The 368,127-nt window shown below is 68.3% G+C and carries 339 protein-coding genes, 6 tRNA genes, 1 pseudogene and 1 riboswitch (1 of these 347 only partly in view); of the genes and pseudogenes, 130 read left to right on the forward strand and 216 right to left on the reverse strand.

Annotation, left to right across the window (positions count from 1 at the left end; genetic code table 11):
- From ACFXHE_RS13725 to ACFXHE_RS13735, 3 genes are all read left to right on the forward strand, one after another.
- Positions 1 to 243, forward strand: partial view of a citrate synthase gene (locus tag ACFXHE_RS13725; protein ID WP_379382936.1) — the 3' end only. The gene continues 1,071 nt to the left of window position 1, outside the view; 243 of the gene's 1,314 nt are visible here — the last part of the coding sequence; the start codon falls outside the window, past its left edge; the stop codon is at positions 241 to 243.
- A gap of 234 nt (positions 244 to 477) precedes the next feature.
- Positions 478 to 1,683 (forward strand): GNAT family N-acetyltransferase, encoded by a 1,206-nt coding sequence (locus ACFXHE_RS13730; protein WP_379382937.1) that lies wholly within the window; start codon positions 478 to 480, stop codon positions 1,681 to 1,683.
- 270 nt (positions 1,684 to 1,953) lie between these two features.
- The gene (locus ACFXHE_RS13735) at positions 1,954 to 2,343 is read left to right on the forward strand and encodes a YccF domain-containing protein (RefSeq protein ID WP_379383430.1); all 390 of its coding nucleotides are present in this window, start codon (positions 1,954 to 1,956) and stop codon (positions 2,341 to 2,343) included.
- A gap of 1 nt (position 2,344) precedes the next feature.
- Here the strand turns inward: ACFXHE_RS13735 and ACFXHE_RS13740 are convergent, their stop codons facing one another.
- The gene (locus ACFXHE_RS13740) at positions 2,345 to 2,782 is read right to left on the reverse strand and encodes a MarR family transcriptional regulator (protein WP_354830859.1); all 438 of its coding nucleotides are present in this window, start codon (positions 2,780 to 2,782) and stop codon (positions 2,345 to 2,347) included.
- A 110-nt stretch (positions 2,783 to 2,892) separates the two neighbouring features.
- On the opposite strand from ACFXHE_RS13740, the gene ACFXHE_RS13745 reads away from it, so the two are divergent.
- A complete protein-coding gene (locus ACFXHE_RS13745) occupies positions 2,893 to 3,135 on the forward strand; it encodes a DUF2530 domain-containing protein (protein ID WP_379382940.1) in 243 nt (80 codons plus the stop codon).
- Positions 3,136 to 3,269: 134 nt separating this feature from the next.
- Positions 3,270 to 3,884, forward strand: coding sequence for a TetR family transcriptional regulator (locus ACFXHE_RS13750; protein WP_354830864.1), 615 nt, complete (start codon positions 3,270 to 3,272; stop codon positions 3,882 to 3,884).
- A 128-nt stretch (positions 3,885 to 4,012) separates the two neighbouring features.
- On the opposite strand, the gene ACFXHE_RS13755 is transcribed toward ACFXHE_RS13750, so the two are convergent.
- Positions 4,013 to 7,138 (reverse strand): sacsin N-terminal ATP-binding-like domain-containing protein, encoded by a 3,126-nt coding sequence (locus tag ACFXHE_RS13755; protein ID WP_379383432.1) that lies wholly within the window; start codon positions 7,136 to 7,138, stop codon positions 4,013 to 4,015.
- Positions 7,139 to 7,334: 196 nt separating this feature from the next.
- Positions 7,335 to 8,762, reverse strand: coding sequence for a DUF3027 domain-containing protein (locus ACFXHE_RS13760; RefSeq protein WP_379382941.1), 1,428 nt, complete (start codon positions 8,760 to 8,762; stop codon positions 7,335 to 7,337).
- A 17-nt stretch (positions 8,763 to 8,779) separates the two neighbouring features.
- Here ACFXHE_RS13760 and ACFXHE_RS13765 point away from each other — a divergent pair, with 17 nt between their 5' ends.
- The 3 genes from ACFXHE_RS13765 to ACFXHE_RS13775 all read left to right on the forward strand — a co-directional run bounded on the left by ACFXHE_RS13765 (position 8,780) and on the right by ACFXHE_RS13775 (position 12,311).
- A complete protein-coding gene (locus tag ACFXHE_RS13765) occupies positions 8,780 to 9,574 on the forward strand; it encodes a glutaminyl-peptide cyclotransferase (protein WP_379382943.1) in 795 nt (264 codons plus the stop codon).
- A gap of 153 nt (positions 9,575 to 9,727) precedes the next feature.
- Entirely contained in the window at positions 9,728 to 11,701 is a 1,974-nt protein-coding gene (locus tag ACFXHE_RS13770; RefSeq protein WP_379382945.1) for an MFS transporter, read from the forward strand.
- A 16-nt stretch (positions 11,702 to 11,717) separates the two neighbouring features.
- Positions 11,718 to 12,311, forward strand: a complete 594-nt coding sequence (locus tag ACFXHE_RS13775) for a DUF2771 family protein (protein WP_379382946.1) — start codon at positions 11,718 to 11,720, stop codon at positions 12,309 to 12,311.
- 74 nt (positions 12,312 to 12,385) lie between these two features.
- Here the strand turns inward: ACFXHE_RS13775 and ACFXHE_RS13780 are convergent, their stop codons facing one another.
- A complete protein-coding gene (locus ACFXHE_RS13780) occupies positions 12,386 to 12,829 on the reverse strand; it encodes a cold-shock protein (RefSeq protein ID WP_364606729.1) in 444 nt (147 codons plus the stop codon).
- A gap of 182 nt (positions 12,830 to 13,011) precedes the next feature.
- Between ACFXHE_RS13780 and ACFXHE_RS13785 the strand changes: the two genes are divergently transcribed.
- The 4 genes from ACFXHE_RS13785 (at position 13,012) to ACFXHE_RS13800 (ending at position 17,222) form a co-directional block, all read left to right on the forward strand.
- A complete protein-coding gene (locus ACFXHE_RS13785) occupies positions 13,012 to 13,242 on the forward strand; it encodes a hypothetical protein (RefSeq protein ID WP_354830880.1) in 231 nt (76 codons plus the stop codon).
- Between the two features lie 443 nt (positions 13,243 to 13,685).
- Positions 13,686 to 14,318 (forward strand): transglycosylase family protein, encoded by a 633-nt coding sequence (locus tag ACFXHE_RS13790; RefSeq protein WP_379382948.1) that lies wholly within the window; start codon positions 13,686 to 13,688, stop codon positions 14,316 to 14,318.
- Positions 14,319 to 14,463: 145 nt separating this feature from the next.
- Positions 14,464 to 14,652 (forward strand): hypothetical protein, encoded by a 189-nt coding sequence (locus ACFXHE_RS13795; protein WP_356999003.1) that lies wholly within the window; start codon positions 14,464 to 14,466, stop codon positions 14,650 to 14,652.
- 296 nt (positions 14,653 to 14,948) lie between these two features.
- Positions 14,949 to 17,222, forward strand: coding sequence for a helicase-associated domain-containing protein (locus ACFXHE_RS13800; protein WP_379383434.1), 2,274 nt, complete (start codon positions 14,949 to 14,951; stop codon positions 17,220 to 17,222).
- Positions 17,223 to 17,315: 93 nt separating this feature from the next.
- Here the strand turns inward: ACFXHE_RS13800 and ACFXHE_RS13805 are convergent, their stop codons facing one another.
- Together ACFXHE_RS13805 and ACFXHE_RS13810 are read right to left on the reverse strand one after the other, a co-directional pair.
- Positions 17,316 to 17,846, reverse strand: a complete 531-nt coding sequence (locus ACFXHE_RS13805; RefSeq protein ID WP_379382950.1) for a hypothetical protein — start codon at positions 17,844 to 17,846, stop codon at positions 17,316 to 17,318.
- Positions 17,847 to 18,168: 322 nt separating this feature from the next.
- A complete protein-coding gene (locus ACFXHE_RS13810) occupies positions 18,169 to 19,785 on the reverse strand; it encodes a cellulase family glycosylhydrolase (RefSeq protein WP_379382952.1) in 1,617 nt (538 codons plus the stop codon).
- 228 nt (positions 19,786 to 20,013) lie between these two features.
- On the opposite strand from ACFXHE_RS13810, the gene ACFXHE_RS13815 reads away from it, so the two are divergent.
- From ACFXHE_RS13815 to ACFXHE_RS13830, 4 genes are all read left to right on the forward strand, one after another.
- Positions 20,014 to 21,672, forward strand: a complete 1,659-nt coding sequence (locus ACFXHE_RS13815; RefSeq protein WP_379382954.1) for a DNA repair helicase XPB — start codon at positions 20,014 to 20,016, stop codon at positions 21,670 to 21,672.
- Positions 21,673 to 21,709: 37 nt separating this feature from the next.
- Complete coding sequence (locus ACFXHE_RS13820; RefSeq protein WP_379382956.1) at positions 21,710 to 22,378, forward strand: DUF3239 domain-containing protein; 669 nt, start codon at positions 21,710 to 21,712, stop codon at positions 22,376 to 22,378.
- Between the two features lie 63 nt (positions 22,379 to 22,441).
- Positions 22,442 to 23,080 (forward strand): LysE family translocator, encoded by a 639-nt coding sequence (locus ACFXHE_RS13825; RefSeq protein WP_379382958.1) that lies wholly within the window; start codon positions 22,442 to 22,444, stop codon positions 23,078 to 23,080.
- A 63-nt stretch (positions 23,081 to 23,143) separates the two neighbouring features.
- Positions 23,144 to 24,547, forward strand: a complete 1,404-nt coding sequence (locus ACFXHE_RS13830) for a M1 family metallopeptidase (RefSeq protein ID WP_379382960.1) — start codon at positions 23,144 to 23,146, stop codon at positions 24,545 to 24,547.
- Between the two features lie 57 nt (positions 24,548 to 24,604).
- Here the strand turns inward: ACFXHE_RS13830 and ACFXHE_RS13835 are convergent, their stop codons facing one another.
- The 3 genes from ACFXHE_RS13835 to sigJ all read right to left on the reverse strand — a co-directional run bounded on the left by ACFXHE_RS13835 (position 24,605) and on the right by sigJ (position 27,656).
- Positions 24,605 to 25,249, reverse strand: coding sequence for a LysE family translocator (locus ACFXHE_RS13835; protein ID WP_379382962.1), 645 nt, complete (start codon positions 25,247 to 25,249; stop codon positions 24,605 to 24,607).
- Positions 25,250 to 25,472: 223 nt separating this feature from the next.
- On the reverse strand, positions 25,473 to 26,657 hold the full coding sequence (locus ACFXHE_RS13840) for a pyridoxal phosphate-dependent aminotransferase (protein ID WP_379382964.1): 1,185 nt from the start codon (positions 26,655 to 26,657) through the stop codon (positions 25,473 to 25,475).
- Positions 26,658 to 26,726: 69 nt separating this feature from the next.
- Positions 26,727 to 27,656, reverse strand: a complete 930-nt coding sequence (gene sigJ, locus ACFXHE_RS13845) for an RNA polymerase sigma factor SigJ (protein WP_379382966.1) — start codon at positions 27,654 to 27,656, stop codon at positions 26,727 to 26,729.
- A gap of 96 nt (positions 27,657 to 27,752) precedes the next feature.
- On the opposite strand from sigJ, the gene ACFXHE_RS13850 reads away from it, so the two are divergent.
- Entirely contained in the window at positions 27,753 to 28,334 is a 582-nt protein-coding gene (locus ACFXHE_RS13850; RefSeq protein ID WP_379382968.1) for a GNAT family N-acetyltransferase, read from the forward strand.
- Between the two features lie 128 nt (positions 28,335 to 28,462).
- On the opposite strand, the gene ACFXHE_RS13855 is transcribed toward ACFXHE_RS13850, so the two are convergent.
- The 4 genes from ACFXHE_RS13855 to ACFXHE_RS13870 all read right to left on the reverse strand — a co-directional run bounded on the left by ACFXHE_RS13855 (position 28,463) and on the right by ACFXHE_RS13870 (position 34,933).
- Complete coding sequence (locus ACFXHE_RS13855) at positions 28,463 to 29,557, reverse strand: 3-deoxy-7-phosphoheptulonate synthase (RefSeq protein ID WP_379382970.1); 1,095 nt, start codon at positions 29,555 to 29,557, stop codon at positions 28,463 to 28,465.
- Positions 29,558 to 29,807: 250 nt separating this feature from the next.
- Positions 29,808 to 30,170, reverse strand: a complete 363-nt coding sequence (locus tag ACFXHE_RS13860; RefSeq protein WP_354830917.1) for a PH domain-containing protein — start codon at positions 30,168 to 30,170, stop codon at positions 29,808 to 29,810.
- Between the two features lie 19 nt (positions 30,171 to 30,189).
- On the reverse strand, positions 30,190 to 31,071 hold the full coding sequence (locus tag ACFXHE_RS13865; protein WP_379382972.1) for an oxidoreductase: 882 nt from the start codon (positions 31,069 to 31,071) through the stop codon (positions 30,190 to 30,192).
- Between the two features lie 331 nt (positions 31,072 to 31,402).
- A complete protein-coding gene (locus ACFXHE_RS13870; RefSeq protein ID WP_379382974.1) occupies positions 31,403 to 34,933 on the reverse strand; it encodes an amino acid adenylation domain-containing protein in 3,531 nt (1,176 codons plus the stop codon).
- Positions 34,934 to 35,074: 141 nt separating this feature from the next.
- On the opposite strand from ACFXHE_RS13870, the gene ACFXHE_RS13875 reads away from it, so the two are divergent.
- Both ACFXHE_RS13875 and ACFXHE_RS13880 read left to right on the forward strand, forming a co-directional pair.
- Positions 35,075 to 36,712, forward strand: coding sequence for a (2,3-dihydroxybenzoyl)adenylate synthase (locus ACFXHE_RS13875; RefSeq protein WP_379382975.1), 1,638 nt, complete (start codon positions 35,075 to 35,077; stop codon positions 36,710 to 36,712).
- A 23-nt stretch (positions 36,713 to 36,735) separates the two neighbouring features.
- Positions 36,736 to 37,605 carry an oxidoreductase gene (locus tag ACFXHE_RS13880; RefSeq protein ID WP_379382977.1) on the forward strand — a complete coding sequence of 290 codons (870 nt, stop codon included), beginning with the start codon at positions 36,736 to 36,738 and terminating at the stop codon, positions 37,603 to 37,605.
- A 3-nt stretch (positions 37,606 to 37,608) separates the two neighbouring features.
- On the opposite strand, the gene ACFXHE_RS13885 is transcribed toward ACFXHE_RS13880, so the two are convergent.
- Positions 37,609 to 38,991 carry a salicylate synthase gene (locus ACFXHE_RS13885; protein WP_379382979.1) on the reverse strand — a complete coding sequence of 461 codons (1,383 nt, stop codon included), beginning with the start codon at positions 38,989 to 38,991 and terminating at the stop codon, positions 37,609 to 37,611.
- Between the two features lie 160 nt (positions 38,992 to 39,151).
- Here ACFXHE_RS13885 and ACFXHE_RS13890 point away from each other — a divergent pair, with 160 nt between their 5' ends.
- Complete coding sequence (locus tag ACFXHE_RS13890) at positions 39,152 to 41,521, forward strand: glycerol-3-phosphate 1-O-acyltransferase (RefSeq protein ID WP_379382980.1); 2,370 nt, start codon at positions 39,152 to 39,154, stop codon at positions 41,519 to 41,521.
- Positions 41,518 to 43,047 carry an HAD-IB family hydrolase gene (locus ACFXHE_RS13895; protein WP_379382982.1) on the forward strand — a complete coding sequence of 510 codons (1,530 nt, stop codon included), beginning with the start codon at positions 41,518 to 41,520 and terminating at the stop codon, positions 43,045 to 43,047. Before ACFXHE_RS13890 ends, ACFXHE_RS13895 begins: the two co-directional genes overlap by 4 nt.
- On the opposite strand, the gene ACFXHE_RS13900 is transcribed toward ACFXHE_RS13895, so the two are convergent.
- From ACFXHE_RS13900 to ACFXHE_RS13925, 6 genes are all read right to left on the reverse strand, one after another.
- Positions 43,048 to 43,749 carry a polyprenol monophosphomannose synthase gene (locus tag ACFXHE_RS13900; protein WP_379383436.1) on the reverse strand — a complete coding sequence of 234 codons (702 nt, stop codon included), beginning with the start codon at positions 43,747 to 43,749 and terminating at the stop codon, positions 43,048 to 43,050. It lies immediately after the preceding gene.
- 123 nt (positions 43,750 to 43,872) lie between these two features.
- Positions 43,873 to 44,043: a hypothetical protein gene (locus ACFXHE_RS13905; RefSeq protein ID WP_354830937.1), complete on the reverse strand. Its 171-nt coding sequence runs from the start codon at positions 44,041 to 44,043 to the stop codon at positions 43,873 to 43,875.
- A 105-nt stretch (positions 44,044 to 44,148) separates the two neighbouring features.
- A tRNA-Phe gene (locus tag ACFXHE_RS13910) sits at positions 44,149 to 44,222 on the reverse strand.
- 57 nt (positions 44,223 to 44,279) lie between these two features.
- Positions 44,280 to 44,353, reverse strand: a tRNA-Asp gene (locus ACFXHE_RS13915).
- Between the two features lie 35 nt (positions 44,354 to 44,388).
- Positions 44,389 to 44,461 (reverse strand) — tRNA-Glu (locus ACFXHE_RS13920).
- A 92-nt stretch (positions 44,462 to 44,553) separates the two neighbouring features.
- Positions 44,554 to 45,219, reverse strand: a complete 666-nt coding sequence (locus tag ACFXHE_RS13925; RefSeq protein WP_354830940.1) for a TetR/AcrR family transcriptional regulator — start codon at positions 45,217 to 45,219, stop codon at positions 44,554 to 44,556.
- A 1,117-nt stretch (positions 45,220 to 46,336) separates the two neighbouring features.
- Here ACFXHE_RS13925 and ACFXHE_RS13930 point away from each other — a divergent pair.
- From ACFXHE_RS13930 to phoU, 8 genes are all read left to right on the forward strand, one after another.
- A tRNA-Lys gene (locus tag ACFXHE_RS13930) sits at positions 46,337 to 46,409 on the forward strand.
- 135 nt (positions 46,410 to 46,544) lie between these two features.
- Positions 46,545 to 47,129 (forward strand): DUF937 domain-containing protein, encoded by a 585-nt coding sequence (locus tag ACFXHE_RS13935; RefSeq protein ID WP_379382984.1) that lies wholly within the window; start codon positions 46,545 to 46,547, stop codon positions 47,127 to 47,129.
- 210 nt (positions 47,130 to 47,339) lie between these two features.
- Positions 47,340 to 48,326: an acyl-ACP desaturase gene (locus ACFXHE_RS13940; RefSeq protein ID WP_354830944.1), complete on the forward strand. Its 987-nt coding sequence runs from the start codon at positions 47,340 to 47,342 to the stop codon at positions 48,324 to 48,326.
- A gap of 137 nt (positions 48,327 to 48,463) precedes the next feature.
- Positions 48,464 to 49,237: an alpha/beta fold hydrolase gene (locus ACFXHE_RS13945; protein WP_379382986.1), complete on the forward strand. Its 774-nt coding sequence runs from the start codon at positions 48,464 to 48,466 to the stop codon at positions 49,235 to 49,237.
- Between the two features lie 4 nt (positions 49,238 to 49,241).
- Positions 49,242 to 50,063 carry a hypothetical protein gene (locus ACFXHE_RS13950; RefSeq protein ID WP_379382987.1) on the forward strand — a complete coding sequence of 274 codons (822 nt, stop codon included), beginning with the start codon at positions 49,242 to 49,244 and terminating at the stop codon, positions 50,061 to 50,063.
- Between the two features lie 72 nt (positions 50,064 to 50,135).
- Complete coding sequence (gene dusB, locus ACFXHE_RS13955) at positions 50,136 to 51,284, forward strand: tRNA dihydrouridine synthase DusB (RefSeq protein WP_379382989.1); 1,149 nt, start codon at positions 50,136 to 50,138, stop codon at positions 51,282 to 51,284.
- 243 nt (positions 51,285 to 51,527) lie between these two features.
- Positions 51,528 to 53,681: an LCP family protein gene (locus tag ACFXHE_RS13960; protein WP_379382991.1), complete on the forward strand. Its 2,154-nt coding sequence runs from the start codon at positions 51,528 to 51,530 to the stop codon at positions 53,679 to 53,681.
- A gap of 108 nt (positions 53,682 to 53,789) precedes the next feature.
- Positions 53,790 to 54,461, forward strand: a complete 672-nt coding sequence (phoU, locus tag ACFXHE_RS13965; protein WP_354830957.1) for a phosphate signaling complex protein PhoU — start codon at positions 53,790 to 53,792, stop codon at positions 54,459 to 54,461.
- 57 nt (positions 54,462 to 54,518) lie between these two features.
- Here phoU and ACFXHE_RS13970 read toward each other — a convergent pair whose 3' ends face one another.
- The 7 genes from ACFXHE_RS13970 to ACFXHE_RS14000 form a co-directional block, all read right to left on the reverse strand.
- Positions 54,519 to 56,135 carry an MFS transporter gene (locus ACFXHE_RS13970; RefSeq protein ID WP_379382994.1) on the reverse strand — a complete coding sequence of 539 codons (1,617 nt, stop codon included), beginning with the start codon at positions 56,133 to 56,135 and terminating at the stop codon, positions 54,519 to 54,521.
- A 186-nt stretch (positions 56,136 to 56,321) separates the two neighbouring features.
- Positions 56,322 to 57,098 carry a phosphate ABC transporter ATP-binding protein PstB gene (gene pstB / locus ACFXHE_RS13975; protein ID WP_040854892.1) on the reverse strand — a complete coding sequence of 259 codons (777 nt, stop codon included), beginning with the start codon at positions 57,096 to 57,098 and terminating at the stop codon, positions 56,322 to 56,324.
- 12 nt (positions 57,099 to 57,110) lie between these two features.
- Positions 57,111 to 58,010 (reverse strand): phosphate ABC transporter permease PstA, encoded by a 900-nt coding sequence (gene pstA / locus ACFXHE_RS13980; RefSeq protein WP_354830962.1) that lies wholly within the window; start codon positions 58,008 to 58,010, stop codon positions 57,111 to 57,113.
- Entirely contained in the window at positions 58,007 to 58,978 is a 972-nt protein-coding gene (gene pstC, locus ACFXHE_RS13985; RefSeq protein WP_379382997.1) for a phosphate ABC transporter permease subunit PstC, read from the reverse strand. Before pstC ends, pstA begins: the two co-directional genes overlap by 4 nt.
- 114 nt (positions 58,979 to 59,092) lie before the next feature.
- Positions 59,093 to 60,211: a phosphate ABC transporter substrate-binding protein PstS gene (gene pstS / locus ACFXHE_RS13990; protein ID WP_379382999.1), complete on the reverse strand. Its 1,119-nt coding sequence runs from the start codon at positions 60,209 to 60,211 to the stop codon at positions 59,093 to 59,095.
- A gap of 229 nt (positions 60,212 to 60,440) precedes the next feature.
- Entirely contained in the window at positions 60,441 to 61,337 is an 897-nt protein-coding gene (gene mshD, locus ACFXHE_RS13995; protein WP_379383000.1) for a mycothiol synthase, read from the reverse strand.
- Positions 61,337 to 62,092 carry a response regulator transcription factor gene (locus tag ACFXHE_RS14000; protein WP_040854884.1) on the reverse strand — a complete coding sequence of 252 codons (756 nt, stop codon included), beginning with the start codon at positions 62,090 to 62,092 and terminating at the stop codon, positions 61,337 to 61,339. The genes mshD and ACFXHE_RS14000 overlap by 1 nt, the downstream gene beginning before the upstream one ends.
- A gap of 246 nt (positions 62,093 to 62,338) precedes the next feature.
- Here ACFXHE_RS14000 and ACFXHE_RS14005 point away from each other — a divergent pair, with 246 nt between their 5' ends.
- The 6 genes from ACFXHE_RS14005 (at position 62,339) to ACFXHE_RS14030 (ending at position 66,614) form a co-directional block, all read left to right on the forward strand.
- Positions 62,339 to 63,214 carry an LmeA family phospholipid-binding protein gene (locus tag ACFXHE_RS14005; protein WP_379383003.1) on the forward strand — a complete coding sequence of 292 codons (876 nt, stop codon included), beginning with the start codon at positions 62,339 to 62,341 and terminating at the stop codon, positions 63,212 to 63,214.
- Positions 63,211 to 63,669 carry a thioredoxin family protein gene (locus tag ACFXHE_RS14010; RefSeq protein ID WP_379383005.1) on the forward strand — a complete coding sequence of 153 codons (459 nt, stop codon included), beginning with the start codon at positions 63,211 to 63,213 and terminating at the stop codon, positions 63,667 to 63,669. The genes ACFXHE_RS14005 and ACFXHE_RS14010 overlap by 4 nt, the downstream gene beginning before the upstream one ends.
- A gap of 255 nt (positions 63,670 to 63,924) precedes the next feature.
- Positions 63,925 to 64,455, forward strand: a complete 531-nt coding sequence (locus tag ACFXHE_RS14015) for a DUF4395 domain-containing protein (RefSeq protein WP_379383007.1) — start codon at positions 63,925 to 63,927, stop codon at positions 64,453 to 64,455.
- A gap of 70 nt (positions 64,456 to 64,525) precedes the next feature.
- Entirely contained in the window at positions 64,526 to 65,359 is an 834-nt protein-coding gene (locus ACFXHE_RS14020; protein WP_364606039.1) for a sulfurtransferase, read from the forward strand.
- Positions 65,360 to 65,365: 6 nt separating this feature from the next.
- A complete protein-coding gene (locus tag ACFXHE_RS14025) occupies positions 65,366 to 65,671 on the forward strand; it encodes a DUF1416 domain-containing protein (RefSeq protein ID WP_354830981.1) in 306 nt (101 codons plus the stop codon).
- A 274-nt stretch (positions 65,672 to 65,945) separates the two neighbouring features.
- A complete protein-coding gene (locus ACFXHE_RS14030) occupies positions 65,946 to 66,614 on the forward strand; it encodes an FABP family protein (protein ID WP_379383438.1) in 669 nt (222 codons plus the stop codon).
- Between the two features lie 328 nt (positions 66,615 to 66,942).
- Here ACFXHE_RS14030 and ACFXHE_RS14035 read toward each other — a convergent pair whose 3' ends face one another.
- The 5 genes and pseudogenes from ACFXHE_RS14035 to ACFXHE_RS14055 all read right to left on the reverse strand — a co-directional run bounded on the left by ACFXHE_RS14035 (position 66,943) and on the right by ACFXHE_RS14055 (position 74,386).
- A complete protein-coding gene (locus ACFXHE_RS14035) occupies positions 66,943 to 68,619 on the reverse strand; it encodes an ATP-binding cassette domain-containing protein (protein WP_379383009.1) in 1,677 nt (558 codons plus the stop codon).
- Positions 68,620 to 68,954: 335 nt separating this feature from the next.
- Positions 68,955 to 70,679 (reverse strand): annotated as a pseudogene (cydD, locus tag ACFXHE_RS14040) (thiol reductant ABC exporter subunit CydD); the annotation flags it as partial.
- A gap of 66 nt (positions 70,680 to 70,745) precedes the next feature.
- Complete coding sequence (cydB, locus tag ACFXHE_RS14045) at positions 70,746 to 71,795, reverse strand: cytochrome d ubiquinol oxidase subunit II (RefSeq protein WP_379383011.1); 1,050 nt, start codon at positions 71,793 to 71,795, stop codon at positions 70,746 to 70,748.
- Positions 71,796 to 71,804: 9 nt separating this feature from the next.
- Positions 71,805 to 73,280, reverse strand: coding sequence for a cytochrome ubiquinol oxidase subunit I (locus tag ACFXHE_RS14050; RefSeq protein WP_379383013.1), 1,476 nt, complete (start codon positions 73,278 to 73,280; stop codon positions 71,805 to 71,807).
- Between the two features lie 179 nt (positions 73,281 to 73,459).
- A complete protein-coding gene (locus ACFXHE_RS14055) occupies positions 73,460 to 74,386 on the reverse strand; it encodes an aminodeoxychorismate lyase (protein ID WP_379383015.1) in 927 nt (308 codons plus the stop codon).
- 319 nt (positions 74,387 to 74,705) lie between these two features.
- On the opposite strand from ACFXHE_RS14055, the gene ACFXHE_RS14060 reads away from it, so the two are divergent.
- The 4 genes from ACFXHE_RS14060 to ACFXHE_RS14075 all read left to right on the forward strand — a co-directional run bounded on the left by ACFXHE_RS14060 (position 74,706) and on the right by ACFXHE_RS14075 (position 77,878).
- Positions 74,706 to 75,821, forward strand: a complete 1,116-nt coding sequence (locus tag ACFXHE_RS14060) for a YgfZ/GcvT domain-containing protein (protein WP_379383017.1) — start codon at positions 74,706 to 74,708, stop codon at positions 75,819 to 75,821.
- A complete protein-coding gene (locus ACFXHE_RS14065; protein ID WP_379383019.1) occupies positions 75,818 to 76,489 on the forward strand; it encodes an MOSC domain-containing protein in 672 nt (223 codons plus the stop codon). Before ACFXHE_RS14060 ends, ACFXHE_RS14065 begins: the two co-directional genes overlap by 4 nt.
- A 26-nt stretch (positions 76,490 to 76,515) precedes the next feature.
- Complete coding sequence (locus ACFXHE_RS14070; RefSeq protein WP_379383021.1) at positions 76,516 to 77,478, forward strand: asparaginase; 963 nt, start codon at positions 76,516 to 76,518, stop codon at positions 77,476 to 77,478.
- 187 nt (positions 77,479 to 77,665) lie between these two features.
- Positions 77,666 to 77,878: a DUF3073 domain-containing protein gene (locus ACFXHE_RS14075; RefSeq protein WP_071811571.1), complete on the forward strand. Its 213-nt coding sequence runs from the start codon at positions 77,666 to 77,668 to the stop codon at positions 77,876 to 77,878.
- A 345-nt stretch (positions 77,879 to 78,223) separates the two neighbouring features.
- On the opposite strand, the gene purM is transcribed toward ACFXHE_RS14075, so the two are convergent.
- From purM to purF, 6 genes are all read right to left on the reverse strand, one after another.
- Complete coding sequence (purM, locus tag ACFXHE_RS14080) at positions 78,224 to 79,303, reverse strand: phosphoribosylformylglycinamidine cyclo-ligase (protein WP_356998884.1); 1,080 nt, start codon at positions 79,301 to 79,303, stop codon at positions 78,224 to 78,226.
- Positions 79,304 to 79,485: 182 nt separating this feature from the next.
- Complete coding sequence (locus ACFXHE_RS14085; protein ID WP_379383023.1) at positions 79,486 to 81,222, reverse strand: ABC transporter ATP-binding protein; 1,737 nt, start codon at positions 81,220 to 81,222, stop codon at positions 79,486 to 79,488.
- Entirely contained in the window at positions 81,215 to 82,237 is a 1,023-nt protein-coding gene (locus tag ACFXHE_RS14090; RefSeq protein WP_379383025.1) for an ABC transporter permease, read from the reverse strand. Before ACFXHE_RS14090 ends, ACFXHE_RS14085 begins: the two co-directional genes overlap by 8 nt.
- Positions 82,237 to 83,247: an ABC transporter permease gene (locus ACFXHE_RS14095; RefSeq protein ID WP_379383440.1), complete on the reverse strand. Its 1,011-nt coding sequence runs from the start codon at positions 83,245 to 83,247 to the stop codon at positions 82,237 to 82,239. The genes ACFXHE_RS14090 and ACFXHE_RS14095 overlap by 1 nt, the downstream gene beginning before the upstream one ends.
- A 118-nt stretch (positions 83,248 to 83,365) precedes the next feature.
- Positions 83,366 to 84,952: an ABC transporter substrate-binding protein gene (locus ACFXHE_RS14100; protein WP_379383027.1), complete on the reverse strand. Its 1,587-nt coding sequence runs from the start codon at positions 84,950 to 84,952 to the stop codon at positions 83,366 to 83,368.
- A 278-nt stretch (positions 84,953 to 85,230) separates the two neighbouring features.
- Positions 85,231 to 86,796, reverse strand: a complete 1,566-nt coding sequence (gene purF, locus ACFXHE_RS14105; protein ID WP_379383029.1) for an amidophosphoribosyltransferase — start codon at positions 86,794 to 86,796, stop codon at positions 85,231 to 85,233.
- 113 nt (positions 86,797 to 86,909) lie between these two features.
- Between purF and ACFXHE_RS14110 the strand changes: the two genes are divergently transcribed.
- Positions 86,910 to 88,268, forward strand: a complete 1,359-nt coding sequence (locus ACFXHE_RS14110) for a YhgE/Pip domain-containing protein (protein WP_379383031.1) — start codon at positions 86,910 to 86,912, stop codon at positions 88,266 to 88,268.
- A 10-nt stretch (positions 88,269 to 88,278) separates the two neighbouring features.
- Here the strand turns inward: ACFXHE_RS14110 and ACFXHE_RS14115 are convergent, their stop codons facing one another.
- Genes ACFXHE_RS14115 through ACFXHE_RS14125 form a run of 3 tightly spaced genes read right to left on the reverse strand, consistent with a single transcriptional unit; the run spans position 88,279 to position 91,117 of the window.
- Positions 88,279 to 88,665 (reverse strand): sterol carrier family protein, encoded by a 387-nt coding sequence (locus ACFXHE_RS14115; RefSeq protein WP_379383033.1) that lies wholly within the window; start codon positions 88,663 to 88,665, stop codon positions 88,279 to 88,281.
- 44 nt (positions 88,666 to 88,709) lie between these two features.
- On the reverse strand, positions 88,710 to 89,360 hold the full coding sequence (locus tag ACFXHE_RS14120) for a type II CAAX prenyl endopeptidase Rce1 family protein (protein WP_379383035.1): 651 nt from the start codon (positions 89,358 to 89,360) through the stop codon (positions 88,710 to 88,712).
- Between the two features lie 2 nt (positions 89,361 to 89,362).
- The gene (locus tag ACFXHE_RS14125) at positions 89,363 to 91,117 is read right to left on the reverse strand and encodes an alpha/beta hydrolase (RefSeq protein WP_379383037.1); all 1,755 of its coding nucleotides are present in this window, start codon (positions 91,115 to 91,117) and stop codon (positions 89,363 to 89,365) included.
- A 151-nt stretch (positions 91,118 to 91,268) separates the two neighbouring features.
- On the opposite strand from ACFXHE_RS14125, the gene ACFXHE_RS14130 reads away from it, so the two are divergent.
- Positions 91,269 to 91,556, forward strand: coding sequence for a YiaA/YiaB family inner membrane protein (locus tag ACFXHE_RS14130; protein WP_354831026.1), 288 nt, complete (start codon positions 91,269 to 91,271; stop codon positions 91,554 to 91,556).
- Between the two features lie 93 nt (positions 91,557 to 91,649).
- Here ACFXHE_RS14130 and purL read toward each other — a convergent pair whose 3' ends face one another.
- Positions 91,650 to 93,944 (reverse strand): phosphoribosylformylglycinamidine synthase subunit PurL, encoded by a 2,295-nt coding sequence (purL, locus tag ACFXHE_RS14135; RefSeq protein WP_379383039.1) that lies wholly within the window; start codon positions 93,942 to 93,944, stop codon positions 91,650 to 91,652.
- A 190-nt stretch (positions 93,945 to 94,134) separates the two neighbouring features.
- Between purL and ACFXHE_RS14140 the strand changes: the two genes are divergently transcribed.
- Positions 94,135 to 95,391 carry a glycosyltransferase 87 family protein gene (locus ACFXHE_RS14140; RefSeq protein WP_379383041.1) on the forward strand — a complete coding sequence of 419 codons (1,257 nt, stop codon included), beginning with the start codon at positions 94,135 to 94,137 and terminating at the stop codon, positions 95,389 to 95,391.
- Here the strand turns inward: ACFXHE_RS14140 and ACFXHE_RS14145 are convergent.
- Both ACFXHE_RS14145 and ACFXHE_RS14150 read right to left on the reverse strand, forming a co-directional pair.
- On the reverse strand, positions 95,381 to 96,688 hold the full coding sequence (locus ACFXHE_RS14145; protein ID WP_379383043.1) for a M18 family aminopeptidase: 1,308 nt from the start codon (positions 96,686 to 96,688) through the stop codon (positions 95,381 to 95,383). The two genes, ACFXHE_RS14140 and ACFXHE_RS14145, sit on opposite strands and share 11 nt — an antisense overlap.
- 35 nt (positions 96,689 to 96,723) lie before the next feature.
- Positions 96,724 to 97,161, reverse strand: a complete 438-nt coding sequence (locus tag ACFXHE_RS14150) for a MarR family transcriptional regulator (RefSeq protein WP_356998850.1) — start codon at positions 97,159 to 97,161, stop codon at positions 96,724 to 96,726.
- 47 nt (positions 97,162 to 97,208) lie between these two features.
- Here ACFXHE_RS14150 and ACFXHE_RS14155 point away from each other — a divergent pair, with 47 nt between their 5' ends.
- Complete coding sequence (locus ACFXHE_RS14155; RefSeq protein WP_379383045.1) at positions 97,209 to 98,276, forward strand: substrate-binding domain-containing protein; 1,068 nt, start codon at positions 97,209 to 97,211, stop codon at positions 98,274 to 98,276.
- Between the two features lie 17 nt (positions 98,277 to 98,293).
- Here ACFXHE_RS14155 and purQ read toward each other — a convergent pair whose 3' ends face one another.
- Positions 98,294 to 98,971: a phosphoribosylformylglycinamidine synthase subunit PurQ gene (gene purQ / locus ACFXHE_RS14160; RefSeq protein ID WP_364606110.1), complete on the reverse strand. Its 678-nt coding sequence runs from the start codon at positions 98,969 to 98,971 to the stop codon at positions 98,294 to 98,296.
- Complete coding sequence (gene purS, locus ACFXHE_RS14165) at positions 98,968 to 99,201, reverse strand: phosphoribosylformylglycinamidine synthase subunit PurS (RefSeq protein ID WP_040803258.1); 234 nt, start codon at positions 99,199 to 99,201, stop codon at positions 98,968 to 98,970. The genes purQ and purS overlap by 4 nt, the downstream gene beginning before the upstream one ends.
- A gap of 153 nt (positions 99,202 to 99,354) precedes the next feature.
- On the opposite strand from purS, the gene ACFXHE_RS14170 reads away from it, so the two are divergent.
- Positions 99,355 to 99,999, forward strand: coding sequence for an MBL fold metallo-hydrolase (locus ACFXHE_RS14170; protein WP_379383048.1), 645 nt, complete (start codon positions 99,355 to 99,357; stop codon positions 99,997 to 99,999).
- A 100-nt stretch (positions 100,000 to 100,099) separates the two neighbouring features.
- Here the strand turns inward: ACFXHE_RS14170 and ACFXHE_RS14175 are convergent, their stop codons facing one another.
- A complete protein-coding gene (locus ACFXHE_RS14175) occupies positions 100,100 to 101,482 on the reverse strand; it encodes a dipeptidase (protein ID WP_379383050.1) in 1,383 nt (460 codons plus the stop codon).
- A 99-nt stretch (positions 101,483 to 101,581) separates the two neighbouring features.
- Positions 101,582 to 101,704 (reverse strand): hypothetical protein, encoded by a 123-nt coding sequence (locus ACFXHE_RS14180; RefSeq protein WP_379383052.1) that lies wholly within the window; start codon positions 101,702 to 101,704, stop codon positions 101,582 to 101,584.
- A 131-nt stretch (positions 101,705 to 101,835) separates the two neighbouring features.
- Here ACFXHE_RS14180 and ACFXHE_RS14185 point away from each other — a divergent pair, with 131 nt between their 5' ends.
- Complete coding sequence (locus ACFXHE_RS14185) at positions 101,836 to 103,344, forward strand: glutamate decarboxylase (protein WP_379383054.1); 1,509 nt, start codon at positions 101,836 to 101,838, stop codon at positions 103,342 to 103,344.
- A gap of 104 nt (positions 103,345 to 103,448) precedes the next feature.
- On the opposite strand, the gene ACFXHE_RS14190 is transcribed toward ACFXHE_RS14185, so the two are convergent.
- Positions 103,449 to 105,605 carry a S9 family peptidase gene (locus tag ACFXHE_RS14190; protein WP_379383056.1) on the reverse strand — a complete coding sequence of 719 codons (2,157 nt, stop codon included), beginning with the start codon at positions 105,603 to 105,605 and terminating at the stop codon, positions 103,449 to 103,451.
- Between the two features lie 384 nt (positions 105,606 to 105,989).
- On the opposite strand from ACFXHE_RS14190, the gene ACFXHE_RS14195 reads away from it, so the two are divergent.
- Positions 105,990 to 106,262 carry a DUF397 domain-containing protein gene (locus ACFXHE_RS14195; protein WP_083868551.1) on the forward strand — a complete coding sequence of 91 codons (273 nt, stop codon included), beginning with the start codon at positions 105,990 to 105,992 and terminating at the stop codon, positions 106,260 to 106,262.
- A gap of 42 nt (positions 106,263 to 106,304) precedes the next feature.
- On the opposite strand, the gene ACFXHE_RS14200 is transcribed toward ACFXHE_RS14195, so the two are convergent.
- The 5 genes from ACFXHE_RS14200 to ACFXHE_RS14220 all read right to left on the reverse strand — a co-directional run bounded on the left by ACFXHE_RS14200 (position 106,305) and on the right by ACFXHE_RS14220 (position 111,339).
- The gene (locus tag ACFXHE_RS14200; protein WP_379383058.1) at positions 106,305 to 107,264 is read right to left on the reverse strand and encodes an alpha/beta hydrolase; all 960 of its coding nucleotides are present in this window, start codon (positions 107,262 to 107,264) and stop codon (positions 106,305 to 106,307) included.
- 132 nt (positions 107,265 to 107,396) lie between these two features.
- Positions 107,397 to 107,831: an HIT family protein gene (locus ACFXHE_RS14205; protein WP_379383060.1), complete on the reverse strand. Its 435-nt coding sequence runs from the start codon at positions 107,829 to 107,831 to the stop codon at positions 107,397 to 107,399.
- A gap of 146 nt (positions 107,832 to 107,977) precedes the next feature.
- A complete protein-coding gene (purB, locus tag ACFXHE_RS14210; RefSeq protein WP_379383062.1) occupies positions 107,978 to 109,399 on the reverse strand; it encodes an adenylosuccinate lyase in 1,422 nt (473 codons plus the stop codon).
- A 107-nt stretch (positions 109,400 to 109,506) separates the two neighbouring features.
- Positions 109,507 to 110,112: a TetR family transcriptional regulator gene (locus ACFXHE_RS14215; protein ID WP_356998822.1), complete on the reverse strand. Its 606-nt coding sequence runs from the start codon at positions 110,110 to 110,112 to the stop codon at positions 109,507 to 109,509.
- Positions 110,113 to 110,181: 69 nt separating this feature from the next.
- Entirely contained in the window at positions 110,182 to 111,339 is a 1,158-nt protein-coding gene (locus tag ACFXHE_RS14220) for a pyridoxal phosphate-dependent aminotransferase (protein WP_379383064.1), read from the reverse strand.
- A gap of 179 nt (positions 111,340 to 111,518) precedes the next feature.
- On the opposite strand from ACFXHE_RS14220, the gene ACFXHE_RS14225 reads away from it, so the two are divergent.
- The gene (locus ACFXHE_RS14225) at positions 111,519 to 112,508 is read left to right on the forward strand and encodes a M23 family metallopeptidase (protein WP_379383066.1); all 990 of its coding nucleotides are present in this window, start codon (positions 111,519 to 111,521) and stop codon (positions 112,506 to 112,508) included.
- A gap of 62 nt (positions 112,509 to 112,570) precedes the next feature.
- On the opposite strand, the gene purD is transcribed toward ACFXHE_RS14225, so the two are convergent.
- Positions 112,571 to 113,854 carry a phosphoribosylamine--glycine ligase gene (purD, locus tag ACFXHE_RS14230; protein WP_379383068.1) on the reverse strand — a complete coding sequence of 428 codons (1,284 nt, stop codon included), beginning with the start codon at positions 113,852 to 113,854 and terminating at the stop codon, positions 112,571 to 112,573.
- A gap of 92 nt (positions 113,855 to 113,946) precedes the next feature.
- On the opposite strand from purD, the gene ACFXHE_RS14235 reads away from it, so the two are divergent.
- Positions 113,947 to 114,372, forward strand: a complete 426-nt coding sequence (locus tag ACFXHE_RS14235; RefSeq protein WP_354831079.1) for an HIT family protein — start codon at positions 113,947 to 113,949, stop codon at positions 114,370 to 114,372.
- 35 nt (positions 114,373 to 114,407) lie between these two features.
- On the opposite strand, the gene ACFXHE_RS14240 is transcribed toward ACFXHE_RS14235, so the two are convergent.
- From ACFXHE_RS14240 to ACFXHE_RS14250, 3 genes are all read right to left on the reverse strand, one after another.
- Complete coding sequence (locus tag ACFXHE_RS14240; RefSeq protein ID WP_379383442.1) at positions 114,408 to 115,811, reverse strand: sensor histidine kinase; 1,404 nt, start codon at positions 115,809 to 115,811, stop codon at positions 114,408 to 114,410.
- A gap of 74 nt (positions 115,812 to 115,885) precedes the next feature.
- Positions 115,886 to 116,623, reverse strand: coding sequence for a response regulator transcription factor (locus ACFXHE_RS14245; RefSeq protein WP_354831085.1), 738 nt, complete (start codon positions 116,621 to 116,623; stop codon positions 115,886 to 115,888).
- A complete protein-coding gene (locus ACFXHE_RS14250; RefSeq protein WP_379383070.1) occupies positions 116,620 to 117,183 on the reverse strand; it encodes a hypothetical protein in 564 nt (187 codons plus the stop codon). Before ACFXHE_RS14250 ends, ACFXHE_RS14245 begins: the two co-directional genes overlap by 4 nt.
- A gap of 278 nt (positions 117,184 to 117,461) precedes the next feature.
- Between ACFXHE_RS14250 and ACFXHE_RS14255 the strand changes: the two genes are divergently transcribed.
- Positions 117,462 to 118,418: an AraC family transcriptional regulator gene (locus ACFXHE_RS14255; RefSeq protein ID WP_379383072.1), complete on the forward strand. Its 957-nt coding sequence runs from the start codon at positions 117,462 to 117,464 to the stop codon at positions 118,416 to 118,418.
- A gap of 305 nt (positions 118,419 to 118,723) precedes the next feature.
- Here ACFXHE_RS14255 and ACFXHE_RS14260 read toward each other — a convergent pair.
- From ACFXHE_RS14260 to ACFXHE_RS14270, 3 genes are all read right to left on the reverse strand, one after another.
- A tRNA-Thr gene (locus ACFXHE_RS14260) sits at positions 118,724 to 118,795 on the reverse strand.
- Positions 118,796 to 118,960: 165 nt separating this feature from the next.
- Entirely contained in the window at positions 118,961 to 119,203 is a 243-nt protein-coding gene (locus tag ACFXHE_RS14265; RefSeq protein ID WP_019931522.1) for an MbtH family protein, read from the reverse strand.
- Between the two features lie 138 nt (positions 119,204 to 119,341).
- Positions 119,342 to 120,175 (reverse strand): alpha/beta fold hydrolase, encoded by an 834-nt coding sequence (locus ACFXHE_RS14270; protein ID WP_379383074.1) that lies wholly within the window; start codon positions 120,173 to 120,175, stop codon positions 119,342 to 119,344.
- A 229-nt stretch (positions 120,176 to 120,404) separates the two neighbouring features.
- Between ACFXHE_RS14270 and ACFXHE_RS14275 the strand changes: the two genes are divergently transcribed.
- Both ACFXHE_RS14275 and ACFXHE_RS14280 read left to right on the forward strand, forming a co-directional pair.
- Complete coding sequence (locus tag ACFXHE_RS14275; protein ID WP_162958162.1) at positions 120,405 to 120,572, forward strand: hypothetical protein; 168 nt, start codon at positions 120,405 to 120,407, stop codon at positions 120,570 to 120,572.
- A 3-nt stretch (positions 120,573 to 120,575) separates the two neighbouring features.
- Entirely contained in the window at positions 120,576 to 122,057 is a 1,482-nt protein-coding gene (locus ACFXHE_RS14280; protein ID WP_379383076.1) for a trehalose-6-phosphate synthase, read from the forward strand.
- Positions 122,058 to 122,114: 57 nt separating this feature from the next.
- Here ACFXHE_RS14280 and ACFXHE_RS14285 read toward each other — a convergent pair whose 3' ends face one another.
- The 6 genes from ACFXHE_RS14285 to ACFXHE_RS14310 all read right to left on the reverse strand — a co-directional run bounded on the left by ACFXHE_RS14285 (position 122,115) and on the right by ACFXHE_RS14310 (position 127,267).
- On the reverse strand, positions 122,115 to 123,086 hold the full coding sequence (locus tag ACFXHE_RS14285; protein WP_379383443.1) for an oxidoreductase: 972 nt from the start codon (positions 123,084 to 123,086) through the stop codon (positions 122,115 to 122,117).
- 79 nt (positions 123,087 to 123,165) lie between these two features.
- Positions 123,166 to 123,978 (reverse strand): class I SAM-dependent methyltransferase, encoded by an 813-nt coding sequence (locus tag ACFXHE_RS14290; protein ID WP_379383078.1) that lies wholly within the window; start codon positions 123,976 to 123,978, stop codon positions 123,166 to 123,168.
- Positions 123,975 to 124,445, reverse strand: a complete 471-nt coding sequence (locus ACFXHE_RS14295; RefSeq protein ID WP_379383080.1) for a nitroreductase/quinone reductase family protein — start codon at positions 124,443 to 124,445, stop codon at positions 123,975 to 123,977. The genes ACFXHE_RS14290 and ACFXHE_RS14295 overlap by 4 nt, the downstream gene beginning before the upstream one ends.
- Positions 124,436 to 125,173 (reverse strand): SDR family NAD(P)-dependent oxidoreductase, encoded by a 738-nt coding sequence (locus ACFXHE_RS14300; RefSeq protein ID WP_379383082.1) that lies wholly within the window; start codon positions 125,171 to 125,173, stop codon positions 124,436 to 124,438. The genes ACFXHE_RS14295 and ACFXHE_RS14300 overlap by 10 nt, the downstream gene beginning before the upstream one ends.
- Before the next feature lie 25 nt (positions 125,174 to 125,198).
- Positions 125,199 to 126,140 (reverse strand): 3-oxoacyl-ACP synthase III family protein, encoded by a 942-nt coding sequence (locus ACFXHE_RS14305; RefSeq protein ID WP_379383084.1) that lies wholly within the window; start codon positions 126,138 to 126,140, stop codon positions 125,199 to 125,201.
- Positions 126,140 to 127,267 carry a cytochrome P450 gene (locus ACFXHE_RS14310; protein WP_379383086.1) on the reverse strand — a complete coding sequence of 376 codons (1,128 nt, stop codon included), beginning with the start codon at positions 127,265 to 127,267 and terminating at the stop codon, positions 126,140 to 126,142. The genes ACFXHE_RS14305 and ACFXHE_RS14310 overlap by 1 nt, the downstream gene beginning before the upstream one ends.
- Positions 127,268 to 127,609: 342 nt before the next feature.
- Between ACFXHE_RS14310 and ACFXHE_RS14315 the strand changes: the two genes are divergently transcribed.
- Positions 127,610 to 129,508, forward strand: coding sequence for an alpha/beta fold hydrolase (locus ACFXHE_RS14315; protein WP_379383088.1), 1,899 nt, complete (start codon positions 127,610 to 127,612; stop codon positions 129,506 to 129,508).
- Positions 129,509 to 129,568: 60 nt separating this feature from the next.
- On the opposite strand, the gene ACFXHE_RS14320 is transcribed toward ACFXHE_RS14315, so the two are convergent.
- The 20 genes from ACFXHE_RS14320 to ACFXHE_RS14415 form a co-directional block, all read right to left on the reverse strand.
- Positions 129,569 to 130,693: an acyl-CoA dehydrogenase family protein gene (locus ACFXHE_RS14320; RefSeq protein WP_379383090.1), complete on the reverse strand. Its 1,125-nt coding sequence runs from the start codon at positions 130,691 to 130,693 to the stop codon at positions 129,569 to 129,571.
- Positions 130,694 to 130,719: 26 nt separating this feature from the next.
- Complete coding sequence (locus ACFXHE_RS14325; RefSeq protein WP_379383092.1) at positions 130,720 to 131,913, reverse strand: acyl-CoA dehydrogenase family protein; 1,194 nt, start codon at positions 131,911 to 131,913, stop codon at positions 130,720 to 130,722.
- 19 nt (positions 131,914 to 131,932) lie between these two features.
- Complete coding sequence (locus ACFXHE_RS14330) at positions 131,933 to 132,745, reverse strand: acyl-CoA thioesterase domain-containing protein (protein ID WP_379383093.1); 813 nt, start codon at positions 132,743 to 132,745, stop codon at positions 131,933 to 131,935.
- Between the two features lie 49 nt (positions 132,746 to 132,794).
- The gene (locus tag ACFXHE_RS14335) at positions 132,795 to 134,255 is read right to left on the reverse strand and encodes a polyketide synthase (protein WP_379383095.1); all 1,461 of its coding nucleotides are present in this window, start codon (positions 134,253 to 134,255) and stop codon (positions 132,795 to 132,797) included.
- 19 nt (positions 134,256 to 134,274) lie between these two features.
- Positions 134,275 to 140,535, reverse strand: coding sequence for an SDR family NAD(P)-dependent oxidoreductase (locus ACFXHE_RS14340; protein ID WP_379383097.1), 6,261 nt, complete (start codon positions 140,533 to 140,535; stop codon positions 134,275 to 134,277).
- The gene (locus tag ACFXHE_RS14345) at positions 140,532 to 145,532 is read right to left on the reverse strand and encodes a type I polyketide synthase (protein ID WP_379383099.1); all 5,001 of its coding nucleotides are present in this window, start codon (positions 145,530 to 145,532) and stop codon (positions 140,532 to 140,534) included. Before ACFXHE_RS14345 ends, ACFXHE_RS14340 begins: the two co-directional genes overlap by 4 nt.
- Positions 145,529 to 146,755 carry a crotonyl-CoA carboxylase/reductase gene (gene ccrA, locus ACFXHE_RS14350; protein WP_379383101.1) on the reverse strand — a complete coding sequence of 409 codons (1,227 nt, stop codon included), beginning with the start codon at positions 146,753 to 146,755 and terminating at the stop codon, positions 145,529 to 145,531. The genes ACFXHE_RS14345 and ccrA overlap by 4 nt, the downstream gene beginning before the upstream one ends.
- Before the next feature lie 3 nt (positions 146,756 to 146,758).
- Positions 146,759 to 147,682 carry an acyltransferase domain-containing protein gene (locus ACFXHE_RS14355; protein ID WP_379383103.1) on the reverse strand — a complete coding sequence of 308 codons (924 nt, stop codon included), beginning with the start codon at positions 147,680 to 147,682 and terminating at the stop codon, positions 146,759 to 146,761.
- 397 nt (positions 147,683 to 148,079) lie between these two features.
- Entirely contained in the window at positions 148,080 to 148,568 is a 489-nt protein-coding gene (locus ACFXHE_RS14360; protein ID WP_364606205.1) for a h domain protein, read from the reverse strand.
- The gene (locus ACFXHE_RS14365) at positions 148,565 to 149,473 is read right to left on the reverse strand and encodes a hypothetical protein (RefSeq protein WP_379383105.1); all 909 of its coding nucleotides are present in this window, start codon (positions 149,471 to 149,473) and stop codon (positions 148,565 to 148,567) included. The genes ACFXHE_RS14360 and ACFXHE_RS14365 overlap by 4 nt, the downstream gene beginning before the upstream one ends.
- Positions 149,470 to 150,879 (reverse strand): MCE family protein, encoded by a 1,410-nt coding sequence (locus tag ACFXHE_RS14370; protein WP_379383107.1) that lies wholly within the window; start codon positions 150,877 to 150,879, stop codon positions 149,470 to 149,472. The genes ACFXHE_RS14365 and ACFXHE_RS14370 overlap by 4 nt, the downstream gene beginning before the upstream one ends.
- The gene (locus tag ACFXHE_RS14375) at positions 150,876 to 152,117 is read right to left on the reverse strand and encodes an MCE family protein (protein ID WP_379383109.1); all 1,242 of its coding nucleotides are present in this window, start codon (positions 152,115 to 152,117) and stop codon (positions 150,876 to 150,878) included. Before ACFXHE_RS14375 ends, ACFXHE_RS14370 begins: the two co-directional genes overlap by 4 nt.
- Complete coding sequence (locus ACFXHE_RS14380) at positions 152,114 to 153,364, reverse strand: MCE family protein (protein ID WP_379383110.1); 1,251 nt, start codon at positions 153,362 to 153,364, stop codon at positions 152,114 to 152,116. The genes ACFXHE_RS14375 and ACFXHE_RS14380 overlap by 4 nt, the downstream gene beginning before the upstream one ends.
- Positions 153,361 to 154,428, reverse strand: coding sequence for an MCE family protein (locus ACFXHE_RS14385; RefSeq protein WP_379383112.1), 1,068 nt, complete (start codon positions 154,426 to 154,428; stop codon positions 153,361 to 153,363). Before ACFXHE_RS14385 ends, ACFXHE_RS14380 begins: the two co-directional genes overlap by 4 nt.
- Positions 154,425 to 155,459, reverse strand: coding sequence for an MCE family protein (locus ACFXHE_RS14390; RefSeq protein ID WP_379383114.1), 1,035 nt, complete (start codon positions 155,457 to 155,459; stop codon positions 154,425 to 154,427). Before ACFXHE_RS14390 ends, ACFXHE_RS14385 begins: the two co-directional genes overlap by 4 nt.
- Positions 155,456 to 156,682 (reverse strand): MCE family protein, encoded by a 1,227-nt coding sequence (locus ACFXHE_RS14395; RefSeq protein ID WP_379383115.1) that lies wholly within the window; start codon positions 156,680 to 156,682, stop codon positions 155,456 to 155,458. The genes ACFXHE_RS14390 and ACFXHE_RS14395 overlap by 4 nt, the downstream gene beginning before the upstream one ends.
- A 37-nt stretch (positions 156,683 to 156,719) precedes the next feature.
- A complete protein-coding gene (locus ACFXHE_RS14400) occupies positions 156,720 to 157,571 on the reverse strand; it encodes an ABC transporter permease (protein WP_364606226.1) in 852 nt (283 codons plus the stop codon).
- Positions 157,572 to 157,575: 4 nt separating this feature from the next.
- Positions 157,576 to 158,340 carry an ABC transporter permease gene (locus ACFXHE_RS14405; RefSeq protein ID WP_040854757.1) on the reverse strand — a complete coding sequence of 255 codons (765 nt, stop codon included), beginning with the start codon at positions 158,338 to 158,340 and terminating at the stop codon, positions 157,576 to 157,578.
- Positions 158,341 to 158,664: 324 nt separating this feature from the next.
- The gene (locus ACFXHE_RS14410; protein WP_364606228.1) at positions 158,665 to 159,567 is read right to left on the reverse strand and encodes a 3-oxoacyl-ACP reductase; all 903 of its coding nucleotides are present in this window, start codon (positions 159,565 to 159,567) and stop codon (positions 158,665 to 158,667) included.
- 44 nt (positions 159,568 to 159,611) lie between these two features.
- A complete protein-coding gene (locus ACFXHE_RS14415) occupies positions 159,612 to 159,800 on the reverse strand; it encodes a ferredoxin (protein WP_040854753.1) in 189 nt (62 codons plus the stop codon).
- A gap of 153 nt (positions 159,801 to 159,953) precedes the next feature.
- On the opposite strand from ACFXHE_RS14415, the gene ACFXHE_RS14420 reads away from it, so the two are divergent.
- Together ACFXHE_RS14420 and ACFXHE_RS14425 are read left to right on the forward strand one after the other, a co-directional pair.
- Positions 159,954 to 161,147 (forward strand): acyl-CoA dehydrogenase family protein, encoded by a 1,194-nt coding sequence (locus ACFXHE_RS14420; RefSeq protein WP_379383118.1) that lies wholly within the window; start codon positions 159,954 to 159,956, stop codon positions 161,145 to 161,147.
- A gap of 20 nt (positions 161,148 to 161,167) precedes the next feature.
- A complete protein-coding gene (locus tag ACFXHE_RS14425) occupies positions 161,168 to 162,295 on the forward strand; it encodes an acyl-CoA dehydrogenase family protein (RefSeq protein WP_379383120.1) in 1,128 nt (375 codons plus the stop codon).
- Between the two features lie 123 nt (positions 162,296 to 162,418).
- On the opposite strand, the gene ACFXHE_RS14430 is transcribed toward ACFXHE_RS14425, so the two are convergent.
- Together ACFXHE_RS14430 and ACFXHE_RS14435 are read right to left on the reverse strand one after the other, a co-directional pair.
- Entirely contained in the window at positions 162,419 to 163,114 is a 696-nt protein-coding gene (locus ACFXHE_RS14430) for a maleylpyruvate isomerase family mycothiol-dependent enzyme (protein WP_379383121.1), read from the reverse strand.
- A gap of 75 nt (positions 163,115 to 163,189) precedes the next feature.
- Positions 163,190 to 164,386, reverse strand: coding sequence for a glycosyltransferase (locus ACFXHE_RS14435; RefSeq protein WP_379383123.1), 1,197 nt, complete (start codon positions 164,384 to 164,386; stop codon positions 163,190 to 163,192).
- 94 nt (positions 164,387 to 164,480) lie between these two features.
- Between ACFXHE_RS14435 and ACFXHE_RS14440 the strand changes: the two genes are divergently transcribed.
- Together ACFXHE_RS14440 and ACFXHE_RS14445 are read left to right on the forward strand one after the other, a co-directional pair.
- Positions 164,481 to 164,894: a VOC family protein gene (locus ACFXHE_RS14440; RefSeq protein ID WP_379383125.1), complete on the forward strand. Its 414-nt coding sequence runs from the start codon at positions 164,481 to 164,483 to the stop codon at positions 164,892 to 164,894.
- A 69-nt stretch (positions 164,895 to 164,963) separates the two neighbouring features.
- A complete protein-coding gene (locus ACFXHE_RS14445) occupies positions 164,964 to 166,550 on the forward strand; it encodes an acyl-CoA synthetase (protein ID WP_379383127.1) in 1,587 nt (528 codons plus the stop codon).
- Between the two features lie 12 nt (positions 166,551 to 166,562).
- Here ACFXHE_RS14445 and ACFXHE_RS14450 read toward each other — a convergent pair whose 3' ends face one another.
- The 4 genes from ACFXHE_RS14450 to ACFXHE_RS14465 form a co-directional block, all read right to left on the reverse strand.
- Entirely contained in the window at positions 166,563 to 167,204 is a 642-nt protein-coding gene (locus ACFXHE_RS14450; RefSeq protein ID WP_379383129.1) for a hypothetical protein, read from the reverse strand.
- Positions 167,205 to 167,586: 382 nt separating this feature from the next.
- Positions 167,587 to 168,582 carry a sigma-70 family RNA polymerase sigma factor gene (locus ACFXHE_RS14455; protein WP_379383133.1) on the reverse strand — a complete coding sequence of 332 codons (996 nt, stop codon included), beginning with the start codon at positions 168,580 to 168,582 and terminating at the stop codon, positions 167,587 to 167,589.
- A gap of 105 nt (positions 168,583 to 168,687) precedes the next feature.
- Positions 168,688 to 170,337 (reverse strand): acyl-CoA synthetase, encoded by a 1,650-nt coding sequence (locus ACFXHE_RS14460; RefSeq protein WP_379383135.1) that lies wholly within the window; start codon positions 170,335 to 170,337, stop codon positions 168,688 to 168,690.
- 234 nt (positions 170,338 to 170,571) lie between these two features.
- Positions 170,572 to 171,618: an LLM class F420-dependent oxidoreductase gene (locus tag ACFXHE_RS14465; RefSeq protein WP_379383137.1), complete on the reverse strand. Its 1,047-nt coding sequence runs from the start codon at positions 171,616 to 171,618 to the stop codon at positions 170,572 to 170,574.
- A 92-nt stretch (positions 171,619 to 171,710) separates the two neighbouring features.
- Between ACFXHE_RS14465 and ACFXHE_RS14470 the strand changes: the two genes are divergently transcribed.
- Genes ACFXHE_RS14470 through ACFXHE_RS14485 form a run of 4 tightly spaced genes read left to right on the forward strand, consistent with a single transcriptional unit; the run spans position 171,711 to position 175,303 of the window.
- A complete protein-coding gene (locus ACFXHE_RS14470; protein ID WP_379383139.1) occupies positions 171,711 to 172,676 on the forward strand; it encodes a Zn-ribbon domain-containing OB-fold protein in 966 nt (321 codons plus the stop codon).
- 16 nt (positions 172,677 to 172,692) lie between these two features.
- Positions 172,693 to 173,727: a thiolase domain-containing protein gene (locus ACFXHE_RS14475; protein ID WP_364606261.1), complete on the forward strand. Its 1,035-nt coding sequence runs from the start codon at positions 172,693 to 172,695 to the stop codon at positions 173,725 to 173,727.
- Positions 173,724 to 174,890, forward strand: coding sequence for a thiolase domain-containing protein (locus ACFXHE_RS14480; RefSeq protein ID WP_379383141.1), 1,167 nt, complete (start codon positions 173,724 to 173,726; stop codon positions 174,888 to 174,890). The genes ACFXHE_RS14475 and ACFXHE_RS14480 overlap by 4 nt, the downstream gene beginning before the upstream one ends.
- The gene (locus tag ACFXHE_RS14485; RefSeq protein ID WP_379383142.1) at positions 174,887 to 175,303 is read left to right on the forward strand and encodes a nuclear transport factor 2 family protein; all 417 of its coding nucleotides are present in this window, start codon (positions 174,887 to 174,889) and stop codon (positions 175,301 to 175,303) included. Before ACFXHE_RS14480 ends, ACFXHE_RS14485 begins: the two co-directional genes overlap by 4 nt.
- Positions 175,304 to 175,421: 118 nt before the next feature.
- Here ACFXHE_RS14485 and ACFXHE_RS14490 read toward each other — a convergent pair whose 3' ends face one another.
- On the reverse strand, positions 175,422 to 176,618 hold the full coding sequence (locus ACFXHE_RS14490) for a cytochrome P450 (RefSeq protein ID WP_379383445.1): 1,197 nt from the start codon (positions 176,616 to 176,618) through the stop codon (positions 175,422 to 175,424).
- A 206-nt stretch (positions 176,619 to 176,824) separates the two neighbouring features.
- Between ACFXHE_RS14490 and ACFXHE_RS14495 the strand changes: the two genes are divergently transcribed.
- Both ACFXHE_RS14495 and ACFXHE_RS14500 read left to right on the forward strand, forming a co-directional pair.
- The gene (locus ACFXHE_RS14495) at positions 176,825 to 177,991 is read left to right on the forward strand and encodes a steroid 3-ketoacyl-CoA thiolase (RefSeq protein WP_379383143.1); all 1,167 of its coding nucleotides are present in this window, start codon (positions 176,825 to 176,827) and stop codon (positions 177,989 to 177,991) included.
- A 358-nt stretch (positions 177,992 to 178,349) separates the two neighbouring features.
- Complete coding sequence (locus tag ACFXHE_RS14500; RefSeq protein ID WP_011207048.1) at positions 178,350 to 178,766, forward strand: helix-turn-helix domain-containing protein; 417 nt, start codon at positions 178,350 to 178,352, stop codon at positions 178,764 to 178,766.
- 587 nt (positions 178,767 to 179,353) lie between these two features.
- Here the strand turns inward: ACFXHE_RS14500 and ACFXHE_RS14505 are convergent.
- The 7 genes from ACFXHE_RS14505 to ACFXHE_RS14535 all read right to left on the reverse strand — a co-directional run bounded on the left by ACFXHE_RS14505 (position 179,354) and on the right by ACFXHE_RS14535 (position 186,353).
- The gene (locus tag ACFXHE_RS14505; RefSeq protein WP_379383144.1) at positions 179,354 to 180,385 is read right to left on the reverse strand and encodes a hypothetical protein; all 1,032 of its coding nucleotides are present in this window, start codon (positions 180,383 to 180,385) and stop codon (positions 179,354 to 179,356) included.
- 19 nt (positions 180,386 to 180,404) lie between these two features.
- Positions 180,405 to 180,917, reverse strand: a complete 513-nt coding sequence (locus ACFXHE_RS14510; RefSeq protein WP_354831205.1) for an ImmA/IrrE family metallo-endopeptidase — start codon at positions 180,915 to 180,917, stop codon at positions 180,405 to 180,407.
- A 10-nt stretch (positions 180,918 to 180,927) separates the two neighbouring features.
- The gene (locus ACFXHE_RS14515; protein WP_379383145.1) at positions 180,928 to 182,235 is read right to left on the reverse strand and encodes a hypothetical protein; all 1,308 of its coding nucleotides are present in this window, start codon (positions 182,233 to 182,235) and stop codon (positions 180,928 to 180,930) included.
- 574 nt (positions 182,236 to 182,809) lie between these two features.
- On the reverse strand, positions 182,810 to 183,889 hold the full coding sequence (locus ACFXHE_RS14520; protein ID WP_364606279.1) for a nitronate monooxygenase: 1,080 nt from the start codon (positions 183,887 to 183,889) through the stop codon (positions 182,810 to 182,812).
- Positions 183,886 to 184,698: a CoA-transferase subunit beta gene (locus tag ACFXHE_RS14525; RefSeq protein ID WP_379383146.1), complete on the reverse strand. Its 813-nt coding sequence runs from the start codon at positions 184,696 to 184,698 to the stop codon at positions 183,886 to 183,888. The genes ACFXHE_RS14520 and ACFXHE_RS14525 overlap by 4 nt, the downstream gene beginning before the upstream one ends.
- Positions 184,695 to 185,573, reverse strand: a complete 879-nt coding sequence (locus tag ACFXHE_RS14530) for a CoA transferase subunit A (RefSeq protein ID WP_379383147.1) — start codon at positions 185,571 to 185,573, stop codon at positions 184,695 to 184,697. The genes ACFXHE_RS14525 and ACFXHE_RS14530 overlap by 4 nt, the downstream gene beginning before the upstream one ends.
- A 15-nt stretch (positions 185,574 to 185,588) precedes the next feature.
- Positions 185,589 to 186,353 (reverse strand): enoyl-CoA hydratase family protein, encoded by a 765-nt coding sequence (locus ACFXHE_RS14535; protein ID WP_379383148.1) that lies wholly within the window; start codon positions 186,351 to 186,353, stop codon positions 185,589 to 185,591.
- Positions 186,354 to 186,403: 50 nt separating this feature from the next.
- On the opposite strand from ACFXHE_RS14535, the gene ACFXHE_RS14540 reads away from it, so the two are divergent.
- Positions 186,404 to 187,198: an SDR family oxidoreductase gene (locus tag ACFXHE_RS14540; RefSeq protein WP_379383149.1), complete on the forward strand. Its 795-nt coding sequence runs from the start codon at positions 186,404 to 186,406 to the stop codon at positions 187,196 to 187,198.
- A gap of 28 nt (positions 187,199 to 187,226) precedes the next feature.
- On the forward strand, positions 187,227 to 188,138 hold the full coding sequence (locus ACFXHE_RS14545) for an SDR family oxidoreductase (protein WP_379383150.1): 912 nt from the start codon (positions 187,227 to 187,229) through the stop codon (positions 188,136 to 188,138).
- A 119-nt stretch (positions 188,139 to 188,257) separates the two neighbouring features.
- On the opposite strand, the gene ACFXHE_RS14550 is transcribed toward ACFXHE_RS14545, so the two are convergent.
- On the reverse strand, positions 188,258 to 189,091 hold the full coding sequence (locus ACFXHE_RS14550) for an SDR family oxidoreductase (RefSeq protein WP_379383151.1): 834 nt from the start codon (positions 189,089 to 189,091) through the stop codon (positions 188,258 to 188,260).
- 85 nt (positions 189,092 to 189,176) lie between these two features.
- Here ACFXHE_RS14550 and ACFXHE_RS14555 point away from each other — a divergent pair, with 85 nt between their 5' ends.
- Positions 189,177 to 190,055 carry a metallophosphoesterase gene (locus ACFXHE_RS14555; RefSeq protein WP_379383152.1) on the forward strand — a complete coding sequence of 293 codons (879 nt, stop codon included), beginning with the start codon at positions 189,177 to 189,179 and terminating at the stop codon, positions 190,053 to 190,055.
- Here the strand turns inward: ACFXHE_RS14555 and ACFXHE_RS14560 are convergent.
- The 8 genes from ACFXHE_RS14560 to ACFXHE_RS14595 form a co-directional block, all read right to left on the reverse strand.
- Positions 190,044 to 191,423: a uracil-xanthine permease family protein gene (locus ACFXHE_RS14560; RefSeq protein WP_379383153.1), complete on the reverse strand. Its 1,380-nt coding sequence runs from the start codon at positions 191,421 to 191,423 to the stop codon at positions 190,044 to 190,046. The two genes, ACFXHE_RS14555 and ACFXHE_RS14560, sit on opposite strands and share 12 nt — an antisense overlap.
- Before the next feature lie 204 nt (positions 191,424 to 191,627).
- Entirely contained in the window at positions 191,628 to 192,035 is a 408-nt protein-coding gene (locus ACFXHE_RS14565; RefSeq protein WP_379383154.1) for a hypothetical protein, read from the reverse strand.
- Positions 192,036 to 192,102: 67 nt separating this feature from the next.
- Positions 192,103 to 193,944 (reverse strand): multicopper oxidase family protein, encoded by a 1,842-nt coding sequence (locus ACFXHE_RS14570; protein WP_379383155.1) that lies wholly within the window; start codon positions 193,942 to 193,944, stop codon positions 192,103 to 192,105.
- A 137-nt stretch (positions 193,945 to 194,081) separates the two neighbouring features.
- Positions 194,082 to 195,233, reverse strand: coding sequence for an acetyl-CoA C-acetyltransferase (locus ACFXHE_RS14575; RefSeq protein WP_379383447.1), 1,152 nt, complete (start codon positions 195,231 to 195,233; stop codon positions 194,082 to 194,084).
- 83 nt (positions 195,234 to 195,316) lie between these two features.
- Positions 195,317 to 195,925 carry a TetR/AcrR family transcriptional regulator gene (locus tag ACFXHE_RS14580; protein WP_379383156.1) on the reverse strand — a complete coding sequence of 203 codons (609 nt, stop codon included), beginning with the start codon at positions 195,923 to 195,925 and terminating at the stop codon, positions 195,317 to 195,319.
- 47 nt (positions 195,926 to 195,972) lie between these two features.
- Positions 195,973 to 196,725: a hypothetical protein gene (locus tag ACFXHE_RS14585; RefSeq protein ID WP_379383158.1), complete on the reverse strand. Its 753-nt coding sequence runs from the start codon at positions 196,723 to 196,725 to the stop codon at positions 195,973 to 195,975.
- A gap of 209 nt (positions 196,726 to 196,934) precedes the next feature.
- Positions 196,935 to 197,729, reverse strand: coding sequence for an SDR family oxidoreductase (locus tag ACFXHE_RS14590; protein WP_354831237.1), 795 nt, complete (start codon positions 197,727 to 197,729; stop codon positions 196,935 to 196,937).
- The gene (locus ACFXHE_RS14595; protein ID WP_364606757.1) at positions 197,726 to 198,946 is read right to left on the reverse strand and encodes an acyl-CoA dehydrogenase family protein; all 1,221 of its coding nucleotides are present in this window, start codon (positions 198,944 to 198,946) and stop codon (positions 197,726 to 197,728) included. Before ACFXHE_RS14595 ends, ACFXHE_RS14590 begins: the two co-directional genes overlap by 4 nt.
- A gap of 71 nt (positions 198,947 to 199,017) precedes the next feature.
- On the opposite strand from ACFXHE_RS14595, the gene ACFXHE_RS14600 reads away from it, so the two are divergent.
- The 11 genes from ACFXHE_RS14600 to ACFXHE_RS14650 all read left to right on the forward strand — a co-directional run bounded on the left by ACFXHE_RS14600 (position 199,018) and on the right by ACFXHE_RS14650 (position 210,368).
- On the forward strand, positions 199,018 to 200,565 hold the full coding sequence (locus tag ACFXHE_RS14600; protein ID WP_379383160.1) for a FadD3 family acyl-CoA ligase: 1,548 nt from the start codon (positions 199,018 to 199,020) through the stop codon (positions 200,563 to 200,565).
- A 71-nt stretch (positions 200,566 to 200,636) separates the two neighbouring features.
- Complete coding sequence (locus tag ACFXHE_RS14605) at positions 200,637 to 201,554, forward strand: enoyl-CoA hydratase (protein ID WP_354831242.1); 918 nt, start codon at positions 200,637 to 200,639, stop codon at positions 201,552 to 201,554.
- Positions 201,555 to 202,685, forward strand: a complete 1,131-nt coding sequence (locus ACFXHE_RS14610) for an acyl-CoA dehydrogenase family protein (protein WP_379383162.1) — start codon at positions 201,555 to 201,557, stop codon at positions 202,683 to 202,685.
- A 16-nt stretch (positions 202,686 to 202,701) separates the two neighbouring features.
- The gene (locus ACFXHE_RS14615) at positions 202,702 to 203,745 is read left to right on the forward strand and encodes an acyl-CoA dehydrogenase family protein (protein ID WP_379383163.1); all 1,044 of its coding nucleotides are present in this window, start codon (positions 202,702 to 202,704) and stop codon (positions 203,743 to 203,745) included.
- An 82-nt stretch (positions 203,746 to 203,827) separates the two neighbouring features.
- The gene (locus ACFXHE_RS14620; protein WP_379383164.1) at positions 203,828 to 204,871 is read left to right on the forward strand and encodes an acyl-CoA dehydrogenase family protein; all 1,044 of its coding nucleotides are present in this window, start codon (positions 203,828 to 203,830) and stop codon (positions 204,869 to 204,871) included.
- Positions 204,872 to 205,003: 132 nt separating this feature from the next.
- Positions 205,004 to 205,462 (forward strand): MarR family winged helix-turn-helix transcriptional regulator, encoded by a 459-nt coding sequence (locus ACFXHE_RS14625; protein WP_379383165.1) that lies wholly within the window; start codon positions 205,004 to 205,006, stop codon positions 205,460 to 205,462.
- A 131-nt stretch (positions 205,463 to 205,593) separates the two neighbouring features.
- Positions 205,594 to 206,823, forward strand: a complete 1,230-nt coding sequence (locus tag ACFXHE_RS14630) for an MFS transporter (RefSeq protein WP_379383449.1) — start codon at positions 205,594 to 205,596, stop codon at positions 206,821 to 206,823.
- A gap of 132 nt (positions 206,824 to 206,955) precedes the next feature.
- Complete coding sequence (locus ACFXHE_RS14635) at positions 206,956 to 207,924, forward strand: RNA polymerase subunit sigma-70 (protein ID WP_379383166.1); 969 nt, start codon at positions 206,956 to 206,958, stop codon at positions 207,922 to 207,924.
- Between the two features lie 68 nt (positions 207,925 to 207,992).
- Positions 207,993 to 208,937, forward strand: coding sequence for an LLM class F420-dependent oxidoreductase (locus ACFXHE_RS14640; RefSeq protein WP_379383168.1), 945 nt, complete (start codon positions 207,993 to 207,995; stop codon positions 208,935 to 208,937).
- Between the two features lie 9 nt (positions 208,938 to 208,946).
- Entirely contained in the window at positions 208,947 to 209,825 is an 879-nt protein-coding gene (locus ACFXHE_RS14645; protein WP_379383170.1) for an NAD(P)H-binding protein, read from the forward strand.
- Positions 209,826 to 209,900: 75 nt separating this feature from the next.
- A complete protein-coding gene (locus ACFXHE_RS14650) occupies positions 209,901 to 210,368 on the forward strand; it encodes a YbjQ family protein (protein ID WP_379383172.1) in 468 nt (155 codons plus the stop codon).
- 103 nt (positions 210,369 to 210,471) lie between these two features.
- Here ACFXHE_RS14650 and ACFXHE_RS14655 read toward each other — a convergent pair whose 3' ends face one another.
- Positions 210,472 to 211,962: an amino acid permease gene (locus tag ACFXHE_RS14655; RefSeq protein ID WP_379383173.1), complete on the reverse strand. Its 1,491-nt coding sequence runs from the start codon at positions 211,960 to 211,962 to the stop codon at positions 210,472 to 210,474.
- A 163-nt stretch (positions 211,963 to 212,125) separates the two neighbouring features.
- Between ACFXHE_RS14655 and ACFXHE_RS14660 the strand changes: the two genes are divergently transcribed.
- The gene (locus ACFXHE_RS14660; RefSeq protein ID WP_379383175.1) at positions 212,126 to 212,878 is read left to right on the forward strand and encodes a DUF427 domain-containing protein; all 753 of its coding nucleotides are present in this window, start codon (positions 212,126 to 212,128) and stop codon (positions 212,876 to 212,878) included.
- A 5-nt stretch (positions 212,879 to 212,883) separates the two neighbouring features.
- On the opposite strand, the gene ACFXHE_RS14665 is transcribed toward ACFXHE_RS14660, so the two are convergent.
- Together ACFXHE_RS14665 and ACFXHE_RS14670 are read right to left on the reverse strand one after the other, a co-directional pair.
- Positions 212,884 to 213,621 carry an NAD-dependent deacetylase gene (locus tag ACFXHE_RS14665; protein WP_379383176.1) on the reverse strand — a complete coding sequence of 246 codons (738 nt, stop codon included), beginning with the start codon at positions 213,619 to 213,621 and terminating at the stop codon, positions 212,884 to 212,886.
- A gap of 75 nt (positions 213,622 to 213,696) precedes the next feature.
- Positions 213,697 to 214,611: an AraC family transcriptional regulator gene (locus ACFXHE_RS14670; RefSeq protein WP_379383177.1), complete on the reverse strand. Its 915-nt coding sequence runs from the start codon at positions 214,609 to 214,611 to the stop codon at positions 213,697 to 213,699.
- 96 nt (positions 214,612 to 214,707) lie between these two features.
- Between ACFXHE_RS14670 and ACFXHE_RS14675 the strand changes: the two genes are divergently transcribed.
- Both ACFXHE_RS14675 and ACFXHE_RS14680 read left to right on the forward strand, forming a co-directional pair.
- A complete protein-coding gene (locus ACFXHE_RS14675; RefSeq protein WP_379383179.1) occupies positions 214,708 to 215,766 on the forward strand; it encodes a saccharopine dehydrogenase NADP-binding domain-containing protein in 1,059 nt (352 codons plus the stop codon).
- Between the two features lie 78 nt (positions 215,767 to 215,844).
- The gene (locus ACFXHE_RS14680; protein ID WP_354831265.1) at positions 215,845 to 216,255 is read left to right on the forward strand and encodes a cupin domain-containing protein; all 411 of its coding nucleotides are present in this window, start codon (positions 215,845 to 215,847) and stop codon (positions 216,253 to 216,255) included.
- 84 nt (positions 216,256 to 216,339) lie between these two features.
- On the opposite strand, the gene ACFXHE_RS14685 is transcribed toward ACFXHE_RS14680, so the two are convergent.
- Positions 216,340 to 216,669 (reverse strand): hypothetical protein, encoded by a 330-nt coding sequence (locus ACFXHE_RS14685; protein WP_040854414.1) that lies wholly within the window; start codon positions 216,667 to 216,669, stop codon positions 216,340 to 216,342.
- Positions 216,669 to 217,874 carry a Rieske 2Fe-2S domain-containing protein gene (locus ACFXHE_RS14690; RefSeq protein WP_379383181.1) on the reverse strand — a complete coding sequence of 402 codons (1,206 nt, stop codon included), beginning with the start codon at positions 217,872 to 217,874 and terminating at the stop codon, positions 216,669 to 216,671. Before ACFXHE_RS14690 ends, ACFXHE_RS14685 begins: the two co-directional genes overlap by 1 nt.
- 196 nt (positions 217,875 to 218,070) lie before the next feature.
- Between ACFXHE_RS14690 and hsaA the strand changes: the two genes are divergently transcribed.
- From hsaA to hsaB, 4 genes are read left to right on the forward strand one after another with little or no spacing between them, the layout of a single operon-like run.
- The gene (gene hsaA, locus ACFXHE_RS14695) at positions 218,071 to 219,240 is read left to right on the forward strand and encodes a 3-hydroxy-9,10-secoandrosta-1,3,5(10)-triene-9,17-dione monooxygenase oxygenase subunit (protein ID WP_354831271.1); all 1,170 of its coding nucleotides are present in this window, start codon (positions 218,071 to 218,073) and stop codon (positions 219,238 to 219,240) included.
- 5 nt (positions 219,241 to 219,245) lie between these two features.
- Positions 219,246 to 220,124 carry a 4,5:9,10-diseco-3-hydroxy-5,9,17-trioxoandrosta-1(10),2-diene-4-oate hydrolase gene (hsaD, locus tag ACFXHE_RS14700; RefSeq protein WP_364606347.1) on the forward strand — a complete coding sequence of 293 codons (879 nt, stop codon included), beginning with the start codon at positions 219,246 to 219,248 and terminating at the stop codon, positions 220,122 to 220,124.
- A gap of 2 nt (positions 220,125 to 220,126) precedes the next feature.
- On the forward strand, positions 220,127 to 221,026 hold the full coding sequence (hsaC, locus tag ACFXHE_RS14705; protein WP_354831276.1) for an iron-dependent extradiol dioxygenase HsaC: 900 nt from the start codon (positions 220,127 to 220,129) through the stop codon (positions 221,024 to 221,026).
- Between the two features lie 21 nt (positions 221,027 to 221,047).
- Positions 221,048 to 221,632, forward strand: coding sequence for a 3-hydroxy-9,10-secoandrosta-1,3,5(10)-triene-9,17-dione monooxygenase reductase subunit (gene hsaB / locus ACFXHE_RS14710; RefSeq protein WP_379383185.1), 585 nt, complete (start codon positions 221,048 to 221,050; stop codon positions 221,630 to 221,632).
- A gap of 91 nt (positions 221,633 to 221,723) precedes the next feature.
- On the opposite strand, the gene ACFXHE_RS14715 is transcribed toward hsaB, so the two are convergent.
- Positions 221,724 to 222,656 (reverse strand): cupin domain-containing protein, encoded by a 933-nt coding sequence (locus ACFXHE_RS14715; protein WP_379383187.1) that lies wholly within the window; start codon positions 222,654 to 222,656, stop codon positions 221,724 to 221,726.
- Positions 222,657 to 222,725: 69 nt separating this feature from the next.
- Positions 222,726 to 223,652 carry an NADP-dependent oxidoreductase gene (locus ACFXHE_RS14720; RefSeq protein ID WP_379383189.1) on the reverse strand — a complete coding sequence of 309 codons (927 nt, stop codon included), beginning with the start codon at positions 223,650 to 223,652 and terminating at the stop codon, positions 222,726 to 222,728.
- Between the two features lie 199 nt (positions 223,653 to 223,851).
- Between ACFXHE_RS14720 and ACFXHE_RS14725 the strand changes: the two genes are divergently transcribed.
- Positions 223,852 to 224,058 (forward strand): DUF433 domain-containing protein, encoded by a 207-nt coding sequence (locus tag ACFXHE_RS14725; protein ID WP_379383191.1) that lies wholly within the window; start codon positions 223,852 to 223,854, stop codon positions 224,056 to 224,058.
- A gap of 16 nt (positions 224,059 to 224,074) precedes the next feature.
- Here the strand turns inward: ACFXHE_RS14725 and ACFXHE_RS14730 are convergent, their stop codons facing one another.
- The 5 genes from ACFXHE_RS14730 to ACFXHE_RS14750 all read right to left on the reverse strand — a co-directional run bounded on the left by ACFXHE_RS14730 (position 224,075) and on the right by ACFXHE_RS14750 (position 227,700).
- A complete protein-coding gene (locus ACFXHE_RS14730; RefSeq protein ID WP_379383193.1) occupies positions 224,075 to 224,488 on the reverse strand; it encodes a PIN domain nuclease in 414 nt (137 codons plus the stop codon).
- Positions 224,485 to 224,700, reverse strand: a complete 216-nt coding sequence (locus ACFXHE_RS14735; RefSeq protein WP_040854392.1) for a type II toxin-antitoxin system VapB family antitoxin — start codon at positions 224,698 to 224,700, stop codon at positions 224,485 to 224,487. The genes ACFXHE_RS14730 and ACFXHE_RS14735 overlap by 4 nt, the downstream gene beginning before the upstream one ends.
- A 170-nt stretch (positions 224,701 to 224,870) precedes the next feature.
- Entirely contained in the window at positions 224,871 to 225,935 is a 1,065-nt protein-coding gene (gene dmpG, locus ACFXHE_RS14740) for a 4-hydroxy-2-oxovalerate aldolase (protein WP_379383195.1), read from the reverse strand.
- Positions 225,936 to 225,947: 12 nt separating this feature from the next.
- Positions 225,948 to 226,856 (reverse strand): acetaldehyde dehydrogenase (acetylating), encoded by a 909-nt coding sequence (locus tag ACFXHE_RS14745; protein ID WP_379383196.1) that lies wholly within the window; start codon positions 226,854 to 226,856, stop codon positions 225,948 to 225,950.
- 58 nt (positions 226,857 to 226,914) lie between these two features.
- Positions 226,915 to 227,700, reverse strand: a complete 786-nt coding sequence (locus ACFXHE_RS14750; protein ID WP_354831291.1) for a 2-keto-4-pentenoate hydratase — start codon at positions 227,698 to 227,700, stop codon at positions 226,915 to 226,917.
- Between the two features lie 152 nt (positions 227,701 to 227,852).
- Between ACFXHE_RS14750 and kstD the strand changes: the two genes are divergently transcribed.
- From kstD to ACFXHE_RS14765, 3 genes are all read left to right on the forward strand, one after another.
- Entirely contained in the window at positions 227,853 to 229,571 is a 1,719-nt protein-coding gene (gene kstD / locus ACFXHE_RS14755; protein ID WP_379383198.1) for a 3-oxosteroid 1-dehydrogenase, read from the forward strand.
- Positions 229,572 to 229,836: 265 nt separating this feature from the next.
- Positions 229,837 to 230,697 carry a MaoC/PaaZ C-terminal domain-containing protein gene (locus tag ACFXHE_RS14760; protein WP_379383199.1) on the forward strand — a complete coding sequence of 287 codons (861 nt, stop codon included), beginning with the start codon at positions 229,837 to 229,839 and terminating at the stop codon, positions 230,695 to 230,697.
- A gap of 342 nt (positions 230,698 to 231,039) precedes the next feature.
- Positions 231,040 to 231,387: a hypothetical protein gene (locus tag ACFXHE_RS14765; RefSeq protein WP_379383201.1), complete on the forward strand. Its 348-nt coding sequence runs from the start codon at positions 231,040 to 231,042 to the stop codon at positions 231,385 to 231,387.
- A gap of 21 nt (positions 231,388 to 231,408) precedes the next feature.
- Here ACFXHE_RS14765 and ACFXHE_RS14770 read toward each other — a convergent pair whose 3' ends face one another.
- The 9 genes from ACFXHE_RS14770 to zapE form a co-directional block, all read right to left on the reverse strand.
- On the reverse strand, positions 231,409 to 231,954 hold the full coding sequence (locus ACFXHE_RS14770; protein ID WP_379383203.1) for an RNA 2'-phosphotransferase: 546 nt from the start codon (positions 231,952 to 231,954) through the stop codon (positions 231,409 to 231,411).
- Positions 231,955 to 232,001: 47 nt separating this feature from the next.
- The gene (locus ACFXHE_RS14775; RefSeq protein WP_379383205.1) at positions 232,002 to 232,457 is read right to left on the reverse strand and encodes a hypothetical protein; all 456 of its coding nucleotides are present in this window, start codon (positions 232,455 to 232,457) and stop codon (positions 232,002 to 232,004) included.
- On the reverse strand, positions 232,454 to 233,728 hold the full coding sequence (locus ACFXHE_RS14780) for a DUF58 domain-containing protein (protein WP_379383207.1): 1,275 nt from the start codon (positions 233,726 to 233,728) through the stop codon (positions 232,454 to 232,456). Before ACFXHE_RS14780 ends, ACFXHE_RS14775 begins: the two co-directional genes overlap by 4 nt.
- A gap of 7 nt (positions 233,729 to 233,735) precedes the next feature.
- The gene (locus ACFXHE_RS14785; protein WP_364606372.1) at positions 233,736 to 234,698 is read right to left on the reverse strand and encodes a MoxR family ATPase; all 963 of its coding nucleotides are present in this window, start codon (positions 234,696 to 234,698) and stop codon (positions 233,736 to 233,738) included.
- Positions 234,699 to 234,718: 20 nt separating this feature from the next.
- Entirely contained in the window at positions 234,719 to 235,222 is a 504-nt protein-coding gene (locus ACFXHE_RS14790; RefSeq protein WP_379383209.1) for a hypothetical protein, read from the reverse strand.
- A gap of 49 nt (positions 235,223 to 235,271) precedes the next feature.
- Complete coding sequence (locus ACFXHE_RS14795) at positions 235,272 to 236,213, reverse strand: DUF4129 domain-containing protein (protein WP_379383211.1); 942 nt, start codon at positions 236,211 to 236,213, stop codon at positions 235,272 to 235,274.
- A 399-nt stretch (positions 236,214 to 236,612) separates the two neighbouring features.
- Positions 236,613 to 238,079 (reverse strand): UDP-glucose dehydrogenase family protein, encoded by a 1,467-nt coding sequence (locus tag ACFXHE_RS14800; protein ID WP_379383213.1) that lies wholly within the window; start codon positions 238,077 to 238,079, stop codon positions 236,613 to 236,615.
- The gene (locus ACFXHE_RS14805) at positions 238,079 to 239,245 is read right to left on the reverse strand and encodes a glycosyltransferase family 4 protein (RefSeq protein WP_379383451.1); all 1,167 of its coding nucleotides are present in this window, start codon (positions 239,243 to 239,245) and stop codon (positions 238,079 to 238,081) included. The genes ACFXHE_RS14800 and ACFXHE_RS14805 overlap by 1 nt, the downstream gene beginning before the upstream one ends.
- Before the next feature lie 221 nt (positions 239,246 to 239,466).
- The gene (gene zapE, locus ACFXHE_RS14810; RefSeq protein ID WP_379383215.1) at positions 239,467 to 240,438 is read right to left on the reverse strand and encodes a cell division protein ZapE; all 972 of its coding nucleotides are present in this window, start codon (positions 240,436 to 240,438) and stop codon (positions 239,467 to 239,469) included.
- A 79-nt stretch (positions 240,439 to 240,517) separates the two neighbouring features.
- Between zapE and ACFXHE_RS14815 the strand changes: the two genes are divergently transcribed.
- Positions 240,518 to 241,135 (forward strand): TetR/AcrR family transcriptional regulator, encoded by a 618-nt coding sequence (locus ACFXHE_RS14815; RefSeq protein ID WP_379383217.1) that lies wholly within the window; start codon positions 240,518 to 240,520, stop codon positions 241,133 to 241,135.
- On the opposite strand, the gene ACFXHE_RS14820 is transcribed toward ACFXHE_RS14815, so the two are convergent.
- Positions 241,128 to 241,445 carry a hypothetical protein gene (locus tag ACFXHE_RS14820; protein ID WP_379383219.1) on the reverse strand — a complete coding sequence of 106 codons (318 nt, stop codon included), beginning with the start codon at positions 241,443 to 241,445 and terminating at the stop codon, positions 241,128 to 241,130. The two genes, ACFXHE_RS14815 and ACFXHE_RS14820, sit on opposite strands and share 8 nt — an antisense overlap.
- 231 nt (positions 241,446 to 241,676) lie before the next feature.
- On the opposite strand from ACFXHE_RS14820, the gene ACFXHE_RS14825 reads away from it, so the two are divergent.
- On the forward strand, positions 241,677 to 241,895 hold the full coding sequence (locus ACFXHE_RS14825; RefSeq protein ID WP_379383220.1) for a type II toxin-antitoxin system VapB family antitoxin: 219 nt from the start codon (positions 241,677 to 241,679) through the stop codon (positions 241,893 to 241,895).
- Entirely contained in the window at positions 241,892 to 242,326 is a 435-nt protein-coding gene (locus ACFXHE_RS14830) for a PIN domain nuclease (protein WP_379383222.1), read from the forward strand. Before ACFXHE_RS14825 ends, ACFXHE_RS14830 begins: the two co-directional genes overlap by 4 nt.
- Positions 242,327 to 242,347: 21 nt before the next feature.
- On the opposite strand, the gene ACFXHE_RS14835 is transcribed toward ACFXHE_RS14830, so the two are convergent.
- From ACFXHE_RS14835 to ACFXHE_RS14865, 7 genes are all read right to left on the reverse strand, one after another.
- On the reverse strand, positions 242,348 to 243,196 hold the full coding sequence (locus ACFXHE_RS14835; protein ID WP_379383224.1) for a helix-turn-helix transcriptional regulator: 849 nt from the start codon (positions 243,194 to 243,196) through the stop codon (positions 242,348 to 242,350).
- An 82-nt stretch (positions 243,197 to 243,278) separates the two neighbouring features.
- Positions 243,279 to 244,454: a lipid-transfer protein gene (locus ACFXHE_RS14840; protein ID WP_379383226.1), complete on the reverse strand. Its 1,176-nt coding sequence runs from the start codon at positions 244,452 to 244,454 to the stop codon at positions 243,279 to 243,281.
- Positions 244,451 to 244,849 carry a MaoC family dehydratase gene (locus ACFXHE_RS14845; RefSeq protein ID WP_379383453.1) on the reverse strand — a complete coding sequence of 133 codons (399 nt, stop codon included), beginning with the start codon at positions 244,847 to 244,849 and terminating at the stop codon, positions 244,451 to 244,453. The genes ACFXHE_RS14840 and ACFXHE_RS14845 overlap by 4 nt, the downstream gene beginning before the upstream one ends.
- Before the next feature lie 62 nt (positions 244,850 to 244,911).
- Positions 244,912 to 245,877, reverse strand: coding sequence for a bifunctional MaoC family dehydratase N-terminal/OB-fold nucleic acid binding domain-containing protein (locus ACFXHE_RS14850; RefSeq protein ID WP_379383228.1), 966 nt, complete (start codon positions 245,875 to 245,877; stop codon positions 244,912 to 244,914).
- Positions 245,878 to 245,997: 120 nt separating this feature from the next.
- Positions 245,998 to 247,167, reverse strand: a complete 1,170-nt coding sequence (locus ACFXHE_RS14855) for an acyl-CoA dehydrogenase family protein (RefSeq protein WP_379383230.1) — start codon at positions 247,165 to 247,167, stop codon at positions 245,998 to 246,000.
- Positions 247,152 to 248,219, reverse strand: a complete 1,068-nt coding sequence (locus tag ACFXHE_RS14860; protein WP_379383232.1) for an acyl-CoA dehydrogenase family protein — start codon at positions 248,217 to 248,219, stop codon at positions 247,152 to 247,154. Before ACFXHE_RS14860 ends, ACFXHE_RS14855 begins: the two co-directional genes overlap by 16 nt.
- Before the next feature lie 26 nt (positions 248,220 to 248,245).
- Entirely contained in the window at positions 248,246 to 250,426 is a 2,181-nt protein-coding gene (locus ACFXHE_RS14865) for an acyl-CoA dehydrogenase family protein (RefSeq protein WP_379383233.1), read from the reverse strand.
- A gap of 162 nt (positions 250,427 to 250,588) precedes the next feature.
- Between ACFXHE_RS14865 and kstR the strand changes: the two genes are divergently transcribed.
- The 5 genes from kstR to ACFXHE_RS14890 all read left to right on the forward strand — a co-directional run bounded on the left by kstR (position 250,589) and on the right by ACFXHE_RS14890 (position 257,237).
- Positions 250,589 to 251,239 carry a cholesterol catabolism transcriptional regulator KstR gene (gene kstR / locus ACFXHE_RS14870; protein ID WP_040854337.1) on the forward strand — a complete coding sequence of 217 codons (651 nt, stop codon included), beginning with the start codon at positions 250,589 to 250,591 and terminating at the stop codon, positions 251,237 to 251,239.
- Positions 251,240 to 251,506: 267 nt separating this feature from the next.
- Positions 251,507 to 254,077 carry a trehalose-phosphatase gene (otsB, locus tag ACFXHE_RS14875; protein ID WP_379383236.1) on the forward strand — a complete coding sequence of 857 codons (2,571 nt, stop codon included), beginning with the start codon at positions 251,507 to 251,509 and terminating at the stop codon, positions 254,075 to 254,077.
- Positions 254,078 to 254,277: 200 nt separating this feature from the next.
- Complete coding sequence (locus ACFXHE_RS14880; RefSeq protein ID WP_379383237.1) at positions 254,278 to 255,225, forward strand: metal ABC transporter solute-binding protein, Zn/Mn family; 948 nt, start codon at positions 254,278 to 254,280, stop codon at positions 255,223 to 255,225.
- A 291-nt stretch (positions 255,226 to 255,516) separates the two neighbouring features.
- Positions 255,517 to 256,362: a metal ABC transporter ATP-binding protein gene (locus tag ACFXHE_RS14885; protein ID WP_379383455.1), complete on the forward strand. Its 846-nt coding sequence runs from the start codon at positions 255,517 to 255,519 to the stop codon at positions 256,360 to 256,362.
- The gene (locus ACFXHE_RS14890) at positions 256,359 to 257,237 is read left to right on the forward strand and encodes a metal ABC transporter permease (RefSeq protein WP_354831350.1); all 879 of its coding nucleotides are present in this window, start codon (positions 256,359 to 256,361) and stop codon (positions 257,235 to 257,237) included. The genes ACFXHE_RS14885 and ACFXHE_RS14890 overlap by 4 nt, the downstream gene beginning before the upstream one ends.
- A gap of 33 nt (positions 257,238 to 257,270) precedes the next feature.
- Here the strand turns inward: ACFXHE_RS14890 and ACFXHE_RS14895 are convergent, their stop codons facing one another.
- Positions 257,271 to 258,137: an A/G-specific adenine glycosylase gene (locus tag ACFXHE_RS14895; protein ID WP_379383240.1), complete on the reverse strand. Its 867-nt coding sequence runs from the start codon at positions 258,135 to 258,137 to the stop codon at positions 257,271 to 257,273.
- A gap of 194 nt (positions 258,138 to 258,331) precedes the next feature.
- On the opposite strand from ACFXHE_RS14895, the gene ACFXHE_RS14900 reads away from it, so the two are divergent.
- A complete protein-coding gene (locus ACFXHE_RS14900; protein WP_379383241.1) occupies positions 258,332 to 258,955 on the forward strand; it encodes a carbonic anhydrase in 624 nt (207 codons plus the stop codon).
- A 150-nt stretch (positions 258,956 to 259,105) separates the two neighbouring features.
- Positions 259,106 to 259,768: a hypothetical protein gene (locus ACFXHE_RS14905; protein WP_379383243.1), complete on the forward strand. Its 663-nt coding sequence runs from the start codon at positions 259,106 to 259,108 to the stop codon at positions 259,766 to 259,768.
- A gap of 138 nt (positions 259,769 to 259,906) precedes the next feature.
- On the opposite strand, the gene radA is transcribed toward ACFXHE_RS14905, so the two are convergent.
- The gene (radA, locus tag ACFXHE_RS14910) at positions 259,907 to 261,307 is read right to left on the reverse strand and encodes a DNA repair protein RadA (RefSeq protein ID WP_379383245.1); all 1,401 of its coding nucleotides are present in this window, start codon (positions 261,305 to 261,307) and stop codon (positions 259,907 to 259,909) included.
- A 134-nt stretch (positions 261,308 to 261,441) separates the two neighbouring features.
- Entirely contained in the window at positions 261,442 to 262,080 is a 639-nt protein-coding gene (locus tag ACFXHE_RS14915; protein ID WP_379383247.1) for a hypothetical protein, read from the reverse strand.
- Positions 262,081 to 262,520: 440 nt separating this feature from the next.
- On the opposite strand from ACFXHE_RS14915, the gene carD reads away from it, so the two are divergent.
- From carD to ACFXHE_RS14945, 6 genes are all read left to right on the forward strand, one after another.
- Positions 262,521 to 263,009: an RNA polymerase-binding transcription factor CarD gene (gene carD / locus ACFXHE_RS14920; protein WP_025346809.1), complete on the forward strand. Its 489-nt coding sequence runs from the start codon at positions 262,521 to 262,523 to the stop codon at positions 263,007 to 263,009.
- A 2-nt stretch (positions 263,010 to 263,011) separates the two neighbouring features.
- Positions 263,012 to 263,758 carry a 2-C-methyl-D-erythritol 4-phosphate cytidylyltransferase gene (gene ispD / locus ACFXHE_RS14925; protein ID WP_379383249.1) on the forward strand — a complete coding sequence of 249 codons (747 nt, stop codon included), beginning with the start codon at positions 263,012 to 263,014 and terminating at the stop codon, positions 263,756 to 263,758.
- A 14-nt stretch (positions 263,759 to 263,772) separates the two neighbouring features.
- The gene (gene ispF, locus ACFXHE_RS14930) at positions 263,773 to 264,240 is read left to right on the forward strand and encodes a 2-C-methyl-D-erythritol 2,4-cyclodiphosphate synthase (protein WP_379383457.1); all 468 of its coding nucleotides are present in this window, start codon (positions 263,773 to 263,775) and stop codon (positions 264,238 to 264,240) included.
- A gap of 45 nt (positions 264,241 to 264,285) precedes the next feature.
- The gene (gene cysS, locus ACFXHE_RS14935) at positions 264,286 to 265,686 is read left to right on the forward strand and encodes a cysteine--tRNA ligase (RefSeq protein ID WP_379383251.1); all 1,401 of its coding nucleotides are present in this window, start codon (positions 264,286 to 264,288) and stop codon (positions 265,684 to 265,686) included.
- Positions 265,687 to 266,014: 328 nt separating this feature from the next.
- Positions 266,015 to 266,998 carry a 23S rRNA (guanosine(2251)-2'-O)-methyltransferase RlmB gene (gene rlmB / locus ACFXHE_RS14940; protein WP_379383253.1) on the forward strand — a complete coding sequence of 328 codons (984 nt, stop codon included), beginning with the start codon at positions 266,015 to 266,017 and terminating at the stop codon, positions 266,996 to 266,998.
- 115 nt (positions 266,999 to 267,113) lie between these two features.
- Positions 267,114 to 267,392, forward strand: coding sequence for a DUF4190 domain-containing protein (locus ACFXHE_RS14945; protein ID WP_379383255.1), 279 nt, complete (start codon positions 267,114 to 267,116; stop codon positions 267,390 to 267,392).
- A gap of 23 nt (positions 267,393 to 267,415) precedes the next feature.
- On the opposite strand, the gene ACFXHE_RS14950 is transcribed toward ACFXHE_RS14945, so the two are convergent.
- The 3 genes from ACFXHE_RS14950 to ACFXHE_RS14960 form a co-directional block, all read right to left on the reverse strand.
- Positions 267,416 to 268,228 (reverse strand): enoyl-CoA hydratase/isomerase family protein, encoded by an 813-nt coding sequence (locus ACFXHE_RS14950; RefSeq protein WP_379383257.1) that lies wholly within the window; start codon positions 268,226 to 268,228, stop codon positions 267,416 to 267,418.
- Positions 268,229 to 268,324: 96 nt separating this feature from the next.
- Positions 268,325 to 269,497, reverse strand: coding sequence for an acyl-CoA dehydrogenase family protein (locus ACFXHE_RS14955; protein WP_379383259.1), 1,173 nt, complete (start codon positions 269,495 to 269,497; stop codon positions 268,325 to 268,327).
- Positions 269,498 to 269,575: 78 nt separating this feature from the next.
- Positions 269,576 to 270,319, reverse strand: a complete 744-nt coding sequence (locus ACFXHE_RS14960) for an alpha/beta fold hydrolase (protein WP_379383261.1) — start codon at positions 270,317 to 270,319, stop codon at positions 269,576 to 269,578.
- Positions 270,320 to 270,392: 73 nt separating this feature from the next.
- Between ACFXHE_RS14960 and mhuD the strand changes: the two genes are divergently transcribed.
- Positions 270,393 to 270,704: a mycobilin-forming heme oxygenase MhuD gene (mhuD, locus tag ACFXHE_RS14965; RefSeq protein ID WP_364606466.1), complete on the forward strand. Its 312-nt coding sequence runs from the start codon at positions 270,393 to 270,395 to the stop codon at positions 270,702 to 270,704.
- Positions 270,705 to 270,776: 72 nt separating this feature from the next.
- Here mhuD and ACFXHE_RS14970 read toward each other — a convergent pair whose 3' ends face one another.
- The 4 genes from ACFXHE_RS14970 to ACFXHE_RS14985 form a co-directional block, all read right to left on the reverse strand.
- Positions 270,777 to 271,220, reverse strand: a complete 444-nt coding sequence (locus tag ACFXHE_RS14970; protein ID WP_379383263.1) for an OsmC family peroxiredoxin — start codon at positions 271,218 to 271,220, stop codon at positions 270,777 to 270,779.
- 86 nt (positions 271,221 to 271,306) lie between these two features.
- Positions 271,307 to 271,747, reverse strand: coding sequence for an SRPBCC domain-containing protein (locus tag ACFXHE_RS14975; protein ID WP_379383265.1), 441 nt, complete (start codon positions 271,745 to 271,747; stop codon positions 271,307 to 271,309).
- Positions 271,748 to 271,777: 30 nt separating this feature from the next.
- The gene (locus ACFXHE_RS14980; protein ID WP_379383267.1) at positions 271,778 to 272,098 is read right to left on the reverse strand and encodes a DMT family transporter; all 321 of its coding nucleotides are present in this window, start codon (positions 272,096 to 272,098) and stop codon (positions 271,778 to 271,780) included.
- A 1-nt stretch (position 272,099) separates the two neighbouring features.
- Positions 272,100 to 272,762 carry an FMN-dependent NADH-azoreductase gene (locus ACFXHE_RS14985; RefSeq protein WP_379383269.1) on the reverse strand — a complete coding sequence of 221 codons (663 nt, stop codon included), beginning with the start codon at positions 272,760 to 272,762 and terminating at the stop codon, positions 272,100 to 272,102.
- Positions 272,763 to 272,852: 90 nt separating this feature from the next.
- Here ACFXHE_RS14985 and ACFXHE_RS14990 point away from each other — a divergent pair, with 90 nt between their 5' ends.
- Entirely contained in the window at positions 272,853 to 273,455 is a 603-nt protein-coding gene (locus ACFXHE_RS14990) for a TetR/AcrR family transcriptional regulator (protein ID WP_379383271.1), read from the forward strand.
- Positions 273,456 to 273,516: 61 nt separating this feature from the next.
- On the opposite strand, the gene ACFXHE_RS14995 is transcribed toward ACFXHE_RS14990, so the two are convergent.
- A complete protein-coding gene (locus tag ACFXHE_RS14995; protein ID WP_379383273.1) occupies positions 273,517 to 274,365 on the reverse strand; it encodes an ABC transporter permease in 849 nt (282 codons plus the stop codon).
- A complete protein-coding gene (locus tag ACFXHE_RS15000; protein WP_379383275.1) occupies positions 274,362 to 275,258 on the reverse strand; it encodes an ABC transporter ATP-binding protein in 897 nt (298 codons plus the stop codon). Before ACFXHE_RS15000 ends, ACFXHE_RS14995 begins: the two co-directional genes overlap by 4 nt.
- A 125-nt stretch (positions 275,259 to 275,383) precedes the next feature.
- On the opposite strand from ACFXHE_RS15000, the gene ACFXHE_RS15005 reads away from it, so the two are divergent.
- Complete coding sequence (locus ACFXHE_RS15005; protein WP_379383277.1) at positions 275,384 to 276,610, forward strand: sensor histidine kinase; 1,227 nt, start codon at positions 275,384 to 275,386, stop codon at positions 276,608 to 276,610.
- Between the two features lie 22 nt (positions 276,611 to 276,632).
- A complete protein-coding gene (locus tag ACFXHE_RS15010) occupies positions 276,633 to 277,295 on the forward strand; it encodes a response regulator (protein ID WP_379383279.1) in 663 nt (220 codons plus the stop codon).
- On the opposite strand, the gene ACFXHE_RS15015 is transcribed toward ACFXHE_RS15010, so the two are convergent.
- The 21 genes from ACFXHE_RS15015 to ftsH all read right to left on the reverse strand — a co-directional run bounded on the left by ACFXHE_RS15015 (position 277,276) and on the right by ftsH (position 298,113).
- Positions 277,276 to 278,199: an LLM class flavin-dependent oxidoreductase gene (locus tag ACFXHE_RS15015; RefSeq protein WP_379383281.1), complete on the reverse strand. Its 924-nt coding sequence runs from the start codon at positions 278,197 to 278,199 to the stop codon at positions 277,276 to 277,278. The genes ACFXHE_RS15010 and ACFXHE_RS15015 overlap by 20 nt on opposite strands.
- 75 nt (positions 278,200 to 278,274) lie before the next feature.
- Positions 278,275 to 279,063, reverse strand: a complete 789-nt coding sequence (locus ACFXHE_RS15020; protein ID WP_379383283.1) for a phytanoyl-CoA dioxygenase family protein — start codon at positions 279,061 to 279,063, stop codon at positions 278,275 to 278,277.
- Positions 279,064 to 279,233: 170 nt separating this feature from the next.
- On the reverse strand, positions 279,234 to 281,792 hold the full coding sequence (locus ACFXHE_RS15025; protein ID WP_379383285.1) for an ATP-dependent Clp protease ATP-binding subunit: 2,559 nt from the start codon (positions 281,790 to 281,792) through the stop codon (positions 279,234 to 279,236).
- Between the two features lie 258 nt (positions 281,793 to 282,050).
- On the reverse strand, positions 282,051 to 282,968 hold the full coding sequence (locus ACFXHE_RS15030) for an esterase/lipase family protein (protein ID WP_379383287.1): 918 nt from the start codon (positions 282,966 to 282,968) through the stop codon (positions 282,051 to 282,053).
- 225 nt (positions 282,969 to 283,193) lie between these two features.
- Positions 283,194 to 283,847 (reverse strand): DUF1772 domain-containing protein, encoded by a 654-nt coding sequence (locus ACFXHE_RS15035; protein WP_379383289.1) that lies wholly within the window; start codon positions 283,845 to 283,847, stop codon positions 283,194 to 283,196.
- Positions 283,848 to 283,998: 151 nt separating this feature from the next.
- Positions 283,999 to 284,622, reverse strand: coding sequence for an FHA domain-containing protein (locus ACFXHE_RS15040; RefSeq protein WP_040854285.1), 624 nt, complete (start codon positions 284,620 to 284,622; stop codon positions 283,999 to 284,001).
- 191 nt (positions 284,623 to 284,813) lie between these two features.
- The gene (locus ACFXHE_RS15045; RefSeq protein ID WP_354831422.1) at positions 284,814 to 285,176 is read right to left on the reverse strand and encodes an Lsr2 family protein; all 363 of its coding nucleotides are present in this window, start codon (positions 285,174 to 285,176) and stop codon (positions 284,814 to 284,816) included.
- Positions 285,177 to 285,292: 116 nt separating this feature from the next.
- A complete protein-coding gene (lysS, locus tag ACFXHE_RS15050) occupies positions 285,293 to 286,759 on the reverse strand; it encodes a lysine--tRNA ligase (protein WP_364606782.1) in 1,467 nt (488 codons plus the stop codon).
- A gap of 159 nt (positions 286,760 to 286,918) precedes the next feature.
- Positions 286,919 to 287,341, reverse strand: a complete 423-nt coding sequence (locus tag ACFXHE_RS15055) for a rhodanese-like domain-containing protein (RefSeq protein WP_364606785.1) — start codon at positions 287,339 to 287,341, stop codon at positions 286,919 to 286,921.
- A gap of 5 nt (positions 287,342 to 287,346) precedes the next feature.
- A complete protein-coding gene (locus ACFXHE_RS15060; RefSeq protein ID WP_364606507.1) occupies positions 287,347 to 287,958 on the reverse strand; it encodes a cysteine dioxygenase family protein in 612 nt (203 codons plus the stop codon).
- 192 nt (positions 287,959 to 288,150) lie between these two features.
- Positions 288,151 to 288,966: a type III pantothenate kinase gene (locus tag ACFXHE_RS15065; protein ID WP_379383292.1), complete on the reverse strand. Its 816-nt coding sequence runs from the start codon at positions 288,964 to 288,966 to the stop codon at positions 288,151 to 288,153.
- 10 nt (positions 288,967 to 288,976) lie between these two features.
- On the reverse strand, positions 288,977 to 289,396 hold the full coding sequence (gene panD / locus ACFXHE_RS15070) for an aspartate 1-decarboxylase (protein WP_379383294.1): 420 nt from the start codon (positions 289,394 to 289,396) through the stop codon (positions 288,977 to 288,979).
- A 13-nt stretch (positions 289,397 to 289,409) separates the two neighbouring features.
- On the reverse strand, positions 289,410 to 290,336 hold the full coding sequence (gene panC / locus ACFXHE_RS15075; protein ID WP_379383296.1) for a pantoate--beta-alanine ligase: 927 nt from the start codon (positions 290,334 to 290,336) through the stop codon (positions 289,410 to 289,412).
- A gap of 5 nt (positions 290,337 to 290,341) precedes the next feature.
- Entirely contained in the window at positions 290,342 to 291,274 is a 933-nt protein-coding gene (locus tag ACFXHE_RS15080; RefSeq protein ID WP_354831433.1) for a DUF2520 domain-containing protein, read from the reverse strand.
- A 189-nt stretch (positions 291,275 to 291,463) separates the two neighbouring features.
- Positions 291,464 to 292,525 carry a DUF6779 domain-containing protein gene (locus tag ACFXHE_RS15085; protein ID WP_379383298.1) on the reverse strand — a complete coding sequence of 354 codons (1,062 nt, stop codon included), beginning with the start codon at positions 292,523 to 292,525 and terminating at the stop codon, positions 291,464 to 291,466.
- Positions 292,526 to 292,594: 69 nt separating this feature from the next.
- Positions 292,595 to 293,065, reverse strand: coding sequence for a DUF3180 domain-containing protein (locus ACFXHE_RS15090; RefSeq protein ID WP_354831436.1), 471 nt, complete (start codon positions 293,063 to 293,065; stop codon positions 292,595 to 292,597).
- Between the two features lie 16 nt (positions 293,066 to 293,081).
- Complete coding sequence (gene folK / locus ACFXHE_RS15095; protein ID WP_379383300.1) at positions 293,082 to 293,615, reverse strand: 2-amino-4-hydroxy-6-hydroxymethyldihydropteridine diphosphokinase; 534 nt, start codon at positions 293,613 to 293,615, stop codon at positions 293,082 to 293,084.
- Between the two features lie 4 nt (positions 293,616 to 293,619).
- Positions 293,620 to 294,036 (reverse strand): dihydroneopterin aldolase, encoded by a 417-nt coding sequence (folB, locus tag ACFXHE_RS15100; RefSeq protein ID WP_379383302.1) that lies wholly within the window; start codon positions 294,034 to 294,036, stop codon positions 293,620 to 293,622.
- Entirely contained in the window at positions 294,033 to 294,962 is a 930-nt protein-coding gene (gene folP, locus ACFXHE_RS15105; RefSeq protein ID WP_364606788.1) for a dihydropteroate synthase, read from the reverse strand. Before folP ends, folB begins: the two co-directional genes overlap by 4 nt.
- An 11-nt stretch (positions 294,963 to 294,973) precedes the next feature.
- Positions 294,974 to 295,573, reverse strand: a complete 600-nt coding sequence (folE, locus tag ACFXHE_RS15110) for a GTP cyclohydrolase I FolE (protein ID WP_379383303.1) — start codon at positions 295,571 to 295,573, stop codon at positions 294,974 to 294,976.
- Between the two features lie 176 nt (positions 295,574 to 295,749).
- The gene (ftsH, locus tag ACFXHE_RS15115) at positions 295,750 to 298,113 is read right to left on the reverse strand and encodes an ATP-dependent zinc metalloprotease FtsH (RefSeq protein WP_379383305.1); all 2,364 of its coding nucleotides are present in this window, start codon (positions 298,111 to 298,113) and stop codon (positions 295,750 to 295,752) included.
- A gap of 368 nt (positions 298,114 to 298,481) precedes the next feature.
- Between ftsH and ACFXHE_RS15120 the strand changes: the two genes are divergently transcribed.
- Entirely contained in the window at positions 298,482 to 299,348 is an 867-nt protein-coding gene (locus tag ACFXHE_RS15120; protein WP_379383306.1) for a hypothetical protein, read from the forward strand.
- A gap of 51 nt (positions 299,349 to 299,399) precedes the next feature.
- On the opposite strand, the gene ACFXHE_RS15125 is transcribed toward ACFXHE_RS15120, so the two are convergent.
- Positions 299,400 to 300,224, reverse strand: coding sequence for a DUF1266 domain-containing protein (locus tag ACFXHE_RS15125; protein WP_379383308.1), 825 nt, complete (start codon positions 300,222 to 300,224; stop codon positions 299,400 to 299,402).
- Between the two features lie 216 nt (positions 300,225 to 300,440).
- Here ACFXHE_RS15125 and ACFXHE_RS15130 point away from each other — a divergent pair, with 216 nt between their 5' ends.
- Positions 300,441 to 300,710, forward strand: a complete 270-nt coding sequence (locus ACFXHE_RS15130; RefSeq protein WP_379383310.1) for a DUF2277 family protein — start codon at positions 300,441 to 300,443, stop codon at positions 300,708 to 300,710.
- Positions 300,711 to 300,721: 11 nt separating this feature from the next.
- On the opposite strand, the gene ACFXHE_RS15135 is transcribed toward ACFXHE_RS15130, so the two are convergent.
- A complete protein-coding gene (locus ACFXHE_RS15135) occupies positions 300,722 to 301,969 on the reverse strand; it encodes a PucR family transcriptional regulator (protein ID WP_379383312.1) in 1,248 nt (415 codons plus the stop codon).
- 158 nt (positions 301,970 to 302,127) lie between these two features.
- Between ACFXHE_RS15135 and ACFXHE_RS15140 the strand changes: the two genes are divergently transcribed.
- From ACFXHE_RS15140 to ACFXHE_RS15150, 3 genes are read left to right on the forward strand one after another with little or no spacing between them, the layout of a single operon-like run.
- On the forward strand, positions 302,128 to 303,765 hold the full coding sequence (locus ACFXHE_RS15140) for an aldehyde dehydrogenase family protein (protein WP_379383314.1): 1,638 nt from the start codon (positions 302,128 to 302,130) through the stop codon (positions 303,763 to 303,765).
- Complete coding sequence (locus ACFXHE_RS15145; RefSeq protein ID WP_379383316.1) at positions 303,765 to 304,595, forward strand: SDR family oxidoreductase; 831 nt, start codon at positions 303,765 to 303,767, stop codon at positions 304,593 to 304,595. The genes ACFXHE_RS15140 and ACFXHE_RS15145 overlap by 1 nt, the downstream gene beginning before the upstream one ends.
- 20 nt (positions 304,596 to 304,615) lie before the next feature.
- Positions 304,616 to 305,506: a PfkB family carbohydrate kinase gene (locus tag ACFXHE_RS15150; RefSeq protein WP_379383318.1), complete on the forward strand. Its 891-nt coding sequence runs from the start codon at positions 304,616 to 304,618 to the stop codon at positions 305,504 to 305,506.
- 8 nt (positions 305,507 to 305,514) lie between these two features.
- On the opposite strand, the gene ACFXHE_RS15155 is transcribed toward ACFXHE_RS15150, so the two are convergent.
- Genes ACFXHE_RS15155 through ACFXHE_RS15165 form a run of 3 tightly spaced genes read right to left on the reverse strand, consistent with a single transcriptional unit; the run spans position 305,515 to position 310,948 of the window.
- Positions 305,515 to 306,201, reverse strand: coding sequence for a nucleoside/nucleotide kinase family protein (locus tag ACFXHE_RS15155; protein WP_379383320.1), 687 nt, complete (start codon positions 306,199 to 306,201; stop codon positions 305,515 to 305,517).
- Positions 306,202 to 306,221: 20 nt separating this feature from the next.
- Positions 306,222 to 308,423 carry a protein kinase gene (locus ACFXHE_RS15160; protein ID WP_379383322.1) on the reverse strand — a complete coding sequence of 734 codons (2,202 nt, stop codon included), beginning with the start codon at positions 308,421 to 308,423 and terminating at the stop codon, positions 306,222 to 306,224.
- The gene (locus tag ACFXHE_RS15165; protein WP_379383324.1) at positions 308,420 to 310,948 is read right to left on the reverse strand and encodes a serine/threonine-protein kinase; all 2,529 of its coding nucleotides are present in this window, start codon (positions 310,946 to 310,948) and stop codon (positions 308,420 to 308,422) included. Before ACFXHE_RS15165 ends, ACFXHE_RS15160 begins: the two co-directional genes overlap by 4 nt.
- A gap of 259 nt (positions 310,949 to 311,207) precedes the next feature.
- On the opposite strand from ACFXHE_RS15165, the gene ACFXHE_RS15170 reads away from it, so the two are divergent.
- Positions 311,208 to 312,593 (forward strand): amidase, encoded by a 1,386-nt coding sequence (locus ACFXHE_RS15170; protein ID WP_379383326.1) that lies wholly within the window; start codon positions 311,208 to 311,210, stop codon positions 312,591 to 312,593.
- A 148-nt stretch (positions 312,594 to 312,741) separates the two neighbouring features.
- Here ACFXHE_RS15170 and ACFXHE_RS15175 read toward each other — a convergent pair whose 3' ends face one another.
- The 5 genes from ACFXHE_RS15175 to dacB form a co-directional block, all read right to left on the reverse strand.
- The gene (locus tag ACFXHE_RS15175; protein WP_354831474.1) at positions 312,742 to 313,629 is read right to left on the reverse strand and encodes a LysR family transcriptional regulator; all 888 of its coding nucleotides are present in this window, start codon (positions 313,627 to 313,629) and stop codon (positions 312,742 to 312,744) included.
- Between the two features lie 376 nt (positions 313,630 to 314,005).
- Positions 314,006 to 314,563 carry a hypoxanthine phosphoribosyltransferase gene (gene hpt / locus ACFXHE_RS15180; RefSeq protein ID WP_354831477.1) on the reverse strand — a complete coding sequence of 186 codons (558 nt, stop codon included), beginning with the start codon at positions 314,561 to 314,563 and terminating at the stop codon, positions 314,006 to 314,008.
- A 42-nt stretch (positions 314,564 to 314,605) separates the two neighbouring features.
- A complete protein-coding gene (gene tilS / locus ACFXHE_RS15185; RefSeq protein WP_379383460.1) occupies positions 314,606 to 315,538 on the reverse strand; it encodes a tRNA lysidine(34) synthetase TilS in 933 nt (310 codons plus the stop codon).
- 94 nt (positions 315,539 to 315,632) lie between these two features.
- Positions 315,633 to 316,706, reverse strand: coding sequence for a zinc-dependent metalloprotease (locus ACFXHE_RS15190; RefSeq protein WP_379383329.1), 1,074 nt, complete (start codon positions 316,704 to 316,706; stop codon positions 315,633 to 315,635).
- Between the two features lie 13 nt (positions 316,707 to 316,719).
- The gene (gene dacB / locus ACFXHE_RS15195; protein ID WP_379383331.1) at positions 316,720 to 318,180 is read right to left on the reverse strand and encodes a D-alanyl-D-alanine carboxypeptidase/D-alanyl-D-alanine-endopeptidase; all 1,461 of its coding nucleotides are present in this window, start codon (positions 318,178 to 318,180) and stop codon (positions 316,720 to 316,722) included.
- Positions 318,181 to 318,313: 133 nt separating this feature from the next.
- Here dacB and ppa point away from each other — a divergent pair, with 133 nt between their 5' ends.
- Positions 318,314 to 318,805 carry an inorganic diphosphatase gene (gene ppa, locus ACFXHE_RS15200; RefSeq protein WP_379383333.1) on the forward strand — a complete coding sequence of 164 codons (492 nt, stop codon included), beginning with the start codon at positions 318,314 to 318,316 and terminating at the stop codon, positions 318,803 to 318,805.
- A gap of 65 nt (positions 318,806 to 318,870) precedes the next feature.
- Here ppa and ACFXHE_RS15205 read toward each other — a convergent pair whose 3' ends face one another.
- Both ACFXHE_RS15205 and ACFXHE_RS15210 read right to left on the reverse strand, forming a co-directional pair.
- Positions 318,871 to 320,526, reverse strand: coding sequence for an MDR family MFS transporter (locus ACFXHE_RS15205; protein ID WP_379383335.1), 1,656 nt, complete (start codon positions 320,524 to 320,526; stop codon positions 318,871 to 318,873).
- A gap of 85 nt (positions 320,527 to 320,611) precedes the next feature.
- A complete protein-coding gene (locus tag ACFXHE_RS15210; protein ID WP_379383337.1) occupies positions 320,612 to 321,433 on the reverse strand; it encodes a crotonase/enoyl-CoA hydratase family protein in 822 nt (273 codons plus the stop codon).
- A 152-nt stretch (positions 321,434 to 321,585) separates the two neighbouring features.
- Between ACFXHE_RS15210 and ACFXHE_RS15215 the strand changes: the two genes are divergently transcribed.
- The 3 genes from ACFXHE_RS15215 to ACFXHE_RS15225 all read left to right on the forward strand — a co-directional run bounded on the left by ACFXHE_RS15215 (position 321,586) and on the right by ACFXHE_RS15225 (position 323,040).
- Positions 321,586 to 321,900: a 2-oxo-4-hydroxy-4-carboxy-5-ureidoimidazoline decarboxylase gene (locus ACFXHE_RS15215; RefSeq protein ID WP_379383339.1), complete on the forward strand. Its 315-nt coding sequence runs from the start codon at positions 321,586 to 321,588 to the stop codon at positions 321,898 to 321,900.
- 40 nt (positions 321,901 to 321,940) lie between these two features.
- A complete protein-coding gene (locus tag ACFXHE_RS15220; protein ID WP_354831494.1) occupies positions 321,941 to 322,414 on the forward strand; it encodes a YbaK/EbsC family protein in 474 nt (157 codons plus the stop codon).
- Between the two features lie 77 nt (positions 322,415 to 322,491).
- Entirely contained in the window at positions 322,492 to 323,040 is a 549-nt protein-coding gene (locus ACFXHE_RS15225) for a flavin reductase family protein (RefSeq protein WP_379383341.1), read from the forward strand.
- 13 nt (positions 323,041 to 323,053) lie between these two features.
- Here ACFXHE_RS15225 and ACFXHE_RS15230 read toward each other — a convergent pair whose 3' ends face one another.
- Complete coding sequence (locus ACFXHE_RS15230) at positions 323,054 to 323,692, reverse strand: LysE family translocator (protein WP_379383343.1); 639 nt, start codon at positions 323,690 to 323,692, stop codon at positions 323,054 to 323,056.
- Between the two features lie 153 nt (positions 323,693 to 323,845).
- Complete coding sequence (locus ACFXHE_RS15235) at positions 323,846 to 324,505, reverse strand: heme oxygenase (biliverdin-producing) (protein WP_379383345.1); 660 nt, start codon at positions 324,503 to 324,505, stop codon at positions 323,846 to 323,848.
- Between the two features lie 551 nt (positions 324,506 to 325,056).
- Positions 325,057 to 325,170, forward strand: a riboswitch (SAM riboswitch).
- A 56-nt stretch (positions 325,171 to 325,226) separates the two neighbouring features.
- On the opposite strand from ACFXHE_RS15235, the gene ACFXHE_RS15240 reads away from it, so the two are divergent.
- The gene (locus ACFXHE_RS15240) at positions 325,227 to 326,540 is read left to right on the forward strand and encodes an aminotransferase class V-fold PLP-dependent enzyme (RefSeq protein WP_379383347.1); all 1,314 of its coding nucleotides are present in this window, start codon (positions 325,227 to 325,229) and stop codon (positions 326,538 to 326,540) included.
- A gap of 16 nt (positions 326,541 to 326,556) precedes the next feature.
- On the opposite strand, the gene ACFXHE_RS15245 is transcribed toward ACFXHE_RS15240, so the two are convergent.
- Together ACFXHE_RS15245 and ACFXHE_RS15250 are read right to left on the reverse strand one after the other, a co-directional pair.
- Positions 326,557 to 326,745, reverse strand: a complete 189-nt coding sequence (locus ACFXHE_RS15245; protein ID WP_379383349.1) for a hypothetical protein — start codon at positions 326,743 to 326,745, stop codon at positions 326,557 to 326,559.
- A gap of 18 nt (positions 326,746 to 326,763) precedes the next feature.
- Entirely contained in the window at positions 326,764 to 327,216 is a 453-nt protein-coding gene (locus ACFXHE_RS15250; protein WP_379383351.1) for a DUF2752 domain-containing protein, read from the reverse strand.
- 127 nt (positions 327,217 to 327,343) lie between these two features.
- Here ACFXHE_RS15250 and ACFXHE_RS15255 point away from each other — a divergent pair, with 127 nt between their 5' ends.
- Positions 327,344 to 327,886, forward strand: coding sequence for a hypothetical protein (locus ACFXHE_RS15255; protein WP_379383353.1), 543 nt, complete (start codon positions 327,344 to 327,346; stop codon positions 327,884 to 327,886).
- Positions 327,887 to 327,955: 69 nt separating this feature from the next.
- Here the strand turns inward: ACFXHE_RS15255 and ACFXHE_RS15260 are convergent, their stop codons facing one another.
- Positions 327,956 to 328,585, reverse strand: coding sequence for a TetR family transcriptional regulator (locus ACFXHE_RS15260; protein WP_354831515.1), 630 nt, complete (start codon positions 328,583 to 328,585; stop codon positions 327,956 to 327,958).
- A gap of 148 nt (positions 328,586 to 328,733) precedes the next feature.
- Here ACFXHE_RS15260 and ACFXHE_RS15265 point away from each other — a divergent pair, with 148 nt between their 5' ends.
- Complete coding sequence (locus ACFXHE_RS15265) at positions 328,734 to 329,522, forward strand: SDR family oxidoreductase (RefSeq protein ID WP_379383355.1); 789 nt, start codon at positions 328,734 to 328,736, stop codon at positions 329,520 to 329,522.
- A 25-nt stretch (positions 329,523 to 329,547) separates the two neighbouring features.
- On the forward strand, positions 329,548 to 330,612 hold the full coding sequence (locus tag ACFXHE_RS15270) for a diacylglycerol kinase (RefSeq protein WP_379383357.1): 1,065 nt from the start codon (positions 329,548 to 329,550) through the stop codon (positions 330,610 to 330,612).
- A 75-nt stretch (positions 330,613 to 330,687) separates the two neighbouring features.
- On the opposite strand, the gene ACFXHE_RS15275 is transcribed toward ACFXHE_RS15270, so the two are convergent.
- The 10 genes from ACFXHE_RS15275 to ACFXHE_RS15320 form a co-directional block, all read right to left on the reverse strand.
- Positions 330,688 to 331,185, reverse strand: a complete 498-nt coding sequence (locus tag ACFXHE_RS15275) for a nucleoside deaminase (RefSeq protein ID WP_379383359.1) — start codon at positions 331,183 to 331,185, stop codon at positions 330,688 to 330,690.
- A complete protein-coding gene (locus ACFXHE_RS15280; protein ID WP_379383361.1) occupies positions 331,185 to 332,270 on the reverse strand; it encodes a hypothetical protein in 1,086 nt (361 codons plus the stop codon). The genes ACFXHE_RS15275 and ACFXHE_RS15280 overlap by 1 nt, the downstream gene beginning before the upstream one ends.
- A gap of 18 nt (positions 332,271 to 332,288) precedes the next feature.
- A complete protein-coding gene (locus tag ACFXHE_RS15285; RefSeq protein WP_379383362.1) occupies positions 332,289 to 333,260 on the reverse strand; it encodes an antibiotic biosynthesis monooxygenase in 972 nt (323 codons plus the stop codon).
- 15 nt (positions 333,261 to 333,275) lie between these two features.
- Complete coding sequence (locus ACFXHE_RS15290; RefSeq protein ID WP_379383364.1) at positions 333,276 to 335,993, reverse strand: molybdopterin-dependent oxidoreductase; 2,718 nt, start codon at positions 335,991 to 335,993, stop codon at positions 333,276 to 333,278.
- A gap of 16 nt (positions 335,994 to 336,009) precedes the next feature.
- Positions 336,010 to 336,831 (reverse strand): FAD binding domain-containing protein, encoded by an 822-nt coding sequence (locus ACFXHE_RS15295; RefSeq protein WP_379383366.1) that lies wholly within the window; start codon positions 336,829 to 336,831, stop codon positions 336,010 to 336,012.
- A gap of 478 nt (positions 336,832 to 337,309) precedes the next feature.
- Positions 337,310 to 337,385 (reverse strand) — tRNA-Thr (locus tag ACFXHE_RS15300).
- Between the two features lie 82 nt (positions 337,386 to 337,467).
- Positions 337,468 to 338,682 (reverse strand): DNA polymerase III subunit delta', encoded by a 1,215-nt coding sequence (locus ACFXHE_RS15305; RefSeq protein ID WP_379383368.1) that lies wholly within the window; start codon positions 338,680 to 338,682, stop codon positions 337,468 to 337,470.
- 42 nt (positions 338,683 to 338,724) lie between these two features.
- Positions 338,725 to 339,231 carry a DinB family protein gene (locus ACFXHE_RS15310; protein WP_354831537.1) on the reverse strand — a complete coding sequence of 169 codons (507 nt, stop codon included), beginning with the start codon at positions 339,229 to 339,231 and terminating at the stop codon, positions 338,725 to 338,727.
- 113 nt (positions 339,232 to 339,344) lie between these two features.
- Positions 339,345 to 342,227 (reverse strand): type I DNA topoisomerase, encoded by a 2,883-nt coding sequence (gene topA, locus ACFXHE_RS15315; RefSeq protein ID WP_379383462.1) that lies wholly within the window; start codon positions 342,225 to 342,227, stop codon positions 339,345 to 339,347.
- Between the two features lie 315 nt (positions 342,228 to 342,542).
- Complete coding sequence (locus ACFXHE_RS15320; RefSeq protein WP_011206895.1) at positions 342,543 to 342,749, reverse strand: cold-shock protein; 207 nt, start codon at positions 342,747 to 342,749, stop codon at positions 342,543 to 342,545.
- Positions 342,750 to 343,184: 435 nt separating this feature from the next.
- Between ACFXHE_RS15320 and ACFXHE_RS15325 the strand changes: the two genes are divergently transcribed.
- Complete coding sequence (locus ACFXHE_RS15325; RefSeq protein ID WP_379383370.1) at positions 343,185 to 345,581, forward strand: DEAD/DEAH box helicase; 2,397 nt, start codon at positions 343,185 to 343,187, stop codon at positions 345,579 to 345,581.
- Positions 345,582 to 345,934: 353 nt separating this feature from the next.
- On the opposite strand, the gene ACFXHE_RS15330 is transcribed toward ACFXHE_RS15325, so the two are convergent.
- From ACFXHE_RS15330 to ACFXHE_RS15340, 3 genes are read right to left on the reverse strand one after another with little or no spacing between them, the layout of a single operon-like run.
- Positions 345,935 to 346,312 carry an Rv3654c family TadE-like protein gene (locus ACFXHE_RS15330; protein ID WP_379383372.1) on the reverse strand — a complete coding sequence of 126 codons (378 nt, stop codon included), beginning with the start codon at positions 346,310 to 346,312 and terminating at the stop codon, positions 345,935 to 345,937.
- The gene (locus ACFXHE_RS15335; protein WP_379383464.1) at positions 346,309 to 346,623 is read right to left on the reverse strand and encodes a TadE family type IV pilus minor pilin; all 315 of its coding nucleotides are present in this window, start codon (positions 346,621 to 346,623) and stop codon (positions 346,309 to 346,311) included. The genes ACFXHE_RS15330 and ACFXHE_RS15335 overlap by 4 nt, the downstream gene beginning before the upstream one ends.
- Positions 346,624 to 346,658: 35 nt before the next feature.
- Positions 346,659 to 346,820: a DUF4244 domain-containing protein gene (locus tag ACFXHE_RS15340; RefSeq protein ID WP_379383374.1), complete on the reverse strand. Its 162-nt coding sequence runs from the start codon at positions 346,818 to 346,820 to the stop codon at positions 346,659 to 346,661.
- Between the two features lie 76 nt (positions 346,821 to 346,896).
- Between ACFXHE_RS15340 and ACFXHE_RS15345 the strand changes: the two genes are divergently transcribed.
- From ACFXHE_RS15345 to ACFXHE_RS15360, 4 genes are read left to right on the forward strand one after another with little or no spacing between them, the layout of a single operon-like run.
- On the forward strand, positions 346,897 to 348,333 hold the full coding sequence (locus tag ACFXHE_RS15345) for a tyrosine-type recombinase/integrase (RefSeq protein WP_379383376.1): 1,437 nt from the start codon (positions 346,897 to 346,899) through the stop codon (positions 348,331 to 348,333).
- The gene (locus ACFXHE_RS15350; RefSeq protein ID WP_379383378.1) at positions 348,333 to 350,081 is read left to right on the forward strand and encodes a hypothetical protein; all 1,749 of its coding nucleotides are present in this window, start codon (positions 348,333 to 348,335) and stop codon (positions 350,079 to 350,081) included. The genes ACFXHE_RS15345 and ACFXHE_RS15350 overlap by 1 nt, the downstream gene beginning before the upstream one ends.
- Positions 350,078 to 352,258, forward strand: coding sequence for a hypothetical protein (locus ACFXHE_RS15355; RefSeq protein WP_379383380.1), 2,181 nt, complete (start codon positions 350,078 to 350,080; stop codon positions 352,256 to 352,258). The genes ACFXHE_RS15350 and ACFXHE_RS15355 overlap by 4 nt, the downstream gene beginning before the upstream one ends.
- A 2-nt stretch (positions 352,259 to 352,260) precedes the next feature.
- Positions 352,261 to 352,764 carry a hypothetical protein gene (locus ACFXHE_RS15360; protein WP_379383382.1) on the forward strand — a complete coding sequence of 168 codons (504 nt, stop codon included), beginning with the start codon at positions 352,261 to 352,263 and terminating at the stop codon, positions 352,762 to 352,764.
- Positions 352,765 to 352,864: 100 nt separating this feature from the next.
- On the opposite strand, the gene ACFXHE_RS15365 is transcribed toward ACFXHE_RS15360, so the two are convergent.
- Together ACFXHE_RS15365 and ACFXHE_RS15370 are read right to left on the reverse strand one after the other, a co-directional pair.
- Positions 352,865 to 353,125: a hypothetical protein gene (locus tag ACFXHE_RS15365; RefSeq protein WP_379383384.1), complete on the reverse strand. Its 261-nt coding sequence runs from the start codon at positions 353,123 to 353,125 to the stop codon at positions 352,865 to 352,867.
- 264 nt (positions 353,126 to 353,389) lie between these two features.
- Positions 353,390 to 353,626 carry a helix-turn-helix domain-containing protein gene (locus tag ACFXHE_RS15370; protein ID WP_379383386.1) on the reverse strand — a complete coding sequence of 79 codons (237 nt, stop codon included), beginning with the start codon at positions 353,624 to 353,626 and terminating at the stop codon, positions 353,390 to 353,392.
- A gap of 390 nt (positions 353,627 to 354,016) precedes the next feature.
- Here ACFXHE_RS15370 and ACFXHE_RS15375 point away from each other — a divergent pair, with 390 nt between their 5' ends.
- The gene (locus tag ACFXHE_RS15375; protein ID WP_379383388.1) at positions 354,017 to 354,961 is read left to right on the forward strand and encodes a hypothetical protein; all 945 of its coding nucleotides are present in this window, start codon (positions 354,017 to 354,019) and stop codon (positions 354,959 to 354,961) included.
- Positions 354,962 to 355,218: 257 nt separating this feature from the next.
- Complete coding sequence (locus tag ACFXHE_RS15380; RefSeq protein ID WP_379383390.1) at positions 355,219 to 355,674, forward strand: hypothetical protein; 456 nt, start codon at positions 355,219 to 355,221, stop codon at positions 355,672 to 355,674.
- Between the two features lie 370 nt (positions 355,675 to 356,044).
- Here ACFXHE_RS15380 and ACFXHE_RS15385 read toward each other — a convergent pair whose 3' ends face one another.
- The 9 genes from ACFXHE_RS15385 to ACFXHE_RS15425 all read right to left on the reverse strand — a co-directional run bounded on the left by ACFXHE_RS15385 (position 356,045) and on the right by ACFXHE_RS15425 (position 363,471).
- Complete coding sequence (locus tag ACFXHE_RS15385) at positions 356,045 to 356,755, reverse strand: hypothetical protein (protein WP_379383392.1); 711 nt, start codon at positions 356,753 to 356,755, stop codon at positions 356,045 to 356,047.
- Between the two features lie 663 nt (positions 356,756 to 357,418).
- Positions 357,419 to 357,802: a hypothetical protein gene (locus tag ACFXHE_RS15390; protein WP_379383394.1), complete on the reverse strand. Its 384-nt coding sequence runs from the start codon at positions 357,800 to 357,802 to the stop codon at positions 357,419 to 357,421.
- 42 nt (positions 357,803 to 357,844) lie between these two features.
- Entirely contained in the window at positions 357,845 to 358,384 is a 540-nt protein-coding gene (locus ACFXHE_RS15395; RefSeq protein WP_379383396.1) for an LppA family lipoprotein, read from the reverse strand.
- Positions 358,385 to 358,461: 77 nt separating this feature from the next.
- Positions 358,462 to 360,150, reverse strand: coding sequence for an alpha/beta hydrolase (locus tag ACFXHE_RS15400; RefSeq protein ID WP_379383398.1), 1,689 nt, complete (start codon positions 360,148 to 360,150; stop codon positions 358,462 to 358,464).
- Complete coding sequence (locus tag ACFXHE_RS15405; RefSeq protein ID WP_379383400.1) at positions 360,147 to 360,446, reverse strand: hypothetical protein; 300 nt, start codon at positions 360,444 to 360,446, stop codon at positions 360,147 to 360,149. The genes ACFXHE_RS15400 and ACFXHE_RS15405 overlap by 4 nt, the downstream gene beginning before the upstream one ends.
- 100 nt (positions 360,447 to 360,546) lie before the next feature.
- Positions 360,547 to 360,945 (reverse strand): hypothetical protein, encoded by a 399-nt coding sequence (locus ACFXHE_RS15410; protein WP_379383402.1) that lies wholly within the window; start codon positions 360,943 to 360,945, stop codon positions 360,547 to 360,549.
- A 279-nt stretch (positions 360,946 to 361,224) separates the two neighbouring features.
- A complete protein-coding gene (locus tag ACFXHE_RS15415) occupies positions 361,225 to 361,608 on the reverse strand; it encodes a hypothetical protein (protein WP_379383404.1) in 384 nt (127 codons plus the stop codon).
- Positions 361,609 to 361,670: 62 nt separating this feature from the next.
- Entirely contained in the window at positions 361,671 to 362,078 is a 408-nt protein-coding gene (locus ACFXHE_RS15420; RefSeq protein ID WP_379383406.1) for a hypothetical protein, read from the reverse strand.
- Between the two features lie 40 nt (positions 362,079 to 362,118).
- Positions 362,119 to 363,471, reverse strand: a complete 1,353-nt coding sequence (locus ACFXHE_RS15425) for a hypothetical protein (protein ID WP_379383408.1) — start codon at positions 363,469 to 363,471, stop codon at positions 362,119 to 362,121.
- Between the two features lie 648 nt (positions 363,472 to 364,119).
- Here ACFXHE_RS15425 and ACFXHE_RS15430 point away from each other — a divergent pair.
- On the forward strand, positions 364,120 to 364,680 hold the full coding sequence (locus tag ACFXHE_RS15430; RefSeq protein WP_379383410.1) for a hypothetical protein: 561 nt from the start codon (positions 364,120 to 364,122) through the stop codon (positions 364,678 to 364,680).
- 133 nt (positions 364,681 to 364,813) lie between these two features.
- Here the strand turns inward: ACFXHE_RS15430 and ACFXHE_RS15435 are convergent, their stop codons facing one another.
- Together ACFXHE_RS15435 and ACFXHE_RS15440 are read right to left on the reverse strand one after the other, a co-directional pair.
- Positions 364,814 to 364,990 carry a hypothetical protein gene (locus ACFXHE_RS15435; RefSeq protein ID WP_379383412.1) on the reverse strand — a complete coding sequence of 59 codons (177 nt, stop codon included), beginning with the start codon at positions 364,988 to 364,990 and terminating at the stop codon, positions 364,814 to 364,816.
- A gap of 96 nt (positions 364,991 to 365,086) precedes the next feature.
- Positions 365,087 to 366,040, reverse strand: coding sequence for a GlxA family transcriptional regulator (locus ACFXHE_RS15440; RefSeq protein ID WP_379383414.1), 954 nt, complete (start codon positions 366,038 to 366,040; stop codon positions 365,087 to 365,089).
- A 100-nt stretch (positions 366,041 to 366,140) separates the two neighbouring features.
- On the opposite strand from ACFXHE_RS15440, the gene ACFXHE_RS15445 reads away from it, so the two are divergent.
- Positions 366,141 to 366,833 (forward strand): HD domain-containing protein, encoded by a 693-nt coding sequence (locus ACFXHE_RS15445; protein WP_379383416.1) that lies wholly within the window; start codon positions 366,141 to 366,143, stop codon positions 366,831 to 366,833.
- A 459-nt stretch (positions 366,834 to 367,292) separates the two neighbouring features.
- Here the strand turns inward: ACFXHE_RS15445 and ACFXHE_RS15450 are convergent, their stop codons facing one another.
- Positions 367,293 to 367,913, reverse strand: coding sequence for a recombinase family protein (locus tag ACFXHE_RS15450; protein ID WP_379383418.1), 621 nt, complete (start codon positions 367,911 to 367,913; stop codon positions 367,293 to 367,295).
- Positions 367,914 to 368,127: the final 214 nt, after the last annotated feature.

Genomic DNA, 368,127 nt, shown 5'->3' on the forward strand with positions numbered 1-368,127 from the left:
CTCACCGATGAGTACTTCATCGAGCGTCGCCTGTACCCGAACGTCGACTTCTACACCGGCGTCATCTACCGGGCCATGGGCTTCCCGACCCGCATGTTCACCGTGCTCTTCGCCATGGGCCGCCTGCCGGGCTGGATCGCCCACTGGCGCGAAATGCACCGCGAGCCGCTGAAGATCGGCCGTCCGCGCCAGATCTACACCGGCTACGGCGAGCGCGACTACCTGCAGATCAACGGTCGCTGACCCCGACGGGCCTGTGCCCGAAGGGTTTTCGACGAACCCCGCCGCAACGCATCGTTGCGGCGGGGTTTTTCGTTCACAAGGTCTTGTTAAGAATCTCGCTGGGGTGCGGCGGCAATCTTGTTCGCGCGAGATGGAAACGATCTCAGCTCCGGTGTCACCTGCCGCGGCGGGGGCGGCAGGTGGCGCCGGAGAAAATCGGGTGCGAGGCCCGGTAATACGTGGGATGTTCGGGGTATGGCATCGACGAATGGCATCACCGTGCGTTCGGCGCGAGCGGACGAGCGGGCGGAGATCATCCGGCTCTCGGAGATCTGCTTCGGGATGCGGGTCGGCCCGGCCGATCTGGAATACGGCGGCGACGTCTTTCCGACCGAGCGGGCCCTGGTGGCCGTGGACGGCGATCGCATCGTCGGGCACACCAACGACCGCACCATGACCGTCACCGTGCCCGGCGCGCGCACCGTGCAGGCCTGCGGCGTCAGCAGCGTCGTGGTCGCGCCCACCCATAGGCGGCGGGGCATTCTGCGGGTGCTCTACACCGAGCAGCATCGGCGCACCGAGGCCGAGGGCATACCGCTCACCATCTTCACCGCCAGCGAGGGCACCATCTACGGCCGCTTCGGCTACGGCCCGTCCATTGTCGAGAACGAGATCTCCGTGCGCGGGCGCACCGCCGAATTCCGTTCCACCACAACGGATCCCGGAGGGGTGCAGGTCGCCGACCTGGAAGCGGCGAAGCTCCGGCTGCCCGAGATCTACGACCGCTGGCGGCGGCTGGTCCCGGGTGCGCAGGCGCGGCCCGCAGCCCGCTGGCAGCAGCGGTTCTTCGCCGACGCGGTGCAGAGCGAGGAGAGCTCGCCGCAGTTCTTCCTGATCCATCCGGACGGCTACGCCATCCTGCGGCGCGCCTGGCACAAGGACAAGAACACGGCCACGGTCCGCGAATTGCGGGCTGTCACAGCGGAAGCCCATGTCGCGCTGTGGCGGGTGCTGCTGAGCCTGGATCTGGTGGACACGGTCGAGGCCACGCTGAGTGATAGCGATCCACTCCCCTACCTGGTCACGAATCCGCGTCTGGTGCGCGTCACCGGCCGCCACGACGCGCTGTGGACCCGGGTCATGGACGTCCCCGCCGCTCTCACCGCCCGCACCTACCAGCGGGATCTGGATATCGTGCTGTCCGTGGACGATCCGTTCCGCGACGCGGGCGGCAGCTTCGCGCTGCGGGTGCGCGACGGCATCGCCGAGTGCGCGCCCACCGGCCGCACCCCGGATCTGGAACTCGGCATCGATGTACTCGGCAGCCTCTACTTCGGCGCGTACCGGGCCCGGGTCTTCGCCGCCGCCAGCCGGATCCAGGCCAAGGACGCCGCTGTGCTGCGCGCATTCGACGAGGCGTTCGCCGCCGAACGCGACGCCGAACTCGGCTGGTTCTTCTGAGTCGGCAGACGAAAACGGCTGCCGGGTCCGGCGCAGAGTTGGAACCGGAGTATTTCTTTGCTAGAAATGCGCTCCTGATTCTTTCCTTGCCAGAAAGAATGGATAGAGCCGTATGAGCCGAGATAGCGAGACATTAACCACAAGTCAATGCTTCAACCCACCTTTCGGGGCATTTCACCCGATTTGGGCGATGGCCACCCCTGGCGAGTTCAGGGTTTTCCCGGTGGTGGGTGAGCACCGGACGCTGGCATGCTGGGATACGTGAAACCCATCCAGTTGATACTCAACGTCCTGTGGCTCGTGCTGGTCGGATTCTGGATGGCCATCGGCTATGTCATCGCCGGGCTGATCTGCTGTGTGCTGATCGTGACCATCCCGTGGGGCGTCGCGTCCTTCCGCATCGCCAACTTCGTGCTCTGGCCCTTCGGCCGGGAAGCGGTGGAGAAGCCGAGCGCGGGCGTGGGCTCGATGCTCGGCAACATCATCTGGATCGTCGTGGCGGGCTGGTGGCTGGCGCTGGGTCACCTGATGACCAGCATCGCCCTCGCCGTCACCATCATCGGGATCCCGTTCGCCTGGGCCAATCTCAAGCTGATCCCGATCTCCCTGTTCCCCCTGGGCCGCGAAATCGTGGACAGCGACCGGCGTTTCGGCTACTGAATCACTCGGATTCGTCGACGATCTGCTTCATGATCCCGACCGCCTCGGCGAGCACGCCGACCTGGGCGGGGGAAAGCCGGGACAGCTGATCGGTCATCCAGGCCTCACGGGCCTGGTTCTCGTCGGCGATCAGGGCCCGCCCGGCGTCGGACAGCGACACGATGATCTGCCGCCCGTCGGTGGGGTGCGGATTGCGTTCCACCAGATCCATTTCCGACAGTGAGGCGATGACCCGGGTCATCGACGGCGGCTGCACCCGCTCCTTGGCGGCCAGCGTGCCCGGCGTCATGGCGCCCTCCCGATTCAGCGTGGCGAGCGCGGACAGCTGGGTCAGCGAAATCTGGGCATCGGCCCGCCGGCCTCGCAGATGCCGAGTCAAGCGCACCACCGCCAGCGAAAGTTCACCGGCGAGCGCTCGAATGTCGGAAGGCGTTGTCACAGAGGCAAACGATACGGGACCGCCCGCGCGGGAGTCGGCTGTTCCGGTGCGTGGGGGCCGGGCGCCCCGGCGCGCCACCCGAACCGGACCCTGCCCTCTAGTCTGGTGGGGTGACCACGCCGCCCGTTCCGGAGATTCCCCCGCGCTTCACCGATCCGCGCCCGGTACTGGCCGTGGGCAGCATCGGTTTCCTGATCGCGACGGTGGCGGTGTGGGCGAACGACGCGTGGGCGACCGCGCGTCCGGTCTGCCTGATGGGTCTGGCGGTGGGTCTGCTCGGCTACACGATCTTCACGATTCAGCGCCGGAGCGCGCGGCGCGGGGACAAAGGCGCACAACTCGGCCTGGATTAGCGGCCCCCGGGGGCCGGATTAGCACAAGAAGCGACTGGTCGGCCGTCCAGCGGGGTCTGACAAAACGAACTTGCGGACCGTGCGAATTGACTGCACGCGCCTCGGAGGCTTAACTCCCTGGAGTGTCCTCCCGATTGAGCGTCGAAGAACGACGGGCCCACCTTATCGAGGCAGCCATCGGCCTTGCCGAAAAAAAGGGCGTGGCAGGAGTTACCACGCGCGATGTTGCCCAGGCAGCCGGTGTTTCCCTCGGTGTGGTGCATTACTGTTTCGAAAACAAAGATCAGCTGATGACCGAGCTGGTCAAGGCACTCTCGATGGAATTGCGCGATTCCGTCGATGCCAACGAAACGGTATGGCAGGACGTCGGAACCGGAAAAGAAGCGCTGCAACAATTGGTGCGCGCCGGTCTGGAACTCATGTGGCTCAACATCGAAGCCACTCCGGAGCGCCAACTACTCACCTACGAAACCACCACCTACGCCCTACGCGAAGGCGAACAAACGCCCGCGAAACTCGCCATCGCACGCGAGCAGTACACCTTCAACGACTCCACGGTCGCCGACGTCATCGAACACGCGCGCGAAGCCACCGGCACCTCCTGGACCGTTTCCGTCGACACGCTGTCCCGTTTCATACTGGCGGCCATCGACGGCATCGTGCTGCGCTGGCTGGTCGACAACGACAGCGCCGCTGTCCGTCAGCAATTGGACGTCCTCGCCACCACCGTGGCAGCCCACGCGGCCTGACCCGGGCCTCCCCCGCTCCGGCGCGGGCACTGTGCAGCATCGCCCGCGCCGGACCCGAATTCGCCTGCCCGCCTGTGTATCTCATCCAGGCCGGGCCCGCGCACGGCCATTCGGGCCGACGCGCATCCTCAGCGGCGCGAGAAGTTCTGCGGCTGCGCCTGCACGTGGGTGATATCGCCCTCCCGCCACCACGCGACCGTCACCGTGGCCTCGAACGCACCCGTCAGCCGGACCCGGAGTTCGTCGTGCACCACGAGATCGCCTGCGGGCAGCGGCAAGTCGAACTGCAGGCGCAGCAGCACGCCCAGCGGCTCGGCGGTCCAGCTGGTCTCCCGGCCGGTGCTCACCACCTCCGCCGTCACCGCCTCGGAGGCCAGCGGCAGATCCAGCAGCGTGGCCAGCGGGCGCGCCGACACCAGGTCACCCACGACCAGCCGGTCGGCGGGCAGCGCCGGGCCCAGCCACGGGCGATCCAGCACCAGGGCGTCCGCGGCCGGGATCACCTCGCCGGTGAGGGCGCGCACCTGACCCGGCAGCACCAGATCCTCGGTATCCAGGCGGCCCGCGTCGAGCGCCTCGGCCAGATACCGGTACGTCTGTGAAATCGATTCCGGGGTGGGCATTCTCGCCGGATCGGCGAGGGCGTCGAGGAGTTCCTCGGCCAGCGCGGGGGTGAGCACCTCCGGGTCGGCGAGCACGCCGCGCAGCACCGTCAGATCGTTCGCGTCGAAGCCGGGCAGCTGCGGGAGCAGACCCGCGAACAGGGTGTCGTCCGGGTGGCGCAGCAGGCCCAGCGGAATGCCGTCGATGTGGGCGTGATGGCGCAGCCACCAGGCGGTGTAGCCGTCGCGGTCCGCGAGCAGCCGGCGGGTCGTCTCATCGGACAGCAACAGCCGCAGCGCCTCCGGCCATTCGGCGTCGTCCACCAGGTCCAGGTCGCGGACCGCCACCAGTTCGGCCGGATCCTCGACCAGACCCTCCCACCAGGTCTCCTCGTCGTCGAGGTGGTGGTCCGGGCCGGTCGGATCCGACTCGGCGACCAGGGTGAAGCTCCAGCCGACGCCGATGGCGCGCAGGGCCTCCGGGCCGTAGCGCTCGAGCACGCCGGCGTCCACCGTGGTGAAGGGCGAATCCTCGACGAGCACGCGGGCCAGCGGCGCATCGGGCAGCAGCAGTTCGTCGGCCGGCGTCGATTCTCCGTCGACATCGGGCAATTCGACCAGGCCCAGCCAGGACGGGAGGACCCCCGGTGCGGCCAGGGTGGTGGCCGCCAGCTTCAGCACCGCGTCGACGGTGTCCGGATCGCTCGGATCGTCCTCCAGCACCGCCTGCAGCCCGGCGTCATTGAGCAGATCCTCCGGCGTGGCCGGGCGCGTACCCAGCCGGCCCAGCAGCTCGTGCGCCGCCTCCGGGTGCACCAGACGCGCCCAGTGCACCGGAATCGCCTGTTCCAGACGGTCATCCAGCACCACCGTGCGCGGCCCGGTCACCAGGCGGCCGTCGGTCAGCGGCACCGCCAGCGCGCCCAGTTCCTCCACCGCCAGCGGATCCACCGCGAACGGCTCCAGGGCGTCGTAGAGCGAATACCACCACTGCGGTTCACGTTCCAGGCTGCTCGACAGCTCGGCGATCCGCGCCAGGCCGATCCGGTGCACATCCAGCACGGCGAGGGCATCGGCGTACATGCGGCCGGACAGCTCCGGAATCACCAGCGGGCCGACCATGTCCGCCAGCAGATCGGCCAATTCCACGGTCGCACCGGTGAATACGGTGGCCCGGCGCGGCGAGGCGACATTCGCCCGCGAATCCGCGCCCGGGGTTTCGGTGATCGCCGATTCATCCACAGCCATCCCCAGGTCCCCGGGGGATGGTTCCTCGAACTCGGTCGAGTCGAAGGTCGCGACCACATCGTGCGGTCCGATGGCGTCGTGGGGTTCGACCGTGTCGCCGGGCGCTTCGTCCTGGGCCGGAAGATCCCACAGTGGCAGGGTTTCCTGCTCCCATGCCGCGCTCGCCTTGGCGGTCGGCGCGGCGGCCGAATCGACGTCCGGCGCGGCGGCCAGTTCGAGCGCGGCCGCGGTATCGGGATCGCCCGATGCCCGCACCTCATCGGCCTCGGTACCACCGCCGGCTGCCGTCTCGCCGAATGCGGCGTCGAATTCTTCGGGTGCCGGGGCATATTCGGCAGCGCGTTCCGGACGGCCGGTGAGGACCGGAAGCCACTCGTTGTCGCGGAGCTCGGCGATCAGGGCCTCGCGGAGCAGGCCGTCCGCCTCGCTGCGGGCGAAGCCGGGAGTGGGGACCAGCACCAGGCGGTCGCGCGGCGGCAGGGCGCGCGCGAACGCGGCGTAACCGGCGGCCAGCGCGGTCAGGTGCGCGCCGGGGAGCAGGCGGCGGCGGTCCGGCTGCATGGGGATGTCGGCGATGAGCAGCGCCGGAATGGACAGCTCCTCATCGGAGCGGGTGGGTGCGCGCAGCACATCGGGGCGGGTGGCGATCGGGCGGCCGTCGCGCACGGGCAGCAGCCAGCGGGCGCGCTCGGTGCGGTACTGCCACCACACGCGCTCATCGGAATTCGGGCCGGTGACCCGCAGTTCCGTGAGGCCGTCACCGAGTTCCCGTTCGGCACTGGCGATCTCGTCGTCACCGATCCGGATGGCGTGCAGCGCGGGCAGTTCCAGCAGCAGATCGGCCGCCTCCGACCGCATCTCCGTGAGCAGGGCGACGGTGTCCACGCTCTCGCGCAACCGCAGCACGATCTCACTGTCGAAGCCGTTCACGGGCTGCTCCGCGGTGGCCCAGGCCAATCGCAGCGCAGGCGGCTCGAAATCGTCCGGCGTCTGCGGGATCTCGATGCCCTGAGCGCCGAGCAGCGCCCAGGTCTCGGCCCGTGAGAACCGCACCGAGCCGCCGGTCGAACGGAACTCCACCTCGTCCGACACCGTCAGCACGGCGGTGAATCCCACGCCGAACTGCCCGACGGCCGCTGCGTCCGTCTTCCCCGAGGCCCGCAGTGCGGTGAGCGCGTGCACGCCCGAAACATCCAGCGGCGCACCGGTATTGGCCACATGCAGGGTGCGGCCGTCCAGCCACACCGCGATCCGCCCGGCGACGCCGGCCTTGGTGGCCGCGTCGGCGGCGTTCTGCGCCAGCTCGGTCAGCAACCGGTCCCGATATCCGGCCCGGACCAGGTCCGCCTCCGTGGCGGCGTCCTCCCGCAACCGGGTGGGCGAACCGCGCCAGGCGGCCACCACCCCGGCCCGCAGTTCCGCCGTCCCGAACGGATCCCCCGCATCGGTCGCGACCACGCCCTACACCCCTTCCGCACAACCGTTGATGGCACGCCAGAGCCAAGCATCCGGGTATCTCACAGAACTCCGGCGCGATCCATCGAAAACCGCACCCGCCGCCGGGAATCCGGCGGCGCTACAACCTATCCGGGCGAGCGCCTCAGCGCGACTCGGCCGAACCGGTCTCGGGCTCCACCCGCACCGCATTCACGGCCCACGCATCGTCGTACACCGCATCCGGATCGCCCACCTCGAACAACCCGGCCGCGCCGGAATCGTCCGCGGCCACCGACTTCTCGGACGCTTCCGCAGCCGCGCCGGAATCGTCCGCGGCCACCGACTTCTCGGACGCTTCCGCAGCCTCGCCGTTCTCGGACGGTCCTGCGGTCTCGCCACTCTCGGGCGCCACCGACACAGCGGCGACCTCGGCGTCCGGATCGACCACCCCCGCCTGCACATCCGCGGCATCAGCCAGGCCCGTCGCCGAATCGGCGTCAGCCGCAACGCTCGTGTCCGCGGCGACGGTGTCGGTCTCCGCAGTCCGAGCCGCGCCAGATTCGTCCGCCTCGCCCGATTCCGCCTCGGCCACGTTGGCAAGTTCGGCTTCCGCGGCCTCGGTCGTCGCGGCAGCGTCAGCAGTCGCGGCAGGCTCAGCGGCGGCGTCGGCGTCGGACGTCGCGGCAGCGGTGGTGGCGGCATCGGCGGTCGCGTCGGCGTCCGTCAGGGTGGGCGTCGAATCAGCGTCGCTCGCAGGCGCTTCCGCACCCCCGACCGTGCCGGATCCGTCTACTTCGCCGTTCTTGGCGGATTCCGCTTCCAGCGCACCGGTTTCGATGCGGAGGTCGGTGGTGGGGAACAGGTCCACGGCGGCGTCGTCGTAGGCCTCGTAGAGGGGAGAGCCGCTGCCGGTGGGGAGTTCGACGTCGGAGTGGGCGCCGCAGCCGTAGGCGACGTGGACCACATGGCCGTCGGCGCCCATGGCATTGGCGCAGACGCCGAAGGCAGCGCCCAGGGCGCCGGCCATGGGAACGAAGAAGGCGCAGCGGCCGCAGGTGGACGGGGCGGCGCGGGCCATGTCGGTGTCGGGGCCGTATTCGGAGAACCAGCGGTAGGCGGCCTCCTCGCGACCCTCGCGGGAGAGCACCTGGGTGCGGCCGAGCCCGATCTCGAGGGCGACCTCGTCGACGGCCGGGTCACCGGTGGCGACATAGCCGGGCACCAGGCGCGGGTCGCCGAGCGGCGGGGCCAGCAGATCGCCGGGCGCGAGATCGCCGGGGCGGATGCGCTGATCCCACGGGATGAAGTCGGGCGCCACCAGTGCGTCCGGCCCGGGCAGCAGGGCCGACTCGCTCACCGTGGCGGTGGTCGCCCCCGGCGGCGCGGCCACCACGACCGCCCACTGCCAGCCGCGATAGCCGGGCAGCGTCGCCTCGAAGTGATGGGTGGCCGAGGATTCGTCCTCGCCGGTCACGCCCAGATGCGCGCCCACCCCGACCGGTTCCAGGTCCAGGAGCGCACGGCGGGCCAGCTCGACCGCCTCCGCCAGGATCGGCCGCATACCGGACTCCGAAACTCCAACCGCGCTCACGCCCTACATTTTGCCGTATGGAGCGCAAACGCCGTGCACCGGTAGCGGCCGCCACGATCACGCTGTCCACGGCCCTTGCCCTGGCCGCGACCGCGACCGGCTGCACCAGCAGCGACAACACGCCGAAGCTGCGGGTCGAGGTGGTCGCCACCCGGCCGCACGACCCGGGCGCGTTCACTGAGGGCTTGGAGGTCGACGGGTCGGTTCTCTACGAGGGCACCGGACTCGCCGGCAATTCCTCGATCCGGGCCACGGACCTGAACACCGGCGCCGAACTCGCCCGCGCCGACCTGCCCGCGCCCCTGTTCGGCGAGGGCATCACCCGGGCCGGCGACGTGCTGTGGCAGCTCACCTACAAGAACGGCGTGGCCATCGCCCGCGACCCGGGCACCCTCGCGGAACTGCGCACGACGCATTTCGACGGCGAGGGCTGGGGCCTGTGCACCCGGGACGATCGCGTGCTCATGAGCAATGGCAGCTCGACCCTCATCTTCCGCGATCCACAGACCTTCGCGGTCACCGGGAGCGTGGCGCTGACCAGCCACAAGGACGCCGAGCTCAACGAACTGGATTGCGCCCCCGACGGTTCCGTCTACGCCAACACCTGGCCGACGAACACCATCCTGCGCATCGATCCGGGCACCGGCGAGGTCCTCGCCGCGATCGACGCCTCCGGCCTGCTCCCCCGCAGCGCGCGCACCCCCGACACCGATGTCCTCAACGGCATCGCCCACCTCCCCGGCACCGACCACTTCCTCCTCACCGGCAAGAAGTGGCCGACGTCCTATGAAGTGCGTTTCGTCCCCGCCTGATCTGGTCAATCGCGACCGGTCGCTACGAACTTGTGGCGGCCCACACCGGCCGTAGTGCAGCCACCGGCCGACGGCACTGCAAGAATTGGGTGCGTGACTCCTCCCCGTGACCCCGGTGCCGACCCAGGTCGCTGGGGCGACGAGGACTCTCCGATGATCGAACGGCACCCGGGGTACGACCGCTATCCGCCCGCCAACCGCGCGGGCCGCCGACCCGTCCCGCCGGGCGACGAGAGCGAAGTGCCGGAATTCCTGGCCCGGCGTATGTCCGCGCGTCCCACCGACCCGCCATCGAGGTCGCGTGGCGAATCTCCGCGCAGCTCAGGCGGCGAACCGGAGGGCCGTACGTCGCGCTGGGCGCGCCGCCGCCACGACAAGGCCGAAACGCATGACAGGGCCAAGGACAACCCGCCGACCCGGCCGTACGAGACCCAGCCGCCCAAGGGAACTGCGAGCGAGCCGGAGACGTGGCAGCAGCCGCACGACTTCGGCACCACGCGGCGGGTGCGCTACGACCCGGAATCCGCATCCCGATCGCACGAGCCGGAATCCGCGCCGCCCGTACACCGCGATCAGGGTTATCCGACTCGCCCCGACCACACGCGGCACGCGCACACCGAACCGCCGCACCCGGAAACGGCTCGCACGCAATCGTTTTCGCCCGAAGCCGACCCGGATGCCCAGGACAGCGGCGGGCTGCACAAGCCGCCCCGCAAACTGACCGTCACCCGGGTCGCGGCACGCCGCAGCATCGAGCTGACGCAGAGCGGTTTCGCGACCTTCCAGCGCGCCGCCAAGGCCGACGGGGCGGAGGAGTCGGGTCTCACCGCGCTCATCTACGCCACCATGGCCAACTTCGCCACCGACGCCGCGATCGCGGTGGCCCTGGCCAACACCCTGTTCTTCGCGAGCGCCACGGCGGAGTCCAAAACCAAAGTGGCGCTGTACCTCTTGATCACGATCGCCCCGTTCGCGGTGATCGCACCGGTCATCGGCCCCATGCTGGACCGGCTGCAACGCGGTCGCCGGGTCGCGCTGGCGGGCTCGTTCGCGCTGCGCGTGTTCATCGCCGGGCTGCTCATCTTCAATATCGACAACTGGGCGCTGTACCCGCTCGCCCTGTGCATGATGATCCTCAGCAAGTCGTTCTCGGTGCTGAAGTCCGCGGTCACCCCGCGTGTGCTGCCACCGGGAATCGACCTGGTGCGCACCAACTCCCGGCTCACCGTGTTCGGCCTCGTCGGCGGCACCATGGGCGCCGGCGCGGTGGCCGCCCTGTGCGCCAAGATCGCGGGCTCCACGGGTGCGCTGCTGTTCGCCGCGGCGCTGGCGGCGGCGGGAATGATCCTGAGTCTGCGCATCCCATCCTGGGTGGAGGTCACCGAGGGCGAGGTCCCGGCCACCCTCGGCTACCACGGCAACGACGCCCGCACCGAGGTGCTGGACCCGAGCCGGGCCGACACGGTACAGCCGAGCAAACGCCGTCAGCCCCTGGGCCGTTCGGTGGTGACCGGGCTGTGGGGCAACAGCACCGTACGAATCCTGACCGGCTTCCTCACCTTCTACGGCGCCTTCGTCGCCAAGTCGACCGAGCATCGGGCCGTGCAACAGGTGGCTATGCTGGGCGTCATCGTCGTGGCCGCGGGTGTCGGCAATTTCGCGGGCAATGCCTCCGGCGCGCGCATGAAACTCGGTCGCCCGCAATTGATCGTGGTCAGTTGCACCGCCGCGTGCGTCGGCGTCGCGGTCGTGGCGGCGGTGATGGGCAACCTGATGGGCGCCGCGATCGCCACCCTGATCGCCTCGGGCGCCAGCGCCCTGGCCAAGGTCTCGCTCGACGCCTCCATCCAGGACGATCTCCCGCCCGAATCCATCGCCTCCGGTTTCGGCCGCTCCGAGACCGTGCTGCAGCTGTCCTGGGTGATCGGCGGTGCGATGGGCGTGATGCTGCCGCCGACCTGGTGGATCGGTTTCACCGTGGTCGCGTCGGTGATGGCGCTGGGCTTGATCCAAACCGTGGTCAGCTACCGTGGTCATTCGCTGCTGCCCGGTTTGGGCGGTAACCGACCTCAGCACGCCAAGCAGGAGATCCCCGCCGCGCACGGCGCGGGGGAACCCACCCAGTGATGGACAGGAAGCCCCGGTGAACCAACCCAAAGCCCGCACGATCATCGCTCTGCTGGCGGTTCTAGTCGTGGTGGCAGTGGCCTATTTCGCCGCGATCGTGGTCATCGCCCGCCACACCACCAAGCCGGATCCGCAGATCACCGCGTACGCGCACGGCAAGTCGGTGTCGGTGAATCCGTTCCTGTACTGCGACCTCGAGGTGTCGAAGGACCGGCTGGCGATCGGCAAGTGCAATTCCACCCAGTCCGTCTCCGATCTCGATGTGCCCCCGGGCTCGACGGTGCAGATCTCGCTGCCCAAGGAGGTCGCCGACGCGCCGTGGGAGATGCTGATCGGCTACCGCCTGCCGAACAACAAGGCCGACGCGGACGTCCTGACCTACAAGCAGCCCTGGCGGCTGTCGGGCAAGCCGGAGCGGGATAAGGATCCCAAATACGACAAGCCGCTCACCCTGACCATCAAGACCCCGCCGACCGAGCACGTGCGCCTGGCCATCATGGAACTGCACCTGCCGATACCCGCCCGTGACGAGAACGGTAACGAGGGTGTCATCTCCCGCGGGATCTGGGCGCTGCACACCCCCGCGTTCGATCCCGTGCTCTTCAGCTGAGATCCCGCCTGCCGCAACATCGGAACGGGCCCCGGTGACGGAATCACCGGGGCCCGTTGGCTTCTCGTCGCGACCTAGTGGTCGAGCTCCCGCGCCACGCCGCGCACCACTTCGGCGATGCGCTGGGCGGTCTTGCGGTCGGGGTACTTGCCGCGGCGCAGATCCGGCTGCACCTTGGTCTCCAGCAGCGTGATCATGTCCTCGATGAGGCCGTGCAGCTCGTCGGGGCTCTTGCGATTGATGGGGGCGTCATTGCGCCCGCCGCCGCGACGGTCGCCGCGCTCGCCACGGCCGCCGCGCTCCTCGCGCAGGGACGGGGTCTCCAGCAGCTTCAGCGAAAGCGCCTGCGGGCCACGGCGACCCGCCGCCATTCCGAATTCGACGCGCTGGCCCGGTTTGAGGGCCTCCACGCCATCGGGCAGCGCCGACGATCGAACATAGACGTCCTCGCCCTCATCCTGGGAAAGGAAGCCGAAGCCCTTTTCGACGTCGTACCACTTCACCTTGCCGGTCGGCACTGCGCTCACCCGTTCGTCATTCAAGCCCGGGCAGCCGGGCACATTCGTGGTCGCCGGACGCATGCGCCGGCGACCTTTCCGTTTGCGAAAAGAACGCGCCCCACACAGCTATGCAGGACGCGACTGACACCGAGTCTACCCCGGTGCGAATAGCGCAAGCACATCAGTTTTACGGTTCAGAGGTGTCCGACACTTCTTCCAAGCAGGCCCCTCGCGGTTCCGCGAGCTGGCTGCTGTATATCGCCTTGGGCCTGTTCGCGATTGGATTGCTGGCGGTGTTCGCGATCTTCGGCGTGCATCTGCTGACCGATGCGAAGCCGGGTCTGTGGCTGTATCTGCTCGCCATGTGCGCGCCGCTGGGTTTCCTGCTCTCGGTGGTCTATGCGCTCTGGTCGGGCCGCCGGTCCCGCTGACCGTCCGGGTCAGGATCGGGACTCTGCCGACACGCGGGCGACGACACGGAGATTGCCCAGTTCGTTACCCGCGCATGCGTGTGATCTTCGTCACATAACGAGAAGGTCACAGAGCGGTGACAGACCCCTATCGGCGAGGACTCGCCGTGACCACCTGCGCAGAAGCCATCCGGAACCCCTTGCGCCGGTTAGCGACCCGGACAGACACGTCGGTTACCAAATGGTGATTTTTGGCGGCGGTCGTCGTAGTGTCTTCCTCGCCGGGTCAGCCCGGCGCCACCGGCCCGCCGCACCGAACTTCGCCCCGCGGGTACCGGACCCCCAACTGGAGAAAAGGGGCGAAGACGAGGAGCAGCGCACATCCAGTGCGCCGGGCCGGACGACCTCTCAGTTCGACCCCGGTAGTCGGCCTCGCAGGCGCGTACGAGAGGAAAGACCCGAAAATGAGTGGACGCCATCGCAAGCCGACCAACACCGGCCGCACTGTCGCCAAGGTTGCCCTGACGGGCATCGCTCTCGGCGGCGCCGGAGTGGCCATGGCGGGTAACGCCAGCGCGGCACCCGACTCCGACTGGGATCGCCTCGCACAGTGCGAAGCCGGCGGCAACTGGGGCATCAACACCGGCAACGGATTCCAGGGTGGGCTGCAGTTCTCGCCCGGCACCTGGAACGCAGCGGGCGGCGGCGAATACGCCCCCACCGCCAACCAGGCCAGCCGCGAGCAGCAGATCGCGGTCGCCGAGAAGGTGCTCGCCACGCAGGGCTGGGGCGCCTGGCCCTCCTGCTCCTCGAGCCTCGGCCTGACCAGCGGATCCACGCCGCGGACCGCCCCCGCGCCCGCGACCTCGGACACCCCGCAGTGGAACCCGCAGCAGGCGGGCCCCGGCGCCGGCAGCGACGGCACCCAGGAAGTCTTCCAGGCCGTGGACCGCGCCATCGCGGTCGCCCAGTCGCAGGGCGTCCAGATCCCGCAGCCCGCACTGGATTTCCTCAATGCCACCAAGGCCAACGGCACCAAGCTGGATCCCAGCATCGTGAACTTCTTCGAGGCGAACAAGGGCCTGCTGCCGCAGTAGCACCCGTTCCCTCTTCGGAATGCCCCGCATCAATGCCGATGCGGGGCATTCGCGATTTCCGGGTTGCCGGCGGAACGCCGTGGCGGGGGCAAACTTCGGGGTGCCGGAGGGGGCGGTCCCGATGGCCGCATGCCAGAATGAGCGCGTGGTGAACAAATCGAACAAACCCTATGTCGACAATGGCTGGCCGGACATGGCCAATGGCGATCACGCGGTCACCGAACTCTCCTCGACCCGCTCCGGTGGCCTGTCCCCGTACGGTGAGGACACCGAGTTCCCGCTGCCGGCCGATCAGCTGCCCTACGTGCACCCGCACACCATCGTCAACCGCTGATCCGACGTACGACCGACAACCATGCGGTTAACGGCGCTCGTTCCCGGGCGGCCGCCGCGCATACGACCCCAGGCCCGCGGGGCGGGCACCGTGCCAACAGCCCCACCTACCGCCTGGTCGCCGCGGCGGCCGCTGAACCGCGTCCGCACCGTGCCCGATGAACCGCGCCCGCGCATTGCCCGACATGCCGGCTGCCCGATGGATCGGGTGAAGTGACCGACCTCCCCACCTCAGCCACGACCGCCGACGCGGCCGCCGGTCCCGCCAAGTCCGCGAAATCCGCCGCCCGCGCGGATATGACTCTGGCCGAATGGCTTTCCAAGCGCAGCGACGCGGATCTCGTGACGCTGCTGCAGTTGCGGCCCGATCTGGCCGTCCCCCTGCCCGGTTCGATGGCCGTGCTGGCCGCGCGGACCGAACAGCGCGCCTCGGTGCTGCGCGCGGGCGACGAGCTGGACACCCTCGATTTCGCCGTCATCGAAACCCTGGTGGTGCAAGGGGCCGGAGACGGCGGCCGCGCCGTGCCGCTGCCCGCCAAGACCCTGCGCAAGCTGCTGTCGGACCGGGTTCCGGCGGCCACCGTCAATGCCGCGCTGCAGAAGCTGCGCGCCCGCGCCCTCGTCTGGGGCCCGGATACCGCCCTGCGCGTGACACCCGCCGCCCAGGAGGCGCTGCCGTGGCCGTTGGGCAGCACCACCGAACTGCCGGACGCGCTCACCGAACCCGAGATCACCGCGGCCCTGGCCGCGTCCACCCCGCAGGAGCGGGCCCTGCTGGAGAAGCTGGCCGGCACCGGCCCGCGCGGGCGCACCCGCGATGCCGCGCCGGGCACCCCCTCCGAGCGCCCGGTGCAGCGGCTGCTGGCGCACCGGCTGCTGAACTGGATCGACGAGGAGACCGTGGAGCTGCCGGTCTCGGTCGGGCAGGTGCTGCGCAACGAGCCGGTCAGTGATCCGCATGCGCTGGTGCCGCCACACCCGGATTCGACCAAGCACGCCCCCGCCGACATCAATGCGGTGGCCGCGGGCGAGGCGGGAGAACTGCTGCGGCACAGCGCGGCCGTGCTGGACGCGCTGGGTGGGTCACCTGCCCCGGTGCTGCGCTCCGGCGGCCTCGGCGTCCGGGAGCTGCGCCGCGTCGCCAAGCAGACCGGCATCGACGAGAACCGGGTCGGTCTGCTGGCCGAGGTCCTCACCGCGGCCCGGCTGATCGACAAGGGCAGTCCCGAGCCGGCGCCCGACGGCGACGGCGCCGAGGACTACTGGGCGCCCACCACCACCGCCGACGCCTGGCTCGCGGTGGTGCCGCCGCGGCGCTGGACGGTGCTGGCGCAGGCCTGGCTGGACCTGGACCGCTTCCCGTGGATGATCGGCCTGCGCGACGCCAATGACAAGCCCCTGGCCGCGCTGTCGGCGGAGCTGCGGTATGTGCACGCCGTCCGCGACCGGCACGCTGTGCTGGGCGCGCTGGCCGAATTCCCGCCCGGCACCGAGGTCTCCGCCGCCGACCTGGGCCGGATCCTGGCCTGGCGGCAACCGCGCCGGCGACGGCACTACCGGCTGGAGGCCGTGGCGAACACGCTGGCCGAGGCCGAGGCGCTCGGGCTGGTGGCGCGCGGGGCCCTCAGCTCGGCGGGCCGGGCCCTGCTGCACGGCAGTCCCGAGGACGCCGAATCGGAGATGGCAATCGCGCTGCCGGAGCCGGTGGACCACGTCCTGGTGCAGGCGGATCTGACGGTCATCGCGCCCGGTCCGCTCACCCCGGAACTCCAGGACCGGGTCGCTATGGTCGCCGATGTCGAATCCGCTGGCGCCGCAACGGTTTACCGCATCAGCGAGACCTCGGTGCGCCGGGCGCTGGACGCGGGCGCGACGGCCGCGGAACTGCACAACCTGTTCACCACGCACTCCCGCACCCCGGTCCCCCAGTCGCTGACCTATCTCATCGACGATGTGGCCCGCCGCCACGGACGCCTGCGCGCGGGCGTGGCGCAGAGCTTCGTGCGCAGTGAGGACCCGACGCTGCTGGCGGAGGTGCTGGCCGCACCCGTGGCCGGCGAACTCGCGCTGCGCGCCGTGGCCCCGACCGTGGCCATCTCGCAGGCGCCGCTGGGCGAGGTGCTGGAGCGGCTGCGCGCCGCCGGTTTCAGCCCGGCGGGCGAGGATTCGTCCGGCGCCATCGTCGACCTGCGACCCCGCGGGGCCCGCCTGTCCACGCGAGGCCAGCAGCGCCCGAACTGGCGGCCCAACCCGCCGAGCACCGAACAGCTCGAATCCCTGGTCGCCGAACTCCGCGCGGGCGAACGCGCCGCCAATGTCCGCCCCGGCCAGGCGGTGCGCTCCGACGGCTCCCGCACCAGCACCGCCGCCACCCTCAACCTGCTGCAGCTGGCCGCCCGCACCCGCCGCCCCGTCCACATCGGTTACGTGGACGCCCAGGGCGTCGCCACCCAGCGCGTGGTCGAACCTCTCAAGGTCGGCGGCGGCCAGCTCGACGCCCGGGATCCGGTCACCGGCGCGGTCCGCCACTTCACGCTGCACCGCATCGCGTCGGTCGCCCTGGTCGAATAGCGGCCTCGGTCGCCCTGGAACAGGAAAAGCCCGGTACCCGAACGACATTCGTCATGTCGTCCGTGTACCGGGCCGCAAGTCCCGAGCGCCGGGCTACCCCTTCGGGTTACCTAGGCAGAACGTGGTCTTCGGGTCGTGAACGATGCGGAAGCTGGTGGCGGTGTTGGCGTCACAGGCGAATTCGTCGTCCTGGCCTTCGATCCGCTTGAGCACCTTGAAGGACGCCTCGGGAGCCGTACACGCCACGTACTTGTAGCCGGTGGACGGGCTCTCGTTGTAGCAGGCGCCCTCCTTGAAGTTCGGGCTCAGGCACAGGAACGCGGTGGTGCCGCCATTGAGGGTCTCCTCGTAGGAGGTCTCCTCCTCCTTGCAGTCGGTCTTCTTGTCGTAGACCGCCGCGACCTTGTACACCGCCTTCTGGTCGGAGCAGTCGACCGGCGCCGTCTTCGAGTCGGTGGCCGAGCCTTCGATGACGTTGATGCAGTCACCCACCTTGGACTTGGCGGTGTCGGACTTACTGGCGTCCTTGAGCATCGAACAGCCGGAAACGGCCAGTACGGCCACGGCCACCGCCACGAGGGCGAGTACGAGGCGCACCAGCGTCCTCGTTCCTGCGAACTTCACTAGCGAAAACCTTTCTCACCGAACAATTCACGGCTGTGAACGCGGTGAGAATACCTGTGTGCGGCCCGCACGCGCATCCGACATGGGGGTTATATCAGAACCGCATGAGTTTCTCAGTGCAGCATGGACAGCCCGCGCATGCCCAGCCACGAGAGATTCACGAGGATGGTGGGGAGGGCACTGAGCAATTGCAGGCTGAAGGCGTTCACGGTCTATACCTCTCGATCGGATCAAACTGGGCGCAGGTCCAACGTTGTCCCTGCGCCCTGTGTCGCTCCCCACCCTCGACTCGTTACATAAGCACATCAACGGATTTCGCGCATCAGCGCGCCGAACCGGTCCCCGATCCGGTGCCCGCCGAGCCACTGGCCGAACCACTGTCGGCCGAGCCGCTGTCCGCCGAGCCACTCGCCGAACCGCTGTCCGCCGAACCCGTCCCGATCGGACCACTGGGCACGGTCGCACCCTTCGACCCCGGCCGGTTGACATAGACGGTCACCGGCGTCGAAGCGTCCGCCTCCACCGTCACCACCCGGGCACCCGCCGCGGAGGTGACATGGCCGCCGTCGACCCGTACCGCGTACCCGTCCGGATAGTGCACGTCCGACACATAGATCTCGGTCGGCCCACTCGCCGGGCGCGGGGTGTACCGGTAGGCGAAGTCACCGGTGTCGGGATCGAAGATCATCCGCCCCGGCGTGCCGGCGGTGGCCTGCGGATAGGTCCGCACCAGCTGCTTGCCGACATCCCCGAGGAAAGGGTCCGGCTTCGGCCCGCCCGCGCCGAACCGCGAGGTGTAGGTCCAGTACTGCCAGCTGACGAAGCGCTCGTCGGCGCGGCTGAGGGTATTGCTCAGCACGGACGCGTCGCCGTCACCGAATTCGGTGACCAGGGTGGGCAACTGGGTGCGGGCGGTGAAGGCGTCGATATTGCTCCAGGTCTTGGCCTGCTGCACCGGGCACAGACCGCGCAGGAAGGTGGGCAGCCCCGAATAGATGGCGAGCTGACTCGGGATGCAGTAGTCGTGTGGCGCGAAGGCGATGTCGGGCGCGCTGATCGGCGGATTCTTGCCCAGATTGGTGGGCATTGTCTCGTTCCAGGTGACATTGGGTTCCCACAGCACCATGAGGTCGCCGTTGCGGCCGCGCACGGCATCGGTCAGCTTCTGCATGGCCGCCTGGTATTTGACGTCGAAGCCCGGACAGCCGTTCGGGAAACAGGACAGGAAGGCCGAACCCGGCCACGGCTCGTTCAGCAATTCGATGCCGAGCGCGCCAGGGTGTCCGCTCACCCGCGCCGCGAGCGCCCCGAGCGCGTCACCCAGGTAGTCGAGCACTCCGTAGGTGTTGTTCCAGACCTCGTCCCAGCCGGAGTTCATGCTGGGCATCAGGTAGTAGAACGGGAAGCCGACATTGGGCTCCAGGCCGCTGGGCCGCGCGTGGATGGCCCATTCGGGAAAGCCGTTGCCGCCCCAGATGTTCGAGAGCCCGTCCTGGTGGTTGTCGAGCAGGGTGTGAATCCCGTACTGCGCCAAGGTGTCCACTACGCCGGCAACGCAATCGAGGTAGGCGGTGTCGACCACGCCCCTGGTCGGCATGAGCGCGTCGAAGGAGACGCCGAGGCGCACGGTGTTGAAGCCGTGCCGCGCGAGCAGCGCCGCATCGTCGGCGGTGACGGTGAGGCCGTCGCCGGGTTCGAGGAAGGGCGGCTCCTTGTCGACATTGTTGACGCCGTGCAGCAGGACGACGCGGCCGCTGTCGTCGACGAACCGCACGCCGTCGGTGTGGAGCCGCGCGAGCGCGGAGCCCGCGGGCGCGGCCTGGGCGACGGCGGCGGGCGCGATCAGCGCACCCGCCAGTGCCGCGGTGAGCAGTCCGCGGATCCAGCGTCCGGCGCGCCCGCGCCCGATCCGGGCCGTGGTGGTCCTGTGTATCGGCATCGCTGTTCAGTTCTTTCAGGTCAATCGTCCAAATGGACATTCGTCCAAGTTTGGAGTGATCGTAGCCACCGAAACTTGGGTCTTGACCGTTTTCGCGAGATCGATCGGCCGCTTCCCGGCCGGTCAGGTGCGCCATAAGCGAAAAGGACGCAGGTCACGTGGCATTGTCGGTGGCTTCCTGGAGAATGGACCAGGCCCATTCGGGCTCGGACAAAGCCAGGAGGTGTCGTGACCGACGGTCCACTCATCGTGCAGAGCGACAAGACGCTGCTGCTGGAGGTCGACCACGAGTCGGCCGATGCGGCGCGGCAGGCCATCGCGCCGTTCGCGGAACTGGAGCGCGCGCCCGAGCATGTGCACACCTATCGGGTGACACCGCTCGCGCTGTGGAACGCCCGCGCGGCCGGGCACGACGCCGAACAGGTGGTGGACGCGCTGGTCAGCCACAGCCGGTACGCGGTGCCGCAGCCGCTGCTGGTGGACATCGTCGACACCATGGCCCGCTACGGGCGGCTGCAGCTGGTCAAGCATCCCGCGCACGGGCTGGTGCTGGTCAGCCTGGATCGCGCGGTGCTGGAAGAAGTGCTGCGGCACAAGAAGATTCAGCCCATGCTGGGCGCGCGCCTCGACGACGACACGGTGGTCGTGCATCCCTCCGAGCGTGGGCGCATCAAGCAGATGCTGCTCAAGATCGGCTGGCCCGCCGAGGATCTCGCCGGATACGTGGACGGCGAGGCCCATGAGATCAACCTGGACTACGAGTCCAGCGACTGGCATCTGCGCGACTACCAGGAAATGGCCGCGGACTCCTTCTGGGCGGGCGGTTCCGGTGTGGTGGTACTGCCCTGCGGCGCGGGCAAGACCATGGTGGGCGCGGCGGCCATGGCCAAGGCCAAGGCCACCACGCTGATCCTGGTCACCAATACCGTGGCCGGGCGGCAGTGGCGGCGCGAGTTGCTGGCCCGCACCTCGCTGACCGAGGACGAGATCGGCGAATACTCCGGTGAGCGCAAGGAGATCCGCCCGGTCACCATTGCCACGTACCAGGTCATCACCCGCAAGACCAAGGGCGAGTACAGGCATCTCGAGCTCTTCGACAGCCGGGACTGGGGCCTGGTCATCTACGACGAGGTGCATCTACTGCCCGCCCCCGTCTTCCGCATGACCGCCGACCTGCAGTCGCGCCGCCGGCTCGGGCTGACCGCCACCCTGGTCCGCGAGGACGGCCGCGAGGGCGATGTGTTCTCGCTGATCGGCCCCAAGCGCTACGACGCGCCGTGGAAGGACATCGAATCGCAGGGCTGGATCGCGCCCGCGGACTGCATCGAGGTGCGGGTCACCCTGACCGACGCCGAGCGCATGGCCTACGCGACCGCCGAGCCGGAGGAGCGCTACAAGCTGTGCTCCACCGCGCGCACGAAACTGCCTGTGGTGGAATCGATTCTGGCCCAGCACCAGGACGCGCCGAGCCTGGTGATCGGGGCCTACCTGGATCAGCTGGACGAGCTGGGCGAGCATCTGAACGCCCCGGTCATCCAGGGTTCCACCCGCAACAAGGAGCGCGAGGAGCTCTTCGACGCCTTCCGCCGCGGCGAGATCCCGGTGCTGGTGGTGTCGAAGGTGGCCAATTTCTCCATCGACCTACCGGAAGCCTCGGTGGCGGTGCAGGTTTCGGGCACGTTCGGGTCGCGGCAGGAGGAGGCGCAGCGGCTCGGACGGCTGTTGCGCCCCAAACACGATGGCGGCCAAGCTCACTTCTATTCCGTGGTCGCACGTGACACGCTGGACGCCGAGTATGCCGCGCACCGGCAGCGTTTCCTGGCGGAGCAGGGGTATGCCTATCGCATCACCGATGCGGACGACCTGCTGGGGCCGACGATAGGATAAGTGGAGGAAGAGCCTCCATAAGGCGGGAGGGACGCACGTGCGGCGCTTCGAATTCGCGGTGGATCGCGACCATGCCCGGGCGGTCAACGAGGTCGTCGCGTACCTGCGGCGGCTTCGCATCTGGGCGTACAGCGCGGCCGTCGGGCTGGGACTGGGCACGGCATTCCTGATCTGGGTGAACCACCCCTGGTCCTGGCTGCTGGCGGTGGCGTTCCTGCTCGCCGCGGTGACCGCGCTGTTCATCGGGTACTGGACGCCGCATCGGGGCCGGGTGGACAAGCTGTACGCCGCCGGCGATCTGGTGCCCGCGGTGGTGTCGGAGACCCACGGGAACGGGGCCACCCTGCTGGCCCTGGTCGATCTGGCCAAGCCGAATACCGCGGGTCCGCGCTACGCGCTGGTGACCCGCACGGTCCGCTCACTACCCGGGCATCGGGCCCGGGCCGGGGAGCGCGTGCCCGCGGTGACCGTGCGGGTGGACCGCGCGCCCGGCCCGGTCGGAGATCTGTGGCAGTCGGTGAGCGCCATGCCCATTGCCTGGGGCACCCGGGATCTGAACATCATCGAGCGCGCCCGCGGGGCCATCAACGAGGTGGAGTGGAAGCTGCTCACCGACAATCTGGACCTGGCCACCAAGGTGCGCGGCGCGGACGCCAAGCGCCTGCTGCTGGACCCGCAGCAGCTGCCGGAAGAACTGCGCGGCTGAACAATCCGGGCGACAGGCAACAATAAGGGCGACAGGCGCGGCCGCCGAAAATAGAATGATCGGATGATTCCCGCCGCGAACGTGCTGGCGTTTCTCGTCGCATCCATTGTCATTGTCATAATCCCCGGTCCCGGTGTGCTTTTCGTGATCGGCCGGGCGCTGACCTACGGGCGGCGCGCGGCACTGCTGTCGGTGCTGGGCCATTCGGCCGGCGTCATGGTGGTCCTGGGGCTGGTGGCCGCCGGGCTCGGCGCCATTCTCGCCGCCTCGGCCATCGCGCTCTCGATCGTGAAGCTGGCCGGCGCGCTGTACCTGATCTACCTGGGCATCCAGGCCGTCCGGGAACGGCGTTCGCTGCGCGAGGCCTTCGAGGCGAAGGTCGAGCCCATGGAGAACGGCCGGGTACTGCGCCAGGCGGTGCTGGTCGGGCTGACCAATCCGAAGGCCATCATCTTCTTCTCCGCGGTGCTGCCGCAGTTCGTGGCGCCGAAGGCGGGCGCGGTCCCGGTGCAGATGCTGATCCTGGGCGGGCTGTTCCTGGTGGTCGCGCTGATCTCGGACTCGGTCTACGCCCTGCTGGCGGGTACCGCGCGGAACTGGTTCGCCCGGTCACCCAAGCGGCTGGAGGTGGTCGGCGGCGCGGGCGGCGTGATGATCATCGGACTGGGCGCGAGCGTCGCCGTGTCGGGCACCGGTAACTGAGGGGTGCGCCGATTAGCATCGGGCTGGTCGGCGGTCGATCACGGAAAGGGGTCGGTGCAGCGCATGAGGCGGAACTGGCGGTACCTGGCGGTGGGGGCGGTACTGCTGGCGGGCGCGAATGCGGCTCCCGCGCAGGCGGATTCGGGTGACCCGCTCGCCGGCTCGCCCGGGCTGGGCGATCCCTACTACCCGATGGACGGCAATGGCGGCTATCACGCCGACCATTACGACGTCACCATCTCCTACGATCCGCCGTCCCATCAGCTGACCGGGTCGACCCGGATCGACGCGGTGGCCACGCAGGCGCTGCGCACGTTCAACCTGGATTACAGCGGGCCGGCGATCTCCAAGGTGACGGTCAACGGGCTGCCGGCCTGGTTCGACCGCACCGATGAGCACGAACTGGTCGTCACGCCCCTGATCCCGCTCCTGCCCGGCCTGCCGTTCACCGCGCAGGTGCAGTATGCGGGCGCGGCCACCGGCACCGATGGCGACGGGTGGTGGTTCTCGCCCAGTGGCGGGGCTTTCGTTGCGGGCGAACCGCATTCGGCGAGCGCCTGGTACCCGCTCAACGACACGCCCTTGGACAAGGCGACTTTCACGCTGCACGCCACCGTGCCGCAGGAGTGGGAGGTGATGTCCAACGGCGACAAGGTGTCCGACACCGTGCAGGGCGCGGACCGCACCGTCTCCTGGGAGATGCGCCAGCCGGTGGTCGGCTACCTGACCACCATCGCCATCGACCGGTTCCAGTTCCTGGAACAGCGGCGCGCCAATGGCACTCCACTGCTGAGCGCGTTCGCGCCGGACGCGTCGAAGGCCAGGGAGGTGGAGTCGCGGCTGCCGGAGATCCTGGACTTCCAGGAGCAGCTGTACGGGCCGTACCCGTTCGACACCGGGGGCGGCATCTACGTCGACACCGATCTGCAGTTCTCGCTGGAGACCCAGACCCGGCCCATCTACGCGCCCTGGACCGATCTGGACACCGTGGTGCACGAGATCACCCATCAGTGGTGGGGCGACTCCGTGTCGGTGAAGCAGTGGTCGGACGTCTGCCTGAACGAGTGCTTCGCCAGCTACACCGCCGACTACCTGTGGCCGGAACGCAAGGACGGCAAGGACGTCGACGCCGAGTACCGGGGGACCGTCGCGAAATACCATGACGATCCGAAGTTCTGGGAGATCCCGCTCCAGAACCCCGGCAAGGGCAGCGAATTCACCTCGGTCTACTACCGCGGCCCGCTGTTCCTGCACGCGCTGCGCCGCACCATGGGCGAGGACGCCTTCTTCCCGGCGGTCCGCGACTTCGTCATGGGGCACAAGTACGGCAATGCCTCCATGCCCGAGTTCCGCGCGTTCATGCAGACCCGCACACCCCGCGATCTGAATGGCTTCTTCACCGCCTGGCTCGACCGCACCGACCGTCCCGCCGACGAGTTCCTCTACCCCGGCAGCCTGCGCGCGTGAGACGTTGCCCGCCGCGGGAATTCGCGGCGGGCCACCGCAACGGCGACCGTGCTCCGGTCAGGCCGGAAGCGGGCGGGTGCGGTCCGACAGCACCAGCGCGGCCATGGCGCCGAGCACCGAGCCGGTGACGAACCGCTGCGCCCGCAGCCAGAGCGGCCGCCGCGCCAGGAAGGTCGAGATGGCGCCCGCGCTGAGCACGATCAACCCGTTCACGGTGATGGCGATGCTGATCTGCACCGCGCCCAGGCAGAGGCTCTGCAGCCACACCCGCCCGTGCGCGGGCACCACGAACTGCGGAATGAGCGCCATGTACAGGATGGCGATCTTCGGATTCAGCAGATTGGTGACGAGACCCATGGTGAACAGCCGCCGTGTCGGATCCGCGGGCAGCTCCGTCGGCGTGAACAGTGAAACCCCGCCGGGCCGGAACGTCTTCCACGCCAGATGGAGCAGGTACACCGCGCCCGCCACCTTCAGCGTCAGATACAGCGCGGGCACCATGGCGAACACCGCGGTGATCCCCGCGGTCGCGGCCGCCAGATACACCCCGAACCCGACCGCCACCCCCGCCAGCGACACCAGCCCTGCCCGCCGCCCCTGCGACACGGTCCGCGACACCAGATACATCATGTTCGGCCCCGGCGTGAGCACCAGCCCCAGCGCCGCCGCGGCCACCCCCAGCACCGCACTCGTCTCGATCACCCGGCCAATTCTCCGAGCCCCACCCACCCGTTGTCGCGGTCCACTCACCACCATCTGGACCCCGAACCCGGAAATCACGCACAGCCGGATCGGCGCCGTCAGTTCAAGTCGTCGAAGCGGAGTTCGGCGGCGCCGCCGAGGTTGCCGTACCAGGCGAGGTGGCCGCCGGGGCCGACAACGCCTCACAACCGTACGGCGCGCTGCCGCATTCCGAAGTCCGGCGTCAGCGGATAACGTCGGCGGTGTGGCCCGCGCGCAGGCGGCGGACACCCTCGGCGATGGTCTCCTCCTTCTTGCAGAAGGTGAAGCGCACCAGGTGGTTCCAGGCGGCCTTGTCGTCGGCGAAGACGCTCACCGGCACCGCGGCCACGCCGAGGCGTTCGGGCAGCTCCTTGCAGAAGGCGTAGGCGTCGGTCGCGCCCAGCGGCGTGATGTCGGCGCACACGAAATAGGTGCCGTCACTGCGCTTCACGCCGAACCCGGCGTCGGCGAGCGCGGCCGAGAGCCGAAGTCGCTTCTCCGACAGCGTGTCCCGCAGCGCGGCCACCCACCGCTGCTCGGTGTTCAGCGCGTGCGCGACCGCGGGCTGGAACGGCCCGCCGCCGACGAAGGTGAGGAACTGCTTGGCGGCGAGCACCGCGTCCAGCAGCGGCGCGGGCGCGCAGGCCCAGCCGATCTTCCAGCCGGTGACGCTGAATGTCTTGGCGGCGCTGGAGATCACGATGGTGCGCTCGAACATGCCGGGCAGGGTGGACAGGCTGATGTGCTCGTGCCCGTCGTAGTAGAGGTGCTCGTACGCCTCGTCCGACATGACGTACAGGTCGTGTTCGATGGCGATGTCCGCGATGGCGGTGAGGTCGGCACGCGAGAGCACGGTCCCGGTCGGGTTGTGCGGCGAATTCAGCAGCAGCAGCCGGGTTTTCGGGGTGATGGCGGCGCGCAGGCTGTCCAGGTCGAGGGCGAAGCCGTCGCCGTCGGGCACCAGCCGCGCGGTGCGGCGCCGCGCCCCGGCCAGCGCGATGGCGGCGGCGTAGGAGTCGTAGTAGGGCTCGATGAGCACCACGTCCTCGCCGGGTTCGACCAGTCCGAGGACGGTGGCCGCGATGGCCTCGGTGGCGCCGACGGTGACCAGCACCTGGGTGTCCGGGTCGTAGTGGGTGCCGTAGCGGCGGGCCCGGTCGGCGGCGATGGCCTGCCGCAGGACGAGCACGCCGCGGCCGGGCGGGTACTGGTTGAACCCGTCGGCGATGGCCTGCCGCGCCACCTCGAGCATGCCCGCGGGGCCGTCGCTGTCCGGGAAACCCTGACCGAGGTTGACCGCGCCGTGGCGCACGGCGAGCTCGGTCATCTCGGCGAAGATCGTCGACGCGAAGGGCTGCAGTCGGGCGACGGTGGGAATGCGCGGCATGTCCGGAGCCTAATCCATCGGCGAAAACGGCCCGCGACGGTGAATTACCTCACAGCGACGGGCCGCGGTTCACTGCGGCAGCCGGATACCCGTCAGCTTGGCGGGGTTCACCACGTCGTAGACGCCCCACACCCGGCCCTCGCGCACGGTGAAGGCGTACACGCGCTGTGGGTTCCCGGCGGACCCGTTCTCGGCCGGGATCGCGTGCGCGAGGATTCCCCACTGCCCGTTGACCAGCACCGGTTCGAGCTGCCGGGCGGGTCCGATGTGCTCGGCGTCGAAGAGCCCGAATCGGCGCCACAGGCCCAGCCAGAGGCGGACGTTCTTGTCCACGCCCGCAACCACATTGATGGCGGTGGACACGGCGCCACCGCCGTCGCCCACGGTACGCACGTCCGGGTGCAGCGCGGCCACGATGGCGTCGACGTCGCCGCTGCCCAGCGCGGCGAGCAGTCGCTGCACCGCGGCATTGTGCTCGTCGTCGGTGACCGGGGCGGGCGCGGCCGCCACCGCCTTGCGGGCCCGGGTGGCCAGCTGTCGCGCGGAGTCCACGGAAATGCCCAGGATGTCGGCGATTTCGCTGAACGGCACCGAGAAGCCGTCGTGCAGAACGAATGCCACGCGCTGCGGCGGGGTCAGCGTGTCCAGCACCACGAGGGCGGCGAAGCGGAATTCCTGTTTGCGCACCACGGCCGCCAGCGGGTCGGGGGTGCTGGAGGGCGTCACCGCGCTGACGACCGGCTCCGGGAGCCATTGCCCCACATACTTTTCCCGCCGGACCGCGGCGCTGCGCAACCGGTCCAGGCAGATGCGGCCGACCACCGTGGTGAGCCAGGCGCGCAGATCCTCGATCTCGGATTGGCGGGCCACCGCGAGCCGCAGCCAGCTCTCCTGTACCGCGTCCTCGGCGTCGCTGACGCTGCCGGTGAGCCGGTAGGCCACCGAGAGCAGATGCGGCCGATGCGTTTCGAACAAGTCGGCAAGGAGAGCGGCAACCATCGGATCGATCCTACGGCCGGGCTCCGACAGCCTCCGCACCGCCCCGGTGGCCAGAACCCGCTGTGCCCGCGCACGTTTCCGTGACAGCATGACCGCATGGACGCGGAATTCCTCTCCGACGGCGTGGTCCGGCTGTCGCCGCCCGCAGTTTCCGACATCGACGCCATCACGGCCCTGTGTCAGGAACCGTCCATCGGCGCCTGGACCACCATGCCGGTCCCCTATCACCGCGCCGACGCCGAGAAGTTCATCTACGACATCGTGGGCCCGGGCTGGGCCACCCGCAGCCCCACCTGGGCGCTGCGCCGCGCCGCGGACGGGCCGGTGGTCGGCATGATCGGCCTGACCGTGCCCAATCGCCGCCGGGACGAGGACACCGCCGAGATCGGCTTCTGGCTCACCCCCGCCGCCCGCGGCGAGGGCCTGATGACCCGGGCCGCGCTCCTGGTCACCGCGGCGGGTCTGGATCCTGCCGGGCTGGCCTTCGAGCGGCTGGAGTGGCGCGCCTTCGTCGGCAATCACGCCTCCGCGGCGGTGGCCCGCCGCGCCGGCTACCACTACGAGGGACTGCTGCGCGGCGGCTCGCTCCAGCGCGGCGTCCGCCGCGACACCTGGGTGGCGGGCCGCCTGCGCGACGACCCCGCGACGCCCAGCCCGCACTGGCCCGCGGGTGTCTGACACACCCGGAAACAGGTTCGGCGCACACCCGCCGGACTGGGTGTGCGCCGAACACAGTGTGCACGCCGGACTCGTTCCGTGCGAGGTGAACTCGCAACGAGCGGGTGCTGGTCAGATGGCCGGGCCGGTTAGCCGCGGGCCTCGCGGCGGCGGGTGACGGCGTCGGCGAGCCGGTCGAGCTGGGCCGCGGTGGTGTCCCAGTCGATGCAGGCGTCGGTGATGGACTGCCCGTAGGTGAGCGCCTCCGGGTGGCCGAGGGTGAGGTCCTGGCGGCCCGCCACGATGAAGGACTCCATCATGAGACCGACCACGGTGTGCTCGCCCGCCGCGATGCGCTCGGCGAGATCGGTGACGACATCGATCTGCTTGTTGTGGTCCTTGTTGGAGTTGCCGTGCGAGGCGTCCACGACCAGCCGCTGCGGCAGCGACGACTTCTCCAGGCGCAGCAGGGCTTCCGCGCAGGAGGCGGCGTCGAAGTTGGGGCCGTTGCTGCCGCCACGCAGGATGACGTGGCAGTCCGGGTTGCCCGCGGTGCGGATGAGCGCGGAACGCCCGTCCAGGTCGGTGCCGGGGAAGACGTGCGAGGCGGCCGCGGCGCGCACGCCGTCCACCGCGACCTGCACGTCGCCGTCGGTGCCGTTCTTGATGCCGACCGGCATGGACAGCGCCGAGGACAGCTGCCGGTGCACCTGGCTGGCCGCGGTCCGCGCGCCGATCGCGCCGTAGGCGACCAGGTCCGCGATGTACTGCGGGGTGATCGGGTCCAGGAACTCGCACGCCACCGGCAGCCCCAGCGCGGTGATGTCGACCAGCAGGCGACGGCCCAGGTCCAGGCCGGTGTTGATGTCGAAGCTGCCGTCCAGGTGCGGGTCGTTGATGAGACCCTTCCAGCCCAGCGTGGTGCGCGGCTTCTCGAAGTAGACGCGCATCACCACGTGCAGCCGGTCGTCCAGCTCGGCGGCCTTGGCGGCGAGCCGGCGGGCGTAGTCCATGGCGGCGTCGGGATCGTGCACCGAGCACGGGCCGACGATCACCATCAGGCGGTCGTCGGAGCCGTTGAGCACGTCGACGGTGGCCTTGCGGCCGGCGCGCACGGTGTCGGCGAGGGTGTCGTCGATCGGGTGGGCGGCACGGATCTCACGGGGCGACCGCAGCGGGCTCACGCTGAGCGTGCGCTGATCGTCCAGATCGGCATGCCGTTCGAGATCGGCGGTGGTAGTCATGGGTTGGTTTCCTGTCCCAGGCCGACCCACGGAGAGTTGTTCGAAACCCCTTCGAGCCGGTCTGTTCTCGTCCGGCTCGGGGTGGAGGATGTCAGCGCAGGTTCACGCCGCGCGACCCACCCGGGGCCGGCTGGCTAAACCAGAAATACACACGCTGCATGCACCGGACTGTACCAGAGATCCCGAATCGCGCCTGTGGCGTGGAACACCATCGATGGGACCAACATCCCAAATACTGGGACGAACCAGGTCAGCGCAGGATGTAGTGCAGGATCACATCGTGCACGTGGCGGGTCTTCTCGTCGCCCCGGAACTCCACCTCGTAGGTGTGGTGCCCGGTGCTGATGGCGATGTGCCCGGAGGAGAAGAACTGTCCCGCGAACGACTTGTTGGTCAGGATGCTGACGCTGGAGATCCGCGCGTACGGGATGCTCGTGATGGCGATCTTCTTCCCGACGAACGAGTTGTCCTGGATGACGACCCGCCGGTCGGTGATCCCCAGGAAGCCGGTGCCCACCCCGATGGCGTCGTACACGGCCAGGATCTGTTCACCCGGCAGCAGTCCCTGCTGGATCTTGTCGAGCTGATCCCGCCGGTCGAATGGAATGCTCATCAGTTCTCCGGCCTCCGGGTCAGCGGCGAACGAACGGATAGGTGACCTTGGTCAGTTGCTCGGACAGCTCCCACAGCCGCCGCGCCATCACCTCGTCCTTGGAGGCGGCGGTGGAGGTGCTGGGCCCGGGGTAGCCGCGCATGCCGCGCAGCCCGGTCGGGCCGTAGAAGCCACCCGGCTCGACCTCCGAGGTGGCGGCGAACAGCGTTGGCAGTGCGCCCATTTCGGCGCTCTGCGCGAACAGCCGGTTGCCGATGGACATGAGCGTGTCGTACAGGGATTCGGTGTGCCCCTGCAGCTCGGTGGCGGCGTAGCCGGGATGCGCGGCCACCGACACCTTGGTGGATCCGGCGGCCGTCAGACGGCGCTGCAGTTCCCGCGCGAACATGAGATTGGCCAGCTTGGACTGCCCGTAGGCGGCCCAGCGCTGATAGGAGCGCCGCTCCCAGTTGAGATCCTCGAGGTCGATGCGGCCGATGGCGTGCATGCCGCTGGAGAGCGTGACCACCCGGTCGCGAATCTTGTCCAGCAGCAGCCCGGTCAGCGCGAAATGACCGAGATGGTTTGTGCCGATCTGCATTTCGAAGCCCTCGGCGGTGCGCTTGAACGGCACCGCCATCACGCCCGCATTGTTGATCAGCACGTCGGCGCCGTCGACGGAGTCGGCGAACTCGTGGATCGAGGTCAGGTCGGCCAGATCCAGCCGGCGCACCTGGGCATTGGGGCCGATCTCGTCGGCGACGGCCCGCGCCTTGACCTCATTGCGGCACGCCATGATCACGCGCGCCCCGGCGCCGGCGAGCGCACGCGCGGTGACCGCGCCCAGCCCGCTGTTGGCGCCGGTCACGATGACCGTCCGGCCCGCCTGATCGGGGATGTCGGAGATGTCCCAACCACTCACGAGGTCGAGTCTAGGGGCGCGGGGGCGTGCTCGTCTGATCTCGGCGCGAACCGCTCCCGGATTCGGAATTTGCCGACGCCTACCTCGGGCGCTCCGGCGCGGCGTGTCCGCCTCGCCGTCGAACCTTCGACCTGCCCGAGCGGTAGCTTCCGCGACCATGGACACCCTGATACTCCCGGGTTTGCTGGGCGTTCTGTGCTGATCCGACGTTCTGGTGCTGATCCGACGTTCTGGTGCTGATCTGACATTGCGACCGCCGCGGACACCGAGGCCACCGTCACCGAGAGCGGCGGTGACGGATTCCCGGGTCGGATCCAGTACCGGCCGGCGGTCAGGACAGGGCGAGGACCTCGTCGTCGGACATGGCGGCCACCTCCAGGTAGAGGCGGGCCACCTCGTCCAGCCGGCCGGCCGCGCCGGCGCGCTCCTCGCGATCCAGCAGGCGGCGGGCCAGTCCCGCGACCGTGCGGGCCGCGAAGAAGTCGGCGACCACGGTGTCCGGGGAATCCAGCCAATCCCGCACGCGGGCGACGACCGCGGTCGCCAGCACCGAATCGCCGCCGAGGGCGAAGAAGTCGTCGGTCACGCCGACCCGCTCGCGGCCCAGCACCGTGGCGACGATGTCGGCCACCGCGCGCTCGATATCGGTTCGGGGAGCGACGAATTCGCCGTCCCGCTCATCCGCGGCCAGCAGGGTCGCGATGGCCTTGCGGTCCGGCTTGCCGTTCGAGGTGAAGGGCAGCTCGCCCAGCAGGTCGACCCGGGACGGAATCATGTAGGCGGGCAGCAGGTCCGCGGCGGCCGCCAGCAGGGCCGGGACCTCGAGGGTGACGCCCTCGCCCGCCACCACGACCGCCGCGAGTTTCGGTGCGGCCGCGCCGATCACCGCCGCGATGGCGTGCCGTACGCCCGGCAGGGCGCGCAGAGCGCTCTCCACCTCGCCGAGTTCCACGCGATACCCGCGGATCTTGACCTGATGGTCGGCGCGGCCCAGGAACTCCAGGCAGCCGTCCGGCAGGTACCGCGCCAGATCGCCGGTGCGGTACCAGTTCAGGCCCTCGTGGGTGACGAACCGGTCGGCGGTCCGCTCGGGGTCGCCACGGTATCCGGCGGCCACGCCCGCCCCGCCGATCCACAGCTCGCCGGTGACCCAGTCCGGGCAGTCCTGCCCCGAGGGCCCGACCACCCGGCAGCGCACATTGCGGAGCGGAGTGCCGTACGGGACGGCCGACCACTCCTGCGGCACTTCGGCATTCACCACTTCACAGATGGTGGAGTGGATCGCGGTCTCGGTGGCCCCGCCCAATCCGGCGAACCGGCAGTCCGGGGCCACCGCGGCCAGCCGTCCGGGCAGCGCCACATCCACCCAGTCGCCGCCGAGAATGACCATGCGCACACTGTCCACAGGCTTCCCGGCCGCCGCCTCGAGCAGCATGTCCAGCAGGCTGGGGACACAGTTGACCACCGAAACCCGATGCCGCCGAATCATTTCGGCCCACCGCCCCGGCTCGCCGCGCTGTCCCTCATCCAGCGCGACGACCGCACCCCCGGCACTCAGCAGGCCGAAGATGTCGTAGACGGACATGTCGAACTCCAGCGCCGACAGGGCGAGCGCCCGATCGTCAGCGCCGATCCCGAACCGCTCATTGAGGTCGTCGATGGTGTTCATCGCCGCCCGATGCGGCACCTCCACGCCCTTCGGCTGCCCCGTCGACCCCGACGTGAACAGCACATACGCGATGGCCTCCGGATCCGGAATCACGGCCTCGGCCAACGGTTCCGGATACCGCCGCGCCTCGGTCAGCGCCAGCGTCGGCACCCCGGTGACCTCCGCCCCGGCCGTCACCGCTGCCACCACGGCACCGATCCGCACGATCTCGTCCCGGCGCGCCGCGGGCTGATCGAACCCGATCGGCACATACACGCCGCCGGCCGCGAGCACACCCGCGCTGGCCAGGATCTGATCGGGCCCCTTCGGCAACTGCACCGCGACCGCATCACCCGGCCGCACCCCCGCCGCACGCAACGCACCCGCCACCGCGAGCGCCTGCCCGGCCAGCTCGCCATAGGTCAGCACCCGTGCTGCGGAGGCGGACGTGTCCACGAGGTCGTCCTCCCAGACGACCGCGGGCGCATCCGGATTCGCGGCGGCGAACTCGAACAGCCCACTGTGCAGCGCCCGCCCGCTCACCGGACCATCAGTGGCATTCACCCGGGCGCGAACCACCGCCTGCTCCACCGGAATTCGCACCGCCGCCTCGGCATCCCACCCCGCGTCGCGGACCTCCACGTCCGGCTCGTCACTGCCCGCAAGGCGCAGGACGGCGTCGATGTAGCGGGTGAACATGGTCTCGACCATGGCGGGCGGGAAGGCGTCCGCGCGGACGTCCCAGTTCAGCAGGAGGCCACCGCGGACCTCGGTGACCTGGGCATCGAGCAGTACCTGCGGGCCCTGGGAGATGATCCAGACCGGCTCGCCGAAGGTCGCGGTGACCTGGTCGGCGAAGAGTTCGCCGAGATTGATGGCGCTGGTGTAGACGATCGGGGCCAGCACCGGTTCGCCGCGCAGCCGGCCCAGGTCGCGCAGCACCTCGAGGCCGGTGTAGCCGGAATGCGCTCCGGCGGCATGCAATTCACGCTGCAGGGCGCGGGCCCGGTCGGTGACGGTAGCCGGCTCGGTCACATCGACCTTCAGCAACACCGAGGAGGTGAAGTCGCCCACCACCCCGTCCACCTGCGGATGCACCGGTTCCCGATGGAACAGCGGCAGATTCAGCAGGAACCGCCGCTGCGCCGACCACCCGCCGATGGTCTCGGCGAACACCGACGCCAACGCCATCGCGGGGGTGACCCCCCGCGCATGCGCCGCCGCGAACATCCGCGCCTTGGCCTCCGGCGACAGCCACCGATGCAGCCGCACGGTGTGCGCCTGCTCCTGGACCTCGGAGGCGCCCGACAGTTCCGGCGCACCCGGCAGATCCGCGAGCCGCTGCTGCCACCACTCGCGATCGGCGGCGTGTTCCGGTGCGGGACCGGCATGTTCGGCCAGGTACTGCCGGAACGTGTAGTGCTGTGGCGGCAGCTGCTCGCCGTGATAGAGCCGCGCCAGGTCGGCCACCAGGATCCGGTAGCTCATGGCGTCGGCCGCGAGCATGTCCACATCCAGGTGCAGCCGGGTGCGCCCGTCCGGCAGCAGGGTCAGCGCGATATCGACGACCTGGCCGTCCTCCACCGCCATCAGCTGATGAGTCCGGCGCTCCCGCAACGCCTCCAGCGTCCGCTCCACCGATTCGGCGTCGGCCGCGCGCAGATCGGTGACACTCCAGACATCCCGGCCCGGCCGCTCCAGCGTCTGCTGGGTCCCGTCGGGCAGGAACCGCGTCCGCAACATCGGATGCCGCCGCACCAGCCCCTCGACCGCCGCCCGGAGCCGCTCCGGGTCCACCCCGGCCCCGTCGAACTCGACATAGAGATGCGCCGCGACCGCCCCGAGCTCCTGCCCCTCGCCCCGCCCGACCCAGTACGCGTGCTGCATCGGTGCCAGCCCGAACGGACTTCCGTCATCCGGCTTCTCGCTCGCGGCCGCAAGCACATCGTCCGCCGGGTCATTCGATTCCGCCCCGCCGAGGAGGCGGTGCCAGGCGGCGACCGTGGGTTCGGCGGCGAGTTGGGCGAAGTTGACGGCCAGGCCGCGTTTGCGCCAGGAACCCGCGAGTTTCATGGTGCGGATGGAGTCGAGGCCGAGCTCGATGAGGTCGGCGTGGTCGGGGACGGCGACCGGGTCGAGGCCGAGGTGGCCGGCGACGGCGGTGCGGATCTCGTCCCGGGCGATGCTCGCCGCTGGCCCCTGGGGTGACTCCATTTCCGCTGGTACTCCTTGTTCGAGGGGAGGGATGGCGGCTGCCGATCCGGAATTCGGATGTCGTTCGACAGCAGCGTAACCCATTGAGATAGGGTTGCCTAACCTATGCAAGGCCACCCTTACTAGCCAGAGGTCAGAGCTGTGACATCGACCGCATCCGCGGAGACATCGACCGCAAAGCCCGCCACGGACCACCGCGACGGCTTCGTCCCGTTCCCCGACGACCTGGCCGAGCAGTACCGGCGGGCCGGATATTGGGCGGGCCGGCCGCTGGGCGAACTCCTGCGCGACGCGGCCCGGCAGTGGCCCGGCCGACCGGCGCTGCTGGGCGACACCGAGACCTCCTACGCGGCGCTCGATCTGGCGGCCGACCGGATGGCGCACGGCTTCCTCACCCTGGGCATCCGGCCGGGCGACCGGGTCGTGCTGCAGCTGCCCAATGTCCCCGAGTTCGTTCCGGTGCTGTTCGGCCTGCTGCGCGCCGGGATCATCCCCGTGCTCACCCTGCCCGCCCACCGGCGCGCCGAGATCGAGCATCTGACAAGGCTTTCCGGCGCGGTCGGCTACGTGACGGCGGACCGGCTCGCCGACTTCGACTACCGCACCCTCGCCGCCGAGGTGAGCGCGCACGTCCCGGCCCTGCGGCACGTCCTGGTGCTCGGCGACCCCGGCCCGTTCACCGACCTGAATTCCATTCCCGCCGACGGCGATTCGCTGCCGGAGGTCGACGCCTCCGATATCGCGCTCATGCTGGTCTCCGGCGGCACCACCGGCCTGCCCAAGCTCATCGCCCGCACCCACGACGACTACGTCTACAACGCGAAGGCCAGCGCCGAGGTCTGCGAGCTCGGCCCGGACGACGTCTATCTCGCGACCCTCCCGGTCGCCCACAACTTCCCGCTGGCCTGCCCCGGCGTGCTCGGCACGGTGGCCACCGGCGGCGCCATGGCCTTCGTCACCGACCCCAGCCCGGAGAGCGCCTTCGCCGCCATCGAACGCCACCGCGTGACCGTCACCGCGGTGGTGCCGCCGCTGGCCCAGCTCTGGTGCGCGGCAGTGGAGTGGGAGGACGCCGACCTGTCCTCGCTGCGCCTGCTCCAGGTCGGCGGCGCGAAGCTGGCCGAGGTCAACGCCCGCGATGTCGTCCCCGCCCTGGGCGTGCGGCTGCAACAGGTGTTCGGCATGGCGGAGGGCCTGCTCAACTACACCCGCGCCGAGGACTCCGACGAACTGGTCTGCACCACCCAGGGCCGCCCCCTCTCTTCCGCCGACGAGGTCCGCGTGGTGGACGAGCGGGGCGACGACGTCGAAGACGGCGAGGAGGGCGAGCTGCTCACCCGCGGCCCCTACACCCTGCGCGGCTACTACCGTGCCCCCGAACACAATTCGCGCGCCTTCACCCCGGACGGCTACTACCGCAGCGGCGATCTGGTGCGCCGCCTGCCCAGCGGCCACCTGATCGTGTCGGGCCGCATCAAGGACGTCATCAATCGCGGCGGCGAGAACATCTCCTGTGACGAGCTCGAGGAACACCTGCTCGCCTATCCGGGCGTCCGGCACGCGGCCGCCGTGGGCCTGCCCGATCCGGCGCTCGGCGAGAAGGTCTGCGTGGTCCTGGTGACCGCGGGCGACCTGCCGTCACTGGCCGCCGTCAAGGCCTTCCTGACCGAGCGCGGCCTGGCCACCTACAAGCTCCCGGATGTATTGCGGCAGGCCGACGTCCTGCCGGTCACCGCGGTCGGCAAAATCGACAAGAAGGCCCTCGCCGCGCGCTACTGAGCCACACGCCCTAGGGTTCAGCCATGGGCGGGTGGAACACATCGGATATTCCTGACCAGACCGGTCGGATCGTGATCGTCACCGGCGCGACCAGCGGCCTGGGCGAGGCCACCACGCGGGCCCTGGCCGCCGCCGGCGCCCAGGTGATCATGGCCTGTCGCAATGAGATCAAGGCGCAGGCCGTGGCCCGGACCATGCCCGGGACCGTGCAGATCCGCCAGCTCGACCTGGCCGACCTGGCCTCGGTGCGCGCCTTCGCCGCGGGTGTCGAGCGCGCCGATGTCCTCATCAACAACGCCGGGGTGATGGCGGTGCCGAAACAGCGCACCACCGATGGCTTCGAATTGCAGATCGGCACCAACTATCTGGGCCACTTCGCGCTGACCGGCATACTGCTGGACCGGATTTCGGAGCGGGTGGTGAACACCTCCAGCATCACCCACTTCATCGGCCGTATCGATCTGGAGGACCTGAACTGGGAGCGGCGCGCCTACTCCCGCTTCGGCGCGTACGCGCAGTCCAAGCTGGCGCTGCTGCTGTTCACCTACGAGCTGCAGCGGCGGCTGACGCTCACCGGCTCGCCCACGCTGTCGGTGGCCGCGCACCCGGGCTATGCCGCCACCGAGATCAGCTCGGAGACCCAGAACCTGCTGGAGCAGATCGTCGGGCTCGGCAATCGGCTGGTGGCGCAGAGCGCCGAGATGGGCGCTCTCCCAACGCTGTACGCCGCCACCGCCGCGGTCGAACCGGGCGGCTACTACGGGCCGGACCGGTTCAACTGGCGCGGCCACCCCGCCAAGGTCGGCTCCAATGCCGCCTCCCACGACGAGAAGACCGCACGGCAGCTCTGGGAGCTGTCCGAGCGGTTGACCGGGGTCGAGTTCGGCGTCTGACGCTCAAGCGCGCACCACGTACGGCGCGACGCTCCCGAGTTTCTCGCAGGTCTCCTCGAATTCGCGTTCGGGCCGGGACTGCCCGACCACGCCCGCGCCCGCGCGCAGCCACGCGCCCGCGCCGGTCTGGTAGACCGCGCGCAGCACCAGCGTCGCCTCCAGCGCACCGTCGGGTGAAACCGTCACCACCGCACCGGAATACAGGCCGCGCGGATCGTGGTCGAGGCGGAACACCGCATCGACGCCCGCGGCCTTGGGAATCCCGGAGGCGGTGACCGACGGGAACAGCATCTCCAGCGCGTCCCACGGGCTGCGGTCGGCCGCGAGCCGCCCGCGCACCGTGGAGGCCAGGTGCTGCACGCTGCCGCGCTCACGCACGGCCATGAAGTCCGAGACCGCGGTGGTGTCCGGCTCCGCCACGGCCGCGATCTCGGCGAACGAGGTCTGCACCGAAATGGCGTGCTCCACAATCTCTTTCGGATCCCGCACCAGGTCGGCGCGGGCGGCCAGATCGACCTCGCCGCCGCGCCCGAAGGCCCGGGTCCCGGCCAGCGGCTCGGTGGTGACCACCCGGTCCCCGTCCACGGCCGCGACGAGTTCCGGGCTGAAGCCCGCGGCCTCCAGCCCGCCCAGCCGCAACAGGAACGAGCGCGCCGGGGTGTTGTGCACGCGGCCCAGCCGGTAGGTGGCCGGAATGTTCACCGCGAAGGGCAGTTCCACCTTCCGCGACAGAATCACCTTCTGGTACTTGCCGTCCCGGATCTCGGCGACGCCGGTGGCCACCCGGTCCCGGTAGCCCGTGGGATCCACGGTGACGTCGACAGGGTGCGCGACCGGCAGCGGCGTGTCCTGCGCGGCCGCGATCAGCGCGTGGATGTCGCCGGTCTCGGACGGCGTCGCACCCGACACCCGTACCCCCGAGGCGTCGACGCGTACCTCGATGCGCGGAATCATCAGGTGCGCCAGCGTCGCTCGCGGGTGCACGTGCGCGGTCGCGCCCAGCGACCAGGCGCAGAACTCGAATCCGATCCACCCGAACGCATTCCGGCCGTCCAGCGGCAGTGCGGCCAGCGCGCCGTCGACGGCCTGCGCCGGATTCCCCGTCCACGGCCCGGCGGTGGTGCGCCCGTCCCAGCTCACCCGCAGTTCGTTCGCGTCCAGCTCGACGCCGCCCAGCGGGTCAGCCGCGAACACCCATTCGCCGGGCCGCTCGTACACCACGTATTCACCGAAGCGATCCGCCGCCGCGAGCGCGGTGACCGCCGCGACCGGATCGGTGACGTGTTCGCCCCACCGCTGCTCCCCCTCGAGCCGTACCCGTTCGTCAGCGACCGACACCAGACCTCCAAGGTTATGCTTACCTAACTTGAAGAGTGAGGTTAGCATTACCTTTCCCAGAGTGGGGAGGGGTCGATCGCGACCTGCGTCACGACGCCCCGCGCCGCCCCGAAACCCACGTCCCGACCGGGGAATTGCCCGACCTACCGACCGACGCCGCACGTTTGGGCTTCAATGGATCGCAGCGGCTCATGCGGAGGTAACCAGAATGCTCGATCATGACAGCCGGCTCCCCGAAGCCGCGCTCACCGCTCCGCAGTCCGTGGTCGCCCTGGTCGACGCCGCCTCCCCGGTGGAGCGCGCCCTCGTCGGACACTGGCTGGCCGAGGGCGGCATCACCCAGGAGTTCGGCACCGCCGCCCCCGTCACCCAGCTCGACCTCGACCCCGCGGCCGTCACCGCCCGGCTGGTCGGGCGCAGCGACGATCCGCTGGTGGTGCCGGTCCGGGTGCTGTGGCTGCCGCCCGAGCGAGACGGCGTGCGCCGCACCACCTTCAGCGATCTGCTCACCCTCACCAACCCGCGCAAACCCAACCGGCTCATGCAGCGGCGGCTACTCAGCAAGGCCCCCGACCGGCACCTGGTGCTGACCGGGCAACCCGCCCGGCTCAGCGAGCTGCGCGCCAACAATCCCGGATCCGCCGGTGCGCCCGACGCTTTCGGGCGGGCCATCGTGCGCGCCGGCATCGTCGCCCTGGAACGCGCCGAACGCGCCGTCATCGGCGACCGGTACAAGGTGCCGCGGCTGGTGGTCGAGGAAATCCTGGACTCGCCCGAATTCCTGCGGCGGCTCGACGCCATCGCCGAGGAGACCGGTGTGCCCGCGCGCGAGGTGTACCGGCGGGCCGAGAAGGGCCTGCGCGAACTCGTCGCGGCACAGAGCCGGCTGGTGTCGGACCTGTTCACCCAGGCCATGCGGCCCGTGCACGCCTCCACCTGGAAGGTCGATGCCGACGAGTCCGGGCTGGACCGGCTGCGCTCGCTCAACCGGCGCTACCCGCTGGTCTTCCTGCCCTCGCACCGGTCCTACGTGGACGCCTTCGTGCTCGGGGACATCCTGGCGCGCAACGACTTTCCGCCCAACCACGTGGTCGGCGGAGCCAACCTCAAGTTCTGGCCGATCGGGCCCATCGCGCGGCGCACCGGAACCGTGTTCATCCGCCGCAGTTTCGGCGACGACGAGGTGTACAAGGCGGTCGTCGAGGAGTACTTCGCCTACCTGCTCACCAAACGCTTCAACCTGGAGTGGTACTTCGAGGGCGGGCGCACCCGCACCGGCAAACTCCGGCCGCCCCGCTACGGACTGCTGAATTACCTTGCGGCCGCGCTGCGTTCGAAACGCATCGACGACGTCATGCTGGTGCCGGTATCCATCACCTACGAGCGGCTCAACGAGATCGGGGCCATCGCCCTCGAACAGACCGGCGGCCGTAAACAACCCGAGGGCCTGACCTGGCTGGCCCGCTACGTGCGCAACCAGCAGCACTCGGCCGGGCGCGTGTACGTGCGCTTCGGAACCCCGCTCTCGGCCCGCGACCGGCTGGCCGTGAACGGCGATCCGCTGACGGTCCACCCGAATCCGCCTCCCGAGCGGAGCCTCGAACTCGAGCACCTGGCCGTGCAGCGGCTGGCCTTCGAGGTCGCCGTCGGCATCAACGACGTCACCCCGATCACCGTCAACGCCCTCACCACCCTGGTGCTGCTGGGCGTGCACGAGCGCGCCCTCACCCGCGGCGAACTGCGCGCCGCCATCGCGCCCGTGCTCGGCTACATCCAGCGCCGGAACCTGCCCAGCGGCGAACTCGACGCGCTGCGCGACGATCACGGGCTGGCCGTGGTGCTCGAACAGCTGACCGTCGCCACTGTGGTCACCGTGTACCGCGGCGGGCTGGAACCGGTGTACGCCATCAATGCCGGGGCACACCTGGAGGCCGCGTTCTATCGCAACAGCGCCGTGCACTGGTTCGTCAACCGCGCCATCCTCGAACTGTCCATCCTCACCGCCGTCGAGGCGCCCGAGGGCGATCAGCTCCGGGTCGGCTGGGAGGCCGCCTTCCGGCTGCGCGACCTGCTCAAGTTCGAATTCTTCTTCCCGGAGCGGGCCGAATTCACCAGCCAGCTCACCGCGGAAATGCTGCTGATGGACCACGACTGGCATCAGCGCACCGCCGCGGGCACCGTCGGCTCCGACATCCTGGCCCGGCTGGCCGAATCCGGGTTCATGATGGCGCACCGGGTGCTGCGCTCCTTCTTCGACGCGCAACTGGTGGTGGCCGAACGGCTGGCCGCCCGCGACCCGGTCGCCGAGGTCGACAAGAAGGCCCTCATCGACGAATGCCTGCAGGTCGGCAAACAGATGCTGCTGCAACAGCGGCTGCACAGCCCCGAATCGGTGTCCTCCGAATTGTTCGGCAGCGCGATCAAACTCGCCGACAACCACGGCCTGCTCACCCCCTCCGACGATCCCGCCGATCTGGCCGCCCGCCGCAGCAGCTTCGCCGCCGAACTGCGCGCCATCGGCCAGCGCATCTCCCGGGCCGCCACCCTCGACCCCTCCAACCGCCTGGAAGCGCTATGACACACCGGGTCCGGGGGATCGGCGCGGGCCGGCCCGCACTGCCGCTCCGGCCCGGCGTCGGCGTCACCCAGCGCCCGGTCGGCGCACAGGATCTCGGCGCGGCCCTCGAAGCCGTGCGCACCGGACCGCAAGGACCGCGCGTCGCAGCGATTTTCGACTTCGGCGGCACCGTCGTGCACGGATTCAACCCGCCGCCGCTGCCCCGGCGACTGCTGCGGCGCAGCAGCACCCAGGGCGCGCTCACCGCCACCCTGCTCGGCAGCATTCGCGGGGCGCGCAGCGAGGGCGAGTACGAGCGCTTCCTGCAATCGGTGATGCACAGCTGGGCCGGGACAGCCGAGGACGAGCTGGCCCAACTCGGGCGACAGGCGTTCGCGCGCAGCGTGTACGGGCACATCTATCCGGAGGCCTGGCGGCTGGTGCGCGAACACGAGGCGGCCGGGCACACGCTGGTGCTGATCAGCTCGGTCACCTGCTACCAGGTGCGGCCGGTGGCCGAGGAACTCGGCGTCCCGCACGTCCTGTGCACCGCCATGGCCGTCCAGGACGGCGTGCTCACCGGGCACGTGGAGGGAAAGCCGCTGTGGCGCAACGGCAAAGCCGACGCCGTGCGCCGCTTCGCCATCACCCACGACATCGACCTCACCCAGAGCTGGGCCTACGCCGACAGCGCCGCCGACCTGCCGCTACTGCAGACCGCCGGGCACCCGGTGGCGGTGAACCCGGATCCGCGCGTCGTGCTGGAGGCGGCCGAAAAGGATTGGCCGGTGCTGCATTTCCGGCCCCGGCAAGCGCCCGGGGCCACCGACTACGCCCGTACCCTGGCCGGATTCACCGGTCTGCTGGGCGGGGCCCTGTTCGGCGTGGCCGCCAAGGCGCACACGAAACAGCGCCGCCAGATGGCGGATTCGATGATGACCTACGCCGCGGACACCACCCTGCGCGGCACCGGAGTGAAGGTCCGTGTGGTGGGCGCCGGGAACGCCCGCGCCCCACGCCCGGCCGTGTTCATCTTCAACCACCAGAGCCAGTTCGACATCGTGGTGCTGGCCGAGGTGCTGGGCACCGGATTCACCGGCATCGCGAAGCGGGAGATCACCAAGAACCCGATCTTCGGTCCCCTCATGCGCTTCGTCGAGGTGACCTTCATCGACCGCGCCGACACCGCGGCCGCCAAGGCCGCGCTGGAACCCGTCGTCGACACCCTGCGCGGCGGACTGTCGGTCGTGATCGCGCCCGAGGGCACCCGATCCCTGACCCCGCGCATAGGGCCGTTCAAGAAGGGCGCGTTCCACATTGCCCGGCAGGCGGGCGTGCCGGTGATTCCGGTGGTGATCCGGAATGCCGGCGAAATAACGTGGCGCAATTCGGCCGTGGTGCGCAAAGGCGTCGTGGACGTGGCCGTCCTACCGCCGATCGATGTCAGCGGCTGGGATCCGGCCGATATGGACGCCGAGGTGGAGCAGGTCCGGCAACTGTTCGTGGACACGCTGCTCCACTGGCCCGAAAGCCGCCCCGGCAGTTAGTCAGACAGCGCGACCGAACAGCAGTTTCCACGGCATGGCCGCGGACTCCAGCTGCACCTTCAGGCTCATCTTGGACGCGCCCTTGGTGCGCTCCTCGAAACGGATCGGCACCTCGGCGATCGAAATGCCTTTCTTGACCGTCCGGTAGTTCATCTCGACCTGGAACGAATAGCCGTTGGACTTGATCGAGGCCACATCGATGGCGCGCAGCGTGTCCGCCTTCCACGCCTTGAAACCGGCGGTCGCGTCCTTCACGCCCAGGCGCAGAATCATATTCACGTAGAAGTTGGCCCAGGCCGACAGCGCCTTGCGATACCACTTCCACTCCGCCGCGGTGGAACCCCCGGGAACATAACGGGATCCGAGCACCACGCCGGCATCGGTGGACTCCAGCTTGTCCAGCATGGCCGGGATGACCTCGGCCGGGTGCGACAGGTCGGCGTCCATCTGAATGACCACGTCGGCGCCCTCGTCCAGCGCCCTGGTGATGCCGGCGATGTACGCCCGGCCCAGACCGTCCTTCTCGGTGCGGTGCAGCACGCCCACCACGCTCGGCAGGTCGGCGGCCAGCTTGTCGGCCACCTCACCCGTACCGTCGGGCGAATTGTCGTCCACCACCAGCACATGCAGGTCGGCCACCGGTAGCGCGGTCAGCCGCTCCACCGCCACCGGCAGGTTCTCCCGCTCGTTGTAGGTCGGCACCACCACGGTGACCTTCAAGGTTTACCCTCCCGCTTGGTCGTTTTCTGGCTACGAAACCGTACCTGGTCAACCTGAGTGCCTCGTGAGCGCACCGAACAGCGCGTCACCCCCGTCACTCCGGCGTCAGTCGTCCTCTTGGTCCGCGCGCCGATTTCGTTCCCGCACAATATCCAACGCCCGCTCCGCTGTCGCCTTATCCGGATAGGGCCCGATCCGATCGCCGACCCAGCAGGTCTTCCCCTGCTCCGCCTTCTGATGGGAGATGCAGTAATACCACTGGTTGTCCTCAGCCATGCGGTCCAGCATTCCACCAAGATCAGACCCACAGGTCGAAAAACACGCGGAGAACCCGGGAACGCAGAAAGACCCCGTCCGAAGGACGGGGTCTTCCAGATCCGGTGGCCAAGGCCGGGATCGAACCGGCGACCTTCCGCTTTTCAGGCGGACGCTCGTACCAACTGAGCTACCTGGCCGTAGGCACCCGATTCGAATGCCACGCTGTACCACTTCTTGCCATGCAAGGAGTCTTGCGACCCTGACGGGACTCGAACCCGCGACCTCCGCCGTGACAGGGCGGCGCGCTAACCAACTGCGCCACAGGGCCTTGCTCTTGCTCCTACAACGATGTTGCCATCGTTGTACCCCCTACGGGATTCGAACCCGCGCTACCGCCTTGAAAGGGCGGCGTCCTAGGCCGCTAGACGAAGGGGGCCCGCCGGATTTCTCCGGACCGTTTGCTCAACGGCTTCCGTTGGGAGCGGAGATAGCTTATGACAGGCTCCGCGTGATTCCCAAATCAGCTGGTCAGAGTCCCAAGTTGAGATCTTCGAGCCGGGCGGACACCCGCCAGCCGGTGCGGCGGAACTCCTCGGTCCACTCCGGTGTCGCGGTGGCTTCCACGATCACCTCGAGCGCCTCGGCGAACCGGGCCCGCAGATCCACCGGCCCCGCCAGCACATCGGAGATATAGCGCTGGCCCGCCAGCGCCGCCGCCAAGGTGCGGGTGAACCGGTCCGGATCCGAATCCGGGCGCAGTTGTTTGTGCTCGGTCGCCTTCACCGCGAGCTGCCGGATCGCGCGCCCGAGGATGCGGCCGCCGCCGGCCTGGATGTCGCGGTAGAACTCCGGCTCGATGATGAGCCGGAACTCCGCCTGGATGATGATGTCGTTCTCCAGCCGCAGCGCGATCTCGTCGATCATGCCGTGCAGCACATCCAGCGGACCGAGATCGGTTCTGGCGAGCCACCTTTCGGTCGATGCCCGATAGCGGTCGACCGCCGCCTCCAGCACCGCACGAGCCAGGTCCTCCTTGGAGTCGAAGTGAAAGTACATGGCCCCCTTGGTCGCCCGGGAACCTTCCAATATGCGGTTGAGCGAAGCAGCGGCATAGCCGCTCTTCCCGAACTCAACGGCGGCGGACCTGATGATCGCCGCGCGTGTCCGGCGGGCCCGCTCTTGCTGCCGTGCCATGCTCGAAACGCCTCCGAAGCTAGCTAACCGTCGCCGACCGCCGCGCGGCCTCGACGCAAAGTTATGTGTCTTTCAAATACTTCAAAACGGGCTTCGCCCGGAATTACCAAACTTTTGGTACGAAAAAGCGCGAAAAACTTGAAACACACCAACAGGTATAGTTTTTCCCGCCCGGGTACACCACAGGGGGTGCGCACCCGGGCGCTCACGTCGTCCTGGTCCGCCTCCCCGCAGCTTCATCGTATTGGAGCCGCGATCGGCCAGACCGGTCGCGACACGTTCGGGCACATCAACGATAAGCCGAATCCCGTGCCGCCGGGGCAATCCCGGTTTCTCGGGAATTCACCAGTCGGTCACCGTACCCGGAAAGCGCACCCAGCGTGAGGTGTACCGGAGAGTCAGTTAGCCAGCACACCCCCTATCGAATGCCGCAATTCCACAGCAATCGTAAGGACGATTGGTTCGAATCGACGAATTCGCCCATATCCCACCGATGTTCGGCCGGCCGATCGCCGCCGCGCGCGCTGTCCACACCGACACCGCATCGCCGCCGAGCCGCCGCCCCCACGCCCGCGCCGACTCCGACCGGTTTCCCCCCCAGCTCCAAATAGCTTGCCACACATCACCATTGGATGATATTCACACTCGAGCGCAACGAAACAAACTGAGTGGCAAGGCGATTGCCGGACCCCTCGGTACCGGCAATCAGCGCCCGCTTACCGGGCCGTCCGGAACCCATCGGGCAATGGACACGGCGAAACCACACCGCCACCCCACCCCGCCCACACTCCGCGCCGACCCCAGCCCACCCCCGGGTCCACCTTCTCGCGGTGCCGCACCGACCGGTCCGCACCCTCACAGGGCCACATCGTCCCCCCAACCGACCGCTGCGGCTCCCCGAGCCCCGCCGATCGGCACGGCCCGTCACCCCAACGGCACATCGCGTCATTCCCCACCCGAACGCTACCGATCCCCGCGCTTCCCCGCCGCGCGCCCGCGCCGCACCGGCCCGGACCCCGACCGCGCTTCGTGACCTGCGCAAATACCGTCTGCCAGAGCGCAATCGGATACTCGTTTAACACTTATGGGGTCGGCCCATTAAACTGACGTCCCGCACGCCCCTATAGCTCAGTTGGTAGAGCTACGGACTTTTAATCCGCAGGTCCCAGGTTCGAGCCCTGGTGGGGGCACTCCCATACGAGGGGCCCGGAACGATACCTCCGGGCCCCTCGCCACATCCGCGAATCTGTAGCAATCCGTCCGGACTTCACCTACCGTGGCCGGAGCAGAGCTTTTCCCGGGAACCATCACCACAGGCGGAGTTCATGACTTCCTTCGATGACCTGCTCTCCAATGTCCCGGTCGCCCAGATCGCCGAACGGCTCGGCGTCGACGAGGCGACCGCGAAGACGGCGATCGATGCGGCCGTCCCCGTGCTACTCGGCGGCTTCCAGGCACAGGCCGGCAACCCCGAGGTCGGACTGAATCTGGAGAACGAAGTCGCCGGCCAGCCGCACGGCCTGCTCGACGGCGGTGTCGACATGAGTCAGGTGGACATCTCCAACGGCAGCCAGATCGTCGATCAGACCTTCGGCGCCGAGAAGAACACGGTGATCAGCGCTCTCGGTAATGTCGGCGGCAACAACATCAGCCAGGACCTGATGAGCAAGCTGCTCCCCATGCTCGCGCCGATCGTGCTGGCCTACCTCGGCAAGAAGGCCCTGGGCGGGGGCGACGGCGCGGCCGGCCAGTCCGGCGGCGGGATCGGCGATCTGCTGGGCAGTCTGCTCGGCGGCGCCACCGGTGGAAACAGTGGCGGCGGTCTGGGCGACATACTCGGCAAGGCGGTCGGCCAGAACGCGGGCAGTGTGCTCGGCAACGTGCTGGGCGGGTTACTGGGTAAGAAGTAATCGGGCATCTCGACCGGATGCGCGGCTAACGAACCACGGCCCACGGCGATACACCCGTCGCTGCGGGCCGCTTGTCATATGACATCTCTCACCTACGCCGCAATGGCGCACATGTGAGTTTCACATCACCCTACGGTCACGTAAGGTATGGGCGCGGCGGCAGGCCGGCGAGGGTACGACAGCACTACGCACGACACGAAGGGCACACGTATGGCAAAGGATCTGACTCAACTCGAGCTGCTGACGGAGTTGGAGCCGGTTGCCGAGGAGAACGTCAATCGCCACCTCTCCCTGGCCAAGGAATGGCACCCGCACGACTACGTGCCGTGGGACGAAGGTCGAAACTTCGCCGCCATGGGTGGTGTCGACTGGGATCCGGAGCAGTCGAAACTGAGCGAGGTCGCCAAGGCGGCCATGATCACCAACCTGCTCACCGAGGACAATCTGCCGTCCTACCACCGTGAGATCGCCGAGAACTTCTCGCAGGACGGGGCCTGGGGCACCTGGGTCGGTCGTTGGACCGCCGAGGAGAACCGGCACGGCATCGTCATGCGCGACTACCTGGTCGTGACCCGCGGCGTCGACCCGGTCGCCCTCGAGCAGGCCCGCATGATCCACATGACCAATGGGTTCGCCTCGCCCACCGAGGAACTCGAGCAGCTGTCGAACAATGCCGGCTTCCTCTACTCGGTCGCGTACGTGACCTTCCAGGAGCTGGCCACGCGTGTCTCGCACCGCAACACCGGCCGCGTCTGCGACGACCCGATCGCCGACCGCATGCTGCAGCGCATCGCCGCCGACGAGAACCTGCACATGATCTTCTACCGCAACATGTGCGGTGCTGCCCTCGACCTGTCGCCCGACCAGACCCTCGAGGCCATCACCCTCATCCTGGAGAACTTCCAGATGCCCGGCGCCGGTATGCCCAACTTCCGCCGCAACGGCGTGCTGATGGCCAAGCACGGCATCTACGACCTGCGCCAGCACCTCGAAGAGGTGGTGAACCCGGTGCTCAAGAAGTGGCGGATCTTCGAGCGCGACGACTTCACCGCGCGCGGCGAGGAGATCCGGGAGCGTCTGGGCACCTTCCTCGAGAAGCTGGGCAAGGACGTCGTGAAGTTCGAGGAGCAGCGCGACCGCATGCTGGCCCGTGAGGCCGCCAAGCGCGAGAAGGAGCTGGCCGCCACCGGCAGCTAGCGACTGGGGGCTGCGAATAAGCCACGGCCCCTCCGGATTTCGATCCGGAGGGGCCGTTTCGTGCCCTGCGCGCGACTCACAGCAAGCTCACCGGGATTCCGCAGCCGATCCGGGCCCGCGGGCCCGATCATGACTGCATGAGCCTCGACACCCGGGTCCGCACGGCGAATGTGGTGCTGCTGCACGGGCAACCGGGCGATCGGTCCGACTGGGACGCGGTGACCGCCCGGCTGCCCGGATCGCTCACCGCGCTGGCCCTGGACCGCCCCGGATATGGTGACAATCCGGAACCGGCGGGATCCATCGAGGACAATGCCCGCTGGCTGCTCGACCGGCTCGACCACGAGGGCATCGACAGTGCCGTCCTGGCCGGACATTCGTACGGCGGAGCGGTCGCGCTGGCGGCCGCGACGCTCGCGCCGCACCGGGTGCGCGGACTGGTACTGGTCTCCAGCGTGGGGCCCGGCTGCCTGACCGCCTGGGACGAACTGCTCGCCGCGCCGTACGCCGGCACCGCACTGGCACTGACCGCGTGGTCGGTGCTGCCGTGGCTGGCGCGCAAGGGCCTCGACCACAGCCCGGCCGGGACCGCCGCCGGGACCGCGCTCGCGCTGCTCGCCGGCGTGCACCACCGGCACGGTCCGGTGTGGCGCAGTTTCCTGACCGAACAGCGGGAAATGTTCGACACGCTGGACCGGTGGACGGCGGGGCTCGCCGACATCCGCGTGCCGGCCTTGATCCTCGCCGACCCCGCCGATAGGGTCGTGCCGATCTCCACCTCCCACGCACTGTGCGAGCAGTTGCCCTGTGCCCGAATCGATCTGATCAGTGGGGGTGGCCACCATCTGCCACGACGGCTGCCCGGCGCCGTGGCCGCCCGGATAGGCGACTTTGTCGACTCGTTGGACTGAACCGATGCGCGGCACCCTGCTGACCGTGCGGGAACGCGCGCTCGCCCAGTTCCACACCGAGCGCCGGCATCCCGCCCCCAGCCCGATCGAGCCCGGACAGCGGCTGTGGCGGCAGGTCGCGGGCGAGGTGCGCTGGTCGTTCACCCCGCCCGCGCTGTGGCTCGAGGGCGTCGGCGCGAATGTCGTGCTGTCCGGGCTCTTTCTGCTGATCTCGCCCCTCACCCTGCACAAGCACGGCTGGGTGGTACTGGTCGGCGTCTACTTCGCGACCTTCGTGCTCGCCGACGTCACCACCACGAATGTGCTCGGCGTGGACGCCGACCGGACCCGGCTGAGCCTGGCCGCCGGGGTGCCGGTGCAACGCATCCTGGTGGTCAAGAACTTCGCGCTGCTGACCATCGTGGGACTGCCGACGCTGCTGGCGACGGCGGTGCTCACCGCCAAGACCAGCGCGCATCCGATGCAGCGGGCCGGGGTTTCGGTCGCCGATGTGGCGCTGCCGATTCTGGCCTGGCTCGGGGTGGGCAATAGCGTGTCGGCGCTGCTCGCGGTGCCGCCCCGCGCGCTCGGGCAGCGCTGGGCCGCGCGCCGGGACTGGCGCAGCACGCTGCCCTGGCTGACCCACCTGGTCCTGCCGTACGGGCTCTACTACTTCGTCGCGCCGATCGACGGCGAGCAGCGCGCCATCCTCGGCTACCACCTGGGCCGCTCGATGCCGGGCGATCTGCGCAGTGCGATCCACCTCGGGGTTGGGGTCGCGGTGTGGCTGGCCGGCACGGTGCTCGCGGTCGCCGTGGTGCGCCGCCGCGGCCTGCGCATGTGGTGACCCGTGTGACCGGGGGCACTGCGGGCGGTACGCGGCTCTGGCCGCGAGCACGCGGATGAGAGACTGGACGATGTGACTGCCTCGCTCGAAGCCCCCAAGACCGAGCTGCGGATCGGGCCCTACCCGCTCGATCCGCCGGTCGTGCTGGCCCCGATGGCGGGCATCACCAATGTCGCCTTCCGCACCCTGTGCCGTGAATTCGGCAGCGCCACTTCGCTGTACGTGTGCGAGATGATCACCGCCCGCGCCATCGTGGAGCGCAATGAGAAGACGCTGAACATGATGGCCTTCGGGCCGGACGAGTCGCCGCGGTCCATGCAGCTCTACGGTGTCGACCCCAAGACCCTGGGCGAGGCGGTGCGCATCGTCGTCGGCGAAGGCTGGGCCGACCACATCGACATGAACCTGGGCTGCCCGGTGCGCAAGGTCACCCGCCTCGGCGGCGGGTCGGCGCTGCCCTACAAGCGGCGGCTGTTCCGCGAGATCGTGCGCGAAATGGTCGCGGCCGCAGGCGATGTGCCGGTCACCTTCAAGTTCCGCGTCGGCATCGACGACGAGCACCACACCTACCTCGACACCGGCCGGATCGCCGAAGCCGAAGGCGCCGCGGCGGTTTCGCTGCATGCCCGCACGGCCGCGCAGCTGTACTCCGGGCAGGCGGACTGGTCCGCCATCGCCCGGCTCAAGGAGACCGTGACCAGCATCCCGGTGCTGGGCAACGGCGATATCTTCACCGCCGACGACGCCCTGCGCATGATGGCCGAGACCGGCTGCGACGGCGTAGTCGTGGGCCGCGGCTGCCTGGGCCGGCCCTGGCTGTTCGCGGAGCTGAGCGCCGCCCTGCGCGGCGAGCCGATTCCGGAGGGCCCGACCCTCGGCAAGGTCGGCGAGATCCTCTACCGGCACGCCGCGCTGCTCGTCGAGCACGACGGCGAGGACAAGGCCATGCGCGACATCCGCAAGCACATGGCCTGGTACCTGATGGGCTTCCCGGTGGGGTCGGCGCTGCGCCGGCAGTTCGCCACCGTGACCAGCCTGGCGCAGATCGCGGATCTGGTCGGGCAGCTGGAGCCGGACGTGCCGTTCCCGGCCGACGCGCTCGGCCCGCGAGGACGCCAGGGTTCCCCGCAGACCAAGGTGGCCCTCCCCGACGGCTGGCTCGACGATCCCGAGGACGCGACCGTGCCCACCGCGGCCGACGTCATGCACAGCGGCGGCTGAGTCATCGACAGCGGCGGCTGATCGCTCCCAGTTTCGAGTTCGATCCGATCACCGCCCGGCGCAGCTCCCGGGCGTTGTGGCGACGCCCTGGCACACTTTGCGAAGCGTGTCCACCCGGGTGTGCGACATACCCGACAAAGCGGAAAAACCGTCCCCACCTGCGATGGACATACGTTCGAGTGGTCCGTCGTGGCGAAATCGTTATCATGGCCCTCGGCATCAGAAGCAAAGTGAGGTTCGTTGGTGGGTGACGATCGGTACGGGCGTACGCCACGACCCGGAGGTCGCGCCCCCTGGGAGCGCTACCCCGCGGACGGGGACGATCCGGCGCGCACCGGCCGCCGCTCCCGGCACACCGACGACGCCGAACCCGCTGCCGCCGCACCCATTTCGGTCCAGGACCTGGTCGAGCGCGTGGACAGCGAACGCCAGACCCGCCGCCGGCGCCGGGCCGAACCGGAGACTCCGAACGAACCCGCGGCCGAGGCGAGCCGCGAAACCCCCGGGCCGAACGGCTCGGCACCCGTGCCGCCGCAACCGGCAGCCCCACCGGCTCCCGTGCCCGCCACCGGATCACAGCCGGCGGCCTCGACCGGCGCGCAGCCCGCGGCGAACACCGGGTCCCAGCGCACTGTGCGCGACACCAGCCACCTGCGCCGGGTCGCGAACGCTCCCGGCAATCGCGGCGCGCGCCCGGCCGACCCGACCGCGGATCCGGTCACCGTGGAACTACCCCCGGTCACCGATACCGCGCCGCCGCCGGCCGCCACCGGCGCGGCCGCCCGCACCCGGGCGCTGCTCGCGCGAAAGATCAAGTCGCCCGCCGACTATCCGACCACGGCGCTCCCGGCGGCCGTGGGACCCGCACCGGCCAAATGGGTTTCGAGCACGCGCCGCCGCCGCAGCCGGCGGCTGCAGCTGGCCGGCCGCACCACGCTCGCCCTCGTCGCCGTCATCGCGCTCATCGTGACCGGCACCGGCTGGAGCTACCTGCGCGCCAAGGACAACAATTTCCAGCAGGTTTCCGCACTCGACGACAACTCACCCGACGTCGTCGACGCCGACGGCCAGACCGGTGACGAGAACTTCCTCATCGTCGGCACCGACACCCGCGCGGGCGCCAACGGTAGCCTCGGCGCTGGCAGCGTGGACGACGCCGAGGGCGCGCGCTCCGACACCGTCATGCTGGTCAACATCCCGGCCAACCGGTCTCGCGTGGTCGCCGTCTCGTTCCCCCGCGACCTGGACGTCTCCCGCCCGGTCTGCGAGGGCTGGGACAACGACAAGGCCGCCTACAGCAGCGAGAAGTTCCCCGCAGCCGACGGCGACAAGCTCAATGCCACCTACGCCCTCGGCGGGCCCAAGTGCCTGACCAAGGTGATCACCAAACTGTCCGGCCTGAAGATCAACCACTTCGTCGGCATCGACTTCTCCGGCTTCGAATCCATGGTCAACGTGGTCGGCGGCGTCGAGGTGTGCACCACCAAGCCGCTGGTCGACGAGATCCTGGGCACCGTGCTCACCACGCCGGGCAAGCAGGTCGTGAACGGCTCCACCGCACTGGACTACGTGCGCGCCCGGCACGTGTACGGCGAGGAGCGCAGCGACTACGACCGCATCAACCGGCAGCAGCGGTTCCTGTCGTCGCTGCTGCGCAGTGCGCTGTCGAGCAAGGTGCTCTTCGATCCGGGCAAGCTCAACGGCTTCATCGATGCCTTCGCCAAGCACTCCTTCATGGACAACGTCACCACCAAAGACCTGCTGACACTGGGCCGTTCGATGCAGAAGATGCAGGCCGGGGCCATCACCTTCCTGACCGTCCCCACCGCGGGCACCACCTCCTACGGCAACGAGATCCCGCGCGAATCGGATATCAAGGCCATCTTCCGCGCCGTCATCGACGACCAGCCGCTACCCGGCGAGAAGAAGACCGACCCGCCGCCCAGCGCCAGTGCCGCGCCCGTGGCCAAGCCCAAGCTGGCTGCGGTGGATCCGAGCACCTTCTCGGTGCAGGTGTCCAACGGCTCCGGCCAGGCGGGCATCGCGAGCACCACGGCGACCAAGCTGGCCGCGCAGGGCTTCCAGATCTACAGCACCGGCAACTACGCCGACGGCACCTCGCCCAGGACCAAGGTCCGCTACTCCAGCGGCCACGAGGCCGAGGCCGGGACGGTGGCCAGCGCCATTCCGGGCGCCATCCTGGAACCGGCGAGCGGGCTGGGCAGCATTGTCGAAGTGGTCGCCGGTTCCGATTTCACCGGTACCGTGAAGGCGCCCACCGCCTTCGGGCAGCCGCTGCCCGACACGCCGAGCGATTCCGGCGGACCCAGTGCGGCTCCGGTCACACTTCCGTCCGATCTCGAGCACGTCAACGCCGCCGACGACCTGTGTAAGTGACCGCGCGTCCCACTGGCCGGAACTGCGGCATCGGCGCTGGACCGCCGGCACCGACGGTTAACCCACAGTTGGTGACTTGGTCAGCGGTCCGCACTAATGTCTTGAGTCATGCGTGTCATCTACAACGAACAAATGGCCGAGCTCGCCGATCTGCTCGGCGGCATGGCCGGGCTCGCCGGATCGGCGATGGAGCGGGCCACCCAGTCCCTGCTCACCGCCGATCTCGAGCTCGCGGAGCAGGTGATCACCGAATACGACCGCATCGCCGAGATGATCCAGCTGGCCGAGGAGAAGGCCTTCGCGCTGCTGGCCCTACAGGCCCCCGTCGCCGGTGATCTGCGGCAGGTGGTCAGTGCGATTCAGATCGTCGCCGATGTGAACCGGATGGGCGTGCTGGCGCTGCACGTGGCCAAGATGACCCGGCGGCGCTTCCCGGCGCACGCCGTGCCGGAGGCCGTCAACAGCTACTTCGCCGAGATGGGCCGGGTCGCGGTCAAGATGGGCGCCACCGCCAAGGAGGTGCTGGAGTCCCGCGATCCCGAGCGGGCCGCCAAGCTCACCGACGACGACGAGGCGATGGACGACCTGCGCAAGCACCTGTTCACGCTGATCATGGACCGCGACTGGCAGTTCGGCGTGGCGGCGGCCGTGGACGTGGCGCTGCTGGGCCGCTACTACGAGCGCTTCGCCGACCACGCCGTCGAGATCGGGCGTCGCGTGGTGTTCCTGGTCACCGGCGTGCTGCCGCCCGACCCGGATTCCGAGAAGGAAAGCATCTAGGACGACGAGCGAGGGAGTTCCGGGGCGCACCCCGGAACTCCCTCGATTCGGTGCGGGTCAGTCCTCGCCGGACTCGCGCCAGCCCATCAGGATCGATCGGCCCCGTTCGGGGCGCCACGGGAGCGTCGCGGCCACGATGACTGCGCACACCACCAGGGTGCCGACCGCGACATAGGACGCGGCCTCGGCGCCCTGCATGGCCGCGACCTTCATGGCGTGGATCAGCTCCGCCTTCGCCTGCGCCAGCAGCGGATTCACCGGCGCCTTCACGATCCCGATGATGCTGATGGGCGTATTGCCCGCCAGTTCCTTCTGCTGCGCGTTCATGATCTGCGCGGGAATCGCGTCGATCCGGCCGCCGATCTTCCCGGCGTAGACCGAGGTCATGATCGAGCCCAGCAGGGCCACCCCGAGCGCGCCGCCCACCTCACGCGTGGTGTCGTTGACCGCCGAGCCCGCCCCCGCCTCTTCGACCGGCACCGCGCCCATGATGGATTCGGTCGCCGGCCCCTGCACCACCGCGAAGCCCAGGCCCATCAGGATCATGGACACCACAACCGGTCCCAGATAAGGGGTTTCGACGGTGGTCCGGCCCGCGATGTACATGGCCACCGCCAGGATCAGTAGCCCGGACACCAGCATGGCCGTGGTGCCCACCCGCTGCGCCAGCATGGTCGCGATGGGTGCGCCGAAGCCCACCGCCACCGCGAAAGGCAGCGAGTGGATGCCGAATTCGAGCGGCGAGAGCTCCTTCACGCCCTGGAAGTACTGGGTGATCAGGAACAGAAAGCCGAACGCCGAGAAGTAGGACACCGTGATGGCCAGCGACGGCAGCGCGAAGCGTCGATTACGGAACAGCCGCATGTTCAGCACCGGTGCGGGCACCCGCAGCTCCCAGCCCACGAACGCGGCCAGCAGGGCGATCGAAAGCAGGTAGCCCGCAAGGCTTTCGGTCGCGAACCAGCCGTGCTTGGGGGCCTCGATGATGGACCACACCAGCGCGGTCACCCCGGCCAGGGACAGCAGGATGCCGATGCGGTCGAGCCGATCCACCTGGTCGGCACGGGATTCCGGCACGGTGGCCAGCACCGCCCCGATACCCACCAGCGCCACGGGGACATTGATCCAGAACACCGAGTGCCAGGAGAAGTACTCGAGCAGCCAGCCGCCGACGGTCGGGCCGATGGCGACGGCGATGCCGGCCATGGCCGTCCACAGCGCGATGGCGGCGGCGCGTTCGCGGGCCGCGGTGAAGATATTGGTGATGAGCGCCAGCGTGGCCGGGAAGACCACGGCCGCGAACACGCCCATGCCGGCGCGCGCCGCGATGACCTGTCCGAGGCCGGAGGAGAGCGCGCCGGCGGCGGACATGACCGCGACGCCACTCAGTCCGATGATCATGAACAGCCGTCGCCCGAACCGGTCGCCGAGGTGTCCCATGGCGAGCAGCAGGCCGGAGAAGGCCAGGGTGAACGCGTCCACGATCCATTGCAGGCCGCTCATGTCGGCCTGCAGCTGTACGGCCATGGACGGCAGGGCCACATTGACCAGCGTGTTGTCCAGGACCACCAGCAATTCCGCGAGACAGATGGCGATCAGGGCCGCCACTTTGGCCCGCTGCGGCAGTTCCGCCGCGGCCTGTCCGGATCCCGGGCTCGCCGTTGAGACGGTCATCCGACACCTCCTTACTAAACCGATCGGTTTACCAACGGGGTCAGACTAACTGTTACGGACGGTTGCACACAATCACCCACGGGCCATATGACCGACGCCACACAGCGGCCGCTTACACATCCCCACCTGCACAAACGGAACGGCCCCTGCCAGATGGCAGGGGCCGTGAACGCCGGAAGGTCTGTTTTAGCCGAAGCGACCCGAGATGTAGTCCTCGGTCTGCTTCTGCGACGGGTTGGAGAAGATCTTCTCCGTCTCGTCGATCTCGATGAGCTTGCCCGGCTTGCCCTGCGCCTCCAGATTGAAGAACGCGGTCTGGTCACTCACACGCGCGGCCTGCTGCATGTTGTGGGTGACGATGACGATGGTGAACTCCTTCTTCAGCTCGGTGATCAGATCCTCGATCGCGAGCGTGGAGATGGGGTCCAGCGCCGAACACGGCTCGTCCATGAGCAGCACGTCCGGCGACACCGCGATGGCGCGGGCGATGCACAGACGCTGCTGCTGACCACCGGACAGGCCGCCGCCCGGCTTGTCCAGGCGGTCCTTGACCTCGTTCCAGAGGTTGGCGCCGCGCAGCGACTGCTCGGCCACCTCGTCCAGCTGGGACTTGTTGCGAATGCCCTGCAACTTCAGGCCCGCCACCACATTGTCGCGAATCGACATGGTGGGGAACGGGTTCGGCCGCTGGAACACCATGCCGATAGTGCGGCGGACGCCGACCGGATCGACCTGGGCGCCGTAGATGTCCTCGCCGTCGAGCAGCACCGCGCCCTCGACGCGGGCCTCCGGGGTCACCTCGTGCATGCGGTTGAGCGCGCGCAGCACGGTCGACTTGCCACAACCGGACGGACCGATGAACGCGGTCACGCTGCGCGGCAGCACCGTCAGCCCGACATTGGCGACCGCATGGAACTTGCCGTAGTAGATATTGAGGTCTTTGACGTCAATTCGCTTGGCCATCAGTCTTTCCTTCTATCGGTTCCGCGTCAGCAGCTTGTTGACCGCCGCGGCGGCGAGGTACAGCAGCGCGATGATCAGGATCAGGGTCAGCGCCGCACCCCAGATGCGCTCGCGGCCGGCGGGCTCCGGATTCGACAGCTCCTGGTACATCAGCAGCGGAAGCGAGGCCATATTGCCGTTGAAGACATCGAAGTTGATGGCCTTCGAGTAACCCACCAGCACCAGCACCGGCGCGGTCTCACCCATGACGCGGGCGACGGCCAGCAGCATGCCCGAGATCATGCCCGGCGCGGCGGTCGGAATCACGATCCGCACAATGGTTTTCCACTTCGGAATGCCGAGAGCGTAAGAGGCTTCCCGCAATTCGTCCGGAACCAGCTTGAGCATCTCCTCGGTGCTGCGCACCACCACCGGCAGCATGAGCAGCACCAGGGCCAGCGACACCGCGAAGGCGCTCTGCGGGTTGCCGAAGGTGGCGATCCACAGCGCGAAGATGAACAGCGCGGCCACGATCGAGGGCACACCGGCCAGGATGTCCACCATGAAGGTGGTGGTCTTGGCCAGCCAGCCCCGGCCGTACTCGACCAGGAAGACGGCGGCCATGATGCCGAGCGGCACCGCGATGATCGCGGCGATGCCCGACTGCACGATGGTGCCGTAGATGGCGTGGTAGACACCGCCGGCGTGCTGATCGGGCAGCACGCCGTTCTGCGACTTGGTCCACCAGTCGATATTGGCGACCGCCTTCGCGCCCTTCTGGATCACCACGTACAGCACCCAGAGCAGCGGCACCAGGGCCAGGCCGAAGCACAGCCAGACCAGGCCGGTGGCGACGTTGTTCTTGAGCCGGCGGGCGACGCTGACATGCCGGAAGGTCGGCGCCTTGATCGGCTTGTCGAGTGTGGTGGTCATCCGTTGACCTTCCCGCCGGCCGCCAGCCGAGCCAGTGCGTTGACGACGAACGTCAGAGCGAACAACACGAAACCGGCGGCGATGTAGGCGCCGGTCGGCAGCTTCGAGCTGAATTCCGAAGCGGCCGAGGCGATCTTGGAGGCGAAGGTGTAGCCGCCGTCGAACAGCGACCAGTGGCCGGCCTTGGCCGAGGTGCGCAGCACGATCAGGACCGCGATGGTCTCACCGAGCGCGCGACCCAGGCCGAGCATGGAACCGGCGATCACGCCCGAGCGGCCGAACGGCAGCACGGTCAGGCGCACCACTTCCCACTTGGTGGCGCCGAGCGCCTGCGCCGCCTCGATCTGCGAGCGCGGGGTGAGGCCGAAGACCTCACGGCTGACGGAGGTGATGATCGGCAGGATCATCACCGCCAGCACCACACCGGCGGTGAAGATGGTGCCGCCACCGGCGATGCTGACATTGCCGTCGGAGAACAGGAACAACCAGTTCAGATTCTTGTTCAGGAAGTCCTGGAAGGGCCCCAGCTTGGGGGCCACGACCAGGAGACCCCAGAGACCGAACACGATCGACGGCACGGCCGCCAGCAGATCCACGATGATCGAGAACGGCCGTGCGAGCGCCTTCGGCGAATACTGCGTCAGGAACAGCGCGATGCCCACACCGATCGGCACGGCGATCGCCAGCGCGAACACCGAGCTCAGCACCGTGACCATGAACAGGTCCTTGATGCCGAAGCGCAGGTTGTTCTCGTCCTTGACGTTGAACTCGGTGGTGGTGAAGAAGTTCGCCTTGTTCGCCATGATCGAAGGCCACGCCCGGATCAGCAGGAACAGTGCGATCAGGGCGATGGCGGCGACGATGATCCCGCCGGCGGCCGTGGCCGCCGAGCGGAAGGCGAACTCCGCGCCGAACTTCGTGGGTGCGCCGCGCCCCGCGGCCGGTTTGGTGCTGGGTTCGGTCGGCATCAGCGCAGTATCCCCCGGCAGTTGGGCACGGTCATCCCTCGGGTCGGTCGAAACGGACAGAACCGAGGATGCAGCTTCGTCGTGCACGGTCATCGTGGTTTTTCGATCAGGCGATCACTGAATGGCGTTGATCGCGGTCGTCAGCTTGGTCTTGAACGCGTCCGGCAGCGGCACGTAGCCGGCGTCGGCGAGACCGGTCTGGCCGTTGCCGACCGCCGAGGTCAGGAACGCCTTGACGGCCTTGGCGGTGTCGGCGTCGCTGTACTTCGAGCAGACGATCTCGTAGGTGGCCAGCATGATCGGGTACGCGCCCGCGGTGGTGGGCTTGTAGATCGAGCTGTTGTCCAGCACCAGGTCGTTGCCCTGACCGGCGACCTTGGCGGCGTCGACGGCCTTGCCCGCGGACTCGGCGGTCAGCTCGACCGGCTTCGGGTCGTTGGAGGTGGCGGTGGTCAGCATGCGCACGGTGGACAGCTTCTGCGCCTTGGCGAAGGACCACTCGGTGTAGGTGATGGTGAACTTGGTGTTCGCGACCGCGCCCGAGGTGCCGTCCGAACCCTTGGCGCCCTCACCGACGCCACCGTTGAAGGCCTTGCCCGCGCCCTTGGTGTAGCCACCGGCGGCGGTCAGGTACTTCTGGAAGTTGTCGGTGGTGCCCGACTCGTCGGAGCGGAAGATCACGCCGATCTTGTCCGACGGCAGCTTGTCGGCCTTGTTGGTGTTCAGGGCCTTGATCTGCGGGTCGTTCCAGGTGGTGATGTCACCGGAGAAGATCTTGGCGAGGGTAGGCGGGTCCAGAACCAGGTCGTCCATGCCGGGGATGTTGTAGGCGACGGCGATCGGGCCGAAGACGGCCGGCAGGTTCCAGGCCGGGCTGCCGCAGCGGGCGGCGGCCTTGTCGGTCTCGCCCTTGTCGGCGGACAGCGGCGAGTCCGAACCGGCGAAATCGGTCTGGTTGCCGATGAATTCGTTCACGCCGGCGCCGGAGCCCGAGCCGGTGTAGTCCAGCTTGGCGCCGCTGCAGTTCGCCTGGTAGGCGGCAACGAAGCGGTCCATCGCGTTCTTCTGGGCGGTCGAGCCGCTGGCCTTCAGCGACGACTTGCCGCCACACGCGACGTCGATCTTGGCGGCGCCGTTGGTGGTGCTGTTGTTGTCACTGCCACAGGCGGACAGAGTCAGGGCACCGGCCGCGGCCAACACACCGAGCAGGGCGCTGCTGCGCTTGAGATTCACCTATTCCTCCGGGAATCACGATTGCACGTCCAACCCCTCAACGGTCGGACGGGCGCGATTGGCGGCTGTTCGCTGCGAACTAGCGCACCGGGCAGCGGTCTGCGGCCCACTTGCAACGTAAGGGCGCCTGGTTGACAGTTGGACCAGCACAGGTGAACGAGAGATGAACAACCCACCCTGATTGCGGCACACCGGATGTGACATTAACCGCACTGTTGCCGAAGGGATTTCAGGACCCGCTCGAGTAGGCGACGTCGATGTGGAATCGGGTGAAACCGAGCCGGGTGTAGGTGTGGACGGCCGCGGTGTTGTCGCCCTCGGTGTAGAGCAGCACCGCGCCGAGACCGCGGTCCCGCAGATAGTGCAGACCCGCCAGGGTCAGCAGCCGGCCGAGGCCGCGTCCCTGCGCATCGGGGTCGATGCCGACCACGTAGACCTCACCGATCGGTGGAGTCTCGTCGGAATGCACCTTGGTCCAGTGGAATCCGAGGACGCGCTCCGGCCGCACCGGATCCACGGCGATGAACAGGCCCTTGGGATCGAACCAGGATTCGGCGCGGCGGGCGTCGATATCGCGCTCGGTCCAGCCGCCCTGTTCGGGATGCCAGGAGAAGGCCGCGCTGTTCACACGCAGCAGTTCGGCATCGTCGGAAGGCCCTGTGTAGGTGCGCAGTTCGAGTCCGTCGGACACCGTCAATTCCGGTAGCTCCGAATTAGCCAATTCTCTTCGCATTTGCCACAATTCACGCGAAACGGACAAGCCCAACCGGGCCGCCACCGCCCGCGCCGGCGGCAGGTCACCGTGCGCCCAGACCCGCGCTCCCGGCCCGCCCGCGGCCAGTGCGGCGGCCACCAGACCTGCGCCGATCCCGTTCCCGCGGGCCGCCGGATCCACGGCGACCTCCGCCATGGCCGGATGCTCGTCATGGGCCGGAACCAGATTCGCGTATCCGGCGACCGCGCCATCGCGGATGTCCACCAGATGTCGTGCGGGCGAATCATTTCCGAGCGAGAGCACCGCTTGTTCGGATACCGGCGCCACACCGTCCGCGGCGGTGGCGCGCTCCAGGACCCCCCGCACCTGCGCGGCGGTCTCGGCGGGCAGGCGGTCGGTCCAGGAGGCCATCAGAGAGCGCCGTTCGCCGTGGTCAATTCGGAGTCGTCGGTGCCGTCGGAGTCCGGGAAGGTGACCGCGTCGCCCTTGCCCGCCGTGCGCGCCGGGCGCACCGCCTTGTAGCCGACATTGCGGACCGTACCGATCAGCGACTCGTATTCACTGCCCAGCTTGGCGCGCAGGCGTCGCACGTGCACGTCCACGGTGCGGGTGCCGCCGAAGAAGTCGTAGCCCCAGACCTCCTGCAGCAGCTGGGCACGGGTGAACACCCGGCCGGCGTGCTGCGCCAGGTATTTGAGGAGTTCGAACTCCTTGTAGGTCAGGTCGAGCGGGCGGCCGCGCAGCCGGGCGGTGTAGGTGCCCTCGTCGATCACCAGCTCGCCGAGGGTGATCTTGCCGGTGTTCTCCGGGCTGGCGACCCCGCCGTTGCGGGCCACCAGCAGGCGCAGCCGGGCGTCGAGTTCGGCGGGCCCGGTGCCGGGCAGCAGGATGTCGTCGAGCCCCCAGTCCGCGTTCACCGCGACCAGACCGCCCTCGGTCAGCACGGCCACCACCGGCACCGACGATCCGGTGCTGCCCAGCAAACGGCACAGTCCGCGCGCGGCGGCCAGATCGGTGCGGGCATCGACCAGCGCCACATCGGCGGAACCCGCCTCGAGCAGCGATGCCACCTCGGTCGGCGCGGGTCGCACGTGGTGCGGCAGCAACGCCAGCGACGGCAACACCGACTCGGGGTTGGGGTCGGAGGTCAGCAGGAGCAGCTCCATGGGGGCCCTCCATCCCATCTGGCATGTGTGTGGCTACCGCACTGTCCGCCACTACCTCATGCAGGTCATCACAGGTAATCGCTGCCTACATTAGCGTGTCTCGGCCGACACCCTCGTATTCCGGCCAGCCGTCGCAACCGTTCGGTCCGGTCCGGTTCCGATTCACCTGTCATTCACCGGGCCGCGACCGGCCCGAGTCGGACGTCGGCGGGTGGTAACGACACACCTCCCTACTAGGGTGCAGCTATGCGTTTCCGGAGGCTGCTCATCGGACTGCTCTGCCTGGCAGGGCTGGCCGTCCTACTCGATTTCGGGGTAGCGGCGTATTCCGAGTACCGGGTCTCGCGACTCCTGCGGACCGGTTCGGACCTGAGCGCCGATCCGGAGATCACCATCCACGAGTCGCTGCGGCACCCGTTCGTCGCCCAGGCGCTGGACGGGCAGTACGGAAACATCGATGTCCGCGCCCGCGCCATGCGCCCGGACATTCCCGGCCGGATCACGGTCGAGGCCAATCTGACCGGCGTGCACCTGTCGATGCGCAATCTCATCGACGGCAATGTGGGCCAGGTCCCGGTGGACGAGGTGCAGGCCCGCATGCGCATCGAGCCGACCGAGCTGGGCCGGCTGTTCAAGATTCCGGACCTGCAGGTCTTCGGCCCGCCCACCGACAAGTCCGACGGCTCCGGTGGTTCCGGCAGTGTCCCCGCGACCAATGGGGGCACCATCATCCTGGAGGGCACCGTGCCGGTCGGCCCGGACGCCGACACCGTGGCGGTCACCGACCCGCGCGGCGACGGCGGCGAGAAGGTGACGAAGAAGAAGGTGCACGTGCTGGCCGATCTGCGGCTGGTGGGCGACGAGGTGCGGATCACCGCCACCGCCATCTCGGGCCGGGATCTGCAGGCCGACACCGATTCGGTGTTGCCCGACCAGGACCGGATCGTCATCCCCGAGCAGGACCGGCCCGCGGTGCTGGCCCGCTTCACCCGTACCCTCGACACCAAGAACATGCCGTTCGGCATCGTCCCGACCCGGGTCCAGGCCAGCGGCGGGCAGATCGTGGTGGAGGGCGCCGGCCGCAATGCGATCGTCGACCTGGACAGGTTGCAGAAACAATGATCGCGATCGAGATCCTGGTGGTCATGCTGGTCCTGGCGACCGGCGTGGGAATCCTGGTGCGCCGCAACGAGGGTCGCGTGCGCGCCGTCGCCGAGGCGAATCCGCCTGAGCCCGAATCGAATCGGGCCGCGCGGCTGGCCGCGGCCGGCGTGATCCCGGGACAGCCCACCGTGCTGCACTTCTCGGCCGACTGGTGCGGTCCGTGCGCGGCGGTGCGCCGGGTGGTCGCGTCGGTGGTCGGCGAGCTGGAGTCGGCCGAGCTGCCGCCACTGGATCTCGAGGTCGACATCGACGCGTATCCGGAGCTGGCGCGCGAGCTGAACGTGCTCTCGCTGCCCACCACTTTCGGATTGGATTCTCGAGGATTGGAACGCTTCCGTATCTCCGGCGTTCCGAAGGCGGCGGATCTGCGCACGTCATTGGCCCCTTTAACGGTCGCCGGCTCCGCTGAGTGATCAGCATTACGGACCCCGGGTCCAATTTCCCCCGAAAATTGGGTAAACTCCCTCTCGTGCAATCCAACCGCGAGCTGATGCTCACCCGACGCCGCACGGTAGACCTGTGCCGGCTCGGTGGTTGTTGCTGCCTGTGCCGCTAGCCGGTCGGCCTTTCGTATTCCTCTGTCGCCGACCGGATTTGTCCCGCTGTCGAGAGATCGTTTCGATCCTCCGGCGATCTGGCCAATACACCTTCAGCGCAGGAGTACTCCCATGCCGAACCCTCATCCGAGCACATCACCCGCAGGGCGAAGCACATCACCCGCCGGGCAGGTGGATGTTCGCGGCCCCCGCTTCGCCGCCTGGATCACCACCGCGGTGCTCGCCCTCGTTCTGATCCTCGCCGCCGTCTCGGTTCCCGCCGCCACCGTGCTGCTGGCGTTGCAGGCCATCGTGTTCGGCCTGGGCGCGGCCCACGGTCCGCGCCGGAGCCCGTACGGCCGGCTCTACGCCGCGGCGGTCGCCCCGCGCATCGGTGCCCCGACCGAGCTGGAACCCGTTGCGCCGCTGCGCTTCGCGCAGCTGGTGGGCCTGGCCTTCGCGGTGCTGGGCGTGCTGGGTTTCGCGGCCGGCAGCCCCGTGGCGGGCGCTATCTTCACCGGATTCGCGCTGTTCGCAGCCTTCCTCAACGCGGCCTTCGGAATCTGCCTGGGCTGCAAGATCTATCCGCTGGTCGCGCGGTTCCGCTCGGCCCCGGGCAGCACCGTCCCGACCTCGACCAGCTCCGTGAACTCCTCTGTCTGACCCCCGAACCGTCCATCCCTCAACCACACGAACGCAACGCCTGTACCGGCACCGCATCGAAAGGAACAACATGGCTCGCTCCGATGTCCTGGTCTCCGCAGACTGGGTCGAAGAGAACCTCAACACCCCGGGCGTCGTCCTCGTCGAGGTCGACGAAGACACCTCGGCCTACGACCTGGGACACATCGAGGGCGCCGTGCGTCTCGACTGGAAGAAGGACCTGCAGGACCAGGTTCGCCGCGACTTCGTGAACCAGGAGCAGTTCTCTGCCCTGCTGTCCGAGCGTGGCATCGCCAACGACGACACCGTGGTGCTGTACGGCGGCAACAACAACTGGTTCGCGGCCTACGCCTACTGGTACTTCAAGCTGTACGGCCACCAGGACGTCAAGCTGCTCGACGGCGGCCGCAAGAAGTGGGAGCTGGACGGCCGTGAGCTGACCAAGGAGATCAAGGACCGCGCTGCCACCGAGTACAAGGCCGCCGCGCAGGACCTGTCCATCCGCGCCTTCCGCGACGAGGTCATCGAGGCCATCGGCGCCAAGAACCTGGTCGATGTGCGCTCCCCCGACGAGTTCTCGGGCAAGATCCTGGCTCCCGCGCACCTGCCGCAGGAGCAGTCGCAGCGTCCGGGCCACATCCCGACCGCCATCAACGTGCCGTGGTCCAAGGCCGCGAACGAGGACGGCACCTTCAAGAGCGACGCCGAGCTGGCGGAGATCTACAAGGAGGCCGGGCTGGACGGCGACAAGCTGACCATCGCCTACTGCCGCATCGGTGAGCGTTCCTCGCACACCTGGTTCGTGCTGCAGGAGCTGCTGGGCCACCAGAACGTCAAGAACTACGACGGGTCCTGGACCGAGTACGGGTCCCTCGTCGGTGCACCGATCGAGTTGGGAGCGTAATTACCTATGTGTGCAGCACCTACCCAGGGCCAGGCCCTGCCCGCCAACGTCGACGTCGAGAAGGAGACGGTCATCACCGGCCGCGTCCTGACCGCTGACGGCCAGACCGTCGGTGGCGCGTTCGTCCGCCTGCTGGACGGCAACGGCGACTTCACCGCCGAGGTCGTGGCCTCGGGCACCGGCGACTTCCGCTTCTTCGCGGCGCCGGGCACGTGGACCCTGCGCGCGCTGTCCGCGTCCGGCAACGGCACCGTCGAGGTGTCGCCGGAGGGCGCCGGCATCCACAACGTGGACGTCAGCGTCGCCAAGTAGGCGAAACATCAAGAACGGCCCCGGGATTCGTGATCCCGGGGCCGTTCTCGTGCGTGCCGGAGTTTTTCCCGGGGTCGTTTTCACGTGATCCCGGCGGTGCGATTAGACTCCCAGCCGTGGTGCTTACCTTCGAGATTCTGCTGGTTCTCGTCTCCGTGCTGATCGCCTGGTTCGGTCTGTACGTCCTCTACCGGCTGTTCACCGAGTCGTGACAGATCCGGCCCACGAGAACATCGAAAACGGAGTGGCCAACGGTTCGTCGTCGTCGACGCCGATCGTTCGCCACGACGAGGGCGCGAAGCCCGCTGATGCTGCCGCCCCCCGGCGCAGCGGCGACCAGGCGGTCGCGGACGCGGCCGAGCGTGCCAAGTCGACCGGGGCGCTGAACGTTCCGACGCTCCCCGATCTGCCGTTGCCCGTCGATACCGCGAACCTGCGGCTGGGCCCGGATCTGAGTTCCTCCATGCTCGCGCTGCTGCCGCTGGTCGGCGTGTGGCGCGGTGAGGGCGAGGGCAATGATTTCGAGACCGGCGACTACCGCTTCGGTCAGCAGATCATCGTCTCGCACGACGGCGGCGACTACCTGACCTGGGAGGCGCGCTCCTGGAAGCTGGACGCCCAGGGCGAGTACGCGGGCCCGGATCTGCGGGAGAGCGGTTTCTGGCGGGTCGGCATCGACGGTGACGACGAGGTGCTGGAGCTGCTGCTCACCCACTCCACCGGCATTGTCGAGCTGTTCTACGGCCAGGCGCTCACCCAGTCCTCCTGGGAGCTGGCCACCGACGTGGTGATCCGCAGCCAGTCCGGCATCGTGGTGGGCGGCGCGAAGCGGCTCTACGGCATTGTCGAGGGCGGCGACCTGGGCTACGTCGAGGAGCGCATCGCCGCCGACGGCGCACTGGAGCCGCGGCTCTCGGCGCGGTTGCAGCGGTACATCGGCTAGCAGATTCAGCGAAGCCTCGTCCGGCCGGACGGGGCTTTTTCATGCGTGGATGTGCTGAAAAGGGTACGGCCCCCGAGTCATACCAGCGGAAGATGCAACATTTTCACGCTGATCCGGTCGGACGGACCGTAACTCGGGGGCCGGGTGACTGCCTTGGATTCGCGAGGGCTCGCGCGATCGGAATCCGATTGCAGCGGTAGCGCCTAGCTGGCAGCCACCTCACGCGTCCTAGAAATCATTCTCGAACCACCTCCTTCCTGTGTACCGACGAAATTAGTCGGGTGAGACAGCGGCGGCAACGTATTTTCTCGGATCGCGAAATCGCAGGTCAGGTCGGCGTTGTGGGAATAGATCGAGCGATGGCGACGGTGCCGCCCGGCTCGACGCGAACGATGGTGTCCGCCTTCGTGTCCGGCGGCAGCTGGTGGGTGACGACGACCACGGTGCGGTCGCGCTCCACCAGGCCACTGGATTCGTCGAGCAGGCGGCGCAGCAGCTCGGCCCCGGCTTCGGCCTCCAGGTGCTCGGTGGGTTCGTCGAGCAGCAGTACGCGGGCCGGGGCGAGCAGGGCGCGGGCCAGCAGGAGGCGCCGGCGCTGACCGCCCGAGACCGCGGCCGCGCCGCCGACCAGATCGGTCTCGACGCCGCCGGGGAGGGAGTCCAGCCAGTCGCCGGCTCCGACCGCGCGCAGAGCGGATTCGGCCTCGCCCGGGGTGATGTCGCCGCGGGCCACGCGCAGGTTCTCCAGCACCGTGGTGCCGAACAGGTGCGCGTCCTCGGCGAAGAAGGTGACGCCCGGGCGCGGCGTCTCGAAGAGCCCGGCCCAGGACATCAGCAGCGTGGTCTTGCCCGCGCCGCTGGGGCCGACCACGGCGATCCGGCGGCCCGGCGGCAGCGCGGGGAGATTCGGTGCGGGAGCCGCGGATTCGCCGTGCTCGAGCCGATCCAGGCGGTGCAGGGCGGCGCGGCCGGTGGTGAGGGCCTGCGCGGCGGCCGGGAGCACCGCCACGGCCTCGAAGGCGGACAGCGGGACCAGGACCAGCACCGTGAACGCCATCGGGGTGATGCCGCCCGGCGGGATGGTCTGGAAGCCCGCGGTCGGGATGGGAGAACCGCTGCCGTACAGCACGATTCCGATGAGCAGCGCGCCCAGCACGCTCGCCCCGATGGACAGTGGCAGCACCGCCGCGGCCCACGCGCTGCGCGCCGCCGCCCGATCCTCCGCCGCGACCGCCCGCTGCCCCGCCGCGGCGGCCGCGCCGACCGCCTCGGAAAGCCGCCCCGCCACCCGCAATTCGGGCGCGTGGTCCAGCACGGTCAGCGCCTCGGCGGTGAACTCGGTGCGATCGGTCCGCACCGCGAGCTCCGCCTCCCGGGCCGCGCGCGCCGACAGCCACGGCGCGATGATGCCCGAAACGGCCAGCGCCACTGCCAGAATCACCGCCGCGAGCAGCGAGATACTCGTCAGCAGTCCGACGGCCAGCAGCGACAGGATCAGCGCAACCGCGATCGGGACGAACGCGCGCACCACCACGGCACCGAGATCGTCGATATCGCTCATGACCCGGCCGAGCAGCTCACCGCGCCGCAGATTCGTCGGATCCCCCTGCCGGGCTTCGTCTTCCGCGTCCGCCGGTCCGGCGGCATCGCCGTACACCGGCCCGGTCCGCCGCAACCGCCAGATGTCCGCACCCGCCAGCGTCCGATAGGTCGTGGTCCGCGCGGTGCTCATGGACCGCAACGCCACATCGTGAGTGGCCAGCCGCTCCAGATACCGGCACAGCCCCCGCGAAATACCCAGCGCCCGAACGGTCACCACGGCAATGCTCAGATCCAGCACCGGCGGCATCTGCCACGCCCGCGCAATCAGCCACGCCGCCAACGCCGCCAGCCCGAGCCCGCTCCCGAGCGCCAGCACCCCCCACCCCACCGACAGCGCCATCCGTCCCCGCGACAGCTCGAGCAGCTCCCGAATCCGCCGAAAATCGGCCAGTACCGCCCTCATCGCGCCGACACCTCCATCGAGCTCACCGCACCCGCGCTCCCGGTCGCGCCGCTCCCGGCTCGGCCGAGTGCGCCCCCGTCCGCTCGACGGGGACCGGGATCCGCTCGCGGACCCGATATCGACTCGGCGGCAGCGGTTTCCGGCGCGGGTCCGCAGGCGCCCGGATCCGGAGCGGTCGCTGACCCGTCGATCCCGGTTCCGGCGGATGCGCCGGAAGACCCTGGCGCGGCGTCGCCGCTGAGCTCGGCAGCCGAGTTCGTCGCCGCCTGTGATTGCTGTGGGGCAGCGGCCGTCGTATCCGACTGTGGTTCATGCTCGGACTGCGCCGTGGTGGTGGCCGGAACTTCGACCACGTGGTCGGCGATGGCGAGAACGGACGAACGGTGGGCGACCACGACGACGGTGGCTCCGGCGCGGGCGCGGGCGGTCAGGGCCGCGAGAACCGTTGTCTCGGAGGCATCGTCGAGGTGGGCGGTGGGTTCGTCCAGGAGCAGGATCGAGCGTGGGGCGGCGAGGGTGCGGGTGAGGGCGAGGCGCTGGCGCTGACCAAGGGAGAGGCCGATGCCGCCGGCGCCGAGCACGGTGTCCCAGCGGGATGGGAGGGTGGCCAGGACGGCGTCGAAACCGGTTGCAGCGCAGGCGGCGTCGACCTGGTCGGGGCCGGATGGGGGGCCCAGGAGTTCGAGGTTGGCGCGGAGGGTGCCGGGGACGAGGACGGGGCGCTGGGGGAGCCAGGCGATGTGGGACCACCAGTGGTCGGGGTCCAGGTCGGAGACGGGTATGCCGTCGACGAGAACGCTTCCGGCGTCCGGGGTGACCAGGCCCAGGATGGCTTGCAGCGCAGTCGATTTGCCGCAGCCGTTCGGGCCGGTCAGGACGGTGACCGTGCCCGGCCGGAGGGCCGCGGACAGCCCTTCGGGTGCGTATCCGTCGCGGGACCGCACGGTGAGATCACGGATGTCGATGTGGCCGTCCAGGTTCCGATGCTGGGGTCCGGCCGGCACGGGCGTAGGCGCGGCGGATGCCGCATCGGTGTTCGCGTCGGCGGCCGGCGCGGTGTCCGGCTCGAGGATGGCGAAAGCCTTGTCGGCGGCGGCCATTCCGTCCTGGGCGGCGTGGAAGCGTTCACCGACGGCGCGCAGCGGGAGGTACACCTCGGGGGCGAGGATGAGGGCGAGCAGGCCCGCGTACAGGCCCATGTGGCCGAACACCAGGCGCATGCCGATGGAGACCGCGACCAGGGCCACGCACAGGGTGGCGAGCATTTCCAGGACCATCGAGGACAGGAACGCCAGGCGCAGCGCCGACATGGTCCGGCGGTGCAGCACATCGCCGAGCTCGCGGACCCGGCCCGCCATGCTGCGAGGCGAATCACCGTCTCCCCCAGCGCTGTCCGCGCGTCCCGTCTCGCGGCCGAGCGCGCGCAGGGTCGGCATGCCCGCGAAGAGGTCGAGGAGCTGGTCGGAGAGCCGGGTGGTGGCGGCCAGGGTGCCGGCGGATTTCCCCTGGGTGAGCAGGCCGATGAGGATCATGAAGATCGGGATCAGCGGCAGGGTGACGAAGATGATCAGGCCGGAGACCCAGTCGTGCACCGCGATCACGGCCAGCACCACCGGTGGGACGAGCATCGCCAGCAGCAGGGCGGGCAGGTAGCCCGCGAGGTAGGCGCGCAGCCCGCCCAATCCGGAGCCGACCACGACCGCGAGTTCGGTGCGGCGGCTCTCCAATTCCCGCGGCGGGAGCTGGGCCCCGGCTGCCAGTGCGGCGGTCTCGAGCTCGGCGACCACCTGCGCCCCGGCCCGGTGCGCGAGCCGCGACTGCCACCAGGTGGCGGCCGCCCGGCACCCGACCGCGACCGCGAAGATCACCAGTTCGGCGGTCCAGGAGCCGATGCGGCGCTGATCCGGTTCGGTGATGACCCCCGCGAGCACCCGCGCCAGCGCGAGCGCCGCGACCACGATGCACCCCGTGGTGACCAGCGACAGCCCCACGCTCAGCCCGAGATACCTGCGGGCGGAGCGAGCGTGCCGCCACAGTCGCGGGTCCACCGGTCGTGCCATGGTCGATCTCCTCTGCGAACGGGCGCGCCGGGCCCGTGGACATCACGTCCGGCGCGCCCGCTCCGTTCAGCTCTTCGCGGATTCCATGGGCAGCCCGATCGAGGCCGGGATCTGCTCCACGGTGAGCCGCTTGCGGAACACCCAGTACGTCCAAGCCTGGTAGATCAGCACGATCGGGACCAGGGCCACCGCGACCCAGCTCATCACCACCAGTGTGTAGTGGGTCGAGGACGCCGCCACGGTGCCGCCGCGGCCGTCGACGGTGAGGCTGTACGCGTCATTGATGGTGGACGGCAGCACATTCGGGAACAGCGACCCGAACAGCAGCACGGTGGCCGCCGCGATGGTGACCGCGGTGCCGGTGAAGGCCCAGCCGTCCCGGCCCCGGATGGCGGCGAGACCCGCCACCACCAGCCCGACCACGGCCAGCACCAGCGGAATCCAGGTCCAGCCCTTGCCGTGGGCGAGCTGGGTCCAGATGCCGAAGGACGCCACCACCACCGCGGTGGGCGCGAAGATCAGCCGGATGATGCGGTGGGCGTCGTCGCGCACCTCGCTGCCGGTCTTCAGGGCGATGAACACCGCGCCGTGCAGCAGGAACAGCAGCAGCGTGGCCAGCCCGCCGAGAATGCCGTACGGGTTGAGCAGGTCGAGCAGCGTGCCCTGGATGTGCTTGTGCTCGTTGAGCTGCACACCGCGCACGATGTTCGCGAAGGCCAGGCCCCAGGCCAGCGCCGGAATCCACGACCCGAGCGCGATGCCCACGTCACACCAGGTGCGCCAGCGCGGATCGTTGATCTTGCCGCGCCACTCGATGGCGCAGGCCCGCGCGATCAGCCCGACCAGGATGAGCAGCAGCGCCAGGTAGAACCCGGAGAACAGGCTGGCGTACCACTCCGGGAAGGCGGCGAACATGGCGCCGCCGCCGGTGAGCAGCCACACCTCGTTGCCGTCCCACACCGGGCCGATGGTGTTGAGCACGGTCCGCTTCTTCTGCTCGTTGCCGCGACCGATGATCGGCATCAGCATGCCGACGCCGAAGTCGAAGCCCTCCAGCACGAAATAGCCGGTGAACAGCACCGCGATCAGGAGAAACCAGAATTCTGGGAGACTCATCCTCGGCTCCTAGTAGGCGAAGGAAAGCTTCTCGACGGGCTCCCCGGTCATCTTCGGGGTGCCCGCACCGGTGGATGCCTTCTCGGGTCCGGCGTTCACGTAGCGGCGCATCAGGTAGAACCACGCGATGGCCAGCAGTCCGTAGAGCGCCGTGAAGACGATCAGCGAGGTGAGCACGGTGCCCGCCGATATCCCGGAGACGCCCTGCTGCACCGTCATCCGGATGTGCTGGTCGCCGGTCGGGTTGGGTGCGACCACCCAGGGCTGACGGCCCATCTCGGTGAACACCCAGCCGGAGATATTGCCCAGGTAGGGGGTCGCGATGGCGAGCAGCGAAAGCCACTTGTACCAGGTCTGATCCGGTACCCGGCCGCGGCGGGTGACCCAGAATCCGGCCAGCGCCAACAGGATCGGGCCGGCCATGAAGCCGATCATGGCGCGGAAGGACCAGTAGGTCACGAACAGGTTGGGCCGGTAGTCGCCGACGCCGTACTTCTGGTTGTACTCGACCTGCAGGTCCTTGACGCCCTTCAGGGTGACGCCGGTGAAGTCGCCGCTGGCCAGCCACGGCAGCACGTAGGGCACCTCGATGAGGTGGTCGACGCTGTCGCAGTTGTTGTGGGTGCCGACCGTCAGGACCGAGAAGTCTGGGTCGGTCTCGGTGTGGCACAGCGATTCGGCCGAGGCCATCTTCATGGGCTGCTGCTTGAACATGAGCTTGCCCTGGATGTCACCGGTGAAGATGAGGGCGACCGAGGCGACCAGGATCACGTACAGGCCCAGGCGCGCGCTCGGCCGCCACATGGTGCGGGCCTCCTCGATCGGCGCGTCGCTGCTCTCGGCCTTGCCCTTGCGCGCATTGCGCACCATCCACCATCCGGCGATGCCCGCGACGAAAGTGCCTGCGGTGAGGAAGGATCCGGCCACCACGTGCGGGAAGGCGGCGAGCGTGGTGTTGTTGGTCAGCACCTCCCAGATGCTGTGCAGCTCGGCGCGGCCGGTCTCCGGGTTGTACTTCGCGCCGACCGGGTGCTGCATGAACGAGTTGGCCGCGATGATGAAGTACGCGGAGGCGTTGGTGCCGATGGCGACCAGCCAGATGCAGGCCAGGTGCACTTTCTGCGGCAGGCGGGTCCAGCCGAAGATCCACAGGCCCAGGAAGGTCGATTCCATGAAGAAGGCGACCAGCGCCTCCATGGCCAGCGGGGCGCCGAACACGTCGCCGACGAAGCGGGAGTATTCGCTCCAGCCCATGCCGAACTGGAATTCCTGCACGATGCCGGTGGCGACGCCGAGGGCGAAGTTGATCAGGAACAGCTTGCCGAAAAACTTTGTGAGCCTGAGCCAATGCTCCTTACCGGTGATCACCCAGGCGGTCTGCATGCCCGCGACGAGCGGAGCGAGGCCGATGGTGAGCGGCACCAGGATGAAGTGATAAACGGTGGTAATTCCGAATTGCCAGCGCGCCAGATCTACGACGCTCATCCGACCTCCCTGCCGATCTACGACATGACGTAGTACCAGACATTACGCCCATGGGAGCTCAGATCAACGTATGCCTCACCACAGCGTGCCAGATATTTGCCGGAATGTGATGGACACGCCGCGGCGAATCCCACCGGTCACCGCCGGAACCTGGTGACCGTCAGGGAAACCCGGGCCGATCACCAGTCGGCGAGGCTCCCGGGCAGTGCGATGCCGCGATTGACCATCTCGACGATCTCGTCCGCGTTCTCCGGCGCCGACATGCGCAGTCCGTCCAGGGAATTGACCCGCGCGGCCAGGGTGATCGAGGACAGCATCCAGATCGCGTCGGCGGTGATCAGGTCGGCGGTGAACAGCGGCTCGTACAGGCACTCCCAGCCCGCCTTCTCCGCCTGCGCGAACAATGCGCGCTGAGTGGTGCCGGGCAGCACGCCATTGCGCGCGGGCGGGGTGAGGAGCTTGTTGTCGCGCTGCACAACGACTGTCGAGCGCGGACCCTCCAGCACCCGATGCTCGGTGCTGGTGAAGATGACGTCGTCGGCGCCCATCCGCTGGGCGAACCGCAGCGCGGACATATTGGTCGCGTAGGACAGGCTTTTCGCACCCAGCAGCAGCCACGGCGCGTTCTGCGCCAGGTCGATGGAGATGCCCTTCGAGAGCGTGATCACCGAAACACCTTCGGTGCGAGCCTTTTCCACGCGGTCCGGGACCGGCACCACGAAAACGTAACCGGTGGTTGCCGGTTCGGCGCCGGCCAGGTCCCCGCCCTTGTTCGCCATTCGTTCGCCGGCGGCTCCGTGATCGCTGTCACGCCCCCGGGTGAGCACCATGCGCAACGTCCCCTCACGCTCGCTCCCCCACTGCTCGGCGGCCAGCTCCACCGCGAACCGCCACGCCTCCAGATCCGGCGCGGGCAAATCGAGCGCCTCCGCCGAGCGGCGTAGCCGGGCCAGATGCAACTCCAGTGCACAGGGCACGCCCCCGCGCACCAGCACCGTCTCGAAGATGCCGTCCCCCCGCAGCACCCCGATGTCGTCCGCATACAACAACGGCGCGTCCGGATCCCGGATCGCGCCGTCGAGTGTCACCAAAACCCGTTCCACCATGGACTCGACCCTATGACAGATGGCGCACCCCGGCGGCCATACCGCGCCACCCGCCCCGTCAACCCGCCTGCCACCACGCCGTAAACCTCTGCCCGCGGCCCATTCGCGACATCGTTCCGGACGCGACAAACCCACCCATGACCTGATCACGCCACCCGGTCTCGTCTCCCAACGCGACAACTGATCGCGCACCGATCCGGGTAACTCACCGGATACGTCCACAATCGGTTCGGCTCCCGGCCGCCGGCACGCGTGCCCAACCGGCCACGGCTCTCGAGCCGTGCGCTGAAGGCGCGGAGAGGCGGGTTAGTGTGGGTGTGTGTCCTCATCGGTTGCACCCAGTCCGATTCTGCAGGTTCCAGGGGCTGTCGCGGGGCTGCCGGAGTCACCGGATGCCGCGGTCGCGTGGCATCACGGCGATCCCTTCGGCGAGCAGCGTGCGGCGGTACAGGGGGTCGCGGTGGTCGATCGCTCCCACCGATTCGTGCTGTCGATCACGGGCAAGGAACGGCTGAGCTGGCTGCACACCATCTCCAGTCAGGCGGTCGCCGATCTGGGCGACGGGGAATCCGCCGAGAATCTGGACCTGGATCTGAACGGCCGGGTGCTCAACCACTTCGTGCTCACCGACCTGGACGGCACGGTGTGGATCGACACCGAGGGCGCGCGCGGCCCCGAGCTGCTGAGCTTCCTGCAGAAGATGGTGTTCTGGGCCGACGCGAAACCCGTCGACGCGAACGACCATGCGGTGCTGAGCCTGCTGGGCCCGGATGTGGCCGAGCTCACCGAAACCCTCGGCGTCCCAGCCCTTCCCGGCACCTATCGCGCGGTTCCCCTGCCCGGCGGCGGTTTCCTGCGCCGCATGCCCTGGCCCACCGCCGACTCCTTCGACCTGATCGTCCCGCGCGACCAGCTGGCCACGTGGTGGACGCGGCTACGCGACGCGGGTGCGGCGGCCGCGGGCCTGTGGGCGTTCGAGGCGCTGCGGGTGGCCGCGCTGCGCCCGCGCCTGGGCGTCGACACCGACGACCGCACCATCCCGCACGAGGTGAACTGGATCGGCGGCCCCGCCGAACACGGTGCGGTGCATCTGAACAAGGGCTGCTACCGCGGCCAGGAGACGGTGGCCCGGGTGCACAACCTCGGCAAGCCGCCCCGGCACCTGGTGCTGCTGCACCTGGACGGTTCCGCGGATTCCCGCCCCGCGACCGGCGACCCGGTGACCGCGGGCGGCCGGGCCGTCGGCGTCCTGGGCACCGTGATCGATCACTACGAACTCGGCCCGATCGCCCTCGCCCTGATCAAACGCACCATCCCAGCCGACACCGCGCTGGTGGCGGGCCCGTGTGCGGCGGCCATCGACCCGGATTCGATACCCGCCCACGACGAGCCGCAGGCCGGCCGGCTCGCCGTCGAGAAGCTGCGCGGCCGGTGAACGCCGTCGTTCCGGCCGGCCGGGTGCTGGCCGTCTGCGTCGTGCACGCCGAGCTGGAGGTGCCCGCCCGGTCCTCCAAGGTGGGTCGCACCGCCATCGACAAACGCCCGGTGCCGCACCGGGTTCCGGTCCGGGCGCTGGGACTGGACGGCGACCACGTGTGCGACACCAGACATCACGGCGGCGTGGACCAGGCCGTCTACGCCTATGCGGAGGAGGACGCGCGCCGCTGGGCCACCGAGCTCGGCCGAGACCTCGACGCGGGCTGGTTCGGCGAGAACCTGCGCCTGACCGGCCTGCCCGTGAGCGATGCGGTCATCGGCGAACGCTGGACCATCGGCGACACCCTGCTCGAGGTGTCCGCTCCGCGCGTCCCGTGTTCCACCTTCCAGTGGCACTCCGGCGAACCGCAGTGGGTGAAACGCTTCACCGCACAGGCGAATACCGGCGCCTATCTGCGGGTGCTCACCGAGGGCACGATCGGCGCGGCCGACGAGGTGCGGGTGGTGTACGTGCCCGAGCACCGGATCACCGTCCGCGACCTGTTCACCGGCGCCGACCCGGCCCGCCTGGAACTGCTGGCCGAGGCCGAGCCCACCATCTCCGACGACGTCCGCATGCAGATCGATCGTCACCGCCGCCGTCACGCCGGGGTGGCCGCCCGATGACACCGACTTCCGAGGGGAGCCCTGCCATGAGCGTCGATCTGGTCGAGGTGGTGCGGTCCGGGTTCCGGGAGTGCGTGCACCGAGGCTCGGCGGTGGTGCTGCGCCCGGACGGCGAGCCGCTGGTCGCCGTGGGCGCGGTGCACGGCCCGATCTTCCCGCGCTCCACCAACAAGCCGATGCAGGCACTCACCCTGCTGCGCAACGGTTTCGAGCCGGTGGACGACGCCGAGCTGGCCATCGCCACCGCCTCGCACTTCGGCGAGGCCGATCATGTGGAGCTGGTACAGCGTTTGCTGGACCGCTTCGGCTTCACCGAGGACGATCTCGAGTGCCCGCCCGATCTGCCGTTCGAGGAGCACGCCCGGGCCCAGGCGCTGGCCGGGCGCGACCGCGCGAAGGCGTCCCGTCGCGTCTACATGAACTGCTCCGGCAAGCATGCCGCCATGCTCGCGACCTGCCGGATCAACGACTGGCCCACCCGCGGCTATCTCGAGGTCGGGCACCCGCTGCAGCGGGCCGTGCTGGAGACGGTCGCCGACCTGACCGGTGAACCGGAGACCGATCTGGGCATCGACGGCTGCGGCCTGCCGATCGTACCGGTGTCGCTGGTGAATCTGGCGCGCGCCTACGCGACCTTCGCCACCGCGCCCGAGGACAGCCCGGAACGCCGTGTCGCCGACGCGATTCGCACGCATCCGCGAGTGATTTCCGGCACGGACGGTCCCGATTTCCGGGTGATGACCGCGACCCCCGGCCTGGTGTGCAAGATCGGCGCGGACGGGGTGCACGCCGGCGCGCTGCCGGACGGTTCGGCCTTCGCCTACAAGATCGATGACGGCGCCGATCGCGCGCGACTTCCCCTGACGCTGGCCATTCTCCAGCGTATGGGGGTGCCGTGGACCGACGAGCACGCTGAGCTGGCGGCCCCCGCGGTGCTCGGCGGCGGAACCCGGGTGGGCATCGTCCGAGCGATTCCCGGGGCGCTGTAGCCCCCGGTCGGCAACCTCTTCGCACGGGCCCGGAGATCGCCGGGCCCGGCCCCGGGACGTTTATCCCCCACTCCTGGAAGCGCGACCGCCGGACACACGCTAAAGTGTTCGTCAGGAAGAGTATTAATTCGAACGGGGCCGCCAAACCCACCCCAGGCCGCCCCGCAGTGACGCGAGGGGGTCAGCCATGGGCCGTGGCCGGGCTAAGGCAAAGCAGACCAAGGTTGCACGGGAGCTCAAGTACAGCTCGCCGTCGACCGACTTCTCGAGCCTTCAGCGAGAGCTGTCGGGGAGTCCCTCCGACACACAGCGGAGTGGTGTGCTTTCCGAAGAGCATGACGCGAGCGAATCGCGGTCGAGCTGGGAAGAAGAAGACAGCTACGACGACTGGCGTCGCTGACTCGGATATTTCGACGCACTGCAGGGGGAGGCCGATGGGCTTCCCCCTTTAGCACGTCGTTTTGAGCCGAGAAGCACGCCGCGCTGAAGGTTTGCCAGCAGCACTAGCGGCTCCCCCGCCTCCCCGCGCCTCTGGCGCACGGCTGGGGAGCCGTAGCTGATTCTGCACGCGTGCCGCCCGTTGCGTGCCGACCCGATTCTGGACGTACCCGACGAGTTGCTCTCACCGGAACGAAATCAGTTGTCGCGTTGGGAGATGGGCGATTTGGCTTGCCGCCGGACATAGCGAAGGGCCCCGGCCACTCTCCAGAGTGGCCCGGGCCCTTCGTTCGTTGCTGTCCGGCGCTCAGAAGCGCGGGTGGTCTCCCACCAGGACGGCGCGGGCGGCGTCGGCGTCCTTGGCCTTCTTCACCGTGCCGAGGGTCCAGCAGTCGATGTGGCGAGCGGTGAGGACGGCGAGGGCGCGGTCGGCGTCCTCGGGGGCGACGACGGCGACCATGCCGACGCCCATGTTGAAGGTCTTCTCCATCTCGGCACGCTCGACGCGGCCGCGCTGGGCGATCATCTTGAAGACCGGGGCCGGGTTCCAGGTGCCGCGATCCAGCTCGGCGACCAGGCCGGCGGGGAGCACGCGGGCCAGGTTGGCGGCCAGGCCGCCACCCGTCACGTGGCAGAAGGTGCGGACGTCGGTCTCGGCGATCAGGGCCAGGCAGTCCTTGGCGTAGATCTTGGTCGGCTCGAGCAGTTCCTCGCCGAGGGTGCGGCCGAATTCCTCCACGTGCCCGGTGAGGGACATGCGGTCGATGTCGAGCAGCACCTTGCGGGCCAGCGAGTAGCCGTTGGAGTGCAGGCCGGAGGCGCCCATACCGATCACCACGTCGCCGGGGCGGACGCGGTCCGGGCCGAGCACGGCGTCGGCCTCGACCACGCCGACGCCGGTGGCCGACAGGTCGTAGTCGTCGACGCCCATCAGGCCCGGGTGCTCGGCGGTCTCGCCGCCCAGCAGGGCGCAGCCGGCGATGACGCAGCCCTCGGCGATGCCGGAGACGATCTGCGCGACGCGTTCCGGGACCACCTTGCCGACGGCGATGTAGTCCTGCAGGAACAGCGGTTCGGCGCCGCAGACCACCAGGTCGTCGACGACCATGGCGACCAGGTCGAGGCCGACGGTGTCGTGCTTGTCGAGGGCCTGGGCGACCGCGATCTTGGTGCCGACGCCGTCGGTGGAGGCGGCGAGCAGGGGCTCCTTGTAGCCGCCCTTCAGTGCGAACAGTCCTGCGAAGCCGCCGAGTCCGCCCTGTACTTCGGGGCGGCTGGCCTTCTTGGCCAGGGGAGCGAACAGCTCGACTGCACGGTCACCGGCTTCGATGTCGACGCCGGCCGCCGCGTACGAGGCACCGGCACCGCTGGGGATCTGTTCAGTCATTGTCGGAGAGAGCTCCAAGCCGAATCGATGGATAGATGCCTGCTCACGCTAGCTCACCCGCCTCCCCGACAACTCATCGGGCGGCATAGAGCCGTAGGACTCCAGCACCCGTGTCGGCGGTCAGGTGCCACATCTATTTTGGACGTACCGGCGAGTTACCCATAGCGCCACGAGATCAGTTGTCACGTTTCGTAACGATGCCGACGCCGTTGCTCTACCGGGTCGGGGACGGGGACGGCGGCGACCAGTCGGCGGGTGTACTCCTCGCGTGGGTTGCGCAGGATGTCGTCGTTGCTGCCCTGTTCGATGACGGTCCCGTTGCGGAGCACCACGATCCGGTCGGCCAGCTGATCCACCACGGCGAGGTCGTGGCTGATGAACAGGCAGGCCCAGCCGAACTCGCGCTGGAGGCCCGCGAACAGTTCGAGCACCCGGGCCTGGACGGAGACGTCCAGGGCGCTGGTGGGTTCGTCGGCGACCAGCAGGTCGGGATTGAGCACCAGGGCCCGGGCCAGGCTGACCCGCTGGCGCTGGCCGCCGGAAAGTTCGTGCGGGTAGCGCTTTTCCACCCCGGCCGGGAGTTGCACGTCGTCGAGGAGGCGGCGGACGCGATCGCGGGCGGCCGCACCCTTGGCCTGTTTGTGCACCAGCAGGGGTTCGGCCACGCAGTCGCCGATGGTGAGGCGCGGGTTGAGGGAGGTGGCGGGGTCCTGGAAGACGAAGCCGAAGCGGCGGCGGATGGGCCGCAGCCGGCGTTCGGAGAGCCCCGCGATATCGGTGCCGAGCACCCGGACGCTGCCCGCGGTGGGCCGCTGCAGACCGGCCACGCAGCGGCCGATGGTGGACTTGCCGGAGCCGGATTCGCCGACCAGGCCGAGGGTTTCGCCGCGGCGCAGGGTGAGGCCGACCTCGTTCACGGCCCGGAAGGACGGGCGGCCGAGCGGGGCCGGGAACTCCACCACCAGGCCGGAGACCTCCAGCACGGTGGCGGCGTCGGCCGGGATGGGTTCGCGGACAATCGTTCTCGCCAGTGCCGCTCCGGCCACGGGCGCGGAGTCGGTTCGGGCCTCGACCACAGCGGCCGGTGTACTGTCACCGGGATACTCCGCGGCTTCCCAGTTATCGGGCAGCACATGTAGTTTCGGCACCGCGGCCAGGAGGGCACGGGTGTATTCGTGCTCGGGTTCGGCGAAGAGCTTTTCCACCGGTGCCTCTTCGACGATGCGCCCCTCGCGCATCACCACGACGCGGTCGGCGAGGTCGGCCACGACGCCCATATTGTGGGTGATGAGCACGATGGCCGCGCCGATGCGGTCGCGCAGATCCCGGAGTAGTGCCAGGATTTCGGCCTGCACGGTGACGTCGAGGGCGGTGGTCGGTTCGTCGGCGATGATCACCCGGGGTTCGCAGGCGATGGCGATGGCGATCACCACGCGCTGTTTCTGGCCGCCGGAGAGCTGGTGCGGGTAGTAGTCCACCCGTGCCTCGGGGTCGGGCAGCCCGACGGCGCGCAGCAGTTCGATGGCCTTGGCGCGGGCCGGTTTCCGCTTCATGCCCGAGTGCGCCCGCAGTGCCTCGCCGATCTGGAAGCCGACGGTGAACAGCGGGTCCAGGGCCGCGCCGGGCTCCTGGAAGATCATGGAGACGGCTCCGCCGCGCACCGCGGTGAGTTCCTTCTCGCTCATCCTGGTGATCGCTTTCGCGCCCAGCAGGACGTGCCCGCGGACGCCCGCGGTCGGCGGCAGCAGTCCCATGGCGGTGCGCGAGCTGACTGATTTGCCGGAGCCGGATTCGCCGACCACGGCCAGTACCTCGCCCGGATACACCTGGTAGGACACGTTTTTCACGGCCGTGACGGCCCCGGCGTCGGTGGCGAAGGTGACGGTGAGGGAGTCGAAGGACAGGACGGGTTCAGGCATCGGCCGCCTCCTGCGCGGGTTCGGGTTCGGTGGCCGCGGGCTCGGTGTCGGTGGCCGCCGCGGTGGCGGCGCGGCGGGTGCGCAGCAGCGGGTTGAGCACCTCGTTGAGGCTCTCGCCGACCAGGGTCATGCCGAGCACCACGATCACGATGGCGGCGCCGGGGAATACGCCGGTCCACCAGATGCCGTTGGAGACGTCGGCCAGCGCCTTGTTGAGGTCGTAGCCCCATTCCGCGGCCTGGGTGGGTTCGATGCCGAAGCCGAGGAAGCCCAGCCCGGCCAGCGTGAGGATGGCCTCCGCGCCATTGAGGGTGATGAGTACCGGCAGCGACTGGGTGACATTGGCGAGGATGTGCCGGAACAGGATTCGCAGCGTGGACGCGCCGGTGACGCGCGCGGCGTCCACGTACGGTTCCTGTTTCACCGAGATGGTGGCGTTGCGCACCACCCGGAAGTACTGCGGCACGAAGATGACGGTGATGGCGATGGCCGCCGACAGGATGCCGCCGAAGCTGCTGGACTGCCCGCCGGACACCACGATCGACACCACGATGGCCAGCAGCAGCGACGGGAACGCGTACATGGCGTCCATGAACAGCACCAGCACGCGGTCCACCCAGCGGCCGAGGTAGCCGGACGCCAGGCCGAGCGGCACGCCGACGATGAGCGACAGCACCAGCGACACCGCGATCACCGACAGCGCGGTGCGCGCCCCGAAGAGGACGCGGGAGAGCACGTCCTCCCCGCGCACCGAGGTGCCGAACCAGTGCGCGGCCGACGGCGCCTGCTGCCGCGCGAAATCGACGCCGCCGGAGGCGTTCTGCGCGAATCCGTAGGGCGCCAGCAGGGGCGCGAAGACGGCCACCAGGATGAACCCCGCGACCAGGGCGAGCCCGAGCAGCAGCGTGGCCCGCTGCAACCCGGAGGTCATGCGCACCAGGGCCGTTCCGGGGATCCGCAGCCGGGAGCGGGTCGGCGGGACCGGCGCCCGCACGCCGGTTTCGATGACGGTCATCAGAACCTCACCCTCGGGTCGATCAGCGCCACGATCAGGTCCACCAGGAAGCTCATGACGGCCACCACGATGGCGATGAACGCGACGATGCCCTGCACCGCCACGAAGTCGCGCGCCTGCAGGTAGGTGGCGAGCTGGTAGCCCAATCCCTTCCATTCGAAGGTGGTTTCGGTGAGCACCGCGCCGCCGAGCATCATGGCGATCTGCATGCCCATGACGGTGACCACCGGGATGAGGGCATTGCGGAAGGCGTGCCGCCCGGTGACGACGCGGTCGGACAGGCCGCGGGCCCGGGCGGCCTCCACGTAGCCCGAGCGCAGGGTCTGGATCAGGTTGATCCGCACCAGTCGCAGGAACACGCCTGCGGTGAGCAGGCCCAGCGCGACCGCCGGCAGCACAGCGTGTTTCAGCACGTCGACGATGTTCCCGGTGTCGCCGTAGAGGATCGCGTCGACGATCATGATGTTGGTCTTGGGCGACACGTGCTGCAGCTGCAGCTCCACGGTCGTGCTCGCCCGCCCGGCCACGGGCAGCCAGCCCAGCTTGACCGCGAAGATCAGCTTCAACAGCAGGCCCACGAAGAACACCGGGGCCGCGTACACCAGGATCGCGAACAACCGCAGGCTCACGTCGGCGGCCGAATCCCGTTTGGTGGCGGCATATCTGCCAAGCGGCACCCCGACCGCGAAGGCCACGAGGAGCGCCCAGAACACCAGTTCCAGCGTGGCCGCGCCGTAGGTGACGATGACGTCGCTGATGGCCCGATTGTCCTGGGAGCGGCCGAAATCCCCGCGCAGCAGACCGGACAGGTAGTCCCGGTACTGGGTGAGGATGGGCCGGGTGAGTCCGGCGGCCTCCTTGCGCCGCTGCAACTCCTCGGGGGTGAGCCGCCCGCCCTGCGCGGCGGTGATGGGATCGCCGATCACCCGCATCAGGAAGAAGACCAGGGTCACCAGGATCCAGGTGGTGGGGATGATGAGCAGGGCTCGTACCCCGAGGTACCGCGCCAGCGCGCCGTAGCGGGTGTCGCCGCGGCGGGCCGGGAAGAACCTGCGGTGCGTTCGTATACCCGCCGGGCGGGCCGGGATCGCCGGCCCGCCCTCGGGTTCGGTGGTCGTCACCATCCGACTACTTGCTCAGTACGCCGAAGCGGAACTTGGAGGAGGGGTCCAGGGTGTTGTCCACGCCCTGGATGTTCTTGCCCGCCACCGCGATCTGGTTGCCGGTGAGCAGCGGCACGATGGGCAGGAAGTCGGCCATCAGGTCGTGCTGCACGGTGGCGAGCGCGGCGGTCCGCTTGGCCGGATCCGGTTCGGTCAGTTCGGCGTTCAGCTCCGCCGTGATCTTCGGATCGCCGAAGTGGTTGCGCAGGAAGTTGTCCTCGGTGAAGAAGGGGCGCAGGTAGTCGTCGGCGTCCGGGTAGTCCGGGAACCAGCCGAACTGGAATACCGGGTAGCCGTCGGTGGAGCGGGCCTTCTGGTAGGCGACCCATTCGGTGGACTGCAGATTCACCTTGAACAGCCCGGTGGCCTCGAGCTGGCTCTTGATCGCGGCGTACTCCTCGGAGCTGACGGTCCCGTAGTGCTCGGTGGTGTACTGCAGGTTCAGTTCGACCGGCGTGGCCACGCCCGCGTCGGCGAGGAACTTGGCGGCCGCGTCCTTGTTCGGCAGCGCGCCGTAGATGTCCTTCAGGGCCTCGGTGCCGCCCGGAACACCCTTGGGCACCGGCGAATACAGCGGGGCCCAGGTGCCCTTGAACACGCTGTTGGCCAGGGCCTCGCGGTCGACGGAGACGGCGACGGCCTTGCGCACGGCCAGCTTCTGGGCGGGATTGCCGCCGGGCTGGGTGTTGAGGTTGAACACGATGTAGCGGGTGTCGCCGCCGGGCGACTGGTGCACGGTCACCTTGTCGCTGGTCTTCAGCGAGTCCAGGTCGGTCGGGGTGAGGGTGTGCCAGGCGACGTCGATATTGCCCTGCTGCACATCGAGTTTCAGGTTGGCGGCCTCGGCGTAGTACTTCACCGTTACCGCGTCGGTCTTGGGTTTGCCGAACAGGCCGTTGTAGTCCGGGTTGGACTTGTACTCGACCAGCTTGTTCTTGTCGTAGCTGGTGATGGTGTACGGACCGGAGAACGGCTTGGCCTTCACGATGTCCTCGTCGGCGAGCACCTTGTCGGCCGGGAAGACCTTCTCGTCCACGATGGCCGCCGCCTGGGTGGGCAGGATGGCCGGGAAGGTCTGGTCGTTGCCCTTCTTGAGGGTGAAGGCGACGGTCTTGTCGTCGGGGGCATCGGTGTGATCGAGGTTGTCCAGCAGCGCCTTCGGGCCCTGCGGGTCGTCGATCTTCACCATGCGGTCGAAGGAGAACTTCACACTCTGCGCGGTGAGGGGATCACCGTTGGCGAATTTCAATCCGGGTTTGAGCGTGCAGGTGTAGACGGTCGGCGAGGTGAACTCGCACTTGTCGGCGGCGTCGGGTTTCGGCACCGCCTCGCCCGCCGGGAAATTCATCAGGAACTGGTAGACCTGGGTTTCCGCCAGCAGCGAGCCGTTGTCGTAGGCCCGGGCCGGATCCAGTGAGGTGACCTTGTCGGTGGTGCCGACCAGGATTCCCGCTCCTCCACCACTGTCCGATGTCTTTCCCGAACCGCAGCCGGCGACCGCCAGCACCGCTAGTCCCGCAAAACCTACTGCCGCAACTCTGCTCGCGCGCATACTGCCCTGCTCTCGAAGCGCAGCGCAGCGGCCGGGTCACGGTCCCGCCGCGCCGCGGTGGACATCCTTTGGCTGGGCACAGTATCGACCGGTTATAACCGGCGTGTTGCGTTTCGGAACAATCGGTACACAAATCGAGCCATCCGCCCCGAGACGCCCATGTCGCAACTGCGCCACCGAATTTCCCTGTTCGGAGCGGGAAAAGCACGGTGCCCGTTCGCGATTACGCGAACGGGCACCGTGAATGCTTGGACTTACCGGCGACTCAGGGCTTGTGCTTATGGGCGACTCAGCGCCGAGGCATTGACATTGTCCGCCAGCAGCTCGGTCTCGGTCGCACCGGACAGCATGCCCTCGAGCACGTTCTTGCCGATGGCGTTCTCCGCCGGCAGCGCGATCGGGTAGTCGCCGTCGAAGCAGGCGCAGCACAGCCGCGAGCGCGGCTGCTCGGTGGCGGCGACCATGCCCTCGAGCGAGATGTAGCCGAGGCTGTCCGCGCCGATGGAGCGGCGCACGCCCTCCACCATGTCGTCGAGGCTCTCGCCCTCGATGCCCTCGGGGCCCGCGCCATTGGCGATCAGCTCCGCGCGCGAGGCGAAGTCGATGCCGTAGAAGCAGGGCCACTTGACCGGCGGGGAGGCGATGCGCACGTGGATCTCCAACGCGCCCGCCTCGCGGAGCATGCGGATCAGCGCCCGCTGGGTGTTGCCGCGCACGATGGAGTCGTCCACCACGATGAGCCGCTTACCGCGGATCACCTCGCGTAGTGGATTGAGCTTCAACCGGATGCCGAGCTGGCGGATGGTCTGGCTGGGCTGGATGAACGTGCGGCCCACGTAGGCGTTCTTCATCAGGCCCTGGCCGTAGGGCACACCGGAGCCCTGCGCGTAGCCGACGGCGGCCGGGGTGCCGGACTCCGGCACCGGGATGACCAGGTCGGCCTCGATGGGGTGCTCGGCGGCCAGTCGGCGGCCGATGTCCACCCGGGTGGCGTGCACCGAACGGCCGGAGATGGTGGAGTCGGGCCGGGCCAGGTACACGAATTCGAAGACGCAGCCCTTGGGCGTCGGATTGGCGAAGCGCAGCGAGCGAACACCGTCGGCGTCGATGGCGAGCAGCTCGCCCGGCTCGATCTCGCGCACGAAGGACGCGCCGACGATGTCGAGGGCGGCGGTCTCACTGGCAACGACCCAGCCACGGTCCAGCCGGCCCAGGCACAGCGGACGCACCCCGTGCGGGTCGCGGGCGGCGTAGAGGGTGTGCTCGTCCATGAAGGTCAGGCAGAAGGCGCCCTGCAGCGTCGGCAGCAACTCCATGGCGGCCTGCTCGATGCTCTTGTCGGCGGCCGCGTGCGCCAGCAGCGCGGTCATCACATCGGAGTCGGAGGTGGCTGCCACGGTGCCCGCCAGCCGGCCGGTGACCAGCCCGAGTTCCCGTGCCCGCGTACTCAATTCGGCGGTGTTGACCAGATTTCCATTGTGGCCCAGCGCGATTCCGGTACCGACCGCGGTGGTACGGAAGATGGGCTGCGCGTTCTCCCAGGTGGTGGAACCCGTGGTGGAGTAACGACAGTGGCCGACGGCCACGTGGCCGGGCATGGCGGCCAGGGTCTGTTCGTCGAAGACCTGGCTGACCAGGCCGAGATCCTTGAAAACCAGCACCTGCGAGCCGTCGGCGACGGCGATGCCCGCCGCCTCCTGACCGCGGTGCTGCAATGCGTAAAGTCCGTAATACGTGAGCTTTGCCACATCTTCGCCCGGTGCCCAGACGCCGAACACACCGCACTCTTCGCGCGGTTCGTTCTCGTCCTGGTCGGAGGTGGTGGCGGCGGAGGGGAGAGTCACCGTTTGCTCCCTGTTCGGCGGGCTGGGGGCGTTCGCCATTCTACGGGTAACCGCAAGGCAACCCACCGTTGGGATAACCGGGATGGCAAGCGGTTTGCTGTTAGCGTTCGACCGTGGCGAGCACCGAAAGCACCGGCAGTACGGAAACCGCTCCACGACCCAGGCATCTGAGCCTGTTCAGGTGGGTGTTTCCCATTGTGGTGGTCACCCTGCTCGCCTCGCTGCTGGGCGTCATGTACCTCGATTACGTGGTCGATCCGGAGAAGAATCTGCACGACTTTCCGATCGCCCTGGTGAATCAGGATGTCGGCGACGATATCGGCGGCAAGCACGTCAACTTCGGCGATCAGATCTCCGACGGTTTGCAGCAGGCGGTGCCGTCGGACCAGATCGATCTGCGGGTGCTCGGCATCAACGAGGCGCAGCTGCAGATGCAGTCCGCTCGGGTGTACGGCACGATCATCATTCCGTCCGACTTCTCCAAGCGGCTCGGCATTCTGGGCGTCGGCAGTGTGGTGCCCGGCGACATCACCAAGCCGATCATCACGCTGCAGACCAATCCGCGTGCCGGCGCGTTCGCCACCGCCGTGGTGCAGAAATTCGGTGAGCGAGCTCTCACCCAGGTGAACGCTCAGGTCGGGCAGCAGCTGACCGACCAGGTGAAGGCGCAGCTGACGCCGGCCCCGGGCGCACCCCCGACGGAACTCACCGCGGCCACCCGGCTGGTGCTGGCGCAGCCCCTGAATATCGTGGTCGACCAATTCTGGCCGCTGCCCGGCGGTTCCGGCGAAGGTCTGACCGCGTTCTTCTACAGCCTGCTGCTCCTGCTGGTCGGCATGGTCGGGGCGATGATCATCCATCAGCTCATCGATTCGGCCCTCGGGTTCCTGCCGACCGAGTGGGGGCCGTGGTACGTGCACTATCCACGCGCATCGATCTCGCGGGTGAAGACGCTGCTCATCAAATGGTCGGCGGTGGTGGTGATGGCGCTGGCGGTCTCGGGTGCGCTGATGGGCATCGCGGCCGCGCTCGGCATGCCGATCGACAGACCGCTGCTGCTGTTCATCTACGGCACCCTGGTGATCGTCGCGGTCGGCTTCACCTGCACCTCGATGCTGGCCGCGGTCGGCACCGCGGGCCTCATCATCAACCTGATCATCTTCATCATCCTGGGCCTGCCCTCCTCCGGCGGCACCATTCCGATCGAGGCGACACCCAAGTACTTCGGCTGGCTGGCCAAGTTCGAGCCCATGCACCAGGTCTTCCTGGGCACCCGCTCGATCCTGTACTTCTACGGCAACGGCCGGGCCGGGCTCACCCGCGGCGTGTGGATGGCGGTGCTCGGCCTGATCATCGGCGTCGTCGGCGGTCTGTTCATCACCCGCGTCTACGATCGAAAGGGCTTGGAGCGCAGGCCCGTCGAGACCCCGGACACCGGCGGCGGCAAGCACGCCAAGTCCGCCGGCGCCTAGCGCCGCAGCGTCAGACCTGCACCACCGGCAGCCACCGCGCGACCTCGCCCGCCCGGCTGCCGGAGGCGGACAGTGCACCGGATTCGCGCGCCACGTCGAAGCCCAGCAGCCCGGTGGCCAGCAGCAGCCAGGTACGGGGGTCGGTTTCGACCACATTCGGCGGCGTCCCCCGGGTGTGCCTGGGGCCCTCGATGCACTGCACCGCCACGAAGGGCGGTACTCGCACCTCCACCGAATGCCCGGGCGCGTCCGCCGCCAATGCCCGCGCGGTCCCGCGCACGGCGGCCGCGACCTCGGTGCGCGAGGGCGGCACCGTGGTCTCGTCGCGCAGCCACTCCCGCACCGCCGCTACCGCCGCCCGCACCTCCGCCGGATCCACCGCACCTCGTCGCGCCATGCCGCCGAGGCTACTGCGGCGCGCCGACATCCCTCTTTCGCGGGCTAACCCTCACCTCGGGCAAGGCGACGGGCGACCCGTGGGGCCAGGGCTCCGCCGGCATTGAGGGCCAGGTGCAGCAGGGCCGGGGCGGTGGCGCTGCCGGTGTGGCGGCGCAACCCGTCGAAGAGCAGACCCGCGGCGGTGGTGAGGGCCACCGTTGCGCGGACCGGATCGGCTGCGGCGCGCGCAGGTTGGATGTGGGACAGACCGAAGACGAACGCGCCCAACGCGTTTCCCGGACACCCGGCGGCCCGATCCAGCAGGGGCGTCAGCGTCGAGCGGTAGACGAGCTCTTCGGTGAGGACGGTGCCGCCGGGGATGTGTAGGGCGGTCCATTCGACGGTGGAGACGCCCGGGCCGCGATCGGCGAGTCCGGCGAGGTGACGGCGGGTGGGCGGCAGGGCCAGGGCGACAGCGTAACCGGAGAGCACCATCCCGGCCGCCGCAGCGCCGGTGCGCAGCCCATGCGGTGACAACCAGTTCGGTGTGCCTCGGAAGAGCAGGGTGTACGCGGCGGCGAAGGCTGTGCTGACGGCGGTGCGGCCGCGCACGTCCAGGTCCAGTGCGGGCAGTATGCGATTGCTCCACAGCAGCGGGAGCACCGCCGCGGCAAGGGGTTTCGGGCGCAGCAGGGCGCGGGCCGCGGCGAGCACGGCTATTTCACCGCCCGCTCGTACGCCTCCGCGAGTTCGATCTGGGTGCGGATGCGTTCACCGAGGTCCTGGTCCCAGTCGGGCGGGGCGGCGATGGCGGCCCAGCCGTCCAGCACCAGGGAGCCGTAGTTGTGGCCGTGACCGTCGCTCACCCCCTGGGCATTGGTGAGGTCGGCGACGACCTGCCAGAAGGTGACGAGGGGCCACCAGCGCATCTGCGGCGAGACATCCGCGCCGCGCGGCTCCGAGAGCCAATCCGGTTGGGAGAAGATGAGATCCGAGGACCACCAGACGATGGGGTCGGAGGGGTGCTGGAGATAGGCGATGCGCGGCTTGCGCCAGTCCGCCGAGGGTTTGCCCAGATCGGCTGCGGTGGCGGCGAATCGGACCACCAGGCCGTCGGCGTAGATGGGTTCCACCTCGCGGGTGCCCGGATCGCGGCGCTGAACGAACTGCTGCCACAGGCGATTCGAGTTGGGCGGGCCCACCCACAGTGCGCCGTCCACCTTGGAGCGCAGGTCGGCCAGGCCGTCGAAGGCGGATTCGGAGCCCTGCGAGCCGAGGCTCTCCCCGTACACCAGCAGCTTGGGCCGATGCTCGGGCGGTCGCTGCGACCAGCGCTGGTACACCGCGTCGAACATCTTCCGCCCGTTGATCGCGACCTTCTGCCGGTCCGCCAGGAACGACAGCACGCTCGGCAGATACGAGTACTGCGAGGCCACGATGGCGGTGTCGCCGCCCCACATGTACTCGATGGCGGCCGCGGCCTCCCCGTTCACCCAGCCGGTGCCGGTGGTGGTGGCCAGCACCAGCACCTTGCGGTCGAAGGCCCCGGTGCGCTCGAGTTCGGCGACCGCCAGGTCTTCCTCGGTGGTGTCCTTGCCCGCCGACTGCAGCCCGACGTACACCCGGATCGGTTCGCGCGCGGGCTTTCCCGTGACGGCGCTGATCAGCATGGGGTCGGGTCCGTGCGAGACGAACCAGCGGCCCTCCGACCCCAGCGTCTCCCACTTGGCCAGCGAGGCCGGACTGCCCGAACGCTCCGGCTTGTCCGGCTGCACCGCGTATTCGGTCACCTTGTCGTTGCGGACACTGAACGCCGAGTTGGCGACCGCGAAGAAGGCGCGGGTGGCGACGCCGTTGAACAGCGTCACGATGAGCACGGTGAGCAGCAGCGCGCCGGTGGCGGGCGCGAGCGCGGGCGGCACCCGCACCCAGCGGCTGAGCAGCCGCGCCAGGAACCGCACGATCTCGCGCAGCGTGCGGTACACCGCCACCACCAGCGCGCCGACCGCGAAACTCAGCCCGCCCGTACGCAGATACGCGGCCCGGGTGGTGCCCTCCATACCCATGAGGGTGGTGATCTCGCGCTGCCAGTCGGCGGACAGCACCAGCATGTAGCCCGCCACCAGAATGCAGACGACCACCACGGCGACCTTGATCACGTAGCGCGCCCACTCGGGCGGAGTCGCGATCGTGATCCGCGCCCGAATCCACTTGCGGAACAACCACTGCAGCACACAACCCACGCCGTAACCGATGGCGGCATTGAGGCCGGAGATCAAACCCTGGAACAGCCAGTCGCGCGGCACCAGCGACGGCGTCACCGACCACGCGAAGAAGACGGTCGCCACCACCAGTCCGGTGTGGTTGAGGTCGATGACGTCCTCGACCTTCCGCGCCACCACCGTGCCACGCCGATACACCATCGCGCCACGTGTGCGCAGCCGGTTCAGGGCGTCGGCGGAGTCCAGCACCCGTCAAGTATGGACGCAACCGGCCGGAATCCGTGGACCGCAGCATGTGAGAGGGACCATCCCACCGGCGTGTCGCCCGCGGCCTCTACTCGGTGCACTCGAGTAGATGTACTCGGTCGATTCGGCGGCGGGGCCGCCAGACTCACCAACCATGAGCACTCCGAGCGCACACACCAAGAGCACCACGGCGTTTCTGGCTCAGGCCACGATCGCCTTCGGAATCAGCTTCTGCGCCTTGATCATCGGCATCGTCTACCTCCCGCTGGACATCTGGCAGCGCGGATTCCTGCTGATGGCAATGCTGTTCCTGGTGAGCAGCAGTTTCACCCTCGCGAAAGTGATTCGCGATCAACACGAATCCTCGAAGGTGCATCACCGCATCGACGAGGCCCGGATGGAGAAGCTGATGGCCGAGCACGACCCGTTCAAGATCAATTGAGCTGTCCCGCACCGCAGGAATGGCGAGAGCCCGCCGGATCGAGGGGGAACCGGCGGGCTCTCGGAATGTCCACGGCCCTCGGGCCGGGTCGGTTCAGTGGTCGGAGGTGCCGAACAGCGCGGGGAGGGTGCCCTCGTGGGCGGCGCGCAGATCGTCGAGCTTCACGCTGAACTGACCCTGGACCTCGACCGAGTCCGAGCCGTCGTCGACCACGCCGATGCGGGCCCACGGCAGGCCGCGGGCGTCGCACATCTTGGTGAAGCGGGTCTCCTCCGAGCGCGGCACGGCCACCAGGACGCGGCCCGCGGACTCGGAGAAGAGGGTGACGAACGGGTCGGCGCCCTCGGGAATGATGATGCGGCAGGCGGTTTCGCCGGCCAGCGCGGCCTCCACCACGGTCTGGATCAGGCCGCCCTCGGAGACATCGTGGGCGGCGGAGACCATGCCGTCGCGGGACCCCGAGACCAGGATCTCGGAGATCAGCTGCTCGCGGGCCAGGTCGACCTGGGGCGGCAGACCGCCGAGGTGGTCGTGCTCGACCTGCGCCCAGATCGAGCCGTCCAGCTCGTCGCGGGTCTCGCCGAGCAGGATGAGGGTCTCACCCGGCTCGGTGCCCAGGCCGGTCGGGATGCGGCGGTGCACGTCGTCGATGACGCCGAGCACGCCCACCACCGGGGTCGGCAGGATGGCGGTCTGGCCGGTCTGGTTGTAGAAGGACACATTGCCGCCGGTGACCGGAATGCCCAGGGCCGCACAGCCGTCCGCGAGGCCGCGCACGGCCTGCTGGAACTGCCACATGACACCCGGGTCCTCCGGGGAGCCGAAGTTGAGGCAGTTGGTGACGGCCTTCGGGGTGGCGCCGGTGACGGCGACATTGCGGAAGGCCTCGGCCAGCGCCAGCTGCGCGCCGGTGTACGGGTCCAGCTTGGTGTAGCGGCCCGAGGCGTCGGTGGCCAGCGCGATGCCGCGACCGGTCTCCTCGTCGATGCGGATGACACCGGCGTCGGCGTGCTCGGCGAGCACGGTGTTGCCGCGCACGTAGCGGTCGTACTGCTCGGTGATCCACTTGCGCGAGCACAGCTGCGGGCTGGCCAGCATCTTCAGCAGGGTGTCGCGCAGCTCGTCGCCGGTCTTGGGCCGGTTCAGGCGCGCGGCCGAATCCGCGTTCAGCGCATCCTGATCCGCGGGACGCTCGACCGGGCGCTCGTAGACCGGGCCCTGGTGGGCGACGGTGCGCGGCGGCACGTCCACCACGGTCTCGCCGTGCCAGGTGATGATCAGGCGCTCGCCGTCGGTGACCTCACCGATGGCGGTGGCGGTGACGTCCCACCTCTTGCAGACGGCCATGAAGGCGTCCACGTTCTCGGGGGTGACGACCGCGCACATGCGCTCCTGCGACTCGCTCGAAAGGATCTCGGCGGGAGTCATATTGGCGGCGCGCAGCGGCACCTGGTCCAGTTCGATGTGCATGCCGCCGTCGCCGGCCGCCGCGAGTTCCGAGGTGGCACAGGACAGTCCGGCGCCGCCGAGGTCCTGGATGCCGACCACCAGTCCGGCGTGGTACAGCTCGAGACAGCACTCGATGAGGACCTTCTCGGCGAACGGGTCGCCGACCTGGACGCTCGGGAGCTTCTTACGGCCGGAACCGGATTCGTCGCCGGAGAAGGTGTCCGAGGCCAGCACGGACACGCCGCCGATGCCGTCGAGACCGGTCCGCGCGCCGAACAGGATGATCTTGTTGCCCTGGCCGGAGGCGAAGGCCAGGTGCAGGTCCTCGACCCGCATAACGCCCGCGCACAGCGCGTTCACCAGCGGATTGCCCTGGTACGACGAGTCGAATACGGTCTCGCCGCCCACATTCGGCAGGCCCAGCGAGTTGCCGTAGCCGCCGACGCCGCGCACCACGCCGTCGACCACGCGCCGGGTGTCCGGGTGATCGGCCGCACCGAAGCGCAGCTGGTCCATCACCGCGATCGGGCGGGCGCCCATGGCCATGATGTCGCGCACGATGCCGCCGACGCCGGTGGCCGCGCCCTGATAGGGCTCCACATACGAGGGGTGGTTGTGCGACTCGACCTTGAAGGTCACCGCCCAGCCGTCGCCGATGTCCACCACACCCGCGTTCTCGCCGATGCCCGCGAGCATCGACTTCTTCATCTCCTCGGTGGTGGTCTCACCGAAGTAGCGCAGGTGCACCTTGGATGACTTGTAGGAGCAGTGCTCCGACCACATCACCGAGTACATGGCGAGTTCGGCGTCGGTGGGACGCCGGCCCAGGATCTCCTTGATCCGGGCGTATTCGTCGTCCTTGAGGCCGAGTTCCTTGTAGGGCTGCGGGTGGTCCGAGGTGGCCGCGGCGTTGCTGACGGTATCGACGTGGCTGGTCACGGGAATACCAGAGTCCTTTCGGCCGGGCAGGTCGGAAGCGAAAGCCGGCGTTGCTGGATGTCGGCGAGATACAGGCCGAGTCTAATTGCCTGGAAATCTCACACTTGCGCCGCCTGTCGCTGTGTTCGGGAGCACACCCCGGCAACAGCCGAGAACCGAAGTCGCGACCGCTGCCCGCTACTCTGTCCGGGTGAACGATCGATCCGGGGTCGCGGATCCGACCGAGAAACCCGTGACCACGCCTGGAGGGCTGACACGGCGGCAGGGGCAACTGCTCGCGATCGCGGTCGCGCTCTTCGCGATATCCGCGGTGATCAGTTTCGCGACCCTCTGGCACGGGTACATCGACCTGCAGGTGTATCGGAACGGCGCGCGGGCCTGGCTCGACGGCAAGGATCTCTACGGGCCGATGCCGGCGGTGTACGGGATCGGGTTGCCGTTCACGTATCCCCCGCTGGCCGCGCTGTTCTTCGCGCCGCTGGCCATCATGCCGCTGGCCGTCGCTGAGTGGGCGGTGCTCGCGGTCTCCATCACCTCGCTGGGTGTGACGCTGTGGGTGGTGCTGGACCGGATCCGGCCGAGCCTGGCGTGGCAGACCCGGCTGGCCGTCGTCATCGGCGCGGTCGGGTTGCTGCAGCTGCTGGAGCCGATCCGCGAGACCTACGGGTTCGGTCAGATCAACCTGGTACTGATGGCCGCGGTGACGCTGGATTGCCTGGTGCGCAAGCCCTTCTGGCCGCGCGGCATGCTGATCGGCATCGCGGTGTCGGTGAAGCTGACCCCGGGCGGCTATCTCCTCTACTTCCTGCTGCGCAAGGACTGGAAGGGCGCGATCACCCTGGTGCTGTCCGCCATCGGCGCGATTGCGGTGGGATTCGTGCTGTTCCCGAAGGATTCGCCCCAGTATTGGTTCCACACCCTGTCCGATACCGGCCGCATCGGCCCGCCCTGGTACGCGGGCAACCAGTCGATCAAGGGCTTCGTGTTCCGGCTCGGCTACTCGACCTCGATCTCGACGCTGATCTGGCTGGTGCTGTCGGTGGCCGCGGTGGCGCTGGCCGCCCTGTGGATGAAGCGCCTGCTCGACGCCGGCGCGACGATCGCGGCCCTGATGGTGAATGCCGCTGCGGTGCTGCTGGTTTCCCCGGTCTCCTGGTCGCACCACTGGGTGTGGATCGCGCCCGCGCTGATCGTGGCCGCCGATGCCGTCGCCCGCGGCCGCCGCAACCGGTGGTTCCTCGGCGCGGCCGGCCTGGCGGTGGTCATGTTCGCCATCGGGCCGATGTGGCTGCTCCCCCACAACCACGACCGCGAACTCACCTGGAACTGGTGGCAGCAGATCGTCGGCAACAGCTACGTCGTCTTCACCTTCGCCGTCTTCGTCGTGGCGGCCCTGAGCTATCGCCCGAACCCGGACCCGGAAAGGGCCGCGCTGCTCACGGCGTAGGGGTCAAGAAGGCCGCGAGGGCCGCCGCGTAGGCGGGAACGTCTGCGGCGCCCATCATTTCGCGTGCCGAGTGCATGGCCAGCTGGGCCGCGCCGACATCCACGGTGGACATGCCGGTGCGGGCCGCGGTCATCGGCCCGATGGTGGAGCCGCAGGGCAGATCCGCCCGGTGCACGTAGCGCTGCAACGGGACGTTCGCCTGCGCGCAGGCCAGGGCGAAGGCGCCCGCGCCGGTGGCGTCGGTGGCGTAGCGCAGGTTCTGATTGACCTTGAGCACCGGACCGCCGTTCACCTCGATGCGGTGCGAGGGCTCGTGCCGGTCCGGATAGTTGGGGTGTGTCGCGTGCGCCATGTCGCCGGAGGCGCATACCGAATCGGCCAGGGCCGCCAGGTATTCCGCGCGTCCGCCGCCGCGGGCGAGCACGATGCGCTCCAGCACCGTGGGCAGCAGCCCGGATTGGGCGCCGCGGTCGGACTGGCTGCCGACCTCCTCGTGGTCGAACATGGCCAGCACCGGCGTCGCCGCGCCGGGTTCGGCGATGGCGGCCAGGAAGGCACGCAGCCCGGCGTAGCAGGTGCCCTGATTGTCCAGCCGGGGCGCGCTGATCAGATCCAGGTCGCGCCCGATCAGCCTGGAGGGCACCAGATCATGGGTCATCAGCTCCCAGCCCAGCACCGCGCCCGGGTCGATGCCGGAGCGTTCGGCGACGAACGCCAGGAATGAGCGCGGCTCGCCGCCGATCCCCCACACCGCGTTCACGTGCCGTTGCGGATCAAGCTGCACGCCGCGCCGGTCGTCGGAGAGGTGGATGGCCAGCTGCGGCACCCGCAGAATCGGTTCGTCGATGCGAATCAGCTGCTCCCGCACCGTATTTCCGTCACGTACCGACAGTCGCCCGGAGATGCCGAGATCGCGGTCCAGCCACGAGTTCAGCCAGGCGCCGCCGTAGGGCTCCAGCCCGACCATCTGCCAGCCCGCCACGGCGGTGTCCGGATGCTGCTTGACCCGCAGATTGGGGCTGTCGGTGTGGGCGCCGACCACCCGGAAGGGGCCGGCCTGCCCGGCGCCGGTGGCCGCGTCCGGGCCGCCGTCGGCCCAGGCCACCAGGGAACCGGCGCGCACCACGTAGTAGCGGCCCGCGCCACCCGCGGGCCAGGGCGCCGATTCGGACAGCCGGGTGAAGCCGTGCTCGTCGAGTTCGGCTGCGACAGTTCGGCAGACGTGGAACGGCGACGGGGAGGCATCGATGAATGCGCACAGGCCTGCGGCGGTCGCGGTGGTCTCGGCAACTGGCATGAGCTCGATCCTAGGCAACCATGATCAGCGCCGTGCTAGTCCGGTAGCGGCGCCTCGGCGACGCGGCCCAGCAGCCGCACCAGCTCCAGATAGTCGTCACTTCCGAGACTGCGGCGCATTTCGGCCTCGGCGCGCGCCTCCTCGGCGCGGACCTCCTCGACCAATTCCTCACCGCGGCGGCTCAGTCCGATCAGAATGCGCCGGCGGTCGTCGGCCGCCGCGACCCGGAAGATGAGCCCGCGCTCGGCGAGATGGTCGGCATGCCGGGTGGCCGAGGACGGCGGTAGCTGTGCCCGCGAGGCCAGCTCACTCATGGTGATGCCGATGTCAGCGGACAGATTGGTGAGCATGCACCACTGGTCGGCGGTGAGCCGCCTGGCACACAATGCGGCGTCCAGGTGACGAAGCCAACTCCGCTCGGCCGCTCGGAGGGCTCCATGCAAGGTGGAAAATCCACCTAGAATTGTCGCCATATTTCCCGCCCGTCAGAAAACCGCTTGAACGAGGGGAAGGGTAGCCCATGTCCCCGTTCGGCGGGAATCCCGAGAACGTCATCGAGATCATCAACATAGTTCCGCAGCAGGGACCCGGCGGTATCTTCGCGCCATCCTGTGAGGCGGCTATTTCTCTCGCGTTGGAAGAAATCAACTCCGGTTCCGGAATTCTGGGAAGGGAATTGCGCGTCACCCACATTGACGGCGGGCGCGAACCCCACCTGGTGGCCGGAGAGGTGGCGGCGCTGCTGGCCACCGGCATGGTGCACGCGGTCACCGGCTGGCACACCTCGGCGGTGCGCCGCGCGGTGGAGCGGGTGACAGCCGGTCGGGTGCCGTATCTGTTCGCCACCGATCACGAGGGTGTGGAGTCGGTTCCGGACGGGCTGTTCATGATCGGGGCGGATCCCGAACACCAGATCGTGCCCGCGCTGGACTGGCTGCGGCGCTCCTTCGAGGCCCGGCGCTGGGCGATCATCGGCAACGACTACGTGTGGCCGCGGCGCACCGCGCAGGCCGTGCGCGCGGCACTGCGGGATCCGGAGCTGATTCCGCTGGAGCTGTTCGTGCCCATGCGCACCCGGGATTTCGGCCGGTTCCTCGGCGATCCCCGGCTCGACCTGGCCGACGGGATCATCGTGCTGCTGGTGGGCGCCGATGTCGCCCGCTTCAACCTGCAGTTCTCCCGGACCGGGCGGTCCGTTCAGCAGGTGCGGGTGAGCCCGGCCGTGGACGAGAACGTGCTGCTGGCCGCGGGCGGCGGCGCGAACCACAATCTGTTCGTGCCGTCGGGCTTCTTCGTGAACGGACCGCAGGATCGGGAGCGGCTGGACCGCTATCACCGGCTGCACGGCTGGTTCGCGCCGACGCTCACCAATTTCAGCAATACCAGCTACGAGGCCATCCACACCCTGCACGGCATGGCCGAGCTGGCCGGATCGCTCGAGGTGCGGCGCATCCAGGCCGCGGTGGCTGACCGGCGGGTCGTCGAAACCCCGTGGGGCGAGGTCGGTTTCGAGGGGGTACAAGCCGTCCGCCCGACCTGGCTGGCCAGGGCGGGCGGAGTCGACTTCGAGATTCTGGACGGAATCTAGTTCCGCCGCACGTGGGGCTACGCCTTGACGAGGCTGTCCAGCACCGAGAGGAACAGGCCCAGGCCGTCGTCGCTGGGGCCGGTGAGCGGCTCGGTGGCGTGCTCGGGGTGCGGCATCAGGCCGACGACCCGGCGATTGGCCGAGGTGATGCCGGCGATGTCGCGCTGCGAGCCGTTGGGGTTGCCGCCCGCGTAGCGGAACACCACGCGGCCCTCGCCCTCCAGCTGGTCGAGCACGGCGGTGGACGCCTGGTAGCGGCCCTCGGCGTTCTTGACCGGGATGAGGATCTGGGCGCCCGGCTCGTAGCGGGTGGTCCAGGCGGTGTCGGTCTGCTCGACGGTCAGCCACTGGTCGCGGCAGACGAAGTGCAGGCCCTCGTTGCGGGTCAGCGCACCCGGCAGCAGGCCCGCCTCGCAGAGGATCTGGAAGCCGTTGCAGATGCCCAGGATCGGCATGCCCTGCTCGGCGGCCTTGATGACCTCGCCCATGACCGGGGCCATGGAGGCGATGGCGCCGGCGCGCAGGTAGTCGCCGTAGGAGAAACCGCCGGGGACGACGACCGCGTCGACCTGCTTGAGGTCGGCATCGGCGTGCCACAGCGAAACGGGCTCGGAACCGGCCAGTTTCACCGCCCGGGCGGCGTCGACGTCGTCGAGCGTGCCCGGGAAGGTGATGACACCGATGCGGGCGCTCACAGCCGGACGACCTTCCAGTCCTCGATCACGACATTGGCCAGCAGCGATTCGGCGATCTGCTCCAGGTCGGCGTCGGTGACATTGTCATCGACATCGAGTTCGAATCGCTTGCCCTGCCGCACATCCGAGATGCCGGGGTGCCCGAGACGCCCCAGCGCGCCGACAATGGCTTGTCCCTGCGGATCCAGGATCTCGGCCTTCGGCATCACCTCGACCACGACACGTGCCACGCGTTGCTCCTCAGCTGGTGGGGCGGCGCCCGGCATGCATGCCTGCCGGGCGGGGGGTATCGCTGATCAGCGTAGTTGGCGGGGGCGGCGGACATACCGCCGGGTCGTGCCGTCCGTGGTCTACACCACAGCCCCGCGGGCTACCGTTGAATCATGCACATAGCCCATTTCGGACATTCCTGCATTCTCGTGGAGCTCAACGGCAGCAAGATCCTGTTCGATCCGGGCAATTTCTCGCACGGATTCGAAGGCCTCACCGGATTGGATGCCATTGCGGTGACGCATCAGCATCCCGATCACATCTGCCCACACCGGATCGAGGCGCTGATCGAGGCGAATCCGCAGGCCAGGCTACTGTCCGATCCGCAGACCGCGCTGCTGCGGGGCGAGCCGTGGGAGCCGGTACACGCCGGAAATATTCTCGAAGTCGGTGATGTCCAAATTACCGGCGGCGGTGGCCGGCACGCGGTCATCCATCCGGAGATCCCCGTTATCGACAACACCGTGTTCCAACTCGGTACTCCGGACGATCCCGCACAACTCGTCCATCCCGGTGATTCGCTCTGGGTTCCGCCGACTCCGGTCGGCGTTCTCGCCATTCCCGCGGTCGCCCCGTGGATGCGCATCAGTGAGGCCGTGGATTACCTGCGTGCGGTAAATCCGCGGGTCGCGTTCCCCATCCACTACGGCATCATCGCCCCCGAAGCACAGGGCATCTATTTCGGCCGGCTGAATGAAATGAGTCCGGCCAATACCGAATTCAAGATCATCGAACCCGAGGATCACGCGGAATTCTGATGTCGCACCGCCGGGCGGGAGCGGCCACCGCCCGGCGGCGCGAGCTGTGTAACCCACTGCGGCCGAGGCGGATTCGTGGCGAATCCGCCTCGCCCCGGGGTCAGCGGTAGGAGGCCAGGAACAGCGCCTCGGCCAGGGCCATGTGCTCGATCTCCGTCGGATCGACGCTCTCATTGGGCGCGTGGATCAGGCACTTCGGTTCCTCCACGCCCATGAGCATGATCTCCGCCTGCGGATAGGTGTCGGCGAAGACATTGCACAGCGGGATCGACCCGCCCTGCCCCTCGGTGGTGGCGGGACGCCCGTAGGCCGCCTCCATGGCCGCGGACATGGCCCGCCGCGCCGGGCCGTCCGTGCTGCCGACGAACGGCGAGCCGGTGGCCTCGGTCTCGACCGTCACCTTCGCGTGCCACGGCGCGTGCGACTTCAGGTGCGCGGTCAGGGCTTTCAGCGCGTCCTCCGGATCGATGCCCGGCGGGATGCGCAGGTTGAGGCGGGCCCGGGTCCTGGGCTGGATGGCCGCCGAGGAGCCGACCACGGGCGGGACGTCCATACCGAGCACCGTGAGCGCCGGACGGACCCAGAGCATGTCGGCGACCTCGCCGTTGCCCAGCAGATGGACGCCGTCGAGAACGCCCGCGTCAGAACGGAATCGGTCCACCGGATACTCATGACCCTGCCAGACCTGGTCATTGCGCAGCCCGTCGATGGTGGTGTTGCCGTCGACGTCGCGCAGGGTACCGAGCAGGTGGATCATGGCGGCCAGCGCGTCGGGCGCGGGACCGCCGAACATGCCGGAATGCAAGGGGCCGGAGAGGGTTTCGACGGTGACGACCACATTCACGGTGCCGCGCAGGGTCTGGGTGAAGGTGGGCACGCCGACCGCGAAATTGCCGCAGTCGCCGATGAGCAGGGTGTCGGCGCGCAGCAGGTCGGCATTGCCGGGCACGAACTCCTCCAGGCCGCCGGTGCCCTGCTCCTCGGAGCCCTCCGAGACCAGCACCAGCCCGACCGGATACTCGTCGCCGTAAACCTTGCGCAGCGCCCGCAGCGCGGTCAGATGCATGACGATATTGCCTTTGCAGTCGGCCGCGCCGCGCCCGTACCAGCGGCCATCCTTCTCGGTGAGCTGCCAGACCGGCGTCTGCCACGCGGCGTCGTCGAGCGGCGGCTGCACGTCGTAGTGGCAGTAGAGCATGATGGTCGGCGCGCCCTGCGGCCCCCGGCTGCGGGCCACGACGGCATTGCTGCCGTCCGGGGTCTCGTGCAGCCCCACCTCGGTGAGCCCCTCCGCCTCGAACGCATCGGCCACCCACTGCGCGGCCTTCTCGCACTCCTCGATCGGGAACTGCCGGGCGTCGTACACCGATTTGAACGAGACGAGCTGCGCGAGATCGCTTTTCGCACGCGGCATGAGTTCCTTGACGGCCGTGCGCAGTGCGGCCACCTTCGAATCCTCCTGCACCCCTGCGGTCGTGGTCATGACATCCTCCTGATCACTTGGCGGTATCGGGTTTCACGGTCTCACCCTTCTTCAGGTGACCGATTGTTTCCAGAGTGCGCAGGTTTCCGAAGCTCGACATCAGATAGGAGAGGCGCGATTGCGGTCGACGGTGTCGGTCAGCAGCTGATCGGCTACCGCACCCGCCCCGAGGTGCGGCTGCGTGGCGGACATCGCCTGCGCTATGACATGCTGATAGCCCATAGTGCTGAATAGTAACCGTTCAGCAACTTTCTCTTGATTACGAAACGGTAGCTGGCCGAACCAGTTTCGATCATGGCCCGCTGGCTACCATCATCTCGGCAAACCCAAGCCGAATCTCGATCGGAGGCCATATGACCGGCACCACGGAACCCGACGACGTCTACGCGATGCCCGGCATCAGACGCGCGGCTCCGCACCGCGGCTTCCCGGAGCACGAGATCTTCCCGCAGGTCGCCTACCAGATCGTCCACGACGAACTGATGCTCGACGGCGTCTCCCGGATGAACCTGGCCACCTTCTGCACCACCTGGGTCGACGACCAGGCCCGGCGGCTGATGAACGAATGCCTCGACAAGAACATCGTCGACAAGGACGAGTACCCGCAGACCGCCGAACTCGAGCAGCGCGGCGTGCACATGCTCGCCGACCTGTGGAACTCCCCCGATCCGCGGGGCACGCTGGGCACCTCCACCACCGGATCCAGCGAGGCCGCCATGCTGGGCGGCCTGGCCGCCAAATTCCGCTGGCGCAAGCGCGGCGGCACCGGCACCCCCAACTTCGTGTGCGGCCCGGTCCAGGTGTGCTGGGAGAAGTTCGCGCGCTACTTCGACGTGGAGATCCGCCAGATCCCGCTGCGCGGCGAGCGCTACACCATGCACCCCGACGACATCGCCGCCTACTGCGACGAGAACACCATCATGGTGGTGCCCACCTTCGGCCAGACCTTCACCGGCCTGTTCGAGGATGTCGAGGGCATCAGCAAGGCGCTCGACGCGCTGCAGGCCGCGACCGGACTCGACATCCCCATCCACGTCGACGCGGCCAGCGGCGGCTTCCTCGCCCCGTTCTGCGCACCCGAAATCTGTTGGGATTTCCGGCTTCCGCGGGTCAAGTCCATCAACGCCTCCGGCCACAAGACCGGTCTCGCACCGCTCGGCGCGGGCTGGGCCATCTGGCGGACCAAGGAGGATCTGCCCGAAGAGCTCATCTTCAATGTCGACTACCTGGGCGGCAATATGCCCACCTTCAACCTGAACTTCTCTCGGCCCGGCGGGCAGGCCGTCACCCAGTACTACGAGTTCATCCGGCTGGGCCGCACCGGCTACCGCAATGTGCAGACCGCCATCTACACCGCAAGCCAGCACCTGGCCAAGGGCATTGCCGAGGCCGGGCCGTTCGAGCTCATCCACGATGCCGATCCGCGCCGCGGCATCACCGCCGTCTCGTGGAAACTGGCCGACGGCGCCGACTACAACCTCTACGACCTGTCCGATCGGCTGCGCACCCGCGGCTGGCTCATCGCCGCCTACCCGCTGCCCGCCGACCGCGAGGACGAGATCATCATGCGCGCGGTGCTGCGCCACGGCTTCACCATCGACATGGCCGACCTGCTGCTCGCCGACCTGCACCGCAGCCTGCAGGTGCTCGACAAGCACCCGATGACGACCTCGCTCACTCGCGAGGAGGCGGGCGGCTTCCCGCACAACGCACGCGCGGTCGTCCCGACCCCCAAGGCGAAACCGGTGCGGTCCAAGGCCGATGGCAAGGCCACGATCAACGGCAAGAAGACCGCCGAGACCCCGGCCGAAACCAAGCACGCCAAGACCAAGCACGCCAAATCCAAGGCCGGCAAGAAGTGAGCGCGGCCGGGAGTTCGGCCGCCACCGGATAACCACGGCGGCAACCGAATACGGCGAAGCGGCGGCGGGAATCCCGCCGCCGCTTCATGTTCCGGACTCGGAGCCTAGGCGCCGGCCAGGCCCACGGTGTCGAGGAGCCAGGCGAGCTCGAAGGCCGCTTCCTTCCACTTCTCGTAGCGGCCGCTCACACCGCCGTGGCCCGCGCTCATCTCCGTCTTGAGCAGCAGCTGCGCATCGCCGGTCTTGGTGGCGCGGAGTTTGGCCACCCACTTGGCCGGCTCCACGTACAGCACGCGGGTGTCGTTGAGCCCGGTGATGGCCAGGATCGCCGGATAGTCCTTCGCCTCGACGTTCTCGTAGGGCGCGTAGGACTTCATGTACTCGTAGACTTCCTTGTCCGCCAGGGGATTACCCCACTCGTCCCACTCGGTGACGGTCAGCGGCAACGACTCGTCCAGGATGGACGTCAGCGGGTCCACGAAGGGCACATTGGTCAGGATGCCCGCGAACAGCTCGGGCGCGAGGTTCGCCACCGCGCCCATCAGCAGCCCGCCCGCGCTGCCGCCCTCGGCGAGCATGCGGTCCGGCGCGGTGACACCGGAATCCACCAGATGCCGTGCGCAGGCGACGAAGTCGGTGAAGGTGTTCTTCTTCTCGAGCTTCTTGCCCTCCTCGTACCAGCGCCGGCCCATCTCGCCGCCACCGCGGACATGCGCGACCGCGTAGACCATGCCGCGATCCAGCAGCGACAACCGCCCCACCGAGAAGTACGGATCCATCGGCGCCTCGTAGGAGCCATAGCCGTAGAGCAGCAACGGCTTCGGACCGGCCGGGGCATCCTTGCGCATGACCACCGAGATCGGCACCCGGGTGCCGTCCGCGGCCACCGCCCAATCCCGGTGCTGCACATAGTCGTCGGGGTTGTAGTCGCCGAGCACCACCTGCTCCTTGCGCAGCAGCAGCTCGTCGGTGTCGGGCACGTAGTCGAAGATCTTCATCGGGGTGATGTAGGAGGTGACCCCGACCCGCAGCATCGGCTGCTCCCACTCCGGGTTGGCGCCGAACCCGGAGTCGAACAGCTCGAGACCGAAATCGATCTCGTGCAGTTCGCCGTACCCGGTGTCGGTCAGCGGCCAGACCGCGGCCCGCTGCATCGCGTCGCGCCGATAGCTGACCGCCAGCTTGTCGGAGAAGGACTCCAGGCCGTTGAGGCGGACATCGTCGCGGTGCGGAATCAGGATGGTCTGGTTGGCCGGATCGTGCAGCGGCGCCTCGGCGAGCACGAAGTTCTCGGCCTTGACCCCGTCGACCACGTCGTTGTGCAGGATGAGCAGTTTGTCCTCGCCGCCCACCACCGCGTGATCGACCGAGTACTCGACGCCCTCGCGCCGGGGCATGATGAGCCGGAATTCGCCCTCGGGGTTGTCCGCCTCCAGGATCCAGTTCTCGGTGGTGATCTTGGATTCGACGTAGAGCAGCAGGTACTTCTCCGAATTGGTCGCCGTCACGCCCACCGAGTAGTGGGCATCCGGCTCATGGAGAACCTGGACATCGGCCGACATCGGCGTGCCCAGCTTGTGCCGCCACACGGTGTCGGACCGCCACGCGTCGTCATAGGTCGAGTAGAAGACGTACGCGCCGTCGAGCGACCAGGTCGCGCCCTGGGTGACGCCGGTGATCTCGTCGGGCAGCAGCTCACCGGTGGTCAGGTTCTTGAAGCGCAGGACGTAGCGCTCGTCACCGGAGGTGTCCTCCGAGTAGGCCAGCATGTCACCGGCGTGGCTGATGGAGAACGCGCCGAGCGCGAAATAGTCGTGGCCCTCGGCCAGCTCATTGGAGTCCAGCAGGACCACCTCGCCGGGCATGGTGGCCGACGCCTCCAGCTTGGGCGGGGTCCAGTCGTCCGGACCGGCGATCGGGCAGCGGCAGTGCACGCCGTGCTGTTTGCCCTCGAAGGTGCGCGAGAAGTACCAGAACTCGCCCATCCGGGTCGGGAGCGACAGATCGGTCTCCTGGATCCGCGACTTGATCTCCTCGAAGATCTTTTCCCGCAGCGGGCCCAGCTTCGCGGTCTGCGCGTCGGTATAGGCGTTCTCCGCCTCCAGATACGCGATGACCTCGGGATCCGTCTTCTCCCGCAGCCACTCGTACTCGTCGATGAAGACATCCCCGTGGTGCACGCGCTCCTTCGGAGCCCGCTTGGCGATCGGCGCCACCACCGCGCCGTCTACTGAGATCGCGCTACCACTGTCCAAAGCCATGGGCACCACGTTAGTAGCGATCCCCCGCAGCGGGCCCCCGACCCGGCGGTACCGGGCGTAGTGCGGCTCCCGCGCCGGTCGAGCGCGGGAGCCGCACGGTATCCGTCACCGTATCCGTCGCTGCCGCGTCCCGTTGGCGTGCTGATGCTGCTCGTAGAGGTAGAAGACGGCGGCCTTGCGACGAGCACATTGGTCGGTCGGGCAACTTCGGTGGATCCGAAGAATGCTGTGGGCCAATTCCGCTGTGAAGCGCTCGGGAACCACCGCACAGCTGTCGGAGACCGGGGCGGCTCGTTGCGGGGACCATGGCGTGCGCACCACATACCTCCTTCCACTGACAGAAGATGGAATATCCGATCCGAAGCCCTCACAAACCCTGGCATTATGAGTGCGATCTACATCACCGACCAGTACTGCTGGTGCGCACAGGGGAGGCCGACAGTGGAAGCGAAGAACCGCGTCATCGAGGCCGATGCGGTGTGGCGGCGCGGAGACGACACCGCCGACGGCGTCGAGATCGCCTTTCTGGCCAGTGGAAACATCGGATTACGGGACTCCCGCAATCCGGACGGGCCAGTACTGATCTTCACCCCCGGCGAATGGGAAGCCTTCGTGGCCGGGGCCAAAGACGGCGAATTCAACCGGCCCGGAGCCTGATTCGGGTGTGCCCGGCTCGAAACGAGCCGGGCACAACACTGTTCAGGCCCCTATCGCCGCGCCGATGGTCGGCCACGACTCGTGCAGGGTGTCCTGCCAGTACGACCACGAGTGCGTGCCCACCGGCGAGTGCTCCACCCGCGCAGGAATGTTCATGGCACGCAACCGCTGCTCGAACGCGGTGACACACGCGTCCACCCCGAATTCGATGGGGCCGCCGAAGAAGATGTTCTCCGGCAGCTGCGGCTTGATCTCCAGCTCGTGCGGGCCGGGCAGGCCGGTGCCGGTGGACAGGAAGATGGTCTTGCCACGCAGCGCCTCGGCCAGCACCGCCGGATTGTGCTCCGTCCACGCCGGACTACCCGGCGCACCCCACATATTGAGCGGATTGCCACCGCGATTGGCCACCGAGAACATCATCGCGGCCTGCGCGATCGTGGTGTCCGGGCAGGCGCTGTAGCCCGCCACCGCCCGATACAGCTCCGGATGCCGCACCGCCAGCACGAAGGCCGCGATGCCGCCCATCGACAGACCACCGATGGCGTTCACCCCGCTACCGGCGAAGTATCCGTCGATGATGGGCGGAAGCTCTTGTGTCAGAAAGGTTTCCCACCTGTAGCGGCCGAAGCGCGGGTCGTCGGACACCCAGTCGGTGTAGTAGCTGGCCTGGCCGCCCATGGGCAGCACCACGTTCACGTCCTTGCCCTGGAAGAAGGGTTCGGCATCGGTGGCATTGGTCCAGGTGCTCTGCGTCGCACCGGGATCCAGGCCGTCGAGCAGGTAGTAGGTGGGGCGGTCACCGCCGCCGGCCGGATGCAGCACCTGCACCTGGATGGTGCGGCCCATGGCCGCGGAGTCGATGAAGATCGCCGAGCGGGTGGCGCTCAGCTGGTCGACGCGGACGACCTGGCCCGCGTGCGCGATGGCCGACGGGGCGGCCACCGGATAAAGCAAACCTGCAGCGATCGCCAAAACAGCTGCGGCAACGGCTCTTCGACGCATGTCCCCACCTTCATCAGCCCACCACAATCACCATCAAACGTAACTCGAGTGGCTATTGCGACGCGCGGGAATGGGGTTATGGCGTGTCGTTGGCTAACCACGCGGTCCGGATATGGTAATGCGCGTCGGCTATCAGTCGGCGGCAATTCGGGACAATGCGCCCCTAATGGATCCCGCCAGGTAATCCAGGTCCGCACGCGCCGGACTGGTCGGCCGCGCCCGCAGCCCGAATCCGTCGCCCGGAGTGCGGGGAATCACGTGTAGATGCACGTGGAACACCTCCTGCCCCGCCGTGACCCCGTCGGCCAGGAAGAAATTCACTCCGTCACAGTGCACCTCGGACTCCCGCAGGCCCGCCGCGATGCGCTGCCCCACCTGAAACAGCTTGCCGCCCAACGCCGGATCCAGCTCCGCCAGGCTCCGGGCGGGCGTCTTCGGAATCACCAGCACATGTCCGGGCGTCACCGGCCGAATATCCATGAACGCCAGGCAATCCTCGTCCTCGTACACCTTGGACGACGGTGCCCGCCCGGCAACGATGTCGGAGAAGATCGTGTAAGGGTTCATGCCCGCAGAGCCTAGAGCCCCCTACCCCACACCCGCCCGGCTCGACCCAGTTGCCGGGCGAGCGACCCCGCAATACTTCGCCTGCAACTCGTTCGCCCCCTGCTCCGTTCGGGAGCCGGGGGCGAGATTCGAGAGTCGTTGTATCCCTAGAGGATCGGCGACGGCGTGTAGCGGGCGGCCTCCGGATTCGCGTCGACCAGCTTCTGGACCTGGGCGATCACATCGGCGGTCTGCGCCTCGGCCGCGCCGATGAAGGCGGAACGGTCCGCCAGGGCCGCATCCAGGGCGGCCCGGTCCAGCGGCATGCGGTCGTCGGCGGCCAGGCGGTCCAGCAGATCGGGTTCGCGGCCCTGCTCACGCATGGCCAGCGCCACCGCCACCGCGTGCTCCTTGATGACCTCGTGGGCGGTCTCGCGGCCCACGCCCGCGCGCACCGCCGCCATCAGGATGCGGGTGGTGGCCAGGAACGGCAGGTAGCGGTTGAGCTCGCGGTCGACCACGGCCGGGTACGCGCCGAATTCGGCCAGCACGGTCAGGAAGGTCTCCATCATGCCGTCGATGGCGAAGAAAGCGTCCGGCAGCGCGACCCGGCGCACCACCGAGCAGAACACGTCGCCCTCGTTCCACTGCGCGCCCGCCAGCTCGGCCGCCATCGAGCCGTAGCCGCGCAGCACCACCTGCAGGCCGTTGACGCGCTCACACGAGCGGGTGTTCATCTTGTGCGGCATGGCCGAGGAGCCCACCTGGCCGGGCTGGAAGCCCTCGGTGACCAGCTCGTGGCCCGCCATCAGGCGAATGGTGTGCGCGAACGAGGACGGACCCGCGCCCACCTGCACCAGCGCGGAGAGCACATCGTGGTCCAGCGAGCGCGGGTAGATCTGGCCCACGCTGGTGAACACGTTCGCGAAACCCAGGTGGCCGGCCACCTTCTGCTCCAGCTGCGCCAGCTTGGCCGCGTCGCCGCCGAGCAGATCCAGCATGTCCTGCGCGGTGCCCATCGGACCCTTGATGCCGCGCAACGGGTATCGGTCGATCAGCTCCCGCAGCCGGGTCAGCGCGATGAGCAATTCGTCTGCGGCGGAAGCGAATCGCTTGCCGAGGGTGGTGGCCTGCGCCGCCACATTGTGCGAACGGCCCGCCATCACCAGCGTCTGATACTGGGCGGCCCGCTCCGCCAGCCGGGCCGCGATGGCCACGCCGTGGCCGTACACGTGCTCGAGCGACAGCCGGATCTGCAGCTGCTCCACGTTCTCGGTGAGATCCCGCGAGGTCATGCCCTTGTGCACGTGCTCGTGCCCCGCGAGCGCGTTGAACTCCTCGATCCGGGCCTTCACATCGTGCCGGGTGACCCGCTCGCGTTCCGCGATCGACCGCAGATCCACCCGATCGATGACCCGCTCGTAGTCCGCGACGACCCCCGCCGGAACATCCACCCCCAACTCGGCCTGGGCCCGCAACACCTCCAGCCACAACCGCCGCTCGAGCACGATCTTGTTCTCGGGCGACCACAGATGAACCAGCTCGGGGCTGGCGTAGCGGGTGGCAAGGACGTTCGACACAAGACTCACGTTGTCCCAGTTTACCGGTGGGTTTCCCACCGGTTTGCCCCACCATCACCGCGGCGGAAATTCGCCCCGGCCGGAGCTTCCCGAAGGTTCCCGGGAGTAGGGCCGAGTTATGCCGGTGGGGCGACGATGTCGATGATCTCGAGCAGCGCGCCCCGCGCCATGCGCCGGGGCTGCGGGTCGAGTTCACCGAGCGCGGTCACCACCGCCCCATCGACGACCGCCACCAGGCGGCGGGTCTGTTCGGTGCGCACCACGCGGTCGGAGCGGCGCAGCACGTCGGTCAGCAGCTCGTCCAGCTGGGCGCGTAGTCGCAGCTGGACCTCTCGTAGTTCCGGGTGCCGGGCGGACGCGACCGAGCGCTCGTAGCGGGCGATCAGCTGGCCCCGCGCGTCCAGGTCCTGAATCTCCGGACCCACCAACAGGTCCAGCACCAATTCCACGGTGGCCTCCGCCCCGCGCCGGCGGTGCGTCACCTCGCCGACGCGGCGGCGCATGGCCTCCAGTTCGGCATTGCCGGAGAACTCGACCGCGCGCGCGATCAGATCCTCGAGCGATTCGAAGTAGTAGGTGGTCGACGCGAGCGGCAGATCCGCTCGGGTTGCCACCGAGCGGTGCCGGACCGCTTCGAAGCCACCTTCGAGCAGGAGCTCGGCGGCGGCACAAACCAGCGCTTGGCGACGCCGTTCGCCTTTCGGAGTCGTCGCAGTGGTCACGGTGCAATCGTGCCAGTCATCACCGGCGCTGTGTTCATTTTGCCCACTGCGCTCAATCTCCTTGGCAGATCAGGCCAAATACCGTTCCAACCGGTCCAGTGCCGCTTCGATGTCGGCGCCGGCTCCGGCGAACGAGAAGCGAACCGTGTGATGGCCGTTGCGGGTGTCGAAGTCGATGCCGGGAGCCAGCGCCACACCGGTGGCGTCGAGCACCTCGGTGCACCAGCGCATCGAATCATCGGTCAGGTGAGCGATATCCGCGTAGGCATAGAACGCACCGTCGGCGGGGGCGAGGTCGGTGATGCCGAGCTTGGGCAGACCCGACAGCAGCAGCTGGCGATTCGCCGCATAGCGCCGCACATGACCGTCCAGTTCGGCTTTGGCCTCCGCGCCGAACGCGTGCACCGCCGCGAACTGAGAAATAGCCGGAGGGCACACCGTCATGTTGGACGCCAGTCGCTGCAGCGCCGGGCGCAGCGATTCCGGCACCAGCATCCAGCCCAGCCGCCAGCCGGTCATGGAGAAGTATTTGGACACCGAGCCGATGACCACCGACTCCCGAGAGGTCTCCCAGGCCGAGGAGGTCGGCTCGGTGCCGGCGTAGACGATGCCGTGGTAGATCTCGTCGGAGATGAGCAGCGTCCCGTGCTCGTCGCACCAGCGGGCCAGCGCCGCCAGCTCCTCCGGCGCGATCATGGTCCCGGTCGGATTGGCCGGGCTCGCCACGATCAGGCCCGCGGGCGGCTCCGGCAGCGCCTCCAGCATGGCCACGGTCGGCTGGAACCGGGTCTCCGGCCCGCAGTCCAGTTCGACCACATCGCAGCCCAGCGCGGTCAGCGTGTTCCGGTAGGCCGGATAGCCCGGCCGGGCCACCACGACGGTGTCGCCGGGATCGAAGGCCGCCAGGAAGATGAGGGTGAACGCGCCGGAGGAACCGGTGGTCACCACGACATCGTCCGCGTCCACGCGCACCCCGTAGGTGCTGCGATGATGCTCCGCGATGGCCTCCCGCAGCGCCAGGGTCCCGAATGTCTCGGTATAGCCCAGCAATTCGGAATCCAGGGCCGCCTTGGTGGCGCGCAGAACCGCCGCCGGAGCGGGCGTGGACGGCTGCCCCGCGGCCAGCACCAGCACATCTCCGCGTGTCCGGGCCCGTTCAGCTGCTGCTTTCCAGACGTCCATCACGTAAAAAGGTGGAATGGTCGACCGGCGAGATTCGATACGCACTCGACAGACGGTAGAGCACCGACTCCCCCGCCTGTCCGGGAACTGCCACCCGAATGCCTGAGGAGGCGGCTGTACAGGGGGGACCAGCAACCACCGGGACCACCCCGGAGGCCGACCCGCACCCACCCGAATCCACGCCACCGCGGACAGCTGCCGCGACGGACAGCTATACGCCGGGTGTGCGGTCGCAGCTGGCATTCCAGGACGAGCCCTCGCGAGGTCAGGAGGCGCTGGAACGGGTCTGGCGGTCGGTGGTCCGGCTCGCGGGGCAGGCGATCGCCTGGCTGCGGCTGTACGCGCCGATCGCGCGGGAACGCGCGATCGAGCGGTGGGCCCGGCGGCCGCGCTCGTGGGCCGAGACCGTCGAGCTGGTGCGGCGGGGCCGGGCCGAAGCGCGGCGGCAGTGGCCGGTGGTGCGCGCGTGGGGCATTCGGCACCGGGTGCTGATCGGCGGCGTGATCGCGGTGCTGGTGTTCGCGAGCGCGGACGGCGCGCTGGGCCTGCTGCCCACCGACGCCGAGGTGGGTCCCGGTGTGGCGCTGCGGGTTCCGGTGCAGTATCCGCTGCAGGTGCAGGCCTCCCCGGAGACGTCGAAACGGTATCTGGACGCCATCAACAACGGTGAGCATCTGCGCGAGCAGGCGGTGGTCTCGGCGGCCGCGGCGGCCACGCTGGAGCGGGCCAAGGCGGAGGCCGCGGCGGCCGTCGCCGGGCAGCCGCAGCCGTGGATGACGCCGTCACCGGACAGTTCGCTGCCGCCCGGCTTCGTGAATCCCGGCGCAGGCGGGTTCGCGCTGCCCGCGAAGGGCGTGTTCACCTCCGGGTTCGGGGCGCGCTGGGGCACCTTCCACGCGGGCATCGACATCGCCGCGCCGCTCGGCTCACCGATCTACGCGGTGGCCGCGGGCACCGTCATCGACGCGGGCCCGGCCCAGGGCTTCGGCCTGTGGGTGCGCATCCGCCACGACGACGGCACCATCTCCGTCTACGGGCACATGTACGACTTCTCGGTGTCGGTCGGCGAGCGCGTCCCGGCGGGCCTGCAGATCGCGCGCATCGGCAACCGCGGCGACTCGACGGGACCGCACCTGCACTTCGAGATCATCATCAACGGCCAGCACGTGGACCCGCAGCCCTGGCTGGCCCAGCACGGCATCATCGTGGGCTGAGCCGCGATATGGCAGTGCCCGCCCGAACTCGGTTCGGGCGGGCACTGTTTCGTCTCGTGAACTCAGACCGCGGTCGGGACCGTGATGCGACCCTCGGTGGCGGCCAGGGCGATGTCGGTGCGGAAGTGGCCGCCCGGCAGCTTGATTCCGGCCAGCCGGTCGTAGGCGTTCTTGCGGGCCTCGGCGAGATCCGCGCCCTGGCCGACGATGGCGAGCACGCGGCCGCCGGCGGAGACCAGCGCGCCGTCCTCACGCTGCGCGGTGCCGGCGTGCAGCACCTCGGATTCGGTTCCGGTACCGGTGGATTCGGCCCCGGTGATGACATCGCCGCTGCGCGGGCGGGCCGGGTAGTTCTCGGCGGCCAGCACCACGGTGACGGCGGCGCCGTCCTTCCAGCGCGGCGCGGGCACCTGGTCCAGGGTGCCGGTCGCGGTGGCGTACAGCAGCTCGCCCAGCGGGCTGTCCAGCATGGCCAGCACGGCCTGGGTCTCGGGATCGCCGAAGCGGCAGTTGAATTCGATCACGGCCGGCCCGGCCTGCCCGACGGCGAGACCGGCGTACAGCAGGCCGCTGAACGGCACGCCGCGGCGAACCATCTCGGCCGCAACGGGTTTCACCACATCGTCGACAATGGCCTGCAGGGTCTGGTCCGGCAGCCACGGCAGCGGCGTGTACGCGCCCATGCCGCCGGTGTTCGGCCCGGTGTCGCCGTCGCCGACCCGCTTGTGGTCCTGGGCGGGCAGCAGCGGCACCACGGTCTCGCCGTCGACCAGGCAGAACAGCGACACCTCGGGGCCGTCGAGGAAGGACTCCAGCAGCACCGGGTGGCCCTGCTCGAGCAGTTCGGCGCCGTGCTCACGGGCTACCGACCGGTCCGGGGTCACCACGACGCCCTTGCCGGCGGCCAGGCCGTCGTCCTTGACCACCCAGGTCGGCCCGAAACGATCCAGCGCCGCATCCAATTCGCCCGGATGATCGACGATCTCGCTGTGCGCGGTGCGCACCCCGGCCGCGTTCATGACGTCCTTGGCGAAGGCCTTCGAGCCCTCGATCCGCGCGGCGGCGGCGGACGGGCCGAACGCCGGGATCCTGGCGGCCCGCACCGCATCGGCCACGCCGAGTACCAGCGGCACCTCGGGTCCGACCACGACCAGATCGACGCCCAGCTCCTGGGCGAGCGCGGTCACCTCCGCCCCGGAGGTGGCCTCCACCGCACGCACCTCGGCGTGCTGGGCGATGCCGGCATTGCCGGGCGCCGCATACACGGCGGACACCGCCGGGTCCTTGCGCAGTGCCAGGACGAGGGCATGTTCACGGGCTCCGGAACCAATGACGAGTACGCGCACGGCAGACAGCTTAAAGGGCTGGGCAGACGCAATCGGTAGCGGTCCGTTGTGCGTTCGCGCGGGGGTGTTCTTCCCCGCGTAAGGTCCGGGGCATGGCTTCTGTTTTCTCCGCAATCATCGACGGTCAGCTGCCGGGCCGGTTCGTCTGGGAGGACGACGAATTCGTCGGCTTCCTCACGATCGCCCCGGTGACGCAGGGGCACACGCTGGTCGTGCCGCGCAAGGAGATCGACCAGTGGCAGGACGTCGATCCGGGCACCTTCGCGCGCCTGACCGCGGTCGCCCAGAAGATCGGCCAGGCCGTGCGGGCCGCCTGGGACGCCCCGCGGGCGGGCCTGCTCATCGCGGGTCTCGAGGTGCCGCACCTGCACATGCACGTCTTCCCGGCCTTCCACCTGGGTGACTTCGACATCAGCGGGGCGGACCCGGAACCCAGCAAGGAATCCCTCGACGAGGCGCAGGCCATGATCAAGCAGGCCCTGCGCGACCTCGGCTACGGCGCGAACGTCCCCGCGTAGTGAACCCGGGTGCCCGCGTCCCGCGCGGGCACCGCTCAGCGCGGTTCGCGCGGCAGCCGGACGGTGAACGTGGTGCCCTCCCCCGGCTCACTGGTCACCGACACCTTGCCGCCGTGCGCATCGACCAGCGCATGCACGATCGACAGTCCCAGTCCCGTACCGCCGCTGTCCCGGCTGCGGGACGCATCGGTGCGATAGAAGCGTTCGAAGACCCGCTCGGCCTGTTCGGCCTCCAGTCCCGGCCCGGTGTCGGCGACCTCGATGAGCACCTCGTCGACGGCCGGGGTGAGCCGCACCGTCACCTCCGCCTCGGGCGGGGTGTGCACCAGCGCGTTGTTGATCAGATTGGCCAGCACCTGCCGCAGTCGCGTCTCGTCGCCGAGCATCTCCAGAGTGCCGGGCCCGGGCCGGATTTCGAGGTCGATCTTGCGGTCCGGACCCTCCGGGCGCTGTGCCGCCGCCAGGGCGCGCGCACTGTGCACGGCATCGCTGGCCATCATGAGCAGGTCCAGCGGCCGCCGCTCGATCGGCCGCTGCGCGTCCAGCCGGGCCAGCATGAGCAGGTCCTCGATCAGCAGCCCCATCCGCTTGGACTCGCGTTCGATGCGGTCCATCAGCATGTCGGGATCGGTGATCGCGCCCTGCCGGTACAGCTCGGAGAAGCCCTTGATGGTGGTGAGCGGGGTGCGCAGTTCGTGGCTGGCGTCGGCGACGAAGCGCCGCATCTTGGCCTCGGAGCGCCGCGCCGCCTCCTCGGAGGCCTCGGTGGCGGCGAAGGCCTGCTGGATCTGGGTCAGCATGGTGTTCAGCGACTGTGAGAGGTGATCGACCTCGGTGTCGGTGCCGCGCACCGGAACTCGCTGATGCAGGTCACCGCCCGCAATGGCGGCCGCGGTGCGCTCGACCTCCCGCAGCGGCCGCAGACTGCGCCGGATCACGATGCGTGCCACCGCCGCCAGCGCCGCCAGCACCAGCGCGCCGATCACCAGTTGCAGCACGATCAGCTTGTCCAGCAGCGAGTTCGTCTCGTCCATGCGCAGCGCGATGGTGCTGGTGCCGTACTCGTTGACGGTCCGCAGCACCCGCCACTCCTCGGTGGACGCGCCCACCGATCCGACGGTCTCCGGTCGATTGCCCAGGTCCGCGGGCACCTCGGGCTGCTGCACGCCCGCCGACAGGCTCAGCGTGACCTGGCCCGTCGCATCCTGCACCTGCACCCAGTACAGGTGCGGCGGCCGTTCCCGCCCGCGCACGGTGGGCAGCGGTTCCGGGCGTTGCGCGCCGGGCGCGGCCCAGCTGTGAGCGGCGTCGTAGAGCTGCCGGTCGATGCGTTCGACCAGCACATTGCGCATCAGCGAGGTGACCGCGATACCCGAGACCAGCAGCCCGAATCCGACCAGGGACACCAGCGCGAGCACCAGGGTGGTGCGCAGCGGCACCGCGGCGAGCCCGTCGGCGAGCTTGCCCCGGAGACTGCGAGCCGTGCCTGTGCCATCGACCGGCGGGGCAGCGTTCACGCGTTGGCCGTCTTGCCGCGCGGCTCCCGCATGACGTAGCCGACCCCGCGCAGGGTGTGGATGAGCCGATCCGGTCCGGTGTCGACCTTCTTGCGCAGGTAGGACACATAGGTTTCGACCACGCCGACCTCGCCGCCGAAGTCGTAGCGCCACACGTGGTCCAGGATCCGCGGCTTGCTCAGCACGGTGCCGGCATTGACCAGGAAGTACCGCAGCAGCGTGAACTCGGTGGGCGACAGGGCAACCGGTTCGCCCGCCTTCCACACCTCGTGGGTGTCGTCGTCGAGTTCGATATCGGCGAACCGCAGCCGCGACGTCTTGGTCTCCGGCGCCGAGCGCCCGGACCGCCGCAGAATCACCCGGAGCCGCGCGACCACCTCTTCGAGGCTGAACGGCTTGGTGACGTAGTCGTCGGCCCCGAGCGTCAGTCCGGTGATCTTGTCGTCCACGTCGTCGCGCGCGGTCAGGAACAGCACCGGTGCGTCGATCCCGTCGGCCCGGAGCCGCCGCAACAGCCCGAAGCCGTCCATCCCGGGCATCATCACATCGATGATCAGTGCATCCGGCCGGAAGGTCTTGGCCTTGTCCAGCCCCTCGGTGCCGCTCGCTGCACTCGCGACCTCGAACCCTTGATATCGCAGGCTCACCGACAGTAGCTCGACGATCATGGGCTCGTCGTCAACGACGAGCACCCTCGCCTCGGGTTCGCGCGGCTGAACGGGCACACCTGTCATAAGGCCATATTCTGCGCTTCCCCCGCGAAGAACCTGACCCTTCCCTGGGAGTTTCCTGCGAGGAGCGCACCAACCCCCGGCTGCCGGATCTTTTCGATGACAGGGACGATCCCAACTCTTCCTCGGGGCTCGTCTCCCGGGTCCTGGCCGCTGGAGACCCGACGGTCGAGGAACTGCCTGGGTGGATTGACCGTCACGGGGAATGAATTGATGGTCGCAAGGACGGGTCCCGGGTTGTCTATGTCCTCGAGGTCGAGCGGCTCTACAAGTGCATAGACATCGTTCTGTGGGGGAAAGTTGGTGACATTGGAGTACCTGAGAATGCGCGGCTTCAGCGTGTCGGTTTTGATGACTCTCACCGAGGAGATGGTGTCGTCCATCGAATCGCCGACGTAGGCGATGTCGCCGGTGTAGATCATCTCCGCGCCCTTGCAGTCGCCGTCCTTATAGGAAACAGCCGAGTAGCCTGGAGCCACTGTCAGCGAGGACACAACGTCGTTGCCGACGTGCCCTGTGCCGTCGCCGAGGTTCCAGCGCGGTCGGGGACCATCCGGCGACACCGGTGCGGCACAACAGTTCCGGGACTTCCTCGCCCTCGACCCATTGGCCGAGGCTGACCGCGTGCACGGCCGGATCGCCGAAGGTGTTGCTGATCTACCCCCTTCGTAGGTCAGCAACATCGACAACGGTGCGGGTCAGCCCTGTTCGCGTTCGATTTCGTCGAGCAGCGTGGCGAGCGACTCACTTAGTCAAAGGTTAAGTGCGCGTATAGATTCGGGTCGACCGGATTTGCGACGAACCTTTTCCGGGATTGCGACAACGCCGAAGAGGGACGCAGGTGTCTGAGCTGGAATTGTCAAGCGACACCACATCCGAGGTGCCGAAGGACGACAGACCGGCGTACTGGCGCGAGCAGGTTTCCACCAATCAGGGCGGAGCGCGGGTCGACTTCAGCGATTGGCCGAACTTCGATGGCGCGCTGCGGGTTCAGCGCCTGGCGGGCTATCAGTTGGGCGACTTCCAGAATGTGCAGTTCGAATCCACCGAGATTTCCTACGAACGCACGCTGGCCGAGGTCGAGGCGGACGGCGACCGCAGCACCCGATTGCTGATCCCGCGCAGCGGAACCGTCGGCATCGAGCAACACGGCACACGAGTGCTGCTGCGGCCTGGTCAGATGGGCGTCGTCGATTGGGGCCAGCGCATGGTGCTCTCCCACGGCGACCATGTGCGGAGCTGGATTCTGAACGTTCCTGCCGACACACTGCGCTTGTCTCCCGATGGGCCGCCGCATCTGGCATTGGACGCCCACGACCCGCTGCTCGGGTCCGTGCTTGCGCTCACCGAACAGCTCGACCGCCATGGCGACACGATGACGGCGACCCAATTCTTGAAGATCAGCATGCACTGGACCGGGCTGCTGGCCAGCGCTCTGGACGAACGCTGGGCCCCGGAGAACACGAAACTGGCCGCGATATCCCGACATGCGCGCCTGCACATCCGCAGATGCTCCGATGACCCGCGGGTCACTGTGGAAACCGTCGCCGAAGATCTCGGCATCACGCGCCGCCAGCTCGAACGCGCCATGCGACTTTCGGGCACTACTCCCCATAGCTACCTGCTCACCGCCCGTCTCGAACGGGCGGTGGCACGCCTGTCCGATCCCCAGAATCAACGCCGAACCATCGCCGATATCGCCTACGACAGCGGTTTTTCGGCTCTGTCGGTCTTCAACAAGGCCTGCCGGGACAGATACCACGCTTCTCCTGGCCAGCTACGGCAACGAAGCCTCTAGCCAGATGAACCAGCATCCGACATGTGCGAACGAGGACCCGGTGTTGGTTGTTGGCGTAGCTGTCGGCGTAGCGCTCGAGCAGCCACACCATCCACGAGTTCACATCGTCGGCCCCACCTGGGACCAATCAGTGTGATTGGTCTCACACCGCAGGTGCGCCCCACGAACCACTGACCGCTTCGACGTAGGTCATCACCGTCTTGGGCGGCTTGCCCACAGCGTTCAGGTGCCGCCTGAACGACCGAATTTCCGTCGCTCAAAAGGAAGCAGGCTCCGACCTGCTTTCGCTGGTCAGAGCCTTTTTGAGCCCCCTGTCAGGATTGAACTGACGACCTTTCGCTTACAAGGCGAGTGCTCTACCACTGAGCTAAGGAGGCGGAAAGCGGTGCCATCATAACCGGGGTGGCCGGCTGCGCGGAAAAGCCGGCGTCCCAGTCGGAACGATGCTGCGTGGAAGACCGGAGCGCGGCCGGGCGACGCTCGTGGCATCGACCGGCCGCGTTCGGAAGCCGTTCGCGCAGTATCGGACTAACCGCAGGGTGTCAGGACTGAGCCGCCTGACGAGCCGCGTCGTCCGCCGCCATGGCGTCTCGCAGGCTCTTCGGACGCATGTCGGTCCAGTTCTTCTCGACGTACTCGACGCACGCGGCACGGCTGTCCTCGCCGAAGACGACTCGCCAACCCGCCGGAACCTCGGCGAAGGCGGGCCACAGGGAGTGCTGTTCCTCATCGTTGACCAGGACGAAGAACCGGCCGTCTTCGTCATCGAAGGGGTTGGTGCTCATTTCACCTCACTGGATACTGGCGCTGTGTACGGGAACGTAGACGGATCGTCCAGCCACCGCAGTGATGGAACGAGCCCCCGACGTTGATTCGACCCTAGCAAGGCAGGCGTTACCGCTGGGCGGTTACCTGCACTTCGTTCAGGCCGCGAAGAATTCGAGCAGGATCTTGTTGACGGCCTCCGGTTGTTCCAGGTAGCCGAAGTGCCCGGCGTCGGGAACCTCCTGGTAACGGGCTCCCGGAATAATATCGGCGACTTCGCGGGAAAGGTAGGGCGGGATCATCCGGTCGTCCGCGAAGCCCATGGACAGGCAGGGCACGGTGATGGCCCGGTAGGCATGGGTGCGGTCGAAGTCGTGGTCCATGCGCCGCTGGGCGCGCACGCCGGGCGCGGCCGGGCCGCCGGTGAATTCGAACAGGTCGAGCCAGTCACGAGCGGCGTGCGGGTCGGCCATGGTGGCCGGCGAGAGGTTCATGATGGCGGTCATGGCGGCCTCGTATTTGGCGGGCAGCCGCGTGCCGGAGGCGTCGAGTTCGTGCTCGCCGAACGAGAGCGTCTTCTGGAACTGGTCGAGCCGGGCGTGTCCGGCCATGAAGATGGCCTTGCGGACCAGGTCGGGCCGGGCCAGCGCGAGTTCCTGCGCGACCCGCGCGCCCATGGACTGACCGACCACCAGGGCCGGTCCCTCGTCGAGGAATTCGATGAGGGCGGCGGTGTCGCGCACCAGGTCCTCGATGGTGATCCCGGCGGGCGATTCGAAGGACGGTGCGATGCCGCGGTTGTCGAAGGTGCAGACCCGGAATCCGGCGGCGACCAGCGCGGGCACCTGGTGCAGTTCCCACACCCGGCCGCCGCTACCGGTGCCCATGATCATGACGACCAGCGGCGCGGACCCCTTGACGTCGGTGCCCTTGGACCGGTCTCCCTTGACCTGGTAGTTCAGCGAGATTCCGTTCACCGTCGCCAACGGCATGCTTCAGACCCCTTCGCCACGTTTCCGATTTCCACGTTTCGTAGACCGTATAGGCATCGGGGCCTGGAACGTTTCGCCCGGTGCCGCCGACCGTGCGGTCTGGTCGGCAGGTCTGGTCAGCACGACCATTGCGGTTAGGGCTCGCAATGTACGCAGCGCACGGTCCCGACTTTCCTGGCAGATACGATGGACTCCTCGCACCGAGCAGACTTTCCCGAGAGGACATGAGATGGCCGCGAAGACCGGCGCAAACGACATCGCGGACGACGATCTGGAACCGCTCGCCGACGAAACCGCTCGACAGGCCCAGCGTGTGGTGGCCGCCTACGCCACCGATGCCGACGAGTGCCGCATGCTGCTGTCCATGCTGGGCATCGGTCCGACGCGAGGCGAATGACCCGTGCACCCGGATAGCTCCGGCTCCGGTTTCGTCGTCGTCGCCAACCGGCTTCCGGTCGACCTGGAGCGACTACCCGATGGAACCACTCGCTGGAAGCGCAGCCCCGGCGGCCTGGTGACCGCGCTGGAACCAGTACTGCGCAACAACAAGGGCGCCTGGGTCGGCTGGGCCGGCGTCCCGGATGTGGATCTGGATCCGATCGTCGAGGACGGTCTGGAACTGCATCCGGTGCCACTGTCGGGCGACGAGGTCGCCGATTACTACGAGGGCTTCTCCAACGCGACGCTGTGGCCGCTGTATCACGACGTGATCGTGCGGCCGGTCTACGACCGCCAGTGGTGGCAGGCGTACGTCCAGGTGAACCGCCGTTTCGCCGAGTACACCGCCAAGGTGGCCGCCGAGGGCGCGACGGTGTGGGTACAGGACTACCAGCTGCAGCTGGTGCCGAAGATGCTGCGCATGCTGCGGCCCGATCTGACCATCGGCTTCTTCCTGCACATTCCGTTCCCACCGGTGGAACTGTTCATGCAGATGCCGTGGCGCACCGAGATCGTCGAGGGCCTGCTCGGCGCCGACCTGATCGGCTTCCATCTGCCGGGCGGCGCGCAGAACTTCCTGTATCTGGCCAGAAGGCTGGCCGGCCAGCCGACGTCGCGCGGCAATGTGGGCGTGCGTTCGAAACTCGGTGTGGTGCAGGTGGGTTTCCGCACCGTGCGGGTGGGCGCGTTCCCGATCTCCATCACCTCCACCGAGCTGGACGAGTATTCGCGCCGCCGCGGAGTGCGGGAGCGGGCCGCGAAAATCCGTGCGGAGCTGGGCAATCCGAAGACGATCCTGCTGGGCGTGGACCGCCTGGACTACACCAAGGGCATCGACATCCGGCTCGCCGCGCTCGAGGAGCTGCTGCACGACGGGCGCATCGACCCTGCGGACACGGTGATGGTGCAGCTGGCCACGCCGAGCCGCGAACGCGTCGAGTCCTACATCCAGATGCGCGGCGACATCGAGCGCCAGGTGGGGCGGATCAACGGCGAGTTCGCCCGGGTGGGTTATCCGGTGGTGCACTACCTGCACCGCCCCATCCCGCGCGAGGAGCTGATCGCGTTCTTCGTGGCCGCCGACGTCATGGTGGTGACGCCGTTGCGCGACGGCATGAATCTGGTTGCCAAGGAGTACGTGGCGTGTCAGGGCAGTCTGAACGGTGCGCTGGTGCTGAGCGAATTCACCGGTGCGGCAGCGGAATTGCGGCAGGCCTACCTGTGCAATCCGCACGATCTCGACAGCGTCAAGGACGCCCTGATCGGCGCGATCGACGACGACCGCGACACCCGTCGCCGCCGGATGCGTTCGATGCGGCGCCAGGTCCTCACCCATGACGTCGACCGGTGGGCGCGCGCCTTCTTGGACGCCCTGGCCGCCGATCGGGTCGCCGGCAGCGCGCTGCTGTCCGATGACGATGTGGACCCGGATCTGAGCCGCTGACCCGGTCGTAAGGTGAACGCCCCCTGAGGATTTCAGGGGGCGTTCGGCGTGTCGGGCCTAGTCGGCCTCGCCGTCGAGTTGGTCGAACCGGTAGGTGACTCCGGTGAGCCGTTCGGATTCGGCCCACAGCTGGGCCGCCAGCTCGGGATCGCGGGTGCGTTCCCCGGCTGCGTTCGGCACCGGGTAGCCCTTGGTCGAGCCGGTGGGGCCGTAGAAGTCACCGCCGCGCACGCCGGGGTCGGTGGCGGCGCGCAGGCTCGGCAGCGCACCCATCTCGACGGTCTGCATGACGATCCGGAACACCCAGCGCAGCGAGGGCCGGGACAGGAAGGCGACTGCGGGACCGAAGTTCTGGGCGAAGTCGGATTCGGCGGCGCCCGGGTGGGCCAGCACCGAGATCAGCCGGCTGCCGGTGCCGTTGAGCTGCCGCTGCAGTTCGAATGCGAAGCTGGCGTTGGCCTGCTTGGACTGCGCGTAGGCGGGGTAGGCCTTGTAGGTGCGCCGCTCGTAGGTGAGGTCGTCGAGGTCGAGCCAGGTGCCCTTCTGCGCGGGGACCCCGCTGGTCACCGTGACGACGCGGGCCTGTGGCGCCGAGTGCAGCAGATCGAGCAGGAGTCCGGTGAATGCGAACGGGCCCAGATGGTTTGTGCCGAAGGTGGTTTCGAACCCGTCCTCGGTGACGGTCCGCTCCCGGCTCAGCGTGCCCGCATTGTTCACCAGCAGGTCGATCTGCCCGAAGTCGTCGTGCAGCCGTGCCGCGGCCCGGTGGACCGACTTCAGCGACGTCAGATCCAGTTCCACGAACGGCAAGTCGGCGTCCGGCGCGGTCCGGCGGATGGTTTCCGCCGCGGCCGCGGCCTTGTCGGCATTGCGGCAGGCGAGGACCACCCGGGCGCCGTGTTCGGCGAGCCGCAGCGCGGTCTCCAACCCCAGCCCGGCACTTGCCCCCGTCACAATGGCGGTGCGCCCCTGCAGATTCGGGATGTCGGCGGCGGTCCACGGTGCCTTCTTGTTCTCCACGTGCTGCATCCTGACCGGTCGGGTTTCACTCAACTCTGTGACCTTAACCCGGTCACCGGTGGGCCGCAGCCGCGCCGAGCCGCGGCCCCTACGCGAAGGTCAGCCGCGCGATCAGATGGCGGTGGTTCCGGACCAGCGGCAGCCTGCGCTGCAGGCCGAGCATCACCGGTGAACACCAGCCGCGTCCGGGGAGCATCGGAAGCTCCTGGTAGCCGGAGACTCCTGGGATCTGCTGCGGCAGCGCCCGGGTCTGGGCGACGGTCAGGCCGAAGGGCATGGGCGGCAATACATAGTCCGATCCGCGGGCCAACTTGGTCCCGTTCAGCGTGCGCTCGGTCAGGCCGGGCGGCAGGACGTCGAAGATGACGCTCGCGCCCGGAAACCGCTGTGCCATATCGCCGATCAGCGCGTACACCTCGTCCGGCTGCAGGTACATGAACAGGCCCTCGGCCGTGATGAGCACGTCCCCGGCGCCGACCAGGTCGAACCAGGACCGGTCCAGCGCCGACGCGGCGACCGTGCGGACCCGTGTCTCCTCCGGCAGCAGCTGCTCACGCAGGGCGATCATCTCCGGCAGGTCCACCGAGATCCAGTTCAGGTCCGGTGTGCCGAGCCGCCAGTAGGTCGTCTGCAGTCCCTCGCCGAGGGCGACCACGGTGCCGCCGGGCGAGTTCCGGTGGAAGCGTTCGATTTCCGCGTCGATGGTGCGGGCGCGCAGCACCTGGGTCTGGGCGGGCCTGCCGAAGCTCCGGTAGTCGAAGTGGATCGACCGGCACAGTTCCTCGGCACGGAAATCGCAGAAGTCCGAATCGGTCCGGGCGGATTCGGACGCCCGGCTCCACAGCGTCCACAGCGCGGTCACCGGAACGCCCTGCAGCGCCGCCGCATTCGCCTCGCTCACAGTTCGCGCAATCGGACCAGCGGTATCCGACGTTCGGTCCGGGACTGATAGTCGCGGTAGAACTCGCGGTCGGTCGTCAAGGCGTCCCAAACCTCCTGATACTCGGGATCTTCGATGATCTGGGGACGCGCCCGGAGCTCGGCCGCGCGCAGCTTCACCCGCACCTCGGCATTGGCCGCGGTGTCGGTGAGGTTCCAGTACCAGGCCGGATGCCGCGGCGCCCCGATGAAGGAGGCGACGACGATGCGGTGTCCCGCCGCGTCGACCCAGAACGGCAGCGCCACCTTGTGGGTCTTCCCGCTCCGCCGCCCGACGGTCTGCAGCAGCAGATGCTCCATGCCCGAGCTGATCCAGACCTCCTCGGCGTCGGTGTATTCCATGCCCATCACATGCTTGCGCCCGAGCTCCACCAGCTCGGCCTGCTCGGGTTCGCTGAACGGATTGTTGCGCTGGTCGGTCAGGCCCACATCAAACCTCCGTTGACATCGAGAATCGCCCCGTTGACGTAGGAGGCGTCGTCGGAGGCGAGGAACACGGCCGCCTGCGCGGCCTCCTCGACCCGCCCGGCCCGGCCCAGGGCGAACCGCTTGCGGTAGGCGGCCCAGACCCGATCGTTGCCGGCCAGCCGGCCGCCCATGCCGGCGTCGAGAATGCCGGGTGAGAGGGCGTTGACCCGGATTCCGTACTGCCCCAGTTCGATTGCGCTGGTCCGGGTGAACATTTCGATGGCGGCCTTGGTGGCGCTGTAGCCGGCCGCGCCGACCGCTATCCGGCTCGCCATGGACGAGGACATATTGATGATCACGCCGCCGCGTTCCCGCAGGTGCGGCACGGCCGCACGGGTGCACAGGAAGGTGCCGGTCAGGTTGGTGGCGACCATGGCGTCCCAGTCGTGCGGGGCGAGCTGTTCGATCCGCCCGTCCCGGCTCACCCCGGCATTGGCCACCACCACGTCCAGTCCGGACAGCGATTCCGCGGCCGCGGCCATCAGCTGCTCGACCGCCGCCGGATCGGCGACATCGGCCGGATGGAACAGGCAGCGGTCCGGGTATTCCTCCTTGAGGAGCTGGTAGTCCCCGGCCGTGCGCGCCGAGCACATGACCGACGCGCCTTCCGCGAGAAACGCTTTCGCGATCGCGAAGCCGAGCCCCCGGGTGCCGCCGGTGACGACGGCGGCCTTTCCTTCGAGCCGCATCAGGAGTCCTCCGATTTCGTTCGGGTCAATACCACGTCAGGACCGCCGCCCCGGCGCTCATGCCGCCGCCGACGCCGGCCAGCAGAATGCGCTCACCGCGTTGCAGCGGACGCTCGAGATGGGTGCTGTGCAGGGTGATGGGAATGGAGGCCGCGCCGGTGTTCCCGTAGCGGGGAGCGGTCAGCGGCACCCGGCCGGGATCCACGCCGAGTTCCCGGATACAGGTCTCCAGCAGCCGGGTGTTGGCCTGGTGCAGGATGATCCGGTCCATCTCGGCGAGCGTGTAGCCGGATTCCGCCAGCGCCTCCGCGATGAGTTTGGGCAGCATGGTCAGCACGTAGTCGCGGACCGCGCGGCCGTCCATCCGGAACAGCCGCTCCCCCGCGGGAACCTCGACGAGACAACGCAGTTCGCCATTGGTGACCAGGCGGCTCGCGTGCAGCCCGTAACCCGGCGGCACCGGTCCGACCAGGGTCGCGCCCGCACCGTCACCGAACAGGCTCACGGTCTTGCGATCGGCGCGGTTCATGATCCGGGAGTAGATGTCGGCCCCGACCACCAGCGCCGGGTCCGCCCCCTCTCCCTCGCGTTCCAGCAGTCCGGCGGCGACGGTGAGGGCGAAGAGGTAGCCGACGCACACCGAGTTCAGATCGAAGGCGGGTATGCCGCTGAGCCCCAATTTGTGTTGCAGCGCAGCGGCTGTCGCGGGCTGCGGCTGATCCCCGGTCGAGGTGGCGACGATGACGCTGCCGATCCGCGGCCAGGTCTCCCGGGGCCCGAGCAGATCGAGGGCGGCCCGGTGGGCCAGATCGGAGGTGGCCGTCTCCGGGCCGGCGTAGCGGCGGGTGTCGATGCCGGTGCGTTCGCCCACCCACTCCGGTGTGGTGTCCGCCCAGGCCGCGATGGTGGCATTGCCGATCTCGGCGGGCGGCACGTAGGCGCCGGTGCGCAGGATTCCGACCGCCATCACAGGCACACCGGTAGTTCGGCCAGTTGCCAGACCGCCGACCCGCTGTGCCAGCGCACCTGCTCGGGTGCGACCGCGAGCCGGGCGCCGGGGTAGTCCCGCAGCAGCGTGCCGATGCCGACCTCGAGTTCCATGCGGGCGATCTGGGAGCCCAGGCAGTAGCGGGTGCCGTAACCGAAGGCCAGGTGGGGCTTGGCCGATCGTGCCGGGTCGATGTGTTCGGGATCGGTGTAGACGGCCGGGTCCAGATTGGCGGCGCCGATGGCCGGGACGACGTAGTCGCCGGGCACCAGGTCCACCCCGCCGAGCCGAATGGGCTCGCGGACCCGCCAGGGCAGTCCTTCACCACCGGCCAGGGCGATGGTGCGGAGCAGCTCGTCGACCGCACCCGGGATCCGGGCCGGATGCGCCCGCAGCTCGGCACACAGGTCCGGGCTGAGCAGCAGGCGCAGCACGAGCTTGCTCAGCATGTGGGCCGAGGATTCGTAGCCGCCCACGATGAGGGCGAAGACGACGGTCACCAGCTCCCATTTCGCCAGATCGTCGCCGTGGCGGACCAGATCGGAGACGAAATCCCCGGTGGGCGCGGCTTTCCGGTCGGCGATGAGGCGCAGCACGTATTTGCCGAGATCCTGCAGCGCGGCGTCCGCGCCGCGCGCGCCGGCGGCGGCCACGGAGGCGTCGGTGAGCAGCGCGCTCACCCAGTCGGCGACCTCGGGTTGCTCGGCTTCGGGAATGCCGACCAGCTCACCGAGCACCTTCAGCGAAAACGGTTTGGCGACAGCGGATACGTAGTCGGCGGCCGCCGACCGCTCGAGCTCGGCCAGCCGCCGCGTCATGAGGGCCTCGGCGGTGGCGCGCAGCGCGGTCATCCGCCCAGCGGTCAGTTCCCGCCCGATGACGCGGCGCAGTTTGGTGTGGATGCTGTCGTCGAGACTGCCGATGCCGCCCTGCAGCAGCAGTCCGGCGGTGAGCCGCGGCGCGGTGTCCTGGGACATTCCGGTGCGGCTGAACGCCTTCTGCGAATAGACGGTTCGCACATCCTCGTAGCCGGTGACCAGCCAGGCCGCATCGCCGTACGGGTACTGCACCCGCGCGATGCCGCCGGATCCGCGGACCTCGTCCATGACCGGGTCCAGGCCCAGTGATCTCGTTGTCTCCGACGGGTATCTGTGTACGGGACACCGCAGCATATCCATAGAACCCCTCCCAACGGCGGAGCGTATGACTGTGCTTCTCCGCCAATCTGTTTCACGGCCGAACCGTTTTCGATTGCCGCGCGACCATGCGCAGATCTATTGCGTCTCAGTGACTTTCAACGTCCATGAACCCACCCCATCGACTCCTTCGCACTGTAACTTGTTCTAGAACTCGTTGCAGGGCTTCAGTCGGCAAATCCGCTGTGACCAAACACATATGGACTCACGGCGAGTTTTTGACTAGGGCACGTTTCATTTCTGGGGAGTGCAATGGAATTCGTCGGGAGTGCACCCGATCCCGTCACCAGCCCGTTCGCCATGGTCGAAGGCCGGCCCATGTACCGGTTGCGGCGCTACTTTCCGGAGCAAACGGCGGCGGGCCCGGCCGCCCTGCTGGTACCTCCGCTCATGATGACCGCCGAGGTCTTCGACCTGGACACCGAGACCGGAGCGGTGACGCTGCTGCATCGGGCCGGAATCGATCCGTGGGTCCTCGACTTCGGTTCTCCGGCAACGGAAGAGAACGGCTGGGAACGGACCCTGGACGATCACGTCCTGGCGGTGGCCGCCGCCGTCGACACCATGCGTGACCACACCGGCGACGCGGTGCACCTGGTCGGCTACTGCCAGGGCGGTATGTTCGGCTACCTGGCCGCGGCACACCGGCGCGGCGAGGGGATCGCGAGCATGGTCGGGATCGGCAGCATGGTGGACTGGACCGCCGCCGGGCTCCCGTTCGGCCCGCGCATCGCGAACTTCCTGGCCGAAACGGTGCGCGAGGGCAGCAATATCACCGACTCCATCCTGAAGACCTGGTGGGATCTGGTCGATCCGGTGAACGCGGTGCGCAATCGCGTGCATACCCTGCGCCACCGCTCCGCACCGCGCCTGTCCCCCGCCGAGGAACGCCGTCGGCGGTTCATGGCGGGTGAGGGCCGCATCGGCTACCCGGGTCCGGCGGCCTCGGATCTGCTGCGGCAGTTCGCGATCGGAAACCGCCTGCACTCCGGCGGATTCGTGGTCGGCGAGCGGGTGCACAGCCTGGGCGAGCTGACCTGCCCGATTCTCGGGATCGTCGGGTCGAAGGATCAGCTCGCGCCCGCCGCCTCGGTGCGCGGCATCCGGCACGCGGCGCGCAGTGCGCCGGTGTACGAGGTCGGTGTCGACGCCGGGCACTACAAGATGGTCGCGGGCGGCGTCGCGGTACGGACGACCTGGCCCGCCATCGCGGACTGGCTGCACTGGCACGGCGGTGACGGGCCGCGCCCCGAGCAGATCGTCGACATGCCCGAGGCGACACCGAGGCCGCCCCGGCCGCGGAGCCGGGCCCAGCGGGCGCTGTTCGCCCCGCCCCGGCCCGCGCGCCCCGGAAAGCTGCTGCCGGGCAACAGGATTTCGCCGGGATCGGCCTGGGGTGCGCGCACCTCCTCGCGCGACTGCCTGCTCTATGCGGGCCGGATGCGCACCGAGGCCGCGGTGAACGCCCGTATCGACGCGGTGGTGCGGGCCCTCATCGCGGTGGGTGTGGAGCCCGCCGATCAGGTGGGCGTGGTGATGGGGATGCGACCGGGTGCCCTGATCGCGACGGCGGCCCTGTCGCGGCTCGGCGCGGTGGCGGTGCTGCTGCCCGCAGACGAGAATCTGGAGGCGGCCGTAGCGGCCACCGGTATCGGCACCATCATCGCCGGCCGGCCGGACATCGACCGCGTCGGGGAGCACGACCATCGACTACTGGTGCTCGGCGATGACAGCGTGCGCGGCAGCCGGAAAGCCCTGGCGGACAATGCAACCGATCTGGACGCCATCGACCTCCGGACCGTGCGACTACCCGACTGGTACACCCCGAATCCCGGGACCGCCGACGACCTCGCCTTCCTCGCGGTCGACGTCGCGACGCCCACGCCGACGGTCGAGCGGATCACCAATCGGCAGTGGGCCCTCAGCGCATACGGCACGGTGCCCGCCATCGGAATCGACTATCGGGACACGCTGTATTGCGTTGGTGCACTGTCGGATCCGCAGGTATTCGCCGCGGCGGGCGCGGCGCTGGTGAGCGGGGCCCGAATCGCACTGGCCCGCTCGGCGACTCCCCGCCAGATCGAGAACGAGACCCGGCGCTACGGTGCGAGCATCATCGCGCGAACCGGCACTCCGGCTGTGCGACAGTGACATCGGCGGCGAACGGACCGGCGTGATCACGGAGTTCCGGGATCACGCCGGTCCCTCCCGCTAGAGGGCGGCCGCCATCGCCGCACCCAGTGCGCGCAGGTGGTCGGTCGCGCCGCCGAGCGCGAATTCGTTGTGTTTGGCGGCGGTGAAGTACTGGTTCACGATGTGGTCGCGGTCGATGCCGACGCCGCCGTGCACGTGTACCACGGTGTGGGCGACGCGGTGACCCGCCTCGGCGGCCCAGAACTTGGCGGTGTGGACCTCGGCCGCGGCGGGCAGGCCCTCGGCCAGCCGCCAGGCCGCCTGCGTCACCGCGAGCCGCACGCCCTGGACGTCGATGTAGGCGTCGGCCAGGCGCTGGGCCACGGCCTGGAAGCTGCCGATCTTGCGATTGAACTGCTCACGCTCGCGGGCATACGCCGCCACCAGCTCCAGCCCCTGTTCGAGAGTGCCCAGCTGCTGCGCGGCCAGCCCCAGCCAGGCCCGGTCCAGCAGCCGGTGCAGGATCTCGGCGCCGCCCGCCACCGTGCCCACCGGTTCGGCCGGTGCGGAATCGAATTCGACCGCGTATTCGGGACTGCGATCGGTGGTGATCTGCTCGGTGACCGTGACGCCGGCCGCCGACGGATCGACCAGGAACAGGGCGACCGTCCCAGATACGCTGGCGGGCACCAGGATACGATCGGCCTGGCGCGCGAACGGCACGGTGGTCTTGGCGCCGTTCAGCGTCCAGCCCGCGTCCTCGGCCGCCCCGGTGACCGGTGCGGTGGGCTCCCAGTTCCGGGCTTCGCTGAGGGCCACGGTCAGGATGATCTCGCCGGTGGCTGCCCGCGCGGCGAGGTCCCGCTGGGTCGCGGTACCGAATTCGGCGAGGGCGGCCGCGCTCAGCACGATGGACCACAGGTAGGGCACGGGGGCCAGGGCCTTGCCCAGCTCGCGCAGGACGGCGGTCTGTTCCAGGACGCCGAAGTCGCTGCCACCCACGGACTCCGGCAGCGCGGCGGCCAGCACACCGGTCTCGGCGAGTGCGTTCCACAGCTGCCGGTCGAAACGCACCGTGCGGTCACCGGCGGCGTCGAGGTGCTTGTCGAGCTCGCGCAGCCGGTCGGGGGTGACCAGCTTCGCGCAGACCTCACCGGTCAGGCGGGCGAGATCCCGCTGGGCCTCGGTAGGAGTGAAATCCATGATGATTACCGGCCTTTCGGGTGTGGTCAGCGGGTGGCGGGCGGCAGTCGCAGGGCGAACATGGCGATGATGTCGCGCTGGATCTCATTGGTGCCGCCGCCGAAGGTCATGATGAGGCTGGCGCGATGCAGCCGTTCGAGCACACCGAACAGCTCCACCCCCGCCGAGTCCTGGCAGAGGTGCGCGTTGGGGCCGAGCACCTCCATGAGCAGCCGGTAGGCCTCGGTGGCGAACTCGGTGCCGTACACCTTCAGGCCGGAGGCGTCCCACGGGCGCGGCGCGGCGTCACCGCCGGCGTCGGCGCGCGAGGCGATCTCGAGGTTCAGCAGCTTCATGTACTCGACCTTGGCGTGCACCCGCGCCAGGTTCAGCTGCACCCATTCGTGGTCGATGACACGAATACCATTGGCCGCCTTGGTGTTCTTCGCCCACTCGATGGTTTCGCGGAGCGCCATCATCAGGTGCCCGGCCCCGCTCAGCGCGACGCGCTCGTGGTTGAGCTGGTTGGTGATCAGCCCCCAGCCGCCGTTCTCCGGGCCCACCATCGCCGACTGCCCGACTCGGACGTCCTGGTAGTAGGTGGCGCTGGTGTCGGGCCCGGCCATGGTGTGCACCGGCGTCCACGAGAAGCCCTCTGCCGTGGTCGGCACGATGAACATCGACATGCCGCTGTGCTTCTCGGCGTCCGGGTCGGTGCGCGCCGCCAGCCAGACGTAGTCGGCGTAGCTGATCAGGGAGGTCCACATCTTCTGCCCGTTGATCACCCAGTCGTCGCCGTCGCGGACCGCGGAGGTGCGCAGCGAGGCCAGGTCGGTGCCCGCGCCGGGCTCGGAATAGCCGATGGAGAAGTGCAATTCACCGGCGGCGATCCTGGGCAGGAAGAACTGCTTCTGCTCGTCGGTGCCGTAGTACATGATGGTCGGCGCGACCGTATTGATGGTCAGGAACGGCACCGGGACGGTGGCCACAGCGGCCTCGTCGGTGAAGATCAGCTGATCCATGACCGAGCCGCCCCGGCCGCCGTACTCCTCCGGCCAGCCCAGCGCGAGCCACCCGTCGCGGCCCATCTCCGCGATGACCTCACGGTAGACGTCGCCCTCGCCGTACTCGCCGGTCGGCGCGGCCAGCGCGGTGCGCCGCTCGTCGGTCATCAGGCGGGCGAAGTAGTCCCGCAGCTCGGCACGTAGTTCCTCTTGTTGCGGCGTGTACGCGATCCGCATGACGGTTCCTCCCCGGGGTTCACTGTGGGTGCGGCGCCGAGAATGCCTCGGCCGCGAAGGCGGCCGGATCCACCGCCCGGCGCACGTTCGAGATGGTGGTGGCGACGGAGACGCCCAGCGGGCCGGTCCGGTCGTAGAGGGTGGCCGCGGCGATCGCGACACCGTCGCCGGTGACCTGGTCCTGCGCCTGCAATCCCACCTCGGGCCCCACGGGCAGGCGCGAGAGTGCCAGGGTCACATCGCAATTGATGTAGCCGATGCCCGCGGTGCCCCAGTTGCACACCATATTGGTGGTGTCGGCGACATAGGCGGCCAGCTGGAACGGCGAATTGGGCTCGCCCTCGACCAGCGGCGCCATGTCGTGCCACATGCATTTGCGCTCGCTGTTCTGCCCGGTGAGGAAGTCGCCGGTCCAGTCGAGCGCACCCGATTTGAACCGCAGCGGCTGCCACTCGGCGCTCGGCTCGGGTACCGGTAACTGCCGCACCGGTTGCCAGACCACCCCCGGCGCCGGTTCTCCGGCGGCCAGATATATGAGCGTCGCGCGCACCCGCACCTGGTCCTGCTGCACGGCCGAGACGTCGACCACCCGCACGCGACGGCCGTCGCGGACCACCTCGCTGCGCAGTTCGATCGGTTCGGCGAGGACGGGCCGGAACATATCCACGGTGAACCGCCCGGGCAGGAATGCGCCGCCGGGACTGTGTGTTTCGGCCTCGCGCGCCAGGAGGCCGGACACCGCGGTCCCGCTCACCTGGTTCGGCGCCCACGGGCTGACCGCGATCTCGGTCGGGGCGTAGCGCCCGCCGACCATGTCGAAGAATGCCACCACTGTGCATTACCCCCAAAGAGTGTCGAATTATGGTGAGTAGAACCGTGTTTCAGCTCCGGGCAGGTGGGGCCGCACCGAGGAACGCCGGGACGCAGGGTCCGCGGTTCCACGCGGGCCGGGGGATGTCGCCGCCGGGCGGGACCGCGGCCGTGGTCTCCGGCGCGGGTCCCACGACCGCGTGCGCATTGGTGCCGATGGCGCCGAACGAACTCACCCCGGCGAGCGGGCCGGACTCCGCGAGCGCCCAGCCGGCGCTGTGGCCCGAGATCCGGACGTCGGTGCCCTCCAGGTCGATTCGCGGATTCAAGGTCTGAAAGTGGACCAGTGACGGCACCGTGCGCTCACGAATGCACAGCAGCGCCTTGACGAGCCCGACCACACCGGCGGCGGCCTCCAGGTGACCGACATTGGTCTTCGCCGAGCCGACGTGCAGCGGTTTGCCGCCATTGCGGGAACCCAGCGCGGCGACAATGGCGCTGACCTCGATGGGATCGCCGAGTGAGGTGCCGGTGCCGTGTGCTTCGACCAACCCGATCTCCTCGGGTTTGCACCCGGCGTCGGCCAGGGCCGCCTCGATCACGCGCCGCTGGGCGACCGCGTTGGGTGCGGTGAAACCGGAGGAGCGGCCGTCCTGGTTGACTGCGGTGCCGTGGATGACCCCGAGCACCCGGTCATTGTCGCGTTCCGCGTCGGCCAGGCGCTTCAGCACGAGCATGGCGCAGCCTTCGCCTCGCACATAGCCGTTGGCGCGGGCGTCGAAGGTCTTGCACAGCCCGTCGGGTGCGAGGGCTCCGGTCTGCTGGATGACCGCGGTGGACCCGGGGGCCAGCATCAGGCTCACCCCGCCCGCCAGCGCGATCTCGGATTCGCCGCGCCGCAGGGCGGCGACCGCGTGATGGACGGCGACCAGCGAAGAGGAGCACGCGCTGTCGAAACCTGTTGCGGCACCGGTGAATCCGAAGTGATAGGCGATGCGTCCCGCCGCGAAGCCGTGGCCGATGCCCAGCGCCCAGTGCGGATCGACCTGCGGCGGCTCCCAGGCGGCGTAGTCCTGGCGACCGGCGATGCCCACGAAGGTGCCCACCGACTCCGGCAGCTCCCGGTCGGGCCGCAGTCCGGCGTGCGCCAGGGCTTCCCAGGTCACCTCCAGCAGCATGCGGTGCTGCGGGTCCATGGCCTGGGCCGTGCGCGGGCTGAGCCCGAAGAAGGCGGGATCGAAGTCGAGGGCGTCGTCGATGAAACTGCCTCGCGTGGGCAGGAAGTCCCATTCGTCCTCGAAGGGCCAGCGCCGATGCGCGGGCATCTCGGTGATCAGGCTGCGCCCTTCCCGCAGCGCCGCCCAGTAGCCGTCGAGATCGGCGATGCCGCCGGCCAGCCGCAGGCCCACGCCGACGACCGCGATGGGCCCGCCGGGGCTCTGCCCCGCCGATTGCTCGCGCAGCTGCTTGATGGTCCGGGTGGCACGGCGCAGGGCCGCGGTCAGGGCCTCGCTCGAATTCGGATTGTCCATGGGAGTGCCTCCTGAGGGGTCAGCCGGTGGTCACGCCGGCCGCGGACAGCGAGGCGGCGAGCCGTTCGCCGATCGCGCCCGCCAGGGTCTCGGCGGTGCCGTAGGTCCACAGCAGTGTGGGTGAAAGCCGTAGCGCGAATGCGGATTCCAGCCGGTTCCGCATTTCCAGGCTCATGAGCGAGTCGAGTCCGAGCGCCTTGAAGGGTGTCCGGGCGTCGAGGTCGGCCGGTTGCATGCGGAGCACGCGCGCGGCCACCTCGGTGATCTTGTCCCGCACCAGCACGTGCCGGTCCGCGGGAGCCGAATCCGCCAGCGCGGTGTGGAATTCACCGGCGGCCCGCCCCGCCGACTCGACGGCGGCGCGCTGCCGCAGCAGTTGCCAGCTGGGCTGGGCGGCGGCATCGGGGTACGCGTCGAACCACTGCCGTTGATCGAAGGTCATGTAGCCCACGACGGTGCGTTCCTCGGTGAGGAAGGCGGCCATGGCGGTCCACGCCTCATCGGTGGGGTAGCTGCTGATGCCGTGTTCGGTGAGCCGGGCGTGGCGATTGTGTGCTGCCGCGGCGAGACCGACCTCCGCGAAGTATCCCCACTCGATGCTCAGTCCGGGCCGTCCCGTATACCGGCGGGCCGCGGCCAGCGCGTCGAGATAGGCATTGGCCGCCGCGTACGCGCACTGCCCGGGGTTGCCGATCAGCGCGGCGGCCGAGGAGAACAGCACGAACAGATCCAGGGGGTCGTCGGCGGTGAGCGCGTCCAGGTGCCGGGCGCCGTCGATCTTCGGCCGCAGCACCCGCTCCATCCGGTCCGCGTCGACACCGAGGATGGTGGCGTCGTCGAGGACGCCCGCGGCGTGGAAGACCCCGCGCAGCGGCGGCAGCTCGGCCCGGATCGAATCCAGCACGGCGGCGAGGGCTTCCGCGTCAGCGACATCGGCCCGATAGCTGCGCACCGATGCCGTGTCCATCGTGTCCGGCGCACTGCGGCCGACCAGGGCCACCGCGCCGGCACCGTTCGCGAGCAGATGGTCGGCCAGGCTGCGCCCCAGGGCGCCGCGGCCACCGGTGATGAGATAGGTGCCGTTTGCGCGGAAACGTCCCTCCGGCAATGGCTCCGGCACGATGTCGATCACCGTGTCCGGGCTCGCGAGCACCAGCTTGCCGATGTGCTCGCCCCGGGTCAGGTCCCGCAGCACGATGGCGGCGTCGGCGAAGTCGTGCACGGTGACGGGTCCCGGAACGACCCGGCCCGTGCCGATCTGCTCCCACGTCTCGGCCAGCGCGGCGGCGAAGCGCTCGGGACGGCGCGCCATCAATCCGGTGAGATCGACGGCCGCGAAGCTGATTCCCTTCGCGAACGGCCGCAGTCCGACCCGGCGATCGGCGTGGATGTCCCGCTTGCCGACCTCGATGAACCGGCCGTCCTCGGCGAGCACGTCGATGCCGAGATCGATCGCGCGGCCGGAGAGCGAGTTGAGCACCACGTCGACGCCGTGCCCGCCGGTCGCCGCCCGCACCTCGTCCACCCAGCCCAGCGTCCGGGAATCGAAGATGTGCTCGAGCCCGTGTGCGCGGCGCAGGTATTCCCGCCGCTCCGCGCTGCCCGCGGTGGCGATGATCCGCGCCCCGAGACCACGGGCGACGCCGATGGCGGCCAGTCCCAGTCCGCCTGCGGCGGAATGGATCAGCACGGTCTCCCCCGGCGCGAGCCGGGCCAGAGTGACGAGCGCGTACCAGGCCGTGGTGGACACCATGGGCAGGGCCGCCGCGGTGGTGGCGGGCAGGGCATCCGGTATCGGTTGCGTGTGATCGGCGCGCACCGTCAGATGCGAGGCCAGCGCACCGAATCCACAGCCCACCACGCGATCGCCCACGGCCCGTCCGGTCACCTCGGGGCCGACCGCGCGAACCACGCCCGCGCATTCGAGGCCGAGCAGGTCGTGGCCCGCCGAGTCGTCGGGATAGGCGCCCGCCGCCTTCAGCGCGTCGATGAAATTCAGTGCGGCCGCCTCGATTTCGATCAGCACCTCACCCGGCCCGGGTGGGCGGGTTTCCAGGGGCCGGTAGCGCAGACCCTCCCAGGAGCGGCCGGGAGTCACCGTGAGCCGGAAGGGCTGTGCCGGGGTTCGCCAGGGCCGCACTGCCGCAGTGCTTTCCGCTTGCTCGCCCTGTTCGATGCGTCCGGCGTAGCGCCGCCCGGGGCGCAGGGCGAGCTGGTCCTCACCGGTGCGGGCCAGGAGTTCGGCGGCGCAGTCGTCGAACAGCTCCCCGCGCTCGGTGTCGGGCGGTGCGGCGAGATCGATGATCTCGGCGGACAATTCGGGGTGTTCGCGACGCAGGACGCGGACGAATCCCCAGTACAGCGCGGCGCCCGGATCAGGACGCTGATCGGTCCCGACCGCCTGGGCGGTCGTCGTCACCACGACCAGACGCGGTGTCGCCGAAGTCGATCGGACACACGAGCCGACGAGTTCGGCGAGCTCGAGCAGGCCCCGGCGCTGTGCGTCCAGGCCGTCCCGGGCCGCGGGCGCGGCGAATACCACCGTCGTGGCCCGATCGGCGGCGACGCCAACCTCGGCGCCCCGCCGCAGCAGGGCCTCCGTCAGCGCGCTGGCCGCTCCGGTGGCCCCGGTGACGGCGAATGATTCCGGGGCCCTGGTCGTTTCGCCGCGCGCGACCGCGTGCCAGGTGAAGGCAAGCTCCCGATCGTAGGGCCTGGCGTCGGCACGGTCGTCGTCGATCGAGAGGAGCTCGAGGCCCAGGATGCGGGCCAGTGGCGCGCGCTGCTCGTCGTAGAGGTGGATGTCGGCGGTGGTGTCCGAGCGCCGGATGGCGTACGCCCAGGCGGCGTCGACATATCCGGCCGGTTCGGCGTCCAGGATCAGTTCTTCGATACCGCCGGGCAGGATGGTGTTCTCGCCGTCGAACAGGGCCAGTCCGGTCTGCATGGCACAGTCCACGAGCGTGGCGTGCAGCGCGCCGGGATGCGACATCGCCCGGGCGTGTTCGCTCAGGGCGATCCTGGCCAGTGCGAACGAGGCCGTGCCGTCCTGCCAGCGCCGGAGTTCCCGCACGCCTTGGAAGTCCGGGCCGAGCTCGACCCCGCGGCGGGCGCAGGCCGTGTAGAAATCGGCGACCGGGATCGGCTCGCCGATTGTCGGCTCGCCGGGACCGAAGGGGAACGGCAGCGGCGCGGTCGCGGGCTCGAGCGTGTGCAGGGCGCAGCCCCGCGCGTGCACCGTCCAGCTGTGCGTGCCGGCGTTCAGCGCCGCGATCTCGAAGCTGATCCCGGCCGGGACGTCCTCGCGCAGGGTGACCTCGACCCGGACCGGAGCGTCACCGACGGTGAGCATTTCGACGAACCGCAATCCCGACAGGCCCGCCGGGCCGGTGCCCAGGTGGGTGCGAGTGACCGCCATGGCCAGCACCGCCAGCATGGCCCCCGGCACCACCACCGCGTCGCCGACCACGTGATCGGCCAGCCACGGCAGCGTTTCCAGATCGATCGGAACGGTCGCCTGCCAGGCCCCGGGCTCGAGCCGGCTGGGGTACACCGGAACTCGCAGCGTGCCGGCTGCCGTGTCACTCGGAGCACCCGGACCGGCGTCCGGCAGCCAATGCGATTGCGGCCGCAGCGGATACGGTGGCAGCGCGATCGCCGGCACGGCGGCCGCCACGAAGGGCCGCAGTCCGGCGACGAAGGCGCGGGCACGGCTGCGGTGCAGCTCGCTGCGGGGATCGCAGTCCCGGTAGAACGACGGCAGCACCATCGGCGGGTCGGTGCGCTCGGCGGCCAGTTGCTCCACGGCGGGCAGCAGCACCGGGTGCGGGCTGATCTCGATCACGTGCGTGACGCCGTCGTCGAACACCGCGGTCATCGCCTCGGCGAAAAGTACCGGACTGCACAGGTTTTCCACCCAGTAGTCGCCGATGAGGTCGGTGGCGGTCACGGCCTTCAGCCGGACCGTCGACATCATCTCCGCGGCATCCGGCAGCGCCGCCGTGCCGTCGAGCGGTGACTCCGTGCCGCCTGGTAGCGATGCGACCCCGCCGAGCGCGGCCTGCAGCGGTACCCGCACCCCGGCCATCTGCGGGCTGTGCGAGGCGTAGTCGACATTCACCATCCGGCAGAACACGCCGTCTGCCGCAAGGATCTCATCGAGCGCCTCGATGGCGTCGGTATCGCCGGAGAGCACGCACGAGGTCGGCCCGTTGTGCACGGCCAGTGCCACCAGGTCCTCGAATCCGGCGATGGCAGCGGGAATCTCGGCCACGGGCAGCTCGACGGCCAGCATGCGGCCGGTGCCCGCGACCGAGCGCAGCAGCGCGCTGCGCCGGGACACGATGAGCGCCGCGTCGTCCAGGCTGAGCAGCCCCGCAACGGTGGCCGCCGCGATTTCGCCCTGGCTGTGGCCGATGACGACATCGGGCACGATGCCCGCCCGCCGCCACCCGGCCGCGATACCCAGCGACAGCGCCCACAGCACCGGCTGCACCTGATCGACGTGGTCGAGCCAGCCCGGTCCGGCGGCGCCGGACAGCACCGCGACCGGATCCCAGTCGACATACGGCCGCAGTGCCGCGGCGCATGCGTCGATCGTCTCGGTGAAGGCCGGATCCTGTCCGTAGAGTGCGGCACTCAGCCCGTGCCATTGGCTGCCCTGGCCGGGGAAGACGAAGGCGGTGCGGCCGACCTCGTGAGCCCGGCCGGTCAGCACGGACGGGAGCTCAGCGGCCGGGTCATCGGCATGGTGGCGCAGAACCGCCGCCACTTCCGATGGCGATGCGCCCAGCACCGCGCTCCGCAGCGGCAGGACCGGTGCCCGCCCGGCCAGCGCCGCGGTGATCGCGTCCAGCCGGTCGGGTTCGGCGTCCACCAGATCCGCGATATCGCGGCAACGCTGCTGCAGCGCGGCGATGGTGTGCGCGGACACCGGCACGAAACCCATTGGCTCGGATTCGGTTTCGCGTGCTACCTCGGTGATCACCCGCGCGGCCGATGCCGCGCCACGCAGCACCACATGCGCATTGGTGCCGCCCCATCCGAACGAGTTCACGCCGATGTGGACATCGGTGTGCGCCGGAAGCACCGTGCGCTCCCGCACTATTCGCAGGTTCAGCTCGTCGAAGGCGATATCCGGGTTCGGCACCTCGGAGTGCAGACTCGGCGGCACCGTGCCGTGTTCGAGACACAGCACGGCCTTGACCAGTCCCGCGATGCCCGCGGCCGCCTCCAGGTGACCGATATTGGTCTTGACCGACCCGATCAGCAGCGGTCCGCTGCCGGCACTGCGCGCGGTCCCCAGAATCTCCCCGAGCGCCTCCGCTTCGATGGGATCGCCTCGCCGCGTTCCGGTTCCGTGTGCCTCCACATAGGCGAGCCGATCGATGTCCAGGTCATGGTCCAGGTACACGCGCCGCAGCAGGTCGCGTTGGCCCGCGCCGCTGGGCGTCACCAGACTCTCGCCGCCACCGTCGTTGTTCACGACGGACGCCACGATGACGGCCCGCACCCGGTCGCCGTCCCGCACCGCGTCCCGCAACGGTTTGAGGTACAGCGCGGCCACGCCCTCACCGCGGACGAATCCGTTCGCGCCGGCGCCGAAGGCCGCGCACCGCCCGTCCTCGGACAGGCCGCCGAAGTGGGTGAGCCCGATCGAGACGTCCGGTGCGAGCATCAGATTCACGCCGCCGACCAGCGCCGCGTCGATGTCTCCCGAGCGGATGGCCCGGACCGCCAGGTCGAGTCCGACGAGCGCGGAGGAACACCCGGTCTCGACGGTCATGCTGGGCCCGGTCAGGCCCAGGGTGTAGGAGACCCGCGAGGCGATCACATCCAGGGCATTGCCGACCCCACTGTGCTGGCTCGCACCGACACCCCGCTGCCTGCGCAGGATCTCGTAGTCGTGCCAGGACGCCCCGACATACACTCCGGTGCGCGTGCCGCGCAGCGCCTCCGGTGGTACTCGACCGTCTTCCACAGCGCGCCAGGCCATTTCGATCATGAGGCGCTGCTGCGGGTCGATATCGGCGGCCTCGCGCGGGGAGACGCCGAAGAACGCCGCGTCGAAACCGTCGACGCCGTCGACGAATCCGCCGACCGCCTGGATCCGCTTCTCGCGGTCCAGCGGTGCGCTCGCGTCCCAGCGCTGCGCGGGTACCGGGCGAATGGCGTCACCACCCGCGTCGAGCAGCTCCCACAGTGCGTCGATGTCCGCGGCGCCGGGAAAGCGGCCCGCCATGCCGATGATGGCGACGGGCTCGCCGGAAGCGATGGTCATGCGGGTGTCCTCATCGACTGGGCGTCGATCACGCCGGTCAGGCGGGCCATGAGCGCGTCGGGTATCGGACCGCCGTCGTAGATCTCGGACAGGCGCTCGAGCAGCATCTCGACCTCGGCGACGATCGGGGCCGCGAGTTCGGCGGCCCGAGGGGTGACCTGGTCCAGCACGTGCTTGGCCAGCAGCCTGACCGTCGGGTGCTGATAGATCACCGCATTGCCCAGCTTCACGCCGGTCATCGCCCGCAGCCGGGCCCCGAGTTCGATCGAGCTGAGCGAGTCCAGTCCCATCTCGGCGAACGGCCGATCCGGTTGCACCGCATCGGGTGTGGCGTAGCCGAGCACGATGGACACTGGCGTCTTGAGCAGGTCGGTCATCGCCTGGTGCCGCTCGGCGGGGCCGAGCCCCGCCATGCGCGCGGCCAGTTCCGTCGAATCACCCACCTGCTGGGCGGCCTGCGGCCGGGCGGGCGCCAGCGCCCGGAAGAGCGGGGCGGGTTCGCCGGTCGGGTCGGCCGCGGTCAGCCGCGTCAGGTCGAGCCCGATCGGCAGCACGTACGGCTGTCCGGTGCGCAGGGCGGCATCGAAAAGGTCCATGGCCGCGGCGGGCGGCATCGGAGTGAGGCCCATGCGGCCGAGCCGCGCCCGGCCCTTGTCGTCGAGCCCACCGGTATTGGAGGTGTCCTCGGCCCACCAGCCCCACGCCATGGCGGTGGCGGGCAGCCCGCGGCGATGCCGGTACCGGGCGAGGCTGTCGAGGAAGACATTGGCCGCCGTGTAGTTGGCCTGGCCGGCCCAGCCGAAAGCGCCTGCGGACGACGAGAACAGCACGAACATCGACAGATCGAGATGCTGGGTGAGCTCGTGCAGGTGCCAGGCGCCATTGGCCTTGGCGGGCAGCACGGCATCGAGCTGTGGCTCGGTGAGGGCAGCGAAGGTCGCGTCGGCCAGCGTGGCCGCCAGATGGACGACCGCTCCGACCGGATGCGCGGCCGGGAGGCCGTCGATCGCCTCGGCCAGCGCGTCGCGGTCGCCCGCGTCGCAGACCGCGACGGTCACCTCGGCGCCCTGCGCACCCAATTCCGCTGTCAGTTCGGCGATTCCGTCGGCATTGCCGCCGCTGCGACTGGTGAGCAGCAGGTGCCGGGCGCCGTAGGCGGAGACCAGGTGCCGGGCGACGATGCCGCCGATCTTGCCGGTGCCACCGGTGATCAGCACGGTGCGGCCGGGATCGAAGGCGGACGGCCCGGATCCGGCGAACCCGGGATCAGGGGTGGCCACCGGGTCGACGCCGGAGCGCAGTCGCCGGGCGAGGAATTCGCCGCTCCGCAGCGCCAGTTCGGGCTCGTCGAGGCGCAGCACGGTCGCGATCTGATCCAGGCTGATGCCGGCCTCGTCGAGATCGACCTGCACGATGCGGTGCGGATGCTCCCACTGCGCGGTGCGCACCAGCGCCCACACGCTCGCGCCCACCAGATCCGAGACGTCCTCGTCGGCCTCGGCCGCCTGCACGCCCCGGGTGAGGATGACCAGCTTGCTGTCGGCGAATCGCGGTGCGGCCAGCCAGGTTTGGAGCTGACGCAGCATCAGCGCGAGTTCGTCGCGCAGTGCCCGGGCCTGATTCGTCCCCGGTTCGACGACAGCGGCGGAGACCACCCGCGACCACACCACGACCGACGGCGTCTCGGCTCCGGAATCCACTGCGGTGTAGAGGGCTTCGAGATCGGTATAGCGAGCCGGACCGGCCTCGCCGCGCACCCCGAGCGGCGCCTTTCCGACGATGGCCCACTCGCCCTGGCGGGTGGCGTAACGCCCCCGCCACGCCTGCACAGTCAGCCAGTCGACGCTGTAGAGCGCATTCTGCCGCGCAGATCCCCCGGCGGCGCGCTCGGTCGGTGCGACGACACCCATTCCCACGATGCCCTCGGCAATGATCCGGCCGGTGCCGTCGCCGAGCGCCCAGCGAAAACGGTCCGTCCCCGCTGAGGTCAGCCGCACCCGGAGCGTCTTCGCGCCCACTGCGTGCAGTTCCACGTCTTCCCACACCACGGGGAGCCGGATCCCGTCCGCCTGCAAGGGCGTAGCGGCCGCGAAGACCGGTTGCAGGGCGGCGTCCAGTAGTGCCGGATGCAGTCCGTAGTTATCCGCGTCGGCCACGGCTTCGGGCAGGGCGACCTCGGCGAAAATAGCGTCGCCCCGGTGCCAGATGCGCCGCACGCCTCGGAAAGCCGGGCCGTACCGGTAGCCGAGCGCGGTGAGGGTCTCGTATACCGGACCGGGCTCCAACCCTGACGTCGCGCCGACCGGGGGCCAGACGGTCAGCCCGTGGGTATCGGTATCCGCGGTCCTGGAGGCCGAAGTGAGCACGCCGTCCGCGTGCCGGGTCCAATGGCGCTGTCCGAGTGGGGCATCCGCATCCTCTGGGCTGGAGAAGACGGCCACCGTGCGCTGACCGGATTCCCCCAGTTCGCCGACCACGACCTGCAGATCCACTGCGCCCGCGGTGGGAAGTGTGAACGGTTCGTACATGGTCAGCTGCCGGACCCGCGGGACGCCGAGCCGGCCGCCCACGTGAAAAGCCAGCTCCACCAGCGCCGCAGCGGGCAGCGCCGCGGTGCCGCGCAGGGCGTGATCGGCGATCCAGCCCCGGGTTGCCCGGGATACGCGGGTGACGAAATGGAAGCGGTCCGCACCGGGAACCTCGGCCACCGCGCCGAGCAGCGGGTGCCCGGCCGCGGCCAGACCGAGGTCGCCGGGCTCTCCGCCGCCCGTCTCCGCCACGCCGGCCGTCGAGTACGTCCGGTGTTGGAAGGCATAGGTGGGCAACTGAATCGGTGGTGCGGAGCCGACCGGGTAGATGGTCGACCACTGCGGCGACACCCCTCCGACATGGGCCTCGGACACGGAGGCCAGCAGGCGCCGGATACCGGCGTCGTCGCGCCGGAGCGAGCCGGTGACGAGACAGGAATCGGCTGCGGCGCCGAGGGATTCGTGCATGGCGGCGGTCAGCACCGGGTTCGCGCTCATCTCGAGGAAGGCGTTGTATCCGGAATCGGCCGCGGCCTGGAAGCCTGCCTCGAAACTCACCGCCGCGCGCAGGTTGCGGAACCAGTAGTCCGGGCCCAGCTGTTCGCCGCCCAGCACCCCGCCGGTGACGGTGGAGAAGAAGGTGATGCCGGTGGCTCGCGCGGTGATCGGGGCCACGGCGGCGTCGAGCCGCTCCCGCAGGACATCGACATGAGCGGTGTGCCCGGCGCAGTCGGCCGGAATCCGCCGCGCCCGCACGGCTGCTCGCTCACAGACCTCGAGCATGCGGGCCACGCCGTCCACCCCGCCCGCCACGACGGTGGCGGTCGGAGAGTTGACGGCGGCGATGTGCAGATCGTCGATGCCCGCCATGAGTTCGCGCACCCGCGCCACCGGGGCATTGACCGACGCCATACCGCCGGTGCCGTCCAATTCGCGCAGCAGTCTGCTGCGCAGCGCCACGATCCGGGCGGCGTCGGACAGCGACAGCGCGCCCGCCACATACGCGGCCGCCACCTCGCCCTGCGAGTGCCCGAGCACCGCGGCGGGCTCGATGCCGAACGAACGCCACAGTGCCGCAAGCGAAACCATCGTCGCGAACAGCGCGGGCTGCACGACGTCGACATGCTCGAGCGACGGCGCGCCCTCGGCCTCGGTGAGCACATCGGTCAGCGACCAGTCGACGAACTCCGACAGCGCCGCCTCGCACGCGGCGATCTCGGCGGCGAAAACCGGGGACTCGGCCAGCAACTGGGCCGCCATGCCCTGGTACTGCTGGCCCTGCCCGGGGAAGACGAAGAGCACCCGGCGATCGGCGGCCCGCCCGCGAATCGGCCCGACCGGCTTACCGTCCGCGATGGCCGCCAGCCCGGCCAGCAGGTCGATACGGTTGCGGCCCAGTACCACCGCGCGATGGTCGAACACGGTGCGGGTCGTGGTCAGGGCGTGACCGACCTCGCGGGCAGTGAATTCCGGATGCGCCCGGACGTGGTCGGCCAGGCGCGCGGCCTGCTCGGCCAGCGCCTCCGGAGTCCGGGCGGAGAACGGCCACACAGTCAGGGGCACCCGCCGGGTGGGATCGACCGGCATGAGCGGGGGCTCGGGCGGGGCCTGCTCGAGGATGACACGGGCATCGGTGCCGCTCGCCCCGAACGCCGACACCGCCGCCCGACGCGGGCGATCGTGTTCCGGCCACGGGACGGCCGGGGCGGCAGCCACGGTGGGTGGCACGAGCCCGTGCCGGATAGCCTGAATCATCGTGAGTACGCCCGCGAGTCCTGCTGCCGCAGCGCCGGTTTCGGGTTCCCCGGCGACATCGATGTCGGCGGCCGCGAGTTCAGCGTCGGCCAGGGCGGCCCGGATCAAACCCTCCTGCGCGCCGGGCCCGGCGGCACCCTCCTGACTGACCACCGCAGAGCCGCGCAGCACGGCGAGCACCCGGTAACCACGGCGGTGGGCCTCGGACAACCGCGCCAGGACCAGGACCGCCACACCCTCCTGCGGACCGCCGGCCCCGCCGACCAGGGCGAGCGAACAGTCGCCCGCCGCGATCGCCCGCGCCGCGAGATGTACGGCGGCCAGTGCGGCCGAGCCCGCCGTGTCGATGCTCAGCGCGGGGCCACGGAAGCCCAGGATGGTGGCGACGCGGCCGTAGTCGCCACCCGGGGCGCCGACGTAGACGCCGGTGTCGCTGTCCCGCAGCGTTGCCGGGTCGATCCCGGCGTACTCCAGTGCCTGCCAGCTCGTTTCGAGCGCCAACCGCAGGCGCGGGTCCATGGCCTCGGCGTCGGGCAGGCTGATGTCGAAGAACTCCGGATCGAATCCGCCCGGTTCGCCGACGACCTCTGCGGCGGTCTCTCCTGTTTCGATCAGACAGCGCCACAACGATTCCGGCGAATCGATGCCGCCGGGCAGTCGGCACGCCATTCCGACCACGGCGATCGAGTCTTCGGCAAGAACATGATCTGTCACGATGGCCCCCCGTTGACCAGCACCGCCATGTTTCCGGGCGGCTGCTCGTTGTCACACATCAACTGATGCATCTTTCCGATGTCGGCGAACGCGCCGACCTGCGACAGGCACGGATCGATATCGCCGGTCGACACCAGCTCGGTGATGGCCCGGCACTGCTGCAGGTTCGCGAAATGCGATCCCTGCAAACGCTTCTGGCGCATCCACAGGTATCTCAGGTCGATATCCGCGTTGTATCCGGTGGTCCCGCCGCAGATGACGACCATGCCCGCGTTGTCGCACAGGTAGATCGACGTCGGAATGGTGTCCTGCCCCGAATGCTCGAGGACTATCCGTGGTGCGCGCTTCGCACCGAGCGCTTCCCAATACCTGGCGCCGAAGCGCCGCACCTCCGCGAACCAGGCCGCCATCGCGGTCTCGTCGCCGATGTCGGGAAGCCGTCCCCAATGCGAGAATTCGCGTCGGTCGACCGCACCGACGGCCCCCAGTTTCGCGCAGTACTTCGCACGCTCCACGCTGGAGACCACCGCGACCGGCCGCCCGCCGTAGGCCCGGGCAATCTGGATGGCCATGGAACCGAGCCCGCCCGCGCCGCCCCAGATCAGGACCGGATCGCCGGGCCGCACCACATTCGGATGCCACCCCAGCAACTGGCGATACGCGGTCGCGCCCGTCAATATGAAGGCCGCGGCTTCGGCCCAGGACAACCGCGCCGGTTTGGGATGGCACTGATAGTCCTGCACCACCGTGAATTGGGCGAAGGAACCGAAATTCTCCTCGTATCCCCAGACACTTTGACTCGACGATGTCATCGGGTCCGCGCCCATCCGGATATCGTGTGCCGATTCGTCCCAGAGGCACGAGGACAGGACGACCGAATCACCGACGGCGACATGGTCCACCCGGTCGCCGACCGCCCAGACGATTCCGGAGCCTTCCGAACCACCGATGTGGAAATCCTCGGCCGCACCGCGCTTCCGCCGTGCCGCAATCACATCGAGCGGTTTACCCCGGGCCGCCCAGACATTGTTGAAATTGATCCCGGCGGCCATGACGTAGACGAGCACCTCGTTCGGCCCGATCCCCGGGACGTCGACGATTTCCTCGCGAAAGGCGTCGATCGGTTCGCCGTAGCGATCGGGGCGGATGACCGAGGCCAGCATCTTCCGCGGGACGTACCCGACCGGTGGCAGCTCGCCGAGCTCGTACAGCGACTTCTTCACCGGTCACCTCAGCGCTTCCGCGGCCTCATCCAGTTCGCCGGGCGTGAGAATCAGTGTCATCGTCAGCGGCTCCACCACGAGACTCTGCGGCAGCCCCGGCCCGAGCCCGACCACCGCGGTGGTGCCGATCCGCTCGACCTCGGTCATCAGCGGTTTGACGCCCACCGGCCGGACATGGTTGTACAGGAAGAAGTCTCGAACCTCGTCGGCCGTGGTCACCGCGCCGGCGACGTGCGGCGAGAACAGGGTGATCTTCGGATCCCGGAATGTCATCCCGGCGATGTGCGGCGCCATGAAGTCGGTCGCGTACTGTGCGAGCGGACTGTGGAAGGCTCCGGGATACTCGTCCAGCATCTGCATCCGGCGCGGGTGCTGGGCCACCAGCTCCTCGAGCGCGTCGACGTACCCCGACAGCACGATGACGTGCACATCCCCGCCGTAGGCGGCGTCGTAGTCCGCGGCCAGGTACACCCCGGGCCGCCGCTCGCCGTAGTAGTCCTCGGGGTCGTCGCCGAATCGCAAGGCGGCCACGGCCATTCCCTGCGCCGGGATGCCGGCCGGCTGCGGCGGGACCAGCCGGTGATAGTGCAGCATCTCGAAGAGCTCACGCCGATCGACGGCGCCCGCCAGGCAGGCACTGAGCAGTCCGCCCAGGCTGATCCCGCCGACCGCGTCCGGGTGGACTCCGCGCGCCGCCAGCACATCATGCAGCCCCAGGACCAGCGCCGCCTGACGCAATCCATCGAAGGCGTGCAGTAATTCGCGTTCGGTGTGCCGGCCGCCCTCCAGCAGTTCCGGGACGGAAACCCCGGTCCACTCGGCGGTCTCCTCGTACGAGCGGCGAATTTCCGGGTACCGGTCATAGAATTCCCGGACCGAGGAATCGGTCAGTGGGATATGTCCCCCGAGCAGATAAGAAGTAGTCACACCGCGGACCCTTTCCAGCCGACGAAGGGTCGCGAAATCCCCCCCTTTGTCAACCGTAGAAATTCGGTTGCGTAACAGTTCCCGCCCATGCGCGCGAGCTTCTCGAAGGAAGCAGCAACGAAAAGAACACGAAAGAAATATCTTTCGTGATTCCTACCGTGAAACCCCCGATACCCCATTGCGCATCAGCGCTGTGCCGCGCCCCGCCCGTGTGGGACGCACTTCCAAATCTAGAACCGGTTCCAGAAGGTGTCAAGGCGAAGAATTCCGAAAGTTGCTGTCACTCAACGCACTTCGAGACGCTGCCCCGTACACACTGCCGAAAAAAGCGTGCAGCCCCGGGCAATACCCGGGGCTGCACGCCCGATATCGACTCGGCTCGGTTCGAGCCGGTGACCTAGATCGGCTTGACGTCCGAAATGAGCCAGTGTCCGCTCTGCTTGGTGAGCTCCACCTGCAGCCGATCGCTCATGAGTGTGTCCTGCGGAGTATCAGCGCTCGAGAACCGCTGATCCGCGATGACGAGGACGGTGGCGCGGTCACGGGTGGTCGTGATCACGCCGGTCGCCTGAACCGTGGTCTGGACGGAGAGCTTCTTCTCCTTGGCCGCCGGAATGGCCTGCTCGTGGATCACCTTCAGGTAGGAGTCCCGGTAGTCGCTGGTCAGTTTGTCGGCAACGGCCGGCAGGTCCTTCTCGGCGGAATCGTAGTTGTAGGTGAACAGCGACTCCACCGTGTCCGCCGCGAAAGCGGTTGCGGAGGAACGGTTCTGCTCAGCCTGCCGCTCGGACCAGAATCGGTCCCCGACCAGCGAGCCGACGACGACGGCTGCCACGAGCAGGATGCCGGCGGCGGCAATGACGATCGAACGCACGGTGAGCTTCACGGCACCAACTCCATCGACGAGGCGGTCACGGAGTCGCCCTTCCGGGTGACGGTCACCCGGAAGCGGTAGTCCTTCTGCATGGGCCCGTTGGACGCGACATTGGAGACCGTCTGCTGGGCGAGCAACAGGACGATGGCCGAGTCCTTGTCATCGCGTTCGATCGCCGCGGAGATGACCTTGCCGGAGGACTGCACCTTCAACTGCTCGAAGAGCTTCTTGTACTCGTCCTTGTTGGTCGCGTACTCGTCCTTCAGACCGCCGCCGGCGACCGAGAGCAAACGGTCGATGTCCTGATCGGCGGTGTCGCTCTTGACGGTGACCATGTCCAGGTACGCCTGCTTGGCCACCTGCACGTATTCGGCGCGCCGGTCGCGCAGCGCGTCGGCGCGGTGCTGGTGGTAGAAGAACAGGCCACCCGAACCGATCAGCACGAGCGCGGACACCAGGGCCACCACCGCGGCCACCGAACCCAGCCGCCCGAGCGAGACGTAGATCCTGTGCAGCCGCGAGTCCGGCTCGCCGTCCTCGGATTCCGTCGCATCCTCGACGGGCTCGTCCTCGGCCACCCCGGACCCGACCACGATTTCCGGCTCCGCGTCGGCGGATTCGGCGTCGATCGGGTCAGCGGCCTTCGCGGGCTTCGGCTCTGCGGTCTCCGCAGGCTTCGGCACCGCAGCCTCCGCCGGCGTCGACTTCCCGGTCTGCACCGGCTTCGACACGGCGGTCTCGGCCGGCGCCCCAGCATCGGCAAGCGCACTCGGCTCAGCGGCAGTTGTTTCCGGGCTCACGGCGCCGAGGGGCGCCTCCCGGACCTCGATGCCGGTGCGCTCGTCCTCGACGGGCGGGCCCGCCTGCCGGACGACACGCCGCCGAGTGCGGTTTCGATTTGCTGGGTTATCGCTCATCGCGGTGGCTCCTGAAGCAGCTGTTGCCAACTCGACGGGACTTTGGTTGAACCATCGGCATTGACGTCCCCCTGACGGTACACGTGACCGTCGGGTCCGACGAAGGTGCCGGTATTCGGGTCGGAATGCCCGATGAATGGTGCCTTCTGGTTACCGAGCAGCTTATCGAGCGGCTGACCGTTGTTGTCCACCGGCTTGGGAGCGCCGAACGGCGGGTTGTCGCCTTCGGGCACATAGCCGTTCGGGTCGTGGCACAGATCCGGAGTCGGAGCCCGCTTGCCCGGCACATCGACACACGGTGTGTTGCGGATGCCGCGCACGGCTTCCTTCGCGTTCTGCGGCACCTTGCAGTACAGGTTGTCGGGCGTTTCGATCGGGCTGAGATCGGCCGGCGAACGCCGCTCGCTGGGCGGCAGGAAGCCGGTGGTGCAACCCGGCGGGTCCTCGAAGCCCAGCATGAAGTCGACCATGGCACCGTTCTGGACCGGCCCGCGGATGGCGGTGAGCAGCGATGCAAGCAGCGGCGGGTAGACGACCAGGATCTGCTCGAGCCCAGCGTGATACTTGAGCGAGACCTGTCCGACGCTGAGCAGGTTGGCGAGCATGATCGGCAGGGTCGGCTTCAGATCCTGGAAGGTCTTGTTCACCTTCTGCACCGTGGACGGCGTCTGCTGCAGCACGGCGCGCAGCGACGGATCATGCTGGCGCAGTTGGTCGGTGAGTGTGGCGAGGTCCTTGGTCCAGCCGCGGATGGAGTCGGCGGACTGGTTCTGGGTGTCGAGCAGCGGACCGATCTTGTCCAGCAGATCCTTGGTCTGATCGGTGTTGTTCTTGGCCTCCTGCACCAGCAGGGACGCAGAGTCGATGAATCGCTGCAGATCCGGCCCGGCACCGTTGAAGGCGACGAAGGCGTCGTTGATGACCTCTTGCAGCTTGGTGTCGGCGACCGTGGACAGCAGCCGGTCGGCCTGGTCGAGCATGTCGCCGACGTCCTGCGGCAGCTTGGTGCGCTCCACCGGGATCACCGAGCCGTCGTGCAGATTGCCACTCGTGGGGGCATCCGGCGGGACCAGATCGACATACTGCTCACCGACCGCCGAGACGCTCTTCACGTAGGCCTGCACATCGGCGGGGATCTTGTAGTCGCTGTCGATGGACAGCTTGGCGTCCACCCCCGCCGGGGTGAGCCGGACCTCCTCGACCTTGCCGACATTGGTGCCGCGGTAGGCCACGTTGGCGGTCTGGTACAGGCCGCCGGTAGCGTCCAATTGCACTGTGACGCCGTATCTTCCGATGCCGAACATGGCCGGCACCTTCACATAGTTGCCGCCCATGACGGTCAGGCCGATCACGGTCAGCACCGTGAAGATGGCCAGCTGAACCTTGACGAACTTGGTCAGTTTCACTTTCCGTCAGCCCCTTGCTGCGCGGGCACGGTGAGTCCCGGAATGGCCGGCAGGCCCGGAATCGGCGGCAGCCCAGCGATACTCGGCGTCGGAGCCGGCGTGGGATTCTGGGCCGACGGCTTCAGCGGATCCGTCAGCGGATCGCCCTTACCCTGCGGCGGAGCGGGATGCGTCCCCTCGCCGAGGGTGGCCTGGGCGCCGCCGAACGCGCCGCCCAGCGGAGTACCGGTCAGGAAGTTCGAATCCAGCCGGGCGGCAGTGAGATCGACCGTCATGAACAGGTTCATGTAGTCGCCCTTGATGACCTTGTCGATGTTCTTGATCGGGAACGGGAAGGTCAGCAGCCACTGCAGCGAGTCGGCGAGCTTGCCGCCGGTGGCGGCCAGCGACTGCAGCGCCGGCTCCAGGTTGGCCAGGTCGGCCTTGAGGTTGCCGCCGCCCTGGTCGATGATCTGCTGCACGGTATCGCTCAGACCGCCCAGTGCCGTCAAGGTTTTGGTGATGTTCTCGCGGCGATCGGCCAGCACCGTCAACGCCGGGTGGATCTTGGTCACGGCGTCGGCGACGTCGTCCTTCTGCTGCGACAGCACCCCGGCGAACCGGTCCAGACCGCTCATGGCCGCGATGATGTCGTTCGTCTGCTTGTCCAGCGTGCCGGTCAGCTGATTCAGCTGCGGCAGCAGGTCGCGGATGGCGTCGGTGCGGCCCTTGAAGGTCGCGTCGAGTTCCTTGGTGATGGTCTCCACCTGGGAGATGCCACCGCCGTTGAGCACCACCGAAAGTGAGGACAGCGTCTGCTCGGTCGTCGGGTAGGCCCCGGCGCGCTCGAGCGGGATCACGTCCCCGGCCTTCAGCCGGCCCTGCGCAGGTTCATTCGTCGGCGCGGACAACTCCACGTGGTTGCTGCCCAGCAGACTGGTCTGCCCGATACGCGCGATGGCATTGGCGGGCAATGCGATTCCCTTCTCGAGGGAAACGGTGACCAGCGCGTGCCAGTTCTCGACCTTGATGCCGGTGACAGTGCCCACCGGCACGTCGTTCACCATGACCGGCGAATTACGGGTCAGGGTAGTCACATTCGGCATCTGGATATCGACCTGCCAGGAGCCCTCGCCGGTGCCGACCGCACCGGGCATGGGCACCGAGTTCAGCCCGTCCCATTCGCAGCCGCTCACCCCGAGCACCGCGACGAGGCTGATCGCCGCGCCCGCGAGGCGAATCCGTCGGCGGCTCATCATCGTCCACCTCCAGGAATGAGCAGATCGGTCAGGGACTTGGGCGACGCCACCGGCGCGGCGTCCGGCGCGGGAACCTGGTTGGCCAGATCGGGCGGGCTGTAGGTGAGCTGGTTGGGGAACACGTTCTGCTGAGTCGCCGGATTCAGGATCACCGGTGGGTAGTTCATCATCAGCGATTGGACGATCGGCGCCAGATACTGCTTGCACAGATCCGCACTGTGCTGGGAATCATTGGTCGCGCTGGCTTCGACTGCGCCGCACAGGAAGGCGAACGGATTGGCGAAGTTCGGCGCGGCGAGGGCGCCTGCGATCGTTCCCTGCGCCGGCTTGTAGAGCTGATAGAAGTTCACCAGCGCGGTCGGCGCGGAGTGCATGATCCGCTCCAGTTCGGGCCTCTTGTCCGCGAGTACCTGAGTGGCGTCGGCCAGTCGCTGCACGCTTTCGGTCAGTGCCCCGCCGCGCTCGTCGAGGAACCGCTTCACATCGGCGACCGCGGAATCGAGATTGTCCAGCCCCGAACCGAGATCGGTGGACACCCCGGCGAGCACCGAGGAGACCGAGGCCAGCCGGCCGCCGAACTGCACGATCTGATCATTGGACTTGGACAGCACATCGACGAACTGCTGCAGATTGCGGATGGTGCCGAACAGGTCGGTGCGGCCGTCGGAGAGCGTATTCAGCGTGCTGGACAGCTCTTTCAGGGTGTCGCGGAAGGCCTGGGCATTGCCATTGCCGAGGTTGTCGGCGGCGGTATTGATGACCCGGCCGAAGGAGCCCTGCTTGTCCTCGCCGATCGGGCCGAGCGCGGTGGACAGCTTGGTCAGTTCGGCCTTGATGTCATCCCATTCCACCGGAACGGCGGTGTGCTCCACCGGAATCGACGCGCCATCGGCCATCTTCTGTCCGCCGGTATAGGCGGGCGCGAGCTGGATGAAGCGCGCCGACACCAGCGACGGCGAAATGATCACGGCCTTGGCGTCGGCGGGCAGATCGATGCCGCGGTCGACGGTCATCTTCACCGTCACCCGGTCCTTGCCCGGATCGATGGAGTCGATCTTGCCGACCTTCACACCGAGCACGCGGATCTCGTCACCGGCGTACAGGCCGTTGGTCGAGGGGAAGTACGCGGTGATGTGCTTTTTGCCGATGTCGGAGACCAGCCCGTAGACCAGCCACCCGGCCAGCGCGACCACCAGGGCCGCCGCCGCGATCCGGGTCCACCGGGGCAGTTTGCGAATTGCGTTCAACGCTCCGGCTCCTTCGGGATGATCGAGGTCGTGAGGGCCCCGTTGTCGGTGAGTTCCTTCTGGAGCGAGTCGGGCAGATGCTGCGGCCAGACCATGGCGTCGACCAGCACCTGCAGGGCCGGACTCGATCCATTGGACAGGTACGCCTGGAAGTACGGCCCACTGCCGACCTGCTCGCCGAGCGCGGCCTCGAACGGCCCGAGTTCGTCGACCGCCTTGCCGAGGTTGTCCCTGTTGTCCTGCAACAGCTTCAACACCGAATTCAGCTTGTCCAGCGTCGGCTTCAGCTGTGCCTCGTTGTCATTGACGAAGCCGGTGAGCTGCTGTGCGAGACCATTGATGTACACGATCAGCTGACTCAGCGCCGCGCGGCGGGCATCCAGCTCGCCGAGCAGGCTGTTGCCGTCGACCAGCAGCGAATTGATCTGCGCCGCACGATCACCCAGCACCTTGGTGACGTTCTGGGCGTGGGAGAGCAGCTCGGTCAGCGCCTTGTCGCGGTTGTTCAGGCTGCGCGAGAGCTGGGTGACGCCGTCGAGCGCCGACCGCAGCGGTCCCGGGGTATCGGTGAACGCGTCCGACAGGGTGTCCAGGGTCTTGTTGACCTGGTCGGTGTCGAGGCCCTTCACTGTGGTGGCCAGATCGCTGAGGGCGTCGGTGAGCGAGTACGGAGACGTGGTGCGCTCCAACGGGATCGGCTGATCCTGCCGCAGTGCGCCGTCACCGGTCGGCACCACCTCGAGCGACTTGCGGCCCAGCACCGTATTGGTCTTGATGGCCGCGGTGGTCTTGGTGCCCAGCACGATCGCCTCGTCGAGGGTGAACCGCACCTTGACCTTGGCGCCGTCCAGCGCGACATTCTCGACCCGGCCGGACTTCACGCCGGCCACCTGCACCTGGTCGCCGGGCAGCAGCCCGCCGGCGTCGGCGAAGTAGGCCGTGAACTCCGCGCCCGAGCGGATGAAGGGCAAACGGTCGAACTGCAGGGCGGTGAGACAGATCGTCACCGCCAGCACGATGCCCGTGACCCCGATATCGATCAGGGGTGAGCGCTGTTGATTCATTTGTCCGAGCACCTTCCGGTGGACTGACCGCCGGGCGCGACGAGGCGCGTCTGATGCTGGCCGTCAGGTCCGTCGACGATGACGGCCGTACCGCAGACGTACATGTTCATGAACGAGCCGTAGGAGCCGATGCGGATCAGCTTCTTGTAGGTGTCCGGCAGCAGGTCCAGCACGTACTGCACGTCGCTCTTGCGGTCGTCCAGGTTCTGCGACAGCTTGCCGAGCTGTTCGACGTTCGCCTTCAGATCCGGGCGGACCTGCTGCAGGAGACTGGTGAGATCGCCGGTGGCCCCGGCCAATCGGGGCAGTGCGTCGCCGATCGGATCCTTGTCGGCCGCCAGACCGCTGACCAGGCGCTGCAATTCGTTCAGGGTGGTCCCGAAGTCCGCGTTGCGCTGGTCGATGGTGCCCAGCACCGTCTTCAGATTCTCGATCACGCTGCCGATCAAGGCATCCCGGTCGGCCAGGGTCTTGGTGAACGAGCCGCCGCTGTTCAGCAGCGCGACCAGCGTGCCGCCCTGTCCCTGGAACACCTGCAGCAGCGCCCCGGTCAGATCGTTCACCTGCTGCGGGTTGAGGCCGCGCAGCAGCGGCTTGAACCCGCCGAGCAGCAGATCCAGATCGAGCGCCGGCTTGGTCTTGTCGGTGCCGATCGTGGCGCCCTTACGTAATGGCTGCGCTGTGCCCGGACCGTCCATCAGCTCCAGATAGCGGTCGCCGACGAGGTTTTCGTAGCGGACGGCCGCCTGGGTGCCGGAGTACACGCGGTACTGGTTGTCGATGTCGAAGTCGACATGGGCCAGATGGTCCTTGCCGACATAGACCCGGCTCACCGAGCCCACCGGCACACCCGCGATGCGCACCTTCGAGCCGGGCAGCATCCCGGCCGCACTGGTGAAGATCGCGTGGTAGCCGGTCGAACGGGCGAAGCGCATCTGACTGAAGACGATGCCCAGCGCGGCCAGGACCAGCACCATGATCAGGGTGAAGATCCCCAATTTCACGCTGCTCGAATGCACTTTGAGCCTCATGGGTTCGGCACCCCCGGAAGTCCGGCGAACAGAATCTGGAACACCCTGGGGCCGTTGAGGTGGGTATCCATCGCCGGCGTCCACACCTCACCCTCGGAGGTGTCGGTGACGAGGTAGTTGGAGTGGCTGCCCGGCACTCGGTCGAGGATGTTCTCGCAGTGCGGGCCACCGGTGGCGTTCACCTTCGGCAGATCCTTCGGGTACGAGTAAGGGGTGCCGCCGCCCATGAAGCCGGCGTTCAGGGTGACCCACGGCCCGTCGCCACCGAAGATGCGGTTGCCGTCCGGCAGCGCATTGGCCGCACCGACGACCAGGCAGTACAGGGCCGGGTTGTACTCGTTGAGCAGTTCGGTGGTCGGGCGCAGCACACCGAGGGTGTCGACCAGCGCCTTCTGGTTGTCCGAGAGCACGCCGCCGGTGTCGTTGGCCAGGCCGACCAGGTTCAGCAGCACCTTGTCGAAGTTGTCCTTCTCATCGACGATGGTGCCGCCGGTGACCGTCATATTCCCGGTGGTGCGCAACAGATCCGGCGCGGTGTCGGCGTAGAGGTTGGTCACGCCGACCGAGGTCTGCAGATCACGCTGCAGGTCGGGCAGGCTCGGGTTGATGTCCTTGAGGAGCTGATCGCTGTCGACCATGAGCTGGCCCAGCTTGTCGCCACGACCCTGCAGCGCGGTGCCCAGCGCGGTCAGCGTCGCATTGAGCTTCTCCGGCTGCACCTTCGCCAGCAGATCGTTCAAATGCTGGAAGAGCGTGTTGAATTCGACCGTCACCGCGCCGGCCTGCACCACCGAGCCCGGCTTCAGCGAGTCGGAGTCGGGGTGCTGCGGTTCGATGAAGTTGATGTACTTCGCGCCGAACACCGTGGTCGAGTTGATGTCCACGGTGGCATTGGCGGGCACCATCTTCAGCATGTCCGGGTCCATCGCCAGTTCGATGCGCGCACCGTCGGCGCTGTCGGTGATGTTGGTGACCCGCCCGATCTCGACCCCGCGGATCTTGACCTTGGCGTCCTTGTCCATGACCAGGCCGGCCCGCGGCGCGGCGACCGTGACCTTGACCTTGTCTTCGAACCCGCCCGCGAACATCACCAGGCAGACCGCGACGGCAGCGGCCAGGCCGAGCACCATGCCCGCGCCGGCCAGCCGAATGACCCACCCCTGTTCGAGATAGCGTTTCGGCTTCGGTTTCTCGACGAACGGCGAGCCGATCGGGCTCGCCATTCCGCGCTCTTGTTGGACCATGTGTGTCGTCCCGCCCCTACCCGGAGAGATGGAAATTGCCGGAGGTGCCGTAGATGGCCAGCGACATCAGCAGCGTCACCATGACGACCGCGATCAGCGAGGCCCGCACCGCATTACCTACCGCCACGCCGACGCCGACCGGTCCGCCTGCGGCGTGATAGCCGTAGTAGGTGTGGATCAGCATGACCGCCATGGCCATGAAGATCGCCTGCGCGAAGGACCAGAGGATGTCGCTGGGGATCAGGAACGTCGAGAAGTAGTGGTCGTACACACCGGCCGACTGGCCGTAGATCACCACGGTCGCGAAGCGCGAGGCGATGAACGAGGCGATGACCGCCAGTGAGTACAACGGGATGATGGCGATGATGCCCGCCAGCATGCGAGTGCCCACCAGGAAGGGGACCGGCCGGATGGCCATCACCTCGAGGGCGTCGATCTCTTCGGAGACGCGCATGGCGCCCAATTGTGCCGTGGTACCGGCGCCCAGCGTCGCCGCCAGGCCGATACCCGAAATGACCGGGGCCGCAATGCGAACGTTGATGAACGCGGCGAAGAAGCCAGTCAGGGCTTCGACACCGATGTTGCCGAGCGAGCTGTAACCCTGCACGGCGATGGTGCCACCGGCGGCCAGGGTCAGGAACCCGACGATCACGACGGTGCCGCCGATGACGGCCAAAGCGCCTGTGCCCATCGAGATCTCGGCGATCAGCCGGATGGTCTCGGTGCGGTAGTGCACCAGTGCCTTGGGCACCGAGCCGATCGACCGCGCATAGAACACCGCGTGCTTGCCGACCGAATCGAGGGCCTCGGTGAAGCGCTGAAAACGCTTGGTCACCTTGGGAAAACGAGACTGGATCACGAACGCCATCTGATCACCGCGCCGTGAACTTGATGCCAACGGCGGTTACCACGACGTTGATGACGAACAGCGCCATGAAGGCGAAGACGACGGTCTGGTTGACGGCGTCGCCGACGCTCTTGGGCCCGCCCTTCACGTTCAGGCCCAGATAACAGGCGACCAGTCCGGCGACGAGTCCGAACAGCATGGCCTTCACCTCGGAGATGACGAGCTCCGGCAGGTGGGTCAGCAGGGTGAGGCCGTTGACGAAGGCGCCGGGGTTCACACCCTGCAGGTAGACCGAGAACAGGAACCCGCCCAGGATGCCGATGGTGGACACCAGGCCATTGAGCAGGAAGGCCACGAACATCGAGGCGAGCACGCGCGGAACCACCAGGCGCTGAATCGGATCGATGCCGAGCACCTTCATGGCGTCGATCTCTTCGCGAATGGTGCGCGCGCCCAGGTCCGCGCAGATGGCGGTCGCGCCCGCGCCGGCCACGATGAGCACCGTGACCATCGGGCCGATCTGGGTGATGGTGCCGAAAGCGGCGCCCGCGCCGGAGAGGTCGGCCGCGCCGATCTCCCGCAGCAGGATGTTGAGGGTGAAGCTCACCAGCACGGTGAACGGAATTGCCACCATCAGGGTGGGGAAGATGGATACCCGGGCTATGAACCAGGACTGATCGATGAATTCCCGTCGCTGGAACGGGGGCCGTACCGCGGCGCGAGCGACCGCACCGGCGAGTTCGAAGAACCCTCCGACCGCCCGCAGCGGTACGGCAAGGACTTCATTCATTCCCGCTATTCCTCCTGCCCCTGCCTAGCTATAGCAACTGAGATCTGAATGTGATCTCGGTCCCGCTCGAAGATTAGAACACGTTCTCATACGGTTCGGGAAGGTTTCGACGGTTTTGAACAGGTCTTCTTTCTGAACTGGCGTCCAGTTTTGAGAACAGGTTCACGTCAGCCTAACCACCACAGGTATGCCGCATTGTGAGGCGACACACATAGTTGTCCCTTTTCTTACCAACGATCGATCTCGTGATCAACCGCAGGCGCCGGGGGCCGGGCCGTGTCTTCAGGAACCCACGACCCCCGGACGGGGACACCGAGGCCAGTCTCAGCCCAGATCCTTCAGCGAGGAGGCGGAAAACGTAGCGTCCGAACCGCGTTCGGAGAAATAGCCGCCCAGGGTCGCGGCCAGCCCCTCGCGGGTCCACTCGCCCTCGGCGTCGAAGCGCTGCTCCACCACCGGAGCCGCCATCAGGGCCACCATCGGGCCGTAGACGACGAACAGCTGGCCGCTGATCGCCTCGGCCGCCGGCGAGGCCAGGTAGGCCACCAGCCGCGCGACGTGATCGGGCGATAGCGGGTCCGGACCCTGGTCGGGAGCCGCGGAGAAGACCTTCTCGGTCATGGCCGTCCGCGCCCGCGGCGCGATGGCGTTGGCGCGCACGCCGACCGATTCCAGCGCCCGCGCGGCCGACAGCGTCAGCGCGGTGATGCCGGCCTTGGCCGCACCGTAATTCGCCTGCCCGGCGGGGCCGAGCAGACCGGCCTCCGAGGAGGTGTTGATGATGCGCCCATAAACGGGAGCACCCGTCTCCTTGTACTTGCCACGCCAGAAGGCGGCCGCATTGCGGGTCAAAAGGAAATGCCCGCGCAGGTGGACCGCGACGACCGCGTCGAAATCCTCGTCGGACATGTTGAACAACATCTTGTCCCGGGTGATCCCGGCATTGTTCACCACGATGTCCAGCCCGCCGAAGGTCTCCTCGGCGGTGCGGATCAATGCGTCGGCCGTCGCGCGCTCGGCGATACTGCCGCCCACGAACTCCGCCTTGACGCCCAGCGCCCGGATGTCGGCGAGGGTTGCGCTCACCGCGTCGTTCTCGGCAAGGTCGTTGACGATGACCGACGCGCCGGCCCGGGCCAGCTCGAGGGCTTCGGCCCGGCCCAGCCCGGCGCCCGCGCCGGTGACGATGGCAACCCGGCCCGAAAGACTTACATCAGAATCGCTCACCGGCCGACTCTAGAACGTGTTCCACCCGCCGGGCAAGCGTCCGCTCAGACCAGCTTCAATGCCGCCTTGGGGCACTGGGCCACGGCGGACTCGATATCGCGACGGTTGGCCTCGGTGACCTCGGCCTCGTTGACGTGCAGGTTGTCGTCGTCATCGAGATCGAAGACGTCAGGGGCGATTCCGACACAGATTCCGTTCGCTTCGCACTGATCGAAATCGACGATCACCTTCATAGTTCTCTCCTTAACCACAGGTTCTTCCCGAGCCTAACAAGCGGACCCGTGGTCAGAACAGCAAAGTAGCCCTAACCGGAACGAATACTGGAACATGTTTCACTTGCGTGCGATGATCGGCTGAACCGAGAAACGAAGGCTAGAGGTACTGCTATGCGTATCGCCTACACGCCGCAACAGGAACAGCTGCGTGCCGAGCTGCGTGACTATTTCACCCGCCTCATCACTCCCGAACGGCGGCAAGCGCTTTCGGCGCAGACCGGAGAGTACGGCGAGGGCAATGTCTACCGCGAGGTGGTCGAGGAGATGGGCCGCGACGGCTGGCTCGCCCTCGGCTGGCCCAAGGAGTACGGCGGCCAGGACCGCTCCACCATGGATCAGCTGATCTTCACCGACGAGGCCGCCATCGCCGGCGCCCCGGTGCCGTTCCTGACCATCAACTCGGTGGCGCCGACCATCATGCACTACGGCACCGAGGAGCAGAAGAAGTTCTTCCTGCCCAAGATCGCCGCCGGCCGGCTGCACTTCGCCATCGGCTACTCCGAGCCGGGCGCCGGCACCGACCTGGCCTCGCTGCGCACCTCCGCGGTCCGCGACGGCGACGACTGGATCATCAACGGCCAGAAGATGTGGACCTCCCTCATCGCCTACGCCGACTACGTGTGGCTCGCCGCCCGCACCGACCCGAACGCCAAGAAGCACAAGGGCATCTCGATGTTCATCATGCCGACCACGGCAGAGGGCTTCTCCTGGACGCCGGTGCACACCATGGCCGGGCCCGACACCAGCGCCACCTACTACCAGGACGTGCGGGTCAAGCACTCCGACATGGTGGGCCCGGAGAACGGCGGCTGGGCGCTGGTCACCAACCAGCTCAACCACGAGCGGGTCGCGCTGACCTCGTCCGCGCCGCTGGCCCTGGCCGTCGCGCAGGTGACCGAGTGGGCGCGCAACACCAAGACCGCCAATGGCGCCCGGGTCATCGACCAGGAATGGGTGCAGATCAGCCTGGCCCGCATCCACGCCAAGGTCGAGTACCTGAAGCTGACCAACTGGGAGATCGCCTCGCGCGCCGACGCCGGCGGCGACGCCGCCCCGCGCCCGTGGGACGCCTCCGCCACCAAGGTGTACGGCACCGAGCTGGCCACCGAGTCCTACCGCGCGCTGATGGAGATCCTCGGCCCGCAGGCCTACCTGCGCCAGGACTCGGCGGGCTCGCAGCTGCGGGGTCGCCTGGAGCGCATGCACCGCGCCTGCCTGATCCTGACCTTCGGCGGCGGCACCAACGAGGTGCAGCGCGACATCATCGCCATGACCGCCCTCAAGCAGCCCGCCGCCGCGCGCTAATCGAAACCAAGGTAACCATCATGGATTTCACCCTCACCGAGGCGCAGCAGGATCTGGCCCGCCTCACCGCCGAGGTCACCGGCAAGCTGGTCACCGCCGACCGGCTGCGTGAGCTCGACCGCAACACCGACGCGTCGGGCAACCCGACCGTGCGCTTCGACGAATCGCTGTGGAGCTCGCTCGCCGAAACCGGCGTCCTGGCCGCGGCCCTGCCGGAGACGGTGGGCGGCAGCGACTTCGGCGTGCTGGAGCAGACCGCCATCCTGCGCGAGATCGGCAAGTCCGTCGCGCCCGTGCCGTACCTGTGGTCGATCGTGCTCGGCGCCGGCGCGCTCGCGCAGTTCGGCTCCACGGCCCAGCGCGAGCTGGCCGCCCAGGCCGCGCGGGGCGAGGTCATCCTCACCGCCGCGCTGAGCGAGGAGCGCAACTGGGAGCTCACCAGCCCGGTCACCACCGCAATGGCGGGCGACGGCTGGCAGCTGACCGGTCTCAAGACCACGGTGCCCTTCGCCCGCCAGGCGGCGCGAATCCTGGTGTCCGCCAGCGTCGACGGCTCCCCCGCGGTCTTCCTGGTCGACCCGTCGCACGCCTCGGTGCGCGTCGAGGACCAGATCGTCACCGACCGCTCCCCCGAGGCCGAGGTCGAATTCGCCGGCACCCCCGCCGAACTGGTCGGCACCGTCGACCAGGGCGCCGAGATCCTGACCTGGCTGCTGGAGCGTGCCTGGCTCGGCCTGGCCGCCACCCAGCTCGGCGTGATCGAGAAGGGCCTGGAACTGGTCGCCGACTACGCCCGCGAGCGTGAGCAGTTCAATCGCAAGATCGGCAGCTTCCAGGCCGTGGCCCAGCGCCTGGCCGACGCCTACATCGACGTCCAGGGCGTGCGGCTCGCGGTGACGCAGGCGGCCTGGCGGCTCGCGGAGGGCCTGCCGGCCGCGGCCGAGGTCCACACCGCCAAGTTCTGGGCCGCCGAGGCGGGTCACCGCGTCGCCCACACCGTGGTACACGTGCACGGCGGCGTCGGCATCGACCGCGACCACATCGTGAACCAGTACTTCACCGCCGCCAAACACAACGAATTCGCGCTCGGCGGCGCGACCGACCACCTGCGCGCACTCGGGTCGCTGCTGACCGACGCTGCGCAGTAACGACTCTCGGAGACTCGGTACCAACTCCCGGAGACTCGGCCGAACCCTGCACTGCGGCCGACGGCGAGGCGGTGGCTCCCATACCGGCCACCACCTCGCCGTTTTTCTTTGTCCGGGAACGGTTTACGGCACCAGCGGACCGGCGAGCACCCGCTCCCCCGCCGCCCAGTTGCCCTGCCAGGTAAGCGCCGCATCCTTGGCGGGCTTGCGCTGCCACAGCGCCAGCAGCAGATCCGAAGCGGTGCCGGAGATTTCGGCGACCGGGGTGCCCGGGCCGTAGGTCCAGCTCTCACCGGTATCGGTGGCGCGGACCCTGATCGCCACCTCGGGCTCGCTCGCCAGCCCACGCTGAATCATGCGCGGCGCGAACAGTTCGAAGACCTCCGCGATGCCGTCGGCGGCCTGCGCCGGATCGAATTCCTCCGCGATGCCGAGCGCGTTCTTGCCGTCCCACACGTGCATGAGGGTCTCCTGGGCGCGGCGGCGCTGCCAGAACCCGACCGTGCGCGGCAGCAGCTTGGTGAAGGTCCAGGCCGGGGTCTCCGGGGCGACCGCCACCGCCTCGAGCAGGGCCTGCGCGGTCTCGTCGTACCAGGCCCGCAGCTCGACGGGATCCTTCGGAGCGGGTTCGCCCTGGTAGTCGCCGCGGCCCTCCCGGATACCGGTGATCACCCACAGATTGCCCTGGCCGACATGGTCGACCAGGTCGTAGAAGGTCCAATCCCCGCAGCTGGGAACCGGTGCGGCCAGATCGACCCCCGGCGTGATCAGCTCTCCGAGCTCGCTCAATTTCTCGCGCAAAATGGCCACGAAATCCATGCGGCCCACGCTAACCAGCGAAAACCCGGCCTGCCAGCCATATGCGGCCGGTCGAACGCGAAATCCGGCCAAACATCAGGATTCGAATTCACGGACGGAGGCGATGCGCTCACCCACCGGGTCGTGATGATCCGTCGACGGTTCCAGTTCGTACAGCAGGGCCTCGCCGCGCGCGTCGTGGCGGATGGCGCGGCCCAGTTCGGCCGCGGCCCGGTAGTGGGCCGGGGTGCGCAGGACGTGGCGGATCCCGCGGGCGATGCGCTGCGGGGTCGCGGTGCGCGGCAACGTGATTCCGGCACGGTGGGCGCGGACGCGCGCGGCATTGTCGGCATTGTCCCGGCCGTGCGGCAGGACCACGACCGGGAGGTCGGCGGCGAAGGACTTCATCAGGGTGCCGTGGCCGCCGTGGGTGACGACCAGGCTGGCATGCCGCATGATTTCGCGGTGCCCGGCGGCGCGCAGGACCATCACGTTCGGCGGGGCGCGCAGCTCGTCCGGGTCGACAGCGGGGCCGGTGGTGATGACGCCACGCACCGGGAGCTGGCCCAGGGCGTCGGAAATGCGCTGCAGGCAATCGGTTTGGCGTTGAAAGGTGGTGGACAGCGCGACCAGGACCAGCGGGTCGCCGCCGTCGGTCTGCGTCCACGCGGCGCCCTCGACCCAATCCGGCTCGTCGAGGATCGGGCCGACCCAGCGCACCCCATCCGGCCCCTGCCCCGGGAAGTCGAACGCCGCACTGGACAGCACCAGCTGCCGGCGCGCCAGCTGCGCCTGATCCTGAAAGTGGGCCAGCCGCTCCAGCCCGAAATCCGCGCGCAGGACATTGAGCTTCGGGAGCAATTCCTCGTCCCAGCGCCGCCGCACCAGCGAGCCCACCACCCGGTCGCGTAATCGGCCCAGTGGCCCGTGCGCCTTGCCGAAGCCGGAACCCGGCGGCGGGCCGCCCTCCACCGGCAGCGGGTAGATGCCGGGGATGAGCACCGAGAAGGGCACCTCACAGGCCTGCGCCGCGACCATGGCCCCGAAGGCGAAGAAGGAGGCCAGCACCAGATCGGGTCGTTCGGCATCGATTTCGTCGGCGGTGTCGCGGGCGAATCCGGCCCCCGCGCGCGGGCGCAGCCGCGCGCCCGCGGCCGTCACCGGGCCGGTCAGGGATTCCTCCGCGAGCACGGTCACCCGATGGCCACGCCGCACCAGACGCCGCACCACACCCAGCTCCGGTGGAACCGTTCCGCCGCTTCCGGTGAGGGCGACCAGGTAGCTGTGAGTCATCGGGCACCTCCCCCAATCACTCTTCCACGACCGATGAGTTTTCCGCACCTGCTTCGTCCCCATCAGTACATCGAATGAGAGGGGTCGAACCACCATGCCGAGCAAGATGATCTTCATCAATCTGCCGGTCGCCGACCTGGACCGGTCCAAGCGCTTCTACGAGGCCGTGGGCTGGAAGGTGAACCAGGACTTCACCGACGGTAATGCCGCCTGCATCGTGGTCGACGACAACATCTGCGTCATGCTGCTGACCCACGACTTCTTCACCACCTTCGGCACCCGCCCCCTCGGCGACACCCTGGGCACCGTCAACGGCGTCTACGCCCTGGCCCTGTCCAGCCCCCACGAAGTGGACACCCTCGTCGAAGCGGCCCTCCGAGCCGGCGGCACCGAGGAACTCAACCCCGACCGCCGCGCCCAGGAAGCCGAGGTGGGCATGTACAGCCGCACCTTCCTCGACCTCGACGGCCACCAGTGGGAGCCCTTCCACATGGCCTACCCCGCCTGACCGCCGATCGGCAGCTTCCTGCCATCCGATGAAGTGTCGGTTCACCCGGGTGCGAACCAGGGTGAACCCATGGCTTTCAACGTTGCAGACCTGTTCGAGCACGCCGTCGACGCGGTCCCGGAGCGGATCGCCCTGATCTGCGCCGACCGGCAATTCACCTATCGCGAACTGGACGAGCGGGCCAACCGGCTCGCCCATCACCTGGCCGCCCGCGGCATCGGCGCGGGCGATCACGTCGGCGTGTACTCACGCAATTCCGCCGAGGCGCTGGAAACGATGCTCGCGACCTACAAACTGCGGGCGGTGTCGGTGTGCGTGAACTATCGCTATATGGCCGACGAGGTGCGCTACATCGTCGAAAACGCCGATCTGAAGGCCCTTGTCCACGAGGCGCAGTACGGTGCCATCGTCGCCGAGGTCCAGGCTGCGGTGCCGTCCGTGACCGAGGTGCTCGCGATCGGACCCGACTACGACGCGGCGCTGGCCGCGCAGTCCCCGGACCGCGATTTCGGTCCGCGCAGCGGCGACGACCTGTACATCCTCTACACCGGCGGCACCACCGGCATGCCCAAGGGCGTGATGTGGCGGCACGAGGACGTCTGGCGCGTGCTCGGCGGCGGCATCAATTACGTGACCGGCGAGTATGTTTCGGACGAATGGGAATTGGCCGCCTCCGCGAAGTCCGCGCCGACCGGAATCGTCATGGCCCCGCTCTCGCCGCTCATCCACGGCGCCGCGCAGTGGGCGGCATTCATCGCCCTGAACTCCGGTGGCACCGTGGTTTTCGTGCCACAGTTCGATGCGCACGAGGTGTGGCGGGTGGTGGAGCGGCACGGGGTCAATGTGCTCACCGTGGTCGGGGACGCCATGGCAAAACCGCTGCTGGAGGCGTATCACGAAGGGCACTACGAGGTTTCGTCCCTGTGGGCGTTCAGCAGCCACGCCGCGCTGTTCTCGCACTCGCTCAAACAGCAGTACCTCGGTACCTTCCCGAACCTGTTCATCACCGACGTGATCGGCTCCTCGGAGAGTGGTAGCACCGGATTGTCCGTGGTCACCAAGGATTCCGACCATACGCAGGGCCCGCGGGTGAAGTTCAGCGCGCAGGCCGTCCTGCTCGACGACGACGGCAACCTGGTCGAACCCCGGCCGGGCGCGGTAGGCCGGATGGCACGGACCGGGCACGTGCCGCTCGGGTATTACAAGGATCCCGAGAAGACGAGGTCGATCTTCGCCGAGGTGGACGGCAAACGCTATGTGGCGCCGGGCGATTACGCGCGCTACGAGGCCGATGGCACCGTCACCCTGCTCGGGCGCGGCTCGGAGTGCATCAACACCGGCGGCGAGAAGGTGTTCCCGGAAGAGGTCGAGACCGCCCTCAAATCCCATCCGGAGGTCTTCGACGCCCTGGTGATCGGCATTCCGCACGACCGCTTCGGACAGGCCGTGGCAGCGGTGGTGCAGCCGCGGCCGAGAGCCGCGCTCGCGCTCGGTGAGCTCGACGCGCACCTGCGCACCAGGATCGCGGGATACAAAGTGCCCCGGGGGTATTGGCTGGTCGACCAGGTCATGCGGCAGCCCAGCGGCAAGGCGAACTATCCCGCCGCCAAGCGGTACGCGGCCGAGCACGCCGAGGGGATGCGCGCTCCCCGCTGACCGGTTGTGCGGTCAGCTCAACAGCCCGAGGTCACGCACCCGCACCCCGAGCTGGAATCGGGTGCTGACCTCGAAACGGACCATCAGCTGCGCGACATAGCGGCGATAGGTGCGCAGCGACACGCCCAGCGCCCGCGCCGCCGTCTCGTCCTTCGCCCCGGCGTGCAGCTGCTCGACCACCGCGAGTGCCACCGCGTCCAGCCCGCGCTCCCCCAGCTCCAGATGATCGCGGAGCTGACGCGCGGAATGCCAGGTGCGGACGGCGAATTGGTGCACCACGCCCAGCAGCGCCGGTTCGGCCACCAGCAGACCGCGCGGTTGCTGCCCGGGCGCGGCCGACCACAGCGCCGCCCGCTCGCGATCGACGATCAGCACATTGCAGAAGTCGGTGTCGGTGACCCGGATCCGCGAGCCGACCGCGAACTGCCGCAGCACCGACTGCCGTCCACGCGCGCCCACATAGGCGGCCGACAACAGCAGCCGGACCTTCTTGCCGGCGGCGTGCAGCTGCCGGAAAACCGTGTCCTCGGAACCGTATTCGGTCTCCGGGCGGACGGGGCGGGCGATGGCCATGACGGCCTCGTGGCGCACCCCCACCAGCATGCGGCGCAGATTCTCCGCCCACAGCTCGTCCGCGTGCAGCTCAACCGTCATCACGCACCTCTCGTGAACACCTGTGGGAGAGCATATTTCGATTCCCGGCCAGCGGGTTCAGCGAACACACCGCCGTGGTCCGCGACCCGGGCACCGGCGAGATATCAGTGTTCCGGATGGACTGCATGCGCTGGGTGTCACCCAAAACGGGTGAGTCGCCGATCTTGACCGGTGGTGGCGGCGACCGTGAGGGTAGGGGAACCGGCTAGTTCGTGCGGAGCCTCCGATCAACGGCGATCAGCGACGGCCACCGATGTCCTCCGTCTTTCGACGGAGGTTGCGCGCCAAGCCGGTCCGCGGGCCGGAGTCCACCGTCGTCCGAGATGTGGACGGAGGGGGACCGGCCCGCGGAACACCAACGGAGCGCGGCGACGGGCCCGACCTAGTTCGAGCCCAGCTCCATGGGCAGGCCGAACAGCGGGAAGAGCTTCTCGGTGTCGAGGAAGAAGGTCAGACCGGAGATGCGGTCACCGTCGAGTTCGAGAGTGGTGATGGACCACGGGATCCAGCGGCCGGGCTCGTCACCCGGCTTGTAGTGGCCGAAGGCGGGTAGCCCGTTGGCGCCGGCCAGCGGGACCAGGCGGGAGTCGCGGCACGCGTGGCCGGTACCGAGCATGAAGGCGGCCACGTTCTCGGGGCCGGAAATCCACAGCGAGAACGGCGGCATGGACAGGGCCACATCGGCTTTCAGCAGGTCGGTGAGGGCGTCCATGTCGTAGGCCTCGAAGGCCTTGACGAAATCGTCGACAAGTTTGCGCTGCTGCTCGTTGTTCTCGTCGAAGGGGTCCGACACCGTGGCCGTCTCCTGCACCTTCGACATGGTGGCGCGGGCCCGCTGCAGAGCGCTGTTCACCGAGGCCGGGGAGACATTGAGCATGTCGGCGGTTTCGCCCGCCGAGAAACGCAGCACCTCGCGCATGATCAGGATCGCGCGCTGGCTGGCCGGCAGATGCTGTACCGCCGCGACGAAGGCCAGGCGCAGCGTGTCCTTCGCGCTGGCGGCCTCGGCCGGATCGGCGCCGAAGGCGAGGGCGTTCGGAATCGGTTCCACCCACACGTAATCCGGCTCCGGCGGGGGCAGCTGTGAATCGGGGGTCGAGGGACCGTTGAGATCCATGGGTCTGGCGCGGCGCTGCGGACCGTCCACCATGTCCAGACAAACATTGGTGGTGATCTTGTACAGCCAGGACCGCAGACTGGAGCGGCCTTCGAAGGAGTCGTAGGACTTCCACGCCCGCGTGAAGGTCTCCTGCACCGCGTCCTCTGCTTCGAACGAGGACCCGAGCATTCGATACGCGTAGGCGCACAGCTCTCGCCGATGCCCCTCGAAAGACCGCAGTACATCGTCGGAAACGGTGCCGCCCACCTTCTCGCTCATGCCAGACAGCGTCGCACAGCCCACCGACAAGAAACACCCGCGAAAAGCTTGATGCCCGCCTGCGATCGCAGACGGGCACCGGCACACATCACGAGCTGAGCCGCGTTACTTGGTGTTCGAGGCCTCGGCGTGGTTGTCGGCCTCGCGGGCCTCGGTCTGCGCCTTGGCCCACTTGTAGTCCGGCTTGCCCGCGGGCGAGCGCTTGATCTCGTCCACGAACCACAGGCTGCGCGGCATCTTGTAGGAGGAGATCTCCTTGACGAGGGTCGGGCGCAGTTCCTCCAGCGTCGGGCGGGCGCCGCCGCGGCACTGCACGACCGCGACCACCCGCTGGCCCCAGCGCTCGTCCGGCACGCCGACCACGAGCGCGTCGAAGATCTCCGGGTGCGCCTTGAGCGCGCCCTCGACCTCTTCGGGGTAGATCTTCTCGCCACCGGAGTTGATCGACACCGAGCCGCGACCCAGCATGGTGACGGTGCCGTCCTCCTCCACGCGGGCGAAGTCGCCGGGGATGGAGTAGCGAACGCCGTTGAACACCTTGAAGGTTTCGGCGGTCTTGACCGGGTCGTTGTAGTAGCCGACCGGGATGTTGCCGGTCCGCGCCAGCATGCCGACCTGACCGGAGCCGGGCGCGACCTCGTTGCCCTCCTCGTCGATCACCTTGGTGGAGCCGTCGATCTTCACCCGCGGGCCGCCGGTGTGCGTGGCGCCCTTGGCCGCCACGGCCAGACCGCCGAAGCCGGTCTCCGAGGAACCGATGGAGTCGGTGATGAGCGCGTTCGGGAAGTTCTCGATGAACTGATCCTTCAGCGCGGGCGAGAACAGCGCCGCGCTGCTGGCCAGCACCCACAGGCTCGAATGCTGGTACGCCTCACCGGTTTCCGCATTGCCCTCGGCCAGCGCGTCCAGCATCGGACGGGCCATGGCATCGCCGGTAATGAAGATCATGTTGACGCCGTGCCGCTGAATCGCCTGCCACACACCGTGTCCGCTGAACTCCGGCAGCATGACGGCCTTGCCGCCGTCGAACAGGCTGTGCAGGGTCGCGGTGAACGCGCCGCCGTGGATCAGCGGCGGAATCGGGTAGCGCACCATCGGCGAGTTGCCGCTCGCGCCGCCCTTGGACTGCTCCCACTCGTCCTGGATGAATTCACCGGTGTAGAAGTTGATGCCGCCGCCGAGGACGCGCCACCAGTCCTCCTGCCGCCACATGACGCCCTTGGGCATGCCGGTGGTGCCGCCGGTGTAGATCATCATGATGTCGTCGGAGGAGCGCTCGCCGAAATCGCGCTCGCCACGCGAGCCGGCCAGCGCCGCTTCGTATTCCACCGCGGTCGGGGGCAGCGGCAGGTCGGTGCCGTCCTCGACGGTGACGACCGCCTTGATCCTCGGCACGTTCGGCAGCACATTGGCCACCTTGTCGCTGTACCGCCGCTCATGAATGAGCGCGACCATATCCGAGTTCTCGAAGATGTACTGCAACTCGTTCTCGACGTAGCGGTAGTTCACGTTGATCATGACTGCCCGCGCCTTGAAGATGGCCACCATGGCCTCCACGGCCTCAATGGTGTTGCGCGAGTACACGCCGACCTTGTCACCCGGCTGCACACCCTGATCCTGCAGGTAGTGCGCCAGCCGGTTGGCTCGGTCCTCGAGCTCGGCGTAGGTCACCGAACGAGCGTCGTCAACCAGCGCGACACGTTCCGGCATGAGGTCGATGGTGTGCTCGACAAGGTCCGCAATGTTGTAGCTCACTGCTTCAAAATAGAACGTGTTCTTGTGTGTGACAAGCCACAGATTCGGCTTTGGCCCAGTGACCGGATGTGCCCCGTGTCACACCCTACGGCGACTTACGCTGAATTGGAACAGATGCGAAAGGGCGCGACCCACTCACCGGGGCGCGCCCTTTCCAACCGGCCGCGAAGCGCCTCTTCGAGGCCGGATTTCTGGAACTAGTTCTACGAACGACTCAGTGCCCCTGCGACCGACTCAGTGCCCCTGCGACTCGATCAGCGGACGCAGCGCCTCGAACTGCGCCACGTCGCGGACACCCACGAGCATCATGGTGACGCCGGCCTGCTCCCACACCTTCAGTTGCTCACGCACCTGCGCCTCATTGCCGATGATGGTGGTGTCGAGGATCAGCTCGTCGGGCACGACCGCCGCGGCCTCCTCCTTGCGGCCGGTGCGGAACAGCCGGGTGATCTCGTCCACCTGCTCGCCATAGCCCATGCGCCGGTACACCTCGGCGTGGAAGTTGAGTTCCTCGGCGCCCATGCCGCCGATGTAGAGCGCCATGAACGGGCGCAGCCGATCCAGTTCGGCCTTGGGGTCGTCGGTCAGGATCACCTGTGCGGTGGCGGCGATCTCGAAGTCCTCGCGCGAGCGCCGCGCGCCCGGGCGCGAGAAGCCCTCGTCGAGCCACTCGTTGTACATGTCGGCCAGCCGCGGCGTGTAGTAGATGGCCAGCCAGCCGTCCGCGATCTCCGCGGTCAGCGCCACGTTCTTGGGGCCCTCCGCGCCGAGCCAGATCGGCAGGTCCGCGCGCAGCGGGTGGGTGATGGGCTTGAGCGGCTTGCCGAATCCCGTTGCGCCCGATCCGGAGTAGGGCAGCGGGTAGTGCGGGCCCGCACTGGTCACCTTGCCCTCGCGGGCCAGCACCTGCCGCACGATCGAGACGTACTCGCGGGTGCGGGCCAGCGGCTTGGCGAAGGGCTGCCCGTACCAGCCCTCCACCACCTGCGGACCGGAGACGCCGAGCCCGAGGATGTGCCGGCCGCCGCTGAGGTGGTCGAGGGTCAGCGCGGCCATGGCGGTGGCGGTCGGCGTGCGCGCCGACATCTGCACGACGGAGGTGCCCAGCCGGACCCGGCTGGTGTCCGAGCCGTACCACGCCAGGGGCGTGAAGGCGTCCGATCCCCAGGACTCCGCGGTGAAGATGGCGTCGAAGCCGGCCTCCTCCGCGGCCAGCACCAGTTCCCGGTGATTGGCGGGCGGCTGCGCACCCCAATATCCCAGTTGCAATCCAAAGCGCATTTCCATGTCCTTCCTAGAACATCCGGGGCTGGTCGTCAGGGCCGCAGCCCGTACTCTTGCCACCGTCACTAGAACCTGTTCTACTCGATCTCGTGACTCTGGGGAACACCGAAATACTGTCCGCACCGCTGCGGATGCAATTCGACTACACCCGCTCCACCGGTCCGATCATCGGTCGCTTCCTCACGGAACTGCGATCCGGCAAGGTCGTCGGGGTGCGGGGTTCCGATGGGCGCGTGATCGTGCCGCCCGCGGAATTCGATCCGGCCACCGGCGAGGCGCTGTCGGAGTTCGTCGGCGTGTCCGACGTCGGCACCGTTCAGACCTGGTCGTGGGTGGCCGAGCCGCTGCCCGGCCAGCCCTTCGACCGACCCTTCGCGTACGCGCTGATCAAGCTGGACGGCGCGGACACCGCTATCCTGCACGCGGTGGATGTGGCCTCCCCGGCCGACATCGCCACCGGGATGCGGGTGCGGGCGCGCTGGGCCGCCGAGCGCACCGGCGACATCCACGACATCGCGGCCTTCGAACCGGGTGAGACCTCCACGGCCCCGGCCGATTCCGCGAGTGACCTGGAACCGGTGACCGGCATCGTGACCCCGGTCGACTTCTCCATCAAGCACACCGCCGCCCCGCAGGAGGCCGTCTTCCTGAAGGCGCTCATGGAGGGCCGCCTGCTGGGCGCCCGCGCCCGGATGGACGGCAAGGTGTACTTCCCGCCGCGCGGCGCCGACCCGCGCGACGGCTCGCCGACCGACGACTACGTCGAGGTGTCCGACAAGGGCATCGTGACCACCTTCTGCATCGTGAACGTGCCGTTCATGGGCCAGCGCCTCAAGCCCCCGTACGTGGCGGCCTACGTGCTGCTCGACGGCGCCGACATCCCCTTCCTGCACCTGGTGCTCGGCGTCGAGGCGAGCGAGGTCCGGATGGGTATGCGAGTGGAGGCGGTGTGGAAGCCGCGCGAGGAGTGGGGCCTGTCCATGGCCAATATCGACCACTTCCGGCCCACCGGCGAACCCGACGCCGACTACGACAGCTTCGCGCACCACCTGTAGAGAGGCGCTGAACACCTTGAACCACAAGGCAACTGACATCGCGGTCGTGGGCTTCGCGCACGCGCCGCACGTGCCGGAGACCTTCGGCACCACCAATGGCGTCGAGATGCTCGCGCCCTGCTTCCAGGAGCTCTACGCCAAGCTCGGCATCGGGGTCTCCGACATCGGCTTCTGGTGCTCCGGTTCCTCGGATTACCTTGCCGGACGCGCCTTCTCGTTCATCTCGGCCATCGACTCCATCGGCGCGGTGCCGCCGATCAACGAGTCGCACGTGGAGATGGACGCGGCCTGGGCGCTGTACGAGGCGTGGGTGAAACTGCGCTCCGGACAGGCCGAGACGGCCCTGGTGTACGGCTTCGGCAAGGCCTCGGCCGGTACCCTGCGCCAGATCCTCACCCTGCAGACCGACCCGTACCTGGTCGCGCCGCTGTGGCCGGACTCGGTGTCCATCGCCGGCCTGCAGGCCCGCGCGGGCCTGGACGCGGGCCGCTGGACCGAGGCGGACATGGCCGCGGTGGCCGCGCGCAGCACCGGCTCCGACGCCGAAAAGCTGCTGGCCGCACCGAAGGTCGCCGATCCTTTCCGCGCCCATGACATCGCGCCCATCACCGACGGCGCGGCCGCCATCGTGCTGGCCGTGGGCGATCGCGCCCGCGAGCTGTGCGAGCGTCCGGCCTGGCTGACCGGAATGGCCCACTACATCGACACCCCGGTGCTGGGTGCGCGCGACCTGACGGTCTCGGCCTCGGCCAAGAAGGCGGCCGACGCCCTCACCGGCGGCGACGCGAGCGGCTTCGACATCGCCGAGCTGCACGCGCAGTTCAGCCACGAGGAGCTGATCCTGAAGCAGGCCATCGGCCTGAACGGCACCACCCGGATCAATCCGTCCGGCGGTCCGCTGTCGGGCAATCCGATGTTCGCCGCGGGCCTCGAGCGCATCGGCTTCGCCGCCACCGAAATCATCAACGGCACCGCGAATCGCGCACTGGCCCACGCCAGTTCGGGCCCCGCGCTGCAGCAGAACCTGGTTGCCACCCTGGAGGCACGATGACACTCCCCGCCGCGGTGCTCGGCACCGGACAGACCCATCACGTGACCAAACGGTCGGATGTATCCATGGGGGGCATGGTCCGCGAGGCCATCGACCGCGCCCTGGTGGACTCCGGCCTGACCATGGCCGATATCGACGCCGTGGTGGTCGGCAAGGCCCCCGACTTCTTCGAGGGCTCCATGATGCCGGAGCTGTTCCTCGCGGATGCCCTGGGCGCCACCGGAAAACCGCTGCTCCGGGTGCACACCGCCGGTTCGGTGGGCGGCTCGACCGCGATCGTCGCGGCCAACCAGGTGCAGGCCGGCGTGTACGGCAAGGTGCTGGCCATCGCATGGGAGAAGCAGTCGGAGTCCAACGCCATGTGGGCGCTGTCGAATCCGGTGCCGTTCACCATGCCGGTCGGCGCGGGCGCGGGCGGCTACTTCGCCCCGCACGTGCGCGCCTACATCCGCCGCTCCAATGCCCCGCTGCACGTGGGCGCCATGGTCGCGGTGAAAGACCGCCGCAACGGCGCGCGCAATCCGCTCGCGCACCTGCACCAGCCCGACATCACCCTGGAATCGGTGATGTCCTCCCAAATGCTGTGGGACCCCATTCGTTTCGACGAGACCTGCCCGTCCTCGGACGGCGCCTGCGCCATCGTGATCGGTGACGAGGCGTCCGGCAAGGCCGTGGAGGCACAGGGCAAGAAGGTGGCCTGGGTGCACGGCACCGCCATGCGCACCGAGCCGCTCGCCTACGCCGGCCGCGACCAGGTCAACCCCAAGGCCGGCCAGGAAGCCGCCAAGGCGCTGTGGAAGCAGGCCGGGATCACCAACCCGCTCGAGGAGATCGACGCGGCCGAGATCTATGTCCCCTTCTCGTGGTTCGAGCCCATGTGGCTGGAGAACCTGGGCTTCATGCCCGAGGGCGAGGGCTGGAAGCTCACCGACGCCGGGGAGACCGCCATCGGCGGGAAGCTGCCGGTCAACCCCTCCGGCGGCGTACTCTCCTCCAACCCGATCGGCGCCTCCGGCATGATCCGCTTCGCGGAGGCCGCCAAGCAGGTCATGGGCCGGGCCGGCGACTACCAGGTGGAGAATGCCCGCAAGGCCTACGGCCACGCGTACGGCGGTGGCTCGCAGTACTTCTCGATGTGGGTCGTCGGGAGTGAGCAGCCGTGACCACCACGACCGAACACCCGGCCCGGGTAGCGGGCACGGCGTCGCAGGCCGCGGTGCGGGCGAAGAACAAGGAGGCCTGGGTGGCGCTGTTCGCCGCCGACGGGATCGTGGAGGACCCCATCGGGCCGTCCTTCTTCGATCCCCAGGGTGTCGGGCACCGCGGCGCGGAGGCCATCGCGGCCTTCTGGGACAAGGCGATTGCCCCCACCGAGTCCATCGAGTTCCTCTTCGACGACTCCTTCGCCTGCGGTCGTGAGGTGGCCTACACGGGCCGCATCCGCACCACCATGAGCGGTCATATCGTCCACGCGGAAGGCGTCTTCACCTACAAGGTCGACGAGGACGGGAAAATCCTTGCCCTGCGCGCCTTTTGGGAGACCGAACGCGCCATGTCGACGATGAAGAAGGCCTAGGCCCTCGACCGGCATACGAAAGACGAAGCGGGCGACTGGATGAATCCAGTCGCCCGCTTCCTTTTTCTCCGCCCCGAGGAGTGAGAGGGGGAACGGGGCGGATCAAATCACCTGCGGCTCAGTGCTTCACGGGGCAGGTCTTGTAGTCGACCTGGAATTCCTTGATGCCGTTGAGCCAGCCGGACTGCAGCCGTCGCGGATCTCCGAGCTTGGAGATGTCGGGCATGTGGTCGGCGATGGCATTGAAGATGATCTCGATCTCGAGCCGGGCCAGGTTCGCGCCGATGCAGAAGTGCGCGCCGGTGCCGCCGAAGGACAGGTGCGGGTTCGGATCACGCAGGATATTGAAGGTGTACGGATCCTCGAACACCTCCTCGTCGAAGTTGGCCGAGCGGTAGGACAGCACCACCCGCTGGCCCTTCTTGATCTGCACGCCACTGACTTCCACGTCCTCGAGCGCGGTGCGCTGGAACGAGCTGACCGGGGTGGCCCAGCGGATGATCTCGTCGGCGGCGGTCTTGGGCCGCTCCTTCTTGAAGAGCTCCCACTGGTCCGGGTTCTCCATGAACGCGATCATGCCGTGCGTGGTGGCATTGCGGGTGGTCTCGTTGCCCGCGACGGCCAGCATCATGACGAAGAAGCCGAATTCCTCCGGCAGCAGCGCCTCGCCGTCCATGTCGGCATTGATGAGCTGGGTGACGATGTCGTCGGCCGGGCAGGCCCGGCGGGCCTCGGCCATTTGGTACGAGTAGCCGAGGATCTCGGTGGAGGCGATGACCGGGTCGGCGTCGCTGTCCGGATCGTCGTAGCTGGTCATGTCGTTGGACCACTTGAACAGCTTCATGCGGTCTTCCTGCGGCACACCGATCAGTTCGGCGATGGCCTGCAGCGGCAGCTCGGCGGCCACCTGCTCCACGAAGTCACCGGTGCCGGAGTCGGCGGCGGCCTTCACGATGGCCTCGGCCCGGGCGGTCAGCTCGGCCCGCAGGCCGTTGATGACGCGCGGGGTGAAACCCTTGGAGATGATCTTGCGAAGCTTGGTGTGCTCCGGGGCGTCCTTGTTCAGCAGGACGAAGCGCTGCAGATCGATCTGCTCGCGGGTGATGTCGTCCTGGAACCGCGGGATGGCGGTGTTCTCATAGGTGGAGAACACGTCGTCGCGCCGCGAGACGGTCTTGACGTCGGCGTGCTTGCTGAGCACCCAGAAGCCGTCGTCGGTGAAGCCACCGACCTCCGGCGACTTGGGGTTCCACCAGATGGGGGCGCTGCGGCGCAGTTCGGCGAGTTCTTCGACCGGGACCCGGTGCGCCCACATTTCCGGGTCGGTGACATCGAATCCATCCGGCACATCGGGCCGGGCTGCAGTGTCGACCACCAGCAGTCTCCTTTGACCAACTGAAACACGTTCTACCGCTATTGAAGCACAGGAGGTAAAACAAGAGAAGGGACTAGGTATTGGTCCGGAACAGGCTTACGTTACTGGTTGTGAACTCGTTGCAGTTCTAATCCGGAAGGAAAGACATGGGTACTCCCGTCATCGTCGAGGCCGCCCGCACGCCCATCGGCAAGCGCAATGGCTGGCTGGCCGGCCTGCACGCCGCCGAGCTGCTGGGCGCGGCACAGCAGGGCGTGCTCGAGCGCGCGGAACTGAATCCGGCGCTGGTCGAACAGGTCGTCGGCGGCTGCGTCATGCAGGTCGGCGAGCAGGGCAACAACGTCACCCGCACCGCCTGGCTGCACGCCGGGCTGCCGTGGCAGACCGGTGCGGTCACCATCGACAATCAGTGCGGTTCGGCGCAGCAGGCCGCGGGCCTCGTGGCCGGGCTCATCTCCACCGGCGCCATCGAGGTCGGCATGGCCTGCGGCATCGAGTCCATGAGCCATGTTCCGTTGGGCGCCAACGTCGGAACGCACGCCGGCCCGCGCCGGCCCGCGTCCTGGAACATCGACATGCCCAACCAGTTCGAGGCCGCTGAGCGAATCGCCAAGCGGCGCGGCATCACTCGCGACGATGTCGAGGAGCTGGGCGAGCGCTCGCAGCGACTGGCCGCGCAGGCGTGGGCGGAGGGCCGCTTCGATCGCGAGGTGCTGACCATCAAGAACGCGCCGCAGGTCGACAAGGAGGGCAACCTCACCGGCGAGTTCGCCGACATCAGCCGCGACCAGGGTCTGCGCGAGACCACCCGCGAGGGCCTGGCGAAGCTGAAGCCGGTGCTGGAGGGCGGAATTCACACCGCCGGCACCTCCTCGCAGATCTCCGACGGCGCGGCCGCGGTGCTGCTCATGGACGAAAAGGCCGCGCAGCGTGAGGGATTGCGCCCGCGCGCCCGCATCGTGGCGCAGTGCCTGGTGGGCGGCGAGCCCGAATTCCACCTGGATGGTCCGGTGCAGGCGTGCGAGCGACTGCTCGAGCGCAGCGGCATGAGCATCTCCGACATCGACTTGTTCGAGATCAACGAGGCTTTCGCGTCCGTGGTGCTGTCGTGGGCCTCGGTGCACAAGCCGGATTTCGATCGCGTCAACGTCAATGGCGGCGCCATCGCGCTCGGCCACCCGGTCGGCAGCACCGGATCCCGCTTGATCACAACGGCTTTGCACGAGCTGGAGCGCTCGGACAAGACCACCGCCATGGTCCTGATGTGCTGCGGCGGCGCCCTCGCGACGGGCACGATCATCGAACGGATCTAGTCCCTCAATGATTTTCGGCCAGGTTGAACGTTCATCCTGCTGGCCGCAAAACGTGGCGTACGCCACATGATCAGCGGCACAGGCGGGAAGATGAGACGTCAGCTATCTTATGGCTACCCGTGGCCCGTCCGGGAAGAGCCTCGCGACGGGCCAGAACCGGGACTCTTAAGCCCTCAGCAAGAACCGTAGGGTTAGCCCGCAAACGCCCAAGCCACAGCGGGTGAAGCGGATGACCGCCTAGAAGCTTCAAGGAAATCGCGAATCAGGCGTAGGTTTTCAGTTACTGAGCCGCTAATATCAATGATACGTATCCGAGATAACGACTGTTAGTACAGCGAAGGGAATTGGGCGGCTCACAATGGCTGATTTCGCGGCGCGGCTGAACAAGCTGTTCGAAACCGTGCATCCCCCGGGGCGTAAGCCGCACACGAACGCAGAGGTGGCGGCAGCCTTGACGGCATCCGGCCATCCGATCTCGAAACCGTATCTGTCGCAGTTGCGGTCGGGACAGCGCACGAACCCGTCGGATGAGACGGTGGCAGCGTTGGCAAAGTTCTTCAAGGTCAAGCCGGACTACTTCTTCAACGACATCTACGCGGCGAAGATCGATCACGATCTCGAGCTGCTGTCCCAGCTGCAGGGCTATGGACTCCGTCGTCTGTCGAGTAGGGCGTTCGACCTGTCCGAAGAATCTCAGAATCTCCTCACCTCTATGGCGGAGAAGTTGCGGGCAAGCGAAGGACTGCCCGAAATTCCTCCGGACGGCACGGAATAGGCACTGCCACAGAGCAACACAGTGCGGCTAGCTCGGAGGCCGCACTGTGTTGGTTTGTTACAGGGCTTGCTCCGGACTGGACATGGACGGGTCACCGGCACTGCTTGCAGGGCAGTGCCGGTGGCCCGCCGGACCATTCGGTTCGGGTGAAGGATGTTGCACCGGTCTCAGCGTGCTGAGGCCATGTGGCGCATACCCCTGCGCTGGTGCAGTATGCACAAACCTGGCATAACACCAACTGGGCGAGTCCGGTCGGTCTAATGAGTTGTTTTGTGCACTATGTCGTTTTGTGCACTGTGGATGTTTCGACCCCCATTGCATCATCCGCGACAAGCAAGAGTGACAACATCTACTGACAAGCAAAGTCCCGTACTGCGCACGACGGGTTCGATGAGACGAAACCTCGGATACGAAGTCTCATCGTGCAGGGCCCGCCGGAATGCCACGCCCTTGGCAATCGCGCGCGGTACGGGGCTTGCGCATTTGCGACAAGATCGCAATTGAGTCGTTGATCTCCGCGTGATCAAGTTCGGAGCCCACCGAGGGGTAATGCGCGGATCAGCCGAATAGTAATGGAAAAGTAATGACTACCGTTGCGCGGAGCCCTGAATCGTGCTCGGCGACGCGGCCGCCGTCGCGTCGTAGGCGCGGGCGATGGCCTGCACCCAGCCACGCGGACTGACCCCCGCCGGCGGCGAGATCCAGCGACCGTCGATCATCACCTCGCCGAACGGATTCCGCGACCACTCGGCCACCCGCTGCGCGCGCTCGGCCACCGAGACCGGCGGCACCCCCGCCGCGGCCAGCTCCACCCCGCCACCGGACTGCAGGTAGAGCGCGTCCATGATCTGCGCGACCTGATCGGAAGCCTTGAGCTGGGTGCCCGATCCGGTCTGCTCGTGCGCCACCACCTCCGGGAAGCGCGCGATCAGCACCCGGTGCAGGGTGTGAATCTGCTTGAGCAGCACCCGGGCTCGCCACCACAGCTCGATCACGATCCACACCGCGCCGATGGCGATGAGCATGGCCGCGATCTGCCACACCGGCCAGAACCAGCCCTCGTCGCCGGGCTTCGGCATCGGCTCGTCGCGCACCTCGCGGCGAATCGACATCGCCGCCAGCACACCGACCACTCCGGTACCGGTGGTGTAGAGCGCGATGCCGCGGCCCAGCGTGGTCCAATCCAGGTTGCGCACACCGGTAATCACGATGAACGCGCACTCCAGCAGCACGATCACCCAGCCGAAGGTCAGCGACCAGAGCAGCGTGAGAATCATGGCGATCGCGCCGCCGGCGTAGATCATCATGCCGATCTGACGCAGATTGCGACGCGACACCACCGGCCACGCCGCGGCCGCCACCACCGAGGTGGCGGTGGCGAACATGATCCACGCCGCGGTGACCACCCGGTCGCCCAGCCACTGGCCGTGCACGCCACCCGGCGCCAAATGGTCAACGGCCAGAGCGATTTCCGGCACGCCGACGGTCACCGCCAGCGCCACCGCGGCCACCGCGATCACGATCGCGACCCGCGCGGTGGTCGCCGGTTTCACCAGTACACGCCCGACGCGTGCACCCGAGGCCATCCACACCAGCATGGCCGTCACCCAGAAGGTCATGCCGCATCCCCTGACTCGGTCATCCCAACGCCTCATCGAATCGAAGGACCGAGACGCCCGCGCCCCGGCTGTTGAACACGCGCAGGCGGGTCATGAGCATGCTCGCGAAAGTTTCCGCCTCCCACTCGCATTGCTCGTCGTCGCCCAGATCGATGGCCTTCTGATGCGCGCGCTGGCTGAGCATGTAGGCGATGAGATCGTCGCTGGCCTCCAGCACCACCTCGGTCGCCGCCTCGCCCGGATGGTCGAAGACGATGTGCCCCAGCTCGTGCGCCAGGGTGTGCTCACGACTGGGCAGCGACTGCGCCAGCACGATCACATCCCGGTCCGGATAGCTGCGGCGCTGGCCACACACGCCCGGACCCAGTTGGGCACTGGCGATCTCGATGATCCGCCGCCGCTCCGCCGAGATGGCGAGCACCACCTCGTCCAGGTCGGTGGCGTCGAAATCGGCGGCCACCGCGCACACCGCGTCCACCGCGGCGGCCACCCGGCGGTAGGACCCGATGCTATGAGCCTTGCTCCCGGTCATCGCGGTCCCCTCATACCCTCGGTCCGAAGAAAGCAGCGCGCGCGGCATCGACCCGCGCCTGGGCCGCGGACGCGCTCTGGAAGCTCACCGTGCCCGAGCCGGTGCCCACCAGCGCCATGGCGATCAGCCCGCCGAGCACCGACAGTGGCTTCCACGGCGGCAGCGGGGTGTTGTTCGAGGTCGGCTTCACATCCGGATTCGGCTGGGCCAGAACGGGAGCGGGCGCCGACGCGGGCGGCGGCGGCGCGACAGGTGCGACCTCCGGCTCGGGCAGCGCGGCCGCCGGGGCCACCACGGCGGGCAACTGCGGCACGGCCGGGGGCTGCGGAATCTCCAGCGGCACCGGCGGCACCGCGGGTGCGGCGGGCGGCGGGATCAGCAACAGCAGCAGTGGCGAGGCGCAGACCGCGGCGGAACCGAGCCCCGCCGAGCCGAGCCCCGCCGAACCCACCGCGGCCGAACCGAGATCGGCCGAACCCGCGGCGGAACCCGCCCCGGCCGAACCGACACCCGAGCCCGTCGCGGCCGAACCCGCACCGGAGCCGGCCGAGCCCAGACCGGTGAGCGCACCGACTGCGGAACCCACACCGGCGGAACCGATTCCGGCGGAACCGATTCCGGCGGAACCGACTGCGGCCGAACCGGTGCACAGCGCGGCCAGCCCGGCCGAACCTGTTGCGGCCGAGCCCACCGCGGCCGAACCCGTTGCGGCCGAACCCGTGCCGAGCAGCAGGCCCAGCAGCGCGGAACCGGTGCCCACGCCGGCGGAGCCGACGCCCGCCGAACCCAGGCCGAGCACGCCCGCGGTCCCGAGGCCGGCGGAACCGACTGCGGCGGAACCTGTTCCGAGTGCGGCCGAACCGGTGGCCGCCCCGGCCGAGCCGGTACCGGCGACGGCCGAACCCAATCCCGCACCGGTGGAACCGGTTACGGCAGACCCGGTGCCCAGGGCCGCGGAGCCGGTACCGCCCAGCACGGTGCCCAGTCCGGCCGAACCGACCGCGGCCGAGCCGACACCGGCGGAACCGACACCGGCCGAGCGGGTTCCGAGTGCGAACAGCATGGACAGCAGATCCTGCGGCCCGGCCACCGGGGTGACGGGCTGCGGACGAGTGGCATCGATTGCCTGAGGTTGCGAGACGGAGGGCGGCTGAGCTTGCGTGACGGCGGGCGCAGGCAGGGTCGGATCCTGGCCCGCGGGTACGGGATCGAGCGGGATGCCCCCCGGCTGCGCATCGGCAACCGCGGGCGCGAGCAGCACCGAGCCGGTGACAGCTGCGATCACTGCCACCAGGCGCATTGCACGATCGACGATCATGCGACAGCCATCCCCTCATCAGATACCGCGCGCTTGGCTTCCTCCGCACCAGAGGTACGGAATCCCGATCCGCACCAGGCAGATCGGGACAGGTCTCGAGCTCACACTGTCGCCCCGATTGCCGGACCGTTGCGGAACGCGGCCATCGTACCGGTCACGATGGCAATCCGCGCAAGTCCCCGATTGCATTAGGGGGGCTCACAAACCGTACGCCTGCGCGACACCCCATGTACCCAATATCACCGGCGGCCCAGGCCAATTGGCCCGGGCCAGGCCCTTCGGGCCGGACCTCACCGTCGAAACAGAACGACGGTGAGGTCTGAGACCCCGCACGAAAGCTGACAAATCAGGCAAAAGGCAGCTAACTCGCAGATGCCCCGGCCGACCCGACATGGATCCGTACAACGGCGCTCCACCGTTGCGTCATGGGTCGATAAACGCGCGAAGCCGCCCCCGGGCGAGAGGTTCCGGGGACGGCTCGGCGCGCGCCGGATGGGCGCGCGCAAGGATCCGAGGGTTGGCCGGATCCGGGTGCGCGGTCGGGCTGTGGTGGCCGCGCACGTTCGGGGACGCGTCAGGCGGTGGTGGTGACGCGGTAGGTGTTGAGGCTGTCGATGCGCTCGATGGCCTCGGTGATGATGCGGTCGATGAGGTCCTGCACCGTGGGCAGGTCGTCGATGATGCCCGCGGCCTGGCCGGAGGCGAGCACGCCCGCGTGGGTGTTGCCCTCCACCAGACCGGCTTTCAGCAGCATCGGGGTGTTGGCGGCCATGATGACCTGGGACCAGGTGAGGCCCTTCTGCTTCCGCATGCCGATGCCGTCCTTGATCATGGTCGACCACTTCATGCCGGTCATGCTCTTGAACTTGACGGCGTTCGAGACGGCGGCGGTGAGTCCGCGCAGGCCGCTCGAATGCTCCAGCTTGTCCACCAGTTCGGTGTTCAGCACGCGGTGCGGCATGCCGTCGACCTTCTTGGAGACGACGGTGTCCTGCAGTCCGCGCTTGAGGTACTCCTGCTTGACCGAGTCCGGGACACTCGAGTCCTGGGTGAGCAGGAAGCGGGTGCCCATGGCGACGCCGGCCGCGCCGTAGGACAGCGCGGCGGCCAGGCCGCGGCCGTCGAAGAAACCGCCACCGGCGACCACCGGGATGTCGACCGCGTCGAGGACGGACGGCAGCAGCAGCGTGGTCGCGACGGAACCGGTGTGGCCACCGCCCTCACCACCCTGCACGATCACCGCGTCCGCACCCCAGGAGGCGACCTTGACCGCGTGCTTGGCCGCGCCGATGGACGGCATGACGACCACGCCGTTGTCCTTGAGCTTGGCGATGAGCTCCTTCTTGGGAGCCAGCGCGAAGGAGGCCACCTTCACGCCGTCGCGGATCATCATGTCGATGCGGTCGGGCGCGTCCGACAGGTCGGCGCGGATGTTCACGCCGAAGGGCTTGTCGGTCTTGGCCTTCGTCTTGGCGATGGCCACCTCGAGTTCGTCGAGGGTCATGGTCGCCGAGGCGAGGATGCCGAGGCCGCCCGCGTTCGCGGTGGCCGCGACCAGGCCCGGACCGGCGACCCAGCCCATGCCGGTCTGCACGATCGGGTGCTCGATGCCGACCAGTTCGGTCAGCGGCGTCTTGAGCCGTTGCGCGGTCATGCCGTCACTTCCTTCTCACGGAAGCCCTTGGGGTCCAGCACGGTCCGGATGATGGTGAGCTCTTCCTCGGTGGGCAAACGGGTCTCGCCCGCCTCGGCCAGCCCGGCGATCTCGAAGGAGGTGTTCTCCGCGACCTCGTCGGCGGTCACACCCGGGTGCAGCGACAGCGCGCGCAGGGTGTGGTCCGGGCCGTTGAAGTCGAACACGCCCAGGTTCGAGACCACCCGGTGCAGGTGGTGGAAGCGGTAGGCCGGGTTCTCGGAATCGACCTTGTCGTAACCGATTCCGGAGACGATGTCGACCTGGTCGACGAACACCCGCTTGTTGTGCTTGGGCACGAAGTAGCTGGTGGCGTGGTTGATGGTGTTGCCCGGCGCGCCGCGCACACCGAACATCTGCCGGGTCGGCTGCTGCAGCGGACCGAACGCGGACAGGTTCTGGTTGCCGTACCTGTCGATCTGGTTGGCGCCCATGACCACATGGCGGCGACCGGAATTCACCACATCGAAGACCTTCGAGAACGGAATCCAGCCCTCGATGGGCGCCTTGCCGCCGATCGGCGGGATCTCGGCGAAGAACAGCGCCTCACCGTCGGACAGCAGCAGGTCCGGCTCGAAGGTGAGCCGCGCCAGCCGCGCGCCGATGGTGGTGACGGTGGACATGGGCGAGGCCATGATCTCGCCCGCGCCCCGGAAGATCTCGGCGGCGGCGACGACGCAGATCTCGGCCCGAGTAACGGTGGTGGTGTCGGGCCCACCCGTCGCCCCACCGCCACCCCTGACGGAATCGCTATGCGATGCTGCGCTCATTTCTGCTCCTCTGCGAAAGCCTTGACGGCGGCCTGATATTCGGCCTCGGACACGTCCAGGTAGCGAGCCTTGAACTCGGCCCACGACTCGGGCGTCTTGGCGGCCTCGACGTAGTGGCGCTGGAACTTCTCGTCGCGGCCGTAGCTGCCGGAGAAGGTGAAGTGCGCGCCGCCGGGGGCCTCGACCACCCCGTCGACCATCATGCGGTTGAGGATGAGGGCCTGCGTCGGAACGGCTTTCACCAGTTCCTCGGTCTCGATGAGACGGTCCACCGACAGGTAGCGCTTCTCGGCGGAGAGCAGGTACAGGTCGTCCATGTACGGATCGACGCCGGTGTAGGCGGCATTGCCGTGCTTGTCACCCAGGTCCAGGTGCACGAAGGCGGCGTCCAGGTTCAGAGCGGGCATGGCGACGAGGGTTTCGCGGCGGCCGTCGGCATCGGCGTACGGGGACTGGACGGTCTCGAGCTCGCCCTCCCAGAAATCGACGACGGCAGAACCCAATCCGGCGCGGATCGGCAGGAACGGCAGGCGGGCCGCGGCGGCCTGCAGACCGCACTTGACCATGCCCTCGTCCATCTCGCGCACGGTGATCGCACCCTCGGTGCGAGCCTTGGCGAACCACGGGTCGTAGAAAGGCGCGGAGTCCAGGGACACGAAGCCGTAGTAGGCCTTGCGCACCTTGCCCGCCGAGCACAGCAGGCCCAGATCCGGGCCGCCGTAGGTGACGACGGTCAGATCGGTGATATCCGAACGCAGCAGGGCGCGCACGAACGCCATCGGCTTGCGCCGGGAACCCCAGCCGCCGATGCCGATGGTCATGCCGCTGCGGAGCTCGCCGACGACCTCGTCGAGGCTCATTCGCTTGTCGCGCATAGTGTTTCGCCCCTTCTACTTTGCTTTTTTCTGAGCGGCCAGGTCGTCGTCGAAGCGCGCCCGGATCTCGTCGGCCACGCCCGCGAGGTTCAGCTCCATGGTGAAGCCCTGCTCGAAGCGGTAGGAGCGGTGCACGTCCTGCACGTCGATGCCGTTGAGCGCCTTCTTGGCGGCGCGGATGACGCGGCCGTCCTTGTTGGCGATGTTCTTGGCGACCTCCATGGCGGCGGCGTCGAGTTCGGCGCGCGGCACCACCTTGAAGACCGAGCCGTAGTGGTGCAGCTGCTGCGCGGTGAGGGTGCCCGCGGTGTAGAACATGGTCCGCATCAGGTGCTGGGGGACCAGTCGCGCCAGGTGGGTGGCCGCACCGAGCGCGCCGCGGTCGACCTCGGGGAGGCCGAAGGTCGCGTCGTCGGAGGCGACGATGACGTCGGAGTTGCCGACCAGGCCGATGCCGCCGCCGAGGCAGAAGCCGTTCACGGCGGTGACGACCGGAACCTCGCAGTCGTAGACCGCGGCGAAGGCGGCGAAGCAGCCGTGGTTGGCGCGGATCAGGGCGGTGTGCCCGGTATCCGCGTTCATCTCCTTGATATCCACGCCCGCGTTGAAGCCGCGGCCCTCGGCGCGCAGCACGACGACCCGGGTCTCCGGGTTGCGGCCGGCCTGGGTGACGGCATCGGCCAGGGCGAACCAGCCGTCGGAAGGCAGCGCGTTGACCGGAGGGTAGTCGACAGTGACGACTTCGACGCCCTCGGTTTCGGTGTGACGGTTGATCCCCATCGAATGTCCCATCGTTGGCAAAACAAGCAAGTGCTTGGTAGGTTATCACGGTGGGAATCGAAGTAAACCTGTCCGGCTCGGTCGTCTTGGTCACCGGCGGCGTGCGCGGCGTCGGCGCCGGCATCAGCCGGGTCTTCCTGGACGCGGGCGCGACCGTGGTGGCCTGCGCGCGACGGCCCGGCGACACCCCCGTCGAGAGCAATGGCCGCGGCATCGACTTCCTGCCGTGCGATGTGCGCGACCCGGATTCGGTGCGCGGGCTGATCGAGGCCATCGTCGCGAAGTACGGGCGGCTCGACACCGTGGTGAACAATGCCGGTGGCGCGCCCTTCGCCCTGGCCGCCGACGCCAGCGCCAACTTCCACGCCAAGATCGTGCAGCTGAATCTGCTGGCGCCGCTGCTGGTTTCACAGGTGGCCAACGAGGTCATGCAGAAGCAGGAGACGGGCGGATCGATCGTGATGATCTCCAGCGTCTCCGGGCATCGGCCCTCCCCGGGCACCGCGGCCTACGGTGCGGCCAAAGCCGGTGTGGACAGCCTGGTTTCGTCGCTCGCGGTGGAGTGGGCTCCGAAGGTGCGGATGAACTCCGTCATCTGCGGCCTGGTCAACACCGAGTCCTCGCACCTGCACTACGGCGACGAGGAGGGCATCGCCTCGGTGAGCCGAACGGTTCCCATGCAGCGGATGGCGACGCCCGAGGACATCGGTCGCACCGCCGCGTTCCTGGCCTCGCCCCTGGCCGCGTACGTCACCGGCAGCGCGCTGCTGGTGCACGGCGGCGGCGAGAAGCCCGCCTTCCTCGAAGCATCCACCGCAGACGTCCCCGCCGTCTCGGGCCACTAGACCGATCGAACACGAAGAGGTAATCGATATGACCGACAACAAGATCTGCGACGGCCGCGTCGTCATCGTGACCGGCGCCGGTCGTGGCATCGGCCGTGCCCACGCCCTCGCCTTCGCCGCCGCCGGCGCGAAGGTGGTCGTGAACGACCTCGGCGCCGAGCTCGACGGCGCGCCCAGCCCGGACTCCCCGGCCGCGCAGGTCGTCGAGGAGATCAAGGCCCTCGGTGGCGAGGCCATCGTGAACGGCGACGACATCTCCGACTGGGAGGGCGCGCGCCGCCTGATCCAGACCGCTGTCGACACCTTCGGCCGCCTGGACGTGCTGGTCAACAATGCCGGCATCGTCCGCGACCGGATGCTGGTCAACCTCGCCGAGGACGAGTGGGACGCGGTCATCAAGGTGCACCTCAAGGGCCACTTCGCGCCCATGCGGCACGCCGCCGAGTACTGGCGCAACGAGGCCAAGGCCGGTCGCACCCCCGAGGCCCGCATCATCAACACCAGCTCCGGCGCGGGTCTGCTCGGCTCGGTCGGCCAGGGCAACTACTCCGCCGCCAAGTCCGGCATCGCGGGCCTGACCCTCACCGCGTCGGCCGAATTCGCGCGCTACGGCATCACCGTCAACGCCATCGCCCCGGCGGCCCGGACCCGGATGACCGAGACGGTCTTCGCCGACATGATGGCCGCCCCCGAGGACGGCTTCGACGCCATGGCCCCGGAAAACGTCTCGCCGCTCGTGGTCTGGCTGGGCAGCGCCGATTCCGCCGGTGTCACCGGCCGCATGTTCGAGGTCGAGGGCGGCAAGGTGACCGTCGCCGACGGCTGGCGCCACGGCGTCTCCATCGACCGCGGCGCCCGCTGGGAGCCGGCCGAGCTGGGCCCGGTCGTGCGCGACCTGCTGTCCAAGGCCACCACCCCGGAGCCGGTCTACGGCGCATAGCCTCCCCCGCCTCTGCGGGCCTTCAGCGGGCGGCAGAGAGCCCCTACCGTTGGCATTCCGTGCCGGCGGTAGGGTGCCCCATTACCGATCTGCTCCGGCACAACGCTGCGCTGTGCCCGCTACTTCTTGCGGATGCCGGAGACCAGGGCGAAGAGGGTGTCCAGGATCGGGGTCGGGGTGAGCGAGGTGGCCACCACCTGGATCTTTCCGGCCAGGCCCGGGATGTAGCGGGCCCTGGGGCGCTTTGCGGTGAGGGCCTTTTCGACCTCGTTGACGACCGAGTCGACGGGGGCGGCGATCTTCGGGACCTGCTGGGACATCTTGCGCAGGCCCGCGAGGTGGGCGCTGTAGAGCTCGCGCTGGGCAGCGGTGAGGTGGGCGGTGGTGGTGTCGACCATGTCGGTCGCGCCGAACCAGAGGTCGGTGGCGATCGGGCCGGGCTCGATCAGGGACGTGTGGATTCCCCAGGGGCGCAGCTCCACCCGGAGGGCGTCGACCAGGCCCTCGAGGGCGAACTTGGAGGAGTTGTAGGCGCCGGTCCCGGGGGTGGAGATGCGGCCGGACAGCGAGGAGATGAAGACCACGCGGCCGCGGGTGGCGCGCAGGCGCGGCAGGACGGCCTGGGTGACCGCGACCGCACCGAAGACATTGACCTCGAACTGGTTTCGGAGGGTGTCCAGATCGAGGAGCTCGACGGGACCGTCGGCGACGATGCCCGCATTGTTGACCACGGCCGTCAGGTCGGCGGGCAGCACCTCGTCGAGGGCGGCGATGTGGTCCGGATTCGTGACATCGAGGACGACCGGAGTGATGCGGGAGTCCGCCTCGACCAGCGCCTCACCGTCGGAGAGCTTGCGGACGCCGGCGTAGACCTGCCAGTTCTGCTGCGCCAGACGCAGGCAGACGGCCTTGCCGATGCCGCGCGCCGCGCCGGTAACCAACACAGAGTTCATGGAGGTCAGCCTAATTCGGGCCGGCCGAAAGCGGCGTCCGGGAATTGCGGATGCCGTCCGGGGACGGGGGTGCCACCATGTGGCGATGGGGAATGTCCTGATCGTCGGAGACCTGCACGGGAACACCGCGCATGCGCTGACATTGATACGGGTCGCGGCGCGGAATGACTGCGAGCGGGTGTTCGCGGTGGGGGACTTCGGGGCGTGGGAGCACATGCACTCGGGGCGGCGGTACTTCGACGTGGTGAACAGGGCGGCCAAGCGCGCCGGGGTCACCGTGTACTTCCTGGACGGGAACCACGACAAGAGCTCGCTGCTGCACGAGCTCTACGACGAGCATCCGGACGACGAGGGATTCCTGGTGTGCCGCAAGCACCTCCGGTACGCCCCGCGCGGGCACCGCTGGACCTGGGAGGGCACCAGCTTCGCCGCCTTCGGCGGGGCGCGCTCCACCGACAAGGGCTGGCGGCTGGCCCGGGAGGCCCGCAAGGCCGAGCAGGTCGCCAAGCGACGCGGCTACGGCTCCTCGAAGCGGCCGGAGACCGCGGGCATGCTGTGGTTTCCGGAGGAGGAGATGACCGACGCCGAGCTGACCGGCCTGCTCGATGCCGACAGCTCACCGGTGGACGTGCTGCTCACCCACGACAAACCGCGCGCCTCGCAGCCGAAGTGGAATCGCAAGGACAAGGACGAGTGCTATCCCAACCAGGACCGCATCCAGCGGGTGGTGCGGGCGCTGCGGCCCAGCGTGCTGTTCCACGGCCACCTGCACGTCCGCTACACCGACACCATCGCCTCCGGTGACGGGCAGTGGACCCGGATCGAAGGGCTGGCCTGCGACCCGGAAGCCTCGCGGTACCTGGAGTATTCGTCCGAACACTCGTGGTACGTGCTGCAGCTGCCCTACGCCGAAGAGCAGGCGGACGGACCGGCCGAGGCCGGACCCCGTTCGCTACCTGCCTGATTCGTCGTAGGAGGAGGTGCCCTCGTCGAGCAGCGGCTCCTCCCCCTTGAAGTGCTCGGGCGCGAAGACGCGCAGCACGTGGTAGCCGGTGATGACGACCAGGGTGCCCAGGGCGATGCCGCTCAGGGTGAAGTTGCCGGTGAACTTCATGCTCACATTGCCGATGCCGATGATCAGGCCCGCGGCGGCGGGCACCAGGTTCAGCGGATTGCGGAGATCGACCCGGGCATTGGTCCAGATCTGCGCGCCCAGCAGGCCGATCATGCCGTACAGGATGACGGTGATCCCGCCCAGCACCCCGCCCGGAATGGCCGCGACGATGGCGCCGAACTTGGGGCACAGGCCGAACAGCAGCGCGAAGAACGCGGCGGCCCAGTAGGCGGCCGTGGAGTACACCCGGGTGGCGGCCATGACGCCGATGTTCTCCGAGTAGGTGGTGTTGGGCGGGCCGCCGACGGCGGTGGACAGCATGGAGGCCGCGCCGTCGGCGGCGATGGCGGTGCCGAGCTTGTCGTCCAGGTTGGCGCCGGTCATCTCGCCGACCGCCTTCACGTGCCCGGCGTTCTCGGCGACCAGCGCGATCACCACCGGCAGTGCCACCAGCACCGCCGACCACTGGAAGGACGGGGCGTGGAAGCTGGGCAGGCCGAGCCAATCCGCCTTGGCCACACCGGACAGATCCAGCCGCCAGTGATCGGTGACCTTGCCGCTGCCGTCGGCGGAATGGATCTGCCCGAGCACCCGGTCCTGCACCCACGAGAGCCCGTACCCGAACACCAGGCCCAGGAAGATCGCGATGCGCGCGAAGAATCCGCGCAGGCCCACCACGGCCAGCCCGGTGAACATCATGACCAGCAGCGCGGTCCACTGATCCTGCGGCCAGTAGGTCGAGGCGGTGACCGGGGCCAGGTTGAAGCCGATGAGCATGACCACCGCGCCGGTCACCACCGGCGGCATGGCGGCGTGAATGATGCGCGCGCCGAACCGCTGTACGGCCAGGCCGATCAGGAACAGCGCGGCGCCCACCACCAGGCAGGCGCCGGTAACCGTCGCGCTACTGCCGCCCTGCGCCCGGATCACCGCGGCCACACCCACGAACGACAGCGAGCAGCCCAGATAGCTGGGCACCCGGCCGCGAGTCGCGAGCAGGAACAGCACGGTCGCGACGCCCGACATCATGATGGCGAGGTTGGGATCGAGCCCCATCAGCACGGGCGCAACGAAACTCGCGCCGAACATGGCCACCACGTGTTGCGCGCCCAGCCCGAAGGTGCGCGGCCATGACAGCCGCTCGTCCGGCCGCACCACCGCCCCCGGCGCGGGCGAGCGCCCGTCGCCGTGCACCTTCCAGCGGACACCCAGATCCATGAACCGCCCGCTTTCTTCCTGAGGCCCGAAACAAGTCCGCGGCCATCCTAATCCGAGCAAACCCCCAGCTCGCGCCGCGCTCCCCGCCTGGCCCGCCGAGCCCGGCCGGTGCGGTGCCAGCCCGCCGGGCGGGGCCGGCGGGCCGTCTTCACAGCTCTGGGCAACGTCCCGCAACCCGCCGGGCGCGCGGGTACGCCGATGGGTTCAGGGCAGGCCGTATCGGTGCCGGACGGCGGCGGGCAGGGCGTACGGGTTCGGGGCATCCACTTGCGACACGACTGAGTCATCGTGCGGCGCAGCAGTTTTCGATGACTCAGGGACCGGTCGCATCAACAGACGCCAGGCGGTCGCCACGGCGGGATCGGCGGTGAGTTCACCTCGCAGGCGATCGGCACATTCGAGCGCGTGCGCGAGCGCCCGTTCGTGAGCATGCGAAATCGCCTGTGCCATCCGCGAATCCGGTAGCTCCAGGGCGGTGATGCGGCCGTCCGGTGCGACCACGATCCGCACCCCGTCCACGTCGGCGCGAGCCCGCACGCCGTCGATGGCGTCCTGTACCTGCCGGGCCTTGCGGGCTATCTCCTCGAACCGGCCCTCCACCGATCTCGACATGCACGCAGTGTAGGAATCCCGGCCGAAATACCGTGGGATCCCGGCAACTTCGCGCACCCTGCGGAGGTCAGGGCTGGACGCGGATCTGCTGCATCATGTCGTGGTCGGCATGGTCGAGGTTGTGGCAGTGCCACACATAGCCGTGAATCTCCGGGGTATCCGCCATCCCGCCCGCCATGCCGGCACCGGTGGGCGCCATGGCCTCCGCGCCGGGCGGCACCGGGACCACCGCATCGGGATCGAAGCCGAGCTCCTCGACCGACGGCCACTTCACCAGAATCCGGGTGATGGTGTCGGTCGGGCACTCGATGGTGTCCTTCCACCCGGCCTCCCAGGGTGGCGGCCCCTGCTGGGGCCCGATGGCGAACCCATCGGCCGAGGGCGCCCAGCGGGTACCGAACGCCGGCGGGTAGTTGGCGAGGAAGTAGGCCGAGGTGAGCATGGGCTGGCGGCCGATCACTCGCATCCGGGCCAGGTGCAGGTGGACGGGGTGATCGAACGGGGTCGTGTTGACGATGTCCCACTGTTCCACCGTCCCGGCCCGCGCGGTATCGATGTCCGAGCTCAGGAAGGGCAGATTGTTCAGCGACATCATGGTCGGGAAGACCGCCGCGGCCCGGGCATCGTCATTGAGGCCGAGTAGCGTCACCGTACGCACCGGGCCCGGCCGGTAGGTGGGCTCCAGCGGGTCCGGCAGGCCGGGGCCGCCCCGCAGCAGTCGCGGGATGTCGCGGGCCGGACCGTCGCCCGCGCCGGTGAAGCGCATGATGGGCCGCAGCTCGGGGGTCATGAACACGGCATTGCCGAAATCGTTTTCGGCGGTATTGATCAGGTCGACGGTCTCGCCGTCCCCGAGGCCGCCGAAATCGACGAGCAGATCCACCCGTTCACCGGGGCTCACCCGGATCGACGGTGTCGGCACCGGCCGGTCCAGCAGGCCCAGATCCCCGCCGATCGCGAAGAACAGCATGCCGTTCGAGAACTCGAAGATGTAGGGCCGCGAGTTGGAGCCGTTGAGCAGCCGGAACCGGTAGACGGTGCGCCGCACCTCGAGCCGCGGCCACACCACTCCGTTCACGCAGCACACGTCCCCCAGCTGCCCGGATTGGTTGTAGCCCTGGGGAATATAGGTGGCCACCATGGGTTGCAGGCTGCCGTCGGCATTGAAGGTCCGGTCCTGCACGATGAGCGGGATCTCGAACTCGCCGCTGGGCAGGCCGATCGGGTTGCCGTCGCGGCCGGTGTCGAATTCGTCACGCAGGTAATACATTCCGGCCAGCCCGGCCTGGATGTTCAACCTGGTGATCCCCATGGCGTGGTCGTGGTACCAGAGGGTCGCGGCCTCCTGCCGGTTGCCGTACGCGAAGCTGGGGCCGCCGCCATTGCGCCAACCGATGAGCGGATGTCCGTCGGAGTCGGGGGAATTCGCGCCGCCGTGCAGGTGCACGGTGAAGCGCGGATCGGTGCGATCCAGCTCGGTGACGCCGTGCATGGTCAGGTCCACATGCTGGGCCAGCACATGGGTGCCCAGCTCATTGCGAAAACCGATACGCGCCACCTGATCCCGATGCGCCTCCAGGTTCGGCCCGAGCACCGGCTGCCCGAAGCCCCAGCTGCGGGTCTCCGGCAGTTCCCGGTGATAGCGGTGAGTTCCCGAGATGGCCGCCAATTCCCCTGCTGCCCGCCGGGTTTCGGGGATGGGCAGGTCGTCGACGAACGGCTGCAGCGCGGGCGAATGGTAGTTGAACGGCGTGAACGTCGGCGGGGGCAGCGGGGGCAGCGGCACGGGCGGCGGAGGCAGGGGGACCGGATCGGCGGCCGCAGCGGCCATGTAGCCCATGCCCGCTAAACCGAAGGCCCCCAGGAGGAAACCTCTTCTCGGCAGGTACTCCTCCATCACAGTCCCCACCCCGGACAACTACGCCTTCAACCGGTCTGCCGTTCGACGATAGCGGACATTGCCAGGCCCCGGACGCGAAAGCGGCGCGGCTCCGCCTCTCCGCGCCGCGAAACTCGGTGTGCCGCTTCCGAAACGCCGTATCTGGACTAGCCCAGGCGCTCGATGATGGTGACGTTGGCGGTGCCGCCGCCCTCACAGATGGTCAGCAGGCCGTAGCGGCCGTTCACCCGCTCCAGCTCGTTGAGCAGGGAGGCGAACAGCTTGGCGCCGGTCGCGCCCAGCGGGTGGCCCAGCGCGATGGCGCCGCCGTTGACATTGACCTTGTCGGGGTTGGCGCCGGTCTCCTTGATCCAGGCCAGCACCACCGAGGCGAAGGCCTCGTTGATCTCGATGACGTCCATGTCGTCGATGGTCAGACCGGTCTTCTCCAGTGCCCACCTGGTGGCCGGGATGGGCGCGGTCAGCATGTAGATCGGGTCCGCGCCGCGCGCGCTCACGTGGTGGATGCGCGCCCGCGGGGTGAGACCGTACTCCTGGACCGCCCAGTCCGAGGCCAGCAGGGTGGCGCTGGAGCCGTCGGAGATCTGGCTGGCCAGGGCCGCGGTGATGCGGCTGCCCTCGGCGAGCGGCTGCAGCCCGGCCATCTTCTCCAGGGTGGTCTCGCGCGGGCACTCGTCGATCCAGAAGTCGCCCACCGGCACGATCTCGCGGTCGAACTTGCCGTCCACGATGGCCTTGCGGGCGCGCTCGTTGCTGCGCAGCGCCCACTCCTCCATGTCTCGGCGGGAGATGTCCCACTTCTCGGCGATCATGGTGGCCGAATTGAACTGCGACACTTCACCGGTGCCGTAGCGGTGGTCCCAGCCCTGCGCGCCGACGAACGGCGAGTCGAAGCCGTAGGCCTGCCCGGCCAGCATGGCCGCGGAGATCGGGATGGCGCTCATGTTCTGCACGCCGCCGGCCACGATCACCTCGGCGGTGCCGGACATGATGGCCTGGGCGCCGAAGGTGATGGCCTGCTGCGAGGAACCGCACTGCCGGTCCACCGTCACGCCCGGCACCGACTCGGGGTAGCCCGCGGCCAGCCACGAGGTGCGCGCGATGTTTCCGGCCTGCGGGCCGATGGTGTCGCAGCAGCCGAACACCACGTCGTCCACCGCGGCCGGGTCCAGGTTGGTGCGCTCGATGAGTCCCTTGATGGCGGCGGCGCCCAGATCGGCCGGGTGCACGGCGGCCAGCGAGCCGCCCCGCTTGCCGACCGGCGTGCGCACGGCGTCGATCACATACGCCTCACGCATCGGCGAATACTGACGGCGGGACGGTGCTGACATGGGGAACTCCTACTGGCTGCTGCTGCGGTGAAGTTGTCGCTGAGGGTTGGTTATGTGCGCTTTTCGGGGCTGGTGAGCCCGTCGAGCACAATGGTCAGGTACTGCTTGGCGAGGTTGTCGACGGTGATCCGGCCGCCGGGCTGGTACCAGCGCACCGACACCCAGACGGTGTCGCGCAGGAACCGGTAGGCCAGTTCGATGTCCATCTCGGGCCGGAAGCTGCCGTCGGCGACGCCGTTGGTCAGCACCTGGTGCCAGAGCTCACGGAACTCGCTGTTGTATTTCGCGATGTAGTCGAATCGCGGTGTGCCGCTGAGCCGTTTGGCCTCGGCCTGGTAGATGGCGACGGCCGCGTGGAATCGGTCGAAGGATTCGTAGGAAGCGATGACCAGAGCTTCCAGCGTGTCGCGGGCGGGGACGCCGGCCGCCACGATTTCGCGGTAGCGACCGAAGAGGTCGTCGAGGAACCCGCGCAGGATTTCGTCCACCATGGCTTCTTTGGAATCGAAGTGGTGGTAGAGACTCCCGGATAGAATCCCCGCCGCGTCGGCAATGTCACGAACCGTGGTGGCGCGCAGGCCCCGTTCCGCGAACAGATTCGCGGCCAGGCCGAGCAGCTCGGTGCGACGTGCTGATTTGGAGGGGTCAGGTTGGGTCACCCCGTCAATATACAACCAAGCATTTGCTTGGTCCACCTGCCTCCCGTTCAGCGCATCGAATACCGCAGCGGCGACGAGACCGACAGGTCGGCCAGCAGGCGATCGCAGATGATCACGGGTGACACCCCCGCCCGGGCCATCCGCGCCACCAGCGCCAACCGCCGTTCGGGACTGTCCCATTCGACGGTCAGCGGCTCCCGGCCCGGCCCGGCGTCCACGGTGGCCATGACCCGCGGCGGTATGCCGTCGCGACCGGGTTCCTCGATGAGCTTGAGGACCATCCCCCGCTGCCAGGCCCGATAGGTCTCCATATCGGCGCCCACCACCAATTTGTCTGTGGCAGCGCATAATCCCTGCGCGATACCGTCGGTGAATGCGGCATGGTCGTAGCGCAGGCGGCGGCAGTTGCGCACCACCTCCAGCAGATCGGCCCGGACCTCGCAGAGCAGGGCCGTTCTTTTGCGGCGACGCTGATCCGCCTCGCTGTCCGAATGGCCGATCCGGGACAGGCCGATCCGGCGGGCGCGCTCGCGATCACGAACCATGTCCCGCCGCAACGCGCCACGCGGGTCGCGTGTCACGTCGGTTTCGTCCACGGCGTGTTGTTCCAGGATCTGCGCCGCCCGCATGGCGGTGGCGCACTCGGAGTCGTGATCCAGTAATTCCGCACCCAAAGTCAGTGCGGCCAGAACGACATTGTCGAGTCTTCGGCGCGCTAGAACGACCTCACGCACCAGCTCGAGTTCCAATTCCTCGTGGGCCTGTGCTGGGGCTGCTTGTTGTCGGCGATCCGGACCCATGGGTCGTGCCCTTCGACTAGCGGTACCGGCCTAAACCAGGATTGCACAACCGCACCCTCGACGCGCCAGCCATTTTTTTGCCCCCCCGATAAAACGGGCACTGCCGCGCCCCCTGAGGGACGCGGCAGTCAGAAAAGCTGCGACCTCACGGCACAGCATTTCGTGTCGGCCGAACGCACGAATTCGGCCGCGCAGGCGAGTAATACGAATTACGCGCGCTGGCTGGAAATGGAGACCACCTCGCCGGTCAGGTAGGTGGTGTAGTCGCTGGCGAGCATGGCGATGGTGGCGGCCACCTCCCACGGCTCGGCGGCGCGGCCGAAGGCCTCGCCCGCGGCCAGGCGGTCGAGCAGGTCGGCCGAGGTGACCTTGTCCAGGAAGGCGTGGCGGGCGATGGAGGGGGCCACCGCGTTGATGCGCACGCCGAACTCGGCGGCCTCGACCGCGCTGCAGCGGGTCAGCGCCATGACGCCGGCCTTGGCGGCGGCGTAGTGGGCCTGGCCGTGCTGGGCGCGCCAGCCCAGGACCGAGGCATTGTTGACGATGACGCCGCCGTGGCCGGCCTCGCGGAAGTACTTGAGCACCGCCCGAGTTGCGCGGAAAGTCCCGTTCAGCGTGATGTCGAGGACCTTGTCCCACTGCTCGTCGGTCATGTCCACGACCGGCACCTCACCACCGAGGCCCGCATTGTTGACCATGATGTCGATCCGGCCCAGCGCCGCGACGGCACCGGCGACCAGCGCGTCCACCTGCTCGGTCGAGCTGACGTCACAGGGCACGGAAGCGATTCGGCGGTCCGGGAATTCGGCCTGCAGCGCCTGCTCGGTCTCCTTCAGGCGACGCTCGTGCCAGTCGGAGATCACCACGTCCGCGCCCTCGGAGAGCAGGCGGCGCGCGGTGGCCGACCCGATGCCGGTGCCCGCGGCGGCGGTCACCACCGCGATCTTGCCCGCGAGCAGGTTGTGGCCGGGGGTGATTTCGGGGGCGGTGGACAGGTCACTCACGGTCGAGCCTCTCGGGGAAGTCCGAGCACGCGCTCGGAGATGATATTGCGCTGTACTTCGTTCGAACCGCCGTAGATGGTGTCCGCACGGGTGAAGAGGAACATGCGCTGCCAGGCATTGAGGTCATCGCCCGGGCCGTCGGCGATCAGGCCGGGCGCGCCGAGCACGTCCATGGCCAATTCGCCCAGGCCGCGATGCCAATTGGCCCACAGCAGCTTGGTCACCGAGGCCTGCCCGGCGGCGGTGCGGGCATCCACGGAGGCTCCGTCGTGGCCGGACTCCAGGGTGCGCAGCACGTGCGCGCGCAGCACCCGCAGGCCGACCCACGCCTTGTCGAAACGGTCTGCGAGGACCGGGTTCTCGATCGCCCCGTTCTCCCGGGCCACGGCCTCGAGGTCGGCGAGTTCGCGCGCGTAGCGGATCTGCTGGCCGACGGTGGAGATGCCGCGCTCGAAGGTGAGCGTGCCCATGGCAACCTTCCAGCCGTCGCCGGGCTGCCCGACCACCAGATCGGCGGCGGTGCGGGCATTGTCGAAGAAGACCTCGTTGAATTCCGCGGTCCCGGTGAGCTGGATGATGGGCCGCACCTCGACGCCCGGCTGCTTCATGGGGACGAGCAGGTAGGACAGACCGTGGTGGCGGGTCGAGCCCTTCTCGGTGCGGGCGACCACGAAGCACCAGTCGGACAGGTGCGCCAGCGAGGTCCAGATCTTCTGGCCGTTGATCACCCATTCGTCGCCCTCGAGCTGGGCGGAGGTGGTGACGGCGGCCAGGTCCGAGCCCGCGCCCGGCTCCGAATAGCCCTGGCACCACAGCTCGGTGACATTGCGGATGCCCGGCAGGAAGCGCTTCTTCTGCTCCTCGGTGCCGAAGGCGATGACCGTGGGTCCGAGCAGTTCCTCGCCGAGGTGCGAAACCCGGCTCGGGGCATCGGCTTTGGCGTATTCCTCGTGGAAGATGACCTGCTGGCGCAGGGTGGCGTCGCGGCCGCCCCACTCCTTGGGCCAGCCCAGGCAGGTCAGGCCGGCGGCGGCGAGGGCGCGATCCCATTCGAGCCGCTCCTCGAAGGCCTCGTGCTCGCGCCCGGGACCACCCAGACCGCGCAGCTCGCGGAACTGGCCGTTCAGGTTCTCGGCCAGCCATTCGCGCACCTCAGCACGGAATTCGGCGTCCTCGGGGGGCTCAATCCCGCTGGCCGGTTCGGGGGTCTGGATCATGCTCACGTCGGTAGAGTAACCTACCAAGCACTTGCTTTGTTAGACCCATTCCCGGACAGCGAGGAAGCCCTGTGACATCTCCTCCGCAGACCACACCGCTCGCCCTGCACGCGGCCGCACACGCCTACGGTGACGCGCCCGCGGTCGGCGACGGTGCCGTGCGACTGAGCTGGTCGCAACTGCTGGACTCGGTGCGTGAGACCGCACGTGCGCTGATGGCGCGCGGCATTCAGCGCGGCGACCGCATCGGCATCTGGGCGCCCAACACGCATCACTGGGTGACCGCGGTGCTGGCGAGCCACTACGTGGGTGCGGCGATCGTTCCGCTCAATACCCGGTACGTGGCCGCCGAGGCGGCGGATGTGCTGTCGCGGGTGCATGCCAAGGCGCTGTTCATCACGGGCGAATTCCTGGGGCGCGACCGGCTGACCGAACTGCGGACCGCCGCACCGGAACTGGGCATCGAGACCACCATCGTGATCCCCGTCGAGGGCGAGGCCCCCGTCGAGGACGCCATCGTCTGGTCGGAACTGGGCAAGGTGGCCGAGGCGGTGAGCCTGGAGCAGGTCATCGCCCGCGCGGAATCGGTATCGCCGAACGATCTTTCGGACATCCTGTTCACCTCCGGCACCACCGGGCGCAGCAAGGGCGTGCTGATCGCGCACCACCAGGTGCTGAGCAGCGCCCGGGCCTGGGCCGACTGCGCGACGCTGAACAACACCGACCGCTATCTGATCGTGCCGCCGTTCTTCCACAGCTTCGGGTACAAGGCGGGCATCATCACCAGCCTGGTCACCGGGGCGACCATGATTCCGCAGGCCGTGTTCGACGTGCGGGAGACCATGCGGCTCATCAACGGCGAACGCATCACCGTGCTGACCGGTCCGCCGACCATCCACCAGACCATCCTCGACCACCCGGAGCGCGACGGGGCGGACCTGTCCAGCCTGCGCGTCGCGGTCACCGGCGCGGCCACCGTGCCGGTCGTGCTCATCGAAAGAATGCGCAGCGAGCTCGATTTCGAGGTGGTGCTGACCGCGTACGGGCAGACCGAATCCGGCGGGTTCGGCACCATGTGCCGGCCCGAGGACTCCAGCGAGACCATCGCCAATACCTGCGGGCGCACCATCGACGGCTTCGAGATGAAGCTCGCCGACAATGGCGAACTGCTGCTGCGCAGCGACCAGGTGATGCGCGGCTACCTCGACGATCCGCAGGCCACGGCCGCGACCATCGACGCCGACGGGTGGCTGCACACCGGCGACGTCGCCGTCATCGACGACCGCGGCTACATGAAGGTCACCGACCGGCTCAAGGACATGTACATCTCCGGCGGCTTCAATGTGTATCCCGCCGAGGTGGAACAGACCATGGCCCGGCTCGAGGGTGTCGCCGAGACCGCGGTCATCGGCGTGCCGGACGAGCGCATGGGCGAGGTCGGCAAGGTGTTCGTGGTGCGCCGGTCCGGCTCGGAGCTGACCGCCGACGACGTGCGGGCCTACGCCAAGGCGCAGCTGGCCAACTTCAAGGTGCCCAAGTACGTGGAATTCCGCGACGAGCTGCCCTACAACGCCGCCGGAAAGGTTCTCAAGCGGCAATTACGTGAGGAGACCGCGTGAGCGAGTCAAGCCCGGAGGCGGCAGCGGAGCGTAACCACGCAGGGCGCTCGATCACGCGTAAAGGAGACAGTGTGAGCCAGGAACTGGGTGCCATCCCGGACGAGGGCGAGGTCGTCCTCTACGAGAAGCGGGGGCCGATCGCGGTCGTCACGCTGAACCGGCCGGACTACCGCAATGCGCAGAACTCGGTCATGACCTACGCACTCGATGCCGCCTTCGTGCGGGCTGTCGAGGATCCGGAGGTCAAGGTGATCGTGCTGGGCGGCGCCGGAAAGCATTTCAGCGCGGGCCACGACATCGGCACGCCGGGCCGCGACCACCACATCAAGTACGAGAACAAGGCCGCGCTGTGGTGGGACCACACCGATCGCCCGGGCGGCGATCAGCGCTTCGCCCGTGAGTCCGAGGTCTACCTGGGCATGTGCCGCCGCTGGCGGGAGATCCCCAAGCCGACCATCGCCATGGTGCAGGGCGCGTGCATCGCCGGTGCGCTCATGCTGGCCTGGTCCTGCGACATGATCGTGGCCTCCGAGGACGCGTTCTTCTCCGATCCGGTTGTGCGCATGGGCATTCCGGGCGTCGAGTACTTCGCGCACCCGTGGGTGCTGGGGCCGCGCCGCGCCAAGGAGATCCTGTTCACCGGTGAACGCTTCACCGCCGCACAGGCTTACGAGTGGGGCATGGTCAATCGTGTCGTCCCGCGCTCGGATCTGGAGACCGAGACCTTCGCGCTGGCCGACAAGATCGCGGAGATGCCGCAGTTCGGGCTGGCGCTGACCAAGAAGGCCGTCAACCAGTGTGAGGACCTCATGGGCATGCGGGCCGGCATGGACTCGGTGTTCGGGTTGCACCACTTCGCGCACGCCCACAATGCCGAGGTCGGCGCGGACTCGCTGGGCGGGATGAACGCCAAGTCCATGAAGGCCGCCGCGACCGACGCCGCTGCCGGCCGCGAAACAGAATCCGCCAACAACGACGGGGCGAAATAAGTGGATCTCGAATTCGACGCCAAGACAGAGGAGTTCCGCGCCGAGGTGCGCGAGTTCCTGGCGGCCAATGTGCCCGCCACTCCCCTGCCCTCCATGGACACCAAGGAGGGCTTCGAGGCGCACCGCGCGTGGGAGGCCAAGCTCGCCGAGGCCCGCCTGTCGTGTGTGGCCTGGCCCGCCGAGTACGGCGGCCGCGACGCCTCGCTGACCGAGTGGGTCATCTTCGAGGAGGAGTACTACGCCGCGGGCGCGCCGGGCCGCGTCTCGCAGAACGGCATCTTCCTGCTCGCGCCGACCCTGTTCGAGCACGGCTCGCCGGAGCAGCTGGCCCGCATCCTGCCGAGAATGGCGCGCGCCGATGACATCTGGGCGCAGGCGTGGTCCGAGCCGGAGGCCGGCTCCGATCTGGCGGGCATCCGCTCCACTGCCAAGCGCACCGACGGCGGCTGGCTGCTCAACGGCCAGAAGACCTGGAGTTCGCGAGCCTCGTTCGCGGACTGGGGTTTCGGCCTGTTCCGCAGCGACCCGGAGGCCGAACGCCACCGCGGCCTGACCTACCTGATGTTCCCGCTCACCGCGGAAGGCATTACGGTGCGGCCGATTCCGCAGCTGGACGGCGAGCCGGGCTTCGCGGAGATCTTCCTGGACAACGTGTTCGTGCCGGATGCGGACGTGATCGGTGAGCCGAACAACGGCTGGAAGGTCGCCATGGCCACCTCCAGCAATGAGCGTGGCCTGTCGCTGCGTTCGCCGGGCCGGTTCAATGCCACCGCCAACAAGCTCATCGAGCTGTGGCGCGGCGCGGCCGCCGAGTCCGACACCGCCCTCGCCGACCGCGTGGTCGACGCCTGGGTGGGCGCGGAGGCGTACCGCCTCAACACCTGGGCCACCGTGACCCGGCTGGCCGAGGGCGGTCAGCTCGGCGCGGAATCCTCGGTGAACAAGGTGTTCTGGTCGGATCTGGACATCGCCATGCACGAGACCGCGCTCGATCTGCACGGCGCGGCCGCGGAACAGGAATCGGCCTGGACGGACGGCTACCTGTTCTCGCTGGCGGGCCCGATCTACGCCGGTACCAACGAGATCCAGCGCAATATCATCGCCGAACGCCTGCTCGGCCTGCCGCGATAGCCACCCGGAGGACGACATGCGATTCGCATTGACCGCAGAACAGAACGATTTCGCCGCCAGCCTGCGCAAGATGGGCGAGGCCGCCAAGACTCCCGGCGTCGTCCGGGCATGGGGCGCAGGCGATTCCACCGCCGGGCGCGCACTCATCGGCCAGCTGGCCGAGGCGGGCGCGCTGGGCCTGACCGTCACCGAGGAGAACGGCGGCTTCGGCGCGGGCCCGGTCGAGATGATCGTGGCCTTCACCGAGATCGGCCGGGCCGCGGTGCCGGGCCCGCTGGTGGAGACCGCCGCCGCGATTCCCGCACTGCTGCAGGCACTTCCGGACTCGGCGCTCGCCGCCGAGCGGCTGCCCGAGCTGGCCGAGGGCGCGAAGCTGGGCACCCTCGCGGTGACCGCCACGGCCGGCGCGAACGCGGGCCGGGCCGAGGGCGCGGCCACCGCGCTGGATGCCGACATCGCCGACCTGGTGCTGATCGCGGAGGGCGACCGCATCGCGCTTGCCACCGCCGGTGCACTGGTGGCGTCGGTGGACGCCGCTCGCCGCCTGTTCACCGTGACCGCCGGCGAGACCCTGGCCGAGGGCGAAGGCGTCGGCGCCGCCATCGATCTCGCCTTCGACACGGCCGCCCTGGCCGCCGCCGCGCAGCTGCTCGGCGCGGGCCGGGCGCTGCTGGACACCAGCGTCGAGTACGTCAAGCAGCGGCAGCAGTTCGGCACTCCGATCGGGCGCTACCAGGCCATCAAGCACCACGTGGCCAATGCCCACATCGGGCTGGACATGGCACAGCCGCTGCTCTACCGGGCGGCCCTGACCCTGGAGTCCGGCGCGGACGCGCAGACCCGCGGCCGCGACATCTCCGCGGCCAAGCTGGCCTGCGGCGAGGCCGCCTACCAGGCCGCCCGCATCGCGCTGCAGGTGCACGGCGCCATCGGCTACACCGCCGAATGCGATCTGTCGCTGTGGCTGACCAAGGTCACCGCGCTGCGCTCGGCCTGGGGCACCCCTGCCGAACACCGCGCCCGCATCGCCGCTGCTCTCCGCGCCGGAAACGTCGCATGAGCACCCCGGCGGCCGGGGCGCCGAGCACGCCCGGCCGCCGGGCGACACACTCGAATCACTTCTACGACATGGGAGCGAAGGCATGAGCCTCACCGCCGAACAGCAGGAACTCGCGACCACCGTGCGCGCGGTGCTGGCCAAGCACGGGGACAGCGCGGCCATGCGGCGCGGGCTGGAGAGCGAGCGCGGCTACGACGAGCAGCTGTGGAAGCTGTTGTGCGAGCAGGTCGGTGTCGCCGCGCTGGCGATTCCGGAGGAGTTCGGCGGCGTCGGGGTCGGTCTGGTCGAGTCCCTGCTGGTGGTCGAGGAGCTGGGGCGCACGCTGTCCGCGCCGCCCATGCTCGGCTCGGCCGTGCTGGGTGTGCAGGCGCTGCTGCTGGCCGGGAACGCCGAGGCCAATGAGCGGCTGCTGCCGGAGGTCGCCGAGGGTGTCCGCACGCTGGCGCTGTGCTGGGCCGGGCCGCGCGGCTGGGACTCGTTCGGGGTCACCGCCGAGGGTGAAAAGCTCTCGGGCTCCGCGCATTACGTGCTGGACGGCGTGCACGCGGACACCCTGCTGGTGCTGACCGCCGCGGGCCTGTTCGAGGTGGACGGCACGGCCGCGGGCGTCACCCGCACCGCGGTCGTCACCCAGGATCCGACCCGCAAGCTGGCGCGCATCGACTTCGACTCGGTCGAGGCCCGTCCGCTGGGCGAGCCGAATGTCGCCCGTCTGCGTGAAATCGCCTGGGCGGCAGTGGTTGCCGAGCAGCTCGGCGCGGCCGAGCAGTGCCTCGACATGACCGTCGAGTACTCCAAGTCCCGTGTGCAGTTCGGTCGCCCGATCGGCAGCTTCCAGGCGCTCAAGCACCGCATGGCCGACATGTACGTGCTGGTCGAGTCGACCCGCTCCATCGCGTACCTGGCCATCGCGGGCCTGGCCGAGGGCGCGGTCGAGGCCGTCGACGTGCAGTCCGCCCGCCTGCATGCCATCGACACCTTCAACTCGGTGGTGTCCGAGACCGTCCAGATGCACGGCGGTATCGCCATCACCTGGGAGCACGACGCGCACCTGTTCTTCAAGCGCGCCCATGCCGACGCCCAGCTCTTCGGCACTCCCGGCCGTCCGCTGGCCCGTCCGGCCTAGCGGCGAGTCCTTTCCGGAAACGGCCCGTGCGCAGTTCGCTGCGCACGGGCCGTTTGCGTTGTGCGGTATCTCACGCGACCAAATATCGTTAGGCTATGTAACTACATAGTTAGCTTATGCAACAATCGACCGGTGCAGCTGAGACAGGCAACCGAGCTCATCCCGGAGAACACCGGGGACAGGCTGGTCGACATCGTCGTCGCCACCTCACGGCTCAACCGCCTGGCCGGAGTACTCGGCGGCATCGATCTTCCGCACGCCGTCATGCGGGCCCTCGGGACCCTCGACGAGTACGGCCCCCTACGGATCAGCGAGTTCGCTCGCCTCGACCGATGCTCGCAACCGGCAGCAACGGCGCTGATCGGACGGCTGACCCACGCCGGTCTCGCCACGCGGACCAAGGATCCCGACGACTCCAGAGCCGTGGTCGTCGCACTCACGCCCGCGGGACGAGACCGGCTGGCCGCCGCCCGGGACCACCTCGGAAACTCCCTCGCCGCACGCCTTCCCGGCCTCGATCCGGCCCTGCTCACCCGCCTGAGCCGGGACCTGAACGACCTCGCCGAGGCCTTCAAGGCCGCCGGAGCCTGAATCCGGCCCCTCGCAACTCGACCGAAAGCAGCTGCGACTCACCATCATTCGTAGATGAGGACTCTCCCGTGACCACCAGCCCGATCACCCGGCCCGCCTTCCCCGCGGCTGTCGGCCCCGACAACGCCGCTCTGTCGAAAACCAACGCCGCCAGCTCGAAACCCACGCAACCCAAATCGGTGTGGGCCGTCGCATTCGCCTCGGTCATCGCGTTCATGGGCATCGGGCTGGTGGATCCGATCCTCAAACCGATCGGCGAGCAGCTGCACGCCTCACCGTCCCAGGTGACACTGCTGTTCACCAGCTACATGCTGGTCACGGGCGTGGCCATGCTCATCACCGGTGTCATCTCCAGCCGCTTCGGGGCCAAGAAGACCCTGCTGGCCGGCCTGGCCATCATCGTCGTGTTCGCCGCTCTCGCAGGCAGTTCCAGCACGGTCGGGCAGATCGTGGGCTTCCGCGCCGGCTGGGGTCTGGGCAATGCGCTGTTCATCGCCACCGCGCTGGCCACCATCGTGGGCGCGGCCACCGGCGGCGTCGCCCGCGCCATCATCCTCTACGAGGCGGCACTGGGCATCGGCATCGCGTCGGGTCCGCTGGTGGGCGGGTTCCTCGGCCACTTCACCTGGCGCGCACCGTTCTTCGGCGTCTCGGTCCTGATGGCGGTCGCGTTCATCGCCCTGGTGGTGCTGCTGCCGGAGTCGCCGAAGCCCGCGAAGCCGACCTCGATCGTCGCGCCGTTCAAGGCCCTCACCTACCCGGGCCTGCTGCTGGTGAGCGTGACCGCGCTGCTCTACAACTACGGCTTCTTCACCCTGCTCGCGTACACCCCGTTCCCTCTGAACATGGGCACCTATTCGATCGGATTCATCTTCTTCGGCTGGGGTCTGCTGCTCGCCCTGTCCTCGGTGGTCTTCGCCCCGAAGCTGCAGCGCGCCTTCGGAACCGTGCCCATGATGGCGCTCGCGCTCGCCCTGTTCGCGGCGGATCTCGCGGCCATGGCCGTGTTCACCGACCACAAGCCGGTCCTCATCGTCGGCACCGTCCTGGCGGGCCTGTTCCTCGGCATCAACAACACCCTGATCACCGAGGCCGTCATGGAGGCCGCCCCCGTCGAACGCTCCACCGCCTCGGCCGCCTACAGCTTCGTCCGCTTCGCCGGCGGCGCGGCCGCCCCCTACCTGGCAGGCAAACTCGGCGAACACCAGGCGTCCCTCCCCTTCTGGGTCGGCGCCGCCTGCACCGCCGCCGCGGTCGCCGTCCTGTTCTCGGGCCGAAAGCTCCTGTCCCACATGGACGATCACGCCCCCGCGACCCACAGCCAGGCGGAGGCCCAGGCCATCACCTTCGGCGAAGACTGATCCGTCCACGCCGCGGACCGCATCCCAAGGGGTGCGGTCCATTCACATATCCGCACGTCGCCACCCCTGGCGATTACTTTCGACTGTCCGGGTCGTCTGAATATCGACATCGCTACGTCCCGGGGAGCTGCCATGCCGTCGACCGTGTCCGGTGATCTCGATCGCGAGGAATTCCTGCGCGCTGCTGAGGCGTATCGCGGCGAGCTGATCGCGCACTGCTATCGGATGGTCGGCTCGGTGCACGAGGCCGAGGATCTGGTACAGGAAACATATCTGCGAGCCTGGCGGGGTTGGGAGGCATTCGAGGGGCGGGCGTCGACGCGGAACTGGCTGTATCGGATCGCCACCAACCTGTGCCTGACCGCGGTCACGAACAAGCAGCGCCGGGTACTGCCATCCGGATTGGGGCCCGCCGCGGCGGGATCCGGGGCCAAACTGGAACGGCTGTGGCTGGAACCGTTCCCCGAGCGCTGGCCGGATACGGACCCGGCCGAGATCGTCGCCGGTCGGTCAAGTCTGCGGCTGGCGCTCGTGGCAAGCCTGCAGCATCTGCCGCCACGGCAGCGGGCCGTGTTCATCCTGCGGGAGGTGCTGGCCTACCCGGCGGCGGAGGTCGCCGACATGCTCGGCATGAGTCTCGCGGCGACCAAGAGCGCACTACAGCGGGCCCGCGCCAAACTCGACGAGGTGTCCCCGCGAGCGGACGCAGTGATCGAACCGGATTCCCCGCACGCGCGGGCCCTGCTGGAGCGCTATATCACCGCGTTCGAGAACGCGGACGTGGCCGGGCTCACCGAGCTGCTGCGCGACGACGCCATTCTCGAATCCACCGCGACGGGCCGCTGGCTGGCGGGCAAGACGCACTGCATCGAGCGGCTGCTGATCTGGGCGCGCTCCGGGGAGTACCGGCTGTATCCGGTGATCGCGAACGGGCAGCCCGCCATGGTCGCCTACCGGGGCGAGCACACGGACCCGGCGCTCACCGCGTTCGGCGTGGTGGTGCTGGCCGTCGACGACCGGCACGTCACCCACGTGACCGCCTTCATCGACCCGGGCGTGGTGCGCCACTTCGGGTTTCCCGAGGTCGATCCGGGGCACTGAGGGCGGCGATTCCTTTCGCGGGCCGGCGTGGTCTCTATCCCGACCACCGCACGAAAGGAATCCTCGTCATGAAACTCAGCCTGTATCTACCGACCGGGACCACCCAGGAATTCGCCGGTTACAGCGACCCGATCGCCGCCTTCGAAGCCATGCGTGAACTCGCGGTCGCCGCCGACGACTGCGGGTTCCACACCCTGTGGGCCCCGGACCACTTCATACCCTTCGGACCACCCGGGGCCTATGTCTTCGAAGTCTGGACGACACTGTCCGCGCTGGCCCGCGAGACCCGGACCATCCGGCTCGGGCAAATGGTGACCGGCAACGGCTACCGCAATCCGGCGCTGCTCGCGAAAATGGCCTCGACCCTGGACGTCATCTCCGGCGGCCGCTCCACCTTCGGCATCGGCGCGGGCTGGTACGAGCAGGAGTATCAGGCCTTCGGCTACGACTACCCGGCCGCGCCCGAACGGTTGCGGCGGTTGGAGGAGGCACTGCGGATCATCGCCTCGATGTGGACCGAACCCGCCACTACCTTCGACGGCGACTATTACCGCGCCGACCGTGTCGTGAATCAGCCTGCGGGAGTGCAACATCCACACATTCCGCTGATGGTCGCGGGCGGCGGCGAGAAGGTGACCCTGCGGCTGGTCGCCCGTTATGCCGACCTGTGCAACGTGCAGGAGCCGCCGGATGTGGTAGCCCGGAAATTCGAGATCCTGGCCGGGCACTGCGCCGATGTCGGGCGCGAATTCTCCTCCATCACAAAGACTTCGACGTCCTATTGCATCATCGGCGACACCGACGAGCAGGCACGAGCGGCCGTCCCGCCGTGGGCGCCGCTGGTATTTCCCGGCGACCTCGCCGACTACGGCCTGATCGGCACCCTCGACACGATCGCCCAACGGCTCACCGCCTACGAGAAGGTCGGCGTGGACGAACTCGTCGTCGCCTTCGGCAATGCCCTCGACCCGAACACCCTGCGCACCTTCGCATCCGCATTCATTCAGAAGTGAGGTAGACCCATGTTCCTGCTCACCGGAGTCACGGGCGCGGCCGGTTCCATCGTCCTGCGCGAGTTCGTGAAACAGCAGGTCCCGGTTCGCGTGCTGGTGCGCGACCCTGCCAAGGCCGTGCAGCTCGCCGCTGCGGAACCGACAATAGAGGTCGTGGTCGGCGACATGCTGCACGCCGACACCCTCGGACCCGCCATGGAGGGCGTCGACCGGGCGCTGATGATCTCCTCCCCGCGCGACCGCATGGTGGAGACGCAGTGCCGATTCATCGACGCCGCCAAACAATTCGGGGTGCGGCACATCGTGAAATTCGGCGGCAAGGAATCCGGAACCACCTTCGATCTCACGGCTTTTCGCGGCACCCGCTGGCATTTGGAGATCGAGGCCTATCTGGAGGCTTCCGGCCTCGAATGGACGCATTTGCGCCCCAGCCAGTTCATGCAGATGTACCTGCCGGAGGCGCTGACCGGAGTCGACAGCGCCCGCCACGCGCTGGTCATGCCGATCGGTGCGAGCAGACTGGCCCCGGTCGACATCCAGGACATCGCCGAAGTCTGCGTCGCCATGATGCGGGCCGAGGGCATCGAAGGCCAGGCGTTCGACATGACCGGCCCCGAGGCGCTCACCTCCACCGAGATCGTCGAACAGCTTTCCGCAGCAACGGGAACCACGTTCACCTACGAACTCGTGACCCGCCGACGCAAACGCGAGCTGCACGCCGAGCAGGGTCTACCCGGCCCGGTCATCGACCTGCTCGACGAGCTCTACGCCGGCCGCGCCGGATCCCCCGAAGCCCACATCGACGTGTCCACCCACGAACGCTTCGGCGTCACCCCCACCACCTTCGCCGAATTCGCCCGCCGCAACGCCCCGGCATTCACCGCCTGACCTCGGGCAAACCCGATGCGGGCCGTGCCATTCCGGTTCGGTCCGCGTTCGGTTCGACCCCGTACGATCCCGCTCATGAACCAACCGATGCCGCCGCAACAGCCATACCAGCAGCAGTACCCGCAGCAAGGCCAACAGCCGTATCCCCCGCAGGGCCAAGCCCCCTACCCGCAGCAGGGTCAGCCGCAACCGCAGCAGCAGCCTGGCCCGCAGTTCCCGATCCTGGTCTCCACCATGAACGATGTCCCGGGCCAGGAAATCGTCAAGGTAATCGGCGAGGTTGCGGGCCTGACCGTCCGCAGCCGCGGCCTGGGCGCCAACTTCGCAGCCGGCTTCCGCGCTCTCGGCGGCGGCGAAATCCACGAATACACCCAGCTGCTGTACCAGTCGCGGCATGAGGCCATCATGCGAATGTGCCAGCACGCCATGGCCTATGGCGCGAACGCGGTGATCGCCATGCGCTTCGACTGCAACGAGATCGCCAACACCATGAGCGAGGTCGCCGCCTACGGCACCGCCGTCGTCGTCAAACCCACGCAGTAGGCACCGGGCTCGGGAGCTTTATCGAAAGATTGTTCGATAACCGGTCATCTCGACGGGAATCGCCCGATTCGTTGTGGAATCGGTGTGGCGCAGGGGATTCGGGTCAGTGGTGGAGGATTTCGACGTCGCGGACCGGCTTCTTGCGGCCGAATTTGGCGCGCAGGGGGTAGATCGCCATGACTGCCAGGAGGCTGATGGTGGAGGCGATGAGCTGGTTGCGCTGGTCGGGGTTGCGGGCCATGGCTACGAAGACGGCGAAGAGGGCGATGATGACGGCCCAGCTGATGTAGGGGTAGCCCCACATGCGGTAGGTGAGGGCGGAGGGGTCCTCGCGGCGGAGGCGGGCGCGAAGTCGCAACTGGGAGAACATGATCGCCACGTAGACGAAGGCCAGGACGACGCCGATGGAGTTCACCAGGAAGGTGAAGACCTGGTCGGGTGAGACGTAGGAGGCGATGACCGCACCCCAGGCGGCGACGGTGCCGAGCAGGACGGCCCGGGCGGGGACGCCGCGCTTGTTCAGCTTCACCAGGGAGGCGGGGGCGTCGCCGTCGCGGGTGAGGACGTAGAGCATGCGGGAGGAGACGTAGATGGCCGAGTTCAGCACCGACAGCACCGCGGTCAGGATGACGACCTGCATGATGGTGCCGGCGGCCGGAATCCCGATGTGCTCGAGCGCGCTCACGAACGGGCTCGTCAGCACCTTGGCGTCGTTCCACGGCAGGATGGTCACCACCAGGAAGATCGAGGCCACGTAGAACAGGCCGACCCGCCACAGCACATTGTTGGTGGCGCGGGCCACCGCCGGGCCCGGCTCCTTGGATTCCGCGGCCGCCATCGTCACGATCTCGGTGCCGCCGAACGCGAACATCACCACCACGATGGCGGAGAAGACGCCGCCGACCCCGTTGGGCGTGAAGCCGCCGTGCCCGGTCAGGTTGGCGAAGCCCGCGGCCGAGCCCGGCCACAGCCCGAACACCCAGGCCAGTCCGATGGCCAGGAAGGCCACGATCGCCACCACCTTGATGGAGGCGAACCAGAACTCGAACTCACCGAACGACTTCACCGACACCAGGTTGACCACGGTCATGACGATCAGCAGCCCGGCGGACAGGATCCACTGGTCGAGGTCGATCCAGTTGCCGAGAATGGCCGCGCCGGCCACCGCCTCGGCCCCGACCAGGATCACGTAGAGGTACCAGTACAGCCAGCCGACGGTGAATCCGGCGAACGGTCCCATGGCCATCCGCGCGTACTCGCCCATGGATCCGGCGACCGGGCGGGCCACCACCATTTCGCCGAGCGCCCGCAGGACGCACAGCACGACGAGTCCGGCGCCCGCGTAGGACAGGATGGCGGCGGGCCCGGCGGTCTGGATGACCGAGCCGCTGCCCACGAACAGGCCCGCGCCGATCGCGCCGCCGATGGCGATCATCGTCATGTGCCGGCGCCGGAGTCCGGTACGCAGTCCCTGCTGCTCGCCGCCCGGTTCCGTCAGCTGTACACTGCCGGGCTCCGGCTTCAGGGCACCACCGGTTTCCGGCTCGAGGGGACTGCCGGGCTCCGGCTTCTGGATACTGCCGGTTTCCGACATCTGACCGCCACCTTCTTGTGTTGCGCGAGTGTTGCCCGAACACCATATCGGCCCTGGTCAGGGAGGGAAAATCGCCGGTCGGGCCGCGGTTTCCCGGGCTGCCGCCGGTACGCGAATCCTGCTCCCCGACAGCGGTTTACCCACGGGCGTACCGTCAGGAGGTATGACCGAGACACAGCGTGGCCGGGTACGCGTCGAACCGAGCGCCAAGCGGGTACGCGCCTACCTGGGCGGTCACCTGGCCGCCGATACCGTCAATCCGACGCTGGTATGGGAGGGACCCCACTACCCCACCTACTATCTGCCGGTCGCCGACCTGCGGGTGAAGCTGGAGCCCAATGGCAAGACCCGCCACTCCCCCAGCCGCGGGGACGGCACCGAATTCGATGTGATCGCCGACGACGTCACCGCGGCGGGCGCGGCCGTCCGGCACCTGGACTCCCCGATTCCGGAACTGCGCGACCTGGTGAAGCTGGACTTCCAGGCCATGGACGAGTGGTTCGAGGAGGACGAGCCCATCTACGTCCACCCCCGCGACCCCTACACCCGGGTGGACATCCTCGCCAGTTCCCGCCACATCCGGGTCGAACTGGACGGCGAGACCCTGGCCGATTCGCACTCCCCGCGCATCCTGTTCGAGACCGGGCTGCCCGCCCGCTACTACCTGCCGCTCACCGATATCCGCATGGACCTGCTGCGGCCGTCGGCGACCAGGACGTCGTGCCCGTACAAGGGCCACGCCGAGTACTGGAACATCCAGCTGGGCGAGACCAGTCACCCGGACCTGGTGTGGATCTACCGCACCCCGCTGCCGGAGAGCCAGAAGATCGCCGGGCTGGCCTCGTTCTACAACGAGAAGGTCGACATCTGGGTGGACGGCGAGATGGTGCCGCGCCCGAAGACGCCGTTCAGCTGAAACCCTCAGTCCCCCAGGATCTCCGACACCAGCCGGGGCAGCGCCGCCCCGATCGGGTCGCGCACGATCTCGGCGGCGTAGTCGTCGTAGGGGGTCGGTTCGTTGTTCATGATGACCAGGTCGGCCCCCGCGTCCACCGCCACCGCGCACATGGACGCGGCGGGCTCGACCTGGAGTGAACTGCCCACGGCCAGAAAGATTTCGGCGTTCTCGGCGATCTGCACCGCCGCGCGAATGGCGGCGGTGTCGAGCTGCTGGCCGAACATGACGGTGGCCGCCTTCAGGATGCCGCCGCAGTCCGGGCACGCTGGATCCGGCTCGCCCGCGGCCACCCGCTCCAAGGTGGCGGCCATGGAATCGGTGAAATCGCAGTCGATGCAGACGACTTCGAACATATTGCCGTGGATCTCCACCACGCTGTCCGACCCGGCCCGCTGGTGCAGCCGGTCGATGTTCTGGGTGATGATGCCGACCTCCCGTCCCGAGGCAGCCAGCCGCACCAGGGCCTGATGTGCCGCATTGGGTGTCGCCCGCCAGGCCGGATTGTCCCGCCGCGCCAGCCACGCCCGGGTGCGTAGCTCCGGATCCGCCACATAGTTCTGATACGTCGACAGCAGCTCCGCGATCGGATCCTCGGTCCAAACCCCGCGCGGCCCACGGAAATCCGGTATTCCGGAGTCGGTCGAAATCCCCGCGCCGGTCAAGACGCCGATCGGTCCCCTGCGTGCACGCCAGTCCGTCACACTGCTCAGCCTATGCCGACCCCACCCAGCCCGCCGCCCGTCCACCGTCTGCCGCGCGACGAGCCGGGCCCGCGTTCAGACCGCCAGAACAGCGGGTTCATCGTCGACGCGGCGGTACTGGCCGGGAGCCGATCCGTACTGGCGTTTGAAGGCCTTGGCGAAGGCGAACTCGCTCTGGTAGCCGACCTTCCTGGCCACGCCGGCCAGCGGGGTGTCCGTCTCGCGCAGCAGCCGCGCCGCGGTGAGCATGCGCCAGCGGGTCAGATAGGACAGCGGCGGCTCGCCGACCGTGGCGAGGAAGCGGCGAGCGAGGGTGGCGCGACTGACCCCGGCGACGGCGCTCAGCTCCGGGACCGTCCAAGCCCGTTCCGGCGCAGCGTGAATCGCGCGCAGCGCATCGGATACGGCCGGGTCGCCGAAGGCGCCGGCCCAGCCGGTCGGCGCAGTGGACTGTTCGTCGAACCAGGCGCGCAGCATGAACAGCAACAGGGTGTCGAGCAACGCGGGGATGGCGGCATCGGTGCCGGGTCGCGGTTCGGCGATCTCGGCGGCGAGCAGATCGACGGCGGACCGCAGGGCCGGGTGGCGGCCGGGGCGGGCCGGAAGGTGGATGAATTCCGGCAGGTCGTCGAGCAGCGGGTGGCTGCGGTGCCGACCGAGTTCGTACGCACCGCATACCAGCGCCGTCCGCGCGCCCGGACCCGCGATCTCGCGCGGCTCGCCCGGCACGGCGACCTCGGTGATCGGCGTCCCCAGCGCGTCGGCCAGATCATGGTTCTCGCCGCGCGGCATGAACAGCACATCGCCGGCCCCCAGCGCGACCGGCTCCCTGTCGGGCGGCAGCACCCAGCACGAACCCTGAAGCACCACATGGAATCCCGCGCCGGGCACCTTCGGATAGCGACGGCCCCACGGCGCGTGCCGGATGAAGAGTCCCGAGGCCGGGTTGCCGGTGCGGATGGCGGCGACGGTCTCGCTGAGGATGTCCACCTCGACACCATACCGCTCACTTTGTGAGCGTTTCGAGCATCGTACTGAGCAATTCAGCCATTCATATGCTCACTGCACGCGAATAGCTTCATTCACATGACGACACACGAAACCACGCAGACCCCCACCATCGCCGTGTACGGCGCGAATGGCCACACCGGCGGCTACATCCTGTCCGAGCTGGATCGCCGCGGCCTGACCCCGATCCTGGTGGGCCGCAATGCCGATCGGCTGCGCGCCGCCGCCGACGCGGCCGGGCTACCGCAGGCCGAGATCCGGATCGCGGCGGCGGACGATCACGCCGCCCTGGTCGCGGCGTTCACCGGTGCGGATGTGGTGATCAGCAGCCTGCCCGCCTACGTGGACCTCGGCGAGCCCATCCTGGCCGCCGCCCTCGACGCGGGCACGCACTATGTCGACATCTCGGGCGAGCAGCTGTTCCTCCGCCGGGTCCTCGACGAGTACGGCCCGCGCGCCGAGCGTGCCGGGGTGACGGTCCTCTCCTCGGTGACCGACAGCAATCTCCCCGCCGATCTGCTCGCGGATCTACTCGCCGCGCGTCTCGCCGGACCGGTCGGCTTCGTGATCAGCCACCACAGCCGCAGCGGCGGGGACGGCTCCCGCGGCAGCGCGAAAACCCTACTGGCCAGCCTGGATTGGTTCCGCGCGGGCGGCTGGCACTATGCCGACGGCGAGTTCCGCACCGGCCCGGCGGATCCGGCGCCCATGCTGTACCCCGGCGACACCGAGCCGACCGCGGTGGCCAAGTTCGCCTTCCCCGCGGTACTCACCATCCCGCGTCACACCGATGCCGCGTCGGTCACCGGCGCCGTCGACAGTGCGTTCCGGGCCAACATCACCGGCCTGACCGCCGAGCTGGTGGCAGGCCTGCCGGAAAAGCCCAGTGCCGCTTCGGATCTGCGCTACGACATGATCGTGGACGCCACCGCAGCGGACGGCCGGACACGGCGCGGCGTGGTCAGCGGGGTCGATTCCTACCGGGATTCTGGCCTGATGGCAGTCGAAGCGGCCGTGCGGCTCGCCAGCGGCGCCGTGAAGCCGGGTGTGCTCACGCCCTCGGAGGCCTTCGACGCCGCGGACTTCCTGGATTCGCTCGCGCCCCGCGGCATCACCTGGACGATCACCGGGGCATGAGACGGCCGTCGATGACGTCTGGCCGAACGCGCTCGCAATACAGGGAATTCGGTCGAGCCCCGCAATACAGTGGGGGCCATGAGCGACGACCGTCCGAAGCTGGCCGCTGAACTGGATATGGTGCCGCATCCCGAGGGCGGCTGGTATCGGGAAACCTGGCGCAGCGGAGTGGAATTCGAGCCGGCAGGCTACCCGGGCCCGCGTGCGACCGGCACGGCCATCTATTTCCTGCTGCTACCCGGTGAGAAGTCCGCGCCACACACGGTGACGTCGGACGAGATCTGGTTCTGGCATCGGGGTGGTCCCCTGCTGCTGAACATCGGAGGTGAGGAGATCGTCCTCGGACCCGATGTCGAGCAGGGGCAACGTCCCCAGGCGGTGGTTCCCGGCGGAATCAGCCAGGCCGCCCGTCCGGCAGGTGACGACTACGTGCTGGTGAGTTGTGTCGTCTCCCCAGGATTCGATTTCGCCGACTTCCGGCTCGACTGAGCCGCGAACCTACTCTTCGATTCTCGTGCCCGCCGCGCTGTGCGCGGCGGGCACGAAGCAAGGAAATCGGTGGTCCGACGACTCTCAGTCGTCGATCCCGAGCAGACCCTCCGCGACCGCGTGGTCGATGGTCTTCTCCAGGTTCGGGCAGGAGTCCGGTTTACCGGTGGTCGGCCCGGACTCGGCCAGTTTGCGGAAGACCGGGCAGTGCGCGGCCGGATCGACCGTCCACTGCACCGTCTTCTGATTGTGGCTGTGCTTGCGCACGAGCACCTCGGTGCCGCAGGTCTGACACGCGATCGGTGTCAGCCCCGACTCCATGTAGTGCTCTTTGTCGAGAACCGTCTGGGCGCGCACCTGTGCTCGCTGTTCCGGACGGTCCGCGAAATCGGGTGCCTTCGCCCAGCTGGTCATCAGACGTTCGCCTCCTGCGCGGCGGCCTCGTCGGCCTCCCGCTTCTTCCGCAGGTTCTCCTCGACCTCGAGACCCCAGGCCTCGTTGGCCTTGGAGGTGTCGATCTCGAATTCGAAGCGCTGCACCGACTTCGGGTCGATGTCGGCGACATCGACGTAGAACTGGTCATACCAGCGGCGCAGCTGGTAGACCGGCCCGTCCTCCTCGGTCAGCAGCGGGTTGTCGATCTTGGACTTGTGCTTCCAGATCTCGACGTCCTGCAGGAAGCCCTCGCTGACGCCCTCGGTCATCTTGGCCGCGAACATCTGCGCCTGCTCCTCGGGCAGCCCCTTCGGCTTCTCCAGCGAGACGCCCCACTGCAGCATGAAGGAGTTCTGCGTGACCGGGTAGTGGCAGTTGATGAGGACCGTCTTGACCTCGAAGCCGCTGTAGATATTGAGCAGCGGGTTGATCATGTACGACGGCCCGAAGTACGACGCCTCGGACTTGAGCAGCACGTCGATGCCGGCCTTGGCCGCGTTGCCGATGTCCGGGCGGGCCTTGGTCTCCAGGTACTGGGTGGCGACGTGACCCTCGAGCACGTTCTTGAAGAACGTGGGGAAGGCGTAGTGGATATAGAAGAAGTGCGCCATATCCACGATGTTGTCGATGATCTCGCGGCAGTTGGAGCCCTCGATCAGCAGCGAGTGCCAGGTCCAGTCGGTCCAGCCCTCGTTGAGCGCCTCCGAGGAGCTGCCGTCGGCATTGGTGTAGGGACCCTCGATGTACGGGATGGTCACCTCGTCCGGCGGCGGGTTGCCCTCGTGGTCGTGCCAGACGAACAGCTGGCCGTTGCGCTCGAGCGTGATCCACGCGCGGGTGCGGGCCAGCGGGGGCACGCGCCGCGCGTAGGGGATGCCGGTGCACTTGCCGTCGCCGCCCCAGCGCCAGTCGTGGAACGGGCACGCGATGGAGTCGCCCTTGACCTCACCCATGGAGAGGTCGCCGCCCAGGTGACGACAGTAGGAGTCCAGTACCTTCAGTTCGTTCTGGCTGTTCATGAAAACGACCAGCTTGGTACCGAATACGTTGACCGCATGCGGCTTGCCGTCACGGAAGTCCTTGGCAAGGCCGAGGCAGTGCCAACCCCGGGCGTAGCGGGTGGGCATCGAGCCCACGTCGATCTCGCGGACCTTCCCGCGGGGCCCTTGGGCGCTTGTCGCCATCGTTGATCCTCCTATGGATGTACTAGAACACGTTACAAAATCGGCTGGCGGTTGGCCAGCGATAGGTCCCACTACCTGGATAGGGGCGCTCTGAGCTGCGCTTGTACTGCGTTCTCGACAGGAATAAGAACGTGTTCTACTCTCAGGGGCAAACGAAGACCGCTTCCCGTAACACCAGGCAGGAGCAACTGGCGAGATGACGCAAGAAGTAGTTGAGCGGGTCGAGGCGCTGCTGCCGACCCTGCGTGAGCGCGCCCAGGAGACCGAGGATCTGCGCCGCCTTCCCGACCAGACCGTCAAGGATCTGCAGGCGACCGGCTTCTTCAAGCTCGTGCAGCCCAAGCAGTGGGGCGGCTACGCCTGCGACCCGGTGATCTTCTACGACACCGTCCGCAAGATCGCCAGCGCGTGCGGCTCCACCGGCTGGTGCGCCGGCATTCTCGGCATCCACAACTGGCACCTGGCGCTGTTCGACCAGCGCGCGCAGGAAGAGGTGTGGGGCAACGACACCGAGGTCCGGATCTCCTCCTCCTACGCCCCGATGGGCGCGGGCGTGGTGACCGAGGACGGCGAGGGCTACATCGTCAATGGTTCGTGGGCCTGGTCCTCCGGCTCCGACCACGCCGACTGGGTGTTCGTCGGCGGACCGGTCATCAAGAACGGCAAGCCGGTCGACTTCGGCTCGTTCCTGATCCCCCGGAGCGAGTACAAGATCAACGACGTGTGGCACGTGGTCGGCCTGCGCGGCACCGGCTCCAACACCGTCGTGGTCGAGAACGTGTACGTGCCCCGACACCGCTTCCTCAGCATGCGAACCATGGGCGAACTGAAATCGCCTGGCCTGGAGCAGAATACCGACCCGCTGTACAAGATGCCGTGGGGCAGCATCCACCCCGCGACCATCACCGCGCCGATCATCGGCATGGGCTACGGCGCCTACGAGGCCCACGTGGAGCACCAGGGCAAGCGCGTCCGGGCCGCCTTCGCGGGCGAGAACACCAAGGACGACCCGTTCGCAAAGGTCCGGATCGCCGAGGCCGCCAGCGACATCGACGCCGCCTGGCGTCAGCTGTCGGGCAATATCGCCGACGAGTACGCGTGCATCGTGGCGGGCAAGGACGTTCCGTTCGAGATGCGCGCCGCCGCCCGCCGTGACCAGGTGCGCGCCACCGGCCGCGTGATCGCCTCCGTCGACCGCCTGTTCGAGGCCGCCGGCGCCACCGCGCTCGTGGAAGGCACTCCGCTGCAGCGCTTCTGGCGTGACGCCCACGCCGGCCGTGTGCACGCCTCGCAGGACCCGGAGCGCGCCTACGTCATGTACGGCACCCACGCCTTCGGTCTCCCGGTCACCGACGGAATGGTGTAATCCCCATGACCGCAGTGGGAGAGATCACCTACGAGTCCACCTCGCGCTTCGCGCAGGTGCGGCCGGACCTGAAGCTGCACTACCACGAGGCCGGGGTCGGCAACGGGCCCACCATCGTGCTGCTGCACGGCGGCGGCCCGGGCGCGTCCTCGTGGTCCAACTTCGCCAAGAACATTCCGGTGCTGGCCAAGGACTTTCACGTCCTCGCGGTCGACCAGCCGGGCTTCGGCCGATCCGACAAGCCGACCGAGCACCCGCAGTACTTCGTGCACTCGGCCTCGGCGCTGAAGGACCTGCTCGACACCCTCGGCATCACCGAACGCGTACACCTGCTGGGCAATTCGCTCGGCGGCGGCGCGGCCACCCGCTTCGCGCTGGACTACCCGGACCGCGCCGGCAAGCTGGTGCTGATGGGCCCGGGCGGCCTGTCCACCAACCTGTTCGCGCCGGACCCCACCGAGGGCGTGAAGCTGCTGTCCAAGTTCAACTTCGAACCCACGAAGGAGAACCTGGAGGCGTTCCTGCGGATCATGGTCTTCGACCAGAAGCTGATCACGCCCGAACTCGTCGAGGAGCGCTTCGCCTCGGCCTCGCAGCCGGAGTCGCTGGCCGCCACCCGCGCCATGGGCAAGTCCTTCGCCGGACCCGATTTCGCCAAGGGCATGATCTGGCGCGACGCGTTCAAGCTGCGGCAGCCGGTGCTCATGATCTGGGGCCGGGAGGATCGGGTCAACCCGATCGACGGCGCCCTGGTCGCCTTGAAGATGGTGCCGCGCGTGCAGTTGCATGTCTTCGGCGGTTGTGGACACTGGGCACAGCTGGAGAAGTTCGACGAATTCAACCGCCTGGCAACCGACTTCCTGCTCGGCGTCAAGGAGAAGTGAGCATGAGTATCAAGGCGCTCGGCTACATGCGCATCGAGGCCACCGATATGGCGGCCTGGCGCGAGTACGGCCTCAAGGTGCTCGGCATGATGGAGGGCGACGGGCTCAACCCCGACGCGCTCTACCTGCGCATGGACGATTTCGCCGCACGGCTGGTGATCGTCCCCGGTGAGCAGGACCGGCTGCTGGTCTCGGGCTGGGAGGTCACCGACGCCCGCGGGCTGCAGCAGCTGCGCGAGACCCTGTCCAAGGCCGGGGTCGCCTTCACCGAGGGCACCAAGGAGGAGCTCGGCGAGCGCCGGGTCGAGGGCATGATCCGGTTCCAGGATCCGGCCGGCAACACCCTCGAGGCGTTCTACGGCGCGCAGTACCTGGGCCGCCGCTTCGTGAGCCCCTACGGCCACAAGTTCGTCACCGCCGAACAGGGCCTGGGCCACGTGGTCCTCACCTGCACGGACGACGCTGCGGCACAGGCGTTCTACCAGGACGTGCTGGGCTTTCGGCTGCGCGACTCCATGCGGCTGCCTCCGCAGCTGGTGGGCCGTCCCGCCGACGGCGACCCGGCCTGGCTGCGCTTCTACGGCTGCAACCCGCGCCACCACGCGCTGGCGTTCCTGCCGCTGCCGAACCCGACGGGCATCGTGCACCTCATGGTCGAGGTGGAGAACTCCGACGACGTCGGCCTCTGCCTGGACCGCGCCAACCGCAAGAAGGTGAAGATGTCGGCCACCCTCGGGCGGCACATCAACGACAAGATGCTCTCGTTCTACATGAAGACGCCGGGCGGGTTCGACATCGAATTCGGCTGTGAGGGACTGGAAGTCGACGACCACTCGTGGATCGCGCGGGAATCCACCGCGGTCAGCCTGTGGGGCCACGACTTCAGCGTCGGATTCAAGTAGCGAGACGAACAGGGGCGGCCAATGACCACCGACGCCAATCCCGTCATCGACGGGCGTCAGTTCCGGAACGTGCTGGGGCAGTTCTGCACCGGCATCACCGTCATCACCACCTTCGACGGCATCGACGGCGCGCGGGCCCCCATCGGCTTCGCGTGCCAGTCGTTCGCCGCCCTGTCCCTCGATCCGCCGCTGGTGCTGTTCTGCCCCACCAAGGAGTCCCGCTCCTGGGCGGCGATCGAACGCAACGGCAGCTTCGCCGTGAACATGCTCGCCGAGGAGCAACAGCCGGTGTGCGCCCGCTTCGGCTCCCGCGAACCCGACAAGTTCGCCGGAATCGACTGGCACACCTCGGAACTGGACCTCCCGGTGCTGGACGGCGCGTTGGCCACGATCCAGTGCACTGTGGACAACGTGCTCGACGGCGGCGATCACTACATCGTGATCGGCCGGGTCCAGGCCCTGTCGGAGTCCACCGACTCCGGCAGGCCGCTGCTCTTCTACCGGGGCCAGTACACGGCCATCGAACCGGAGAAGACGACGCCCGCGCCCTGGCGCGCGGACCTCGAACACTTCCTCACGACCACCACCTTGGACACCTGGTTGTGAGTCGGGTTCCTCCAGAACCCTGGCGATAGAAAAGTGCCCCTGTGGAATTCATCCACAGGGGCGCTTTGCCTCTGTGAGTGTTGTGGATGGATCAGGCAGCGGCGCGGGCCTGCCGACGGTATTGGCCAGGGGCGAGGCCGTATTCACGCTTGAACGCCTTCCCGAATGCGAACTCGGAGCTGTATCCCGCTCGGGCCGCGACCTTTTCGATGGCCAGCTCGTCCTCGCGCAGCAGGCGGGCCGCGGTGGTGAGCCGCCAGCGGGTCAGGTACGCCAGCGGTGGTTCGCCGACCATGGCATTGAACTTGCGGGCGAACGCGGCGCGGGACAGGCCCGCATGGTCGGCGAGGGACTGCACGGTCCAGGGCGCGGCCGGATCGCCGTGCATGGCTTCGAGGGCCGGGGCGACGGCCGGATCACGCAGCGCCGCAGCCCATCCCACCGCCTCGGATTGCGGCTGCTCCTCGATCCAGGCGCGCAGGATGTACAGCAGCAGCGAGTCGATCAGCGCCGGCACGATGCCGTGCGACCCGATGCGCGGATTGTCGAGCTCCGCGCCGAGCAACTGGATCGCGGCATTCAACTCCGGGTGCCGGCCGTGGCGGGCGGGCAGATGGATCACCTCCGGGAGCTGCCGCAGCAACGGATGCGGCCGCTGCCCGTCGAGGTGATAGTTGCCGCAGAGCAGACTGGTGGCCGGGCCGTCCCCGCCGATCTGCAACGCGCCCACGGGCGGACGCTGGGTGTACTGCTCGGGCCGGGGAACCTCAGGAGGGGTGTCCGGGTGGTCGGCGAGAATATGCCCTGCCCCATCCCGGACGAAGACCACATCACCGGGCCCGAGCGCGATCGGCCGGGCACTGCTGTCCGAGGGATAGAACCAGCAGGTCCCGTGCAGCACCACATGGAATCCCGCACCCGCCGTCGGCGGCAGCTGCAGCGCCCACGGCACCCGCCCATCCGTCCGCACCGAGTTCGGCGCACCGGTCCGCATCGAAGCCAGGGCCTCACTCAGCACATCCATGACCGGTCTCCTTCACCTCGAACCCGTGCCCTGCAACCCGGATCCCGCCCCGATTATTCGCCCCGCTCCTCACTCGACGGTCAGCACCACTTTGCCGACGGTCTGCCCCGACGCCACGATCTCGTGCGCCTTCCCCGCCTCCTCCAGCGGCAGCGTCTCGGCAATGGTCGGCCGCAGCTTCCCCGCGTCGACCAGCTCCGCGATCTGCTCCAGCGCCCAGTAATCCGGTTCCACAGAAACACCCGCGAACCGGCGCCCGGCTTCCTTCACGGCCCGCTCCAGCTCCGGATTCACATGCTCGAGAATGGTCACCAGCACCCCACCCGGCTTCAACACCTGAAGCGACCGCGCCCCATCGGCGACAGAGTCGAAGACAATATCGACATCCTTCACAGCCGCGGTGAAATCGGTTGTCCGGTAATCGATCACCTCATCAGCCCCGAGGCTCTTCACATAGTCGTGCTTCCCGGCGCTGGCCAGCGCGATCACATACGCACCCCGCGCCTTCGCAATCTGCACCGCCAGATGCCCGACCCCACCGGCCGCCCGGTGAATCAGCACCCGATCCCCCTCCTTGACACCCGCCTTGTCCACCAGCCCCTGCCACGCGGTCAGCCCCGCCAGCGGCAGCGCCGCAGCCTCAACATGGCTCAGCGACTTCGGCTTCCGAGCCACCTGCCGCGAGGGCGTCGCCACATACTCCGCGTAACCCGTTGCGGCCCGAGGAAAGAACGGCATCCCATAAACCTCTTCCCCGATCTCATACCGCGCCCCCGGCCCAGCAGCCTCCACCACCCCGGAGATATCCCACCCAACCCCGAACGGCGGCTCCCCCAGCAACGGGAACGCCCCCGACCGCACCGCCACATCAACAGGATTGACCGCACTGGCCTTCACCCGAACCAGCACCTCCCCCGACAGCAACTCCGGCTTCTCGACCTCCACAACCTCCAGCACCTCAGGCCCACCGAAGCTCTTCTGAACCACCGCACGCATCGCTCTGTCCTCCAACGCTTTCCCCGGCCCGTTCATCGAACCGAACGAGGACAACGCTAGGCGGAAGATACAAGACCCTGAATGGCCTCAGATCTCTCATTTTTATCCAATCGTATCCATTGGAAGACGTAGAGCCAGTTGATGCCAGACCAATCCGAATACCAGCGGATCGGGAACGCAGGCCCTCTAAGGTTGTGCCATGTCCCGCGACCGCATCACATCCAGCCCGGCCGTATGCCATGGCAAGCCGACGATTCGCGGGCTGCGCTACACCGTCGAGATGCTGCTGGAACTGCTTGCCGCCGGGATGCCCACCGCCGAAATCCTCGACGACTACCCAGACCTCGAACCCGACGACCTCCTTGCGGTCCTCGAGTATGAAGCCACCCTGCGCAGATCGAGGTGACGAGGGAACCGCTGGATCAGGGAGTTCCCAGTCGACGATGAGGCTGGCCGGTTATGGCTGCGACGCAATCGAAGTCGCGGTCGCGGTGCAGCAAGGTCAGACCCCTGAGTTCGGCGGTAGCCGCGACGACGAGGTCGACCGGTCCCGCGCTGCGGTGCTGCCCTCGACTGGTCAACTCGCCCTGCACTTCCCATGCCCGCCGGTAGGCACGATCGTCGACCGGCTCCCAGCCGAACAGAATGCGAATCTGCTCGATCAGCGACTCGCGATCGGCAATCGAACGCGCACTGTAAAAGAACTCGAGTTCGGTGATCGGGCAGATCGCGATCAACCCTGCGGCGGCGACGCGCTGCCACACCACCCCGTCCGGCTCCTGACGCAGCAGCGGGACCAGAGCGCTCGTGTCGATGAGGAACTGCGCCCCATTCACCGGCGATAGTTCCGCTTGTCTTCGAATATCTCCACATCGATCGCGCCATCGGCGACCAGTTCCTGTAGCCGCGTCAGCGCGACCGCACGGCGGCGGATCTCGAGAATTTCCCGAAGGGCCGCATTCACGGTGTCTTTCTTCGTCGTTGTCCCAAGGGCCTTCGACGCGTCGGCTACCAGCTGATCGTCAAGGTCGATCACCGTCCGAGCCATGAGCCACCTCCAGATATACAAGCCTGAATCGATGATATCAGGTTAGATACATCAAGGGCGGGCAGATCGGCAGAAGACGCTGGTCAGCTTACTGATCGGTCATTGAACGGGTGCCGAAAACGCCGCTGGGCCGCAACCGGAGTCGGTTGCGGCCCAGTGAAGGGGTGGGGTCAGGCGTTGGCGGCCGACTTTTCCTTTTCGCGCTGGAGTTCCAGAGCGATGTCGATGAGCTGGTCTTCCTGGCCGCCCACCAGCTTGCGCTGGCCGGCGCGGACGAGCATTTCGGCGGCGGAGACGCCGTAGCGTTCGGCCTGGCGCTCGGCGTGACGCAGGAAGGACGAGTAGACGCCTGCGTAGCCCATCATCAATGCCTGGCGGTCGAGGAGGCATTCGCTCGGCATGGCCGGGCGGACGACATCTTCCGCGGCATCGGTGACGGCGAAGAAGTCGACGCCGGTCTTGATGCCGAGCTTGTCGCAGACGCCGATGAAGGCTTCGACGGGGAGGTTGCCGGCGCCTGCGCCGAAACGGCGTGCGCTGCCGTCGATCTGGGTGGCACCGGCGCGGACGGCGTAGACGGAGTTGGCGACGGCGAGGCCGAGGTTCTCGTGGCCGTGGAAGCCGACCTGGGCGTCGTTGCCGAGTTCGGCGACGAGAGCCGAGACGCGGTCCGTAACCTGGTCCAGCACAAGGGCACCCGCCGAGTCGACGACGTAGACGCACTGGCAGCCCGCGTCGGCCATGATGCGGGCCTGCTTGGCGAGGTTCTCCGGGGTGGTGGAGTGCGCCATCATCAGGAAGCCGACGGTCTCGAGGCCGAGGTCGCGGGCCATGTTGAAGTGCTGGATGGAGACGTCGGCCTCGGTGCAGTGGGTGGCGATGCGGCAGATGGACGCACCGTTGTCCTGCGAGATCTTGATGTCTTCCTTGACGCCGACGCCCGGCAGCATGAGGAAGGCGATCTTGGCCTGCTTGGCGGTCTCCGCGGCGGCCTTGATCAGTTCCTGCTCAGGGGTTTTCGAGAACCCGTAGTTGAACGAGGAACCGCCCAGGCCGTCACCGTGGGTGACCTCGAGGACCGGCACACCGGACGCATCCAGCGCGCCGACGATGTCGCGCACTTCCTGCACGGTGAACTGGTGGCGCTTGTGGTGCGAGCCGTCGCGCAGGCTGGTGTCGGTGACCCGGACGTCGAGGTCGGCCGAGAACGGCTTCAGGACATTGGGATTGGTCATTATCGGAACTCCTTACACCCGAGCCGAGATGATCTGGTCGGCCAGCACGTTGCCCACCTGGGTGGCGGCGGCCGTCATGATGTCGAGGTTGCCCGAGTACGGCGGCAGGAAGTCGCCCGCGCCCTCGACCTCGACGAAGATCGAAACCTTCGCCATGCCACCGGAAACCAGCGACGGCTCGTCGAACTGCGGCTCGTTGAGCAGCCGGTAGCCGGGCACGTACTGCTGGATGGACTTCTCCATCCGGTGCACCGACTCGGTGATGGCGTCGCGGTCGGCGTCCTCGGGGATGGCGCAGAAGATGGTGTCGCGCATGATCATCGGCGGCTCGGCCGGATTCAGGATGATGATCGCCTTGCCACGCTTCGCCCCACCGATGGTCTCGACACCGGCGGAGGTGGTCTTGGTGAACTCGTCGATGTTCGCGCGAGTGCCGGGACCGGCGGACACGGAGGACACCGACGCCACGATCTCGGCGTACTCGACGGGTACGACGCGGGACACGGCGTGCACCATCGGAATCGTCGCCTGCCCACCGCAGGTGATCATGTTGACGTTCATCTCGTCGCGCAGCGAGTCGAGGTTGACCGGCGGAATCACGGCCGGGCCGACGGCGGCGGGGGTGAGGTCGATGGCGCGGATGCCGGCCTCGGCGTACTTGGGCGCGTAGGCCCGGTGCACGTACGCGGAGGTGGCCTCGAACAGCAGGTCCGGCTTCTCCGGCAGTGCCAGCAGCCAGTCCGCGCCCTCGGCGGAGGTCTCCAGGCCCAGGCCGCGGGCGCGCTTGAGGCCCTCGGACTCCGGGTCGATGCCGATCATCCAGCGCGGCTCGATCTTCTCCGAACGCAGCAGCTTGTACAGCAGATCGGTGCTGATATTGCCGGACCCGACGATCGCGGCGGTGACTTTGCTTGCAGTCACGGCTTTCTCCTACTCGGTGAGGTCAGTGTCTGTGCGACGCGGCCTGATCGGCTCAGGTCTACGCGAAACCCAGATGGACGGAACCGAGTCCGGCGAACTCGGCGATGAACTCGTCGCCCGGGCGGGCGTCGATGGCGCGGGTGCAGGAGCCGGGCAGCACGATGTCGCCGGCCTTGAGGCGCACCCCGAAGGAGGCGACCTTGCGCGCCAGCCACGCCACGGCGATGGTCGGGTCACCCAGCACGGCGTCCGAGCGGCCCTCGGCGATGACTTCGCCATTGCGGGTCAGCACGGCGTCGATGTTCTTGATATCCAGCTGATCCGGCGAGACCCGCTGCTTGCCCAGCACGTATCCGGCGGAGGACGCATTGTCGGCGATGGTGTCGCAGAGCGCGATCTTCCAGTCCTTGATGCGGGTGTCGATCAGCTCGATGGAGGGCGCGTAGGCGACGGTGGCCTTGCGCACGTCCTCCTCGGTGCAGTCCTCGCCGGGCAGGTCCGCGCCCAGGATGAAGCCGACCTCGACCTCGACGCGGGGGTACAGGTACTTGGAGGTGTCGACCGGAACGTCTTCGAAGACTTCCATCTCCGCGAGCAGGTGCCCGTAGTCGGGTTCGTCCACGCCCATCATCTGCTGCATGGCCTTGGAGGACAGGCCCACCTTGTGGCCCACGACCTTGGCGCCGCCGTCGAAGCGCTGCCGCATATTGATGAGCTGGATCTCGTAGGCATCGACCACGTCGATCTCGGGATGCCGCACGGCCAGCGGATCGATCGGAACCCGGGTCCGCTCGGCCGCCGCGAGCTCGTCGGCCAGTTCCTTACGTAGCGCGTCGGTCAGCACGCTGTGTTCCTTCCATCGGGGGTACCGGCCGGTGGCCATCCAGTAACGAGACTAGAAACTGAAACGAGTTTTTGTGAATAACGTCGCTTCAGCAGTCCCATCTGCCAGACCAACATAGACCAAACCAGGATCGATTCTATAACGTGTTCTACATGACTGATCGGGATTACGACGTGGTGGTGGTCGGCAGCGGTGCCGCCGGTATGTCCGCCGCCCTCACCGCTGCGCACCACGGTCTGCGCACGGTGCTCATCGAAAAGGCCGCTCATTACGGCGGTTCTACCGCGCGATCGGGCGGTGGCGTCTGGATTCCCGGAAACAAGGTGCTGAAGGCCGCGGGCCGTGGGAACGACCTCGACGAGGCGCGCACCTACCTGTACAGCATCATCGGCGACGTGGTGCCCAAGGAGAAGATCGACACCTACATCGATCGCGGCGCCGAAGCCTTCGACTACGTGCTCGACCACTCCGCCCTGAAGATGACCTGGGTACCCGGCTACTCCGACTACTACCCGGAGGCACCGGGCGGCAAGGCGGACGGCCGCAGCTGCGAGCCCAAGCCGTTCAACCTCAAAGTCCTGGGCGAGGAGCGCTTCAAGCTGGAGCCGGCCTACAGCAAGGCGCCGCTGAACGTCGTCGTCATGCAGGCGGACTACAAGAAGCTCAACCTGATTCGCCGCCACCCGGTCGGCATCGCGCGCGTGCTGCGCGTCGGCACCCGCTGGGCGTGGGGAAAGGTCACCGGCAAGGCGCTGGTCGGCATGGGCCAGGCCATCATCGCCGGCCTGCGCAAGGGCCTGCTGGACGCGAATGTGCCGGTGCTGCTGAACACCCCGCTCACCGGACTGGTGATCGACAACGGCGTAGTCACCGGCGTCGACGCCGAGGAGAACGGGCAGGCCGTCCGGTTCAACGCCAAGTACGGCGTCATCCTGGCCAGCGGCGGTTTCGAGCACAACGCCGACATGCGGCACAAGTACCAGCGCGAACCCATCACCACCGAGTGGACCACGGGCGCGGCCGCCAATACCGGCGACGGCATCCGGGCGGGCATCGCGGCGGGCGCGGACATCGACTTCATGGACGACGCCTGGTGGGGTCCGACCACCTTCCGCGGTGAAGGAAAGCCCTGGTTCTGCCTCGCGGAGCGAAATCTGCCCGGCAGCATCATGATCAATACGCAAGGTCAGCGATTCGGTAATGAGTCCGCTCCTTACGTCGAGGCTGTGCACACCATGTACGGCGGCGAATACGGGCAGGGTGAGGGTCCGGGCGAGAACGTGCCGTGCTGGCTGGTGTTCGATCAGCGCTACCGGTCCCGGTACATCTTCGCCGGATTGCAGCCTGGCCAGCGGATTCCGTCCCGGTGGATGGAAAACGACCTGATCGTCGTCGCGCCCACGGTGGCCGAACTGGCCGAGAAGATCGGCGTCCCCGCCGACAAGCTGGCCGCCACCGTCGAGCGCTTCAACGGCTTCGCCGCGACCGGCAAGGACCTCGACTACAACCGCGGCGACAGCGCCTACGACCGGTACTACGGCGACCAGACCATCAAGCCGAACCCGTGCCTGAACAAGCTCGAGGTCGGCCCGTTCTACGCGGTGAAGATGGTCCCCGGCGACCTCGGCACCAAGGGCGGCTTGGTCACCGACAACGATGCCCGCGTGCTGCGCGAGGACGGGACCGTCATCGAGGGCCTGTACGCCGCCGGCAACACCTCGTCCCCGGTGATGGGCCACACCTACGCCGGTCCCGGCGCGACCATCGGCCCCGCCATCACCTTCGGCTACCTGGCCGCCCTGGACATCGCCGCCAAGGCCAAGAACGGCGCGCCGGTGGCCGAGACGGTGTCGTCCCAAGAAGCGTCCTGAACCGTCCCAACCCGGTTCAGGATCGGGTTGGGCGCGAGTCGGGTCACGTCGAGTCCGCGCCCAACCCACCCCGCATGCCCCGCCGTACCGCTCTATCCCGGCGGGGCGCGGACAACTGAACAGCCCGTGCCCGCCGCCGCGAGCGCTCTTTCCCGCGGCGGGCCGGGAACCAGACTTTCGAGCGCGACCCGGTCAGCGGGGCGGCGGCTTGCGGGGAGGCGAGCCGCGCCGGACCATCGGACGCGAGTGACGAGGAGAACCTTTCATGCCCATCGATTTGAGTGTCGCGCTCGGCGCGCAGATTCCCGCGCGCGAATTCAGCTGGTCCGCCAGTGATGTGCAGACCTACAACCTGGCGCTCGGCGCGGGCAACCGCTGGACCGACGCCGCCGAGCTGCGCTACGTCGACGATCGCGAGCCGCAGGTGCTGCCGTCCTTCGCGACCGTCGCGCCGTCCTTCCACGAGACCGAGCCGCCGAAGGTGAAGTTCGACGGCATCGACATCGATCTGGCGAAGGTCGTGCACGGCAGCCAGGAGATCATCGTGCACCGCCCGATCCCGGCCTCCGGCAAGGGCAGCATCTCCGGCCGCATCAGCGAGATCTGGGACAAGGGCTCCAATGCCGTCATCTGGCGTGAGGACACCGCCGTCGGCTCCGACGGCGAACCCCTGTGGACGTCGCGCTCCTCCATCTTCGCCAAGGGCGAGGGCGGCTTCGGCGGCGACCGCGGCCCCAGCGCGAAGACCGAACTTCCGAACCGGGCACCGGATTTCGAGGTACTCACCCCCACCCTGCCGCAGCAGGCGCTGCTCTACCGCATGTGCGGCGACCGCAACCCGCTGCACTCGGACCCCGAATTCGCCCGCAACGCCGGCTTCCCCAACCCGATCCTGCACGGCCTGTGCACCTACGGCCTGGTCCTGAAGACCGCGACCGACACCGTCCTGGCCTCGGATGTGTCCCGCGTCAAGGGTTTCCGCGCCCGCTTCGCCGGCGTCATGTACCCCGGTGAGACCCTGCGCTCCCGAATCTGGCAGCAGGACGGGGAACTCGTCATCGCGGTCACCGTCGTCGAGCGCGACGACGCCCCCGTCCTCGCGGACGTGGTCCTCACCCACTCGTAACCCGAACAGAGCTTCAAGATCAGGGAGCTCTCACTGCGGAAATCGGACAGATTTCCTCGGTGGGAGCTCCCTGATCTTGTTGGGCAGCCGGCGAGGGGCCGAGACACTGTGGGTGACACGACAATCCGGCCATAAGCCGCATTCCGGATATCGAGATGGCCGCAAACCTGCAGCGCGACACCGGGATCGGCGAGAGCCGAGTTGCTCAAAGCGGCCGAAATTCGATTGAACCTGACCCAAGACGCGCTGGAGGCGTAACGTCTTCAGGCATACGGTGAATATCTAGCTAACCAACTGAATATCTAGCTGACTACTACCGAAAGACATGGAGAAGGTGAACAAATGGCCGCCTGGCAAGTGTTCACGGCCACTCTCGCAACGCTCGTGATCATGGCTGTCACCATCATGAGCCTGCACCACCCCCATCACGATCCGGACCGACTCTCCGTAGAACGCATCCGCGATCGAATCAACAAGGAACGCAGCGTATTAGCGCTGGCAACTCCCGACACCTCCGCCTGGTCGCACCTCGCTCCGGATCACCCGCTGGGCGTCCAGGAAGCCCATCGCACCATGCAGCAGCACCGCCGCTGCCCGGTTGCGGAGTGCGCGCGCAAAGCGGCGGCATTCCGGGCGCTCATCGACGCCGGCCGCATCAAGCCGACCCGCATGCCCCCCGCCCTCCAGTAGTCGCCGCGGCGGCCGCCCCGCTCAGAGTCCGGACAGGTATCCGGGCGGGACGGCGGCCACCAGCCAGACCCCATTGGTGCTGACCCGGAATTCGTGCCCGTCGCGGTGCATCGCGCCGGCAGCCACGGTCAGTACCACGGGTCTGCCACGTCGTGCCCCGACCTTGACGGCGGTCTCGGTATCCGCCGACAGGTGAACGTCGTGGCGGCGCATGGGCTTCAGCCCCTCGGCGCGAATTCCGGGCAGGGCCGCGGCAACGGTGCCGTGGTAGAGAACCGCGGGCGGTACGGTCGCCCGATACTCCAGGTCAACGTCGACACTGTGCCCCTGACTCGCGCGGATCCGGGTCCGAGTCGCATCGAATTCGAAGCGGCGCTTGTTGTTCCGCGCCACCACCTCGTCCAGTTCGGGACGCGAGAGCGCCCGCCCGTGCCGGCCCAGCGCCGACAGCAGCGTGGCGACGTCCACCCACCCGGCCGGGTCCAGCTCGATGCCGATGGCCTCGGGGGCGTGCCGTAGATGCCTCGACAACCGTTTCGAGGCCTTGATCATCTGTTGTTCGTCCATGGCGCGAGTGAACCAGTCTCACAGCCGGATTCGAAGCGATTTTCGGCTCAGCCGCCGGGAGTGTTCTCGGCTCGGCCGACGGTCCGATCGTCCGTCAGTCCGCGAACCAGCAAGGCGTACAACGCGATCACGGTGAACGGCGCCAGGATCGGCACCCAGGTGAGTCCGGTGGGCAGCACGGTCGCGGCCCCAGCCGCCACCGTGAACACCAGTGCGCCCGCCACTGACGGAATCGTCGTCGGCACCACGCCCACCGGAGCCGACACGGTCGCCGTGTTCAGCAGGTAGGTCGTCGCGACCAGCCCGATCCCGCCCGCCACCAGCGCCCCGGTCCCGACCCAGGCCAGCGCCGCCATGGCCCCGAGCACGGCCAGCACCGCGCACACCCGCCAGCGCCAGCCGGCCACCGCCAGGATGATCACCGGTATCGCGGCCCACGGCAGCACGATGGCCACCGCGCCCGCCAGCAGCAGCCCGGACAGCACGGCGAGGAACTTGGTCATCGGCGAACCCTCACGGTGCGGCGGTGTTCGGGCAGCAGGCGCATGACCTGATCGAGGCGGGTGTCCTCGGGCCAGGGCACGATGTCGACGCCGACGGTGCCCATATCGCGATACATGGAGGTGCGTTCCAGCTGCCACATGCGCGCGAGGGTGGAATCCAGGCCGTCGCCGAACGGCGTTCCGCGCAGCACGTCCACCACCACCACGACGTGGCCGCGCTTGCGCAGATCGATGAGGGCCAGGGCGAATTGGGTGTCGAGCAGCGTGGAGAAGGCGACGATGACCGCCCCGATGGGCACCGCGGCGTGCGGCGCCAGCGTGCCCTCGGTGAGGATGTGCTCGTCACCGACATCCAGCACGGCGTCCACGATGCGATAGAACTGGCGGCGGCCGATATCCGGTCGCAGCCAGCGTGGGGTGCGGCCCAGGCACACGACGGCCGTGCGGTCGCCCGCCTGCAGCGCGGACTGGGCCACCTGTGCGGCGCCACGCACCGACAGCTCCAGTGAGTCCGACGCGGGCCCGGGCGCCTGCATCGACGTGTCCACCAGCACAACCACATCCGCGGCCCGGTTGGTGAAGCGCTCGGTCACGAACAGCTGCCCGCGCCGCGCACTCACCGGCCAGTTCACGGTGCGCAGCTGATCCCCCGGCGTGTACGCGCGGATATCCGCGTACTCCACGCCCGGCCCGGCCCGGCGGGTGAGATGGGTGCCCATCCGTTCGGGAAGTTCGGTGCGCGGCAGGCGCATCCGCTGCGGATCGGTGATCGGATAGACGTACACCTCCCCGGCACGCAATCGCACCGAGGCCACCGCCAGCCCGGCCGGGCTCAGCGCGGTCACCCGCATCGGCACCGGATATCGGCCCCAGCGCGGGGCCGACAGCGCCAGCCGCAGCCCGGCGGGCGCGGTGCCGGAGTCCACCGTCTCCTCGACGTGGATCTCCATGCTCTGCAAGGGTTCCGGATGCAGCCGCAGCAGCGCGTGCCCGCGTTCCACGAACGCCGCGGCGGTCAGCACCACCTCTTCGGTCTCGAAGCAGCGCAGCACCCCCGCCCCGTCCACCTGGATGCGGGTGCGGGACTGCTGCAGCGGCGCGGTGGCCAGCACCCCGAGCATGGGCGCGGCGAACACCACCAGCTGCCACTTGCCCAGTACCAGCGCCAGCACCAGGGCGGGCACGGACACCGCGGCGAGCATGAACACCAACGGTGCGGGCCGCCAGCGCAATTCGGCCTCGACCGCCGTACTCGTGTCGCGATGCTTCATACGCGCCTCAGGCCTGGGTGGCGCGTGGGACCGGCAGGCGGCGCAGCAGTTCGGAGATCACGTCCTCGCCGCGGATGCGGCGGACCCACATCTCGGGGCGCAGCGTGATGCGATGGGCCATGGCCGGCACGGCGAGCGCCTTCACGTCCTCGGGGACCACGTAGTCGCGGCCGTGCAGCAGGGCCCGGGCGCGGGCCATCTGCACCAGGTCGAGTTCGGCGCGGGGGCTCGCGCCGACCTCCACCTGCGGATGCCCGCGGGTGGCCGAGGCGAGGGAGACGACGTAGCCCACCACATCCGGATGCACCGTCACGAATTCCACCGACTGCCGCATCTCCAGCAGGCCGTCGGCATCCACCACCTGCCCGATCTGGGCGGGTTGCGAGCCACGTTCCAGGCGGCGGCGGATCATGTTCATCTCGTCGGTCTCCGACAGGTAGCCCAGCCGCAGCTGCATGGCGAAGCGGTCGAGCTGGGCCTCGGGCAGCGGGTAGGTGCCCTCGTACTCGATCGGGTTGTCGGTGGCGAAGACGACGAAAGGCTGTGGCAGCGGGAAGGTTTCGCCGTCGATCGAGACCTGCCCCTCGGCCATGGCCTCCAGCAGGGCGGCCTGGGTCTTGGGCGGGGTGCGGTTGACCTCGTCGGCCAGCAGCATATTGGTGAAGACCGGGCCGCGCCGGAAACTGAAACGGCCCGAATGCATGTCGTAGATCGTCGACCCGATGAGGTCGGCGGGCAACAGATCCGGAGTGAACTGCACGCGGGTGAAGTTCAGCCCGAGCGCGGTCGCGAAGGAGCGCGCGATGAGGGTCTTGCCCAGTCCGGGCAGGTCCTCGATCAGGATGTGGCCCCCGGACAGCACCGCGATCATGATCAGCTGCAGTTCGTCCCGCTTGCCAACCACGACCCGGGATACTTCACGCAGCACCGCGTCGGTGCGCTTGATGGTCACGTCCATCGGTGATGTCATCGCATGTCTCGCATCTCATCTCACATGTTCTGCAGTCGGCGCAGGATTTCGTCCAGGGCCTCGCGCCCGGGAGCCCGATTGACCTGATCGCGCAGCGCCGAGTTCGCCGGATCCACCCAGCGCCACAGCTCGGGCCCGAACTGCAGCTGTCCCGCCACTTCCAGCGCACGCCGGTTCTTGGCCATCCGGTGCCCGCTGGTCAGTTCGAATTCCTTGGCCAGCAGCGGCCGCAGGTGCCGATCCCACTCCGCGCGCGAGCCCTCGGAGCGGTCGGCCAGCATCTGCGCGCGCGCCTGCCAGCGGTGCAGCATCTCGACGGGACCGTTGTCGATGTCGTTGTCGTCCGGTTCGGGCGGGGCGAGCCGGCGCGACCGCTCCACCAGCGACCACACCAGCAGTCCCAGCGCCGCGGCCACCGGAACGGCGGTGAGGGCGACCAGATGCTCGCGCTGATCGCCGAGAGCGAGTAGCTCGAACAGCAGGGCCAGCGCCACCGCGCCTGCCACGATCGCGCTCCGATTCATGGCCGGACCCCCGTTCGGTCCCTTGGGATCCGCACTGCCACACCGTCTTTCATGCCGCCTGCCCCTGTAGATCGGCCAGCACGATGCGGAGCAGCTGCTCGGCGCGCATCCGCTGCCACTCCAGCATGGAGTGCGGGCTGAACCGCGCCTCCTCGAACAGGGCCACCAGTTCCCGCGCCGAGGCGTCGTGCAGGAAGCCGCGGTCGAAGGCTCGCGCCAGCACCTCGGACGGGGTGTCGGAGGCCAGCGGCGCGACCTCCCGCGCCGTCGCCAGACCGCGTTCCATGGCGACGTAGCAGGCGATGATGGCGGTGCGCGGGTCCTGGCCCGGCGCGATCATGGCCGCCAGGCCCATCTCGGCGACCTTGGCCAGTGAGACCGCCTCGGTGGCCGTGGGCGGTGGCAGGGGCGTGCGCTCCAGCGAGGGCCGGCGGTTCGAGCCCACCGCCACCACGACCAGGCCGGTCATGGCGATCAGCACCAGCACGCCGGCGGTGATGCCGACCAGCAGCAGCGCGGTGCCGGTGAGGGTGGGCTCGGGGACCGCCTCCTCCGGCGGTGCCACGGTCTCCTGTGGTTGCGGGGCGGTCCCGGTGGCGGACACGCTCGGCGGCGTTCCCACCTGGGTCTGCCGCGCCGGCGTCACCAGGTACACCGACAGCACCGCGGTCGCGATCAGCGCGATGGCCGCGATCCCGACCAGCAGCAGCAGCCCGAGCCGCCGCAGGCCCGGCACGCGCACCGCGGACTCGCGGTCGGGTTCGGGCATGGCGAGCGGGAGGCGATGCTGGCTGTTGATCACACCTGCCACCAGAATCACCATCGAGACCAGCAGCAGCACCGGCATCAAGGCCAGTGACACCGCCGACGACGGATGTGGCGCGGCGGGTCCTCCGGTTCCCGGAATGTACCCGCGCAGTGCGACGACAGCCAGCATCACGAGCCCGATCAATGCGATCGCGCGTGCTGCCACCGTCCCCACCCCAGTCACGAATACTCCTAACCAGAGTCCAGCGGAATCAGGCACATAGTTACATGCCGAGCGGTCCGTCAGGACCAAAATCGTGAAGCTGGAATCACATACCCGCCGCGCATAAATCCCCCACCTGCGCGGCATCCCGCGCCAGACCCGAAAACCCAGGTCATCCCGGTCGAGGCCGAGCCTGCCGCCGCAACCCCACTTATCACCATCCGTGCACGATCCGAGCCACCCGGAGCGCAGATCAAGATCGCACGGCAACGAGGGACGCACGCCGGTCTCGCGAGGCAGGAGAGCCACTCGGCGCACTCGAGGCAGGAAGGCACCAGGCCGCACGCCGTGGCGCAGCAGCCCGGCGACGCGGGGAGGCCGCGTGCCGGGCTGAGGGTCGACGGTCCGGGACCGTAGCGATCAGGCGGTGCGGCGGACGCGGGCGCGCAGGCGGGTCAGCGGCGAGGGCTGAGCCAGAGCGCGGGCCGGTTCGGCGACCGGCGCCCGGACAGCCGGTGCCGGATAGGCGGTGCCGGCGGGCGCGCCGACGCGGCCGGCCAGGGTGCGCGGCTCGACCAGGCGGCCGAGGGCGCGGAAGTCCCAGCCCGCCGCCAGCCACGGTTCGGGGTCGAGGGTATTGCGGGCGTCGATGATGACCCGGCCGCGGGCGACCGTGCGCAGGAAGCCCGGATCCAGTTCCCGGAATTCGCGCCACTCGGTCAGGTGCAGGACCACATCCGCCTCGTGCAGGGCGGCCGCCGGGGTGGCGGCGAAGACCAGCTGCGGAGCGACGGCGCGCGCCGGACCCGTTGCGGCGGGGTCGAATACGGTCACCTCGACCCCGGCCGCGTGCAGCTGCTGCGCGACATCGAGGGCGGGTGAATCGCGGACGTCGTCGGAGAGCGGCTTGAACGCCGCACCCAGCACCCCGACCCGGCCGCGCGGGCGGTGACCGCCCAGCAGCTCCAAGGTCTCCCGCACCACCCGCTCGCGGCGGCGCAGGTTGACCGCGTCGATGTCGCGCAGGAAGTCGACCGACTCCCCCGCACCGAGCTCGGTGGCCCGGGCAATCAGGGCGCGCACGTCCTTCGGCAGGCAGCCGCCGCCGTAGCCGAGGCCCGCGCCCAGGAACTTGCGGCCGATCCGGTCGTCGTGGCCCAGCGCGTCGGCCAGCAGGGTCACGTCCGCGCCGGTGAGGTCGCACAGCTCGGCCATGGCATTGATGAACGAGATCTTGGTCGCCAGAAAGGCATTCGCGGAGACCTTGATCAGCTCGGCGGTCGGCAGGTTGGTGATCACCACCGGCGAGCCCCCTGCGATAGGCGTGGCGTACACCTGCCGCAGCGCCCACTCCGCGTCCGGCGTGGTGACACCGAAGACCAGCCGGTTCGGGTGCAGCGTGTCGTAGACCGCGTGCCCCTCGCGCAGGAACTCCGGGTTCCAGGCCAGATCGACCGAAATCCCTTCCGGCGCAAGCTCGGCGATGCGGGCGGTGAGCGCCTCGGCGGTGCCCACCGGCACCGTGGACTTGCCGACGATCAGGCAGTTGCGGGTCAGGTGCGGCACCAGCCCGTCCAGCGCGGCGTAGAGCTGCGACAGGTCGGCGGCCCCGTTCACCCCGGGCGGCGTTCCGACACAGAGGAAGTGGACGTCGGCGAACTCGGCGGCCTCGACCAGCGAGGTGCCGAAACGCAGCCGCCCGCCCGCCACGTGCCCGGCCAGCAGTTCCGGCAGCCCGGGTTCGTGGAAGGGCACCCGCCCAGCGGACAGCGCCGCGGCCTTGGCCGGGTTGTTGTCCACCCCGAGCACGTCGAAGCCGAGTTCGGCCATGCCCGCGGCATGGGTGGCGCCCAGGTATCCGGTGCCGATAACGGAGATGCGGAGCATCAGGATGCCTCCTTGGTGGCCGGGAACTCGCCCCGCGTCGAATCGGACTGCAGAGTCGAATCCGCCTGCAGGCGTTCCGCGATCACCTCGCGGTAGTGACGGATGAGCAGATCGTTGACGGCCGTCCAGGACCGGTCGCGCACACTGCGCACCGCGGTCTGCGCGGTCTGCTCGCGCAGTCGCGGGTCCTCGACCAGGCGGCGCACCAGTTCGGTCATCGCCTCGGCGTCGCCGGGTGGATAGAGGAAACCCGCGCCGGGCGTGACCACGTCGATCGGGCCGCCCGACTTGGGCGCGACCACCGGCACACCGGAGGCCAGCGCCTCCTGCGCTGCCTGGCAATAGGTTTCGTGGCGGCCGGTGTGCACGAACACATCCAGCGACGCGTAGGCCGCCGCGAGTTCCTCACCGTGCAGCACGCCGAGGAACTCCGCGTCCGGCAACAGCTTCCGCAGCCGCTTCTCCTCGGGGCCGCCGCCCACCACGACCAGCCGGACACCCGGCAGCGGCCGCAGTGCGGCGAGCAGCTCGAGCTCCTTCTCCGGCGCGAGGCGCCCGATATAGCCGACCAGCGCTTCGCCATTGGGGGCCAGCCGCTTTCGCAGTTCCGCCGACCGCCGGAAGGGACCGAACTGCTGCAGGTCGACCCCGCGCGGCCAGCGGCCCAGTCCCGGAATGCCCATCAGCTCCAGCTGGCGCAGGCTGGCGGTGGAGGGCGCGAGGGTGCGGTCCACCCGCAGGTGGATGCGCCGGGTCAGCGCGGTCATGGCGCGGACGCCGCCGGGCAGGTCGTAGCGCAGCGCGAAACCCACCAGATCGGTCTGATAGATGGCGACGGTCGGAATCCCGAGTTCGTTCGCGACCTTGGCCGCCTGATAGCCGAGCGTCGCCGGCGAGGCGATATGCACGACATCGGGCCGGAATTCACGCATGATCTTGCGCAGCCGGCGGCGGGTCTCCAGCCCGATCCGGAAATCCCGGTAGAAGGGCAGCCGGGCCCCGCGCACCACGTGCACGCGGAACCCGGCGTACTTGCCGGGGCCGGTCGGCGCCACCAGCGTGGCCTCGTGACCCTTGGCGGCCAGGTGATCCAGCACCCGGCGCACGGAGTTGGTGACGCCGTTGACCTGGGGAAGAAAGGACTCGGCGACGACCAGCACCCGCAGGCGGGCGCTTTTCCGGATATGGGGACTACTCGGTATGCTCGGGTTCCGCGGCGCGGAATCCCTTGCCTGCTCGCGGATTCGCATCGTTCCCCTCCGGTTCGGTGCTGCTCCTGACGCCACGGTAGGAAGCGGCCCGCAACGCCAGACCCCCTCCGCGTTGACGGCACGTGAACCGTGCACGTCGATCAAGTCGGCCAGTTCACCGGGGCTTCGCCGAACGGCTATCGAGACTCGAGGTTTGCCGGTTCGCGCAGCTCCGCGAGCCGGCTCAGGGTGCGGTAGAGATCGGGGACGCGCTCGATCGCCACCCTCACCCCATTGCCGGCACCGCCCAGCTCCGCCAGCGGTACGTCGGCGAAGATCGACAGTTCCAGGTCGGCGTCGTAGAGCACGTCGACCAGATTCACGAAGCGCATCACCCAGTCCGGCGGGACCGTCCCCATGGGCGGCACCGCGCACACCACCCAGCGGCGGATCTCACGGGTGAGCCCCAGGAAATCGGCCGCCGACACCGGGATACCGCACAGCTCCGCGAAATCGACGGTGAGCTCCCCGTTTTCCACCGCGCGGGCGTGCAGCCGCCGATGCGCGACGGGTAGATCGACCGCGCCGATCACCGGGCAGGCCCCGACCACGTAGTGCCCGGCGGCGAAGCCGGTGTGCCGGCCCCCGAGCATGCGGTAGTCCTGCGGACCGTCCACCGCCACCACGTCCAGGTGCTCGAGGATCCGCTCGATGGTTGGCACGAACATGCCGTGCATGAGAGGGTTGGGCAGCAGGTCCTGCGGCGGATAGTTCGAAGTCACCACGAGGGTGATGCGCCGGGCGAACAGCGTGTCCAGCAGTCGTGTCACGAGCCGGGCATCGCCCGAGTCGTGCACATGGAATTCGTCGAAGCAGATCAGATCCGCGTCGCCGAGCAGCGCGTCCACCGAGGCGTCGATATTCCCGTACTCGTGGATTCCGGCATTCAATTGCGCGAAGAAGGCGTGAAAGTGGTAGCGCCGCTTGCGATTCGAGGACACCGATGCGAAGAAGCGGTTCATGAGCATGGTCTTGCCGCGCCCCGGCCCGCCGTACAGGTACAGCCCGCGCGGGCGCCGCCATCTCCGGCCCACCCGCGCGGCAATGGCGGCCAGCTGCTCGGCGGCGTGGCGCTGGTCGGCATCGAGCACGATCTCCGGCGTTTCCATGACAACCTCCCTGCATCCTCTACTTCTGTAGAGCTTCCTCTATAGTTGTAGAGGATCACGGAGCCGCAGAGGAGCAAAGGTGACCACCTCCACACCCGACCGGCGCACCCTCATCGTGGACAGCGCCATCGATCTCATTGCCACCCAAGGACTCCGGGCGCTCACCCACCGCGCCCTGGACACCGCACTGGAACTCCCCGCAGGATCGACGTCCTACTACTTCCGCACCAAACGAGCCCTCCTGGAGGGCATCGTGGACCGCATCACCATCCGCTCCCGCACCGACTTCGCGGCCCGGCAAGCGGACCTGGCGGCGCCGACGGGAGCATCCGGAACCCGCACGGACAGCGCCCTGGACCGGCTCGCGGCAGGCATCGCGGGCTGGCTGGATCGCCTACTCGCGCAACGCCGCAACCATCTGATCGCCCGGCACGCCCTCATCATCGAACTGCTCGGCGATGCCAACATGCACGACAAACTCGCGAGCTCGCTCTTCTCGCACCGGCACGCCACCACCCTGTTCGAAACCCTCGGCGCATCCGACCCGGCCACTGCCGCAGCCGATTTCATCGCGGTCCTCGAGGGCCTGGTCTTCGACCGCTTCGCCGGCGCCCGCACCGGTCTCGCGCCGGGTACCGCGGAGAGCGTGAATCAGCTGGCGGCCGTACTGTCCGCCCAGTTCAGGGCCATCAGCTAGCGCGGTAGCGGATATCCCAGATGCGCATGTTCGGCCACGGCGGCTGCTTGACCAGGGCCAAGGTGCCGAGGGTCGCGGCGATCAGGCCGGTGAGGACACCGAGGGTCGCGATACGGGAGCCGTCCACGGCCGGCTCCCACTTGACCTCACCGTCGCGGATGACGAATATGCCGAGCGGCCGCGACCCGCGCCAGCCACTCACGGCCGCGACCGTAATGATCGTGGTCCCATCGGAAGTCTCGTGCGGTTCCCCATACACCGGCGCACTCCCCATCACCGGCAGCTCATTCAACCGTTCCCGCAAGGTCATCACGATCCCTTTCGCCACAGATGAATTGCGCCCCAATCTACGCCGCCGCCGGTAACCGCCACCGAATCTTGCGCAGCCGCACCCCTTTCGAGGAACGCGACACTATGTCCGGATACCTCGGGACAGCCCCCGCAACAGCACCGGCACCGACTTGGGTCGATCAGCAATCCAGAGCGGCGACCGTGCCGAATACCTGCTGAATATTGCTGGCACTAATGCCGGAGACATATCATGAGATATATGAAGACGATGATCGACCTCGATGACGAGGCTCTCGCCCTGGCCGCCAAGGAACTCGGAACCACCACGAAGAAGGACACGGTCAACGCCGCGCTCAAGTTCGTGGCCGAGCGCAGGCAACGCATCGAACAGATCCTCGACGACCCGTACAGCATCGGGATCGGCCCGGACATCGGCGATCCCGAGGTCATGCGCCGGGCCCGCCGTTGAACGAACCCACGCCGCTCCGACTGCACCTCATCGATACTTCGGCCGTCGCGCGGATCCGCGACGACGCCGTGCGCGCCGTGATCACCGGGCTGATCGCCAACCGAGCCGCAGCCACGTGTGTGACCGTTGATCTCGAAGCCGGATACTCGGGCCGCAATCTGGCCGATCTGCAGAAGATCGCGCAACGCCGCCGCGCCCTGTATGTGAACCTGCCTGTCAACGAGGCGATCACTGACCGTGCGCGTGAGGTTCAGCAGTTGCTCGCTCGCCAGGGGCTGCATCGCTCAGCAGGGATCGTCGACCTCATGACCGCTGCCGTCGCCGAATTCCACGACGCGGTCGTCGTCCACTACGACGCGGACTTCGAACACATCGCCGCAGTCACCCGGCAGCCCCATGTGTGGGTCGTGCCGAAAGGCACCATCGACTGATCACGGCCATCGGCTCGCGGATCAGCTGCACCGTTTGGCCTCGGAGGTGCTCTCGTCGAGCAATGAGTCCAGTGCCCGCGCGGTATCGGTGCCCGGCGCCGGGGTGTAGGCGATGAGGGCTCGTACCCCGGGATCGGCCGGAATATCCAGCAGTTCGTAATCCAGGTGCAGGTCGCCGACGAGCGGGTGGTGCACGACGTAGCGGCCGTATTGAAAGTCGTTGACCTCGTGCGTCTCCCAGTACTCCCGGAACTCGGGACTGCGTTCGTTCATGTCGCGCAGCATGGCCCGCAGTTCCGGGTCGTCGGGCCGGTGGCCGGCCTGCAGCCGCATATCCGCGGCGATGTGGCCCGCGACCAGCGCCACATCGGCCGTGATCGCCCGGATGTGCGGGTCGAAGAAGATCAGATGCATCCACGTGCGTTCGGATTCGGGCACTTCCGCGAAATCGATGCCGAATACCGCCACCGCGGCGGCGTTCCACCCCAGGATGTCGGTGCGATGCCCGACGATATACGCGGGCGCGCGGGTCATGGAATCGAGCAATTGCTGCAGCCCGGGGCGCAGGGGTTCGCCCGCCCGGGAGAGCGAACGCGGTGGGCGCGCCAGATTGCGCAGGTGCCGTCGCTCGTCCTCGCTCAGCAGCAGCGCGGTGGCGATGGCGTCGACAATCCCCTCCGAAACCGCCTCGGCCCGCCCCTGTTCCAGCCGGACGTAGTACTCGACACTCACCCCGGCCAGATGCGCGACCTCCTCGCGCCGCAACCCGGGCACCCGCCGCCGCCCCCACACCGGCAAGCCGATGTCCTCGGGCCGCAATCGCGCCCGGCGCGACCGAAGAAACTCGCCCATTTCAGACTTGTCGGACACCCGGCCGATTCTATGGATACCAAGCGGTTCCATGTGAAAGGCCCGGACGATCTCGACGATCATCCGGGCCTTCGCGACTCGCTCAGTTGGCGGTGAGCACCAAGCCCGAGGTCGGTACGCCGGTGCCGGCGGTGACCACGATGTTCTCCAGGCCCTGGACCTGATTCACGGAGGTGCCGCGGATCTGGCGGACGCCCTCGGCGATGCCGTTCATGCCGTGGATGTAGGCCTCGCCGAGCTGGCCGCCGTGGGTGTTCAGCGGCAGGCGGCCGCCGATCTCGATGGCGCCGTCGGCGATGAAGTCCTTGGCCTCACCGCGGCCGCAGAAGCCGAGCTCCTCCAGCTGCATGAGAACGAAGGGGGTGAAGTGGTCGTAGAGGATGCCGGCCTGCATGTCCTCCGGCCGCAGCCCGCTCTGCGCCCACAGCTGGTCGCCGACCAGGCCCATTTCCGGCAGCCCGGTCATGGCGTCGCGGTAGTAGCTGGTCATGACGTACTGGTCCGCACCGGAACCCTGTGCGGCACCGGCAATCAGCGCGGGCTTGTTGGGCAGATCCTTGGCCCGCTCGGCACTGGTGACCACGATGGCCACGCCGCCGTCGGTCTCCTGGCAGCAGTCCAGCAGGTGCAGCGGCTCCGCGATCCAGCGCGAGGCCTGGTGCTCCTCCAGGGTGATGGGCTTGCCGTAGAAGTGCGCCGCCGGGTTCACGGCCGCGTGCTTGCGATCGGCGACGGCCACCCGGCCGAAATCCTCACTGCGCGAGCCGTATACGTGCATGTAGCGGCGCGCCACCATGGCCACCTGCGCGGCCGGGGTGCCCAGGCCGTGGGTGTAGGAGAACGCGTTGTCCACTCCGGAGGAGCTCGGGTTGCCGGTCGCGAGGTGAGTCGCGAACTGCCCGAAGCGGTTTCCGGAGCGCTCGTTGAAAGCCCGGTAGGCCACCACGACATCCGCGACACCGGTCGCGACCGCCATGGCCGCCTGCTGCACGGTCGCGGCGGCCGCGCCACCGCCGAAGGGGATGTTGCTGAAGAACTTCAGGGACGGGATACCGGCGGCGCGCGCCACGGCGGCCTGGGTATTGGTGTCCATGGTGAAGGTCGTCAGGCCGTCCACATCGGCGGGCGTGAGTCCCGCGTCGGCCAGGGCGGCGGTGACGGCCTCGGCGGCCAGACGCAGTTCGCTGCGGCCGGAGTCCTTGGAGAAGTCGGTCGCGCCGATGCCGACGATGGCGGCGCTACGGCTCAGCCCACTCACTGTGCCTCCTGCAGGGAGATGACGGCTTTCGCCGTGATGTGGTCGCCGAGCGAGTCGTTGCCGACCACGTCGATGGTGATGTCCGCGCCGTCCACGGCCGCCACGGTGCCGCTCAGGGTGAGGGTGTCACCCGCGTACAGCGGCACGCCCAGCCGCAGCGCGATCGACTTGACGATGGCCCGCGGCCCCGCCCAGTCCGTCACGAACCGCTGCACCAGACCGGTGTCGGTGAGGATATTGACGAAGATGTCCTTGGACCCGCGCTCGACCGCCTTGTCGCGGTCGTGGTGCACGTCCTGGAAGTCCCGGGTGGCCAGCGCCGTCGAGACGATGAACGTGGTGTCGGCGTGAATCACCAACTCCGGCAACACGGTTCCGACCTGCACGGCCGACAGCTCGACTGGCCCACCCGTCGCCCCACCGCCACCCCTGATGGAATCGCTCCGCGATACTGCAGTCATTGCACGGCCTCCCAGTAGGGCACGGTGTTGTCGTCGTCGAGCTTCAGGAAGCCCACCTCGACCGGCAGGCCGACCTCGACCTCGCCCGGCTCGATGCCGCGCAGCTCGCCGAGCATGCGCACGCCCTCCTCCAGCTCGACCAGGGCGATCACGTACGGCAGCTGCCGTCCCGGCACCTTGGGCGCGTGGTGCACCACGAAGCTGAAGACGGTGCCGCGCCCCGAGGCGACCACATAGTCGGTCTGCTCCGAGTGGTCCTTCCACAGCGCCGGAACCGGCGGGTGCTGCAGCGAGCCGTCGGGCCGCTGCTGGATCCGCAGCTCCCCGAGTTTGATTCCGTCCCAGAAGAACTCGGTGTCCTTGGACACGGTCGGCCGCACGCGCTTGGCCAGATCTTCCGCGGACACCTCGCCGGATTCCTTGGGAGCGGCCGTCTTTCCGGTGCCGGGCGCGAACTTCAGCATGCGGAACTTCATCTCGGTGACCAGCTCGTCACCCACGTACCAGTTGGTGAGGTAGGTGGTGAACCAGCCCTCGCCGAGCCCGGTCCGCTTGGGGCCCACGATGTCGCCGATGCTGGACCGCACCGTCACCTGCTCGCCGAGCTGCAGGTAGCGGTGGTAGACCTGCTCGCAGTTGGTGGCGACCACCGAGGTGAAGCCGGCCGCGTCGAACAGGTCGTTGGTGCGGGTCATCGGGTCGTCGTCGGCGCGGACGCCGCCCAGTCCCAGCATGGTCCACACCTGCGCCATGGCGGGCGGGGCCACGATGCCGGCGTGCCCGGCCGCCTTGGCGGCGGCCTCGTCCACGTAGATCGGGTTGGCGTCGCCGAGGGCCTCGACCCAGTTGTTGATCATGGGCTGGTTGATCGGATCGCGCCCCGCGCGCGCCGCGGACTCACCGTCCGCCTTGATCTTCTCCAAGCCCTCGCGGATCTCGTCGGCCGTGAAACTCTTCGTCACGCTCTCTCCTCTGCGATCTAGCGCGGAACCCGCGGCAGGCGCAGGCCCATCTGGGCCATCGGGCACAGTGCGCATGATCTCGTCCGCCTGGGGTACGTCTTCTCCACGGTTGGGTGGCTCCTATCTGGGGACCCTGGGCAGGCGCAGGCCCATCTGGGCGATCAGCTCGCGCATGATCTCGTTGACGCCGCCGCCGAAGGTCACCACTAGGTTCTGCTTGGTCCGCTTGTCCAGCCAGACCAGCAGTTCCGCGGTGGCCGGGTCGGCGGGATCGCCGAAGCGGCCCACGATCTCCTCGGCCAGGCGGCCCGCCTGCTGCAGCGCCTCGGTGGAGAACACCTTGGTCGCCGAGGCGTCGGCGATGACATCGCGCTGATCGGCGTCGGGGCGTTCCATATTGGAGGCCACCTGCCAGTTCAGCAGCTCGTTCAGCCGCGTCATGGCGTGCAGGCGGCCCAGCGAGCGCCGCACGTCGGCCTCGCCGAGCACGCCCTGGACCTGCGCCCAGTCGTGCACCCGGTGGTAGAGCTGCTCGATCTTGCCGGACGGGCCCAGGCTCACCCGCTCGTGATTGAGCTGGGTGGTGATCAGCTTCCAGCCGCCGTTCTCCTCGCCGACCATCATGTTCGCGGGGACGCGGACATTGTCGAAGTAGGTGGCGTTGGTGTGGTGCGCGCCGTCGGCGGTGATGATCGGCGTCCACGAGTAGCCCGGATCCCTGGTGTCCACGATCAGGATCGTGATGCCCCTGTGCCGGGACTCCGCGGAACCGGTGCGGCAGGCCAGCCAGACGTAGTCGGCCTCGTGCGCACCGGTGGTGAAGATCTTCTGCCCGTTGACGATCCAGTCGCCGTTGGCGTCGCGCACCGCGGAGGTTCGCAGCGCGGCCAGGTCGGTGCCGGCGTCCGGCTCGGAGTAGCCGATGGCGAAATGCACGTCGCCGGTGAGGATTCCGGGCAGGAACTTCTGCTTCTGCTCCTCGGTGCCGAACGACTGCAGCGCCGGCCCGACGGTCAGCAGCGTGACCAGCGGCACCGGCACGTCGGCGCGGACCGCCTCGTTGTAGAAGATCTGCTGTTCCAGCGGCCCGAAGCCCTGCCCGCCGTACTCCTTGGGCCAGCCGACGCCGAGCTTGCCGTCGCGGCCCATGCGCTTGACCACCGCGCGGTAGGCGTCACCGTGCCGGTTCACCAGCATCTCGGCCTCCTCTTCGGGAGTCACGAGACCGGTGAAGTACGTGCGCAGTTCGTCGCGCAGCTTGCGCTGCTCCGCGGTCAGTTCGATGAACATCTGGCTCCCAAACGGTCCAGCCGGAACGATTCGCCGCCGAGCCAGCGGGCGATGTCCTTGGCCTGTGAGTAGTAGCGGTGCAGCGGATGGGTGATATCCACCCCGAGACCACCGTGCAGGTGGTGGCACTTCTGCATGGCCGCGGGCAGTTCCGCCGCCACCGTGTACGCCAGCACGTCGAGATCGTCGTCGATACGCTCCAGGTGCTCGGCGCCCTGTTCGTCCTGAGCCAGCGCCCAGGTCGCCGAGCAGGCGGCCGCGTGCAGCGTCCGCGAGGCCACGTAGACATCCGCGATCTGCTGTGCGACAGCCTGGAATTCGGCCAGCGGGCGGCCGAACTGCTGACGAGTGCGCACGTGCTCGGCGGTCAATGAGACCACGCCGGCGAGCAGGCCGTCGGCCACCGCGCCGAGGCTCGCCAGCGCGAACCGGTGCAGTTCGGTCAGCCCGCCGGGCAGCAGCTGCTCGGCCGGGATCACGACCTGGTCGAACTGGAGCGAAAACTCCGGCACGCCATCGGAAGTCGGGCTCGCGGTGCGGGTGATGCCCGCGGCGTCACCGTCCACCACGGCGATGCCGCTGTCGGTGGGCACCAGGATCCAGCGTGCGGTGTCGGCGTAGGGCACCGCCACCTTGCGGCCGGTGACGCGCACGGTGGCGCCGTCGGTCACAGCGGTGGCCTCCGGCTTCACCGTGAACGGCGAGCCGGGCTCGTGCAGGGCGGCGGTCAGCACCGCGCCCTCGGCCACGGCCGGAAACACCTTTTCCGCCAGGGCATCCGGCAGGCCGATCGCCTTCAGCGGCAGCACGCCGAAGCCGAGGGTGACCAGTGCGGGCGCCTGCGCGGCGGCGCGGGCCAGCTCGGTGAGCATGGCCCCGACCTCGAGCAGGCCCATATCGTCGCCGCCGAAGCGTTCGGGTAGCGGCACGGCCAGCAGGCCGCTGTCCGCGATGATCGGCCACAGCGCGACATCACGCGCGCTGTCGCGTTCCAGCAAACTTACGACAACCTCGGCGACAGCGTCCTGGCTCTCGTCCCTGGTGAAGTCCAATGTAATGCTCCCGGTTCAGGTGTGGACTAGCCGTGCGACTCGCGGGGCAACCCGAGGATCCGTTCACCGGCGACGGTCAACAGGATCTGCTCGGTACCGCCGGCAATCGACAAACAGCGTGTGAGCAGGAATTCTTTCACCGCGTCGGTTTCCAGAGCGCCCGCCGCACCAGACAGTTCGACGGCGAATTCCGCTACCGCCTGCCGGTGTCTCACACCGACCAGTTTGCGCACGCTGCTCTGCGCGGCAGGGTCCCCGCCGGACAGCAGCTTCTGCGCCGCGCGAGCTTCCAACAATGTTCCGGCAACCGATTCCGCGATGAGCCCGCCGAGCCGGTCCGTAACCAGCTCCGCGCCCGGGCCCGAGGCCGGCGCGGCGGCGATCAATGCCTCCAGCTCGTCCCCGATTCCCTTGCCGCCCATGGCGACCCGCTCGGCCGACAGGGTGGAGCGGGCGATCTTCCAGCCATTGCCGAGTTCGCCGACCAGGCAGTCGTCCGGCACGAAGACATCGTCGAGGAACACCTCGTTGAAGCGCGCCTCACCGGTGATCTCCACCAGCGGCCGGATGTCCAGCCCCGCGCTCTTCATATCGACCAGGAAGTAGCTGATGCCCTTGTGCTTCGGCGCCGAGGCGTCGGTGCGCGCCAGGCAGATGCCCCAGGTGGCGCGATCGGCCAGCGAGGTCCACACCTTCTGGCCGCGCAGCTTCCAGCCGCCCTCGACCCGCTCGGCCACCGTGCGCAGCGCCGCCAGATCCGACCCGGCACCGGGCTCGGAGAACAGCTGGCACCAGATGACCTCACCGGTCAGCGTCGGCATGGCGTAGCGCTCGATCTGCTCGGGGGTGCCCCACTGCAGCAGGGTCGGGATCGCCCAGTTGGCAATCGCGATGTCCGGCAGCGCGATACCCGCCTGGCGGATCTGGTCGTCGAGGCGTGTGCGCAGCAGGGGTCCGGCGCCGCGACCGTAGGGCGCGGGCCAGTGCGAGGCCAGCAGTCCGGCCTCGGCCAGCGCCACCCGCTGCTCCGGCTCCGGCAGCGCCGCGATCTTGGCCAGGTCCGCCGCCAGCACGGCCGCCTCGGCGGCATCCAGACCGGCTGTCTCCCAGTCGGATCCGGGCTCGCCGTCGGCGCCCAGGTCGACGCCGACCGTGCGCCGCATGCCGGCCAGGGTCAGCTCGGCGACCCGGGCCCGCCAGCGCGCGGTACCGCCCAGCAGCTGCCGCAGCGCAGTGGCCCGGCGCAGATACAGATGCGCGTCGTGCTCCCAGGTGAAACCGATTCCGCCCAGAACCTGAATGCAATCCTTGGCATTCTCCACCGCGGCATCCAGCGACATGGACAGGGCGACGGCGGCGGCCAGCTGCAGTTCCGCACTACCACTGTCCGCCGCGGCGGCCGCATCGGCGGCGACGGCGCGAATCTGTTCGGCCCGGCACAGCATCCACGCGCAAATGTGTTTGACCGCTTGGAATTCGCCGATCTTGCGCCCGAATTGTTCGCGCACCTTCGCATATTCGGTGGCGGTCTCCAGGCACCAGCCCGCGATGCCCGCGGCCTCGGCGGCGACCAGCGTGGCGGCCAGGTCCAGCACGGAGAAGCCGGGCTCGAACAGGCGATCCGCGGCCACGGCGACGTCCGCGCACACCACGCGCGCCACCGGCACGGTCTTGTCGATGCCGGCCAGCGGCTCCACGGTCAGCCCGGCGGCGTCGGCGTCGATCAGTGCCCACAGGTGACGGTCACCGTCGCGTACCGGGACCAGCACCGCCGTACCCGGTGCGGCGCCCGGAACCGAGTCCCACTCACCGGACACCGAGGCGCCCGATTCGCCCACGGATATTGCGATTTCGCCCGCGAGCGCGACGCCGCATGGCGTAATCTCGTCGAGCGCCTCGCCGGCGACGAGTCCCGCCAACGCCGTCGAGAGCACCGGTCCGCCGACCAGGTCATGTGCCGCCTGCTCCACCAGCACGGCCAGATCCCCGACGGTCCCACCCGCGCCCCCGGCCTCCTCCGGCACCGCGACCCGGAAAATTCCGAGATCGGCCAGGCGCGGCCAGTATTCGCGCCAGAAATCGGGCGCGCCGGAACGCAGTTCCGCCTGTGCTCTGGAACGCATTGTTGCAATCGGGCGCACGGCGGTTGCCCATCCGCGCATCGACTCCTGGACGGCTTTATGCTCGTCAGTGGTGGCTATGGTCACACTCCATACCGCCTTTCCGGCGTGACTTCAGCTCCTAGAACATGTTCTAATGTTCGAGCCGGGCGGAAGTCAAGCGCCGTCCCGGCCGCGGTACGAACTCGTGCCCAGTCGACGCTGGGTGAGATGAACCGAACGATTCGTGCAGGAAAGGACTCTCAACCGATGGCCAGTCCCTCCCGATCGCAGGCCGCCGACGGGGTGCCCGGTGGACGCACCGCGCCCGTCACCACCCTCAGCGAGGAGGATCTGAGCTCGGCGGCGCAGCGCGACCGACGCAAGCGCATCCTCGACGCCACGCTCGCGCTGGCATCCAAGGGTGGCTACGACGCGGTCCAGATGCGAGCGGTCGCCGAACGCGCGGATGTCGCCGTCGGCACGCTCTACCGGTACTTCCCGTCCAAGGTGCACCTGCTGGTGTCCGCCCTGGCCCGGGAATTCGAGCAGTTCGAGGGCCGGCGCAAGCCGCTCGCCGGTGCCACCCCGCAGGAGCGCATGCACCTGCTGCTCACCCAGGTCACCCGGGCCATGCAGCGCGACCCGCTGCTGACCGAGGCCATGACCCGCGCCTTCATGTTCGCCGACGCCTCCGCGGCCGCCGAGGTCGATCGGGTCGGCAAGGTGATGGACCGGTTCTTCGCCCGTGCCCTCTCCGACGAGGTTCCCAGCGACCGCCAGCTCGCCATCGCCCGCGTCATCTCCGATGTGTGGCTGTCGAATCTGGTTGCGTGGCTGACCCGCCGCGCCTCGGCCACCGATGTGACCGAGCGCCTGGAGCTCACCGTCGATCTGCTCATCGGCAGCGGCAACGAATAGCGAGTAGCACGAACGCACGCTTGCGTTCGCTCGATGCGCAACGGGCTGCCCGGTCCGGAGAACCGGGCAGCCCGTTGCGCGTTTGCTGGAACCCCGCTGGTCAGCCGGGGTGAACGCAGAGCAACCCGCGCGTGTCTCACAAAAAGCGTGAACGACCCGGAAGTGTCTCGTAAACGCTATGTATCACCGCACACACGAGTGAGCAATCAAGACCCAGTAGCATCACTCGCGCCCTGAAAAATCTCCTCCGATCACTAGGTTGGATGCGTGAGCGCACAGGATTTGTCACTCGAACTTCGCCGTGCCCTGTCGGCCATCGCCCGCGTGCCACGGCTGCTGGTCGCTTCGGACTACGACGGGACGATCGCGCCCATCGTCTCCGACCCGACCAAGGCCTATCCCCATCGGGAGTCGGTGAGCGCCTTACGCGCTCTCGCCGGACTCACCGGAACCACCGCCGCCGTGATCTCCGGTCGCGCCCTGCGCGATCTCGCGGCCCTGTCCCGGCTGCCCGTCGAGGTGCAGCTGATCGGTAGTCACGGTTCGGAATTCGATGTCGGCTTCGTGCACGCCATCGACAATGACGCGAAACAGCTGCTGCAGGAGGTCACCACTACCCTGACGCAGATCGCGCAGGACAATCCGGGCGCTTCTGTCGAGATCAAACCGGCCAGTGTGGCCCTGCACGTCCGCAATGCCAGCCCCGAAATCGGCCGTCGCGCAGTCTTTGCGGTGCGCCAGGGCCCGGCCAGCTGGGTCGGCGTGCAGACCACCGAGGGCAAGGAGGTCATCGAACTCGCGGTGGTCGAGACCGACAAGGGCGCGGCACTCGATATCGTCCGGCATCAGCAGGGCGCCTCGGCGGCACTGTTCATCGGCGACGACGTCACCGACGAGAAGGCCTTCAAACGCCTCTCCGGACCGGACGTCGGCATCAAGGTCGGCGACGGCGGATCGCTGGCCGAATACCGGGTCGCCAGCACCGAGGAGGTGTCGAAGGCGCTGGCGTTCCTCCTCGAGGAACGCCGCACGTGGCTGGCAGGTGCCTCCGCCCCTCGAATCGAGCGGCTGACCATGCTGGCCAGCCCGCGCTCCAAAGCCCTTGTCACACCGGACGGCACCGTCACCTGGCTGTGCCACCCCGAACCCGATTCCGCCGCCGTCTTCGCCCATCTGCTGGGCGGACCGGGCGCGGGCCACTTCACCATTCAGCCCGAGCGCGCGAGCCTGCCGCTGTCACAGCGCTATGTCGACGGCACCATGACCGTCGAAACCCGTTGGTCCAGTTTGCAGGTCGTCGACTACCTGCCGCACGACGTGGTACCCGAGCGCACCGACCTGACCCGCGTCATCACCGGTGACGCCAAAGCGGTCATCACCTTCGCGCCGCGCCCCGAATTCGGGCAGGTGCCGGTGCGGCTGCTGCCCGCCACCGGCGGGCTCAAGGTGGAGGGCCCCAACGATCCGATCGTGCTGCGCTCCCCCGGCGTGGAATGGGAGATCATCGACGACGGCAACCACCACACCGCCCGCGCCGTGGTCGACCCGCGACAGGGACCGATCGTGCTCGAAATGCGCTGCGGCACCTCCGATCTCGCGCCCGCCATGCGGGCCGAGTCGGACCGCCGCCGGGAGGCCGAGCGGTACTGGGCCGAATGGGTGGGCACACTCGAACTGCCGCCGCTCAAGCCGGATCTGATGAAGCGCTCGGCGCTCACCCTGCGCGGGCTGGTGCACTCGCCCTCCGGATCGATCCTGGCCGCGGCCACCACCTCGCTGCCCGAGGACATCGGCGGCGTGCGCAACTGGGACTACCGCTACTGCTGGCTGCGCGACGCCTCGCTCACCGCGTCCGCGCTGGTCTCGCTGGGCTCGCTGGGCGAGGCCGAGGATCTGCTGGCCTGGGTGCACCGGGTGCTCGAGACCCTGCCCGGACCCGAGCGACTGCACCCGCTGTACACGCTCTACGGCGAGACACTGCCCCCCGAGGCCGTCATCGACCAGCTGCCCGGCTACGCCGGCTCGCGGCCGGTGCGCGTCGGCAACGCGGCGAACATGCAGGTCCAGCTGGACGTGTTCGGGCCCATCGTGGATCTCATCTCCCAGCTCGCGCACGCGCGGGAACGCAAGGGCATCAACGATCCCGCGAAGGCGCTGCCGGATGCGGACTGGGAGCTGGTGCACGCCATGGTCTCCGCGGTGCAGCGCCGCTGGCGCGAGGCCGACCACGGCATCTGGGAGATCCGCGGCAATCCGCGCCACCACGTCTACTCCAAGGTCATGGGCTGGCTCACCGTGGACCGGGCGCTCACCCTGTCCCGGCAGTTCGGGCGGCCGGCGGATCCCGAGTGGGAGCCGCTGCGCGACACCATCGCCGACGAGGTCCGCACCGAGGGCTGGAACGACGAAGTCCAGTCCTACACAGCGGCTTACGACGGCACCGACCTCGACGCGGCCACGCTGCACATCGGGCTCAGCGGGCTGATCGATCCCTCGGATCCGCGGTTCGCGGCCACCGTGGTGGCCACCGAGGCCGAGCTGCGCAGCGGATCGACGGTGTACCGGTACCACCACGACGACGGGCTGCCCGGCGGTGAGGGCGGGTTCCACCTGTGCGCCGCCTGGCTGGTGGAGGCGTACCTGCTCATCGGCAAGCGGGAGGACGCCGAGGCGTTGTTCGCTCAGCTGGTGGATGTGGCGGGACCGACCGGTCTGCTCTCCGAGGAGTACGACCCGGTCGCCGAACGCTCGCTCGGCAACCACCCGCAGGCGTACTCGCACCTCGGCCTGCTCCGCTGCGCGCAGCTGCTGAGCCTGCCGGTCGCGGCGATGACCTAGGCCGGACCACACCGCACGACCGAAGCGGCCCCCGCGAACATCTGTTCGCGGGGGCCGTTTCCGCGTGGGGCCGAGGTAGGCCGCAGGTGTCGCAGGCCACATCTCCCAACCTGGGGCTAGGGGCCTAACGGTCGTTTGCGCTACATTCAAATGGCAATCGTTTTCGTTACTAGTAAGCCGCAGTGCCAGGAGTACCCCGCGTGACCACCAGCTTCGCCCGAGGATTTGCCGTGTTCGCCGCCGGACTTGCGACGGTCGCCACCGTGACCGCCTGCGGCAGTGCCAAGAGCTCCGATCAGCCGACCGTCGTCGCCTCCACCAATGTCTGGGGCGATATCACCCGGGCCGTCGCCGGGCCGGACGTGACCGTCGAATCGATCATCGACGACCCCACGGTGGACCCGCACTCGTTCGAGGTCTCCCCCGCCGACGCCGCCAAGATCACCGACGCCAAGCTGGTCGTCTACAACGGCGGCCACTACGACGAGTTCATCGACAAGGCCATCGCGGGCCGGAACACGAAGACCGTCAACGCCTTCGACATCGCCACCGAGGGCGACCACGTGCACGAGAGCGGTGCGGCCGCACCGACTTCCGCGCGGACCGAGGCCGCCGGTCACGACCACGAGGCCAATGAGCACGTCTGGTACGACCTGCACCAGGTCGGCCACATCGCCCAGCACATCGCCGACGCCCTCGGCGAGATCGACCCCGGCCACAAGCAGGCCTTCACCGACCGCGCCGCTGCCTTCGCCGCGCAGCTGGCCCCCATCGAGGCCGTGACCGCCAAGATCTCCGCCGAGCACCCGAACCAGCCGGTCCTGCAGACCGAGCCGCTGGCCGCCTACCTGCTCACCGCCGCCAAGGCCGACGACAAGACCCCGCATGCCTTCCAGGAGGCCGTCGAACAGGGCACCGACCCGGCGCCCCAGGACGTGGCCACCGTGCGAGACCTGTTGAGCGCCAAGCAGGTCCGCGCCCTCGTCTACAACATCCAGACCGAGGACAAACTCACCAAGGACCTGCGCGCCACCGCCGACAAGTCCGGCGTCACCGTCGTCGAGGTCACCGAAACCCTCCCCAAGGGCCTGGACTACGTCACCTGGATGACGAACAACGCCCAGTCCCTCGCCAAGGCCCTGTCCTGACCGACCGCCGCATCCGGGAGTACCACTATGACCGCGAACCCCGCGCAGGCCGCGCAGGCACCCGACGCCGGCGTGACGACGCCCAAAGCCGGTTGCGCCCTCACCGGAGCGCGCCCCCGCACTCCCTCCGGCCGCTCGGCCTGCGCCGAGACTCCTCCTCCGTCGACCGACTCGACCCCCACCGCCGATACGAACACCATTGCGGCGCAGGTCGAAACGACGGCGAACGCTGCCGCCGGCGCGCCGGCCACGGGCGCAGGCAACGCACACGGCGGCCGGGGCACCCCGGCCGTGCGGCTGTCGAATGCGCGGCTGTCGTTCGGGGAGCGGACGTTGTGGCAGGGGCTGGATCTCGAGGTCGCGCCGGGGGAATTCATTGCGGTGCTGGGGCCCAATGGGTCCGGGAAGACGTCGTTGATGCGGATGCTGCTGGGGCAGCTGGGGCTGACCGCGGGAACCGCGGAGGTCGCGGGATCGCCGGTGCGGGTGGGGAATCCGGATATCGGGTACGTGCCGCAGCAGAAGACCATCGAGGGCGGGGCGCAGCTGCGCGGGGTCGATCTCGTCGGGCTCGGGGTGGACGGGCATCAGTGGGGGCTCGGGCTGCGCGGGCGCAGGGAGCGCAAACGCAAAGTGGCGGAGGCGATCTCGGCCGTGGGAGCGGAGAGGTTCGCCTACGCGCCGCTGGACGCGCTCTCGGGCGGCGAGCAGCAGCGGCTGCGGGTGGCGCAGGCGCTGGCCGGTGATCCCCGGGTGCTGCTGTGCGACGAACCGCTGCTGTCGCTGGATCTGGCGAATCAGCGGCTGGTCTCCGAGCTCATCGACCGGCGGCGGCGCACCCACGACACCGCGGTGCTGTTCGTGACGCACGAGATCAATCCCATTCTGCCGCTGGTGGATCGGGTGCTGTACCTGGTCGACGGGCAGTTCAGGATCGGCACGCCCGACGAGGTCATGACCTCCGAGACCCTCTCCGAGCTCTACGGCACCGAGGTGGACGTGCTGCGCGTGCGCGGCCGCCTGGTGGTCGTCGGCACCGGCGACGCCATGGACGCCCTCGGCGAATCCGGTGCGGCCCACTGCCACGGCGAAAACAGGCACAGCCATGGCGAGCAGGCACCGGAGGCGATGGCATGATCGACAAACTGTCCAAGCTGTTCTCGCAGATGTTCGACGTCTCCACCACCGCTCATCTGCTGTCCTACGACTTCGTGCAGCAGGCGGTACTCGCCGCCGCGCTGCTCGGCCTGCTGGCCGGGGCCATCGGCCCGCTCATCATCAGCCGCCAGATGTCCTTCGCCGTGCACGGCACCAGCGAGCTCTCGCTGACCGGCGCGGCGGCCGCGCTGCTGGCCGGCATCGGCGTCGGCCTGGGCGCCATCATCGGTTCGGTGGTGGCGGCCGTGCTGTTCGGCGTGCTGGGTTCCCGTGCCCGCGAACGTGATTCGGTGATCGCCGTGGTGCTGTCCTTCGGCCTCGGCCTGTCGGTGCTGTTCCTGTGGCTCGGCCCGGAACGCGCGGGCTCCAAGTTCTCGCTGCTGACCGGTCAGGTGGTCAGCGTCGGGAATTCCGGGCTGGGCCTGCTGGCCACCTGCACCGCCGCCGTGCTGGTGGTGCTGGCCGCCGTCTACCGCCCGCTGCTGTTCGCCAGCGCGGATCCGGAAGTGGCGGTGGCGCGCGGTGTTCCGGTGCGGGCGCTGTCCATCGTGTTCGCCGTGCTGCTCGGCGTGACGGCGGCCTTCGGCGTCCAGATCGTCGGCGCGCTGCTGGTGCTCTCGCTGCTGATCACTCCCGCCGCCGCGGCCGCCCAGCTCACCGCCAGCCCGGCCCGGGTGGCGATCCTGTCGATCGTGTTCGCCGAGATCGCCGCCGTCGGGGGCATTCTGCTGTCGCTGGCCCCCGGCGTCCCGATCTCGACCTTCGTCACCACCATCTCGTTCACGATCTACCTGATCTGCCGGGTGGTGGGCAGCCGCACCCGCAATCGCCGCCGAGTCCTCGTCGCCGCCTGAGTTTCGGGCCGGATCCCGCGAAACCGGCTGCGCTCAGCTGCCCTCGCCCGCCAGCGCGAACAGGCCGTCGGGGGTCTGCTCGATGAGACCGTCGACCAGCAGCGAATCCAGGGCCCGATCCCGCTGGCCCGGATCGCGAGTCCAGGCCAGGTCCAGGCGAACCCGCTCCACCGGACCCGACGCCCCGCGCAGGACGTCGAGCAGGCGGCCCCGCGCCTGCCGGTCGGTGCCCTCGTACTTCTGCACGCGCCGCACCACCTCGGAGGCCGGGCGGCCCGCGGTGACCCAGGCGCACACGGGAAGTGGGCAGCGCGCGCAATCCGGGGTCCGCGCGGTGCAGATCAGCGCGCCCAGTTCCATCAGGGCGGCCGACATGACGACGGCCCGGTCGACCCGCGCGGGCAGCAGGGCCTCGGTTTCCGCGAGATCGCGGTTCGCCGGATTGCCCGCCTCGGCACGGCCGTGCACGGCGCGGGCCACCACGCGGCGAACATTGATGTCCACCACCGGAACTCGCTGGCCGTACGCGAAACAGGCCACGGCACGGGCGGTGTACGCCCCGATCCCGGGCAGGCTCAGCAGCACGTCCACGTCGGCCGGCACCTCGTCGCCGTGCTCCTCGGCCAGCACCCGGGCGCACTCGTGCAGCCGCAGCGCGCGCCGCGGATAGCCGAGTTTGCCCCAGGCACGCAGGACGTCGCCCTGCGGTGCGGCCGCCATGGCGGAGGGCACCGGCCAGCGGGCCACCCACTCCCGCCAGATGGGTTCGACCCGCACCACCGGCGTCTGCTGCAGCATGATCTCGCTCATGAGGATCTGCCACGCCGTGACGCCGGGCCGTCGCCACGGCAGGTCCCGCGCGGTCTCGCGATACCAGTCGATGAGCGCGTCGCTGTCCACCTTCGCCTCCTCCCGGCCGTTTCGGAGCCGGGAAATCCCGCACGCCGCCACGCGCGATGGTATCCATTTCGGCGAGGCCGGTTTCCGCCCACCCGGCGGCTCACCGGGCGCGCGGCGATCCGGTCGGCGCGTCTTTGCCCGACCGTAACGCTGAGGACTCGCCGGTAACCAGGGGGCTATGGAAAATGGGACACATGCCGCACAACAACCCGATCAGTGCCTGGAAAGCCTTGCGCGAAGGCAACGAGCGCTTCGTCAACGGCACGTTGCAGCACCCTAGCCAGGGCGCGGCCGACCGGGCCAAGCTCGTCGCCGGGCAGCAGCCCTCGGCAGTTCTGTTCGGCTGCGGCGACTCTCGCGTCGCCGCCGAGATCATCTTCGATCAGGGTCTCGGCGACATGTTCGTGGTCCGCACCGCGGGTCACGTCATCGACGCCTCGGTGCTGGGCTCCATCGAATACGGCGTGCAGGTGCTGTCGGTGCCGCTGATCATCGTGCTCGGCCACGACAGCTGCGGCGCGGTCCGCGCCACCATCGACGCCCTCGACCACGGCAACGTCCCCGGCGGGTTCATCCGCTCGGTCGTCGAGCGTGTCACCCCGTCCATTCTGATCGGCCGGCGCGAGGGCCTGGAGTCGGTCGACGAGCTCGAGGCCCGCCACGTCGAGGAGACCGCCCGCCTGATCATGCAGCGGTCGATGATCATCTCCCAGCGGGTGGCCACCGGCGAGTGCGCCATCGCCTGTGTCACCTACAACCTCGGCGACGGCGAGATCAAGCTGCACCGCGTCATCGGCAACATCGGCGAGGTGGTCTAGTCCGCTCCACCGGGGTGGAGCCGGTTCTGCCGGGGATGCGCGTTTCGCTCCTGCGGGCGGCGGAATTTACCGCCCCCGTGGGCGCTTTCACGTCCGACACGCCGACACCCTGCTCGGGATGACCCGGACGGTGCGCTTACCGTTGTCAGCGTGCTGGAACCGAACGGACCACTGCCACCCGAAATCTACTGGCGCCGTCGCGCGGTCGCGATCGGCGCGATGGTGCTCGGCCTCGCGCTGGTGATCTGGGTGGCCTTCGCGCTGTTGAAGGGCAGTGGCGACCACAAGACGGACGCCAAGGCCACCACCTCGAGCGCCGCGGCCACCACCAAGCCCGCGAGCAGTTCCTCGGGCGCCCCGGAACCGAGCGCGGCCAAGCCCTCCGGTATCACCCCGAGCGCCGTCGCCCCGGCTGCGCTGGGTATGTGCCCCGACCAGTCGCTCGCCGTGAAGGTGACGGTCGGGCAGCCCACCTACAAGGTCGGCGAGCCGCCGCAGTTCGGCATCGTCATCACCAATATCTCCAGCACCGCCTGCGCACGCGACATGGGGTCGGGCCTGCAGCTGGTCCAGGTCCAGTCCCTGGACGGCCAGCGCAGGCTGTGGTCCAGCACCGACTGCTACCCGGACGGCACCCCCGACGTGCACACCCTGGCCCCCGGCCAGCAGGCCGCCTTCACCGTCGCCTGGTCCGGCGCCACCTCCCAGCCCAACTGCGCGGGCGACCGCGTTCCCGTCCCGGCGGGCCCCTACACCGTTGTGGCGCAACTCGGTTCGGTCCGCAGCGCCCCCGAGCCCTTCAATCTCGTCTGAATTCAGCACACTGCGGCGGAGGCCGGGATCCGATCGATCGGATCCCGGCCTCCGCCGTCTTTCGAGAATTCCGGTAATTGCGAACCGAATTCCGGTCCGGAGCGAATTCGATTCCGCGACCTCATTCGATTTCGGCTGTCATTCAGCCATTTCCGCCGGGGCCTGCGCACCGCGCCGCCGGCGCAACCCGGTAACGGCAAGGGCGGCACGGATATCGGCGACCTCACGCACGGTCATGCTGCGGCCGGTGCGATCCGCGCCCGGCGGCACCAGGGCCTCGGTGAAACCCAGCCGCTCCGCCTCCGCCAGCCGGCGGGTCAGCCCGGTCACCTGGCGCACCTCGCCCGCCAGCCCCACCTCGCCCAGCACCACGAGGCCGCTGGGCAGCGCCAGATCCTGGCTGGCGCTCGCAATGGCAAGCGCGACAGCCAGATCCGCGGCGGGCTCTGTGAGCCGCATACCGCCCACGGTGGCCGCGTAGACGTCCTGCTTGCCCACGAAGACGCCCCCGCGGCTCTGCAGGACAGCCAGGACCATGGAAACGCGGTTGTAGTCCAGCCCGCTCACCGCGCGCCGGGGCGCGGGCGCCTGGGTGTCCACCGTCAGCCCCTGCACCTCACCCAGCATGGGCCGCTTGCCGTCCATGGCGACCGTCACCGCGGTCCCGGGCACCGCGTCGCCCCGATGGTGCAGGAACAGCCCCGAAGGGTCGTCCACGCAATGGATTCCGGCCTCCCGCATCTCGAAGCAGCCGACCTCGTCGGTGCTGCCGAAGCGGTTCTTGATGCCGCGCACCATGCGCAGCGCGGAGTGCTTGTCGCCCTCGAACTGGAGCACCACGTCGACCAGGTGCTCGAGCGTGCGCGGACCGGCCACCGCGCCGTCCTTCGTGACGTGCCCGACCAGCAGCACCGCGATCCCGCTCGCCTTGGCCAGCGAGGTGAGCGCCGCCGTCACCGACCGCACCTGGGTGACACCGCCGATCACGCCGTCCGCGTCGGCGGCCAGCATGGTCTGCACCGAGTCCACCACCAGCAGTGAGGGTTTCACCTGCTCCACGTGCCCGAGAATGGTCGCCAGATCCGATTCCGCGGCCAGGTACACCTTGTCGTGCACCGCTCCCGTGCGGTCCGCCCGCAGCCGCACCTGCCCCGCCGACTCCTCCGCGGTCACGTACAGCGCGATCTCGTCGCGCGCCCGCGCCCACCGGTGCGCCACCTCGAGCAGCAGCGTCGACTTGCCCACCCCGGGCTCGCCCGACAGCAGCACCACCGACCCGGGAATGATCCCGCCGCCCAGCACCCGATCCAGCTCGGACACCCCCGTCGACCGGGCCTGGGTCTTGTTGGAGTCGATGCTCGAGATCGGCGCGGCCGCCGTGCTGGGCAGCATCGCCCGCCGACCCACCGCGACCGCCGACGCGGACGCCGCCATCTCCTCGATGGTCCCCCACGCGTTGCAATCCGGGCAGCGCCCAACCCATTTGGCGACCTCGTGCGAGCAGTCCGCGCACCGGTACAGCGATTTCACCTTGGCCACGCCGGGCAGCCTAGCCAGCGCCCCCGACACTGTGCCTTATTTGCCCTCCGCTTCGCTCCGGGCGGGCTGATCGAACACAACAGTGCCCGCCCCGACTTGTCGGAGCGGGCACTGTCAGGTTCTCCAGCGGGAGCTCAGTGCTCGCGGCCCTTCTTCGCGGGCTCCTGGCGCGGGTTGTTCGCGCCGGCGTCGACGGGAGTGTTGACGACGACGGTGCCGCCCTCCTTGAAGACGAAGGTCAGCGGGTAGGTCAGGCCCGGGGTGACGTCCTTGGTGAGGCCGGTGACCTCGATCAGGACGGGTTTGGCGTTCGGGTCGGTGGCCTTGTCGGAGGCGGGCTCGCCGGCGTTCTGCTCGTGCACGGCGGCCGCGGCGGCCGCGTCCTTGGCGGTCGGCTTGTCGGCGACGACGGTGCTGGACGGCTTGATCTCGATCTTGTCCGCGATCTTGACCTGGCCCAGGTCGGTGCTGATGCTGACCAGTTCGTCGGTCTTGCTGTCGCTGAGGTTGACGGCGCTGAAGGCCAGCACGGCCTTGCCGCCCTTGGCGTTGTTGTACTCCTCGGTCTGCGGGAGCAGGAAGCGCACGTCGCGCAGCGCGATGGAGCCGACATTGGCAGTGTTGCCGTTGACGGCGGCGACCTGGGTGGCGGTCTGCGAGACCTGACCGGCGCCGCAACCCGACAGCGCGAGCACCGCACCCGCAGCGAGTGCAGCAACTGTCACGGCACGCCGCCGCGACTTCGACGCAGTGGTGGCTTTCAGGGCAGTCACGGGGTCCTCCATGTCGACCGGGCTAACTCCACTATGGAGAGTAGTAGTCAAAGAGAGTAATGCGTCCCTCCCCCCGCTCTACACGCGGGCGGTGTCGCGTGCGCGTGGCGTGCGCCCGCCGCGGCGGCCCGGCGTGGGCGCGGCATCTCACGGAACGAACGGGCGGGATGTGTCAGGGGCCCTGACAACGATTCGGATACGACTTCTGGAGTGATGCATTGATGTTTATGAGAGGGCGCTCGGTCGCGTATGCGAAGTACGCACTCGCATATGCACGCGAACGATGCGATGCGCTATCCCCTTATGCCACAACGGGATGCACACGATTCGCGTTCTGTCAACCCCCGCCGCCGCTCCGTTGTGGCCCTGACCTGCGCCGTTGATCGCGCCGTTACCGAGTCGCATGTTAAACTGTGAACATCGAAAGGGGCACGGGACACATGATTTTTAAGGTCGGAGACACCGTCGTTTACCCCCACCACGGAGCGGCGCTGATCGAAGCTATCGAAACCCGCACCATCAAGGGTGTACAAAAGGAGTATCTGGTCCTGAAGGTCGCACAGGGCGACCTGACCGTTCGGGTTCCCGCAGAGAACGCAGAGTATGTCGGCGTCCGCGACGTCGTCGGCCAGGAGGGCCTCGACAAGGTCTTCCAGGTACTGCGAGCTCCGCACACCGAGGAGCCGACCAACTGGTCCCGCCGCTACAAGGCCAACCTCGAGAAGCTCGCCTCCGGCGATGTGAACAAGGTGGCCGAGGTCGTCCGCGACCTGTGGCGTCGTGAGCAGGACCGCGGCCTGTCCGCTGGTGAGAAGCGGATGCTGGCCAAGGCCCGGCAGATTCTCGTCGGTGAGCTCGCGCTCGCGGAAGGTACCGACGACGTCAAGGCCGAGACCCTGCTCGACGAGGTTCTCGCAGCGGCCTCCTGACCGTGAAAACTACACCCGGCGACGGCAGTCGTGTCGTCGCTCTGGTTCCTGCCGCCGGCATGGGCGTGCGTCTCGGTGAGAACAAGCCGAAGGCGTTCGTCCACGTCGGCGGCAGTCCCATGCTCACTCGGGCGGTCCAGGGGCTGATCGATTCCGGATCGGTCGACGACGTTGTGGTTATGGTGCCCGCCGAACTCGTCGCCGAGACCCGCGCCCTGCTGCCCACTTCCGACGTGCCCGTGCACGTCGTCGCGGGCGGGGCCGAGCGCACCGATTCGGTGCGGGCCGGTCTCGCGGCCGCGCCCGACGCCACCCTGGTGCTGGTGCACGACGCCGCCCGGGCCCTGACTCCCCCGGCGCTCATCACCCGCGTGGTGGAGGCGCTGCGCGCGGGCGCGCGGGCCGTGGTGCCCGCGCTGCCGGTGACCGACACCATCAAGTCCGTGGACGCGACCGGCGCCGTGACGGGTACCCCTGATCGATCCGGGCTGCGCGCCATCCAGACTCCGCAGGGCTTCGATGCCGCGCTGCTGCGCGCCGCCTACGCTGTGGGTACACAGGCGACAGATGACGCGGGGTTGGTGGAAATGCTCGGTGCGACCGTTCACACGGTGCTCGGTGACGCCCTGGCTTTCAAGATCACTACGCCGTTGGACCTGGTCCTCGCCAATACCCTTGCCGCGCGCCGTGATACGGCCGACACCGCAGGTGGGCTGGACACGACACGCGAAGCGGTGATCGCCCCGTGATGGATCCCATGGCCCTGCGCACGGGCATCGGCAGCGATGTGCATCCCGTCGAATCCGGCCGGCCCTGCTGGATGGCGGGCCTGCTGTTCGAGGGCGACAGCGGCTGCGCGGGACATTCCGACGGTGATGTCGCGGCGCACGCGCTGTGCGACGCGCTGCTGTCGGCCGCCGGACTGGGCGATGTGGGCGCGGTTTTCGGCACGGGTCGCCCCGAATGGGCGGGCGTGTCCGGCGCGGCCATGTTGAAAGAAGTCCGCCGTCTGCTCGACGAGGCCGGATTCACAATTGTCAATGCGGCTGTACAGGTAATTGGGAATCGCCCGAAAATCGGCCCGCGACGGGCCGAGGCGCAGCAGGTGCTGGGCGAGATTCTGGGTGCGCCGGTCTCGGTATCCGGCACCACGACCGACGGATTGGGCCTCACCGGCCGCGGCGAGGGTGTGGCGGCGATCGCCACCGCGCTGCTGTGTTGTCGCGCCTGACGCACCCGTCATCCGCCCATTTCCCAACAGCTAGGATGCTCTGTCGTGACTCTGCGCCTTTTCGACACCGAGACGCGGACCCTGCGTGAATTCACGCCGCTGGTCCCTGGCAAAGCCTCGGTGTACCTGTGCGGCGCGACCGTTCAGGGGGAACCCCACATCGGGCACGTGCGCAGCGGCGTCGCCTTCGATGTGCTCCGACGGTGGCTGGCCGCCAATGATTTCGATGTCGCCTTCATTCGCAATGTCACCGATATCGACGACAAGATTCTGAACAAGGCCGCCGAGCACGGCCGCCCGTGGTGGGAGTGGGCCGCGACCCACGAGCGCGCCTTCGACCGCGCCTACGAGACGCTCGGCGTGCTGCCGCCGTCCGGCGAGCCGCGCGCCACCGGGCACATCACCCAGATGGCAGGGATGATGGAGCGGCTCATCGAACGCGGCCACGCCTACGCCTCCGAGGGCAATGTCTATTTCGACGTGCTGAGCTTCCCGGACTACGGAAAGCTGTCCGGGCACAAGCTCGATGACGTGCACCAGGGCGAGAGCGCGGGCCAGGGCAAGAAGGATCCGCGCGACTTCACGCTGTGGAAGGCCGCCAAGCCGGGTGAGCCCAGCTGGCCGTCGCCGTGGGGTCCGGGTCGCCCGGGCTGGCATCTGGAATGCTCCGCCATGGCCGAGTTCTATCTCGGACCGGAATTCGATATTCATTGCGGCGGAATGGATCTGGTTTTCCCGCACCACGAGAACGAAATCGCGCAGTCGCGCGCGGCCGGGGACGGATTCGCCCGCTACTGGCTGCACAACGGCTGGGTGACCATGGGCGGCGAGAAGATGTCCAAGTCGCTCGGCAATGTGTTGTCCATTCCGAATGTGCTGGAACGGGTCGGGGTGCGCGCGGTCGAGCTGCGCTACTACCTGGGCAGCGTGAGCTACCGGTCCATGATCGAGTATTCCGATCAGGCGCTGACCGAGGCGGCCGCCGGGTACCAGCGGCTGGAGGCCTTCGTGCTGCGGGTGGCCGAGCGCACGGGCGAGGTTCCGGTCGGCACCTGGACCCCGGCCTTCGGGGACGCGCTGAACGACGACCTCGGAGTTCCGCAGGCGCTGGCCGCGATTCACGGCGTGGTGACCGAGGGCAACAAGGCGCTCGACGCGGGTGACCTCTCGGGCGCGCGGATGCTGGCCGGGCAGGTCCGGGCCATGCTGGGCATTCTCGGTGTGGATCCGCTCGACGAGCACTGGGCCGCGCCCGCCGACAATTCCGCCGCCATCGCCGCGCTCGATGTGCTCATCGGTGCGGAACTGCAGCGGCGGCAGCAGGCGCGCGCCGACAAGGACTGGGCCACCGCCGACGCGGTCCGCGACCGGCTCTCGGCCGCCGGCGTCGAGGTCACCGACACGCCGCAGGGCGCGGAGTGGTCCCTGGCCAAGGAGAAGAAGTGAGCGGTCCCGCATCGGCGGAACTCGTATAGCTCGAATACCGCGTCGGGTCGCCCGAATACCGCGCGGGCTAGCTCGCGCGGTGTGGCGGAGCGCACCGAATTCGGGGTGGCGACCCAGCGTGGGGCACAATTTGTAGCGTCCCTCCGGCAATGCCGCGCGGCTCGTGGCCGGCCGGAGGCGCTGCTCTGGGGCAGCGCGAAAGTTCAGACAGGGGCGCAGCCGTTCGCTGCGCCGACCGGAGGCAGGTTTCCCGCATGATCGACCGTGAGCGGGTTCGTCCCGCGGCCGGGCCGAGGCGGGATACCCGCGAAATACGGAAGGCGAAGTGATGGCAGGCAATTCCCAGCGACGCGGGGCGACGCGCAAGTCCGGCAGCAAGAAGGGGCAGACCGTCGGGTCGGGCGGGCAGCGCCGCCGCGGGCTCGAGGGCAAGGGCGCGACGCCCAAGGCCGAGGACCGCACCTACCACCCGGCCGCGAAGCGCGCCAAGGCGAAGGCCAAGGCGCAGGCGTCGGCCGCCACCACCCGGTCGCGCAATGCGGCCCGGCCCATCGCGGGCCGCAAGGACAACGAGGGTCCGGAGCTGGTGCTCGGCCGCAACCCGGTGGTGGAGTGCCTGCGCGCGGGTGTGCCCGCTACCGCGCTCTATGTCGCCAATGGCGCCGAGAACGACGACCGGCTCAGCGAGGCGGTGAAGACGGCCGCGGAGATCGGTATCTCGATCCTGGAGGTGCCGCGCACCGACCTGGACAAGATGAGCCACAACGGCATGCATCAGGGCATGGCGCTGCAGGTGCCGCCGTACCGGTACGCCCACCCGGACGATCTGGTCGACCGGGTGCACAACTCGGGCGAGCCGGCGCTGCTGGTGGCGCTGGACAATATCTCCGATCCGCGCAATCTGGGTGCGGTCATCCGCTCGGTGGCGGCCTTCGGCGGGCAGGGTGTGGTGATCCCGCAGCGGCGCAGCGCCAGTGTCACCGCGGTGGCGTGGCGCACCAGTGCGGGTGCGGCAGCGCGGCTTCCGGTCGCGCGGGCCACGAATCTGACTCGCACGCTGAAGGATTGGGCGAACAAGGGTTACCAGATCGTCGGCCTCGACGCGGGCGGCGACACCACCCTCGACGAATTCGACGGCAGCGCACCGACGGTCATCGTGGTCGGCTCGGAGGGCAAGGGCTTGTCGCGCCTGGTGCGCGAGACCTGCGATTCGATCCTGAGCATTCCGATGGCGGGTCCGGTCGAGTCGCTCAATGCCTCGGTGGCGGCGGGCGTGGTGCTGGCCGAGGTGGCGCGACAGCGCCGGGCCTGATTCGGTCACTCGACCATCACTTTGCCGGGGCTCGTGGGCCTCGATATCCAAGTGGCGCAAGCGAACACCGCGCGTCAGCCTGCCGCCGCGGGGCTTCCGCCCGTAGACTCGGGCGGTGGTCTTCGATCAGCCGCCCCTCGGATCCCCCGTCGAGCACGAACATGCGACGGCTGTCCTGCTGCTGGGTGCGCTCAGCGTGTTCTGTTGCGGCGCGCTGGGTCCCATCGCCTGGGCGCTCGGACGGCGCGCGCTGAACGAGATCGAGGAGGGCGGGGGCCGCTTCGGTGGCCGGGTGCAGGTCCTGGTGGGCTATGTCCTCGGCGTTCTCGGGACCTGTCTGATGGTGGTCTTCGCCTGCATCTTCCTGCTGATGGTCATCAGCGGGCGCGCCTAGCCGAACGGCCCGATCAGGCCCGGTCAGTCCAGACCGGGCCGGCGCTCGCCACCCGTCACGGCATCCCAGGCGGGCCATTCGCCACTGACGCTGCCGGTCCACTTGGGCGGACGGCGGTCCTTGAGGGCCGCGACGCCCTCACCGCCGTCGGTGCTCTCGGCGACGTAGTCGTTGAGCTCGGTTTCCAAGCGGCCCACGGTTTCCGGGGCCATGGTGGGGGCCTCCCACAGCAGGCGCTTGGACAGGGCCACGGGGAGCGGGGCCGAACCGTGGGCGATGTCGTGGGCCACCTCGAGGGCGGTGGGCAGCACCTCGGCGGCGTGCAGGCAGGAATTGGCGATGCCCAGCGAATACGCCTCGTCGCCGTCGAAGGTGCGGCCGGTGAGCAGCAGGTCGGCGGCGCGGGCGCTGCCGATCAGGCGGGGCAGGGTCCAGTGCGCGAACCCGTCGGCGAGCGCGCCGCGGCGAACCTGGTTGAGCGCGTACACCGCGTCGCGGGCGACATAGCGCAGGTCGCACTGCAGCGCGATCTCCAGGCCGATGCCCACCGCGTGCCCGTTCACCGCCGCGATGACCGGTTTCCGGATCCGGAACGGTGGCGGATCGATCAGGCCGTTGACCTCGCCGACCTTCAGCGACAGGTCCGCGCCCGCGCAGAACGCGGGCGGGGTCCCGGTGATGACGACCGCGCCGATGGCGTCGTCTTCGTCGCAGCGGCGCAGCGACGCACCGAGTTCCGACGCCATGGCCGGGGTCAGTGCGTTCTGCTGGGCGGGCCGATTGAGCGTGAGCACGGCGACGCCGCCGGAGACGTCCACGTGCAATTCCGAACTCATGCTGGAAGATTATGCCCTCTGTGTTTCATTTGCCCTCCGCTTCGCTCCGGGCGGGTTCGCCCGATGAAGGCCGGTCCGACTGGGCAGACCGGGCTTTCACCCGCGCAGGATCTGCCGCCCGATGGCGTACTTGTGCACCTCGGTCGGGCCGTCGTAGAGCCGGAAGGCGCGCATGTCGCGGAAGATCATCTCGACTACGGTCTCGTCGGAGATGCCGATGCCGCCGAGCACCTGGACGCAGCGGTCGGCGACCTTGAACAGCTCCTCGGAGACGTAGGACTTGGCGATGGAGGATTCGTGGCGGGCCTTGTGGCCCTGATCCATCAGCCAGCACGCGTGCCAGATGGTCAGGCGGCACTGGTGCAGCGCAATCTCGTTGTCCGCCAACATGAACGACACGCCCTGATGCTCGCCGATGGGCTTGCCGAAGGCGGTGCGGGTCTTGGCGTAGTCGACCGCGATGGCCTGCGCCCGCTCGGCCGCGCCCAGCCAGCGCATGCAGTGGGTGAGGCGGGCCGGGGCCAGCCGCAACTGGGCGTAGCGCAGCGCCTGGCCGGTCTCGCCGAGCACGGATTCCCTGGGCAGCACCAGGTTGTCGAAGCGCACCACCGCGTGGCCGCCGATGTAGTTGCGGTCCATGGTGTTCATGACGCGTTCGATCACGATCCCGGGCGCGTCGCCCTCGCAGAGGAACAGGGTGGGGCCCTCGGGCAGGTGCGGGTTGGCGGCCAAGCGCGCCATGATGATCCAGGTCTTGGCGCCGTCGGCGCCGGTGATCAGCCACTTGCGGCCGTTGATGGTGAAGTTCTCGCCGTCGAAGGTGGCCTCGGTGGCGAGCTGGTTGGGGTCGGAGCCGGCGCCGCCCGGCTCGGTCATGGCGAAGACGCTGCGCTGGTGACCGTCGATCACCGGCTGCAGGAAGCGTTGCGTCTGTTCCGGATTCGCGATCTTGGAGAGCAGGAACATATTGCCCTCGTCGGGCGCGGCGCAGTTCATGGCGACGGGGCCGAGGGTGGACCAGCCGGCCGCCTCGTACAGCACGGCCTGCTCGAGGTGGGTCAGGCCGCGCCCGCCCAGCTCGACCGGGGCCTGGATGGTGAGCAGCTTCTCGGCGCGGGCCAGCTCGACCAGTTCCTGCCGCAGCTCGTCGTCGGGACCGTGCGCGGTCAGGCGCGGATCACGCTCGAAGGGCACGATCTTGTCGATGACGAACCGTCGAATCCGATCGCGTTCGGCAGCAAGGTCGGCGGGAATCGAGAAGTCGATCATCGTTTGTCACCATCCGTCAGGAGTCGCGGTCGAGCCGAGCATACGACGACCACCCCACCCGACTGAAGGCACCCGCCATCAAACGAGGACGCGGCGCAGGAAATCCTCGACTTCGGCCCGGTAGGCGGCGGGTTGATCGTCGTGAACGAGGTGACCGGCGTCAGGGATGACGACGTGGCGGGCATCCGGGTGGAGCTCGGCCATCTCGCACATCTGCCCCGGCGGGGTGATGGTGTGCTCGCCCTCGATCAGCAGGGCCGGGACGGTAATGGATTTCCACTGCGCCCAGAAATCGCGCGTGCCCCATTCCTCCGAGATGTCCCGGAAGGTCGGGACCTCACCGTGCAGGCGGTAGCCGTCGGGGCCCTGCCGGAACGAGTCGAGGAAGTAGCGGCCCGCGACCGGGCCGAAGAATTCCAGCACGGCCCGCTCGTCCGGAAACGGTTGCGGCCAAGCCGAAATCACGGCCGCCCAGTTCTCCGCGGTGCGTCCCTGGAAGTCCGGCGCCATGTCCTCGACCACCAGTGCGCGCACCCGCTCCGGGTACGCCGCGGTGAACATCCACCCGTGCAGTCCGCCCATCGAATGCCCGATCACCACGATGGGTTCGGCGATGCCCGAGGTCGCCGCGGCCAGATCGGCCACGAACGCCTCGGTGGTGAGCTCGGCGGGCGCGGGGCGTCCGTGCCCGGCGGCATCGAACGTGTACACGTGCCCGAATTCGCGCAACCAGGGCACCTGGGCCCGCCAGGTCCGGGCGCTGCCCATCAATCCGTGCAGCAGCAGGATCGGCGCACCCGCGCCGCCTTCGTCGTACAACATCGCCTCGACCATGTGTTCCGAGTTGGTTATTGCCTCGAACGATACGTCGCGGGCGCGGAGTACATTCGCACCCATGGCAGTCGTCAAGATCAACGCAATCGAGGTTCCCGAGGGCGCGGGCCCCGAACTGGAGAAGCGCTTCGCGCACCGTGCGCACGCGGTGGAGAACTCGCCGGGTTTCCTGGGTTTCCAGCTGCTCCGCCCGGTCTCCGGTGACAACCGGTATTTCGTTGTCACGCAGTGGGATTCGGAGGAGTCCTTTGCGGCGTGGCGGGACGGCCCGGCGCGCGAGGCGCACGCGGGCGAGGCACGCAAACCGGTCTCCACCGGCGCGTCGCTGCTGGAGTTCGAGGTCGTCCTGGACGTGCCGGGCAAGAACGCCTGATCAACGCGTCGTCCACAACCCCGGCCCGCGGTGGTTCCCGGCTGACGACAGCGTCAGCCGGGAGCTCGCGAGTTATGCCTCGAAGGTGGCAGCCAGCTCGATGGTGTCGACGCCGGCCAGCGCCTTGGACACCGGGCAGCCCGCCTTGGCGGCCTCGGCGGCGGCCAGGAAGCCGGCCTCGTCGATGCCCGACGCCTTGCCGGCCACGGTCAGCTTGATCTTGGAGATGCGGAAGCCGCCGGCCGGGTCCGGGCCCAGGGTCACGTCGGCGGTGATGTCCAGGCTCTGCACGGTGCCGCCGGCATTGCCGATCTGAGCCGACAGCGCCATGGCGTAGCAGGAGGAGTGCGCGGCCGCGATGAGCTCTTCGGGGCTGGTGGTGCCGTCGGCCTCGTCGGCGGTGCGCTTCGGGAACGAGACGTCGTACTTGCCGACGCCCGAGCTGACCAGCTCGACCTGACCGGAACCGTCCTGCAGGCCGCCGGACCAGGCGGTACGCGCGCTACGTGTAGGCATCACTGTCCTTTCGTGGGGGAACTCGACGGGTCGAACCTACTCCGCCCGAAAGCGGGGCGGGCTCATGATCATTCGGTGTTCATCCCTCAGACGGCCGCGGCCGTGCGGTGGTCCCAGTCCTCGAGCACCCGCGGCCACGACTTCTCGTGCCGCTCCCGGGTCACGTCGTTCGGGAAGCCGGCGTGGGTCAGGAGTAGGGCGGTGCCCGCGCCGTGCGCCGAAAGTTCCAGGGTGAGCACGGTTTCCGTGCCCTCGGTGCCGCCGGTGACCCAGGTCAGCTCGACCAGGCGGTCGGGTTCCAGCCGCAGGAATCTGCCATAGTGCGGGTGGCCGCCGCCCGCGGTGAAGAAGAACGGCTGGTTCACCACCGGGCGCATGAGGATCGAACCCGGGTCGGCGAACCAGAGTCCGAACTGCTGGGTGCACTGGTGGTAGAGCTCGGCGGGCGAGGCCGCCATGATGCGTTCCGCGACCAGGAAGAACGGTCGCGCGGCGAGGTCGGGTGGCCGCAGGGGCGCAACGTCCATGGGGCGCGACGATACCGCCCCGGCCCGCGCTCACCCGGGATTGGTGACCCGAGCCAGCACGATGCCGCCGATGATCATGGACAGCGCCAGCACCCGGCCCGCGCTCACCGGGTCCTTCTGCACCACGATGCCCAGCCCGATCGCGCCCACCGCGCCGATGCCGGTGAAGATGGCGTAGGCGGTGCCCACCGGCAGCGACTGCATGGCGTAGGACAGCAGGTACACCGCGACCGCAGCGAGCACGAAGCACAGCAGGGTGGGCAGCGGCTTGGTGAAATTCTGGGTCGGCTTGATGGACTGCGACCACGCGATCTCGACCACGCCGGCCAAACCCAGGACGAGCCAGTTCATTTCAGTACTCCTTTCCCAGGGTGCGAGCGGTGGCGAGGGCGGCGGCACAGGAGGCGTCGTGCCTGGCTCGCAGGTGGGCCAGCGCCGGATCCTGGCGCGAGTTCACCAGTTCGGCATGGACGAAAACCGTGTCGTCGACGGCGAAATGGCCTGCGAAGAAGTCGCGGAGGTAGCGCTCCTGATAGTCGTAGATCGCCTTCGGCGTACCCGGCGAGTACGCGCCGCCACGCGCGGTGACGACCACGAATCGGGTGGGGGCCAGCGACATTCGCGGGAAGGTGATCTGATCCAGCCATGCCTTGAGGCTGGCCGGAATCGAGTAGTTGTACATCGGCGTGCCGATCAGCACGACATCGGCGGCGCGAATCTCGGCCAGCAGTGGCTCGACGATCTCCCAGGCCCGCTGCTGCGCAGGGGAATCCACCAGTTCGGCCAGGCGGTCGAGGTCGGTGCGACCGTGGGCCAGCACCCGGTCACACAGTTCGGTCCAGCCCTCGCCGATGAACGGGATCGGCTCGGCGGCCAGGTCGCGGTGAACGTAGGCGGCGCCGGGGTGTTCGGCGCGCCAGGCGGTGGCGAAGGCGCCACTCAGCTGGCGGCTGACCGAGGTGCGGCGGGCGCTGGCGTCGAGGTGCAGCAGGGCGGTCATGGTCGTAACTCCCATCAACTGGACGTTGTGTCCGTTTACTTCTCCGACGGTAGGCCACAACCGGACATATTGTCCACTTATTCCTCGAGGGCTACAGTGAGCTGCATGAACACCCCCGGCCTGCCACTACTCAACGACCGGTCCGCGCCCGCCGAGCGCGCCGACGCCGCCCGCAATCGGGCCAAGGTGCTGGCCGCAGCCGCGGAACTGTTCGCCGGGCGCGACCCGCGCACGGTCACCATGGACGACATCGCCAAGGCGGCCGGGGTCGGGCGGGGGACGCTGTACCGGCGCTATCCGGACGTGGGATCCATCGCCACCGCGCTGCTCGACGAGCACGAGCGGGCACTCCAGGAGCAGCTGCTGCGCGGCGAGCCACCCCTGGGACCGGGCGCGCCGCCCGCCGAACGACTGGCCGCGTTCTACGCCGCGATGGTCGAATTGCTGGACACCCACGCCCATCTGGTGCTCGGCGCCGAGACCGGCGGTGCGCGTTTCCGCACCGGGGCCTATCAGTTCTGGGCGGTGCACGTACGCGCCCTGCTCACCGAAGCCGGTGTGGCCGAACCAGATTCACTCGTCGACCCGCTGCTCGCACCGCTCGCCGCCGAGGTGTACCGGCATCAGCGCGAACGCGGGCTCGGGTCCGGGCAGATCGCCGCGGGCCTGGCGAAACTCGCGCACGGCGTGCTGGATCCGGCGGGCTGACACGACGACACGACCGCTCACCGGGCGGGTGAACGGCCGCATCGCGCGGTATTCGCCTGTCTCACACCATGTCACGGCGTCGGATCAGCCAGATCGTTCCGGCCGCGAAGACGGCGACGTACGCGGCGAGCACCAGCAGAGACTCGCCGCGGCCCAGGACGTCCAGGACACCGGGGGTGGCCGGGCCGCCCACCGTGCGCAGGGAACCCGCCAGGGAGCCGGCGGCCGTGCCGGGCAGGTGGTCGGTGACGGCCCGGATGGGCGCGAAGATCGCCGCGACGCCGCGCAGCAGATTCTCCACCACCAGCACCCACACCAGGCCCAGGCCCACCGCCAGCGCGGGACCCCCGGCAACCGCCCCGATCAGCGCGCCCGCCAGCGTCCACATGCCCAGAATGGCGGCGCCGGAACCGATTCCGAGCAGCATCCGACCGGCCGAGGGCAACGCCAGAGACTGGCCCTGGGAGCCGGCGATGAGCGCGGCCACGCCGGTGTCGATCACGAAGGCCGCCAGCACCAGCGCGACCACCGTCACCGCCAGGCTCAGCACCACCGCGCCGATCACATGCACCCGCGAAGGCCCCTGTGTGAGTGCGGTTTTCCAGCTGCCCCAGCCGTAGCCGCTGCCCACCGCGAGCGCGCCCAGCACCAGCATGAGCGCCCCGCCGAACATCGCCATGCCCTGCGTGAACACCTCCGGCACGGCCGCGGGCAGCATCTGCTGCACGAGCAGCTCACGCGGCAGGCCGTTGGACATGCGGGTGGTGCTGCCGGTGGTGTAGGCGAGGTAGTTGAACAGGTAGGCGAAGGTGAGATTCAACAGGATCCAGGTCCCGAGCACGATCCAGAAGGCGGGCCACTTGCGCAGCCGCAGCAGTTCGGCCCGGGTGCTGGCCAGCAGGTCGGTCATTTCGCCGTCTCCGTCATCTCGAAAAAGACTTCTTCCAAGGACTTTTCGTCGGTGCGCAGCTCGAGCAGCTCCGCGCCCGCCTCGATGACCGCGCGCGCCACCACGGGAGCGTTGGCGGCCCCGGCGTCGACACGAATACCGTTGGCGGTCACCAGCGCCGACCGCTCCCCCACCACCGCGCGCACCGCCGGGAAGGCCACCTCCAGCGGCTCCGCGCGCACCAGAAGGGAGGCCGTGCCGCGCAATTCGCGCACCGTCGACTCGACCAGCAGTCGCCCGGCGGAGATGACGCCGACGCGATCACAGATCTCCTGCACCTCGCTGAGCAGGTGGCTGGACAGCACCACGGTGTGCCCGTCGGCGGCGAGTCCGGTGATGAGCTCCCGCATCTCGGCCATGCCCGCCGGATCCAGGCCATTGGTGGGTTCGTCGAGAATCAGCAGATCGGGGCGGCCGAGCAGGGCGGCCGCGACACCGAGACGTTGCTTCATGCCGAGCGAATAGGTGCGGAACCGGTCCTTGCCGCGGGCGCTGAGGGCCACCCGGTCCAGGGCATCGGCGACCGCGTCGTCGCCGACACCCCGGTAACGGGCCAGGACGCGCAGGTTGTCCCGGCCCGACAGGTAGGGGTAGAAGCCGGGGCCCTCGATGAGAACGCCGGTGCGGCGCAAGGTTTCCGGGTCGCCGGGCTGCCGCCCGAGCACGGTCGCACCGCCGGACGACGGACGGATGAGACCGACCAGCATGCGCAGCGTGGTGGTCTTGCCCGCGCCATTCGGACCCAGGAAACCGTAGATCTCACCGCGGCGGACGCTCATGCTCACGGCGTCCACGGCGGTGTGGGAGCCGTAGCGCTTGGTCAGCCGATCGGTGACGACGATCGCTTCGTTCATGGGCTCAACGATCCGCCGCCGCGCACGGGAAAAAATCCGTCGCAACGCGCGATCCGGCGTACGTATCTGGACGTATTTGGCCGCGACACAGTGCCGCTGCCCGCAGACGGCGCTACGGTGCAGCTATGGACACACGCGGGGGAAGGCTCGGGCGGCGCGACGTGCTCCCGGCGCTGGCGGTGGGGGCGATACAACTCGGCTTCGGGACCTTGGCCAATCATCACCAGACGGTGGTGCGCCAGCTCGATATGTACGGATATGCGCTGCTCATCGCCGGTCCGGCACTGCTGGTACTACGCCGGCGCCGCCCGCTGGAAGTGTTCTACGCGACGCTGGCCGTGGCTGTCGCGTACCTACTGCTCGGTTACGGCTACGGGCCGATCTTCGTCTCGCTCATCGTCGCCTTCCTGACCGCCGCGGTCCTCGGATCCCGTTGGTACACCTATCCGTTCGTGGCCGCGGGCTACCTGCTCATGGTGTGGCCGGTGCCCGGCTGGCGCGGGTACCACACCGGCACCTGGCAGGAATTCGGTTTGCTCGCCTGGCTTTTCGTGCTCGCCGCGGCGGCCGAGGGCATCCAGCAGCGGCGCGCCGCCGTCATCGCCCGGCGGCAGCGCGGCGAGGCGGCCCGCCGCGAGGAACAGGCCGAGCGCGAACGCGAACAGGCCCAGCGCGCACTGGAATCGGCCGAGCGGGAACAGCGGGTCGCCGAAGAGCGCCTGGCCATCGCGCGCGAACTGCACGACGTGCTCGCGCACAGCCTCTCCCTGATCAATGTGCAGTCCTCGGTCGCGCTGGAACTGCTCGACCGCAAGCCCGAACAGGCCGCCACCGCGCTGGCCGCCATCAAATCCGCCAGCAAGGACGCGCTCGGTGAGGTGAACGCGCTGCTGCGCTCGATTCGCGGCGGCACCGCCACCGTGACCGCGCCGACCGCACCCACCATCGGCATCACCGACCTCGACAAGCTCACCGGACCGGCCCGCGCCGCCGGGCTGGAGGTGCACACCATGGTGACCGGTGGGCCGCGACGACTGCCGGCCGTGGTCGACGTGGCCGCCGCCCGGATCGTGCAGGAGTCGCTCACCAATGTGGTGCGGCACGCGCCCGGCGCGAGCGTGCTCGTCACCGTGCACTACGCCGCCGAGCGGCTGCAGCTCACCATCGACAACACCCGGCCCACCCGCCAGCCCGCGCCGCAGTCGCCGACCGGCGGCCACGGCATCACCGGCATGACCGAACGCGCCCACGCCCTGGGCGGGCAACTGTCCGCAGAACCGAAGGCCGACGGCGGATTTCGGGTGAAGGCCCGGCTGCCCACCCACCTCGTGCGGAACGAACCTATTGCGTGAGCACGGAATTGGAGGACGCGTCATGCCCATCCGGGTGGTGATCGCCGACGATCAGGCGCTGGTGCGAGCGGGCTTCGTGGCGCTGCTCGGCGCGCAGGAGGACGTCGAGGTGGTGGGCGAGGCCGACAATGGCGCCCAGGCCCTCGACCTGGCCAGCGAACTCGTGCCCGATGTCGTACTCATGGACATCCGCATGCCGGTGCTGGACGGCCTCGCCGCCACCCGCGCCATCGCCGCCGATCCGGTCCTCGCCGCGGTGAGGGTCGTCGTCCTGACCACCTTCGAACTCGACGAATACGTCTTCGAGGCCATGCGTTCCGGCGCCACCGGCTTCCTGGTCAAACACACCGAACCCGCCGACCTGGTCAAGGCCGTGCGCGTGGTCGCAGGCGGTGACGCGCTGCTCTCCCCCAGCGTCACCCGGCGCCTGGTCGCCGAATTCGCCGCGCACGCCAAACCCGCACCCGCGGCCGAATTCTCGGCACTCACCGACCGCGAACGCGAGGTCATGATCCTGGTCGCCGAGGGCCTCACCAATGCCGAGATCGCCGACCGGCTCTACATGAGCCCCGCCACCGCCCGCACCCACGTCAGCCGGATCCTGGTGAAGCTGGGTGCACGTGACCGCACCCAGCTGGTCGTCATGGCCTACGAATCGGGTCTGGTCAGGCCGGGCTGGCAGTAGCGCCGAACTCGGCGGCCGCCGGAATCACCTCGCGGCCGAGCACTTCCAGCGCCGTGAGGTCGTCGACGCCCGCCACCCGGCCGATGACGAGGTCGATCCCCATGTCCGCCAGCCACTTCAGCTGCCCCAGCACCTGGCCGACGCCCCCTCCGCCCGGGCCGGGATCGAAGGCGAAGGCACAGCTCTTGCGGATCTCGCGCGGATCGCGGCCGATCTCCACGCACATCCGGTCCAGCAGCGCGATCTTGGCGGGCAGGTCCGGGCCCGGGCGCAGGCTCGCCACATCCGCGTAGCGCGCCACCAGCGGCAGCGTACGGCGCTCGCCGTCCCCGCCGACGAGTATCGGCGGATGCGGCCGAAACGCGCCCTGCGGCGAATTCCGCACGGCCTGCGGCGCGTTCAGCGGACGCTCCACCTGAAAGTGCTTGCCGAGCACGGGTTCCGAAGCGCCCCGCTCATCGGTCCACATGGCCAGACAGATCCGCAGCGCCTCGTCCAGCATCTCGTAGCGGTCGCGCAGCGGCGGGAACGGCAGGCCGTAGCCCTCCACATCACCCGTGGAGGTGCCCGCACCGATCCCCAGCCAGGCCCGGCCGCCGGACAGCACATCCAGCGTGGTGACCAGCTTCCCGAGCATGGCCGGATGCCGATAGTGCACCCCCGACACCAGCGCGGTCAGCTCCACCCGCGAGGTGTGCGCCGCGATGAACGACAGCGTCGAATACGCCTCCAGCACATTCTGTTCCACACGGCCCAGCCACGGGCTCTGCCAGAGATGGTCACCCACCGCGATGACCGAGAACCCACCGTCCTCGGCCGTGCGGACCACCTCCGCCAGCCGCGATCCGATCCGTTCCGAAGGGGTGTCCAGGGCGAAGTTCGTCAGATGCAATCCGAGTTCCATGACTCCACCCTCCGCCCGGCGGCGGCGCGAAACATCCGTCCGGAGAACACATCCCGGCTACGCCTCGGCGCGTAGTCAGTGCGCGGCCCCGAGCGCCAGCCCACGCCGGATGGCCCGTTCCACCGGTGAATACGCGCCGTCCGGGCGGTCCAGCACGCACGGCTCGCGCAGCAGCAGCGGCGGCTGGGCCATGAACTTCGGGCGGCCGATGCGATTGGGCTGGGCAGCGTGCACCAGGAAGGGATGGCAGAGGTAGACGTCGCCGGCCCGGCCGGTTGCGACGGCCTCGGGGAGATCGGCCGTGGCGGTGTAGAACTCGTGGAGGTCGAACATGGTGGTACCCGCCTCGCCGAGCGGCTCCAGCACCGGCGCCAGCCGCAGGTGCGAGCCGACCCGGATACGCGTCGGGGCGTCATCGACGCCGACATCGGAGAACAGGAACAACATCAGCAGGGCGCGGCCCTTGGAGTGGATGTTCACGCGCCAGCTCAGGTAGTCGTCGGGGGCGGCATCGCCGGGAAAGCTCACGTCGACGTGCCAGCCGTCGTCGCCCGGGGGCTCCGGGCTGGGGAATCGAATCGGCCAGCTGCCCAGGGTTTTCCGGGGGAACCAGCGGCCGGGACCGACCAGTTGATCGAAGGCGGCGAGCAGCGGCGGCGCGGTGACCGCCCGCGCGAAGGGCTCCTGGGCGTGGTCCCACAGCCGGATGACCGGCTGGGTCCAGGTCGACGGATCCTCCGGGTCGCAACCGGTTGCGCGCCAGAGGATCTCGCGGCCCGCAGCGGCCGTCTCCGCGGAGAAGGCTCCCTCGACCTTCACGAATCCCTCGGTGATGAAGTCCTCGATCTGTGTCTCGGAGAGCATGCTGCCGCCCTTTCCGCGCCCGGTCCCTCCGGACAGCTATCCGAGCATGGGCGATACCAGGATCGCGCCGCCACCGAATTTCTCGCCCGGGCAAACGAAAAGCCCCGCCCTCCCGAAGGAGAACGGGGCTTTCTTTGTCGCTGAGGCCTATTCGACCCGAGGCTGAGCCTTTACTCGCCCGAGGAGGAGGCCGGAGCCTCACCCGCGAGGGCGGCGACCGGCTTGTCCTCGACGCCGGAGTCCGACTTCTTGGTCAGCTTGGCCTTCGGCGTGAACGTGAACTTGGCGTTCTCGCCCTGGCCTTCGCCGTCCCAGCCCTCGACGTCCACCACCACGACCTGACCGGCGCCCAGTTCGCCGAAGAGGATCTTCTCCGACAGCTGGTCCTCGATCTCGCGCTGAATGGTGCGACGCAGCGGTCGCGCACCGAGCACCGGATCGAAACCGCGCTTGGCCAGGAGGCTCTTGGCCTGCGGAGCCAAATCGATCTCCATGTCCTTGTTCCGCAGCTGATTGGCGACGCGGCCGATCATCAGGTCGACCATCTCGATGATCTGGTCCTGGGTCAGCTGGTGGAACACGATCACGTCGTCGATGCGGTTCAGGAACTCCGGGCGGAAGTGCTTCTTCAGCTCGTCGTTGACCTTGAGCTTCATCCGCTCGTAGTTCGAGCCCTCGGCATTGCTCTGGGCGAAGCCGAGGCCGACCGCCTTCGAGATGTCGGAGGTGCCGAGGTTCGAGGTGAAGATCAGCACGGTGTTCTTGAAGTCGACCGTACGACCCTGACCGTCGGTGAGCCGGCCATCCTCGAGGACCTGCAACAGGGTGTTGTAGATCTCCTGGTGGGCCTTCTCGATCTCGTCGAACAGCACCACCGAGAACGGCTTGCGGCGCACCTTCTCGGTGAGCTGGCCGCCCTCCTCGTAACCGACGTAGCCCGGAGGGGCACCGAACAGCCGCGAGGCGGTGAAGCGGTCGTGGAACTCGCCCATGTCGATCTGGATGAGCGCGTCGTCGTCGCCGAACAAGAAGTTCGCCAGCGCCTTCGACAGCTCGGTCTTACCGACACCGGACGGACCGGCGAAGATGAACGAGCCCGACGGACGCTTCGGGTCCTTCAGACCGGCGCGGGTGCGGCGGATGGCCTTGGACACGGCCTTGACCGCGTCCTCCTGGCCGATGATCCGCTTGTGCAGCTCGTCCTCCATGCGGAGCAGACGGGTGGTCTCCTCCTCGGTGAGCTTGAACACCGGGATACCGGTCCAGTTGGCCAGCACCTCCGCGATCTGCTCGTCGTCGACCTCGGCCACGACGTCCAGATCGCCGGAGCGCCACTGCTTTTCGCGCTCGGCCCGCTTGGCGACGAGCTGCTTCTCCTTGTCGCGCAGACGCGCGGCCTTCTCGAAGTCCTGCGCGTCGATCGCGGACTCCTTCTCCCGGCGCGCCTCGGCGATCTTGTCGTCGAACTCGCGCAGGTCCGGCGGCGCGGTCATCCGGCGGATGCGCATGCGCGCACCGGCCTCGTCGATGAGGTCGATCGCCTTGTCCGGCAGGAAGCGGTCGTTGATGTAGCGATCCGCGAGGGTAGCGGCAGCGACGAGAGCGCCATCGGTGATCGAAACCCGGTGGTGCGCCTCGTAGCGGTCGCGCAGACCCTTGAGGATGTTGATGGTGTGCTCGACCGTCGGCTCGCCCACCTGGACCGGCTGGAACCGGCGCTCCAGGGCGGCGTCCTTCTCGATGTACTTGCGGTACTCGTCGAGGGTGGTGGCGCCGATGGTCTGCAGCTCACCGCGAGCCAGCTTGGGCTTCAGGATCGAGGCCGCGTCGATCGCGCCCTCGGCCGCGCCCGCACCCACCAGGGTGTGCAGCTCGTCGATGAACAGGATGATGTCGCCGCGAGTGTTGATCTCCTTGAGCACCTTCTTCAGGCGCTCCTCGAAATCACCGCGGTAGCGGCTGCCCGCGACCAGGGAACCCAGGTCGAGGGTGTACAGCTGCTTGTCCTTGAGCGTCTCCGGCACCTCGCCGTTGACGATGGCCTGGGCGAGACCCTCCACGACGGCGGTTTTACCGACGCCGGGCTCACCGATCAGGACCGGGTTGTTCTTGGTACGGCGGCTCAGCACCTGCATCACGCGCTCGATTTCCTTCGAGCGGCCGATGACCGGGTCGAGCTTGCCCTCGAGGGCGGCCTGGGTCAGGTTGCGGCCGAACTGGTCCAGCACCAGCGAGGTGGACGGGGTGCCCTGCTCGCCGCGCGAACCGGAACCCTCGACGGGCTCCTTGCCCTGGTAACCCGACAGCAGCTGGATGACCTGCTGGCGCACCCGGTTCAGGTCCGCGCCCAGCTTGACCAGCACCTGCGCCGCGACGCCCTCACCCTCGCGGATCAGGCCGAGCAGAATGTGCTCGGTGCCGATGTAGTTGTGCCCGAGCTGCAGCGCCTCGCGCAGCGACAGCTCCAGCACCTTCTTGGCACGCGGGGTGAACGGAATGTGGCCGGACGGGGCCTGCTGGCCCTGACCGATGATCTCCTCGACCTGCGAACGCACACCCTCCAGCGAGATGCCAAGGGACTCCAGCGACTTCGCCGCGACGCCCTCGCCCTCGTGGATCAGGCCCAGCAGGATGTGCTCGGTGCCGATGTAGTTGTGGTTGAGCATCCGGGCCTCTTCTTGGGCCAGGACAACGACCCGCCGCGCGCGGTCGGTGAACCTCTCGAACATCGCTCCCTCACTCTCCTGCTCCGCCATCACTGGCATCCGGCGCTTCAGACCCTGTGCTGCCCTTCTGGTCGCCAGCCTGCCATGAAGCCCTGGGGTTGCATCCCCCGACTCCACTCTAGTTGCCGGGGGTCACGCACGTCGTCCGTCCACCCTATTGCGAACCGGCGACAGTACGACTCATTCAGTCATAACGGGGCAGTTGCGCGGACCGTTTCCGAATCGGCTACGCCCACAGCGAACAGTCGCGTTCGGGGTTCCTCAGTCCCCGGTGACGGGCGGGACGAACTCGCACGGCACCGGCTGGGCATGCTCCGGATCGAGCGCGTTGAGGGCCATCATGGCCGCGCGGTGACTGCCGGCGATGGCCATGTGATCGGAGAAGTCGACAGGGCAACCGTCCTGCATCAGATCATTGGTGACGTTCGGGGCCGGGACCAGCGCGATGGCGGGCCACACCGCCTCGTCGAAGTTGGAGGCCAGGTTGGTGTAGGTGACCGACGGGTCGTAGACGCCGTCGGCGTTCAGGGCATTCATGAACGAGGAGTTGCCGAGCATCTCCGGGCACGCCTGGCACACGACGCCCATGGCGGCCAGGTTGTCCACCTGGTCGGCGCTCGCACCGAGCTGCCGCCCGAAGGCGCGCACGACGTTCATCTGGTCGCCGAAGATACCCAGCCACGGGGGCGCGATGGCCACGAAGCGATTGACCTTGCCGGAGCCGCCGAGCCGCTTGATGTAGTACTCGCCGACCGTGTTGCCCTGCGAGTGGGCGACGAAGTCGACCTGCGCCGCACCGGTCGCGGACAGCACCCGGCTCACAAAGGCCCCCAGCTGTGCGGCACTCTCGGGGATCGGCTTCATACCGCCCAGCGCGGACAGTGGCCACGGCACGTCGAGGGCGCCGTAGGTCAGCGCGTAGACGCAGTAGCCCTGGTTGGCGAGCAGCGGCGCGTAGGCGCCCCAGTTGGTCTGCGCACCGCCCGCGGTGCCGTGCACGAGGACCACCGGATCCGGGTGCGCCGCACTGGGTTTGCAGGACCAGTCATTGGCGCCGGGCAGCGAGCCACCGGGATTCGTGAGCTCGTTGGGGATGCCCGCGAAGAAGTTGAAAGTGACCGGGTATTCCGCTCGGGCGGTACCGCTGGCACCGATCCACAAGACCGCCAGAACCGCCATGATCAGCAGTGATCCTGGCGTTCCTCGCCGGGGCATCCTTCGCATGTTCCCTCCCAAATTAGAACGCGTTCCGCAAACCTAGTCAGGAAACAAGCACGAGGGATGGATTACTGGCGGGTAAGTTCTGGTACCCGTTTCAGTACAGGAAAACGGCGGCGGCCGGGACCCGCAGGCGGCTTGCGAAGCCGCATCCAGGGTCCCGGCCACCGCCGGAATCGGACCTGACTACTGCTGACCGGAGGCGAATCCAGGCTGGGCCGGCACCGGCTGCTGCGCCGGAGCGGACCACGCCGCCGGCGCCGAGTACATGCCCGGCGCCGGCGGGAAACCCGGCTGCGCGGCCGGCGCGACGGTGGTGACCGCGGCGGCCGCGCTCGCCTTGGCATGTTGGACGCCGGCCACGAACAGCGCGCCCGTCAGCACCAGGAACGCCAGCGTGTGGAGCACCGCGCGGACGATATTCCAAGCCACCCACGAGCTTTCGAACTGCGAGCGCACCGCCGCCAGATCCGGGATCTGCCCGACGTCACCGGCATTGGCCAGCTGATTGTTGAGCGGCACGTTCAGGCCCGAGGTGACGCAGAAGGCGATCACATTGAGAGCCAGCGCGACCCCGATCCAGATCAGCGTGGTGCGGTTGTCCTTGCCCAGGTGCAGAGCCGCGGCCAGCACGGTGAAGCCGACCGTGCCCATGAATCCGAGCATGAACCACGGATTGATGATGACCACGTTGATCTTCTGCATGACATCGATGAAGGTGCGGTCGTCGGACTGGCCCAGGGCCGTCATCACCGAGGTCGCGTAGGCGTAGAACACCCCGGCGATCAGTCCGGTGGTCAGCGTCGCCGCCACCAGCGCGGCGGTGCGAAATGCGAACATGGTTCTCTCCTGACTGGATCTGCCACCCGTGTTCCTCCCGGGTGATCGACTACATCCAGTCAATCGCCGACGGGCACGGAAACCCATGGCTCAGAAGCTCGCACGCATGCTCAGGGGTCCAACAGGCACGGGCAGTACCAGGATCGGCGAATCAGAGGTCGCGTTCGGAGATGACGCCGGACTGCATGGCCAGGTTGGCGAGGCGGACCCGCTTCTGGTTCTGCGGGAGGTCCTCGACACCGAACTTCGCGAACAGCGCGCGGAGGTGGGTTTTGATGGCGTCGACACTGAGGAAGAGTTCCGCCGCGATCTGCTGGTTGGAGGCGGGTGAGGCGAACCCGTCATTGCTCCGCAGCGGTCGGCAGAGCGCGATCAATACCGACCGCTGGGTTTCGGTGAGCGAGCGCAGCGTCGGCAGCCCGCCGGTGGAGGTCTGCGTGACATCGCCTGCGGCGCCGCTGAAGTCGTGGAAGGTGACCCGCGAGGTGCCCATCCGGATGACGTCCCCCGGCTGCAGGCGATGGCGGCCGACCAGGCGATCCCCGTTGACGAAAGTGCCGTTGCGGGAAAGGCCGTCGTCGACGATGGTCCAGTGCGCGCCCAGGTACTCGGCGGTGGCGTGCAGCCGCGACACCTCGACATCCCAGAACAGGGACAGGTCGGCCTGAGGCGATCGCCCGATGGTGATTCGCGGCTGGTCAGGGGACAGCATCAGCTCATGCTGACGTCCCTCTTGATCCTTGACCCGGAGGAAGGAACCGTGGAAAGCGGTCACTGCGCCGATACCTCTTCTCTACTTCCAGCCAGTGACATCGTCCGCACGTTTCAATGGTGCCTGGCCTCCCCGGCACTAGCAAGATCGCAGTCGATCCCCCGGTTATACGCAAAGCGTATGAAGAAAACCACTGCCGCCCGGGCACGCACGAAACACCCGGACGGCAGTCGAATCGGCGACTAGTCGGACAACTAGTTCTTAGCAGCGGCCTTGTTGTAAGCCTCGGTGATGTCAGCGGAGATACGACCACGAGCGGACACCTTGTGACCATTCCGGCGCGCCCATTCGCGAATGGCCGCGCTTTGTTCGCGATCGATCGACACCCGGTTCTTCGGGCCCGCGGCCGGAGCACCGGCCACCTTGGTACGACGCCGGCCACTCACGCGCCGAGCGGCCGAAACCCAACTGTCCAGACCCTCCCGCAGCTTGGCCGCATTCTCCGTCGACAAGTCGATCTCGTACGAGACGCCATCGATTGCGAACTCGATGGTCTCGTCCGCGATGGACTCACCGTCGACATCGTCGATCAAGCTAACGGTGACCTTCTTTGCCATGAGATGAACGTCCTCTCGAAATCGTGCGACCCGCATAGTCAGGCCGATTACCCGACGCCAGAATACCGCTAATTCCGATAGTCCCAGAACAGGCCCCGGAAATGCAATCCGGAGAACTATCGGGCTACCGGACGCACAATTGGAAAGAGTATCGTTTCCCGGATTCCCAGGCCAGTCAGGGCCATCAGCAAACGATCGATACCCATACCCGTTCCGGTTGTGGGAGGCATACCGTGCTCCATGGCGGTGAGGAAGTCCTCGTCCAGGCGCATGGCCTCCTCGTCACCGGCCGCGGCCAAACGCGCCTGATCCATGAAACGGTCCCGCTGGATCACCGGATCCACGAGTTCGGAATAGCCGGTGGCCAGTTCGAAGCCGCGCACGTACAGGTCCCACTTCTCGGTAACCCCGGGCTTGCTCCGATGCTGGCGCGTCAGCGGCGATGTCTCGACCGGGAAGTCCCGTACGAAAGTCGGCGCGTACAGCTTGTCACCGTAGACGTGCTCCCACAGTTCCTCGACCAGTTTGCCGTGCCCGTAGCCCTTGCCCTCCGGAATTTCCAGACCGACCCGGTCCGCGAGTGCCAGCAATTCCTCGACCGACGTTTCCGGGGTGACCTCGGTACCGATCGACTCCGACAGCGACGGGTACATCTCCACCGTCGCCCACTCGCCGGACAGATCGTATTCGGTGCCGTCGGCGAGCGTCACGACCTGCGTGCCGTAGACCTCCTGCGCGACTTCCTGGATCAATTCCCGCATCATCGTGGCGGAATCGTCGTAGGTGCCGTACGCCTCGTAGGTTTCCAGCATTGCGAACTCGGGCGAATGGGTCGAGTCCGCGCCCTCGTTGCGGAAGTTCCGGTTGATCTCGAAGACCTTCTCGATGCCGCCGACCACGCAACGCTTCAGGAACAGCTCCGGAGCGATGCGCAGGAACAGCTCCATATCGAGCGCGTTCGAGTGCGTGGCGAACGGGCGGGCCGCGGCGCCGCCGTGAATGGTCTGCAGCATCGGGGTCTCGACCTCGAGGAAACCTCTGCGCTCCAACGCATTTCGCAGCGCGCGCACGGCCGCGACGCGGGTGCGGGCCATCTCGCGGGCCTCCGGGCGCAGGATCAGGTCGACGTAGCGCTGGCGGACGCGCGACTCCTCGCCCATCTCCTTGTGGGCCACCGGCAGCGGGCGCAGCGACTTCGCCGCCATCTCCCACGTATCGGCCATCACACTCAATTCGCCCGTGCGCGAGGCGATCACCTCGCCGTGCACGTAGACGAAGTCACCCAGGTCGACATCGGACTTCCAGGCCGCCAGCGACTCCGCGCCGACGCCATTGAGGCTGATCATCGCCTGCAGCTTGGTGCCGTCGCCCTCCTGCAGGGTGGCGAAACACAGTTTGCCGGTATTTCGGACGAAAATGACGCGCCCCGCAATCCCGACCGTCTGACCGGTCTGGGTATCGGCCGCCAGATCCGGGTACGCCTCGCGAATTTCACCGAGGGTGTGGGTGCGGTTCACCACCACCGGATAGGCCTCACGGCCCTCCTGGAGCAACCGCTCGCGCTTCTCGCGGCGAATCCGCATCTGCTCGGGAACGTCATGCTCCACGGGGGTCGCCGCGGCACGCTTTTGCCCAGCAGGAACGGGGTTGCTCGAGGGAGAAGAAGGAGTGGAGGTGCTCACGGGTCTCAAGACTATCCTGCGGCGGAATTTCTTTTTTCCGCCGCCTCCCCGCCGCTTCGGCTACAGCCAGGCGAGGGTCGCGACCTCGCGTTCGAAGTGCGGGGCAGTCGCCGCGGCGGTCAGCAGGCCCGCCGCTTTCAAGGCCTGATATCCGCCCTCGAGATCGGTGGCGCGGCGCAGGCCCAGCTGTTGCAGGGAGGCGGCGGCCAGGCTCGAGGTGTATCCCTCCGAGCAGACGATGATCCATTCCATGTCGTGGTGCTCGGCCATGGCCAGACGCGCGGAACTCGACGGATCCAAACGCCATTCCAGGACATTTCGCTCGATCACCAGCGCGCCCGGCAGGGTGCCCTCGCGCATCCGCTGCGCCTGCGGGCGAATATCCACCAGAATCGCGCCGCGGGCGATGGCCTGCGGGATTTCGATCGGAAGCAGGCGACGCAGCTGCCCGCGGGCCTGGGCGAGCATGCCGTCGATCGTCATGTGGGTCATTCGAGTTCGCCTTCGGGCTGGTCGGTGAGAACGGAACGGGTGCGCCGCAGGGTGCCGTGGCCGGTGACCTCGTAATAGGACATGGCCGTCAGCGGCGGGGAATAGGCGTGCACGCTCAGAGTCGGATTCAGCGGGCCGGTGATGCCGGCCTCCGCCTCGGGGGCACGCACCACATCGTGCACCCAGCCGAGCGGGAAAGAGGCCTGATCACCCGCGGTGAGGGTGCGGCGGCGCAGGTCCCGGCCGTTCCAGCGGTATTCCGACAGCGCGCCGGAGAGCACGGTCAGCGCTCCCAGCGAGCCGGCGTGGTCGTGCAGTTCGGTGTATTTGCCCTCGACCCAGCTGATCAGCCAGATGTCCACCTCGTCATCGGCGACAAGCCTTGTGGCCCAGCGGTTTTCGGTGGGCCACAGGCCGCCGTCGGGCAGCAGGTGGTCGTAGCGGCCCTCCAGCACGTCCTGGGCGCCCTCATCGGTCAGGCGCAGCAGGTCGGCCGGACGCAGCCGGGTCGGCAGGGCGGAGGCGGTGGCCCGCTCGGTGACCTCGGGCAGGAGCGGCGAGGCGGCGGCGCGGGTATCGACGGGGAGGGAAAAGACAGAGGAACGCATGAGCGAAACTCCAAGAAGTGTGTTTGTGGTCGGGGGCTATACGAAGCCTCGACGACCGTCGAGGCGAATCAGCCTCGACAACACTCCTGGGTGCTCACGCGGAAATACACGTCGGCGAGTCTAACAGCGGTTCGCCGGGAATCACCAGGGCTCCCGGCGACGACTGCGTCACTTTTATTCCAGCCGGTCTGTTCAGGGCCGGGCGGCACTGGGCTCGGGCCGGGTCCGGCGCTGCTGGTTGCGCTCGTAGACCAGGCGCAGGCCGTCCAGTGTCAGATGCGGCTCGTGATGCTCGATGGTCTCCGACTCCGGCACGATCAGCGGTGCGGTCGCGCCCGTCGCCACCACCGCCACATCGTCGCCGGAGAAGGCGTCGATATCGCGAATGCGATCGATCAGGCCGTCCACCAGGCCCGCGAATCCGAAAATGGCGCCCGACTGCAGGCACTCCATGCTGTTCTTGCCCACCACCGACCGCGGGCGGGTCAGCTCCGCGCGGCGCAGCGCACTGCGGGCGATCAGCGCCTCGGTGGAAATCTCCACCCCGGGCGCGATACTGCCGCCGAGGAATTCCCCCTTGGCCGACACCAGATCCACACAGATGGCCGTCCCGAAATCCACCACGATGGCCGGCGAGTGGAAACGGTGATATGCCGCAAGACAATTCACGATGCGGTCCGCACCGACCTCCTTGGGATTGTCCACCAGCAGCGGAATACCCGTGCGCACACCGGGTTCCACCAGCACGTGCGGGACATGAGCCCAATAGCGGGACAGCATTTCACGCAGCTCGCGCAGCACCGGCGGCACCGTGGACAGCGCCGCGACGCCCACCACCTGTTCGGCGTCCGCGCCGATCAGGCCGCGCACCTGCAGCGCGAATTCGTCCGCGGTCAGCAGCGGATTGGTGTGCATCCGCCAGTGCCGCACCAGCTTCGCGTGGTCTCCGCTACCGGAGAACAGGCCCAGCTCGATGCTGGTGTTGCGGACATCGATGGTCAGCAGCATGGCCCGCCGCTCAGGCCAGCGAGAGCGAACGCGGCGAGATCAGGTCGGACCCCTCCGGGGCGTGCGCCGGATCGGTGCCCAGCTCGATCGGGCGATTGCGCTCGTCGACGAAGACCACGTGCGGGGCGTAGTTCTTCAGCTCCGCCTCGTCCATCATGCCGTAGGCGATCAGGATGACCAGGTCGCCCGGATGCACGAGATGCGCTGCGGCGCCGTTGATTCCGATCACGCCGGAACCGCGCTCGCCGGCGATCACATAGGTCTCGAGGCGGGCCCCGTTGGTGATGTCGACAATGCTGACCTTCTCGCCCTCGAGCAGGTCGGCGGCATCGAGCAGATCCTGGTCCACGGTCACCGAACCCACGTAGTGCAGATCGGCGTGAGTCACCGTGGCGCGGTGGATCTTCGACGTCATCATGGTGCGCAACATCGTCGTCGCCTTCCTAGAGAGCTGCCTGGGCAGGCTGATCGGGGGCAGTGGGGTGGCCATCGAGCGGCTTGCCGATGGAGACGGGCATGTTGTCGATCAGGCGGGTGGTGCCGACCCGGGCCGCGACCAGCAGCCGGGCATTGCCGGTCGGCCACTGCTCGGAGAAGTCCGCACCCCGCAGGGCCAGATAGTCGACCTGGATGTCCGCCGCGAGATCCAGCACCGACTGCGCGGTCTCCAGCACGGCCTCCGGACCCCGGCCCGCCGCGTGCCGGCCGGCCAGCAGCGCCGCCGACAGGGTGGCGGCCAGTTCGCGCTCCGCCGCGCTCAGGTAGCGGTTGCGGGAGGACTTGGCCAGACCGTCCGCCTCGCGAACGGTCGCGGCCGGCACGATCTTCACGTCCATGTTCAGGTCGACGACCATCTGCCGGATCAGCGCCAGCTGCTGGTAGTCCTTCTCGCCGAAGAACGCCTCGTGCGGCATGCAGATATTGAAGAGCTTCGACACGACGGTCAGCACACCGGAGAAGTGACCCGGGCGGGTCGCGCCCTCGAGGATGTCGCCGTAGGGACCGGCCTGCACCGTGGTGCGTGTGCCGAACGGGTACATGTCCTTCGCGCTCGGCGCGAACAACAGCTCCACGCCCTCGCCGCGCAGCAGCTCCACATCCGCGTCCAGGGTGCGCGGGTACTTGTCGAGATCCTCGTTCGCGCCGAACTGCAGCGGGTTCACGAAAATCGACACGATGACCGTGGTGTTGGTCAGCTTCGCCAGCCGCACCAGCTCCAGATGGCCCTCGTGCAGCGCGCCCATGGTCGGCACCAGCGCGACCCGGCGGCCCACCGACCGCAGCGCCTTCACGACCTTGGTCATGACGGCCGGATCGTGCAGCACGGTCAGCTCGCCGCGCTTGTAGCTGCCAATCAGCTTGGGGTCCATGGGCGTCAGTGTCCTTTCTCCAGCAGATCGATCAGGGCGGGATTGGTCTTGGCGCGCTCGGCCGAACGCAGCGACAGGGCGCGATAGCCCGCGGCCAGCCGGGGATTCAGGGCTTCGAGAGCGTCCAGATGCGCGGCCACCGCGGCCACATCGCCGCGCGCCACCGGGCCCGTCAACGCGGCCGGGCCGCGGCGCAGGGCATTGTCGAGGGCGGCCGAGGCGAGCGGCGCGAGCATGCGCTCGGCCAGGCCGTTCGGCTGATCGTCGACCGTCTGCTGACCCAGCAGACCCGGACCGGACAGCGCCGCGCGCAACGCCTCGACCGCATCCACGATCAAGGTCACCAGATGGTTGCTGCCATGCGCGAGAGCCGCGTGATACAGGGTGCGGTTCTCCTCCGCGACCCGCACCGGCTCGCCACCCATCTCGATCACCAGCGACTGCCCGATGGCATAGCCGATGTCGTCGGCGGCGGTCACGCCGAAGCAGGCATTGGCCAGGCGGGCCACATCCTCGTCGTGTCCCGTGAACGTCATGGCCGGATGAATCGCCAGCGGCAGCGTGCCCAGAGCGGTCAGCGGCGCCAGCACGCCGACCCCGTTCGCACCGGACGTGTGCACCACGATGGTGCCCGCGCGCACCGCGGTCGCGGCCGCCAAACCCGCGACCAGACCCGGCAATTCACTGTCGGGCACCGCGAGAATCAGCAGCTCACTGCGGGCTGCCACCTCCTCGGCGGGCAGAATGCGGGAATCCGGCAGGCGCGTGGTGGCACGACGCACCGAGGCATCCGAAATCGCGGACACCCCGAATACGACATGACCGGCACGCTCCAGTGCCACGCCCAGCGCGGACCCGACGCGTCCCGCCGAGACGATTCCCACCGTCAAGCGTGCAGGCGCAGGATCGGTCCCGCAGACATCCTTGTCCGAGGTCACTTTGTCCTCTCGAAAGTCGTTCCAGTCCCGCCTTGCGGGTACCGGACGTTACTCGAGCGAGGATATCGCCGCCGATTCGCCAGAGCTACCCACTGTGGGATAGGCAACTCTCGCGACTCTCAGGGGCTCCGCCCCCGAACCCCCTCGGGATTCTCGGGGGCGCTGCCCCGAACCCCGGTGGACTTCCGGTCAGTTGCTGTTCTCGGACTTGAGATTGGCCATGATCTCGGCGACCGAGAGGCGGTGGGTGCCTTCGGCGCCGGCGTCGTCCTCGGAGCGGCGGCGACGGCGGGCGGTGGCGCGGCCCACCGGGGCCGAGGGGGTGGGGTCGGGGGTCAGGCGCGGGACGGGGCCGTTGGTGGCGGTGCCATTGGCAGGGGCGTTGCCATTGGTTGCGGTAACGCCATTGGTCGGCGCACTGCCGTTGGCGCCGGCACTGGCGTTGGTGCCGGCATTGCCGTTGGCCGCGGGGGCGGCGAATTCGCCGGCGGCCTCCGGGTTGGGGGGCGGGGTGGGTGAATCCGGTTCGGCGGCGGCGCGTTCGGCCTCGTAGTCCTGGCGCATGGCGTCGGTGATGATCGACGTCTCGGCGGTGACCGGGTCGTCGAAGGGGGTGGCGAAGGCCGGCGGTTCAGGGTGCGCGGGATCGAACTTCGGGGCCATGCGGGCGCGCGGGTCGTCGTCGTCCTCGGCCTGGTCGGGGGACGACCACGGGTCCCAGGGATCCGCGTCCGGCCAGTTATCGTTCGCCGCCTCGGGGGCCGAACCGGCCTCGCTGCTCGGAAGTTCTTGGACCCGAACGGCATCCGCACGCAGGGCCGGACGCTCGGAGGGCAGATCGCCGTCGAACAGACGCTGCAGGCTCTCGCGCAGGACCGTGAGTTCGGCACGCAGCGCGGCCATTTCCGCGGCGTCGGCGCCGACCTCGTGGCGGACCCGGGTCTCCACGCCGAGCTCGTATTCGCGGCGGGCAGCAACCTCGCGCTCCAGCTGGAGTTGGTAGACCTTCTGGAGGTCACCCACTTTCGCCTTGTCGACGGCCGCCTCCCTGCGATAACGGGTGGCTGCGAGCGCGCCGATGGCGGCCGCCCAGAGGGCCGCGACCAGGCCCACCCGGATCAGGTGGAGGTTGTCACTGAAGACCAGGAAAACGCTGGCAACCAGTCCGAGGAGAAGCAGAAAGCCGGTGAAGAACTTTCCCGCATCCTCCCGGCGGCGACGGGAAGCACTGCTACGGGAGGGTGAAACCATGTCCGCCAGCGTAGCTTGATCTCGGGAGTGCGGTCCCCACCTTGGCGATGATCAGTGCCAATCCGTTAGCTACGAAGTAGCCGCCTCATCGGGCGGCTCAATGGGGGCGCGGCAGCAATACTCCAGCCACAGGGCCGCGGCCACCAGGGCCACCCCGCCCAGCAGACCCACCACCGCGCCCGGCGTATCCGAAGCCGCCGCACGCAGATCCGAGCGCTGCATGAGCAGCCACACCAGGAAACCCAGCCAGATCCCGCCCACCAGCGACCCCACCTGCGCCGACGCCTTCGCCAGCGCCACCGCCCGGGCCGCCGTGATCGCATGCAGCTGCCCCGAACCGGGACCGATCCCGTGATTCTCCTTACGCTGCCGAATCACGAAGGCCAGCACCGCCTCGAGCAGCGCCACCGGCAACAGCGAGGCGCCCGAGAACACCGAGATCGGCGGGAAACTCGAATACGCCATATTGGTGGCGACCCAGGCCACGATCGCCGCCAGCAGCACATTCGCACACAGATCGAGAATGCGGGTCGGCTTCACCGCAGCAGCTCCGGCGTCACGGCGTCCAGCCCAGCGTCAGCTCGGTGCGGCGCACCCCGCTCACCTCGGCGGAATCCAAGGCGGACAGCCACTCTCGCAGCGTGCGCAGCGCGCCGGTCGCCTCCAGCACCGCATCGGGATCGATCTCCAGCCACGGCACCAGCACGAACGCACGATGGTGGGCCTGCGGATGCGGCAGCGTCAGCACCGGATCCAGGCTTTGCACCACCACCCGGCCGTCGCGGCGGCGCGACTCGGCCTGCACCACATCGACATCGAGAGTGCGTGCGCCCCAGCGGACTTCCCGGATCCGGCCCGCGGCCTGCTCCAGCTCCTGACCCAGGCGTAGCCAGTCCGAGGGTTCCATGGCCGGATCCTCGGCCACCAGCACGGCATTCAGGTAGTCCTGCTGCGGCACCCCGCCCCACGGCGGGGTCGAGTACACCGACGAGACCGCCACCACGCGCGGGCCCAGCGCCTCCACAACACTGCGCAGATGCGCCAGCCGGTCACCGAGATTGGATCCGATCGACAGGACAACGCGGGTCACCGCTCTACTCCTCCGGTTCGCGACGACGGGACGTGACTACACGGACGTCTTCGAAGGTATGTGGAATCGGCGCGAAAGGCTTGTGCAGCACCACTTCCACGGCCTGGATGCGCGGATCGGCCATCACCTCGTCGGCGATGGCCGAGACCACCGTCTCGATCAGATCCTTCGGCTCCCCGGCCACGATCTGCACCACCTGCTCGGCCAGCTCGCCATAGTGGACGGTGTCGGCGATGTCGTCCGACTTCGCGGCGGCGGTGAAATCCGTCCACAGCGTCAGATCCACGACGAACTCCTGGCCGTCGCGCTTCTCGAAGTCGAAGACACCGTGATGGCCGAAGACGCGCAGCCCGCGCAATTCGATACGGTCATCCGGCAATTCGATGCGGTCACCCGGTGATCCGGCGCGATGGATGCTCACAGCCGCTCCCCCGTCTCCCGCTCCCGGACATACCGTTCCCGCAGGCGCCGGGCCGCATTGGTGGTCGCGTCGACCACCGCGATGGCGTCCAGCGACGATCGGACATCGTGCACCCGCACACCCCAGGCGCCGTGCTCGGCGGCCAGGGCGGAAATCGTGGCCGTGGCGACCTCGCGGCCGTCCGGCGGGCGCGGGCCCTCGGCATCGGCCAGCAGGCCGCCGAGGAAACGCTTGCGGGAGGCCCCGATCAGGATCGGCAGACCCGCGTCCATCATCTCGGTCATGCGATAGAACAGGCCGCCCAGCAACTCCCAGTTGTGGTCGGCGTTCTTGGCGAAGCCCAGGCCCGGGTCCAGCACCAGCTGCCCGAAGTCGACACCGCCCGCGAGGGCGAACTCGACCTGCGCGTTCAGCTCCTCCCAGACCTTGGACACCACATCGTCGTACTGCTCGGCGGGACCGGCGTGACGGTAGTCCGCCTCGGCCCGCCAGTGCATGAGGATCCACGGGATCCTGGTCGCCGCAACGACTTTCACCATGTTCGGGTCGGCACGCCCGCCCGACACGTCATTGACCATGGACACGCCCGCCGCGATGGCGGCCTCGGCCACGCTCGCCCGCATGGTGTCCACGCTGGTCGGCACCCCGGCCGCGGCCAGCTGCCGGATCACCGGAACCACCCGCGCTGCTTCGGTTTCCGGGTCGATGCGAATCGCACCGGGCCGGGTGGACTCGCCGCCGACATCGATGATGTCCGCGCCCATCTCGTACAGCTCGAGACCGTGCGCCACCGCCAGACCCGGATCCAGGTAGCGGCCGCCGTCGGAGAACGAGTCGCTGGTGACGTTCACGACGCCCATCACCACGCACGAGCGGCCCCCACGAGGAACAACCAGGTTGGCCCCCCGTGTACCGCTCTCGGCCATGGTCGGTGCGCTCACTTTCGCAGAATGAGATCCAGGGCCTCCGCGCGAGAAGAGGCGTTGGTCTGCAGCATGCCGCGCACCGCCGAGGTGGTGGTGGAGGCGCCCGGCTTGCGGATACCGCGCATCGCCATGCACAGATGCTCGGCCTCGATCACCACGATGGCGCCGCGCGGATCCAGCTTCTCCATCACCGCGTCGGCGATCTGGCTGGTCAGCCGCTCCTGCACCTGCGGGCGCTTGGCGTACAGATCGACCAGGCGGGCCAGCTTGGACAGTCCGGTCACCCGGCCGTGCGGGCCCGGAATGTAGCCGACGTGCGCGACGCCGTGGAACGCCACCAGGTGATGCTCACAGGTCGAGTACATGGGAATGTCGCGAACCAGCACCAGCTCCTGGTGCCCCTCCTCGAAGGTGGTGTTGAGCACCTCGGACGGATCGGTGAACAGCCCGGCGAACATCTCCCGGTAGGCCCGAGCCACCCGGCCCGGGGTGTCGGCGAGCCCGGGGCGATCCGGATTCTCGCCGACCGCGATCAGCAGCTCCCGCACGGCAGCCTCCGCACGGTCCTGATCGAACGGTCGACCGGTGTCGAGCGCGATCAGGCCGGACACGACACGATTGTTGGTGGCCGACAATCGACACCTCCTGTGTTGACTTGCCGCACGTGCACACGCGGCGTGGACGCGGTCGCCGAACCACTCGGGCGGATCCGGACGGGGGCGTTCACCCAGCGTCCGAACCCCGCCCGAGGCGGGCCGCGAACCCATTGAGCCTATCGGGACCGCGGTCAGCGACGACCGTTCGGTCCGTCCCAACCGTTCTTCTCGTCCTCGTCATTCCCGGACGCCGGCTGCGCGGCCGGATGCTCCGGCTGCGAGTAGCCCGGCTGATACTGGGCGCCCGGCTGATAGCGCTGGTTGCCCGCGGGCGCCCAGCCGCCGTACGCGCCGCGCGGCTGCGGGGCCTGGGCCTCGTCCTCCTGCGGCGGCCAGCCCGGCGCCGACCAACCGGCCGGGGCGCCGTAGTCCGGACGCGAACCGTGCGTCGGCGCACCGTGCCGCGGATAGGCCGGAGCCTGCGGCAGCGGATAGCCCTGCGGCGCGGGCGCCGGATAGCCGCCGTACTGCGGCTGCGCGGAGCCGTAGACCGGTTCCGGATAGCCGTTGGCGGGCTGCACCACCGGATGCGACGGCCGCGAGCTCTCCTCCGGCCACGGCTCACCGCGCTCGGCGGCCAGCTCGCGCGGGGTCTTCACCGGCGGGCGATCGGACGGGGTGCGGTCACCGAAATCGTTGAAAGCCGTGATGCGCGGCCGCTTTTCGACCGTCGTCAGCACCTCCTCGAGATCCTTGCGGTGCAGGGTCTCGCGTTCCAGCAGCGCGGTGGCCAGGGAGTCCAGCTCGTCGCGATACTCGTTGAGCACCGCCCACGCCTCGGTGTGCGCGGCCTCGATGAGGTTGCGCACCTCCTCGTCGATCTCGCGGGCCACCTCGTGCGAGTAGCTCGAGGCCATGCCCATGGACCGGCCCAGGAACGGGTCGCCCTGCTCCTCGCCGTAGCGGACCGCGCCCAGGCGGGCGCTCATGCCGTACTCGGTGACCATGGCGCGCGCGATCTTGGTGGCCTGGTCGATATCGGACGAGGCGCCCGTGGTCGGCTCGTGGAACACCAGCTCCTCGGCCGCGCGGCCGCCCATGGCCATGACCAGGCGGGCAATCATCTCCGAGCGGGTCATCAGGCCCTTGTCGTCCTCGGGCACCGTCATGGCGTGACCGCCGGTGCGGCCGCGGGCCAGGATGGTGACCTTGTAGACGGGCTCGATATCGGGCATCGCCCAGGCGGCCAGGGTGTGACCGGCCTCGTGGTAGGCGGTGATCTTCTTCTCGTGCTCGCTGATCACCCGCGACTTGCGGCGAGGGCCGCCGATGACACGGTCGACCGACTCCTCCAGGGCCGCACCGGTGATCACATTGCCGTGTTCACGCGCGGTGAGCAGCGCGGCCTCGTTGATCACATTGGCCAGGTCCGCGCCCGACATGCCGACGGTGCGCTTGGCCAGACCCTCCAGGTCGGCGTCGGTCGCGATCGGCTTGCCCTTGGAGTGCACCTGTAGAATCGCGCGGCGGCCGTTCAGGTCCGGGTTGCCGACCGGGATCTGCCGGTCGAAACGGCCCGGGCGCAGCAGCGCCGGGTCCAGGATGTCGGGCCGGTTGGTGGCCGCCATGATGATGACGCCGGTGCGCTCACCGAAGCCGTCCATCTCCACCAGCAGCTGGTTCAGGGTCTGCTCGCGCTCGTCGTGACCGCCGCCCAGGCCGGCGCCACGCTGGCGGCCGACCGCGTCGATCTCGTCCACGAAGATGATGCAGGGGCTGTTCTGCTTGGCCTGATCGAACAGGTCGCGCACGCGGGAGGCGCCGACACCGACGAACATCTCGACGAAGTCCGAACCCGAGATGGTGAAGAACGGCACCCCGGCCTCACCGGCAACGGCCTTGGCCAGCAACGTTTTACCGGTACCGGGCGGACCGTAGAGCAGCACGCCCTTGGGGATCTTCGCGCCCAGCGCCTGATACCGGGCCGGGTTCTGCAGGAAGTCCTTGATCTCGTAGAGCTCTTCGATGGCCTCGTCGGCGCCCGCCACATCCTGGAAGGTGGTCTTGGGCATGTCCTTCGACAGCAGCTTGGCCTTCGACTTGCCGAAGCCCATCATGCCGCCGCGGCCGCCGCCCTGCATGCGGGCCATCACGAAGATGAACAGGCCCAGCAGAATCACCATGGGCAGCATGAACAGCAGAATCTGGCTCAGCCAGGAATCCTGCTTGACAGCGGTGTTGACCTTGGCGCCGGAATCCTGCGCGGCCTTGAAGACCTGCGCGGACACCTCGCCGCCGCCCGGATACTTGGCGATGAGCTTGGTCTCGCCCTTGGTGGCATCATTGCCGTTCTTCAGCGTGATGCGCAGTTGCTGTTCTTTGTCGTCGATCTGGACCGAATCGACATTCGACTTGTCCTGGAGCTGGGAAAGCGCCACCGAGGTATCGACGCTATGCCAGCCGCGCGTGTCGTTGCTGAAATAGCTGACCAACCAGATCACGAGCAGGAAGCCCGCGACTATGGCCAGGTTGCGGAACACAGTCTTGCGGTTCATAGAGCGTCGGCCGGCGGCCAGTCCTTTCCGGGGGGTGTATCCGGTTTGCCTGCGATGCTTGCGTGGCACGCCCGTTCCGGCGAACGGATGCGGACATGCCACGTTACCGCGTACGGTCTAGTCGTTACATCGCGCAGTTCGGCAGCTAGTGCAGTTCAACAGGTAAACGGCTGGAGAACGCGGGTGGTTCCCCGACCATCTGCGGCAACACACTGGGTCGATCACCCCCTGGTGTCGGACCGAGTGGTCACAATCATGGCATGGTCGTCTCATCGTGAGTGACGACACAACAGAGCGCAGGGGGTATGGACATAGTCGAGCTACGGACACCCACAGCGATTGTGCGTCATGGCAACGGGCGTTTGACGGTGCTGCGGCCTGGAACCGACGGCGAGCGCGTGCTCGACGTGCCGGTAAGCGACCTGCTCAAGGTGCGTTTGAACCGGCGCGCCGATGACGCCGTCGTCATCGAAATATATTTGCGCTACCCGACCCCCGTCCTGACCGGCGTCCCCGCCGACCGGACCCCGCTGCCGGTGCTCATCGCCGAGCACGATGTGCCCGCCGCCACCGTCATCGTCGAACGCATCAACAATCAGATCCTGGCCACCCAGCGACTGGACGTGGCCGCCCCCGACCTCACCCCGCCCGCGCCCTCCTGGGGGCGCAGCGGGCCCGCCCGCGCGGACGTGGATCGCGCGGTGCGCCGGATGGCGCCCAAGCGGGACGCCAAGGCGGCCGTCGCCGCGCTGCAGCGCTATGTCACCCCCGGCGAATACGTGCTGGAGACCGCCCTCGTCACCGCGCAGGCGCCCGCGCCCCGGGCCACCGGGCTGCTCGCGATCACCACCACCCGGATGATCTTCGTCTCGCTGAGCTCGGGCAAGCGTTTCGCCCACGAGCTACCGGTGGCGACCCTGCTGTGGGCACGCACCACCGACGACGCCGAGGCACCGGGCACCGTGCTCGCCGAGTACGGCGTTGAGGTCAGCGACGGCAATCTGACCTGGCATTTCACCGGCACCGACCGGGCCGACACCGATCGGGTAACGGGCGCTTTGAATTTCGCCATCCAGCGCGAGGTGGCCGACGGCGCCGCCGGGCCGGCGGATCCGGGCGTGGCGAAGCTGTACTCCGAATGGGAATTGCTGGTCGAGCGGCATTCGCTCGGCATGGTCGACGACGCGCAGTTCCAGCGGTACGGACGCGGAATTCTCCGGTCCCTGCCCGATTGAGCGCTGGGCGGATCAAAGGTTTGGGGGTCAAGCCCCCCAAACCCGACCGGCTTATTCGTCCGGTTGCAGCTCGATACGCCGCCACGGGCTGGTGGGACGCATCCACAGGCGCAGCAATTCCATCCGCCGGTCCACGCCACCGGATTTCAGTTCCGCGAGGTCCTCGCAGGCCTGCCAGTAGGTCCACCCGGCGAGATAGGCATCGCCGAATTGCCGCCAGTTCCGGTATTTCCGCTGGGCCGGGGGCAGTGCGCGCATGAGGTAATCCCAGGCGACATCGGCGTCGAGATAGCCCGCGGTGTAGGCCATGCGGGCGACGGCGACCACGCGGGCCAGATCCCAGGCCTGGATATCGGTGGGTAGCGGGCGCACCAGGTGGTCGGTGAGGCCGAGTTTGATGGCCTGCGACCAGATGTCGTAATCGCGGACCAGCGCTTCCGGATTCTCCATGCCACGGAACGAGCCGACCTGCCGCAGGAACGCGCGGTGCCGATCGGCGCGCTCGCCGAAGCGATCCCGTTCAGGGGAGTTGATGGCCGCCATGACGAGTGGATGCACGAGCGCGTAGAGCGGGCCGTGCATACCGTCCAGCAGCTGTTCCATCGAGGCCATGGCCTCGGTGCCGTCGGTGATGCCCCAGGCGCCGGTGAGGGTGTCGATGGCAAGCTCGCGGCGATCACCGAGGGGATGGTCGCGTTCGGGGCCGAGCAGCAGGGCGTCGTGGAAGGCGTCCCAGCGGGAGGAGTAGAAGCCGCCGAGCGAGAGGGCGCGCAGTTCGTCGTCGGAGACCTGCGCACCGGACCAGTGATCGTCCTCGCGCTGGTCCAGCTCCGGGTACGGAAAAGTCGTCAGCGTGGGCACGTCGCGGGCAGCCATACCCCGATTGTTCCCCATCGATCTTGGAGTGGCCCGCTAATCGCCGATCGCGTGTGCCACACCGGCCGCGTCGGGTGCGAATAATCGGCAAACCATTCGGTTCGGAATTCCGGCGGCCACCGTGCGGCATTCTCGCGGGCGCCGCGCGACGCACTCACGCAATTGTCTGAATCTTGCCCTGTCACAGCGGGTAATCGGGCGCTAACCTCTGGGGGCATGAGTGGGAACATCACCCTCCTCCGCGGGCTGAGTCCGGCCGCCACGGAGCAGGAAATCTACGCCGCCGCACAGGAATACGTGCGCAAAGTCGGCGGGGTGTCGGGATTGACGACGGCCACCAAGGCCGCGGTGGACAAGGCGGTGGCCGCCATTGCCGCGGCCACCACGCAATTGCTGGCGGAATTACCGGAGCGCCGGGCCTCCGAAGGCGAGCCGCCCACCCGGCGAGCCGCCGCCCGGGACACCGTCGCGGAGGAAGCGAGCTGACGCTCGCGAACTCACACGCCGTAGACCGCCACGCAGTCGAGCGCGACCTCCAGTCGCGTACCACGCTGGTCGAGAGAGTGACCGAGTAGTTCTTCTATGCGCTGAATCCGGTATCGCACCGTGTTCTTGTGCACGCCGAGCAGTTTCGCGGCCGCGTCCGGGCTGCGGCGGGCTCGCAGGTAGGCATGCAAGGTTTCCCGCAGTCGCGCCGACTGCGCGTCGGGTGCGGCGAGTGCGTCCAGTTCCCTGTCGATGAGCGACCGCATGGCGGTCTCGTCGGATCCCGCCAGGTAGGCGACCTCGACCTCCGAGTAGTGCAGTGCCCGCGGCAGGCCCGGGCGGGCGCGCTCGGCGACCTGCCGGGCGGCGACCGCCTCGCGGTGGCCCGCCCGGAAGCCGGCGGCGTGCGCGGCGGGCACGCCGATCGCCACCCGCACGGGCGCGTCCACCGACCACACCGGATCGCCGGGCTCGGGCAGCGCGTCGTCCACGCCGATCCACGCCCACAGCGCGGTCGCGCCCGAGGGCACGGTGAGCAGGCTGCCGTTGCCGAGCGTGGCCGCGTAGCGGGCTACGATCCGGTCGAGCCGGCCGACGGCCTCGCCGGTGCCGTCCGACGGCAGCGGCGCGGCATCCTCGTCCGTCCACAGCACCAAGGCCAGATGTCGCTGCGACAGCCGGTATCCGAGCCGGCCCGAAGCGGTTTCGATGTCCACCTCGGCGCCGTCCAGCAGGGCGCGCACGGTCTCGGAGCGCTGGGTGAGCGCGGCGCGCAGGCCCCGCTCCCGCTCGGCCATGTAGGTGTCGGTGAGAGCCTCGACCGAGGTGCTGACCCAGCGCGTGGTGCGGTCGAAAAGCCTCAGCAGCACCGATCTTTCGATGTCCTGCGGCAGCTGCCGCTGTTCGAGCACCTCGGTCATGTAGTCGATGACCGCCTCCTGGCCGAGGTGGTAGACGCGCAGCAGCAGCCGCACGTCGTAGCCGCGGCGGGCGACGGTGCGGGCGAAGGCGTGCGCCTCCGGCGGGACCGGGTATTCGAACAGGTCCTGGGTGAGGCCGCTGAGCACGGCGACCGCGTGGGCCCGGCTGCTGGCGGCCAGGTCGCGACGCATATCGCGGTCCCGCATCTCCGGGATGCGGGCGATGATGGCGTCGTCGAGGCGGGTGACGACCTGTTCCAGGGTTTCGGCCGGGAGGGTTTCGGCGACGAAATCGGCGATCCAGAGCCGGATCTCCGCCGGGTTCGCGGGCGTCGCCACGGGCACTCCTCCGAGGTTGTACTCAGAGCACAAAACCGACCGGAACAATTGACCCGATTGGCCAAGCATGGGCTCACGAAATTGTGTCACGATCATAGTCCAGTGAGCTGGGGCACAGCTCGCCGTCGCAACGTAGCGCACGTGGGGAGAGGCACATCGTGACCAATACCGAACCCGCCGCGGGCACCGCTCGCAAGACCGGGACCCGCAAGCCGGCCGGGACCGCCGTCAAGGCCACCCCGAAACCGGAGGCGGCCCCGGCACCCGCCACCGAACTCGAGGTCCGCAACCCGGCGACCGGCGCACTCGCGGGCACGGTGCCGATCGATTCGGCCGAGACGGTCGCCGCCAAGGTCGCCGCCCTGCGCGCGCATCAGCCCGCCTGGGAGGCCCTGGGCCCCGACGGGCGCAAGGAGTGGCTGCTGAAGCTGCAGGACTGGCTGGTGGACAACACCGATCACCTGGCCGACGTGCTGCAGTCCGAGACCGGCAAGGCCCGGGTGGACTCGCTCATCGACCCGGCGTTCTCGGTCGACCTGACCGGCTACTACGCCCGCCGCGCCGCGAAATTCCTTGCCGACGAACACCCTTCGCCGCACAGCCCGCTGGCCCGGGTCAAGCAGCTGACCACCGTGTTCCGGCCCTACCAGGTGGTCGGTGTGATCACGCCGTGGAACTTCCCATTGGCCATGCCGGTCATCGATGTGATCCCGGCGCTGGCCGCGGGCGCTGCGGTCATCCTGAAACCCTCTGAGGTGACACCGCTTTCGGCGGTCGAGCTGGCGCGCGGCTGGCGCGAGATCGGCGCACCGCCGGTGTTCGAGGTGGTCACCGGCGCGGGCGAGACGGGCGCGGCCGTGGTCGGGAACGCCGACTACATCCAATTCACCGGTTCCACCGCCACCGGCCGCAAGATCGCCGCGGCCTGCACCGAGCGGATGATCCCGTACAGCCTGGAACTCGGCGGCAAGGACCCGGCCATCGTGCTGGCCGACGCCGACCTGGATCGCGCCGCGCACGGCATCGCCTTCGGCGGGCTGTTCAACGCCGGGCAGGTGTGCATCTCGGTCGAGCGCGTGTACGTGGAAGCGCCTGTCTACGACGAGTTCCTGGCGAAGCTGACCGCGGCCGTCAAGGAGGTCCGCCAGGGCGTGGACGGCCGCCAACCCCAGTACGACATGGGCGCACTCGCCAACGAGAACCAGGCGCAGATCGTGCAGCGGCACGTCGAGGAGGCCGTCAAGGCGGGTGCGCGCGTCACGACCGGCGGCAAGCGCACCGGCGTCGGCACGCTCTTCGAGCCGACTGTGCTCGCCGACGTGGACCACACCATGACCTGCATGACCGAGGAGACCTTCGGGCCCACGCTGCCGGTCATGAAGGTGGCCGACGAGGCGGAAGCCATTCGCCTGGCCAATGATTCGATCTACGGCCTGTCCGCCTCGGTGTGGTCCGGCGACAAGGATCGCGCCGAACGCGTTGCGCGCCAACTGAACGCGGGCGCGGTGAACATCAACGACGTGTTCGCCAATATGTTCAGCTTCGCGCTGCCCATGGGCGGCTGGGGCCTGTCCGGCACCGGCGCGCGCTGGGGCGGGGCCAACGGCGTGCGCAAGTACTGCCGTCAGCAGGCCATCACCAAGCCGATCCTGCCCACCCAGACCAAAGAGCCGCTGTGGTTCCCGTATTCGCCGGCCAAGCTGACCATCGCCATGGGCGCCATGCGGGCCGCGGGCACCCGCGGACTGCGGCGGATCAACCTGCCCGCCATCATCAAGACCGTGCGGGGGATGTGATGACCGACTTCGGAACGATCGCCGGCAGGGTCGTGGTGATCACCGGCGGTGCGCGCGGCATCGGCCTGGCCACCGCGACCGCCCTGCAGGCCCTCGGCGCGAAGATCGCCATCGGCGATATCGACGAGACCACCGTCAAGGAGTCCGGCGCCGCACGGGGTTTCGACGTCTACGACCGGCTGGACGTCACCGACCACCAGTCCTTCGACGCCTTCCTCGACGAGGTGGAGCGCCGCCTCGGCCCGATCGACGTGCTCATCAACAATGCCGGGATCATGCCCACCGGCCGCGTGGTGGACGAACCGGATCAGATCACCCGCCGCATTCTGGATATCAATGTGTACGGCGTGATCCTCGGTTCCAAGCTGGCCATCGGGCGCATGCTGCCGCGCGGGCGCGGGCACGTCATCAATATCGCCTCGCTCGCCGGCGAGACCCACATTCCGGGCCTGGCCACCTACAACGCCAGCAAGCACGCGGTGCTGGGCTTCACCGACACCCTGCGCGAGGAGTACCGGGGCACCGGGCTGCGCTTCTCCTCGGTGCTGCCGACGCTCACCAGAACCGAACTGGGATCCGGGGTTACGGGGCCCAAGCTGCTGCGCCCGGCCGAGCCGGAGGAGATCGCCGACGCCATCACCAAGTTGATCGTGGAGCCGCGCTCCAAGGTTCGCGTCACGGCGGTGGCGGGCATCATCTCGCAGGTGGTGGGTCTGCTGCCGCAGTCGGTGGGCGATGCCATCGGACGCGCGCTGGGCGCGCAGAGCGCGTTCCTGGACGATGTGGACTCCGACGCGCGCAAGGCCTATGAGAACCGGGTGCGCGAGTAGCTCACCGTAGGGTCGGCGGCATGGGTAGCAGGAGTGCGGTTTTCGCCGGATTGTCGACACTGGATCTCGCCTATGCCGTCGACCGGTATCCCGCCGAGGATTCCAAGACCCAGGCCGCCGACCTGTTCCTCGGCGCGGGCGGACCGGCCGCCAATGCGGCGGTGACCTACGCCTTCCTGTCCGGCGCGACACCGGCCCTGGTGACCGCGCTGGGCAAACATCCACTGGCGGAACTGATTCGCGGTGATCTGCAGCGGCACGGGGTCACTGCCGTGGACCTCACGCCCGACGGCGACCAGCAGCCGCCGGTGTCCTCGATCATCGTCGCCACCGCGGCGGCCACCCGGACCATCGTGTCGCTGGACGGATCCCGGATCCACCCCGCCCTCGACGAGACCGCGGCCGAGGTGCTCGACACGGCCACGATGCTGCTGGTGGACGGCCACTATCCCGAGCCCGCGCTACGGCTGGCGACGATGGCACGGGCTGCGGGCGTGCCGGTGGTGCTGGATGCCGGGCGCTGGCGTCCGGTGCACGGCGCGCTGCTGCCGGCCGTCGATATCGCCATCTGCTCGAGTGCCTTCACTCCGCCTGGGGCACAGGCCAATTCGGCCGGTGAGGTGTTCGACTACCTGCACTCGGCGGGACCGCGGCTGGTCGCGATCACCGGTGGTGGTGGCCCGATCCGATACTCGATGCCCGCGGGACGCGGCGAGATCCTCGTCCTCGCGGCGCCGGCGGTGGACACTCTCGGGGCGGGCGACATTCTGCACGGCGCGTTCTGCCATTTTCACGAGCGGGGCGCGGATTTCCCGGTCGCACTGCGGCGCGCGGCCGCGGTGGCGACGGCCTCCTGCGGTTTCCCCGGCACCCGGGAGTGGATGCGGCACTTCGACATTCGGTCGATTTGATAACGCGTTCAGTCGATGCGATAGCCGCGTCCGGCCTTGCGCAGCACCAGATCGGCACGGGCGCGGGTGGATTCGACGAGGGCGGCATTGCGGAGGTCACTGTGCGCCACCTTGGTCCGCGCGGCCTCGGGGGTGCGGCCGCCGCGAATGTGACGGCGCAACAGGCGTTGTTCGATGATCGGGCGCGGCACGTCCAGGTACCAGGTCTCGTCGAGCAGAGGGCGCACGGCGCCCCAGGCCGGATAGGCGCGGTCGTCGAGCAGCAGGTAGTTGCCCTCGGTCACCACGATGGATTGGCGGTCGAACACCACGCCGCTGGGGACCGGTTCGTGGATCTCGCGATCGTAGGTGGGCCAGGACACCGGCGTGCCCGGCGCGGTCTCGCGAATGGTGCGCAGCTGGGCCACATAGCCGTCGGTGTCGAAGGTGTCGGGTTCGCCCTTGCGATCGAGGATTCCGGCGGCACGCAGCTGGGCGTTGGTGAGGTGGAATCCGTCCATGGGCGCAACTTCGGCGATCGTCGCGCCGGCCGCCAGATTCAGTTCGTCGCGAATGCCGCGGGCGAGGGTGGATTTGCCGGCCCCGGGCGGGCCCGCGATACCGAGCAGAAACCGACCGGAATGCCCGTCGGCGCGGCGGCGAACACGAGCCGCCAACTCCGCCAACGAGGTTTCGACACTGCCACGTATCGCCACCCCTCCGAGCCTACGGGGAATCAATGCCCGCCTTCGGGAATGGCGCGCACCAGCGCCTGCAGGTCCTCCTCCAGCAGCCGCGAGAGCCGATAGGTGACCACGAACGCCAGCACGCCGCCGACGCTGATCAGCCGCAGCGGCACGATCACCAGAGACAGATCGGCGGTCGACACGAAGGTCACGCTGGCCACCGCCAGCAGCGGCACCGACGCGGCCGCGGCGAGATAGAAATTGCTGCGCCGGGCCAGCGCCGACAGCTGCCGCCGATCGGCGGGCCCCACCGAACCACGCGCCAGCAGCTGCGGATACAGCGACCGCACCGCGTACACCATGATCAGGAAGAACGGATAGGCCAGCGCGATGGTCGCGCACACCACCTGTGCGGTGAAGAAGTGCGCGAAGGCATTGTGCGGCAACCGTGCTCCCGTGCCGGACAGGGCCAGCGGCCACGCCACCCCGGCGATCAGCCACATGGCGAACGGCACCCACACCGCCCGCTCCCCCATCAGCAGGGTGTCGGCGCGGGCGCGGGCCAGCTGGGCCGGGGTGTACCGATGCCCGCGGGCCAAGCGGTAGGAGACGGTCAGCGGCCGCCGCGCCAGCCACAACAGCAGCAGCGCCGCCAGCGGGAAGGCGACCAGATTGTTCACCAGCGCCACCTGCTCGAACCGCTGCTGATCCACCAGCGGCAGCTCGTTCACGACGAGACTCTGGTTGATCCGGACGTTGTACCAGCTGGCCACCGCATTCGGCAGGCCCACGCACAGCATCGCGATCGGTACCGGCCAGCCGCGCAACCGGGCCCACAGCGTGTGCGGCGGCGGATCCACCAGATCCCGGGCCCGCGGGTCGAGGCACAGGTTCAGCTGCCCGGCCAGCTGGCCGCCGGTCTGCCAGCGCCGCGCGGGATCGGGTCGCAGGCATTCCAGCAGCACCCGCCGCAGCGCGGCCGGGGTGTCGGCGGGCAGCGTGTCCAGGGCTGCCGCGGGCACGCCCGCCATCCGCTGGGCCAGCATGGCCCGCACCGCCCCGGCATCGGTCCCGGCGTCCGCATCGTCGAATGGCAGTGCGCCGGTGAGCATTTCCCACAGCACAAGTCCGAGCGAGTAGATGTCGCCCCGGGTGTCCGGCAGCGGCGCGGCCGGATCCAGCTGCGCGGCCAGCGCCTCGGGCGACCGATACCGCAGCGCCCCGGCATCATTCGCGCCCGCCCCGAGGAAGGCCCCACTCCAATACACCGGCCCCAGCGCGAAATCCGCGAGCTTGGGCACCCCTTCCGCCGTGAAAAGCACATTGCCGGGCCGGATGTCGCGATGCAGCACCCCCTGCCGCAACCCGTAGTCGAGCGCCTCCGCCAGGCGCCGCCCCACCCACGCCACGGTTTCCGGCCAGCTCAGCCCGGCGATCTCCGCCCGCACCCGGGACCCGGCCGGCCGGATCTCACCCTTGGCCTCCATTGCCGCGTCGATGGCCCGCAGCAGCAGTCCGCCATCGGCGCTGTCGCGCCCGGCCGTCGCGGATTCCTGCCGCAGCCGGGCCAGCACGCCGTCGACGGTGCCGCCGGGCAGATACTGCATGTACAACAGCCGCAACGGTTTTCCGGTGCTGCCGTCAGCGATCAGGCGCTGGTCGAAGACCCGCACGATGTGCTGGTGGTCGAGCTGCGCGACGGTGTCGGTGTCGCTGTCCACGCCCGCCTCCACCCGCACCGCGACCAGCCGCTGCATGGACCGCTGCCGGGCCAGGAACATACGGCTGTGTTCGCGGCCGCCGAGATCGGTGAGCAGGTCGAAATCGTCGATGCGGCGGCCGGTTCCGATGCCCTCGGGCAGCGCGGGCGGCGGGGGCGGTGGGGTGTCGCCGGTGAAGCGGCGGCGGATCTCGGTGGCCGCCTCCGGGTACTCGGCGGTGAAGCTGTCCACATCCACCGGCCGGAAGCGGCTGCGGGCCATGTACTCCTCGCAGACCAGGTCGGCGAAGTCCGGGCTGGTCCCCACCTCCGGGAATTCCCTGCGGTACTCCGCGAGCCGCTTCTCCATTCCGGCGCGCCGCCGGCGCTGCCGCATGTCCACTCGCACCAGATCGGTGAGGACCGCGAGCCGCACCTCGTGCCCGTCGGGCAGGTAGCCGGCCAGGGGCGGCGGTTCGTCGCGGTCGCCGCGCAGGGTGGATTCCCAGTCGGCAGCGAAGCGGGCGAGGGCTTGCGCTGCGAGTTCGCTCACGATTCGGTACCCGCCCCGTTTCCGGGCGCCCGCGATGAGGGGGTCGACGACACCACCCGCTCCAGCGCCGCCAGGTCGGCCTCCAGCGCCCGGAACATGGCATAGATCAGAACGAAGGCCGCGATCCCGCCGACGCTGAGCACCCGCACCGCGACGATCACCTGCGGAATGTCGTCGGGCGGGAGGAACGTCACGCCCGCCACCGCCAGCAACGGGACCGACGCCGCGACCGCCAGATAGGTGGTGCAGCGGTGGCCCAGCCGGTGCAGCCACACCGCGTCCTCGGCGCTGATGTCCCCGTGCCGCAGGAACATCGGATAGATGCACCGAACCAGATAGAAGGCCACCAGGAAGAACGGATACGCCACGGCGATGGCCCCGCACACCACCAGCGACACCAGGAAGTGCACCATGCCGCGGGCCGGTAGGTCGGGAGCCGTCATGCGCAGCACTGTCGGGAAGGTGATGCCCGCGATCACCCACAGCGAGAACACCACCAGGGAGATGCGCTCCGCGGCCAGCAGCACGTCCGCGCGGGCTCTGCGCAGCGTCTCCGGGTCGTATTCGCGGCCCAGGCGCAGCCCGCGCGGCACAAAGATCAGGGACCGGCACAGATAGGCGATGACGGCCGTCCCGAGCGGGAAGAACACCAGGTTCACCGTGGTCGTGGTGACCATGAACGTGTGCATGGCCGACTCGGACAGGTGGTTGATGATGAAGGCCCGGTTGTGCGCGATGTTGTACAGCGACGCCAGCAGGTTCGGCACCACGATGGCCAGCGTGACCAGCGGAATCATCCACGGCCGCAACCGCATCCGCCAGCTGTGCGGCGGCGGGTCGACCAGGTCGCGGGCACGTTCGTCCAGGCACATCTCGAGCTGTGTGGCCAGGACCCCACCGCTGCTCCAGCGCTGTTCGCGGGCCGGCTCCAGACAGGTGAGCAGGACCCGGCGCAGCGCGGCGGGGCAGTCGGGCGGCACCCGGTCGAGGGCGGCGGTGTCGACGCCGCCGCGCCGCCGCGCCAGCATGGCATCGAGGGTGGTGCGGTCGCCGTGGTCGCCGGGCCCGGCGGTGGTGTCGTCGAAAGGCTTCGCCCCCGTGAGCAGCTCCCACAGCACCACGCCGAGGGAGAAGATATCGGCGCGGGTGTCCAGGTCGCCGGCGCGGCTGGCGGTGCTCGGATGGCATGCGTCCAGCTGTTCCGGGGACATGTAGGACAGCGAACCGCCGAAGTACGCGACCGGGCCGGCGCTGTCGGTATTCCGGCTGAAGCTGATGTTGAAGTCGGCCAGTTTCGGTACCGCCTCGGCGGTGAGCAGCACATTCGCGGGCTTCACGTCCCGGTGCAGCACCCCGCGCCCGTCCGCGTAGTCCAGTGCCTCGGCCAGCCGGCGGCCCAGCCACGCCACGGTTTCCGGCCAGGACAGCCCGGCCAGCTCGGCGCGCACGCTGGAGTCGGTGGGCCGGATCTCGCCCTTCTCCTCCATGGCCGCGTCGACGGCGTCCAGCAGCAGCTGTCCGCTGCGTTGCCCGGCCGGGGTGGCCCGCACCCAGCGCAGCACGCCGAGCAGGGTGCCGCCGGGCAGGAACTGCATGTACAGCAGGCGCAGGCGCCGCCCCGATTCGGTGCGCAGGTCCGACATCAGCCGCTGGTCGAAGACCCGCACGATGTAGTCGTGGTCGAGCTGGGCCAGGGTCTGCGGCTCGGTGCCGTGGTCGGCGGAGATCTTCACCGCCACCAGCCGCTGCAGGGAGCGCTGCCGGGCCAGGAAGACCCGGGCGAACGCCCCGGAACCAAGACTGGTCAGCAGGTCGAAATCATCGATGCGCTGCCCGATTTCGATGCGATCGAGCAGTTCCCCGGTCTCGGGCGTGGTGATCCCGCCGGTGGCCCGGGTGGGCTCGGCCGGTGCGCCGGCCAGCTGCGAGGGATCCTCGTACAGCGTCACCTCACCCGGTTCGGGTACCCGGGTGGTGTCGCCGTCCACGAGCGGCCCGGTCCGGGCAGTCGGCTCGAGCTGCGTCCGCTCGAGCTGTGTCCGGTCGGAGCGTTCGAGCCCGAAGTCACCGCGCGTGGATTCGTCCAGCCCGGCCCGCCGCGTGCTCTGATCGTCGTCGTCGGCATTCAGCAGTTCCCGCAGCTCGGCCGCCTGATACGGATATTCGCGCAGGCAGTCGCGCGGGTCCACGCGCTCGCCGCTGTGCCGGCGGATGACGAACTCCTCGTACACCAGCCCGGCGGGCAGATCCCTGTCCGCGAGTTCGGGGAATTCGGCGCAGTAATCGCGCAGCCGTTTGGGTGGGGAGACCTCGGTTCCGGCGGGTCGGTGCAGCCAGCGGTGGCGCATGTCCACCCGGATGAGCTCGATCAGCGCACCCCGTCGCAGCGTGGTGGCGTCGGGCAGATAGTCGGCGATCCTGGGCGGGGCCGCAGTGGAGTCCCACGCCGCCGTGAAGGCGGCGATCGCACTCGATTCCGTTTTTGCCGAGTAACCGCCGGAACGGTGGTCGGAACCAGAAGCCATGTCCGCACCCCTCTGGCTCGGCACGGATGTCGTCGATCCGCACTGTCGATCCGAGGATGTCGTGGATTCTGAGATTGGGACAAAGAACCCGCCACACCCCACACCATCATCCCCGACTGCTAGCCGGAATGATAACTTGCGGCTCACGAGCGGATCACCCGATTTCGACACGAGGCGACGGGGGAACATCAGCATGCACGACGAGGGCACGGCGCTAGCGGCTGAAATCGCCACAGCCGGCACCGCCGAGGAGGTAGCGGTGGCACGCACCAAGGCTGATTCCGACACCCCATCCGACCGTCCCCCCGTGGACCTGACCACGGCCACCGGCATCGCCGCGGCGGTCCAGAACGGCTCGATCTCCCCCGAGGACGCGGTCGGCACGGCACTGGACCGGATTCGCGCCCGCGATCGGAAATTGAACGCTTTCAGTCTCGTTCGCGAGGAAGCGGCCCGCGCCGAGGCCTGCACGGTGGCCGAACGAGCGGATCTGGACATGCTGCCGCTGGCCGGCGTGCCGATCGCGGTGAAGAACAATATCGACGTCGCCGGCGAGGTCACCCGGGGCGGTTCGCTGGCCGGTCCCGATACCCCCGCCGCCGGCGACCACCCGGTGGTGCGGCGGCTGCGGGCCGCGGGCGCGGTCGTCGTGGGCCTCACCACGGTGCCCGAATTCGGGCTCTGGGGTGTCACCGACGGCCCGGGCAGCATCACCCGCAGCCCGTGGAACACCCGCTACTCCGCGGGCGGCTCGTCGGGTGGTTCCGGCGCGGCGGTCGGCTCCGGCATGGTCCCGATCGCGCACGGCAATGACGGGCTCGGCTCGGTCCGCATTCCGGCCGCCTGCTGCGGTGTGGTCGGCCTCAAGCCCGGCCGCGGTCTGGTGCCCGCCGAGGTGGGGCTGGACTCGTGGGGCGGGATGACCGAGAACGGGGTCCTCGCAACAACGGTCGCGGATGCCGCGCTCATGCTCTCGGTGCTCGCGGACCGCCCCGACCTGGCCGATCTGGAGACGCCCTCGACGCTGCGCATCGGCCTGGCCACCGGGGCTCCGACACCACTCGGCCATATCGACCTGGCGTGGACCGCCGCCGCCGACAAGGCCGCCGCGGCCGCCTCCCGGGCAGGCCACATCATCGGCGTCGCCGAACTCCCGTACCAGGGCTCGACTTTCGCGCTGCTGCTGCGCTGGCTGGGCAATGCCGCCCGCGAGGCCGCGACCGTCCAGCACCCGGATCGCCTGCAGCGCCGCACCCGGGTGCACATCGCCCTCGGCAGGGCGGTGCTGAAGTCCGGACTGCTGCGCCCGTCGCAGGTCGATCGTGTGGAGGCCCGGCTGCTCGACTACTTCGAGCGCTACGACGTGGTCATCACGCCCACCCTGGCGACCCCCGCCCCGCGCGCCCGCCGCTGGCATTCCCGCCCCTGGCTGGCGAATGTCCTTGCGAACACGAAGTTCTCGCCGTTCACGCCGCTGTGGAACCTGGTCGGCTGGCCCGCGCTGTCACTACCCATGGGCCTGCACCCCCGCACCGGCACCCCGGTCGCGGCGCAGATCGCGGGCCCGCCCGGGAGCGAATCGACCATCCTCCGGCTGGCCGCGCAGATCGAGGCCGCCCACCCCTGGCAGCGCGTCGCTCCCTGAGCACACCCCGGCACAGCGCGCCGGGATGCAGCACAGCGCCGCGTCGCTCGGTGACGCGGCGCTGTACTTCTGTCTCGGTACTCCCGGACGGACCGCGGCAACCTCCGACCCTCTGCCGCCGCCCGTTTCGACCGGTCCGGGCCGGGGCCTACTGGGCCGCGACCGGTTCCTTCTCGGCGAAGCCGCCGTCGAGGACGCGGACGGCGAACTCGAGGATGGTGGGGCGGTCATCGTCGGCACGCCAGGCCACCGCCAGTTCGCAGGGGGCCAGGCCGGTGACCGGGCGGGCGGTGAGGCCGGGCCAGCGATACATGGGGACATTGTTCTCGGCCAGCAGGCACACGCCCAGGCCGAGGCTGACTGCCTCGAGACGCTCCTCGGCGGTGGCCGCTTCCGCGCCGATCTTGGCCTGACGGCCGCCGCGGGCGTCCGCACCGAGCCAGAAGTCCCGTGCCGCACCGGCTTCGGCGGGCATGGCGATGAAGGGCTCGTCGATCAGGTCGGCGAAGTCGATCTGCTCCTGGCCGGCCAGGGCGTGGTTCTCGGGCAGCAGCACCCAGCGCGGTTCGGTGCGCAGCACCTGCCAGCGGTAGCGACTGGTGTCGGGCACCGGCAGCCACATGAGCGCGAGGTCGGCCTGACGGCCGGCCAGCCCGCTGGACGGGTCGGTCCAGGACGCGGAGTGCAGGGCGAGCCGATGGCCGCTGGCGCTCTCCAGGTCGGTGATCAGGCCGCGGCCGATGGAGGACTGGATGCCGACGCGCAGCACCTCACCGGCCTCCTGCAGGGCGACATTGGTGACTTCCCACAGTTCCAGAATCTTCCGCGCGCCTTCGAGGAGTTCCTTGCCGGCGACGGTCAGGGCCACGCTGCGCTGGTTGCGGTCGAACAGCACGACGTCGAGCTGGCGCTCCAGCTGACGGATCTGTCGTGACAGGGTGGGTTGTGCGATGTGCAGCCGTTGAGCGGCGTTGGTGAAATGCAGTTCCTCAGCGACGGCGACGAAATACCGCAGGTCGCGCAAATGCGGGTCCATAGCCCCTTGCTATCAGAATCGGTCTTGATTTTCCAGCCGTATCTGACCCAAAAGTTTGCAACTGGATCAGAAAACAGCCGTCAGGTTTGTTACAGACAGCATAGGACTCCCCCGAAACATTCTGTTAACCGGACCCGCGAATTCCTGGCCATTCACCGACACTCACCCACCGGCCCCCTAACGGACACTTGACCAGCTGTTACACATAAATCCGCCCCCATGCCCGATTCCCGCTCACCCGGGCGCTGACATCCAGCAACGACCACTCCCCCCGGCCCACGCCCCAAACCAGCCCACCGAGTGAGTTTCGTCACATCAATGCAGAAGGCCGCTCCCGGTAACCGGCAGCGGCCTTCGTTTCGATCCTCGAGAGTTGTTACTCCCCGCCGTAGACCTTCGGGTCCAGGGTGCCGATGTACGGCAGATCACGGTAGCGCTCGGCGTAGTCGAGGCCGTAGCCCACCACGAACTCGTTCGGGATGTCGAAGCCCACGGCCATCACGTCCACCTGGGTGCGCAGCGCGTCGGGCTTGCGCAGCAGCGTCACCACCTCGAGCGAGGCCGGGTTGCGGCTGGACAGGTTGCGCAGCAGCCACGACAGCGTCAGGCCGGAGTCGATGATGTCCTCGACGATCAGCACATTGCGCCCGGCGATGTCCTTGTCCAGGTCCTTCATGATGCGCACCACGCCAGAGGACGAGGTGGAGGACCCGTAGGACGAGACGGCCATGAACTCCATCTGCGTCGGCACGGTGAGCTTCTTGGCCAGGTCGGTCATGAAGAAGATGGCGCCCTTGAGCACGCCCACCAGCAGCAGGTCGCCCTCGGGGGCATCGGCGGGATAGCGCTTGGCGACCAGTTCGGCCAGTTCCTCGACCTTGTCGGCGATCTGTTCCTCGCTGATCAGCACCGACGCGATGTCGTCCCCGTACACGTCCGCTGGTTTCCCTTCAGTGATGTCGACCCGAATCCGGGTTCACTCCGAACCGAGTATGAGCCTGCCATGTTCACGCGCGGCAACCAACCTCGTCCCACTGGGCGAACCGCCCACCGCGACCCCGCCCTGCCCCCGCCACCGCGTGACCAGCGCCTCGACCGCCCGTAAATTGCTGTCCGTCAATGATTTTGCGCCACGCTCGAGCAACCATTCGCGAATGACGCGGCGGCGGACCGCGGGCGCGGCAGTGGCGAGCATCTCGATTCGCAGCCCGTCACCGTCCCGGGCGGCTGCCAGCAACTCTCCGGCGAGCGCGTCCAGCACCTCCCCGTCCTCCCGCAGGTGCGCTGCCGTGCGCGCGAGCGCGGCGGCCACGCCACCGCCGAGCACGTCCTCGAGCAGCGGCAGCACCTCGTGTCGCAGGCGTACCCGGGTGAATTCCGGCGCGCTGTTGTGCGGGTCCTCCCAGGGCGTGATCCCCAGATCCGCGCACAGTTCGCGGGCCACGCTCCGCCGCACCCCCAGCAGTGGCCGCCCCCACGGCGCATCGAATTCCGGCATCCCCCGGATGGACCGCGCCCCCGACCCGCGCCCGAGCCCGAGCAGTACCGTCTCGGCCTGATCGTCCAGCGTGTGCCCCAGCAACACCGGCAATCCCTGCCGCGCCTGGTCCAGCGCCGCGTACCGGGTGCGCCGGGCCGCCGCTTCCGGACCACCCGGGTACCGCTCGACCGTCACGGTCAGTACCCGCGCCGACCGGCAGCCCAGCTGCAACGCCAGCGCGGCCGCCGTGGCGGCCACCTCCGCCGACGCCGCCTGCAAACCGTGATCCACCGTCAGGGCGTCCACCACATCTGCCTCCGCACAGGCGGCGGCTGTCAGCGCGACCGAATCCGCCCCACCCGAGAGGGCCACGGCGACCACCCCGTCGGGCGCGAACCGTCCCAGCCATTCCCGCACGGCGCGCCGCATCTCCAGTGCGGCAGGCGTCTCGGGCAGCCGGGGCCGATCGTTCACGCCCTGATCGTCGCACGCGGGCCCCGGGGCACGGTGCGGCGGCAACGGCTCAGCCGAGGACGCGGGCGACCCAGCGTTGCGGTTCGCCGATTTCGTCTGTGCGGGGCAGGGTTTCGGGGTCGGTCCAGATGGTGTTGAACCGTGCCATGCCGACGGTGTCGACGACCTCGTCGACGAAGGCCTTGCCACGCACGTACTGGGCGACCTTGGCGTCCATGCCGAGCAGTGCCCGCAGCAGCCGCTGGATGGGGTTGGCGGGGCGCTTGCGGCGCTGATCGAAGGCGGCGCGGATGCGGGCGACCGAGGGCACCACGGCGGGTCCGACGGCGTCCATGACGTGGTCCGCGTGGCCCTCCAGCAGCGTGCCGAGCATGAGCAGGCGGTCGAGGGCTTCGCGCTGCGGTGCGGCCTGGGTGGCACGCAGCAGCCCGATGACACCGCCGGCCGGGTCGTCGCCGCCGCGGCGGCGCTCCTTCACGGCGTCGACGAGCCGCGCCAGCATGTCGGCGAGGGGTTCGTCGCCCGCCTCACCGAGCACCTCGACATTGCGGCGCATGTAGCCGGCGATCCAGGGGGCGGAAGAGAATTGGACCCGGTGGGTGACCTCGTGCAGGCACACCCAGAGCCGGAAGTCGCTGGGCGGCACGCCGAGTGCGCGTTCCACCGCCATGATGTTGGGCGCGACCAGCAGCAGCGTGCCGTCGGGCCCGGTGAACGGGTCGTACTGGCCGAGGATGGCCGTCGACAGAAACGCCAGCATGGCCCCGGCCTGCACTCCTGCCGGTTTGCCGACGAGTTTGCCCTTCTCCCCGGGTTCCACGCCGCTGCCGGTGAGCTGGGCCATGGATTCGGCGGCGGCGTGGATCCAGCCGGGCCGGTCCACGATCAGCGCATCCGGTACCACCGACCCGTCGTCGAGACCGCTGACCTCGCGGACCGGGCCCTCGGCGCGCACCGAGGCGGCGGCGAGTTCGGCGACCGCGTGTTCGGCCGAGTACCGGGATGTCCGCGGCCCGGCCGGCACCAGCGCGGCGCCGGTGCGGGCGGCCACGTTCCAGTCCACGACACCGGTCAGGTTGGTCCGGGTGCGAGCAGGGGCCACAGGGTTTTCGGATCCGGTCATGTTCATCCACCCGTCATGAGCAGCCACAGTTGCGCAGTGCGTTGGCGACGGCATCCAGCGCGGGTCGGCTCGCCTCCGGCGGCCGATCGTTCGACATCAAGGCGAACGTCAGGACCCGTCCGTCGCGGTCCAGCACATAACCCACCAACGCACTCGAGACGGACAGAGTTCCGGTTTTGGCCCGGATCCACCCCGCCCCGTCGCGATCCCGGTCGACATAGCGGGTCGCCAGCGAGCCGGTGCCGCCCGCCACCGGCAGGAAGTCCAGCAGCGGCGCGAGCGGGGAGCCGTCGGTGCTGCTCGCGGCCGGGTCGGCGGTCGAATTGTCTTGCGGGCCAGCGCCGTTGGGCAGCGCGGCCACGGTCAGCACCCGGTTGAGCAGGCGCGGGGGAATGTGGTCGTCGGTCGAAAGCCCGCTGTTGTCGGCCATTTTCAGGCCGGTCAGATCGAATCCGGCGGCCTGCAGCACGGTCGTCATGGCGGTCACCGCGCCGGTGAAGGAGGCTTCCTGCCCGCTCGCCACCGCGACCTCGCGGCCGATGGCCTCGGCCAGCACATTGTCGGAGTGCACCATGGCCTGCAGCATGCGTTCCCGCAGCGGCGCGGACTGCACGGCGGCCAGCTGGTTCGCGCTCGCCGGGGCGGTGCCCAGCTTCACCTTGGCGGGATCGACACCCAGTTCGGTGGCCAGCTTCCGGCCCGCGTCGAGGGCGGGAGTGGGTGTGCGGGGCGAATATTCGACCAGCGGGTCGAGGCGGCCACCGTCGATCATGACCGGGTCCAGCGGTGCGATGGAGCCGCCCGCGATATCGGCGTTGTCCCAGCCGGGCGCGAAGTTCGGGCCCGCGTAGGCGGAGGTGTCGACCACGATGGAGTCCACCCGCTGCCCGGCGGTCTTGATCTGCGCGACCAGGTCCTGCAGCCGGGGCGCGTCCGGGTAGTAGCCCTTGCCGTCCGGCTGCGCGGTGATGGTCGGGTCGCCGCCGCCGACCAGCACGATCTCGCCGGGAGCCGAGCCGGTCACAACCTTGGTGGTGATCCGGTGATCGTCGGGCAGGGCGAGCAGTCCGGCCGCGGTGGTGAGGATCTTGGCGGTGGAGGACGGGATCATGCCCTTGTCCGGATCCATGGTCCACAGCACCTTGCCGGTGTCCCCGTCGGAGACCGAGGCGGCGAAGATCCCGAGGTCCGGATTGCCGACCACCGGTCCGAGCGCGGCGGCCAGCCCGTTCGCGGAGGCGGCGGGCGCAGTCACCGGGGCGGGCGCGACCTGCGGAATCGGCTTCACGGGCGCGGGCGGATCGGCGATCGTCAACCCCCCGTGCCGGAATTCCTCCGTCCACGGCTTCAGGATCACCGCCACCGCCCCGGCCGCCGCCACCACGACGACCAGCACCAACGACACCACGATCCAGGTTCTGCGTCGCCGCTTGGCCTCCAGACCACCGATGTTCTGCTTGTTCCGACCAAACACCTGCCGCTGTCTCCCTGATACCTGTGGTGGGGCTGATGGCTCTACCGCGGTCCACACTATCCTCGTTGCGCAGTCGTTCCCTTGAACGAGCTGGCGAGTCGGCAGCCATACCGCCCACCGAAAAGGAGATGACGTGGAGTTCGACGTCACCATCGAGATCCCCCGGGGTCAGCGCAACAAGTACGAGGTCGATCACGAGACCGGACGCGTTCGGCTGGACCGCTACCTGTACACGCCGATGATGTACCCGGCCGACTACGGCTACATCGAGAACACCCTCGGCGGCGACGGCGATCCGCTGGATTGCATGGTGCTGCTGCCCGAGTCCGTGTTCCCGGGTGTGCTGGTCGAGGCCCGTCCCGTCGGCGTGCTGATCATGAGCGACGAGGCCGGCATCGACGAGAAGCTGGTGGCGGTGCCCGCCGGCGACAAGCGCTGGGCTCACATCCAGGACGTCGAGGACATCCCGGAGTTCCAGCGCAAGGAGATCGCGCACTTCTTCGAGCACTACAAGGACCTGGAGCCCGGCAAGTGGGTCAAGGTCGAGGGCTGGGAGGGCCGCGCGAAGGCCGAGAAGCTGGTCGACGAGGCCTACGCTCGCCTGAAGGAGCAGGGCGGCCACTGAGCTCCCGCTGACGAGGGGCGGCGCGGATTCCGCGCCGCCCCTTTCGTTTTCCCGAATCCCCCGTCCTACTCGGCAGCGGCCGCGAGGCCGGCGGTCGTGCGCAGCGGGACTTCCTTCCAGAACACCACCAGCACGAACGCCAGCAGGGTGACGGCGGATGTGGTCAGGAAGACCGTCGACAGCGATTCCGCGAATCCCACCTTGAACGGGTGCGCGAGCACGGGATCGAGCTTCTGGATTACCGAACTGTCGTTCAGCACCCCCTGCGCCGCCGAGGTGTCGTGCTTCAGGAATCCTTGCGACAGCGCCATATCCGCGGGATTCCCGTCGTGCGCCCCGGCGGCGACGGCGTCCTGGAACCTGCGGTCCTTGCCCGCTTCCAGCAGCTGCGCGCGGATATTGGGTCCGAGCCGATCGAACAGGATCGACAGGAACACCGCGGCGCCGAGCGTGCCGCCGATCTGCCGGAAGAAGGTGGCGGCAGCGGTGGAGACGCCCATGTCCTTGGGCGGCAACGCATTCTGCAGCGCCACGATGAGCGGCTGCATGAGATTGCCCAGCCCGAAGCCCACGCACAGCATGAACAGCACCACGATCCAGAACGCCGTATCGGCCTTCAGGTAGTGCAGCAGGAACAGCCCGATGGTGATCATGGCCGAGCCCAGCAGCGTGTAGACGCGGTAGTGCCCGGTGCGCGAGATCAATTGTCCCGACATCACCGAGCCGATCATCATGCCCAGCACCATGGGGATCATCTGCAGCCCGCCCAGCATCGGGCTGGCACCCCGGTCGGCCTGCAAATACTGTGGCAGCAGCAGGATTCCGCCGAACATGCCTGCGCCCACCACGAACGAGATGACGACGCCGAGCGCGAAGGTGCGGTTGGCGAAGATGCGCAGCGGGACGAGCGCGGCTTCTCCCAGCGCGGCTTCCACCAGGATGAAGGCGATCACCCCGAGCGCGCCGATCAGGTAGCAGACGATGGATCGCGCACTGCCCCAGCCCCATTCGCGCCCCTGCTGGGCCACGATGAGCAGCGGGCTCATGGCGATGACGAGCGCCAGCGCACCCCAGTAGTCCACGCGGTCACGGGATTTCTCGCGTGGCGGCAGGCGCAGCACCCGGGTCACCACGACCAGGGTGAACAGGCCGATGGGGACGTTCACCAGGAACACCCAGCGCCAGCCCGCGATCCCGAGAATGCTGTGCTGTCCCGCGAGCAGCCCGCCCAGCACCGGCCCGATCACACTCGAGGTACCGAACACGGCCAGGAAGTACCCTTGGTACCTGGACCTTTCGCGCGGGCTCACGATGTCGCCCACGATGGTCAGCGCCAGCGACATGAGCCCGCCCGCGCCCAGCCCCTGCAGCGCCCGGAAGGCGGCCAGCTCGTACATGGACTGTGCGAAGGTGCACAGCAGCGAGCCGGTCACGAAGATGGTGATCGAGGCGAGGTAGAAGGGCTTGCGCCCGTACATGTCCGAGAGCTTGCCGTACAGCGGCGTGGCCAGGGTGGCGGTGATCAGATACGCGGTGGTCGCCCAGGCCTGCAGCGAATACCCGTTCAGATCGTCGGCGATGGTCCGGATCGCGGTGGACACGATGGTCTGATCGAGCGCCGCGAGCAGGATGCCCAGCAGCAGTCCGCTGATGATCACCAGAATTTCGCGATGGGTGAAGCCGCCCGCACCGGTCGACTCGCTCACCTCGGATGTAGCCATGGCCAAACCTCCGGTCCCCCGCCCAAAACGATAGGCCGGGAACCGGAGGCATGGGGTCCTTTTACGGGGCCGGAACCCCCTGGGGTCACTTCCCCTTGAACTCCGGGGAGCGCTTCTCGAAGACCGCCTGGATGGCCTCGGTGAGGTCCTCGGACGGCAGGAACGCCGAGTTCCAGGCCGACACGTAGCGCAGCCCGTCGGCGATCCTGCCGCGCTTGGGCTGGTCGAGGACGTCCTTGATGCCCTGCACCACCAGCGGCGGGTTGGCGGCGATCTCGCGCGCCATGGCGTGGGCGGCGTCCAGCACGGCCTGCTGGTCGGCGTACACGTCGTTGATCAGGCCGATCTTCTCGGCGCGGGCCGCGTCGATGTCCTTGCCGGTGTAGGCGAGTTCACGCACGTGCCCCTCGCCGATGATGCCCGGCAGCCGGTGGAGCGAGCCGATGTCGGCGACGATGGCCACCTTGGCCTCGCGCAGGCTGAACTTGGCGTCGGCGCTGGCCAGGCGGACATCCGCGGCGGCGATAAGGTCCAGTCCGCCGCCGATGCACCAGCCGGAGATCGCCGCGATGACCGGCTTGACGCAGTCGGCGACCGCGGTGACCGAGTCCTGCATGCTGCGCACGTGCTTGAGGAAGTCGGTGCGCGGCCCGGCGAGCGCCCGGTCGGCCAGCAGCGGCCCGAAGAGCGGGCTCATGGCCGGCAGGTCCAGGCCGTAGGAGAAGTGCGTGCCCGATCCGGTGAGCACGATGGCGCGGATGTCCGGGTCGGCGTCGAGTTCGCCGAAGATCAGCGGCAGTTCGCGCCAGAAGTCGGGGCCCATGGCATTGCCCTTGCCAGGACCGGTGAGCGTCACCTGGGCGATGTGGTCCTTGCTTTCGACCTCGAAAGCCTTCCATTCGGTCATCGGTCCAGCGTATCGGGGGTGCCGGGGGCGTGTCGGGCCGGTGTTAATCCTGTGCTAAATCTGCTGCGTCCCAGTGTTTTCGAACCGCCTTCCGGCGGACGATTAGCGGGTCCGCACAACTCGCCCATCCCGTGTGTGAGGTCTGGATGTTGATGCATCACGGAATCGGCCTCGACCGCTTCAATACGCTCCCCCGCCGCCGCGCGACTCATGCCTTGTACGAATGCTGCTGCAATGTCACCTGGGCCCAGAAGATCGCCGACGGCCGCCCGTACCCGGGCCACGCCGCACTCCAGACGGCCGCCGCGGCGGAGCTGCACGCCCTGTCCGCGATCGACCTGGAACGGGTCTTCGATTCCTGTGCGCACCAGTGGGTTTCGCAGCGCACCGTCGAGGAGCTGGCCCCGATCGTGCGCGACCGCCTCACCGAGCTGCTGGGCCCGGAGGAGGGCTATCCCGACTATTGATCCCCGGCACATCCACCGCAATCGCTCTACCCTGGTTGCCATGCGCAGGTCCCTGCCACCGGTCGCGTCGAAGGTCTCCGACACCTTGATCGCGCGCGGCCATCACGGGGTGATCATCACCCAGCCCAGTCCCACCCACACCGCGCAGGAAGCCGCCGACGCGCTCGGCGTGACCGTCGGGGCGATCACCAAATCGCTGGTCTTCCTGCTCGACGACGATCCGGTGCTGCTGCTGGTTTCCGGTGCGCACCAGGTGCATCTGAGCCGCACCGGGGAGCGCCTCGAGGGCACGCTCTCCCGGGCGCCCGCGGCCATGGTCCGCGAGGTGACCGGGCAGCCCATCGGGGGTGTCGCCCCGCTCGGGCACCCCACCAATCTGCCGACCTTCGTCGACACGGCGTTGTCGCAGTATCAGGAGTTGTGGGCCGCGGGCGGGCATCCGAACACGCTGTTCCGCACCACCTTCGGGGAATTGGTCCGGATCACCGCGGGCCTGGCCATCGATGTGGACTGAGCGCCACCTACAGGCGTGGACCGGGCAATTCCTTACAGGGTGGAATAACCGGGCGTTCGACCACGTAGTTTCGTGACGTGAGCGATTCCCCGACGCCCGGCACCGAGCTACACGTGCCCGACGATCTGAGCGGCATTACCGCGCAGCAGTACCGCGCCGCCATGCGGCACTATCCGGCCGGGGTCACCATCGTCACGCTCGAGTCCGACCAGGGTCCGGTGGGCTTCACCGCCACCTCGTTCGCCTCGCTCTCGGCACAGCCGCCGCTCATCTCGTTCAATATCGCCGAGACCTCCTCCAGCATCGAGGCCATGCTGCGGGCCGAATCGCTGGTGGTGCATTTCCTCGGCGAGCATCAGAAGCATCTGGCCCAGCGGTTCAGCCGGACCGCCGAGGAGCGTTTTACCGACCGGTCCCTGTGGACGACGCTCGGCAGCGGCGAACCTGTGCTGCACGGCACTCCCATCTGGGTCCGCGCCACGGTCCATCAGCTCCTCCCGATCGGCGACCACACCCTGGTCATCGGCCTGGTCACCCAGGTGAACGACAACACCGAGAACTCCCCGGCGGTCGGCCCGCTGGTGTATTACAACGGCGCGTACCACCGCGCCGAGATCGCCGACTGACTCAGGCGCCGACTCAGGCCGCGGCCGAGGCCGCCGTGCCGATGCCCAGCGCCGCCAGGATCGCCGCGCTCGCCTGCTCCAGCCGCACCCGGACGCGCGGCCGTCGCAGCAACTCCACCGCCCGCGCGGCCGCCACTGCCAGCAGGATCATTTCGATTGCCGCGACACTGGATTCGATGGCCCCGAGCGTGAGCGTGTTGAGGAATGTCACCCGGGTCAGGAACTGCGGCAGTACCGCGAGGTAGAACAATCCCACCTTCGGATTGAAGACACACGACAGCAATCCAGCAGCGAACGCCGAGCGCAGCGACGCCGGCGCACCCTGGGCCGGCGCGACATCCGCCCCGCCGGCCGCCGCGCCGGGCCCGCGCCGATGCGCCAGCAGCGCCCGAACGCCCAGGTACACCAGGTAGATTCCGCCGATCACCTTGAGCGTGCGATACGCGGTCGCCGACTGCTCCAGCAGCGCCGCGACCCCGGCCGCGACCACGGTGGCCCACACGATCCCGCCGAACGCCGAGCCCACCGCCGCCGCGATTCCGGGTCGCGATCCGGCCATCGAGAATCGCAGTACCAGAAAGGTATCCGGCCCCGGCGTGAGCGCGAGCAGCACACACAACCCCACGAAACTCAGTAGCAGCGGAAAACTCATGCCCTCCATGGCAACCCATCACCGTGGCCCGGCGCAAGGGTGAGATCGCTGACCCTGCCCCCGACGAACAGGGTCGACGACGCCCCGCGGAAATGACGAAGGCCGCCGCCCCTGTCGATCAACGGGGGTCGGCGACCTTCGGGGTTGCGAGTTTCAGTTCCGCGCGCTGAATTCCGCACCCAGCTCACGGAACAGATCAGTGTTCATCGTGAACGCCAGTCGCGCCTCGTCGAGTACGCGATCGACCTCGGGGCCGTCGAGGGGAAGCTGGTCGAGGGCCTCGCGGTAGTCGCGCTTGAACGCGGCCGGGTTGGCGATGTCCTCGAAGACGTAGAACCGCACGCCGTCGCCCTTCTTGGGCAGGTTCCACAGCTTCTCGGCGGTACCGCGAATGACCTGGCCGCCGGAGAGATCGCCCAGGTAGCGGGTGTAGTGGTGGACGACATAGCCGGCCGGCCAGTCGCCCGCACACTCCTCGATGCGGGCGGCGTAGGCGGTGGTGGCGGGCAGCGCGGTCAGTTCATCGCGCCAGTTCGCGCCGCCGAGGTGGGCCAGGTCGCCCTCCAGCGCGGCCAGCCGCGCCAGTTCCGGTTTGACGAACGGACCCGCGACCGGGTCGGAAGCCAGTGCGGCGGAGTGCTTTTCGAGGGCGGCGTAGACGAACCAGAGCTGGGCGGTGTACCGGTAGAAGGCCTCCACCCCGAGCTGCCCGCCGAGCATGTCGCGCATGAACGTGGAGTGTTCCGCCTCGTTGTGCTGCTGCTCGGTCGCGGTGCGGATGAGCGTCGAGAACGGGGTGCTGGTCTCCAGCATGGTCGGGCTCCTCGTGGTCAACTCGGGGGCACACCACTTTGGCTACCCTAACTTCGACTCGACCATACGCCCCAGCAACGTTCGCGCGATTCGAACTTTGCGGCCCACCCGATCCAACTTTCGGACGATTTTTCCGAAACGGATGTGCCGTACGCCACACCCCCTCAGGTCCGCTGCAGCTGCTGAGGCGCGGGCCTCGACACCCGCGCCGGCCGAGTCCGGCTATCGCGCCGAGTCGACGACCCTGTTCCTCTGGGAGGGCGTGACCCAGTACCCGACCGAGCGGGCCGTGCGCGCCACCTTCGCGGCGCTCGCCACCGCGCCCGCGGGCTGCATCCCGGCGGGGTGTCCGGACTGCCGCCGAATACGGCTGGCGCGTGCTCGAACAGGTCGGCTGCGCGGAATACAGCGCTTTATCTCACCCGCCGGCCGGAGCGGCGAACGGGTTCCGGACCTCGAACGATGCGTCTGGGCCGGGCAGGTCCGACCCCGCCGGGCCGCGCCGGTCAGGGTTGACAAGCCCGCGAGCCGTCTGCCAGTCTCTGCAATCAGGTCATGAGTACCAGCGTGAAGCCCCGGCTTGCTGGTCGGCAACCCTCCTCCGCGGTGGGGTGCTCCGGGTGACGACCGGGCCGACGCCCGACCGGGCGCGGCAAGCGCGGACTCTCGATCGATTCCTGTTTTCCCGATCGCGTGTCCATGAACCCGACGGGATTTCGTGATGACTGCTATCGCCGACCAGACCTGTGCCGCCCTCGCCACCGTCTCCGGCTGTGACCTGCGGGTCCCGCTGGTCCAGGGCGGGACGGCCGGCTACGCCAACTTCGACTACGCCGCCAGCGCACCCGCATTGCGGCAGGTCACCGACCGGGTCGCGGACCTACTGCCCTACTACGCCAGCGTGCACCGCGGCGCGGGTTACGCCTCCCGGGTCTCCACCGACTGCTACGAGTCGGCCCGCGGTTCGGTCGCCCGCTTCCTGAACGCGGCCGAGGACCAGGTGGTGGTGTTCACCCGCAACACCACCGACTCACTGAACCTGCTCGCCGCCTGCGTGCCCGGTGACACCGTGGTGCTGGACGTCGAGCACCACGCCAACCTGCTGCCCTGGACCCGGCGCGGCCGCCGGGTGGTTCCGGTCGGGGACACCATCGAGGAGACCATCCAGCGCTTGGTCGCCGAGCTGTGCTCGAAACCCGCTGCGCTGCTGGCGGTTACGGGCGCCTCCAATGTGACCGGCGAACTGCTGCCGCTGGAGCGGCTGGCCTGGATCGCCCACCAGTGCGGCACCCGCATCCTGGTGGACGCCGCCCAGCTGGCCCCGCACCGCCGAATCGACCTGCGCACCACCGGCATCGACTACCTGGCCTTCTCCGGCCACAAGACCTACGCCCCGTTCGGCGCGGGCGTGCTGGTCGGCCGCCGGGACTGGCTGGACGCGGCCGAGCCCTACCTGGCCGGCGGCGGCGCGGTGCGCGCGGTGAGCACCGAGGGCGTCGAATGGGCTCCCGCCCCGCAGCGCCACGAGGCCGGTTCCCCGAACGTGCTGGGCGTCGCCGCCCTGGCCGCGGCCTGCGACGCCCTCGCCGAGCTGGACGAGACCACCGTGATCGAGCACGAGCAGTACCTCACCCACCGCCTGCGCTACGGCCTGAAAACCGTTCCGGGCGTGAACTTCCTGCGGATCTGGCGCGACAGCACCGACGCGGTCGGCATTGTCGCCTTCACCGTCGACGGCTTCGAGCCCGGCCAGGTGGCCGCCTACCTCTCCGCCGAGCACGGCATCGGGGTGCGCGACGGCCGCTTCTGCGCTCACCCGCTGCTGTCCCGCCTCGGTGTCGATGCCGCCCTGCGCGCCAGCATCGGCCTGGGCACCACCGCCGCCGACGTCGACCGCCTTGTCGAGGCCATCGCGACCCTGGTGGCGCGCGGCCCGGCGTGGAATTACGCCCGCACCGAAGGACATTGGAACCCGGTCCCCGAGACCCGTCCCTTCGGCAGTTCGGCCGAGGGTGGGGCTGCCTGCGGTTTCTGAACCGGCCGGGAACCGGTCAGGGCACCATGTAGCGGGCCGCGAGCACCTCGACGAGTGGATCGTCGTCGGCCACCGCGTCGAGCACCTCGAGGTCGTCCTGGACGGAGAGCTGCCGGGTGTCCTCCTGATCGGGGTCCGGCGGCCCATCCTCTTCGAGCTGCCGGATCAGCTTCTGCCGCACGCGCTCCTTCAGCGAATCGCTCATAAGCAGAGCATGCCCCGCCTAAACCGGCGCGATCCAACTACCCCACGGTGTGTTCCGCACAACCGTGAAGACCAGGAGAAATGCCAGGGCCACCCACACCGCGTACCTGGGCAGCACCTGCGGTAGTCGCGGCGGCACCGGATTGCCCCGCCACCCGCGCACCACCCAGGCGCCCCACCAGGCGATGAAGCCCAGTGTCAGCGGGAGCAGCAGCACATTGCTGTGGATGGCGTCGAGGATCCGGCCATCGGTGAGGTTGTGCAGCCCGCGCAACCCGCCGCAACCGGGGCACCAATATCCGGTCAGTTCGTAGAACGGGCACACCCCGTAGGCCCCCTGCACATGCGGATCCCGGAAGTGCAGCAGCGCCAGCCCGCCGGCCACCGCCCCACCGGTCAGCAGCGGTAGCCCGACGCCGAGCCACCGCGGCCGGGCGGGCGTTTCCATGACTACTGCTGCCGTGGTGTCCACGACCATCAACGGTAGCCGCACCACCACCGCCCTGCCAGGTCGCACCGAACTTCGCACCGGGGAGAAGTCGAGCGTGCTTGGGTATGCTTCCCCAGCAATCGTTTTCGAGTTCGGGGGAATTCCACTCATGTCACAGCCACAAGGTGGCGGCCGGGCACGCGGCGCGATCGCCGTGGTCGGCGCCATCGTCGTGATCATTGCCATCAGGGTCGGTGTCAACGTCGTCGACCGGGCGTTCGGCCTCATCGGCCTGCTGGCCGTCATTCTCGTCAGCGGCGGCGTCTGGTTCGCGCTCAAGAAGAAGCGGGAGAACGAGCAGACCGCCGCGCCCATGTACACACCGGCGGGGTACACACCGGCGCCGAGCCCCTACGACCAGGCGAACACCCCGGTCAACGGCTACCCCGCACCGATCGGCTCCTTCCCGCCGCCGACCGGCGCGCCGGATCAGGGCTACCTGCCGCCGCCCAGTGGTCCGGCCGCGCCGGGCGGAGCCCAGGGGTTCGCGCCGCAGGGCTACCCGGCTCCGCAACCCCAGCAGGGTTACCCCGCGCCGAACCAGCCCGGCTATGCCGCGCAGCCATCGAATCCGTATGCGCCGCAGGGCTACCCGCCGCCGTCCGGCGGCTACCAGCAGCCGCCGAACTACCCCCAGCCGCACCAGCGCTAGTCCACCGCGCTCGGTTTCCGAACGGCCCGTACCGGATTCGATCCGGGGCGGGCCGTTCGCGTTCCGGCGTCAGCGAATCGGCGCGCGCTCCACCACCGGCGCGGTCAGCACCCCCGCGAGCATGTCCACGATCTCCCCCCACGCCGTCACGTCCCCCGCGGCCACCCGCCCGGCCTCCACGGCCCGCTCGTGGTCGGCCAGCAAGGCGAACAGCACGGTCGGCAAGGCGCGTAACCGCCGCAGCCGCAACCGTTTCGGCAGGTCGGTGAGTTCCCGCTCCAGCTGCTGCATGATCACCCGCACCGAGGTGCGCCGCGCGGATTCCAGATTGGCCGCGTCGGTGACGGCCCGATGGGTGTGGATCTGTTCGAGGAACCGCGCGTAGTGATTGATCCCGTGCCGGTCGCTCAGCTCGAGCATGGGAATGACCAGCGCCTCCAGTAGGTCGTGCACGCCGGTCGCACCCGTTCCGGCCTGTTCGGCCAGCAGTTCCAGCCGCCGCACCTCGAGGGTGGCGAGCCGGTGTTCGACCACGGCCTCGATGAGTCCGTCGCGGGAGCCGAAGTGGTACTGGATCGCCGAGTTGTTCCGCTGTCCCGCGGCTGCCGCGATATCGCGCAGCGGTACCGCCTGCCCCCGCTCGGCGATCAGCTGCTCCGCCGCGAGAATGATGCGCTCGCGCGCTTCTGTCACTGCCATTCGGACACCGTCACTGCCACCTGTCGATCCTTGCCACAGTCTGCACTGTAGCGTTCACCAGCGGATAAAGAACTTCTCCTTGACGATTAAGAATAAATGCTTAAAGCTGCTTGTGACTGTCGTCACTCCCAGAAGGACTGAATTCGCGATGATCCTGGACACCTTCCGACTGGACGGCCGCGTCGCCGTCGTGACCGGCGCGGGCCGCGGCATCGGCGCCGCCACCGCGCTCGCCCTCGCCGAAGCCGGTGCGGATGTGGCGATCTCGGCCCGCACCGCCGCTCAGCTCGACGAGGTGGCGGGCAAGATCCATGCGCTCGGCCGCCGCGCCATCACGGTCCCCGCGGACCTGTCGGATCTTTCCGCCGTCACCGCGCTGGCCGAAACCGCCGCCGCCGAACTCGGCCGCATCGACATCGTGGTCAACAATGTCGGCGGCACCATGCCCAACACCTTCCTCACCACCACCCCCGAATTCCTCGAGGAGGCATTCCGTTTCAATGTCTCCACCGCGCACGCCCTCACCCAGGCCGCGGTGCCGCACATGCTGAAGAACGACGGCGGCTCGGTCGTCAATATCTCCTCGATGATGGGCCGCTCCCCGGGCCGCGGCTTCCTCGCCTACGGCACCGCCAAGGCCGCCCTCGCGCACTGGACCCGGCTGGCCGCCGCCGATCTGTCCCCCCGCATCCGGGTGAACGCCATCGCGGTCGGCTCGGTGCTCACCTCGGCGCTGGAAGTCGTTGCGCAGCAACCGGAGATCAAGCAGCAGATGGAGGACGCCACCCCGCTGCACCGGCTCGGCGAGCCCTGGGAGATCGCCGCCGCGATCGTCTACCTGAGCTCCCGCGCGGGCGGCTACATCACCGGCAAGGTGCTCGAGGTGGACGGCGGCATCGCCGCACCCAACCTGGACCTTCCCATCCCCGACCTGTAATCCGCCGCGCCGCAGGAGTTTTCCCATGAAGTACCGCGTAGTCCAGTGGAGCACCGGCAATGTCGGCCGCCGCACCCTGCGCTCCATCATCGCGCGCCCCGAGCTCGACCTGGTCGGCGTCTGGGTCTCCAGCGCCGCCAAGGCCGGCAAGGACGCGGGCGAGCTGGCCGGTCTCGACCGCGAGATCGGCGTCACCGCAACCCAGGACGCCGAGGCGCTCCTGGCGCTGAAGCCCGACTGCATCGTCCACACCGCCATGGCCGACGACCGCCTGATGGAGGCGGTGGAGGATCTGAAGACCTTCCTCCGCGCCGGCATCAATGTCGTCTCCAGCAGCCCCGTCTTCCTGCAATTCCCCTACGGCACCCTCCCCGACGAGGCCATCGCCCCGATCGTGGAGGCGGCCAACGAGGGCGGCGCCTCCCTGTGGGTGAACGGCATCGACCCCGGCTGGGCCAATGACTGGCTGCCGCTGCTGCTGTCCAGCGGCTCCGAGCGCATCGACAAGATCATCTGCTCGGAGGTGATGGACTACTCCACCTACGACAACCCCAAGGTCCTGTTCGACATCATGGGCTTCGGCAGCGCCCTCGACGACTTGCCGCTGCTGCTCCAGCCCGGCGTCCTCACCCTCGCCTGGGGCAGTGTCATCCGCCAGCTGGCCGCCGCCCTCGACATCGAACTCGACTCCGTCACACAGCATTTCGAGCGCCTGCCCGCGAGCGAAGAGCTGAAGGTGGGCAGTCGCACCATCGCCGCCGGCACCGCCGCCGCTCTCCGCTTCCAGGTGCACGGCATCAGCAAGGGCCGCGAGGTCCTCACCCTGGAACACACCACCCGCCTGCACCCCGACCTCGCCCCCGACTGGCCGCAACCGGCCGGAAAGGGTTGCTACCGAGTCGAAGTCAAGGGCGAACCCGACTACCTCCTCGACCTCCAGCTCTACAGCAACGGCGACCATGCCGAAGCCGGCGTCGTCGGCACCGCGGCCCGCCTGGTCAGCGCCGTCCCCGCCGTGGTCCAATCCCGCCCCGGCCTGCTGACCGCCATGGATCTCCCCCTGACCACCGGCCGCGGCCTGGTCTCCTGATCCCCCGACGACAAAGGTGAGGGCCGACAACGGCCCTCACCTTTTTCGTCGGCATCGTCCGGCAGGTCGCCGCTGTCATGACGATTGATCACCGCCCTCGCGTTCCCGAAAGAGCTTGTACACCGCGATGGCGTCATCGCGCGGCTGGTAGCGCATGGGCAGACGCCGCTGGTCCCAGGGCTTGGCGATCTCACCATAGAAAGTGCTGGGTTCGAAGTACTTCTCGTTTCCGCCGGCCATATATGGCGCGCAATCCTCGCGGGTGGCCAGAAAAACGACCTGATCGGGCGCGCAGAGATACAGCGCCGCCAGACACATCGGGCACGGATGGGCGATGGCGTACACCGTGCATCCGGTCAGGTACTCCGTGCCCAGCTTCCGGCACGCCTCGCGGATGGCGCGAATCTCCGCGTGGTCGGTCGGGTCGTGAGTCGCCGGGACGCAATTCCTGCCTTCGGCGAGGATTTCACCGTCCTTGACGACGACGGTCCCGAACGGCAGTCCGCCCTCGGCGACGCTGGTACGCGCGATCTCGATGGTGCGCTGCACGAAGTCCCTGGTCGAAGCTGTCATCAGCCGACCGATTCCGGGCGAATCACCGCGCCCGCGGCGACGTCTTCCATCCGCGCCGGGCCGGTTCCCTTGGCCGGGTCCGTCTTCCACGGCCAATCGTTGGAGTGGAACGGCGCCAGAGTCGGCAGCAACGCCTTCTTGCCCCGTTCGGCCATCTCCCGCTCGATGGCCGCCCGGCCGCCGCCGCCGAGCAGTTCGACGTCCATGAGGAAGTAGTCGCGGAAGAAGACCATGCCGAGTGAACGGTCGGCGACGATGCGGCCGAGCACGTCGAGCATCTTCTCGGGTGTGGTCTCGAATTCCGGTGTCTCGACGAGCAGCAACCGGTCACCCATCGTCTCGGTGCCCATGAACTGGACGAGAATGCTGTACAGGATGTTGTTCTGCCGTGCGATGTACAGCGAATTGCTGACCGCGTAGGTGCGCTCCCAGTCCGTGCCGAGTTGCTCCTTCCACCCTTCGACGACGTTCATCCAATGGCCCACCTGGGCGCCCGAGCCGATGCCGATCGACTTGGCCGAATACGGTACGACGCCGCGGATGTACTTCTCGACTTCGTCGTAGCTGTAACCACCCTGTGCGAGGCACTCGTCCATGAAGGTCAGATTGCGCTGCAGGATGGCGCGCAGGAGGGAGCGATCGTCCTCGGAGATATCCAGGGCGTCAAGGCCTTCGAGGGCCGGCCGATGCTGCGCCCGATACATCTCGAGCGGGGCTCGCCACAGCTGATTCGCGTACGCATCGAACAGGTACGGTGAGACGATCTCGTAGATGGCCATGGTGCTGTGGCCCACCGACTTGGCCAGCTGGTACACGATCGGCACCGGCGGCGCGTATTCGGGCTCCCGGCCGGGCCGGTAGAGGATCATCTGCCCGCCTTCGCCGGTGAACAGCGCCAGGATGATGGGCACCTGGTCGCGCATGTTCTGTTTGAATTTCACCAGAGATGTTTCGTAGAGCTGCAACATCGACTCGTTCAGCGCGAGGACCGCGTGTTCGGCGACGGTGCGCGCACTCGCGGGCGGCTCGTCGGCGACGACCGGGCGCATGAATTCCGGGACTGCGTGGCCATTGGATTCGGCCATAGCGATCACTCCTCCTTCTCACGGCAATTTCCAGAACACGACGGTCACCAGCCAGAACACGACCGCCCAGAACACCATCACCGCGGCGATCAACAGGGCGCCCCGCACGTTGGTCGCCGTGGTCGGCGCTTCAGGGTCCGGGTGCAGCCACCGTTCGAGCAATGGATTCACATAGCAAGGCATCGTCACGAAGGTCATGACGAAGCTGGACAACAGGTTTCCGATCGCCATGCCCAGCCACAGCGGGAGCCGCGCCCACGTCAGCGCCAAGGTGAGCAGCACGACCGTCGGATACAGGCCGACCCACACCGCGATCGACGTCTTCGTCCGCGACGGCGTCCGCGCCCGGCCCCCATGTTCGTCGAACGCGAACCAGCTGCCGAAGGAGTTGTCGATCGTGCGTAATCGAAAGTCGCTGAACCGCTTCCCTTCGTCGAGCAACTGCCGGCGCTCGGCCGAGGTCAGCCACCCGTCCAGGTCAGCGGCGGTGTCGTAGCGGTAGAGCATGGTCCACTCGTCCTGCACGCCCTCGATCGGCCGGAAGATCTCGGCACCGCGGAACCCCGGAAACGTGTTCTCCGCCAACCGAAGTCGATCCTGCCAGGCCAGGAACTCGTCGATGTGCTCAGGCGGGACCCGATGGGTCACCACGGCCGTGACGAGGGTGTCGGGGGGCGCGGCCCCGCCCGTCACGATCTGCTGCGTGGGTGCGCCCTCGAGGTAGCGCCGTCCTTCGGCGAGCCGGTCCTGACGCGTGGCGCTGTTGATCCACGCGCGCAGATTCGGGATCGAGTCGAAGCGGTAGATCACCGACCATTGCGGCTGCACAGCTGTCGGCGGGTTGACCTCGGCGGCGATGAATCCCGGATAGCGCGATGCCATGCTGTTCAGCCCGTGCTGCCAGGACACGAAAGCTTTTTCGCAGCCGGGCCGCACCGTTTCTCCGATGATGACGGTGGCGGCGTTGATGGCCGACTGCTCGCGGGTCATCGATGTCTCCGGCACTCAGCCGGTCGAGGTCAACCGGACCGGTCGCAGGGACCTGAAGATACGGTCGGGAGTGAGCGGCAGCTCGCGATATCGGACGCCGGTCGCGTCGTATACCGCGTTCGCCAGTGCCGGTGCGACCGGGTTGATGCAGCACTCGGCAATCCCTTTGGACCGCGCCGGACCCACCGAGTCGGTCGAGCCGACCAGGATCACCTCGGTGCGCGGAGTGTCGGCGTAGGTCGGTATGCGGTAGTTGCGCAGCGTCGGATTGGTCATGACGCCGTTTTCGTCAACGAGATAGTTCTCGGTCAACACGAAGCCGAGGCCCTGGGCCACACCGCCTTCGATCTGACCGCGCACCTGTGCGGGATTGATGACCACCCCGGCGTCGGTGGCCTGCACGCTGTAGAGGACGCGGATCTCACCGGTCACGCGATGCACCGCGACTCGGAAGGCCTGTGTGTTGTAGGCGAGGCTGCGCGGCGACCCGTACGCCTTGCGCGATTCGGTCAACCGCGTACCCCGGCGGCGGGCGGCCGCCGCCAATTCGGTCAATCCGATGCGGGTGCCGCCACAGCGCACGGCATCGTCATCCATGACGCACGAGGCCAAGTCGACCCCGCTATGCGTCGCGGCGAAGCGCAGAATCCGGTCGCGCAACGCGGCGGCCGTCCGCTGCACCGCATTGCCGGCCACGAACAGACCCGCGCTCGCGAATGCGCCGGTGTCGAAACCCGTGTGGTCGGTGTCCGCCTGGACGAGCCGGATCCGTGCCGGCGTGGTGCCCAGCTCGGCCGCGGCGATCTGAACGTGCGCCGTCGGTGTCCCCTCACCGAATTCCACAGTGCCCACGGCGATCTCATAGATGCCGTCGTCGCAGAGGGTGGCCAACCCGACCGAGACATGTTCGGTGGGCGGTGCGGTTTCGTGCATCGATGTGGCTGTGCCGGTGCCGATCTGCCAGTCCTCCCCCAGCGCCTGCCCGTCGGGGCGGGCACGCAGCGCGGCGTCGACCCGGTCGATGCACGCGGCCAGTCCATCCTCCGTGAACGCTACGTCGTTGGCCTCGTCCTCGATCGACAGCAACGCGTCACCGGGCCGGACGATATTGCGGCGGCGCAGTTCCAGCGGATCCATGCCGAGGGCGACGGCCAGCTCGTGCATCGCCGACTCCACCGCGAAGACCGGCTGAGTCATGCCGTAGCCGCGCAGTGCGCCACTGGGCACGGTGTTGGTGTAGATCGAGTAGCCGTCGAATTTCTTGTTGGGACAGCGGTACAGCGCGATCGCGCCGCCTCCGGCGAACAACGTCTCGCCGGCGTGGTTGCCGTAGGCACCGGTATTGGAGACATTGCGGAACTCGAAAGCGGTCAGTGTTCCGTCGGACCGCGCCCCCAGCTTCACCGTGATCTTCATCGGATGTCGCGGTGAGGCGGTGGTGAACTCCTCCTCGCGCGTGTATTCCAGACACGTCGGCCGGCCGGTGTCCAGCGTCGCCAGCGCCACCAGATCTTCGCTGATCACTTCCTGCTTACCGCCGAAGGCGCCGCCGACGCGGTTGCAGAACACCCGAATCTGATCGGGTCGCAGGTCGAACAGGTGGGCCAGCTTCCCCTTCGCGATCCACGGCGATTGCGAACTGGTCCGCACATGCAGCCGCCCCGCTTCCATCCAGGCGATCGATCCGTGCGTCTCCAGATGGGCATGCTGCACCCGCGGTGAGAAGTACGTGCCTTCGTGAATTACGTCGGCTTCGGCGAATCCCTGTGCGACATCACCGATTTCGCCGTGTAACTCGACGAGGATGTTGTGCACGGGGTCCTGCACGAACGGATCGTGGGATCCGTGCAGCTGCGGCGCACCGGATTGCATCGCCTGCTCGGGATCGAATACCGCCGGCAGCACCTCGTAATCGACGGCGACCTGGCGACAGCCCTCCTCCGCGGCGCCGATCGATTCGGCCAGCACCGCGACCACCCGTTGGCCGACGAAGCGCACCACGTTGTCCAGGATGTAGGTGTCGTCCGGGTCGACGAGATGATCGGTGTGGATGGCGGTGGAGAACAGCCTCCGGGGCACGTCTTCCCACGTGTACACGCGGTGCACTCCGGGCACGGCCAGCGCCGCGGACTTGTCGATGGAGACGATGCGCGCATGGGCATGGGGTGAGTGCAGCACCCTCAGATGGAGCATCCCGGGCAGCTCGGTGTCCATCGTGTACTCGGCGCGCCCGGTCACCACGTCGGCCCCGGCCGGCGTGCCGACACTGGTGCCGATCGCCCGGCCCGGCGCGGCGACTTCGATGCCGGCCACGCCGTTGATCGCGTCCTCGATTGCCCGATAGCCGGTGCAGCGGCACAGGTTTCCCTTCAACGCGTGCGGCAGGTCCTGCTTCTGCGCGTCGGTGAGGGCGGATGCCGTCATGATCATCCCGGCTGTGCAGAAGCCGCACTGGAATCCCGGGGCCTCGAGAAACTGCCGCTGCATCGGGTGCATGTCCTCGGGTGAACCGAGCCCCTCGATCGTGGTGACCTCATGCCCGTCGGCACGGAACGCCGGCGTGAGGCAACTGTGCACCGGACGACCGTCGAGCCAGACCGTGCATGCGCCGCAGTCACCGGCGTCGCACCCCTTCTTCACCCCGAACCAGCCCAGGTGACGCAGAAAGGTCCGCAGGCACTGACCGGGTTGCGGCTCTTGGGAGAACGTCTTCCCGTTGACGATATAGCTCATCGCAAGCCTCCGGATTTCACCGCAGGCCGCCAAGTTCGACCCGGATCTCCTCGGCGTAGTGTTTCGCCAGGTGCTTACGGTGACCCGGTGTGCCGTTGGGGTCGGCGAACCAGACATCGGCATGTATCGCGTCGATGTGGTCCTGCAGGGTGTCGCCGTCGGGCACGGTGTCGAACCGCAGCACAACCGGGTGCGTGGTACCCGCCGTGATGGTGAGCAACAGATCACGGGTGCCCGGCGTCTGGGTCGCGACCATGAAGATTGTGGAACGACCGAGCTTGGTCAGTGTGAATCGCCGGTGCGTGTGGCGCTTGCGCAGAGCGTCACCGGGAATGTGCACACTACGCAGGATTTCCCCGGGCCACAGCGCATTTCGATGGTTGCCGAGGACGAAATCCTTCGCCGCGATCGCTCTCTCGGTCCCGTCCGCGGCCCACACGCGATAGGTCGCCTCGAGCGCCACGGTCAGAGTGATCATCGGTCCGGCAGGCAGGGACATGCAGATATTGCCGCCCACCGTCGCGGCATTCCAGATCTTGAACGACGCCAGGAAGGCCTCACAGCTGGTGCGCAGCAGGCTGCCCGCCGGCCAGCCGCCCGGCGGTGCGAACTCGTGCAGCTCCCTGATCGTGCACGTCGCGCCGATCTCGAGGCCCTCGCCGTCGGCCACCAGGTGAGGCCAGCCGAGTTCGGTGAGGTCGACGAGCCTGTGGACGTTCGGCTGCGGCTCGGAGAACAGCCACGTGCCCCCGGCCAGCCACGCGTCTCCCGTGTGCCAATCCGCACCCGGCCGGCCGGAAGGCGGGCGGAGGACGTCGACGACGGTGTTCAGATCCATACGAGCCCTCCGCCGACACGCCGTCAGGCGCTGCTGAACAGACTGACCGTAGAGTTCCGGGTCGATTGTGGGAACTTTTCTCACACCGGGTTCACCGAGTGATTTGTTCGCAACGAATCATGATCACGTTTTTCCCAGACTGACATTGAGCGGGAGATACTGTCAATATCCGCGGATCGTTGATCACCAGGCGACCTCCGCCGCGCAATGATATGCGCTGACGCCGGGTTGACCTGCATCTTTCGTGGAGCTGACGCGTCGGCCAGACCGGATTCGGATCGGTGTTCAGCGACCGGACGCCGGGTTCCACAGACGGCCCGCGTCATGATCACACAGGGCAAGTCTCCGCACGCATGCAATGAGTTCGCATGCCAGGCAGACGATTTCGATCCGCGCGGTTCCCCGGTGCCTCCGGCACCCGATTCGATCCCGAAACGACAGCAGGTGGAGAGCGGGATTCGCTCTCCACCTGCTTGTTTGGAGCCGCCTGGGGGAATCGAACCCCCGACCTTTTCATTACGAGTGAAGCGCTCTACCGACTGAGCTAAGGCGGCGTGCCTTCCGGCGGTGCGAGTCTATCGTCTCGCGCCCGAATCGCGAAAACGGGAGCTCGCGGTGATCGGGGACACGCCCGGGTCAGGCGGAACGGGCCGCGATCAGGGCCGCGGCCATGGCGGCGAGGGCGAAGCGCGGCTTCACATTGGTTTCGAGGGCCTCGCGGCAATCGAGCACCGCCTGGATGGAGAGCAGCAGGCCCTCGGGGCGGACATCGGTCGCGAGTTCGCGGATCTGGTCGGCCATGTCCGGGTGGGTGAGGGTCACGCCCGAGGAAGAGTCCGCGGCGGCCGCGCCGAATCGGACCGCGAGCGCGTCCCGGTACAGGCCCGCGACATCGATCAGGGACCGGTCCAGGGCATCGCGCCCGGTGCGGGTGGCCCGCGACTTCTGGCGTTTCTCCAGGTCTTTCAGCGCGCCGGCGGAACCGCGGGTGGCCGAGGCGGTGCCCTTACCGGTGCCGCCCGCGCCCAGCGCGGTGGCCAGTTCCTCGCGTTCCTTCCCGTCGCGCTCGGCACTGACCTGCTTGGCCTCGTCATCGGCCGACTTCACCAGTTCGTCGGCGGCCGCATACGCCGCTGCGGGCCGCGCGGTCGCGGTGACCAGCGCCAGGGCTCGTTTGCGCCGGGCCCGCGCCTGGTCGTCGGTGGCCAGCCGCCGGGCGCGCCCGACATGTCCACCGCTGATCGAGGCCGCCCAGCCGGCGGTCTTCTGGTCCAGACCGTCCCGCTCGTGCAGCACCCGCGCGATCGAATCCACCGACGGCGTCGCCAAATGCACATGCCTGCACCGGGATCGCAGCGTCACCGAAATGTCCTCGGGATCCACCGACGGCGCGCACAGCAGGAACACCGTGCGCTCCGGCGGCTCCTCCACCACCTTGAGCAGCACATTGCCCGCCGCCTCGGTCAACCGGTCGGCGTCCTCGACCACGACCACCTGCCAGCGCCCGGTGCTCGGCCGCCGCGACGCCACCTGCACGATCTCGCGCATCTCCTTGGTGCCGATGCTCAAACCCTCCGGCACCACCCGCCGCACATCGCCGTGTGTCCCGGCCATGGTGGTCGTGCACGCGTGACACCGCCCGCATCCGGGCGTTCCCTCGTCCGTGCACTGCAGCGCCGCTGCGAAGCACAGCGCCGCGACCGACCGCCCCGATCCGGGCGGCCCTGTGAACAACCACGAATGCGTCATGGCCGACGACGATCCGGCCCCGCCCCGCGCCGCCACCGCCGCAGCCGTCAACTCGGACTCGACCGCACCCTGGCCGACCAGCCGATCGAAGACACCCGCCACGCCGACCACCTTAGCCGCCACCCCCGACAGCCCGGCCGCGAGTCAGTTCGCGCGCTGATATGTCGTGTTCGCGCCGTCCAGGGCCTCGCGGATGATGTCCGCGTGCCCGGAGTGGTGCGCGATCTCCCGGAAGATGTGCAGCAGGATGTAGCGCACGGTGAGCCACTGCCGCTCCGGCGCCCAGGGCGCGGTCGGCGTCGGCACCGAATCCTCGAGGTTGGGTAGCTCGCGGATCAGCTTGCCGGTGTGCTCGGCCACCACCTCCCACTCGGCCAGCAGGCCGGCGACCGTCTGCTCCGGGTCCAGCCGATACTCGGAATCCATTCGGGAGACGTCGAATTCGGAGTTCGGGTCACGCTCGACAAGGATGGTGGTCCAGTGCCGCTCGATATTCACCGCGTGACTGAGCAGACCGCCGAGGGTGAGTTCACTGACCGTGGTGCGCTGGCGCGCCTGCTCGTCGTCGATGCCGCGGACGGTGATCCGGAAGAGCTCGCGCTGGCTGTCCAGGATCTTGATCAGTTCTTCACGCTCGTGGTCGACGGTCATCGAATGTCCTTCCGCTGGTGCGTGTTCCGGATAACACGCTACGACAGGCCACCGACAGACACACCGGCCGAAAAGCAAAGCGCCCCCGTCGTGACGGGGGCGCTTCGATCAAGTCAGGACTGCGAGGCCGCGGTCTTCTTCGCCGCCGCCTTCTTGGCGGGGGTCTTCTTGGCCGCCGCTGCCTTCTTGGTAGTGACGCCGTCGGCCGTCTTGGCCGCCGCCTTCTTCGCCGCCGCCTTCTTGACCACGGTCTTGGCCACCGCGGTCTTCTTCGCGGCCGCCTTCTTGGCGGTCTTCTTCGCGGCCTTCTTCACCGGCCCGCGTGCCCGCCGGTCCGCCAGCAGCTCCGAAGCCCTTGCATCGGTGATGGATTCGACCTCGTCGCCCTTGCGCAGGCTGGCATTGGTCTCACCGTCGGTGACATACGGGCCGAACCGCCCGTCCTTGATCACCATCGGCTTCTCCGACACCGGGTCCACACCCAGCTCACGCAGCGGCGGCGCACTGGCCGACTGCCCGCCGCGCCGCTTGGGCTCGGCGTAGATCTTGAGCGCGTCCTCCAGCGTCACCGTGAAGATTTGATCCTCACCGGTGAGCGAGCGTGAGTCCGCGCCCTTCTTCAGGTACGGCCCGTACCGACCGTTCTGCGCGGTGATCTCGTCCCCGGAGGCCGGGTCCACACCCACCACGCGCGGCAGCGACAGCAGCTTGAGCGCGTCGTCCAGGGTCACCGACTCCACGCTCATGGACTTGAACAGCGACCCGGTGCGCGGCTTCGGCTTGTCGGCCGCCTTCTTGGCGGTCTTCTTCGCCGTGGTGTCCAGATCCTCCGCGAGTTCCGGCAGGATCTCGGTGACGTACGGGCCGAAACGTCCTTCCTTGGCGACGATTTCGTGCCCGGTCGCCGGATCGGTACCCAGCGAGCGACCTTCCTGCGGAGTCGCGAACAGCTTCTCGGCGACCTCGGGCGACAGCTCGTCCGGCGGCAGATCATCGGGCAGGTTGGCCCGCTGCGACACCGGATTCCCGTCCGGGTCATCGGGATTGACGACCATGCGCTCCAGGTACGGCCCGAACTTGCCGACCCGGACCACCACATCGCGGCCCTCGGCGTCGCTGAAGAGCTTGATGGAGTTGACTTCTCGCGCGTCGATGCCGTCGAGTCGTTCGCCCACCATCCTTTTCAGGCCGCCCGACCGCGCCACCGAACCCTCGGCACCGTGATCGCCACCGAAATAGAAGGAGGACAACCAGTTTCCACGCTGTTCGCGGCCACCGGCGATGGCGTCGAGATCGTCCTCCATGGCCGCGGTGAAGTCGAAGTCCACCAGCCGCCCGAAGTGGTCCTCCAGCAGCCCGATCACCGCGAACGCCACCCACGACGGCACCAGCGCGCTGCCGCGCTTGTACACGTAGCCGCGGTCGAGAATCGTCTTGATGATCGAGGAGTAGGTGGAAGGACGGCCGATGCCGAGATCTTCCAGCGCCTTGATCAGCGAAGCTTCGGTGAAGCGTGCGGGCGGATTGGTGGTGTGCCCGTCCGGCTCGAGCTCGATGGCCGTCACGCCCTGGCCCTCGGTCAGCGCCGGCAGCCGCGATTCGGCGTCGTCGGACTGGCCGCCCGCCTCCTCGTCGACACTCTCCACATACGCCTTGAGGAATCCCGCGAAGGTGATCGTCCGGCCGGACGCCGAAAACACGCACTCCTCACCGCTGTTCGCGATGCCGGTAATGCGCACCGTCAGCGTGGTGCCGCGCGCGTCCTGCATCTGCGAGGCCACCGTGCGCTGCCAGATCAGCTCGTACAAACGGAATTCGTCGCCGTCGAGCTTGGCATGCAATTGTCCCGGCGTGGCGAAGGTGTCGCCCGCGGGACGAATGGCCTCGTGCGCCTCCTGCGCATTCTTGACCTTGCGGGTGTACTGCCGCGGTGTGGGACTCACGTATTCCGCGCCGTACAACTGCGTGGCCTGCGCCCGGGCCGCCTGAATCGCCGACTCCGACAAAGTCGTCGAGTCGGTACGCATATAAGTGATGTAACCGTTCTCGTACAGCCGCTGCGCCACCCGCATGGTGCGCTCGGAGGTGAAACGCAGCTTGCGCGCGGCCTCCTGCTGCAGCGTCGAGGTCATGAACGGCGCGTACGGCTTTCGCGTGTACGGCTTGGATTCCACCGAGGAAACCGTGAAATCCACGCCGTGCAGCGATTCCGCAAGCCGCTGCGCATAGCCGGCGTCGAGTACGACGACACCCTGTGATTTCAGCTGTCCGTCGGATCCGAAATCGCGACCGGTCGCCACGCGAGCGCCCTCGACACTGACCAGCCGCGCACCGAAGACCCGGGGATTCCCGCCGTCCTCCTGCCCGCGCCCGCCGGCGTCCAGCTTGGCCGCGATATCCCAGTACTCCGCGGACCGGAACGCCATGCGCTCCCGCTCGCGCTGCACGATGACGCGCGTCGCCACCGACTGCACCCGGCCCGCCGACAGCCGCGGCATGACCTTCTTCCACAGCACCGGCGAGACCTCGTAGCCGTAGAGCCGGTCCAGGATGCGCCGCGTCTCCTGCGCGTCGACCAGATCCTTGTCCAGCTCACGGGTATCGGCCGCGGCGGCCTGGATAGCGGGCTCGGTGATCTCGTGGAACACCATGCGCCGCACCGGCACCTTGGGCTTGAGCGTCTCCAGCAGGTGCCAGGCGATGGCCTCGCCCTCGCGGTCGGGGTCGGTGGCGAGATAGAGCTCGTCGGCGTCGGCCAGCAGGCTCTTCAGCTCACTGACCTTCCCCTTCTTATCGGGGCTGACCACATAAATGGGCTCGAAATCGTGATCGACATCCACGCCGAGCCGAGCCCACTGCTGTCCTTTGTATTTGGCGGGCACATCCGCCGCACCCCGCGGCAGGTCCCGAATATGACCGACCGAGGCCTCCACGACATAGCCGCGGCCCAGGTAGGGGGCGATCTTCTTGGCCTTCGTCGGCGACTCGACAATCACGAGACGACGCAGGGAACGGCCCTGGTCGGGCGCTGCCTGGGGGTTCGGCGCTGCACCGCGGTCTCGTGTTGCCACCGGCGAACACACCTTTCATCTCGATCCGCGTCGGCGCTGGTGTACGCGCTCTACGCGGCTGGGGCAAACGGCTGCGATGTCCGATATCGCTGCCAGCAACGTTTATACCGTGTTCGAAGGCCGTGGCTGGTGCACGGCGACGATGTAGCCCCTGATCGTGATCGAGTGTAATGGGTCCAGATATGGGTCGTCCCCCACCGCCGGGGGCGATGGGGGACGGAACCTGAGGGGTTGGCTCGCTCAGGAGAGCGCGCGAACACCGGTGGCCTGCGGGCCCTTGGTGCCCTGGCCAACCTCGAACTCGACCTTCTGGTTCTCCTCGAGGGTGCGGAAGCCCGACCCCTGGATCTCGGAGTAGTGGACGAAGACGTCAGCGGAGCCGTCCTCGGGCGCGATGAAGCCGAACCCCTTCTCCGCGTTGAACCACTTCACAGTTCCCTGTGCCATTCTGTTCCTTCTCTTTCCATACCGGAACGGCGGACAACTGGGTTCATCCACCGGGTCCGTTGAGACCGCTGTACTCTGTTCCCCCTGCAGGAAAGCACCTAGTACACCGTTCGCAACATCGATCCTGCTGATGGTTTGGACTTTCGATCCGTTCCCTCGAACACAGAAGCTTGCGACCAGGAACCAGTGAACCATGTCTTCCGGGAATTCAACAGCGGAGTTACCCACAATTTGCAAAAAAGTTGATCTTGCGAATGCGCAGGTGAGGGGCATAATGCCCAAATCCGTACTTGAAGTTGGTTTGCTTCCGGATAACAGAGCGAGCATCTGGCAAACGGGGTGTGAGGCAGGTCGCTACTCTGTAGTGAAATGGCAGGTGAGGCAGCGGGCGCACACACGTTTCGCACCCGTTGGGCGTGTCGCGGTGACGCTTCGATGAATGGCGGGGATCCGATGCGTCGATCCGGAGACAACAGCGACATCAGCTACGGGAGATCGTTGCTGAATCGTGTCCTTGACAGCCCGCTTTCAGGTGACTCCCGACTCACCCATGTCAGCGAGCTACCGCCGCGCGCGGCGCAGATCACGAAATGGCCCGAATGGACATCTCCGGATGTCATCGCCGCAGTTCAGGCAGCCGGAGTCGCGGAGCCGTGGAGCCACCAGAGCCGGGCCGCGGACCTGGCCGCTGCGGGGCGGCACGTGGTGGTGTCGACCGGGACGGCGTCCGGGAAATCGCTGGCGTACCAGCTGCCGGTTTTGACCGCGCTGCAACAGGATCCGCGGGCCACGGCGCTCTATCTCTCGCCGACCAAAGCGCTGGGGGCCGATCAGCTGCGCATGGTCAACGAGCTGACCAGCGAAGATCCATTGCGGACCATTCATCCCGCGCCGTATGACGGCGATACGCCGGCGGAAATCCGGCAGTGGGTGCGGGCGCACGCGCGATGGGTGTTCACCAATCCGGACATGCTGCACGTCGGAATGCTGCGGTCTCATCAGCGGTGGGCGCGACTGTTGCGTCAGCTCAAATACATCGTGGTCGACGAATGTCATATCTATCGCGGGGTTTTCGGCTCGCACGTGGCGCTGGTGCTGCGCCGGTTACGGCGACTCGCCGAGCGCTACGGAGCGGATCCGGTTTTCGTGCTGTGCTCGGCGACCACGGCCGATCCGGCGGCCACCGCCGAAAAGCTGATCGGCGCACCGTGTGTGGCGGTCACCGACGACGGGTCGCCGCAGGGCGCGCGGACCGTGGCGCTGTGGGAGCCGCCGCTGCTCGGCAGCGGCGTGACCGGGGAAAACGGCGCGGCCGTGCGGCGTTCGGCCGGGGCCGAGGCCGCCACCGTGATGGCGGATCTAGTGGTCGAGGGGGCACGCACGCTCACCTTCGTGCGGTCACGGCGCAGCGCCGAACTGGTCGCCATGGACACGCGGCGGCTGCTGGCGGAGGTGGATGCCGAGCTCTCCGGGCGTGTCGCGGCCTATCGGGCCGGGTACCTGGCCGAGGACCGGCGGGCGCTGGAGACGGCGCTCTCGGACGGCTCGCTGCTGGGTGCGGCCACCACGAATGCCCTGGAACTGGGCGTGGACATCGCCGGGCTGGATGCCGTTGTGGTGGCGGGATATCCGGGGACGGTCGCCTCGTTCTGGCAGCAGGCCGGGCGCGCCGGGCGGCGCACCCAGGGGTCGCTGGTGCTGCTCATCGCGCGGGACGACCCGCTGGACACCTACCTCGTGCATCACCCGCAGGCGCTGCTCGGGCGGCCCCTGGAAGCCACCATCACCGACCCGCACAACCCGTACGTGCTCGGGCCGCATCTGCTGTGCGCGGCCATGGAACAGCCGCTCAGCGATGCGGAAGTGCATGCCTTCCAGGCCTGGGAACTGCTGTCCGACCTGGCCGAACAGGGTTTGATCCGGCGGCGCGCGGGCGTGGCGCGGGACGGGTCGGCGCGCTGGTTCGTGACCGCCGACGCGCATCCGCACGACGCGGTGGACGTGCGCGGCGGCATCGGCACGGCGGTGGCGGTGGTGGACGGCGAGTCGGGCCGCATGCTGGGCACCACCGACGCCGGGCGTGCTCCGGCCACCCTGCATCCGGGCGCGGTGCACCTGCATCAGGGCGAGAGCTACGTGGTCGACGAGCTGGACCTAGAGGAGGGCGTCGCGCTGGTGCACGCCGACACGCCGGGGTGGAGCACCAGTGCGCGGGTGGTCACCTCGCTGGAGATCGAGGCGGTGACCGAGGAGCGCCGATATGGCGCGGTCACAACGGCTTTGGCGCAGGTGCTGGTGACCCGCCAGGTGGTCGCGTACCTGCGCCGGCTGCCCAGCGGCGAGGTGCTGGACCTGGTGCCGCTGGACCTGCCGGCGCAGACGCTGCCCACCCGGGCCGTGTTCTACACGGTCACGCCGGACCTGCTGGCCCGGGCCGGGATCGACGCCCGGCACGCCGCGGGCGCGCTGCACGCGGCCGAACACGCCGCGATCGGCATGCTGCCGCTGGTAGCGACCTGCGATCGGTGGGATATCGGCGGCGTGTCTACCGCCGAACACGCCGACACCGGGCTGCCCACGGTCTTCGTCTACGACGGGCATCCGGGCGGGGCGGGCTTCGCCGAGCGCGGCTTCGTCCGGCTGCGGCACTGGCTGACGGCCACGCTGGGCGCCATCGAGTCCTGCGCGTGCGCGCACGGGTGCCCGTCCTGCGTGCAGTCACCCAAGTGCGGCAACGGCAACAACCCGCTGGACAAGGCCGGTGCGGCCCGGCTACTGCGGGCCGTGCTGGCCGAACTCGGGGAAGATGACGACCGCTCTCCCGAACCGTGACACGGCCGTCTCCGCCGTGAGACCGGAGCGCCACACGACCAACCGGTCGGCCTTGTCAGCTGGCTGATATCGGGCGGAATCCGGATGCTGAGTGGTGGCCGCGACACGCCGGAGACCCAAGTCGATTAAAAAGGGATGCTATCCTGTTAACTGAGGGATTGCTCTGTTCGATAATGTCGCTCCCGGATTTACCTGTGCATTCATTCGAATGAGTCTCCGGGAACGAATTGGAAAGCAATCGATACCCAATCTATTCGCCTCTCGCATTCATCGAATTTCGACATTGATCGACCACTGATGTGGCCCGCGCCATCACATTTCTAACCAACCGCTCGGTACGAGATATTGCCTCGCTACCTCGGCTCGTCCGCCGGGCCCGCCCGCGCGACCGCGCGCACGTCCTGTTCCCCCAGTGGGCCCAGCGATACCCGCCCGGCAACCGTCACCGTCACGTCCCAGCCCAGCACCACACATCCGGCCGGTCGCATGCCCATCCGGCCCGCGACGGCCGCGGCCCGGCCGCACGCGGCGGCGACGCCGCCATCCAGCGCACCGGCCGCGGCCAGCGCACTCACATCCGCGGCGGCCTGCACCCGGTGCCGGGCCGCCACCGCCACTCCGACCTGGGCAATCAGGACCGCGACCGCCAGCAGGCCGACCAGGGCCAGGCATGCGGTAACGGTCACGCCACCCGCCTCGCTCCCGGCCCGATCCATGGTCGCGCGACTCATCGGGATGCTCCGGGTTCCCGCGCCGCCACCGCCGCCGCGTGCAGGGTGACCGGAACAAGGGTGGCGCGGACACTCACCTCGGCCACGACCAGGTCACCCTCGGTGCGGACGACGACCCGGGCACCGGGCGGTGCGACCCGGCGGGCGGTGGCGACGCCGACGTCGGTGTCACCGCGAGCGGCGAGACGGGCCGCCTCGCGGGCGGCATCGACACAACGCACCTGCGCCGATACCGCCAGCAGAGCGCCGACGCCCAGGACCAGGACCGCGACGAGGGCGGCCAGCGCTATGGCTGCCTCCACGGTCGCCATGCCCGCCTCGGCATGATGAGGTGGTGTGGCATACGTCACTTGACGGGAGTCTTCAGCGCCTTGTCGATGATGTTGGTCAGGGCGCTCACAATGCTGTCGCCGGTCACGACGGTGTACAGCACCGCCCCGAAGGCGGCGGCCGCGATCGTCCCGATCGCGTATTCGGCGGAAGTCGCCGCTTTACAGCGGTGTCTCATTGGCCCAATCCCTCTGCCGGAAGTCCCTTTTGAGGGTTTGGCATCCGGGGGTGTCCCCGACGTACGCTGCCTGGCCATGCTGTTGATGGATTTCTCAGCCAGCGGGTGGGAGACGTGGGACGTGACGCGGCGGCCACTGATCCGCGAGGGGATGCCCGTCTTGATCGATAATGATCTTCGTTTCGAAGACGGGCCCGGTCGGCCGCGGCCGACGGTGATGGTGAACCGTTGGTTGCGCGAGTTGCCGGTGAGTGGTGCGCCGGCGCAGCGGACATGGCGGAACTACGCGGGGGCCGTGCGTGACTGGATGGAGTTCCTCGACGACCGGGGTGTGCAGTTGTTCGGAGACCGGGCGGACCTGCGAGCCGCACTGAGCATGTACGCCGAGCATCGCCTCGCTGGCGAGCCCGCGCATCGCTGGGACCGGTCGACATGGAGTCTGCACGTTCAGATCTTGTCCGGCTTCTACAGATGGGCCAGCGACGAGTCATTGGTGACCGCAACGCCGTTCACCTTTCGAAGCGGAGTCCGCATGGCAGACGGCATGCCTATGAAGGTTCAGCGGAACTTGGCGAAGCTCCGCAGTCCGCATCCCCATACCACGATCAAGTATCTCGAGCGCGACTTCACTCGGCTGCTCGTGAGAGCGCTGGCTGGTCTGGGACCTGACGGCGAGCCGGATACCCGCTATGAGCGTCCTCGGGAAGGTGCCCGAAACTCCTCGATGGTGGATCTGGTTCTGTCGAGCGGCTTGCGCCGACAAGAGTTCACGCATCTGACGATCTTCGAGATCCCTCCCCTGCCACAGCGCCCGACGCAACTGCCGATCGAGTTCCCACTCGGGCATGCGATCACCAAGGGACAGAAGTCTCGGCAGACCTGGGTTCACTACGACCAGTTGGCCGCTCTACACCAGTACATCGATCTGGATCGGGCCGCATCTGCTGACGGCTTCGTCTGGCGGCCTCCGGCCAAGCTAGGAGCGCCGCTGCTGATGGAGGAGCCGGACTGGGAGGGCGCTCGGATCAATGGGGAACGTCGTTCATGGCGCACGCTGCGTCCCCAGGAACGCCTACGTTTGGTCACCCGCGAGGGACAGTCACCGATCGTGGGCCTTCAAACCACGGGGGAGCCGTTCGTGGATTGGGCCACCGTCTTGAGCCGGACCTCGAAACGGATCCGGAACCGCTACGAGCCCCGCTTCCCCCTCGCATCTCCGCACTGGCTGCGACATTCCATGGCCATGCATACTCTCGAGGACTTGGTGAAGGGCTACTACGAGCAAGCAGCGAGAGTAGCCGCGCGAACTGATGACGACGCAGCAATGGCACTCTACTTGAGCAAGAGCGACCCCATGATGATCTTGCGCGATCTACTCGGCCACCAAAGCGTCACCACGACACAGACTTACGTCGCTCGCATCGATACGTCGAGGATCTTCCGGAAGGCGTATCAGGAGTTGGTCGACTGTGACGGCAAAGCTGCAGGGCCGACGGATGGCCGGCAGATCTGATGCCAGCGACTGTCTTGCATGATCCGCTGGCGGTCCGTTTCGTCTTTCCCGACAGCAGTACCTGGACATCAACCTTCGATGGACTGCCGAATCCTGTTCTTGCACAGGATCTTGCGATCGGTTTAGCCGCCAACGCTCACCCGCATGGCGGCATTGGGGCCCGCAACACAGCGAAAGTCTATGCGGTGAACCTTCGGAAGATGGCGAGGTGGATGTCCAGCGCCGGATTCCATGGCGGGGCGGCCGATCTGACGAGACCGTTACTGATGCAGTTCTGGATGGCGAATCCACCTGCGGCCGAGATGCTGACCCGTCTGATGCTCAGAGGCTACGACACCGAAACAGATGGTCTCCGACCGGATGTCAGATCCTATCTCGTTGGCGCGAAGGTGAATTCAAGCGGTTCCCGGTCCCGCCCCTATCGGGCCTACACCGACGGCGAATGGGCGCGTCTCGAGCAAACACTGCAATCCTTCCTTGCCCGACAACGCACTAACCACCGGCAAGCTCTGGCAGCTGCTGCGCAGGGTTCAGATCCGCGCTCTCAGCGGCGAGCTCGGTTCGACGATATCTGCTGGCTACTTACGCGGAACGGGCCGATGAGCTGCATACCCGATTACCGCGACTATGTCCGTGAGTCCAGAACCAGGTCCGGTACCGTCGAGCCCGGCAGCCGCTCCATTCGCGGGTCCGAGCATGTGTTCAGCCAGGCATTGGCGGCACTGTTCCCGCGCCGTGACGTCCAGATCGCCTACGCCACGCTGCTCGGAATGTATTCGGGCATCGTCCCTGACGGGATCGATGATCTCGGGCTGGACGACATCTGCTGGGCCGGAGATGCTTCGGTTCTGCTCAGCTACTTCAAAGGCCGCACATCGCAGGAAAGCTCCACTCTGCCGCGCCGCGCCGTGCGACTGTTGCAGCAATGGCTTGAGCACAGCGAACTGATGCGAGGCTTCGCCCCCGACGTCCTGCGGAATCAGCTCTGGCTGTCCTACAACACGAAGGGGTACCTCGGTCGACCGCCCGATCCAAGATCCCAGCAACGACTCGTCGCAGCCCTCGGCTTGGTCGACGACACCGGAAGCCCACTGCCCCTGCACCGATCGCGGATTCGGGCAACCTACACCGAGCAGCTAGCGCGCCGGGGCTGGACCGGTCGCGCATCGATCGACCCGAACCATGCCGCCAGAACCGAGGGCGATCACTACGTCACCCCAACCACACCCGCACAACTGGACGCGGTCGAATCCATCATCGAGGACGGCCAGTCTGACTTGTTGCGCAAAGCTCGACCACCAGTCGTGCTGTCCGACGACCAAGCCTCGGAAGTGGCAGTGAAGTTCCCGGACGAAGTCCGCCGACTCGGTCTGGACTCGACTGCACTGCACGAACTGATCGGCGGGGAACGAGACGTATTCACAGCGGCGTGCACAGATCAACTCGCGGGCATCCACGGCCCGGCAGGCCTGCCTTGCCCCGCGCGACCGTGGGTCTGCTTGCTGTGCCCCCTGGCAGTATTTCTACCCCGGCATGCCCCAAACCTGTTGCGAATCAACGCCTACTTCTCGCGACAGTTCCGACAGATGCCCACCGAACAGTTCATGCGCGTGTTCGGCCCCTACTCCGATCGGCTCTCCAACGAGATTCTGCCGAGGTTCTCCGATGCAGTGAAAGCACGGGCATACACAGACCTCACCGATACCGACACCGATTTGCCGCTGCGGCCAGAGGAGACAACCGAATGACCGTCTCGAACGACGGGCGAGCGACACTTGCTGCGCACCAACAACACTCGATCTTCGCTGGCGCCCGTGTGTGCAAGACCGCACAGTTACGCCTGGTCAGCGGAGCTCACGATCCCCGGTTCGAGGAAGACATCTGGGACCTGACCGGCCTCGCCGATGCCCCTCGTCGGGCACCATCGCACGAGTTGACCTTGAATTTCGCTGCGGTCAAGGAAAGGCGTTGGCGCATCGTCGCCAAGGAAATCCTGCTGGCAGCCATGGCACCCCATCATGAACAAGTACTGCTGGCGGCGCACGTCATACGGAAACCACGCAGCCCCCAAACATGTTTCAAGATACTGGCCGAACTCGCACAGTGGTTCAACTGGCTTGCCGAACAAGGCATCTCGAACCTGGACGAGGTCACCCAGCCGCTCTGTGATCGCTATCTCGAATTCCGTTGGTGGAGCGCCCCTAGCTCGACCAACCCACCACGCAGGCTCGAGCCGGGGACTGTGTCCGCGGCCGTATCCGCGGTGAAGATAGTCGCGCTCTACACCGAGATCCTCTCGTCGGACAGCTACAGGCCGGATTTCTCTCCCTGGCCGAAGAAGAACGCCAACCAAGTGGTCGGCCGCGGTTACCTCAAGGGCAACCGCACCCCACCTGTGCCAGACCACATTTTCGAACCGCTGCTTGCAACCTGCCTGTTCCTCGTCGAAGTCATCGCTCCGCTGCTCATCGACGACGTAGTACAGGCCCGGACGCGAGCAATCGATACAGGCCCGCTGCCGAACCTGACCCTTGATCGGATCGACGAACTTCGTCAGGCACTCGAACATCTCCGTTCGACCCGCACGCCCCTGCCCGCGGCCCCTGCGGCCATGATGAAGGCACGAGCAACCCGAGGCCGATCACAGGACCCCCTGGCTGGCCTGTCATGGGATGGTCTAGCTGGACTGATCGGTTGCGGCCAAGTCCCTCCGCAGACCAAGGCCGTGATGCAACACGAGTTGATCGAGCTCGCCGCCGAGGTTGGCTTTCAGGGAACTGGGGCACGAGAAGGGGCCCTGGTGCCCAGGCTCGACAACGGCGAATCCGTCGTCTGGACAAAATCGCTGGCCGACCGAGATTTGCTGACCGCAGCCAGCCATGTGGTCACCGCATGCCTGATCTTGACCGCCGCACTCAGCGGCATGCGTAACAGTGAACTGCGAGAGCTGCTGTCGGGCTGCTGCAGGTCCGAAGCGCTGGCATCGGGCACCGGAGTGCGCTACAAGCTGGCCGGCAAACTGATCAAGGGACAGAAGTTCGGCGGGGTCGCTGACGAATGGGTAGTGATCGAACAAGTCCACCGCGCAATCGACGTGGCCGAGCGAATCCAAGCACTGGCCCCGGGCGAAGCCTTGTTCAGCTGGATCGGGGTGGGTACCCGGATGGCATATCTGCAGGGCTGGCTTAAGGATTCGGGCTACCGTGACCGCTGGGGATTGCCGCAGATCCCCAGCGGCCCTGTCAGCGTACGGATGCTGCGACGCACGTTGGCCCTGTCGATTGCGCACCGGCCGGGTGGACTGCTGGCCGCGAAGGTTGCGCTCAAACATGTTTCGGTGGCGACCACCGAGGGATACGCTGCGCGGCCCGGCGGTTCCCAACGATTGTTCCTCGCCGAGATCCATGCCGCTGAACAACAACGCCACCTCGCACTCACCATGGAAGCATTCCGCGACGCCCAGGCTGGAAGGATGCCATCCGGCCCGGGAGCGCGCGGGTTGATCGACGCCTTCGGGAGCATTGATGCCGCATTGAACGACGCTGCCCGTACCGATCCCAAGGTCCTCGATGACAGACACCTCGAGAGCCTGCTGCGGAAGCTGGCCGGATCCCTGCACGTATCGGCCGCCAACTACTGTTGGTTCCGCGACCCCGCCAAGGCCCTATGCCTCAAACTGGCCGGCACCCCCAGTGCGACGAAACCCCTTGCAGGAATGTGCGATTCAGCCCGTTGCCCGCAAGCGACCCATCATCTATCACACCGGCCTGTATGGGCAGCACAGGCCAAGGCTGTCGAAGTGTTCCTCGGCAACCCACGAGTTGCAGCCGGGGAGAAACGCCGTCTCACCCTCGAACACGAGCGCTCCATGCGTGTCATCACCGCAATCGATTTGGCCAATTCCACAGCGAGAGAACAGCACTGACCATGTCCCGAATCAGCGATGCGGACAAGTCCCGCAACGAGAATTCCATACGGGCCGCGATGGACCGGCTTCTGCGTGGAGATCTGCCACCTGGCGGACGCTGCGATCTCAAGACCCTCGCAGCCGAGGCAGGGGTGACCCGCACCGGGTTCTATCCCAAACGCAATCGGGACGGCAGCTCACGCCCCGGCCCATACCAGCACTTGGCCGAGGAGTTCGAACGCCGGCTACAAGCACTCGTGAACGCTGGCACGGCGCCCGATCCACGAACCAGCCAAATCGACCGGCTCAAAACCGAAGTCGACACCCTCAAAGCCCGCGTCGCTCGCCGCGATACGCTGGTAACCGAGCTGCAGCAGTTCCGGACCTTGGCCATCTCCCGCCTCGCCGCTCAGCACGACGAAATCACGCAGCTTCGCGAACAACTCGAACAGGCCGGCACCGTCGCGCGGCTGCGAACACCGAAAATCGACAAGAGATTAGCCCCTTTCGGCACTTGCAGTTGACCTGTACCGACGCATGCAGGCCTGAGCGCGCCGACGCAGGTCGGCACGCTCAGGGACCGACCAAGGCGTTCCCGCGCCGGGCATTCGACGAACGTGAGCTTCAAGTCTGCGGATCAACGGTGGAGACCCGATTCTCAAGGCGGGCGAGAAGCTGCTGTACCCATCGTTCTGTCCTGGCCCGCTCCTCAGGGGTTTGCTCAGCCAGACGCTCCTTGAGACGCGCCAAGGCCGCCGCGTGTCGGGCTTTACGTTCCTGCTCGGAAATCACCGCGAACCGCTGCAACAGACTTTGCGGCACCCTATAGGCGATGCCGCTTCGGTCGTGGACCTCGACGAGCGCCTCTCGTGCCAGCTCTTCCATATCCAGCGACTCTAGGAGTACCCACCGACAGTCGTACCTTGCCGACTATCTAGCCGGGCAGGTCCGACGATTAGCACTATTTCCACTGGATACTCGCTATGACATGAGGTGTCGGCCCGCGGTTCGTTGACGTTAGCGCGGATCCGTCGCGGGAAAACCGTTACCGGCCGCAGGCCCTACACCAGATCGGCTATGGCTTGCCGCACGAGGCGCGTTGCCTGTCGACCGACCTGTCGATGTGACATGGAGAAGTCGCGCCATTTATCACTGCTTGCCCGGGCTCGGCAGGTGCGCCTCAGCATCGGCGAGCAGTGCCGACGGCGTCGTCGACAACGCTTCGGCCAAATCCCACAGCCTGTCGATCTGCACGCTGGCGGTACCAAGTTCGATCCGGGCGATGACTGGCCGGGACACACCCGACGCGGTAGCGAGTTCGTCTTGGGTCCAGCCCGCCGCTTCGCGTGCGCGGCGTACCGCGGCGCCGACCGCGTCCCGCCTCATCTTGCGGACCCTCCTCTGCTGTGGAGACAGCGAAGCATCGGGTACCGGCATGGCCGAATCATCGCACGTTCGGTCCATCCGATGCCCGCACCTGCGAAGTCCCAGAACCGGCACGCCACTACATGCGAGTATCGCTTGCGATACAAACCTATGCTAGTGGCCTATGCTACGACACGCGCAAGATGGTGCTGCGACGACCTCTCCCCCTGTGTTGCGGCGCCCGGATTCCCCTCCTTGTCCTCCCTGGGATGCCGGGCGCGTGCCGGTGGAACCGATGCGGGTGGGGAGATCGGACTGCGCACACCATGCGATCTTCTCGACCGGGCCGACCGAGGTGTCCGCGAAAACCGAACTCGGCGGGATGATCGCAGCACGCCTGTCCCGTCTCGAGTGAACGACCACCCCACACGAGATCGGAGCTTGAAGTTGTCCACAGTGATCCTCAAAGGGCGCCTGGCAGGCATCGACCCCACCGCCGAAACATGGCTTGCCGCCACCAGCCTCGCGGGCGATCGCGACGCGGCGTTGCGGTTGTCGCGGGCGGTCGATCCGGCCCGATACGGCATCGGCAAACGCGATCGGTTGGACCTGGCCCGACTGGACCCGGAGATGTCCGAGCGGGTGGTTCGTCTACTGATCGCGGGGCAGGTCCCCACTCTTGCTGCGCTCAGCGCGGCCGAAATCTGCCAGCCCTCGACGGCCACCGACGCGACGTGCGCATTGCACCGCGCCGAGCGCAAGCAACTGCAGCGCCTCGTACGCGCCGACGCGGACACTCTGGGCGATGAAGTGGCGTGCATGATCGGCGAACACTGGGCCGCGCACGATATGGGCCCGACGTGGCAGGAAGTCTGGAACAGTGAGGTCTGTATCCAGTGGTGGGTCCACGCATACGGCGAGCTGCCCGACTTCCGGATCGGCGCGAACCCCACCTTCGTGATCCTCGAGCGCCTCGGATGGATTGCTTCCAACCGCAGTCCCCGTTCGCTGTGCACGGGACGGCGATTCCACACCCGCTTCTTCCGCGACCACGTCTCGGGTGCCGCACCCGCCACGATCGGGTACCTGCTCGCCCACCAGGTGGGTATTTATCGACGCCTCCACGGAGGCCACGGTCCGCAGTGGGCCCAGATCGCCGACACCATAACTGACAGCAAGGGCGTGCCGCTGTTCTTCAACGCCCACGACGGTCGCGCTCAACAACGCTGGCTGATCACACAGGGGTGGATCCGCTTGCAGGACAACCAACTTCGACGGGGCGACCGCGCGAAGACCGAGTCCCGCCGCCGGGCTGGTCTACGGAAAAGGACGCATACAATCACCCAGGCCGCCTGAGATCACCCCCATCCGCCGTGTCCGGGTCGACGATGGCCGCTGACTTCACCCACCGGTGTGCATCTGACGGCCCGCAGCCCATCACCTACGGGCCCGCGCCGGATAGGGCCGCACACACTAGTGCCGCTCGCGTGCTCGCCCAGTGGGCCCCTGACAGGTTCGTGCGGGCCCGGGACCTGCCCGGTACCCGGGCCGCCGCGCATTCGGCGCTGTCGCGGGCCGCCGCGCGGGGCAGTGTGCTACGGATTCGACGCGGTTTGTACTACACCGGCGTGCGAACCCGTTATGGATGGACTCGGCCGTCGCCCGAGCAGATCGCGCTCGAGGTTTTTGGTCCATCGGGTGTCGGGCCCACCGGCTACAGCGCAGCACGTGCGTTGGGACTGACAACGCAGATCCCCGTGGCGCCTGGGCTGGCCGTCACGCACCGAATACGCACAGCTGTTGCCGGAGTCAAGACGAGTTCGCGAACCAATAGGCTGCGTCACGGCCTGCGCTACGAGGAGATCGCGGTACTGGAGTTGCTCCGCAACGACGAATGGCGCAGTGTTGTCGACGCCGGATGGCCCGCCCTCGTCGACGCGGCGGCGTGCGCCGTCGAGGCGGGAAGAATCCGCCCGGCAGCGTTGAGCGCATGCGCGCATGGTGAACGGTCCCTGGCACTACGGGCCAACCTCAGCCGCCTGCTGGCAACGCTGCGGTCCGGCCCGTGAACGCAAAGGACCGACGACGGACACGCCACTGCCTCGTTATTCTCCTGCCCGACACGCTATGTCGATACTGATGGCCTCAAGTGTGTTAAGGCGCACAGGCTTCCGGAATCCAACCAGCAAGGCAGGGATATTGACGCGGCATACGGGTCGATCTCGATCATCCAGTGTTCCGATCCGTCGACCGCCGGGGCTTAAGCGCGTGATACAAGGCGGAACCAGTTGTCCCCGTGTGGATTTGGGCACACTCATCCGAGGGAAACGATCCGTAGGCCGACCCGAGCAAGTCAGATGCCCCACGTCCGCCCAGTGCCTGGCGCCAACGATGTCCGGATGGCCGAACGAGTGAAGCAGCAGGCTGCGTGGCCGGTCCTCAGATTTCGACCGCTCGGCCCGAAACCCATCGACCGAGGTTGGCCCCGATTTTCGTCAGGATCGAGCGAGCCACCTCCGGGGCGACGCCGGTCGCCGCGTCGATCCCGATGATCCAGTCCGGCGAGTCGCCGGGCCGGCCGTACACAGTGCGAGTATCGGCGCAGCGGCGCTGCGCACGCACCAGATGCCCCTTCCATTGGGCGACAGTGATCGATGGATCGCTCCAGGACACCTGCACGGTGTCGTCGAGGTCGCGGGTAGCGTTCACCCACTGCGCCGGCGAGCCGGTGGCGCGGATGCGCGCGAGGAGTTCTTGGGTTATCGCGCATGGTGGTTCAGGAATCACTCGGGCGGAAACGGTCGGATCAGCCGCCTCGATCACATCGGCGATCGCCATCGTCGTGGTGGGATGGTTGTTCGTTTCGGTGGTGACCGCAGCGACGCTGATGGTTGCGACGGGAGCGAGGTGTGACACCTGTAGCATGCATTGCGGAATGCCGTTGAGCGACAGTCCTTTCGAAGCTGACACCGCGATCTCTGACCAAGCCATAGTGGGCTGCGAGGCCGCCGCCGTGTGCTGCACGATACTCAACACGGCCGAAACCAAGTTGGCAGGACACGGATCGGTGGCCAGTTCTGCCGCGAAGGCATCCTCCGATGCCTTGTCGTCGGCGCGGACCGGCGATTGGGGAATCGGCGCGGGCGACACGCTTGTCGGTGACACTGTCGACGGTGGAGCCGTCGATTGTTGAGGTGTGCTGCAGCCAGCTGCTGCCATGACGACCCCGGCCGCCACGGTCACGCAGACCTGCGCCCCATGAAATCTGTGTACCCACGACAACCGGTCACTCCGGTACGAAAAGATGCCCACACCTTAGGTTTATATCGCACGCGATACAGAAATGTTGTTTGTGCGCGGGAGGATGTATCCATGTGCCCCAGCGTGACCCAGCCGTTCAGCCCCGGGAGGTCGGCTCAGTCCTGGGCAAGCGGGCCGAACCGACGGTGTTACAGCTGCTCAGTTCTGCTGGCCATCGACGGCCCCTCGGCGAGCATGGCTGACACGCAGTGGTCCGTACCAAACGACCCTGACAATATCTGCGAGCTGTCCATCCCGGATGCCACACCGGCGAAGTCGATAGGCGACACGATGCACGACCCGTAGACACTGCTTCAAAAGTGCAGCAGCACAAGCACATCTGCTGTTTCTTTCCGGAACGGACAAGACGATGCCGTACTGCGCCGGGAGTCGGTGGCCTTATCGAGTCCTCCGGGTCGACGAGGCCACGACCATCGCCGCCACGGGCCTGCTTGACTTGAATCGTCGACGCTGGCTGCTGGCGGTCGAGCTGCTGGCGCTGTCGACAACTCGCTACCAATCAGGAGCTTTGATCGAGCCGCGCTCGTAGTAGTCGTTGTCGAACTCTTCGTCTAGCTTGCGCTGTTGTTCGACGCGTTCGGCTTCCAGGCGGGCCGAGTTCGCGGTCGTGTACGTCGATATCGCTTCGGAGGTCGTGTCGGCGCGCAACTCCCGCAGTGCTTTATCGACCTTGGGGCGTTTGTCTTCCACCGCCGCCCGATACGCGGCCATGATGGTCGCTTCCTCGCTCACCGTGACCGACAGCAGCCGGTCCTCGGCGTCCACGATCACGCGGATGCCGTTGACGACACCGACTCCTCGAATCTGTTCGAGGGCATGTTGGGCGCGCTGCACCTTCAAGCCGAGCGAGTCGGAATCATTGTGTTTCAAGGGCATTCACCAACCTGTCGATCGGAGTCCTCACGCGCCGATACGATGTCATTTCGGCTGTTCGGTGGTCGGTGCGACAGAGCTGGTGGAGGTCATGTCGGCGGCGCGAAAGCGGCAACCGGTTTCGCTGCTGATGCCTCGAGTGCTCAGCCACAGCACGGTCCCGTTGCCGCCGTAGTAGCGAGCATTACGATCACCGGGCTTCTCGTCGAACGGAAACGGGTCGTGCTCGGTCGCACCCAGATCGGCCGCGAGCTGGCGGGCCTTCTCACGCACCTGCGGCCACACCGCATCCGGAATACCACCGTGCGTGGGGTCACCACCGTTGGTGATGTAGTTCGGCATGCTGAAGTCGCGGCCGTTCGTCTGGTCGTACGGGGCAGCGCATGCCCCGGGTTGGCGGTCGTTATTGGTCCATTCCCAGGTCATTCCTGGGACCAGTGAGCTTGCGTAGGCGGCGAGGTCCTTCACTGCCTGAGTCAGACGTGCTTGCGTGTCCTCGAGGGTGGGACGGGATCGGAGTACCTGTTCGGCTTGAGCTGTTTCGGCCGGGCCGGTCTTCTTGTACGGGTTGTCCAGGGAGTTCACGGAGTCACATCCTGTCGTCGTCGCGATCACCGCAGCGGTCAAGGCCGCCGCGATGCTGATTCGAGAGATGCAGGGTGTCATGGCTTCTTCACCGCCTCGGTAGGGAGACCTGCCACGATCGTCGCGATATTCCAGCCGGAGGTCCGCAGTGTCTTGCCGTCGTCGCCGAAGCGTGGGTAGTCGGGGTGCCCAGACGCACCGTCGCGACTGACACCGTCGGGCGTGGTATGTGCTGCGGTTTCCAAGTGGGTGAAGCCAGGCAGGGTTTTCGGATTGTCTCCGAATCGCGGGAGACTGGCGACCTGGTCGCCGCCGCCGGTCATCTCGTACCGATGACCATCGGGCACACGGAGATCCCCAACCTTCTGATCACCGCTCACGGGCCACCACGAGTGTTTGTAGTCCAGATCCAGCCCCGGTGACCCGTAGACGAGCAGGTCGTCGACGTTGGTCTTCTGCACCGCGAGCCCGGTCATCACCGAGCCATAGGAATGCCCGACCGCGGTCAGATGCACGGAACTGTCATCGTGGGAGGCTCGCACACCGTCGTAGAACGAGGCCAGCTTCGGTGCGCCGTCCTTGGCCATCCCGTCGTCGACGACCGAGAGTCCATGGATGGTCGTGCTGTCCCACTTGGTCGGAGGCCACAGCTGGCCCTGGGGCAGATCCGATCCGATCCACACGACGGGAACCTCCTGCTGCTTGTACTTCGGATCCTTGGGATCCAGCTTGGACAGCCTGTCGTCAGCGAGGGTTTTCACGGCCTTGGCTTCGGTGTACATGCCGCCGAGCGAGTCCTTGACGTTGGTGTTCAACCCCGGCGCGTGGACCGACACGTTCGCTGCAGTATCGGGGTTGCCGACCGCGACCGCGGCATGGGCCATCTTTCCGGATTGGGTGTCCATCAACATCAGCATGGCCTCAGGGTTTTTATCCAGCGTCGTCTTGATCGCCTGTAGGTCCCCCAGTTTGTCCTTGACCGACGGGTCACCGTTCTGCGCGCGAGTCAGCTCGTCATCGAGTTTCTCGCGGTTGTAATGATCGCGATCGATGGCCGGCAGCCCGTCACTGTTGCCGATGTACTGGTTCTTTTCGTAGATGGCGTCCTTCTCGGCCGGGGTCAGCCCCTCCCAGAAGTCGTGCAGCTTCTTCGGATCGGTCGGCAACGAGGACTTGCCATCCAGGATGTCTTGCACATCCGAGCGGACCGGTGCGCCGTCGGGCTTCTTCTCGTACTCACCGAGTGTCTGCAGATGAGTCGTGATCGCTTTCTCCGCAGCGGTTTCCCCATCCGCGAACTGCGTCAACAGGTTCTTGATCCGACTCTCGTACCCGGACGCCTGGCCATCGAGTACCTGCTGTTTCAACGCGGGTGCGGCCGAGTTCGGATCATTGGGATCGGTGGGCACCTTCGGCGCGTGCACGGTGCCGTCGTCATCGACGGTCATCCCCGAGTCCTTCATCTCGACATCGAGGATCTTCACCAACGCGGCTTTAGTGTCACCGAGCGAGACGCCGTAAATGTTGTACTGGTCGGCGATGTCCACGATGGCAGTCGCGAGATGATTGCCCTGCAGCTTGTGTGCCAACTTCTTCTCGGAGACGGCCGCCGCGCCCGCACCCTTCCACTGGTTCATCGCGTGGTCGACCGACCGCTCCATCTGATCGACCTTCGCGACGAACGCATCGTTCTGCGTCACCAGGTCCGTGGCGAAGTCGAGCATCGACTGCGGGTCGCATCCACGGACGTGACTGATGGTGGTCAATTCACGCCCTCACCACGACCATACTTGTCGAACTGATCCTTGTTGGCCTGGTCCATGTCCTCGTAGGTGCCCGACGCCGACTTGGCGCGCTCCGCCATCGTCTGTATCTGGCCACCGATCAACCCGTACGCCTTCACCACCGCGTCACCGACCTGCGTCGACACCGCCGCGACCGGGGAGTCCGGCATATTGACCGCCTTGGTGAGCTTGAGCTTGCCGATGTCGTCGGCCTGCCCACCGAGTTCGGTCGCCAGCCCGTGCAACGTGGATAGGTCGACCTCGAAAAATGCCGTCACCCCAGCAGCCCCCTGCTCAGTACGCGGTACAAACTCTGATGCACATTAACACGCAGGCCAAGAGCGAGTCTGACGTCGAGACGGTGCCGGTGGTCCGGGTTCATGGGCGCGAGGGTTCAATCGTGCCGTGCTCCGTCGCGTGCTTGACGATATCGCTGCCGATAACACCGGGGACCGGCAGCAACAGTAGGGTCGCCAGCGCCCAAATGAACAGCCAAGTGCGGGTGATCCCGGCAATGATCACGCAGACCAGTCCGATCACCAGGACCGCGACTGTCCCCGATATCGAGACGTTGATGCCATGGTCGACCTGGTCCACGCAGGAGCTGTCATGTTTGCACTGCTCGACGGCCAACGACTCGATTACGGTGGCCAGCGTCAACCAGATCGCGGTCGCGAAGGCTAGAACGAGGCACAAGCCGGTGATCACCTTGTCCCACTTGGGAATTCGCCGACTACGTGTGTGCGAGTTCGAAACCGGGGCAGATGCCGTCGTCATGCAGGCCAGCATTTCGCCTCAGGGCTTCGAACAAATCCGTAGAACTACCCAGCCGCTGCCGAACTGCTTCGACTACAGATCCGCAGTGTCGCAGTGTTGCCGGCAGGCTTCAGCCGTCGGCGTCCGTGCATTCCTTTCCGCGTAGCACCCGATAGAACCGAGGACGGCAGTCCGGCCATCTCCGCCGTGCGCCCTCGCAGATGTCCCGCGTCGCAGGATCTGTGGCTACCCGCGGGATCAATGCCGGGTATGCGCTCAGCTTCGTGCAGATGTCATTCCTCAGTGTCGGCGTTCCAGCCGACGCCAATCGATGGGAATACCGCGGACACGCCGAAACTGCTGGCGTCCGGTGTCCCATGTGATCGCCCACCCGGGTTCAGGTGCTGCCTCGCGCAGCGCGGCTTCGATGCGATGCTGGGCATCGACGCTGAGCTTGAGTGGCTGGAACGCGAAGTGGCGCCACTCGTCAGGGGAGCACACGATGTAACGGCCGCGTAGCCTCCACCGAAAGCGTGCAGGCGCGAAATCCCTGGTTGTGCACTGGGAGTCGCAGAAGTGGCAGAACCACGGTTGCGGTGGTCGCGCGATCCAGTCCGAGCCCCTGGGCGAGTTGTGGCGGAAGACCAGGTCGAGGAGTTCGGTGGTGCTGCGTGGGTCAGTCATGGGGCGATTATCGCTCGATTATCTTGTCCAGCAACGTTCTCGGTAGTCGCGACTGTGTAGGTTCAACGGCGGATGACGATCTCGATTGCCTCGGGACCGACTCCGTACGTCGCCGCGAGACCGGCTTTGGCCTGCGCGATCGTCAGGCCGGCTTCGGCGACCGCATTCCTGCCTGCCGCGGCCCGGGCAGTCGAAGCCTGCTCCCGTTCGGGCATTTCCTCGAACGTGAGGGTGTCGACGTCGATCCCGAGGTCTTCGAGTGTGGTGTACCGGACAGGGTTTCGCCATCCACCCCACAGGCCAGGGATGTTGATGCGGGCGAACTTGTCGATCTCGATCATCCACCGTTTCGGCTCGTCTATCGCCGGGCCCAGTCGTGCGATGTGTCCCACGAGGAATCCGCAGCCATGTGGCTCTGTGGCATCGGAGAACTCGTGGTCGGGGTTGTGCGTGGGCATCAGAAACCCCACTCCCGCCAGTATCTGGTGCCTCCGTGTCCAGAGGGTCGAACTAGCGCCATCGAAGCCGTCTCTTGATCGCGCGGATCGCGGTGACAGCCGCATCCCCGGTCTCGGTGTCGTCGAGGCAACGTTGGAGCAGCACGACGGTGTCTTTGTTTCCGAGGATCGCCAGGTCCTCGACAAATCCTTGCCGGTGCTCATAGACCGGGCCGGTGGTGAAGGTGGCCTGCAGATCTTCTGGGTTCCCGACGGCCCAGTGAAGCAGCCGTCGTACCTGGTCGGACCAGTTTTCGAGCAGTTGTTGGTGTGTGCTGAGCTCGCATTCTTCGAACTCGACGTCGGCGGCGTCTTTGAGGTGGGACCAGACATCGGCTGTGGTCGAGGCGCAGTGAGCGAGCAGCTCGTCCCACAACGCCAGTAGCCGGGGATGCGTCGGATCGGTACCGCGTACCAACGCGAAGAGCAACTCGTCGACGATGCGCCAGGTCTGATGCCCGTACGCTTGCGGGGTGTCCGCCGCGGCCGGCAGCTCCTGGGCGAGGGCAGCCCAGCCGCGCACGGCGATGAGATGAGCGCCGACGGTTTCATCTTCGAACACGCTGTCCCAGTCCATAGTGAGCACGGCCTCTTGCAGGACAGCGCGCGCTTCGGCGTCGGCGGGGTCGAAGTGGTCGAGAATGGCGCCGATGATCCAGGCGCGGTCGTACGGGAGGGCGTCGGATCGAGCGGCCATGACGTGGAGCCGAAGGAACTCGGCCGGTTCGAGGGCGTCGATCACATCGAAGTAGGGGCCGTGCAGGTCCTCATCCTCGAAGGTCATCACCACGGCACACTTGGCCGACGTCCAGGCTTTCGGATCCTCGGGTGCGTCGAGAATCGCCTCGATCTCCGCGCGGATCATGTCGTGGGTGTTGAGCGGGCCCATGCCGCGATAAGCAGTCAGCACTTCCAAGATGCCCCCGGTGAGGGCCATGGCGTCGGTTATGCACTGCTCCAGCGCCGAGCACATCCGTTCACGGGTGGTGTCCGCGGCGGTGGACACGCATTCCATTGCCTTGGCGAGGGCAGTCTGCCGTAGATGCTCGCTCTTGGCATTCCATGCGGAGGTAAGGACGGCAGGCAGCAGTTGGTGGTCGGTGGGATCGTCGGTACTGAGCAGCCGCAAGGTGATGATGAGCCGCCCCCACCTCGGTGGGGTGCCTGTCGCATGGTCCCACATCTGCTGCGCCGGTGAAGGTTCCAGGATGCGACGTCGATGCGGGAAGCCGCTGGTTTCGCAGGCATCGGCGACTACCGTCGCTGGCAGTCGACGCAGTTTCTCGGTGCGCAGGTACCACTCGTAGGTCGCGCGGACGACGGTGCTGATGGCGTAGCGGTCTCCGCTGTCGCGCAGGTGCCGCATTTGCGCGGAGCAGTGGCGGTCGGTGGCGTCCAGCAGTCGAGCGACGTCATCGAGAAACCTGCCGTCGTGCAGTGATTGACCTGCGGCTTGCAGGAGCGCTTGTTGGATGGGGGTGCGCGGTGAGCTGATCGCCCATTCGCCGCCGTCGAAGATGGCACCGGTGCTGTCGTGTCCGGGGATCCATTGGGCGCATGAGGTAGCCGTGGTGGCGTCGGCGAGCGCTGCCTGGACATCGGATGCGAGAGGTTCGCCGAGGAAGACCTCGACCTGTTCTGTTGTATTCACCTGGTACCGGCCCCTGTCCGGCGCTACAGAGCACGATAACGCAGATGCCCGACAATGACGGGCCGTCCTGCCGGATTGTCACCGAAACACCAATCGTGACAACGCAGTTGATGTGCGGGGCACCCTCCACCGCCGACCGTGCGACGGCATCCGGCATAGCTGGAAACAGACCAGCACGATCTGCTCCGCCAGCAGACGACCGGTAGGACTAGGAGGCCCGTTCGCGCGATCCCGGGCGGCGGATATCGCGGCGGTAGCGTGGTCATGGCTTGCCTCGCCTTGTCTTGATCGGCGAGCGTCCGTGCCCGACGTAGAGTCCACGACCGTGAGCATTTCGGCGAGAAAGATTGCAGCGGAGGGAAAATGACGAACAGCAAGCGTGTCCGAGAAAAGGCGCAAGGGCCAGATATGGGCGTGCGACGCGTCGAACGCTACACCGCAGCATTCGACTGGGTGATCGCGTGCCTCGACACCGGGCACTTCCTTGAGGCCGTCGCGGTGCTGGACTCGTTGATCGGTGATCGCCTGGCCAGCCGCTTCTCCTACCTGCGCAAGGAGCAGCCGCTGGAATCGATGACCGTCGGCGACCTGTGCGGAGCGCTGTTGAACGGATCCACCAAGAAATCCAACCCCGCGATCGAGGAAGACCCGCAGTTCCGCGCCGTGATCGAGGACATCCAGGCATGGTCGAAGGTCCGCAACATCGCGATTCATGCCACCGCGAAGATCTTCGGAAACGACGACCCCGCAATCTCTTTCGCCGACGGACTGACCGTCCACCGCGATACCGCCGTCCAAGGAGTGCGTTTGCTGCAACAATTCGACCTCCTCGACACCGCAGCTCGCGCCGCGCAGGATCGGGTACCGGGGACCTACCCGAACGCGTTTTTTCCCGACAACAGCCCGCGCTGGCCTCGGCGATAACGGGCCGGCCGGGTAGGTGAACCGGCACCGCGGATCCAGGCGATCGCTGTGGGTTTCCGTGTAGGAGGCCTGTTGTCAGCATGGTGCCGGTCGGTGGCCGGCCGTATCCTCACGCAGTGACTGATGCGGGGGATCAGAGTGTGATGGGTCCAGTTCTGCGGCTGCCCGGGGTTCCGGTAGCAATCGCGCGGAAAGCAACACATATGGCTGGACCAGCACGGATGGCGTTGTGATCGGTTGGGGCCGCGTGCGGGCTGATGCCCTCGATCCCGATCTCGGCCATGATCTTCGCGACGGTCTTCTCGCTCATCACCTCGCCGCGTTCACGCAGTTCGCTGCAGCGAGTGGCGAGGGTCCAGGCGGCGGTCTGCCTGGGTTGTCCGCTGTCGGTCGTGGGTTTTCGTGGTTATGTGTCGCGGTTGGTGAGGGTGGTGGTGAAGCGGTGTTTGTAGTCGGTGGGGGTGAGTCCGAGGTGGCGGGCGAAGGCGCGGCGTAGAGATTCGTCGCTGCCCAGGCCGCTGTGGCGGGCGGCGGCGGTGATGGTGTGTCCGTGCAGGATCAGTTGCTGGGCCAGGTCCAGGCGGACGCGTTCGATCCATCGTGCGGGGGTGGTGCCGAGTTCGGCGTGGAACAGGCGGGTGATCTGGCGGGGGCTCAGGGCGACGGTTGCGGCGAGGGTGGTGGCGCTGTGGTCGGCGGCGGGGTCGGCGTGGACGGCGTCGATGATGGTGCGCAGGGCCGGGGTGCGCGCCGGTGGGGTGTGCAGGGCGGTCGAGAATTGGGATTGGCCGCCGGGGCGTTGCAGGTAGACGACCAGTTCCCGGGCGACCGCGCGGGCGGTGTCGGGGCCGTGATCGTGTTCGACCAGCGTCAGTGCCATGTCGATGCCGGCGCTGACACCTGCCGAGGTGAGGTAGCGGCCGTCGCTGATGTGCAGTGCGTCGGCGACGACGTCGATGCGGGGGTATCGCTGCGCCAGGGTGCGGGCGTGTCGCCAGTGGGTGGTGGCGCGGCGGCCGTCGAGCAGATCGAGTTCGGCCAGCACGAACGCGCCGGTGCACACCGAGGCCACCCGGGACGCGGTAGCGGCCAGCGTGCGCGCGGCTTCGAGCAGCGCGGCCTCGATGCGATGCTCCACGAAATGGTCGGCCCCGGGGATGACGAGAGTATCGATCGGGCCGGCGTCCGCGGCGGCGGTCGTGGCGATGGTGATCTTCGACGAGGTGGTGACCGTGCCGCCGTCGGGTGAGAGCAGCACCGATTCGTAGCAGCGGTCGGCATTGTGCAGGACGTCGACCGGTCCGGAGACATCGAGCAGGGTGACGTGGTCGAAGACGAGGAAACCGACGCGATGAGTCATGTCCGGATCTGTGGTTTGTTTGTCGCATTGGACATGGTGGGAGTGTAGCGGGCCCGGGCACAGTGAAGAGGTCAACCACGATCGAAGGAGGCAGACAGCGGTGAGTGCGGAGACGATCGCGGGGGTGGCGATCCCCGACAGCGTGCCCGCCCGGGCGGCGACCGAGCGGGTGCGGGACGTGGCGGCCCTGCCGTATGTGGGCACCGCGGCGGCCCGGGCCGCGCGGGAGGTGGCCCGCCGCTACCATTCACCGGCGTTGTTCAATCACTCGGTGCGCTCGTTCTATTGGGCGGCGGCGCTGGCACAGGAGGAATGCCTCACCGTCGATATCGAGTTGCTGTATGTCGCGGCGATGTTCCACGACCTCGGCTTGGTGCCCGAATTCGATTCGTACGCCGTCGATTTCGAAGACGCCAGCGGTCATGTCGCCATGGTGTTCGCCGCCGGCGCGGGCTGGTCCCCGACGCGGGCGCGGCGCCTGCACGAGATCATCGTGCGACACATGTGGAATCACGTCGATGTCGAGGTCGATGTCGAGGGGCATCTGCTCGAACGCGCCACCGGCATCGACATCTGCGGCCGGGAGAACCACCTGCTGCCCGAAAGCACCCGCGCGGCGGTGCTGGCGCGATGGCCGCGGCGGGGCCTGGTCGAGGAGTTCACCCGCTGTTTCGAGCACCAAGCGGTCCGCAAACCCCGCAGCACGGCGGCGGTAGCACTCCGAACTGGGCTGGCGGCCAAACTCCGCGACAACCCGCTCGACTCCGCAAGCGACACCACCACCTTGCCGTAACCGGGCACCGCTGGGCACTACGCGGCCCGCAGACGCCAAGGACGAGTGATTCCGAGGTCGGATCCCCTGTCCTTATGGGTCTGCCGGTTCATCATCGACATCGTCGACCGCTGGCTGGTCTGAGCAACCCGTGCGGTCAACCGGTGAGATAGCTCAACCTTGCCGGAGTAGTGACGCCACCGAGTGCGGCCCTCCTCGGAATGTCGAGGCAGAGCCTCGAAGCCATGAGCGCGATGCCCGGATCCGGGTGCGATGCCTATGCCAGGGCATGGTGCCCGCGCCGGGCGGGTGACCCAGGCGCAACACCGCCTCCGATGTGAGGCGGAAGCTTCGCTCCAAGGAGGAGCAGTCAAGGCACCCCCCAGACGGGGCGCCTTCTTCGCTTCCATGTGTGCATGTCGAGGGTGGCTGGATCGCGGTCGGGCTTTCGATTTCGGTTTGGCCGTGCGCTGGTTTGCGTCAGATGCGGGGTGGGGCGGGGCTGCTGATGATGCGGTGGATGGTGGAGCGGCCGACGCTGTATTCCTCGGCGAGGTCGGCCAGGCTGGCGTCGTCGTCGGGGTCGTGGTAGCGGCGGTGGATCGTTTTACGTGCTGCGAGAGGCAGTTTCGGAGCTTTGCCCTTGAGACGGCCTTTGGCGCGGGCCTTGGCCATGCCTTCGCGGGTGCGCAGGTGATTCAGGTTGGCCTCGAATTCGGCGACCATGGCCAGGGTTTGCAGGAAGAGTTTGCCGAACGGGTCGTTCCAGTCGTAGACGGAGCTGCCGAGCCCGAACAGGACATCGCGCTGGCGCAGGTCGGTCAGGATCTCTCCGGCTTCAGCCATGTTGCGGGCGAATCGGTCGAATTTCGTTGTGGTCAGCACCACCTGCCGTCCGGTGACAGCCGCCGCTGCCGAGGTCACCGCGGCGAGCGCGTTGTCGAGGCCGGCGCGGTTTTTGCGGGTGGTGCCGGAGAACCCGGTGTCGATGAAGATCCGTTCGCGTGGAACGCCGAGCGCGAGCAGTTGGTCGGTTTGGATCTCGACGTCTTGTCCGTCGGTGGAGCAACGGCAGTATCCGACGCGGAACGGTTCACCCATACCCGGAATTGTTCCGGATAGCGGGGGTTGAGCGGGACAGTGCTCGGAACACCTCTACGGAACAGGTGCGAGCTGGGTCGGAAGCGGCGCGGCGGAGTGTTGGGGGGGGGGGGGGGGGGGCCCCCCCCCCCCCCCCCAAAGAAAAAAAGACGGGGTGTGTTTTAGGAGTTGTGATTAGGTTTAATATATGGAAGTGTTTTTTTTGGGGGTAGGT

The sequence above is a fragment of the Nocardia sp. NPDC059229 genome (genome assembly GCF_042754165.1).
Classification (GTDB): Bacteria; Actinomycetota; Actinomycetes; order Mycobacteriales; family Mycobacteriaceae; genus Nocardia.

Coding starts and splice junctions, on each gene's coding strand:
- ACFXHE_RS15410 (WP_379383402.1), bottom strand. CDS start 360,945: ATGACGACGGCATCTGCCCCGGTTTCGAACTCGCACACACGTAGTCGG.
- ACFXHE_RS14800 (WP_379383213.1), bottom strand. CDS start 238,079: ATGCTCCGCATCTCCGTTATCGGCACCGGATACCTGGGCGCCACCCAT.
- ACFXHE_RS14985 (WP_379383269.1), bottom strand. CDS start 272,762: ATGGGAGTTACGACCATGACCGCCCTGCTGCACCTCGACGCCAGCGCC.
- ACFXHE_RS14170 (WP_379383048.1), top strand. CDS start 99,355: ATGCACATAGCCCATTTCGGACATTCCTGCATTCTCGTGGAGCTCAAC.
- ACFXHE_RS13950 (WP_379382987.1), top strand. CDS start 49,242: ATGCGCGGCACCCTGCTGACCGTGCGGGAACGCGCGCTCGCCCAGTTC.
- ACFXHE_RS15175 (WP_354831474.1), bottom strand. CDS start 313,629: ATGGACCCGCATTTGCGCGACCTGCGGTATTTCGTCGCCGTCGCTGAG.
- ACFXHE_RS14090 (WP_379383025.1), bottom strand. CDS start 82,237: ATGACCGTCATCGAAACCGGCGTGCGGGCGCCGGTCCCGCCGACCCGC.
- ACFXHE_RS15345 (WP_379383376.1), top strand. CDS start 346,897: ATGCTGTTGATGGATTTCTCAGCCAGCGGGTGGGAGACGTGGGACGTG.
- ACFXHE_RS14375 (WP_379383109.1), bottom strand. CDS start 152,117: ATGATGAGCCGCCGACGGATTCGCCTCGCGGGCGCGGCGATCAGCCTC.
- ACFXHE_RS15215 (WP_379383339.1), top strand. CDS start 321,586: ATGCATCACGGAATCGGCCTCGACCGCTTCAATACGCTCCCCCGCCGC.
- ACFXHE_RS14245 (WP_354831085.1), bottom strand. CDS start 116,623: ATGACAGGTGTGCCCGTTCAGCCGCGCGAACCCGAGGCGAGGGTGCTC.
- ACFXHE_RS13925 (WP_354830940.1), bottom strand. CDS start 45,219: ATGGCACGGCAGCAAGAGCGGGCCCGCCGGACACGCGCGGCGATCATC.
- ACFXHE_RS13860 (WP_354830917.1), bottom strand. CDS start 30,170: ATGAGCATTCCATTCGACCGGCGGGATCAGCTCGACAAGATCCAGCAG.
- folP (WP_364606788.1), bottom strand. CDS start 294,962: ATGGCCGAGAGCGGTACACGGGGGGCCAACCTGGTTGTTCCTCGTGGG.
- ACFXHE_RS15045 (WP_354831422.1), bottom strand. CDS start 285,176: ATGGCAAAGAAGGTCACCGTTAGCTTGATCGACGATGTCGACGGTGAG.
- ACFXHE_RS15130 (WP_379383310.1), top strand. CDS start 300,441: ATGAGTGGGAACATCACCCTCCTCCGCGGGCTGAGTCCGGCCGCCACG.
- tilS (WP_379383460.1), bottom strand. CDS start 315,538: ATGCGGCGCGCCGTGCGGGAATGGCTGGGACGGTTCGCGCCCGACGGG.
- ACFXHE_RS14320 (WP_379383090.1), bottom strand. CDS start 130,693: ATGGATTTCACTCCTACCGAGGCCCAGCGGGATCTCGCCCGCCTGACC.
- ACFXHE_RS14450 (WP_379383129.1), bottom strand. CDS start 167,204: ATGACGGTTGAGCTGCACGCGGACGAGCTGTGGGCGGAGAATCTGCGC.
- ACFXHE_RS14465 (WP_379383137.1), bottom strand. CDS start 171,618: ATGCGCTTTGGATTGCAACTGGGATATTGGGGTGCGCAGCCGCCCGCC.
- ACFXHE_RS15440 (WP_379383414.1), bottom strand. CDS start 366,040: ATGACTCATCGCGTCGGTTTCCTCGTCTTCGACCACGTCACCCTGCTC.
- ACFXHE_RS14720 (WP_379383189.1), bottom strand. CDS start 223,652: ATGCGTGCGGTGGTTCAGAAGAGCTTCGGTGGGCCTGAGGTGCTGGAG.
- ACFXHE_RS14620 (WP_379383164.1), top strand. CDS start 203,828: ATGAGCCTCACCGCCGAACAGCAGGAACTCGCGACCACCGTGCGCGCG.
- ACFXHE_RS14005 (WP_379383003.1), top strand. CDS start 62,339: ATGCGTTTCCGGAGGCTGCTCATCGGACTGCTCTGCCTGGCAGGGCTG.
- ACFXHE_RS14480 (WP_379383141.1), top strand. CDS start 173,724: ATGACACTCCCCGCCGCGGTGCTCGGCACCGGACAGACCCATCACGTG.
- ACFXHE_RS14995 (WP_379383273.1), bottom strand. CDS start 274,365: ATGACCGACCTGCTGGCCAGCACCCGGGCCGAACTGCTGCGGCTGCGC.
- ACFXHE_RS14900 (WP_379383241.1), top strand. CDS start 258,332: ATGCCGCACAACAACCCGATCAGTGCCTGGAAAGCCTTGCGCGAAGGC.
- ACFXHE_RS14550 (WP_379383151.1), bottom strand. CDS start 189,091: ATGAACTCTGTGTTGGTTACCGGCGCGGCGCGCGGCATCGGCAAGGCC.
- ACFXHE_RS14130 (WP_354831026.1), top strand. CDS start 91,269: ATGAGCACTCCGAGCGCACACACCAAGAGCACCACGGCGTTTCTGGCT.
- ACFXHE_RS15365 (WP_379383384.1), bottom strand. CDS start 353,125: ATGGAAGAGCTGGCACGAGAGGCGCTCGTCGAGGTCCACGACCGAAGC.
- ACFXHE_RS14325 (WP_379383092.1), bottom strand. CDS start 131,913: ATGCGGATCGCGTACACGCCGCAACAAGAGGAACTACGTGCCGAGCTG.
- ACFXHE_RS14970 (WP_379383263.1), bottom strand. CDS start 271,220: ATGCCTACACGTAGCGCGCGTACCGCCTGGTCCGGCGGCCTGCAGGAC.
- ACFXHE_RS15060 (WP_364606507.1), bottom strand. CDS start 287,958: ATGCGTTCCTCTGTCTTTTCCCTCCCCGTCGATACCCGCGCCGCCGCC.
- mhuD (WP_364606466.1), top strand. CDS start 270,393: ATGGCAGTCGTCAAGATCAACGCAATCGAGGTTCCCGAGGGCGCGGGC.
- carD (WP_025346809.1), top strand. CDS start 262,521: ATGATTTTTAAGGTCGGAGACACCGTCGTTTACCCCCACCACGGAGCG.
- ACFXHE_RS14780 (WP_379383207.1), bottom strand. CDS start 233,728: ATGAAGCATCGCGACACGAGTACGGCGGTCGAGGCCGAATTGCGCTGG.
- ACFXHE_RS14690 (WP_379383181.1), bottom strand. CDS start 217,874: ATGGCGACAAGCGCCCAAGGGCCCCGCGGGAAGGTCCGCGAGATCGAC.
- ACFXHE_RS14565 (WP_379383154.1), bottom strand. CDS start 192,035: ATGTCGAGATCGGTGGAGGGCCGGTTCGAGGAGATAGCCCGCAAGGCC.
- ACFXHE_RS15165 (WP_379383324.1), bottom strand. CDS start 310,948: ATGGCTTCTGGTTCCGACCACCGTTCCGGCGGTTACTCGGCAAAAACG.
- ACFXHE_RS14310 (WP_379383086.1), bottom strand. CDS start 127,267: ATGGACGAGGTCCGCGGATCCGGCGGCATCGCGCGGGTGCAGTACCCG.
- ACFXHE_RS15325 (WP_379383370.1), top strand. CDS start 343,185: ATGAATGGCGGGGATCCGATGCGTCGATCCGGAGACAACAGCGACATC.
- panC (WP_379383296.1), bottom strand. CDS start 290,336: ATGGACCCCAAGCTGATTGGCAGCTACAAGCGCGGCGAGCTGACCGTG.
- ACFXHE_RS15020 (WP_379383283.1), bottom strand. CDS start 279,063: ATGCTCTCCGAGACACAGATCGAGGACTTCATCACCGAGGGATTCGTG.
- ACFXHE_RS14825 (WP_379383220.1), top strand. CDS start 241,677: ATGAGATATATGAAGACGATGATCGACCTCGATGACGAGGCTCTCGCC.
- ACFXHE_RS13945 (WP_379382986.1), top strand. CDS start 48,464: ATGAGCCTCGACACCCGGGTCCGCACGGCGAATGTGGTGCTGCTGCAC.
- ACFXHE_RS14200 (WP_379383058.1), bottom strand. CDS start 107,264: ATGCGTCGAAGAGCCGTTGCCGCAGCTGTTTTGGCGATCGCTGCAGGT.
- ACFXHE_RS14085 (WP_379383023.1), bottom strand. CDS start 81,222: ATGCCTGAACCCGTCCTGTCCTTCGACTCCCTCACCGTCACCTTCGCC.
- ACFXHE_RS14365 (WP_379383105.1), bottom strand. CDS start 149,473: ATGAGCGATAACCCAGCAAATCGAAACCGCACTCGGCGGCGTGTCGTC.
- ACFXHE_RS14855 (WP_379383230.1), bottom strand. CDS start 247,167: ATGTTCATCGAACTGACCGCGGAGCAGCGCAAGCTGCGCGACGAACTG.
- ACFXHE_RS15435 (WP_379383412.1), bottom strand. CDS start 364,990: ATGAGCGAGAAGACCGTCGCGAAGATCATGGCCGAGATCGGGATCGAG.
- ACFXHE_RS15430 (WP_379383410.1), top strand. CDS start 364,120: ATGACGAACAGCAAGCGTGTCCGAGAAAAGGCGCAAGGGCCAGATATG.
- ACFXHE_RS14530 (WP_379383147.1), bottom strand. CDS start 185,573: ATGCGCGACAAGCGAATGAGCCTCGACGAGGTCGTCGGCGAGCTCCGC.
- ACFXHE_RS14195 (WP_083868551.1), top strand. CDS start 105,990: ATGAGTGCGATCTACATCACCGACCAGTACTGCTGGTGCGCACAGGGG.
- ACFXHE_RS15150 (WP_379383318.1), top strand. CDS start 304,616: ATGGGTAGCAGGAGTGCGGTTTTCGCCGGATTGTCGACACTGGATCTC.
- ACFXHE_RS14075 (WP_071811571.1), top strand. CDS start 77,666: ATGGGCCGTGGCCGGGCTAAGGCAAAGCAGACCAAGGTTGCACGGGAG.
- ACFXHE_RS15390 (WP_379383394.1), bottom strand. CDS start 357,802: ATGCCCTTGAAACACAATGATTCCGACTCGCTCGGCTTGAAGGTGCAG.
- ACFXHE_RS14425 (WP_379383120.1), top strand. CDS start 161,168: ATGGATTTCACCCTCACCGAGGCGCAGCAGGATCTGGCCCGCCTCACC.
- ACFXHE_RS14390 (WP_379383114.1), bottom strand. CDS start 155,459: ATGAGGCTCAAAGTGCATTCGAGCAGCGTGAAATTGGGGATCTTCACC.
- ACFXHE_RS14265 (WP_019931522.1), bottom strand. CDS start 119,203: ATGAGCACCAACCCCTTCGATGACGAAGACGGCCGGTTCTTCGTCCTG.
- ACFXHE_RS13770 (WP_379382945.1), top strand. CDS start 9,728: ATGATCGAACGGCACCCGGGGTACGACCGCTATCCGCCCGCCAACCGC.
- ACFXHE_RS14385 (WP_379383112.1), bottom strand. CDS start 154,428: ATGAATCAACAGCGCTCACCCCTGATCGATATCGGGGTCACGGGCATC.
- ACFXHE_RS15425 (WP_379383408.1), bottom strand. CDS start 363,471: ATGCGGCACCTGCGCGACAGCGGAGACCGCTACGCCATCAGCACCGTC.
- ACFXHE_RS13870 (WP_379382974.1), bottom strand. CDS start 34,933: ATGGAGTCACCCCAGGGGCCAGCGGCGAGCATCGCCCGGGACGAGATC.
- ACFXHE_RS14115 (WP_379383033.1), bottom strand. CDS start 88,665: ATGGCGCGACGAGGTGCGGTGGATCCGGCGGAGGTGCGGGCGGCGGTA.
- hsaA (WP_354831271.1), top strand. CDS start 218,071: ATGACGCAAGAAGTAGTTGAGCGGGTCGAGGCGCTGCTGCCGACCCTG.
- ACFXHE_RS14395 (WP_379383115.1), bottom strand. CDS start 156,682: ATGGCGAGCCCGATCGGCTCGCCGTTCGTCGAGAAACCGAAGCCGAAA.
- ACFXHE_RS15320 (WP_011206895.1), bottom strand. CDS start 342,749: ATGGCACAGGGAACTGTGAAGTGGTTCAACGCGGAGAAGGGGTTCGGC.
- ACFXHE_RS15255 (WP_379383353.1), top strand. CDS start 327,344: ATGTCACAGCCACAAGGTGGCGGCCGGGCACGCGGCGCGATCGCCGTG.
- ACFXHE_RS14180 (WP_379383052.1), bottom strand. CDS start 101,704: ATGGGCTATCAGCATGTCATAGCGCAGGCGATGTCCGCCACGCAGCCG.
- lysS (WP_364606782.1), bottom strand. CDS start 286,759: ATGCGGATTCGCCGCGAGAAGCGCGAGCGGTTGCTCCAGGAGGGCCGT.
- ACFXHE_RS15055 (WP_364606785.1), bottom strand. CDS start 287,341: ATGACGATCGACGGCATGCTCGCCCAGGCCCGCGGGCAGCTGCGTCGC.
- ACFXHE_RS15205 (WP_379383335.1), bottom strand. CDS start 320,526: ATGGCTACATCCGAGGTGAGCGAGTCGACCGGTGCGGGCGGCTTCACC.
- ACFXHE_RS14760 (WP_379383199.1), top strand. CDS start 229,837: ATGCCCATCGATTTGAGTGTCGCGCTCGGCGCGCAGATTCCCGCGCGC.
- ACFXHE_RS15245 (WP_379383349.1), bottom strand. CDS start 326,745: ATGAGCGATTCGCTGAAGGAGCGCGTGCGGCAGAAGCTGATCCGGCAG.
- ACFXHE_RS14000 (WP_040854884.1), bottom strand. CDS start 62,092: ATGGAGCTGCTCCTGCTGACCTCCGACCCCAACCCCGAGTCGGTGTTG.
- ACFXHE_RS14775 (WP_379383205.1), bottom strand. CDS start 232,457: ATGACCAAGTTCCTCGCCGTGCTGTCCGGGCTGCTGCTGGCGGGCGCG.
- ACFXHE_RS13730 (WP_379382937.1), top strand. CDS start 478: ATGGCATCGACGAATGGCATCACCGTGCGTTCGGCGCGAGCGGACGAG.
- ACFXHE_RS15240 (WP_379383347.1), top strand. CDS start 325,227: ATGACTGCTATCGCCGACCAGACCTGTGCCGCCCTCGCCACCGTCTCC.
- ACFXHE_RS14335 (WP_379383095.1), bottom strand. CDS start 134,255: ATGGACAATCCGAATTCGAGCGAGGCCCTGACCGCGGCCCTGCGCCGT.
- hsaB (WP_379383185.1), top strand. CDS start 221,048: ATGACCACCGACGCCAATCCCGTCATCGACGGGCGTCAGTTCCGGAAC.
- ACFXHE_RS14655 (WP_379383173.1), bottom strand. CDS start 211,962: ATGTCGGAAACCGGCAGTATCCAGAAGCCGGAGCCCGGCAGTCCCCTC.
- ACFXHE_RS15415 (WP_379383404.1), bottom strand. CDS start 361,608: ATGACTGACCCACGCAGCACCACCGAACTCCTCGACCTGGTCTTCCGC.
- pstB (WP_040854892.1), bottom strand. CDS start 57,098: ATGGCCAAGCGAATTGACGTCAAAGACCTCAATATCTACTACGGCAAG.
- ACFXHE_RS14765 (WP_379383201.1), top strand. CDS start 231,040: ATGGCCGCCTGGCAAGTGTTCACGGCCACTCTCGCAACGCTCGTGATC.
- ACFXHE_RS14980 (WP_379383267.1), bottom strand. CDS start 272,098: ATGAACTGGCTCGTCCTGGGTTTGGCCGGCGTGGTCGAGATCGCGTGG.
- ACFXHE_RS14715 (WP_379383187.1), bottom strand. CDS start 222,656: ATGGATGTGCTGAGTGAGGCCCTGGCTTCGATGCGGACCGGTGCGCCG.
- ACFXHE_RS14635 (WP_379383166.1), top strand. CDS start 206,956: ATGCCGTCGACCGTGTCCGGTGATCTCGATCGCGAGGAATTCCTGCGC.
- ACFXHE_RS14445 (WP_379383127.1), top strand. CDS start 164,964: ATGGCTTTCAACGTTGCAGACCTGTTCGAGCACGCCGTCGACGCGGTC.
- ACFXHE_RS14545 (WP_379383150.1), top strand. CDS start 187,227: ATGACCGACAACAAGATCTGCGACGGCCGCGTCGTCATCGTGACCGGC.
- hsaC (WP_354831276.1), top strand. CDS start 220,127: ATGAGTATCAAGGCGCTCGGCTACATGCGCATCGAGGCCACCGATATG.
- ACFXHE_RS14070 (WP_379383021.1), top strand. CDS start 76,516: ATGAGCGTCGATCTGGTCGAGGTGGTGCGGTCCGGGTTCCGGGAGTGC.
- ACFXHE_RS15260 (WP_354831515.1), bottom strand. CDS start 328,585: ATGGCAGTGACAGAAGCGCGCGAGCGCATCATTCTCGCGGCGGAGCAG.
- ACFXHE_RS14585 (WP_379383158.1), bottom strand. CDS start 196,725: ATGGGTCCGGATCGCCGACAACAAGCAGCCCCAGCACAGGCCCACGAG.
- ACFXHE_RS13940 (WP_354830944.1), top strand. CDS start 47,340: ATGGCAAAGGATCTGACTCAACTCGAGCTGCTGACGGAGTTGGAGCCG.
- ACFXHE_RS15035 (WP_379383289.1), bottom strand. CDS start 283,847: ATGTTCGCATTTCGCACCGCCGCGCTGGTGGCGGCGACGCTGACCACC.
- ACFXHE_RS14155 (WP_379383045.1), top strand. CDS start 97,209: ATGTCCCCGTTCGGCGGGAATCCCGAGAACGTCATCGAGATCATCAAC.
- ACFXHE_RS14615 (WP_379383163.1), top strand. CDS start 202,702: ATGCGATTCGCATTGACCGCAGAACAGAACGATTTCGCCGCCAGCCTG.
- ACFXHE_RS14960 (WP_379383261.1), bottom strand. CDS start 270,319: ATGTTGTACGACGAAGGCGGCGCGGGTGCGCCGATCCTGCTGCTGCAC.
- ACFXHE_RS14535 (WP_379383148.1), bottom strand. CDS start 186,353: ATGGGGATCAACCGTCACACCGAAACCGAGGGCGTCGAAGTCGTCACT.
- ACFXHE_RS13790 (WP_379382948.1), top strand. CDS start 13,686: ATGAGTGGACGCCATCGCAAGCCGACCAACACCGGCCGCACTGTCGCC.
- ACFXHE_RS13890 (WP_379382980.1), top strand. CDS start 39,152: ATGCTCGATCATGACAGCCGGCTCCCCGAAGCCGCGCTCACCGCTCCG.
- ACFXHE_RS14640 (WP_379383168.1), top strand. CDS start 207,993: ATGAAACTCAGCCTGTATCTACCGACCGGGACCACCCAGGAATTCGCC.
- ACFXHE_RS15210 (WP_379383337.1), bottom strand. CDS start 321,433: ATGACCGAATGGAAGGCTTTCGAGGTCGAAAGCAAGGACCACATCGCC.
- ACFXHE_RS15270 (WP_379383357.1), top strand. CDS start 329,548: ATGAAGTACCGCGTAGTCCAGTGGAGCACCGGCAATGTCGGCCGCCGC.
- rlmB (WP_379383253.1), top strand. CDS start 266,015: ATGGCAGGCAATTCCCAGCGACGCGGGGCGACGCGCAAGTCCGGCAGC.
- ACFXHE_RS13905 (WP_354830937.1), bottom strand. CDS start 44,043: ATGGCTGAGGACAACCAGTGGTATTACTGCATCTCCCATCAGAAGGCG.
- ACFXHE_RS15190 (WP_379383329.1), bottom strand. CDS start 316,706: ATGACCGGATCCGAAAACCCTGTGGCCCCTGCTCGCACCCGGACCAAC.
- ACFXHE_RS15265 (WP_379383355.1), top strand. CDS start 328,734: ATGATCCTGGACACCTTCCGACTGGACGGCCGCGTCGCCGTCGTGACC.
- ACFXHE_RS14190 (WP_379383056.1), bottom strand. CDS start 105,605: ATGGCTTTGGACAGTGGTAGCGCGATCTCAGTAGACGGCGCGGTGGTG.
- ACFXHE_RS14035 (WP_379383009.1), bottom strand. CDS start 68,619: ATGAGGGCGGTACTGGCCGATTTTCGGCGGATTCGGGAGCTGCTCGAG.
- ACFXHE_RS15340 (WP_379383374.1), bottom strand. CDS start 346,820: ATGAGACACCGCTGTAAAGCGGCGACTTCCGCCGAATACGCGATCGGG.
- ACFXHE_RS14490 (WP_379383445.1), bottom strand. CDS start 176,618: ATGTGGGCGCACCGGGTCCCGGTCGAAGAACTCGCCGAACTGCGCCGC.
- ACFXHE_RS14645 (WP_379383170.1), top strand. CDS start 208,947: ATGTTCCTGCTCACCGGAGTCACGGGCGCGGCCGGTTCCATCGTCCTG.
- ACFXHE_RS15015 (WP_379383281.1), bottom strand. CDS start 278,199: ATGGAACTCGGATTGCATCTGACGAACTTCGCCCTGGACACCCCTTCG.
- ACFXHE_RS14175 (WP_379383050.1), bottom strand. CDS start 101,482: ATGACCACGACCGCAGGGGTGCAGGAGGATTCGAAGGTGGCCGCACTG.
- ACFXHE_RS15295 (WP_379383366.1), bottom strand. CDS start 336,831: ATGGATCTGAACACCGTCGTCGACGTCCTCCGCCCGCCTTCCGGCCGG.
- ACFXHE_RS14010 (WP_379383005.1), top strand. CDS start 63,211: ATGATCGCGATCGAGATCCTGGTGGTCATGCTGGTCCTGGCGACCGGC.
- panD (WP_379383294.1), bottom strand. CDS start 289,396: ATGTTGCGCACCATGATGACGTCGAAGATCCACCGCGCCACGGTGACT.
- sigJ (WP_379382966.1), bottom strand. CDS start 27,656: ATGGTTGCCGCTCTCCTTGCCGACTTGTTCGAAACGCATCGGCCGCAT.
- ACFXHE_RS14185 (WP_379383054.1), top strand. CDS start 101,836: ATGACCGGCACCACGGAACCCGACGACGTCTACGCGATGCCCGGCATC.
- phoU (WP_354830957.1), top strand. CDS start 53,790: ATGCGTGTCATCTACAACGAACAAATGGCCGAGCTCGCCGATCTGCTC.
- ACFXHE_RS14300 (WP_379383082.1), bottom strand. CDS start 125,173: ATGCGGCTCGAAGGAAAGGCCGCCGTCGTCACCGGCGGCACCCGGGGG.
- ACFXHE_RS15285 (WP_379383362.1), bottom strand. CDS start 333,260: ATGACCCGCGAGCAGTCGGCCATCAACGCCGCCACCGTCATCATCGGA.
- ACFXHE_RS14890 (WP_354831350.1), top strand. CDS start 256,359: ATGATCGACAAACTGTCCAAGCTGTTCTCGCAGATGTTCGACGTCTCC.
- ACFXHE_RS14440 (WP_379383125.1), top strand. CDS start 164,481: ATGCCGAGCAAGATGATCTTCATCAATCTGCCGGTCGCCGACCTGGAC.
- ACFXHE_RS14820 (WP_379383219.1), bottom strand. CDS start 241,445: ATGACCTTGCGGGAACGGTTGAATGAGCTGCCGGTGATGGGGAGTGCG.
- ACFXHE_RS14270 (WP_379383074.1), bottom strand. CDS start 120,175: ATGCCGTTGGCGACGGTGAACGGAATCTCGCTGAACTACCAGGTCAAG.
- ACFXHE_RS14560 (WP_379383153.1), bottom strand. CDS start 191,423: ATGGATCTGGGTGTCCGCTGGAAGGTGCACGGCGACGGGCGCTCGCCC.
- ACFXHE_RS13970 (WP_379382994.1), bottom strand. CDS start 56,135: ATGACCGTCTCAACGGCGAGCCCGGGATCCGGACAGGCCGCGGCGGAA.
- ACFXHE_RS15125 (WP_379383308.1), bottom strand. CDS start 300,224: ATGGCTGCCCGCGACGTGCCCACGCTGACGACTTTTCCGTACCCGGAG.
- ACFXHE_RS15000 (WP_379383275.1), bottom strand. CDS start 275,258: ATGAACGAAGCGATCGTCGTCACCGATCGGCTGACCAAGCGCTACGGC.
- ACFXHE_RS14955 (WP_379383259.1), bottom strand. CDS start 269,497: ATGATCGACTTCTCGATTCCCGCCGACCTTGCTGCCGAACGCGATCGG.
- ACFXHE_RS13800 (WP_379383434.1), top strand. CDS start 14,949: ATGACTCTGGCCGAATGGCTTTCCAAGCGCAGCGACGCGGATCTCGTG.
- ACFXHE_RS15275 (WP_379383359.1), bottom strand. CDS start 331,185: ATGACAGCTTCGACCAGGGACTTCGTGCAGCGCACCATCGAGATCGCG.
- ACFXHE_RS14405 (WP_040854757.1), bottom strand. CDS start 158,340: ATGAATGAAGTCCTTGCCGTACCGCTGCGGGCGGTCGGAGGGTTCTTC.
- kstD (WP_379383198.1), top strand. CDS start 227,853: ATGACTGATCGGGATTACGACGTGGTGGTGGTCGGCAGCGGTGCCGCC.
- ACFXHE_RS14595 (WP_364606757.1), bottom strand. CDS start 198,946: ATGATCCAGACCCCCGAACCGGCCAGCGGGATTGAGCCCCCCGAGGAC.
- pstC (WP_379382997.1), bottom strand. CDS start 58,978: ATGCCGACCGAACCCAGCACCAAACCGGCCGCGGGGCGCGGCGCACCC.
- ACFXHE_RS14150 (WP_356998850.1), bottom strand. CDS start 97,161: ATGGCGACAATTCTAGGTGGATTTTCCACCTTGCATGGAGCCCTCCGA.
- ACFXHE_RS15145 (WP_379383316.1), top strand. CDS start 303,765: ATGACCGACTTCGGAACGATCGCCGGCAGGGTCGTGGTGATCACCGGC.
- ACFXHE_RS15005 (WP_379383277.1), top strand. CDS start 275,384: ATGGACACACGCGGGGGAAGGCTCGGGCGGCGCGACGTGCTCCCGGCG.
- ACFXHE_RS14455 (WP_379383133.1), bottom strand. CDS start 168,582: ATGAGCGAGAAGGTGGGCGGCACCGTTTCCGACGATGTACTGCGGTCT.
- ACFXHE_RS14430 (WP_379383121.1), bottom strand. CDS start 163,114: ATGGATTTCGTGGCCATTTTGCGCGAGAAATTGAGCGAGCTCGGAGAG.
- ACFXHE_RS14420 (WP_379383118.1), top strand. CDS start 159,954: ATGCGTATCGCCTACACGCCGCAACAGGAACAGCTGCGTGCCGAGCTG.
- hsaD (WP_364606347.1), top strand. CDS start 219,246: ATGACCGCAGTGGGAGAGATCACCTACGAGTCCACCTCGCGCTTCGCG.
- ACFXHE_RS15355 (WP_379383380.1), top strand. CDS start 350,078: ATGACCGTCTCGAACGACGGGCGAGCGACACTTGCTGCGCACCAACAA.
- ACFXHE_RS14725 (WP_379383191.1), top strand. CDS start 223,852: ATGTCCCGCGACCGCATCACATCCAGCCCGGCCGTATGCCATGGCAAG.
- ACFXHE_RS13885 (WP_379382979.1), bottom strand. CDS start 38,991: ATGCTAACCTCACTCTTCAAGTTAGGTAAGCATAACCTTGGAGGTCTG.
- ACFXHE_RS14555 (WP_379383152.1), top strand. CDS start 189,177: ATGGGGAATGTCCTGATCGTCGGAGACCTGCACGGGAACACCGCGCAT.
- ACFXHE_RS14495 (WP_379383143.1), top strand. CDS start 176,825: ATGGGTACTCCCGTCATCGTCGAGGCCGCCCGCACGCCCATCGGCAAG.
- ACFXHE_RS15450 (WP_379383418.1), bottom strand. CDS start 367,913: ATGGGTGAACCGTTCCGCGTCGGATACTGCCGTTGCTCCACCGACGGA.
- cydB (WP_379383011.1), bottom strand. CDS start 71,795: ATGAGTCTCCCAGAATTCTGGTTTCTCCTGATCGCGGTGCTGTTCACC.
- pstA (WP_354830962.1), bottom strand. CDS start 58,010: ATGACCACCACACTCGACAAGCCGATCAAGGCGCCGACCTTCCGGCAT.
- ACFXHE_RS14515 (WP_379383145.1), bottom strand. CDS start 182,235: ATGATCGTCGATCGTGCAATGCGCCTGGTGGCAGTGATCGCAGCTGTC.
- ACFXHE_RS14660 (WP_379383175.1), top strand. CDS start 212,126: ATGACCGAGACACAGCGTGGCCGGGTACGCGTCGAACCGAGCGCCAAG.
- ACFXHE_RS14520 (WP_364606279.1), bottom strand. CDS start 183,889: ATGACCGCGCAACGGCTCAAGACGCCGCTGACCGAACTGGTCGGCATC.
- ACFXHE_RS14435 (WP_379383123.1), bottom strand. CDS start 164,386: ATGACTCACAGCTACCTGGTCGCCCTCACCGGAAGCGGCGGAACGGTT.
- ACFXHE_RS15085 (WP_379383298.1), bottom strand. CDS start 292,525: ATGGTTTCACCCTCCCGTAGCAGTGCTTCCCGTCGCCGCCGGGAGGAT.
- ACFXHE_RS13765 (WP_379382943.1), top strand. CDS start 8,780: ATGGAGCGCAAACGCCGTGCACCGGTAGCGGCCGCCACGATCACGCTG.
- ACFXHE_RS14020 (WP_364606039.1), top strand. CDS start 64,526: ATGGCTCGCTCCGATGTCCTGGTCTCCGCAGACTGGGTCGAAGAGAAC.
- ACFXHE_RS14025 (WP_354830981.1), top strand. CDS start 65,366: ATGTGTGCAGCACCTACCCAGGGCCAGGCCCTGCCCGCCAACGTCGAC.
- ACFXHE_RS14785 (WP_364606372.1), bottom strand. CDS start 234,698: ATGACATCACCGATGGACGTGACCATCAAGCGCACCGACGCGGTGCTG.
- ACFXHE_RS13880 (WP_379382977.1), top strand. CDS start 36,736: ATGGGCGGGTGGAACACATCGGATATTCCTGACCAGACCGGTCGGATC.
- ACFXHE_RS13895 (WP_379382982.1), top strand. CDS start 41,518: ATGACACACCGGGTCCGGGGGATCGGCGCGGGCCGGCCCGCACTGCCG.
- zapE (WP_379383215.1), bottom strand. CDS start 240,438: ATGGAAACGCCGGAGATCGTGCTCGATGCCGACCAGCGCCACGCCGCC.
- ACFXHE_RS13850 (WP_379382968.1), top strand. CDS start 27,753: ATGGACGCGGAATTCCTCTCCGACGGCGTGGTCCGGCTGTCGCCGCCC.
- ACFXHE_RS14415 (WP_040854753.1), bottom strand. CDS start 159,800: ATGAAGGTGATCGTCGATTTCGATCAGTGCGAAGCGAACGGAATCTGT.
- ACFXHE_RS14735 (WP_040854392.1), bottom strand. CDS start 224,700: ATGGCTCGGACGGTGATCGACCTTGACGATCAGCTGGTAGCCGACGCG.
- ACFXHE_RS14575 (WP_379383447.1), bottom strand. CDS start 195,233: ATGCGTGAGGCGTATGTGATCGACGCCGTGCGCACGCCGGTCGGCAAG.
- ACFXHE_RS13855 (WP_379382970.1), bottom strand. CDS start 29,557: ATGACTACCACCGCCGATCTCGAACGGCATGCCGATCTGGACGATCAG.
- ACFXHE_RS13825 (WP_379382958.1), top strand. CDS start 22,442: ATGATTCCCGCCGCGAACGTGCTGGCGTTTCTCGTCGCATCCATTGTC.
- ACFXHE_RS14685 (WP_040854414.1), bottom strand. CDS start 216,669: ATGACCAGCTGGGCGAAGGCACCCGATTTCGCGGACCGTCCGGAACAG.
- ACFXHE_RS14790 (WP_379383209.1), bottom strand. CDS start 235,222: ATGAATCGGAGCGCGATCGTGGCAGGCGCGGTGGCGCTGGCCCTGCTG.
- ACFXHE_RS13935 (WP_379382984.1), top strand. CDS start 46,545: ATGACTTCCTTCGATGACCTGCTCTCCAATGTCCCGGTCGCCCAGATC.
- ACFXHE_RS14510 (WP_354831205.1), bottom strand. CDS start 180,917: ATGACCGGGAGCAAGGCTCATAGCATCGGGTCCTACCGCCGGGTGGCC.
- ACFXHE_RS14050 (WP_379383013.1), bottom strand. CDS start 73,280: ATGAGCGTCGTAGATCTGGCGCGCTGGCAATTCGGAATTACCACCGTT.
- ACFXHE_RS15030 (WP_379383287.1), bottom strand. CDS start 282,968: ATGGCGGTTCTGGCGGTCTTGTGGATCGGTGCCAGCGGTACCGCCCGA.
- ACFXHE_RS15280 (WP_379383361.1), bottom strand. CDS start 332,270: ATGGCCGAATCCAATGGCCACGCAGTCCCGGAATTCATGCGCCCGGTC.
- ACFXHE_RS14950 (WP_379383257.1), bottom strand. CDS start 268,228: ATGAGTTCGGAATTGCACGTGGACGTCTCCGGCGGCGTCGCCGTGCTC.
- ACFXHE_RS14015 (WP_379383007.1), top strand. CDS start 63,925: ATGCCGAACCCTCATCCGAGCACATCACCCGCAGGGCGAAGCACATCA.
- ACFXHE_RS14285 (WP_379383443.1), bottom strand. CDS start 123,086: ATGCAGCACGTGGAGAACAAGAAGGCACCGTGGACCGCCGCCGACATC.
- ACFXHE_RS13840 (WP_379382964.1), bottom strand. CDS start 26,657: ATGCCGCGCATTCCCACCGTCGCCCGACTGCAGCCCTTCGCGTCGACG.
- ACFXHE_RS14990 (WP_379383271.1), top strand. CDS start 272,853: ATGAACACCCCCGGCCTGCCACTACTCAACGACCGGTCCGCGCCCGCC.
- ACFXHE_RS14500 (WP_011207048.1), top strand. CDS start 178,350: ATGGCTGATTTCGCGGCGCGGCTGAACAAGCTGTTCGAAACCGTGCAT.
- ftsH (WP_379383305.1), bottom strand. CDS start 298,113: ATGAACCGCAAGACTGTGTTCCGCAACCTGGCCATAGTCGCGGGCTTC.
- ACFXHE_RS13810 (WP_379382952.1), bottom strand. CDS start 19,785: ATGCCGATACACAGGACCACCACGGCCCGGATCGGGCGCGGGCGCGCC.
- ACFXHE_RS15310 (WP_354831537.1), bottom strand. CDS start 339,231: ATGACCGTCGACCACGAGCGTGAAGAACTGATCAAGATCCTGGACAGC.
- ACFXHE_RS14055 (WP_379383015.1), bottom strand. CDS start 74,386: ATGGTGGAACGGGTTTTGGTGACACTCGACGGCGCGATCCGGGATCCG.
- ACFXHE_RS14675 (WP_379383179.1), top strand. CDS start 214,708: ATGACGACACACGAAACCACGCAGACCCCCACCATCGCCGTGTACGGC.
- ACFXHE_RS15235 (WP_379383345.1), bottom strand. CDS start 324,505: ATGCTGGAGACCAGCACCCCGTTCTCGACGCTCATCCGCACCGCGACC.
- ACFXHE_RS15360 (WP_379383382.1), top strand. CDS start 352,261: ATGTCCCGAATCAGCGATGCGGACAAGTCCCGCAACGAGAATTCCATA.
- ACFXHE_RS15220 (WP_354831494.1), top strand. CDS start 321,941: ATGCGCAGGTCCCTGCCACCGGTCGCGTCGAAGGTCTCCGACACCTTG.
- mshD (WP_379383000.1), bottom strand. CDS start 61,337: ATGGCCTCCTGGACCGACCGCCTGCCCGCCGAGACCGCCGCGCAGGTG.
- ACFXHE_RS14400 (WP_364606226.1), bottom strand. CDS start 157,571: ATGGCGTTCGTGATCCAGTCTCGTTTTCCCAAGGTGACCAAGCGTTTT.
- ACFXHE_RS15350 (WP_379383378.1), top strand. CDS start 348,333: ATGCCAGCGACTGTCTTGCATGATCCGCTGGCGGTCCGTTTCGTCTTT.
- ACFXHE_RS15335 (WP_379383464.1), bottom strand. CDS start 346,623: ATGGCGACCGTGGAGGCAGCCATAGCGCTGGCCGCCCTCGTCGCGGTC.
- ACFXHE_RS14235 (WP_354831079.1), top strand. CDS start 113,947: ATGGCTTCTGTTTTCTCCGCAATCATCGACGGTCAGCTGCCGGGCCGG.
- ACFXHE_RS14505 (WP_379383144.1), bottom strand. CDS start 180,385: ATGACCTTCTGGGTGACGGCCATGCTGGTGTGGATGGCCTCGGGTGCA.
- ACFXHE_RS14975 (WP_379383265.1), bottom strand. CDS start 271,747: ATGGACGTTGCGCCCCTGCGGCCACCCGACCTCGCCGCGCGACCGTTC.
- ACFXHE_RS15290 (WP_379383364.1), bottom strand. CDS start 335,993: ATGAGCTATATCGTCAACGGGAAGACGTTCTCCCAAGAGCCGCAACCC.
- ACFXHE_RS15025 (WP_379383285.1), bottom strand. CDS start 281,792: ATGTTCGAGAGGTTCACCGACCGCGCGCGGCGGGTCGTTGTCCTGGCC.
- ACFXHE_RS14145 (WP_379383043.1), bottom strand. CDS start 96,688: ATGCCAGTTGCCGAGACCACCGCGACCGCCGCAGGCCTGTGCGCATTC.
- ACFXHE_RS14680 (WP_354831265.1), top strand. CDS start 215,845: ATGAGCGACGACCGTCCGAAGCTGGCCGCTGAACTGGATATGGTGCCG.
- purM (WP_356998884.1), bottom strand. CDS start 79,303: ATGACTGAACAGATCCCCAGCGGTGCCGGTGCCTCGTACGCGGCGGCC.
- ACFXHE_RS15330 (WP_379383372.1), bottom strand. CDS start 346,312: ATGAGTCGCGCGACCATGGATCGGGCCGGGAGCGAGGCGGGTGGCGTG.
- kstR (WP_040854337.1), top strand. CDS start 250,589: ATGGCCAGTCCCTCCCGATCGCAGGCCGCCGACGGGGTGCCCGGTGGA.
- ACFXHE_RS14650 (WP_379383172.1), top strand. CDS start 209,901: ATGAACCAACCGATGCCGCCGCAACAGCCATACCAGCAGCAGTACCCG.
- ACFXHE_RS15010 (WP_379383279.1), top strand. CDS start 276,633: ATGCCCATCCGGGTGGTGATCGCCGACGATCAGGCGCTGGTGCGAGCG.
- ACFXHE_RS14205 (WP_379383060.1), bottom strand. CDS start 107,831: ATGAACCCTTACACGATCTTCTCCGACATCGTTGCCGGGCGGGCACCG.
- ACFXHE_RS15370 (WP_379383386.1), bottom strand. CDS start 353,626: ATGAGGCGGGACGCGGTCGGCGCCGCGGTACGCCGCGCACGCGAAGCG.
- dmpG (WP_379383195.1), bottom strand. CDS start 225,935: ATGACCAATCCCAATGTCCTGAAGCCGTTCTCGGCCGACCTCGACGTC.
- ACFXHE_RS14315 (WP_379383088.1), top strand. CDS start 127,610: ATGGAATTCGTCGGGAGTGCACCCGATCCCGTCACCAGCCCGTTCGCC.
- ACFXHE_RS14525 (WP_379383146.1), bottom strand. CDS start 184,698: ATGAGCGCAGCATCGCATAGCGATTCCGTCAGGGGTGGCGGTGGGGCG.
- ACFXHE_RS13830 (WP_379382960.1), top strand. CDS start 23,144: ATGAGGCGGAACTGGCGGTACCTGGCGGTGGGGGCGGTACTGCTGGCG.
- ACFXHE_RS15065 (WP_379383292.1), bottom strand. CDS start 288,966: ATGCTGCTGACCATCGATGTCCGCAACACCAGCATCGAGCTGGGCCTG.
- ACFXHE_RS14340 (WP_379383097.1), bottom strand. CDS start 140,535: ATGACCATCGCTTCCGGCGAGCCCGTCGCCATCATCGGCATGGCGGGC.
- ACFXHE_RS15230 (WP_379383343.1), bottom strand. CDS start 323,692: ATGAGTTTTCCGCTGCTACTGAGTTTCGTGGGGTTGTGTGTGCTGCTC.
- ACFXHE_RS14305 (WP_379383084.1), bottom strand. CDS start 126,140: ATGGCGGTCGGAATCCTGCGCACCGGCGCCTACGTGCCGCCCGCCGAG.
- ACFXHE_RS14275 (WP_162958162.1), top strand. CDS start 120,405: ATGGCCGCGAAGACCGGCGCAAACGACATCGCGGACGACGATCTGGAA.
- ACFXHE_RS14100 (WP_379383027.1), bottom strand. CDS start 84,952: ATGCGCGCGAGCAGAGTTGCGGCAGTAGGTTTTGCGGGACTAGCGGTG.
- ACFXHE_RS14770 (WP_379383203.1), bottom strand. CDS start 231,954: ATGGACGAACAACAGATGATCAAGGCCTCGAAACGGTTGTCGAGGCAT.